This window comes from Paenibacillus sp. V4I5, from assembly GCF_030817255.1.
Lineage (GTDB): Bacteria > Bacillota > Bacilli > Paenibacillales > NBRC-103111 > Paenibacillus_E.
Genome location: NZ_JAUSZB010000002.1, coordinates 749608 through 1210980, shown reverse-complemented (window position 1 = coordinate 1210980; position 461373 = coordinate 749608). Strand labels below are relative to the sequence as shown.

Sequence of the window (461373 nt, the reverse complement as noted above, 5' to 3'; positions counted from 1 at the left end):
GGCGTGATGACAGCTCCAACTCCCGGTAACCTTATCTGGCCGCCATGTGTGTGGCCGGATAATTGCAAATCGACGACATGTTCAGTTACCTTATCCGCGAAATCAGGGCAGTGAGATAGCAGCAAGGTAAATGTTTGGGCATTGGCCCCGAGCAAGGTTTTCGTAATATCCGGCTTACCCGTCAACATATCCTCAACGCCTGCAATCTGAATGGTTTGTCCTTTATAGGTGATCGTCTGAAAAGCGTTAACGAGAGATTGAAAGCCTCCGTTATGCAGGATCGGGAGCGTGTAGTTGTACCCAATCCACTTATCATGGTTACCAAGTACCGCCCATTTTCCCAAAGGTGCCTCTAAGCTGCCCAACAGCTGACTGGTTAAATCTGGATCTTCCGTAATTTTGGCGTCAAATAAATCGCCGGTAAAACTAAGTATATCTGCTTTTTCTCTCTGAATAAGCTTCACAACACGTTCTAAATCCTGAAGGTCAAAGTGATGCCCAATATGTATATCGCTGAAATGTAAGAGTTTAATACCATGGAAGGCATTGGGGAGTCGTTCAAAAGGGAGAGTTATTCTGGTAATCTCGACCCATTGGGGTTCTAAGAAACTAGCATAACTGCCTAGTAAACCTCCGGAAGCGATGAAAGAGCCTGCAAGCACAGTACCTTTCTTGAGAAAAGAACGTCTTGAGATCGGGGGTGGTGATTGCATATGTTCCTCCTGTTCTTCCATAGGAATATTTACAATTTATTATACCAGTAAGATAGGGGGGGTGCGAGTTGTGTGATTTGCATATGGTTGTAGCTTACTTTATAATCATTATTAACTAGATAGGAAGGGAGATGTTCATATGTCAGCATGGAAAGAGTTAACAACTGTAGAAGAGTGGCAGGAAGTTCTGAATCGCTCCTCCGAGAAACCCGCTGTTGTTCTTAAGCACAGTACAACATGTCCGGTAAGTGCAAGCGCGCTTGATGAATATGAGGAGTATTTATCCGACAAACCAAATGCGGATGTGGATTATTTCTTAGTGAAAGTTATCGAATCACGTCCGGTGTCGAATCAAATTGCGGAGGATCTTGGAATCAAACACGCATCCCCACAAATCCTTTATTTTAAAGATAAAGAATCCATCTGGAATACATCTCACTGGTCCGTAACAAACAAACATATCACAGCTGTTTTAGATTAATCCTATAACTTAACGCAAAAAGAAGCCCTTGGTTACTGCCTATAATCATATAGGTAACCTAAGGGTTTTTTAAGTTTTACATGTTGTATGCATTTTACAAATAATTGAACAAAGTTTGAAAAAGATTGGCAAGCCGTTCTTCCTCCTATATACTTATTTGGCAACTATAAGATATCAACCTCTCAAGGAGTTCCTCATCATGAATGCCATGAATAAAACCAAAATACCTATCTCTATATTTCTTTTGATCGGCATTATTGCCATCTCATTCTCAGCGATTTTTGTTCGGTGGTCAGATGCGCCTGCTGCTGTCATCGCGATGTACCGGCTACTCATGACGAATGCCTTGATGCTGCCTTTTCTGTGGAATTATAGGAAAGAGATTGCTAGAATTCGTCTGAGAGATTGGCTGAAAACAGTAATATCCGGTGTTGCGCTTGGTTTGCATTTCTTATTTTGGATGGATTCCCTTCGTTTTACAACAGTAGCGAGTTCGACGGCTATTTTAACATTAGAGCCAATCTTTGTACTGCTCGGAGCATTTCTTCTTTATGGACAACGGACCAGTAGAGCGGCCTTGATCGCTATGTGCGTAGCTATTGTGGGTGCTATTTGTATCGGATGGGGAGATTTCCAATTTTCCGGTAAAGCGCTTAAAGGGGATATGTTATCTCTGGTTGGTACGATTACTGTAGCCTTACATATGCTCTTAGGCAAAAGCTTGAGAGAACGTATATCGGCTTTTGTTTACAGTTTTTTCGTCTTTTTGTTCGCAGGTCTAGTGCTTGCCGTCTGCAACATGTTCACAGGTGTGTCGTTTATAGCTTACCCAGCTAAAGAGTGGGGGATATTCTTGCTTTTGGCGATTGTTCCTACGGTATTTGGTCATTATGTGTTTAATTGGCTGCTTAAATATATGAAGGCTTCTTCCGTGTCCATGACTGTCTTAGGGGAACCGCTCGGTGCCACTTTATTAGCTTACTTCTTGCTCGGAGAAACGATCACAACCATTCAACTGCTAGCCGGTTGTTTGCTGTTAATTGGCGTGGGCATGTTTTTACGCAGTAATGAAAAGCAGTAATTTTTTTCGTTATTTATTGAACAAAGGTGAATAAAACGGTCGTCAAAAGCTTGCATACGCGGAGGTATATCGTGAGATTTCGTGATTTTCATCGTAATGTCAAACTAAGAATCGGGCTTTCCTTCTTATCAGGAACCGCCAATAATATGGTGCTTCCCTTCATGTCGATTTATTTTTCTGGAAAATTAGGAGATACGAGTGCTGGTCTAGTCGTCATTCTTGGCATTCTTGCTGGTGTTATCGCGGGGATAATAGGCGGCTACTATGCAGATCGAATTGGGCGCAAAAAACTGATGCTCACTGCTGAATTAGGTTGGATGCTCTGTTTCATTGGAATGGCGCTGGCTAATTCGCCTTGGCTTGAATCTCCGGGGATGACCTTTGTTCTGATGATTTTTGTAAGTATGTTCTGGGGAATTCATGGTCCTGCTAATGAAGCCATGCTGCTCGATGTAACAGCTCCGGATGTACGGAAATTCATGTATGCCATCATGTACTGGGTGAACAATTTATCTTTTGCCATTGCAGGACTTGCAGGCGCTTTCCTATTCAAATCTTACTTGTTCGAGCTGTTCATTGGCTTGTCCGTCATTGGCTTAGTTACTTTGATCGTGACTTATTTCTTTATTGATGAAATGTATCAACCACAAGCCGCTAAAGAGAGTGGAGGCGGTCGAAAAGGAAGTCCGTCGATGTGGGCCAATTATCGGATGGTGCTGCGAGATAAGACCTTCATGATCTTCACACTGGCTTCACTGCTGCTTGTATCTGTTGAGTTTCATCTTGGTAATTACGTGGGTGTAAGGCTGGAAAGGGAGATGGTGAATATCCCATTCTTCCCATGGAATGAACAATCTTGGCGTATTGACGGGTTGAAAATGTTAGGCTTCATCCGCACCGAAAATACGGTGCTTGTCGTTGTACTCTCTGTCCTCATGGGGGTTATGATGCGAAGGTTCTCGGATAGTAAAGTACTGTTCATCGGGTACGCTTGTTACATATTGGGGTATAGCTATCTGGCTTATAGCAATCAACCTGGGCTGCTGCTCGTCTCGATGTTCATTGCAACGGTTGGGGAGCTCATGTATGTACCGATTAAACAGGCCTATCTGGGTAACATTGCACCTGATCATGCAAGAAGCTCTTATATGGCATTATTCGGAATGGTGTATAAAGGAGCCATGCTTTTAGGTGGTTTCGGTGTCATGCTTGGCGGATTGATATCCTCGTGGATGATGGCATCTCTTATCGCGCTTAGCGGCTTCGTTGGCATGATCATGTTCTATGCGATTCTAGCCCAATTAGAAGAGCGTAAAGTGAGAGCGGAGATTAGCCACCAAGCTTCTTCTGCAAGCGTTTCAGCGTAAACAAAGGAATCAAATAAGCCACAAATGAAACAGCCGCATTAACGGAGCAAGTGCTCTGTTTCATGCGGCTGGTCTTTCGTATGGGGAGGATTATTTCTTCGCTGCAGTAAACTCCGCTTTGATTTTACTTAACAGCTCTGGGCTGGTGAGTACTTCATATGCCGTGAAAGACAGCAGCTTTGCCGCGAAAATCATAGCATTAAGAGCGGGTTCCTGCAGAGCGAGATCTCGGAACTCCTTGGTATGCAGCATATGTCTCTCGTCTACCACTTTAACGAAAGGGTGAATCGTCGGACATTGGGTAGACACGTTGCCGAGGTCGAGGGAACCGTGATCCTTACCGACTTCGATCTCTTTCGGATCAATTCCCATCGCTAACAACTGATCAGTGAAGATGGCTGATAATGTCTCATTGGTTCGAAGTTCGTCATACGAATACTCGTAAAAGGAAGTTTTCAATGTGCAACCAGTTTGCAGGGCAGCACCCTCAGCGCAGTGAAGTACTTTCTGGACGAGCTCATTCGTATAAGTGCGGGATGCTGAGCGGACATAGAACTGAGCGACGGCATAGTCAGGGATAATATTGGGAGCTTTGCCGCCTTCACTAATGATGCCGTGAATACGTGCATCAGACTTGGTTTGTTGGCGCAGAGCATTTATGGAATTGAACAGCTGTAGAACAGCATCAAGTGCGTTGACGCCTTCATAGGGTTGAGCAGCTGCATGAGCGGAACGCCCAAAGAATTCGTACTGGATAGCGTCCATAGCTAGTGACTCGCCTGACTTCTCATATGTATAGTACGGGTGAGCCATCAGAGCAACATCCACATCTTTGAATAGTCCAGCCGCGGCCATGGGCACTTTGGCGCCCTTGGTTTCCTCTGCAGGTGTTCCATATACACGGATACTGCCGCCTGTTTCATCGATGACCGACTTAAGGCCTATGGCTGCGCCAATGCTCATCATGCAGATGAGATGGTGACCGCAAGCGTGACCCAGTTCGGGCAATGCATCATATTCAGCTAAGAAGGCCACGACAGGACCAGCTTTACCAGAATCATAGGTAGCGATGAAAGAGGTTGCAATATCTAATACACTGCGTTCAACGTGGAAGCCATGATAGGCCAATTCCTCTGTTAAGCGATCGGAAGCTTGAAATTCTTCATGCCCAAGCTCCGGGTTTGCCCCAATAAAGCTGGATATGGCTTTGAATCTGTCTGCATGGTTATCAATGGTTTGTGTAATGGTTGTTTTCATAAATGGAGTACTCCTTTGTTGAATGGTTCTTAGCTCCATTGTAGTATAAAGGAAGGCGAACTACCACTTTACAGCTTACTGGGTTACAATTAATGAACATAAATGAGTTAACAAATGTAATATTACGAAACCAGATTTTTTGCGAAATATTTAGGGGGGACTATCACATGATGAAATATGGGGCCGAACACGAAGAACACCGATTTACATTATCTTTCACGGAATCAGAGATAAGAGGGCAATGGCGCGACATTTTCTTAGGTATGCATAAAGAGGTTGGCGAGGAGTTTCCGGTGGATTTAATCGATCCTTCTATACTCGTCATCTGTAATCTAGATGGAGAAATTGTTCAAATTGTCCTTCACGACGAGGGCTGTGATTGTGAATTCCAATTTACATTTTCGGAAAAGGAACAAATCGGAAATTATGTTAAGCAGCATGTAACCGTTTAAAAAAACGACGAAAGAACTGGTGATAGTGTCCCTTCCCAAACTGGGCGCTGACGCATATAGTATTATACGTCAGGCTTTAGGGAGAGGATAACAATGGAAAAGACGATCAATTATTTGGCATTTGGAGATTCACTAACGGTTGGTTTTGGAGCTCCGGAAGGTCACGGATTCGTATCTATCTATCAGCAAAAGTTGGAGCAATTGCTGAAGGTTCCTATTCATTTAAAGCCTGCAGGCAAGAATGGTGCTACGACTAGTCAATTGCTTCAAACGCTTGAGTCCGATCCGCAGATCCAAAGAGATATAAGAGAAGCGAATCTCATCACCATTACAGCTGGCGGCAATGACTTAATACAGGCAGCAATTCCTTTCTTTTATCAGGGAGACCCTGCTTACTTAAAATCTGCGCTTCAAACGTATGAATTCAACTATAAGAAACTGATCGGAGAAATTGAGGCGCTGCGGCAAGGGGTTGGGGAGCCTTTCTTGATCGTTTTAATCGGGCTCTACAATCCTCTGCCGCAGGTGCCGGATGCCGCATATTGGGTACAGCGCTTTAATTTATTTCTTCGCAAATTAGAGCAGCCGCATATTCTTGTGGTTCAAGTGTATGATGCTTTCGTAGGGCAAGATAGCCGTTATTTGTCAGATGACGCCATCCACCCCAATGAAATTGGTTATGAAGAACTCGCGCGTCAAGTGGAGAATGCGGTTTCCCTCCATCACCTTCAGCAATTGATCCAATAATTAAGCAGATATGACATATCCGAAGATAGAAAAGAAATGACAGGCGCTACCAGCGAGAACAAAAACGTGCCATATGGCATGGTGATAAGGGATGCGCCGCCATACATAAAAGATGGAACCAAACGTATAGAAGAGTCCGCCTACGACGAGCCACACGATACCGCCTAACGGGAGGTTCATGTACAGTGGCTTAAAGGCGAAAACAATCAGCCAACCCATGAGGATATAACAAAGGGTTGATACCAAGATGAATCGTTTTACGTAGAAAACCTTCAAGACGATCCCGGCAAGCGCTAAGCCCCAAATCACACCCAAGAAGGTCCAACCCAAAGGCCCTCGCAATGTAACGAGTAAATAAGGTGTATAGCTGCCTGCAATTAACAAATAAATGGCGGAATGATCGAGAAGCTCAAACACATCCTTCAATCGCGGATGGCTCACACTGTGAAGCAGCGTGGAACAGGTATACAGGATGACTAATGCTGCACCAAAAATGCTGAAGCTGACAATGTGCCAAACAGTGCCAAGTAAGGAAGCCTGCACGATGAGCAGGACAAGCGCTACGATGCTTAACAACACGCCTACGCCGTGGCTGATGGCATTGGCTTTCTCTTCCCTAATGGAATAGTCCATAGATAAACCTTCTTTCGCTCTTAAATATTCTATTATTTTATAGATTGGACGATGAAAAGATGTATTTACCTTCATTTCAATTAATTAATAAAATTGCCTTAGTCACAGGAGCAGGAAGAGGCATTGGTAAAGCGCTAGCGATAGGCCTTGCTGAGGCGGGGGCTGATGTAGCTCTTTTCGCACGTACAGCAAGTGATATTGAGGAAGTCGCTCATGAAATTCGTGCCTTGGGACGAAAGGCGTATCCATTTACGGTTGATGTCACGAATAGAGAACAGATCGAGGAAGCTGTTCAACAAATCATTGAGCAAACGGGTCGGCTGGATATTCTAGTGAACAATGCTGGCATGAATATTCGCAGTCAAGCGCTGGCTGTTACAGATGAAGAATGGGACACAATCATGCAGACGAATCTTAAATCTGCTTTCTTGTGCTCACAAATTGTAGGTCGTCATATGCAGCAAAAGGAATATGGAAGAATTATCAATATCGCTTCTGTTGCAGGACAGGTTGCCCTTCGAACAGGTGTTGTATACGCTGCTACCAAAGCTGCGATGATCCAAATGACGAAGGTGCTAGCACTTGAATGGGGTAAATATGGGATCAATGTGAATAGTATTGGACCGTGGTATTTCAAAACGCCTTTGACAGAGAAAATCCTTGCTAATCCAGATTACCTGGCCGAAATTATTGCGCGTACACCTCTAGGGCGCGTGGGTGAGCTTGAGGAGTTGGTAGGACCCACTGTATTTTTCGCTTCGGATGCGGCGAATTATGTGACAGGCCAGACCCTGTTCGTTGATGGCGGTATGACCATTTACGGTTTCTAATTGGAGCTGCTTAATTTTGTAGGATTGAGCTTTTCGTCTAGTTCAATTATAATTTACACAAACTTAATAGAGTTGTTGCGGGTTCAAGATAGATAGCATAGATAAGGTGGTATAACCGATATGTCCCGGGTCCGTATATGTACAGATAGCACAAGTGACTTAAGCGAAGAGCTTTATCGACGCTTTCAAATTGAGGTAGTGCCTCTTTATGTTATTTTTGAGGACAATTCCTACAAAGATGGCATTACGATAAAACCTGATAGACTCTATGAATTAGTTGACCAAACCGGCAAGTTGCCCAAGACCGCCGCTCCATCCCCTATTGATTTCGAGAGAGCGTTTGAACCCATTATTCAAAGAGGAGAAGACATTGTCTTCATTGGTCTTTCCTCTGAGCTCTCATCTACGATTCAAAATGCGACCATTGCTGCTGCGAGTTTTCCAGATGGTAGGATAACAATCATTGATTCTAGAAATCTATCAACAGGAATAGGTTTACTAGTTTTGAGAGCCGCGCAAGCGGCAATGAATGGCCGGAGCAGCGCTGAAATAAAATCATTGATTGAACCTTTAATTACCCGAATGGAAGTTGAATTCATCATTGACACATTAGAATATTTACATAAAGGCGGAAGATGTTCAAGTGTTCAGCATTTTATAGGGAGTCTGTTGAAAATTAGACCGATCGTTAAAGTTATTGACGGAGCTATGACATCGACGGATAAGGTACGAGGTAAACGGGAAAAAGCCCTCCATCAGCTTCTGGATAATGCTTTAGCGCAAAAGGATGACATGGACACGGAATTTTTGTTTATCACTCACTCTTCAGCAGCAGAAGAAGCCGCTTACATCAAACAACAAATTGAACAACAAACGAATGTGAAACATGTTTATATAACTGAAACGGGCTGCGTTGTTGCCAGCCATTGCGGACCGCATACAGTAGGTATTGTTTTCGCCAAAAAATAAGAAATGAGTGGACACCATGACGACAATCAAGATTATCACAGATAGCAGTTGCGACCTTCCCAAAATGATCGTAGACGAGATAGGAATTGCGATTGTTCCCTTATCCGTACATTTTGGAGAGGAATGCATGCCACCTGACATGGAGCTAGCTGATTTTTATGCGAGAATGAAAAAGGAGAGCGTCCTGCCGAAGACGTCAAGTCCGGCTCCGCAGCTATTCCTCGCTGAGTATCAGAAAGCCCAGGTAGATCAAGATATTCTAGTGATCAGTCTTTCATCGGCTCTTAGCAGTACCTACCATCATGCAGTCATGGCGAAAGAGATGCTACTTGAAGAAGGTTATGCAGGTCGTATCGAGGTGATTGATTCAAAAACAACTTCACTTGGACTTGGCGTTCTCGTCTATAAGGCTGCCAAACTGGCGGAAGCGAATGTGCCTTTTGAACAAATTGTAGAAGTGATAGGGCAAGCTGTAAAGATTTCAGGCACTTACTTCTTTTTAGACACGCTTGAAAATGTAATAAAAGGTGGCAGGCTCGACCGAGTGCGGGGAGCTGTTGCGTCTGTATTGAATATTAAGCTTCTGATGAAAGCCAGTGAAGAAGGTGCCGTGGAAGTGATAGAGAAAATCCGCGGCACCCAGCAAGCCTTGAAACGATTAATTTCCAAAGTGGGCGAAACTCACCACGATTTCGATAAAGATGTGATTGCCATCGCACATAGTAATTGTGAGGATAGAGCGCGTGAAGTCTTGAACCAACTACTTGAGAAATATCCGTTCCGCAAAGTGCTGTTCGCTAACATGGGCACGGTGATTGGTACCTATGCTGGTGAAGGCGGCGTACTGATCGCTTACTAAAAACGTGAGAAAAGACACCTAGTTACTCGATCCTTAGGATCGGTGAACAGGTGTCTTTTTTCATAGTTGGAAACTGTATTGCTTGAAACTATCCGGGATAATGGGTTTCCACAATCTCTGTATCTTCCGTTGAGACCAGAGGGGACAGCTCTCCTGGAGCCATTAGCCATAATTCATGAAGGGCGCGTGTACAGCCAACATACAATAGTTTGGCATCCATGAATGTTGCTTCGTAATGCCCGGCAGTAACATCCATGAGTAGAACGGCATCAAATTCAAGTCCTTTGGTCAAAAAGACGGGAAGGACCGAGATGCCACCGCGGTAAACCCGCTGCTTGGAAGTTATGAGATTCGTTTCGATGCCAGCTTCAGTCAACGCATCATGCAGCTCCTGTGCTTGCTTCTCCGTACGGGCAACAACAGCGATTGTACTCGAGCTTCCTTGCTTCAAGGTTATGATGGCACGCTGCAGCAGCGGCAATCGGCCTTTGATGTCCGTCTGTAGTACTCGGACTTTGTTGCCGCTGCGGAACACAGGTACAGCAAGGAGCGGATTCTCGACGCCTCGTTTCAAGACCTGATTGGCAAACAGGATGATTTCCATAGTGGAACGATAACTGCGTTCCAGCTCGAAATAACCGGTTTCGTCAGTCTGGAACAAGCTGGAAAATTCCTTCCAGTTTGTGATGCCTTGATATGCGTGAATTCCCTGTGATAAATCACCAAGTATCGTAAACGAGCTGTTTCGTGTGTAAGAATCAAGGACAGCCACTTGGAAAGGTGAAAAGTCCTGCGCCTCATCGATTACGACATGGTCGAATAACCGGTCAGAGGGAATGCCGAAAAGGCGTGTATGAATATAAAGGAGTGGAGCGAGATCCTCGAGCTGCACTTCTTTTTTCTTGAAAAGCTTCAGCGAAGCGGTGACAATAGGTTCTGGTATTTGGTTGAGTAGGTCAATGGGCAAGCTGTCCGGACGACCTTTGTCCGCGAAGAGCATTTTGTAGAAGCTGAATGCCGAGTGATCGGGCCATCCTGTCAGATACGTGCGCAAGCGCTGCGAAGCTTTCTTTTTCAGCTCTTTCTTGCGACTTTGCTCCCAAATCTTGTCGAGCTGAATTTCCATCCAGCGTTTGATCCGAGCAATGACGCGCTCGCGCCTTTTGACAAGCGGATAGTGCTTGTTCTCTACGAAAAACCATTCGCGAATGGATGCAATTGGAAGCTTAATACCCTCCCACGGGATGAAATCCGAAGTAGGTACATAAGACTCTTCGAACCTTGTCAGACAGTGATCTAGGTATTGTTTAAAAGCAATGGACCCTTTAAATCTTCCCGGCGCTTGATCATCTACCGGAGGTCTTTTACTGCCAAGCGAGAACCAGGTTTGAAGAACTAGTGCTTGATCTGCTAGCTTCACTTCTTGATCCAGCACATCAAGTGCCCAATCAGTGAAAGTGCTTTGCTGGATATTTCCGACTCCAAGTTCAGGCAGTACACCAGAGATGTAGTCGAGGAACATGGAGTTGGGTGCAAAAATGATCATCCGCTCTGCACGAACATGTTCGCGGTATTGATAGAGTAAGAAAGCAAGTCGATGCAAGGCGACAGTCGTTTTACCGCTTCCTGCGACCCCTTGGATAATCAGTACTGTATTCTTCGCTGCGCGGATAATGCGGTCTTGCTCAGCTTGGATTGTAGATACAATGTCGCGCAGCTTATTGTCTTTATTTTCGCCAAGTCGGTAGAGTAAGAATTCATCACCGACAACCATAGAGTCTTCATTACGGTCATAAGTATCAACGACACGTTGGAGAATTTGTTTACGGACGACGAGGTTACGCTTGAGATATACGAGGCCATCGATAAGACCGTCTGGTGAATCATAAGAAGCAGCGTCCAGCCCACCCGTAAATGAATAGAAAAGGCTAGCTACTGGTGCCCGCCAGTCAATGACAAGTAATTGGCCTGTTCGCTCATCCTCGACGCCTGATTTACCAATATAAAGGGGAAGGGCGGAAGCCGATCCAGTCTCTTGGAAGTCAAGGCGGCCGAAATACGGTTCATCAACGGCTTTAGCTAAATTGTGTCGGCCATTCTCACGTGCTGCCTCCAACGCTTGTTCTGTTAAATCCGGACCGTAATAAACAGGAGTCGACCTAAGTCGCTCAAGCTGTTTGTCAATCTCCGCATTCGTTTGCTCAAGTTGTTGTAATTCTTCTTGATAGGCACTTTGAGTCTTTGTGTCCAAGATCAGTTACCTCCTAAGATCAGATGTTGTCTATTTTATGAAATAAACAGGTAAACAATATATCACACCTGTCAGTATATGGGAAGCTAAACTGTCAAGCTTGTGATTTGGGCTCACCTAAGAAAGAATGTTATAATGGACAGGAACTTATTATAATTTGAAGGAGTGCGGAGCTATGTCCATCTATAATATTGAGGTTCAAACGATCTCAGGCGAAACGAAGTCACTTTCCGAATATAAAGGAAAAGTGCTGCTTATTGTAAATACAGCAAGTGCATGTGGGCTTACACCGCATTATAAAGGGCTCCAAAGCTTATATGAGCAGTATCAAGATACAGGATTGGTTGTTCTGGGATTCCCTTGTAATCAGTTTGGCGGTCAAGAACCAGGCACGAATGAAGATATCCAAAGCTTTTGCGAACTCAACTACCAAGTGACATTCCCGTTATTTGATAAAATCGATGTGAAGGGTGAAAATGCTCATCCTTTATATACTTACTTGTTAAACCATACACCTGAACCGTATCGTACAGGAGAAATCGAATGGAATTTCGTGAAATTCTTAGTTGATGCAAGCGGTATTGTTGTTAAGCAATATAGCGCTAGTACCGATCCAGCGACTATCGCTCCGGATATCGAAGCAATTCTAGCATAGATAGATAAAAAAGCTGTTGCATCTACGACAGCGGCTCGCTATAATCAAAATATTCATTAGGTTGAAGGAGACGAATCATATGAAGAATACAGCTTGGTTCGTACAAATTCATTATTTTTATAGGCGTTAGCACACACCTGTACATATCAGGGTGGGCTAACGCATTTCGCGTTGGCCTCCCTGCGGGATAGCAATTCGCGCAGGACCATAGGTCCGGCGCGTTTTTTTATCTCGTTAAGAAAGGGAAGGGTGGATGGTATGCGAAACGTGGAAGGATCAAATGTAGGTTGGAGTTCAGAAGATTCGTATGGAAAGCAGTTAGAACAGCAAACGATGGTAATCCTTCTTGCTCCCAAAGCTTCTGAAGCTGCATGTCGAATGACAAATGAGCTAAAACTAGCTGGTATAGGTATTATGATGGTTGATGAGAAGTTGGATGTGGATAGGCAGCTAACTGCTGCGACAAAGTTTGGAATTCGCTTTATCATCTGTATAGGCTTGACAGACAGCTCGAATGACCAAGTAAAGTTAATGGATATGCTAGATCTGCACGAGAAAGTGATGCCGATAGATCAAGCCATTTATTGCATCGAAAAGATTTATCCGCCAGCAGCTTTTACCTAATACAGAGTGGAGTGAAGAGATGAAGCACCGATATGGATTTATTTATGCACATCCGGATGATGAGACGTTTCTTAGTGCGTGCATTATTCACCAGCTTGCCGAACAAGGGAAAAACCCTGTTTTATTGTTGGCAACACGAGGGGAAGCGGGTAGGCAAGGGTTAGAGCGGGCAACCAATAGATCAAAACTGGCTAAGCTGCGAGAGAAAGAGATGGATGAAGCCGCCAAAGTGCTGGGCTTGTCACACGTGGAGCACCTGGGCCATCCGGATGGTCAGCTCGCAGAGATTGATTTCAATGCTCTTGTTGAAGGTGTTATTGCTTTTATTCAGCGGTATGAGGTCGAGGTTCTATTCACATTTCCGGAAGATGGGGGCAATGGTCACCCCGATCATATCGCCATTTCCAAAGCGACAACAGCGGCTGTATGGAGCGGGAAATGTCCAAGTGTACGCAAGTTATATTATGCAGCAGCGGCTTCCTTAAGAGCCAAAGGTCATAAGCCTTCGATAGAAGTAGATACAGAGGCTGGTTGGCCAATCAAGGCAGCAGCCTTGCGGGCTCATGCAACCCAGTATGTGGCTATTGCCAAATACTTCGGTGACCTTAATATTTTTCCGGAAAATCGTAGATGGGAAGCTTTTGTGCTTGGTTGGCAGGATGGAACAATGTGGCCAGAGCAGGACCTAACGAAGGAACTGGAAGAATAGGGATATGAAGTGGTATAATAGGGGACAAGGCAGGTGAACGACTTCATGGCAATTATGGCTAAGATTGAAGCTGTGCTTATCGCGGATGACGCTTCAACATTTGTAACGAGAGTAATCGACGGTGTCGAACTAAGTTTTGGGGGCATTGAAGGCGATCGCCACTTCGGGTTATTCGCCAAAGCAGACTCGCGGCAGCCCATGTATAAGAGAGGCCAAGAGATTATGAATCGTCGTCAACTCAGTATTGTATCTGTTGAGGAACTGCAAGGCATTGCTCAGCGACTGGGTGTGGAAACTATTAAACCTGAATGGTTAGGTGCCAATATTGTTGTGAGCGGTGCTCCTGAATTAACCAAGCTTCCTATGGGAATCCGAATGATCCTGCCAAGTGGAGGCGGACTTGTGTGCGAAGGTGAGAATGAGCCCTGTGCAGGTCCTGGTAAGCAGATTGCCAATTATTACGGAGACAGAAGCCTAACTCAACAATTTATCAAACATGCAGGGCAAAGCAGAGGGATTGTCGCTTACGTGGAACGCCCAGGTGAAATAAAAACAGGTGACATGGTCGAGATTCAAATTTAGTTGCATTTATTTTACGAGGTACCCCCAGAAGTGTGCGCCTCCTCTCGAAATCTAAATTAGAGAGCTTTATCATAGAGAAATGGATCAGGAAGGTGTGGAGAAATGTCACTTTTCAACTGTGAAACATGCGGACAAGTCTATATTTCGAAATTTGAAAAACGTTGCAAATCTTGCTCCCAGCTTCATTTGAATGAGTCGCACAAAGTGAAGGATTTCGTTCGGGCTCATCCGCGTGCCACACTTATTGAGGTTTACCACCAAACGGGTGTATCTCTAAAAACAATTAAAGAACTTATGAGAGCTTGAATACATAGTAAACGACAAACGTGGTGGTTCTATAAAAAAAAGCCTTCAATTCCCAAGTGGGATTGAAGGCTTTTACGCTATTTTGAAGCTGTCACTATCGCTTTGCAAACACATCCAGCAGAAGTTCATCCTTCACAGGATCTTGAACATCCCATGCTGTAGCGAATCTAACTTGGTGAGAAACGCCGACAATTTCGTATTTCTGAACAAGATGTTGGCGCGCTGAGCCGATAATGAGCGAATGCAGTCGCAGCTGCTTCTTCTGACCAAGAGTGCCAAGCTTCTGCAGCGTTGCTTTGGAGATTTGGCCGACACCATCGGTGACCATCACGAAGTCGGCATCGTGAAACTGCCGCTCGTGCTGTACGATGTCCATGCCTCTACTCAGCGGCGCATCGAAGTTCGTGCCGCCACCGAAAGCGAGCTGAGCCAGCCCATAGAAGCGGTCCCAATCCGGCCGCTTATAGGACAGAACATGCTCGATGAGCTCGCCCTTCGCCCCGAACAGGAGCAGGACGAAGTCCCGCCGTTCGAGGAGGGAGAAGGAGGCGAAGGTCGCCGTAAACAGCTGCGCAAGCCGCAGCTTGCTGCCCCGCATGGAGTGGGAGGTATCGAGCATGCAGATAACAGGACCTTTCTGCGGCTCTTCAACAGAGCCGGTGTAGTTATAGGTCATGAGCTTATTTTCCATCCATTTAACGAGAAAATAAGGCTCGAAATCTTCGTCAGCGAGCAGGCTGGCTTCGCTCGGAAGCAAATGTGCGATGTCGCCAGACTGGCGTAAATCGTCGTAGGCTTCCGGCATGTAAGGCGAGCGCAGCTTCTTACGCTGCACCCGAAGGTGATGGATGTTCCGTCCCACCTCCTGCAGGAAAGACACCAGATCCTTGCTGCGCTTCAGTTTCTCAATCCACTGCACGTAGTGCTCGAACGTCTGCCGCCGTAATTTCCCCAACTCGCTGCCCCAGCGCCGGTTCGCGAGCCGTTGACTAGCTTGCACGAGCTCGTACACATTGAAGCTGTCCGCCTCTTCGAGGGACAGCGTCTCCTTTAAAGCCTGACCGAGCCAGTCACCCAGCTCGGTCTCGATCTCCTTCATGGCCGCGAGGTCGCGCGCGCTCATGCGGTCCAGCTGCCGCTGGCGGCGCTCGAGTTCCTCTTCCGCCTTGCGCAGCTTCGCCTTCAGCTTATCGCGCTTCATGAACTCGGTGCGCATCTCGCTTTGCAGCTCCGCGATGCGCTGCTTCAGCGCACGTATCTCCTCCGCGATGAGCGGCCGCGAATCGACGGCTTCCTGCTTGTCTTCGACGGCGCGCTTCCCTTGCTGCAGCGTGTAGCCAACGAGCCTAAGCTTCTCGATTTGCTTCTCGGTGAGACGCTCACTGACGCTCTTTTCCTCTTGTCCGCTCATTTGCTGCTTCTTCTCGAAGCCGAAGCCGCTCATTTGCTGTTCCTTTTGTCTGCGTTTGACTTCTTTCTCATAAGACTCAGTAAGCCACATCAGCGCCTTGAGTGCGGTTTTGAAAGAGGCATTCACTTGCCCGATTGTACGAGGGTGAATGGACACATAGAAGTACTGCTTACGCAGTGTTAAGACCATCCAGCGGTGGAAGGGGGTTTCCTCTACAGTGCCGTCCACCTCAGGCTTCGTTAAATAAAAGCACATGAAAAAATCAGCAAAGAGCTCCAGCGTAAACCAAGGGGCTTGCCTTACGGCCTCGCGCATCCATTCTTGTGCGACGCGCGAGGAGTGTACGTAGCCCTCGAACACATACCTGTCAACCCGAGTGCAGCGTATGATCATATAGGTAACCTCTTATAACGTATAGTCGTATATGATTCCCGGGATTTCCCGGTCAAACAGTGTGCGATATAAGCCTTGGATGGATTGTAAAATGCGCTCAACTTGAATCCGCAGGTGCGTGAATTTAACGGCATACTGCTCAGGATGCTGCAGAAAGATAGATTGGGATGCAATCCATTCCGGAAGTTTCTTTTCTTTCTCCTGCCAGGAAACAAGTCTGCCGCGTAGGCTTCTGGCTGTTTCTTCCAGCTCCATTCGGCAATCTTCCAAAGTCGCTTTCAATCGCTCGGCAGTATCCTTGTTTAAAGCGCCGCCGATTTCTTTTTTGAATTGGAAGGCATGTAATTCATCTTCTTTCTCCAACCATTTCTTAACCGTCAAGTTATATTGAAGCAGCGGGAGTTCTTGTTCCATTTCTCGTTTGAGCATGTCCTGGAATAAGGTGTCAAAGATGGCTTTGAGCTCTACTAAATCTTCAGGGAAATCCCACAGCATATGAGGGGTTAGTACGGTATCCCACACATTGACAGCGCTGCGCCCATGGATAGCTGCTGAAATCTTCCACGAATGGCCAATCTTGTGGTAGCGTCGATCTGAAAGCACATATTCTTTCTCTTGGAGTGCTGTCTTTAACTGAAAAAGCATGTAAATCAGCGAATCCGGCAATTGCACTTCGGCCGCTTGTGATTTTAATTGCTTCACCATTTCCGTTGATAAAAGGATTGGGAGAGGTGTTGTTGGTGCTTGAAACATGAGTTCAAAGCTGGATATTTGCTTGACATACTCGACTTCAAATCGGAACAGGAAACGATCGTACAGCGCTGCTAATTGTTCGTTATCTTCGGGTAACTCATTCGATGCTGCCATTAAAAATATAAGGGGAGACTGCTGCTTCTGCCGTCCATTGAAGAAGACGCGTTCATTCAAGACAGAAAGGAGCGTATTAAGTATGGCGCTGTTCGCTTTGAATATTTCGTCGAGGAAAGCGAAGCGAGCGCTTGGTAAATAGCCGTCAGTAAGCCTTACATATTCATCATTTTTAAGCTTTTGTAAGGAGACAGGCCCGAATAGTTCGTCGGGTGTTGTGAATCGGGTCAATAAGTAATCGTAATAAGGTTCGTTACCGAATAGTTCGGCAGCGGCGCGTGCTAATTGAGATTTGGCTGAACCGGGAGGTCCAACCAATAAGACATGTTCGCCGCTCATGATAGCGAGCAGTAAGACACGAATGAGCTCTTCCCGTTCCATGAACCGTTTTTCGAGATGACCCATAGCTTCTCTTAATTTGTTCTGTATGACAATGGGTTCTTTCACATTGTTGTCCCCCTTGGCGTAATCAAAGCTCGTATGTTTATATTGTATCAAACTGCCAGGTAAACATCGAATATGCTACAATAAGACCTGTAGTGTCTACACTACTTTTAACTCAAGAGCCTGCAGCTATCAGTCTTCTAAGAAAATACAAAGGAGCGTTATCCATGCCCCAAATGATCGTTAGAGGAATTAGTGTTCCTCAAATTCAATCCATTAGTACGTTGTTAATTGAAGAACTAGCTCAAGTATGCTCGTGTGGAACGGACAATTTTATGCTGGAATGTCTGCCCACAGTCTCGATATTTGAAGGGAAGCAAGTCAATACATACCCATTTATTGAAGTAAGTTGGTTCGAGAGAGGGCAAGAAACACGTGACGAGTATGCTAGCGTGCTGACCAAACACGTTCTTTCGCTTGGCATTCCTGAGGTGGAGATCGCTTTTCGGGTATACCGGGAGGACAGCTACTATTGGAATGGGAAGTTAATTTGAACGAATTCAGTTAACTGATTTTATGAAGGAGTGGTCCATATGCGGATTGGTGTGATTTCGGATACTCATTTATCACCTCGGGTTCAAAAATTACCTGATGCGTTAATCGCAGGCTTACAAGGTGTAGATCTTATTATTCATGCCGGAGACTGGGTGAGTGAGCATGTTGTTGAATTGGTTGAGCGAATCGCACACTGTGAATCTGTGGCCGGTAACAATGACGGATCTGACATCATTGAACGATTCGGCTTGAGGAAAATACTGACACTCGGAGACTACCGAATTGGTCTTATCCATGGAGACGGCTTTCGCAAAACGACAGAGGAAAGAGCCCGAGAAGCGTTCCAGGCCGAGCGGCCGGATATCGTCATCTTCGGACATTCCCATGTTCCATACCAGCAAACGATCAACGGAATTCTCATGTTTAACCCAGGGTCGCCTACCGATAAAAGAAGGCAGCCACAATACTCATACGGCATCATCGAGCTCGGTGATAGCATTCATGCGACGCATTTCTATTATGAAAGCAAAGCTTAATATTTGACTTTGTTAAGTCCTGCTTTACCCGCCGGAGACAGCCTGGAAAACGATGAGCTGATCACCTTGCTGCAGCATTATATTTAAGTCATCCAGCCAAGCGATATTCGTATCATTGTAATAGAGCAGGACATGCTTTCGGACTTGTCCGGTTTCGGTCCAAAGATGAAGGCGCAGCAGGGGATAGCTCGATATAAGTTGATTTAATGCGTCCTGTAACGTAAGCGCATCCAATTGAAATTTGACGTTTCCCCCTGTGCAATCACGCAGCAAGGAGGGGACGCTGACGGTAATAAGCATGCTAGTCCTCCAAAATCATTGGCTTCACAGTTAGGATTCGTGATAATTGTCCTGGCAGGCGTTCCCAGCTTTCTCCACGATCCAGTGAACAGTAAATTTCACCTGAAGTTGTTCCAAAATAAAGCCCATAAGACTCAAGAGCATCCACAGCCATCGCATCTCGCAGTACGCTGACATGTCGTTCTTCTTCTGGGAGAACATCCCCAATAGGTTTCCAGGTATTTTCACCGCGTGCCATTCTGTAAACAATTAACTTGCCGTCACGCATAGAGCGTTGTTCGCTGCTTTCCAGCGGGATAAGAAATAAATCACCTGTTGGTGAAATGGAAATCGGGAAACCAAACGGGGCATCGCCGTCACGTAGTGTAAGACCTTCCTCGATAGGATGCCAGCTGTCACCGCCATCGATGGATTTGAACACCCCGCTATGCTCCTGCATATAGAGAACATCGGAGTTTTCCGGGTCGAGCACCATCTTGTGCACACAGTATCCGACACGCTCATCAGGTTGACCTGTTGGTATTCGGTTCAGTCCGTTGTTACATGGCTTCCAGCTATTCCCTCCGTCAAGTGTACGGAAGACACCGACAGCGGATATTCCGATCCACATGCGCTGCGAATTCCTTGGATCGATGAGAATGGTATGCAAGCACATACCGCCGGCTCCAGGAAACCACTCCGGACGTGTGGGGTGCTTCGTTAAACCATCTAACTCTTGCCACGTCTGACCGCTATCGCGGCTAACGAATAATCCCGCTTCTTCAACACCCGCAAAAAGAGTTTCGGGCTGAGAGGCAAGACCAGGCACCAACTGCCAAATACGGTTTAGTGAAAAACCGCTCTCCTCAGAGTACCTTGGACTATCCGCAATCTGTTCCCACGTTTCACCGCCATTGCTGGATACACGAATGGTCGCTCCATAAGCGGCATGAGAGGTTCCGGCATACAACTTACTCGCTGATCGTGTATCTCCAAGAACACTATAAGCCTCCCATCCTGGTAAAAAAGGTCCTTGCATGGACCAGTTCCGTCTTTCAATCGTTGAGGAATAAATGAAAATGCCTTTATTGGTGCCGACGAGCAGTTGAACGTGCTTTGACATACGTGGCCTCCTTTAATCATACTCCTAGGATAATTTCGACATATGGCAAATAATTCCTTCTCCTATAATGTGTTATTTTCTTAGGTGTTCACCGTGTTTGCAAGAGTAAGAGGGACATACACTGTCGTAATTCTATTATTCGAATGGCGGTGATTCGATGCATACTACGGTAGGTGTCTTATTGGACTTGGAAACTTATTTGGGTATTGCGAGAGGAAGAACAGGAAATGAACGCTTAGCCCTGTATAACAAAGCAGGAAAAAGGCATGGTTTAAGACCTTTTTATATGTGTTTACAGCATGTAAAAGGTAAATCTGCTTTGGGTTATTACTATGAAAATAATGCATATAGGCTCGTTAGACGTTCTATTCCTCGTGTGACACATAACCGAGCCATTAGCTTGTCTCCTTATTTAAGAAAAAAGTTAAAAGAGCTTTCCCAATCGAGCACCGTTTTCAACAGGCAAAATCGTTATGATAAACATCATATCCATCAGCTAATCCACGCGAATGCAACGCTTCGTAAGTATCTTCCAGAATCTACGAAATACTCGCGAAGTAAACTGGAAGCCGCCATGAGAAAATATTACTCACTTTTCATCAAACCTACGAACAGTAGTGTGGGTGAAGGCATTATTAAATTGTCTATGCAAGAAAGTGGAAGTTGGAAATTGTATGGGATCAATAGGACGCCTAAGATTGTATCTTATAAGCAAGCCGTTTCGTTGATTGAGAAGAAAGTAAGAAAACAAACGTATATGATTCAAGAAGCTATCCCGTTAGCGACTCATCATGGAAGACCTTATGATCTGAGGATTTCCGTGCAGCGTGGAGGCAGTGGACAGTGGCAAATCACTGGAATTGTAGGCAAAGTTGCAGCCTCAGGACGCCATGTAACGAATGTAGCGAAAGGCGGAAAAGTTAAGCGTTGTGAGGAGCTGTTTACGTCGAGTGGGTTTGATTCCACTAGGATCATACAAGAATTACATCAAGTGTCATTAGCCATTGCCCAATTTATTGGTGTTAGTTTGCCTCATATGGCTGATCTTGGTTTAGATGTTGGCGTTGACCAATATGGTAACATCAAATTGATCGAAGTGAATGGTAGAGACCAACGATACCCCTTTAAAAAAGCAAAAATGCACAAGACTTTTTATCGCACATATGAAACACCAATGCGATATGCAAAGTTTCTCTTGAATCAATCAAAGTCACTGAATGATTAATTTGCCCCAGATTCTGGGGCTTTTGAATAAGAAAATAATCTGTTCTTCAAACTAGGTAGTGACTGTTTTGCAGGGAATAATTCTCCTGATCGTTATGGAGTGCGCGGTTAAATCGTACATTTCACATCTTGTTTTCATTTTCATCGTGTAAAGACAACGTAATCTGTTAGAGCATTCAGTATAAATAAAGGATGATGAAGACGAGCTCTACTCAGATGGACTATCATTGGTTTCAACTCATTAATCAATTAGGGAATAGCCTACCCGCTCTAAACTTAGTTATGCGTTTGTTAGCTTCATATGCGTTGTACGTGTTTTACATCGGGATTGTCATTTATTGGTTTACGAGGCAAGATCTCAAGCGTAGAATGGTTGCTGAATCACTTCTATCCACATATGTAGCAATAACTTTCAGCGGTCTACTTGCGCATTTCTTCTATCGGGATCGACCGGTTGTCACACATAATGTCATTCAATTGATCTCGCATCCGGCCAATGCCTCTTTTCCAAGTAATCATACAATCGGCGCTTTCGTAATAGCCACATCCATTTGGATACACCGGAGAAAAGTCGGAAAGGTGTGGCTTGTATTAGCAGCCGGTATTGCTTTTTCAAGAGTATGGACAGGCGTACATTATCCATCTGATGTCATAGCAGGTGCTGTAATTGGAATAGCTGCCGCTGTTCTCATGCATCAGTTATTTAAGCGTTCGTCGTTGGCACTGAAATGGTTGACGAAATTTATCTATTGGTATGAAGCTGTCGAGTCCAGAATTTGGCGCAGGAACGAAACGCCGCGATCTTCGGTAATCAAATGATGAATAGAACATGAGTTTTATGTGCTCAAAACAATTATTACCTTATAAGAACTATTGCCCTTTTGAGAATAACTCGGAAATTCCATCCGCCTATCGCTATTTCTGCTATCGGCAGAGTCAAGTCATTTAATGAACGCAAAAAACTCCTTCAGATGGATATCTGGAAGGAGTTTTTTGCAGGAAAGGAATAGCCGTCCCTATCGCCGATATCTACGTGGAATTTTTCGCCGAATAAATCTTTTCTAATTTGCTTGCTGTGGCTCGCCAACTAAATTTTCTCGTTACATCTAGTCGAGCTTGCTTGGCCAGTCTTTTGGCTTTAGAAGGGTCGTTGGCTAGTTTCATAATTTTTTTGGCAAAAGCCTCAGGACTTCGATATTTCGTAACTAAAAGTCCGTTATGTTTATGCCGAATAATCTCAGGAATCCCACCATTTCTGGAGGCGATCGTCGGAATGCCGGATGCCATAGCTTCCACATTCACTAATCCAAACGCTTCATGACCTTGAGACGGGCAAACGAAACAATCCCCGGATCGATAGAAACTAGGCATTTGACTTCGTGAAACGTAGCCCTTGAAGGATACTGGGATTTGAAGTGATGAAGCCAGGTGTTTCAAGTATTTCTTGTAGCTTGGCTTTCCGGTCCCGCCGGCAATGTGAAGCCTTACTGAAGGGATGGATTGCATAACAATCTTTGTAGCTTTCATCAGTACGGGGATTCCTTTCTTCGGAATCAACCTGCCTGCAAATAGAATGACAAATGGACGGTGACCGCCATTTGAATATTCTTTCTCTTTACGAGGACGGAATTGAGCGAGATCGACGCCTAGATGAACGTAACGAACCTTATGGCTGATTTTTGGAAAGGTTCGTTTCAGGTGATTTTGCAGCGAAAGGCTGTTGCCAATAATGCGATTAGCCAGACTAAGATCGCTTGCTGCTTGTTTTTTGGATGTCATCGGCGGTGATATAAATGTCTTTGAATGCAAAAAAACAGAGATAGGCGTATGTGGGAATACTTTTCTCACGGCATGCACAAATCTAGGGCGATTATCAATTTGAATCCTATCGAAACGATGCCCTTTAACCGTCTTAATCACATTAGATAAATAAGCTTGTTTATTGGCACCGGGTACTCGAAGAATCGTAATATGACCTAATCTGCTTTTCTTCGGGTAGTTGGCGCGCAGTCGACTTATAATGGTCACTGTATGCTTGTGGGATATTTTTTTGGCGATCTGGTATATACAATGTTCTACAGAGCCTCCGACGGGAGGAGGGACGGGGATTTGTTCTGGTGCAATAATCAGAATATGCATAATAGGAACCTTCACCTCTTGGCTTCATTTGATATTTCCAGTTATCATATTCAAAGGAAGTAGAGGGACTTGGAGTAAAGTCTACTTGGAAAAATAAAATTTTCGATAGTTACCATATTGCAGCCATTTATAAAGTGGGATACACTGAGGCGACAGATTCTGATCTACTTAGAAAGTTCAATTAAGGAGCGATACACTCTTGAAGACATTAATTATTGCGGAAAAACCCGATATGGGACGTAATATAGCCGCCGCAATAGAGCCCAAAGCCAAAAATCTCAGGTCCCATCTAGAGGGTGAGCAATACATCATCACCTGGGCGATTGGACACTTAATTGAGTTGGCTGAACCTGATCAATACGATGATAAATATAAAAAATGGAATATTAATCACCTGCCGATTATTCCTGATGAATTTAAGCTGATTCCAAACCCACGTACTTACGATCAGCTTAAGGTGATTGCTGAGCTTGCGAAGAAATGCGACATGCTTGTTAATGCGTGCGATGCGGGGAGAGAAGGGCAGCACATCTTCTCGCTTATACAGCGGCATCTTGGACTGAACCAGCCTGTTAAGCGGCTCTGGATTTCCGATTTAACCTCGGAGACGATTCGAAATGGCTTCGCTACATTAAAGGACGGCGCTGAATACGAGAATTTAACGCGCGCCGCGCGCTCACGCAGTGAAGCAGACTGGCTAATCGGCATGAATGGCTCACGTGCATTCACAACGAAGCATAACGTATTGCTTTCCGTTGGCCGTGTTCAAACACCAGTTCTTGCGCTTATTTATGACCGCCAGAAGCAGATTGAAGCCTTCTCTTCACTTAAATTTTATGAGCTGGAGGGGCACTTTACACAAGGCGAGACGACGTATAGAGGCATGTGGCAGGGAGAGCGTTTGACGGATGGACCAAAGGTCGAGGCGCTTGCTGTCAAGGTCAAAGGGAAACCAGCACGGATTATTTCCTATGAAGTGAAAGAGACGAAGGAATACCCGTTCAAATTGTATGACTTGACGCTGCTGCAGCGTGAGGCGAATGGGAAATACGCCTTCTCGGCGAAGAAGACACTGGATACAGCCCAGGCACTTTACGAGAAACATAAGGTCATTTCCTATCCTAGAACGAATTCCAACTATGTCACTGAGCAAAATATTCCGGAAATGCACAAGTCCTTATCCGCTTTACAAGGAACGGCTTACCATGAGCTTGTGCAAGGGGCTAACCGAAATCTGGTACACAAAAATAACAAGTTTATTTGCAATCCGAGCAAAGTGGAAGATCACCATGCGATCCTTCCGACGAATCGCAAAGCATCGGGACTGAGTCCAGATGAACAGAAATTGTACGATTTGATTGTAAGACGTTTCTTATCCCAGTTTTATCCTCCAGCTGAGTATAAGGTTCATACGGTTATGACCGAGGTTGAACAAGAAATGTTTAAAACAACGGTCAAAGAACTTCTCCAATTAGGTTGGAAGGTCATCTACGCTGATCAGAAAAAGGAAAAGGCGAAGAGCACAAAGGGCAAGGAGAAGGAAGAGGAAGAAGACGAAGAGGTTGAAGTAAACGAGCCTTTCTCAATCGATTCACAGGGGAATGTCTTTTGCCTTGATGCGATCGTAAAGGAAAAAGATACGCAGCCGCCTAAGCATTTTAACGAAGGAACGCTGCTCAAAGCCATGGAAAGCGCCGGCAAACAGATTGAGGATGAGGAGCTCCGCGATGCGATGAAGGATTCGGGTCTCGGTACTCCGGCTACTCGTGCAGCGACCATCGAGCGTCTCAAGAAGGTTGGGTACATCGACATGCAGGGCAAGAAAATCGTCCTGACCCAGAAGGGGCGAACGGTTGTTGAATTAATTCGCGGCGCGGGCATTGAGCTGCTGACTTCACCTGAGATGACGGGTCAATGGGAGCGCAGACTGAATGAAATCTCCCGAGGAACAGCTTCGGATGAGCAGTTTATGCATAACGTCAAGAGATTCGCAACCCTAATCGTTGATAAGGTTCGCGTACAGGCTAGAGCTTCCAAAACAGCTTTCGAAAGCGAAACGCCGCCTGCAGGTGCACCCAAACGCGGTTCGGCACGATCGAGTGCGGCATCAACAGGCGGCACCAAAACAACTGCTGCAGCTAAGAAAGCGGCTCCTGCTAAACAAACAGATGGAGCAAATACGTTCCTAGCGACATGTCCAAGACCAGGGTGCGGAGGCTCCCTTTTCATGGGTCGTAAAGGTTACGGCTGCTCGCACTATAAGGAAGGCTGCAAATTCGTCATCTGGAAAGAAAGCTTTGGCCGGAATTTAACGGACGCCCAAGTTCAGGCGCTCGTAAATAAAGGGAAAACGACGAAGCTGAAGCTTGTACTTGCAGATGGTACAGCGGCGGATGGGCGAATCGTGCTGAGAAACATCGATACGGGTGAGCTCGGTACGGAAACGGAATGATAGGAGGGGTGAATGGTGAGCCATTTAACGAACGACTGGGCTTCTTTGTTGGGGTCAGAATTTCAAGAGCCCTATTTCCACGCCTTGCAAAAATTTCTCAATGATGAATATACGGCACAAACCATTTTTCCAGAACAAAATGAGATTTATAATGCACTTCATTTAACTTCTTATGCGAATACCAAAGTGGTTATTTTGGGACAAGATCCCTATCACGGTAGAGGCCAAGCCCATGGCCTCAGTTTTTCCGTTAAACCGGGTATACCGACACCGCCATCTTTGCAAAATATGTATAAAGAATTACAGTCTGATCTTGGCTGCTATATCCCTGATAACGGCTACCTGAAGGGTTGGGCAGAACAAGGCGTGCTGCTATTGAACACGGTTCTTACGGTAAGAGCAGATATGCCGAATTCGCATAAGGGAAAAGGGTGGGAACGTTTTACAGATAAAATCATAACGACGCTAAGTGATCGGGAGAAGCCGATCATTTTTGTGCTGTGGGGAAGTCATGCACAGACCAAAGAGCGTCTCATCCATACAACGAAGCATGTTATCATAAAATCAGTTCATCCGAGTCCGCTTTCTTCGTATCGCGGATTTTTTGGCAGTAAGCCTTTTTCGCAAGCGAATGCGTATCTTAGAGAACTTGGGAGTTCGGAAATTGATTGGCAAATACCAAATTTATTTGTGAAGGAGCGGGAGTAATGAGCGACAATAAAGAATTTATTTATGTCTTACGATTAAAACCTGCTTTTCTAGACCGCAGTGTTTGGACAGAAAAAGAAGATAAAATTGTTGAAGAACACTTTCAATATCTTTTACAATTAAAAGAGGAGGGAGAACTCATTTTAGCAGGAAGAACACAAACTTTTGATGAAAAAACATTTGGCATTGTTATCCTTAGAGTGGATAATGAGTTAGAAGCTACACTGATCATGGAACAAGATCCTGCTGTTGCTAATCAACTCATGACCAGCGAATTGTTTCCTTACAGTATTGCAGTTATGTAAGTAAACTGCCAGTTATTCTGGCGAAAAATCAAAGGAGTGAATCCAATGAAATTTCAAGAATTTAAGTACGAAAGACCCGACTTTAGCGCTTTTGAAATTAATTTTAAGGAGCTTTTAGAGGCGTTTAAACGAGCGAATTCGTTTGGCAATCAAGACCAATCGATGGAAGCGATCGTTAGCCTGCGAAGTGAGTTAGAGTCTATGGAATCTATTGCTCGGATTCGTCACAGTGTGGATACAAATGATGAATTTTACAAAGCGGAGCAAGAGTATTTCGATGAAATTGAGCCTTTATATCAAGGGCTGATTACCGAGTTTTATAAAGCTCTCATCGAATCCTCTTATAGATCAGAGTTAGAAGTCGAATGGGGGAAGCAGCTGTTTACGATTGCCTCCTTGTCGTTGAAAACGTTTTCGCCGGAAATTGTTGAAGATCTCGTACAAGAAAACAAACTGGCCAGTGAATATTCGAAGCTGCTTGCTTCTGCGAAGCTAATTTATGCAGGGGAAGAACGAAATTTATCCCAACTCGTGCCTTTTCAATTATCAACAGACCGAAAAGTCCGTAAAGAAGCGAATGATGTGAAATATAGCTTTTTTATAGAGAATGAAGCGAAATTGGATGAGCTGTATGACCAATTAGTGAAGATTCGTGCACTCATCGCTAAGAAGCTCGGATATAACAACTTTGTTGAACTCGCGTATGCTCGTTTGAACCGCTCTGATTACAATGCCAAGGACGTGGAAGTATTTAGGAATCAAGTTCTTGAACACATTGTACCGGTGGCAACGAAACTAAAGGAACGGCAGAAGGCTAGAATTGGCGTAGACTCGCTGCATTATTATGACGACAAGCTTGGTTTCGCCTCAGGGAATGCGACGCCAAAAGGCGATGCGGATTGGATCGTGGAACAAGCGCGTAAGATGTATGCAGAGCTATCCCCAGAAACGGATGAGTTCTTTACCTTTATGATCGATAACGGTTTGATGGATCTTGTGGCAAAGAAGGGAAAACGCGTAGGTGGTTACTGCTCTTATATTAGTACATACAAAGCACCCTACATTTTCTCTAACTTTAACGGAACTTCAGGTGACATTGATGTCTTAACGCACGAAGTAGGTCATGCTTTCCAAGGCTATAGCAGCCGAGATTTTCAAGTGCCTGAATACATATTCCCAACCTTGGAAGCCTGTGAAATCCACTCCATGAGCATGGAGTTTCTCGCTTGGCCTTGGATGTCATTGTTCTTCGAGGAAGAGACAGATAAGTATAAATTCAAGCATCTAAGTGAATCACTCTTATTCATTCCTTACGGTGTTGCGGTAGATGAATTTCAACATCGGATCTATGAGCAGCCGGAACTGACACCCGCTGAGCGTAAGCTAGTTTGGCGCGAGGTTGAGCGCAAATATTTGCCGCATCGTTTTTACGAGGATAACGACTATTTGGAAAGAGGGGGCTTTTGGCAGCAGCAGGCCCACATTTACAAAAGCCCATTTTACTACATAGATTACACGCTTGCACAAGTGTGTGCGTTTCAATTCTGGAAACGAGCTAATGAAAATCCCGAGTTAGCTTGGGAGGATTACTTAAGACTTTGTCAGCAAGGCGGAAGTCTGAATTTCACAGAGCTTGTTCAAGTCGCTAAGCTAATTTCACCTTTCAAAGAAGGTTGTGTGGCTTCGGTAATTGGTCATATCGATTCATGGCTTGATCAGGTTGATGATGCTAAGCTTTAAATCATAGGCCGAACATGAGTGATTTGCAGTCCGCTGTCACAGTCCTTACCTGTTTCATAGGAGAGATTGCCGAGAACTTCTTCTAAAGCTTGGTATTCAGCCGAAGAACCTCGTTGTAAGGCTTGTATGGCTGCTTTTAGGACGATTTGACCATCTTCCATCGCGATATCCCATAAGTCCCAAATGCTGTATGTGTACGTTTCTTCTAATGATGTAGGACAATTCCAAACCGTTTTGGCTTCGTTTAAATAATCAAGCGGAGCCGGATGCTTGGTATACACCAATGGTGATATTTGACCGAAGGTTAATAAACGTTTGATTCCTTTCGGATCGTGGAACAAGCGTTGAGCTCGAATCATGTCGATGTAAGCATCGTTCCAATCCTTGTCAGTAACCTGCGAAGCATAGTCAGGATAGTGGTTCGCAGCAGCGTGGGCAAGCGCAGGAACAATGCCGAGGGGCAGAGCTTCTCCAACATATATTTCTTTCCATACAGGCGTATTCCATGTCTGTAGTCCAAGTTTGCGACGAACAATAAGTGTGTCCATAATAATCTCAAATCGTTGGTGATCCCATTTCTTGAAGCCTGATTTGTAAAAAACGTAGGGATGCATGTTGCGGTCGAGAATATGGTGTGTAAGGAATCCAAGTGCATAAACAACAGCAGGATTATACAAACCTCTTCCTTGCATATGGGAAAGTAGATCCATCAAGAACGGACCGCATGCTTTCGTATGCATGAGACTTCCCAATTGATTGAGTTTTTTGTCTTTTTTCCAAGGTAAGAAGTTATGATAGAATAAGAAATCGGGTCCTTGACAGCCAAGGGAGAAAACATGTCGCAACTGCTTATCACTAAGCATATTGGCATGCCCCAATTGGTTCATTAATTCTTGACCGAAAATCAGATGTGTCCAGATGTTAGGCAATTGTGCCCCTCCTAATTTGTGATGTACGAACATGTAGAAGAACCATTTTATTTTATCATAACGAGGAATTACAAGGGCACATTTCATGAACTATTTGAACAAGCAAGAGCTACTACGGGAGGAATAATCTTTAAATCGTCGAATTCAAACATTTGATGATGGAAACCATCCATGTATTTTTAAGATGGGGGATAAATGAATGGATATGCTTTCGAGAACGGAACCGTCATTTGCCATGGTATTCGAATTCACAACGATAGGCATGGCGATTATTTCACTCAATGGACAATGGATGAAGATGAATAACAGCCTAAGCGCGATAACTGGATATTCGGAAGAAGAATTATTATATACGGATATAACTACGATCTTTTTGCCCGAAGAGAACGACAAACTGTTTGGACTCCTAGAGCAATTGTTGTCCGGGGATTTACGATCTTTCCAGATCGAACAAAGAATGAAGTCAAAAGAGGGAACAATTATAAGGGTGGAATGCGGAATTTCACTAATTAGAAACTCTGACCATGAACCTCTTTATTATATGGCCCAGATGAAAGATCTCACGATAAAGTCCGAGATGGAGCGTAAACTTGCGGAGAGTGAACAGCGATATAATTCATTAATTGAGCATAATCCTGCGGGGATCTTAACAAGTGATTTGAACGGTTTAATCATGAGTGTGAATCCTGCTATGGAGCGGATTCTGGGTTACACGAAGACGGAGATGGTTGGACAGTACATCCATCAATTCTGGGAGCAAGAAAAACAAGAGGATCAAGCTGAATACCCGACCGATAGTGTGCTCTTGCAAACGGATAATCATATGCTTCGGGTTACGCATAAGAGTGGCGATAAGATTGAATTAGGCTTAAAAAATGTGCCGATTATCGTGAATGGGATAACAGAAGGTGTTTATATTATCGCTAGAGATATCACACAGCATAATAAAGACCGTGAGTCATTGAGAGTTGCGCAGCAGGACCTGCATGACACTGTTCGCAGACAGCAAGGAATGACCATGAAGTTCAGACAAATGCGAGGGAAATTCATTCATACCTTATGTGACGGTGAACTTCTGTATAGACTCGGCTATAAGCCATCGCATATCCTAGGTAACGGCTTATACGAGATATGGCCATTCTATATGGCGACCAATATCGATAAGTATTACCGCAGGGCATGGAGCGGGGAAGAAAACGTTATGTATGAAGCCACTTTCCGGGGGATTACGTATTTGACATCTTTACGTCCCATTTTTGAAAATGGCCGCGTGATAGAAGTGATCGGCTCCTGTGTAGATATTACGGAACGTAAACATATGGAAATGGAGCTTAGAGAAACGAAGGAGCTGCTGGAATCATTTATTAATAATACAACAGATGCCATCTGCGTACTTGATCAACGATTTAAGGTTATTTCTGTCAATTCCGCTTATGAGAAAGTATTTGGTTGGAATCAGGATGAGCTTCTAAACCAGCCATTGCCCATATATCCAGATTTCTTGAAAGAGCATCATAAAGAAATTCAAGACATCTTACAAGCAGGTAACCAAATTTCGGGGTTAGAGACCATTCGGATTCGTAAAGATGGACAGCTCATTCATGTCAGTGTGACCAAAACGCCAATTAAGAATGAGAAGGGCGAGATTATTGGGTTCGCTGGTATTACGCGAGATATTACAGAACGGAAACGAACAGAGGAATTGTTGCGTAAATCAGATAAACTCTCCGTCGCAGGCCAGTTAGCAGCAGGACTTGCTCATGAAATCAGGAATCCGCTCACGTCACTCCGAGGCTTCTTACAGCTTCTGCAGAACGATATGAAGGGAAAACAGCACTATTTTGATATCATGTTGTCCGAACTGGATCGAATTAATTTCATCGTTAGCGAATTCCTCGTCATTGCGAAACCGGAAGCTATTCACTACAAAAGAAGTGATTTGATAAATATATTACAAACCGTGATTGCGTTGCTGGATACGCAGGCTAATCTTTGCAATGTGCAGCTCCTGCTCGAGTTTGAGTCTGATATTCCGGAGTTTATTTGTTCCGAGATGCATCTTAAGCAATTATTTATTAATTTGGTGAAAAATGCGATTGAAGCGATAACGAAGGATGGACAAATTAAAATCACCGTTTCCATGCAGGGCAGCGAGATGATCCGAGTGAGGACACAGGATAATGGATGCGGCATCCCAGAGGAGCGTGTAAAGCAATTAGGTGAACCTTTCTATACAACGAAGGAAAAGGGCACTGGACTCGGTCTAATGATGTGTTTCAAGATCGTTGAAGCGCACAAAGGCACAATGTCGATTCAAAGCCAACTTGGTGAGGGAACCATTATTGATGTGTTTTTACCGACGCAGACGATAAGTAAGGATATGAGTGAATTCGAATAGCCTTTGAATGTAAAAACCGCCAGACCTGTAAAGTACAGGAACGGGCGGTTTATTCATTTCTAAAAACGGATACTAAATTCATTTGACTCTCTGGAATGCCATGTTGTCATAGAGGCGTCCTGTTCACAATGAATTTGTACTTCATCAGGTGTATATTTTACGATAAAACCCGAATTTACCTGATAATAAACGCCTAATGAATCTAACGACCAAACATAAACAGGTGTTTTAGTAAGAGCGGCAATGAAAATTTCTGTATCTGTTTCCAATAGTTTGGTTCCGTAAATCATCTTCACACCTCTGTCTTATTATTTTGAAAAAGCAGCGCTTATTACTAGTGACAGCATGAACTTACAAACAATCACAAACTGTTCCTTTTTTTTTGTAGCGTTTCGGTTTTATACCAAGTACAATCAAAGTTGTGCAATTTTGAATACGATTGACAGGGAGAAGCAGCATGAAATTCGCAGTTCAATATATATCATTTTTTGTGATCCAAGGGGAAGGTGCCGACGCGGCATCGGCTAAAAATTATCGCCATTATCAGACTTTGGACGAGAACGATTATGAAGACAGTGCTTTACAACAATTCTTAGACGGTGAATTCGCACGAATCGCTAAACGCAAAGTAGAGCGAAACCCGAGAGCTGAGCAGGTACCTACGAAGATAGGGCGTTTCATTACCGAGCCAGGCTTCGAATTAGAAAGCAATCCGAACTATAATCTATTCGCGCGACTGCGCTATGCAGAGAACAAACAGGACTTTCTTAATGTCAGCGATGAACTTTTGAATGCTTATCTGAATACAAGCGCAGTCAGGGGCGGAGCTTTTCTTGTCGCAAGTGCCAAGCTTAATCAATATTTCGATGATCCATTTGTATTTATCCTAAAATGTGATTTTGAGCCCAAAATTGCACGGATTACCGACGAGAAGAGCTTATTGAATCAAGTGGAAATGGCGATCAATGCGAAAAACATGAAATCGATCCAATATCCGTTTATGCCTGAAGAAGGCATGTTAGAACCTTCAGAGCTCAAAATTCACCAAGCTTCACATGCCCGTTACTTTGAGGATTTCCTAAAATATGTAGAATATGAGCAGTCCATGCCGGAAATATTGCATCATCAAGTATTAGGGCTCGTTCAGCAGCAGTTGGAGAGAGACTATGAGCATAAACCTGAGGAACGTGAGCAGGAAGAAAAGGATTTGGAAATCTGGGCAGCGAGTGAAAAGCGCGAGCTTCAGGAGAAGTGGACACCGACTCAGGTCATGGATGCCGCCAATTATTTGGTTGAGCAGAAACCGGATCTGGAAATGCGCATCAAGCTTGATCATATCAGTGTGAAGGCGCAGCTTGCCGATTATGGACGCAAAGTTCATATTGCCAGACAAGGCGAACGGTATGTAATTCTGATTGAAGGGGATTATTTGCACTTCGAAAAAGGCGTATCACCAGTTGAATTGCTAAGACCAGATGATCTTCACGCTGTCATCGAGCGGATTACAAGAGAAGAAGAAAACGGATAGATAAAGGTGAAAATATAGGGTTCCCACCACTATGAATTCCTTGTATAATAGGGAAGCTTTGCAAGAATTGACAGACGGTAAATTAGGATTGGGCAGAAGGAGAAAGGGGTCAATGGCTGTGATCGTGGTTGGGGGAATGATTGGTCTAGGTAAAACATCTGTATCGACTTTGCTTGGACAAGAATTAAATTCAAATGTTTATTATGAAAGTGTCGATGATAATCCGATACTTCCGCTGTTTTACACGGCAACTCCGGAAGAAATTGAGAAGAAGAGATATCCGTTTTTACTTCAGTTGCACTTCTTGAATACAAGATTTAAGGCAATTAAACAAGCGTTAGTACATAACCGAAATGTACTGGATAGAAGTATCTATGAGGATTGGTACTTTGCCAAAGTGAATCGGGAGTTAGGTCGTATTTCACAGCTGGAATTTGATGTTTATGAGGGGCTTGCGGACAATATGATGTCTGAGCTTGCTGAGCTTCCTAAGAAAGCGCCGGACCTCATGGTTTATCTAAAAGCTTCCTTCGAAACGGTCATGTACCGCATCGGACTGCGGGGACGCAGCTTCGAGCAAGATCAATCTTTGGTTGATTATTATCGACAGCTTTGGTCAGGTTATGATGACTGGGTGATGAATCATTATCATGCCTCTGAAGTGTTGATTGTAGATATGGATCGTGTTGATGTTGTGAATCGTTCAGAGGATGCGATCGAATTAGTTGAGCAGGTACGTGCCAAGCTTTCCGAATTAGTCATCGTTTAATATAGAAATATCAAAGGGCCCCCTCATTCCGAGGGGGTCTTTCGAATTATGTAGGAGTTTAATTGGGTTTAGAAATTGAAAGTGTTCTAGATCTTTCCTTTTTACTTTCATTTGGTTATAAAGTCCTGTGATTTTACATATACTATCGAAATATGACGGTATTTATCTCTATTTGTTGTATATCGGGTAAAATTATTGTATGATACATTACGTATCAAGTGAAAACATGAATTCTTCAATGGAAGAGTAGGTGATGAGTTTGTTATTTATCGTATGTTACAGAGGAAAGCCTATGTGCCCGCCACTTTCTAAATTGGCAGCAAATGAGAAAATGATGAAGTTAAGCCGATTTTTCTCTAATCTTGAGATCGTTGAGGTTAAACAACAATTAGTTGCAACATAACAGAATATAAACTTCATACTCTCATAAAAGCGCACCTCCTTAACCCTTAGGTTTTAGGAGGTTTTTGTCTTGACTGATTATGTTACAGTAGATGGAAAGGGTTCGTTGGTTATGGAGGGCAATCATGAATAATATCTTACCTTCTACTAGGAAAGCAATTATCATTGGAGCTGGAATTGGTGGATTAACGACAGCGCTTTTCTTACAAAAGCAAGGTTGGGAAGTTGTCATCTACGAGAAAAAGAGAGAGCTATCCGAATTCGGTGCCGGAATTGTGTTAGCTGCGAATGCCATGCATGTATTAACGGAGCTTGGCTTGGCTGAACAGGTGAGGGTAGCAGGCGCTAAAGTTGGCATGGCTGAAATTCGCTCTTGGGATGGTAAGCCGATTACTTCCGTTCCCGTCTCGAAGCAAGCCGCTCAATATGGAACATATAGCTACCTTATTCATCGCGCTAAGCTTCAAACGATTTTATTTCTACAACTAAATGAACGAACAACCGCTTATATGAATAAAAAGCTGATAACCTTTGAACAGGATCCGCATCAGGTTGTTGTCCATTTTGAAGATGGATCAGCAGATACCGGGCATATCTTAATTGGTGCAGATGGGATTCATTCACAAGTGGCTCATCTATTATTTAGCATAGAACAGCTGCGATATTCAGGTTTTAGAGCTTTTCGAGGTATTACTACGTTCTTGGACCAGCGATATATTCCTGAGGTCGGTGGAGGATTTGAGGCATGGGGTAGGGGACGACGTTTTGGTTTTTCCCAGATTGGCGAGGGACAAGTTTTTTGGTTCGCTGCAATCAATTCCGCTCCTGGGATAGGTATGGATCGTAAGAAGGACTACGTTCTTAAGCAATTTGAGGGCTGGCATAATCCGATTGAGCAGGCTATCCAGTCAACAGATGAGAGGTCCATACTAACACATGATATTCATGATCGTAAACTACTTGAAAGTTGGAGCCGAGGGAGAGTAACACTGCTTGGTGATGCGGCTCATCCTATGCTGCCTAATCTCGGGCAAGGAGGCGCTCAGGCGATGGAGGATGCGCTTGTTTTAGCTAGATGTCTTGAGGGAATTCCAATGCTTTCATTAAGCAGTGTGACAGCAGCTTTTCATTCTTATGAAAATACTCGAAAACCCCGAACCAATCAAGTTGTTCGTCAATCCAGACGAATGGCACGCATCGTGCAAATGAGTAATCCGGCAGCAATTATGCTGCGTAATCAGGTGCTTAGACTTCTTCCGGATGATGTCCAGATGAAGCAGTTGGATTGGCTTCTAGGTTATAGCGTGTAATTGCTTACCGTGAATGCACCTTGTGTGCATTTTTGTAAACGGGGTTAGAAGTAATTTAAACCATTGATCCAGACCGTCCAAGACACATTGGCTTGAGATTTAGGACGAATAGCAGCTACAGAGCGCCGTGCAGGTATGGACCCCTCCCGCGAACAAGAACTGCTTCGACTATGGCGCGAATTAAGCAATTGATGGAGATTTGAGTCCGGAAAATAATTTTTCAAAATGTGTGAAATTCAATAGAATAGATAGAAAACACCGAATATAATGGAATAGTATACTTTGAGAAAAAGAAAGAGGTGCTGTCCATGTATGATTCTGCGGATATTCAAAGTAATAAGGGAATGGCCATCATTGCATACATCTTGTTTTTTATCCCGCTCATCGCTGCAAAAGACTCCAAGTTTGCATGGTACCACGCAAACCAAGGCCTTACATTGTTATTGGCCGCTGTCATTTTGAATGTTGTTTTGGGAATCATCCCGATTATTGGTTGGATTCTACTGCCTTTAGCGAATTTGGGCGTGTTTGTTTTAGCTATTCTAGGCATTGTAGCTGCTGCTCAAGGTCAAGTAAAACCACTTCCGATTATCGGAGGTTACACATTATTGAAGTAGTAAGACATACATATGGGAAAGCAGGTTGCCTTTTTTGGCAGCCTGCTTTTTATTTTTTAATTAAATGAGGATGATTCAAATAGGAGAAGCTGCTAATTCAGCAATACGTTGATTTACATTGTCTGTGTACAACCCGCCATGATAGCAAATAACAGCTTCAATGTCGTATTCGATGAACTTCTTAAGTGATTGCATCGCTAACGCATAGTTAACGGAGTACTCCGGGATGGGTCCGAGAAGTTGGCCACCTGAAACGACTAAGGCATCAGCCGCTATCAATGTTTTGCTCTGTTTGTGGTACAGACTGACATGTCCCGGAGTATGACCTGGGGTATGAATGACGATAATCCCGCCACAGTTGGCTAGTTCGAGTCCATCTTCAAGAATGCCATTGACCGGACCTTTAGGCGGATTCTCCAAAGCTGATCGAAAAGCTTTTCGCCATTCAGGTGAAATATCCGCAGGTAAGCTAGCAACCGCTTGTTCAATTGATTCTGGGGTGATTTTAATCAACATCTTCTCACCTTGAATATAAGGTTTCTCTATTTCACTGGCTAGAATATCAAGCTTCTGCGGAGATTTACTTATGAAATCTGGTAAACTGCCTATATGATCTATATCTTGATGGGTAATAATAATCGTCTTCAAATGATGGGATGGAACGTTATGATCCTCCATGGCATTCTGAATACGAGGCAATAAACCGGGATATCCAGTGTCCACCAAAATGGCGCCTTCTTCATCGGAGAAAAGAGTTGGGTGTATGACATCGATACGCCCCATTACAGGAACTGACAGCTCAAGCATATAAATACCGTTCGCAATCTGCATTCGAATCCCTCCAAAGAGAAATGATAGTGAAAGAACAGTGCTATCATACCTAGAAGGTTAACTTATGTCAATTAAATATTTTATTATACCATAAAATCAATAGAATGTCAATATATTTTCATTTGTGAACTAGACGTATTTAGTTTTGTCCAAGTTTTGATCAACGTGTGAATAAAGTATGAACAAATTTTGGATTTGTGATATACTATGTTTATAAAGCACTTACATTGGGGTTTGGAGTGATAATTATGGCAAATAGAGCCGTTTTAATCAGAAGTAATGAGCGCAGTGAGCGCGATGTGATGCCATTAGTGAAGATGATGACAATAGCGGCATGGGCGTTGCTTGGTATAGGATTACTATTAAGCTTGTTGAATATTGATCATTTTAGTGATCGCAATACCTCCTTGATGGTTGGAATTGGCTTCATGGTAGGTAGTGTGCACATCTATGTTATTCGGACGGCTATTCACTTGGTGCATTCACGTGCAGCTTCAAAGACGGAATAAGTACAACGTATTATGAGCAATTTAGAGGCCTTTCAAGTGACAACTTGAAGGGCCTTTTCGTTTTCATGTATTTTCATACATTTTCATAATAGTCAACAAACGTTCTGTGACATTTGTTTTACAGTAAAACGTCGATCCTTTGACGTATTTGTTAAGTTGCGTTTGCAACAGTGTACTTTTATCAGCGAGATGATATCTTGATATTAGATAAGATTTGTTGATAGGGAGGTTAAGTAGGATGAAGAAGAGAACACTCGTACAAGCTATGCTGCCCTTCATGATGGTCGCCATCATTATTTTATTGGCAGGCTGCAGTAATCAAGCTATGGTGCTGGATCCCAAAGGACCTGTAGGTGCTGAACAGAGAGATTTGATTGTGATTTCCTCCATTTTATGCGCAATTATCCTCGTACCGGTTCTTGTACTGACAGCTTGGATTGTTTGGCGGTATCGCGATAAAGAAGGCAATAAAGCATCATATAAGCCAAACTGGTCGCACAGTACTTCCTTAGAAATTGTTTGGTGGGCAGTTCCAATCATTATTATTGTAGCTTTGGCTGTCATTACTATTCGTTATACGTATGCACTAGAGCCCTCTAAGCCGTTAAAATCCAATAAACCGCCCGTCACCATTCAAGTGACATCTCTGGATTGGAAATGGTTATTCACGTATCCGGAGCAGGGTATAGCAACGGTCAATTATTTGCAAATTCCAGAGGATACACCGATTAAGTTCGAGCTCACTTCTGATGCTCCGATGAACTCGTTCTGGATCCCGCAGCTGGGTGGGCAGATCTATACGATGTCAGGTATGGCAATGACACTGTATTTACAAGCTGATGAGATCGGGCATTACTTCGGAACGGGAGCGAATTTCAGCGGTGCGCATTTCGCGGATATGACGTTCGATGTGAATGCGACTTCCCAGAAGGACTTCGAAGCTTTCATAGCCAAAACGAAAAAGGTTCCGACAAAACTTACGATGGAAAGCTATGAAGCCTTAGCCAAGCCTGGTAAGTCAGGTGTGCAATATTTCTCCTCGGTTCCAGATGGACTTTTCCAAAAGATAGTAACGAAATATACGAATGGTCAATCCATTCACAGTGGTCATGGCAGTTCAGAGTCTGTGAAAGAGACGAGCAAGCCTCAATCAACGGACAAAACTGCACCTATGAACCATAATGATCACAGTCAAATGAAAATGACAAAATGATCGATCAAAGCTTTTGAGAAAGGGAGATCTGCTCATGTTGGATAAAATAAAGCAATTCGCATCAGAGTTTTTCGTAACGGGCGATCCACTCATCCTGGGTGCTCAGGTTAGTATCGGACTCTCGATGATCGCTATGATATTCGTGCTGTCTTATTTCAGAAAGTGGGGCTGGCTCTGGCGTGAATGGTTAACAAGTGTTGACCATAAACGAATCGGGATCATGTACATCATCTGTTCGATCATGATGTTGTTCCGCGGCGGTGTGGATGCGCTTCTAATGCGTCTACAACTAGCGATGCCAAATAGTCAATTTCTACAAGCAGAGCACTATAATCAAATCTTCACGACGCATGGCGTGATCATGATTCTATTCATGGCAATGCCCCTAATGTTCGGACTATTTAATATTGTAGTCCCACTGCAAATTGGAGCTCGAGACGTCGCTTATCCGTTCTTGAATTCACTTAGCTTCTGGATGTTCTTCTGGGGAGCTATGCTTTTCAACGTATCGTTCGTCATTGGTGGATCACCGGATGCAGGATGGCTTAGCTACCCACCGCTTTCGGAGTTGTCCCATAGTCCGGGTGTCGGACAGAACTTCTATATCTGGGGTATTCAAATATCCGGTATAGGAAGCTTAGCGACGGGAATTAACTTTATTGTGACCATTTTGAAAATGCGTGCACCTGGCATGAAGTTGATGAAGATGCCAATGTTTACATGGTCCGTATTTTCAAGTTGTATCATGATTATCTTCGCTTTTCCGATCCTTACAGTGACGTTAGCTTTATTATTCCTTGACCGTTTCCTGGGCGCACATTTCTTCACCTTGGATGGCGGCGGGAATCCAATGATGTACATCAATTTGATCTGGATGTGGGGTCACCCTGAGGTCTACATTGTTGTCATTCCGGCTTTCGGTATTTTCTCGGAAATTGTTTCTACCTTCTCCAAAAAGAAATTGTTTGGCTACAAATCGATGGTTTTCGCCATGCTGATCATTAGTTTATTGTCCTTCTTCACGTGGGCGCATCACTTCTTTACGATGGGGTCTGGCGCAGATGTTAATGCCTTTTTCGCCATTAGTACGATGTTGATTGCGATACCGACCGGAGCCAAGGTATTTAACTGGTTATTCACCATGTTCCGCGGTAAGATTCGTTTCTCGACGCCAATGATGTGGACAATTGCATTCATTCCTTGTTTCGTTATTGGAGGCATGACAGGGGTGCTGTTGTCGGTTGCGCCAGCTGATTTTCAGTTCCATAACAGTTACTTCCTGATTGCGCATTTCCATCAAGTATTAATTGGTGGTGTAGCCTTCGGATACTTCGCGGGACTTTACTACTGGTGGCCAAAAATGTTCGGCTTCAAGCTGAACGAGCACTTGGGCAAATGGGCATTCTGGACGTGGAACATTGGGTTCTATGTTTGTTTCATGCCGCAATATTTCTTGGGTTTAGATGGTATGACTCGCCGTACGTATACGTACGATTTCGATATGGGCTGGGGACCGCTGAATCTCGTATCTACAGTAGGCGGTTTCCTTATGGGTGTCGGGTTCATTTTCCAAGTATGGCAAATTGCTCACTCGATTAAATTCAGAGAACCGGATGTAACCGGGGATCCTTGGGACGGCCGTACACTTGAATGGTCGATTCCTTCGCCAGCTCCAATTTATAACTTTGCCGTACTGCCAGAAGTTAACGAAGCAGATGCATGGTGGGAACAAAAGCAGAAGCAAAGCTTATCTGCCAAGCAACCAGCCAAGATCGTATATGAACCGATTCACATGCCTAAGAACTCTTCCATTCCATTCCTAATGTCTGCACTATGGTTTTTCGCTGGATTTGGTTTTGTATTTAATTGGATGTGGCTGACGATCCCGGCCTTAATTGGTGTTGCGATCACTATGATTGCACGTTCGTTCAGCTATGATACGGATTATTATATTCCTGCTGATGAAGTGAAACGTACGGAAGCCGCATTGAAAGGGGCGAAAGTATAATGGCACATGCAGCTACGCAAGGTGGGCATCACGCCCACGATCATGAACATGATCACGAGTCGCTCAAAACGTTCGGATTCTGGATATTTCTAATCACGGACTGTATCTTATTTGGATCTTTATTTGCCACCTACATGGTTCTTCATCAAAATACAAACGGGGGTCCAACCCCGGAAGAATTGTTCAAGATGCCAGGTATCATTGCGGAAACCTTTATCTTGCTTACTAGCAGCTTCACGAGCGGTTTAGCCGTGCTTGGCATGCACAAAGGGAACATGAAGCAGTTAATTGGCTGGCTAGCCGTAACAGTTCTTCTGGGAGCGTCATTCGTAGGACTCGAGTTAATGGAATTCATTAACATGGTTAATCATGAGGGCGCAACAATTAGTACGAGCGCATTTTTATCAGCTTTCTATGCATTAGTTGGTACACACGGCTTACACGTTTCGGTTGGTTTGATTTGGATGGTCGGGTTGATGCTGCAATTGAAACGCCGCGGCATCACAGCCGTGACCAAACGCAAAGTGGCTGTCATTTCCTTGTACTGGCATTTCCTTGACGTTGTCTGGATCTTCGTATTTACAGTCGTCTATTTGATGGGGGTGATGTAAGATGAGTCAACCACATACAGGTTCACATGAAACCCATGATGCTCATGGTTCATTGAAATCTTATATTATTGGCTTTGCTCTATCGATCATTCTGACCATCATTCCACTCGTTGCTGTTATGAACCATATGTTGAGTAAAACAGGCACAATCGTCTTGATCCTCTTCATGGCTGTACTGCAATTTGGTGTTCAGTTGTTCTTCTTCATGCATGTGAAAGAAGGCGAGAATGCACGCTGGAATATCATGGCGTTGATCTTTGGTCTTGTCATCTTACTGACGATCGTGGCCGGTTCGATATGGATTATGACTTACAATCAAGTAGCTCATTAAGATTTGATAAAAGGAAAGACGTTTTCACCACGTTTGATGTGGTGGGAACGTCTTTTTTTCATGAATTCATGCTTATAAACACCGGATCAGCCGGAATCCTCCGAGTAGGCAGCTTAGACGATGAATTTCATCTAACTATCTAGCATGTCGGCTTGTTTCGTTCCTTAGCTTCTCGTTTTTCTTGTTGTACTGCTTTTTCTCCGAATTGATCTAAGCGAGAAGGGCTGCCTGCAGGTCCAGTGTTCTTGGGCTTACTATTTCTTCCACTCATGATTTATCACCTCCGTCGATTCAGCTTTTGCTAAATGATTATCGTTCATTCAGTGTGGTAATAAATAGTTGTCTTTCTACCCTACACATGATACATTATGTATCAGAGATACTATTTGTATCATTCAACTAGAATGGACAAGCTATCCTTTTTGAACGGAGAGGAGCCGAATGAATCGCCCAAGTCAACGATTTCGTAACCATCTCGACGATAATCTAATTCATCTGCATAAGAACTTGTTCATAAGCCCATCAGATCCACAATATTATGAGAAAGTGATCCGCTATATTGACGCTAATTCACCGGAAGCTCATTTTAACATCGCTCAAAAATTTCAGTTAAAAGGGAATTTGAAAAGGGCAATTTTTCATTACAAAGAGGTTCTTCGAACGTACCCATCGCCTTTCTATTCGGCTGCTAATCGGGCCATTCGTGAATTGGATCAACAACAAGCGGAACATGCAGCTAGTATGCAAAAGGCTTTCCCTGAGGCGGAGAAGCGGCTGTTACCTCCATTTATGAAAACAATGCTAATCGTTCTCTTTGTTCTTAATTTAATGTTAGTCGTGTTGTTTGTTGGTGAAGCCCCGATTTATAAAACGATTTCGAAAATGAAAGTCTGGGGTATTGGAAGTGCCGTTACGTATGAGACGATGGATGTTCCATTTGTCATGTACATTGATCCTGACACCAAAAATGAAGATATTGAAACAGCGCTGCATAAGCAGGCTTTGGAATTAGCCAAAGAGATGCCGAATTCCAGCATTCTTATTTATGGCATCGTTTCACAAGATAATGTGAACAAAGGGAAAACGCTGCTTCTCACGAATGATGAACAGACGAAGAGCGCCATTGTTATCGCTCAATATCATCCCGCGACGGATCGTACAGTGAGAATTCGCTTCCTGAATTCCGAATTTGAAAAGCACCAACCGCTTAGTGCGATTGGTGCTAATTTAGTTCGTACAGCTTTGGAATCGTACCACACAGATTATGGAAGGGCTCCAGCAAATCTGAACGCTCTCCTGCAAGATTATCCGAATAATTATTTGAGCTTCATTCCATTAGAAGCGGTCACAAGTTCTAATGACATTTCTACGGTGTTTAACGGGCGAGGGGGATGGGTCTATGATTCCGGTGCGGTTGAAGTCGAGCAGATGTTTTATGCGAACGCTGCAGGCGTTGGCCGAGCACCCTATGAGCCTGTCCATATTGAAATCAACAAGGCTGAACATCAATTGAAACTGGTTAGCGGCAGCTATTTATTATGGGTAAAAGATATTGGACTTGGCGCCAACGGGAGTACCCCCCAAGGAGATTTTCGGGTAATGGACCGTGTGCAGCAGCCCAAAGGGAAACATGCACAGGTATATGGGGAGGCCGGCTTGGGACTTGGAGCGATCGCGCTTCATGGAACATTTGATGAGAGCTCAATCGGCACGGATCAATCGTTGGGCTGTATACGACTAACGAATCCGGATGTACAGCAATTATTTCAATTTGTTCCTAAAGGCACAGTGGTTCAAATTATTCCTGCCAAATGGGCTGCAGTCCATAATGAGCAAGTGAAGGACACGTTATTGCTTATTCCCAATAACCTGCCATCCCTTGATCAATCGCCTGAACAGGTATTTCATTGGCTTGGTTAATCACGTTTTGTTAATGGCATTACCTATTATTTCTTGCGAATCTCATTAAAAAAGCAGCCAATGCTTACCGACGTTTAGTCGGAAGCAGCAGCTGCTTTTTTAAAATTAACTACATTAAGTTTTCTGGGTTGAGTTTTTCCAGTTCAGGGATGACGAAGCGTCCGTCTTTGCGAATGAGAACATCATCAAAGTAGATTTCGCCGCCGCCATATTCGGGACGCTGGATAAGCACCATATCCCAGTGAACGGAGGAGCGGTTCGTATTATCCGCTGTCTCATAAGCTTGACCTGGAGTAAAGTGAATGCTGCCATCAATTTTCTCATCGAATAAAATATCTTTCATTGGATGTTGGATGTAGGGGTTTACGCCAATTGCGAATTCGCCGATAAATCGAGCACCATCATCAGTATCCAGGATATCATTCAATTTCTTCGTGTCATTGCTGGTAGCTTCAATAATACGGCCATTTTCGAATTTTAATACAATGTTTTCAAAGGAAGTGCCGGAATATATCGTAGGTGTGTTATAGCTAATTACACCATTAACGGAGTCCTTCACAGGCGCTGTGTATACTTCACCATCAGGTATGTTTCTCAGACCAGAGCAAGGGACGGCTCCAATATTTTTGATCGAGAAGCTAATGTCAGTCCCTTTGCCAACAAGGCGAACGCGGTCTGTACGGTTCATCAGGTCGACAAGTGACTCCATAGCTACAGCCATTTTGCTGTAATCGAGATTACATACATTGAAGTAGAAATCTTCGAAAGCCTCAGTGCTTTTGCCGGCCAGCTGAGCCATCGAAGGATTTGGATAACGCATGACGCACCATTTCGTATTGTTAATGCGTTCGTCGAAGAGAGGACGCTGGAAGTATTTCAGATAGAGCCTCATTTGATCATCGGGTACATCGGACGATTCGGTAATATTATCACCACTGCGGACGGCTACATAAGCATCCATCTGCTTCATCCGTGCAAGCTCAAATTCGGACCATTGGCTAAATAGCTCTTGGGTACCGGTCATTTGTAAGCTTCTCATAATTGCTGGATCACGCAGCTCGATGAAAGGTTTACCGCCAACGGCATATACTTCTTCAATGAAGCATTTGGCGAGTTCGGGGTCTTTGACTCCAATCATTTCAATCAGTATGTTCTCACCAGGCCCCAGGCTAACTGAATAATTGATTATATTTCGGGCAAAGGTTTGAAGTCTTGGGTCTCTCATTCTTTAGGTCTCCCTTAATTGAATATATGTACTTACAAATTATATCGCAACAGGCGTTCTTAAGCCAATAAAGACTAATGATTTCGTGGAACTTAGTAGGGTATGCTACAATATATCAAGGCAAAACAGACAACAGAAATGACAACTAGAGGAGGACGCAATGGCAAGAGATCAGATTAAAGTACCATTCGGGTACGAACCTCCGGCGGAAACTCATAAAGGAACAGTCTTATTATTTGAAACTTTTGAGGACTGGACGGAGACAGAACTGCACGCTTTTACCAGATGGGCGGAGGAAAGAAAGTTCGTTCGAGCTATCTTTTATCCCCAGCATGAGGAAACACTTCGGAGAATGGACATACCTTGTCAGCAGCCTTATTATGCCCGTGTGAAGCATTTGGAAAGCCTCTTGGAACAAGTGGAATCCACCCTTCAATTGGACTTGGATAAGTGGGAAGGGAAGCGTAAGAAGTACACACCGATAGATACATCTTTGAAATTTTTGACGGATAAAACGCCCGGGCCCCATTTCGTGTACATGAGTGACCGTTATGCGAATCTATTCGTTACGTATCCTTCCTTCAAGGAGTGGATCAGAAAAGTAAGACTCGTCATCATCAATCAATTCCATGTTCCCCTCCATGGTAAGCTGAATGAATACGCGGAGAGATGGGAAGCTGTGGATTTTGGAAATGGCTCTTGAACAACGGATCTCGAGTAACAAATTAATCATATTAATTATGGTCGTTATCGTGGCAGGGATGAGTCAAGGTATGCTCATGCCGCTGCTAACGATCCTTTTGGATCGTTCAGGTGTATCAACGGAAGCCAATGGTCTGAATGCTGCAGCGCTTTATATAGGTATTTTCTCCACGATGTTCTTCATAGAAAGGCCTGTGCGAAGATTCGGATATAAGCCAGTCATCATCGTTGGGATGGGACTGGTCATCCTGGCAACTTGTTTGTTCCCGGTATGGCAGCAGATTGGTTTCTGGTTTGTACTTCGTTTGTTTGTAGGGATTGGGGATAGCGCTCTGCATTATGCAACGCAGTTATGGATCGTTACATCAAGCCCTAAAGAGCGTAGAGGACGTAATATCTCTTTATACGGCATGGCTTATGGTGTTGGTTTTAGCTTAGGACCTATAGGAATTACCTTACTCAAATCAGGTAGTTGGGTGCCCTTTTTGACGACCAGCTGCTTTTTTTTAATTGTTCTGACGCTTGTATGGCAGTTATCCAATGAGAAGCCAGAGCAACTGGACAAAGTGGAGGCGGTGCATAAGCGTGCTTCAAAGGTATTGGCAATCGCTTGGTTCCCGCTCATTACCTCCTTACTCTATGGCTATATGGAAGCCTCGATGAACAGCAACTTTCCGATTTATGGACTGCGTACAGGTCTCACGGAATCTAATATTGGTGTTCTGCTGCCCATCATGGGGGTAGGGGGTCTCATCATGCAGCTGCCGCTAGGGATTTGGAGTGATCGTGTGGGGCGGAAGAGTATCCTTATTGTGAGTGGCCTCATTGGCTCCATCGCATTTCTATGTATTCCGTTTGCAGGCTCGAATCTTTGGTTGATTGGACTCTGTTTCGGCGTTGCCGGGGGCATGGTGGGCTCGTTTTTCTCACTAGGTTTGGCCTATGCGGCAGACATACTGCCTAGACATTTAGTTCCTACTGCAAATGTACTTGCTTCTATCCAGTACAGTTTAGGGAGTATAGCCGGCCCTTTAATGGGAGGACTAGCTATCCGTTATATTAGCACAGCCAGTATTTTTTATTTGATAGGCCTTATCTATGTCTTATTTGCTCTATCTGGGTTTACTTTTCGACGTCAATCTGTATGAAAAAAAGACACTAAACCTAATCAAGGTTTGGTGTCCTTTTCATTTAGCCAACATTTAGCCTATTTCATAGCTTGCTGCTTGATCCGTCATATACCGCTCTGTCAAAATAGTTAACATAGAAATCCCAATTTGATTTTCTCCGCCCTCAGGAATAATAATGTCAGCATATTTCTTGGACGGCTCAATGAATGCGTCATGCATCGGCTTAACGGTCGTCAAATATTGATCAAAGACAGATTGCAGCGTACGTCCTCGTTCATTAATATCTCGGGAAAGTCGGCGCAGAATACGAACGTCCGGATCTGTATCAACGAACACCTTGATGTTCAAAGCGCCGCGCAGCTCCTCGTCTGTTAAGACATGAATGCCTTCGAGCAGCACAATCGGCTTTACCTCGATACGAATTGTTTCTTCAGAGCGCGCATGTTGTGAGAAATCGTACACAGGTATGTCCACGGCATTGCCGCTTTTCAATTCATTTAAATGCTTGAGCAGCAAGGCGTTCTCGAAGGCACGGGGATGATCATAATTAATACGTTCCCGTTCTTCTAAAGTAAGACCACTATGATGAAGATAATAATTATCTTGTGAAATTAATGTCACGTTCGTGGATCCTAGCTTGGTAATGATGGATCGAGCTACAGTAGTTTTTCCTGAACCGGTACCACCGGCAATTCCGATAACGAGCATGAAATGTAGTGCCTCCCCAAATAACTTGAAAACCTTCCTCCGTAGTTTAACATAATGTTCATATAAAAAGAAAAAGCGATCGAATTTCGATCACCTTTTGCCTTGATACCTTATCGAATTTGCTTCTGGGTATGGAACTTCTCTTGATTGGCCTCGATATCTTGAGAAGCTTGCGTCAATTGCTCCATGGTTTGCTTTATCTGCTGGCCATATTCATCATTGTTAAAAGTTTGAAGCTGCTCATGTGCTTCATGAACTTGTTGTTTAGCTTCTGTAAGTGCTGCTTGTGCAGATTGAATAGATCGAGGGTTGGCCTGTGTTATGGCTACTTGCAGTTGATGCTCGGCGTCTTGAGCTTGGAGTATAGCATGATCTGCTGCGTCAATGGCGTGCTGAAGCGGCTGCTGATGCTGACGAGTTTCTGTCATAGGGGAATGCCTCCTAAGGATAATTGTTATGGGTAAAAAAGAACAGCGACTTTACTACATTGCTCCAAAGCTGGGGAAATCATTCTTGATTTGGGAAATGAAATTATTTCCTGGGGAAGCGCAAAATGTGAGCGTACTTATGATAATTCGACATGAAAAGTCAGAAAATTTCGAATACAAAATCAATTGCGTGAAAAGGCTATTGTTTCCAAAATAAAAGTGGACAAACCGCTAGAATATTCATAAGCTAGAGAAGATAGCTTTTTTTTGACATGATTAGACAATTAGGGTCTAAATAGGGGATGAAATGATGAGAACATGGAAAGGTTTTTGTATAATTGTAGTTGTTACACTAAGTATTTCCGGGTGTGGATCATCAAAAACCAATACTGCACCGGCAAATTCGTACACACCTACCCTAGAAGTAAGTACGACTGTTAATGGAGATGCAGCTACCCTTCGAATTACAACTGATCTTAAGCTTTCCAAAGAGCATTACGATCAACAGCGCAAGCAAGGGGAAGGGCACGTTCATGTTTCCTTGGACAAAAGAGAAAAAGAAGTCATGACGACCACTGAAAAAGGTTATGAACATTTAAGCAAAGGTCCTCATGAATTAAAAGTTTCCTTACATAATAACGATCATACGCCTTACGATGTAAGCAAGACGATCACGTTTGAAGTGAAGTAGGAGTATCCCATGCCATTTCTTCCAAAGAGATTGAGCTTACAGAAAAGAATTGTTTTCCTCGTCACTTCAGTTACGGTGGGTATGCTCTCAACCATGATGGTCTTCGATACCATAAGTTTAAATCAATCCATTCGAGAAGCCTATGTAAGTCAAATAAGCGGCATGACGATTGCCATCAATGGACGCTATGAAGAATCTCGTTCCGTTACAGATGTACAGCAAATATTTGATTACATTCAATATAAGAATACACGTGTTCTCGAGATGAAGTTATACGATACACAAGGCGTTATTCTCGCAGCTTCCAATCGTTCTGAAGTTGGTAATCATCGGCCTTATTCTAGTGTAGTCATTCCTAAGCAGGATCAAACCATAGTTGACCGTGTGCCTATGGCGCAAACGGATAAACCGGTTGTCCGCCTGACGGCGCCTCTCCAGGAGGATGGTCTTGTTGTAGGTGCGGTAGAAGTTATTTTTGATTCCTCCGAGGAAACCGCGCTGCTGAAAAAGCGAACGAAACTTATTCTGATTGTGGGAATCAGTATTGCTATTGTTTTGTCAACATTGCTATGGCTTATTTTGCGAAGAATTGTTATTCGTCCATTAAGTCGACTTCGTGAAGCCGCGCTTGTTGTCAAGCAAGGAGGAGACCTTCCTACGCTTCAGTTCAAAGCTTCCCCAGAAATCGCAGAAGTGTCTGAAGCTTTTAATGACATGGTCAAAAATTTGGATGAACGCTACCATGAGCTTCAACAGGTACTAAAAACGCTGCAGGTGACACAGGACCAGCTTGTCCAATCGGAGAAAATGGGAGCCTTGGGCAATCTGGTTGCCGGTGTCTCCCACGAAATCAATACACCAATCGGGATCGGTGTAACAGCAATTAGTTATTTGGATCAAAAGACGAAGGAATTTAAGAGCCTGTATGAGACGGGGAAAATGAAAAAGTCGGACCTTGAACAGTTCCTTTCCATTACCCAAGAGACGAATGCCATGGTGCAGTCCAATTTGGAACGCGCTTCTTCCTTGGTGCGCAGCTTTAAACAAATTTCAGTAGATCAAAGCGTTGAAGTCAAGCGCACCTTTCATTTGAAGGAATATTTAGAGGGCATCATCTCAAGCTTGAAACCTACGCTCAAGAAAACAAGGCTCCGAGTAGATGTCTATTGCGATAATGAGCTGTTTCTTTACACATATCCAGGCGCTTTATCACAAATTATTACGAATTTAGTTATGAATTCTTTGAACCATGCCTATGCGACTGAGGAAGAAGGCAGTTTAACCATACGTGTTGAAGATCATCAAGACTATATTATCCTGTCGTATACAGATGATGGTAAAGGGATGACGCAAGAAGTTCTAGATCAAATTTTTGATCCTTTCTTCACGACGAGCCGCGGCAAAGGCGGAACAGGGTTAGGGATGAATATTGTCTATAATCTCGTAACTCAATCACTGAATGGAACCATCGAAGGTTCCAGTACCTTGGGACAAGGAAGTTTATTTACCATTACGATTCCGAAAGAGGAGGAAGCCGTGCAATGACAGGACAAGATGGGTTAGTGGACCAGGATGAGCTTCTTTTTGCTGAGGAAGAAGAGACCGATTCAACTGAGGAAGTTACGATCGAACAGGACCCTTGGGTCGTACTCATTGTTGATGATGAGAAACAAATCCATCAAGTGACCAAAATGGTTCTACAAGATTTCGAATTTGATGGTAAGAAGCTGGAATTCCATAGTGCTTATTCGGCTTTAGAAGCCAAACAGCTATTAAAACAACAGCCGAATGCTTCATTAATTCTCTTAGATGTTGTCATGGAGCAAGATGATGCAGGGCTTCAAATTGTTAAGTACATACGCGAAGAATTGAATAATCAGGCGATACGTATTATTTTGCGGACAGGTCAGCCAGGTCAAGCACCTGAACGTACGGTCATTATGGATTACGACATTAATGATTATAAAGAAAAGACAGAACTCACAACACAAAAGCTGTTCACAACTGTGGTTACGGCGCTGCGTTCTTATCGTGATATTAAAACGATTGAGAAAAGCAGATCAGGCTTGGAGGAGATTATTAAGTCCTCTGCTTCGCTATTCGAGCTGCAATCTATGAAGAAATTTGCTTCCGGTGTTTTGACACAAATGACATCCATCGTTAACTTACATAAAAATGCGCTACATTGCAGCTTTGCTGTTACCAAAGGTGTCGAAGATATTTATATCCTAGCAGCGAGCGGGGACTATGCATCCAATCAAGACGAACGAGCGCGGGATGTTGTTCCTTCTGATGTACTCGAAGAGATTGAACATGCCTTTCAATCCAAAAAAAGCAGCTTTGCATCGGATCGCTTTGTGATTTATTTTCAAAGTAAGATGGGGATGGAAAATGTCATTTACATGAATGGATTCAAAGCACTCAGTGAGTGGGAGCATTATTTAGTTGATATTTATTGTGCAAATGTTTCTGTGGCTTTTGAAAATATTTATTTAAATGAAGAGCTAGAAAGCACACAGCAAGAAATTATTTATACGATGGGCGAAATCACGGAAACCAGATCCAAGGAAACGGGACACCATGTGAAAAGAGTTGCCGAATACTCCCGTTTGCTGGCCATTAAGTATGGATTATCTGAGCAGGAAGCTGAAGTCATTCGCTTGGCTTCTCCGATGCATGATGTTGGTAAAGTTGGCATACCAGATGCGATTTTAAATAAGCCTGGATCGCTGACAAGTGAAGAATTCGATATTATGAAAACTCATTCGAATCTTGGGTACGAAATGCTCAAGCATTCGAACAAGCAAGTCTTAAATGCCGCAGCGATCATCGCGCAGCAGCATCATGAGCGTTACGATGGAACAGGGTATCCGCAAGGACTTCGCGGCGACGAGATACATCTCTATGGTCGTATAACCGCATTAGCTGATGTATTTGACGCTCTATGCAGTGATCGTGTTTATAAGAAAGCTTGGGAACTTGATCGCGTGATGGATTTACTTAAAACGGAACGCGGACGTCATTTCGATCCTGTAATCGTAGATCTATTCATTAAGCATTTGGATGAGTTCCTGGTCATCAAGGAGTTCTACAAGGAGCAGCGTTAACGGCATTAATTATCTGAATAGCATAATATGCGAATAGCCTTTTCATACTAGCAAAACCAAACCTAAATGAACCGGAGCCCTTGTCCTTGGTCAGGGGCTTTTTTTAGGTGTATACAGCTTGATAAACGACAGCTCGTGAAAAGATGGGTTCGGATAAAAAAAATGTATCGACGAAAATGTGTTTCCCTATTGCAACATTTGTGAGTTTGGGTAATAATGTACCTAGAGAGTTGCCTTTAGTCAACAAATGTGAGCTTGTACAATTTAATAAGATAATGAGAAAAGTTGAACGAATCGGGGAGGACATAATTATATGAACGTGATGACTGTAAAAGGTTTTTGGAAAAAGAGTGCTGCTGTTGCATTACTAGGCATTATGATGACCGTGTCAGCGTGTGCGAATAATGAAAAAACACCATCATCAACATCGGCTTCAACGGAGAAGGAAATTAAAGTTACCACAACTGTAGGTATGATTACAGATATTGTTGAAAATGTTGGTACCACTCATGTGAAAGTAACCGGGCTTATGAGTGCTGGGGTGGACCCGCATTTATATAAAGCTTCGCAAGGCGATATTAAAAAGTTAGATGATGCGCAAATCATTTTCTATAATGGACTGCACTTAGAAGGCAAAATGGTTGAGATTTTGGAAAAGATGGGTAAGCAAAAACCTACGGTAGCCGTAGCTGATAAAATCGATCGCAAAGAATTGCGGTCCGGAGCCGAGATGGAAACGGAATATGATCCGCACATTTGGTTTAATGTTAAGCTTTGGATGAAGGCTACAGAGCAAGTACGAGATTCCTTAAGTGAGTTGGATCCAACCCATAAGGAAGATTACAAGAACAATGCAGCCGCGTATCTAGCTAAGCTTCAAGAATTAGATCGCTATGCGACTGAACAAATCGCCTCAATTCCAGAGGCATCCCGGGTTCTAGTAACGGCACATGATGCTTTCGGTTACTTCGGAGATGCGTATCACATTCAAGTTAAGGGACTTCAAGGGATCAGTACAGCATCGGAGTACGGTTCCAAGGATGTAAGTCAGCTCAGAGATTTCTTAGTCGAGAAAAAGGTGAAAGCTGTATTCGTTGAATCCAGTGTTCCTAAGAAATCGATTGAAGCGGTCATTCAAGGAGCGAAGGAAAAGGGGCACCAAATTCAAATTGGCGGAGAATTGTTCTCTGACGCCATGGGCAAAATAGGAACGCCAGAAGGCACTTATATAGGCATGGTTCGTCACAATGTAGATACCATAGTTAACGCTCTGAAATAGCAGTCGCTGCTAAGAATGTTTTGCATATAGAATGGCTTAGGAGGATTGAACATGAAACAAACGCACGCGCCGCTATCGATACAAAATATGACTGTTGCTTATCATAAGAAGCCCGTTCTGGAGCAAGTGTCATTGACTATCCCGGAAGGTAAATTGATTGGAATTATCGGTCCGAATGGTGCAGGGAAATCCACATTAATTAAAGCAGCTCTGGGCTTGATTCCAAGTCTATCCGGCGAAGTGAAGATATATGGAAAGCCCTACAAAGAGCAGCGCCATCTTGTTGGTTATGTGCCTCAGCGTGAATCGGTTGATTGGGATTTCCCGACCAATGCCCTTGATGTTGTAACGATGGGGCGGTATGGTCATCTGGGTTGGTTCCGCAGACCGGGAAACAAAGAAAAACAAATCGCGATGTCTTGTTTAGAGAAAGTTGGAATGGCTGACTTCGCAGATAGACAAATTAGTCAACTTTCTGGTGGTCAGCAGCAGCGTATTTTCTTGGCGAGAGCACTCGCACAAGATGCTAGTTTATATTTTATGGATGAACCTTTCGTGGGTGTAGATGCCGCTACGGAAAAAGCGATTATTACGCTGCTCGGAGAACTTAAGAAACAAGGGAAGACGGTGTTGGTAGTTCACCATGATTTATCCACCGTTAAAGAGTATTTCGATTGGGTTATCTTACTTAATGTGGGAATTGTGGACATTGGGCCGACGAATGAAGTATTTACAAAAGATAAATTACAGCAAACGTATGGCGGTAAACTAGCGATCTGGGATCGGGAAGATGCCGCAACGCAACTAGGATAAAAGAGGTGAACAACATGTTGGACTCTTTACTTCACTTATGGTTAGATCCGAATGCGCGATGGATATTACTCGGTTGCTCATTACTTGGACTAAGCAGCGGGGTGTTAGGAAGCTTTGCTTATTTACGCAAACAATCGTTAATGGGAGATGCTTTGTCCCATGCAGCCCTTCCGGGTGTATGCGTCGCCTTCATGATAACAGGATCCAAATCGATCTTTTTCTTCTTGATCGGTGCAGCCGCGGCGGGCTTACTTGCCACACTCAGTATCGGATGGATAACACGGTATTCCAAAATCAAACAGGATTCAGCTTTAGGTATCGTATTATCGGTGTTTTTTGGGGTAGGTATCGTATTGTTAACACAAATTCAGCATAGCTCAAGCGGCAATCAAAGCGGCTTAGATAAATTTTTATTCGGTCAAGCGGCATCGATGGTTAACTCTGATGTCATTACAATGGCTATCATTTCATTCCTATTAGTTGGTATTTGTACGTTGTTTTTTAAAGAATTTAAATTATTAAGTTTTGATCCTGGATATGCACGAGGATTAGGTTTTCCTGTTGGGATTCTGGATCACTTCATGATGTTTCTCATTGTCGTTGCTGTTGTTGTGGGGATTCAAGCGGTAGGCGTCGTCTTGATGGCGGCATTGTTGATTACACCTGCTGTAGCGGCTAGATATTGGACGGAGAGATTAGGCCTAATGGTCATCTTGTCTGGACTATTTGGGGCTTTCAGCGGATTCGTAGGGACATATCTCAGTACGATGGGAAGTAATTTGCCAACAGGTCCACTTAGTGTGTTAGCAGCGACGGTCCTATTCGTAATTTCCCTCTTTTTTGCTCCGAAACGGGGACTTGTTATTAAACTTATCCGACAGTCTTCCATGAAACAAAAGATCCAAAAAGATACAGAAGCAGAGTCCTACGTTAAGGCAAAAGGGGTGAGCCAAGTTGAATGATCTGTGGATTATCTTAACTGCTGCTCTTGTCGCTGCTGCTTGTTCTTTAGTAGGCTGCTTCCTCGTCTTGCGTAAAATGGCCATGATCGGCGATGCCATCAGTCATTCCGTGCTTCCGGGGATCGTCATCGCTTTCCTGATCAGCGGCTCTAGAGGTTCTATCTTTATGCTGATTGGTGCTGCCGTAATCGGTCTTATAACGGTATTCTTAATCCAGCTTTTCCAACAAAGCGGTGTTCAATCTGATGCTTCAATCGGAGTCGTATTCACAGCCATGTTCTCCATAGGTGTTGTTCTTGTCAGTTTGTATACAAGACAAATCGATCTGGATTTGGATTGTGTCCTTTATGGAGAAATCGCCTATGTGCCATGGAATACCATTGAAGTTGGCGGTGTGAGTATCGGACCAAAAGCCGTATGGGCAGTAGGATTTGCTCTTCTTCTTAGCAGTGTTGTGATTGGGCTCTTTTATAAACAGTTTAAACTCTGTTCATTCGATCCAGCGCTTGCTGCAGCGGTGGGCATTCCAGTCTTGTTATTCCACTATCTATTGATGGGTTTAGTATCCATCACGACAGTTGCTTCTTTCGAAAGTGTGGGTGCGATTCTCGTTGTCGGTATGTTGATCGTACCTGCGGCTACTGCCTATCTTTTAACTGAAAAACTTAGTGTTATGATCGTTTTGAGTGTGACCGTAGGGGTTATCAGTTCAATAGCTGGCTATTTCGTAGCTTACTTACTCGATGCTTCCATTGCAGGTTGTATGATTAGTGTGGCAGGGGTCATGTTCGTTATTGCTTTCCTATTGTCGCCGACCAATGGACTGATCATCCGTAAAATTCGTCAAAAACGTGGTTTATCAGGGGTAATTCCTGAATCCATCTAATAAGTGGTATGAAATCTGCTTCTTTGTCTCTTTTACGGAGATGGAGGAGCATTTCTTTTAATTGACATTTCCTGTATGCTAGAAAGGGGCTAGAGACAGAGAGAAGGAGAAAGAAGGTGTGACCATGGAAGGAATTGGACTCGTACTGGAAGGCGGAGGTATGCGAGGCGTATACACCGCAGGAGTCTTGGAATACTTTATGGAACAGGATTTATATTTTCCTTATGTGGTTGGAGTATCCGCAGGGGCATGCAACGCCGTTTCGTATATTTCCAAACAACCCGGGCGCAATAAAAAAGTAACGATTGGTTATATTAGGGATCACAGATATTTAAGCTATCGCAATTTATTCCGTCATAAAAGCATTTTTGGGATGGATTTCATATTCAATGAGTTGCCAAATAAGTTGGTACCGTTTGATTACGATGCCTTCTATAACTCGCCGCAGCAGTTCGCCATCGGTACAACCGATGCGCATACGGGCGAACCCATTTATTACACGAAGCATCAACTCATGCATCAAACCATGCCGATTATTCAAGCATCAAGTTCATTGCCATTCGTAGCCACACCCATTCATTATGAAGGTCGGACCTTGTTTGACGGCGGCTTAGTAGATCCGATTCCTGTGAAAAAGTCTCTTGCTGACGGGAACAAAAAGCATATCATTGTGCTAACCAAAGAACAGGGGTATCGCAAGAGTCCCTTTAAGCAGCGGTGGCTAGCTAAAAGTTTCTATCCGGCTTATAACGGTCTTGTAAATGTACTTGTCAATCGAAGTGAAATCTATAATGGAACTTTAGAAACCATTGAACGAATGGAAGCGGATGGAAGTGCGATCATCATACGACCTTCGTCCAAAGTAGTAGTAGGCCGTATGGAAAAGGATCCTAAGAAACTAGAGTCGCTGCACGAGCTTGGGTATCAGGATGCGAAACGAATGGGATCACAGATGAAAGAATGGTTACTTAGTTGAACGTAAAGAGCTGTATACATGGAAAAATCGAATCAAAAAATTGCACCTTAAGCACCAAAGCTCATTTCTGTTTGCAATAAGTACGAACATGAGGTATGGTATAAACAAACCAATAAGAACCCACGGGAGCTTGAGAAGTCAGGCTGAGATTGTGACCGTCATTGTCACTCACCGTTAATCTGATCTGGGTAATGCCAGCGTAGAGAACTCCAATAAATGCACGTTCATTCGATCTGTTTCGAATGGGTTTATCATTTTCTACTCATGGCGCTCCCGGATAACGGGGGCTTTTTCTTGTGGTTAAATAGAGATGTGGAGAGGGGAAACAAAGAATGAAATGGAAGAAAATTGCACCACTTATGCTAGTTAGCTTAACCGTAGCCTTGGCTGGTTGCGGCAATAAAACGGCAGAACAGCCGTCAAACCAAACTGCAAACCAAACGGCCAAGCCGTTAACGAACGTGAAGGTTGTTCTGGACTGGACGCCAAATACGAACCATACGGGGCTATATGTCGCAAAGGATCAAGGCTTTTTTGAAAAAGAGGGACTAAATGTAGAAATTATTGCTCCCGGCGAAGGCGGAGCCGATGCCATGGTTGCTTCAGGGGCTGCGGAGTTCGGTGTCAGTTATCAAGAAAGCATCACACAAGGACGAATTCAAGGTGTACCGTTGGTTTCCATTGCTGCGGTGATTCAGCATAACACATCCGGTTTTGCATCTCCGGTAGCGAAGAACATCAAGTCGCCCAAGGATTTCCAGGGGAAAACGTATGGCGGTTGGGGGGCTCCGGCAGAAAGTGCGATGATCGACTCGCTTATGCAATCTGAGAAAGCAGATCCGAGCAAAGTGAAGATCGTGAACATCGGTGATGCCGATTATTTCACAGCAGTGAAACGGGATATTGATTTCGCTTGGATTTACTACGCTTGGACAGGTGTAGATGCCGAGTTGCGTGGCGAGCCGCTGAATATGATTTATTTGAACAAATATTCGGATAAACTGGATTACTATACACCGGTTCTTGCGACGAATGAGAAAATGATCAAAGAGAAGCCTGAGCTCGTGAAGGCCTTCATGGCGGCTGCATCGAAAGGGTATCAATTTGCTATCAGCAAGCCAGAAGATGCTGCTAACATTTTGATCAAAGCGGTTCCTGATCTAGATAAAAAACTTGTGCTTGCCAGTCAAAAATGGCTCAGCCCACGTTATCAAGATGATGCTGCTCGTTGGGGCGAACAAAAAAAATCCGTATGGGAAAATTATGCGAATTGGATGCTAGATCATAAGCTGCTCGAGAAAAATATCGATGTAGATGCTGCATTCACGAACAAGTTCTTACCGGAAAGCCCAAAATAGCACGATTTGTTGGAGGAGGCACTTATAGTGGCTAATGCACTTGTCAGTATTCAAATCATACCGAAAACGAAAAACAATGAAGATGTCATCCCCTATGTAGATCGTGCGATTGAAGTCATTGCCAAGTCTGGCGTGAAATATTTCGTATCTCCGCTGGAGACGACGATGGAAGGGGAGCTCGACCAGCTTCTGGCAATCATTCAAGACATGAATGCCGCTATGATTGAGATGGGCAGCCCTAATGTTATTTCGCAGGTGAAAATTTACTTCAACCCGTCGGGTGCTTCTATGGACAAGCTGACGGAGAAATACAGATAATGAAACAGCATCGCTGGTTCAAAGCGGGGTGGCCACCGATTGTTGTGGTCATCCTTCTGCTGCTTTTATGGCAGCTTGCCGTGACTTGGGGAGGCACAGCAAGCTGGTTGCTGCCTAGTCCGCTCAAAATATGGAAAGACGGCACCACGGATATGCCCAGAGTATGGATGCACACATTCGCCACTTTGCGTTTGATGTTGATTGGGTTTAGTGCTGGTGTAACTGGCGGTGTGATTGTTGCTAGCTGCTTACATCAGGTGCCCGCGCTTAAGGCTGGTTTTTACCCGCTCCTTATTTTATCTCAAAATGTCCCGACCATTGCACTGGGACCGCTGCTAATCATATTATTTGGTTTTGGCATTCTACCTAAAATCCTATTAATTTCACTAGTTTGTTTCTTTCCTGTAACGATGTCTATTTTGGACGGTTTTATGCAAACAGATCGCAGTATGTACAACTATATGCAGATGATCGGCGCCAGCAAACGGCAAATCTTTTATAAATTAGAGCTGCCTCATGCTTTGCCATTTCTCTTCACAGGACTCAAAATATCGGCTACATACAGTGTGATGGGGGCTGTGATTGCCGAATGGCTTGGTGGAGGCGTTGGACTGGGCTATTATATGATTTTGCAAAAATCGGCGTTCCGCGCTGACCGCGAATTTGTTGCTATTCTGATGATTGTTACGCTCAGCTTACTCTTCTTCTGGCTCATCGCAGGGCTTGAGAAGCTCGTCATTCGATGGAACGCGAAACGGTCATCTTAAGAAAAGGGAGATGAGTTCATGAGTAAATTAGAACTTAGAGGCATTCATCAAACGTTCCTTGGTAAAAAACAGCGCGTTTCCGTACTTGCGGATATTTCTTTACATGTGAAAGAGGGGGAGTTCGTTTCACTTATCGGCCCATCAGGCAGCGGCAAGAGCACCCTATTTCACATTATTGGAGGGCTAGTCAAGCCTTCTTCAGGGGAAGTTTGGCTGGATGGCGTGAATGTGACCGGTTCTAAGGGCCTAATCTCATACATGCCGCAGCAGCCTGCCTTGTTCCCTTGGCGTTCTATTGAGTCCAACGTAGCACTTGCTCAGGAAGTTGCAGGAGAAACGCGAAAAGATGCGCTAGCCAAAGCAAGGGAGTGGCTGCCCAAGGTTGGACTTGGCGGCTATGAGCAAGAGCTTCCGCATGTGCTTTCAGGAGGGATGCAGCAGCGTGTCTCCTTTCTACGAGCCTTACTTTGTCCGCAGGAACTCATGTGTTTGGACGAGCCGTTCGGCTCCTTAGACGCACTAACCAGACAAGACATGCAGGCGTGGCTGCTTAATATATGGGAACAGAATAAGCGTTCCATTCTATTTGTGACGCATAGTATTGAAGAAGCTCTGTTTCTATCAGATCGAATCTATGTACTGTCAAACAAACCTGCCAAAATCATAGAAGAGTTGGTTATTCCGTTTGCAAGGCCGCGTCAAGAGTCCGTCATGCTTAAATCGAAATTTCAAGAGTTCCGGCAGCATATTCATGGGCTTTTGCGTCAGGAGATTGCGTATGATAAAAGCCATTGATGCTCATATTCATCTCGATATGTATACAGAATCTGCTGCTCGGACTCTGTTAACGGAATTATCAGAGTGCCACATTGAGGCACTGATAGCAGTGTCAAGACACCTGGACTCCTGTAAGGCAACTGAGCGGCTGTTAATGCAAGCCCCAGAGCAAGTTTTTGCTGCCTATGGCTACCATCCTGAACAAGAACTGCCTACGGAAAATCAATTGAATGATTTAATCCTATGGATTCGTGAGCATTCATCTAGGATGATCGCTGTTGGTGAAATTGGTTTGCCTTATTATATGAGGTTGGAAGCTGAATCGGCGGGGCGTGTTTTTGAAATAGCTCCTTATATTGCGCTGCTTGAGAACTTCTTGAAGCTGGCAGCGGATTTGGATAAACCGGTTGTTTTGCACGCTGTTTACGAGGATGCTGACGTTGTGTGCGACTTACTCGAGAAGCATTGCATTAAGAAGGCGCATTTTCATTGGTTCAAAGGGTCTCATTCAACGGTAGAGCGTATGATTCAAGCAGGCTACTTCATCTCTATAACACCAGATGTTCTCTATGAAGATGAAATTCGTACGCTTGTTCGTAGCTATCCAATTAACCAGTTGATGGTCGAAACGGATGGCCCATGGCCTTTCGAGGGCCCCTTTGAGGGCCAACCGACGCATCCACATATGATCCATGCTGTCATTGAACAGATAGCCCTTCTAAAAGGACTGCAAGTAGAAGAAGCAGCACATACCCTTTTAACTAATACCAAACAATTCTACAGCATTCCTTTACCTCACTTATTCTAATTAATTCTAACTGGACATCTATTCGTATAGGTTTTATAATAAAATAGAACAAGTGTTCGATTTCTAGATGAGGTGAGTGTACTAATGACTGTCAGATGCGGTTGGGTTAATGAAGATCCGTTATATATCGATTACCATGATCATGAATGGGGGGTTCCTGTCCATGAGGATCGCCATTTGTTCGAGATGCTTAACCTGGAAGGTGCACAAGCGGGACTGAGCTGGTATACGATTCTGAAGAAGAGAGAGGGCTACCGTGAAGCGTTCGACGGGTTTGATCCTCAGCTTATTGTGAACTATGACGATAAGAAGCTTAATGAACTTCTTGAGAATTCAGGGATCGTACGCAATCGCTTGAAAATAGCGTCTGTTGTTCAGAATGCGAAAGCCTTTCTAAAGGTGCAGCAAGAGTTTGGTACGTTTGATTCCTATATCTGGGGATTCGTTGGCGGGAAGCCGATCAACAATCATTGGACGGATATGAGTCAGGTACCTGCTACGACGGAAATCTCGGATGCTATGAGCAAAGATTTAAAAAAACGCGGCTTCAAGTTCGTAGGTTCGACGATTTGTTATGCTTATATGCAAGCGGTTGGCATGGTGAACGATCACAACCAAACCTGTTTTCGATATAAATAAAGAATAAAGAAAAGGCCATCTGATAGGACGATCGTCCAAATCAGATGGCCTTTTTGTGCTTCAATCAGGCGTATTGGAGTTGTTTCTCCATTAGATTGGTTTTAATTAAATAAATACGCTTACGAATGTAGAAGTCATATACGGCTCCTGTTAGTTCGCGAGGTTTAATGCGGTTATTTGTGTCGTTATCTATGATTGTCACCGAACCATCGTCATAAAACTTGAACGTATAATCGGCGTAGTGGGTATGTGCTTCGTCAAGCATGGCGTCAATCTGTCCGGGAAGAAGATGGTCAGTGTCACACAATGCCTTGTGGTACCAATAATCTCTCTCTATAAAACGGAAATTGTGACTGGTGTTCATCATGTTAACAACCTCCTCATCTAATTGGAACATCTGTTCTTATTTATATTATAGCAAACAAGTGTTCGTAATGGAAGAGGAATCTATGAAAAATGGGAAATATTTTCATATGCAAAAAAACCTCCAATCAATAGGATTGGAGGTTCGTTCTGGAAACGATATGCTTCGTGATTGCCAGACCATGCATTCGGCCTGTTTCAATGAATATTTCGTTCGCATCATATTTAGATGAAGCGACAACACCAGCCACATATAAACCAGGGATGTTCGTTTCCATCGTGTCAGGTTGGACAAGAGGAGCGTTAGTTTCTTCGTGAAATTGTACACCGATGGAGGTTAGAAGCCCACGATCCGGTCGAAATCCGGTTAGGGCAAGTACGAAGTCATTGTCTAAAGTGACGTGTTCGGTTGCTTTTCGTACGATAATGGTATGCTCATAAATACGTTCCACTTGGGAATCGAACCACATGTGAATACGGCCTTTTTTTACCATACTTTCAAATAGCGGACGAACCCATGGTTTGATGTTGGCTGAGAAGTCATTGCCGCGGTAAACCACCGTAACTTCAGCGCCAACTCTTAGCAAATCCATAGCGGCATCGACCGCGGAGTTGTTTCCGCCAATAACGGCTACTTTTGCCCCAGCATAAGGATGGGCTTCTTTATAATAATGCGTCGTCTTTGGCAGTTCTTCACCGGGAATACCGAGCAAATTAGGATGATCAAAGTAGCCCGTAGCTACGATGACATTGCGCGTGTTATACGCCGCCTTTTTCCCAAATTGATCTTCCGTATGTACCGTAAATCCTGTCTCTAAGCGTTCGATAGAAACAACTTCCTCATAGGAACGAATTCGCAGCTGTTCTCTACGCGCAACCTCTCTGTAGTAGACCAAAGCTTCTTGGCGATAAGGTTTTTCATGAGGTGTTGTGAACGGATAACCGCCAATTTCCAACAGCTCTGGCGTGCTGAAAAACTGTAAATAGGTAGGATATAAATAAATGGCATTGACGATGCAGCTTTTTTCTATAAGTAAAGGTGAAAGGCCTTCGCGCTGTAAGGCGATAGCGGCTGATAATCCGCAAGGACCCGCACCAATAACGATGACTTGTTCCAATTGTGACAACCTCCCCAAAACTAAATACTTATTCCATAGTATCGCAAGCTGAGGGAGATGCCAAGTTGCGCAAAGCAAAAAAGAGCAGACGGTTACCCCTAACCTTAGGAAATAACAGACTGCTCTAAATCTAAGAATGCCACTTACTTCTGATTCAATTGTTGCTCTTCGTTATCTTCGCTAATGTCGTCTTGCGCAATGTTGACAGGTGTCGTATTTGGAGCATTTTCTAACGTGTCGTTCACAAAAGCCATATCTTGATTTTTCGCATTCATATTCGTTGTGCCTGTGTATTTGTCTCTATGCTTCTTATTTTCCATTTTGTTCATCCTTTCAAGGGCATTTTAACTTTCAGCTATAACGTTTACACTTGAGGTTGTTTTTATTCTCCATAAAAAGGAAACGTTATGAACCTGCTGATAGCTGGGCGAAACGGCATGGAAGAAGCCTAGAGGTTTTGTAGTTCGTTGATACAAAATCCGTTATAATGGAGAAATAGATGGAAACAAAAGGAGAAGAGATCCTATGAATCAGACAAGTATCAAACATATGGTAGTATTTAATTTACACGCAGGAAAAGATACACTGGAAGCAGAACAATTTCTAAAAAGCAGTGCCCAGGAACTGGCAGCAATACCTGGTGTTGAGCAATTTGAAGTGTTTCGTCAAGTTAGCACAAAGACAGATTATGATTATGGATTTTCAATGGTATTTGCAGATCGAGCGGCTTATCAAGCTTACAATGTACATCCGGTACATATCCATTATGTTGCGGAGCGTTGGGTAAAAGAAGTAAGTCGGTTTCAAGAAATCGACTTGACTATTTTTGAGTGAGGTTCTCTTATGAAACCATTGAAATTAGCGAAAGAAGAAAAGGAATTGTTGATTGACGACTTGCAAGGCCATCTGGAGTTGGACCACAATATTGAATTAGGGCGTTTGGCCACGGAACAATTAATCGATTATATGCTTCAACAACTGACTGTCCCTATTTATAACCAGGCCATAGAAGATGCTGGTAAGACATTGATGGAAAGAATGGGTTCATTGGAAGAAGACCTCTATGCCATGAAGTTAACGAAAAAAATAGCACGAAGATAGCATGGACATGGAAGGTTGAGGGGGGATCACGAGCCATTTGAACAAGTCCGAAGAGCTGTTTGATATCTATGATGAAAAGATGAATAGGCTTGGGGAGGCTCCGCGCTCAGAAGTGCATGCGAAAGGGCTGTGGCATCGCACTTTTCAGTGTTGGATCGTTAGCCTTGAAGGGAAAGAACCTAGTCTCTTACTCCAGCTAAGACATCCAGAGAAGGATCTGTTTCCGAATTTGCTGGACATTTCCTGCGCCGGGCATCTTGCAGCCGGAGAAAACACGGAAGACGGTGTGAGGGAGTTAGAGGAAGAGCTTGGACTGAAGGTCGATTTCAGTGATTTAATCCCTTGCGGGGTGTTTGCAGAAGAAGATCTTATTTCGGATCAACTCATTGATCGTGAGTTTTGTCATGTGTTTATATATCGCTGCGACCAACCACTGAATCGTTTTATACTGCAGCCTGATGAGGTAAGCGGTCTGTTCGCAGTAAGTGTCGTAGACCTAGAGCGTTTAGTTTATCAAGAAACAAAAGAAATAATGGCAAGTGGTTATAAAATGGGTGGTGAAGGTGAGTTAGATAAAACAAGTCTGCTTCTGACCTTAGATAATTTGGTGCCGCATCCAGTCTCTTATTTTGATCTTGTGTTTCGTGCGTTAAGGGAAAATAGCTGGGCTGAATGAAAAAGAACCGTATCGGGTGACCCAATCGGTTCTCATTGCGTACATACCATTTTTTAGACGAAATACTTGTTCGCTATGTAGGCATAAGCGATATAACAGACAATGGAGAGTCCGATACAGACAATACCAAGAGCTGTTTTCCGCTTAAACAAAAGCAAGAATCCGGCACTAAATGCTGATCCTATAATTAGCAATGAAATAAAAGTTAGAACACCCATCGATACTTATCTCCTTAACCTTTGTTTACGTAATCACGCACCATGTCTTCAGTTACATAAGAACGGAGCGGAGAAATACCTTCTTTGGCATGGGCGATGATTTGGGCTGTTATGGCGTTGATCGCATCAACGTTAAAAGACAGCCCGCTTCTGCACAGATCTACAGCAGCGTCAATAGCTTGCTCACGCTGCGCATCTAGCTCTGCGAACCTAACGAGATGTAGGTGCTGTGCATTCGAATGTTTGGTTATCGCTTCATGTACATTCATCTTAAAGTTCTCCTTTAGTGACCAGATTCTAATCTAGTATACACGATTGAATAGGTGAGGAACAGTTTTTGCAAGAGGAAATTCGAACAATAATCGACATTACAAACTTAACCTCATTAATAATTAATGTCATTAATTAAGTGAGAGGGTGACAGATTTGAAATCCTATTCATTTCAAGCTCAAATTCAGAAACATGACGGCATGGATGCCGCTTACATTACATTTCCGTATGATGTAGGGAAACCCGTGAAACGCATGGAGCAAGCGATAACAAGACTGACAGAAGCCTCGGAGTGAAACTAATGAACTCGTTACCGATTGAATCCATACTTCCTCAATTGAAAGATGTTTTGCGAACAAATCCTTGTGCGATCTTGGTCGCTCAGCCTGGTGCGGGCAAAACAACGCAAGTACCGCTTGCTATTCTGCAAGAGTCTTGGCTGCAAAACCAAAAGATACTAATGCTTGAGCCTAGAAGACTGGCAGCTCGTGCGGCTGCTCGCTATATGTCGAAGCTTCGTGGTGAAGAAGTTGGGCAGACCATTGGTTATCGGGTGAAAAATGACTCGAGGGTTGGACCGAACACACGAATTGAAGTGATAACGGAAGGCGTTCTTACGCGCATGCTTCAAACAGATCCTGCCCTGGAAGGGGTGGGGGCTGTTATTTTTGATGAATTTCATGAGCGGAGCTTACATGCAGATTTGGGGTTGGCGCTTAGCAGGCAATCACAAACCCTTTTACGTGAGGATCTGCGAATTCTTATTATGTCGGCTACGATCGAGGCCAACACGATTTCAGCCATGCTTGATCATGCACCCATTATTCAAAGTGAAGGGCGAACTTATCCTGTTGTAACTCACTATCTGGATGCGAAAATGACGAGTAAAATAGAACAGGCTGTAGTAACAAGCATCCAACGCGCCTTGCAAATGAATGAAGGCAGTTTGCTCGTCTTTCTTCCGGGAGCAGCTGAAATCCATCGTGTTGCTAACGGCCTTGCTGCGCTTAAATTAGGGAAAGAGATAGAGATCACACCTCTGTATGGTAATCTCCCCCAAGAAGCGCAGGACCAAGCCCTGGCTGTAAGTTCGCCTGGGCATCGGAAGATTGTGCTGGCCACTTCGATTGCCGAGACAAGCTTAACCGTCGAAGGCGTCACGGTCGTTATCGACAGCGGGCTCATGCGCGTGCCCCGCTTCTCGCCACGCACCGGCATGACCCGCCTTACGACGGTGCATGTGTCTATCGCCTCTGCAGATCAGCGCAGAGGCCGTGCCGGTCGTCTCGGTCCAGGCGTGTGTTACCGCCTGTGGACCGAGACCGAGCAGCGGCAGCTCCCGCTGAGCAGCACGCCAGAGATCCGCGAAGCGGATCTGGCGCCGCTCGCGCTGGAGCTGGCCGCCTGGGGCGTGCCAGACCCAGCTTCGCTGGTCTGGCTAGACCCGCCGCCAGCTGCTGCGTATCATCAGGCGCGGGAACTGCTCGTGCAGCTTGGCGCGCTGCACGAGGATGGGGGCTTAAGCGCGCACGGCAAACGCCTAGCGTCGCTAGGTCTGCACCCGCGGCTTGCGCACATGGTGCTGCAAGCCATACCGCTTGAGCTCGGCGCGTTGGCGTGCGAGCTAGCGGTCATGCTGAACGAGCGCGATTTCATGCGCGAAGCTAGGGGCCAAGATGCGGATGTACGCACCCGCATCGAAGTGCTCTGGCGCGCTGCGCAGGGCGAGCAGCGCGCAGACGTTGACTTTGGCTTATGCCGCCGCATCGCGGCGGAAGCCAAAGTGCTCATGCAGCAGCTCGGCATCCGGCCGAGCGGGAATAAAGCGAATGCGAGCGGATTGCTGCTCGCATTCGCTTATCCCGACCGCATCGCGCAGCGGCGGTCGACAGGGCGGTTCCTGCTCAGCAGCGGGCGGGGCGCTGTGCTGCCCGAGCTGCAGCCGCTCTCGAACGAGCGTTATCTTGTCGCCGCCGAGCTGGACGATAACGGAGCGGAGAGCCGTATTTATTTGGCAGCCCCGATTCAGGAGGACGAGCTGCTTGAAGCCTTTGAGGGCCGCTTGCTGAAAGAGCAAGAAGTGGTATGGGAACAGGCAACGGGTTCCGTTAAAGCAAGACAGCGCCTTCGGTTAGGTGCCATTATCATCAAAGAAAACCCTTTGCAGGATCCAAACCCTGACTTAGTGCTGCAAGCTTTGATTTCCGGTATTCAAGCAGAATCTTTGGAGCTGCTGCCTTGGACTCGGAGTGCGAGGCAGCTTCAACAGCGCGTTATGTTTTTGCATCGATTTGATGTAGAATGGCCAGATATGGGGGACGCCAATTTGCATGCTTCCTTAGAGGACTGGCTAGGGCCCCATCTTTACGGTTTGAAAAGCAAAGGGGCTTTAGGGCGTCTTAACTTGACAAACATATTAGAAGAAATGCTAACATGGGAGCAGCGCCGATGGTTAGAAGAGTGGGCGCCAACGCACATTCAGGTACCCAGCGGATCACGTATTCCCGTTGATTATAGCGTCAGTGAGTCGCCTTCTTTATCGGTTCGATTGCAAGAAATGTTTGGTTTAGCCGATACCCCGCGGATCGCGAAGGGTAGGGTGCCCGTGACCTTACACTTATTATCGCCTGCTCAGCGTCCTGTTCAGGTGACGAAGGACTTGGCGAGCTTTTGGCGGGATGCTTATTTCGAAGTCAAAAAAGATCTAAAAGGCCGATACCCCAAACATTACTGGCCGGATGATCCGATGGCGGCGATACCGACAAATCGAGCTAAACCGCGTTCCTAACCTAATTTGCACGAGAAGGGAACTGAGCAAGCCATGACAATCCACTCCGTACCGGAGGAATTCGTCATTTATGTATCTGCTGGTTTCGCCACAGCACCTTATTTCCTTGATACTTTCGCGGCGGAACTAGCTGCTCGTTTTGAACAAGCAGGTTCACGTGTCCAAGTCGTTATCCATTATCCGTATGGTGATTGGACGCGGCGCAAGCAAGTGCAGCTCCGAGAAATTACCAGTGATCTATGGAACAATGCACATCGGAAAAGGTCTCATTATGGTGGGAAAAGCTTGTTGAAGTTGATCACCGACAACCTTGTCCCTAGACAGCAGCTGCTGCTAATCGGACATAGTGCAGGAGCTGTGGCTTCTATTCTGGCGGCTGATGCTCTTATGAAAGAGGGGGTTTCCATCCTCGGTGTGGTCCAAATTGGATCGCCGAAATGTGCGATTCCTCCATCGTTAAAGAGTCGTGTTCTTTATCTTGATGCTGCCAATCAGTTGGATAATAAATCCAATGATCCCGTACCGAGACTGGGCACATGGGGTGGCTGGATGAGTACGTGCTTGGGGTTGCGCCGTTGGAATCGCATGAAACATGCTCCTTCTCATCGACAAACCTTACCTCTAGTAGGTGGACATGCAGATTATTTCAGAAATCACAATCCCTATATATGGAATGAAACAACGAACCTGCAAACCACAATAAACACGATTTGGACTTGGTTACAACGAATAGAAAAGGATGATGAACATGATTGAAATTCTAAAAGCGAGCATGGAACACAGCAAAGAAGAAGGCTACCTCGGGCAAGTGCAATTCAAGGTGGAAGGCCATGAGCATCCATACGAAATTACCCTACAAAGCAAACGGGGGAAAGATGACTGGAGCTACGCGCTTCACTTCTTACAGGAATCAGGCAAAGAAGAGGATATTGAAGCAGTTGAAGACTTGCTGGAAGACGATGAATGGTTTGATATGCTCGTAGACGCAGCTCAAAAAACCTTAGTGAAGTAAGACATTCAGCTTATATAATGATCGCTAGGATAGGAGAAAACGTCGATGGATCCTGGGGTAAAGGCAACGCTCAAGATGAGCTATGATCAACATGCTCGATTGCGGGATGGGGATACAGTTCAGTCGTGGAAAGTAGATGAGATGGATCGTTTTTTGGCTAGGCTGCAGGCAGCTGATAAGGGTAGTGGACAACGGATTGTAGATCTTGGAAGCGGTCCTGGCCATCAAGCGATTTATTTGAAAAATCATGGATGCCAAGTCACTTGCGTTGATTTATCCGATGAAATGGTGAACATTTGTCTTCAAAAAGGACTCGAAGCCTTCGCCATGGATTTCTACACCTTGGATTTGGAGCCGGAGTCGTTTGACGCTATATGGACGATGAATGCACTGCTTCATGTACCAAAGGATAGTTTTCTGCAAGTTCTAGCTAATATGGAGCGAGTGCTGAAACCAGACGGTTACTTGTACATGGGCCTTTATGGCGGGTACGAAAGCGAAGGGATTTGGGAATTGGACTCGTACAGACCTCAACGCTTTTTCTCCTTCTACGAAGATGAGCACATTCAGAGAAAAGTAAGTGAAGTATTCGACATTGAACACTTTTCTGTTCTACCGATGGAGGGCATGCAGGTCGATTACCAATCGATCTTTGCCAGGAAGAAGCGAGCGAACTCTCTCCCAGGACCGAAGTAACACAAACGCCGGAATGATTTCGTGAAAAGGAAGCCTAATTAGTTCAGAAATAGTCGAACTAATTAGGCTTATTTTCGTTAATAGCTGATCGGAATGAATAAGAGTCATGCTGCATTCGCAATTTGACTCACCCTCATTTAGAACAATCTCCTGGCCGTGACAAAACGCTTTTTCCATTTTTCATCGAAGTCTGCGATGTGTACGCCGAGCTCTTTCGAATAAGTATGAAGCATTTTCCCGTCTCCCGCATAGATGCCTACGTGGCCGATATCGAGCCCACGAGCGCTGAAGAACAATAGATCGCCTTTGCGTATTTGATCGATTCCGATTTCTTTCCCTTTCTGGGCTTGGTCGTAGGAGACTCGTGGAAGATCGAGGGACAGCACTTCGTTAAAAAGATGTCGTACGAAAGAAGAGCAATCGAACGTATTGGTTTGGCCGGAAGCGGCACCGAACTCGTAAGGGGTTCCCATAAATTTGGACCCGTAAGTGAGCAACTCATCCGCTTTTTTCTCGGCCAACGCAGGGTTCGTATAATCGGTATACATCGGTATGGCTGAGATAAAGCCAATCGTATTGTCTTTGGTCTGAACCTCCAACCAATTTGCGTCGATTTCTCGGATCACGTGGATTCTCTCGTTTTTCGGAAGAATACGTAGGACGCGGGTATCTGTATCTTTCGCTGGAGAGTCACGTAGGTTGACGCCGTATTCGATAGTGGTTTCATAGTCATGAGCTGTTGAAATGGTAATGGAACGGGAATATTCATGCCATTTCACAAGATTGCCTAGCGTTTCGCTAATAAATCGCACCGGAACCATCGTAAACCCGTCGATAATTTTGCCTGGCACGGGCATCTCCAGCCGTTCTTGGTTTTTATAAGCAGCTGTTTCTCCGATTCGGTATGTAAGGACAATGCCATCTTTAATGGCAGTGACTGTTCTTGTGTTCTCATCCCAAGAAATTTTTGCTCCCTCAGCCTCAAAAATGGCACGCATCGGGACGAGGCTATAACCGTTTTCGATAACAGGGGGAGTCTGAAAGGACATCGGATTCCCATCCAGAAATACGGAAGGCGAAGGATTCGCCTCAGCTTGTACCGACGTTGTCTGGAGAAACATCATGGTCAGCAGCGTAAACGCTGTGCCTGTAAGAAAGCTGGTTTTAATCTTCATGTTCATACACCCTTACTAAGTTTTCTTTGATAATATATAGACGCATCTGCTTGGGTGTTAGTTGCTTTCCAATTTGTGGGAATCATAATAGCGCAAAATACATTGAAACACCAGAAAGTTTAATCATTTGATAAGCCTATATGCTAAAATGTGGATAGCATTTTTTTAAATCACATCCAAACCAAAGGAGCAGAATGATGAATCAACACACATCGGGATCACAACAAATCACAGCATTTGCTGAGAAGAAAGTTACCTGGCTGGAACTTTTCTATGATCTGCTTTTTGTAGCGGCAGTTTCAAAAGCGAGTCATGTCTTGCTACATGTCGAAAATGGATCCATTCCAGTTGAATACTTAGCCAAATTCGTCCTCATATTTATTCCGATTTGGTGGGCTTGGGTGGGGCAATCCCTCTTTGTAAACCGGTTTGGAAGAGATATCTTATCACACCGAATATTTCTGATTTTGCAATTATTTTTTGTGCTCATAATGACGGCGAGTCTATCGGTTAATTTTGACCAATACTATGTTCCATTCTTAATAGGCTATATTGGTTTAAGAGCGATGACAGCCATCCAATATCTTTCGGTACAAAAAAAAGAAGAAGCACATAGAAAGATCACTGCCCGTTATTTAGGAAGCCGCTTTTGGATTGGATTGGTGATTTCTTCTTGCTCACTTTTTTTCGACTCATGGATTCGCTATGCAGTTTTGTATGCGGGAATAACAGTAGACATTTTTCTCCCATTAATCGGTCGGCACTACTTGGTGAAAAGTCCCATAAATACGCATCATCTATTAGAGCGCTTCTCGTTGTTTACACTTATTCTTCTTGGTGAATCCGTAATCAGTATACTTGCAGTCTTGCAGTCTAGCGACTGGACGTGGCAATCTATTGTATTTGCGTCAATGACTTTTTTATTAATTATTGCTATATGGTGGCAATATTTTGACAATGTTGAAAAGAAAGTGAATAAGACATTAGAAACTGCGGGGCAAACTATCATTTATGGCCATTTATTCATTTATTTATCCATGTGTATGATTGCAGCATCGATCCAATTGTTATTTTTGAAACAATTAAATTATTCATTTATGTTAAGCTTTATTTTTGGATCTGTACTGCTCTACTTTTTCTCAACTACGTTGGTTTTCCATAAATATCGACACGCACATCAAAGACTAGGTATATATCGTTTAGTGTTATTAGTAGGATTACTTGGGATTTTTTTCGCGGTGGATTTGTTTTTTCTTTTACCAAATTACATGATTATTGGAGAAGTGACGCTGTTTTTTGGCGTATATGCTAAATTAACAACTTGAATTTTTAGATAAATGAACCAAGACAAACATCGTGCCGGATCTTATTGCCATCCTCATATAATGTGGGTAGGTTGTTATACCTTGAAGGATATGAGGAAGGATGATGGCATTGGCCCGAAGACGGACGTTATCCAGCTTAGATAATGACATACAAGCTGTGAAGAGAGATGTTAGGAAGCTTGAACAGCCCATAACATCAGACAGATTAGCAAGGAGGGCAGTAACGAGCAGGGAACTTGCTCAAAGATCTGTTAGTGGATCCAAGATAGCAAGGAGGGCCATCACAATAGACAAACTTGCTCCCAGCGTCGTTAACAATATCACATCAAACATTGTGCAATTAATAAGTGCTAGTGCATTAAGCGTCGCAACAGCTGCTAGTCAAGCAAGTGACGCTGCCGGACCTCAGGGACCTATGGGGTTCCAAGGGCCAGCCGGAGTTCAAGGGATAACAGGTACTCAAGGTGCGTTAGGATCACAAGGACCTGTTGGATCGACGGGCCCACAAGGAGCGGAAGGCCCTACTGGGGCGGCTGGAATACCAGGACCAACAGGTGCTCAAGGACTCCAAGGTACGCAAGGTCCCGAGGGGCCGACTGGGATGCCAGGTTCTTCTGGAATTGTCGATGTTCGATTCGGAGGAAGTAACACTCCTGTCCCATTTATCATTACCCAAGGATCGGGAGATGCAACAGCAGAGTTATTTTTACCCCCAATTACATTGCTGCCTAATCAGGTGGTCAAATTAGATGCATTTGCGAATGTTAATTTTATCGTCGTTCAAAATTATTCGGTGGATAGCTCCATATCCAGAAATCTAGGGGATATCGTAACAACGGATCATGCTGTAATGATCCAAAATCAGGATCAGCCCTTTTTTCCGCAAGCAGCTGTAACGACTTCTCTAACTTGGGTGGATAATCCGGGTCCAGGCACCTATAATTACTCGTTTACAATTACAGGTTCAGCTAACGGTATATCAGACGCTTCTATAAATAGTAGGGGATTAACCGCCATGGTTATTACCGTAACACAGTAAGTAATAAAAAACGTTTATTCAAAAAAATGGAAATAAGGCTGGACACAAGTCGTGTTCAACCTTATTTTTAATATATGGAAACATATGAAAACCAAATTATGTAGGGGGGGCCATTTTATGAAAATAACGGATGTTCCATTTTGCACAATTGACTGGAGTGGAATAAGCGCTACTCAACATCCTGGAATTGAAGGTAATGCGTATTGGCGTACATTTGAAATGGGAAACATAAGGGTGCGAATGGTAGAATATACGCCTGGATATATAGCTGACCATTGGTGTAATAGAGGTCACGTTCTATTAGTACTAGATGGTGAATTGTATACTGAACTTTCAGATGGAAGAGAATTTAAACTCACGCCAGGAGTCAGTTATCAAGTGGCTGATGATGCAAATCCACATAGGTCTTACACGAAAACTGGAGCAAAATTATTTATTGTTGACTAATAACTGATTTGCTGCCTTTATAGCGCTAATCGGCTAACTAAGTTATGCACCTCCTTATAATTCAAAATATTAGATTTACGGTAAAAAGATGCAAGTGAAAGGAGAATGAATGAAAACCTATATTTATTTTATTCGGCATGGGATAGCCCCATTTTCAATTGAACATGAACGAACAGGTGGCACTAGACTTTCTGAACAAGGGGAATTAGACGCTAAGAGAGTGGCTGAGATATTAAGTAACGAAGACATTGATGTTATTGTTTCTAGTTCATATTTTCGAGCATTAGAAACGGTTAGTCCGTTGGCAGAGCTATTAAAGAAAGAAATTATTCCATACATAGAGCTTATAGAGAGACCAATCGCTAGCTTGAATTACGCAGTATCCGAAGAGGAATTATTAATTGGAATTGAACAATCTTTTGTCGATATTGATTTTTGCCTGCCCGAGGGAGAAACAACAAGACAGGCGCAAGAACGGGCTATACCTTTAATTATGAAATTACTATCTGACTTTAAAGGCAAGAAAATCGCTATAGGTACACACGGAAATATAATGACGATCATATTAAATTATTTTGATGCTAATTACGGATTTGAATTTTGGAAACAGACCACTAAACCTGATATTTATAGACTAGAGTTTGAAGAAAAGGAATTAAATCTTGTTGAGAGGTTGTGGAATTAATGAAACCATCCGGTCATCAAAAAGTAGTTGATTTTTTGAACAATCTTGAACATCCCCAGAAGAAGGAAATAGAAGAAGTTCGAAAAATCATTTTAAGCGCAAATGAACACATTACGGAACATATTAAATGGAATGCACCAAGTTTCTGTTTTAATAATGAAGATCGGGTGACCTTTAATTTGCAAGGGAAAGGATTTTTTAGGCTTGTGTTTCATTGTGGAGCCAAGATAAAAGATCATGCAGGGAATGGACCGCTTTTTGACGACACAACAGGCTTATTAGATTGGGTTGCCGATGATAGAGCTATTGTCAAATTAACCGATATGAGCGATGTGGAGGATAAGAAAGAGAAGCTTGCAGAAGTTGTAGCGAGATGGATTGAAGTGACAAGTTCCTAGTTAGACATTCAGTAAGATTCAATTATCGGTCGGCGAACAGATACCACACACGTACTTTAGCATAAATCGTTAATTGTCCTGGTTGGATCGGGGTAACCGTACTTTTGGAAAGCATGGTGGTTGCATAGGGGATGGGTTCGGAGGGTCCGGTCATTTCTTGAATTTGGCTGGGGACTGTGACAAGAGTAACTCCTAGTGTATTTGCTATGGTCACTGCCTTTTGACGGGCGTTTCGAATGGCAAGCGATAAGGCCTGATTCTCGTAAAATTCTGGCTGTGAAGTCGTAAACTTAATGTCGGTGATGTTATTGGCACCACTGGAAACGGCGGTATCAACGAGAATTCCTGTCAGTTCTACTCTGTCGTTGGTGATTTGCAAGAGATGGGTTACTTTATAGCCTCGAAAAATTTGCTTACCATCTTGATAATCGTACTGGATTTCAATTCCAAAATCATACGTCTGTATCTTTTCCCGGGGGATGTTTAGTTTTAATAAGGATTGAATGATAGTGGTTACTATTTTTGCGTTTTCGGTTTGGACAGCAGGTAAGACTGGACCTTCGGTTATGGCTCCTAGCACCACTATCGCCCTGTCGGGAGCTGCAGCCGCTGTTCCTATACCTAGGACTTCTATTGTAGGTGGGCATTTATATTGAGAAAATGAGGCCGACTTATTAACTGGATAATTGCACATAGAAGGACTCCTTTCAAGTAAAGGGCATAATCTAATGTATGGAAATGTGTGGACTAAAATTCTTATATAAAAAGGGACTGTCAATCGACAGCCCCTTTTACTTTTTAAATAGCGATCGTGTCTGAATAGGGTGGAAGGTGAAACAGGATTCTCAATTCAACATATGGTCCATATCTTTTAGTAAGATCTTGTTCTTGCGAAAGGGTGGTTAAATTGTTGTATTCGCCTCATTTGATTACACGAAAAATTATGCCAGAAAATCAAGAGTTCCCAATGCTGTCACTGTCCAGTCGAATCACGCCAGAACATCTTTTTTATATCCGAAACCATTTTCCATATCCGAATGTGGACATGCGAACTTGGGGACTTTCTATCGAAGGATGTGTAAACAAACCGATTTATTTTCGGTATTATGATCTCTTGAATATGCCCCAAGTTACATTGCCTGTAACGCTCGAATGTGTTGGCGATAAGAGATCGTTTTTTCATCCGAAAACTCGTGGCGAGCAGTGGGGACTAGGGGCAATTAGTCATGCTGTTTGGACAGGGGTTCGTCTTCAAGATTTATTGCATGCAGCAGATGTTCAAAGGAATGCACGTGAAGTGACGTTCGAGGGCATGGATAAAGGAGTTCGAACGGATATGCCAGGCGTGTTTTCCTATACAAGAAGTTTATCTCTCGAACAGTCTCTGCATCCCGATACCATTATAGCTCTTTATATGAATGGAAAGCGGCTACCCTTCCGTCATGGTTATCCAGCTAGATTAATTGCTCCAGGTTGGTATGGAATGGCTTCAGTCAAATGGCTTCACCGTATCGTCGTTATAGAGGAACACTTCCAAGGACCTTTCCAAGTCGTGGATTATGTATATGATCGAAAACCATTAACGCCATCCTCCCCTGAACCGGTTACAACCATTCGGCTGAATTCGACCATTGCCCGACCATCAGACCAGGAGGTATTGGCAAAAGGGGAGAATTGGGTATGGGGTACGGCGATATCTGGCAGAGATCCAGTTGATCTGGTTGAGATAAGTATCGACAACGGCAATACCTGGATGGCAGCATCTTGGTTAGAACAACATGAAGCATATTCTTGGAGGCGTTGGTGTTGGAGATGGACGGTAACTGAATCCGGAACCTACGACATTAAAGTCAGAGCTAAGGATGCTGCAGGTAACGTTCAAAGTGAAATCGCAGATTGGAATGTAAAAGGTTATGGCTATAATGCGATACAGCACATACGTGTTTATGTGGATTGACTATGGCTTCATACCGGGAAGCTGAAACCGAATGATCAAATGCCATCAGAAATGAAATAGCCGAGCAATTTTAGATGAGCCGTATATCTGACTATATTTTTCCTCATATCGTAAGAGGAGCGGAATCAGCCTTACGTGCCAGAGGATACAGACTGCTCTTGTCATCCACAGACAATGATAAGGAAAATGAGAAGGAAAGTCTCGACATGATGATGAGTCAGCCCTTAAGCGGGCTTATTATTGAACCGACCAAAAGCGCAGAAAGTAATCCAAATTTAAGCTATTACCTCTCCTTAGACTATGAACATATTCCTTATTTGATGATTAATGAGCGGTACCCGGGATGAATTGTCCTTCTTTGGTCTTGGATGATGAAGAGGGCGGATTCAAGGCTGCTCAGCACTTAATTGAGCTTGGGCATCGCTGCATTGCTGGGTTCTTCAAGACCGATGACTTGCAAGGGGTTAATCGGCTGAAAGGTTTATTCGTGCTCATCATCACTATCAAATCCCGCTGTTACCGGAATTCGTCATTCATTATTCGACGGAGGAGAAGAGACACAAACCCTACGAAAGCGCACTAGCGATGCTAGGTCATGTGGATGAGCGGGCAACGGCTTTCGTTTGCTACAATGATGAGATAGCTATTTATCTACTTGAAGCTATACGTACAACAGGGCTTCAAGTGCCGCAGGATATCTCGCTGGTCGGTTTTGATGACTCTTCTTTAGCAACCGCAACTGAGGTCAAGCTGACGACACTTACGCATCCCAAAACGGAAATGGGCGTTGATGCAGCAGAGATATTGATCGATATGATACAGAATAAACGAGCAAATGGAAGTAAAACGGGGAAAGTCTACAAGCCGGAACTAATCGTCAGGGAGTCAACCATCCAAGTTTCACTTTCATAAAAAATGCATCTAGTCAACTTGTACGTACAAGTGATATACTGAATGTAAAATCAGCTGAAATTTGAAGGAGACTATCCATGTCTAAGAGATATGCGATTGGTGTTGACTATGGAACGGAATCTGGCCGTGCCGTATTGGTCGACTTGAGCGATGGTACTGAGGTTGCCGATCATGTAACGCCATACCCGCACAACGTTATTGATGAAAAGTTGCCCATATCTGGGATAAAGCTTGCGTATGATTGGGCTTTGCAGCATCCCCAAGACTACATCGATGTATTGACACAGTCTGTTCCCGCGGTTGTGAAGGCATCCGGTGTGAATCCAGCCGATATCATCGGGCTTGGTATTGATTTCACAGCATGTACGATGCTCCCGATTGATAAAGAGGGCCAGCCGCTTTGTTTCAATCCGGTACTGACGAATAATCCGCACAGCTGGGTGAAGTTATGGAAGCATCATGCGGCGCAAGATGAGGCAAACCTTATTAACGAGATCGCGGAAAGCAGAGGAGAATCGTTCCTTCTTCGTTACGGCGGCAAAATATCTTCCGAATGGATGATTGCGAAGGTTTGGCAAATCTTAAACGAAGCTCCTGATATTTATGAGCAAACCGATCGATTCTTGGAAGCAACAGATTGGGTCGTTTCGCAAATGACGGGTCAGTCTGACATCGTCCGTAACAGCTGTACCACGGGCTATAAGTCCATTTGGCACAAAAAAGACGGCTATCCGAGTAAAGATTTCTTTAAGGCTCTAGATCCTCGTCTTGAAAATTTGACAGAAACCAAGCTTCGCGGTGATGTCGTTCCACTCGGTACAAAAGCTGGTGAGCTAACTGAAGCAATGGCTAAATTGATGGGTCTGAAAGCAGGAACTGCCATTGCCGTTGGTAACGTAGATGCACACGCAGCTGTTCCTGGTGTAGGTGTGGTAACACCAGGTAAACTGGTCATGGCGATGGGGACTTCCATTTGTCATATGCTGCTGGGGACAGAAGAGAAAGAAGTTGAAGGAATGTGCGGCGTCGTAGAAGACGGCATTATTCCTGGATATTTGGGCTATGAAGCTGGTCAGTCGGCGGTTGGAGATATTTTCGCTTGGTATGTGGAGCAGGGGGTACCTGCTTATGTGCAAGCTGCGGCTGAGCAAGAAGGAACGAATGTACATGAATGGCTGGAACGCCATGCATCCGCTTACAAACCGGGAGAAACCGGTTTACTCGCCTTGGATTGGTGGAACGGTAATCGTTCCGTACTCGTTGACACTGAATTAATCGGTCTTATCTTAGGATTTTCTCTCTTAACGAAGCCAGAGGAAATTTACCGCACATTACTGGAAGCAACCGCGTTCGGAACACGTAAAATTGTCGATGCATTCCACAATAATGGTGTAGAAGTGCAAGAATTATACGCTTGTGGCGGGTTGCCGCAAAAAAATCGCCTGCTCATGCAAATATATGCCGATGTAACGAATCGGGAAATAAAAATCGCGGATTCCAAACAAACGCCAGCACTAGGTGCAGCGATGTTCGGGGCTGTTGCAGCAGGTGCTGCCAAAGGCGGTTATGATAATATCGTTGACGCTGCGCACAAAATGGCCCGTGTTCGTAAAGAAACGTTCAAGCCAATCGCTGAGAATGTTGCTGTCTATGAGCAGCTTTATCAGGAGTACAGCAAACTGCATGATTATTTTGGACGCGGAGAGAATGACGTGATGAAGAGACTTCGTTCTATTCGTGAGGAAGCTCGTCATTAGTTCGGATTTTTACATTCCCAACCAACCTAGGAGGCTATTAGCTATGAACCCTTTTTCAGAAAAAGTGGACTGGGCAGAATTAGCTGGAGTCGAAGTGGTGATTATCAATAAGAACACCTCAGTGCTGCAGTTCCAAAATGAGCTTCGCTGGAGTGAGGTTGCTTGGAAACACTAGACGAGAGCAAACAGAATAAATGTTTTAAATAAAATGAGAAACCGTTCATCCTTTTTGAGGGGGACAGTTTTCTTATTCGTACTTTACGGAAAGTCACATTTATCATTGTTTGCGTTATTTTCATCCATTGACTTCTTTGATTCACATGCTTTAGAGTAAATTTATATGAGCCTGTCCAAATTTAAAGGCACAGCTATGTAGGAGGTTAACGCGGAATGACGACGAAAGCGTTTGAAGGAACATATCAAGGAGAGAAAGCCATTTGGTTACAAGCTGGCCGTTATGAAGCAGCTGTTTTACCGGAAATTGGCGCTAATCTAATTGCTTTTAGAGATACTGAAAAAGAATACCGCTTTTTGCGTGAGCCTGCAATGGAAGAGATGGAAGCTTTTAAAGAACGTCCAATCGTTCACGGGATACCCGTATTATTTCCACCCAATCGGTATGAGGACGGGAAGTTCCCTTGGAAAGGCAAAGTCTATGAATTTCCGATCAATGAACCGAAAACAGGAAATCACCTTCACGGTTTTGTGCACAATATTCCATGGGATGTGGAGAAATTCAGTACAGATGAATCGGAGAGTCGTGTTACTTTAGCTTTACGCGTAAGAGAAGGGCATTCGGTTTATTCGTATTTACCGCATGAGTTCACGATACGGTTGACTTACACGTTGAATGCATATGGTTTGCATCAGCATGTATCCGTACATAATGAAGGCAAAGAGGCTATGCCTTGCTTGTTAGCGTATCACACGACGATCAATGCACCTTTTGCGCCGAACAGTCAGGCTTCTGATTATGGGTTCAAAATGACGATCGGCAACCGCTGGAAAATGAGTGAAAGAATGCTGCCAACTGGTGAGTATCAACCTCTATCAGCTGACGAAGAGAAGATGAAAGTAGGCGGCTTGTCGCCGTTCTTTGAATCCATGGATAACCATTACACAACCTCGCCGCAAAATGGACGTAACTATATGGAGTTGACAGATTCACGCGAAGGTATCAAACTGGTTTATGATGTGGGGACTTCCTACAAGCAGTGGATGATCTGGAATAATGGCGCTACGGAAGGGTTTTTCTGCCCAGAACCGCAAATGAATCTGGTGAATGCACCGAATGTAGATCTTCCTGCTGAACAAATTGGACTGGTTTCCTTGGAGCCTGGCGAAATTTGGGAAGAAATAGGACGTCTTTATACGATTGAAGTGAACAAATAAAAGGAGAGACTTTGATCTCCGACCAAAGATCTCTAAATAAGGCCCCTTTGACGCATGGAGAGAATCCAAGGTGATGATCTGCTAGCGGCGAGGGGGTATTTTTATCCAGAAAGAAAGGGCGGGATACATAGTGGAAAATAATGAAGCTTTAGAAAAAGAACAACTCACAGCAGAGATCAGGAGACTAACATTAGAAAACGAGAGATTGAAACAAGAAATCGCGAAACTACGCGGAGTGAACCGTCCATCATCGGGCTCCATGGATAGTATGTCTACGAAATTGAAGGAAGCGCTGAGAGAGTAATCATAAAGCCAATCTAGGATCATTAAAATAAGAAAAAGTCTCTTGGTGAGGGTTTAAATCGCCAGGAGATTTTTTTTATGTCAAACAAGGCAGCAGGAAAATAACGTGTCATGAGCGAAGGGGTTCTGCATATACATCTTATCCATCAAGGAGATTCCAACTATGAATTTATTAATTGTGGAAGATGAAGTCCGCCTCAGAAACGCACTAGCTAACAACATTCCCTGGGACAAGCACGGAATTGAAGTCGTAGGACAGGCAGGAAACGGAATGGAAGCACTGCGGCTGATCGACCTCAAAAAGCCTGAGATTATCTTGCTGGACCTGCAGATGCCGGAGATGGACGGGCTGACTTTAGCAAGAAAACTTCGCCAAGCCGATCCTTTGTTGAAAATCATTGTTCTCAGCGGACATGACGATTTCGCATACGCTCAAGAGGCACTGGGGCTTGGTGTTATGAAATATTTGTTAAAACCGGCTGGGGACGAGGAGATATTGGAGACAGTGCTCGAAGCGGCCGACCGATTGAAGAGTGAGCTTGAGCAGCGCCACAACGAGGATGAGTTAAAGCAAAAATGGAAGCTGCATCTTCCACACCTAATCAATGAATTTTTCCAGAGGTGGCTGAACGGAAAGTACGAACCATGGGAGATTGAACAGAAAAGCAAGGATCTTCAAATGGATTTACAAAAAGATGCCGAATATGCTGTTGCTGTAGTCGATATGGACCCGTTGTCGGAGGATGAAACCCGATTCAGCAAGAAAGATATTTCGCTGCTCCAATTTTCACTGAGCAGCATCGTGAAGGAGACATTGCTGGACACACCTTGTTGGGTTTCTACCGATTATGCGGGCTGTACGGTCATCGTGTTCCAGCTTGATGGAAATGAGGAGTCTGGAATAGCCCTCCAGAAAATCAATGCAATGACTGAAAAGCTGCTTTTAACTGTACGAAGCTGCCTTAGGTTAAGTGCAAGTGCGGGGATTTGCGGGATAACGGGCTGCCAAGAGGATATGAACAAGCTGTACGTACAAGCGGTTCGCGCGTTACAGAATCGGATCGTACTAGGTTATGATCTGGCGATCCCATACCGGGAAGAGCAGGGGAGAGAGCCTGAACTGTCGTTTCAGCCAAACTTGGAAAAAGCGCTGGAAATCGCGCTCGAAACAGGGGAAGGCGACAAAGCGATCGAAACGTTAACAGCTCTTTGGGACGGCGGCATGGCCAAAGCGGAAACGGTTGAAGACATGCATGAGCACATCCTCTATTTCACAAGCCTCTTTATTTGCATGATCCAGAAGCAGGGCTGGCCAGTGCGGGAAGTGGCCGGTGAGGATTACCTTTATTTTCACAATCACTTGGAGCTGGCCGCGAAGGAACAAATTCTGTTTTGGCTGCAGCGGATGATTAAGGCATATTTAACCTATGCCAGACAGAGGCGGAAATCGACGAGTCATGGCATGATCAAGACCATCTTAAGTCTCGTTGAAAATGAAATCGATCAGGAAATGACGCTGCATGCTGTCGCCGATCGGTTGTATGTTAACTCATCCTACCTTAGCCGTCTCTTCAAGCAAGAAACAGGCAAGGCCTTTTCTACCTATGTGCTGGAACGTAAAATGGAGCGGGCCAAGGCGATCCTGCAAGAGGGAGCAAGGGTATACGACGCCGCAGCTGGTGTCGGTTATAGAGATGTGAGCTATTTTACAAGAGTATTCCGTAAATATTGGGGCGTGACGCCCGGGGAAGTTCGTCATTGAATTCCTTACAAGCCGTTTAGTTTGCAACCTTCTCAGTTGATCTGGGAAGGTTTTTTTTGTACGTCCGACACGAGAAGTTATGAAAGTACCAAAACAAGTAATATTCCTCTAATTCGCAAAAAAACGGTGGGTGATAAACTAAATCTAAGAAAGACAGGTAAGAAGGAGGAGACACCTTGCGAGAATCGACCACTACGACGGAAACTGTCATATTTACAAAGAAAAATGGTAAAAAGAGCTATAGACGACAATTGTGGGTCGATATCAGGAAAGATTGGGATTTGTATCTCGCACTCATTCCCGGCATCGCATTTCTGCTGCTGTTTAAGTACACGCCGATGTACGGGATTATCATTGCTTTCAAGGATTTCAATATTTTCGATGGTATGGCCGCAAGTCCATGGGTCGGGTGGAAGCATTTCGATAAATTGATATCGTCCGCCAGTTTTTTGCAGGTATTCCAGAACACCTTAATGATCTCTGTTTACAAAATCATATTTCTCTTTCCGCTCCCGATCGTGATCGCCATTTTGCTTAACGAATTGAAGAGCATGGCGTTCAAAAAAAGCGTACAAACCGTTATTTATCTGCCTCACTTTCTGTCTTGGGTTATCGTCAGCGGCTTGTTCATTGATCTGCTTTCCACGAACGGCGGTATCGTCAACAAAATAATCGTCGCTATGGGCGGCGAACCGATCCGCTTTTTCCTGGACAGCCATATTTTCCGCTCAGTTCTCATCAGCACGGCTGGCTGGAAGGAGACTGGTTGGAACACGATCATTTACTTGGCGGCTTTGGCCAGTATCGATCCCGGCTTGTACGAAGCGGCTAAAATAGATGGCGCTAATAAATGGAAGCAAATCGTACATATTACACTGCCCGGTCTGGTTCCGATCATCCTGCTCATGTTCATCCTTCGTCTGGGCTATGTGCTCGAGGCGGGAACTGAACAAATTCTCGTTATGTACAACCCAAGCGTATACAACGTCGCAGATGTAATTGGCACCTATGTGTATCGCATAGGTCTCGGTGAACAGGATTATAGCTTCTCAACCGCTGTAGGTGTATTCGAATCCGTGGTTGCGTTTATTTTGATCTTAACGGGTAACGGATTGGCCCGTAAGTTTTTCGGACGAGGTATCTGGTAAACGGCGAATAAAGGAGGATTAGCTATGCATACAAAAGGCACCTTACAATCAGCTGCCGTTAGAAGGTCTGGAGCCATCCCAGCATCCCGTGGCGAGAAAATCTTCACAGTAGTTAATCATATTTTCTTTATCCTGATGGGACTTTCCACCATCTTTCCGTTCATCAATCTCATCGCCAAATCGCTTAGCAGCGAGGCGGCCGTCGTTTCGGGGATGGTTACCTTTTATCCGATCGATTTTCAAATTGGGACTTACAAGTATGTGGCAAGCAATTCCTTATTCCTGAATGCGTTTATGGTTTCCATTACTGTGACCCTGGTTGGCTCGCTGCTCGCGTTATTCATGACGACGCTAGCCGCTTATCCGCTTTCTAAGCCGAGACTGCGGGGACGCAAGTTTTTTATCATCATGTACCTGTTTACTATGCTGTTCAGCGGTGGTTTGATCCCAACTTACCTGCTTATGCACAAGCTAAATCTTATCGATAAACTTCCGGTTCTCTTCTTGCCATTAATGATTAACGTGTACAACATGCTTATTGTCAAAAGCTATTTCGAAAGTCTGCCTGACAGCCTTGAAGAATCGGCGAAAATGGATGGGGCCAGTAATATGACGATCCTTGCGCGCATCATTTTGCCGCTGTCGATGCCAGTGCTGGCAACCATCGCATTGTTCTACGCGGTTACGTTCTGGAACGATTACTTTACGTCGCTGATCTATATCAACTCGGCAGATATGAAACCTCTGCAGCTTTATTTGAAAGAATTGTTCGTCTCTTCGACGGATGCCTTTATGCGGACTAATGTTGACGCATCGCTGAACGTTTCACCGCAGTCGATCCAAGCGGCTTCCATCATTCTGGCAACGCTGCCGATCATATTGGTGTATCCGTTCCTGCAAAAATATTTCGTTAAGGGCGTCCTAGTCGGCTCCGTAAAGGGCTGATCTCACAAATTAAACTTGAAGGGTGGTGGTTTGCAGGCCTAAGATGGTTCCATGAAATTTGGTTTTATGCACATCTCTATACGCAAGAACGAAAAAGGGAGGCTCTTTCATGGTTAAAAAATTGTTAGCTCTGATGACCATCACGACTTTGGCAGCGTCTATCACCGCTTGCGGCGGAAGCGGCCAATCGGCAGGCAGTTCCACAACACCGTCTGCGTCTACAGCTCCAATCACATCTGCAGATACCAACAAGCCGAAGCCGGAATTCAAGGCGCTGCTGCAATATGCGCGTTTTGATCCCAATACCGAAGTAGTAGCGAAGTTCCTGAATGAAAAAACCGGCTACAAAGTTACCTACGACATGCTGCCGGTTGAGAATCCGGACGACAAGCTCAATCTGCTCATGGCCAACAAAGAGAAATACGGCTTCATGCTGCTCAGCGGTCCACAGTATTCCAAGCTGGCAGCTTCCGGCGCACTTGAGCCGATTGACGAGCTGGTTAATAAATATGGCACTAATATGAAAAACGTTATTACTCAAAACTCCTGGAACGGGGCGAAGCTGAACGGTAAAATTTACGGTATTCCGCAGACCGGATCGGGTACGATCGTCAACACAGCACTTATCGTCCGCCAGGACTGGATGGATGAACTCGGACTGAAGGCACCGACAACACGCGATGAGCTGTACAACGTCATGAAGACGATCAAAGAGAAGAAAAATGTCATGGCTTTGTCCGGCGGTAAAACCCCGCTCGTTCCTGAAATCTTGCCGACGTTCGGCATCACGATGGTTCAGTCGAGCGCAACGACCGGCTGGCAGGATGTTAACGGCAAACTGATCAATGTGGTAGAAAATCCGAACATGAAAAAATACTTGGAATTTATGAAAAAACTTTATACGGAGAAATTGATTGACCAGGAATGGTCTCTCAATCAGGCGAACAAAGTCATCGAGAACTTCACGAGCGGCAAAGCTGCTATTATCTCGAACGGCTACTTCAATGCGCCTACCGTACAAAATGCGCTGCTGAAAAATACGCCAAACGCCAAAATCGCAAGCCTGCCTTACCTGAAAGGCGATGATGGTAAAGTGCAAGTTATGGCTTCCGCAGGTATCAGCTATTATGTAGGTATACCGAAATGGGCAGAAAACAAAGAAGAGATCATCAAATACCTGGACATGAAGCTTGATAAAGACATTCATAAAGAAGCGACGATCGGTAAAGAAGGCGTTCACCACAAGGTGGAAAATGGAAACTACCTTCCAATCTTGCCGATCTTCAACGATCAATATAACAATGCCTCCACGTTCCTGACAGGTGTGGATGAGAAGAACTACCCGATCTATTGGCAGGCTCGTGTTCGTAAAGATCCGATTCTGACGGATGCCTTTAATAAAAATCAGGAAGCAGCCAAAGGCAGCACCGTCGTTGACCCGCTTGCTTTTGCACCGCCGCTTGAAGCTATCGGTAAATACAATCTGAAGCTGCAAAAGCTGATGGAAGATTCATTCCTGAAATACATCACTGGCTCAGAGCCTCTCGAAAACTATGACAAGTTTCTAGCCCAATGGAAAGCGGAAGGCGGAGACGAAATGACGAAAGCTGCCAACGAATGGTACGCTGCGAACAAGAAGTAAGCCTGTTTTAAGGCGCAATATTCCCCTGCGGTTCGTGCCGTGGGGGTTTTATTTCTCTGAGGGAGTGAGATAAGGATGAAAAAGATCGGGTTTATTGATTATTTTCTGGACGAGTGGCATGCGGAGAAATATCCTGGTTGGATTGAAAAGGCCTCGAGTGGCAGCATGAAGGTCGCATACGCTTATGGTAAGTCGAATATCGAAGGAAAACTCAGTAATGCGGACTGGAGCGAGAAGAAGGGAATACAGCTTCTTGACTCGATCGAGGCGATTGTGGAACAGAGTGACTACTTGGTTGTTCTGTCGCCGGATCATCCGGAGTACCATGAAGAATTGTCGCTGATTCCGCTTCGGTCCGGCAAGCCTACCTACATCGATAAGACCTTCGCACCCGACCGGGCCGCAGCCCTGCGGATGTTCGAACTCGCTGATAAACATGGGACCCCCATGTACTCAACTTCGGCTTTACGGTTTGCTTCTGAGTATACGGAACTTGAGAAGCAGGGAATAGACTCCATTTGCAGCTTGGGACCAGGGAGGTTTGAGAACTATTCGATCCACCAGGTGGAGCCGATCGTCTCGTTGATGGGGACGGAAGTCAAACGCGTGATGTGGACGGGAACGGCAAATACACCAGCGCTGCTGATCGGGTATGGGGATGGCCGCCAAGCAACGATAAACCTATATGGATGGGAATGTCCGTTCAGCACGGCGCTCAGTTATGAAGCGGGGTCATCGAAGTTTCTAAAGATCGAGTCGGATTTCTTTGGGGCTTTTATTGAGAATCTTATCGGTTTTTTCGAGACTCAGAAGCCACCTGTTCCGCAGGCAGAAACGATTGCGATTGCAACGATTCTGGAATTTGGAATGAATGCCGCAAAGACGCCTTATCAGTGGTTGGAGCTGCCGTAAACTGAGAAACATTAAAAATCAAACGGCAGGGATAGGTTCCCGCGTGAGTACCAACTAGTGGTTCTAACCAATCGGCTCATTTACACAAACTGCTCAAAAAAGCATCCGGCCCTTTCCAATGGAAGGTAACGGATGCTTTTTTTGAACATGTGATGATTTCCGTTCTCAGACGTTATCTGTTGTCAACCTTCAACCATATCTCCAACTTCATTCTCTCTAATATCATTCGCTGCATCGTCGTATACGCCTTCATCATTCTCTTTATCTTCGATCTTCTCTTGGTGAGAATTGAACACCTTGATCTTAATCTCCGATTGTTTGCCACGATAAGAGGCAGTAATAGTTGCGGATCCAGGCTTCACAGCTGTAATAGTGCCGTCTGCAGCAATGGATGCAACTTTATCGAGCGAAGAGATGAATGTCGCTCCTTGGGTGATGTACGCCATTGTGCCATCCGAGTAAGAAGCTTTGAGCGGTGCTATGAAGGTCTCACCTTTGACAAGACTGTATTTATTCTCATCAAAGGTGAGACTTGCCAGCTCGACGACAGTAACGACAGATTTGGTAGTTTGTCCTTCATAGACAGCGGTGATTTCAGCAGTCCCGGCCTTCAGCGCGGTAACTGTTCCGTCTGCGGCAACGGCTGCAACCTCAGGATTGCTGGAGCTGAACACAGCACCGGTTACTACGGCTCTCGTTTCGTCCGAGTAAACGGCTGTCGTGACGGTGGCATGTTTGTCGCCTGCTACTAGTCGGTAGGCGGCAGAATCAAGCTCAATGCCTGTGATGACGGGAGCCGTACGCGTTATGGTTACGGTTTTTTCGTTCGTTTTGCGGCCGTCTACGTAAACGGAGATTTTTACGGGATTGGCACCTACTTCCAGCGAGACCTTGCCACTGAAGTCTCCGTTGTTAGCCAGCGCAGTCGGAACGCCGTTCAAACGAACATCAGCCATTCCCGTCCCAAGCACTTCGACATTGCCTTTGATCTCGAGATTCTTCAGTGGTGTGCTGGTGTTTGCATAGGCTAAGTGACCGCGCAGCACAGCCGATCTGACAGCATCGCCGACCTTGTACGTTCTGGCGACCAGCTGTCGTCTCGTCCGAACGCCGGAAGCATCCAGAGCAGAAATCACGAAGCCGCCATGCGGAATGACGCTGTTATTAGGTGACATATTCGTCCAGTTCCAGCTAAGCGCCTGTTGTTGGTTAACGACCTTAGTGACTTTACCGGTGCTATCTACGATCGCTTCGACACCAAAGGTGCTGGTAGCTGTCGTTAGACCGAACGAATCCGTATAGACGTTGAGATTATTCTCATTCCGGCTCACATTGTACAAATCGCCTTCGAGGAACGATTCCTGATTGCCTGGAACACTCGAGCCTACTTGATAATCCTTGACGTACTCCACGTTCTGGAGCGAGGCTTTCACAACTGCCCAGTTAACTTGCGAATAGTCGAAAAGCATCAAACCATTCGATTGCGACAAGCCAGCCTGGAACACCGACCGCTGCAGCGGGGGATCTTGGATGTTCGCCAGCGCGATACTAGCGTACATCGGAACTTCACCGTTCGTTACAATATTACCTAGCGTGATGTGATGCTCGATTTCTTTTTGCGTCGTTTGATACGTGCCAATCATAAGAAAATCAATGTTGCCTGTATAGCCGGTTTGTGCGTAAGAGTCCGTGTAAAGGCTGTCGGCAGGGAATTGCAGACGACTATCATATTTGAAGTTCGGGCTGCCCCAGTGGACACCGTTCAGGTAGTAAGACTCAAACCAGGAGCCGACATAGGCGGAAGAGTAGATTTTATGGCCTTTCAGCGCCGTGTAGCGATCGGTGAGCGAACGGACCTCATCCGTAAACGTCTTAATCGTCTGCGAGCGGAATTCCCACCAATCATTGATGAGCGGTCCGAATTGCCGGACGTTGTTCACATAAGTGAAAACGTCGGCCGGCCAGTTTGTTAGTTGTTTACCGCGAACGGCGAGAAACGCCTCGAACTTCGAGCGGGTTAAGGGGCTAAAGTCAGCCGTTTCATTGTCATAGCGGGTACGGTCGAGCACGACGCCGTCAACATCGTAGTTTTTGATGACTTCTTCCATATTTTTCAGTTCGAAAGCTCTTACGTCATCATTAGCCGGGTTAACGAAAGCAACGAGGGATTTGCCCGTTTTGAAATAGTTGCTCTCACGCAGCCGCAGAATCTGGCCGCCATCCTCGGGACGGTAAACGTGCTCTTCCCAATCAAGGTGCTGATTCAGCAGCCCATACTCGTTGTGCGCAGGTGAGCCTTCGGCGAAGACATTGAACGCTGCGTGGATTTTGATGCCGAGCTGATGCCCGTACTTGATGAATTCCTCCAGCATGTCTAGGTTCGGATTCGCTCCCGCACGGGTAGGCGCAGTCATCTGTGAGATATGTGGACGACCGGTCAGGTCGTTCTTCTTGTAGTTGGCGAAGCCTTCTACACCTTTAACATCTAATGCTATGGCCGTGACTCCGGCGTCTTTTGCCTTGATCAGCATATCGTGAACATTTTCGGGCGTCTGTAACTTGAAAATATTCGTTCCTTGGTCTACCCAGAGGACGACTTCCTTCGCGGTGCCGGTTTGTTTTTTATAAAACACGACAAGCGTCTTGCGGTCATTTTCCGTCCCGTTCTTTGCGGCGATGACATCAAGATAATTGACACCCTCCGTGAGAACAACCTCGATCTGGAAGGTGCCGTTCGCTTGCAAGGCAACCGTGGATTGGTTCACACGAATCGAATAGGGGATACCTTGCTCTAGGTTTTCCAGCTTGCCGGAGACCACTGTTTTCGGCTCGGTTACCGTAAACCATTCATCGTTGTTCAGCTTAAGCCGAGCTTTGAGGCCTTGTCCTGTCATTAATTCAGAGACAGGGATGACTTCACCGTTTTTGCGCAGCTTGATTTTGTCACCGACCTTGAAATTTTTCGCCAGATATTGCTTGTAGGTCTTGTTCGCCCAACTGTCGTCATTCGAAACTAGGATGTAACCGCCTTGTGGGATGACTAGGTCAGTAGGCCCTGTCCAGACAGGCACTGCGCCGTTCACAGAAGGGTTTACCACCCGAGTGACCTGGTTAGCTCCATCGACGACAACGCCGACGGAAGTTTTTCCAACCGTAATCTGAGGTGCATACTCCGTTGTGAATAAAGCTACATAATCGGTGATGCCGCTTACATCCTTATCAACAGCATTAATTTGCTTGCGAGGACCTTCAATATCAATGGTAATGTCGACCGGAGCGGCTTCTACTTCAATGTAATCGGCGGCGGTCGGAGCAGCGGCAGTGGCAGCGGAGCCTGAGACGGTTTCCGCAGCAAGCGCGGTTGTGGACCAAAGGGAAACGATCATTGTGAGCAATAGGGTCATAGACAACCATTTCGACTTATTCAACGGGTTTCACTATCCTTCCATTCATGTGATAGGGCTAGTTTTGAACCGATGCTATGTGAGTTTTGTCGTAAGCTGCTTTTTTAGAAGTGTATTTCTTCGCCTTTTTCGCTAGATTCATAGATACCGCAAAGAATTTTCATCATTTCAACACCGTCTTGAACAGGAGAAATGGTTTCTTTTTTGCCTTGGCATACTTCAATGAAATAATTGATTTCATCCTGAAACCCGGCAACAAAATCAAAAGACAGGTTGTTGATCTGCGGCGTGAGGTTCAAGATGGTATCGTGCTTCTCCGTAATGATAGATAGCTGAGGTTCCAGTTCGGCGCCGCCTTTGTCGCCATACAGCTTCACGGTAAGCTCGTCTTCCTTCGCATGAAGCGTGAAGCTTACGTCTACAAGGATGGAGGCGCCATTCTCGAAACGTATCAGCGCATTCGCCATATCCTCTACGGTATTGTGAGAAGCGTCATAGTCCGCCGCCTTGTAAAAGGCAAGGTTTTTCACGTTAGCGCGGTTGCCAAGTTTTTTGTAGGTATTGCCGGAGACTGACTTCACCTTCGGTCGGCCCATCAAGTACCAGCAAAGGTCGATAACGTGGACACCTACATCGATCAGCGGACCGCCGCCTGAACGCTCGACATCGGAAAACCAGCCACCCGGGTTGCCGAGACGACGAATGCACGAAGCTTTGGCGTAGTAAATATCACCGAGTTCACCGTTTTCCAGAAACGATTTGATGATGCGTGTGTTAGAAGCATACCTGCGGACGAAACCGACTTGTAGCGTTTTGCCGGATCGATGGACCGCTTTCTCCACGGCAAGCGCTTCGTTAACCGTCATGCAGAGCGGTTTTTCGGTAAGCACGTTTTTGCCGGCATCCAATGCGGCGATGGAAATCGGCGCATGGCTATTGTTCCACGTACAGATGCTGACGGCATCGATCCCAGGATCGGCAAGCAATTTTTTATAGTCTGTGTAAATGCGTGTTATGCCGTATTTTTCGGCTTTCGCCTTTGCACGTTCTTCATTCAAGTCGCAGATGGCGTAAAGCTCAGTATCTGGATTATTTTGGTATGATTTCAAATGCATTTCGGAAATGGATCCGGCTCCGATGACCGCTACACGTACTTTGCTCATTTGAAAAACTCCTCGTCTCTAGAATGTTTTTTATACAGAATGAATTGTTGGCCAAGCCAGCTCAATCCCATAGCTTACAAGCATATTCTGAAAGGCTCTAAGCTCAGTCTCCATGCTGCGCACCTCGCGGGGCAGGAGTTCACGGTCGATACAGCGGCTTGCCAGGAAACCTGCCGCCTCGCCGATGTTCCATTCAACCGGATGGAGCCGGTAGCAGCCATTTGTGATATGGGTGACGCCAAGATTTTTGCATGCTGGAAGCAGATTGTTTATGCGGACAGGAATCAGGCTGCCGAGTGGAATTTGGAACGGCAGGGAAGAGATATCGATATAATGGCGATTTCCCGTGCTGGGATGCAGGTCAATTCGGTAACAGCCGATGCCTACAGAATCGGCGAACTGCTCTGCTTTCCCATCGGGTCGGCAGGCTGTGCTCACATGCTGTTCCAGTACGGTAAACTGGGCTTTGATCCTGCGTGACTCGCGCATGTAAGGTGACATGGCCAGTCCGTCCTCGGTTCCTACAATGTCTTTGCGCAGACGAAGTCCCGGGTAGCCGATCCCCCCGTCAGGCCGAGGCGCTTCCGTTTGCAGCCAGTAAAGCAAGGAGAGGCTCAGCTGCTTCGCATCCCACAGATTGCGCTCTCTTTCCTCATCGCTCACGTCGATGACCGAACCAAGCCAGTAATCATTCTGCGGCCAGTTGACCAGTGTAATGCTTCCGGGATAAAAGCCTTGCTCGAAGTTTCTGCTGTCGATAATGCGCCGATAGTAGAACAGAGAGTATTTTTCCGTCCCTTCAAAAAGTTCATAATTGACATGCTCTAGCGTATGAGGGCGGACGCCGGACCAGCTTAGCAGCCGATCGGGCCAAAAATCGGCTTTGTACTGCCGCCAGAAATCATAGCGCTCTGGACGTTCGATGGTGTGGTCTTCGCCTTCGATGTAATCCATCGCGAAGCAGTATGTAAAGCCCTGCATATCCTGCGGAAGAGCTTCACCTTCCACGGCGTGTGGTTCCCCGGTTTGGCTTTTGGACTCCGCCCCAGTCACATATTCCGCGCCGATAAGCGGCAGAACATCTCCACATTCCGTTGCGTCAAGGAAGTAGGCAGCGTATAGTTCCACGAGTTGTCCGGTAAGCAAATTGCGTACCGTTACCGTTCGTACGTCATCACCGTCGACGGAAGCCGATTCTGCGCTGTGACGGATAAGAATCTGCAGCCTCCCGCTGTGAATATAAGGAGCCAGCATTTCCTGCAGAACTGCCAATGCTGCGCGTGGCTCATGGCACAACCGCGAAACGCCACCGTTTCCAGGGTTAAGATTGAAACGGGACCGTGCCTCTTCGGTAAGGGGGAAATGGCGCCGGTAATAATCACGCACCCCATCCCGGAACTGCCGGTACGTGCGGGTGCAGCCGAACTGTTCAATCCATGGGTGCTCATCCGGCGGAACAGCCTGACTCGTTAATTGCCCACCAATCCAGTCGGTTTCCTCGGTCAGGATCACCGTCTTGCCCGATTTGGCAGCGGCAAGTGCGGCTGCGCAGCCGCCGGTTCCACCGCCAATCACGACGATATCGGTATGAAATTTTTGAATGTTGTGGTTGCTGTTCTTGTGTGACAACGGAAATATTCCCTCCTTTTTCCTCCTCGCCTGCATAAATTCACAGGCTATCCTCATTGTAATACAGTGGGAACGAGGTCACAGCGGAGGACCATGACTTCTTTTGGTACTTTAATAACCATTGGCTATGAAAAAAAGGGATTGCTTGATCGGAGTCGAAAATGGATAACAAAGATTCACGATGTGAGTTCATTTTAAGGAGTAAGTAGAGGAGGACTTTATGATGCCAAATCAACAACAACCGGTCAACGCCGTGCAGTTGGACGCAAACATGCGAATTCAGCAATCCGGCGACAATAATCTTAATTGGTATTCACCGCTAGAGAAGCCATTCCATATTGCTGGTTTCGGCTGGCTGCACGAAGAAAGGCTTTACCGCCGGCTGCCGGCAAAACCAGATTGGAAACTTCCAGAGGCGGTAGACCAATTGGCCAACTGCACCGCTGGCGGACAAATTCGTTTCGAGACGGATGCCACGTCGTTATCTGTCAAAGTAAAACTGTCGGGGGCTGCCAATATGTATCATATGCCCGCGACGGGGCAATGCGGGTTTGATTGTTACATCGGAAGTCCGGGGGAGCAGCTTTATTACGGCACAACCGTTTACGATCATAAGCTGACCGAATACGAAGCTGTTATTTATAAAGATATGGCGCAAGAGAGCCGGATCATTACGTTGAATTTTCCGCTCTACCAAGGCGTAGAGGAAGTTTGGATTGGATTGGATCGGGAAGCGCAGATCGTCCCGCCACCGATTTACGAAAATAGCGGTAAGATCATCGTCTACGGCACCTCCATAACACAAGGCGGCTGCGCAGCCCGTCCGGGTATGGCTTATACAAACATTCTATCCAGACGAATCAACATGGAGTTTCTCAACCTAGGCTTTTCCGGAAACGGTAAGGGAGAACCGGAGCTCGCTCATATCCTTTCTGAAATCCCGGACCCTGCATGCCTGATCTTGGATTATGAGGGGAACTGTGGTTCTACTGAACTGCTTCAGATAACACTGCCCGAGTTCATATCGATCTATCGAGATAAACACCCACTGACGCCTATTCTCGTGATCTCGCGTATTACCCACGCCAAGGAAAAATTTCAGGCACAGATGGCGCAGGATCGAGCGGACCGCAAACAAATCCAGAACCGAGCCGTAGAGCAGGCACGCGAACTGGGCGACGCCAACATCTATTTTTGTGACGGCTCTAAACTGCTGGGTGAGGAGGCTCACGAATGTACGGTAGACGGTTCGCATCCGACTGACCTCGGCTTTTTGCGTATGGCAAATGGGCTCACGCCAGTGCTGCAGAATATTTTGGCCGATTGATTGCCGGTATCGTTATGCCTGAAGGGGTGGTTGAATGATGAAAAGGAAGAAAGCAGCGATTCTCGTCTTACTCGCATGCTTCACTACTGCTGGCTGCAGCTTACCGGAATGGGCAAAGAACGAAGATAAGGTTGCGGAAGCTGCACAGGAACCGGTCATTCGAATCGTCGTGAACAGTCTGGGCATGAACTTTCCGGAAGGTATGGATGAGAATAACAACCCCTACCTAAACGATATCGAGAAAAACATCGGCGTACAGGTGAATGTGACACTCCCGCCGCTGAATGGATATGATGAAAAGCTAAACGTCATTATGACGGCTGGGGAGCCTCCGGATCTGCTGAACACGAGCAATCCCTCTTGGTTTATTAATTTCGTGAATCAAAAGGCGCTCACGCCTTTGAATGACTATATTGAGAAGTATGGGGCGCACCTGAAGGCCAAAATCCCAAAAGAAGCTTGGGATAACGTTACCGTTGATGGCCAAATATACGCTATACCCAGCCTTAACGAGGTGAAGGGAACTGAAATCATTTACGCCCGAAAAGACTGGTTGGACAAGCTAGGCCTGCAGCCTCCTCGAACAATTGAAGAGTTTACTGCGGTGATGAAGGCTTTTGCCGAAGGAGATCCTGACGGAAACGGAAGGACGGATACCTTCGGTCTCTCGATCTTGGAGCGTCTCAGGAGAACGTCGCCTTTTCTCGGCGCCTTCGGCGTACAAATGAACGCCTGGTATGAACGGGACGGTAAGTTGGTTTACTCCGGTATCCTCCCCGAAATGAAAGAGGCACTCATTTACCTTCGCAGCCTGTACGACCAGAATATTCTGGACCCGGAATTCCCGCTCAATAAAATCGATGTACTTGGCGAAAAGATAGCGACCGGCCGGGTCGGCCTATATTCCGCGGCTTGGTCTGATACACGCACCCACATTGCGGCTAACCGCAAAAACGATCCGAAAGCGGTGTGGATCCCGCTTGACTTTCCGGTCGGACCGAACGGCAAACACGGGGTCTACAGCACTTCAAACGTCCGTTCTTACAATGTTGTGCCCGTCAAGAGTCAAAACGCTGAAGCAGTTGTCAAATTTCTCGATTTTATAGCAGGCCCCGGACAAATAAGCCTAAAGCTCGGTTTTGAAAATGAAATATGGACCCGGGTGAACGGAAAGCTTTCTATCCGGTTCGACGAGCACACGAAGCATGGTTATCGGGGTATCTATGGATCGTTGGTCGATACCGCAGAGCGGGAAATAACTCAGGATCGGCTGGAGGGACTCGGCGAACAGTTTCAGCTATACGAAAACCTGCAGCGCATCGAAAGCAACCTGATGGAAGACCGGTTTAACGGACCACCGACGCCCGCAATGGGCAAGCATCACGTCAAGCTGTCCAAGCTGCAAGAAGAGACATTTACACGAATCATCGCAGGAATAAGCCCCATCGAGGAATTCGATGCCTTTGTGAAGAAATGGAAGGATGCTGGCGGCGATGAAATAACCGGAGAAGTGAACGAATGGTGGCGAGAAACCGGTAAGTAGCCGGAAAGTAACAGGGCACGAATGGAGGGACCACCACTATGTTAAAAGAAATCCTGCCCAAAGTGCGCAAAATACTGGTCGGTTATATTCAGATTCGGCTAACATGGTACTTTTTACTGATTCTGCTTCCGCTTGCCGGCTTCAGTCTTTTTGCCATCTCAAAATCACAGACGATTTTAGAAGTACAAACGGGTGAGAGGACACAAGGGGCTCTGCATACGATGACGGATTACATCGATCTGACACTGCAGAATCTCGAACAGCTTTCTTCGCTGATCGCGTTCGATATGAACATGAATACGACACTGCAGTCTGTCGGGCAGGAGCCGGAAAAGCAGTCGTTCGTTCATTTTGCACAAGTGATGGACCAGATAACGAACATGACGACGGTCAATCTGATCGTGGACCAAATCACCATCATCCATATGCCGTCACGTACCGTCATTTCCACCAAACTTGGGGGACGCAAGCTGCCCGAAGGAGCGGAGAAGCAGGAATGGTATCAGCGATTAATGGAGTCGAGTGGGGGCACGGTTTTTTTTACGCCGAAGGAGGGGGAATCTTACTTTGATGCAGACAGCGTTCATCTAATCCGGACGATGGATCCTTATAACAGGACACTCATTAATCCGAATCTGCTCGTGCTTTCCGTCAAAAAAAGCGCCCTCATTGAGTTAGCGAAACCGCTGCTTCCCTCCAAAAATGCGAACATCTATCTGTTTGGAAGCGATGGAAGCTCGATCACTGGCACGGGTGCGAGTGTGCATCCTCAAGTCTGGGACACAGTGAACGAGGTTAGGTCCATCCGTAAGTCGCAGCAAACCGGTATAGAAATGGTTACGATCAGCGTGAAATCGAAGTTTTCCGGATGGTCGCTCATGATGGAGCAGCCCTTGGAGGAGCTTCGCAGCCATACCGACTCTCTAAAGGTGTTTAGTTATGGGATTTTAGCCGTCAGCCTTGTGCTGGCCGTTTGGATTTCCTGGATCATCTATAGGGGTATTTCTGCCCCGCTGCGGAAGCTAGCCTATGGGATGAAGCAGCTCCGTACAGGTAATTTCACCATCCAACTGGAAGATACGCGCGTAGATGAATTGGGATATGTTATTGAATCGTTCAACCGGATGGCTGAGAACCAGAAGACACTTATTCGTGACCACTATGAGAAGCAGCTTTTACTTTCCAAAATGGAGCTTAAATTTTTGCAATCACAAATCAACCCTCATTTTCTTTATAACACACTTGACTCCATCTATTGGACGGCCAAAAACTATGAAGCGGATGAAATCAGTGAAATGGTGATTAATCTGTCGAAATTTTTCCGGCTAAGCCTGAACAAGGGAAACGAAACGTTTGCGGTCGGGGAGACGATCGAGCATTTGAAATATTACATTAAAGTCCAACAGCTGAGGTTCTTGGATCATTTTACCGTTCGGTACGACATCGCCGAGGAAAGCGCTTCTTATCATGTATTGAAGCTACTCTTACAGCCGCTTGTTGAAAATGCTGTGTTACACGGTCTGGAAAAACAGAGTGGGGGCGGAAAGCTCTTCATTTCCTCGTATTTGGAAGGTAATCGGCTTGTGCTCGAAGTATGCGACAACGGGGTTGGGGTCAATAATGAAAGGCTTTCCTATATTCGCAGTAAACTAGAGGAAGCTTCTAAGCTAGCGGCAGAAGGTATTTCGACGGAACTCAAGAAGGAAAAGGATCTGTTCGGACTGCGAAATGTGGTCACACGGATGATTATGTACTACGGCAAGGAATCGCAGTTTCTCTTCGAGAGTGACGCTAAGAGGGGCACACGGATCACACTCCGCCTACCGCTGGACAAATGTGTGTCGCCTTTAGAAGAGCAGGCGGGCTGAGGGTTTTTGTGAATTTCAGTCCATTGTATTTCATTATTTAACGGCCCATTCGCAGATGTTGCGAACGGAGCCGTTTTTTTGCTATTGTTCCACGGTTGAAAATCAGTTGCTTTAACAAATAGGTTAGCGCTGACGCTCAGTGAAAATTTGAAAGATTACACCGAACTTGTCTATGACCATACCGTAAGCAGGGCTAAAATGAGTTTCTTGCAGTTCCAAGCTTACTTGGCCGTCTTGTCTTAACGATTCATATAGCTGTACAGCTTGTTCCTTGTCAGAAGTTGTTATACAGATGGTAACTTGATTGCCAATAGGATGCGATTGACCCGGAGAAATATCGGAAACCATAAGTTCTGTTTGACCGACTTTTAGCACCGAATGAGCTATACGATCTCTTGCATGTGCCGGTAATGGTATTTCGGGTGTTTCTGGACTCTCTCCAAATGTTTGGATAAAGACAACTTTAGCATCTAATGCTTGCACATAAAAATCGATAGCTTCTTTGGCATTTCCGTCCAACATAATAAAAGGTGTTAAATGTAAAATCATGATCAAACAACTCCCTAGACACAAATTTTTATTCTTTCGAACGATGTTCAGAAATTCTTGTGGGCTCAATGTCAATACTAACTTATAATAGTGACAGTAGTTGTCATAAATATAAAAAACGGAGAAATGTTATGTCCAAATCGAAACGACTCCTGGCATTGATGATGACCATAAACCGAAAACGGAAGTTTACTGTCAAGGAACTTGCTCAAGAGTTTGAGGTGTCATCGAGAACGATTTTAAGAGACTTACAGGAATTAAGTGAGTTAGGGGTTCCCTTATATTCGGAAGTGGGACCTCACGGCGGTTATCAGGTGTTGAATGAAAGAATCCTGCCACCCATCGCCTTTAGCGAGGATGAGGCCATAGCCTTATTTTTTGCCTGTTATGCCCTGCGGCATTATGCATACCTTCCCTTTAAAACAGAAGCTTCTTCGGCATTGAGCAAGTTTTATAACTACATGTCTGGAGACGTCCGGGATCGTATTGATCAAATGAAGAACCGGGTTGACTTTATAACACCGTCAAGACATTCGGAATCCCCCTATTTATCCATCTTGCTGGATGGGGCTATCGATCAAAAAGTCCTTCTCATCGATTATGAATCGCGAGAAGGAATATCGAGTAGGGAAATACAGCCGATTGGCATCTATGCAAGCAACGGTTTATGGTACTGTCCAGCTTATTGCTTTCTTCGCGGCGATATTCGTGTATTCCGATGTGACAGAATGCATTCAGCGGTTTCTTCTTCTGCTTCCAAACCGATGGATCTTCGGCATGTTCATCTTGGAAATAGAGAATCTCTTAACAAGGTGGAAGAGGAGGAAGTTATTTTATATGTGGAATTGAGCAAAGAAGGTGTCCAGAAGTGCGAGGCTGAATTATGGACGGTATCTAAATTGCATATCCGTAACGATGGCACAGGTTGGCTTGACGGTAACATTGCGAAGAGTGACATCCCTTTTTTCGCAAAGTTTGTTCTTGGTTTGGGAAATGAGGCGACAGTAACAAGTCCACCGGAATTGGTGGATGCGATGAAAGAGATGATTGCTGAGATCATGGCAAAATATAAGTAAGAATATATGATTAATCGTTGAGGAAGGTGTAAATCGAGTGACGAGTTTGCCGCGCAGTTCGACAAAGCTTGTGACTTTCGTTATAATGAGAACTGCCAAAAGGAGGGAACTAATATGAACGAAACATTGCCACCAAAAACGTGTTCGATCGACCGACTCGTAACGAAAGAAGCTGAAGTTAGCAAAGTGCTCGCTGGTGAGAAAACAGCTTGCAGACGTAATGGACGCTATGCAGATATCGGTGAAACGATGGAATTGCAAGGCACTGCATTTACAGTAACTAATGTTTACCAACAAGCTTTGGGTGAATTAACTGTGGAACATGCAAAAGCAGAAGGCCATACGTCCGTAGATGAGTACCGTGATAGTATTTTAGCTATGCATCCAGGAATGCCATGGCTGCCACAGATGAAAGTATGGGTACACGAATTTCAAAAGGCTGAATAAGTAGGAACAAAAAACAGTGTGGATCTAAGGATCTGCACTGTTTTGTTGAATTCTCAGATAGAACGGATGATGGTGTTGTCTTGGTACGTACTGCTTTTATATATCCATATATTTAGTGTTGTTTTAAGTATTGGTCCTTATTTTATCTTGTTTCCATTATTAGCTAGCATTCGTAATGCGCCATTCGAGCAATTGCCAAACTACCTTGAGCCATTTCGCATTACAGTTCGGCTTACCAAGCATGCCGGCCACGTGCTTGTAGCAACAGGGATTTTACTCACGTGGTTAACGGCTTGGACGTGGAAAACATCATGGATTATCGTCACGGTTCTCATCATGGTTGCTTCGCTGTACTTTATTGCCCGTGCATTCTCGCCTCTGCTTCGTAAGCTCAAGGCACCACACGAGAATCGAGATTTCTTAGTCAACAAGCTGCACAAGGCATTAATCTGGTATGTCATTATTACGCTGTCGATGATGTGGTTTATGGTGGCCAAACCGACCCTTTGGTAAAATGGTTAAACAGTTGGCTTTCGAGCGTACATCACGACGAAATTATAATATTTGTAGACGCAGTCAACGTCCATGAAGCCACAAGCCCGAAGCCAGTTCAGCTGTTGATCGAGGGGAGCCATTTTATCCAGCTTCGTCCTTTCGTAGGCAGCTTGCAAAGCTTCAGGAGTTAGATCAGTGGCTTCTACTTTGGCCACCCAATCAGAACGGTACAATTGTTCAAGGAAAGGGCTGCTGCCTTGGACTTGATCTGCGTTAACGAAAACCCCGCCTGGTTTAAGCAGCTTAAAAATCCTTTCATATAGGGCATGTTTATCCTGATCCTCGAGATGGTGAATGGAGAGCGAAGAAATGACGCAAACAAATGGTTCTGAAGTCTCGAATGTACTATAATCCTCAGCAATATAGGTCATATTGGGTTGGGTTTCTCCAAATCGCCGTTTAGCGATGTCGAGCATGCTTTGCGAGAGATCAATTAGTGTTATTTTCGCATTTGGGTATTTACTAAGTACGTATGAGGAGAAAAGGCCTGTCCCAGCTCCTAGGTCAAGAATACGTGGAGATTCATGATCGACCTGTACAAGTGAAGTGGCTGTGTGGTAAAAATCGTCAAAACAAGGAATCAGTTTTCTCCGCTGGCTATCATATTTCTCAGCAATTTCGTTGAATTTTGTTGTGATTTGCTGGTTTGCTGTCTCGCTCATAGGCTGATCAACTCCATTACATAGATTGATGTGCTGCTTCCTGGTCTTATTTTAAAGGGAAAAGAAGGGAAAATCTAAGATATAAAACCGATCATCTTTATAGGTATAAACTATCAAGTGGGCAAGAACTATAACGAATAGTTCGATGGGGTCAATGTTTTGTTCGACGCAACAGTTGATTAAGAACCTCGGAGAAGACAAGTCCGATCGCGATAGCACCCGATAACAGGAAGGCTTTGGCTGCCAGTTGTACGGCCAGATCATAGTGATTGAGAACGACATTACGCATAGCATCATAGGCTAAGCCCCCTGGAACTAACGGGATGATACCCGATACACTGAATACAATAACAGGAGTTTTGTATATTTTAGCAAAAAATTGACTAATCACGGTTACGAAAAAAGAGGCAATCAACGTGGCCAGGATTGGGTCTAAAGGAATCATTTGAAAGGAAACATATAGCATCCAACCGCACATTCCCACGAAGCCGCACTGCAAAAGTGTGCCCTTAGGAACATTGAAAAGAATAGCGAATGCCGCAGTCGCGATGAAACTCGTTAAGAGCTGCTCAATCATCATCATCCTAAATTCCCTCCCCATTATAAAATGAAAGTACAAAGGCAATGCCGGCTCCTATGGCAAAAGCAGTTAAGAAGGCTTCAGCGCCTTTGGAAACCCCTGAAACGAAATGGCCTGCCATTAAGTCGCGCACGGCATTCGTAATCAGAAGTCCCGGAACAAGCGGCATGACTGAGCCAATAATAATGGTATCAAGTTCATGACCAAGCCCCACTTTAACAAACAAAAAAGCCATGGTTCCAATGAGTAAGGAAGCCAGAAACTCAGCGAAGAACTTAATCGGCACTAGCCGATGAAAATAATTAAGAAACGCTAAACCAGCTCCGCCTGCAACGAATGCAGATAGGAAATCATGCCATTCTCCTTGGAACATGATTAAGAAACAACCGCTTGCAACAGCAGCGGATAGTATCTGAAACCAAGCGGGATAACCCATTTGGGCCACATCAATGTCCTCAAGCAGTTGATAAGCTTCTTTAGGTGTAAGTTCCCCTTGGCTGATTCGTCTAGAAACAGCATTTACAATCGTGACTTTACGAAGATCGGTCGATCGAGCGGATATACGAATAAGTCGTGTGGTCTGCTCAGGCCCATCTATGGAGAAAATGATACCGGTCGGCGTTACAAAGCTATGGGAGTTCGGTACTCCAAAGGCTTCAGCGACGTGGGTCATGGTGTCTTCAACGCGATAGGTTTCACCACCGTTTTCCAACATGATTTTACCGGCTAGTAAACAAACTTGTGCAATTTCGTAGTTCGTAGCAGCAGGATACGCCATGGTTTGTTCTCTCCTAAAAGTATTTGCCAAAAGTATAATATATCATGGATTCCTTTGAAAATCCTATGCCGAGTACATTTGGTGTACATACAACTACAATAGGTCATATCATCGTATGTTCTTAACAACAAAAGGAAATCGTAAAAGGTAAGTTACTAAGCAGAGAGACTTTGATCTCCGCTCAAAGATCCCTATATTAGGAGAAAAATCATGAGAGCTTTTAGAAATGCCATTCTTGTCATATTGGCTGTAGTACTCATCATAACGAATAGTACGACTATTTATGCAAAAAAGCCCGCTGAACTGCTGAAAGCAGCATTCGTTCGAAATGGCGATCTATGGATTAAAGCCGGTAACAACGAAAGACAACAAACCCGAGGAGCATATATATTAAACCCGAAATGGTCTTATGACGGCCAGTGGATAGCTTACACAAAGGGCGAAAATGAGCAGGAACTGTGGCGATTACATGTTCAAACTGGACAAAGTCATCTCGTTGCACATGAAGGAGGAAGGAACTTTCAATGGCAACCTAACCGGAATTCTCTCGCATTTTTAACCGCACAGCAGCTTAATTGGATTGACTCCGATGAACTTGCAAAACCGGTGAAGGTTGCAGACGGTATCGGGAATTATTCCTGGTATCCGGATGGAAGCGGATTCTTAGTTTCAACAACTGCTAAGCTTTTACACGATGGATGGACACCGATACGAATAATGAAAATTCCATTAACTGCAAATGCCGATCCTAACCTCATTAAGACGTTGTATGTCCTGCCCAAGCAATCTGATGATTTTTTTGCTGTGAACACCAGCATCTTCAAGTGGTCTGCAAACGAACGTTGGATTGCTTTCTTAGCAAAGCCTACCGCATCGCTGTCTGCCGATAGCAATACACTGTGTGTGTTATCCGCAGACGGTTCAGTTTTCAAAACAATTGATCAAATGGTTAGCAACGTGATGTGGTTTGAGTGGGCGAGCAAAGATGAGAAACTTGCTTATATCGAAGGTGTCGGAAGAGAAGCTACAACGAATAAACATTTGAAAGTTTTACGGCTTCCTGTAGGGAAATCTGTTTCCCCCGTGCTAGGAGTTGCGGAATTGTTGCTGCAAGCGACAAGCATGGAAGAAGCAGCGACCATAGTTCACACTCCTAGGGGATATGTCGAGCATAGCTTCACTTGGTATAGTCTCCGAAATATCATTACTTCAAGATCCAAAGAAGCGGAGTGGTCGATCGACTCAGCCAAACGCGAGGTTCCTTATTTGGTTAATGTGAAGTTGAAGAGTCAACAACAGAAGCTTATAACACAGCCTTCGGAAACTTATGGTGACTTTAATCCCATCTCACTACCCTCACACCAGTTGGCATGGATCAGATCCAATCGAAGCATATCCAATGTCATGGTCACCAGTCCTCATAGCACAAATGCTGAAATTTGGATCGAAAACATAGACCTTGGGGCTGGGGCCAACTACTACGAACAGCGGAACTGGAATACGGTACTGAGTTTTTTTATTCGAAAATAAACAAAAATGAGGAATCCCTGAAGTAGATTACTCATTTAAGTATCGATCAGCTGATCTTCAGTTAGAAGCAGGTCGCCCAAACCCAAAGACGGCCTGCTTCTTTGCCATGCTAAGGTTGATGGACGAATATATGGAAACCGGACCGTAAATAACTATAGACATTATAATACCCCGTGGGGTATTATATATACCCATAGGGGTATAATACAATATTAGGAGTGAACGCAATGAAAAGAACAATTGTTATTATCGGTGGAGTTGCAGGGGGAGCGTCCGCAGCTGCACGTCTTCGCAGACTGAATGAAAACGATGAAATCGTCATGTATGAGCGGGGAGAACATATCTCCTTCGCGAATTGTGGCTTGCCTTATTATATTGGTGAAACAATAACGAACCGCGATAAACTGCTAATCCAGTCACCTAAAGCAATGAAGGACCGTTTCGGCATTGATGTCAGGATTCAAACCGAAGTGATGGCCATTGATCGTCAAGCCAAAAAGGTTATTGCCCGTAATCTGTTTACGGGGGTAGTTCAAGAACAACCTTACGATTTTTTGATCATGTCACCGGGAGCTAAGCCTATCGTCCCTGACATTCAAGGTTTAGCGGCAGCAGATGCCGTATTTACTCTTCGGAATATACCGGATACGGATCGTATTAAATCATACTTGGATTCGACAAAACCGAAGCATGTCACCATTATCGGCGGGGGATTCATTGGGATTGAGATGGCGGAAAATCTTCGTCACCGGGGTATTGAAGTGTCGGTTATCGAACGTAATCCACAGGTTTTAGGGCCACTTGATCCAGAGATGGCGAAACTAATTGAAAGACATTTGTTGCTCAAAGGTGTTGACTTGATTTTCAATGATGGCGTAGTGGCTTTGGAGGATAGTGGGAAAACCGTGAAGTTAGCATCCGGTAAAGCGTTGGCCACAGATATGATCATCCTGTCGGTCGGTGTTAAACCTGAAAGCCAATTGGCCCGTGAAGCAGGGCTTGAATTAGGAGTTAAGGAATCAATACGAGTAAACGAGCATTTGCAGACAAATGATCCGTCTATCTATGCGATTGGGGATGCTATTGAGGTTAAAGACCGGGTTCAAGGCTTTGAAACGGTTGTCCCCCTTGCATGGGGGGCTAATCGTCAAGGACGTCTGGTTGCTGATCATATTAACGGACTTCAAGCCTCTTATCATGGAGCATATGGAACAGCCATTGTGAAGGTTTTTGATCTCACTGCTGCCGTTACAGGCAATAACGAGAAGACACTGCGACGATTGGGAGTTCCCTATGAAGTCATTCATATACACCCGAGCTCTCATGCTAGCTATTATCCGGGGGCGGCTTCTATTTCGCTCAAGCTTATTTTTGACAAAGAAAGTGGAAAAATCTTCGGTGCCCAAATCGTTGGAGCAGATGGCGTGGATAAGCGATTGGATGTAATTGCCGCAGCGATGCGCGGTGGTTTGAAAGCTTACGAGCTTGCTGACTTAGAACTGTCTTATGCTCCGCCTTATTCATCAGCGAAGGATCCCGTTAATATGGCCGGATATGTGGCGTCCAACATTATGGAAGGTCTAGTAAATACCCTTCAGTGGCATGAGGTTGATCGTTACGTGGAAAATGGTGGACTTCTAATCGATGTGAGAGACGAAATTGAAAGAGAGCTTGGCTGTATTCCAGGTTCCATTAATATCCCACTTAACTCTTTACGTGATCGTCTACATGACATACCCATTGACTCAGAAGTTGCTGTTTCCTGTCAGGTCGGATTACGAGGGTATTTAGCAGCTCGCATTCTTAAACAGAACGGCTACAAAGTTAGTAATGTGGATGGCGGCTACAAGACGTATAGCGTGATGATGGATGGAGTTCAAACACAATCGATAAAAGCAGTGACAACAACGGAGATTAGTAAGTCTATGGAAGCACAATCAAATACGAATCAGCCACCCCTCTTTGTTGATGCTTGCGGCTTACAATGCCCGGGTCCGATCATGAGGGTTTATGAGACCATGCGAGGATTGCAGGTCGGGGAACGGTTAGAGGTTCACGCTACAGATTTCGGATTCGCTTCCGATATTCAGAAATGGTCTGAGAAAACCGGGCATACGATGGAATCGGTGGATACTTCTTCAGGCATTGTCAAGGCTGTTGTGCGCAAAGGACAGGGGGAAACGCCAGACCTTTCATCGAGTGCCTCACAGGTTAGCACTAATGGGACAACGATGGTCGTATTCAGTGGGGACTTGGATAAGACGATTGCTGCATTTATCATTGCCTCGGGTGCGGCAGCGATGGGCAAGAAAGTAACGATGTTCTTCACGTTCTGGGGTTTGAATGTACTTCGTAAAGAGGATGCGCCTTACGTAGCGAAAGATGGTCTAGAATCTATGTTCAGCATGATGATGCCCAAAGGAACCAGAAAATTGCCTTTATCCAAAATGAATATGGGAGGTATGGGCGCTAAGATGATTAGACATGTTATGAAGCAGAAAAATGTCGAGTCACTAGAGTCGCTCATGCAAGGTGCCATCCAAGCCGGCGTGAAATTAATTGCTTGTACGATGAGTATGGATATAATGGGTATTAAACGGGAAGAGTTGATCGATGGCATTGATTATGCCGGTGTAGCCAGCTACTTGGGCGATGCGGAGGATGCCGGACTCAATCTCTTTATCTAAGGAGAGAAGAGAATGGAATACGATAAGGCTTTAAAAAATAGATTAAAACGGATTGAAGGACAAATCCGCGGAGTCCTTGGAATGCTGGAGGCAGGGGAGGATTGCCGTGAGATTGTGACTCAATTATCAGCTGTTCGTACGGCTGTGGATAGAACGATTGGTGTTGTCATCGGCTCTAATCTACAGCACTGTATCCATGAAGAGCTTGAGAAGGGGAACTCGCCAGACAAGGTGATCCAAGAAGCTGTTGAACTTCTCGTCAAGAGTAGATAAAACAGGATACTCTATCGTTTTGTGAAGTTGAGTGTCAAGACTTATAACGGAAGAAGGAGTAAGCCCATGAACAAAGGCTATTATTTAACAGATTTAGATGGTACCTTACTTCAATCTAATGCTACTCCGTCGGAGTACACTGTACGAGTAATGAGTCGAGCAATTACGGAAGGTGCCGTCGTAAGTTATGCCACTGCGCGAAGCTATCAAAGCTCAAACGCCGTCGTTTCACAAATTCCATGGTCCCATCCGCTTGTTCTCTACAATGGGGCATTACTATTCGACCCTGTCGAGAAATGTTTGCTGGACGGATTTTGGCTTGATCCAAAGACGACGAATACCCTTTTACTGATCGGGAAATCAATCGGTTTAGTCCCTCTTCTGTTTGCTTTAGATCACGAGGATAAGGAGCGAGTACTACATGAGAAGCTTGGTAGGACAGGGGATCTGCAGTTTGCAGCCAGCCGACCTAACGATCCGAGATTCAGTGAAGTTGAGGAGTTGGCATGTCCTGATACATTACGTCCTCTAATTCTAACCTATATTGGTTTGTTTGATGAACTTGCTCCCTTGAAAGAAAAGGTAATCGCTGCACTCGGGTCAAAGGTTCACATTCATTTTATGAAAGATAACTATATCGATAATCATTATTTTCTCGAATTCAGCCATCCACAAGCGAATAAGCAGAATGGATTGCTTTTGTGGGCTAAGCATGTGGGATGCAGCTCTGCGGATGTCACAGTTTTTGGAGACAATCTGAATGATGTCGGCATGTTTCTAGCGGCAGGTCGCAAGGTTGCTGTTGCCAATGCGCATCCTGAAATTTTGGACATGGCGGATGAGATTGTTCAAAGTAATGAAGAAGATGGTGTTGCTGTTTTTATCGAGGCTAGAATGAAAGCAAATAAGCCATAATTGGTGTATAATGGTACTAAAAATTGTTGTGAGGTTAAGCGATGCCGAAGTATGTTGCACTTTTGCGCGGAATTAATGTCAGCGGACAGAAGATTATTAAGATGGACAAGCTGCGAAGCATTTTTGAATCCATGGATTATAAGAATGTAATTACGTATATACAGAGCGGTAACGTCATTTTTGATTGTGAGGAAGAAGACCCTGCGGTCGTACGTGATCGAATTGTCAGTGAGCTAAAGGGTCAACTTACCTTCGATATTCCTGTCGTGATCCGAACTTTAGAAGAATTGCACGAGGTTGTAGAAAATACGCCATACCATATAGTCAATGCAGAAGCGAATGAACAAAGATATATCACCTTTTTATCTCATCCAGCGACCGATGCGGCTATCGCCAAATTAGAAGCCTTTCAAAATGAAGTGGACGAGTTCCACGTCAAAGGGCTCACCGTATATTTACTCATTCGTAAAAACTACGGAGAATCAAAGTTCAGCAACAATTTCATCGAAAAGAAGCTAGGTGTATCCGCGACAACACGGAACTGGGAGACTGTGAATAAATTGATTCAACTTGCAGAAGGAGGGAGTTAACCTAGATGGCCTATGATGATGCGCATATGAGTTATAAGGATACATTTATACAGGTTTCTGCTGACTGTCCAGTTGAAGTCGGAACTGTACCTTCCATGAAAAAGGATAGTAAAACCGCTCATTTGATTCAATACGAGCTACTGTCACAGAACCCTTATAAATATACACAAGGCGAACTTATTTATGAAGTCTATTTGCTACATAAGCAAATCCCTCAGAGTGAAATCGAAGCTCGAAGTAATGAAATTCGTGAGGAGCTTTTTTCTAAAAACCACCCTTGTTTAAGAGCTTCCATGCTTCCCAAAAAGCACGGTTGGGGCGTACATTACAATGAAGAAGGCAAAATTGCGATTTACCCTATGGAATCTGAAGCCTACCAGCAATTTGTTGAAGCAGGTACGGGGAGTGAAGATGGTCCGAAGTTGTTATTTGCGATGCGAAGTTCTCGCGGGTGAAAGAAATAGGAAGAGAAACCAAGGAATCCTTTTATCAGAATGGGATTCTTTTTTTTATTCTGAGGTTTGACATTTTGATAAACAAAATAATATAATGTCTAATATATAATAAACTTTATTGGGAAGTGTTTACTTTGGAAATGTCTGAAATGTTCTGGAAAGCCTCACTTGATGAGTGGAAACGTGGCTATGTACAGGAAGATGATGGTTACATTTGTTTGCTTTGCGGCAAGAGAACGGAAGCGGGAATTATTTATCCCCAGGATGGTGTCTTGTATGAGGCAGAGCGTTATCTGAAATGGCATATAGGGCATGCACATGGATCTGTTTTTCAATATTTCATCGGGTTGGATAAAAAGCTTACAGGTCTGACTGACCATCAGAATAGTTTGCTTCAACTGTTCTATGAAGGAAAGAGCGATAGTGAAATCCAAAAGGAATTGGGCATTGGCAGTGCCTCAACGATTCGTAATCATCGATTTGGATTGAAGGAAAAAGAGCGCCAAGCCAAGATTTTTGTGACGATGATGGAACTGTTAAAAGAGAAGGACCAGCACGCGCCTGTTTTTGTAGAAATTCATAAAACGGCCAAGATGGTGGATGAACGATACAATATCACGCAAGATGAGTACGAGAAGATCATTAAGAAGTATTTCCCTAATGGTACGTCAGGCGAGCTAGTCTCATTTTCACAGCAAGAAAAGCATAAAGTCGTTGTGCTGCGTGAAATCGCCAAACGATTCGAACAAGATCGCTTTTATGGAGAAAAGGAAGTCAACGAGATTATCAAGCCAGTTTTTCATGACTATGTGAAGATTCGCAGATATTTGATTGAGTATGGCTTTCTCGATCGACAACCAGACGGAAGTCAATATTGGCTGAAAGGATGAATAGGAACAACATGAGTAAAAAGGAGCCCAATGAGATGAATCGTAGACAAGAGCTGCAGCAACTATATAAAGAAACGAAGAAGGAAGCCGGTGTTTTTCAAGTCCGGAATACGATGAATGGAAAGTTGTGGATTTTAAGTACGAAGAATTTAAAAACTATGAATGGGAAGCTATTGGAATTGCAAATGGGCACGCATCGGAATCTGTTACTTCAGAAGGATTGGAACGAATTTGGTGGCGATGCCTTCGTGCTTGAGGTTCTAGAAGTGCTCAAAGTGAAGGAGACTGGTTACTTCGACGAGAACGATGCGTTGAAGAAGCTGGAAGAGAAGTGGCTTGAGGAACTCCAACCCTATGAGGATCGCGGTTATAATAAGCGGAAGCTTTAGGGGTTTGGGAGAGGTTTTGAGAGAGGTTTAGCAGGGATTCTGCTGAACCTCTTTTTGGTTTGTTACTGTAACTCTTTGTTGTCAAAAGATGCGGGATTGTCTGGACAGCTGAGTGCCAGAGAAGTCAATTATCGTTTAGAGTAACAGACAGTAATAGTAGGATTATATGCATACGAGTTGAAGGGGACGGAGAAGCTGAGTAGACATCTGCAGGTATTAAGGGATTCCATCCCGAGTGATTGGGAACAGGAATGAGATGTGTGGAGTAAGCGACATATGATGATGAATGGGAAGAATGGAGCATGCGATATATGACTATGAATGCGATGGGGATTCATAAATATTTGCGAATGGCGCGAGCGTTCACGCTTGTGTGGGTCTTGCTGGCATGCTTTGCGCCAGCAGCAGCCCAAGCATCCGCGTCACAGGTCGCGGTCGATGGGCAGCAGCACGGAATTGTGATTCCCGTGCTGAACTACCACAGCATCGGGGTGGAGCCAGGGAACACGTACGTGCTCCACCCCGATATGTTCGCGCGCCAAATGGACTATTTGGCTGCGCATCACTACACCCCGTTGACGCTGCATGACTTCGTGCGCATCATCGAGAAGAAACAGCCGTCACCGGAGAGGCCCGTGCTGCTCACGTTCGATGACGGCTACGCGAATAACGCTGAGGTGGCGTTGCCGATCCTCCAGCGTCATCGCTTTCCGGCGACGCTGTTCCTGTCGCCAGGATTCATTGGCCAGCCAGGCTACTTAAGCTGGCCGCAAGTGCAAGAGCTGAGCGCGGCGGGGTGGGACATAGCGCCGCATGGGCTGACACATCCGCATCTCACACAGCTCAGCGTTGAACAGCAGCGCGAGGAGATCACGGAATCGCGCCGACGTATTGAGCAGGCGCTTGGGAAGAGCGTAGATGTTTTTGCTTATCCGTTTGGCGAGTATAATGAGGAAACGTTGAAGATCTTAAAAGAGGCGGCTTACCGCTATGCCTTTACAACGAAGGAAGGGTATGCTTCATCGAACCAATCGCCATATGAACTAAGTCGAATTGTCGTTCATGGCGAAGATGATTTTGCTACATGGGTTCAGAAGCTTACTGCTAGTTTGGTTAGCTTGATTAACTTGATTAGCTTTGTTGGCTGAGTGAGATTATAAAGTAAGTTATTAAATTGTTTTTGTTTAGAAGTATAGCGTGAAAAAAAAGAGGAATATAAAGACAATTAGAAAGCCAGTTTGACAGCCTTTCCTTGGTTTAGTTGAGAGGGAGTTGTACATCGTACAACAATTCTCATCGGTACATTATTTGAACTAAATTATTTGATTCAAACATTACTTGAACCACCCCAAATTTAAACCATTATTCAGGCTGATCAAAGAATAAGCGAGCAATTTGACTAACTAAACATCAAACTTAAGAACGCTCACATTGGAGAGCAGAACATACAGTTTTCCTGGGATCAATAGCTCTTACCTGACCCAATTCAGTCCATTTTTTTAATTCAAACTAAAGCTTTTGGTTTAGTAGTGGATTTACAGAGATTTTTTAGTATAATCGTAAATAGAGATTATAAGCACTAACTATACTATTTCGGTTAAGGAGTCGTACAATGTCAAAAACACTAATTTTCGGACATAAAAATCCGGACACTGATTCAATCACATCAGCAATTGCTTATGCTGCACTGAAAACGAAATTAGGCCAAGAGGTTGAAGCTGTTCGTCTAGGCAGTGTGAATGGTGAAACACAATATGCATTGGATACTTTTAAAGTTGCAGCGCCTCGTCAAGTTGAGACTGTAGCGAATGAAGCAGCTAATGTCATCTTGGTAGACCATGTTGAGCGTCAACAAAGTGTTTCAGACATCGATCAAGTACGTGTTGTGGAAGTAATTGACCACCACCGTATTGCTAACTTCGAGACTAGCCATCCGCTTTACTACCGCGCAGAGCCAGTTGGTTGCACAGCAACCATCCTAAATAAATTGTACAAAGAAAACGGAGTTTCCATCGACAAAGACATCGCAGGTTTGATGCTTTCAGCTATCATTTCGGATTCCTTATTGTTCAAATCCCCGACTTGCACGGAGCAAGACGTTGCCGCTGCTCGCGAACTTGCTGCAATTGCTGGCGTGGACGCTGAGACTTATGGTCTGGAAATGTTGAAAGCCGGAGCAGATCTGAGTGACAAAACAGTTGCACAATTGATTTCTTTGGACGCAAAAGAATTCCAAATGGGCGGCTATAAAGCCGAAATCGCACAAGTAAATGCGGTTGATGTTAACGATGTTCTTTCCCAGCAAGCTGAGATTGAATCCGCGCTTAATGCCATCATCGCTGAGAAAAACCTGGACTTGTTCTTGTTTGTTGTTACAGACATTCTTAACAATGATTCCATCGGTCTTGCTCTTGGACGTAAAGCCGATGCTGTGGAGAAAGCTTACAACGTTACGCTTGTAGACAACAAAGCGTTGCTCAAAGGCGTTGTTTCACGTAAATCTCAAATCGTTCCTGTTCTTACGGATATCTTCAACAACCTGTAGGAATCGCTTTTATCTGTATTACGAAGACACCGTTCAGGATGAACGGTGTCTTTTGGTTGTACGCTCATTTTTTGGTATGATAGAAGGGATACAAAAGAAAGAGGTGAAGCAGAAATGGTTGATAACGCTCAACAAGGTAATTATGAAAAGGCAACTTTTGCTGGTGGATGTTTCTGGTGTATGGTTACACCATTTGAGGAACTGCCAGGTATTATATCCGTAGTGTCAGGTTACATTGGCGGTCACACAAGTAATCCGACTTACAAAGAAGTATGCTCGGAGACAACAGGACATGCAGAAGCCGTTCAAATTACATTTGACCCTGAACTATATCCTTATGATAAATTGCTTGATACATTTTGGCGCCAGATTGATCCCACGGATGCAGGAGGTCAGTTCCATGACCGCGGATCGTCTTACCGGACTGGCATTTTTGCCCATAGTGACCAGCAAAAAGAGAAAGCGGAAGCTTCCAAGCAAGCACTTCAGGATAGCGGTCGCTTCGATCGGCCTATCGTGACGGAGATTGTTCGGATTGATGCTGAAGCCTTTTATCCTGGGGAAGATTATCATCAGGACTATCATCACAAAAATCCGCAGCATTACAAGGCCTACCGCAAAGGATCAGGACGTGATTCCTATATTGAGAAGTATTGGAACACAGCCAAGGATAAAGAAGAACGTAAGCAAAAATTAACACCGCTTCAATTTGAAGTAACGCAAAATAATGGGACAGAGCGGCCATTTGAGAATGAGTTCTGGGACTCTCATGAGAAGGGTCTGTATGTGGACATCGTTTCGGGTGAGCCATTATTCAGCTCCTACGACAAATTTGATTCGGGCTGTGGCTGGCCTAGTTTCTCGAAACCGGTATTCGAAGGTAGTGTGAAAGAGAAAGCTGATCATAGTCATTTAATGGTACGTACAGAGGTGCGAAGCCACGAGGCAGATTCCCATCTAGGTCACGTGTTTAATGATGGCCCAGGGCCAAATGGTCTCAGATACTGCATTAATTCAGCTGCGCTTCGGTTTATTCCGTTGGCAGATCTGGAAAAGGAAGGCTATGGCGCTTATCTTCGTTTTTTTGAGGAGAAGTAAGACCTTTCAGGGGAGATTTACAAAAAAGACGCTAATCAGGATCAAGATCCTGGCTAGCGTCTTTCTCATTTACGTGGATGTACGGTTAACTACATAGATAATCAGCGCAAGCACTCCAAGGGCAATAGCAACTACATAGAAGAGCGTAAGTCGAGACCAATTGCCTTTGGTTTTGTTATCATATTCAGGATTGCCTTCTTTATTTGTTCGGGAGTGACCAATGATCACTGTAAATAAGACGGCCGCTATTAAAATGACAGAAAAGATTAGATAATAAGCATTGCTTGGCATCACATCACCGCTTTCTGTTATTTTCGTGTTGTTGAGCATCATTCTTTGTACCAAGGGTTCAAATGGATAAGGACTTCATCTACGTCACCATGCTGTTCCATAATGGATTTCTTGATAGCACGGGAGATATCATGACCTTGTTGGATCGTAAGCTCACCAGGAATCGCAACTCTGGCATCCACTAAAATGTAATGACCGTGTTCCCTTGCGCGAATACGATCAATTCGTTTTACCTGTGGAATCGCTTGGATTAACTGCGTATACTGGTGCAGCTTTTGTTGATCCACTGTTTTCTCCATCAGAACATCAAAGGCTTCCTTGCCCATTTCCACAGCTAATTTCAAAACCAATAATGAAACGATAATTCCCGCCGCTGCATCTCCGTAGGATAACCAGTGAATGTTATAAGTTTTACCAACAAAGGCCATTCCAATTCCAATAACTGCCGCTAATGAGGCGTAAACGTCGGCCAAGTGATCCTTGGCTGTAGCAATCAGCCCCTTACTGTTCGTTCTGCTGCCAATCCGCAACGTGTAAACATAGAGGGCGTATTTCCAAACCATAGAGACTGCTGCTGCAATAAAGGCAATTAAGCTTGGTTTTAGGGGGTCGTGGAAAAATGCGGCAGTCGAATGATAAGCAATATAAATGGCTGCTAGCGCAAGGATAAAAGCTACAAATCCAGAACCTAACACCTCAGCTTTGCCATGGCCATAGGGATGGTCTTCATCGGCTGGAAGCTTGGAAATTTGCATCGCGCTAAGTGCTGCGATCGTAGCGATAATATCACCTGCATTATGAACCCCATCAGCTAATAAAACCTCACTATGAAACAGCAATCCGATTACGATTTTCATTATGGTAAGTATGATGTTGCTGATTAGGGATATCCAAATCGCCCAAAAAGATGATTTGTTGTCGTTGTTCATCAATGATGACCTCCTCCAGAAGTGTTTCCCCAAGGAAAAAAAATCCCTTGACCAAGGGTCAAGGGATTAGCTTCATTTTTGTATGGGAATCTAGCAAATTATAATAGGACATGTTCAACACTTCACTTTACACAAATATCTTTGTATAATACCACACATAGCAGTAATTAACAAACCATGTTTCCGTCACCTATACGGGGGTAGAGAAAAGATGGAAGGGGAGCAGAAATAATTCTATGTTAAAGCCTTGGATGATTGAAATAGAACACCAATTGCTCCCGAATTTGGAGCTCTACAGTAAGCAACCTTACGATCCAATTATTGTCCACTATATACCTAAGCCATGGAAGATAGTTGGTTCAGGTAATTATGCAGCAGTACTTGCGCATCCGAATTACCCTGAGGTCGTCGTTAAAGTGTATGCACCAGGCAGACCAGGGATTGAGGAGGAAAAGGAAGTATACAGACGTCTAGGGAAACATCCCGCATTTTCAGAATGCTTGCATGCAGGGGATAATTATTTGGTATTGCGCCGTTTGACTGGAGTTACTTTATACAAATGCTTACATCGAGGGCTTCCAATTCCACGGCAAGTTATTACAGACATAGATGAAGCACTCGCTTACGCAGTTAGCAGGGGCCTAAATCCACATGACGTACATGGGAAAAATGTGATGATGAAGGATGGCAGAGGATTAGTAGTCGACGTATCTGACTTTATGAAAAGCGAATATTGTCCCATGTGGGACGATCTCAAAAATGCCTATGATCGTTTCTATTATCCGTGGGTACGGAAAATGCCCATTCCCGGCTTTGCTTTGAATGTTGTTCGGAGAAGCTATCGCAAATGGAAGAAATACCGCAGAAAGAGCAAATGAACCGAAATTTATAGAAAAGGAAGGTTTGGTTATGAGAGTACATGAATTTGAGATCCATTCCGATTTACAACGGGGCGATTTATCAATCATCTCTGCAAAGTCTTCTCATTTTATTTCGGACATTACGATAGATTTTGAGCTTGATCAAAAACACCACATTGTGGATGTGAAAAGCCTACTAGGCATGCTTCTAGTCCCGATCAAAGCTGGAACTACACTTCGTTTGCTCACCAAAGGCAAAGATGAGGAAGAGGCCATGCACTTTATGTTTGATTTGTTTGAGCCATACCGAGGGGATTAATTACTCACCACAATATTTGACCCTATTCTCACAAGATTGGATAGAGAATGTCCCTAAGAAAAGGGATAAAATAAAGCGTAACAAAGCAGATATACGCAATTTAGGGATGATATTGGAGGAATGTACGAGATGAGTAAGTATCACATCGTGGTCGTAGGATGCGGCAGCATGGCAAATGTATGGGTCGAGTATATGTTAAAACGTGAGGATAGCGACATTGTCGCGCTTGTTGATATTAAGACGGAATTCGCACAAGCCATGGCTGACCGCCATGGTCTTACCTGCGGCGTCTATACCAATCTGGAGCAAGCTATTCAGGATAGCGGTGCTAATCTGGTGCTGGACATCACGATTCCGTCCAGCCATTTCCAGGTGTGCGGCACAGCACTCCGGCAAGGATGTGACGTCTTCGGTGAGAAACCGATGGCCGCCACGATGGCGGAAGCGCGGGAGCTCGTGCAGCTGGCGGAGCGGACGGGAAGATCCTTCTCCGTCATGCAGAACCGCCGCTACGACGCGAACATCCGCGCACTGCGGGAGATCATTAACGCGGGCACGATCGGCCGCGTGGGTTATGTCGGCGCTGATTTTTTCTTGGGGCCGCATTTTGGGGGCTTTCGCGAAGCGATGGAAAGCCCGCTCATTCTAGACATGGCGATCCATACCTTCGATCAGGCTCGGTTTATTACTGGGGCAGACCCCGTTTCGGTGTACTGCCAGGAATTCAACCCGCCCGGCTCGTGGTACGCCGGGAATGCCTCTGCTATCTGCATCTATGAGATGTCAGACGGCACTGTGTTCTGTTACCGCGGCTCCTGGTGCGCGGAAGGGGCGCCGACCTCTTGGGAGGCGGCTTGGCGTGTGACCGGCGAGCAGGGCACCGCTCTGTGGGACGGTAGCGGCGCACCGTACGCCGAGATCGTCGCCGGCGGCGATCAAGCCGGCAAGTTCATCCGCGACTACACGAAAGTGGACGCGGATGTGAACTGGCCCGGCCACAGCGGCCACGCCGGCTGTCTGGACGAGATGTTCGCGGCGTTGGAAGAAGGCCGCCTCGCGGAGACAGACTGCCGCGACAATATCAAGAGCATGGCGATGGTGCTTGGTGCCCTCGACAGCGCGAAGCTTGGCCAGAAGGTTGATCTGAGGAACTACTGGAACTAGAACGTTCGCGTGCTGCCGCCGCCAGGTGCCAAGGGTAACTTGTTGATTTATTGATGTCTATGTTTCCCCTGGCTACGGCAGCAGTTACTCTGGCGATGATAGGATAGTCACCACTTCGCTCAACTCCTGGGGCCAAGATGTACATCAAAATTCCGCTTTTTAAGCAGATATGGACCAAATGCTTCAAATTAGCTGTACTTTTTGCAGCACTATCGTGCAAAAAATCAAAGAAGAGGTTAAACAGAAAGCTCTGTTTAACCTCTTCTTGCCATTTCCTTTTAATGAATATCTTTCTTTTTAAATCTGCCGCCTTTTACATCATGGATATTGCCTATGGCGAGGAAAGCTTTGGGATCCAATTCGTCTAAGATGGATTTCAGCTTGGCTTCTTCTAGACGAGTGATGACGCTGAATATCACTTTTTTTTCATCCCCTGTAAATGCGCCTTCGCCCTTCAGGTAGGTCACGCCACGGCCAAGTCGGAACGTTATGGTTTCCCCGATTTTTTCGGATTCATCGCTGATAATCCATACGGCTTTGGATTGATCCAGGCCTTCGATGGTGATATCAATCATTTTGAAGGCAATGTAATACGCAATGAGCGAGTACATCGCATGATCCCAACCAAACACGAAACCTGCGCTGGCGAGAATAAAAAAGTTGAAAAACATCACGATTTCGCCGACCGAGAATGGCGACTTTTTACTAAATACAATGGCTACAATTTCTGTTCCATCGAGCGAACCGCCCGAGCGAATGACTAATCCTACACCGATACCAAGTATGATTCCACCGAAAACTGCGGCTAGCAAGGGATCTATGGTTATTGCTTCTACCGGATGAAGTAGGGTAGTTCCAATAGACATAAGGACAACGGAGAACAATGTCGATAAGGCAAACGTTTTGCCGATTTGCTTATACCCTAGAAGTAAGAAAGGTAAATTCAATAGAACGAGAAATATACCGATTGGTATGTTAGTCAAATGAGAGACGATAATTGAAATCCCTACTACGCCGCCATCGATAATATTGTTGGGGACTAAGAAAATTTCCAAACCAACAGAAAATAAGGCAGATCCAATGATCATAAATAATACTCTACGCAAAAATTTAAAGCGCGTTAGTTTTTGATGTTGGGAGCGTGCTTGTTGTGCTCCTGCCGATAAGTTTGACATGAAGGGTTCCTCTTTTCCACATTTCATTCAGTTGGGTTCTAATGAAAAATGAAGGAATGAGGCCCGTGTAACCCGATGTGAATTTGAGAAAAGCTAATAAGATACTTTTCAATTTCTTCCATATTTTAGATAATATAAAAATAATAAAAACAACAAATACGGTCATCTCATAATCTTTGTCATAATCTTCGTGTCTCTGAATCTTGTCTTCGTGAGCTTGTATAGATTCTCTGGTAGGCGGATGTGCTTGAACGGTTAAGACATGAGTCGTATTAGATAGAACGAGTATATCGGTATCAGTAGAATAGTGGTGTGAAATTGGCGGTGTCAAAGGAAATACGAACAGCCCAAGAATGATCCAGACCAATATCGTCCATTGCCATTTATGTTTAAAATGATGCAGGAGCATTTCCTCCAATCCTGATTTGCAACCAAATTTGCTTGAATTGTAGCACTTCAGTCCCACTGAGTCAAACCTGAAAGCGGTATCTTTTTATATTTTCAAATCATGATCAGCATGATAAGATTGGCGTGTATTTTGGAAGTCAGTTTTGTAAGCGCATTCAAATATTTCCCTTCTCAAAACTCCTTCTAAAGCTTGACCTTAACCTAAGGTTAAGGTTTATTCTTAGAAAAATTGGAAGGAGGAATGAGTATGTCTCGAGATTATAACATTTATCAAGATAACGCAGAAACATATGATCTATTAATTAGTAAGCAACCCAATTTAGCAGAGGTGATTCATGAGATAAGGCCTTACGAGCATTTAGATGTGGTGGACTTAGGGGCAGGGACAGGAAGGCTTTCCATGTTTCTGGCCGCAGAAGCCAATTCGCTTTGGTGTGTGGATAGTTCCAAGGCCATGCTGAATGTGTTAGAAAAAAAGTTAACTACCTTATCTTCTAATAGTAACTGGCGAACGATTGTTTCCGACCATAGAGATCTGCCAATTGAGGACGCTAGTAAGGATCTCGTCGTAGCAGGGTGGAGCTTATGTTATCTTGCTACCCCGAATAATGTGGATTGGGAGAATAATTTGAAACAAATGATGTCTGAAATTAGACGCATTCTTAGACCAGAGGGTACGGTGATCATTCTGGAGACTTTGGGAACGGGGTTTGCGGAACCGACGAGATATGATTATTTGGCTCCCTATTATCATTTGTTAGAAACCGAATATGGATTTGAACACACCACGCTATCCACCGATTATAAGTTCAAAGATGTGAATGAGGCTGTACAGTTAACCTCGTATTTCTTTGGAGAGGATTTTGGCAATCAAGTAAGGGCAAATAATTGGGATGTGGTACCTGAGTACGCAGGCATTTGGTATAAGCATTTCAATTATTAGCACCAAATATTGTTGTAATAACTGATAGTAGACAATTCTTTGAGGATCTATAGTGTTAATGAATAAGAAGCAATTGTAGGGGGCTATTTGGCTCCCTTTTTTGCTTAACAATTTACAATACAAAGGGCAATTTGTTAAAATTAGTTATTCGTTAGTGGGATTTGAAGGAATTATGATAAGGATATGCGAATCAAGGGGGATCATTTTGAGAACACCTATTTTATATGGCTCCGTACACGTGTTATTTTATAGAAACGAAGAGGTTTTATTATTGAAAAGACAAAATACCGGGTTTCAAGACGGCAATTGGAGCGTTGTTGCAGGCAGGATGGATGGCGGCGAAGAGGTCATCGCAGCCGCAATAAGAGAAGCGGAAGAAGAAGCTGGGGTTGTCATCAAGCCCACAGATATTGAAATCATCGGTGTCATGCATCGCAAAAATACGACGTCGGAATGGGTGGACTTCTTTTTAAACGTACATAGCTGGCAGGGTGAGATTACGAATAAAGAGCCAGAGAAGTGCGAGCAATTGAAGTGGTTTCATAAGAAGGAGCTTCCAGATAATATGGTTAACTATATACGGCTTGCCTTAGATAAGAAACAACAGGGACTCTGGTTTGAAAGTATAGGATGGTGAATATATGAGTAGTGATAAAATCGACATCAGAAACATCCGGGTAGAAGAAGCCAAGAGTTATTGGGTGCTGCGGCTTGAGGCACTGCAAAAACACCCTGATGCGTTCGGTGCTGCATATGAAGAATCGGTCTTGCTGTCAATGGAAGAAGTGGAGAAACGAATTGGTCAAGACAGCGGTAATTATATATTGGGTGCTTTTACAGCTGAAGGTCAGCTTATCGGTACAGCAGGATTTAAACGAGAGCAAAGTCTAAAGCTGAAACATAAAGCCTTTATTTGGGGTGTATACGTATCAGAGAACTACCGCGGGCAGGGGATTGCGAAGCAATTAATGGTAGAAGTGATCCGTAGAGGGAAACAACTAGAAGGTTTGAAACAAGTGACACTTTGTGTGGTAACCACGAACGGAGCAGCTATTGACCTCTACCGGAAATTAGGCTTTGAGTCCTATGGTGTTGAACGTAATGCTTTGGAATATGAGGGTCAGAGCTATGATGAGGAAATGATGGTTTACATGTATTAGGAGCAATCGTTTAAAACGATGTATTTAGAATGGATAATATCGATTATGCAACCAGGAGAGCTGCCTTTGTGCGGCTCTTTTTTGCACCCATTTGGACCAGGTGAACTCTGACTGCATACTGTGTAAAAGAGGATCCTATTAGACGAAGGTGATGACGTGCGCAGTGTGGTTGGAATTCTTCTAGATCGAAGAACTTATTTAGGCATTCACAGGCAGCAGACCGGATATGAGCGAATCGATCTTTACAATAAAGCAGCTGAAAATCTCGGAATGACGCCTTTCTATATGTGCCTTCAGCATATTAGTGAGAAGTCAGCTCTAGGTTTATGCTACGAGAATAAAAAGTATCGACTTATTAGGCTTCCTATTCCTAAAGTCACTCATAACCGTGCGATGACGCTTACACCGTATTTGCAAAATCAATTAAAGCTTCTTTCCAAATCAAGTATTGTATTCAATGGGCAAAATCGCCATGATAAACTTCGTATTCACAAGCTACTAACGACAAACCAATCAATTCGAGAGTATCTTCCTGAATCTATGGCCTACTCACGAGAACAACTGGTAGAAGCTATGGAAAGATTTTCATCTCTTTACGTCAAACCAACGAATAGCAGCATTGGTAAAGGGGTGATTAAAGTCACTCAGAAGGAAAACGAGGATTGGCAGCTTTGTTGGAGTAATAACGAACCGAAAATGCTAAATGAAAAGAAAGCCCAAGCTTTTATTCATGAAAAGGTTGGAACACAAAGCTATCTCATCCAACAAGCAATATCATTGGCAACGTATCATGGTCGACCGTATGATTTAAGGATTTCTGCTCAGCGCGGGGATAAAGGGAAGTGGCAGATAACAGGAATTGCAGGCAAAGTTGCTGCATCAGGTAGACATGTTACGAATCTGGCTAAAGGCGGAGAAGCTAGGCGATGTGAAGAATTATTTCGGGCTAGCGGTTTTGATCCATACCGAATGAAGGCTGCTGTTGAGCAAGTTTCTCTGATGATAGTTGAAAACCTGAGTGAGCGAATCCCAGCCATAGCCGATGTCGGATTGGATATTGGCGTTGACGATTATGGGCGAATTAAGCTTATTGAAGTGAATGGAAGAGATCAAAGGTATGAGTTCAAGCAATTGAAAATGCATCAGATTTTTAATAATACGTATGAGACACCATTACGATATGCTAAGTTTCTATTAAACCGATGAAGTTTCAATGAATCTAGCCCTATCTTTTGCGGGGCTATTACATAGGAAATAGAAGAAATGGGGATTAACACGACTATAATTGGCTTATTCATCTAGGACACAAACAGCGGGATGCGAATAAACTTTAATATGGCGTTGTAAAGGTGGAATTCTAAGGTGAAAAGTCGTATGTTAATTATCAAAAAGAATTTATTGCCCTGGTATAATGAGCTGGATGATAATCTAGATATCCATCATTCAGACTTTCCAAGGCTTGTCCGTGAACAAATAGAAACAATTGGCGAGTATACGATTGTCTTCATAAGTCGATTTGAAACGAGATTGAGGCAAAATAGCAAGAATACTTAGCAATTTGACCTCTTAGTGTAAGCTCGATATTCTTTGTGCCATTGAAAAAGCCATACTCCTAATGTGAAATAGACCCCGCTTGCCAAATAACCGCCAATGACATCACTAGGGTAATGAACCCCAAGATAAATCCGACTCATACCAATAAGGATGATCATAACGACACAGAGTATGATGACGATACTTCTTCCAATTCTCGTAGAGAGATGCCGCCAAAGAAGAAAAGCAAGAGACGCGTAAAGCGCGAAGGCTTCCATGGAATGTCCGCTTGGAAAGCTGTAGCCCGTTTCTTGTATAAGTCTATGCAAGTCGGGTCTTTGACGAACAAAATATAATTTGAGGATATGATTAATAATGGCTGTACCTGCAACTATGGAGATAAAGAAAATGAGTTCATAGCGATGATGCAAAACAAAATAAAGAAAAAGAATGGCAGAGAGGGCAAGTGTGACCACTATCGAGGTTGAACCAATGGAAGTGATTACTTTCATAAGTAAGGTGAGTCCAGGCGATTCCATTCCTTGAATGAGAGTAATCATGTGGTGATCGAATTGCGCGATCTGTTGGCCCTGAATGAGGGTAGCAACTAAGGAGAAGCATATAAGTGAGAGGATGCAGAGAATAAGGACAAACGTAATCTTAAGTTTTGGGATCATGGTAGGTTCTCCAAATATACAAATTAGTGTTTACAAATAATTAGTATAGCATAAGGTTTATTTATGTAAACGAGACTTAATGTTATACAAAGGTATTTCATTAAGCTTCTAGAATTATGGATCATTAAGAGGTGATCCGATGGAATTATATCATTTTAGCCATGAATCTGATATTGAGATATTCATCCCAAGAGTAAAGGCAAATCGTACGGATATGCCTCCGGTTGTATGGGCAATAGACCCTGAGCATGCTTTTACTTTTTACGTTCCACGCAATTGTCCGCGCATTGTTTACAAGAGGTCGGCATCGATGAGTGAAGAGGATGAGCATAAATTTTTTGGAGTAAGTTCCTCTGACACGGTCATGGTGATGGAGAACGATTGGTATTCACAGATCAGTCAGACGACCATGTATCGGTATACGTTTGCATGGGAAGGCTTTGAACGGTTTGACGAAACCGCTGGTTACTTCATTTCTCAGCAAACGGTCAGACCTTTAGACATGCAGCCCATTAGTCATTTATTAGATCAATTAATGGCATTAAATATTGAAGTGAGATTTACACCGAGATTAACTAAACTCAGAGAAGCCATTCTTGCTTCAACGCTCACTGATTTTGGCATTCATCGATTTGAACATGCGAAGCGGTTATAAAAAATTTACAAAGTTTTTAGAGTTTGAATCTCTCGATCTGGTCCCATTTATTCTCGCGCTCTAATATTCGCTTTTGCATGGGGCCAAAAAGGTCGAAGTGAGGATAGGAAGGACTATAGTGAATATACTGCGGGTTCAGTCCATGGGATACACACCATTTGGATAACCGATCCAAATCAGAACAGCCCACCTTCGTGACGGTTCGAATGCCATCAAAGCGATTATCCAGCCAGTAATGAGTCAAAAAGGCAATTTCGCCGCGGCTAACGGCAGCCTTCCATCGTTGAAGTTCTTCTCTTTTTATGCCAAAGGCCATTGGGATTCCATCCTTTTTGCTTAGAATTCATAAAAGTGTGTTATAATTATACAATATAAGACAAGAAGAGGCAGGGAATGACCTGCTTCTTTTTAATTTTAAAAATGAATTTGGCTTTTGTATTGCTTCATACCCATAAAAACAAGTAAAATAGAAGAGAAGCATTATTTGATCGATGTAGTGCCAACGTTGCCAACTAGGGATTGGATCCTTTTCAAAGAGGAAGAACCATACGGTCAGCATGTTTTACCCACAAGAAAATAAACGGTTTAAAGGAAAAGGGGACATTTAAAAGTGAACGTTCATTTAAATTTTACGAACAAGGGAAAACTGGTTATTGAAAATTTTAACAATGAGGAATTAATTGAAATTTTCAGCCGATACATCAACACGTTAACGAAGAAATACGCGGTAGATGTTAAGGTTCTTGCAGAAGCTAATCAGAACATTGTCGAAGACGGTTCATTCAAAGTTATCCTTTCCAATGTACAGTGTGATGTTGAAACTTTTTTCAAAGAACTCGGAAGAGACATTAAAGTACCTTTGAAAAAAAGATCCGATGGAAAATTGGAGAACGTGTTTAAAATTCAGGTTATTGAGTAAATTACGGAGGCTTGTATGCTTAGTTTAGAAGATAAATTAGCTATCGTGGAATCTTTTCCCGAGTTAGAGCGGAAAAATGTATCACTTGGACGGATCAATTTTCATTATGAAGATAGTGCTTATGATAAGAAGACCGTTGTTTATCACCTGCACCCAAACGGAAATGGATTTGTTTACGCTGAATATATCAAAGGATATGCTACGGACAACAAAGGGTTAATCAATATCCGTGATTTCAGCGCGGAAGAGCTTCGAGACATTATCGAGAAGTCGATTCATTCTTTAACGGGTAAGACATCCAAGAAGCTTCCGAAGATGGATACTGAACAACCAGAAGAGCATTGGGTAGATGAAGACGGCCATCTCTTGGTCGTTACATTCGTTGAAGATTTATGGTATATCTATGCTGGCAGCAATCTAGACTGCGCTTTTGAAACTTATGAAGAGGTCCAAGAGTATCTGGAAGAAGAAGGATTCACTAAAAAGTAAATCTTAGGGTATAAATCAAGAAAACCTCATCTACGGATGGGGTTTTCTTTTTATGAGGAATGCTGCCCAATAAGGAGCTGCTGCTAAAAGTGTACCGAATACAAGGTAGATCATCGTATGACAGTAGAAAGGAAGTTCTTCACAAGCTAAAACATATCCGCTCTGCAGTAACAAGTTATGACTGTGTGAGGGAAGAGTGTCAAAAGATTCATTTGTTCAACTCCAAGCGGGATTGGAAGTATTAACCATATAACGATAACATGGAGGTGACATTGTAGGCAACATAGCAATGAGAAGGATAATAAAATCGCCGGTAATACGGCGCTGCGCTCCGAAATACAAACGAGACTTAAAGGTTAATTGTACTTACCCTCATATGAGGGCTATTTGTGCTATAATGGATGGAAAATTGATCTAACAGCAATTGATTCTAGTGGGGGTATTTTCGTGAAATTTAGACCTTGTATCGATTTACACAACGGTAAAGTTAAACAAATCGTAGGTGAGACATTAAGTACAGAGGGAAAGGAAATCATTGAAAATTTTGTTTCCTCGTATGACTCCACCTATTATGCCGCGATGTTCAAAAGGGATCATCTACTCGGAGGACATGTCATCATGCTCGGTGACGGGAATAAGGATGAAGCAGTGAACGCGCTGCGTGAGTATCCCAGCGGTTTGCAAATTGGCGGTGGTATTCATGCGGAGAATGCTGGCTATTATCTTGAGCAAGGTGCCTCACACGTCGTTGTGACCTCCTATATTTTCCGTGACGGGCAACTGAATATGGATAATCTGAAACAAATCGTAGCCGAGGTAGGAAAAAACAATTTGGTCATAGATCTCAGTTGTAAAGAGAAGGATGGCAAATGGTTCGTAGCTACAAACCAATGGAAGCAGCTGAGTAACTTTGAATTGAATAAAGAAAATATTCGGTTTCTAGAGCAATATTGTGATGAGTTTCTGATTCATGCTGTTGATGTAGAGGGCAAACAAAGCGGGATTCAGCAAAGCCTCGTCAGTACGTTAGCAGATTGGGTTGTCATTCCTACTACTTACGCAGGAGGGGCAAGATCCTTCGCGGATATTGAGCTATTCAAAGAATTATCCAGCGGAAAGCTTGATATCACCATTGGGAGTGCCTTAGACATTTTCGGTGGCAAGCTCTCTTATAATGGAGTTGTGAAATATATGAACGAGTTAATTTAGTTAAAAGCAGCAGATACCTTATTATTATTAGGGTGTCTGCTATTTTTAATTAGATGATCGACTCCAATTGTTGTTCTTAGGATTAAACGTTATTATTAGAGTTATGTGTTAAGGAATGGAGTCCAATTATGATTCGGTGAAATAGGAGATGTTTGAGGGATGGCACGCTGGCAAAGACTTTACTACTTGGGTATGGTTTTGGCCCTGATATTAGCTGTAACTGGGGAATTAATTTGGCTGCCAGATCCCTTGCGATTTGGTACAAGGATTTATTGGATAGATGCGATTGATCTACTGATCTATGCTCTTGCTTTCATTCCTATTATGTGGATGGCTGGCGCACTATGGCATATGTTCTCGCAAAGAAATGCTTGGGGTCGCGTTCGAAATGTCGCGGTAATCGTAGCTTCCTTGGTGAGTGTAATTATCCTACTATCGATTCCGAAAAAGATTGAAATTTCGGTGAGTATTTTTCTTATAACTTGGTTATTAGTATTTATAGATTTATTTTTCCATGAACGGATGCGCCGCAAGATACCTGTTCAGAGTATAACTTTGTTAGGTTCCACTTTGTTACTCATGTTTGTGATGTTCTGGCCGACGAATTCCATGGTCACGTACCCAGGATTGACCTTAAATATGAATCGTTACGCACAGGCAAATGAGGGAAATGTTCATGGAGATATTTCGGGAGTGCTCGTCTTTGAGCGGCCTGCATTCCCGATCGATTGGCTATATGCGAAGTTTTTTGCTAAGTATGCATTTGAACCGAAGAATCTTGGTATGTCTTTGGGAGAGTACAACCAAGAAGTACGTACGATGAAGGCGGATGCGAACGCCGCGGGAAGTGCTATTGCGTTTCAGAAAGTAGGTAAGGGCAAGGGGATCACCTCGCACGGTGTTCGCATCACGGCTATTCTGAAAGATAGCCCTGGCGCCGGCATCATGCAGCTAAGCGATGTGATCGAGGAAGTAAACGATTATAGCGTTACAACAGTTCAAGAGCTGACAGCCCGCATGAAATTGAACAAGCCCGGGGATCAGGTGAAGGTGTTGGTTCTGCGCGGCGGACAGCCAGTTAGTCTTTCGGTTAAGACTCGAGCAAATCCGGACGATCCGAGTCGTGCTGCCTTCGGCATTCAAGTTGCGAATGAGATGCAATATGATATTCCAGAGTCGGTGAAATATCATAACTATTTACTGCATGAGGGGGGACCCTCGCATGGGGCGGTGCTGGCACTAACATTGATTGATCAGCTTACACCTTGCGGTGTTACTTATGGCAATCGTGTTGCAGGCACGGGTACCATGGAGCCCGATGGTTCGATCGGTCCTGTTGGAGGCTTAGAGCAGAAAGCCTATAGCGTTAGCAGAACGGATGCCGATGTATTCTTTGTTCCATCTCTAAATGAGTCAGAAGCAAGACGAGGAGCACCTGGGCTGCTTATTGTCCCTGTGCATACGATTGACGATATGTTGAACTGGTTGCGTCAAAATCCAAAGCAAAAAAGTCAGCCAACTTGCACGTAGACTACGAAAGCGCATGTTGTCTCTTCGACAACAGCGCTTTCGTAGTCTACTTTGTAAAACTTATATTTTCTTAACAATATTTGTATAAAATATATAAATAATAGACTATTCATTGGAGGTCATGCACAATGGACCCGTTAATTGAAATAGAGAAGAAAATAGAAGCTAAAAGGCGTGAGCTTAACCATGCGGGAAGAATGTACGAGCTTCGGTCCGAATTCATATTGCGATTATCTGCTGAGTTGGATGAATTATTAAATACTTATCAAATTCTGATAGCTTGTTAGTCTCTGGACGCTTCATAAAGCTTTCGTACAATAAGTTTAGGCTCGAATTGTGCTGTTGACATATGATCACCATGTACTTGAATAAATCGGTACAAGCCTAATCGGCTTGACATATGCGGTTTTCAGACGATCTGGAATAAGCTCGGCTACTTTTTGCACTAAACTGCCTCCGAAGCTATGTCCAACCAAAATAATGTTCTTTAAGGGTCAGCGCCATGTCCTGGGTATTCAGGAACATAGACGGTATGGCCTTTTTTGCGTAATTCAGCAGCAATCCCAGACCAAAAGCTTGCATCCGTCCACGAGCCGTGAATTAGAACAAAAGTGAGAGGCTGAACTCTTTCACGGTAATCATGTTCAAATCCGTAGCCCAAGGAGCCTGAGTGTTGTAAGGCCATACGGAAGGGGGAAATGGGGGTTGGTTAGGATACCCAGAAGGCCCATTTGCCACATCAAAGCAAAAAGACGTCCGAACTGGACGTCAACGTTAGAAAATGCGTCCTCCCAAATTGTCGCCTTTGCGAACAGAAGGTAAATGAATCGTTTTCACATGCTCACTATGCAATATCGATTTCCCGGTAGCTGTATGAAGCTCGAGAAAAGGATGGTCTGCTGTATGAAGGACCCCAATTTTGCTCGGGTTTTCTCCAAGATCCAGGACAACAAACTGGCTTTCCAGCTTTTTCAACTGTTGATCAAACGTCCGTGAAAATGTAACTTGAGAAGGTTGGACGAGAAAATGCTCCATTTTCATCGAGTAAGGTGTCGTATTAGGATGGTAAGGGATCACATATTTGACGTGCTTCATCGAAATGAAAATCGTATGAAACACAGGGGAGTGGAAGGCAAAATAATCATTCATTATATGGGTCAAGTAACCATGTATGCTTTGATTGCCAGTAATATATATTTCAACGAACATTCCTTTAGCGCTCATCAACATCTTTCGATAAGAGATTGAGGCAGACTGAAGATCAAAAGGATATTCCGTAGGTGGGTCAATGGAAGAAGAGCTTGCATAGGTATCGAGCTTTAGATATTGTAAATGAATGATTGGAATATAGTAAAAGTGAAATTCATTGAAGATTACGATAAGATCACTGCCAACCTCAAGCAGCACTCCCTTTAAGGGTTGTTGGATCCCCGATAACGATAGCTCTACTTGCTTATCAATTAGCTTAATCATAGTTTCCACAGTTTGCACCTCCTTTCAATCTAGTAGAAATGCTTTATCCTTAATGAACTAGTACATAAATAACCCCAAATGGCGCGCTGAATGCCGTAGCAATCAGCGCGCCTGCGACGAGATTGGGGTTATAGGATATGGGTATCATGTAGCAAGTTCTACTAAATTTAACGAGAGCGGTATTTTTTTAACATAAGTTTAATCGCAACGATTTGTGCAGCAGTTGCTTTGTTGCTTTTGTTATCTTTGTTGTCTTTGTTGTCTTTGTTGTCTTTGTTGTCGGATTTGCCTTTGCTATTATTTTTGTTAGCGGCATTAATACTTTTAACATGGAAGATTGGAATACGGATGATTTCATTATTTACAACAAGCAGCAAGATGTTATCCCCGGAATGTACGACAAGACCTTCAACTTTCTCAGGGCCACCGCGGTTGATTTGAACATTTGTGTATCTCAATTGACCCAAGAGACCTTCAAAGGTATACGCATTTTCAAAACGTTGAGAAGCTCTGTAACTTCTGTTACTTTTGTTACCTCTGCTAACATTGCTGTTCGTACTACTAATGCTTTTGATATGTTGCGATTGGATGTAGACAATAGTGCCATCTTTCATTTGGATTGCTAAATAATCGTAATGGACGGATAGTAATCTACCAACGAGCATAGAATCAGGACCTCCGCGATTGATTTTAACCTCAGTACCAATTAATGAACCTAAATAGTTTACACTCATTTTGTCATTTCCCCTCTCAGGAATGTGGTTTAGTTTGAATATAAGCAGCGTTTACTAGTGTGTGTTCACCTCCTGTACCAATGTCATTGCTGCTCATTTGTAATATAAGTATATGTATCCGTTACATATGAGGTACTAGATTAGAATCTATTTTTGCAATAATTCCACCAAGAGAACGAACCTACTAATAATTAATTTTTCTATATCAACCAATATCTCTATCCAATTCGAATCTCCTATCATAGACTGCACTATAAACTATAAGGAGGTTTTGAAGATGGAGGTTAGTGTATCTAACAAAAGTAATGGCGACAAAACAAGAGGCAACAAAAGCGACAAAACAAGAGGTAACAAAAGTGACAAAACAAGAGGTAACAAAAGTGACAAAACAAGAGGCACCAACACCGAACAAACCAACGTCCAAAAAAATGACAAAACAAGAGGCGCCAACACTGAAAAAACAAATGCCAAAAAAAATCAAAAAACAAGAGACACCAACACCGAAAACACAAATGTCCAAAAAAATGACAAAACAAGAGGGAACAAAACTCGTGGTGACAAAACAAGAGGGAACAAAACTCGTGGTGACAAAACAAGAGGGAACAAAACTCGTGGTGACAAAACAAGAGGGAACAAAACTCGTGGTGACAAAACAAGAGGGAACAAGAGCCGTGGCAATCGTTCATAATCACGAATAAATTAATCTAGAATGAAAGTCTATCTACTATAGATAGGCTTTTTATTATGTAAAAGGCGGTGTGCCATGATACCGACTCGACATATCGTAATCCAGGATCAGCAGCTTAGAAAGTTGAATGAAGATGTTTGGAGTAAGCAATTCGTAAACGGTGTACTTATTAGTAAAGGGAAACGTATTCCTATTAAGGTCCGTTATCGGGGTGGGCACACGCGAGAGTATGCGAAGAAATCATATGAAATTGTATGCAGGGGAAAGACTTACCATCTGAATGCGGAGTATGACGATCCTTCGATGATACGGAATGCGCTCTCATTTCGATTTTTCCAACGAATTGGTGTGCCTAGTCCACAAACGAAGCATTTTGAATTGAAGCTAAATGGAGAGAGTCAGGGGGTTTATTTAGAAATAGAAGCTGTTGATAAAAACTTCTTCAGGAAAAGGAAGATTAGTGCGCAATCCCTCTTCTATGCTGTGGATGATGATGCCAATTTTCAACTGTTTCACCCGGAAACAAAAAGGAATAAGAGGACGATGTTTGAAGGGTACGAGCAAATCATAGGCTTAAGCAGCGAGAAAAAAGAGCTGAGCGCATTCATTTCCAAGATCAATAAACTGTCTGGGAAGCCATTAGCTCAATATTTGCAATCCCATTTGGATATTGATAATTATTTGCGATGGTTAGCAGGAGCTGTTTTCACCGGAAACTTTGATGGGTTTGATCAAAATTATGCGATCTATCGTCATAAGCCTACCAAATTATATCGCATCATACCCTGGGATTACGAAGGTACTTGGGGGAGAAATTGCTACGGGAAAGTATGCGGCAGTGATTTGGTACGAATTAAGGGATACAATCGCTTGACCGAAAAACTGATGAGTTTCAAGAGTATTAGGCTGCGTTATAAACGAATTCTTACTTCCATTCTTCGCACATCGTTTACAAGGAAACAAATATCCCCGATGATTGGATTTTTACACGGTACGATAGCCCCTTATATGCTGAATGATCATAATCGTAAGTGGCCTTATTCGGAATTTAGAGGTGAGCCTGAATTAATTATGAACTACATTAAGGAAAGGCGGGAAATTATTAAGCAAGAAATGGAAAAGCTTTAGCCAACCAAATGCTCCATAGCATTTGGTTTTTTTGTTGTTCCATTCCCTCTTTTACTAGACAAAAGTGGAACATTTAAAAGAGGGGGTAACCGTTTATAGCAAGATGAGTACAGGTCCCGTATACATACAGTATTAGTATCTACTAATGATAGATGGTGGTAGATGGTAGAAGGGAGGGGATGACAATGGTCGTCATGTTTATCATTATGCTTGCAGGGTTACTACTTTACTTCTTACTTAAACCGCCTTTACAGCCCAATGAAGAAGTCGTTTATGAAAATGTATCTTCCGTAGATCTGAGTATACCGGAAATTGCCTATATCAAGAGAATAGACGTATGACTCATAGGACTCAGAATTACAGTAAGATGATTTTTTCTAAAAGCGGGGTGAAAATTTATGATTGGTTCCGCATCTGTAACCCTTACGATAGCTGCCTTTGTGATGACTGTTATCCTAATTCTTTGGCGTCCTAAGGATATGAACGAAGCGATCCCTGCAACGGGAGGTGCTATCCTTGTTCTTCTAAGCGGAAGTGTTTCTTTGGCTGATTTACTTCAAATTACAGATACCATCAGTGACGCCGCTATCACGATTATGGCAACTATCGTCATGGCGATTGTATTAGAGAGCTTTGGTTTCTTCCAATGGGCGGCAGAAGGATTAATGGCTAGAGCCAAAGGATCAGGGATCCGTCTATTCTGGTACGTTAATCTACTTTGTTTTTTAATGACTTTATTCTTCAACAATGATGGCAGTATTATGATAACAACGCCTATATTACTCATTGTTCTAGAGAAACTAGGGTTAAAAAATCACCAGAAAATACCCTACTTACTTTCCGGTGCTCTAATCGCTACGGCTTCTAGCGCTCCTATAGGAGTTAGTAATATTGTTAATCTTATTGCGCTCAAAATTGTAGGAATGGATTTATATATGCACACATTAATGATGTTTATCCCATCAACGTTGGGGTTAATTGTATTTTTATTGTTATTATTCCTCTGTTTCTACCGTATTCTCCCAACGAAATTACCAATAAACGCGATTGGACCAAGAAAACATCCCTTAAACAACGTTAAACTTCCAAGCACACTGCCAGCCATTAAAGATCGAACTAAATTCATGAGAAATATATTACTGTTCGTATTCATGGTTCGGGTAAGTCTATTTATTGCCTCCTATTACGGTATACCTGTAAGTATCGTAGCCGTGCTAGGTTCAACTGTTCTACTTGCATGGCGCTGGCTATATCTCAAAATATCTCCAGTCGATATGGTAAAGAAGACACCATGGCATATCTTCGCGTTTGCCTTTGGGATGTACGTTATCATATATGGATTAAATAATATTGGGCTAACTCATATGCTTGTTAGTGCCTTTAAACCATTAGTTTCAGGAGACTTATTAAATGGGAGCTTACTAATGGGAGCACTAGTCACACTTCTTTCTATGTTAGTAAACAATCACCCTGCCTTAATGATAGGAACACTAACTTTAACAGGTATGGAGTTAGACCCACTAACTTTAAAAGTAACCTACTTAGCCAGTGTAATTGGTAGCGATCTTGGGGCTCTACTTCTGCCTATCGGGACACTAGCTTCGCTAATTTGGCTCCATATCCTTAGACAGCATAAAGTGAAAATAAGCTGGAAGGATTATTGCAAGGTCACGTTTATAACAATTCCCCCTGCATTAATATTCACATTGGTTTGTCTTGCCTTTTGGGTTAAGTGGATTTATTAACATAAATACGAGATAAGGAGGTAATCAACCATGATGTTTTTCAACACGTATATTGGAAAGATGGTACAGATTGAGTTGATTGGGGATGGGGATAAAATTGGTTTCCTAATCGATGTAGGACCAGATATCATCGTCATTTACATGGAAAAGAAGTACTTATATCTTCCTATCGCTCATATTAGAAATATCACACTAAACCTAGACAAGTCGATCACGGACTCTCCGCCTGACCTAACTTTGCAAACTGGAGAAATCACCTACCACCAAATCTTAAGCAGTGCGGTCGATCGATTCGTAGAAATTTATATTTCTAATAATCAGACAATCCACGGTTATGTGAGACATATTTCTCAAGACTACTTGGTGTTTCATTCACCCCTTTATCAGAATATGTACATTCCTTTGTTTCATTTAAAATGGATTAGTCCATATCAAAACAATCAGACTCCTTATTCACAAGTGCGAAGTCAATTGACTTCTAGTTCATCTGATCCATCTTTTGCTTTGCTCCCGAATACTTTTGAACAATTGCTGAAAGATTTGGTAGGGAAAATCGTCTGTTTTGACTCAGGTTTACATGCGAACAAGATTGGCTTGCTGCAGAAGCTGGACTTTCCATTTGCGGAACTAATCACGGCCGATGAGAAAAAGCTGCATTACAACATTCAACATATCAAGAATTGCATTCTCTTTAATAAATGAAAGCAATTTTCTTATCCTAGTAGAAAGGTAGTAACCTGAAATGGGTAACTGTCTTTCTATTTTTGATTAGGAGGTACTTTATGGTAAGATGGAAGTTGTTTTTTCATAAAAATGGAGTAAAGTAGGTTCAAGTCGATGACACATAGGGATCAGAAGATTTATCGTTTCAGTGAAGCACCCATCTGGGAGCTACAGCGAACTTATTATGAAGAACAGGGAATTGGTGCATGGCAGAGTGAAGATGTTCCACAATACATAACTAGTAACCCAAGTATTGCGGTTGCCTATGCCGAGATCGTATTTGGGCTTCTTCAAGATAGAGCGAGGCTTGGTTTCACGTCAGAACCGGTGACGATACTGGAGCTTGGGGCGGGCTCGGGCAGGTTAGCCTATCATATCGTAAAGGAACTATGTGAGCTGAGGGATTACTCAGGTATAATACTTCCTCCATTTCGATATGTAATGAGTGATCTAGCATTCAAAAATATCGCCTTTTGGCAGCAGCACCGCAGCTTACTTCCTTTTGTGGAACAGGGGGTTCTGGACTTTGCACAATTTGATGCTGTGCAGGGTACCGAATTTCATTTGACGCAATCTGGTGATCGAATAAGGATGGGTGACTTGCAGCAGCCTCTGCTGGTTATTGCGAATTACTTTTTTGACAGTATTCCGCAAGAACTGCTCTATGTAGACGAAAACAAAATTTATGAATGCATGGTTTCATTGCTCTTCCCGGAAGGTGATGTCAAACGTAGTGCTGCGGATATGCTGAAGAACGTCATTCCCGAGTATCATTATCGAAGAGCGGAAGAATATGAACAGGAATCGTACCCTTATCGTGAGGTTGTAGGGTTGTATGCGCAGAAGCTGGAGGATTCCCATATCCTCTTTCCAGCCGTTGGTCTGCAATGTTTGGAACGACTTAGCCTGCTCTCGCAAGAGGGATTTCTCCTGCTTACTGCGGATAAAGGTGACCACCGAATTGAGAACTGGGAATATAACGAACCTCCCAAGTTGATTCATCATGGCAGCTTTTCCCTGACAGCCAATTATCATGCCATTGGGTATGTTTTTGAGCAAAAGGGTGCCATGAGCTTATTCACATCTCACCCCTATAACCATTTGAACATAGGGTGTATGCTTATGGTTCCAAATCCGCACAGTTATGGTCATACTCGCTTAGCTTATCGACGGTTTGTTGAGCGTTTTGGTCCAGATGATTTCTTCAGTATCAAAGAATGGTTTGATTCACATTTGGATCTCATGGAAATTAACCAACTCTTAGCTTTTTGGCGCTTGGGTGGGTATGATGCTCAATTGTTCCTACAAAGCGCGAAGCGAATCTCGAATCTTATTCCCGCGTGTGAGGAAGAAGAATTATCGGACATTCGTCAAGGTATACTTCTGATGTGGGATGGATATTATCCAATGGAATTAAACCGTGACTTAGCTTTGGACTGTGCTATGTTATTGTATCAAATGGATATGTTCAAGGATGCTTTGCTATTCTACGAACGGACCAACAATGAGTACAGGAATGACGCTTCGGTACTTTATGAAATGGCCATTTGCTATTACGAGGTCGGTGAAGATGCGGCAGCTAAGGAATTTGCTCGTAATACCCTAGAATTAGCACCCGAACATGAAGGTGCTTTAGCGCTTATGACACTTTTTCCATAATTCGCAAAGAATATACAATAAAAGTGGTGAGATTCTTGGAGGAGCAACGTCAAAGAGCAAAAGAATTATTCGATTTGTATCGCGGGCATTTTTTTCAAATGCATCGTGATGGTGTTTTCGAAGAATATAAGACATATGAAATAGATAGTCAAATTGAAATTGACTGGTACAACGAATGGATCGATAACTACACGAAACAGCTATCAATTAGAGACTGGGATGCGATCACAAGCTTAGAGGCACTAGCCAAATATTATCAGGATTCTCGAATTCTTGACAATGTGATTGCCTTTGCTTCGCGCCATATTATGGGAGCCGATAGTATCGTTAAACTTATGTATGCCGAAAAACTGATGGATATCATCAAATCCTCAAAGAAGGCAGTTTCTAGAGAAATAAGATATGCAGCCTATCAACTTACTTATAAGATTCTAGAAGATATGATTTCAAAACCATTGATTATTGATCCAGGACATGAACTGCATCGATATAACTTAAAAGACAAGAAATCGCTCAATAGCAGGGCTAAAAAAAGCATGGACGAAATTAGAAATGTGCGTGAATAACTAAGACGCTTGTAAGAGAAAGGAATGTCAATATGTCTTCCTCCAAAGATTGAACCAACCCACAATGCAGATCACGCACATGGCGGTGATGGCCATTAAATCGAACCATTCCTCTTGCAGCAAGTGCAGGATGTCTGGTTCTTTTTTTAACTGTAAGACAGCTAATTGGGCTAATAAGCCGGCGATGGCAACTTCAATCCAGGGCATCTTTGTAATGAATTCTTCCATTTTAGAGGAAAATAAAAAGATGAGACATAAAGCTGGCAGTACACCTATTGCGATGAATAATAAGTTATCTGATAGCCTTGCTGTCAGCAAGATACTATCAATACTCATGATTAAATCTAAAGCTGCAACACTGCTAAAGATGAACAGATAGGTAAAATGTCTTCTCATCATTTTCTTAGGCATGACCATCCGAATGGCGAAGAAGAACATAATGAGAGCCGTTGCAAGATTGATGTAAGGTACATCTGACATGGATTGTACACACGCAATATATAGAATACGAAACAAGCAGAGGAGCATAAAGAGATAAAATTTGATTTTACCTCTGAGATTATACTTGTGAAGAGAAAGCTGGATCATAATCGCGTTATCGATATTCGTAAATAAATTGTACATGAAAATAATGAACCAATCCTGCATATATGGTTGTCCTCTCATGTAAAACTCATGCCTGTCCGTCGTAGCTAAGATCATTATATGTGACTACTACCACAATAAACCAAATATTTCATAAGGAGATGAAATGACAAAGAACCCACCTTTAAGAAAAGGAAGGGTTCTTATTTAAGTAATCGTGTTCCAATAGATTAGATTCTACGGCCTGTGATGTAATGGCTTGTCCAATACGAACTATTGAAGTTGTCAACGACAACACCTTTGTTCGGTAAATTGTTAATGAATTGACCATTACCTATGTAGATGCCCACGTGGTTAATTTGATCTGGTGTATTTACACTGAAAAATACCAAATCACCCGGTTGGAGCTGATTACGTGGAATATATGTGCCCACTTTGGCTTGAGCTTTAGATCCCCAAGGAATTTGAATGCCATTCAGTTGAAATACATATTGCGTGAAGGAAGAACAATCTAAACGCAAACGCTGTAGATCTCTCGATCCAAATACGTAGGTAACCCGGCCTTTGAAAGAGGAAGCCGTGTTGATAATTTTACTTCCCAAACTGCCTCCAGGAGCGGGCTGGCTAGGAGCAGGTTTATTTTCATGTACGGTTACATAATTGCGAGAGACATAACCCTTTTTCCCACCGTAGTTGACTAGAACCCAGTAGTCGTTGGCAGCTTCAACAGACAATAATGTGCCTTGTTTAATAAATCCCCAAACGGGAGCACTCGTACTCTGATCGGCTCGGAAGTTAACACCCTTATTCACGGTTGCTGTTGATACAGGAGCAGCAAGAGCACTAGTAGAAAAGCCACTAAACATGGAGAGCGCTAAGCCTAAAGATACTATCGTCTTTTTTCCAAGGTAGTTCTTATTCTTTTTTTGCATGAATTAACTTCCTCCTTTTGGTATAAAAGCTGAGGTGAATCTGGCACCTACAATTACTTTATCATAGTTGAAAACCCCTAAAATTTACCGAATAGAGCCGAAAGCCATAACATTCCTAGTCTAATCGCCATTATTAGAATTTCGTTAGAATTTGATGAGTAATAATTCCTTGACAGGTAAATTTATCACTTCTTAGCATTGAAAGCACTTTCAGACCAATTGATGAATTTGGGAGGCCATCTGATGAATAACCTTACATTACAAGGACAAGATACCATTGGAGGTGAACCGATGGTAAATCAGCCAACATTAGCAGCGCATGAATCCCTGGAATTGCATGAAGCCCTTAATTTCAAAACACTTTGCGTATTGAAATCCAAGATGATGCAAGGCTTAGTTTTCGACCAAGAATTAAAAGCATTGATGCAGAAAGACGTGGAGCAGTCCATGCAAGCCATTGCTGATCTGCAGTCCGTTTATGCGAAAGCGCCATTCCAAGCCCCTGTTCCCAATCGCCCGACACCCATTATAAATTGAAGGTGATAATAGATGAATGAAGACTATGATTATTTAGACCCGAGTAATGCTCTCAATATGCCAGAGATGGCCGACATGACTTTTGCTATGGATTTTCTCATCCGTGTCAAAGAAGGAGTTAGAAATACAGCGATTGCCTTAACGGAAACGGCATCTGAGAGCGCAAGAACGATCCTCCGCAGCCAGCTTCATCAAGGCATTGCGCTGCATCAAGAAGTATCCGATCTTATGATGAGGAAGAAATGGTTCCATCCTTATGAGCTCTACGAACAATATAAATTAGATCAGCTAGGGGCAATTAATGCTATTCAAATGGCTCAAATGAAGCTGTTCCCAGACGACACCTCGCGTAAAGGCATGTTTGATCGGACACCAGATCAATAATATTATTGGAGGAAATAAAGCATGAAAGCTGTTACGTACCAAGGCCTCAAAAATGTCGTTGTGAAAGAGGTACCTGATCCGAAGATTGAGAAAGCGGACGATATGATTGTCCGAATGACGACAACGGCGATCTGCGGTTCCGATTTGCATTTGATTCACGGAATGATTCCTAATTTACAGGAAGATTATGTGATCGGACACGAGCCTATGGGTATCGTGGAAGAGGTTGGTTCTGGCGTAACAAAGTTAAAGAAAGGCGATCGTGTCATTATTCCTTTCAATATTAGCTGCGGCGAATGCTTTTACTGTAAAAACCAGCTAGAGAGCCAGTGCGATAATTCCAATGAGAACGCGGATATGGGTGCTTACTTTGGATATTCCGGAACAACAGGCGGGTATCCGGGTGGACAGGCCGAATATTTGCGGGTGCCCTTTGCGAATTTCACTCATTTCAAAATACCTGAAAGCTGCGAGCATCCGGATGAGACGCTTTGTTTGATTTCTGACGCTATGACAACAGCCTTTTGGAGTGTTGATAATTCTGGTGTGAAGGAAGGGGATACGGTTATTGTCCTCGGTTGCGGACCTGTAGGACTGCTGGTGCAAAAATTCAGTTGGTTTAAGGGAGCAAAGCGAGTTATCGCCGTAGATTATCTCGATTACCGCTTGGAGCATGCGAAACGAACGAATAAGGTGGAAATCGTCAACTTCGAGCACGGGGAAAATATCGGAAATTACTTGAAGGAAATAACGAAAGGTGGGGCAGATGTCGTCATCGATTGTACGGGAATGAGTGGGAAAATGACCCCGCTGGAATCCATTGCCTCTGGATTAAAGCTTCATGGCGGTGCGATGGGCGGTATTGTCATTGCTTCTCAGGCTGTGCGTAAAGGTGGAACGATCCAGATTACGGGCGCTTATGGCGGACGATATAATGCTTTTCCGCTCGGTGACATTTTCCAAAGAAACGTCAATATCCGTGCAGGTCAAGCCCCCGTCATTCACTACATGCCGTATATGTATGAGTTGATTGATACTGGCAAAGTGGATCCGGGCGATGTCATCACTCATATCCTACCACTCAGCGAAGCAAGACATGGGTATGAAGTATTTGATACTAGACAGGAGAATTGCATTAAAGTTGTTCTTAAACCTTAACAGTAAAATTATACTTTGCGGAGGTGGATGTTAGAAGATGGCTTATGCTCTACACGAGACCTTGGAGGTTCATGAAATAGCAGCATTCAAAACAGTTTGCTTGACCAAAGCGAAAACAATGAAGCTCTTAGTCTCAGATCCGGCATTGAAAGAGATTTTACTACAAGACGTTGAGGTATCGACGCGGCAGCTGCAGGAGCTAGAGGCAATTCTAATCAAAGCGACCGTATAGGAGGCGAAAGCATGAACAACATACTTGAGCATTTGACAGGTATGCATACGATGACCGATCAAGTGATTGCCATGGATTTTCTGATCTCAGCGAAAAGCGGGGTAAGAAACTACGCGATGGCCGTAACGGAAGCGGGTACTCCAGAGATCAAGGCGATCCTCACCAAGCAATTAGATGAAGCGATTGATACGCATGAGAGAATAACAAAGTACATGATGGAACAAGGTTGGTATCATCCGTGGAACATCAAAGAGCAGATTCAATTCGACTTGAAGAACATACAGATTGCTTTGAATGCACCGACGCTGTAGGGAAAAATACGGTTTGAGTCCTGGAAAAATCAAATCTAATTCGATTAAACCGGTAGCCCGAAGCTGCTGGTTATTTGTTTTGGTGTAGAACTTGTGGATGCATGTGATAACGGATAAAGGAAACCAACTCGTGTTCACGAATATAACTAAAACTACATATAGAAATGAGAATTCTCAAATGAATATCAAAGATTTACATGAAATAACCGAAAAGCTCAATCAAAGTCAAATTCAATATTCCCTTGGCGGGAGTGGTTTACTATTTTATTTGGGGCTCATCGATAAAGTTAACGATTGGGATATTGTTGTGGAATGCCCAAAGGAAAAACTGATTGAGGTTTTAGACGATTTACCATGGACGGAACTTAAAAGTGGGGACTATCCCTATGCAAGTGAGTTTCGTATTCATATTCCCACTGTACATATTGATTTTATTGGCTCCTTCGCATTGCAAAACACCAAAGGAACAGTGAAGTTTCCCATTGAAAACGCCGCAATATGGCATGGTGTCCATGTCAGTTACCCAGAAATATGGTGTGTTGCCTATCAAATGATGGGTAGGGAGTATAAAGCAGATCTCTTATTAAACTATCTTAAAGGCAATCGTATAAATATACGGTTGATGTTGAATTTTATCGGTAATGATTGTTTAGATGACCAATTTAAACAAGAATTAATTTCGGTCATGGAGCGGAAATAACGTTTTTTTATAAAATCATCTGCAACAAAATTTGTCAGCTCTACGTTATGTATGTAACTCAGAAACGGGTTATACAAAAACATACCCAAAGGAGAACAGAGCTGATGAAAAAAATAGCCGCTTTAACGTTAACAACCTTATTGTGCAGTAGTTTGACATTCGGTTCAGCGTTTGCTTTTTCTGATTTAGAGGAAGGACAAGCAGAATCCATTCTGGCCTTAAAAGATCGTGGCGTCGTAAGTGGGATCGATCAGGAGCACTTTGTTCCTAAAGGAAAAATTAGCTATGCACAGAGCGTGAAAATGATTGTAAAAGGCTTGGATCTGAACTTAGACTTAATGCGTTTCAAAAAACAGCCGGAAGCAACGGACATGTATGCGAACATTTCCAATGATGCCTGGTATGCGGACGCTTTTATCATTGCGCATTATCACGGATTGCAGATTCCTAAAGATGTGAACCCGAATGCGACGATTACTCGTGAACAATTCGGGGACTTATTAGTTCGTGCCTTAGAAAAGAAAGGCAATTTCCCGCTGATCAAAATGTTCATCATGATCAAGGATGAGGATCAAATAACGGTTGATTATCAAGGCACTTTACAGAGACTGCTTCTTTATAAAATTACTACCCTTGATAAGGATGGTAAGTTTAATCCTAAAAGTGAGCTTACGCGTGGCGAAGCAGCAAGCTGGCTCTATAACGCTATTCGCGTAATGGAAGCTAATACTCAAAAACCGGCTCCTACTGAAGAAATAGCGGTAAAGGTTGAGAAAGTAAATGATGATGTTAACAAGGTAACGCTATCCAGAGGTGATAAACCTAACCCTGGCTACGGTATTGAAGTTAATGCGATCCAGTTTAACGAAGATGGTCAGGCTGTCATTACGTACACACTGCTCGACCCCAAATCTGACATGATGTATGCTCAGGTGATTACCGAAGCGAAAACTGTCACTTATATTTCGTCAAAGTATAAGGTAACAGCTGAACCTGCTCCTTCGAAGTAAATGTGTAGTTTGTAAAAAAGTGCTGCATACCTTTAAAAAAGGTGTTAGCACTTTTTTGTGATATACGGTGTCAAACGTATTGACAACGTATAAAGAGATGAACTATTCTGTAAGTAAGCGTTTGCCCCAAATATCAGGATAACGTTTGGGTAACGATTGGATATAGGTTTAGATAGAAGGAGCTGTACGAATTGCCTACTCTCAAAGATATTGCAGATTTAGTCGGAGTTTCCATTTCAACAGCCTCACGTGTGGTGAGAAATGACACCAGCAGGCACATCAACCCGGAGACAAAGGCTAAGGTTTGGGAAGCTGTGCGTCAATTGAATTACACACCTAATGAATCGGCACGTCACCTTGTAAACAAACAAAAGGTAGAGAAAAAGCAGACCAAACAAATAGGCTGCATCATTCAAACGGCTCGTCTGAACGACGATCACCCTTATTACTCTCCGATCATTACTGCGTTTACCAAGAAAATATTGGAATCCGGTTATTCTTTGGGTTTCATGCATACCTCTGATGAGCTTAAAGACGAAGCGCTTCTGCATCATTGCATACATGACATACAAGTCGATGGTATTATTATCGTTGGCGAAGTAGGCCCCGAGATCGTTGACTATTTGCTAAAAGTGGATGAACTAGCACTGATAGGTATTTGTACGAACGGTACGGAAATTACCATGGTTGATTACGATCGCATTCATGCCGCGAAGTCAGCTGTCGATCATCTCATTTCACAAGGGCACCAATCGATTGGTTTTGTCGGCGGGCCAGGTCATACAAGTGAATTAAACAGCGAAGAGAGATTTCAAGGCTTTAAATTTGCCATGTACGATGCAGGTATTCCTATAAACAAAGAATGGGTGATAGACACCCGGTGGGAAATCGACCGCAGTTACGAGAGTATTATGGAACGCTTGAAGCGAACAGATCTGGAACGACCTTCGGCGATATTCTCGGCGAGTGACCAATTAGCGATACCTGCTATGCGAGCTGTCATTGAGAACCAATTGCGCATTCCAGAGGATATTGCCTTCATCTCGATGGATAATATTGATTTTGCCCAATATACCACACCGCCGTTATCGTCGGTTCATGTACCAAAGGTTGAAATAGGCACAACAGCAGCTTCAACCTTGTTGGATATGCTGAATGGCGAGCAACCGCAGCTTTCCAAAGTGCTGCTTCCACATCGACTTATTGTGAGACAATCATCTGTATTTACTAGAAAATAAATTTTTTTTGGATGGTTGGATAACGTTATCCAGAGTTTGGTGCCAATAACATTAGGCGAATTGAAGGGGGTGAAATAGGTTTTCGGCGTATGTACGACTTGCATTTTCGATTATAAAAAATGAAAAAGGGTGATAGCGAAATGGTCAACAATAGAAAAAAGGTTGTTCTCATCACAACGCTCATGTCGGCAATGGTTGTTGTAAGCGCTTGTGGTAATTCCGGTTCAACTAACTCTACCTCCACAGCAGCTCCTAAAACTGATGGTAAGAATCCAGCTTCTGCATCTGGTGAAAAAGTGACAATTACTTATGGCGGCTGGAGTATGGATACGATGACCGATGTCATCAAAGCGTTCCAAGCGAGCCACCCGAATATTGAAGTAAAAGCGGAGAATACGCCGTACAAACAATATTTCACCAAATTAGAAACGGCCGCTCAAGGCGGGACAATGCCTGACGTGCTTTGGATGAATGGTCCTAATTTTGTCAAGTATGCAGGTAACGGCATGTTAAAGGATTTGACAGAGACGATCAAGAGCGACCAGTTAGATCTCTCCAAATATCCAAACTCGCTTGTTTCGCTCTATAGTCTGGACGGCAAAAATTATGGAATTCCTAAAGACTTTGACACGATTGGCTTATGGTACAACAAAAAGCTGTTCGATGATAAAGGAATTTCCTACCCGGACAGCACGTGGGATTGGAGCAAGCTGACGGAAGCGGCTAAGAAATTAACGGATCCTGCCAAAGGCATCTACGGCTTCGCTGCTCCAATGATGAATCAGGAGGATTACTACAATACGATTCTTCAGGCTGGCGGCTATGTTATTTCTGATGATCATAAGAAATCAGGCTTTGATCAACCGGAAGCAATTGAAGGTTTGAAATTTTTGACGGATCTCATTCAAGTTCATAAAGTATCTCCGACACTAGCTCAGATGACGGAAACAGCACCAGCTGATATGTTCACCTCCGGCAAGCTTGCTATGTATTTTGACGGTTCTTGGGCTGCGTTTACCATTAATCAAAACGCCGATATGAAAAACAAGGCAGACGTAGCCGTGCTGCCAAAAGGGAAAAAGCAAGGTGTTGTGATTCATGGTCTGGGTCATGTGATATCCGCGAACTCCAAACATCCGAAAGAAGCTTGGGAATTCGTTAAATATCTTGGCTCCAAGGAGGCGGCTGAAATAGCTGCGAAGCAAGGTGGAGCGATTCCGGCTTACAAGGGCAGCGAGACTTCTTGGTTAGCGACATTCCCGCAATATAAAGCAAAAGCTTTCATTGACATGGCAGAGTATGCAACACCGTACCCTGTGTCAAAAAATACTTCGGTTTGGAATACTTATGAAACAGAAATTTTGAAAAATGCATGGACGGGAGATAAATCGGTAGCTGATGCGGCCAAAGAGCTCGGAGCTAAGATGAACCAAGCATTAGCAGCAGAAAAATAAGGTTGCGGGGATCCTTTTCGGAAAGTAACGTTTCCAAAGGGATCTCCTTCCCCAATTCCACTCAAAGGAGAGTGAGTAAACATGCGATTCAGCTCGAAGCGGCTATCCGATTGGAAGTGGGCATATATCATGATTATGCCACTCATGCTTGGCTTACTGGTGTTTTATATTTGGCCTGTGTTCCAAACCTTTTATTTTTCCTTTACGGAATGGGGGGCTTTTGGCAAATACACCTGGACTGGCTTGGCGAATTACAAAATGCTGTTTACGGATAAAGAGCTGCTTCAAGCAATCCGGAATACAAGCATTTATATCATCCTAGCTGTGCCGATCGGGATCATCCTGTCCATCCTGCTGGCTGTACTGTTAAATCAACAGGTCAAAGGGTTGTCCATCTACCGTACACTGTATTTTCTTCCGGTCGTAACCATGCCGGCCGCGATCGCAATGGTCTGGAAATGGTTATACAACTCTGATTTCGGTTTGATCAATTACGTTCTTGGTTTATTGTCAATTCCGGGTCCTCACTGGTTGACGGATAATCGCACAGCGTTATTATCGATTATTATTGTTGCTATCTGGTGTTCCATTGGCAGCCACATGATTATATTTTTGTCCGGACTTCAAGGTATCTCATCTTCCTACTATGAAGCCGCATCCATTGACGGTGCGGGGCCAGTAACCAAATTTATGCGTATTACGATACCTCTCTTGACGCCAACCATTTTTTTCGTACTGGTTACTTCCCTGATTGGCGCTTTTCAGGTTTTCGACTTCATATATATGATGGTAGGCGATATTGTCATGGAATCTACGCAGTCGATTGTGTTCTTATATTATAAATACGGCTTCTTGAAAAATAACAAGGGCTACGCGTCATCAATCGCAGTCTTGCTGTTTACCATTATTATGATAATTACGTATATCCAAATGAAAATTCAGAAGAAATGGGTTCACTACGAATGAGGAGGGCGGCTGCATGAACACCAGAATCCATCAACGAAAATCAGTTCAGACCGGGTTCATTCATCTTATTCTAATCCTAGGTGCTGTTATCATGGTAACTCCCTTCATCTGGATGTTTCTTACTTCGGTGAAAACGTTAGGAGAGTCAACGGCGATACCTCCGGTTCTACTTCCTAAAACGTTTCAATGGAGCAATTACTCGAAGGTGTTTTTGAACTTGCCATTTTTCACTTTTTACTGGAATACATTTATTACAACGGTGATAAAAGTAATCGGCCAATTAATCATTTGCTCGCTAGCTGCCTATGCTTTTGCCCGAATTAGCTTTCCGGGGCGTCATTTCTTTTTCATTCTGATGCTGTCCGTACTTATGGTGCCGGGTCAAGTATTCCTCATTCCACAGTATATGATTATGAAAGAACTAGGGTGGCTCAACTCGCTTACCGCACTCATCGTTCCAGGTTTATTCAGTGCTTTCGGTACATTTCTACTGCGTCAATTTTTCATGACACTGCCGCACGAGCTTGAAGAAGCCGCTAAGCTTGATGGCTGCAATCAATTTCGTATTTATTGGCAGATCATGCTGCCTTTGGCAAAATCGGGGATGATTGCTCTCGCTATTTTCACCATGTTGTGGTCGTGGAACGATCTGATGTGGCCGCTCATCGTTAACAGCTCACCGGACAAAATGGTGCTATCAGCCGGTATTGCATTCCTCCAAGGCGAGCATAAAACGAATTACACGATTATTATGGCAGGCTCTATGATGGCCATTTTGCCTATGATTATTATCTTCTTTATTTTCCAACGCTCATTTATTCAAGGGATTGCTTTTACAGGCAGCAAGTCCTAACAGACATTATAAGGAGAGAGACCAACTATGCAAAAAGTTACAGCCATACTGCTCGGAGCCGGTAGTCGCGGTGCCCATGCTTATGCGCCTTACGCGCTTAATTATCCTCACGAGCTTGATATTATCGCGGTAGCGGAGCCGGATGAAGATAGGAGGGCAGCTTTTATTGCTGCTCACGGAATTTCCCAGGATCATGCCCATGCTAATTGGGAAGAGCTTTTGGCTCAGCCGAAGCTAGCCGATATCGCCATCATTTGTACGCAGGATCAGATGCATTACGAGCCGACGCTGAAGGCGCTTGAGCTTGGTTACCACGTCCTTCTCGAGAAACCAATGTCTCCAAGTCCAGAGGAATGCGTCGAAATGGAGCTTATGGCTAAAAAGCATAATCGCTTGTTGACGATATGCCATGTACTTCGTTATACGGCGTTCTGGACGGCGATGAAACGTGTCATCGATGAAGGGAAAATTGGACAAATTGTCTCCATTCAACTCAATGAGAATGTCGGCAATATGCATATGGCGCACAGCTTTGTCCGCGGCAACTGGAATAACTCGGACACTTCGAGTCCGATGATCTTGGCCAAATCGTGCCACGATATGGATATTTTATCGTATATCATGGGTGAGCCTTGCGAGCGTGTTAGTTCATTCGGATCACTTATGCATTTTAATGCTGAGAACGCGCCAGAAGGCGCGCCTGCACGTTGTCTCGACGGCTGTCCGGCGGAAGCCAGCTGCCAATACTATGCGCCTAAATATTATTTGGGCTCCGGTCGGGGCTGGTCAGCTAAGTTCACAACGGATACTAGCTTAGAGGGCATACTGGAGGCGCTTCGCACAACGCCATACGGCAAATGCGTATACCGCAGCGATAACAATGTCGTTGATCATCAGGTAGTGAATATGGAATTTGCCAGCGGGGCAACTGCGATGTTCAGCATGTGCGGGTTTACGCGGGATAATACGCGCATTGTGCAAGTCATGGGAACGAAGGGTGAAATTAGAGGAAACATGGAAGAGCATACATTCACTGTACATGATTTTGTGACGAATGAGCAGAATGTGATTCATGTCCATGCATCCGAAGAAGGGCACAGCGGCGGCGATGTGGGTATCGTGCGCAGTTTTCTTCGCGAGGTTCGCGGATATGCAGGAGGAGAAAGTGAATCATCCGCAGCTGCTTCTGTCCGCAGCCATCTGATGGCTTTTGCTGCTGAGGAATCGCGTGTGAACGGCGGAAAGCCGATCGAAATCGAGCAATTTTACAAGAAACTAGTTAAGGTATAATGAGAAAAGAACGCAAGCGGCCTTGGTATTCGGCTGCTTGCGTTCTTTAATAGATATAGGTGGCCCGCAGCTCTTTAAGTTAAGAAGGCGGATAGTAAATTAAGGTTTTATAGACGGCTTTAGCGTCAGATGTATTCGTATACGTATGGGGGCGATCTGCTGAGAAATGAATGGCATCGCCAGCTTTCAGCGTATAGCTTTCCTGAGAGATGGTTAAATCCAGATTTCCTTCAACCATGAGAATGTATTCTTCTACGCCCTCATTATGAGGTTCAGAGGCATGGGTACAGCCTTGTTCCATTTCAACTGTATAAATTTCAAAGCTCTTTTGAGGGTGGAAAGGGAAGAGCGGGAACGCGCGATACTGTCCATCTTCTTCTTCAAATGGAGAAAGCCCAGCTGCACGGACAACCGTAATCTTCGGTTCGGTATCTTCGATTAGACTTGTAAACGAAATTTGTAAGCCGCTCACGATTTTCCAGAGTACGGAAATCGTCGGATTCGAATCTCCTCGTTCAATTTGCCCCAGCATCGCTTTGCTGACACCAGTCAGATCAGCGACTTGATCTAAGCTTAATCCTCTTGTTTTACGAATGTTTAAAAGTTTTCGACCCACCATTTTATGTATCGGTTCGTTCATTTCAGGTCCCCCAATATTTATTTTCCGTTTGGTGAAAATGCCTATTTACAATATAACATACATTTGTATAATATGGTATATAGATGATAAAACGCACGTTTGTGCATTATAGTAAACTTAAATTGGGGGGGGAACAATGATGGGCGCTACCATGATTGGACTGGTTAAAGAGCACAGGGGACCTGGTGCCATACTGAAAGAAGTACCTATTCCGACTTGCGGAGCCGACGAGGTTCTTGTCCGCATTAAAGCAACCTCGATTTGCGGAACAGACTTACATATTTACAATTGGGATGCCTGGGCAGACAAAACCGTTGTAACGCCGAACGTTTTTGGACATGAATTCGCAGGCTTTGTTGTCGAAGTCGGAGAACGGGTCACGGGTGTTGCAATCGGTGACTATGTTTCTGCGGAAGGCCACATGGTATGCGGTACCTGTAAAGCATGCCGGACGGGAAATGCGCATGTGTGCCCGAATACAAGAAGCTTCGGGATTACGGCACCTGGCTGCTTTGCCGAGTATGCCGTTGTGAAGGCAACTAACATTATTCATAATGCTCCTGATCTTCCGTTTGAAATCGCTTGCTTGCAGGATCCGCTTGGTAACGCCGTGCAAGCGGTTCTGTCCGGCGACATTGTAGGAAAGTCAGTTGCCATTATTGGTGTTGGCCCGATTGGTTTATTGGCTATTCAAGTAGCCAAGGCTTGCGGAGCAGGAGCTATTTATGCCGCGGATATTAACCCTAACCGCTTGGAGCTCGCTCGGCAAATGGGCGCGGATTTTACGATTAACGCTATGGAAACGCGAATATCCAAGGCTCTCCGACAAATGACGGATGGAGAAGGCGTTGAAGTTGTTCTTGAAATGTCCGGAAATCCGCAAGCGATCGTAGACGGCTTTGAAGCTGCGGCTAACGCGGGCAGAGTGTCCTTGCTCGGGATTCCAACCAAAGAGGTGAGCCTGGACCTAACGAATCAAATTATTTTTAAAGGGCTGCGCGTTGAAGGTATCACTGGGCGAAAGATGTACCAAACCTGGTATCAAATGAAGGGATTACTGAACCAGAAGCGAATTGATCTGGCATCGGTTATTACACATAGATTTACACTAGATCAGTATAAGGAAGCGTTCCGGTTAATGGATCAAGGTCAATGCGGCAAAATTGTATTTACACACTAGGGCAAAACTCCAAAGCGGATGCTTACGATGCAAGTTTTGCTCCGCAAAACTCTGAGGAGGTTCATATGAACTATTTGAACGATTTGAAAGCGGACATCGAAGGGTGGAAGCGAGAAGGAAGATACCGCTCCATTAAAGTATGGGAGAGCGGTTCTGACTCCTGGATGTACCTGGATGGTAAGAAAATTCTTCAAATGTCTTCCAATAACTATTTGGGCTTGACCCATCACCCAAAGCTCAAGGAAGCGGCGATCGCAGCTATCGAGAAGTATGGGGTTGGCAGCGGTTCTGTGCGGACGATTACGGGAACTCTCGATATTCATGATGAACTGGAAATCGAGCTAGCCAAGTTTAAAGGCACAGAGGCGGCCCTTGTGTTTCAATCCGGTTTTACAGCGAACCAAGGCGCATTGTCAGCCGTTCTTGGACCCGACGATGTGGTGATTAGCGATGAGCTGAATCATGCGAGTATCATTGATGGCATTCGCTTAACGAAGGCGAGCCGCAAAATTTTCGCTCACAAGGACATGAATCAGCTTGAAGCCATTTTGAAAGAAACGCAGAAGCATCGTAAACGTGTTGTTGTGACGGATGGTGTATTCAGTATGGATGGCGATATCGCGCCGCTGCCCGACATTGTTCAACTAGCAGAAGCCTACGACGCTATTGTGTATGTAGATGATGCTCACGCGAGCGGGGTCCTTGGCACCAACGGGAAAGGTTCGACGGATCATTTCGGTCTTCATGGAAGAGTGCATATCCAAATAGGAACCTTATCCAAAGCAATCGGAGCCGTTGGTGGCTATGTTGCCGGTGCACAGCTCTTGAAAGAACATTTGATTCATACGGCAAGACCGTTTCTATTCAGTACATCACAAACGCCTGCGGTTGCAGCAACATGCTTGGCCGCTATTCAAGTGCTTAAGGAAAGCTCAGATTTAGTAACAAAGCTCTGGGACAACGCTAATGGATTCCGAGCATCTCTGCAGCGGTTAGGTTTTAACACGGGCGCTAGTGAGACACCTATCATACCGATTATAATAGGCGATCCCGCACAAACCATGCGCTTTTCGGATCGTTTGCTGGAAGAAGGCGTGTTCGCTCAAGGTATCATCTATCCGACGGTCGCCATGGATAAAGGCCGAGTGCGGCTTATTGTAACGGCTCAGCATACAAAAGAAGACTTAACATTTGCCTTAGATAGATTGCAAAAGGTCGGTCAGGAGTTCGGACTGATCTAGAAAAAGTAAAAAGTGCTAGCCATCCAACAGGTGGGCAGCACTTTTTTTGTGCTTTTGGAACCATGCCATTTGGATATGTCCGACTCTTAACTCTCACATAGAATATAGCATCCTATTAGCATAGGAGGTGAGAGAAATGAAAGTGAACTATTATACGTTAACTTTGGGTTTATTAGGAGCAGCCAAACTGATATTGAACGCTTACGGATTAGATATTATTCAAGACGATGAGATGAATGCGATTGCTAATGGCGTAGCAGCTGTCTTATCTATCATCGGTGTTTACACCAACCATCAAAAACCTGTCTAACTACCGATGCTCAGGGCAATAACATGGATGGAAAATTGGCGGCTTATTCCAAATGGGATAAGTTTTTTTATTTTTCAAACAAGGTTTAATCATGGACTACGCCGCGGTAGGGGAATACTAACGGGGCAATCACATTCGACTCAACAGGAGAGGTTTATCATGATGATACGTATTGCTGTGATTGTTACAATCCTGTTTTTGGCCTCCGGCCGCTTGAATAGCTTCACAAAACCCAACGAGATAAAATCAAAAGCAGAACAGACTTTGCCACCAATCAAGCCATCCCAACCCATTTCACCTATAGAAAAAGAGTCGGGAGTAACCAAAGTTACGTTGGGAGCAATTGGTGATATTTTAATTCACGATCGTGTCTATCTCGACGCAGAACAAAGTAATGGAACCTACAATTTCAAAAAAATGTTTGCAGAAGTTCAGAGGGTGTTACAAGTTCCCGATATTCTTGTAGCTAATCAAGAGACGATGATTGGAGGCAAGGAACTGAGACTCTCCGCCTATCCTTCCTTTAACAGCCCGCATGAAGTTGGAGATGCATTGAAGGATGCAGGCGTGGATCTTGTTACTATGGCTAATAATCATTCCCTTGATAGAGGAGAGAAGGTTATTCATAGTGCTCTTACTTACTGGGACACACTGGGGATCCCTTACACAGGGGCTTTCAAATCACATACAGATCATGACAGGATTAGGACAATAACTAAGAATGGTATCACATTTTCGTTTTTGAGTTACACCTATGGGACCAACGGTATTCCAATTCCCCAAGGGAAGTCTTATTTGGTAAATATGATTAATGAGACCCAAATTCGTGATGATGTGGAAAAAGCCAAACCAATTTCCGATGTCGTTGTGGTTGCTATGCATTGGGGCCAGGAATATGAACGGTTCCCGAATAAAACTCAAATCGGACTCGCTCAAAAGCTGGCGGATCTTGGTGTTCATATTGTTATCGGTAATCACCCGCATGTTCTACAACCTCCGGCATGGGTAAAAGGGAAAAAAGGAAATGAAACCTTAGTTCTTTATTCACTAGGAAATTTTCTATCTGGTCAGAGTGAGTTATATACAAGAGTTGGAGGGATGGCATCCATTGATGTTGTCAAAAGTAAAACCTTAGATAAATCCACGATTAAATTGAGCAAGCCAAGTTTTCACCCTACTTACAACTATGATCTTAATTGGCGGAATTTCAAGATTATTTCAATGGATCGCTTAACCGATAAACAACTAAATAATGCTAGGTCTCACTTTGAACAGACGAAAAAACATATGAGCACATCTATACAAGATTTGCATATCCTTACATCCAATTAAGCCATTTATGAGATTTGGCGAATGATAATAATTCGTTACCTGTTAGTAAATAATTAAACAAGATGCTAAGGAAAGGAGCAATGAACATGGGTGACAACGGTCCAATCAAACCAAACGGGTCTCAACATGCTGAGAAATCAAATGATCCGGGAAAACAAGGAAGATCCGCAGCAAAGAAAAAATCAAAGTAATTGTATATCAATCACGGCTGCAGAGAGCAGGCGTGATTTTTTGCGTTATTACCAAATAAGTATAATAATAAATTTTTTATAGTTGCTTGACATAAGTAAGTTAAATACAGTATTATACGAACATAAAGTTTATGACTTTAAAAAAGTTAGTACGGAAAAGGGGCATAAAAGTGAAAAATAATTATCATATTGGCGCATTAATCATAAGAGTACTGTTAGGAATTACCTTCTTTGCTCATGGGGTTGCTAAGTATCAAGGAGGTATTGGCAATATTGCAGGTTGGTTTGACAGCATCGGTATTCCAGGCTTTATGGCCTATGTCGTTGCAACGATCGAACTGATAGGGGGACTCGCCCTCATTCTAGGATTCGGTACACGAATTGTATCCGCACTAATGGTTATCATCCTTTTAGTAGCAACTTTTAAAGTGAAATTAGCCGTCGGATTCTTCGGAAATGGTCAAATGGCCGGATACGAGCTGGATCTTTCAATGATTGGGGCCGCTACTTATCTTCTCTTAAATGGCAGTTATGTAATCTCAATTGATTCCTTGTTCAAAAAGGGTCAAAAGCCAACACAGCTTGTGTAATGTTTCTTTGGTCTGAGAGGTTAGTTAATTACTGAATATAAGAAGTGACAGCTAGTCAGATATTGACTGCTGTCATTTTTTTATTTGCAATAGAAGCAGTTAGATCGAACATTGGACTGGTTAATGGTATACTGTGCTTGTTAAAACCTACCATTTCACAAGGAAGGATACAAACAATGTCCTCTGCTATGCTTGATAAAGTCCCGCATATTGTATCATGCTTCCCTAGCTTGTCCGATATTTCCATACAGGACTGGAGCGATGAGGGAATTATAATGTTAGATTTACAGCCTAACTTTGTATTTGAAGAGGGCCAGTTCTTGGATCATGCCGTTTTAATTCTGGAAGGAACCGTAAGAATGTATAAGATCAGCGGCAGCGGTAGAGAGATCACCCTGTATCGAGTCAATGGCGGGGAATGCTGTCCCCTCATGATGTCGAGCATTCTCGGCGAGACCGAATATGAAGCTTCAGCTTGCATTGAAAAGCCTTGCGCTGTAGTTGCTATACCAGTTGACGTTTTTAAAGACTGGATGGACCGTTATAAAAGCTTTCGACAGTTTATTTTTAAAATGTTTGCCAAACGAATTATCATTATGTCCAACTTACTGGATAGCATCAACTTCAAATCAATCCGCGGCCGAATCGCGGAATATCTGGTTGAGATGACCGAGGATGGACGCGATAGCCTTACCATTACGCATGATACCCTTTCCATAGAGCTGGGAACGGCCCGCGAAGTGATCAGCAGAACACTGAAATCGCTCGAGAAAGAAGGGCTGCTGCAATTATCCAGAGGCCAGATTTCTCATATACTGCGTCAAGACTTGAAAAAATATATAGAACAATAATTGCAGCTAGTATTACCTTCAAATGTTTATTTTATTGCTATGTGACAAAGTTACGGTTCTATCTAAACGCTTCTGTTATGATCGTAATCAGAAACACAATAAAACAAACCAATACAATATGGAGGTAATAGATGATGAAAAATGTTGGCGGAACAGATCGTGTAATTCGAATTATTTTGGGTGTAGCGCTATTGTCGTTGTTTTACTTCTTACCTGGTTACTGGAAATTAGCAGGATTGATCTCACTGCCGTTCCTTATTACAGGCATAGCCCAAAAATGTGCGATTAATCAAATGCTTGGCCGTAATACTTGCAAAATTCGTTAAGTTATGAAAAACAAAGAGGCTATCCCAATGTAGAGTTACTCTACGCGAGGGATAGCCTTCTTTTGTTCGGCAAGCTTATAAGATTGTTAGATATCTAATGATTTCGTTAGATCCTTCATATTCGGTGATCCCAGGAAGCTTTATAATGATGACATTATGCCGAGAAATGGTTGAAGGAGGAGCTTTTTTTGTTTACTGATAAAAGCATCTATGTAAAAGATTTTACACGTCCATCTGAAGAGGACAGCGCAGCAGGCATCCGTGAGGCAATTAACAGGGCTATTGAGGTGGGTGCGGAAAGAGTTGTATTTGAACCAGGGAGATATAGGTTGGTTTCCGTTAAGCGGCTAGAGACCGAAGGAATGGTACATGATGCAGGAAGCGGCAATCAACAATCAAAAGAATGTCATATTCCTATTAACGATTCAAGAGGATTAACACTGCAAGGTGCTGTCGGAGAAGACGGTGAACCGGCAACTGTGCTGGTCGGTTTCAATGACGAGGCTATACATGGATATTTGCCATCGATCTTATGGTGTGAGAACAATGAGAACCTGTCGCTGCTGAATCTCGCGTTTACAAGAGAGCCTGAATTCTCATCTGCAGGTGTGGTCATAGCACGTACAGATACGTCCATTACAGTGAAAGTCTTCGATGGTAATCCATGCCATGAGGGAATGGGTACTTACTGTATGAACCGATTGGACCCCGTTACGGGGGCGCTGATTGGGGAAAGTGTCACTTATGGCGGAGGCGCAGAAGCTGCTTGGAAGTTAATAGGTGAACGGACGCTTGTCTTGAATAGTGAGAGTGTGGCTTCCAAAGTTCGGCTAGGCGAGCATCTTTCGTGGCACCAAGGAGCGCAAACGGATTTCCAGACTTACTTTGCCAGATGTAATCATCTCGAACTGAACAATCTACGTGTGATGAATGCTAACGGATTTGCAATGCTAGCAGAGAGCTGTCGCCATATCACAGCTGATCGGGTCGTTTTCAAACCTGATGGGAATAGATTGTTTACGGCACCGCGAGACGCATGGAAGCTGTTTAAGTGCGGCGGGCGAATTGAAATCAGCAGGATGTATGTGGAAGGTGTCAGAATGGATGGGCAAAATGTTCAAAGCAACTGGCTATTCTTTGCCAGCAGGCTTTCACCGCGCGAAGCACTTTTCTTCGGGAAGTATACGTTTGCCGCATTGCTGGCAGGCAGCCATATAGAATTCTACAATGGTGAACATATGGAGAAACGTGTGATTGCTGATTGGTTCCATGAAGGGAAGCAGGAGGGCGGTCATCTATATCGCGTTCAATTCACACAAGATATTCCTCAATTTGCAGCGGATGGAAGTCTATGTGCGGCCGATTATTGGGAGGCTGACAGCTACACGTGTACCCACTCCGAGTTTGTCAACATTGCTGGAGCTGGGCATCTTATCAGGAATGATCATGTTACGATTGCGAAATGCACATACCGAAACACGATGAATCCGGGGATTTTGCTTGGTGCTGAGCTGCCAACTCATGCCGAGGGAGGACATGCCACGAACATTCAAATCGTGGACTGCGAGTTCGATCATTGCGGCTTTCATCCGCGGTATGGCGCTGTAGGCTGCATTGGCATCAAATCCGCAGGCTTCGACGGGAAACATAATCGAAATGTTACGATTAAGGGGAATCTCTTCAAGAATTCGGCGATCGGCCTTCATGCCATTGATGCTGATGAAGTCGTGGTGAGGAATAACCGATTCGAAAATGTGGATCAACCCTTGGTTGTTGCACCGGGCATTACGGGTAGGATTGATTTTGAATAACATGCAAAAAGGACCTGAATGTTATTTTTCAGGTCCTTTTTGCGTGTTATTTGTCAAGGATTCACAACCGGCTGATGAGCGTGTTTGTATTCATTGGGCGTTAAGCCCGAATATTTCTTGAATAAAGTACAGAAATACGAATAGCTGCGAAAGCCGACCTTGGAAGCCAGCTCATAATTCCTGTATTGACCGGTCTGTAGGTAGATCTTGGCCATTTCCATACGCTGCTCCAGAATGTAGTCCACGATAGAAACGCCGACTTCTTTCTTGAACAGATGCCCTAAGTAAGAGGGACTAAGCTTTACCTTGAGCGCGATTGAATCCACGCTCAGATCATCGCTCAGATGTGACTTGATATATTGGATAGCGGAGGAAAGCTCATGCCTCAGCTGAAGTGATTGCAATCTTCGCTTCCTAATTTCGATGAAGCGTCCAATAACGGTTTCGAGAGCGCGATGAAAAGAAGTCTCTATCTTAAGGTTGAGCGGCGGTTCCAGCGGATTCATCTCCGACACCCAGTTGCCTGCAGCAAGAAGCTGTTCTAGCGACTCCAGCCAAAATATGGCTGCCGAGGGCTCGGGTTTATACAACAGGAATTCATTCCGCGTCATACTGACCCAATCCTGATACTTAGGTTCTTCTTGCTGGCTAACTAACTCCTCTAGCCGACTACGCAATTTATCTAGTATTTTATCAGGTATGGTATGAAACGGCAGCGCTTGATCAAGGAATACAGGCTCAGCTGCATCCGAATAAAAGTGGTGTACGCGATATTTCACAGTATCCAAATAGACGGAACGAAGGGAGGCAATAGTCGGCATAGGCCTACTAACCGTCACAGTGAGCCGCAGCTTTAAATATTGCTTGAGCGGGTTCGATAGCTTACGGAGGAATAGGGTAATGCTTTCCTTAAGCTGACTGCTGTTGGATGACTGTTGACCTGTCAGGAGCAAAATGAACCGTCCGAATGAAAAAGGGAATAGCTCGAACCGGCCTGGGAAATCTGCTTGCGCGCATTCTCGAACGATCTCCAGCATGCTGAATTCAATCAAAGAGCGGTCTTTGACCGGGTATCGCTGCTCGAACTTGGCGAGTTCATCGACGCAACATTCCAACAATACATAAGTAGGCTGAAGGAGGTCGATGCCAATCTTCTCTCCGCGGACGATAATTTCCTCCGGTTTCGCAAGTAAGGAAGAGAGGATATCTTCAAAAAACTTTTGACGAAGCGGGTATTGATAATTTTGCACCAGCACCTTATAGCTTTGTTCGCTTGTTGTTAATCGATGCGTCTTGTCAAGCTCCTCGCATGCCTTCGATAAAGCAGCCTGCAATTCACCAGCTTCAATCGGCGATTTCAGGATGTAGCCGTCGGCCCCACTGCGAATCGCTTCTTGAGCGAAAGCGAAGTCTCGATGAGCGGTTAGCATGATGCAGCGAACTAGGGGGAATTCCTTCTTCAGATGCTGTAGAAGCTCCAAACCGTCCATCAGCGGCATTGTAATATCGAGAAGTACGATGTCCGGCTGTAAAGAGCGGCAGCTTTTCAAAGCTTCGACACCATTCTCCGCCTCGCCAACAATCACATAGCCCCAATGTCCCCAGGGAAACTGCGTGCGTAAGTATTGACGTGCCATCGGTTCATCATCCACGATCAAGATGCTCTTCATTCGGTTCTGCCCCCAATCGGATTAAAAGTCTTGTGCCTTCATCTTGCGTGCTTTCCAAGTGAATACGGTAACGATCTCCGTACATCATTTGAAGCCTACGATGAACATTAACAAGACCAATGCTATGTCCGTTTTTATTTTCCTCAGATGTAATCTCCTTACTGTTATCGAAATGGATATTAAGCCGATCCATTAGTTTCGATTTCTTCTCAGCGGTCATGCCCTTGCCGTTATCTTCGATCATGATGTCCCAGCCATCCGTCCCGACTGTCGTGCCAATGAACAACACGCCATCTTTATGATCCGGCACCAGACCGTGAAAAATACTGTTTTCCACCAAAGGCTGCAGTACGAACTTCGGCAGCTTCCTCTCCAAGGTTAGTGGATCAAGATCCATATGAAAGGAAAATTTACCGGGATACCGGATATGCATCAAATCAACATAACTCTCCAAAGCGGTTATTTCCTCTCGCAATGTCACAGGTCCCGGACTTGCCTTAAGCGTGTAATCTAGTTGAGTTGTCAGGGAAGAGACGAGTTGATCGACCTTGTTATATTCGCCGGAGCGGGCAGCCATGCTGATTGAATTTAACGTATTAAATAGAAAATGCGGTTTGATCTGCGCCTGAAGTGCTAGAAAGTCAGAGATCTGTTTCTGCTTCTCAGAATGCTTCAGATTAGCAATGAGCTCGCGTATATGAGCAGTCATCCGGTTGAAATGCTTGGCGAGAAGTCCGAGTTCATCCTGACGATTTAGCTGAATCGAGGTGTCCAATTGCCCGTCGCTGACAGCATTCATCGAGTCGGCAATCTTGCGTATAGGTTTACTGATCAGAACGGATATCGTGTAAGCCATCCCAATGGATAATAGCAACGAGACCAAGCCAAGTGCCCATGTAAATGAAATCGTTTTTTGCAGAGGCTTGAGAAGCGCTGTTTTGTCTAATATCCAAACGACATCCCAGCCGATTGCAGGATTGGTCACTCTTGTCAGGACAAGACGTTGACCGGCAGCGGTTTGCTGTTCGGATTGTTTCCAGCCGCCTTCGAACCATTTATCTTCTAACCCGATTAGCTGGTACGATTTATTGAATACATTGTATTGCGAATAAGGCGGGCGTCCGAAGACAGGGTGGTGCAATCGGTCGAGCAGAATGATTTCCCCAGTGATTCGATTAGAGGATTGCGATTGCAAGGAATCATATAGTCTGGCCAAATATAGATCGAGCAGAATGATCTTGTCACCGTCCGTGGAAGGAAGCTTCATTGCAGCCGTTACCGTATAGTTGGAGGGCAGTGAGAAATAAGGGCCGATCCAATACACAATGCCGCTTAGCTTAATTTGCTCTAATTCCTTGGATAGTGAGGGGGTATCCAATAGTGCCCATTGAACATAAGAAGTGCTGGCAGCCAGTTTACCTTGTTCAAGCAAATGAATATTGTACACATTGGGCATATAAGGCAGCAAACTGTTATTAAACCAACGAATGATTTCCTCGCTTGAGCCTTGCTGGAAACGGCTGTCCGTACCTACGGTAATGAATAAATTCCGGATATTCTCCAGTGTAACATTTAAATAATCGTTTGATTTGTTTGCAATTTGATCGGCGTATTCATACTGGGCGTCGAGCAAGGAATCGGAAGAATGCCGATAATACCAGTAGCCTAACAAAATGATAATCGATTCCACCAGCAAGAAGGAGATAACGAACACTTTGACTGCGATACGACGTTTCATACATGTCCCCCTAAGTGATCTTCACCTCTTTATTATAGTGGCTTTCCGAGGGAAAGTTAGCATCATTTGAAACTTCGTTGAAAATTGAATCATTTTAATAAATATTGCATGAAGATGAATGTTCTAATGAAGTGATAATGAGGATGTTCTTGTAATTCATTTGAAAATGGGGGGATTTATGATGCACCAAACAGTCAGACGTATGTTTTCCTGCTTTCTTGCTTTCCTACTTCTTATGGCTTCAGGATTAAGCGGTATTTTTGAAACTTATGGAACTGAAAAAGCCTACGCAGAAGAATCTGTGCAGCAAACGATTATTATCGATAACGATAATGAGGGGGCACCTAATATCGCAGGTGAACTGCCCACGACGACCAAGGGCTATTCTAGCTCGGGCATGCTGGGTGGCGGCACCAAAAGCACACTCGCTTATGCGAAGGGTGCACAAAACGCCAATACGAATACAGCCTATGCAACCTACACACCGTCTTTAAGCGAGCAAAGTTTTACGATCGGGACATATCGTGTGTCCGTATGGATCGTCCAAAGAACGGCGGCAGCGGCTCGACTAATGACTGAGGTGTATCGTAATGGGGAGTCGACAAAGACGGCATATGATAATGCGGCTCCGGCTGGCGGTTGGGTAGAGATCGGGATCTTTGATTTTAAAGGTGCGGGGGAGGAATACGTGAAGCTTTCCAGAGATCCGGGAGGCCCGACTGGTTATTTTAATTCGGATTCGGTGAAGTTTGAGAAACTACCATCGCGGATCCATACACTCAGTGATTTGCAGGTTGGCGACACATCCATATTTCAGCCTACAGTGACTTCGTATACGTATCTTGTAGGTAATGTTGTTCAGGAGATAACGATTAATCCGACAGCTACTGATCCTTCAGCAGTAATTAGGGTGAACGGTTCAGTGATGAATAGCGGGACTTCAAGTGAGCCCATTCCGTTAATTATTGGAGATAATGAGATTCCTATCGATGTACAAGCGGAAAATAACAGCTATACGAAGCGATACACGATTAACGTAAAACGATCCGCTGGCAACAATACGAATGTGGCGTTAAGCGCTTTGCACTTGAACGGGGTTCCTTTACAGGGATTCGACCCCACCGTGACTTCTTATACGTATACGGTTCAAAATGCAAGCGCATCCATTACTATCTTGCCTACAACAGCGGATACCGCAGCATCTGTGAAGATAAACGGGACCGCAATCAACTCAGAACAAGTGATACCTGTAGATTTAACAGTCGGTAATAACGAGATTGACATTGTGGTGATAGCTCAAGATCCAGCTTATACCCAGTCCTATAGGCTGAATATTTATCGTCAAAAAGCCGACGCAACCCTGAAGCAGCTGAAGATTAACAGTCAAGAGTTGACGAGAGGCTACAATGTAAGACCTGGACAGAACCAATCGCCGGGCTTTGAGCCGGACGTAATGACATATGCCTATGAGGCCCCGAATGGGGTGAATGAAATCATTGTAACGGCTGAACCAAGTGATTCGAACGCAGTCTTTTTCGTGAACGGTGTCCAGATAAGCGAAGGAACAGACTCATTGCCAATAATGCTGGCACATGGCGTTCAAACCATTGAAGTTGAGGTGCAAGCGGAGGACCGCTCTTTCAAGAAGCAATATGACATTACGGTGGGTAAAGGGAATCATACACGCGGGAAGCCGGTAAAGGCTTCTCAGGAATACTATTTGACGCCGGGTAAGCATGCAGTGGATGGCGATGGGGCTTCGGTTTGGCGGAATGTCCTGGCAGACGGCACGCCGTATATCTGGTTGGAGGTAGATTTACTTCGCAGGACCTCGTTTAATCGAGCAGTGGCTGCTTTTTACAACTACACGGATATGCAAAACTTCAAGATTCAATACTCGGACGACGGCTTGCAATGGCAGGATGCCTATGTCAGCAATGCTAAGCCTTCCTCGATTGAAAGCATCAGCTTTCCTGAAGTGACGTCTAGATATGTGCGGTTTTATGCGGATAAAGCAAAGGATTTGGTGTTTACCGGGTTATATTCCTTTGAAATCTATGGAGCTGAGCCGCCAACAAACGTACCGGGAGAAAATTATGAGCGGTTATCAGGCATCACATTATCGAACAGCCTTATTTCGTTTGATCCCTATATAACCGATTACACAATCGTGACTGATCGAGACCTTACATTAACACCAGTGAAGGGCGCGGTAGGTCAAACGTTGAAAATTGATGGACAAAGCCAAGCCAGCCTATTTGTCCCCAAGGAATCTTTATTCGGTGAAGTCCGCACCATCCCTATCGAGGTGACCTCCCAGGATGGAAGCCGTAGTATGTTCTATCGACTGCATATCGAATTGGTACCGTCAGTACCGGGTTCCGGCTATACGCTCGCATTCGAGGATGAATTCAACGGATCCGAGTTGAATAACAGTCAGTGGTATTATCGTATTGGAAGCAATGCTTACACCGATAATAAGAAGGAAAATGTGTCCGTATCGGACGGCTTTCTTCGAATCGCTTTGAAAAAAGAGCCTGCTGACAGCGGAGGAAAGGCGTATTCCGGCGGAGGCATCATCACCAAGCCGCTTTTGGGATATGGCTATTATGAAACCAGATTTAAGCAATGGAACAAGGAAGGTTTTCACAGCTCCTTCTGGATTGCGGGCTTGAATCAGCGCGTATCAGTCCTCGATGGAGATCAGCTCTATTCGCCGTCGACGGATTATCAGGTGAATGAAATTGACGGCTTTGAGATTGATACTTCACACCCGGATGGTTTAATGACAGCGGGTCATTATTGGTGGCCAGGAGATGCTCATCTGACTTATGTGCCTTACACGACATACAAGGAAGTGGACTCGTCTGATGGCTACCATACGTATGGTATGGAATGGACTCCGACAAAAATTAAATTTTACGTGGACGGCAAGATGTTCAGAGAAGAATTTTATCCCGGACCGCATGGAGCGGGGACGCAAGGACGAGGTCAGCATCTATGGCTGACGTCATTAGTGTATAAGCTGCCGGTTGCCGATGAGTATTTGCCCGCGGAGGTAACCTATGATTATTTCAAATTTTACACAAAAGATTATGGATTGGTTGCTCCAATTGATGCCGTCATCGTGGATAACGGAGATCCGGGCTATTCGGAAACAGGCATTTGGGCTTCGACATCTGATGCATTTGGTTATGACGATAATGATACAAGATTTACACGAACCATTGGCGAACAAGCGAAGTGGAGCAAGGCTCTGGTAGCTGAGGGGAATTACGAAGTGCGGATATGGAATCCGTCCTTCCATAACAATACGACGCAAGCGCAGTACACAGTGCAGCATGCAGGTGGCTCAACGTCCGTCATGGTCGACCAAAAGCAGGGGGGCCAGCAATGGATCTCGCTCGGCACCTATCGTTTTACACAAGATGCGGAAACATCAGTTACGATGACTGCCATGGATACGGCTTACCTTCGTGCGGATGCGGTGATGTTCGTTCCAAGGACGAGTGATCCTATCGACCCTAACACTGATTCTGGTAAAAAGGACAAGGACAAAAACAAAGATAAAATCAAGAACAAATAGAAAAATTAATGAAATTTTGAAGTATTTCATGAAATGTTGAAAGGCTATTAGGGCTCGCAGGCTGTACAATAAACGTATAGCATCACTTTCATTGCAATGAGGGAGAGAGACTTATGGACTTGAAACGATGGCAATCTGTTCCCACTTTGGTGACATGCGTATTGTTGGCCTTCAGCTTAGCAGGATGCAATCAGCAGTCTGCGAGCCCAGAATCATCTGTTCCGAACAATCAAACCGGTGCAAAGGTGAAGATCGAGGTGCTGGTAAGCGCGATTAACAACCTTCCGACAGACCCGGCTATGGATATGATCAAGAAGGAACTGGACACAAAGCTTGGCATCGACTTGAAAATCACAGCAGTTGTAGGTGATGAGGATTATAAAAATCAGCGTAATCTCCGCTTAGCGAGCAACACCTCTGCAGATCTGTTCTATGTGGATCGCAGGGATATGATCAAACTATCGCAGCAGGGAAGTTTATTGGATTTATCGTCCCATATGGATAAGCTTCAAGCGACAAAGCAATTTGTCGGCGGAGAAGAGGCGATGACGACGGGGACGGTCAAGGGAAGGGTGTTCGGCATCCCGAAGGCTTCGCCTGCTCCGCAGTTTACTTTATGGCTTCGTCAGGATTGGCTGGAACAGGTCGGTATGCAGGCGCCAGTAACAATCTCAGAGCTGCTACATGTAATGAAAGCTTTCACCGAACAGGATCCGGATAGAAACGGCAAGAACGATACCTATGGTTTTACGGGTAATCCACAATTTAACGCGTTGGATCAAATATTCGGTGCGTACGGCACAACTTATCTGGGCAAGTTTTATTTGAAGGACGGTAAGCTTGTAAATTCAATCTATGATCCTCGCATCAAACAAGCACTTGGTTTTATGAATGAAATGGTGAAGCAAGGTGTCGTCGACCCCGATTTTCTGGCGAATACAAAGGGACAGCAAAAGGATAAGGCCTATCAAGGACAGGTCGGATTGCTGAATTTCAATTGGCCGGTCGTCGTAAACAGCGATGCCGCCAAACAAATCAGCGCCTTTCAGCCGCAAGCCAAATGGGTTCAAATACAAGCGCCAACCGGCCCGGGAGGATCTTATAACGGCTATGACGATGTGGGTGCGCGCAGTATGATGGTCATGCCTGCCTCGCTCCAGAAGGAACCGGAGAAATTGCAGAAGATTATTGAACTGCTTAACTATTTGTCCTCTACGGAGGGCTCTCGTCTCGTGCAATATGGACTCCCAGGAATTCATTATCAGTTATCCGGGGAGACGATTACACCAACAGAGCAAATTCATGATGTTGTGTATTCACACTTGTATCAATTGGTCGGTCGTGACGAAATGACCTATTTACAAACGAAATTCCCGGATGCAGAACCGTATTATCGTTTCGCCATCGAGCAGTCGAGGTTAAAGGTCTTAGACGCTTTTATCGAACTGCCTCCTGGCTTTAATGCTGCTGATGCGAATCGATACATTATGGAGGAGACGTTCAAGTTCATTTATGATAAACGTCCTTTATCGGAGTATGACGATTTCGTTCACACCCTTGAGAAGACCTATCATTATGAATTATATATGGAATCCGCAAGAAAGCAGCTTGTCGAACAAGATTTGCTTAACCAGTAATTTAGGAAGGTGCCTGGGCATGCTCAATATAACGGAACAAGAACGACAGAACTGTGTATTTGCGAGGGACTTTGGAGCAGTGCCGGATGACCCTGGCGATCAGGCAGAGGCGCTTCGCAGGGCGATAGCATTTGCTGCTGAGAATGGAAAATCAAGTGTGCTGCTGGAGCCCGGAACCTACTATCTGCATAGCTTTGTGATAGATGAGGAAGCTGAGCGTCAGGATTGGTCTCGCAGACATCTTTGGCTTCGTGATATGCATGGCTTGATGTTAGAGGGAGCGGTGGATCAGGACGGAAGTCCGGCGTCGCTGCTAGTTGGTTGTCACAAAGGAGAGAACGAAGCTTATTTGCCTGCTATCCTTTGGGCGGAACGGTGTGAAAATTTGCAGCTGCGAAATTTGAAATTTTCGCGGGAGCCGGCTTATTCTAGTAGCGGAGTCATCGTCGACAAAGGAGATGATTTCCTTGTTGTAGAGGTGTTTGAAAGCAATCCCTATATAGATGGCATGGCCTGCTATTGCGCGAACCGTTTTGACTTGCAGGCTGGTGCATTGGTTGGCGAGAGTGTGACCTATGGTAAGGGCGCTGGGGTTAACTGGCGTCGCGTAGAAGGCGGCGAAGGACGCAGGTTGAGGCTTGATAGCCCTGAAGTTGCCAGCCAGGTGTCCATTGGCGAAGGACTATCTTGGCATTTTGGAGCGAATACCGAGTTTCAGCTGCAGTTCAAGGAATGCCATCATTTGCGGCTCGACAATTTGCATACGGTCAGCTCGAACGGTTTTGCGATGCATACGGAATGCTGCAATGGTGTGAAGGCGAGCCGCGTACGATTTCAGCCGGAAGGGAAGCTGCTGTTCACAGCACCTAGAGATGCGTGGAAGATTTATAAGTGTGAAGGCGATTTCGAGATTGAGCACATGTTTGTAGAGGGTGTACGGATGGACGGTCAGAACATGCACAGCACGTTCCTCTTGGTCGACAAGGTGATCGATCGCCATAACCTGCGGCTCTGGGCGAAGTGGAGCTATGCTCCGCTTCGTACGAATAGCAGGCTAACCTTTTATAACGGACATGAACCGATGCAGAACAAGATTCGCTCTTGGCGTCCGGACGGTCAAGGCAAAGGCGGTCACTATTATTTGATCGAGTGTGAAGACCCGGTGAACCTGTCGTTGAATAAGAACGCTCATATCGTTCCGTCCTGCTGGGAGCTGAACTCCTATACGATCAAACATTCGGTGTTCCGCAATATTGCCGGCTGCGGGCATATCATCAAGTACAGTAAGGTCTTGATTGAGGATGTTGTCTATCAGAATTTAATGAATGTAGGCATACTGATTGGCGCCGAGTGGACGGAGTTTTATGAAGGCGGGCATCCGAAGGGTGTTACAGTTCGACGATGCAGCTTTGATAACTGCGGATATACGCCTCGCTGTGGGGTAACCGGAGGCATTGGTATACGTTCGGAGGGCTTGGATGGTATTTATAACGAAGATATCGTTATTGATGAATGTACGTTTCACCATGCTCCTGTGGGGGTGGACATTCATCAAGCGGAGGGTGTTCGTCTTGTATGTAACCGCTTTCATAATGTCGAGCAGCCTTACAGAATCGACCCGCATACAACGAGAGAGATCGTCATTGAAGAAAGGAAGTGAGGATTGTGGAATTATCTGCTGAGAAACATATCGCCACCCGACCTATTGAACGTAAAAGCGAAACGATGAAACACTTCAGGCTGCATAAATGGCTGTATATCTTTTTGGTGCCAGGGCTGATTTATTTACTTGTGTTCAAATATATTCCGATGTTCGGTATCGTGATTGCTTTTAAAGACTTCAGCTTAGTGAAAGGGATTTGGGCAAGCAAGTGGATAGGCTTTGAAAATTTTGCGTATTTGTTCCAGTCGCGCGATTTTTACAAGGTGATGAGCAACACGCTGATCATCAGTTTTTATCAAATATTGTTCGGATTTCCTGCTCCGATCATTTTGGCCGTCATGCTCAATGAAGTAAGAAATCTGATGTTCAAACGATTATCGCAGACGATTCTGTATTTACCGCACTTTATTTCCTGGGTTGTGTTGGCAGGGATGATCATTAATTTTCTATCGCCATCGACAGGTCCAGTCAATTTTCTAATTAAAGCCTTGGACTATGAGCCGATTTCGTTTCTGCTAAAGCCGGAATATTTCCGAACGATTCTCGTATCGGCGGAGGTTTGGAAGGGAGTCGGGTGGGGAACGATTATCTATCTCGCTGCGATGACGGGGATCGACCCATCCTTGTACGAATCAGCCAAGATGGATGGGGCTTCCAGACTACAGCAAATCCGCTACATCACGCTGCCGGGAATTACTACAACTGTTGTTGTCCTGCTTATTTTGCAGCTCGGCCACATTCTTGACAATGGGTTCGAGCAGGTGTACCTGTTGTACAATCCGATGACCTATGAAGTGGCTGATGTTATCGAAACGTATACGTACCGAGTTGGCTTGATCGACGGTAGACTGTCTTTCGCTGCAGCAGTTGGACTATTTAAAGCGGTGATCGGTTTCGTTCTCATTATTATGGCTAATCGAATCGCAAGACTGTTCGGAAAACAAATTTGGTAGGTGAGATTACATGAGCAAAATGAAACTAGAGCTGTTCGACACAATCAACTATACGCTGCTCACGCTCATCTGTGTGGTCATGCTGTACCCGTTTATCAACGTAGCATCTGTATCCCTAAGTTCCTATTCGGCTTATGTGAATAATCCGACGATGATCTGGCCGCATGAATTCAGCTTGGCGGCTTATCAAGAGATCATGTCGCGCGCATTGCTGTGGAGAAGTTATTTGAATACGTTGATCGTTACGATCTGCGGAGTAACCTTAGGCATTTTCCTATATATCATTACGGCCTATCCATTGTCCAAAAGAGTGCTCAAAGGACGAAAGTTCCTCATGATGCTCATCGTATTCACGATGCTGTTCAACGGGGGGTTGATTCCCAATTTTTACTTGATACGCTCACTCGGACTGCTTGATACGCTTGCGGCTTTAATACTGCCGGCGTTATTCTCTGGCTTCAGTCTTATTCTTATGAAAAATTTCTTCGAATCGCTGCCCGAGGAGCTGGAGGAAGCGGCTCGTATGGACGGCGCTTCAGATCCATACATCTTATTTCGCATCATCGTTCCTTTATCGAAACCGATTATCGCTACTTTGTGCCTTTTCGCTGCGGTAGGCTATTGGAACAACTTCTTTAATGCGATTATTTACATTCGCAGTGAAACGAATTGGCCGCTCATGCTTTACCTACGTGAGGTGATTGAAGCGGCTAGTATGATGGCGCAGCAATCGAATGCCGCTGAGGTGGGCTCGCAGCAAGTGACGAGTGAAACCTTAAAGTACGCCACATTAATGATTGTTATGATTCCAATTTTGTGCGTCTATCCGTTTGTGCAAAAGTACTTTGTCAAAGGGATCATGCTAGGCTCGGTTAAAGGATAGTCATCGGGGCAACCCGCAGCTATAGATCAGCTTTATTTACATGAGGAGGGTATAAGAAATGAGCAAGAATCGTAAAGGAATCGTAATAGCGCTCGCAGGCATGATGCTGTTAACTAGCGCTTGTGCTTCAAATTCAACAGATCCAGGTTCTAGTCCAACTGCTGCCAGTACAAAACCGTCAGCTTCTGCAGGTCCGATCGCTTTGAAAATCATGGCTATGCATGATCAACCAGACATATCCGTGACAGATGCTAAGTTTATTGGGGAACTGGAAAAGAAAAACAATGTGAAGCTATCATTCGATATTCCACCGGTCACAGGGTATAAAGAGAGGCTTCAGCTTATGCTCGCTTCGGGCGAGTATCCAGACGTTGTATTCTTCGAAAATACGACCGATCAAGCTTTCCAGAACGCTGTTCGCGACGGAATTCTCATTCCGGTTAACGATTATCTGAAGTCGGCAGCGAACCTGAATAAGTATACGTACCAAGCCTCCTGGGATCAACTGAAGGTGAATCAGGATGGCAAAATTTACGGTATTCCGCGGACCTCTGTCGTTCGCAACGACGGTTATTGGGTACGGAAAGATTGGCTGAAAAATGTGGGCTTCGCGATTCCGGCTAACGGAGAGATTACCATTGCGCAGTTTGAAGAAATATTGAAGAAATTCACGTTCAACGATCCGGATAAAAACGGGAAAAACGATACCTACGGCTACGCCGGGGCGTATAACGGACGCAAAGTGCTAGAACCGGTTCTCACTGGACCGTTCGGTCTAATGGGCTGGCAAAAAGCATCAGGCGGCGAATACGAATATATGAACCCGATGTATGATCAGAAGGGCGATGCGTTCAAGAAAGCCCTCGCGTTTTCGGGAAGGCTATATAAAGAAGGGGTCTTCGATCCAGATTCCGCGACGAATGACGGAACGAAGCAGCGCGAGCGCTTCTGGCGCGGATTAACAGGGGTTTATCCCGGCTTCGCAGGACACTACACATGGCATCTTCCTGAGATGCAAAAGCAACAGCCCAATGCGGAATTGACTTTTGTTCATGTGCAGAATGAAAAAGGCGAGGTCAAGGGCGGCAATCTGGCAACGAGTCCAACCGGACTATGGGGCTTCTGGGCAATTACAAAAAATGCGAAAAACCCTCAGAAGGTTGTTGAATTGTTCGATTCTTGGCTTTCCGATGAAATGTGGCCTGTCGTCGTCGATGGCTTTGAAGGTCAGGATTATACGTTGACGAACGGTGAAAAGAAGGCGATTACACCGCCGCCGAAATTCTATATCCGCCGCAACTCCATGCGCAGAGCGAATGACACCGAGTTCTTCATCACAACAGGAACGCCTAAGGAAATCGTGGAGCAAGTAAAGCCATGGTTGAAAAAATCGGTAGATACCGTTGTTGCCGGTAAGGATCTGGGCTTCCAGCCGGAGGCTGCGAAGAAGCCAAACTACATGGATTTCCAGAAGGCTTGGGATACAACGACCATGAAAATTCTGATTGGCGAACTTCCGGCCACCGAATTCGATGCTTTGTTAACAGGCTGGTACAAAAACGGCGGTACTGATTACGTGAAGCAAATGAACGAATATATCAAGAAAACAGAAACGCACAAATAAATAACAAGCGGGGAAGCGATGCAAGTTGGTCGGCTTCCTTTCTTTGTGGGGAGAGAATGGAACAATGGAAGGTTCGCGTGATCGAGATCCGTTGAGAAATATGAATGTACCTGGCGAAATTCGGGTGGAAGGCCCAAGTCCGCAAAGAGTGTATCAACGTGATGCGATGGAACAGGCAGACATTCCTTTCTCGTTAAGACTTTCTAAGCCGGCATATGGGAACGTTGAAGTATGCTCGGTGGCTGCAAAAAGCATGCCTGCAGAGAAAGCATGGATATCGTTGGGGGTTATTCGAAATATGGATTCGTTCGACGGTGTTCTTGCAGGGCTTTCAACAGGGAGTCATTGTCTCCAATTTCGTATTCGTGATGGCGTTTCTGAAGAACTGATTGCAGAAGCGGCGGTAGAGCCAGTCTTCGTAGGAGATCTTTGGATACTTGCCGGGCAATCCAATATGCAGGGCTGTGGCACGCTCCTTGAAGTGGAGGAGCCTATGGAAGGTGTAAGCAGCTTCTACTTGGATGACAGTTGGGGCATTGCTGAGGACCCTATGTGTTGGTATTTTGAAGCCGTGGATCCCGTGCATTGGAGCGTTCCTGCGGAGAAACTACAAGAGGCGCGCCTCAAGGAACGTCAAACCCGAACACGCGGAGCGGGGCTGGGCATTTCCTTCGGGAAAGAATTGCTGCGGAGTGCCGGCGTTCCAGTCGGACTCATCGTTTGTGCGCACGGTGGAACTAGGATGACACAATGGGACCCTGCGTTCCTGGAGCAGGAGGGACACTCTTTATATGGCTCCATGCTGCGCCGGGTTAAGGTTTCAGGCGGGAAGGTGAAAGGGTGTTTGTGGTATCAAGGAGAGAGCGATGCTAATCCAGAGCACGCTTCTATGTATGCGCAGCGAATGGAGCAATTCGTACGCCGTCTTAGAGAGGATTTGCAGGAACCGCAGCTGCCGTTCATCTACGCGCAATTAGCCAACTTTCATTCGTGGGATAAACAGCATGAAAGCTGTTGGGACTTTATTCAGGACGAGCAATTTCGATTGGAACAGCGATTGGCACCCTGCGCCTTAGTACCAACAGCGGACTCTACGATGTCCGATCCCATTCATCTCGATGCATCATCACTTAAAGTGATGGGTAGAAGGTTTGCTTGGCAAGCTTTACGGATCGCATACGGGGCAAGCCTCCCAACAGGCCCGCGTCCAAGCGACCTTCAATGGAATGCAGATCGCACGGAATTAACGGTCCGACTTACAGGTTTGAATGGCTCCCTCCAGCAGGTAGATAGAGCGTTCGGCTTTCAGATCAAACTGGTGGATCAGGTCTGGGAGCCTGCAGAAGCTACGCTATCCGATGATCGATGGGCAGTTCTACTTCGTTTCAACGAACATATTCCTACTGCTGCCATGCTGCAATATGGAGCTGGATACTATCCAGCTCTTAACCTAAGGGATGAATGGGGGATACCCTTGCCTTTATTCGGTCCGCTTCTTATACCTTAATCAGATGTGCTCCTGTCGATAAGCATCTTGTTAGTAGTTTTGTAATCTATTATTTGTAAAAGTAGGCGATGCAAGTGATATAATAGTCTTGTTGATTTACATATTCTGGTGTGTAGAAGGAGAGACAAGAATGAGTATTATTCGATCCCTACCAAGAAGTCAGCCTGAGCGTCAAGGTATCGCGTCTTCCTCGATCAAGAGATTTGTACAAGAGGTTCAAGACCGCAGTCTAGAGCTTCACAGCTTCATGCTCGTCCGACACGGGCACGTTGTTTCGGAAGGATGGTGGACACCTTATCTGCCTGAACGTCCGCATATGCTGTTTTCTTTAACTAAAAGCTTTACTTCGACAGCCATCGGATTGTTAGTGGGTGAAGGGCGAATCTCGCTCGATGACCGGGTTGTCTCCTTTTTCCCTGAGGATATACCGCCAGAAGTTACACCGAATCTAGCTGCGATGACCATCCGACACTTACTCATGATGGGTACAGGTCATGCGGAAGATACAACCGGAAAGATGCAGTCAACCGATAACTGGGTCAACAATTTCTTGAAGCTTCCCGTGGAACATGAGCCAGGTACGCATTTCGTGTATAACAACGGGGCGACCTATATGCTTTCGGCCATCTTGCAGAAGGTAACCGATCAAACGTTACTGGAATATTTGCAGCCGCGACTGTTGGAACCGCTGGACATCCAAGGTGCTATTTCGGAAAGCTGCCCCCGCGGCATCGACATTGGTGGCTGGGGAATGAAGATCAAAACCGAAGATATTGCCAAGTTTGGACAGCTATATCTACAAAAAGGTCAATGGGAGGGGAACCAGCTCATTCCTGAGATTTGGGTGGAAGAAGCGACAACGAAGCAAATTTCCAATGGCTCCAGCACCAAGAATGACTGGGCTCAAGGGTATGGGTATCAATTCTGGAGATGCCGTCACGGCGCTTATCGAGGCGACGGAGCTTTCGGGCAATTCTGCCTTGTTCTCCCGGAGCAGGATGCTGTCATCGCAATAACCTCCGGAGTGAATGACATGCAAGTCGTACTTGATGTGATTTGGGAGCATCTGCTGCCTGCCATGCAATCTGAAGAGCTGCCTATGGATAAGGAAGCCTCTGAGTCGCTAACCCAAGTGCTGCATGGACTGAGCTTGGAACCGCCACGAGTTCATTCAAGCTCGACGCTGGAGACCGGCCTATCGGGAATCGAGTTCGAGTTAGAAGAAAATGAGGAACAAATTCATACATTTTCTATTGATTTTACAGAGGAATCCGCCAACGTTACGATTCAAAATAACAACGGAAAACATACAGTTTACTTTGGTAGAAACGAGTGGTGTGAAGGAACATATATGCTGCATATGAGACAGAAAAATGTGGCGGTCGGCTCAGCCACATGGCAGGATTCGAATACACTCTTGTTAACGTTAAGATACGTGGAAGCGCCATTTTGCGTGACTTTAATATGTAAGTTCTATGATGGAAGCATACAACTGCAATTCCGGCAGAACGTTTCGTTCGGCAATGAGGATCCTAAGTGGATTTTAGGAAAAGTTAGATGAACGTTGAAATAATAAAAGGTCGGTCTGCCACAGCAGATCGACCTTTTTCTATATCCTTAAGGCACCAGATGATACCGATTTCGGTAGTCTCGGGGAGAGCAGCCGGTGTGGGCTCTGAATTGCTTATTGAAAGAGCTCAACGACTGAAAACCGCTTCTTTCAGCGATCTCGATGATCGAATACTCTGAGATACGTAGTAAATCCATGGCCGACTGAACGCGCAGCTGATTCACAAAATCATGCGGTGACAAGCCCGTTAGTGCACGAAACTCGCGATAATAGAACGAGCGCCCGACACCGGTACGACGCGCAAGCTCATCGCCGTCAATTGCCTCCAAGTAATGGCTTACAATATATCCGACAGATTCCGCTATCGTGTTCGTTCTTCTCGGAGCCGCTTGCTCCATTTGATCGCTAAAGAACCCGTCCACTTGTAACAAAATATCTATCAAGTGCATGTACTGACGCGTCACCCATGCCGTTTGCCCTTGTTCCTGTGCTTCCGCTGCGGAACGCGCAGCTTTTGCAATGGCCTTGGCGTATGTCGTATCCCCCGGAATGAGCGGGGACATGCCTCGCCCGGCATAAAACGGCATCAGCAGCCGACTGCCATCGGGAAGCTTCAAAACCGGTGACGGTGTAAAAAGCACAAGGATTGCTTCAAAAGGTTTATCTGGATGCGCATAGCTCCAGTGCGGCTCGAAAGGTCGGCACAGAAATACGTCACCAGGTCGACCGTGATAGATGCGATCGCCGAATCGGTACTCCAACTCATGATCGAGCAGCACGCCAATTTCCAAGCAATCATGGACATGCAGATCGTGTTCCTCATCTGATCCCCAGACGCGGCTAAAAGCAAAAGAGCGTGAAAGCCGCAGCTGTTCTACATACATCCTAATCCCCCCCCAAGTCATTATACCTTTTTCTGTTCGTGGACAAAATGACAAGTTTGTTACGCATTTTGAAGAGAATCGCGATTTCGTGATGTGATACATTAGGGTCATATTCGAAATTGGAGGTAACCTTTATGCGATTGTACTTAATTGGAGCCGGTGTCATAGCACGTACGCATGCGGAGGCAGCAGCCAAGCTTCCACAAGCTGTCCAGCTTCGAGTAGCCGACCCGAATGCGGAAGCGTTGAAGTCATTTCTCAGTAGCTTTCCAGAAAGCATTACGTTTGCGGATGCCAAGCAAATGCTATCCTCCGAACCGCCGCTTGATGATGATATCGTGATCGTGGCTACGCCTCCATTTGCCCATTTAGAAGGGACGCGTCTAGCATTGAAATCAGGTCGGCATACGCTATGCGAAAAGCCGTTCGCCATGAACGATGAAGAGGCGGAAGAGATGCTTCATCTGGCAGAAGCAGAAGGAAAGCTGCTTGGCTGCTGCAGCGTACGTTATAAAGGGATGCTGCATAACGAAGCGGTCAAGAATGTCATACGATCTGGCGCGCTTGGCGATATCTATCACGTAACATTCGTTAACAAATGGACGCGCAGTCGTGCAGGAATCGAGTACCAACCAGCAAGTCGGTGGTTTCTAGACAAAAGCAAGAGTGGCGGCGGCATTCTCATGGACTGGGGACCCTATGATTTCACCACCCTAATCGATGTGCTGGATCCTGCAGAAATTGAGGTCAGCAGCGCTTGGACGGCGAAGCCTCAAACAGCCGCGGATCCTCAAGATGTCGTGTACGATGTTGAGCACCACGTGGGCGCGCAGTTGACGTTTCGCTCTCGTTCGAATGCCCTTCCAATCGCCGTTAATTACGAAAGAGGCACGTGTACGCACGGAAACGAGCAGTTTATTGGCGAAATCGAGGGCACACTCGGTGCCTTGCGCTGGACACCATTCGATTCGCGTCAATCGGTTTTTTTAAGGAAAGACCGTGATGGGGTTGTTGTGGAAGAGATTGTAGATCCGGGACCTCGCGGACCTTACACCGTCATGGATCACCCGCTTGTACATTTCTATAACCAAATGAACGCCTTGCCGTCATATGCGAACGTAGGTCGGAGAGCCGTCGATCATTTCCTATGTATTGGCGCCTTATATAAATGTGCTGATTCCGGAGAAAAGCAGTTTGTTACTGTAGCGCCGGCAACAGATTCAAGGGAGGCTTCTGAATGAATATTCGAGGCTTTTCGAGTAACATGTATGGTTGGTTTGAACGATGGAAGTCAGATGGTAAGGAGCCAGTATGGGACGATATATACCGTGCCTGCGCTGAGTCGGGTCTTGACGCTGTTGAGACGGACGCAACGCCTGAGAAGCTGGCGCTTGTCCGTGCCTACGGACTAACTGTATCCGCTTCTTATATCGGTCTTCCGCTACATGGTGAGTATGCAGAGCTTGAAGCGGAAGTTCTTCCATACGCGGAACGGCTCGCGGCTGCAGGCGGTACCGATCTGCTCGTCAACGCTGACCCTTACGGCGGCTGGAAGAATCCGCTGCCAAAGCCGGAGGAACTTGTCCAGCGGCAAGGAGACAACTTGTCTCGTCTTGCCGACAAACTAAGCCCATTTCTACTGCAGCTCTCACTGCACAATCATGCGGCGGATCGGCATAATGCCGAGGCTGATTTGCGCTCAGTCGTGCAGTTCGCTGACAAAGCTGTTGGCCTTTGCGTTGATACGGGCTGGGCGCATGTTGCAGGCTGTGATCCGGTTGCTTGGGTGCGCTCATATCCTGAACGCATCAAAGCATTTCACCTGCGCAACCAACGTGGTCGCGTTCCGGTCGAGGACGTGACCGAAGGGGAAATTAACATGCGTGCCTTAATGGAAGCGGCAGCCCATGTCAATTATGGCGGTTGGATAGCGCTCGAGCTATGGCATCCGCCGGAAACGAACCCTGTGCGCACGATGACCGAGGACGTGCAGCGGTCGATCGCTTTTTTACGCGAGATCGTAGGGAAATTGTAGAGGGCTTTGTCAATAAAGAGATCCGGGAAGGAAAAAGGAGCCTTATGTTCTTTTTACAAAGACATAAGGTTTTTTGTCGTCTAATTTTCCAAGGGAAACACCCTAAGATTTTCTTCTTATTCATAAGATTGAGATATTACCATCAGCAAAAGAGTGTGAAAATATTTATAATACGTACTAAACAAATGTAAACCTATCGGAGCCGCAAGGCTCCTTTTTTATTTCTTGACAGTTGGCACGATATGGAATAATAATAAATTTAATAAAACGACTGGTCAGTCTTTATTATTTCGTATTTTACCAAGAAGGAGGATTTCAATGAATTCAATCCAAAGCAATTTAGATAAATATGCATCTCTAGCCATACAATTAGGGGTCAATGTTCAACCGGGACAAACATTGGTCATCTTCGCTCCTTTAATATCGGTGGATTTCGTACGAAGATTGGTAAAACAATCCTATGCGATCGGCGCAAAGCACGTTCATGTCGAGTGGTTCGACGATGAAATTACTCGGTTAAAGTATGAACTAGCGCCCCATGAAGCATTGCTTGAGTACCCGATGTGGCGGGCAAAAGGGTATGAGGAATTAGCAGAAAATGATGCTGCATTTCTATATGTTGTGGCCAATAACCCCGATCTTATGAATGGTATCGATCCTAAACGTATTCAAACAGCGAGTAAAACATCCAACACAGCTTTGCGGGAACTATCTGCGGCTAGGTTAACCAATAAAGTCAGTTGGTCGATTATCGCCGTTCCTTCACCTTCATGGGCGGATAAGGTGTTCCCATCACTACCCGAAGAAGAACGGGTTGACGCCCTATGGAGTGCCATCTTCAAAGCAACAAGAGTAGACCGGGATGATCCGGTGGAGGATTGGAAAGAACATTCAAGCGCTTTAGACACTAAAGCAAAATGGCTTAATGAACGCCAGTATAAGGCACTTCATTACCGCGCCGACGGTACAGATATTACAGTAAGTCTGCCGCCTGAGCATATTTGGGTTTCGGCCGGTAATACAAACAGCAATGGCATCTCTTTTATAGCAAACCTGCCTACTGAAGAAGTATTTACATCTCCTTTAAAAAATGGCGTAAACGGAACGGTGAAAAGTACGAAGCCTCTTAGTTACAACGGCAATCTCATTGAAAACTTTTCATTAACATTCAAACAAGGGGAAATAATTGATTTTAAAGCGGAGAAGGGGGAAGAAAATTTGAGAAGTCTCATTGAGATTGATGAGGGTTCTCATTATTTAGGAGAAGTTGCTTTGGTTCCGCATCGCTCGCCTATTTCTAACACAAATCTTATTTTCTACAACACGCTTTACGACGAGAATGCTTCATGCCATTTTGCCATCGGCAGAGCTTTTCCGTTCTGCCTGAATGGCGGAAAAGAGATGAGCCAACAAGATCTTCTGAATCATGGGCTAAACGAAAGCTTGACGCATGTTGATTTTATGATGGGCTCAGCAGACATGAATATTGATGGGATCTTGGGGAATGGCGAGAAAGAGCCGTTGTTCCGGAACGGTGATTGGGCGTTTTGACGTAAAAATTGAAAAAAGGAGGTGCTGAATGTCACCTAAAGTTACGCAAGCTTATAAAGAAGAAAAAAGGGCGGTTATTCTTGAGGGTGCGCTCCATTGCTTTATAGAAAAAGGATTTCAAGCTACGACTATTGATGATATCGTACGTCATTTGGGGATGAGCAAAGGCGCTATATACAGTTACTTTTCAAGCAAAGAAGAGATGTATATCCAAATGGCTGACGATAAAATGAATGCGATGGTGGAGAACTCCAGTGAACATTTCAAAAATATGCCAAGCGCGGCGGATCAAATCCGCTATATGTTTGACCGATTCCGTCGACAATCGCTTGACGAACTGCGTAAATGGTTAGCTTTTCATTTGGAGTTTATGCTGTATGCAGCACGCCAACCGGAATTAACGGAACGATGGAACCAGTATGCGAGTAAAGCTTTATTGTTCATGCAGGAAATTATGGAAGGCGGCATAAAGACTGGCGAGTTCCGTTCTGATCTTGATATTGCGGCAGCTTCCCGTTTATTCTGGTCAGTTAGAGATGGTCTTGCTCTACAATTTATGCTTAGCGGTGAGGAAACCGACTATAAATCCATGATTAATGAGATGGAAAAGAAGGTATTTCGCTATATCATAGGATAATTCACTATGGAGGTAGAGGCATATGATTTTCAAAAGAATGAGCGAATTGTCGGCTGAAGACATGGTGTCGTTATGGAATAAGGGGTTCGAAGGATATTTCTTAAATAGTACAATGAATTTGGACAAATTTCTTTCAAGAACTGTCAACGAAGGGCTCTCACTAGAGCATTCCTTAGTCGTGTATGAAAATAGTGACCCAATTGGCTTCGTGATGAATGGGTTCCGTGTCATAGAAGGAAAGAGAGTGGCATGGAACGGGGGTACTGGCATTGCGGAGGAACATCGGGGGAAAGGGATCGGAAAAATACTTATGGAAAGAAACCTCCAGTTGTATCGTGAACAAGGTGCGGATATTGCCTTACTGGAGGCACTCATTCAAAACAAAGCTGCGATAAAGCTCTATCAAAGTGTCGGCTATGGTATTACCGAGCAGCTAATCAGTTTACAACATACAGAGGCTTTGGACGCAAGTCTTCTTCAGCCAAACGCTAATAGCCGGTATGTTACGAAACGAGGACTGCCTGTGGAAGTCAAAGGAATGTCTTTCTACAGACATTTGTCAGCGTGGCAAACACAATGGGCCAGTTTGAAAGATGGGGAATCTATCATCATCTCCGATGAAGGAGATAAGGTGATTGGCTACGCACTTTTTAAGCGTGTTTTCAGAGAAGACGGTAACCTGGCTACCATCGCTCTTTACCAATGTGAATCAATTCCGGGTCGAGAAGACACCGAAGATATCCTCAAAGCAGTAGTAAGTGAAGTATACGCACCTGTTTCTTCCTCTTGTAAGCGTATAACCATGAACATAAGAGATTCCAACAAAGAGCTTATTGGGCTATTAGAGCGTTTAGGATTTACTACATTTGTGGAACAAGTACACATGATGCGTCAATTATAAGATATTTTAAAAGCTCGATGATGCAACATTTTCTTCGAAAGCCAAACAAAAAAAGAACTTCACCTATCGGTGAAGTTCTTACGAGCCTAAATTTGTAATTCGATTGATTAAACCTGTTATATCATTGATTGTAGTTAAGATTTGTGAGTTTTGAAGTTTATCAAGTGCCAAATGACCATTCTCTACCACATTATTTATCTCTTTTAACAATACTTCATTTTTTTCTACCAATTGTTGATGAATATCCTTAGCAAATGAAGGAACACTTTTCAGATTAAATTGTTCTATTTCCTTTTTTAATCCGTTTAACTGATTTTCAAGTTCCTGTTTTGTTTCGGGATTCAAAGCGGCATCTTTCATCATTTGTGGAGCTTGTTCGGCAAAATTACTTAATTTGTTGATGTGTTGCGTAGCTTGATTTACATAGTCTATCGAGTTATTTGCTCCTTCTAATAGTGAACACGCGCTCAACATCATGGTTGAAAGAATTAATAATAGGAACATCCATTTTTTCATGTTATTATCTCTCCTTTAACTGTTATTTTGCTGGCAGAAAATAATTTTGATATTGTTTTATTACGTTTATCTCGTCATAGGGTTTCAAATTCACAAGGGCTGCCATTTGGCAGTCTTTTTTTATTCATGCCCGGATGGATGAATACGAGCTCACTTTTTTATTGAAGTTGTACTTAAATCGGTAAATCAATAATAAGAATCGTATTAGAAAACTTTGTTAGTCATTCTAACTATCAAAGGGGGTGAACAAGGTGCTTGGTCGCAACCAAACTGGAAATAGCAGGCTCGTAAAGCAATTGAACAGACAGGAGATTCTGCGTAAGCTGCGGGAAAATAAGCGGATTTCGAGAGCAGATTTGGCGAAGCTAACGGAGCTAAGCCGTCCATGTGTATCTGCGCTGGTCGATGAAATGATGAAGGAAGGGCTAATCCATGAAGTTGGTGTAGGTGAGTCCAAAGGCGGAAGGAAGCCGATCCTGCTTGAATATAATTTTCAAGCTTATGGAGTCGTTGGGGCGATTTTTGAGGGTAGTACGCTGTATATGTCTATCGCGGATCTAAGTGGAGATTTGTTAGTTGATTACAACTTTCGCCTGCAACAACCAACTAATGGAGATATGGCCATTCGTTGTCTGGAATTGGGTCTACAGACTTTGCTTAGCAAGAGTGGGTTCGAGAAATCTCGATTGCTCGGTGTTGGCTTAGGCTTACCCGGCATTACACAGCGTCGTGATGGAACCGTAAGTTATGCGCCAAGCACAGGTTGGATGGGGTTACCGGTGAAACAGGAGATTGAAGCGCGATTAGGTCTACCTGTTGTAATTGATAATGATGTTAATTTGATGACATTAGGGGAGTTTCATAAGGGTGTCGGCAACGGTGTTAAGAATCAGGTTTATATGTATGTAGGAACGGGAATTGGTGCGGGAATTATTCTAGATGGCCAATTTTATAGAGGTTCGCGTGAAGCATCTGGGGAGATCGGATATATGATGGTGGGTCAGGCAAAGAAGCTTAACCGGGGTGAATATGGCGTCTTTGAAAGGAATTATTCCGTTCCAGTCATCCAAGAAAAAGCCAGGAAAGTGCTGCCTTCCTTGGTGGAAGAGCCGGGTGTGATTAAACAACTAATCCGCCATACGGAGGATGGCCACGTAGAGGCAGGGCGATTATTGAATGACATCTATAGACATTGGGCCTACGGAATCGCGAATATGGTCAGTATACTCGATCCAGATTTGTTGATTTTAAGCGGTGAGATGATTGACATCGAAGAAAGCGGTGTTGAGAAGATCCAAGGTATGTTGACGGAATGGGTTCCGTACGTACCCCAAATCAAGCTGGCGGCACTAGGCTACAAAGCGGGCATCATCGGGGCGATTCACAGTGTCCTAGAAGCTTTCCCCGTAGTAAATTCCAACAAAATATACCTTTCGGGAGGTTATGTGAATGAAAGCAAGTAAGGGGAATGTGTCCAGAATGCTCGTAGGCATTCTAGTCAGCATCTTGATGGTTGTGATTACAGCTTGCGGAGGCTCCACGCCGAGCTCAGGAAATGCTAGTCCAGCACCTACGGAGAAGCCTTCGGACAAAACGGCAGCTACGGAGGCGACAAAACCTGCAGAGAAGCAAAAGCTTGTTATTTATACAGCTAGAGATAAAAGTGTTGTCGATGAAATTATACCAAAATTCAATGCGAAGCATCCGGAAGTTGAGGTCGAGGTATTAACGATGGGAGCGCAGCAGATTCTGGAGCGTGTACGGGGTGAAAAGGCTAACCCTCAAGCAGATTTCTGGTGGGGTGGTACCCAATCCGGTCTGATGACTGCGGCGAATGAAGATCTCTTGGAAAGCTTCAAGCCAAGTTTCGCAGACAGCATACCCGCTTTGTACAAAGATGCTAAGGATCGTTGGTATGGTGAAATGCTGCTGCCCGAAGTGATCATGTACAACTCCAAAGCACTTAAGCAGGAGGACGCTCCTAAAGATTGGGACGCACTTCTTGATCCGAAATACAAAGGGAAAATCATCATTCGGGGCGTGCTTGCATCAGGAACGATGAGAACGATTTATTCCGCTATGATTTTCAAGGAAGGTGCCGCCGATCCTACAAAAGGGTATGACTGGCTAAAGAAGTTGGATGCAAATACGAAGGAATATGCACAAGATCCTACCAACTTATACTTAAAATTAGCTCGTGAAGAAGGAACACTTTCGCTCTGGAATTTGCAGGACATTATGATTCAGAAGCATTTGAAAAATCAGCCGTTTGATTTTATTTATCCAACAAGCGGGGCTCCTATCCTGGTGGACGGTGTAGGTATGGTAAAAAATGCCAAGAACAAAGAAGCGGCGAAGAAATTTTATGAATTTCTTTTCGACTCGAAGCTTCGTGTAGAGCTGGCAGAGAAATTATTTCAGATCCCTACGCGTTCGGATATTAGTAAAGACTCACTTCCAGCTTGGTTGAAAGGCATTGAACTCAAGCCGATGAATATCGATTGGACGGTTATGGCTGAAAAAGAGAAGGATTGGATGCAGTATTGGGATGAGAGCATTAAAGGTAAGGGCGCGAAATAAGCGTAACATCCGTTCGGGTAGAGATAGCTCCTCTACCCGAGCTTAAAGTAAGGGAGGTACTGTACGTGATCGAAGTCGCTCTAGAACATGTAACCAAGCAATTTGGGAAAGTATCGGGCGTTCAGGATGTGCATATCCGGATTAAGCCCGGTGAATTCTTTACTTTCCTTGGTCCCAGCGGATGTGGAAAAACAACAACTTTGAGAATGATTGCCGGCTTTTACTATCCAACCTCTGGACGTATCGTATTTGGCAATCAAGACGTAACGACAGTGCCGCCCCATAAGCGCAATACGGGAATGGTGTTTCAGAACTATGCCTTATTTCCTCATCTGACGGTATTTGAGAATGTGGCCTTTGGTCTCCAAGTTAGAAAACGGCCGAAAGAAGAACGGCTTCAAAGGGTAGAACGCGCCTTACAGCAAGTACACTTACAGGGTTACGGAAATCGGCGTATTGACCAATTATCAGGCGGTCAGCAGCAGCGTGTTGCGCTTGCCAGAGCACTCGTTATTGAGCCGAATATTTTACTGCTAGATGAGCCATTATCCAACTTAGATGCCAAACTGAGAGAAGAAACACGCTTGGAGATTAAAAGGCTGCAGCTTGAATCTGGCATTACAACGATTTACGTGACGCATGATCAAGCCGAGGCGATGGCGATGTCGGATCGGATCATGGTCATGCAAGGCGGTATCGTACAGCAGGTTGGAAGACCGGAAGAAATCTACAACCGACCTATTAATCGTTTTGTCGCTTCCTTTATAGGCGAGTCTAATTTGTGGAGTGGAACCGTGGAGCGTATAGAAGGAGATCAGGTCTATGTTAGAGTTTCACCTGATCTAGTTCTATGCGGGTTGGTGAATCATACGGCACCTAATTGTCACCTGTTAGAGGGCGCACAAACCACTCTGTCTATTCGTCCTGAGGCGGTACGCGAGGCACCATCCGAATCTTCACCATCGGAGAATACGTTCTTAGCTAAAGTTGTCATCGCAGAATTCACTGGGGTGAATGTTAATTATTTGACGGACGTATCCAGTAGGCCCTTGAAAGCGATGTTCGTCAATCAGGGACATCAAGTACGTCAGCGAGACGATACACTTGCGATGCATATACCAAAGGAAAGCATTTACTTTTTAGAATAGGCGGAGGATGAGAACATGACCTTTAAGAAACCAGAATCTCCTCAACCTGTGATCAAACGGCCATCCATCACATCTTCGCCTCATTTCGTATATGTATTAATTGCTCCCTTGTTTCTGGTACTGCTGGCCTATGTACTATTTCCGCTGTATCAGACCTTTATTCAGAGCATTCAAATGGAAGGTAAGTTTACTTTTAAAAACTATGCACGGTTTTTTAGCTTGGAGCATACCGCCAATTTGGAAGCCCTCTGGACCAGTGTATATATATCCGTTCTTAGTGTAGTGACATGCGCGATAGTCGGAGTTACCATGGCTTTTCTATTGGAACGCTATGAGTTTCCAGGCCGCAAGGCTCTGACCGTGCTTGCCATGGTGCCTATGGCGCTGCCACCGCTGGTAGGCGTACTTTCATTCACTTTTCTATATGGAGAAAGCGGTATTATTCCGCGGACGCTCAAGCTTTGGTTGGAGATGGACCACGTACCGTTCTCGCTAAAAGGTGTATGGGGCGTTCTTATGGTTCACACCTTTACGATGTACACCTATTTCTATATGACCGCTTCCGCTGCGATCAAGGGGCTCGACCCTTCACTGGAGGAAGCAGCAGCAAGTCTTGGAGCCGGACGTCTTTATATCTGGCGGAGAATCATATTACCCATGCTCACTCCAGCTATCGTGGCTTCGTCCTTGCTTGTCTTCATGATTGCCATGGCTTCTTATACGGCTCCTCTTATCTTCGGAATCGACAGAACGATGACGATGCAAATCTATTTGTCCCGAACAAATGGAAATTTGGATATGGCGGCCACGCAATCTACCTTATTATCCATTGTTTCCATCCTGTTTCTCATTATTATGCGCTGGTATCAAGGCTTGCGAAATTACCAGAACTTGAGCAAAGGAGTTAGTGTACATCGGACCGAGGTTAAGAGTGCATGGGGGAAATATACGGCTATGTTCCTCTCTACGCTAGGCGTCGTCATTCTGCTCCTGCCTATTCTGGTATTGATTCTCATATCCTTTTCCACTGATGGTACATGGACGACACAAATACTACCGCCAGAATATACGTTTAGTCATTATGTGGAATTGTTCACGGACAGCAAAACGTGGCGACCTATTGCGAATAGCTTCAAAATGAGCTTTGTTGCAACGGTTGGCAATGTGATATTCGGTGTTGCTGCTGCCTATGCGATCGTTCGCCTCAAATTTAAAGGGGAAGACATTGCTTGATGTGTTTATTATGCTCCCTTGGGCATTACCAGGAACGGTTGTAGGGATTAATTTAATTACTGCTTTCAGTACACCCTCTGCCTACAGTTTTGGGCAAGTTCTTGTAGGGACGTTCTGGATTTTGCCACTAGCCTACTTTGTGCGTCATTTACCGCTTGTGTTCCGCTCAACGTCGGCTACGCTTATGCAGATGGATCCTTCGATCGAAGAGGCAGCCCGTAATCTGGGAGCTTCCTGGTGGTATAGCTTTCGTCGAATCGTATTCCCCTTGTCGCTTAGCGGAATCTTAGCGGGAACTTTATTAGCCTTCGTAACAGGCATCGGTGAATTCGTATCGTCAATTCTGTTGTTTACATCTAGAACAGCTCCGATTTCGGTGGAAATTTTTCAAAGAATGTATGCGTTTGAATTCGGAACCGCTTGCGCCTATGGCGTTCTTCAGATCATCCTCATTATCATTGTTCTCTTTATCTCTAAAAAATTGACCGGTGACAAAGCGGGTACAGCTGTGTAAAGGTTGATCATTCCGCGGGAACTCCTAGGGTTCATGACCGCTGCTTGATGATAAAAGGTGAATAAGGAGGAGTTAAAGTGAAGAAAGGTACATGGATGAAAGTTTTTACTAGTGTCACTAGCGTTGCCGTATTAGGTACCTTGCTGCTTCCTAGCATGGCGCAGCCGGTTAGCGCCGACAGAGGCGTTATTGATCTCTGGAAATCGATTAAACCACTCACGACCATCGCGAGTGCTATGAACACAGGAGCTCACCCTGATGATGAACATAGTGCTATGCTTGCTTATCTTTCATTAGGAAGAGGGGTCAATACGTTAAGTATCATTGCAAACCGTGGGGAAGGGGGCCAGAATGAGATCGGCAGTGAACTAGGTAATGCTTTAGGCATTATTCGTTCACGCGAACTGCAGGAAGCTTCCAAAATTACGAATGTCACGTTGGGTATGTTAAGCGAGCAAATTAATGATCCGATATTTGACTTCGGTTTTTCAAAAAGTCCTGATGAAACACTGCAAAAGTGGGGAGATTCGGTGGTTTATGAAAGACTTATTCGGAAAATCCGAGAGTTGCGGCCTGACGTAGTCATTCCTTCTTTCCTCAACGAAGAATCGACACATGGTCATCATCGTGCCATTAACGTTATCACCGTTCGTGCGTTCAAGGATGCAGCTAACCCTGAGGTGTTTCCAGAACATTTGAAAAACGGCCTGCAGCCTTGGCAAATAAAGAAGCTGTATCTTCCTGCGAATGATAAGGATTATAACGTGGCTGTACCTGTAGGAGATTACGACGAAATTTACGGCGCTTCTTATGTTCAATTGGGAGAAGAATCCCGTTTTATGCATAAGAGTCAAGGGATGGGAAGGCATGTTGATGAAGGGTCGAGCTTCAACTACTACAAATTAAATTCATCCGTTAAATCCGAAAAGGAGAACGATTTCTTTGACGGCATCGCTTTCTCCTTCGACGATTTGGCGAAAGAGATAGAAGCGAAGGGCAAAGATAACAAAGTGATCAAAGATTTGCGAGCCCTCCATAAAGATGCGGAAGAAGTCGTTAACGCATACCCTGTGTTCTCTGAAGTGGCACGAGAGGTGCAAGAAATGAAGGCGGATGTAGAAACGGCTGTGAGCGATGTGAAGGCATCCACACTAGATGCAGGCATCAAGTCCGATCTGCTGTATCGCCTCCAAGTGAAGGAAGCTCAATTGAACAAAGCAGGAATGGAAGCTGCGTCATTAGTTGTGAAGGTGAAACCGGAAACCGGCGAAATCGTTGCAGGTCAAACGGTCAAGATGGTAGTCACCGCGTACAGTGGCGGCAAGAACAACCTCAAGAACATTGGGCTACAACTGAATGTGCCTGAAGGCTGGACGGCGAAAGCAGTCGGAAATACCAAGTTTGACCAGCTAAGCTACAATCAAACAGTTTCTGCCACCTTCGAGGTTCAAGTCCCTAAGAAAGCAGCAGAGTTCCAAGTATATCAACCATCTGTAGTAAGTGCGGATGTCTTGTATCAGTTAAATAATGTTTCAGGAAAAATACGTGTTACCCCATCGAATCAAGTGGCTGTGCTCCCGGCCTTCGCGATGTCGTTAAGTCCTGATGCAACAGTGCTTAATACATTGAAGACGGAAGAGCCTCTTCCAGTCAAGGTTACAGTTCGCAACTATTTGCCAGGCGCAACCAAAACCTCTGTTTCCTTAAATGTGCCCAAAGACTGGCAAGTAACACCTGCATCTCAAGAAGTAAGTTTCGCAGCTAAGGGTGAGACGAAGCCAGTTTCGTTCCAGGTAAAAGCTCCTGCTGGAACAGCAGTTGGCAAATACACGGTAACAGCGGTAGCAACAAGCGGTGATGTAACCAGTAAAGAAAACGTACAAATTATCGACTATCCACATATCGGCAAAACCTATTTGATTCAGCCAGCAGAATTAAAGATTCAGGCATTTGATTTGAAGGTGCCTACGGGTTTGAAAGTAGGATATGTATCCAGTGGATTCGACAATATTGACCAGTACTTAACCCAATTTGGCGTAAACGTAACGAAACTCGACGAGAAAGCGATCCAATCAGCTGACTTATCTCAGTATGACACGATTGTATTGGGCATTCGGGCATATGGTTTCCGTCCAGAACTGCTTTCGAGTAATCAGAGACTTCTCTCCTATGTAGAAAACGGCGGTAATCTGGTCGTTCAATATCATAAGCCAGAAGATAAATGGAAGCCTGAACTTGCCCCTTATCCGATCAAAATTGGTACGCCTTTAATTCAATGGCGTGTCACGGATGAGAATTCCAAAGTAACGATGCTGGCGCCTGATCATCCGATCTTTACGACACCAAATCAGATCACAGAAGCAGATTGGAACGATTGGATTCAAGATCGCTCGGCTTACAACCCGTCTGAATGGGGCAAAGAGTACACGCAGCTTATCTCTAACGGCGATGCAGGAGAAAAGGAATTTACCGGAACGTTCTTAAGCGCAAAATACGGTAAGGGAACCTACACCTACAGTTCGCTAGTTTGGTACCGTGAAATTCCTAGCCTAGTCCCTGGTTCTATTCGCCTCTTCGTGAACATGATCAGCTTAAAGCAATAGTCATAACTACATTGGGAGGCCTGAACGGGCCTCCCGATTTACCAAACGGGGGAATCAAGCCCATGGATATTAGGGAAGTACATGGTCGTGATCTACAAACTGTATTAGAAGAAGTCCGTTTTGCAGTGGTGCCGCTAGGATCAATCGAGTATCACGGGCCGCATTCACCACTCGGTACGGATGTCATTCTTGCGAATGGTTTCGCTGAGCGTCTCCATCCTGGATTGAAGCCGCTCATTTATCCCGTCATCCCGTATACGGCTTGTCCTGGAAAAACCCGTCATTATCCAGGAACAATCTCCGTAAGTCCGTCTGTCATCACCGATTATTTATATGAAATTGTTAACGGGATCTGTCAGTTGGGCATCCGAAATGTGCTGTTGTTAAACGCGCATGATGGGAATATGGGTGTTTCCAGAACAGTAGCTGAAGCCATTACAGCAACCTATAAGGACGCTAGTGTTCTATTAGTGAACTGGTGGCAAATGGTAACATCACAAAGTGCCGAAGAAGCAGGAATCTTTATAGGAACAACTGGCAGAGGCCATGGAGGCCCCTATGAAATGTCGGTGGTCAAAGCATTTCGACCAGATTTGGTTCATGTAATTGACAGTGATGTAGACCTATCAGCCAATCATTCACTTTCGAATCTGCCTTATGTATTGGTGGAAGGCAGTCCAGCAGGATGGAATGGCTACACGGGGCATGTCCAACAGACGTCTTTAGAAGCAGGAGAATGGATTATTGCGGAAGCAGTCACCAACTTACATCAATTACTTGAAAACTGGTTAAAGAAACCAGAAATGAAAAACGGAGGTGACCAATTGGATGGTAAATCGTGAGTCTATTATGGAAGTTGAAGGTAAAGCATTTCCTGGTAAAACATATACAGAAGCTGTTCTAGAACCTGCTTACAATGAAGCCAAACAGCATTTATTGGATGCCATGATGGCCATCAATAAGGCACATTTGATCATGTTGAAGGAGCAGCAATTGATTTCACAAGATGAGGCTAGCCAGATTGCGAAAGCCATTGTACATCTTAACCTTGATCTTCTCCGTCACTCTAACTATACGGGTGAGTTTGAGGATTTATTCTTTCAGGTGGAGAGCCAGCTGCAGCAGCATGCAGGTGATGTTGCGGGGAATTTGCATCTAGCGAAGAGCCGTAACGATATGGGTGTCACTATTTATCGTATGGTACTTAGGGAGAAGCTTCTGGTCACGATGCAATCCGGTTTACAGTTACGTAAGCAGCTTCTGCAATTCGCAGAGGAGCATATTCATACGTTGATGATTGGCTACACACATACCCAGCAGGCGCAGCCAACGACCATGGCTCACTACATTATGGCTGTTGTTGACTCGCTTACAAGAGACATCCGCCGGATGACGGCCGCTTACAATAATTGTAACCGCAGTAGTATGGGAGCTGCTGCGCTTACAACGTCGGGTTTTCCTATCAATCGGAACCGAGTGAAAGAGCTTCTAGCCTTCGACGAGCTTGTAGAGAATTCCTATGATGCGATTGGTGGAGCGGATTATTTGGGAGAGGTTGCTACTTCCATTAAACTTGCAGCCATCAACCTAGGGCGAGTCGTTCAAGATTTATTGCTCTGGTGTACACAAGAGTTCGCCGCTATCAAGGTAGCCAGTCCTTATGTACAGATCAGTTCCATCATGCCGCAAAAGAGAAACCCTGTTTCTCTAGAACACATGCGCGCCCTTCTTTCTAGCTGCGTAGGCAACGCGGATTCCGTGCTTGCGATGATGCATAATACACCTTTCGGCGATATTGTTGATACCGAAGACGATATGCAGCCTTACGCATGGAAATCTCTTGAACTCATGGACAAGATCTATCGACTTCTAACCGTCGTAGTGGGAACGATGGATGTTAATAAAGAGATACTTCGTAAACGGACAGAAAGCAGCTTCGCTACCGTTACCGAACTGGCGGATACGTTGGTAAGAACGGACAAACTCTCCTTCCGAACTTCCCACCATATTGTTAGTTCAGTCGTAAAGAGAGCGATGTCGGAAGGGGTAGCTGCGAATGAAGTAACATGGGAGTTCGTCAATGAAGCAGCTCGCGAGATCATCGGTCGTAATTTGATGATGGATATAGACACCTTGGCTCAAGCCTTAGACCCTGAGAACTTTATTCAAATACGCTCCTTGCCAGGAGGACCAAGCCCCCAAGAGATGATTAGAATGATTCAGATACGTTGTAAGGAACAACTAGCTCTGGATCAATGGTTAACAAAATCGGATCATAAAAGCCGAACCGCGCTGCAGATTTTGGATGAAGTCATGAGGGAGTGGGGGAACCCATAATGTCAGCAAAAAAGTTGCCATTTCTTGCTGTGGACGGAGGAGGAACAAAAAGCCTGTGCTACTTCTTCGATGAGCAGGGTCATATTCGAGGACAGGGTAGGTCAGGATCTTGTAATTATCAGGGGGTCGGTAAAGAAGCAGCCGTGAGGGAGCTTATCCAGGCGATTCGAAATGCTTTGGAGGACGGTAAATTTGTAGGAAACGGGGAGGTTGGCGAAACAGAATTAGAAACAGATTGTGCCGCATTGGGGATCGCTGGTTTAGATACCGAATATGACCGCAGGATCATCCTGGCGTTGGTCGAAGAGGCGCTGCAGCATTTACGTATACGCGCCAAACGTTTAATTATTGAAAATGACGGCTTCGCAGCATTACTAGGGGCAACCAATGGTCAGCCAGGCATTCTTATGATTGCAGGAACGGGATCCATCGTTTATGGCGTTAATGATCAAGGCGTGGTTGCCAGAGCAGGAGGGTGGGGACACCGAGTTGGGGATGAGGGAAGCGGGTATTGGATCGGTAAACAAGCGATCATTCACATTTTGAAAACAATGGATGGACGGGTGGCCCCGAACAAACTGGCTGAGCATGTTTTACCTTATTTGGATCTGAAAGATCCGGAGGATTTATTTAATTGGACATACAATTCGAGCTATACTGTGGAGAAAGTAGCTGAATTGTCTAGTCTCGTTTCACAAGCTCATACGCAGGGCGATCAAGTGGCTCAATCCATCATGATTCAGGCAGCCGAACAATTATTTACTTGTGCTAAGGCTGTCATTGAGCGAATAAATTTATATAGACAACCTTTTCAAATCATTTTGCAAGGCGGCGTATTACAAAATAATGTGTTTGTGAGGGATTATGTAACGAACCAATTCAACACCTTTGCGCCATCCGGACAAATCGAAAACAAGAATAAGGAGCCGATATACGGAATGATGGCTCTGGCTCTAGATCACTATCAGAAATTTCGTGATGGATGATTAGTCCAATGGAGGGATCCTATGAAAAAAAGGCTGTTGTTCGTTTTTGCCCATCCTGATGATGAGTCATTCGCTTGCGCCGGCACCATGGCAAAATATAGGGAAGCCGGTCACGACGTCAATTTGATTTGCGCAACCTCTGGTTGCGGGGGAAAGTCTGGCGAGTACTTAGTAACCTGCAAGCAGGAACTTGCCACGCTAAGAGAGCAGGAATTGTCGAAGGCTTGCGAAGTCATAGGCGTAACTAACTTGTATTTGCTTCATTACGCGGATGGCAGTTTAATTAACCAGGATATCAACGAAATGGCCGCAAAAATTGAATCTACGATTATGCAGCTGCAGCCGCACGTCATCGTTACGTTTCCTCCGAACGGTGTTACTGGACATCGAGATCATATCGCCATATCCCGGGCTACAGAACAAGCGGTTCTTCAATCCGAGCAGAAATTGATGCCCACTCATTATTCTACCTTGTTTTTCGCATCGATTCCTCACTACTATGATTATTGCGCAGATTCAGCACCAACCGGTGCAGTCCCCATAACTGGAAAAGTGAACATAGTGAATCAGCGTGAAACAAAAGGGCGTGCGCTTCACGCTCATCGAAGTCAAATCTATTCCGTAAACCGAGCCTATCCAGGTGTTATGCAAGGAGATTATGGGGTTATCGGACAATATGAGTACTACACGAAGGTACGGGCAGACGGACTGTTTGAAGACATTCAGGAAACCTCGGAAGGAATTCCAGAGATAGAGCTTTGTTAACGAATGAGCAGATGATACTAAAAGTGAAGTTTAACAAAAGGCAGTTGGAGACCTTAAACCGATGAATAATCCTACATGGATTGTATATCGGTTTTTTTGTGTTACCTGTATAAGTGACAAATCATAGTTGGAACCCTTCATTCCGTCATCGTAACGGATCCGCATGGGCAAAAAATTAAAGCAAGCTATGGTGAACTGGGAGATGGAGAAACCGTCATAATAGAAACGGTTGCTGCATCTGGGTTAGCTTTGCTTCCAAAAGAAGCTTTAAATCCCTTACACGCAACCAGCCGAGGCACAGGGGAATTGATAGCTGCAGCTTTATCTGCCGGATATCGTAAATTCATCATTGGTCTTGGTGGAAGTGCAACGAATGATGGTTGAATGGGACTATTGCGATCACTTGGTTATGAATTTTATGATGTTCATAATCACAAACTGCCGGAGGGAGGAGCGGCTTTGAGGGAGTTACATCGGATCGATGAAACCAACGCGGATCATCGGTTACTTGCCTCTTCTTTCATAGCTGCGACAGACGAAACCAATCCTTTATACGGCCCAAATGGAGCATCTGTCGTGTATGGTCCCCAAAAAGGGGCAACATCGCAGATGATACTCACATTAGATGAGGCTTTAAAGCAATATGCTGAGGTCATCTATCAACAAAAGCTTAGAGATGTTAAAATGCTGATTTGATCATTACGGGTGAAGGAAGATTAGATCAGCAAACTCTTTCTGGCAAAGTAATCTCAGGTGTTTGCAAAGCTGCACGTGAATATAAAGTTCCCGTCGAGACTGTTGGCTTAAGGACGAAGAGAACCTTTCTAATAAAAAATATTTTTTTTGCATGATTCTTGACCGGCCAGTAAAGTATATCTTGAAATTTTATACACTGTATCTTGAAATTGTCGACACTTTCTAGAAATGATGACATATTTTAAACGCACGTGTGGGCTTAAAATGAGAGTAGAAGGGGGGGGGGGACTTGACGAGAAATGTAAAATAGGCCTCATTGGGTAGGAAAGGAGTTCGTAAACGCAATTCGGTATCGACAGCTTCACGATTGACCGCAGCCAAACTTTGTGTGAGGAGTGGTAATTATGAAAGCAATTACGTTTCGCCCCATGTGGATTCGCCTCGTTTGTATGGTGTTTAGTTGTTTGCTTATCATCAGCTGTTTCCAGAACCTCGATGCTCGCGCATCTGGCATCACGATAGCTTTCCCCAACTCTTCTTTCGAGGATGCCGGAACCGGCATACCGCATTGGACCACACACCCCACGTACGGCCAAAACACAGCAACCGTCTCGAGTGAGCGAGCCTACACTGGCTTGAAAAGTATGAAAATGGTGGATACCAGTTCTACGGCTTCACTAGCTCGGGTTAGCGAAAAGGTTAGTATTACAGAGAATGAAGAGTATACCGCTTCTACTTTTGCTTATATTGAGCAAGGATCGATTGATGTTTGGCTCATCTTCTATAACGGCACCACGGAAACGATTATTGCTCCCACTGGCGTTACGCCAACACTCAATCAATGGACGAAGAGAACTATTACAGCAAAAGCTCCAGCTGGTACGACACAAGTAGCGGTCATGGTTTACAGCTCATTAGCGGCTGTTACGAAAGCCTATGTTGACGATGTTTCAATTGGTCAAACCGTTAGAAATGCAGGCTTCGAAGACTCGTTAAGCAATACTTGGACAGTGTCCTCTGGTGCAGCCGTTTCGACGGTGCAGAAGGCGGGGGGAACCTTCAGTCTTAAACTGGACGATTCCAGCCCAACCACTGTTAGCACTGCGGAAAGCTCGAAGGTAACGGTTTATAATGGCACAAGAGTCGGAGCTACGGCCAAAATATACGCGTCCAGCGGCTCCGGGCTGAGCATCCACCTTCTTTTCAAGAATGACGCTGGAATTGTCCTTAAAGATGCAGCAAACGATTTCACGGGCATTGCTTCACAATGGACCCCGGTTTCTGTATCCGCTACCGCCCCTTCAGGCACAACAACTGTCTCCGTATATCTAACAACGGGGATCACAACGTCGATGGTCGCTTACGTCGATGATGTGACGCTGGATCGTCCGATTGAATACAATCTCGGTGTTCAAATTATGAACAATCCCCTCGACGTCGCTGTATTCGGCAAAGATGCAAGCGGTAACACGGATCTAATGTATGTTGGTTCCAGCGGGTTTCCGTCCAAGTTGGTGGTTTACGATGCCCGAACGGGTGAGCTGTTGGATGATCGAGATCTCATGGTTGATCCGAATAACACTAAGATAGAAGCAGTCTGGGGAATGACGGTGGCTACTGATAAGTCCGTCTATTTGGGAACGGCTAACAAGAAAACGATGTTTCGGTATCTCCCCGGCACAGTTAGCACGGTTAATGGGCAAAAAGTAATTACTGGCAGCTCGTTAGTGCCAATCACCCTACCAACCGGAATGGACGTTATTTGGGATGTAACGGCGGGAAGCAACGGAAAAGTCTACGGCGGAACTTCCACCGGCGGCAAAGCGTACCAGTACGATCCGGCCGGAGGGACTGTCGTCTTAAATAGTGGCCTACCCATCGTCAGTGGCCTTGATTTCGTGAGGTCGATCGCTTATGCGAGCGATACTGAGGTTTATATGGGTATGGGACCGACCTCGAATGCGACAATCATACGCTTTAATCCGACGAATGGAACTAAAACCACCATTTCCCCGGCAAATTATGGCAGCAAGTTTGTGCTTGGACTCGATTATATTTCGAACGGATCGGCGTCGAGGGTGTTCGCCCAGCTATCGGCGGGTCCAACGCTGGTTTTGGATAGCACAACGGGTGCGATTGCCTCTTCCTTAAGCGATATCGACTCACGTGGCGTATCGATGAAACACCCTTCGGATGACAAAGTGTTCTACACGAAAGGGAATAATCTTTACAGCTACGATATTTCAACGGCAGCAGAATTAACTCTGGGCGATGTAGGAGGAAGCGCAGCTGGTTATACTTTTTTGACCGATGCAGGCAACACTTATCTGTATGCTGCGCTTAAATCAGGAAAAATTTTGAAATATAAGCTCGCAGCAACGCCTACAATTGATACGACGACATCGTTCGTAATTCCAGAATCTGTGACCAAAATCCGATCACTGGTCAAGGGACCAGCCGACAATATTTACACAAGCGGCTATTTGCTTGGAGGGATGGGCATCTATAATCCGGACACATCCGAAGAAAAGCGCTATAAAGGCGCAGGCCAAGCGGAAAACATGACAACAATGGGCAACAATCTGTATCTAGGCATATATCCTGGCGCGTGGATCAAAAAATACGATACAACGTCGACGTGGAATGTTACTACGAATCCTTCGCTCCTGTTCCAGGATATTGACGACACCCCTTACAAACAGGATCGTCCGTTTGGCATGTTAGCAGAACCCTCAATGAATCGGCTTTATGTCGGTTCAGTAGCGAGTTCAGGGAATAATAAAGGCTCCTTCACCGTCTATGACTTGTCTACTTCCCAACAAGTCACGACCATTAACGATATTGTTTACCATCAAAGTGTTATTTCACTTGCATACAAGAACAATAAAGTTTTTGGCGGCACATCTGTTTACGGGGGAATCAGCAGCACGGTTGATGCGACGGAAGGAAAAGTGTTCGTTTGGAATACAACGGGCGCCAACTCGACACCTGTTCCTCAATTTGTCCCAGCCCCGGGAAGAAAAGTCATCTCTGATCTCATCGTGGGTCCGGATGGGAAAATATGGGGACTTGCGGAAGGGAACTCGTCAGGCAATTCGTCCCATGATACGACCGCAGATTTGTTTATTATCGATCCGAATAATCCAGATGCTGCTCATACGACAGTATATCCCGACAAATTCAGCTCAATACCCGTGTCTTGGCAAGGTGGCAAGATGGTTGTCGGCAATGACGGTAACGTCTATGTGAGCATCGGTGCGAAATTGTACGGAGTTGACGCCAATTCTGCCAACAAAGATGCAGTTTCTTTAATCGGGGCAGGTGTGACGCAGCTGACAACGGATAAGTACGGAGATCTTTATTACGTGAAGCACGAAATTAATCTCTATAAATACGATAAATAAAGGACACTTCAGTTCGGGTTCATTCGGGGCTGTCCCAAAAGTCAATTCCATTGGATTTATTCCAATAGAAGAAAGAATTTCGAAGCCTGAAAGTCTATTCCATTGGAAAAATCCAATGGAAGTATGAATTTCGTTCTGAATACCGATTCGAATGTCCCAGAAGGTCTGTAGGACCTCAGGGGCTGTCCACAAGTAGATTTATCTACTTTTGAGACAGCCCCTTTTTTTCATCCCGACTATATCCCATGAAATAGTGGGAAAAATAAACCAGTCGTTGTTGAAACATTGACATGAAGGTTCCTTTCACCCCTCAAATCCGTTTATTATATAATAGGGCTCGCCCACGTTTTCACACTCGACCTTCGAGGCTATGGACCAAAAGCTGCCAACCTCGGCAATATTGACTATATCGGGCTGCTACCTGAATCGAGTCATGACGGATTGCCAGCAAGCCCTATCTGCTTACTACCAATTGACTGCAATCGAATGATGAGTAATAGAAAACTATAGTTTCATAATATTGTACACTCTAGGCTGCCGGTGAATCGCTCAGCAGTCTTGTTCCGATGGGCAGTAATATTACACATCGCTGCATGCCACAAATTGCGGATTAACGCCGAATAACTATGTTAGAACTAAAACGAATCTGACATAGGAGTGTAGTTATGGAGAGTGAAATTGAATTGGCAGTGGAGAAAATTCAGCAACTGAATACGAGAACTCAAAAAGCAATGATGGAGTTAGTCCGAAAAAGCTTGAAAATGAACGATGACGAGTTCAATAAAGAACTGCTGGTAGCCTATGCTCATCAAAATCCGGTTCATATCTTGGAAATCGCTATCGCTCTAAAATATGAAGAGATTATTAAGGCTTTACCGGAGCAATATGTTTAGATTAATAGCTCCATAAGGAAAGACGGCGAAGTCCGTAGAAGGATACCAGAAGGACGACGAGGTACAGAGAGGAGAACGGAGAGCTCATGTCCGCCATTGTTGAATTCGAAAATAAAGAAATCGAAGTTAACGGAACCTATCAGAACAAGATCATTATCTCTGGCTTCTCGTTCCACTACTGGCCGAAGGATGATTGTAGAGGCAATACGAAATTCGTATAGCTCGTAGAGATCGATAAGTCAGCGAATTGACGGAAATGAGCCGTGCCTAGGGCGCAACCACGTTAGAAATAACGCTTCGTTGTGAGGGGGAGAATGAGGAAGAGGGGTGTCTTGTTGGGTGAAGCCTGCAATAGCAGCCGGTTTGGGAGGGCGGGTTTGAGTCGCTGAACTCAGTTCCCAAGCAGGTTATTACGATGAAGGTATATCAAATTCTATTGAGTAAAACCATCATTTCCTGCGTACCCCACGATGTGAAAGCCATGGCTGTGCGTAATATAACTTCTTCGGCAAAGAGCTTCTGGCCAAATTGAAACTGGCGAACAATGACATTAAACGGAGCTTTCGACTTGCTATGTCTAGAACTAATACCAAGGACGCTGACTTCATGCCATAATGATAGTTGAATAAAACAAGGAGCAGTCTGCATGCAGCTGCTCCTTGTTTTTATTAAGCTAAAGGGCTGTTACGAAGAAAGAATTTTGTAGTAAATTGTAAGAGGACAAGAACATTTATCTTTTGAGATCCGCGCGGCGAGTACTGGTATTATTCTTGTTTGCTACCTTTATTTTTATCGTGTCCGGAGCCGTTCCCTTTTTCGCCTCTGCTGTGTTGGCTATTGTTCTTTTTCTCTTTTGCTTTATCGGATTTACTCATATCCTGGTTGTCTTCGCCCATCTTCGTTTGATTTGCTTTTGCCACTACCAAGCGTTCCTGTTTCTCTTGATCCGAGATAGGCTCGTTTGTAACTGGTGTTGTAACTGGTGTTGTAACTGGTGTTGGAGCCAGGGAAGCAATGGGCTGCACTTCCTTAGCTGTTACGTTCTCATTCTTCTGCCCCAGTTTCTCTTTACTTTCGATTTTGGACAGTTTTTTATCTAGATGATTAAACGATTTTTCTATATTTTTCATTAAAGCTAGCTGGGCTTTCGGATTTCCCACCTTTTCTAATGCCGAGGCCAAGGCAAGAATGTTGTGCTGCAAATCGGCCTTTACCTTCAATACCTTCTCCGGATTTTTCACTTCCTTTACAGGATTGATCACATCTTCGGCTTCAGTTTGCTCAGGATCTGCTGTCTGCTCACTGCCCGGCTTAGCTGCGGTAGTTGTTGCAGTTTCTTTTTGTGTTGAAGCCTCTACATTAGTAGCCGCCGCTAGTGTCTTAGTCTCTGCTAACGTAGTCTTTACGGTTGTCGAAATACCAGATGCCTGATCTGTTTTATGAACAGCACTTTCCTGAGTTTCCAACGACTTCTGAAGAGATAGAGTAGCCTCTTTCGTTTTTCCTTGAGCCAATAAGGCGTTAGCTTCTTCCAGTCGCTCTTGTGCAAATGCGGTAAGCAGTCTTGCCTCCTTAACGTCATTGACAGTTAGGGCAAATCGAATATTTTCGTACATTTCTTTTACAAAGTAGAAGAAATCTCCTGGTAAAAGATCTGGAGTCTTCGTTTCGGATTCGTTCAAAGTCGTGCCTGTTTGCGAGGAGGCAGTCGTATTCTGGGTGACGCTCACGGATGTGGGAGTAGACGACTGTGTTGTTGTAATCTCCGAAGCCAATACAGTACCGGTGCCCATGCTAAAAACGAGTACGCTGAACATGGCGCTCTTGGCGAGAAGGTTGTACCTTTTGGGCTCTTTTGTTAACTTAAGTATCATGATTATTACCACCTTATGAATGTATTCTAGCTGCAGCTGATACTAATGTATACGAGATGCAAACGTATTTTCAGGGGGCAGGTAGGATTTAAGAACGCGGGATCGATCAGCAAGCATGTAGCAATCCGAAGAAATGGATCTTGTGTTAGCTAATGCTTTAGAAAATAAAAGCAAAGGCTCACAACCGGAAGTTGTTTTTCGCAATCACGAATAAAATCGGACGGTTCCATTCATGACAATGTTTTTTATAGCATTATTGATACAGAATGGCCAAATGTAAAAGAAAATCTCCATTACTTATTAGCAAGTAAATATTCATAAATATAGCACAGAGGCCAGGAATTTATTTTAGGAGTGAGCTCAAGTAAGCCGTTTATATGATGAGATTAAAATATACACACAACAATGAATCCCACCCTCAAGCTTAGTCTTGGGAGTGGGATTCATCGTCGTTCTGGGTTCAAAATCGTCGAGCGATATCTGTGAGAAGCCTAACTCCATCCCGCAATTGCCCTTCATTGACGAATGAATAGCTCAAACGGATCCAGGACCGCATCTCTCTGAGCGGATCAAAGATGATACCCGGAACAAAAGAGACCGATTGCCGGACGCTTTCTTTCAAAAGCTCTTCTACAGGAAGTGCTTCGGGAAGCTTAAGCCACAAATTGAAGCCTCCTTTTGGACTGACCCAACTCCATCCGGTAGTGGACAATTCTTCCTCCACAATTTCTTTTCTTATTTGAAGGGCGATGCGCAGCTTCTCCAAGTGTTGCCTAATCCGCTCAGACTCGAAGTAGTGTAGAAAAATTTTCTGGTTGACCAGAGGAGTTCCGTTATCAGCCAATGATTTTGCGGTAATGAGTGGTTTTATCACGGACGGACGACCGATGACGGCGCAAATACGCAGTCCTGGTGCCACAAATTTACTGAAGCTGCGGAGATATACAACCCAACCATCTGTATCGTAAGAAAAAATGGGCTGAGGAGGCGGCTGATCAAAATACATCTCATGTATAGCATCATCTTCGATTAGTAAACAGCGATATCGTTCAGCCAGTTCAACAAGCTGCTTGCGTTGGTCTGGGGGAATCGTATACCCTGTCGGATTGTGAAAGGTAGGATTCATATAAAAAATTCGAGGTCGGTACTGTTTCATTAGCATCTCGACCTTCTCCAAATCATAGCCTTCAGGGTAAATGTCGACTGGAATAAACCGTGCACCCTGTTGGCGGAATATATCAAGTGCGGCACTATATGTCGGCCTTTCTACCAAGATGAAATCCATCGGTCTGATGTATACCCGAGAAATTAAGTCAATCGCCTGCTGACCCCCAGTCGTAATCAATAGATCGCTTACTGTCAGTTGAATACTGTGCTGGCGCTTCATGTACTGGCAAAGGAATTCACGCAGTTCTTCATCCCCTTGAACACTGGAGTAGGTTCCCATTAATTTCGGATAGATGTCGAAAACTTTCTTTACATATTCAGATAGGTAAAGATTCGGCAGTAAATTCGGATCGATCAAGGATTGGGAAAATTGATAAATAACGGGTACCTGTTGAATTTCAGATAAGGAGTTTTTCAAGTGGCCGGAAGAGGCGATGGGGCTTCTCTCCGTATACTCGGAAATAATATGTTCCGTGAACTCAGGACTTACATAATAACCTGATTTCTCTTTTACATAGACCTTATCGTTTTGTTTAAGTAACTGATACGCTCGAAACACCGTTAGCCGGTGTACCCGGAGCTCTTGGGCAAGCATCCTAATCGAAGGGAGCTTATCATGTGCTTTCAACTCTCCACGCTCGATTCTGGTGATGATATAATCATATGTTTGTCTAAAAAGTAGTTTGGTATCATTCGTCAATGAGTGTGTATTCTTCATACCTAGTTCACTCCCTTATTCACTTATTATATATCAAGCCCCCGCAATCTGTTCTGCTATCTTTCATCTGTTCTATTACCTTCCTTGTATAATACATATCAAGAGGGGGAACATCCATGATTATTATCAATTATTTGCTCGTATGTCTCATTTTTGGCACAACTTTTTTAGCGATAAAGGTAGGTGTCGATGCTTCAACACCGCCTTTCTTCTCCGCGGGAATTAGGTTCTTCATTGCAGGTCTGATATTGTTCTTGTGGATGGTATGGAGGAAAAAAGCCAACTTAGCGTTGTTAATTCACAAAGAAATGCTGCTAACGGGAATAGGTTTGACTTTCGGTACATTCTCTACGTTGTACTGGGCTGAGCAATATGTCTCCTCTGGTTTTGCTGCCGTTTTATCAGCTACGGCTCCAGTTATGATGCTTGTGCTGCAAACCCTTGTCCTGCGGCAGAAGACAACGTTACGATCTGTATTCGGCTGCATCATCGGATTCGTTGGAATCGTATTGTTATTGCTTCCACAGCTTACAATAACCGCTAATATAAGGTGGATAATTGGGTGCGTCGCTATTTTGGTCGGACAAATCTTTTATTCCTCAGGTGCCTTATATTCCAAGCGGGTCATTCAGCGATTCCCACAAGCATCGCCTATTGCGCTTAACGCGGCTCAGATGATTTATGGAGGTCTGCTGCTTCTTATTCTGTCTTTATTCACGGAACATGTGGATATCAAGAGCATGTTGACAACAAAGGCGATCGGGTCTCTTTTATACTTAATCGTTATCGGCTCGATGGTAGGACATAGTCTTTTCTATTGGCTCGTCGCCAAAACGAATCCCGTTTTTCCGACGACATGGCTCTATGTTTCTCCGACGATTGCCCTCACATTTGGAGTGCTATTTTATGGCGAAACGATCACTTGGATATCCGCGATAGGAGTGATTACAATTATTGCTGGAACTGTTTGTGCCAATCTGGACAGCTTGAAGCAATTGATCCATAAGGGGAGAACAGACTCAATTCCCGTTAGACAGGCTAAAGTATTAGACTGAATATATGGTAAGGAATGGAAAGGGCCAAGTTAGTTTTCTCTGAGAAAATAGAAAAAAACTACCATAATTGGCGGTTAACAATAAAGAATCATCCATATATTCTTCTTTGTTCGGGATGCTGCTCAATGAAGACAATGACAAAGTGTCTAAACAATGCTGGATTTCCTGAAGTATCTGAAAAACTAAGCATCCGGCCATTTTGAAGGCTGGGTGCATGTTTTTATCCATTATCTAATTGTGGTTGGGGCTTGGCTTGAGGGAAGAAGCTATTTTTCGATGATAAAGCCCGTAATAAAGAATGGCAGAGCATGCGACAACCATGCCAGCTATGAAGTACATCGTATGATAATTCGATCTCGAGGCGACAGCACCAAGTACATAGGAGCCAATCCCATACCCAGAGTCAAAAAGTAAGAAATACGTGCCTGTCGCAAGCCCTCTGCGATGAGTTGGCGCGGCTTGAATAGCGATCGTCTGGAAGCTGGGTAGCATTGCCCCGAATCCAAGGCCCAGCATACCTCCAGCGACTAAAAATAGGATAGGGGAAGATGCTATGCTTAGGGTTATCATCCCTAATGTGAAAAGGATGACTCCAGGATATACTAATAAATGAGGACCTGAACGATCAAACCATTTGCCTGTAAAGGGTCTGGATATAACAATCATTAAAGCGAACACCATGAAGAAGTAACTCGCATACGAATCCAACCCGATGGTTTTGGCATACACGGAAAGAAACGTAGTAATAGCTCCATAAGAAAAGGCCAACACACTACCGGCCAAAGAAATTGGCAAAGCCCGCGGCTCAATGAACTTTCTCCAACCAGACTCTGATTTCACCGCCACTCTAGAAATAGCTTGAGGAATTTGAATGGTCACCCCAAACAAGAAAGCGAGAAGCGCGAACACAATGCACACACCAAATAAAAGACTATTATTGTGAGCCTGCATAATGGTTAGCCCCAGAAAGGGACCAACAACCATAGCCAAGCTCATGAAAAGGCTGAAATACCCAATTCCTTCACCTTTGCGGTGATCAGGAACAAGCTCGATGGCAACTGCACCTGCAGCCGTTGTCGCCATCCCGAAACCTATGCCATGAAGAAACCTTAAACCTAGCAGAAAAGTATATTGATGAACGAGTGGATACAACGCTGTACAAATCATAAATAGCGCCAGTGAGAAAAGTATGATCTTCTTCCTGTTCCATTCATCCATCCACTTACCGGTTAAAGGCCGTAAAATGACGGTTGAAATAATAAAGACGGTCATGACCAGACCAATCTGCTGTTGTCCACCATGCAGCGTATCCGTAACTAAGATTGGCAGCGTGACGGCTAGGATATAAAAAGTCATAAATAAAAAAAAGCTGCTGAAACAGACAGCAACAAAATTACGATTCCACAATTTCTGATTCGTATTCACTGTGAATCCTCCACTTCCTTGATGCATGCGTTGGCTTGGTTGGTCAACTGGATGAGCATTCCCCGCAAAATCGATGTTTGTTCCTCCGTAAAACCGCTAATCACCGAGTCGATTACCTTCTGCTCAATCGGTGTCAGAACTTCATTCAAATCTTTGCCTTGCTTCGTAATAAAAGTAAGAAACGATCTTCGATCCGTCTCATTGGCCCGTCGTTCCACAAAGCCTTTGCGCTCCAATTGATCGAGGATTCGAGTGATATTAGTCTGATCTTTTTCAGCTCGGACCGCCAGTAACTTCTGTGTAATCCCATCTTCATCAGCTAAACGATTGAGTACAGCCCATTGCTCTGTTGTCATATCATAGGGCTGAAAATGGCTGTTTAATAACTGTGTCAAACGTCTTCCGGCATGGTTCAAAATAAATCCGAATGAGTTATCTAATCCCAAAACATTCACCTCGCGAAATTAGTTGCTATAGCAATTATATTCCTAGCAAATAAATTCGTCAACCAAATGATCCTAGATGTATAACATTTTCGAGAACGGACATATTACTTTATGACGGTGATTCAGCGAGGTGTTGTGTCGCATATCATGCAGCGAACTACCAGGGAAGTTGTTATTGAATCTATATAGAAGCGAGGAGATGTGCCGCAGATTCATTAATGTAGTCATGTACTACAGGAATGTGATGAGGTAGAGACCCAGCCAAGTAAGGTTCATGGCAAAAGTACCATCCATCCTATCACCGTCGAAAAGGACCCTGAAAGGGGTCTTTTTTCTTTGGGAAAATTAATTTGATATTTGGTATTAGTACCTATAGAGGCCAGTAACTGTGAAGGATCGGTAAATTTAGGTGGAAACACGTGAGCTAAGCTTTCGTCCTTTTGGAGGACGGGACTTTTTTTTGTTTTTAAAATCTATTTGTATAAAAGGTAGGAATTGGTGATGAATTTTACATCAATTTAAATTAAATAATTAATTGTATAAATATTCATATAATTGTATTATCATACGAATGAAATGTATTTTAATTCATATTTGATGGGGTGTTCAGATGAACCTATTAGACATTAATCAATTAACATTTAGTCAAATCACTGAGATTTTCAATCTTACCAAAAGATTAAAACTAAAAAATGAAGGATTGTTATTAAATGGGAGGGTCTTTATTCTATTCTTCCCTGAGACCAGCCTAAGAACGAGAATTACTTTCGAAAAAGGAATAAAAGATTTAGGCGGGGAATGTATATTATTTCCTCCAGAAACGCTGGATCGAAGAGAGCAACTTATGGATACAATGTGATGGTATAGTTGTTAGACATGTAGATTTTTCGAAAGTTGAGGAAATGGCAAAGAATTCTGTTATCCCCATTATCAATGCCATGACTTCCGATAATCATCCGTGTGAGATATTAGCAGATTTATATACAATTAGTGAGTTGAAAGCAAATTACCAGGAACTTGGATATACATTTGTTGGTCCTGCAGGAAATGTTTCTAGATCATGGGCAAACATTGCGAAAGTCATGAATCTAGATTTTAACCACGTCTGTTTAGTTGGTAATGAACTTACGGAGCAGTCACATAACTATAAGTTCCATACACAACTTGAAGAAATACTAAAAAAAAGTGATGTGATTTTGACAGATTCTTTACCGATTCAATTTCGAACAGTTGACTATATTAGTAAGTATCAAATAACTTTAGAAAGAATGAAGTTAACAAGGGAAAACTCAATATTGAATCCCTGTCCTCCTTTTTTCCGAAATGAAGAAGTAAGCGAAGATGTTATATCTTCGGATTATTTCGTTGGTCATTCATTCAAAAAGAATTTAGTATATGTACAACAAGCTATCATCCTATATTGTCTCTGCAACTAATGGAAGGGTTGATGAAATAGATACATTTGAGGATATCGCTTTAAAGGCAGTGAGGCAATCATTAGATACAAAGAGAATTACAGTTATTGATGAAATTGGTTTCATGCAAATGTTATCCGTTCCCTTTAGAGAAATGATCCATGAAATTGTTTCGAGTTCTCAACATATCATTCTAGGGATAATTTGCGTAGATAGACATCCTGAGATTGAAAAGATAAAAGAATTAACTGGGATCAAACTTTATCCCATGAATGAAGAAAACCGTGACATGACAACAGAAGTACTAGCAAATGATATTCTAAAGTTAGGTTAATGTTGGATCAAGATTATAGAGGGGAGTATTTCGATGACTCTACAACAATTAAAGTACGTTATTGAGGTAGCAAATCGGGGCTCCATTAATGAGGCCGCCAAGCGGTTGTTTATTTCTCAGCCTAGTCTTTCAAATGCGATTAAGGATCTGGAAGAAGAAATGCAGCTTGCGATTTTCGAAAGATCTAATAAAGGGATCTCACTTTCTAAGGAAGGTACTGAATTCTTAAGCTATGCGCGACAGGTAGTCGAACAGGCGGAATTGTTGGAAAGCCGCTACCTCAATGCTAAGCCTTCCCCGCAGCATTTCTCGGTTTCCACTCAGCATTATGCTTTCGCGGTGAATGCTTTTGTGAGTCTGGTCCGGGAGTATGGCCATGATGAATATGAGTTAGCTTTGAGAGAGACCAAAACCTATGAAATTATTGAAGATGTCAAAAATTTACGCAGCGAAATCGGCATTCTATATCTGAATGAGTTTAATGGGAAAGTCATCAATAAGTTGCTCAAAACCGCGAATTTGCAATTCAACAGCTTATTAACGGCTAAGCCTCATATTTTCATCAGTAGTAAGAACCCGCTGGCAAAGCAATCGATCGTGACTATTGACCAGCTGCAGAATTATCCGTATCTGTCATTTGATCAAGGGGAGTATAATTCCTTTCATTTTTCAGAAGAGATTCTCAGCACGATGTCACATAAGAAAAGCATTCGTGTTAATGACAGGGCGACGCTTTTTAATTTATTGATCGGTTTGAATGGATATACCATATCGACAGGGGTGTTAAGCGCCGATTTGAATGGAAATGAAATTATTCCCGTGCCTTTGGATTGTGAGGAAACCATCAATGTTGGTTGGATTTCCCATAAAAATGTTTCGCTATCCAAGCTAGGAGCGGCATATATACAAGCACTCATGCAGGCGATATCCCATTAAAACTTTGCTATAGCTATTAACTATGACTAGGTATAGTTTTTTCCAGTTACACTATATCCACCAATCCGTGATATCTTTCTTGTAACAATTTGTAGAGGAGTTTTACAAGATGATGAAAAGCAGTGTGTTGGGATATCCACGTATTGGTGCGGAGCGAGAATGGAAGAAAGCGCTCGAAGCTTTCTGGTCAGGCAAGCTCGAAGAATCGGAGTTTCACCGTCAGCTTCAGGGGATCCGTTTGAATCATTTGCGTAAGCAGCAGGAGAAGGGCATCGACTTCATCGCGGTCAATGATTTCAGTTATTACGATCATATTCTTGATACATCCACGATGTTCGGCATTATTCCAAAACGTTTTCCTTATGAGGGCGGCAGGGTTCCATTATCTGTTTATTACGGGATTGCCCGTGGGACGAAGGATGCAACGGCTGGCGAAATGACCAAATGGTTTAATACCAACTATCATTATATAGTACCGGAACTGGGCGAGGTATCGCCGGTGCTTACTGAAAATAGACCTCTCATGGCTTATCGGGAGGCCAAGGAGAAGCTAGGAATCGAGGGCAAGCCGGTTATCGTCGGACCGCTGACATTCTTGAAGCTGTCAAAAGGATTTCGTACATCGGAGACCGACGACTGGCTGGGACGATTGCTTCCGCTCTATGTGCAGATACTTCAGGAGCTTGCGAGAGAAGGGGTTCAATGGGTACAGATAGACGAACCGATTCTCGTAACGAAGTTAAGCGCAGCTGATTTGCAGCGATTAAAGACAATTTATGAGACGTTTACCGCCTCAGTGCCGAACCTAAACATCATGCTGCAAACCTACTTTGAATCGGTAGAGCACTATAGTGATATCGTAGCGCTGCCCGTCAAAGGAATAGGGTTGGATTTCGTGCAGGGTTACTCTGGCAATATGACGTCGATTAAAGCGCTAGGTTTTCCGGCGGATAAGGTTTTAGGTGCAGGAGTTATTGACGGTCGTGGCATCTGGAAGGCGCCTCTGCGCGAGAAATTGGCACTCGTAGAAGAACTCGCTGAAATTGTAACGGCTGAGCGACTCATCGTGCAGACGTCGTGCAGTTTGCTTCATGTTCCGATATCGGTAAATCATGAGACAAAGCTCGGAGTTGAACTGAAGGATGCTCTCGCATTTGCAGATGAGAAGCTAGACGAGCTTGTACTTCTGGCAAAAGCAGTCTCTCGAGGCGCCGCCGGAATCATAGACGAACTGGAAGAATGCGATCGTGCTTTACAGGCTCTCAAGCTGTCAGGTGAGCGCAACCGTAGCGACATTCAGCATGCTGTCGCAGCCATTAGTGCTCAACGTCCAGAGCGCAATCGACCTTTTTCTGAGCGTCATATTGCACAACAGAAGAAATGGCAATTGCCGATTTTTCCGACAACGACAATTGGCAGCTTTCCGCAATCCCCAGAGGTGCGCAAGGCCCGTCAACAGTGGCGCAAGGGTGAATGGAACAATGAACAGTATGCTAACTTCATCCGAGAACAGATCGATATCTGGATCAAGCTTCAGGAGGAAATCGGATTGGATGTTCTCGTGCATGGCGAATTTGAGCGAACTGACATGGTCGAGTTCTTTGGTGAGAAGCTCGCGGGTTTCGCGTTCACGCAGAACGGATGGGTGCAGTCTTACGGTTCTCGCTGTGTTAAACCGCCAATTATATTTGGGGACGTAGCGTTCAAGGGGCCGATGACTGTCGAAGAAACCAAGTATGCACAGACACAAACCAAACGTCCCGTTAAAGGGATGCTGACTGGCCCGATTACAATAATGAATTGGTCCTTCGTTCGCGAGGACATCACGCGCGAACAAATTGCGTACCAACTGGCCTATGCGCTTAGACAAGAGGTGGAAGCGCTTGAGCAGGCGGGTATTGGCATGATACAAGTCGACGAGCCTGCGGTGCGCGAAGGGCTGCCGCTCAAGGGGGATGACCAAGCGAAGTATCTGGCGTGGGCGGTCAGAGCATTCCGTATGGCCACCTGCACGGTACAGGATACAACGCAAATTCACACCCATATGTGCTATTGCGAGTTCCATGACATGATTCATTCGATCGAAGCAATGGATGCCGATGTGATTTCGATCGAGACATCTCGCAGTCATGGTGAACTGATTCATAGCTTTGAATTGTACACATACAAACTGGGCATAGGTTTAGGCGTATACGATATCCACAGTCCTCGTATTCCGTGTGTGGAGGAAATGACCAATATGATCGAACGCGCCTTGCGTGTGCTGGATCCGAAGCTATTCTGGATCAATCCGGACTGCGGACTTAAAACTCGTGGATTCGAAGAAACAGTCAATTCCTTGCGTAACATGGTTGAAGCTACGCAGATCGCCCGTGCGAAGCATGCCCAAGAACCTATAATCAATAATCGCTAAAAAGGAGCAAAAAAGAATCGGACTGCGGCAGTTTCAAACTGCTCGCTATCCGATCCTTTTGACATGGATTTATTCTTCTTTGGACAACCCATAAGCTTCACGAATAAGTGTGAAATACTGTTCGGCGTTTACGATCTTATATTCCTTTTCGAGTGATTCGGAGATGGCGAGAATATCGCTGGGTCTCATCCCCCACGCGTTAACCCCGACAGAAAGGAACAATGGCGCTTTGCCGTTCCAGCCTTTCTTGGCCTCGGCTAGAATATTGATTCCATCTTGAACTGTTCCAATACCTCGCATCATCGATACCGGAAGCGTACCGTTCATGATTTCAATTCCGAATTTATCTCCTACAAGAAGGATGCCGGGAACTTTATAATTTTGCTCATATGCGGCTGCTTCGGATGTGCCTATGGGTATGTCTTTGGTGACATCCCGGTTTATCACCATCGGAATGGTCATACCGGTTTGTTTGAGATATCGGTAGGTACCCTTCAGGAAATCCGGGAGTGTCTCTTCCGGCCATGGATGTGGGTTGAAATAACCAGCACCGGACGGTCCGGCGACCAGCAAGTCATTCTCTGTTGCCGTTTTCCGGTAATAATTAAGAACCATTGGAGCGGCATCGTAGAGTAATGGACTGGAGGTCCAGTTAATGGGTACTTTGCCGCGCGCAGGATCTTCCCATAGTATCTCGCGCATATGGTTCAAATTGTATTGCAAATTGTCTCCTTCACCAAAAGTAAACGTCACATAGATTTTGTTTTCCAACTTGAGCGGATTGGGTTTGATCTTAGGGGCCGCTTCCACCTTTGTTCCCGAGAAGACGGTCATGTTGTGGAACCAATCAGCTGCCAATACAAAGACGCTATGTCTGGAAAGTAGGTCGACGGAGGCGGCTTCGCCTTCGAAGTCATTGCTGAACCAGCCCAGATAAGGTGTCCCCGGTTCGACATCGGACAGAATCTTCTCTAAGAGTGCTCGCTGATCCGGCACATCCGTCGAAAGCCAGAAAACCATCGCTTTGTTAGCGACCGCATAGTCTCGTAAATATCCGTAAGGCTCTTTCTGCTCGGATGAGAGAGGGCGAATGTTGCCGACCGAAACTTTGTATTGATTCCACATCTCTACAGAGATCGTCAACTGTTTCGTGCTTGCAGAAGGTTTGAATTCATACATGAAGTAACTTCCATTATCTGCGAAGCGGTGGTCTGCACCCGGTAAATACTTGGAATTTTGCCTATCATATAAGTACAATTCTTCATCAGGTGTACCGGCATCAAATTGAGCGATGACCTTCCCGTCTGCTTTTACGGTGATGGCATGAACGGCCGGTCCCCAACCGTCCTGCGTGAAAGAGTCGTCGAAACGAACGTATACCGCCTCTTTCCCTAAAAACGATGAAAGGTCGTAATCATACGTTCCACGGTTACTGGCATCCCGTATTTGCCTTTTCTCTTCAGCGATCGTGACGAAGGATTCAGGTAGACCCGGGGGAATCGAGATCGATGTGTCTGGACTTAGCCCAATCAACATCCGGTGGGTCGTCTGGTTCCATAAGTGTTCGTATTGCCATGTGTACGCATCAATTTTATCTTTAAATTTGCCCCGAAAATCTTCGATCACTTTCAATTTGTAGGGAGCTGCAGTTAGCTTGCCTGCCAATTCAGGGCTTACGACAACGGCATTTTTCAGTCCTGCCAACGTGGTCGCAACGTTTATGGAATCCGGAGTTTTCGGATCATAGATGATGATTCCTTTTACTTCATTTTTATACAAATCGAAGACATCCATACTGTTTTCGTGGAGCTTATGAGGTATGGTCATTTCGTTATACCAGGGGTCCACCTTGTTCTGAATCAAATAGATTCGCGGGCTATCTCGATTCACAATGCCCTGAAGAGTAGCCATCAGCAGTTTGACGTCTCCAGGTGCATTAGAGACATTGACAACGTCCAAATATTTGGATTGTTTAAATGTTGGAAGCGCTTGATTTGTCGGCCATTTCATCCCATCAGCAGTCACACCATCGGCCTGAGCCGCAGAAATTCCGAAAGGCAGCATTGTCACACATAGTAATATCATGCATAAAATTCTTAATTTCCCAATCAATCTGCTCACCTCTTTTTAAAATTTATGACAGCGAAGCTGTCTTTGTTTCGACTTAACCTCCTTCTTTGAAGAGTAGTGTACATTGTAATGTCATGACATATCTGCATGAATATATTTAACATGTCTTATATGATAATTCAAGTGTTTCGATAAACACTCCTATAGACCTACAAAAAATCGTCTAATTCTACACGAATAAAAGCGCAATTATGACATATCTTGCGCTTGAAGGAGTCTGCATAATGGGAGCGAATAAACTATATTTGATATATTACACAATGCAGATCAATGCTCTTTTTTATTAAAAAGGATATAGCAATCATGATAACCTTGACGCCATTATTCGTAACCAATCAGCTGCAGAGACTCAGATTGCGGAAATCCGTTAAAAATCCAAAGAACCGGAAAAAGTTATGAATTAAGTCATCTATCCAAGGTAGAGGCCGGACAAATTCTTTGGAGTAAATAAGGGTAATCAATCGCTTTCTGTTATTATGTAGTAAAAAGTTATTTCTGAGGTGTTTATCTATGAAAACGATTGGGCTAATAGGTGGAATGAGTTGGGAGTCGTCCTTACTTTATTACCAGATCATTAATCAACGTATTAAAGAAAAATTAGGCGGGCACCATTCCGCAAAAAGTCTTATGTATTCGGTGGATTTTCATGAGATCAAGACTCTTCAACATGAAGGGAAATGGGATGAAGCCACAAAAATCATGATTGATTCAGCACAAAAACTCGAATTGGGTGGTTCAGATCTCATTGTCATTTGTACGAACACAATGCACAAGATGGCAAAAGAAGTAGAAGAATCAGTCTCAATTCCATTACTGCATATAGCTGATGCAACGGCAGATGAAATTGTTAAGTGTGGAATTAAAAAAGTTGCGTTACTCGGTACTGCTTTTACGATGGAACAAGATTTTTACAAAGGAAGACTTATTGAAAAATTTGGACTTGATGTTATCGTTCCAAATGAAGCAGCAAGGAAGATTGTACACGATATCATCTATCAGGAACTTTGTCTTGGAATTATTAAAGAAAATTCTAAACAATCCTACATAGATATAATTAATAGTCTCGTCCAAGACGGGGTAGAAGCCGTTATCCTTGGCTGTACTGAAATTACCTTATTAATATCTCAACTGGATTGCAGGGTTCCTATATTCGATACAACGAAAATTCATGCTGAATATGCAGTTGATTTTGCTTTAAAAGATTAAATAGTCACCTTTAAAAAAGAGTATCTAAAAAATTTCAAACTAAATTTTTATGACAAAAATAATGAATTTAATTGGGTCTGCTTTAGGTTCAACAAAATATGGAACTTCAGCTGAAAAACGAACCATAAGTAATGGGGAAATAAAATATGTTGCAGCTGGTGAGGTTGGTGATTTTTCTAAGTATGCTAAAGTGAATTTTGAAATAATAAACATAGAAGAGCAGAAATGAATAATGTGACGGCTACCCGTCTTTTAAAATTCATGAGGATTGAAGCCCACTTTTTCTGTCAAGACTAGTTAGCATGACTTTTATAAAGCAGATGAGTGGTGAAAATGAAAGATATTACTTTTAAGGCTTTGGCCATCACAAATGAAATTGACCTGAACAAAATCGCCATCCACTGCGGCATTCCCAAAAAATACACATGGGAACAGCCTTTAATCCTAAGAGGCGATATACTTAAATCAATCCTTAGAAAAGATATGGATACCTTGCAACAAGTGCTGGTGTTTTCTTTCGGCAGTGTTGTCTTTGTTAATCACACACATAAGGATGAGATCACTGGCTTTTTGAAATTCATCCAATCCTTCGAGCCAGATATTGAGCTCCAGCCTGCTGACAGATACACGGACGATTACAGCCTTCACATCGAAGAAATCGAAAGTATGGAGTTGACTGACAAGTATGTGGTGGTATCTGAGTATGAATTCTTTTACCCTGAATTAATCTCCACAGTCCTCGCCAAATCGGTAGCTCTTGAGAAGATTGAAGAACAGCTTGGGAAAATTCATGATGACCTCGAAATTATGATAGACCGACTTGAAAAAGGAAAGCTTCGTGTAGGCAACAAAGAATTGGCAAGAACGACCGCAAAAATCGTGCGTCACGAGTATAACACCCTTGCGTATATCATGATCTTGGATAAACCAGATTTGACTTGGACTAACAGTACAGCTAGTCAATTTTACGATGGGATGATGGGATTTTTTGAATTGAACGATCGCTTTAAAATATTGAAAAGCAAAACGGATATTTTGTATCATATTTTGGAAGGTTTTTCAAATATCAGTCATTCCATACGAGGGCTATTCGTTGAATGGATCGTTGTGATTCTTATTGTTATTGAGGTGCTTTTAACGGTATTACAAATCATAGGTTGGATTCCCTCACATTAAAGAGGGGCTACAATCGGAAATAGTTACAAAAAAGAAGAACAATGAACCAGGAGAATAAAGTTCCTGTTCCATTGTTCTTTTTGTTACTCTCATAAATCAAAGCTGGAGGAAGTCATTTCGAAACTGTTCAAAATCGGATACTCGGCACTCCATCGTAAGGCGGGTACCATTCGGCTCATAGTTCGTTGAATGCACATGGGCATGTTCATTGAAATAGGCTACTAATCGGCCTTGTTCATAAGGAATCACAATTTCACATTGCATGTAATTCTGGAAAACGCGCTCGCGAATCAGTTGAGTGAGCTCCTCGATTCCGCGCTTCTGCTGAGCAGATAGGTAGACGAAATCATCTTTTAAAAGGGGGTAAGCATGCTCAGTCAAGTCGGATTTGTTATAAGCAAAAATCATCGGGATATGATCCGCTCCCAGATCCTTCAACGTGTTATTTGTAACATCAATGTGCTGTGCATATTTCGGGTTGGCGATGTCTACGACGTGAATCAGCAGATCGGCTTCTGTGACTTCTTCCAACGTAGATCGGAAAGCTTTAACCAAATGGTGGGGAAGCTGGCTTACGAATCCTACCGTGTCAGTCAACAAGAATGATTTACGGTCTGGCAAGTTGACGCTTCGAACGGAAGTCTCCAATGTGGCGAACAACATGTCTTTGACAAAGACCTGCTTATGGGCCTGCGGATTATACAAATCGATCATAGCGTTCATTAAGCTTGATTTGCCCGCGTTCGTATAGCCGACCAGACAAATAACAGGGACCTCGTTCTTACGGCGCTGCTTTCGTTGAGTTTGACGACGGGCTACGAGTTTCTCAAGTTCAGAGTGCAGAGCCGTGATTCGATCTTCGATTTTACGGCGGTCGAGTTCAAGCTTAGTCTCACCAGATCCTCGGTTTTTAAGACCAGCCCCACCTCCTTGACGACCAAGTGATTCACGAAGTCCTACAAGTCTGGGAAGCATGTATTGGAGTCGAGCAACCTCAACTTGGAGCTGTGCTTCTCTAGTTTGAGCGCGTTCCGCAAAAATGTCTAAAATTAGGATCGTCCTGTCAATGACTTTGCATGCAAGAGCTGATTCCAGGTTTCGAATCTGAGAAGGGGACAGCTCATCGTTGCAAATGACGACGGATGCGTTCCGTTCCGTAATTAGCTGCGATAGTTCTTGGATTTTACCCGTTCCGATGTAATGGGAGGGAATCACACGGGTGACCTTCTGGCTTAGCTCACCAACCACCTCAATGTGGCATGCTGAAGCCAAGTTGTTTAGTTCTTCCATCGAATATGAAAAATCAGGGTGGTTCAAAATATGGACCCCGACGATAATCGCTTTCTCTTTCAGTTGTTCCATCGTTCATCATCCTTTCAAGTTAAGAAATAAAAAGAAACAACACAAGCAAGCTGCTTGTGTTGTCTGTAGTTGAGGACAATGACTATCGTATCGGACGAAAGAAAACAATCCGCGATTTGGTCAATAAGGATGTTACACCTTACTTCAAGCCGCGTTGTTTGATCACCGATAGAAGTATCAATTCAGGGTTATAAATGGACAAACTTATCCTGAGTCCTCTGTACACAGACAGAATCTTGAGCGCTATTCAATTAGCCGCGCAAAGATCTAACTCGGATAAAATGTACCACACGTAACCCCTCCGTTTCGTTAAAGTACTTTAAGAGTATCACAATGAAGAGCTTCAGTGCAGCTCTAAGAATAAGTATAATCATTTTTTACCTAGTTGAAGTGGGTAACGGCAGGATTGTTTCATTTTAATAAAATTTTCAATAAAGATTTTCACAGTTTGATGATAAACTCTAGATACCGTTAACCAAAAAACAATATATTTAAGATTTGAGTAAAGTGAGAAAATAAGTTCAAGTTGGGAGTTTTGGCTTATTATGAAACAGAATAAATATGATGATCTCGGATTCTTCGGAAAATACAGTGAGATGCCTCGCTCGATTAGTCGACTAAATGCTGCTGGGGAATGGCCTGTACTCCGTTCGATGTTTCCCTCGCTTCGTGATAAAAGAGTTCTTGACCTTGGATGCGGCTTTGGTTGGCATTGTAAATATGCACGAGATCAGCAAGCCCGATCAGTGGTTGGTGTAGATATCTCTGAGAAAATGTTAGCGTATGCCAGAGAAAATAACAATGATTCCGCGATCGAGTATCGTAGGCTCGCGATTGAAGATATCCATTTTGCGGCAGGGGAATTTGACGTTGTGATAAGCTCGCTTGCCCTTCATTATGTGGAGCACTTTGAAATCGTATGTCGTAAAATACATCATTGTCTAGTATCAGGAGGAACTTTCATACTTTCGGTTGAACATCCGGTCTTTACCGCACTCGCTGCACAAGACTGGTACTATGGTTCGGAGGGTGAGCGATTGCACTGGCCTGTCGATGATTACCAGAAAGAAGGTCTGCGGCAGGCGAGATTTCTGGACAATGATGTCGTCAAATATCATCGAACTATCGCTACCTATGTTAATGCGTTAATTGACTCAGGATTTAGTCTTATGAAACTTTCCGAACCTCAACCAACGCAAGAAACATTGGACAAGTATCCAGAAATGAGAGACGAAACCCGTCGTCCTATTTTCCTCTTGATCGCTGCGGTCAAAAATTAACTACAACGACGGAAAACGATAGCATCATAACATCAGGCTGCCGGCATTATCGGCAGCCTATTGAGTTATTGGGCAATTTTATGAGAATGGGCTACAAGCAGCAGCGAAAGGGGTAAGCATTACGAAACTGGCTCTGCATGAACCACCTTTCGTGGTCGATGCTGCCGATCGCAAGCCGCCGAAAAATTTCGTAATGCACGTTACTGAACTTATTACAGCTAATCGCCGGGCCGAGGCCATCAAGTATTTTATGACCAAGGGTATGGGGGCCTCTTCATTCGTTGTCAGCTTGATGCGGCGCATTATGCCAGGTGTGTGGTCTAAGCTATCTGCCTACCAATGCCAACACTAGTCAGAGCGTCAACAATGGGCGGCAGGAATTATACTACCTGCCGCCGAAAAAATAGGGTGCATAAAAGATAATAGAGTGACCCTAAAAATAATTTATATGGTTTGTCGATCCAGAAAGGATTGATTCGTCGTATACATAGAAGCGGATTTACTCGGACGGTACTACTCCGATACATGATGCTTCATAACAAATTGGAGGTAAACATATATGAGATTTATGATGATTGTTAAAGCTACAACAGATTCAGAGGCGGGGACTATGCCAAGCCAGGAGCTTATTGATGCCATGCAAAGGTATAACGAGGAATTGGTGAAAGCCGGTGTTTTACTCGCTGCCGATGGACTGCAGCCCAGCTCAAGCGGAATCCGGATTTCTTATCCGGAGCCCGGAGGCAAACCGAAGGTTATAGATGGTCCATTCACGGAAGCGAAAGAAATGATTGCGGGATATACGCTGATCGAAGTCAAATCCAGGGAAGAAGCTATAGAATGGGCACTACGCATGCCGGATCCTCACGGATATGGACAAGGCGAGATTGAGCTCAGACAAGTATTCGAGTTTGAGGAGTTATCGGACAATACCGAATCGCAGAAGAAAGAAGCAATTCTTCGCAAACAGGCTTTGGAGCAGAAGAAGGGGTGACATTGTCCAATACACAGCGGACCATTGATGCGATATGGCGAATTGAATCAGCAAAACTTATCGCGGGATTAACGCGAATGGTACGGGATGTGGGTCTTGCAGAGGATTTTGCTCAGGATGCATTGGTGATTGCCCTTGAAAGATGGCAGGAAATTGGCATTCCAGACAATCCGGGTGCTTGGCTGATGACAACGGCCAAGCGGCGTGCGATCGATTATATGCGCAGGACCAAACTGCGCGACCAGAAATACGTAGAGATTGCCCATGGTATTGATTTGTATACAGAGGAAGACATGGATGGTACTTTGGACGGGGAGATCGGTGACGATCTCCTTCGTCTGATCTTTATGACCTGCCATCCCGTGTTATCTCAAGATGCTAGAGTTGCCCTAACGCTGCGTCTGTTATGCGGGCTTACCACTGACGAAATCGCGCGTTCGTTCCTTGCCGCCGAATCAACGGTTGCCCAGCGGATAGTCCGGGCCAAGCGGACGCTCAGCACCGAAAAGGTTCCTTTTGAAGTGCCTGTAGGAGAGGAACTCAAAGAACGTCTGTCTGCTGTGCTCGAGGTAATTTACCTTATGTTCAATGAAGGGTATTCGGCAACCTCCGGGGATCACTGGATTCGTCCGCTGCTATGTCAGGAGGCGCTCAGACTGGGACGTGTACTTGCCGAGATCGCACCTCACGAACCGGAAGTTCACGGACTAGTAGCCTTAATGGAGATTCAATCCTCGCGTTTTAAAACCCGGGTTAGCTCCACAGGCGAACCCGTACTTTTGATGGACCAAAACCGGGCGCAGTGGGATCGTTTGCTGATCCGCCGGGGATTGACTGCACTTGAGCGCAGCCAGAAACTTGGACGCACGCTCGGTCCATACTCGCTGCAGGCTGCGATTTCTGCTTGCCATGCACAGGCGCCTACCGCAGCTGAGACCGATTGGATCCGCATTGCAGCACTTTACGAAGCGCTCTCTAGGGTAACGCCATCGCCGATCGTCGAATTAAATCGGGCAGTTGCCATATCCATGGCGTTTGGTCCTGCCTTCGGGCTGCAGATTGTCGATGAGCTGCGTGCCGAACCTTCTTTGAAGGGATACCATCTGCTGCCAAGCGTTCGCGGTGATCTCCTAGTGAAGCTGGGGAGGTTCGATGAAGCACGTACAGAATTTGAAAGGGCTGTGTCGATGACCCAGAATGCTCGTGAGCAGGAGCTTTTAATGAGCCGGGCTGCTGATTGTGCGTCTAAAGCATCGAAATAATTTATTTCAGCCGCCGTGTCGATTACAGGATTTCCCGTTCGTCGTCTTAGTAAGGGAAGGGTTTACGGCAGCTAGCTGTTGAATCAAGTCATCTTTCCTACAAGGAGGGAACGATAGTGCGATTTATGTTGATTTTCAAGGCGACAGGGTACTCGGAGGCGGGTGTAAATATCGGTCGGGAGCACAACGATGCAATGGTTGCGTACAAGAAGTCTTTGGCCAGAGTCGGTGCTCTCCTGGCTGCAGAAGAGCTTCAGCCTAGCTCAAGCGGGATCAGGATATTGTATCCATTCCAAGGCGGAGAGCCAGAGGTGAAGGCCGGCCCTTTTCCGGTAGATCAAGAGCTCATTGCCGGATATATACTTATCGATGTGAATTCAGAAGATGAGGCTGCAGATTGGGCACTCCGGATGCCGTTTCCAAGAGGATGCGAGGCATTTGTAATCGAAATGCGGGAGCTCAAAGAGAATACGAATTCTACACGAGACCCTAGAATATTCGCTATGGAAGCCGATTTAGAGGACCAAATCAACATGTTAAAAAAATTATAATATACCATTACGCACATAAAGGAGAAAATCAGAATGAATCAGGAAGTAACCGATTTTATTGAAGGGTTAAAAGACATGTGGCAGGGGGAACAGTCCAATAATCTGCGTGAAGTTGTCCACCAGGCCATACCGGATGTGCAAGAACGTATTCAGTATAAGAAGCCCCATTTTTTGAAAAACGGAAAATACGCTGCTGTCATCTCGACGTCGAAAGACGCGGTCAGCTTTACGATCTTTAGCGCGGTCGCACTGGAGCTTCCAGAAGGCATGTTCGATGGCCCACCGGAAAGAAAAACACTAAAGCTGCGTAAAGGGGATTCTTTTGATTCCGGGCAGCTGGTGTCATTGGTCACTCAAGCTTCGAGTTCACTTTAATGGCTCTTCTTTTTATTTGCTTGAGAAGACTGCTGCATTTCCATGCAGTGGTCTTTTTTGTATGCGATGAATGATTCATAGACTCCTCATTTTACTACAGTTAAAGATCTTATAAGAAATTCTTAAAATATAAGAAATTTAACCTCGTTTGGCACGCTATGATAGGAACAATTGGAGGAATGTCACAGCCATCAATTGACCAGATAAAGCAGATACGAATGTAAAAATCGAAATCGTACATAGTTACTCGACACCATTTAAATTTTGTACATTAAACAACCGGAAATAAGCTCCACCTTCCTTCATCAATTGTTCATGAGTTCCAATTTCTCTAATTTCACCATTTTCAATGAGAACAATCTGATCAGCGTGGGTAATTGTAGATAGTCGGTGCGCAACAATCAAAGTTGTTCTATCTTTCGCTAATTTACCGAGGGATTCTTGAATTGAATGTTCTGACTCTAAATCAAGTGCTGAAGTAGCTTCATCCAATACCAAAATGCTCGGATTTTTAAGAAAGACTCTGGCTATGGCAACCCTTTGCTTTTGTCCACCAGATAACTTCATTCCCCGTTCGCCAATTTCTGTATCATATCCATTGGGTAGATTCAAAATAAAATCATGTGCATTTGCTGCTTTAGCTGCATATATAATCTCTTCTTCGGCAGCTCTTGTATGACCCAAAAGTATATTTTCACGAACAGTTCCGCTAAACAGAATATTATCTTGTAAAACCATTCCTATATGAGAACGCAGACTCTTTATGGTGATGTCTTTAACATTCCTATCATCCAATAAAATGTTCCCTTGCTGAATATCGTAAAACCGAGGGAGCAAACTAATTAGAGAAGATTTCCCTCCGCCGCTCATTCCTACAAACGCAATCGTTTCACCAGGTTGAATGGTAAGTTGAATGTTCTTCAACACCCAATCCGATGAGTTATCATAACGAAAACTAACATCTTGAAAATCAATTTTCCCTTTTATTTTTTGCACTATTTTTGCTTGTGAAGAATCAATGATGTCGTAGGGCTCATTCATGAGTTCAATTACACGATCTAAAGAAGCACTTGCTTGAGTTAATTCGGTTGAGGAATTAACTAAACGGCGGAGCGGACTATACAAGCGATCTAAATAGGCAAAAAAGGCTACAAATGCTCCTATCGTAAGGTTCCCTTGAATAACTTGATATCCTCCATAGGCTAAAACTAACAAGGGGGCAGTATCCGTAATTGTATTGATGATGGAATTGGTTATAGCATTCCATTTCGTCAGTGCCAATGCACGATTTAAAAATTTATTATTTTTTAGACCGAAATTTTCACTCTCATAATCTTCTAAAGTGAAGCTTTTAATAACCGGAATTCCACTTACCTTCTCGTGTAAATAGCCTTGCATTTCCGCAAGGGCTTGAGATCGAGATTTGGTTAAGTTTCTTAGTTTTTTATATAACGTTTTGACAGAAAAGGCGTAAAAGGGAAATACGGCTATAGCAACCATGGTTAGCCCAAAATCCATATGAATCATAAATGCGATAGCGATTGTAAGGGTGAATAAATCGAGCCACACATTCATTAATCCTGTTTCAACTATACTTTTCGTTTGCTCAGCATCATTTATCATTCGAGAAATTATTTCGCCTGTTCTATGATTCTGATAGTAACGTAAGGACAGCTTTTGTATATGAGCATAAAGTTGATTGCGTAAATCGTAAAGAATGCGGCTCGTTGTTAATTGTGCGAAATACTGCCGAAGGTATTCAATTGGAGCTCTAATAATAACAAAAAGTACAAAAGCAACTATCATCACCTCAATCAGCTTTTGCGTTTTTTCTGCTATTGAAATAGTACTCAACAACAAATCATCGATGATATATTTCATTATTAAAGGTAAGGTTAAAGGAATTCCGAATTTCACCATACCAATTAAAATGGTGATAAGAACAAGTTTCCAATACGGTTTGACAAATTTGAAATATAACTTGAAACTAGTCATTTCGACATACTCCTCTTTATACTGATGATAGAGAAACCCGTTAAACCAGACCTATTATAGCAATCCTTATAGGATATTCAAAGATAGGCAAATAAAAGTCGGTTTCCTAAAATGAAAATATCATGGTATTTACATTCAAATCCACCTCTGATCACTGGTGTTCTCGAGAAGGGGTGGGAAAGTGGTATTGACAATATACGTTTGTATAAGTAAAATCAAATTTGTTATTAGTAAATATTACTATTAAATATAACCATTCCAAGCTATAAAGCGCAATCCTCAATTTGAAACGAGATAATTGTCGTTCTTAATGGGGGCGTTTGGTTTTATGTTAACTTTAATCGTAATTTTTACAATAAATTCAGGGAGGTTGAACACTATTGTCAACGTGGGACTTATCAGAAACGCGCCATCATGTACTAATATGCAACGGTGCCAGCTGTATGCGCAGGCAAGGGGAAGAGGTCACACAGGCAATTCGAGATGAAATTACCCGAAGAAGGGCGAACGGGCTCATCCACACGAGCAGGACTCACTGCAACGGACGGTGTCAAGATGCCTGCGTAGTCATTGTATACCCCGAAGGGGTTTGGTACAAGGACGTTACACCTGAGATAGGACGGCTTCTTGTTAACCAACATCTACTCGATGGGAAGCCAATTGAGGAACAACATACACATACCTACGACATAAACGATAAAGGCAGCTTTGTACGTTCGCCGAATGCTCCTAAAGGAGAAGAGAAGCAAAAGATGTGAGTTAGATAGGTGTGACGCACCTAATAATCGTAAATATTACATATAAATAGTGTAAAGGAGAAGAGATTGAAATGAGCAAGGATCAATTGTACGACATATGGTGGCAGGAAAAGACGGAAGGCGAACAAAGAATGGAGGAAGAGCATCTTCGCCATTGGAAGAAAGTGCTAGGATTTGTGGAAGAGGAAGATTTGCAACGAAGCGATGTGCTCGATTTTGGATGTAATCAAGGGGGCTTCCTTCGTTTTCTCTACGAGCAGCGGCCGTTCAGGGAAGGAGTAGGTATTGATCTTGCACGTCAGTCGATTGAGGTGGCTAATTCACGCAAAGGAAGCTTACCGCTACATTATGAAGCAACATCCACTCCGGAGAAGTTCGAACATCGCTTTGATCTTGCCTTCAGCATTTCTGTCATCTATCTGATCTCCGATTTGAAAGAGCACGCCAGGAAAATAAAAAAAGCACTGAATTCTGGGGGCATCTATTACGCTACGTACACAGATTATAGAGGGAATCCAAGTTTACCGGATATTAAGGATAAAATTAACAGCGGTGGAGCTATCCCGATGAATTTGCATTCGCTGGATGATATTGCTGGAGCGTTCTGGAGCGAAGAATTCGATGTGGGTATCCGACGTATGATTCCAACTAATTATATCGAACTGTCTTCAAATGATCGTTGGTTCGGTCGCATTGAAGATCGCATGTTGTTCGAATACGAGCAAGCCTACATATTCCGTTTCGTTGCTCCAAGTAACCAAAATTAAAAAAGGAGATATTATCCCATGTTTTCATACATAAAAACGAAGTTACCCTCTATTCTTATGCTGATCTTAGCCTTAAGTCTAGCAGCTTGTTCAACAAGTGTTGACAAGAAAGCAGGAGATATTGACACCCAGAAACAATCAGAGACGACTCCGAAGATGATTACGATGGCTTGGAATGCAGATGTTGGACCTCTTAATCCCCATTTATACGGTCCGAGTCAAGTGTTTGCCCAAGCTATGGTGTATGAGCCACTTGTTGACTATGTGGAAGGTGGCAAAATCGTTCCGCGTTTAGCCGAAAAGTGGGAGATTTCAGATGACGGACTCGTATATACGTTCCACCTTCGGAAAGATGTAAAATATTCCGATGGCTCTGTATTTAACGCGGATAATGCAAAGAAAAATATAGATGCCATTATAGCTAACAAACAGCGGCACAGCTGGATGGGAATTGTCACTGTGCTCGATAGAACGGAAAAAATCAATGATGATACGATTCGTCTGATTCTAACGAAGCCTTACTATCCTTTGCTTCAGGAACTAGCATTTGCTCGCCCATTCCGATTTTTGGCGGATGCTGGATTTCCTTCGGATGGCAAGACTTCGGAGGCGATCGTGAAGCCGATTGGTACCGGACCCTGGGTGCTAACTGAATATAAGAAAGATGGGTATGCCGTATTTAGTCGCAATGAGAACTATTGGGGAATAAAGCCCCAGCTGGGTACAGTAAAAGTACTCATCATTCCGGACTCCGAAACGATAGTAACAGCTTTCGAGAAGCATGAAATTGATTTGATAGTTGGTGCTGGCATTATTAGCATGGACAACTTTAAATACTTGAGGGATTCTGGTAAATACAACACAGGCGCTTCAGAACCGCTGACCACAAGGTCAGTTATCCTGAATAGTGCCAAAGCGCCAACTTCGGAGATGAATGTACGACTGGCGATTCAGCACGGCATTGATAAAGCGAAGATGATCCAAAGCGTCACCTTAGGTTTGGAAAAGAAGGCAGATACGATCATGGCTAGTAATTTCCCTTACTCGAATATTGATCTAAAGCCATATGCCTATGATCCGAAGAAATCAGAGCAGCTGCTAGATGAAGCAGGATGGAAACTTCCTTCAGGTAAGTCAGTGCGAGAGAAGGATGGCAAACCACTATTGCTTGACCTTGTGTATGTAAGTACCGATGCGATCCAAAAGCCGATGGCTGAAATCCTTCAAGCTGAATTGGCAAAGATTGGTGTTCAAGTGCAGGTCAAGGGCGAAGAACTGATGGTAGGCAATGGAAGATTGAAGTCGGGTGATTACCACTTGAACTTCTGGAGCACCTACGGGGTACCTAATGATCCGCATAATTTTGTTACAACGAGTACACAAGCGAAAACAGGCATATACGAAGCGCTTCTTGGATTGTCGACGAAACCGCAAATCGATGCCCAGAGCAAGGAAGTGTTGGCAAGTACCGATGAGAAAAAGCGAGTAGAGCTATACCGCTCCATTTTGACTCAGATTCACGAGGGAGCCGTGTTCTATCCAACTGCTTACGAATCCATGATAACTGTTTATCATAAAAACTTAACAGGCCTTAAATTCAACGCGACCAAATATGATTTCCCATTTGGTACGTTGGATATTACAACTAAATGAGTGGTTCAGTACTAAGATATGTGCTAAGACGTGTGGCGGGATTGCCTGTTCAGCTGTTCTGTATTTCACTGCTTGCCTTCATCCTGGTCCGGCTCGTTCCAGTTGAACCAGCCGAGGTGATACTTCGAATGTCGAATTTGACACCTACCGAAGAAGCAGTCGCCTCCATGCGCAATGAACTGGGAATGGACCGTTCTCTTCCGATGCAATTTGCCAATTGGTTATGGAAGGCTTGTCAATTTGATTTTGGAAATTCGTTTGTCAGCAAAACACCGGTTTGGAGCGATGTTATCGGTAAATTTCCAGCCACATTGAGGCTTGCAGTGACAGTCATTGGACTGTCACTGCTCATTAGTATTCCGCTCGGAGCTTTTTCCGCTTTGTACAAAGGAGGATGGTTCGATCAGCTCTGCAGACTTCTGTCTTTTATTGGGATATCCATACCGCGCTATTGGTTAGGCTTTTTGCTAGTATATTGGTTTGCTCTGAAATTAGACTGGCTGCCAACACAGGGGAATCATAGCTGGAAGCATCTCATTTTACCTACACTCACACTTGCTTTTTCGCAGGTAGCTTTCCTCTCCCGTCTGCTTCGCGCCAGTATGCTTGAGAACATGAAAGAGTCATACGTACAATACGCACGAATACGGGGAATACGTGAGTCAGTCATTTTATTTCGTCATATTCTTCCCAATTCGCTGCTTCCCATTATCACAGCGACTGGCGTCATGTTTGGCCATTTGCTGGGCGGAACGGTCATTGTCGAGCAAATATTTAGTTTGCCGGGGCTTGGTCGGTTTCTGATAGAGTCCATCTTGAACCGGGATTATCCGGTCATTCAATGTTATGTGCTGCTGATGGCCGTTGTGATTGTTACAATTAATCTTATTGTTGATATCTTGTACAGGATTCTGGATCCACGTTTGAACATTAAGGAAGGAGTGTAACCGATGATTGGTGCGCTTCGAAACAATAGCGTTCTCCCAAGAATTCGATATAAGGGACTCCAAATTGGCTGCGGAGTCTTGTTAGCAGGAATTGCTTTAGTAGGTATCGCCGCTCCGTGGCTCGCCCCGCACGATCCGAACCACGTAGAACTGCTGCATAAGTTTGCCTCGCCATGCCATGAATATCCATTTGGAACGGATCACCTTGGTCGTTGTGTGCTGTCAAGACTTCTTATGGGGATCAGGACCTCGCTAGGCATTTCCATTGCTGTGATGGTATTTACCCTCTTGATCGGAATGGTAGTGGGAACCTTCTCAGCGCTCAAAGGTGGCTTGGTTGATGCGACATTCATGAGGCTGTGTGATTTGCTGCTTGCTTTTCCTACACTTGTGCTTGCGTTTGCGCTGATTGGCATTTTTGGAACGGGGGTTAAGAGTTTGATCATGGCTCTTGTTTTGTCACAGTGGGTGTATTACTCTCGCATGGTACGGGGGATGGTGCTCTCTGTCTATACACGAAGTTTTATTCAGGCGGCAATCGTAAATGGAACACGTCGCTGGATGCTTGTATGGCGTCATATTCTTCCTAACATTTCTACACAGATTCTAGTATTGGCCGCGCTTGAAATCGGTACGGTTATCCTAGAAGTAACCGGATTTTCATTTCTCGGTTTAGGCGTTCAGGCTCCAACGCCGGAATGGGGGATGATGATGAACGAAGCGCGTCAGCAGCTTCGTGGGCATCCCGAAATGATGTGGATCCCCGGTCTGGCTGTCATGTTCGTCGTGATCGTTTGCAATGTGTTTGGCGAATCGCTTCGAGACTACTACGATCCTAAGGGAAGGTGAACGTATGAAGGCGAATCGATCTGTGTTAACAGTCCGTGATTTAACAATAGATCTCAGAAAACCGGAAGGCATTACACGTTTAATCAATGGGGTAAGTCTGGAGTTGCAACCAGGATCTGTGCTAGGAATCGTCGGAGAGAGCGGAAGTGGCAAATCGATAACATGTCTTGCTTGTATGGGTTTATTGCCACCAAATGCGATGATAAGCAGAGGAAGTATCGCACTTCTTGGACGGGAGTTGGCAATGCTCGCACAGGAAGAGTGGCGTTCGCTGCGAAGATCACGTCTATCCATGATCATGCAGAATCCGATGGCCGCGTTTAATCCCATACGCCGAATAAGCGACCACTTTGTCGAAACGTTAAGGGGGCAAGGGAAGATTAGTCGGGAGGAAGCCTGGGAGCTGGCAATAACCTCATTAGAGCAGTTGAATCTGCCTAGACCTGCACTACTGATGAACCAGTACCCCTTCCAATTGAGCGGAGGCATGCTTCAACGAGTCATGATTGCTATTGCGATGGCTGCTCGCCCTGATGTTCTAATCGCAGACGAACCCACCACTGCTTTGGATACGGGGAGTCAACTGCTCGTATTGCGCGAACTCGGAGAGTTGTGCCGGAATGCCGGTACTGCTTTGATCATCGTGACACACGACTTAGATGTTATCGCAGAAATTGCCGATGATGTTGCGGTCATGTATCAAGGCGAGATTGTGGAAACAGCATCGGTCCATCAGTTATTTAACAATCCTGTACATCCATATGCTCATTTACTCGTAAATACTAGAATCTGTTAATTCGCAGTAATAACGTCAAAGATTGGGGAGGGGATCCGAATGAACTTGCTAGAGGTGTCTGGCGTATCAAAATCTTACCAGTCTGAGCGCACCTTATGGGGGAAAACAACCCACTCAATGGTCCTGCACGATATTTCTTTCGATATGTTGGAAGGCGAATGTCTCGGTATCGTCGGGGAAAGCGGATCGGGCAAGAGCACGTTAGGCAAGCTTGTGCTCGGCTTGGTACGACCTGACAAAGGGCGAATCCTATTTCAAAAGAGGGATTGGCTGAATGAATCTGATAGGGATGCCCATAAGCTTCGCCGGAATTTGCAGGCCGTGTTTCAGAACTGCTCGGATGCTTTGAATCCCCGGATGACAGCACGTCAAATCATTGCTGAACCTTTGCTCAACTATGAGCGATATTCGGCTCGGAAGCTGGATCTCGTTTGCTTGGAATGGCTGGATGCAGTAGGTTTGGTTGCATCAGATGCAGACAAACTACCGCATCAGTTTAGCGGGGGACAGCAGCAGCGATTATGCATTGCTCGCGCGTTGGCTCTACACCCAAAATTAATCGTGTTAGACGAAGCGGTTAGTAGTCTCGACAGGATCCTACAGGCACAAATTCTTGAGCTATTGCAACACTTCAAGATGAAGTATAGACTATCATACCTCTTTATTTCTCATGATATCAAGGCGACTCGCTACTTGTCTGATCGTGTGGCGGTCATGGATCGTGGGGAGATTGTTGATTGGGCAGATAGTCCAAAACACTTAGAGCAATTACAACATGCTGCTTCTAGAAAGCTGCTGGATTCACAGCTTCCTTCTCATCCAGATCAGCGGATAAGACGAATAGAGGGGGAGAAATATCGAAAGGCAGGTAATCATTAGGACGGGCAGGATCTATTTCAATATTGTACAGTTCGTTACTACTATTCTAATGATGTAGTTTGTGAACAAGGAGAATACGTTTATGTCCTTTCGGAACAAAACATCGCATTACATTCACCGAACAAAATCGACAGTTAATGGAACGGGAGCTATCCACGATAAAAGCTTGATCATTTAGTTAGCCAACCTAATAGAAAATATGATTCGAAAAGGACACATGTCCTTTTTTTTGTTGTGCGCCTCACAGTCGTACAATCTAAGTGGTTCAAATCCACTCGGTAACTTTACCCTTTAAAGTGCCGTAGCCGAAGTAGAGGTCCTACTCGAATATGAGTAGGATTGGCAGGGTATACGACTAAGTATATCTTGTAGGAAAACAAACAAAGGGATATGACCTACAGAACTCATCGACATGAGTAGGGTCAGGATGGATGGAATAGAATGTACAGATAACTGAGGGAAGTCTCGTAGTTTCCTGACGCAAACGTGGATAAGGTAGGGGAGGTATAACCTTAAAGGGAAAGCCAATCGATGGGCTGCGAGATGGAGGATCATTCCGTAGTAGTGAGTAAGTCCGAGCCGATGAAAGCAGGTAACAGTCTGGAGGAAAAAAACGCGAGCCGCATAACCTGCTCCCAATTCAAAAGAGGGAAGATAGAGGCAAAGGGAATGTGCTTCGTCAAAGATTCATGGATTTTAGCGAGCACATTGCCGTCCCTCCGTTTCAATGTATAAGTTAAAAATGAGTGGGAAATAATAAGAAGTAAGCACTACCCTTAACCCAATTGCTATTTCGTAGGACCGATTCCATGGCTTGCCCATGACGGAGGTTCCTATCGACATTTCTTAGCTTTTGTTAAGGAGGAGATGCTTATGTTAAAGTACAGAACAAAGGAAAAAACAGTAGAAATCTCAGCTCGCTTCGTTATTGCAATTGCTTCGGCAATTAGCACAATAGTCGGAGTACTAGCCGTATATCTATCGCATTAGTTCTGTGCCTGAATGGCCGTCCAATTGGGCGGCCTATTCTAATTCCCCACCCCTTATTGCTGCTCAACGATCCTCAGCATCCTTGGATTAGCCGCGATCTGAGCGGAAGCAATCTCATAGGCCTCAAGATCAGCCTTCCTGAACAGTTCCATGAACAAATACAAGTTCTCTTGAATGAGATCAAACTCGGGTGTTTGCCTAACAAGACCTTTATTAGTCTCGGTTAAAACTTGTATAAACTTTTTCCTATCAAGTAGTCCTTGTTCTTCATTTTTCTGGTGATCTATCACCTTAGTATTGAATAAGTCTACTGTTTGTTTTACTTTTCTATTGGTTGTTGTCAGTATTGGAGCATAAAGAAGAAGTTTCAACGGTTAGACGAATGGACCCGCATGAGGGTGCGTGCCTTTATGCGTCAAAAGAAATCTACGGTTTCTAACTGGCTGATTCCTAACAAAGTATTGGAATCGGCGGAATTGGAACATAAGCCAAGCAGGTCAGAAGGGATTACGGTATATGGTCAAAGATCCGATGGCCGCGAAGAGCATGGGCGCAACATTCACAGTGTATTACAGTATAAGCCGTACCTATTAATTGATAATGATGCTGATTTAACAATCTCTATTCCGATTATTGTAATAAATGACTGCTATTTGAAGCAAATTATTGAGAACGAGCACGGTGTAGGACAGACGATTGTCGAAGGTTTTGTGCATACGACGAATTTGATTTTACCTACCCGACGGTTTGTTATTATCGGATATGGAATGTGCGGCCGAGGATTATTGCATTCGGCCTCCCAATTACGTAAATATCGAGCTAAAGTAGCCAGTTAAATGCTAAAGCTATTAAGCTATCGAATTTAAGAATGCAGTCTAACAATCGAGGTGTCTAAAGTATGAAGGAGCTTCTGTTGTCATTAGGAGCAGGTTTAATTATTGGTGTTTTATTCAAGGTGTTGAAGCTGCCTTTGCCCGCACCGCCTGTACTGTCGGGTATTCTAGGAATTGTAGGTATTTATGCAGGCGGCAAGATAATGGAATTGTTTCTAAAATAGGAAGCAGGACTAAATGAAAAAGGAGGAGGAGCCTTAACGGGTTTCATCCTTCTTTTTTTATGTTAATGAAGATTTTACATAAACTTTGGATAAAAGGAAGCGATTTATATGAACAAATCCAGACTTTGTTTTTTAGGTGCGGGTTTTCATGCATCAACGAATATTTTCTTTTCAGCCATCGAAGCCGGAGCGGAAATAGTAGGAATTGCTACACGAAGTTTGGATCGGTCATAAATCACTGTCATCAGACGTATAAAGCTGGCAGGCTAAATTGAATAGGGGATTATTTACATACGAACAAATGTACTGTATATTTGTTCGTATGAGAAAACTGCATATTTATAAAACAAATAGGATTGGATTATTGAGAAATCAAAAGGAGTGTTAATCATTAACGGAATAGATCTTGTTATATTGAACTTGGAAGAAGTCCGACGTAGAAGTATAAAAGTGTGGAGCGTTATTCCTCTAACTATGCTGGATTGGAAGCCTGATGCACACGCCTTAAGCATGAAAGAAATGATCCGACACGTATTGGATGGCGAGCATTATTATCATCTTGCGTTACTTAACTGTGGAAGTTTGCCTTCTTACGATTCTCCTTATGACAATCGGGAATTTTCTTCGGTGGAGGATGAACTGATATTCGCACAAGTGTACAGAGAACAATTCTTGAATACCGTTAAATTCTTCACTCCTGAGGATTTGTCAAATATTAAAATTAATCGAAGTGACGTAGGGTATGTTCGAACTTTAGGAGATATGTTAATGAGGATCGCATACCACGAATCCGTTCACACCGGGCAACTGCTAGATTATATGCGAACGGCTGGAATCGATCGGCCTCAAATATGGGATTGAATGAGGTTGCTGGTGATTGGAATTCACTGTTTTGGACAAGAAGAAACGGCTGATACCGCTTACAAAATGTTCTTGGAAAATTTTGAGTCATGTTCTCTATGATTTCACATGTTACAATTTGTGAGATCTATGTGGATCAAATAACTCAGAAGGCCGAAGCTTCATGTGAAGCACGGGGGACCCATTATTTGGGGTGAAGCCGCGTCAGCGGCCGGGTGATTACTCTTTGATCCGAATCCGACAGCTAACCTCGCAGGCCGCAAAAAGGAGAGGTTTATTTTGAAACGTTACAAAAAGCTTGTGGTTACCGGCGCAATAGGATTGAGCGTCCTCGTAGGTTCGAGCGCGGCAATGGCCGCACCAGCAACCCATGCAGTATCAGGCAATGATACCATGTGGCTAATATCCAAGAAGTATGGCATCAGCCTATCTTCGCTTATTAAGGCAAATCCTCAGGTTGCCAATCCGAACGTGATTTGGTCTGGTATGAGCCTCAACATTCCTGGCAGCAAGAGCATAAATGCAGGTACCAAAACGCCAGTTACAAGTGCTCCATCCCAATCAACTTTTGCTAGCCAAGTCGTTAACTTAGTTAACCAGGAACGATCTAAAGCAGGACTGCGTCCATTAACCGGCAACAGCGCACTTACCGCCATGGCTTTGGACAAAGCGAAGGATATGTATAACAATGGTTATTTCGATCATACTTCTCCGACCTATGGGTCTCCTTTTGATATGATGAGCAAATACGGCATTCGCTATTCCTACGCAGGTGAAAACATTGCAAAAGGTCAACAAACGCCTGAAGCTGTCATGAAAGCTTGGATGAACAGCCCGGGTCATCGTCAAAACATTCTAAGCCCCAACTTCACACAAATCGGTGTTGCTTTTTATAACGGCGAATGGGTACAAGAATTCATTAGTAACTAATACAGCAACGTATATTAGCAGAAAATATCTAGATAAACCAGCAACCTTTTGTTTGCTGGTTTTTTCGGTTTTTAATAATAAGGCATTGTTGGGAATGACTAACATTTTTGATCTCTGCATCGTATATATACCAGAGGGAGGCGATTGTATTGAATCTATATTTCAGGGATAATTTTTTTAATACCGGTGTTACGGAGATTCGGGACGAACAGGGAAAAGATGTCGGTCATATAGATTTGAAGAGCTCTTTTGGTTCTACGATCGAGGTGTTTGGGCATAATGGCCAGCTGTTGTGCAAAGGAAGTTTTCCGATATTCTCAAGCAAATGGGAGGTTACGGGTGCCGATGGGGGGCAATTAGGCGTGTTGAGAAGCAGAATTGCTTTGTTCACCAAGAAATTCACATATGAAACCAAAGGGCAAGGCAGCTACGAGATTATTTCCCCAGTATTTTCAAAGGAATATGAGATATCCGATGATTCCGGCGCACTTGTTGCTCGTTTCGAATAAGTAAACGGCTGGTTTTCTTCAGGGGCTTTTCTTCTGAACAATCAAAGCGAATATTTGGATACTTACGAACTTGTTGCGGTGATCATGGGCATGCACGCTATCCAGAAAAGGCAGAACGCTGGGGCAAACAACACAATCTATTGAATGTAGAGTAGATGTTCATCAAATTTCCAATCCATGGTATGATTCTTTCCAATAGCTGTTCCCTCAGGATTGAAAGGTTGGTGTCATAAATGCAGTATTTCATAGGCATCGTTCCTCCCGACGAATATCTAGAACGAGTAGTTGCGTTTCAAAAACGTTGGTTGAGTAATGGTCTTCCGAATGTCGTTGAGCCTCACGTGACTGTTAAAGCACAAAGCGGGCTTACCCTAGATATGGCTTGGCTCGAAAAGGTAAAGGTTGTATGCTCATCGTTTTCAAAGTTTCAGTTGGCGCTCTCCGAGCCTGCTTTGTTCGGAAATCAAGTTATCTTCCTCAGTGTTCAATCAAATGAACTAGTAGAGCTTCACAAAAAGTTAGTGAATGTAGTAACACCATCAAAAGAACTTATGCAACGCTATGCTGAATTGGATCTTTTTACTCCTCATTTGACTTTGGGGCAAACGTATTGGGGGATGAAAGAATCTGAAATATTGGAAATGAAATCTGAGGCGGGAGATGTCCTTGCTCCTTTTCCAACATTCACAGTCTCTTATGTCAGAGTTTATAAAGAAGTACAACCCAACAAATACCAACTGTATGAGGACATCAAGCTTGCTTAATAATGAGAATATATGTTCTTGTAAGTAGATTTGTGCTATGATCTATCCATTATAACTAGGAGGTGATCTCATGAATTTACGCAGCACAATCAGCGAATACGAACAATTTTGCAGTTGGACAAATATTTTGTACCAACTAAGTGATAAGGATTGGCATAGCCCAATTCAAGTAGGAAAGGCGTCGATAGCCGAAATCATTGCGCATCTTAGAAATTGGGATCTTCATCTAATAAACGTAGTCATTCCTTCGATCAGGGAGGGCAAAGGAATGGAGTTTCCCGATTTCAACTTTTTCAATAGCAGAGCTTATCAATACGCACATTCGGGTATATCGAAAGATCAACTCCTTCAAGAATTCTCAAGCGATAGAATGAAACTGATTGATCTATTAAAGAGCATGAAATCCGAGGATTTACTGCTAGAAGTAACAGCAAACGGTGTATCAAATTGCCCTAAAACAGGTATGCCATACTCACTTCTATACATAATTCAAGAGTTTACTGAGCACGATGATCATCACAAAAAGCAAATTTTAAGTGTTCTAAATTAAGCTAACATGCACCGATAGTGAAGGAGCTTGCTTCAGCAGCTCCTCTTTTCTATTAAACGGGTGAGATATTTGTAGAGCAATCAAAACGTGTTGATTATCTAACAATGATCATCTATTATAATGATAAAAAATAGAGATAATGGAGTGATTTTTTTGGATATTAAAGTAGATGATTTAACTGGTTCTAAAGTGATTGCATTAATCGGGGAACATCTTCAGAATATGGCACTTTTATCTCCGCCAGAAAGTACACATGCCCTAAATCTTGATAATTTGAAAAAACCAGAAATTACCTTCTGGAGCGGATGGGAACAAGATGAATTAGTTGGTTGCGGGGCAATTAAGGAACTTGATAGTCAACATGGAGAGATAAAATCAATGCGAACTTCTTCATCACACCTTAGAAAAGGCGTTGCAAGACGAATCCTTGAACACATCATTGAAGAAGCCAAGCGACGTGGCTATCAACGGTTAAGTTTGGAAACGGGCTCAATGGATGCTTTCGAGCCAGCTAGACGATTGTATGCAAGTTTTGGTTTTCAAAATTGCGAGCCGTTTTCGGATTACATAGAGGACCCAAATAGTGTATTTATGACAAAAGAGTTATGAATATTCGAACCATAAGGATGATACAATGGATAATCACATAACAATTCAGGCATTAAAATATGGAGATTTACTTCATTACGAGTGGAAGACAACTTTATTAGATAAGACAGATTCACACATTTTTGTCTTAGGCGAGTACGGAAGAAAATTAAATCATTACACGAAGCAAAAGGTATTTACTATTGAAGCTTGGACTATTGAATATTTCTCATTTCATTCATGGTTTACGGTTAGTGCTGATGTAGTGGGCGGTAAAATTCAACAATTCTATTGCAATATAAATCAACCTGCGAAGATGGAAGGAAACATTGTCTCTTTTGTAGATTTAGACCTGGATTATTTACAAAGAAATGGTGAATGGAAGGTTGTTGACGAAGATGAGTTTGAGAGCAATGCAATTAAATTTGCTTATCCAGTAGCTCTCATTCATAAAGCTAGGCAAGAGTTACTGGGCTTAAAGGAACTTATTAGAACAAAAACGTTTCCCTTCGATGGATCGCTCGAATTGTTTATTGACCGTATTCCAAGATAAATTTTGGAGGGTAATAATGAAAAATGCACTTCTATGGGGTGGTATCTCCGCCACAATAATCAGTTTAATAACTTGGAGAATACTTGACCTAGATAAGCTATTTACATTATTAATGTATATCGTATTGGGCGCGTTAATCTTATCTGCAATATTATCTGGGGCTTTACTTAGTGGGGATAGAATAAGAGCAAATTATCATACAGAAAATGCCAATGACAGAAATGAGAGAAACAGATTAATAACCAGGTTGTTATTATTTGTTTCCCCATATGTTGTAATAGCCTTCTTTATATATCAGATCAAGTGAGATTTTATGGTAAAATAATTGATCCAAACCATCATATCTTTGATAAGATGGTTTTTTGCATCTTTAGAATATAAAGTTTCAGTCTGTACAAAAGCAGCATAATAAGAGATATATCTGTGATTTCGTATATTGTGATCTCCGCAATGCTCTGATAAGATACTACCAACAGTAGCGCCGAAAGGGTGGATGGTATGCCATTTTTATCATTAACGAGTTGGAGTTTACATCGGAATCTTGGACCTTTGCGGTGGACCCGCTGGGATGAAAACACGCGTACTCAAATAACGGATATCCAAGACCAACCTGAACTCAACTCTCTGCTTGAATTACCGGCAGTTCTCTCGAAGAAAGGTTTTAGATCACTGGAAGTATGTCATTTCCATTTTCCGAATACAAGTGAAGAATATCTACAAGGATTGAAACAGGCATTCACGGAAGCAGATCTCCAGTTTTACACGCTGCTAATTGAATACGGTGATATTTCCAGTTCGGATGAATTGCGCAGACAATCGGACATCGCGTGGATCAAAGGATGGATCGATATTGCTGCACGAGCAGGAGCTGAGAGGGTACGCGTGATAGCCGGTGATGCGGAACCTATGGATCTAGAAGCTTTGAAGAGATCAGTTGATGCATTTCGAGAACTAAGTTGTTATGCCGCTGAGCAAGGAGTACGCGTTGTTACAGAAAACTTTCACTCACTAACATCAATCGCGGATAATTGCCTTGCCTTATTGGAAGGATGCGGGGAGCTCCTTGGGCTAACCTCGGATTTTGGCAATTTTAAAGGTAGCGAGAAATATGGTGAACTTGTCAAAACGATTCCGCACAGTGAGTCGATCCATGCCAAAGCACAAACGAATGCGGATGGATATCCGGATGAAGCTGAGTTTAATCGCTGTATGGAAATTGCCAAGCAAGCTGGGTATGAAGGTCCTATAACTCTTGTTTATGACGGACCTGGCGATATGTGGGAAGGCATTGAGCGTGTAAGGAAGCTTGCAACACCTTATTTGAATTAAATTAATATTACAAGCCGCGTATATTGCGGTTTTTTTAATTTCAAGTATGACCAATCCTAAAGCAATGAATACGAAACATATTATTGATAATATAGATGCTTTAGGATGGGAGTTACAGAAAGAAGACCTTGATCTTATTAACGTTACATTTCCAAATCAACTTAACTGACCAAGGAGGAACCTATGGAGGATTTCAATCAAATGGCGAATCGTTTTGTGAAGGCGCATTTCGGTGACCGTGCCCAAAATCTTGTGCCCCTCGCTGCTGGTGATTGGTCGAAGGCCTATTCCTTCATGCTCGACGGGCATGCAATGGTTATCCGCTTCGGCACCTATCTGGACGACTTTAAAAAGGATCGTGTGATGGGTAAACTTTCCTCGGACATACTTCCGATTCCGAAGGTTCTTGAGGTTGGCGAGACGGAGAGCGGCTTCTACGCCGTATCCAAGCGAGTTTCTGGAAAGCATCTCGATGAGCTGAACGGGCCTGAGATACGACTTGTCCTGCCGCAATTGTTCGACGCGCTCTACGAACTTCAGAAACTTGACCTTACTGACACAAAAGAGGTTGGCCTTTGGCGTCCAGATGGGGCTGCTCCGAGTTGGGGGGAGGAGCTTCTCTCTGTTGATGAGCCTCGGGATCGACTAGCGGGCTGGCGCGAGCGACTTGACGCTTCTCCTCAGGAGGCACGGGTCTTCGATGCTGGAGTAGAAAGACTACGTCAGATCGTAACACAGCTTTCAGATTTCCGTGGAATCGTCCATAACGACCTTTTGAACCGAAACGTGCTGGTGGACGGAGGGAGGTTAACAGGAGTAATCGACTGGGGAAATGCGTTCTATGGTGATCCTCTTTACGATAACGCTTTGTTTCTTTATTGGTGGTCTTGGTTTCCGAAATGGCAAGAGATTGACTTGCAGGAAATTCTAGATAATCATTGGGACAAACATGGAGGACGGCCCACACAACTAGAGGAGCGTCTTCTCAGCTGTCTCATCCACATCAGCCTCGACCATATCGCCTACAGCGCCTTCAGGCAACGTCCAGAGGATATGAAGCGCCACGCCAAGCAATTGTTGACCTACATTCGCTAAGATCATTAATCTTTGAATAAAAACATGGAGGGAAATTTTTTGGATGAGTTGAATGGATTATTTCGTAAAAGAATGGGTATTCCAGAAAATCAAAAACTTACATTTGAAACATTAGATAACATTCTTAGGAAAACAGCAATATCTCTTCCTTTTGAAAATTTAAGCATCATTTCAAATAAAACAAGTGCTATAACAAAAGAGAGTTTGATTACCAAAATGCTCGTGAAAAATGAAGGTGGTCTATGCTATCAATTGAATCCTTTGCTATATTTTTTCTTAGTTGAAAATGGGTTTAATGCCGTGTTAGTTCGCGGAGAAGTATACAATTATGCAACGAAGGACTGGTCCAGACTTGGTAGAACTCATGTTGCTATACTTTTGAAGCACAAAAATCAAACGTACTTGGTTGATACCGGTTTTGGTGGAAACCTACCACTAAAACCTGTGCCGCTAAATGGAGAAACTACCACCTCTGTGAATGGAGAATTTCGAGTCAAGGCAATGGAAAGTGATTATGGCGACTATATACTTGAAATGAAACTAAAATATAAAGATACCGATTGGAAAATAGGGTATGCTTTTGATACAAAAAGACCATTAGAGAAATTATCTGAATTGAACGAAGTTCAAGGAATCATCGTCCAGCATAAAGAGTCACGATTCAACAAAACCCCACTCATTACCCAACTTACAAGCGATGGAAATATAACGTTAACCGATGCTTCTTTCACACAATGGATGAATGGTAATTCGAAAAAGGAACAGATTGACAACGATAAATTCAAAGAGCTAGCAAAACAACATTTTGGATTTCAAGAACTATGAGAAGCCGTGTTACAGCGGCTTCTTTTTGCATGCTCCTTAACGCGAACGATCTTCAAATGACATGCAAAGCGGAACTGGCCGTCACGAATTCAGAACTAATTTCCAGAAAAGGTAAAAAAGGTATTGACAATGATTGGAATTAAAGATTAAATGATATCAACGAAATGATAATAACATTTTGTTTATAACACAATGTTTAAATCAAAGAATGGGTGATCTACATGGATAATGAGCAACTAAGAGATAAGCAGGGGCTTACTGAAGTCGAGTTTTTACAGAAGTATGATGCCAGTATTTACGAAAGACCATCTGTTACAGTAGATATGTTAATCTTCACTGTAGTTGATGAAGAAAAAGAAAACTATAGAAAGCTGCCGGAAAAGTCACTGAAACTGCTGATGGTTAAAAGGGGGGTTCATCCTTATATAGGTCAATGGGCTTTACCCGGAGGCTTTGTAACAGAGGACGAGAGTATCGATGAAGCTGCTTTGCGAGAGCTAAAAACCGAAACTAATATTGATGATGTTTATATGGAACAGCTTTATACATGGGGAGATGTAAATAGGGACCCTCGTACACGAGTTATCAGCTGTTCATATATGGCACTTGTTGATTGCAGATCACTCGAGGTGAAGGCTGGGGATGATGCGGATGATGCAAGGTGGTTCAACGTTAGGTACAGTGTGCTTGAAGAGAAGAAGACCATACTGGAGAAGGACTTTGTATTTGAAAAAGTCGTAAAGATTACTCTTTCAAACGATAAGGACATCCTGGAAGCTATTATTAAAGTTATTGAAAAGTATTCTGGAAAAACAGCAATGGTAGAAAGAGAGGTTATTGTTTCGAATGGAATTGCCTTTGATCATGCGGAAATGATCCAATATGCCGTTGAGAGACTTAGGAATAAGATTGAGTACACAGATATAGCTTTTAATCTGATGCCGGAACTTTTTACATTATCAGAGCTCCAGCAGGTTTATGAGGTTACTTTGGGAAAAGAGCTGCTTTCTGCTGCGTTTAGAAGAAAGATAGCGGATATGGTTATGGAAACCAATCAATTTACCAAGGATGCAGGGCATAGGCCTGCAAAGCTGTTCAAGTTTAATCCGAATTGGCGATATGCGTGAAGCGCAAAAACATTAAATCATAGTTGGAGGGGAAAAATGGTTTCAAACAAAAAAATTGCAAGAAATGTGGGCGTATTATTTCTAGTTGCAACGGCTGCGTATATACTAGGTAATGGACTTATAGCTTCTATTGTAAATGTTCCGGATTATCTTATTCATGTTTATCCAAATAAAACCCAAGTGATCATAGGAATGCTCCTTGAGTTCATTAATTCCGCTGCCGTTGTTGGTATTGCAATCATGCTGTTTCCAATCTTGAAAAAGCATAATGAAACTATAGCTCTTGGTTACGTTGCTTTCAGGGTTATTGAGGCCATAATCCTTATTGTTGGCGCTATCAGCCCATTATTACTAATAACATTAAGCCAGGAATATATAGAAGCAGGAGCTCCAGACGCTTCCTATTTTCAAACGATAGGCGCGTTAGCAATAAAAGGGAAGTATTTGGCCTTTCAGGTGGCCATGATCGTTCTTAGTCTATATAGCCTGTTGTTTTGTTATTTATTATACCAATCAAAACTCATTCCACGTTTAATATCAATCTTTGGGCTTATTGGCTATGCATCGTTGTTAACAAGTGCCTTGTTAGAGATTTTCGGCTATAGTCCAGGGATCTTTTTATTTCTTCCAGGAGCCTTATTTGAAATCATACTACCGATATGGCTGATAGTTAAAGGATTTAACTCATTTGCAATCAAGTCCAATCAATAAAGAAAACCAGAACACAAATAGGTGATAAGGAGCAATCTTCATGAAGGCGATTGTATACACAAAATACGGAACTGCTGACGTTCTTAAACTCAAAGAAGTAGAAAAACCTACTCCTAAGGACAATGAAGTGCTGATAAAAGTGCATGCTGCATCCGTAAATTCATGGGACTGGGATCTCCTGAGAGGTGTACCGTTTATGGTCCGTCTCGAGGGGCTTCTTAAACCAAAATACAAAATACTCGGAGCTGACATAGCGGGGCGGGTGGAAGCGGTTGGTAAAGACGTAAAGCAGTATCTTCCAGGTGATGAGGTATTCGGGGACATTTCCGGGTGTAGTTGGGGCGGGTTTGCGGAGTATGTATGTGCTCGTGAGAATGCATTAACGCTGAAATCAACCAGTATGACATTCGAGAAAGCAGCGGCCATACCACAAGCAGGAGTCCTCGCCTTGCAGGGACTTCGAGATAAAGGACAGATTCAGAAAGGACAAAAGGTTTTAATTAATGGTGCGGGTGGAGGAGTGGGTACCTTTGCGGTACAGATAGCCAAATCATTCGGGGCTGAAGTAATTGGAGTGGACAGCACGAAGAAATTGGCTATGCTGAAATCGATTGGTGCAGACCAGGTTATTGATTACACGCAAGTTGATTTCACCCAAAATGGGCAGCGTTATGACCTGATTCTTGATGTTGCGGGATATCGATCGATTTTTGATTATAAGCGTGCATTAACTCCCAAGGGCACTTATGTCATGGTAGGGGGTTCCATGTCTCGAATCTTCCAAGTCATGTTCCTAGGACCATGGATTTCAATGACCGGGAATAAGAAAATGGGTATCCTCATGCACAAGCCAAACAAAAATGATCAAAATTTCATAAAGGAGCTTTTTGAGGCTGGCAAAGTAGCTCCAGTTATAGATAGATGTTACCCGTTAAGTGAGGTTGCTGAAGCTCTCCGGTATTTTGGTGAAGGACACCCCAAGGGGAAAGTCGTCATCAGTGTGGAACATAAAAACAAATCCTAATTCTCCCTCGGACTCATAGGGAAGCATTGTTTGATTTAGCTGATTTGTTGAAATTAAAAAATAGGCATGCTATGATATACCTAATTAAACGAATGGAGTTGAAAAGCATAATGTAATATTTCTTGCTAACAATATAAAATAATAAAACAATAAAAGCGGTATTTTTCGCATGTTTTTATTATTTATATGCAAGAAAGTTACTATATCTTTTCACTCAATCAATATATCCTTATCTAACACCATAATGGGGTTGGATTAACTGTATTTATTTGAGCTACAAGAAAAGTAACTTTCTTGTAGCTTTTTATATTTTTTATACAGGAGGATGCTTTCATGTCATTAATAAATGTTACAAACCTGACGTATGCCTACGATGGCAGTTACGATAATATATTCGAAAACGTAAGTTTTCAAATCGATTCCGATTGGAAATTAGGATTTACGGGAAGAAACGGTAGAGGTAAGACAACATTTCTGAACCTTTTGCTTGGTAAATATGAATACAGCGGAAATATTTCTGCTAATGTCAGTTTTGAATATTTCCCTTTTCATGTCGAAAATAAGGAAAATAATACGCTTGATATCATCAGCGACATTTATCCAGATTATCTTCACTGGAAATTATTGCGTGAACTTTCATTGCTAAAGGTTTCTGAAGATGTTTTATATCGGCCATTTGATTCTTTGTCTAACGGAGAGCAAACGAAAGTGTTACTGGCTACACTATTTATTAAGGAAAATAGTTTTCTGTTAATTGATGAACCCACCAATCATCTTGACATGAAAGGAAGAAAACTTGTCAGTGATTATCTCAAAACAAAAAGTGGATTTATTTTGGTATCTCACGACAGATCATTTCTTGATAACTGTATAGACCACATACTTTCCATCAATAAGACCAACATAGAAATTCAAAGAGGCAATTTCTCCGGTTGGTGGGAAAATAAAAAAAGACAAGATAATTTTGAGCTTGCAGAGAACGAAAAACTTAGAAAAGACATTAAGCGCTTGTCGGATTCTGCTAAACGGACGGGCAACTGGTCACACGAAGTGGAAAGCACAAAAAACGGAACAAGAAATTCCGGTTCCAAGGTAGATAAAGGATATATTGGCCATAAGGCAGCTAAAATGATGAAACGCTCTAAAGCCATTGAGAACAGACAGCAATCTGCTATTGATGAAAAGTCTAAACTCCTTAAAAATATCGAAAACTCTGACAGCTTAGAGATTTCGCAACTTGCTTTTCATAAAAACCAACTTGCTGAACTTGATCATGTTTCGATTTCTTACGGTGAGAAGATGGTTTGTGCAGATATCAGTTTTACTATTGAGCAAGGCGAACGAATCGCTCTTTCGGGTAAAAACGGCTCCGGTAAATCAAGTATCATCAAACTTATTTGCGGTGAGGATATAAACTATACAGGCACCTTCAGGAAGGATAGTCAGTTGAAAATATCCTACGTTTCGCAGGATACATCCCATCTTCAAGGTAATTTATCAGACTATGCTGCAAATAACGGGATTGATGAAAGCCTTTTTAAATCGATTTTAAGAAAGCTCGATTTTTCCAGAGTTCAATTTGAAAAGGATATTTCAGCTTTTAGCGGAGGGCAAAAGAAGAAAGTGCTGATAGCAAAAAGTCTTAGTGAGAAAGTTCATTTGCATATTTGGGATGAACCGCTTAATTTTATTGATATTATTTCCCGCATGCAAATTGAGGAGTTACTGCTTGAATACTCACCAACCATTCTTTTTGTGGAGCACGACAGGGAATTTTGCGAAAATGTTGCAACAAAGATCATTGAACTCTAATGTTAGTTCGTAATTGCCGCCAGGAAATAACCAAACTGAATCGCCTAAACTAACGAAAAAAACTATAGCGTAAACTGCAGTACATTATAACTTTGGAGGTGTGGTAGTGCTCACTAGTGTGAAGGAAGTATTACTAGATCAATTAGCCGCTTGTCATGATGATGAAAGTTGGTTTAAACCATCTGTAACGATTCTAAATGATGTAACTGTAAATGATGCAGTCTGGAAAGCAGATGACCATCCGCATTCCATCTGGGAGATTGCGAACCATCTCATTTTCTGGAATGAAATGTGGTTAAATCGGTTTATTAACGATGATGTGCTTGAAAGTAATACATTGAACGATGAAACTTTTGAATTGGATCACCTGAAGCAGAATGAAGCAAGTTGGAATGAGACCATTCGGAGATTAAGTGATGGATTTGTACACTGGCGAGAAGTTATTAAGAACTGTGACGATTCTAAACTGGAAAAAACAATACCGACCTATTTCAATGCTCAGTGGTGGGGTGTGATATCAAATTTATGTATCCATAACGCATACCATATTGGGCAGATGATGCTGTTGAAAAAGCAAGTACAGAAATATCGATCGTAACGAGCACAATAACATCATAAGAAGGCTGCCGACAGCAATGAATCGGCAGCCTTCTTCGCTATCGGGCAGCATTCTACGGACGGCTGCAGTGAAAGATGGTCGGACTTATTTGTAGGTAGACAACGGCGCTAGCCAAACGAGACCCGTCCCCCGGTACACGTTGACAAGCCCCTCACCAGATGCGGCTGATCCGAGCAGTGTTTTGCCAGACCTTTCAACCGTAAAGTCCAACGAATGCGACCACATCATCGCAAAATTTCCGTCCACTTTCAAGACATCATTCGTCAGCTCCACAATTACCGCTTCTTCCGACGGGATCGGCGCTTCCAATACGAGCACTCCCTTGCCTTTAGCGCTAAGATTAAATAATCCTTCTCCTCCCAAAGCGGCTGACGACAAGTTCTTGCGGGATACCACTTGTGTTTGCAGCGTCGTCTCGCAGGCTAAAAACAGCCCATCATCCAGGACAATATGATCGTTGTCGACATCGATCAGCCACAAATATTTGAAGGTCGGCTCCATCATGATGGTGCCTTTCCCTTTATAAACGGGCTTGACTGCGCTCTCCCCGGTTACAGCGCCTGAAACAAGATTTCGGAATAAGCCTCCCGCTCCTTTAACCCCTGTCGTCATTTCGATACTGCCAACATAATATTGCATTGCACCGGCGCTCATCATGATCTCACCGTTCAACTCAATCATGACTTGCCTTTTTTTCATATTGCTTTTGCTCATGTAGAAGTTGGACTGTGCGTCAGCAATCGTTGTACTGCTCAAATCCTGCTTATACTCAAGCACACTAAACGGCCCCAATTTCTCTTTTATCTCGACGTTGCTGTTATCCGTTAAATTACTAATTGTAAATGTCATTCTGATTCCTCCGTAGTTTTTAATGGCGATTATCGCGTTCGTCGTACTTTTAGGCGAAATCTATAAATCTAACATTCATACGTATTAAAATGAGAAAAGTTACACGACCTGAAGCTCCCATTTTCCGTAAAACTCTGAATCTAACGATATTTTAGAAACGAATCAAATCAAATGCTTTAGATGAAGTGCAGGCTTATAGGGTGTCATGCTAATTCCGGATTGTAAACGTTGAATAAAATCCGGGTTTGCGAGGAGCGGACGCCCGATTGCAGCTAAGTCAATCGTTCCCTCAGTTACTGCGGCGGAAGCAGAACCAGTATCTAAATTCCCTACTCCAATTATAATTCCACTCCAATATTTCCGCACAGTTTGATGGAATGTCATTCCGTTGGTGAAGACCTTTGTGAACTGATTGGTTGATGGGTGAAGGATCGTAAGACCTATATCTTTAAAAATATGAATATAGGCGGCTAGTGTTTGTTCAGGATTATCCCACGTAAAGTCTGGAATATCATCCTTCATTTCTGAAAAACGAACGACCGTCCTCTCCGCGCCTATTTCTGTCACGACTGCAGTTAGAAGCTCTTTCATGAAAATATTATTATGATTCTTCAAGATCAGGCCAGAATTTCTATGACGGAGTTAGGGAAAGCCGTTGCGCTATCACAGCCAGCAGTGACAGAAAGAGTACGGAGGATGGAGGAAAAAGGGATTATTGATCATTACCGTGCGGTTGTCTCTCTTGAGAAATTGAACAAATCGATTGTTGCCTACTTATTATTTCACACGAAGGGCTGCGAGAATTTTGTTGATCATTGCAAAAATTCGCCTGATGTTCTCGAACTTCACCGTATAAGCGGTCAGTACAATTTCTTGGTAAAGGTGGTTAGCGAATCGCTGCAATCCATCCAAACCGTTATTAATGAAATGGGTAAGCACGGAGACTCGACGACGTTGATTGTTCTGTCTTCACCAATCGAACATGGTAAGGTTATTCCTGATATTCAGGATAATTAAATAGAAACCTGCATTGCTTGACGGAGGATGATTGCTGTTGAATACAGAAATTTATGATAAAATATAGGTTAAATGATTCAGAAAGTCCAAAATCTGGGGGGTTATGAAAATGGTTCAATCAATCGTACATATCGCTCTAGTTGTAAAAGATTACGACGAGGCCATAGAGTTTTATACTAAAAAGCTAAATTTCACTTTAGTTGAAGATACTTATCAGCCAGAACAAGATAAACGGTGGGTAGTCATCTCTCCACCTGGTTCAGTTGGCACCACGATATTACTTGCAAGAGCATCTAAACCTGAACAAGAGCCGTTTATAGGTAACCAATCTGGCGGTAGAGTTTTCCTGTTTTTAAACACGGATGAATTTTGGAGAGATTATAATGAAATGATCTCAAGAGGAATAGAATTTGTGAGAGAACCAACAGATCAATCGTATGGAACGGTCGCAGTATTTAAGGATTTATATGGGAACCTATGGGATTTGCTAGAGCTGAAAGAAGATCATCCAATTTTCAAACGAATTAAGTAGATGTCTGGATTCTAGAATATAGCAGAACTAATTAAGGAGTTGTGAAAATGAGTACTTTAACGAAAGCAATACTAATAGCCGCGAAAGCTCATGATGGTCAAACAGATAAAGGTGGAAATCCATACATATTGCATCCTGCGAGATTAGCAACAAAAGCCAACAGCGAAGAAGAATCAATTGTAGCAATTTTACATGATGTTGTAGAAGATTCAGATATTACTCTGTTTGATTTAAAGAATGCAGGTTTTAACGAAGATATTATAGAAGCTCTTGATTGCCTTACTAAAAGAGCAGATGAATCATATGAAAGCTTTATCAAGAGGATCAAATTAAACCCCCTAGCGACGAAAGTAAAGCTTCTGGATCTAGAGGATAATAGTGATATTGGTCGTATTCCTAACCCAACTGATAAAGACTATGCAAGGATTGATAAGTACAAGAAGGCGATTGCAGAACTAAAATTCTAACACAACAAGTTATTTTATGAGATAAGAGAAGTGACGCTTTAGTACGTAAATACAACATGAGAGGATTGCAGATGTAATGAATGATACGGTTAATCTTACTATTGGAGGCTCCTATGTTTTTGCTCCAGACAATCCAAGAAAGACGAAGAATCGTGGTAGGAAATGCACAATCCTTTCTTTCGAGTTAAATAAGGATTATGAACTAGAAGTTAGGGTTGTATATCATGATACGAATAGAGAAGCCCTATTACAAGTAAGTGATTTAAAGACAATAACGGAATGAAACAAATAATCTAACTGCATGAATCATGAACATCTTCCAGCCTATTGACAAATAAACAATATTTCGTTAGCATCATTGTGAATCGGACAATTGTCCGTTAATTTTGGCATTAGACAAGAGAGAGCCAGTAGAAGGCTCGAATCGGATGGAGGGAAGACATGTCTTCAAATAAAGCTAGTGCAGAAACAGAAGCTCCGTTTTCAATGCGGAGTATATTAGGGCCGTTGGTTGCAATTGTTGTCGGGATTTTCATGGTAATTTTGGATGGAACGGCGGTAAACGTTGCTCTCCCCAAGCTGCAGGAAGAATTCAAACTATTGAACTTGTCCTTAGTACAATGGACCGTGATTGGATATGCGCTGGCACAAGCAGCGGTCATTCCTTTAGCGGGCTGGCTATCGGACAGATTTGGCGCCAAGAAAATATTCTTGATCTCGGTAGGTCTATTCACTATTGGTTCTGGTCTATGTGCGTTGGCTAATACGGTTGAAATGCTGATTACTTTCCGTATCATCCAAGGCCTGGGTGGCGGTGTTGTTGTACCGATTGCCATGGCGTTCATCTATCGTCTGTCGCCCCCGGGAAAAGTAGGGGCAGTCATGGGCATGATGGGGATTCCGATCTTGCTGGGTCCGGCGCTAGGACCTGTCGTTGCAGGCTGGTTAGTTGAATATCACAGCTGGCAATGGATATTCCTGATTAACCTTCCTATCGGTGTAATCGGTATTCTCCTCGGAATCCGTACATTACCGAATATACAACGGCAGTCAGTTGCATCCTTGGATTTACTTGGCATGCTGTTAGGGCCAATTGCCTTTGCAGCGCTAGTGTATGGCGTTTCTAATGGTGGTATTGACCCGGTCACCGGGAAATCCACGTGGACGGATGCGGATACGCTGATAGGCTCAGGTATCGGTATTGTGGCGCTTATTTTATTCGTTATTGTGGAATTAAGACGTGAGAATCCGCTGCTTGAGCTTCGCGTTTTCCGCTCTGGTAATTTTACAAAAGGGATCATTGTACAATGGATTTCACAGATTGCGATGTTCGGAACCATGTTCCTGGTACCCCTTTATTTACAACAGGCCCATGGCTATAGTCCATTGAAAACAGGGCTCATCATGCTTCCGCAAGCTCTGGCTTCCGGTTTATTTATGCCAATTGGCGGTAAACTGTCAGATCGCTTCGGAGCGCGTCCGCTCGTCTTGGCGGGTATGGCACTTACAACGATTTCAGCCTTGTTATTGTCCAATATGTCTGGCGATTCAGGGGTAGGTACTGTGATGCTTCCGCTTGCACTGCTTGGCGCGGGAATGGGACTGTTTATGATGCCTCTCAATAATCACTTGATCCAATCCGCTCCACAGAATTTGGTTGGACGTGTAACGTCGCTCACGAACGCTGCACAGCAAGTTATGATGTCCTTTGCTATCGCTATTTTGATGACGATCTTTACAACAAAGATGAAAAATCTAATGGTTGAATCAGGTAAGCAAAAGCCGGATTTAGACTTGTATGCATCTTCCTTTGGGTACACTTTCTTGATTCTGCTGGGTATCGCGGTTGTCGGCGGATTGCTTGGTCTTATGCTTCAAAAGCCCAAGAGGGCGGAAGGCGAGTCCACGGACGGTGCAGAAATTCCAATTATGGTTGGTCATTAATCTAATAGAAAAACGAAAAGCCCGGTCCAAATGGAACCGGGCTTTTTCGCATCATAAGATGATTATTGATTTTGTGAATTGCTGCTGGAGGATTGATTTTCTTTAAATGCCTCTGCTGCTTCCTCTGCGGAAAATTCTGTATCATCTTTACCTGGGACAGGCATTTTGTTTAACTCCGTAGACTGTACTTCTGCCTTTGTTGCCTGATTATCTTGATTGGGCATATGACACCTCCTTTTATTAAAATAACAACAAGGAATAGTTTTCCACCATATGAAATTTTTATACCGATTACGGCGAGTTTAGTCTACGTGCTGAAAGACTAGGCAGTGGAACGGGACGTGTCTATACCATAACTTACATGGCAACAGACCATGCAGGCAATAAAAAGTTGACCTCTGTAACGGTCACCGTGCCGCATGACCGATCAGGCAATAAGTAATTCCATTTATTTGGTTTGAGGGCACTGAAAAGGCCATGATTTTTCTATGTTTTCGAATTTTCAAAAATTATGTTTACCTTACAAGGAATATTTGATAATATAATCGCAATAATCAAATGCGATGAAGAGAAGAGTAAATAAATGAATTCTTTCACAGAGAGCTCCGGATTGCTGAAAAGGAGTAAAGGGTACGTTATTGAAAAAAGCCTCAGAGCAGCACATCGGATCCTTTTGAAAAGGGTGATGGTGTGTCAGGAGCTCCTGTTACAGAGCTAAAGTATACGCATTACATGGTAATGCCGTACTTGAAGAGGCTGATATGGCGACATATTAGCAAATTTGGGGTGGTACCACGAGTATATACAATCTCGTCCCTAAGACTGATTATAGTCTTGGGGGTGGGATTTTTTTTATTGGTGCATAGGAAGTAAAGCTTACGTGCAATATGCGGTACACCGAATCAGACTGTTTGAATATATATTTAGGGGTTCCCCTTCATCATGCTAAATTGAAAGGATTTGAATATCTTATGTCAGAAAAACTAAAGGTTGGTATTGTCGGAGGAACAGGTATGGTTGGTCAGCGGTTTGTTCAGTTGCTGGATCAGCATCCTTGGTTTAAAGTAACGGCCATCGCCGCTAGTAGCAGTTCGGCAGGTAAAACATATGAAGAATCTGTGCAAGGAAGATGGAAGTTGTCTACCCCAATTCCTGAGGAAGTGAAAAATATCGTCATTCAGGATGCATCGAAAGTGGAGGAGGTTGCCGCTCAGGTCGATTTTATTTTTTGTGCAGTGGATATGAAAAAGAATGAAATTCAAGCGTTGGAAGAGGCATACGCAAAAACGGGCACACCCGTTATTTCCAACAATTCAGCTCACCGCTGGACGCCTGACATCCCGATGGTCATTCCGGAAGTTAATCCAGGGCATATTGAAGTGATTGCTGCTCAGAGAAAGCGGCTTAGAACCTCCACCGGCTTTATTGCCGTTAAGCCCAATTGTTCAATCCAGAGCTATGTGCCGGCCCTTCATGCACTGCTAGATTATAAACCTAATATAGTGGTTGCATCGACGTATCAGGCGATTTCCGGAGCCGGTAAAAACTTTACCGATTGGCCTGACATGTTAGATAATGTCATTCCTTATATTGGCGGCGAGGAAGAAAAAAGCGAGCAGGAGCCATTGCGTATATGGGGCAGCATTGTAAATGATGAAATTATTAAAGCAAGTGCCCCTTTGATTACAACGCAGTGTATTCGCGTTCCAGTAACGGATGGACATTTGGCAACCGTATTTGTATCATTTGAGAAAAAACCTTCGAAGGAAGAAATTCTAGAACGCTGGCTGCAATTCAAAGGACGACCACAGGAGCTTGGTCTGCCAAGCGCACCAAAACAGTTCATTACTTATTTTGAAGAAGAGAACAGGCCACAGACTAAACTTGATCGTGAAATTGAGCGCGGAATGGGTGTTTCGGCGGGGAGATTGCGCGAGGATTCCATATACGATTTTAAATTTGTAGGACTATCACATAATACTTTACGCGGAGCAGCGGGCGGTGCTGTGCTGATCGCCGAACTGCTTAAAGCGGAAGGGTACATTCAGTCAAAGTAGAAGCATTCTTATTGATTTGAATAGGTAGATTTAAAAAAGTCAGACCATGAATTTTTATCCATATTCTAAGGCAAACTAAGCATTGTTCGCTCAAAAAAATGTGGAGGTGTTCGTAATGCGTCAGGTAAACAAAACAATGATCGTTGCATCAACAGCAACCGCGGCAGCAGTCATGGGATCGGTTATTTATGGCGTTTACAGGGCAAGAAACAGCAACATTCTTGAGCGGATAAAAAACAGATTGACCTAAGGAAAGGAGGCGGGAGACCGCCTCCTTTATACATGCACTGAATTATACCGAAGTGTCACTGGATAGATCCGGTGGCGCTTTTTTTGTTACGTAAAAAAGGTAGAAAAAAACCCGGATTTAAGACGCTGGTTCTTCTTGTTTTCGCTCATTGTGAATTTCTCCCCATGCACACATGACTTCTGCTACAGGAATCAATATTTTGCCATATTCACTAAGCGAATATTCTACTTTTGGAGGGATGGTAGGGTATACCGTTCTTTCGATCACGCCTTCTTGTTCCAAGTCTCGAAGATGCTGTGTCAGCATTTTTTGAGAGACATTAGGTATTAGCTTTTCCAGATCGTTGAACCGCTTGGTTGATTCCATCAAATGCCATAAAATCATCGCTTCCATTTGATTGTAGGATAAAGAACTGAGTTCAAATGAACTTTCGGTTCCACTTTTTTGCTGGCGCTACCCACCTGTTATAAGTGTATAATATAATAGAAATTTTATAGAGAAAGAAATAGAGAGAGAGTGAGAAACCATATGATTACAAAATCCTTATCCCCCTTAGTTGCAGCACTAGACTTAAAGCCACATCGTGAAGGCGGCTGGTACAAGGAGATTTGGAAAGCTTCCTTCGAAATTCCAAAAGAGGTGCTTAGTGAAGCGTACTCAGGTTCCCGATACGCGGCTACTTCCATTTATTTCGTGCTTCATCCAGAAGAGTTTTCAGAGTGGCATAAGGTATTATCGGATGAACTTTGGCTCTGGCATTCAGGTAGTCCGCTGTTGCTTACACTTGGAGGTACAAAGGACAAGCCTGAGGAAACACAAGAGATCATTCTCGGACCAGATGTCATCAATGGACAGTGTCCACAAGCCTTAGTTCCGGCCAACGTTTGGCAGACGGCAAAACCGCTTGGAAACGAGCCTGTTTTTGTCTCCTGTGTTGTAGCGCCGGGGTTTCATTATGATGATTTTATGTTAATCAATAAATAAGCTAAATAGCTGAATAGACATCAAGAGAAGGCTGCCGACAACAATGGATCGGCAGCCTTCTCTGCTAACAGGTAAACACTTGTAGATGTTACGACGAATGAAGAAAGGAGAAATTTATGAGAAAAAGATTAATGAACGTGATGGTTATATGTCTTACTTTTTTATTTGTATTTAGTTTGATTGGTTGCAGTAATACTGTAAAGAAAGTTTCAACGGATGTAACCTTTGAGCAAACAATCGATGGAAAACTTAACAATATTACTAAACCAAAAGATTATACAGTATCACTATCCTCTAATCCGTATGACTATATGAAAGGTTTAGATAGTAATAAGGATTACCAATACATTGTTTTGCAAGGAGAAAAGTCTTTAAATTATATGCTCAATAAATTTGCTAATAGTGATAATAATGGATTAGAAGAATATATTATGGCAATCGCCTGTTCTGAAATATTAAAAGAGAATCCTGCTTTTAAAAAGTGGGCTTCTGGGAGGGAATGGTATGATAATCATATTAGAGCGCGTAAGTAATGTTATCTCGTAATCTTTTTAAATTATGACATAACTGCTTTAGAGACTACTAAAAAACGCTGCCAAAGTCGGAGTATTGTGGACAAACCCAAATAGACCAGTCGCGTTAGGTGGCTGATCTATTGGGTTCCAGATTACTCACAGGCTTACGGTATAATCAGCTTCCGGGATCCAGGTTTGAGTATGAAAATCTCTTCCACGTATATGAACACGATCCTCGTATACATCGATAACCAAGCCCTCCGAACGGGTTTCTTGAATCGGCCGGTCGTTGCTATCGTAGGGATAACTAACGGAAGAACTGTTTACCATCGTGAACACATCCCTGACAATCGTGGTGGGTAGACGCAGTTCCCAATGAGTATGCCCTGAAAGGAAAATTACTTCCGGATATACGGATAATAGCTGTTTCAATTCTATTTGCTGCACAACGCCACGCTCTACGCTGCCTGATACTGTGCCTTGAAGCGGCTGATGAAGAAACACGAACATAGGCCTGTGCGGGGAATAGTTTTCTTGAAGCTTCTTCTGCAGCCAGCTTAACTGAGCAGAGGATAACCAGGCATCTTCGTAGTTAGACGGATCGGATTGTCTATACTGTTCGGAACCTAGAAAAATGAAATGATATCCTTGAATCCAACTGTTGTAATAAACGTTAGAGATTCCTGTGTGTGACAGAAACCGTGCTATGGACGCTCGATCCGATTCACCGTTGGGAAAAGTACTTGGCGACCAGTCCGCATTAGATTTGTAATAAGCTTTGTAAAATTCGTGGTTGCCTAACGTATAGTAGACTGCCTTCGGTAGCGGATACTTCTGTAGAATAGAGTTTAACATAGCATAATCATCAGGACGCCCGTCCCCAAGGTCACCGTTAATCACTAAGGCGTCCAGATTAGGGTTCAACCGATATAAATCTTCTAACGCTGCGCTGAATTTACCCTGAGCTTGCGTATCCCAGTACTGAACATGAATATCGCTGACGACGGAAAAGCTTAAATGAGGAGATTGGCCTGAAGCTTTTCTCAGCTCGTCAGCTAGACGGTTGATCTCATCTTTTTCCTTTTGGGATCTGACGAGATTCCAGCGCGGCCGAAGAAAAGATTCTATAATTTTGACAGTATCTTTCACACTAAGCAACCGCTACCTCCCCCTTAACAATAAGTTTAATCCTGGGACTGACCCGAAGCTTTCCTTAACTCATTGGCAAGCCGGTGAATTTCATCCTTGTCCTCTTGCGAGGTGACGAAATACCACATCGGGCTTAAAAAGGTCTCGATGATTTTATTGGCATCTTCCGGGCTTAACACTGGATCCCCTCCCAAAACCAGGCTGTCCATCTATTTCTACAATATGTAGAATCCGACTTCAATGAAATGAGTAAGGCACACATTTTTGAAATATTAGTAGGAAAGTTTTCATGGGTCTTTCCACTAATGAGAAACGATTAGTTAAAAATCTAATGCTGAAAAAGGATTTGTTCATAATTCAACGAATTGTGTATTATTTTGGTAATATTCAAGAGGGGAAGAGTGGTTGAATGGGTTCGCGTTTAATGCATTTGATAATTGCAGACCGCGTTGCATCGGAACTAAAAATCGCAGATAGAGCTCGTATTTTATTAGGCTCAATTGCTCCAGATGGTGATGAAGTTAAGGGGGAAACCCACTTTAAAGGAGCGAGGTATTCATTCTCTGACGGAGCTCCATCTGAGTATGGGTGTTTTAACTCTAAATTAGCTTTCTAATGTGCGTGAGGATGATAAAATGTCGAAGAGAAAGCAGATTTGGATTATATCCATCACGTCATTGTTGTTGATTTATTTGTTTATCTTTCCCTATCCAACGGCTGAATTAGCTGTAAGGAGCATTTATTTGGGTGAAGAAAAATTGGTTAGGTTATCGTGTGATTACTGATGGAACTGGACCATGATTTAACGAATGCACTGCGGTCTATTATTGATAGACACCAGTAGGAACAATTAAATAGAAATATACCTAAGGGAGTGAACATGTGACTATTAAAGCAGTATTATTCGACTTTGATGGGACTCTGGCCGATACGTTGCCGCTGTCTTTTTATGCTTTTAAATTTATCTTTAAAAAGTACGATAATAGGGATGTAACTACAGAAGAACTAATCTCTATGTTTGGGCCAACTGAAGACGATATAATTTCTATTAACCTTTTAAGAAAAGAATATGTTGCAGAAGCAATCTCTGAGTATTATCAAATTTATAAAAAGGACCATGCCTCTCAAGTACATATGATTGACGAAATACAAAAGCTTTTAATGTATATAAAATCGAATAACATAAAAATGGGAGTAATCACAGGGAAAAGTAGAGCGGCATTTCAAATATCCTCAGACTCACTGAACTTATCACATTTCTTTGATATTGTGATTACTGGAGATGATGTACAGAAACCCAAACCTAATCCAGAAGGTATTTTTACAGTATTGGAGTTTCTTGGAGTTTCAAAAGATGAAGCTGTTTTTATTGGAGACAGCAATGCTGATATAAAGGCGGGCAAAGCAGCAGGCTTGCGGACTTTTGGAGTACAGTGGCTATCTACCTATCAAAGCACCCATTTTGAAATTGAGCCAGATTTTGTTTTCACTAAAATTGATCAGTTTCTAAAGATACTTGAAAGTGAACTAAATCAAAATAAATAGTTGATTACTTTCTTTACTCGGCTATGCGTATAAACATGAACGTTAAAAAAGCTGGTACATTTCATGAGCACATTTGCATGCCTGAACATCTACCAGCTTTTTATAACATTTATTCATCCATTTTGCTTGTTAGTTGACTTCTTGGATTGCATTACCAGCTAAGTCGGCGAGCAGTTGTTGCCCTTCCAAATTAGGATGAACATCTTCATGAAGAATAAGGAGATTTTGTTTCCCGATAAACGCTGTGAATGCATCAGCAATTTCGATGCTTGAATCTGCCCCAAAAGAACGGATCGCTAGGTTTGCTCCATATAACAATGCACCGGCTTGTGCATCTTTACCGTAAAAAGGATTATAAATCGTATATAATATAATCGGTTTATCTGTCAAAGTGCGAATTTCAAAAACAAGTTGCTGTAGTTTTGTAACAAGATTTGTCGTGATATTTTGCATTAAAGATACATCCTCGAGTGTAGGTTGATAATTGGGAATCGTTATTATCTTGGCAATAATCGGACTTGCACCCTTTAAAAAGTCGGCACTTCCGATATTAAGTGTGATCACATCGGCATGACGAACTGCTTGACGATACTTTTCAGTTTTAAGAAGAGTTAGGAGGTCAGATGACGTATCTCCCGGAACTCCAAGATTTCGTACACGGTACTTTTCGCCTTCCACTACTAACTCTGGAAATGCGTCTTTTGACGGGTGATTGTTTTTTGTGTCTAAGTTATACCCAAAAGTGATGGAATCTCCGAGAGCAACAAGAGATTTTTGTTCTTGTGCAAACGCTGTCGGTACCATAATCACAAAACATAATACAAAAGATAAAGCCAATTTTACTGTAGATTTAAACATAGTTTCCTCCTTGGTAGTTTACGTGATACACAACGTATCAATCATAAACTAACAGTCCCGAAATGTCTGTCATATTTCGCCGTTTTGGCATTAAAACTACATACATGCAATTTTGGGTAACGAGAACCGGATCATTCGTTGGTTGGATATACGGTTTGCCGAGTATACCTTGTCTTTCGACAGAAGCATGAGAATAATGTTCAGATCGTCAGTTATTTGGTCAAGTAGGAGTCTAGATGAATCAGATGGAGCCTGCCGCTGTTTTATAGGGAAGGCTCCTTCAGTTTGTGAAATGCTGACTATTAAAGAAAACGCAATCCGTTTACTATCACGTGAATATGATCTAGATCCGCCCAAAGGATGAAGTAAGGATACGTATTGCCGTTAATAACTACAGGCTTTGGATATATAGCGATGAGTGCGGACTGCCGACGAAACTCAGGCGCTTGGTCCGCGGAGGGGAAAATATAGCAGGCTTCCTGACCCTGTACTCGTCCTGGAACAATTCGCGGTGAAGAGCCATACGGCATCAGCTGATGATGAGCTTCCGAGCGGCAAAGCTCATGAAACGGCAGGTCGCTGGCCAGGGCTGAGATTCCGACGAAACCGCTCGCACCTTCGAACCTGGTCTCACTCACCGGTCGCCAGTCCACGGGGTAGGGGAAGCTGACCTCGTACGTCGAGCTGCTGAACTGGGTGTAAACTTCCGTTGGAACGGCTCCGTGTGACCATTGAACGGCTGTGATGGACCCTGCCTCTGTAACAACGCGGATCGGTGCCGGATGATGGATATTGATGACCCATAGCTCGCTAGAAAGCCCCTGTCCTCTACAGCCTGACAGGTATGCGATGGCTTCACCATCAGGGGACCACGCGACAGGAGTCGCAAAGCAATCGGAGACGGCATGGATTTGTTGGACGCCGCCTTGGGAATGTTCAGTCCGTATCGTGGAGAAGTAGCCTTTACGTTCGACAAATTCGGTTGTGCTGTATGCGATGGCGGCACTATTTGGAGCCCAAGCCGGGTTATAATTTTTCGCTAATGGCCCACCTTTGAGTTCGGACACGTTTCCTGTTGTGATTTCGACAACATAGATGATGGAGATGCTTGCGCCTGGAGAGGTGAAGAGGGCATAGGCACCGTTCGGGGAGAGTTTTACCTCGTTCATAGGACCGATTGTATTGCGCGTTATTTGGCGCTGGCCGGTACCGTCGACTCGAATTTCATAAAGCTGATCGTTCCCCGAGGTGTCCTGGGCCGCAAATAATAGTTTATCGCCGGAGGGAAACCACTGCACATGCTTAGCGCCGGATAAGGGTAACGTTCTGGCGGAGAAGGTGGTCAGCTCATAGAGCACGATCCGGTTCTGCTTCGTATAGCCGATCCGCGTGCTGTCAGGGGACCAAGTGAGAGTGGTATAGGGCTCTAGTTGATCAATCTGCGTCAAGGTTCCCAGCCGAACGTCTAAGACAAAGAGAACGCCCTGCATTCCGATATACGCGATCCGGCGATTATCCGGTGACCAATAGGGAACGGAATGAGCATCGGCCTGCTTTTTGCCAACAGCTGTGGATTGACCGCTTAACGGATCGTACAGCCATAGATCATATGCGCCGCCAAAGTTAGAAACGTAGGCAAGCTGACCAATTCCGCCTGGAGGAGCATAAGGGACGATGAGGCGCATGCCCACGGTGATCAAGTCAGAAGGCAGTTGATTCACTTGGCGGATCAGCCCAGGTCTTCGAACTCCGCCCGTCATTACATTATATCTGCTGGCGATTGCGTATAATGTGTCCCCGGGTTGTACCACATAGTACGGGACACCTGGCGGGACCATCAGCCATTGATCGACATATATCGTGTATGGCGGTAGCAATCGATTGACTTGAATAATAGCTGCCATAGGGATGCCATACATTTGGGCAAGGGAGTAGACGGAGTTCCCGGGTTTGACCTGAACGGTTACAACGCCGGACGGCACCGAAAGTTGCTGCCCGGGATAGATAGTATTGGGAGACTCGAGGTTGTTTGCGGCGATTAAAGCAGCGATGGGCACTTCCCACCTCTTAGCGATCGCTGACACCGAATCGCCGGGTTTCACGGTATAGAACGTCTGCACGAAGAAGACCTCCTCTTAAACACCTTTTGATACCCAGTGTATTCAGAGGAAGAACGATGCAGAAGAACTTACGGATGTTGTACACAGTTGTTTTAATCCACGATGCCTGGTGATTTTCCATTGCAGTTCATCCAAGAATTTGTTAAGAGAATAAACTGGTTTTCTTTGCCAGCTCGCGTTCAACCATTTGCTTGCCGCGGTGAGCACTTGCCGATCAAGGGAGCAGATAAGCGCCCGCTCGGCAACCGTTGCGTCGATGTTGTCATCATCTTGTTTTACCATATGGTAAACGATAGATGAAAAAAAACAAATTTTTCAACCGAATGATTGATTAGCTAAACCGGGCCCTCCTATGGTATTTTTTAAGGTAGCAGGAAGGAGGGTTCTTAACCATGTTGGCATATTTGAAACGAGTATATGAAGCATGGATCGACTATCCTTTGAGCTTAGGTAAGGTGATTCGAGATCAATATCAGATTGAACGTTTCCTGGGGATGGGAAGCTATGGATTAACATACTTATGTCAGGATAGGAAGTCCGGTCAGGAAGTCGTTGCTAAGCAAGCTAAACCGAGTAAAGGGCGCTTGGGTCAAAGCCTTTTGCGCCGGGAAATAGAGATCATGAGTCAGTTAGAACATCCCTCTATTCCAAGGTGCTACACATCTTTTAAAGAATCTAATCGATTGTACATGATAACCGAATATATAAAAGGTCGGACAGTGGAGGATTTAATATTTGAACGGGGAGCTCGATTTGGAGAAAGGGATGCGATTTGCCTAATACGCAGTTTACTGGATATCGTGCGCTTCATCCACGAGAAAGGCATCGTTCATTTGGATATACGAATTCCTAATGTCCTTTTATACGGGGAACGTATGACCCTGATTGATTTTGGTTTAGCCGCTCGCTTAGGAGAGCCAGCTCTGTTAGAAATTGGACCTGATGAAGAGCTCATACGGAGAAGAACCGTAGCTGTCACTTCAGATCTATATGCAATCGGTCACTTTTTACTATTTATGCTCTATTCGACATATGAATCGATCGATGGTCAGGAGGACTCCACAATTGGATGGGAGGAGGAGCTGTCGGTAACGAGGCAGACGAAGCAAGTGATTCGTAAATTACTGCAAATCGATCCGCCGTACGTTAACGCGCAGTTATGTATCGAGGATCTGGACGCGCTATTAAAGGATTAAAAAAACAAAAAAGCCACTTTCGCGGCTTTGGATTAGCTGGAACTTCGATGACTATTTTTATAGTAACGATGTCCTTGAGAGTTGTGTCCATACCCCGCATGGTCACTAGAGGAGTATCGGCGATTATTATAGGTTTTGTAATTAGAGCTACTATGTCGATAATGTCTGCGTCGTTTGGAATGAAAAAAAGATCCTAGTAGTTTGCGAAACAAATATTTGAGCAACTTTCATTCCTCCTTTGGCTTTTTCTTATTAATACGAAAAGGTATTCCAATGGTTTCAGCTAGTCATCCATTTGGGCGTGTAAACGTTCAAGAATACGTCGTTTGCGATACAGCATTCTCGCAGCTTCGCCAACATCCTTCAGCGTTCCGCGATTGATCCAAGCGCCAAAGAGGATTCCGGCAATAGGAATGAGTTGGAACAGCTTTTTCCAACCCCAATTATCGCGGTAAGTGGCGAATACCTCGCGCCACCCCTGAAGCTGAGAGATGATTTGTACATTCTTCTTATCCGGGGAAGTGTATTCCGCCAGCTCTTCGAGAATGGCCTTTTTACCGACAATGTCGGAGGACGAGAATTGCAGGCATTTGATCGTGAATATCCGCTCCTGTTTGTCTTTGGGATCATATCCATAGCAGATCGCAATTTCTTGAATAGTTTTCAAAGACAGGCCAAGAATGGCCGGAATATCGATGGCGAGTGTCAGAATCCCGCCTATACCAGTTGTTGCACCTTGAATAGTAGCCAGATTTGATCGATTTTGGACAATTTCATTTGCCGTTTGATCCATCACTTGAAGAGGTAATGTTCCCACTTTTTCTATCGTAAGACCCTCTGTATGATCTGTTAAGTTTCCCTCGACTCTATTGCGAAGATGCATATCTTCAATGTACCGTAATGTTCCTTTTTCAGAAATCAGATAGCGGCCCCCTGCCTGCAAATAATTCCCAAGCTCGTCCAATGCTTCACCTATTTTCTTATTCAAAAACTTCGGCGTTAATCGGTCCAATACTTGAAAAGGAAGCCTTCCGATTTTTTCCCAAAACCAAAGATCTTTCTGTTCAGCTTCCCATGATTCTATCTCATGAAGTTCTTGAAGCAGCTCAGTTCTTGTTTCCGGAAGGTGATCTTGTCCAGGGTTATTCATGCAATTCACAACTCCTTTCTTCATCGTATACGTTTATAATCGCTTTTGGATGCATAGGTTCTGATATATTTTTATGATATCTAAACGAGGGAGCTGAAAATCAGTGGATGAACGGATACATGAAAATCTAAAGTGCGTATCGTTTGGTATCCGCATTATCGCCTTTTTTTGGGATTATCTTATTATTTTGGGCTACATCATCCTGTTAATCGGAGTATCTTTTCTTGCACGGCCGCAGGTGATTCCGCTGTTTACGACAAATCCCTTGTTGGCGGAGATCACTGGGTTTCTATTCATTACACTTCCTGTATATCTTTATTTTGCCGTGTGTGAGGGGTCGAAATCGCATGCAACATGGGGTAAACGAAAAATGGGGATTGTGGTGGCTGGCGTTTACGGTCAACCAATCGGATTCGGATCCTCGCTTATTCGTTCTGCCCTTAAATTCATCCCTTGGGAGCTAGCCCATTTCACCATTTGGCACATGGTGATCCCTTCTGAGTACCCTAATTATTTAATTTATTCATTATTGGGGACGGTCTACGGTCTGGCACTTATTTACTTGATAAGTCCATTATGGAGCAAAAATAAACAAACTGTTTACGACTCTATCGCGGGGACTGTTATAAGGTATAAGGATTAAGGATTCATGCACGAGGCAAAACAGATAAGCGATGTTCGACCAAATTCGTCCGTTGAAGGCGGACTATACGAATCCAGTGGGATTGAAATGGCCATCCGTGATAATAACGGTTACTGCATCGCTTTCGGTGCATAAAGACGATTTGGACTTTAACTAACAGAAAACCTTAGCTCAATAATCGACCTGAACAAGGCTGCCGGTAGATCAGTGGCCTTTTTTTAACTAGTTGCACTGCTTGTAAGAAAGTATGGAAAACGCTATCAAGCTAACGTATAATCAGTATGCATGGATTAATCAGTCATACAGATTATAGGCGGAGGCTGGTCTAATGAGTTTCAATTCACTTCGATATATGCAAATAAAGGATCAACTGATCCGGAATATTTCATCCTTGAAACCACACGATCGTTTGCCCTCAAGAACCGTTTTATCTGAAACCTATCAAGCTGCGCGCACAACCATCGAAAGAGCCATTTCGGAATTAATTGGAGAAGGGCTGCTTTATGCACGGGATGGGAGCGGAACATATGTCTCTGAACCTATAAATAGCCGAAATAGCCATGATGGCAGGGAAATCAAAAACTGGGGACTGCTGATTCCCGATATCCTTCATTACAATTACCCCGATATTGTACGGGGAGCTAGTGATGTGGCAAGTGAGAATGATATCAATTTAATGATCTGTAATACAGATAATAGTTATGAAAAGCAAACAAGACACATACAAAAGTTAATAGATAGCAGGGTGCATGGGGTCATGATCGTCCCGGCGATAGACGGCATAGCGGATTTAACCCCCTTTTATAAGCTTAAGGAAGCTAGTATCCCTTTTGTTCTTTGCCATCGAATGCTTGAGGGTATACAAGCACCTAGGGTCATTTCCAACAATTTTCATGCGGGTTACATAGCTGCTAAACATTTGATTACTACTGGGCGCACGAGGATTGCTTTCATATCTAGACCGGTCTATTCAGCATCGTCCGATAGATACCAGGGCTTTGTTAGCGCTCTGACGGAAGCGAACATTCCAGTAAGACAAGAGTGGGTTGTGTTCGAATCGGCCTTTGAGTCCGATGGAGAGGGTTATGATAGTGCCCTTAGGATGATGCAGCATGATGAGAGGCCTGATGGTATCTTTTGCTTTAACGACCGGATCGCCAAAGGGACCTATGAAGCAGCTGCCAAATTGGGATTAACGGTTGGGATTGATATTGGAATCGTAGGCTGCGACAACACCAATATCTGTGAAACTCTCCCCACTAAGCTGACATCCGTTAAATTTCAAACCTTTGAGATAGGCACTCAAGCAGCTAGGCTGCTTCTGAACGGAGCTGTAAGTGATCGTACTATCGTTGTTTTACAGCCGGAATTAATCATCAGAGAAAGTTCCTTATAGTTTGAAGTTTGAACTTCAAGAAGCAGTTCCAGCTCCATAATGGCAAGGAGAATCTTGTTGGGCATTGTGGGGTGGAATTGCAAACGGTTACATGAGTTTTAAGGTGTAAAGGGGAAAAAATTCAGGAGGTGAATGGGATTGTACAAGCTGCTTATTGTTGAAGATGAAGAGATTTTTAGAAGAGTTCTGCCAACAATTATTGATTGGAATACCATTGGTTTTGAAGTAGCAGGGGTATGTGAAAATGGAAACAAGGCTCTGGAGTTTTTAGATAAAACAGAAGTAGATGCAATTCTGACAGATATACGGATGCCCGTATTAAATGGTCTTGAATTGGCTATGGAAGTGAAGAGCAGGTTTCCAAAAACGAAGGTAACGTTATTTAGTGCTTTCAACGAATTTGACTATGCAAAGAAAGGTATTGAGTGTGGGGTTTACGGATATATTTTAAAATCTGATGGGGAAGATGAGATTGTTAATCATTTTACAAAGCTTAAAGGAGTTTTACATAAAGAAAATCAAATCAGTATGGATAGTGAAGATATTTGGAGAAAGCGGGAAATACTCTTTAAAGAAATGTTGGAAAGTCATTCAGATATGGATGAGAAAGCGGTTGCAATGATTCAAAAAGCAAGTATTTTCACTAAAAATAAAGATTACCGGGTGACTTTGTTTCGAATTGATGAATATAAGCATATGACCTTTTATTCCGGGGCAGACAGAGTACGTAGTATCCATGAATTAATCCGGGGGTATTTATTTGAACATATCGAAATTCAAAATAAAGGGACGGTTATTTCGTTAAGTGAGTTATTCTGTGTCTTATGGACTCTTCCTGATGAAGATTTTATGCGAACTGTATCTGAAGTATATGAGAATTTGAAGGTAGAGCTAGGCATGTATAAAAAAAATGAAGAAGAATGTCTTGATATTTCTTGTGTTATTGGAAATAGGGCAGCTAATATACAAGAGCTTTGTAATTCGTATACACGTTTAAAAGAGGCCTTCCTGCACAAAGCTTATATTGGCAATTGCATGATTAATGATAATAGGGAACTAAATCAGAACAGCAAGCGCATATATACCTTCACGGAAGAAGAACGATGGATGAAAGAAATCATGTTTCTTGTTAGCAGCAAGGCTTATGAAAAATTAATGGAATATCTCGATACGCTGAAAAATCAATTCATAGATTCTAAAGTAACCGATATCGATATGATTTCAGGTTTTGCTGTTAAACTAGTTTTAGCTATGGTGGGCGAATTGGGCGAAATGGGAAAAAAAACAGATGTTTTCTTGGACAAATCAAACTATATCATTAAGGAAATCGGATATTGTGAGACGATTGTGATGATTTTCAAAAAGTTGGAAGCGTTTATCGTAGAGGCATTTGATTTACTTCATGAAGAGAACAAGTTGAAAAATAGAAGAATTGTTGATGAAGCGCTGGACTATATAAGGGGAAATTATTCCGGTCAAATCAGCCTTGAGGAATTAGCCAGGTATGTCAATGTTCATCCTGTTCATCTTTCTAGGCTTTTCAGTAAGGATGTAGGAAAAACATTTAAGTATCTACTCACGGAAGTGCGAATTGAAGAAGCAAAAAGGCTTCTAAAGGATATCAACTATAGAGTCTATGAGATATCATGTATGGTTGGTTATGAGAAGCCCCGTTATTTTAGTGAGCTTTTCAGAAACGTCACAGGACTTACGCCATTGGAATACAGAGAAAAATACAAAGGGTAACCATAAAACTTATGGGGAGTTCGCATGATTAAATTTAACTTCAAAAAGTCTCTGGAAAAGAAAATAATTATATTCGGTATTGTTTTCTCCGTGATGTCTATCGCATTAACGACCTTAACGTGCTATATGGTCACGAATCGATTTATTTTGTTTCAGTTCGAACGCGTAAATGAAATAGCTACAGATGCTGCAGTTGAAAAGGCCAACACCTATTTGGGCGAAATTGCCAATATCGTTAGTTTGTCTATGAAAAATGAGTACTTTGACAGGATTACTAGTTCCAATGAATCAGATCCTTATGTACTCATAAAAGCACAAAAGGACTATGAGGAGTTTCTAAATAATCTTATTCTAAGTAATGATAAGGTAGATTCTGTTCTTGTTGTTGATTATAATAGAAATATTTTTATTAAGGCCAGTAATTCAGTGGGAAAAAGCTATGACAAATACGGATCTTCAGAATTTTATAACCAATTAAAGAAACCCTTGCTGCAAAACTCTGAAAGTCAGTTTTTCCTTGATAGATATAGAGAAGGAATCTATGAAAGGTTAGCTATCATAAGTCCTATATCTGAGCCGTATACCAATGAAATAAAGGCCTATATGGTTGTGGTGTTGAGTACAAAACTTATTGAGGAGATGCAATTTGCAGGGAATGGCATTTTTATTACGGATCATGCAGGGAACACGGCTGAAGTTTCCAACAATCAACAGGCAGGCGAATTGGCTGAACAAAAATTTTCATTTAAAAATTATTTAAACTATGAAGGATGGACGATAACAAATACGTTCACTTTTGACAAGCTTCAAAAATCCATTAATAAAAATCTTACTTCCAATATTCAGATTGGGTTATTATGTCTGGTGTTATCCATCATTGTACTAGCTATTACAAGCAAGAAAATTGTTAAGCCAATTAAAAATATGGAAGTTCAGATAAGTTCACTCAATCACAGCTACATTGAAAATAAGCCAATAGCATTGTCGAAGCGAAGAATCAGTTTCAAATTGACTTTGCTAATTTTGTATTCGACTGTAGTAACTGTTCCCGTTGTATTAATAACAGGCAGCGCTTATGTATCCGCCAAGCACACGGTTGAAAGCAAGGTAGGGTCTGTCTTTGAATACAGTGCTCAAATTCTCTATCAACAGATGGAGTTTGTTTATAATAATTATCGGAGGATGACAATTGAGACTTCCTCGTTCAATGAGAAGGTTCAAAAGCTTCTGGATGTCAGTAAACCTTCTAATAATGTGGATAAAGAGATTCGGGATGAGATGAATAATATCATTCTTTCCAGAAATTTATTTGATAAAGGAATATCGAATATAACCATTTATGACGCAGATAAGCGTCTGGTATATTCCTCTACCTACGGAAGGCCATTCATGATGCGTCCCGATGCCAAAACTGATTTAGATTATGTAAAAGATCATTTTAGTACTTTATTATGGCGAAGCTATACGGATTCACCCTTTAATAAGAAAGGCATACGTATAGGCATGCAAATAAGAGGTGTTGCAGATGGTATTGAAGCTGGGAAACTACTAGGGTTTATTTTAGTTGATTTCAATGGGGAAGATATTGAGAAGATGCTAAATGTGTTTTCTAAGATCAGCTATCTGGATTTATACCTTGTGGACCGTTCAGGTAAAGATATCTTCAGTGATAACGGCCGAAGTCAAAAGAAAAGCTTGTTAGAGGTATTACAGAACAATAAACCTTCCTTGGAACAGAATGAAAGGGTATCCTTCCGGGAAGGGGGAAATAATTACCTGATGATTTCTAAGTACTTTGCTGAAAATGGGTGGAGTTTAGTATTCCTTTTAAAGGACTTTAATGAGAATGAATACATCCTTTTTTACAGCATAGTGGTTCTATTAGGGCTGATCATACTAAGCTTTGGTTTCTCCTATGGATTCTCTTCTATCCTTTCATTGAACATATCAACATTAATGAAAACAGTAAGAAACGTGAAAAGAGGAAACCTGCAAACTCGGTTTAAGAGCACCACTGAGGATGAAATATTTGAATTAGGGAATAGCTTCAATGAGATGCTTGAGCGTATAAGTCTACTAATTGAAGAAAAATATATATCCGAGGTTAAGGTAAAAGACGCTGAACTTAAGGCCAAGGAATATGAATTAAATCTGCTGCAGTCACAAATTAACCCTCATTTTCTTTACAACACCTTAAAAACAGCACAATATATGGCTTTTGCTAAGGATCCCAGAACAGAGAAAATGATCAAACTGCTTATTGCCTTGTTTAAAACCAGCATCACCCGGGGAGAAAAAGTGGTGAAGGTTAGTGAGGAAATCGATCATGTGAAAACCTACATCGATATACAGCAAATGCGGTTTGGGGACAAAATTAAGGTCATCTATGATGTAAGTAACGATATGTTAGAAATTCCGGTTCTGAAGCTGACGCTCCAGCCGATCGTGGAAAATGCTATTTATCATGGTCTGGAGGTAACGGAACATGGAGGAACCATCGTCATAGAGGTTCAAAAAATGACGGATAAGCTGAAGATATCCATCTGTGACAATGGTGCAGGGATGACAGAGGATAAGCTGAAGGAAATCAAGGAGAGGCTTGAGGGGAAAACAAAAGGAGAAAGTATTGGGATCATTAATGTTCATGAACGAATCAAATTATATTTTGGAGATGAATATGGGATTGAGGTAGAAAGTACTTTAGGAAAAGGCACCACGGTCATCATCTATTTTCCTAAGTTAGAGCAGCAGGGTTACTTTTTTAAGTAGCCATGCTGCTTATTTTTCTTAACAAAGCTAGAATCAGGTTAAAAAAACGTAACAAATGTTTAGTTAGAGTCATACTATTCATCTCTGTAAACGCTTTATAATTAACACAAGGAGTACCGCTACTGGATGTCCAATACGAAAACGTTAAGGAGAAGAGACATGGATACTGACGTAATACAAACCTCCAAACTGTATATTAAGAAAGACTCAAAGGAGCATCGTTATAAAAAAAATTTGAAACTTATATTGAAATATAAGTATATGTATATGATGCTTATCCCTCTGCTCATATGGTATGTGATCTTCTGTTATGTTCCCATGTATGGGATCACCATGGCTTTTCAGGACTATACCATGAGTAAAGGATTTTTTAACAGCCCGTTTGTTGGATTGAAGCATTTCAAAGAATTATTTGGTGAAGAAGATTTCTGGAGGGCATTTTGGAATACCTGTATTATTGCGGTATACCGTATTCTTACACAGTTTCCCATTCCTATCGTTATTGCATTGCTTCTAAACGAAGTGAGGCATCATAAATTCCGTAAGGCCGTTCAAACGATTATCTATTTACCACATTTTATTTCGTGGGTTATCGTTGCTTCCATTTTTATCACTTTTTTCAGTCCAGAGACAGGGATTTTAGCAGCCTTTTTTAAAGACGGAGCTACAGATCTACTGACAAATCCAGCTGCCTTTAGGCCTGTCTTGATTTTAACAGATATCTGGAAAGAAGCTGGATTTGCCACTGTCATCTATGTTGCGGCTATGGCAAGCATTAATACCGAACATTATGAAGCCGGTGTCATGGATGGTGCCGGAAGATGGTCCCTTATGTGGAATGTGACAATACCTGGCATACGTAATGTTATTCTAATCATGTTTATTTTAATTATCGGAAGGGTTTTGACTTGGGGCTTTGACCAAGTATATAACTTCTACAATCCAATGGTTTATTCAACGGGTGATATTCTGGATACCTACATTTTCAGAACCGCTTTAGGAGATAACAAATTTAGCTTCGCAGCAGCAGCAGGTATACTGAAGTCTGTGATATGCGCAGTATTACTTATCGTTTCAAATCGGATTGTAAAGGCATTCGGTCAAGAGGGTGTCTACTAACAACAGGAGGAGTTTAAATCATGTATGTACAAAAAAGATTTTCCTTGACTGATATAATCATATATTTAATGCTCGGTCTATCAGCCCTTATCATCATACTGCCACTGTGGAGAATCTTGATTATTTCGTTATCCACGCAGGAAGTATATTTAACAGACCCCTATCACCTAATTCCCAAGAGCTTCAGTCTTACAGAGTATAAGAGAGCGCTAGGCAGCATTGGAGGAATAGTAAAAGCCTTATTACGATCCGTAGAAATAACGGCGCTTGGAACAACAATAAGTATGATCCTCACCAGTTGTGGTGCGTATGCACTATCCAAGAAGGATCTTCCAGGTAGAGGGATTTTATTTCGTCTAATCGTATTTACCATGTTTTTCAGCGGTGGATTGGTTCCATTTTATGTGCTAGTTAAAAATCTAAACCTCATCGATACCATTTGGGCATTGGTTTTACCAACGGCGATCTCAACCTATAATTTGATTATTATGAAAAATTATTTTGCCAGTATTCCGCCAAGTCTAGAAGAAGCCGCAAAAATCGATGGATATAATGATATACAAATATTGTTTAAAATTATTATTCCAATATCTAAGCCTGTATTTGCTGCTATTAGTTTATTTTACGGTGTAGCTTTATGGAATGATTACTTTTTGGCTACATTATTTATAAATTCCAATGATATGTTTCCGCTGCAGGTTTTATTGCGGCAGATGATTATTCAGGATATGGTTACGGCGGAGGTAGGTGTCATGACGTCGGGATCTAATATGGAGCAATTTAAAATGGCCGCCATAATCGTTGGGATGATTCCTGTACTCATCGTTTATCCATTCATACAGAGATATTTTACAAAAGGAATCATGATGGGTGCAGTTAAGGAATAATGGCAATCCCCCACTTGGTGGATGACATAAATAAGACATTTTGCAAACGAAAAAATTAAAAAGGGAGAGGTAAAAAGATGAAAAAGCTTAACATGATCATGCCTTTGTCTATGTCCGTGCTGCTTGCAGCTACCGTATTAAGCGGTTGTGCAAAGCAAGAGCAGCCAGCAGCAACAGCAACAGGAAGCAGCCAGGCAAAAGAGCAAAAAGCGAGTGAACCAGTTCCAATCCGCTGGGTGCGTGCAGCAAATGAGCAGGACCCTCAAAAGGATCGTATCCTTCTGGAACTGCAAAAAAGAACGAATACGAAGATTGAAATTGTAAGCATTCCAAGTGATCAATTTGCTAACAAAATTAACCTCATGATGGCTTCGGGAGAAAGTTTTGACATCGCTACGGTTGACTCCGGCAAAACATTAAACGAATGGGCTAAGAATGACTTGATTTTGTCGTATGATGACTATTTAAAAAGCGGTAAGTACCCACACATCAATGCTGTTGTTAACGCTGAAGTTTACAAAGGCTTTAAGATTAATGGAAAGTCTTATTACAAGCCGCTGGGACTTGCTCCTATGCAGTGGGGCTGGGTTATCCGTACAGATTGGCTGGAGAATTTAGGCTTAAGTATGCCTACTACGCTCGAGGAATTTTATAACGTTGCAAAAGCTTTCAAAGAAAAAGATCCGGATAAGAATGGCAAACCTGACACCTATGGCGTTTATACGAGGGCAAGCGGTATGTCTGATCCATCCATTACCCAGCTTGGACAGTTTATATCAAGAGCACATGCCATAGCAGGCAGGACAGACAACTGGGTGACCCAGCCAGATGGTAGCATTACAAGATATGAAGTATCACAAAATGCAAAAGATTCGGCTGCTTTCTATAGAAAGCTATTAAAAGAAGATTTGATTAACAAGGATTGGCTTAGCTTAAAACCCGATGGTGCCCAAGGTCCTGAGTCCGATGATTTTGGAGCAGGGAAATATGGTATAGCTTCTACAACGAAGCCTGATTTATTCTTGCAAAAGGCCAAGTCTGTAAATCCTAATGCTAAAATTGCCTATCTTCCACCACTTAAAGGTGTGAATGGCGTACCTGCTAACTTAGGACATTCAGGCGGTTTCTGGAGAGGGAATATTATTCCAAAGACTTCTAAAAACCCTGAAAAGGCTTTGGAATTAATCGAATATACCTTAACAAAGGAAGGCAGAGAACTAACTCTGTTCGGAATTAAGGGAACCCACTTTACAGATGTTAAAGAAGAAAGCGGCCGAAGAGTTTTTACAGTAAACAAGGCTGAAGCCGATAAAGACTGGGACACCAAAAAGAATGGCTATCTGTATCCATTAGCATGGGGTGCAATGAATTACTTTGAATATGCTTACATCCCGATCAAAGAGAACAATTTTAATTATGACGAGGCGTTTAAGAAGCTGCAGCCATGGATTCCTACCGAAATGGCAGAAGGCGCTTTCACAGACTGGTTTGCTACGAACGCTAAGTATACAATGGCTCCACCGTTAATGAACGTTTTTGATGACAAAATTCTTGGTGACCAAACCAAACTAAGATCAACCTTTGGAGAAGGTTGGCTGAAGGCTATCATGGGCGACGACTTTGACGGCGCTTGGACAGAACTTCAGAAAAAGTGGCTGGCAGCAGGCGGTCAAGAGGTTATCACCAATGGACAGGAATTTTATAAGAAAAACAAATAACATAACTCAAATTCTTAATAGAAGAAGCCAGATGCAGGTCTGGCTTCTTCTTTAACAAAGAGAGGATGGAGAAACGGTGATACAAAAATTTGCAGTAAGCCGCGATGATGAGTGGTATGAGGCATGGCCGGATGTGACATTGACAGTTGGCGGAAAGCTTGTTTGCGTATTCTCGCAATGCACCCACCATGGGAACCGGTCGGCTACACGCTTGATGATCACGGAGAGCACGGATCGGGGAAGAACCTGGGGGAACAAGAGGCCATTCACCGAACTGACAAACGGCCGGCCGTATTGGAACTGTGCCCGTATATCCCGGCTCCGCGATGGACGGCTTATCATTGTCGCGGACCAAATAACGAAGGAACGGGAAGGCGGCGGCCGTAATTACTTATGGATCGGCGACGCTGAAGGGATGAATTGGACGGGACCGATCGAAACCCCGCTTGAGGGTATCGTTCCCGACAAGCTCTGTGAGCTCCCAACTGGCCGATGGCTGCTGTCGGCTCACTCCTCTGACGGGCAATGGCTCCGGTATTCCGATAATCAAGGGAAGGATTGGTCGGAGCCAGTGCTGGTTGCTGCACAGGATGGACTGAAGTTGTGTGAAGTGAGTATCCTTCCACTAGAAGACGGTACATTAGTGGCCTTTTTACGGGAAAACTCCGGTGAAGGCTGGGATTGTTATAAATCGATATCCTACGATCAGGGAGAAAGTTGGAGCGGGCTATTTCGGATGCCGCTGCCGGGATGCCATCGCCCTGTATCCGGTCTATTGCAGAGCGGGCGCGTCCTAATCACCTACCGGTTCATGCAGGGCGGGAAGGGGTGGCTTGGTACATGGACGCAAAATTTCTTTGCTGCTTTGACGGATCAGGAATCGGCCAAGGCACAGGAACGGCGCGATCAATGGACACGGATCTTGCCGGTTGATTTTGACCGCAGTCCGGTGGCTGATCTCGGCTACTCCGGATGGGTACAGTTTGAGGATGGGGAAATCTATGTCGTGCAATATATTGTGGATGATGCGCCTAAGGGACAAATCCGGGGGTACAGCCTCCGGGAGGACGACTTTTTGCTGGCAGCGGAATAATAGGAAAGTAAAAGGAGGAAAAAATGCGCAAAAATATTTTGAACAAGAGTGTCTGTATTATTGTAATGATGTGTATGCTTTTTATCCAAATCATGTTTGTTGTTCCTACAAAGGTTGAAGCTTCAGTGAACACTGAAAATGAGGCAAGCATGGCAGATTTGTTTACTCAAAAAACGACGATTGGCGGACAGTATTATGAAATTTTTAGAATTCCAGGAATTGTTGTCACACAAGACGGAACGCTAATTGCTTACTGCGAGGCAAGAAAGACGACTTCCGACTGGGCGGATATTGACATTCTTATGGTCAGGAGTACGGATAACGGACAAACCTGGAGTGCACCGTCCAAGATTGTTGATGGTATATCTACCCAGAACACAATGAATAATCCAGTCATGATTGCAGAAAGAGATACGAATACGGTGCATTTCCTATTCAGTAAAGAATACGCGCAGACGTACCATCTGAAGAGTACCGATGGCGGCTTAACCTGGACCAATCCATTGGATCCAGGATCATCTGTTCCGGCTGAGATCACCGGTGCTTTTCATGAATCAACCTATGATTGGCGGGTCATTGCAGTCGGTCCCGGGCATGGCATTCAGCTTGATAATGGACGGCTGCTGGCTTCAGTTTGGATGGCAAACGGTGGTGAGGCAAACCCCACGGGTCACAGCCCTTCGGTGGTTTCTACCATTTATAGCGATGACCATGGTCATTCATGGCATATTGGTGAAATTGTAGCTGCGAATAGCCCTGAGTTATCGAATCCGAATGAATCAGCGCTCGTTCAGCTTGCTGACGGAAGCGTGATGATCAACATGCGAAATAACGATTCCGGTAATCGAAGAGCGGTTTCGATAAGTCCGGATGGAATCAGCAATTGGTCTACGCCGGTCTTTGATGATGAGTTAGTTGACCCGTTATGCTTTGGCAGCATAGTCCGGTACTCTAAGGCTGGTGAAGCAGGCGGGGCCGGTGATAAGAATCGTATCCTGTTTGTAAATGATAACAGTGAAACAGCCAGAGAGCATCTCACTCTTCGCATGAGTGAAGATGAAGGGCAGACATGGAAATACTCAAGGCTGCTTCAACTAGGAGGAGCGGCATATTCTGATATTGCTGTGGGACCTGATAAATCCATCTATGTTTTTTATGAGAGAGAACCGTACAAGTATTTGACTGTCAAAAAGTTCGAACTGGATTGGCTTACATCCCCACCGCCAATGGCGCAGCTGAATCATATAGCAATAACTGGAACTGATTTTGCACCCTCTTTTATAAGTGAAATATACGCCTATGATGTCAGGGTGGATGCGAGCCTTTCCAGTATCCTGATTAATCCTATTGCTTTCCCGAACAGCAGCTCGACGATCACCATTAACGGTCAACCTGCTAACAGCGGTGAAGCTTTTGAAGTTCCCCTCCCTGGAGAATCGGCAGAAATTTTGGTTACAGTTACAGCAAATGGTCAATCGAACACCTATACGTTAAGGGTTGCTAAGAAACGATTGGTAACCAACTGGAAGTTTGAGAAGTCTGTCAACAACGGTATATATGATTCATCCGGATTTGGAAATAGTACGGCTACTACATTCAGGGGCGTTGAATACGAACAAGGGTATATAGGCAAAGCTCTTAAATTTGATGACTCGCCAACTGGAACAACCATTCAGAATAAAGAGCTTCTTGATATTGCAGGTATAGATGCTACAAAGTTTGGTACAGGAGATTTTTCTGTATCCACTTGGATAAATGCAGATGATGTAAACAGTGGGAATGGGCAGCATGTACTTTTTTGGTATGGGCGCAGCTCAAGCGATATCAGCCAATGGTGGGTCCGCACAAAGTTAAATGCTGCTACAGGAACAGCAAATCTAGAGTTTTCAACCGGCAATAAACCTAATGGCATCGGTAGTGAAACTAACGCAGCAACATCTGATGCTCCCATAAAAGCTGGCGTGTGGCAGCATATAGTAACCCAAAGGAAAAATGGAGTAATGGAGATTTATGTAGATGGGGTTAGGAAAACCAGAAAAGGCTCAACTCCGCTTAATATTTCGAGAGGGCCCGAGACTAACTTGTATATTGGCAGAGCAAAGTCCGGTGATCGCGGATGGCACGGTAAAATGGATGAAATCCGTATGTACAACTACGGACTGAATGCAGCTGAAATACAGGCGCTTGCATCACAGTTGTCTGTAGATTCGACCGCTTTAGATGCAAAAATAACGGAAGCAAAAGCTTTAAATGAAGCCATTTATACCTCTCAAAGCTGGGCAAACTTGCAAGCTGCCCTAACAGCAGCAGAAGCTGAACTGGACAGCGATGGAATTACGCAAGGAGAGATTGATCAGGCTCAATTGGATCTGCAGGCTGCAATTACGGCGTTGGTCCTGATTGATATCATTGTTCCAACGGCTTCTGTAAGCTACAGCAATGTTAATCCTACAAACCAAGACGTTGTGGCAACCATTACCTCTAACGAGCCGGTAACCATAACAAACAACGGTGGATCTGACAGCTATGTGTTTAGCAAGAACGGAAGCTTCACATTTGAATTTATGGATGCAGCGGGTAACACTGGTTCTGTTACAGCTTCCGTGAGTAACATTGATCGCATTGCTCCAACTTTAAGGATTACACTGGATCAAAATGAGCTAAATCCACCTAATCATAAATTGGTGCCGATCCATGCCTCACTAACATCTGAAGATAATAATCCGGGAACGCTATTTATTATTCTTCAATCCATTACTAGTAATGAGCCAGACAATGGATTAGGTGATGGGGATACTCCACACGATATCCTAGGAGCTGATTATGGTACGTTAGATACTGATTTTGAGCTTCGCGCAGAACGTTCAGGCAAAGTGAATGGGAGAATCTATACAATCACTTATACCATAAGCGATGCAGCTGGGAATCAATCCACAGCTATAGCAACTGCTGTTGTTAAACATTGATATTTGTGAAGGGTGAATAATCATATTTTCCGGTCGATTAAGCTGAATAAGAAAGGGGGTGGATTTTAAGAATTGATTTTGAAGTTGTACCTAAACAGGAGAGTGATGATATGTCGAACCGTCATATACGTATATTAAAAGGAAAAACAGCTAAAATTCTTACACTGTTATGTGCACTTTTCCTATTAGCATCCGTTGTCCCCTTCCATTCGGGAAATGTGGCAAAGGCTGCAGCACCCTTTTATGATGAAACCATTCTATTTGAATCGACAGTTGATGGATATGCCCAGTACAGAATACCAGGTGTAGTTGTTACCGGTAATGGTACCGTTATCACTTACACGGAAGCAAGGAAGACAACATCGGACTGGGCAGATATTGACATTTACATGAGAAGAAGTGTAGATGGCGGAAATACCTGGCAGACCAGAGTCAAGCTGGTGGATGGTGTGTCTACAGCTAATACAATCAACAATCCTGTCATGATCGCAGAAAAGAACAGCGGCACGGTGCACTTCCTATACTGCAAGGAATATAATCAGGCCTATTACAGGAAGAGTACGGATAACGGTGCCACATGGTCGAGTCCTGTGGAAATAACCTCTGTATTCAACCAGTTTAAATCAGAGCTAAATTGGGCAGCATTCGCCACGGGTCCCGGACATGGGATTTTTCATTTTTTGGTATGGTGATGTGGGTACTGCAGTACCTTCATGGTGGGTACGCATGGAATCGGGTAAAGTTGCTTTCCAACTTGATGGCACATCAGCGCCTACCGGAAATTATGTGGTAACGGATACTGCCGCACTGTCGGTTGGAACCTGGACGCACATTGCTGTGACCCGTGAAGATCTAATCATTAGGATTTATGTGAATGGCGTAGAAAATAAGGGTATATATACCAGCAACGTACCAGATGTATCTAGTACATCAAATGGTCTTGCCATCGGTAAGGACAAAAATGGAACCACACGTTACTGGGATGGTATGCTGGATGAAGTACGTGTGTATGACAGGGCTTTAAGCTCCAAGGAAATTCAGAGGTTGTATAATCAATAATTCCATTTATAGAAATAATAAGAGCTGGACAATTGTCTGGCTCTTTCGAATTTCAAATTCATGAATGAGAAAATTACATCATGTTGACAATAATTGTCAAGAGATCCTACCCAAGATATTGACATTTGATCGCTGCTGACCGCAAGGTTGTGTTTGAATATGGCAATTATAGCACAATCATTGTGCTACAGCCGGAATTGCAAGCGGTTACATGAGATGGATAGTTAAAGGGGGCAGAAACGACATGTTCAATACTAACAGCCGTTTTGCTTGGTTGAACAAGAGGATGAGAAACCCATTTTTTATCAAATTGATTATGACTACGGCTTTGATTGCCGTCATTCCAAATCTACTTTCCGACGTAGTCGCGTATTACAAAGTTTCCAAAACCTTTGAAGAAGAGACTGGGAAAACGAAACAGCAATATTTGAACCAAACGCGCAATGCCATCGAAATTGTATTGAAACGGATCAAGGAGAACTCAAATCTGCTTGCACTGAACCAATCCTTTGTGGAGTTTGAAAAGTTTCCGAACGGCAGCTACTACGAAGACCTACAGGGAGAGCTTGGTAAAGAGGACCTGCCTTCCTTGTACGGATATTTGGCAGCCAAAACCAACTCCATCTCTACGATTAATACCTTTCGAATATCCAATGAATTTGTGGATTCCGTCTATTACTATGACAGCAGTAAAAGCCTTGTTATCACTTCGGACAATAGTGGCTCCAACCGGCAATTTGATCTTGATGATTTCTATGATAGGGACTGGTACAACACGTTAATTGAATCGAAAGAATATTACGTGTTTATGGATACCCGAATCACCAAAGCGTATACTTCAAAAGAAAAAAACTTGCTATCCATCATCTATAAAACGAATAAAGACAACAATGCCTTTATCATCAACCTGGACGCTTCTGTTATTTATAATGAAATTATTAACAAGTTGAACCATCAGGATGATATTTACGTTGTTTCATCGTCTGGGAAAATTCTATTTCACAGCAATCCAACTAGCATGCATCAGCATCTGAGCCTTATTTTACCGGAGGAAAAAGATATTGTTGGGAATTCGGGTTCATTTGTGAAAGATATGGAGGGTAAAAAAAAGCTGATCAGCCATTCCGCATCTCCTTTATTGGGGTGGACCTTCGTGAACATTTCGGATATGGAGGCACTATCCAAAGGGACAGCTTCGATCAAGCAAACGATCGTCTTATCCGCCTTGGTACTGGTTCTTCTTACGCTAACGTTGGCTTACTTGTCCTCGAGAAGCTTATACAGACCGATATCCCGGCTCAAGGCGATGATTGGCGGTGAATCGGAGCGGAAAACGGGTCAAACAGACGAAATCGGCACGATAGGTATCTTCATGCAGTCAGCCATCCATGACCGAGACTACTACAAGGAAAAGCTTGAAGAAAGTCTGCCTTTTCAACGGGAGCAATTCAAGTATTCGCTTCTGCGCCGGCATTCCATGAATTTGGAAGAAATCAGGAGTAAGAAAGCCTATTTGGACTTGGAAATCGATGTGGACGATCTTGTTGTGCTGGCACTTTCATTGGACGGCCACAGTAACAGAGAGATGGAGAGGGGGATGATTACGAATATTACAAATGAGCTCTTCAAGCTCCGGATCATGGACAAAATCATACAAAGCCCAGTTATCCTAACCCCCTTTTATCTCGTTGATGCCGAAAAAGATATCATCGTAATCGTGCTGGGTCGCGGAGGGATGGACCAGCAGCAGGTATTCCTGCTTGGGCAGCAGCTTCTTGACGAAGTGAATTTGGAGCTGCAGAGTTATTGCACAATCGGAATTGGCAGAGTCTGCAGCTCTATTCTGGATTTACCGCAAGGCTATGAGGATGCACTAGAAGCATTGAAATATCGGATCTTGTATGGGAATGGATATGTCATTTCCATCGACGATATCCGTATCGACAATAAAACTGGGTTTCATTACCCGAAACAAAAGGAAGAACTTCTGCTAGGCCATCTTAAAACGGCTCGCACGGAAGAAGCTCTCCAAGCGTTCGACGACTTTGTCTCCAAAATCAATGAGCATAAAAATAAGCTGCACTACAATCAGATTAGGCCGCTTTTCATGCAGCTATTAACGGGAATCATGCATGCATACAACCAGTTGGGAGCAGATATGAGGGCTGTTTTGGGTGGCGAAACGGACCCTTACCGGGAACTTCTGGATCAAGATTCCATGGATAAAATCGGGAAGTGGTTTCACAGGCTCATTCTTTTAACAACGGCTTATATCGAACGGGAAATGAGCGCAAAAGGTAATCATCATATTACCAGAGTGATTGATATCATCGAACGTCATTACAGCCAAGACATTTCCTTGAATTCAGTAGCGGAGGAATTGAATTTGAACCCGGCCTACATCAGCCGGCTTTTCAAACAAATAACCGGTCAACCTTTTGTTGATGTTCTAAAAAAAGTCAGGATCGAACGAAGCAAAGCGCTTTTAGTCCAAAGCGATTTGAAAATCAACGAGATCAGTAAACAGGTCGGCTACAGTAATTCGTATTATTTTATCAAAGTGTTTAAAGATATGACGGGTTTAACGCCCGGTGAGTACAAAAAAATATATGGCCCCTGAGCGCCCCCAGTTACTGTGCAAGTTCTGCGGTGGCTGGACGGTATTCACATTATAAATTTTTGACATGTATAAATTGTTGTATGAATGTAGAAACATTACTATTTAAAACGCTTACATACATTGCTATTGTTGGCTCAGACTCAAGGTTCGGATGAATGGATCTGGGGATCGAAGGAAAACAAGGGAGGAACAGGAATGGTTAGAAAAGTTGTCAGCGTTACCGCAATCGTGCTGCTATCCGCATTCACACTAGCGGCATGCTCTAGTGGCACCACCACGGACCCTAAGGGTACTGCAAATGAATCTCCAAAAGGGAACACATCGAAGGTAATACCCAAAATCTACATTTACCAAAACACGGGGGCATTAAACCAGAAGCCGGAAGGGAGCGTGCCGGAAAAGCTGGAAGAGATGAAAAAGATGTATATGGAGAAGCTGGGTATCGAGCCCATTGCCATCATTCCTCCCCAAGGTGGGGATGCATCAAAGGAAAAGCTAAACCTACTCTTGGGCGGTTCTAGCGATGAAGTCGATACATTCCAAGCAAATTGGGACGATTATGCCTCGAAAGGTGCGATCATTCCGCTTAATGATTTGTTGGATAAATACGGACAGGACATCAAGAAGGCATGGGGCGAGAAAGCCTGGGCGTATATGAAGGACAAAGACGGGAAAATATGGGGTATTCCGAGAGGAGAACCAGCTGTACACTATCCGATCTGGATTCGTTCGGATTGGTTGAAGAAGCTGGATCTGAAAATGCCGCAAACGATCGATGAGTTGGAAACCGTTTTGAAAGCGTTTAAAGAAAAGGATCCTGATGGGAACGGGAAAGACGATACGATACCGATGATGACGGATTTGCCCGGTATTAGGAACGCAATCATGGGCGGATTCGTTGAGCACGGAAACAGCAACTGGGTCGATCCCGCTGATCAAAAGCTAAAGCCGGTGGAGCTCGCTCCCGGTTTCAAAGATTTTGTCGCGAAGCTGGCTGATTGGTATCAGAAGGGCTATATCTATAAAGAAGCGTTCGCCAAGTTCGATCCCATGGAATTGCTGAAAACGAATCGAGTCGGCACTTCGTCCATGTGGTATTCGCGGATTACGCTGTTGTTCCCGCAAATTAAACCGAATCTGCCGGTCGACGCCAACTATGAAATGATCCGGGGAATTCAAGGTCCTAAAGGCAAGCTGATGACAGCTTCCTCGGGTAACACCGCCTCCATGGTGATTACGAAAAAGGCAAAGAATCCAGAAGCCGTCATGAAATTTATTAACCATCAATATCAAGATATCCCGACGAATTCACTTACGGCCGCATTCGGCACGAACTGGAGCTATATCGGAGACAGCAAGTTTGATATCCAACTGAAAAGCAAAGACCTTCAGTACGCAGGTGAATATTTCGTATCTCTGGGCACGGCGACGGAGTTGAAATATGCGTTCCAGGATCCAGTAAAGAAAATGCATGCCGATTATTTAACGAAAGAAGCATTAAAGCTTGATGTTGCAAAAATAGCGGTAGACGCCACGATTATGTACGACAAGAAAAAGCTGCAGGAAAATATTCCGACGCTTGGGGATATTGAACGGTTGAGAAACGAAGAGTTGGTAAAATTCGTGACGGGGGCAAGACCACTCGGTGAGTTTGATAAATTCATCGACCAGCTGAATAAGGCGGGGCTTGACAAGTGGATCACTGAATATACGCGGCAGTTTAACGAAAAGAAGAAGTAAGACGGCTGAAGAGATCGTTATACGGCGGCTTGCGGCTAATTGGTTTCCTGTGTAGGCTGCCGTGGAACGTTCTGAAAGGAGGAAACGCTTTTGACATCAACGAATGCGGCGATTTTAAAATCCTCTAGCCGCCCGCAGGCTGCCAAGAAGAGGTTATGGTCGGCTATCAAGATGCATCGATTTTATTATTATTTGATCATACCCGGCATGCTTTATTTTTTGATTTTCGACTATATCCCTATGTTTGGTATCATTGTCGCTTTTAAGGATATATCCCCATTCGAGGGTGTAAGCGCAATTTTCACAAGTGAATGGGTTGGGTTTAAACATTTCATCCGTTTTTGGAACTCCTATTATTTTTGGAATGTGATGCGGAATACTTTATTGATCAGCGGTTATAAGCTGCTGTTCGGTTTTCCTGCTTCTGTCCTTCTAGCACTGCTTCTGAATGAATTGAGACATGCGGTGTACAAAAGAATCGTGCAGACGATTTCTTATTTGCCGCACTTCATCTCCACTGTCGTCGTTGCTGGATTGGCGATGATGGTGTTGTCCACTGACGGAGGTATGGTGAATGCCATCATCGTTCAATTCGGCGGTGAACCGATTCATTTTCTAGGGGATCCCATTTACTTCAGAAGTGTTTTGATTATTTCACATGTGTGGCAGACGATCGGATGGGGAAGCATTTTGTATTTGGCAGCCATGACAGGGATCGATCCCGGACTTTATGAGGCGGCGAAGATGGACGGCGCTGGCCGTACGCGGCAAGCGTGGCATATTACGCTGCCAGGAATTGCTCCAGTGATGGTTCTCTTACTCATTCTGTCGATCGGCGGTTTGCTGAATGCCGGGTTCGAGAAGGTACTGCTGTTGTATTCTCCAGCGGTTTACGAAGTGGCGGATATTATCGACACCTATGTGTATCGGGAAGGGTTGTCGAAGTTAGACTACTCCTTCGCGACGGCGGTCGGATTGTTCAAAAACGTCCTGGCCATGTTCCTCATTCTGGGAGCCAACTATATCGCTAAAAAAATGAACCAGACAGGAATCTGGTAGGGGGTGACGGGTCGATGAGCGCAATCAAACCTACCGTTGGCGAACACACATTCGATGTGTTTAATATCTTAATCCTGGCTGTATTATCTCTGCTGTTTCTGATTCCTTTCTTGGCGGTGTTTTCGACTTCGTTCATAAGTGCCGAAGAATCGATGAGAAGGGGAGCGTTCGTCCTCATTCCGGAAAAGATCGATTTCGGCGCCTACGACATGCTGTTGAACCGTGGAATGATCATCTACAACGCTTATAAAGTGACGTTTTTTCGGATTACTGTCGGTACGTTCCTCAATTTGCTTTTTACTGCGACTTTGGCATACGGATTGTCGAGAAGAACGCTTCCTGGCCGCAACACTTTTGTGCTGATTATTTTTATCACGATGATTTTTCATGGCGGCCTGATTCCGACCTATATGCTGATCGATAAAATAGGTTTGAAGGATACACTGTGGGTGCTAGTTATTCCTGGATTAATCAGCGCGTGGAATTTGTTTATTATGCGGAACTTCTTCTTAGCTTTACCGGAAGAATTGGAGGAATCGGCGATCATAGACGGCGCAACTCCGGCGGTGATTCTATGGAAAATCATTATTCCGCTCTCCATGCCGGCTATTGCCACAATTGGACTCTTTTACACCGTACATCATTGGAATGATTGGTTCGGTGCCTCCATTTACATTAATAGTCAAAGCTTGCTTCCGATTCAAGTGATCATGCGCAATATTTTGTTAACTGGACTCTTACAAGATGAAACGCAGGTGGAATACATTCGAGATCCGCCTCCTGCCGCATCTTTAAAATCGGCGGTTGTGATGATAAGTACACTTCCCATCTTGTTTGTGTATCCGTTTATCCAAAAATATTTCGTCAAAGGCATGATGGTAGGTTCCATCAAAGGTTAATTTTGAGAGGAGAGCATTAGGTGCTTGATAAACAAAACCTATTCATATCTGGAGAGTGTGGTTATCACACATTCCGCATTCCGTCCTTACTTGTGACACGGGAGGGAACGGTGCTTGCTTTCTGCGAGGCACGAAAAAGCGGAGCTGGCGATGCCGGCGAAATCGATGTGGCACTTCGAAGAAGTTTGGATAACGGAGATACTTGGGAGCCGATTCAGATCATCGCAGGGGACGGTACTAGTACGATTGGAAATCCGTGTCCGGTTCAGGACCAGGAGACGGGCACGATCTGGCTGCTGCTTTGCCGGAATGCGGGAGATGGTCATGAGAAAGATATTTTGGCGGGGAAAGCGATGAGGGAAGTGCTCTTAATAAAGAGTGACGATGATGGCGTGACTTGGACGGATCCGAAGGACATTACGGCGGACGTGAAGCGGCCCGAGTGGACTTGGTACGCAACAGGTCCGTGCCATGCCGTGCAGCTGCAGAGCGGTCGGTTAATTGTGCCGTGCAATCACGCTGTATTGAACCCAGAGACAAGTTCGTCGGGTCCGTACACCGCGCATGTCATCTATAGTGACGATCATGGAGCTAAATGGCAAATTGGCGGTATCGTCGGATTAAACACGAACGAATGCGCACTCGCGGAATTGCCGGACGGCTCGGTGTATATTAACATGCGAAGCTATCACGGCCAAAACCGGCGCGCTTCTGCTTGGAGTCTCGACGGAGGCCTTACTTGGTCGGAGATCACTATCGACGAAGCGTTGATCGAGCCAGTATGCCAAGGCAGCGTAATCGAAGATGGGCGAGGGGGCATTCTTTTCTCCAACCCAGCCAGCGTGAAACGGAGCAACATGACAGTTAAGGCGAGTATGGACGGTGGACGTTCCTGGACGATGGAGAAGGTACTCCATGAAGGACCTGCTGCTTATTCCGACTTGGCGATTGCCAAGGACGGTACAGTGTTTTGTCTTTACGAGTGTGGCGAAGAGAGACCTTACGAGCGTATCACGATGGCCTGCTTTTCCAGAAATTGATAATTCCAACCATTAAACATTTTAAGGAAGGGGTTTGTAATAATGTTGAGAAAATCGATCTTATTCGTTTTCATCATCGTGTTTGCTCTTGTTCAAATTCCGCGCTCATTGATCGGCGAAAGCCAAGTAGCGGAAGCTTCCCCAGCAGAGGACCCTTATTTTCAAAACATGGATTTGTATGTTGCAGGAACGGAAGGATACAACACGTTTCGTATTCCTTCGCTCTTAACGACTCAGTCTGGGACGCTGTTGGCGTTTGCCGAAGGACGCAAAAACAGCGCTGCTGATAATGGAAATATTGACCTGGTGCTGAAACGCAGCTTCGATCAAGGCAGAACGTGGCTGCCGCTGCAGATCATTTGCGACGCTGGGGTTGATACGTGCGGCAACCCATCGCCGGTGCAGGATGAGAGCACGGGCCGAATATGGTTGTTCGTTACCCAAAACTACGCTCCGGATACATACGGTACAATCGTGAATGGAACGAGTCGTGGCGTGCGCACGATATGGAGCACCTACAGTGATGACGATGGAGCGACATGGACACAGCCGGTCAATCGCTTTAGCGAAGTGCAGGCTCCGAACACCCGATGGGACGGAACGGGTCCGGGGATCGGCATCCAGCTTCAACAAGGTGCGGCTAAGGGAAGACTTGTGATTCCGGCTATTGATCGAAACATTCAAAGCGATGATCATGGCGTGACATGGTACGAGAGCGGAAAGCTGCCGCCCGGCTTGGGTGAACCAACCGTCGTGGAATTGACGGACGGGACCCTGATGCGCAACGACCGATTATCCAGCCACCAGGAGATAAGAAGGCGGGGAATATCGACCAGTCCCGATCAAGGAGCTACATGGTCCCCGATATATTACGATGACACACTGATTGATCCGATCTGCGAGGCGAGCATCATCCGATATATGCCCGCTGATAACGGGGTGGGTAACCGCATGTTACTTTTCGCGAACCCAGCAGATACGGTGAGTAGGGATAAAATGACTGTTCGAATCAGCAATGACGATGGGCAAACGTGGTCGACGTCCAAGATGGCTTACAAAGGGCCTTCGGCTTATTCCTCACTGGCGATTTTGCCGGATGGAAAAGTCTCCTTACTCTTCGAGGGAGGCGAGTACACACCCTATGACAAAATCATGTTTGCAACATTCAATCTCGAATGGTTCCAAGTGGAAGAACCGGATCTCGACAACTTGCTGTTTTCCGACGGCAGCCTTACTCCCGTGTTCCGAGGCGATATCTCGGAATATTCTCTAGCTTTGTACAGTGGAACCGAACAATTGACTTTAACTCCAGTAACGTCGGGTACCAACATCGACATTACAGTAAACGGTAATCCAGCAGCGGCTGGACAGCCGGTAACAATCCTTTTAGGTGATTTGCAAGCTATTTCGATCGAGGCGAAGCTCGGTCAGAGAGTCCGGCAGTATACCCTTCACCTCGATCGAACAAGACCAACGCCAGACCCGCTGGTGCATTGGGATTTCGATCAAACGGATGCGAACGGCATCGTGGATTTGACCGGTAAGGGACATAGCGGGGTCATGCATAACGGTGCTGAACTTCGTCCCGGCTTGGACGGAAATGCGTTGTACTTGAACGGTACCCGGGCCAATGTAGAGATTACGAACGAGGAGGATTTGCATCCCGGAACGGATGACTTTACATTCTCGGTATGGGTCAACCCCGAGGCGTTGTTTCAGCCCATGCACGTTTTGTATTGGTATGGCAAGGCAGGCAGTAAAGTTCCGCAATGGTGGTTTGCTGTGCATAATACCGGAGCAGTCCGTATGAATATGGCGGGTCAGCCATCCGGGCGTGAAGTGGGCATTGCCACAGCAGCCGGACTCGTCAAGACTGGCGTATGGACGAACATTACGGTTGTCCGAGACGGATCCGTGAATAAAATTTACGTCAACGGCGAATGGGCTGCCACTTCCGCCAAATACGACAGTCCCACGATGAATGTTACAAACCCAAGTGCTCCCCCGTTGGTTGGGTATGACAAAGGGACGGTTGCCAACCGTGATTGGAAAGGGTACATGGATGAGTTGAAGATTTACAAATACGCAATGAATGAAGCGGACGTCCGAAAGCATTATTGGCATATCGACAAGTTGAAACCGGTAACTCAGGCTGCTGTAGAACCCGGCGAACCGAACGGTACGAACGGCTGGTATACCTCTGATGCAACAGTGACGCTTTCCGTGTATGATGATTTTTCCGGAGTTGCTCGAACAGAATATCGGCTGAACAGCGGGGACTGGAAAGCTTACGAGGGAGCGTTTACTGTTTCGGAGGAAGGAACGCAGCTGTTGGAGTACCGCAGTGTGGACCGGGCGGGTAATATCGAAGATTCCAAGAGCATGACGTTCCGTATCGACAAGATTGCTCCAAGACTAAACATGGTGCTGGATAAAACGGAGTTATGGCCGCCAAACGGTGAATTGGTTCCAATTCAGGTGGACATCCAAGCGATCGATGAACGATCCGGCGTAGCTGAAATTAAGCTTGTCTCTATCACAAGTAACGAAACGGACGACAAGAAAGGAAAGTTGGATCAAGAAAGTGATATCCAGAATGTGGAGTACGGAACAGATGATCGAACTTTCTTGCTGCGAGCCGAACGTAATGGGAACGGTACAGGACGTATCTATACGATTGAATATACGGTTACGGACCAAGCTGGACATGTGACAAGCAAGACTGCCGTTGTATCGGTGAAACATGACCAATCCTATTAATGAGCAATGAGTCAAGCCTTAATGTTATCAAGAAAAGATGGAGAAGAAATGATACTAAAATTTGCAGTAAGCCGCGATGATGTTTGGTATGAGGCATGGCCAGATGTGACGTTGACGGTTGGCGGAAAGCTCGTTTGTGTATTCTCACAATGCACCCACCACGGGAATAGGTCCGCTACACGCCTGACTTATGGATCGGTAACGCCGAAGGAACGAACTGGACGGGACCGATCTAGACTCCGCTTGAGGGGATAGTCCCCGAAAAGCTCTGTGAGCTCCCGTCGGGTTGATGGCTGCTGTCGGCCCACTCCTCCGACGGTCAACGGCTCCGGTATTCCGATAATCAAGGGAAGGATTGGTCGGAACCAGTTCTCGTTGCGTATCAGGAAGGTTTGAAGCTTTGTGAGGTAAGTATCCTTCCGCTTGAGGACGGTACGCTGGTGGCCTTTTTGCGGGAAAACTCCGGTGAAGGCTGGGATTGTTATAAATCGATATCCTACGACCAGGGAGAAAGCTGGATAGGTCTGTTTCGAATGCCGCTGCCAGGATGCCATCGACCAATATCCGGTTTGTTGCAGAGCGGACGCGTGCTTATCACATATCGGTTCATGCAGGGCGGTAAGGGATGGCTCGGCACATGGACGCAAAATTTCTTTGCTGCTTTGACGGATCAGGAATCAGCCAAGGCGCAGGACCGGCGCGATCAGTGGACACGGATCTTGCCGGTCGATTTTGACCGCAGTCCTGTGGCCGATCTCGGCTACTCCGGATGGGTGCAGTTTGAGGATGGGGAAATCTACGTTGTGCAGTACATTGTTGACGACGCGCCGAAGGGGCAAATCCGGGGGTACAGCCTCCGAGAAGACGACTTTTTACTGGCAGCGGAATAATAGGAAAGGCCAATATGCCCATCCATAATGGGCTGTTGGCCTTTTCTCAAAGAGAAGGAGCGTAAACCTATGAAACCAATGGCTGGACATGAAATTGTAGGAAACTGGGGAACTCTGATGCTTCCCGTAAACGAGGATGATCGAATTGACTTTATCCGATTGGAGCAAGTCGTCGATTACTTGGCGGGACTCGGGCTGAATGGGATTTACACAAACGGAACGGCTGGAGAGTTTTACACTCAAAGCGAGGAGGAGTACATCCGTATCAGCGAGCTTGTGGCAGACCGATGTGAGCGTAATGGCGTGCCGTTTCAAATCGGTGCGAGCCATATGAGCCCGCAGCTCTCCCTGGAATGGATTAAGCGTGCGGTGACGTACCGGCCGGGCGCCATTCAGGTGATCCTGTCCGACTGGTTTCCACTTAAAGACGACGAAGTAATCGACTGTTTGAAGCGGATGGCGGAGGCGGCTGACGGCATCGGACTTGTGCTGTACAATCCGCCACACGCCAAGCGGGTATTAGTCCCAGAGGTATACGGCAAGCTGAAGCAGGCGGTACCGAGTCTAGTCGGCATCAAGCTGGCCGGAGGCGACTCGGCGTGGTATGAAGCCATGAAGCTGTATGCACAAGGTATTTCTATCTTCGTTCCGGGCCATTACCTCGACACCGGCTATTCACAGGGTGCTCATGGAGCCTACTCAAATGTTGGTTGTCTCAACCCGCTCGGGGCACAGCGCTGGTACGACCTAATGACCTCTGACCTTCCTCGCGCACTTGAGATTGAGATGAGGATTCGAGGGTTCATGGCGGATTATATCGCTCCTTTCATCACGGAGCAAGGCTATTGTAATGCAGCCTGTGACAAGCTTATGTCGGTCATCGGCGGAAGGTCAGATGTGGGCAGCAGAATGCGCTGGCCGTACCGGAGTATTCCGGAATTCGAAGCTGAGCGTTTGCGGTCTATCGCTTACGAATTGATTCCGGAGATTATGAAGGCTTAAGCCTTCCTCGTAAGGTTTACCATGAAATCGGATATACACCTGCAGGGCGTTGGCCAAGTGTCGGTTTATTCCCAAGTACGTAACTATGTTTTTCTCGCGTTTAGATTGCTTTGCATCAACATTTATAAACACTCTCAACCAAAGACTGAGCTGGTTCTTCTTATTGGGATGCCTTGGAAACGGATGTATTCATCGCAAAGTGCGGGGAACGCGTGGGAGTGACTTGATAGTGAGAAAACGCATAAATCGGAGGATACCTCTGGAACCTCCATAGAGTGAGAGGCCAAAAATGCTCTTTTCAGATACTCTAAGTAAAGTAGTATGTAAATCCTGAGAAGGCAGAAAAGGCTTTCTCGGAGGTTCGCATGCAGCGAAAGTGGCGCGAGACGTCTGAAAAGGTCCTCTCAGGTGCTGAGAGAAGGAAAGTTAGCGGGTTTTGCGTCCTGAGAAGGCAGAAAAGGCTGTCTCGGAGGCTCGAATGCATTGAAAGTGGCGCGAGACGTCTGAAAAGGTCCTCTCAGGTGCTGGGAGAAGGCAAGTTAGCGGGTTTTGCGTCGTGAGAAGGCAGAAAAGGCTGTCTCGGAGGCTCGAATGCAGCGAAAGTGGCGCGAGACGTCTGAATAGGACCTCTAAGCTGCTGAGATAAGGCAAGTTAGCGGGTTTTGCGTCCCAGAGAAGGCATAAAGGGTAGTCTCGGGGGCCCAAATGGAGCGAAAGTTTCTGAGGCGTCTGAAGAAGCAGGAACACGAAGACGGCAGCGCCACGATTTGGATGAGCGAAATCGATCGTATGTTTGGCACTTTGGTGAGCAAATCCGGCAGTCTCCGTCATGATCATACCAAACGGTCTTTCTCTCAACGATTTCTTATTGTCGGCGGAATCGTCGTAGAGGACAATATGCAGGGTCAAGCACTGCCTTCAATGCCGTACTTGACCCTGCTGCTCCCGGTATTGACGCGGGGTCATCCCTTTAATGCGAAGAAACGCGCGAGAAAATGTGGGATATGAGGAAAACCCGGACTCAAATGCGACCTGTGAAATGGGCAGGTCGGAGGAAATCAGCAGGCTGCAGGCATGCCGAATTCGAAGTTCGTGAAGGAAATCAACAAAATTGATGCCGAGTGCTTCTCCAAATTGTGTACTTAGCCAAGTTGGGTGCATATGAAAACGCTCGGATAATGACGTTAACGATAATGGATCTAGGTAATGGTCGTAGACATACTGCACAACCGGCCAAATGCCGTTTGAAGATACAGAACGCTGTTTCTCGGTCTGGTTCTGGTCGTGTTGACCACTGTTTCGGACAAACAGCGACAATGCCTCCAGCAGCAGTGCTCTGAGCATGATCGGCCTCCAAGCGAGCGATGATTCATGCTCCTGATATAGCCGTTCCCACAGCTGCAGTCCTTCCTCATAGGCTTTGCCTTGTAAGTGAATATAGGCCGGTTGAGCGTTGTCTCTGCCTAGTAAAAGCTCATGCAAACCCCAAGCGGATTCGGGACCTGCGGTGAGCAGCTTCATATCGAAATTGCAGATGTACATCTGCAGCGTCTCATCTGTATGGGCCCGGTATTCGTGAATCTGGTAAGGAAGCAGGAGCACGATCGTGCCAGGGAGCAGATCATGCTCGGTCCCATTAATTCGCTCTATGCCTTTTCCTTCCAAGACGAATGAAAATTCGATGAAATCGTGACGATGGGAGGGAACAGAGGTGTATCTCTTTTTTTTCATATGAAAAGGAAAGTCCGAATCGATATTTGGGTATTCGAAAAGGTATTGTGGATACATGGTATGCTGTTTCGCCTCCTAGCTCTATTATACTTGCTTCGTTTTCGTAAAGAAATGAAAGGTTTTATAAAAAAATGAACTATGCACTGTCGCCCAGCGAGCTACAATACAGTCATCACAAACAAACTATAGATGCGCCGCAGCGCATGAGAGAGGGCGAACCCAATGACCAATCCAATCAAAAACCGCGATTCGTTTCGCGGCATCTTTACAGCGCTTCTGACTCCAATGTACGAGAATGGTGCGATTGACTTTGATTCTTTGACACGTCTGGTTGAGCATCAAATCGAACAAGGTATTCATGGATTTTATGTAGGTGGCAGTACAGGCGAAGGGTTTATTTTGACAAGTGAGGAACGCAAGCAAGTGTTGGAAGTAGTTGTACGAGCAGCAGCCGGTCGCGTGACAATTATTTCGCATGTAGGCTGCATCAGTACGATGGAGTCAATTAATCTAGCCAAACATGCCGAGCTTCAAGGTGTCGATGCGGTATCGGCGGTTGTTCCTTTTTATTATAAAGTTTCAATGAAAGAAATACGCGAGCATTATGAAGCTATTATGGCGGCAGTGTCTCTGCCGATGATCGTCTATCATTTTCCAGGTGCAACAGGAGTCAGCTTGTCGATGGACTTCTACGAGCAAATGAGTCGAAATCCACAATGTATCGGTGTTAAATTTACATCGCTTAATTTGTTTGAAATGCAGCAAATCCGCGCTAGGTGCGGTCAAGATTTTCTCATATTTAATGGACATGATGAAGTGTATTCGGCAGGTGCATATGCAGGTGCGAACGGCGCCATCGGCAGCACATTCAACATGATGCCCGGATTATTCGCTCAAATGTACGAGTTAATCGTGTCAGAGGATCGACCTCGTATGGCGTCTATACAGTCGATGCAGGCGGAAGCCAACGAGGCAATCGCGCATATGATTCAATTCGATGTCATCGCTTATGAGAAGTATATGTTGTATCTTCAAGGCATTTTGGCAACGCCAACCGTCCGGCAGCCGCTGAAGCAATTTACTACAGAAGAGCGTGAGCAGATTGAATCGTTCTATGCACAGAGTGAAGTGCTGAAACGTTACAGAAAGCAGGCCATAAGTGAGGGATCGATTTGATTATTGATAGGATCAGCCAATGGGAGCAAAACCAGGGGCAGTACGGTGAAGCCGTGCGGCGCGCTCTCGCCTATATCTCGAAAGTTAATGTCGCTGACATGCCTTCTTTGCTCGAGATGGATGGAAAGCGAATGTTCGTTATGAAGCAGTCGCCAACGACCGGAACCTTTGAGGAAAAGCTGGCTGAGATTCACGCGCAGCATGCGGACATCCATCTCGTGGTAGAAGGAGAGGAATGGCAGGGCGTTGCTTCTGCCACTGGGAACAACAGAATGGTGGAGGATCGGCTGGAAGAGAGCGATTATGCGCTGTTTGAGCATGTCGAGAACGAGACACGCATCTTGCTCCGTCCAGGCGACTTTAGCATATTTTGGCCAGGGGAAGTTCACCGCCCGAACTGCCATCCTAAGGGCAGCGTGCATTTAGTGAAGCTGGTCGTCAAGATCCATCGCGATTTGTTTTAAATGTAAAGCGACAAAAGCATCCCGAAACCTAGCTGGTTTGTAAGATCAGCACTTTGGTTAGGGATGTTTTTGCGTTCCTGCCAAGTCGTGTCTAACGTTTTATGGATGAGCGAAGGTGGTTTGTCTCCAAGGAAGTTAATTTTGTATTGTAAAATGCTAATTTACGCATGTTAAACTGATCTGCGTTTTTCTTTATAATCAAAGTAACAAATCACATCAGCGTGTTTGTTACCAAAAAGATATAGGGGTGAATACATGGAAAAGATCGTAAAAAAAGGACTCTCTATTTTATTAATTACAGGTGTTGCAGCGGGCTGTGCATCGAATCAGGATCCAAAGCCGCAAGCTGGAGGGAACGTTAAGCCGATCACGCTAACCATGTGGGCAGGCACGGGATTTAAAGATATAGAAGGTTACGAAAGCAAGAACTATGGAGACTGGGAAAAGCAGAAGGCGCAGGAATTTCAAAAGCTTCATCCGAACGTTACCGTTAAAGTCGAATCCGTTCCTTTCTCAGATATTGAGCAGAAGGTGAATGTGGCTGTAGCGGGGAACAATCCTCCAGACATTTTATATGACAACATTCCGATCCGGATCAGCAAGCACGCACGAAAAGACGTGTTGATCGAACTTGATGATGTAGTCAAAGATGATAAAGCAGACTGGAAGGAAGCTTTTCTCAACATGGGAACGATCAATGGAAAATTGTATGCACTGCCATTAGGCAGCGTTCCACAGGTCGTCTTTTTGAATAAAACCATTTTTTGAGAAAAAAGGAGTTACCGTACCTAAGGATCGTTCTTGGACTTGGAATGAAATGAAGGATGCCTTGAAAAAGGTAGCTGACAAAAATACGTATGGCATCGCCTATTTCGCGAAAAACGAGCAAGCAGACCAACTGATGGTCAGCAATGTGCTTGCCGCAGGAGCCCAGTGGGCGAACAAGGATATCACGGAATATACCGTCAATAGTTCCGAAGGTGTTGAAGCCCTCTCCTTTATGCTGAGCTTGCAGGAGGAAGGACTGGTTGCTCCGGGTACCGCTACAATGGATGTGAACGGGAACTTTGAGCTCTTCAAACAGGGCAAGCTTGCCATCTTGAATCACACTTCCCCAGTTTATGGCGATCTGGAAGCAGGTAAGAAGAACGGAGCGGTTGATCCGTCCGTAGAAGCTTTCGGGATTATCCCCGTCGTGAAAGAAGGGGTTACCCCGCGAATCACGGTTACAGGTGAGAACGGGTACGCAATCTTTAAACAGGACGATCCAGAGAAGAAGAAGATGGCTGTCGAGTTCGTAAAGTTCTTGACCCAACCGGAGAACATTAAAGCGATTAATAAGGCAACTTATGGGATCTCAGCGCGTAAATCAGGCACTTATGAGATTACGAATAAAGACGCCGCAGAGGTATTTGAGCAGTTAAATAAATTGGAAATTGTCGACTTGGGTAAAAACAAAGCCTACTTCTCAACGCTAAGACAAAAGTTTTATCCAGAAATGCAAGCAGCCTTCCTGAAGGCGAAGAGCCCGAAGCAGGCGCTAGACGATTTCGTTAAAAATGCGAACGAACTGGCAGCTAAGAAGTAAGAATACAGGTGTAGAATTATTTCGTCCTAGTCTGTCGTACAGTACTGGGACGAAAATGTTTATACGGTTAACGACATGATGAGGAATAGCTGAGGTGTTTTGCAAATGAAGCTTCGCGAATGGCTGTGGAGTTACTTTTTTATCGGACCTAACTTATTGTTTCTATTCGTATTTTTAGTATTTCCGTTGTTTTATACGTTTTACTTAAGTTTTTTTGAAGCCGATATTTATTCCTCCGTCTTTATTGGATTTGACAATTATAGCAATTTGTTTGGGGAAGAATTGTTTCGTAAAGCATTCGTGAACACATTCTATTTTGTTCTGATCATCGTTCCCTGCGTCATCGTCATTTCACTGGTCATCGCAGCGTTCATGCAGGGATTCCATAAGGTTTCCAAAAGCTTTTTTCGGCTTATATTTTATTTGCCAGTCGTTAGTACGCCGGTCGTGTTATCGTTGGTGTGGGCCTGGATGTACAATCCTAGCTTTGGCATCATCAAGTATTTCTCCGAGGTACTTGGCTTCGGTTCAGTCGATGTGTTTTCAGGACAATTAAGCGCGATTTTGGCGCTTTCCGGTATCGTTGTCACCTGGATGGTAGGTCAGCCAATCATCCTGTATTTGTCGGGGATGGACGGCGTGCCAAAGGATCTATACGAGGCCGCTGAAATTGACGGGGCAGGTGCGCTGAGAACGTTTTTCAGCATTACACTTCCGATGATTTCACATACGACGCTATTAATCGTGATCACTTCGACAATTAGTGTGTTCCAAATTTTCGTTGTTATCCATTTAATTACAGGGGGCGGCCCGTTTCATGGAACGGAATCGCTTGTGTACACCATTTACCGGACGGCGTTCGTATCTTTGGAATTCGGTAAAGCGTCAGCTCAAAGCGTTATCCTGTTTTTTATAATTTTGATTATCTCGCTGCTGCAATTCCGACTCATGAAAACAAAACTGGATTAAATCCATCAGCGCAGACTTGATAGAGGAGATATGAAGCGGATGAAATTACATGTTGTCTCCAGGTACGCTTTTCTTTTGATCATTTCGATCGTTTTTATTTTTCCGTTATATTGGATGTTTACAGGCTCTTTTAAATCCCAAGTATCGATCTGGGCAACTCCTCCCGAATGGTTTCCGAACCAGCTTAAGATTGTCAATTACGAGCATATTTTCTCCACGACTCCTGCACCGCTTTGGGTGTTTAATAGTGTGTTCACAAGCTTGGTAACCGTCGTTTTTGTTGTTATTTTCTCGGCAATGGCGGGATATGCTTATGCCAAGAAAAAGTTTCCTGGCGATAAAGTATTGTTCATTGTAGTGATTGCGACGATGATGATGCCGACTCAAGTCACACTCGTCCCCTTGTACATTATTTGCAGGGAGCTTGGGTTGATCGACAGTTACTTGGGAGTTATTCTACCAGCGATCGCCTTCCCGTTCGGGGTGTTCATTGTACGGCAGTTCGCCAAATCAATTCCTGATGAAATTATAGAATCGGCCAGAATCGATGGGTCTGGGGAAATCCGAATGTTTGCAACCATTGTGCTTCCGCTGCTACTTCCAGCACTTGGGGCACTGTCCATCTTCGCATTTATGCACACCTGGAATGATTATTTGTGGCAGCTTATTATATTGCAGTCCAAGGAAAAGCTAACGCTTCCACTTGGCATTTCGACGATTACGTATTCGGAGAACAACGTGAATTATGGCTATGCAATGGCTGGAGCATCCTTGGCGGCTGTTCCCATGATTATTTTCTTCCTGCTGCTGCAGCGAAGCTTTATTAAAGGAATCACGTTAGGCTCGGTTAAGGGATAAGCGGATCGGCTAAAGTAGGAAAGAAGACCTGTAGCTTGCTATATAGGTCTTCTTCTTGCGGATAGGTGTTCTGGCTCATGGCATCTTAGGTTATAATTGTTGAGGGGGTGATCACATGAATATCATTGTTGTAGAGGACGAGGTCGACATTTTAAGGGGAATTCAAGAGGTCATCGAACACAGTGGGCTGCTTTTTAACCAAGTCTTCGCTGTAACTACCGCAGAGGAAGCACTCCTACTAATCGAAAAATACAGGCCGGAAATCATTTTGACGGATATTTTGCTTCCTGAAATGACAGGTTTGGATATGTTGGAATCGGTAAAAGCGTTCGACTATTTGCCAAAAGTGATCGTAATCAGCAGCTACAGTAATTTTATGTACGCCCAGCGCAGTATTCAATTGGGAGCGGTCGATTATATCCTCAAACCGTCACCTAAAGAGGAACTTACCGAAAAAATCAGTCTTGTATATGAAATGGTTCAGCGTGAGCTCGTTAGTCAGGAACGGCTGAAGAATCAAACCGTCTTCGCACGTCTTGGCACGGAAGCGCTTAAGGAAAAGTTCGTTTTGGGGCTGTGTATGCAAAAGACTTCGCTGCAGGAGCATATTCATCATCGTCTTCAGGTGTGGAACTTGCAATGGTTGGAGACACAGTCCTACGTTTCTATTTCTTTAAGTATAAACAGGGAGGATATAAGAGGCAGGGAAGATAAGGATATAAATCTAGACCTCTTTGCCATTGGCAATATAGCAGAGGAAGTGTTGAAGAACTACCATCCATCCGTAATGATCCGCAGTATTCACCATGATTGGGTCATCCTTACTGCATGGGAACATGAGCAGTCGGTTGCTGAAGAGATCCATGAACGGGTATTGAAATATCAATATATCAGTCCCGCTATTGGAATTAGCAATCGCATGCACTCTTTTCAAGCCATTTCGGAAGCTTATGAGCAAGCGCGCAAGGCGCTCAAGGTTGCCTTATTAAACAGCAGTCGAGGGATCGCCAGTTATGCGGATATCACAGATCGGATCGGTTATGAAGATGGAGGACCTATCAGTGAATGGGTGGCTGAAGGGGTGCTGGAAGGGGACACGGAGCTAATCAACCGGTATATGGAGGAAACCATCCATCACTTCATGCTAGACAGGGATGTGAACAAGACTGGCGATTTGACGCTCAAATGCTTTGAATGGATCCTGGAAATTCATTCCTATCTTGCAGAGAAGATTGAAATGGAAATCAGCCATTTTACGCTGGAACTTTGGGAAAAGGCGGAGCGCTGCCCGACAGTGGATGATTTAAAGCGGCTTCTGCGGGATCATCTTTACGAACTGATGAAGCTCGTAGCTGAGCAGCAGCATCCTAGCTTGCCGAATTTCATCATTGATAAAGCGAAGCAGATCATCGATGAGAAGTACGGAAAAGCCATTACCCTTCAGAGCGTAGCTGATGAGTTGAGTATTCACCCGGTATGGCTGAGCAGGCTGTTCAAGAAAGAAACGGGACAAAATTTTCTGGATTACTTAACCGAAATCCGCATCGAACAAGCGAAGCATTTGCTGCGCAGCACACATTTGAAAATTTATGAGATTGTTGAAATGATCGGTTATCAGGAGATCCAATATTTCGGTAAGCTGTTCAAAAAGAGAACGAATATGACTCCAAAGGAGTTTAGATCAGGCAAATGAAAGCGTTTAGAATCAGGAATCTCACCTTATTTGTCAAAATGTTCATTCTCCTGTTTTTGTCCGTTTCGGTGCCGGTTGCGATTCTTGGAGTGTGGTACTTTGACAAATCCAGCGAACAAATCGAGCATATTACATCAGCCTTGCTCACGGAAAATTTGCAGCAGAATCGAATGCGTATCGAGCAATTCTTCTGGCAGACGGAGCTCCATTCTGAATCGATTATCGCCTCTCAGAAACTGGAGGTGCTTGATAATCAAATTGAGGATCGCTTGTTCTTAAGCAGATCACTCTCGTTAATGAATGAATTAAAGGGAAATTATGAGCTGTCTATTTACCCACCAGATGTAGAGAGGTACAAAACGTATTCTTTACTGATTCAATCAGGAGTGAAATCGCCCGACTCGGAGTGGATACAAAAAGCGATTCGACTAAAGGGCAGGGGCTTTTGGTATTTCCAGAACGATACGTTCGTTTTCGCAAGAATGATTCGGCAGATGTCCGATCTAAGGCCTCTGGCGGTAATCCAATTGAGCTTTCCGGCAGCATTAGTGAACCAGCAGCTTCTGTCGCCAGCGGAATACCCAAACTTTCAGCATTACATCGTTGATGACGATCTCGGAACCGTTTTGTACACAGGCTCGGATCGGGAACTTTCCCAGAAAAAAGATATGTTCATATCCGATATTCCACTATCCAATGCACCATGGAAACTAGTCGCCGCCATCCCTGAGAAGGATTTGATTGGCCCAGTGGAGACGATCAAACGTTTCTCCATACTGCTCGTTCTGGTAAGTATTGGTTTGATTTCGATGCTGCTCGCTCTGATTACAAACGGTTTTATTTCCCCGATTAAATATGTAGTCGGTCAAATGAAAAAGGCGCAGTTGGGACAGCTAGTACCAAGCGAGAGGTATGGAGAACGCAACGATGAAATCGGTCAGCTGGCACGAGGGTACAATTCCTTAATTTTCAGCCTAGAGGAACTGCTCGTTACAACGAAACAGATGGAGTCCGAGAAGTCTCGAACGGAAATGCAAATGTTGATTCATCAGATTAACCCACATTTCCTTTACAATACGCTCGACGCGATTAAATGGAGAGCAGATCACGTGAAGGAAGTAACGATTGCGGATATGGTCACCTCGTTAAGCAATTTAATTCGATACAGCATTAATAACGGTGAAGAGTTCACGACAGTCGAGCGGGAAGTTGAGCACGTCAAAAGCTATCTGAGTATTGAGTCATTGCGAAACCACGATACGTTTCAAGTCATCATGAATGTTCAGCCCCGTGTCTTGAATGTGCCGATATTGAAATTAATTATCCAACCGCTTGTAGAGAATTCTGTGCGGCATGGGCTCAATAAGCTGCCGACTGGACAGGGGAAAATTCTCGTCCGCGTTTTTATCGAAGGCGATGAGCTGGTTTGCACAGTGGAGGATAACGGACCTGGGTGCTCGGAAGAATGGCAAGCTCGAATGAGCAGTCCAGATCTGCCTTCAGGGCAGACTGGGGGGGTTGGACTATATAATGTCAATCGCAGGCTGAATATTCGCTTTGGCACCAAGTATGGGGTGTCTTTGACCAAGAGGGAACATGGAGGATGCAAAGCGACGATTCGCCATCCGCTGATGTGAACAAGACAAACAAATGCAGATCAAACTCCAATCGGAGAATGGACTGCATTTGTTATTTGGCTGTCATCGATTTACGGAGGGCAGACTTTCTATTTGTTCACTGGATAGATATCATTTCTCTCAATCAATCTCCTAAGCTGCTCCGCCATATACTCAGGGGAATGCGGCATTTTATGCCGGATCCACAACTCTTCGATACCAACGAATCCGAGGCCACAAATTGGGCATTCAGTTGGCGGTGAAGAACAGTTAGTTTCCTCGAAATAAACAAATACTGGCTTAAGTTCACTGGTTAGCTTTGTTATTCCCCGATTTTCTTCATTTATACTACAAAAAGTGATCAGGCTGCTCAAATGGTCATCAATGCATTTATCTAGTAAATCGTATTTGTCGCTATCAACGAATGACAAATAATCAACACGCGTTGAATAATTTCATTTGTATATTGGATCACGGGACACGTCTCTTCAAGATTTATTGAGATTTATGTCACACATTGGCATCGCCAATTGTCTTATCAGTGACAAAACCAAAAAAATGAAGGAAACAACAATGAAATTACATAATAATTTACAAACAAAATCCGAAAGTGCTTATTTTACCTAAATTAATTATTTAATGGAATGGATCATTTCGATTTGTTTAATAATAAGTAGATATGTGCGAGATTTTTCGAAGGATAGAAAGGTGGATATTATGCAAAGTTATACAATTGATCCATCATTTAATAACATTGAAGATTTGTATAAAACCTACAAGCCTCATTTATTTTCAATTGCTTACCGTATGCTTGGTTCTAAATCAGATGCAGAGGATATGGTTCAAGATTTGTTTATAAGTATACATGGATATCTAAATGACAACATTAATAATATCAAATCGTACTTGAGCAAAATGATGATCAATCGTTGTCTGAACGAATTAAAATCTGCACGAAAAAAAAGAATAAGTTACGTAGGTAATTGGCTTCCAGAACCCACAGTGCGATTCAACGATCGTAGTCCGTTAGATAGCGTTGAGCGTCATGATACGATTTCTTATGCTTTTCTTATTCTTATGGAGAAACTTACGCCGTTGGAACGAGCTGTGTTTATCTTAAGAGAAGTCTTTGCCTATGAACATAGTGAAATTGGAGAAATGGTTAACAAGTCAGAAGTCAATTGCCGTAAAATATTCAGTCGTGTCAAGAAAAAAGTAGATTTATCCTCAGAAAAAAATGATGTGCTATCAACGCATCTTCTGCAAGAAAATGAATTGGTGACTCGTTTCATTTCTGCTCTTTCGAATGGTAACATTCAATCAGTGGTGGACATGTTAACAGAGGATGTCATATTGATTGCCGACGGTGGAGGAAAAGTGTCCGCCGCAATCCATCCTATATATAGTAGAGAACGAGTGCTCACCATTTTGAACGCCCTTTCGTCAACTCGATTTCCCGAATCTAAGGCACAGTTGGTCGAGGTCAATGATCAACCAGGAATATTGTTAACCAAAGATGGTATTTCAACCGGGGTCATTTGTTTTGAATGGGATGCCCAAACGAAGACCATTCAACGAATTTACATTATAGTGAATCCCGATAAATTAAAGCACTTAAACTGAATTCCATAGAACTCGCTGGGACTAAGTAAACCAGCTTAATTGAGACTCGACGTTTTACGGCGTTGGTGTATACTGCCTATACTCCATTAAATCAAGGGAATGATAATGTAGACGAAAGTAAAAGAAGCTGATAAGAAACGGACTCTTAGTTGTAGCAAGCGATGAGATGGACGATATTTATCAGCGACGTTTCCGCTACCGATCATACTCTTGTACCTGAGGGCGCACAGTTGCTTCAGAGGATTGCTTTGATAGTGATGAACAACGCAAAACATACCTGGATGAGAAAATTATGCAGATGGAAGCCCTCTTTGATAAGCATTATCATGGCTTGCGCGAAGTTACCGCGGTGAAACGAAGTGTAGCATTATCTATCGTTCAGGAAGTTCATCAAGCATTACAAAGTGTATAAGTCAATCCAATAGTCAATCCATAAAAGCTGACCCAACTCTGACATTTTGTTAGAGGTTTGGTCAGTTTTTTTATACATTTGAATTGTTCAGATCGATTTGTTAAATAATGAAAAGATGTTGTGTGATTTTCATTTTTAGTTGTGGTGTGGCATTGGAGAGTTTGGAGAGACTGGCAACGTTGCCATTCAACCATTTTGTACTTCTTGCTTGCTAATTTGGCTTTTGGATGCAGTAATCGCTTTGATATATTTCTCTGGGGTTCCGATTGAATGATTATTTTAGGTTTCTATGTCACACATTGAAGTCGCCAATTGTCTTATTAGTGTCAAAAAAAATAGGAGGTACACAGTTATGACACAACGATTAAACTATATGCAGCAATCACCAGAGCTTTTCAAAAAAATGATGGAATTCAGCAACGCCGAGAAGGAAAGTGCAATTGAAGAGAAGATCCTCGATCTCGTTCACATTAGAGCTTCACAAATGAATGGGTGCGGGTTCTGTCTGGATATGCACGTCAAGCAAGCAAAAATCCACGGTGAGAGCGAGCTTCGCCTCTATCACATTTCGATTTGGCGGGAATCGACGTTGTTTGTTCCACGAGAACGGGCTGCGCTGGCATGGACCGAGATCCTGACCAAACTGCCTGAGCAAGGTGTGCCCGACGAATTGTATGACCGTGTTCGAGGACAGTTCTCTGAAAAAGAAATCTCTGATCTAACTTTCTCAGTTATGGCGATTAATGCATGGAATCGCATCAACGTAGCCTTCAAGACTGTACCGGGTTCGGCTGATGCAGCGTTTGGATTGACGAAAGCTGGTCTGAGCTAATTAGTTACAAAGCAAAGTACAGTTCGCGTGTCTTGCCACGCAAGCTAAGTTCCGGGTAAAAATAAAAAGAAACGTTTTATGTCACACATTGAAGTCGCCAATTGTCTTATTAGTGTCAAAAAAATAGGAGGTACACAGTTATGACACAACGATTAAACTATATGCAGCAATCACCAGAGCTTTTCAAAAAAATGATGGAATTCAGCAACGCCGAGAAGGAAAGTGCAATTGAAGAGAAGATCCTCGATCTCGTTCACATTAGAGCTTCGCAAATGAATGGGTGCGGGTTCTGTCTGGATATGCACGTCAAGCAAGCAAAAATCCACGGTGAGAGCGAGCTTCGCCTCTATCACATTTCGATTTGGCGGGAATCGACGTTGTTTGTTCCACGAGAACGGGCTGCGCTGGCATGGACCGAGATCCTGACCAAACTGCCTGAGCAAGGTGTGCCCGACGAATTGTATGACCGCGTTCGAGGACAGTTGTCTGAAAAAGAAATCTCAGATCTGACTTTCTCAGTAATGGCGATTAATGCATGGAATCGCATTAACGTAGCCTTCAAGACTGTGCCGGGTTCGGCTGACGCAGCGTTTGGATTGACGAAAGCTGGCCTGAGCTAATCAGTTACAAATCTAGGAGGAATTAATATGAAAATTGTAGTTATTGGTGGAAGTGGACTCATTGGATCAAAACTTGTAAAAAACCTTCGTGTGCTTGGCCATGAGGCAGTGGCGGCATCACCTTCCTTAGGCATCAACACGATCACTGGCGAGGGACTCGCTGAAGCGCTTAGCGGCGCTCAGGTTGTCGTCGACGTGACAAACTCGCCTTCGTTTGAGGACGAGGCAGTTATGGAGTTCTTCGTGACTTCAAATAAGAACCTTCTTGCTGCTGAAGCAATCGCTGGAGTAAGTCATCACGTTGCGCTGTCGGTCGTTGGTACCGACCGACTTCTCCAAAGTGGTTATTTCCGCGCGAAAATGGCCCAAGAAGAGCTAATCAAGACTTCCAAGGTTCCTTATACGATCGTCCGCGCGACGCAATTCTTCGAGTTCGTCGGCAGCATCGCCTATGTGGCTACTGAAGGGGAAACCGTTCGTTTACCTTCTGCCCTTACGCAGCCTATGGTTTCGGATGATGTTGCAGCCGCGTTGGTCGATTTCACACTTGGGGCGCCAGTGAATGGAATTGTCGAGGTAGCTGGTCCAGATCAGATTCGTCTTGACGAACTTGTTCGACAATACTTGAGCGCAAATCAAGACCCACGTCAGGTTGTCACAGACGCCAACGCGCTCTACTTCGGATCAGTAGAGGTGAATGATCAATCTCTCGTTCCGAGCGATAGCAACGCACGCATCACTACGACACGTTTCCATGATTGGCTTAGCCGCTCAGCACCTCAGGGGTAATTCAGCAAAGCATGATCGACGCCTAGGTTGTCGTATAGCGAAGCAGTTGCCCACGAGAATCAAGATGTAAATGAAAGGAGATCCGGTCGTTTACGGGTCTTCTTTTCATTGTTTCAGCTTATCTGGAGGGATGCGTTAGCCGGATATACCGGGAGAAAGCCCAATCTTTTGTATTGGAAGCTTGACACAATTTATCAAATCATTAAGCTCTACTGTTGAATGCTTCCGATGGGAATATCATGATAGTGGTGAAATACAAGACAGAAATATAAAACTTAGGCCCTCAGCCCGTGCTGTGGTCCTTTTTTTGCTATTCAACTACGACCGGGCAGGATAGCGGGGTTAACTGTTGAATATTGCTTGGTATGATTTCAATCTAATGGGGAACGAGAACTCAAGAAAGTGGTTTGTGATCTATAGTGAACCATTGGTTGTACTTGTTCCCGCAGTTGCGGCGACTTCGGACGTTCTCGGATGGGAAGTGAACCTAGTATGATTCCGTTTCGTTATAAGGCTCGATGCCATGCTATTTTGAACAAATATCTTTCAGGGGAATCTATTGATTACCGACAGGTCATATCGCTGCTTCTTCCGATCCTCATCGACCAAGCGTTCCTAGTCGGCTTAAGCTTGGTGAACACCGCGATGATCAGTTCGTCAGGGGTGGCGGCGATCAGCGCGGTAAGTATGGTCGATTCGCTCAATCTCTTCCTGGTTAATGTCTTCGTCGCCTTGGCGACCGGAGGCACGGTGGTTGTGGCGCAGTACAAGGGCAGCGGGAATGAAAAGATGGTATCCAGGGCGGCGGCAGCTTCGCTTTCCGCGGTGACTTTGGTTGCGGTAACGCTCAGCCTGGTCGTCCTCCTATTTTATCATCCGATCCTGAAATTTCTCTTTGGAACGGCGGATCCGGAGGTGTTCGACCATGCCGGCACTTACATGGTAGGAAGCGCTGTATCTTACCTCGGAATCGCGTTCAAGGAAGGAGTCAGCGGAGCGCTGAGGGGGATTGGAAGGACTAGAGTGACATTGGCGTTGTCCCTAATCCTGAACCTTTCTTACGTATTGCTGAACGTCTTGTTCGTTCATTTTTTGGAAATGGGAGTACTAGGTTTGAGCGTGGCTTTGAATATTTCCCGTTATTTGGCAGCGGTATGCGCATTGTACTACCTGCTCCGTATGGATGCCAGCCTGCGAATTCGCCTTAAGGATTTGATGGACTGGAATTTTTCCATGTTTAAGAAAATCATGTTCATCGGGCTGCCGTTCGCTGCGGAGCAGTTGTTCTTTAACGGGGGAAAAATGTTAACCCAAATCTACATCGTCAGTCTAGGCACTTATGCGATTGCAACTAACGCCATCAGTTCCGTACTCGCTATGCTTTTACAAATCCCCGCCATCGCATTGTCTACAGCACTAGTCACGGTGGTAGGGCAATGCATAGGGAGGGGGAATATTCAGGATGCCCGCAAATTTACGAGGTCGTTTCTGTGGCTGGCGTCTGGCTCCCTTGTGGTGACGGGGCTTATTTTGATCCCGTTCTTTAAGCCTCTGGTTAGTCTGTTCCGCCCACCGGCCGAAATCATGGATGATCTGTATCTCATTATGCTGGTAAATATTTTAGCCCAAATCCCTCTATGGCCGATCAGTTTTCTGCTACCGGGCGCGTTGCGTGCAGCGGGGGATTCTCGTTTCACCTCCATCGCTTCGATGCTGACCATGTGGCTGTTCCGGGTTGTGCTCGGTTATGTGTTTGGTATCACGCTAAACTACGGGGTATTCGGGGTGTGGGCGGCTATGCAATTGGAGTGGGGCGTTCGCGGTGCAATCTTCCTGTGGCGTTATCGCGGGGAGCGGTGGTACAAGCACCGCCTGGTAGAGCCCGCGAGCGGGAAGTAATAGGGGAATATAAATCATATAAACACAGGACGAGGCTGCCAGCTTGATTGGCAGCCTCTTACGTTAACGGGCAGGTACGCGTAATTCTCAACAAATATGAAAAAGTTCCTGATAATCAATGTTTTTGACACTGGCGTACAAATAGAGGTGGTTTCTTTTCTTCTGGTTCATTAAGTGAATCGTTCGGATTCCCACAAATTTTTGATCAATAAACAACAAAATACCACTATTAATTTTGGGATTATGTAGGTTATAATGAAAGCGACAACCAAGATCCTTCATAATCTTTCGAAAACCCTCTAAAAAAGGAAGGAGATTGATGATGCTTACATCCGAACACTTGGAAACCCGTCACCTGGAAGCGATCCGAAAAGCGCAGGAATCAATCGATTTGCTAGCTGTAGGGGTATCCCACGATCCGCACCGGCTGGCCTATCACTTTATTTCGCCATCCTGCTGGATAAATGACCCCAACGGAATGATTTATTTTCGTAAGGAATACCACTTGTTCTATCAAATTCATCCATTTAGTGCTCAAAATGGTTTGAAGCATTGGGGGCATGCAAAAAGCCGAGATCTTATTCATTGGGAGCATTTGCCTATCGCTCTTGCACCCACCGAAGAATTCGAAAGAAACGGATGTTTCTCAGGCAGTGCGGTTGATAACAATGGAACGATGACAATTATTTATACCGGTAATGTGAATGGCCCGGATAAAGTACAAGTGCAATGCGTCGCCTCCAGTGAAGACGGTATTTATTTTCGGAAATATGTTGGCAATCCAGTTATCGATAAGTTTCCCGAGGAGGGTTCAAAGGATTTCCGAGATCCAAAGGTATGGATGCATGAGGATGTCTGGTATATGGCTGTCGGTTCAGGAAAGGATGGGCGTGCGAATGCACTCTTATACAAGTCAGACGATCTGACGGCTTGGACTTATGTCAGCGTAATGGCCAACGGCCTTGATGGACAAGGGAGAATTTGGAACTGCCCGGATTTCTTCCGATTGGACGGAGTGGATGTACTTCTTGCTTCCCCAGCAGTGTCGCCAACAGAGCGGGATATCCGCACCAATATTTACATGATTGGCCAAATGGATTATGAGACGGGAAGATTTACCCAAGTTTCAGATGGGGATATAGATCTCGGTCCTGACTTTTATGCACCTCAGACATTGATTGACGGCCTCGGTAGAGTTATCCTGTTCGGTTGGATGGATATGTGGTGGAATCCGATGCCGACACAAGCCTACGGATGGACGGGGGCTATGACCATTCCGCGTGTCGTTACACTTGACGGGAATGGAAAGCTTGCATTCACGCCAGCGCCAGAGCTTCAGCAGCTTCGGAGCAACGAGCAACAATTTGGTGCCATCCGCTTGTCGCCTGAGCAAACGGATCTGCTCGATGAGGTCAAGGGAGATTGTCTTGAAATAGAAGCCATCATACATATAAATGAAAGCGATGCCAATCGCTTCGGGTTTCGGTTGCGTCGTTCTGCAGACAGCTCACAAGAGACTGTTGTTACCTGCTATCTGACGAACGGCGAACTGATCGTGGATCGAACGAGATCGGGTATAGTAGACGGAGGCATAAGAGTTATTCAGTTGATGCCGGCGGCGAATGGAAAACTGAAGCTGCAAATATTCCTGGATCGTTCCTCTTTGGAGCTATTCGCGAATGACGGTCAAACGACGGCTTCCTTCCGTATTTACCCAGATCCGCAAAGCTTAGGAATCAGCGTTTTTGCCGAGGGAGGATGCATCCAGTTCGAATCCTTGGCGATCTGGAAGTTAAACGCGATATGGTAGAAGTTGCACCGATCGTGCTGCGCTCCCATAGTCTGGAGGTCACAGTTCGAAAGCCAGGTACCAACTACAACGGTTCGAGATTTGATTGGACAGGTTGGGTCTCTAGCATTACGTTGCACAATCGCCACACTTTTTGTGCGGATGAATCGTTGACGCCAGGTGAGGGAACGGGTGGTTCTGGACTCTGCAATGAATTTGGCATTTTTCAGCCAATTGGTTACGAGGAAGCGCTTCCAGGAGGGCAGTTCCCGAAGCTGGGTGTCGGTCTCTTGACCCGTCCGGATGAAGCGAGCTACAAATTCTCCCGTCCGTACATGGTTGAACCTTTCTTCATAGAAACAAAGGCAGACGATTCGAAAGTGACGTTCACCGTTCACGCGCACCCATGTAATGGATACGCGGCAAAGCTCGTTAAAACCTTATCTGTGAAAGATAACTTGCTTTCCATTGCGTACGAGTTAGTCAATTTGGGTGAAAAAACAATTGTAACGCATGAATACTGCCATAATTTCGTAGCATTAAACGGAAATCCTCTCGGACCAGACTATCGGCTGAAGTTGCCAATGACACCTACGTTCCCCAGCGAGCCTAGTTCTCTATTTGATTTCAAAGATGGGTATATGACCTGGGCTTATACGCCGGAACAACCGTTTTACTCACGCTTAAGCGGACCTTTTCCTCCAGGCTTGCAATGGGAATTGACGCATAAGTCTGGTGTAGGGATGCGTGAATCCGTTGATTTTTCCCCTGCATTCATCGCGCTTTGGGGGGACGCTCATGTGATCTCGCCGGAGGTATTTATGGAGATTGCCGCGCATTCGGGTCAAATGATTCGTTGGGTAAGGCAGTTTGATTTTTTCGAGCGCCATATGGATGGAGGGACGGGCGGATGAGCGGGAAAACAGCACTCGTTACAGGGGGAAGTCGTGGAATCGGTCGCGGGATTGCGCTGGCCATGGCAGCCAGGGGTTATGATATCGCGATCTGTCATTGGAAGGATGCAGATAACGCTCATCTCACGGCAAGGGAGATTGAAAACCAACTAAACCGCCAATGCGTTGTATTTGAAGGGAACTTAGAGGAGGAGGAGGAGCCTCTTAAATTAGCGAAGGAAGCCATTCGAACGCTGGGTCATCTCGACGTTCTCGTTAATAATGCCGGTGTTACGATTTTTCAGAATGCGGCCAATATGGAGCTAGAAAAAATCAATCGATTACTCCACCTCGATTTACGCGCTCCATTACTTCTTATGCAGTTGGTGTCTAGTCATATGATCGAACATGGGGTCCGTGGAAGCATACTTAATATCACCTCAACTCGGGGAGAGAGGGCTTATCCGGGAGATGCTGTATACGGCGGTGTCAAGGCGGCGCTGACTCGAGTAACGGCTTCGATTGCACTGGATTTGGCGCCATATGGGATCCGCGTGAACTGCATTGCTCCAGGGGCAATTCAAACAAATGACAATCGAAGTGACTATTATCGCAAGTTCGGTCAGCGAATTCCTCTGGAACGTCCTGGTACACCGGAAGATATAGGAAAGGCCGCTGTATGGCTTACCTCAGATGAGGCGTCCTATATAACGGGAACGACCATTCGCGTCGATGGCGGACTCATTCTGCCAGGGATGCCAGAAACGGAGGAAGGTATCGGTTGGAGCTAGAGGAGTTCTAAACCACAGCAATCAGCTTATATAAATTCTTCAGAAATGGGAGATGCGCCTAACATGTCACAATTACAAATCCGAGATGTGCGGACGATTTTAACTGCACCAGATGGTGTTAACCTTGTTGTCGTTAAAATAGAAACGAATGAGCCCGGCTTGTACGGTTTGGGCTGTGCAACCTTTACACAGCGTCATTTGGCCGTGGCAACCGCTGTAGATCAATACTTGAAACCATTCCTCATCGGAAAGGATCCTCTCCGAATCGAGGACATTTGGCAAACCTCAATGGTCAGTGCCTACTGGCGCAACGGACCGGTGCTGAATAATGCTGTTTCAGGTGTGGACATGGCACTGTGGGATATTAAGGGCAAGCTCGCGAACATGCCCGTGTATGAGATGCTTGGCGGAAAGCTCCGAGAAGCGGCGGTCGTTTACCGGCATACTGACGGTCGGGATGAACAAGAAGTAGAAGAAAATGTACGCAAGTATATCGATCAGGGCTACCGCATCCTACGCTGTCAAATGGGTGGGTATGGCGGGAAAGGCCATAAGTTTCATTCACCGGAGAACGCGCAGCAAGGGTCCTATTTCGACCCAGATGCATACACACGAAGTGTGCCGCGGTTGTTTGAGCATTTGCGCAGCAAGCTCGGTAATGAAATTGAGCTGCTGCACGACATTCATGAGCGTCTTGTGCCTATTGAAGCGGTACGGTTGGCCAAACAGCTTGAGCCATATCGATTGTTTTTCTTAGAGGATGCTCTTCCACCCGAGCAGTTGAATTGGTTCCGGCAAATCCGCAGTCAGTGCGCTACGCCGCTCGCTATGGGCGAACTGTTCGTCCATTCTGCGGAATGGATGCCGCTTGTGACAGAAAGATTGATCGATTTCATTCGCTGCCACATCAGTGCCATCGGCGGGATGACGCCTGCCAAGAAGCTGGCGACGCTATGTGAGGCGTTTGGTATACGAACAGCTTGGCATGGACCGAATGATATCTCTCCGGTGGGTCAGGCTGCTAATATTCATCTTGACTTGAGCAACCCGAATTTTGGCGTTCAGGAGTGGAGTGAATTTTCCGACAAAATGCGCGAAGTGTTTCCGGGCTGTCCAGTGGTTCGAAACGGCTATGTATATCTGAATGAGAAGCCTGGTTTGGGTGTCGATCTGGACGAGAGCAAAGCATCGCTTTATCCCTGCCATAATCGTCTACCAGAGTGGACGCTTTCTCGCATTCCCGACGGTTCTCCAGTGCGACCATAAAACTCAAGTCCTTCGAGTAGGAGTTTAAACCGACATGGCGATTCCCATTTTGTTCAATCGCATACCACCAGATAAACGTCTGGACAGAGAGGCAGCGATCACCTTAGCTCTTCAGTCACTATTCACCTTCGGTTCATCACTGTCCAGCATTTTTCTGAACCTGTATCTGTGGCGGTTGACGGAAAGTTTATGGATTAACGGGATTTACAACATTGTTTCCAATGCTTTCATTGCCGTATGCTTCGTAATCGGCGGTAAACTGGCAAAGAAGTTGGACCGTATGGTCGTGTACCGAATCGGAATCACACTCATTGCTTTGTTTTACCTTTGTATCCTGCTGGCGAAGGTGCATGTAGCCGAATATTATATACTTTTCGCCGTATTCTCCGGGATTGGCAGCGGGTTTTATTGGATAGGTTATTGGACACTGCTATATGATGTTTCGAACGATGGGAACCGCATGCGGTTCTTGGGGCTCAGCTCAGCGTTCTCGACTGCTGCTGCGATGTCCGGGCCGCTATTATCGGGGGTGATCTTCAACGCGGTAGGAGGCTTGCGCGGCTATACAATCGTATTTGGTATCGCTTTTGTTGTATTTTTATTGACGGCTGTCTTGAGCCTGCTGGTGCCGAAAGCTCCAAGCCACCGCAAAGCTTACTATCTCGGGCATATGGGGCTGCTGCTGCGTAAAAACAAAACATGGCGTAAAGCGATGTACGGCAATTTAATCACAGGAATTATGCAGGGAGTCTTTTTGTTTCTGCCGCAAATCCTTCTGATAGCAGTCTTTCAAAAAGAGTCTTTCGTCAGTTATTTTGGAGCTTTCCTCTCGATGCTGACAATTTTAATTAATATATTATTCTCCAAACTGGCAAGGGAACGTCACGAGCGAAAATATTTACTTTGGTCCGTCATTGGCTATATGATTGCGGCTTCTCTTCTGTTGTTCAAACTGTCGCCAGTTATTGTAATCAGCTTTATGATCCTGCAGACGCTGTTCGGACCTCTGAAGTCCAATGCATTTGATTCCTATTTTTATCGGTTAATTGGCACCTTACCTCTGAAGGGCAAGCTGCGAATCGAGTCGATGGTCGTCCGTGAAATATGCTGGGATGCAGGTAGGATAGCGACAGTTTTTCTACTGATTTCTCTTTCTAGCAATTTGAATGCCCCATGGTTGCCTTGGGTCGTCATTGGATCATGTACGTCGCAATTCTTATTATTCTTTCTGATGGATGAATTGGAACAATCTACGAAGAGAAGATGAAATCTCCGACCATTGTTCGGAAATCTCATAAAGACGCTATTGGCCTAACCGCTAATGGCGTTTTTGCATCCGGGGAATTGGGTTCCGAAAATTTTTTCCAAATCGTTTTGCGATTATATAAAAGAGGTAAAAGGAGATGAGTTCAATTTGAGTAACCGAATCTTTACCCAAATTTGCAGAATTTGCGTAAAGATGAGTGCTGAAATGACAGACTATGCCATTCTCACTTTTTACAGCTTTTAAATAGCTTATAATTATCATATAATAGTAGATATTTTAATCTATAAATAATTGTAAAACACGATGATATTGTTATAATTAAACAGAAAAGGTGTGTGACTTGGTCGCGCCTTATCTTGGTGTGACGCTCTAGCAGGAGCGCCTACATCCTTTCTGCAAATTTCAGGGTATAAGGATGGTAAAAATGAGCAACAGAGAAACTAAAACAGACGTCATTTTAATTGGTTCCGGAATCATGAGTGCGACTTTAGGGACACTTCTCAAAGAATTAGTACCGGAATGGAAAATTACAGTGTTTGAGAAGCTCGAAAATGCAGGAGAGGAAAGCTCTAACGAATGGAATAATGCAGGAACAGGGCATGCGGCACTGTGCGAGCTTAACTACACTGACGAAAAATCTGATGGATCTATAGATATTAGCAAAGCTATCAAAATTAATGAACAGTTTCAGCTTTCAATGCAATTTTGGTCTTATCTTGTAAACAGCAAGCTGATACGTGATCCGCAGAATTTTATCATGCCATTGCCTCATATGAGTTTGGTACAAGGGGAACAAAATGTAACGTTTTTAAAGAAACGTTTTGAAGCGATGTCTAATAATCCTTTATTTCAAGGGATGGAATTTTCCGATGACCCTGAAAAACTGATGGAATGGATTCCGCTTATTATACAAGATCGTCCATCGAATGAACCTATAGCGGCAACCAAAATTGACTCTGGAACTGATGTCAACTTTGGTGCTTTAACGCGCAATTTGTTTGACCACTTAAAGAGTAAAAACGTCGATATTAAATACAAACATAGCGTTGATAATATTAAACGTACTAGCGATGGCTCGTGGGAATTGAAAGTACGAAACGACAGCGGTAACGTCGAACGCCATACTGCAAAATTCGTCTTTATCGGTGGCGGGGGAGGAAGCCTGCATTTACTGCAAAAATCCGGTATTCCTGAAGGAAAACATATTGGAGGATTCCCGGTAAGCGGAATATTTATGGTGTGTAAAAATCCGGATGTTGTAGCGCAGCATCATGCCAAAGTATACGGAAAAGCTAAGGTTGGAGCTCCTCCAATGTCTGTTCCGCATCTTGACACAAGATTTATCGACAATAAAAAATCGTTGCTATTTGGACCGTTTGCCGGCTTCTCACCAAAGTTTTTAAAAACCGGTTCCATGTTTGATTTGGTAACTTCCGTAAAACCGGATAATCTCGTAACTATGTTATCGGCAGGTGCAAAAAATATGTCATTGACAAAATACCTGATCGAGCAAGTCATGTTATCGAAAGAAAAGCGCATGGAAGAGTTGCGAGAGTTTATCCCAAGCGCCAAAAGTGAGGATTGGGATTTAGTAGTAGCGGGCCAACGTGTGCAAGTTATCAAAGATACTGAAGCTGGCGGCAAAGGTACACTTCAATTCGGTACAGAAGTTATTAGTGCCACTGATGGCTCGATTGCAGCATTACTAGGTGCTTCTCCAGGTGCTTCTACTGCTGTTCACGTTATGCTTGAGGTAATTAAAAAATGCTTCCCGCAACATATGAAAGAGTGGGAACCGAAAATTAAAGAAATGATTCCTTCATATGGCGTGTCACTTATGGAAAATCCAGAGCTTCTGCACGAAATTCATACTTCAACAACAAAGACGCTTGGTCTAAACGAAAAAGAGCTAGTCTATAGTTAATTCTTTGGAGAAACAAAGGTGTTTGATGATAAAGTTTAAGCAATATTTTTCAACAGGCGGCATTCCAGGATTGAATAGGAACTGGCCCAAACATTAAAAGCGCGATGTTATTTTAGCATCGCGCTTTTAAATTTAAAAAAGAAAGGCTCGAAGGAGTCGGACAAACGCGCGCAATTATCCAGTGTATAGGAGGAAATCTATGTACAGCGTTAAACCCATCGCATATATCAGAAACAGTAGAGAAGCAATAGAAGATGATTATTGGGGTAATATTGTATCGACTATTGAACTTACTAGCGAATTTAGCGAAGAGAGCGTTCAGGGGATCGAAGATTTTTCCCATCTAGAAGTCATTTTCTACTTTAATCAAGTGCAAGATGATCATATTCAATTCGATGCCAGACACCCTCGAAATAATATAGAGTACCCTAAAGTAGGGATTTTTGCACAGCGGGGTAAGAATAGACCGAACAAACTGGGGTTAACTACAGTAGAGGTTTTAAAGCGCGAGGGAAAAATTATTTACATAAAAGGTCTTGATGCAATAAACGGGACACCAGTATTGGACTTGAAGCCTGTAATGAAGGAATTTGCCCCGAAAGGAGAGATCAAGCAGCCAGACTGGGTATCAGACCTTATGAAAGAATACTGGGAATAATTTGTGAAGAAGGGAGCATTTAATATGGATAAACCGATGAAAATTGCACTTTTGATCGTCGATATGCAAAAAAATTCCCTGCAAGACCATCCCGTGGCAATCGCATGCGAGTATATTAATCATGTTGCTCAAACTCTGCGATCAAGCGGACATTACGTCATTCATATACAAGATGTAGAAGATGCCGAAGCTGTTAGTCCAGAACTGTTGGATTTCATTCCAGAGATTCAAGTGGAGAATGATGACCTCATTGTGAAGAAGACCTTCTCCAATGCTTTCTGGAAAACGGAATTAGAACAAATTCTGCTCAATCGTCAGATTGGCCTTGTCGTGGTAGCAGGCTTTGACGCCGGGAATTGCGTCTTATTTACATACAATGGAGCGATAGAACGCGGGTTTAAGGCAGCCATTTTACAGCATGGAATTTTGAGTTCAAAAGAAGATCTTATTGCTCTTGCATACCGCGATCGCCATGTGATTTCTTATCCGGTAATTGAGTTTATGGTTCAGTCATAGAAACAAAGAATAAACCCTCCCAGTTCTAGCAAAGCTAGAGATAACTTATTGGGGAGGGTTTTTATTATGACATTGAAGGATTTGGGATGCTGTATCCTAAATTTTGTAGGGCGGCATCATGTTTTTTTAAATTTTCTATTTTAGGATTCTGGAATAATGGTAAACGCAATAGTTCGAATGGGTGCATCCAGAACATTACTTTTGTTAGCAGTGTTGTAGTATTTTATCACCAGGTCGTTTAATTCAGTTTGAAACTTTTTAAAATTTGCATCATCAAGCTTTAATTCTACAAGTGAAAAAGTAGAACCATCATCCGAGCAATCTTGTTCTTCTAATTTGGTAAGATAGTTTTGATATTGAGTCATAAGGGATAATTGGTAATACGAAATATAATTCAGCTTTTCCTTAGTAGAAGACTTTTTCCAATCATTTGCACTAAGTCGGGCTTCTTCTTCATTTAAAGTATAGTATTTTTCGGAAATGGATCTCACTTTTTTTTCTTTAATAATGCGGATAACTCCAGCATCTAACAAAACTTGAATATGTCTATATAGTGTTGCCTGAGGCACATCTTTTATGATTTTTACCATTTCTAGTGGGGTCAGTCCATTTTCTTTGTTTCTCATTAAAGCTTGAGAAATCTTCATCCTTACTGGGTGCAGGATAATTTCAGCTTTATTAATCATTTTTTTCTCCCCAATCATAAAAAGATTTCGTAATTATCTATAATGATAATATTCTCATTGTAAATAACAATGAAAGTTAAAACAATATTCTTTAAAGAAAAAATAAGTGTAACATTTTACATTCTTATGTTATCATTATCGATAATGATAATAAAAATATTCATAATGACTTTAGGGGAGTGGTTAATTTGCAAATGCATTACGGGTGGAACGAATTAAAAGATATTGATTTCATGTCTGTGTTACCGGTTATTTTACCGGTACTTATTGTAGGGGTGATTTTGATCCTAATAGCATTAATGGATTTATACAAGCACAGGAAAACGAGGAAAAATGTACTGCTGTGGAGTCTCATTATTATTTTTCTAAACACGTTTGGTCCGATACTATACTTTGTTATTGGCAGAAAGGACCGTGAAAGAACATGAAATTAGAAGTCAAAAATGTTACTAAAACATATAAAGAAAAAACGGCTGTAAATGACTTTTCAATGGTTCTGCAATCTGGAGAATGTGTGGGATTGATAGGGCCGAATGGGGCCGGTAAATCTACACTCATCAAAGTTATTTCAGATATTATTAATCCTACCATGGGAGAAATATTGCTTAACGGGAAGAAAATTTCGCAAATGAAAAAGGAAATTGGCTACTTACCACAGTACCCTAACTTTTATCATTGGATGACTGCACAAGAAACTCTTGCTTTCATGGGGGAACTATCAGGATTAAGAAAAGAAGATTTAACAAAAGCTATCCCAGAGATATTATCTAAAGTAGGGTTAAGTGGAGAAGAGAATTCAAAAGTTGGAACATTTTCAGGTGGCATGAAACAGAGACTTGGAATTGCACAGGCGTTGTTACACAAACCATCATTGATTGTAATGGATGAGCCGGTATCGGCATTAGACCCAATTGGTCGAAGAGAAGTACTGAATCTACTCGAAGAAATCAAAAGAGAGACGACGATTTTATTGTCGACGCATATATTAAGTGATGCTGAAGAAATATGTGAAAGATTTATTATAATCAAGAATGGTCAAAAAATTGAAGATACTACCATTTCCGACTTGTTAAACAGCAATAGCCAAAATAAAATGATTTTTGAAGTTACGTCTATCAATCAAAAATGGATGGAAGTTTTGAGAAATTTGAACTATGTAAAGGATGTAGAGGCAGTAGGAAACAAAATAAAAATAGAAGTGGAACATATAGGTTTGAATAAGAACATGTTATTAAGAAGTGCTATGGAACATCAGGTTGATCTCGTAAAGTTTGAAATCACCAACGATACATTAGAAGAGATATTCATAAAATTGGTGGTGGAAAAATGAATCATTTAAATGTGCTAATGAAAAAAGAGTTTGTTCAAATGTGGCGTGAATTTAAAGTTATTTGGCTGCCTCTCGTATTTATATTTTTAGGAGTAACTCAACCCGTTGTTAGCCATTATTTACCTTCTATATTAAAAACACTCGGTGGAGCACAAGGTATCACAATTGATCCTAGTATGGCTGCTCAACAAGGTGGGGAAGTACTCGCAAGTACTTTAGCTGCTCAATTTGATCAGTTGGGGGTTATCATTATTGCAATTTCGATGATGGGAGTCTTACAGACAGATAAAGCAAATGGTATGTTAGCTTTTATTCTTACAAGACCGGTCGCTATAATATCGTACATAGGTGGGAAAATAATTGCCAATTACATATTTGTTGCTTGTTCTGTGGTGTTAGGTTACTTGATTTCGTATGTGTATGTTAATTTGTTGTTTACTAATGTTAATTTTGTGGACGTGATAATAGCTTCGTTGTTCTACTTGTTATGGGTTCTGTTTATGGTAACCTTCACTACGATGATAAGCACTATTTTTAATAGCCAAGGTATTATTGCATTAATTTCAATTGTTTTCCTACTAGGTTGTAGAATTGTACTTGGTTTGAGTACTCTTACAGATTTTATGAATCCCGCAAGTATGAGTAAACATGCGATGGAAGTATTAATTACAGGAGCAGTCAACCCCAATGTCATATGGAATGGTTTAGTGGTACTTATATGGATTGTACTAACAATCATTGTAACGATCTTTTGGATTTCTAGTAAAAAGTTTAACAATGAATAACCCAGTTGATAATCCTTGACCTCAAAATACGATGGACAGGATAGTCTGAAGTAATCCTTTATGTTAGTATATGGTTAAAAATCAAAGGTGGATTCAATGGAGAACTGTTCGCAAATAATGGGAATTCCAGTACCAAAAGTAACTATGGAAGAAACAGTAACTATAATTGACCAAGTAATAACGGAAAAAAAAGCGGAACTGTTCCATGTGGTAACAATAAATCCAGAAATCACCATGTCTAGTCAACATGATTTATTGCTCCGCTCCATAATTGATGAGGCTGGTCACCTAACCGCGGATGGTGCAGGTATTGTTATGGTCTCCCGTTTAAAAGGAAATCCACTTCCCGAACGTGTTACAGGATGTGATCTTCTAATCCATTTATTGGAGATAGGGAACGAAAAAAGATGGTCGTTTTATCTTCTTGGCGCGAATGAGGTAACTAGTAAAAAGGCTGCAGAAGAAATAAGTAAGAGATACCCAAACGTATCTGTTTTAGGTAGACAACATGGCTTTTTTGATCAGAAGGTTGAGGAACAAATTGTAGATGAAATTGCGACCTTGAGTCCCGATGTTTTAGTAGTTGCACTCGGAGCCCCCAAAGCTGAATTTTGGATACATAAGTATAAAAATAAATTAAATGTTAGGGTTGCTATTGGCGTAGGAGGAAGTCTTGACATCATTGCCGGAACAGTAAAAAGAGCACCAGCTATATGGCAAAAGTTAAATGTGGAATGGCTGTACCGATTAATAAATCAACCTTCTAGATGGCGAAGACAATTAATTTTGCCTCGTTTTGCAATGAAAGCATTGTTGTTTAAAGAAAATAACCGTTTACAATAATTGTTCAAGAAATAAAAATCTAACTAACGGGAAAACGATAGTGGAGGAGCTTGCCGTGAGGCAGATCCTCTTTTTTCATTGAAAGAACGGCAATTATACTTCAACAAGAAAAAGGGAATTAAAACATACTCCGAATAATATAAGTATGAATTATTGGGATGTGATTGGGATGGACTTTGAAAAAGACATTACCCCCTGAAATCGACGAAATTCGACGAATTGTTATAAAAGCTATGCATAAGGAGTGAATCACGATGGCGAATAATTACAAACGCTTCATTCAAAATCAATTCGAAAAAGCGAAGTCAACCGCTTCCGAATTCATTTCTTCAAGAAGTGAAGAACAAGAAGAAGGCACTATAGAACTCAATCCGCAATATTATGTTGAGCTGAAAGCAATCGCCGATATGCAGCATACGACGGTGCAAGAGATCGTCAATGCAATCATTGTCCAATACCTGGCAAGCGCCCCATACGAATCAACCCCCATCTCAGTGGATCAAAAGGAAGATAACCCACTTCTGTATTTGGTTGGTATTTGCAAACTAGAGGATTAAGGAGTACTGACATATGGATAACCACTTGAACATTCAGGATGCAATTTTTCTGGATGAAACAGCTTTAGCCGCTTTAATGAACCCTGAAGACCCCTACTTTGCGAAAGCCCGTTCCCTGTTCCTGGATTTGCATGATCTTGAACGTAATTACATGACGACCAACTCCATTATATTTGATCTTCACGAATGGCTTCGCAATGAATACAGCTATCAGCAGGCGGAATATTTTCTGAATGCAATTGATAAAGCAGTGAGTAAAGGAAGGCTGGCGCTAGTCTCCAGCGGCCCCGAATTGGAGGGGGAATCGCGCAGACTGCTTATGGACAGACCCGAGCTCCGTTTCTCGCTCAGCGAAGCATTCACTGCTGTGACCATGTCCTATTATCAGGTAAAACGCATCTTTACTTTCAATCGCAATTTCATCATGCTTGCCAATTTGGATAAGGATATTCGAATCATTCCATCCAATTAAAATCCTATTAACAAATACAGCCTGCCCTCTTAAGAGGCCGGCTGTATTTGTTTCGTTGCAGCAGGATAGATAATAGTTTATCTCGAATTAGTAGAGTTGATGTCACAGAGAAGGAGAGAAACATGTACAAGAAAATGATAGGATTTGCCGTTGTGTTCCTGTTCGCAACAGCCGGAAACACTTATGCCTACGATGTCCCAATGGTTACATATAAGGATGTGGCGGACCAAGCTTGGGAAAAAGATTACGTGTACACTTTATCAGCGCTCGGTATTATTGAGGGGTATCCGGATTCCCGTTATCATTCCGAAGAAGCGTTGTCCCGGGAAGCCTTTATCAAGCTCTTGGTCGCTACGGCTAAACTGGATATTTCCCATACTTCGGGGATCGTGCCTACAGACGCGACCGGCCGTTGGTCGGCTCCATATATAGCGGCCGCTTCGGAGCGGCACTGGATCGATTTTATGGTGAACGAGGCCGGCGAATTGAAGCCGGAGCAGCCGATTACGCGCGAAGAAGTGGCCGCCGTCGTCGGTAAGTATCTATTGGACAAGGTGGGAACAGCCGGCTCTCAGTGGACATCGGGAGATTGGTCGAAGGAACGGGATGAACGAGCGTTTGCCGACAGCTCAAAAATTAATGATAATCTAGCACCGTACGTGTTTTATACGGTAAACCGGACCGTCATGGAAGGTGATAACCAAGGTTTCCGTCCGAAAAGCGGATTGATCCGCAGCGAGGCAGCCGCCGTGATCAACCGCCTTGTCGATATCGAAGCGGCAGAGAAGGAATTGGAAGTGACTGGATTTTATGCAATCAAATCGAGCCCTGCCATCGTCCGCATGCCGCTCGTCGACAACGTCGTAATGGGATGGTCCCATCTCGAATACGATACGGAGGGGACGGCAAAACTGGGTACGGATACGACCGTCTTCAAAGTTCCGGATGGGTACTCGGACGTGGTGAAGTCTGCCGATCAGGCCCATGTCCATAAAGAACTGATGGTTTTTTACAACGATGGCAAGAAACTGTCAGCATTTTTGCGAGACGTGCCAGCGCAGATGGCGTTTATCGACCAGCTCGTCACCAAACTCGGAGATCCGGCATTCGGGTTTTCCGGCGTTTCCTTGGATTTTGAAGGGTTGATGGATGCATCAGATGCGCCGAATTACTTGCAATTTGTCCGGGACGTGAATGCGGCCATAGGGAGTAAAACCCTCTCCGTTTCCGTACCAACGGATTATTATTATAAAGGCTACGATTTAAAAGGGCTCAGCGAAACGGCTGACACCCTTAACCTGATGGCGTACGATTTTACGCACGATGATTCGAACCTTCCTTCGGCGCCGCTGCCGCTCGTCAGGGATGGGGTGGAGAGAGCGCTCAGGCAGGGCGTGCCTGCCAGCAAGCTTGTGCTCGGCATTTCCAAGCAGGCGAACCAGTGGATTACAACGAATGGCAAAACGACAACCGCCGGGCCGAGCATTGATCTGGTGGAAAAACGCCTCGCGGACCCGAATGCTTCCAAAACCTGGAGTCTGCCGTATTTCCTGAAGCTGATTCATTACCAGGATGGCAGCACTGCGAACGAAATTTATTATGAAGACACGCAAAGCATCGCCAAAAAAATCTGGCTCGCCAAAGTCTATAACCTTAAAGGCATTTCTCTCTGGCATATGGGCAATTTCACCGCATCCGACTGGGATACGATCGCCAAAAGATAACGCCATATAACGTCGCCTTCTGGAAAAGAAGGTGACGTTTTTCGTTTTGTTTTTGGTACAATAAAGCTATGGATGCGAACCATTGGAGGAACTGTAATTGAGAGCGGAAAGGCAGAGTTGATGCGGATGAGAAAAGAGTCCCTCGTTCATCTTGATGGTAGAACAGTAACATTACTGGACAGCGGTACAGACGATCAAGGACAATACCTGTTAATTGAACACATGATTATTCAGCAAGGTGCGATGAACGGTCCTCATTGGCATCCTGTTCTTCAAGAAAAATTCACGGTGAAGGAGGGACGAATGCGATTTGTGATAAACGGCAAAGAAACGATTTTGGAACAAGGAGGTTGGGTCACCATTCATCCCAATGAGACTCATCAGTTCTGGAATGTTAGTGATAATCGGCTAATTGCACTGCACGAAGTTCGTCCCCCGGGACAACATTGGAAGATGTTTAAGTTAATTCATAAATTAGAATGTGAGGGTAAGCTAAACAAGAAGGGAGTTCCATCAAACCCATTATGGCTTGGAGTCGCTTGGAAATGTATCGATGGTTACATAGTGGGTCCACCGCGAAGCGTGCAAACGGTATTCTTGGGTGGCTTGGCACGGCTAGCCGAGTTTCTTCGATATCGAATATGATAATCTCGAAGGCTAAGCCCTCCAGCTAGTAGTATCGAAGACATCTATAAAGAATTTGAAGAACATATAGAGACCCATGGATACTTTATTGAGAAAAAGTAATTCGGACGTGCTTCATAATTATTGAGGAGGATCAAGATGCCGTATATCAATCTACAAATAACTAAGGGTGCCAACCGTGACCAAAAAGCCCGAATAGTCAAGGATTTTACTGAGACACTTGTCACTGTACTCGGTAAAAAGCCTGAACATATCCACATTGTTATTCAAGAAATTGAAGATGAGAATTGGGGTTTCAGCGGTATTCTAACTGATGACTTTCGTAAAAGAGAAGGATGAGTTACTAGACTAACGGAGAACGATAGCACGGTGAAAAATCAAATTGATTAAAACCTCACAATTCAAGTGAAGCTATGGACTAAGAGATGAATTCGGAGGTTTTTGTATGAAATTTAAAAGATTCATGGATGATATATGATGCGGATAAACGTAGATTAGGATTCAGCTCGCACGCACATAATTTGTTGTCGGAATCCGTACAGTTGTGATAGGCTGAAAAAAGACTCTTTGCTTCGAAACGTACAAGCCAGCTTCCGGATCTTGTGCAAATTTGAAGCGACAAATAGAGATGTAGAGTCTTGGATATGGAATGAAGAATAGGAGATTCTCTTACTTATGACCAACAAGAACAATCTGCATGTGTTTAGACTAGCTATGCTGCTCGGTTTATTTTCGACACTCGGGCCTTTTACTATCGATATGTATCTACCGGCGTTCCCGGAGATTGTGAAGCAATTCGATACAACGGCTTCGCTGGTACAGCTCAGCCTGACCGCTTGTTTACTCGGACTGGGCATCGGCCAGGTCGTCATGGGTTCGCTGAGCGACGTCTACGGTAGACGCAATCCGCTGCTTATCTCCATGGCCGTTTATGTCGCTGCCTCGTTAGCTTGCGCATTCTCGCCAAATATCTGGCTGTTGATCGCATTCCGGTTCGTGCAGGGATTTGCCGCTTCGGCGGGCATTGTCATTTCCCGCGCGATCGCACGCGACCTGTACAGCGGTAACGAGCTCACAAAATTTTTCTCGCTGCTCTTGCTTGTCGGTAATTTGGGTCCGCTTGTAGCACCGGTTGCCGGTAGTGGGGTTCTTTCTTTCACTACTTGGATCGGAGTCTTTATAGCGCTGGCACTGCTGGGAATCTACCTATTGTCGATGACAAAATGGAGGCTGCGGGAGACTCTGCCATCTGATCGCCGCAGGCCCAGCAATTTCGTGCAGCAGCTGCGGAACTACGGATCGCTCTTGCGAGATCGCCAGTTTGTCGGCTATATGCTGGCTCAGGGCATTATGATCGCGGGGGTCTTCGCGTATGTTTCGGGAACGCCCTTTATTTATCAAAATATTTACGGGGCCACGCCGACCGTTTTCGCTCTTTTGTTCGGATCGAACGGCATCAGCCTGATCATCGGCTCCCAACTGGTCGGGCGGATGTCGCATCGCGTATCCGAACACACCTTTCTGTTATTCGGCCTATGGCTTGCCTGCTTGGCAAGCGTCGTTGTCTTAGTGGTGGCCACCGTCCATGGACCGCTTTTCGCATTGGTGATTCCGTTATTTTTCTTCGTAGCGGCAATCGGCATTACATCCACGGCAGCATTCCCGCTTGCAATGGAGAGCCAGGGTCATATGGCGGGCAGCGCTGCTGCGTTACTTGGTGTCATTCCCTTCTTGCTCGGAGCGGTCGTCTCTCCGCTAGTTGGCATCGCGGGTGAAGACACTGCCGTTCCGCTGGGCGTAATTATTTTATTGACGAGCACCGTAGCGATGCTGGCCTACTTCTTTCTGGTAAGAAGAAGCACGCGTGGAACAGCTTAAGTTAGTAGCATGCGGTAAATGGAAAACCAGTCTGGCACTGTAACTTAGTGATGGACTGGTTTTGATTTTTTGACATGGCTTAATACAATCATACTAGCCTAATCTTTTTTATAAAAAAGGTTTTTTCTGGCAAATTGCGAATATATGTAGCAGGATGTCTTCATCATGGATAATCGTGAAGAGAGGAGAGGGTATTTTGCAGAAGACGATAGCTGTTGAGTTAGTTGAAGTGGCGCCTTTCAAGGCCTTGGCAGTACGGACGGGTATGACACCTGACAAGAGCGGGACGCGGGCGGCGTGGAGCACACTTACAGCGCAGGTCCCCCTTAAGGATGCGAGACTCACTAATGGGCCTTCTGCGTATGTGTTCATTCCACAGGAGCAATGGAGCAAGCAAGTCGATACGCTCTGGGTCGGACTGGCGGTTTGCGAGTTCGGAGATGTACCGGATGGCGTTGAGACTCTGGAGGTACGCGGAGGGCTCTGTGCGAGCGCCCGCGTATACGGGAATGAGATACACATGTGGCGCGTATATGATGCGATGTTTGCGTGGCTAGAGCAGTCGCCAGATTATGAGCTCGATCGGCGTGAAGGAGTACTCGGGATGGAGACGGTTCCGCTTGAACCGTTGAACGCTCTCACAATCCCCTATACGGAAATCGAGACATTCGACTTTACGATGCTATACCCGGTGCGCAAGAAGTCGGGGCTTAATGCACAAGTCATAAAAAGTAGTTAGTTGTAACTATGGATTTAAAACTTTCGGAATAAATATCATAAAGAGTATATGTGAGATAAACCCTTATAAACAAGGGACGGGCAGGAAACAAATTAAGGCACAACGAATAAGCGAGGAGCAAAAGCTCCTCGCTTCTAACGCGTTATTTCTTAGTACCAAACTCCATCTTCACTATGGAAGCCCCAATGCCCGGTTCATTAGGAAGGTTAGCGCCGCGTGGTTGGTCGAAATTGCTGATATACAGCATATTGCTTACAAAATGAAGGCTTGCTGGGAACTCAAGCGGCCCATTGTTGCCGTTATGAGCAACCTCCGTAATCGTACCGTCTACGGATATACGCACGATGGCGTTGCGCTCATTCGCAGCGATATATATCGCACCGTCCGGACCGAAGTTCAGACCATCTGCGCCGTACATCAGTGGGCTTTGGGCTACGAGTTCTATTGCACCGAGAGAGCCGTCTGAGTTCATCGCAAAGCGGTTGACTTCGCCTGAGCTCGTGTTGGCAACGTAAAGCTTACCGTCCTTGCCGAAGGCAATGCCGTTCACTGTAATCGTCTGCACCTGACGTTCCGGAATAATGCCGCTCTTGAAGGTGCTCAGCTTGCCGTCCTTCGTCACCATATAGATGTTGCCGTTTGCACCACCGCTGACATACAAATTGCCCTTGGAGTCGAACGCCAGTCCGTTTGCTCCTTGCGTGCCGCTGACATAAGTCTCGACCTTCGACGTATCGAAAGGTCCACCTACTAGATCCTTCGCATTGATCTTGAAAATAACGCCTTCCATACCGCCGCTCGCAATAAACAGATTTCCGTCAGCATCAAATGCCATACCTGTCGCAGGACGTGGCAACTCGGTCAGCACTTCCATTTTGCCGCTATCGCTCATAATTCGATACAGCTTCTTGCTCGTCGTCTCCACCGTGTATACGCGATGCTTCTCGTCTGCAATAACGCCCTCAATGCGTAGGCCCGTCGCACTGTTCGGATCCAAATCTTTCAGGATGGACAAGATGGCGGAATTGAACCTGATGACCTGCTTCACTTCCGGTTGCACCGGCTTGTGGTCGTTTCCGACAAGTTGAACGGTCAACGTATGCTCACCCGGCTTCAGATCCTTGAAGACTACCGGCTCATTCTTAAAAGCCTCAACCGCTGTCTGTTCCTCCAACTTATCGGTGTCAAGCCACAGATGAATATGTCCCTCTCCGGCCTTAGCGTCCTTCGCTAGCGCGAAATCCTTCAGTGCATGGTTGAAAGCATAGACGGAAACCTTTAGCTCATTACCTATGACGTAACCGTCCTGGGATACCCCATGTACCTTAATCATAGGCTTCTTATCGGTATTTGATAGCATGCTTACAGACCGGGTTTTGCTGTCATACTTGATCTGGTAGTCGAATGCCTCAAACACAGTGCGTACAGGAACGAGCACTGCACCGTCAATAATCTGCAGAGAAGTGGTCGCGGTGAGTTCAAGCCCATTGACCTTATATGAATTGGCACCGTCTTTCATCTCTAGGGAGTTACTTTCCTTCTGGAGCTTCAGCGTCTTTGTATCAGCATTCCAATTCGCATCCGCGCCGAGTTGCTTGGCTACCGCTTCATAAGGTGCATATAAATTGCTGTCAACCAGTAAGCTTTGGCTTGCAAATGTGGCATCCTTTCCATTAATCTGCAGCATCATGTCAGATTTGACCGTTTCGGCAGCGAGCACCACTGAGGACGACAGCAGCAGGCTGCAGGTGATCGTCGCGATGTTTGTTAACCATTTCATGTTTCGCATTTCGTTGATCCTCCCACCAATCTAATATCTTACAAGTTATCTTTCGCCATATTGTCATCTTTTTCCTTGGGGAAATATGGAATTTTAAAAGATATTTTCGAAAAAAGCCTCTATTTCCATTATTAAACAAACGTAGATCTATAGTTGAACAACAAGGAGCATTTTGCTACCACAGCTGCTCACTTTCTTTAATAAGCTAATAGGCAAAGTGTGAAATACTAAAATAGAAGGACACCACGGTAGTGAATCTATGCGGCGAAAATCGTTATAAATATTCCTTTACAGGAATATTCCTAATGTGGTATATTAATTTCAGCAAGAAAATACAACCTCTAAACACTAACTTAGGACGCCTACAATTACAGCAAGAGAACGGATGAAGAGCATGAATGCTAACGTCATGAGTGCCTTGGCAGAGCCTAACCGCATGCAGATTGTTGAGCTTTTGCGCGAACGTCCGCTCACCGTAGGGGAAATCGCCGAACGGCTGCAACTGCGCCAGCCTCAAGCATCGAAGCATTTGCGTGTCTTAAGTGAGGCTGGAATCGTAGAAGCCCAGGTAGACGCGAATCGCCGGATCTACAGGCTGCGGCCGGGTCCTTTCCGGGAGCTGGACGATTGGTTGGAGAGCTACCGCGTCATCTGGGAGAAGCGGTTCGACCGACTGGATGACTATTTACAGAAGCTGCAGGGCAAGGAAATACGGAAAGAGCAGCAAGACTGAGTTTGGGATTATGTGAACGCTGTGACAGCACTATTTTGACCAAGTAATGAAATCGAGGAGGAAGTTAAAGATGACAAATCAAATGGTATCCAATGTAGAGGAAAAAGTGCTTATTCTGGAGCGTGAATTCAATGCCCCTCGCGAGCTGGTGTTCCAGGCGTTCTCGCAGGCGGAGCATCTGAGGCATTGGTGGGGTCCGAGAGGCTGGACGCTTCCGGTATGCCATGTTGATTTCCGCGTAGACGGAGTTTGGCATTATTGCATGAAGTGCGAGGATAAGAACCAAGGCGATTACTATGGCATGGAATCATGGGGCAAGGGTGTGTACCGTGAAATCGTCGTGCCGGAGCAGATCGTGTATGTGGATTATTTCTCCGATGCGGAAGGCAACGTGGCGGAAAATATGCCGGAAACATTAGTCACGCTGACCTTCATCGAAACGGATAACGGAACAAAGCTCATTAACCGCGCGGAATATGCAACGGCTGAAGGACTGCAGCAGGTGTTAGATATGGGCATGCTGGAGGGCATCACAGATACTTGGAACAGACTGGTCGAGCATCTGGAATCGATCCAGAAGAGCGGTTAAAGGGGAAAGTATCTGGCGGAAACGCGAAGCACAGGCATCAAGGAAAAGAGAAAAAGATCATTCCACTTAGGGTGATTGATCTTTTCTCTGATTATTTTTATATGGAACTATGGCATGAACACGTGACAATAACGATAACGAGCAACTATTGTTGAATATAAAGGGTCAGTTTGCTCTAGCAGACAGACCTTTTTTTATTGTTTTCTCTGATGATGGAACAGATAGGTAGTTCCAAATTCTAAAAGACCGCTAGAGAAGCTTTAGCAGAAAATGGTAACCATCAGAATCTCTTTCCAATAATATAACGGCTTAAATCGTAAAACCACCAACCCGTTTATCAAAATGGCTAGCCACGCGAATAATTTTTGGGAATTACAACCTTTAGTGACGCAAAAAATGGATGATAGGCGAATAACTATGCGTATAAGGGGGAAACGTCCATGGATAACATCAGAAACCGCTACATGCTCGATCAACCGCTTAAGAGGATGGCGAACGGGCAGTGGTTAAGAGGGATGGATCTAACCTTCAAACGTGAAGTACTCCTGTATACATTCCATGAGATCGACGATTCGTTGCATCAGGAAACTTTGCGATGGATGAGAAAAGCGTCTCAGATGTCCGACGAGCATTTCATGCACATTCTAGATGCAGGTTCAGAAGACGGAACATTGTTCGTTGTTCTTCAAGCGTTAACGGGAAGTCCTTTGTCCGATCGGCTGAACGATTTGGACATAACGGGTCACAAGGCGCTCACGTATGTGTACGAGCTGGCCAAGGGAATTCGAGAAACTCGCCGCAATCGACTGTTAGAATGCTCGGTTGACGCGGAAAATCTATGGATTGAAGATAATGGCCGGTTGCGGATCATGAATTATTGGACGGAAGGGAAGAATGGACGACGCGGTGTTCCGGGGCTCGCTCTACTTCTGTACCAACTGTGTGCCAAAACGGATATCCCGACATCTTCTATTAGTGCATACTCATTTGATTTGAATCGGTCGTTTGCGGATTTGTCGGATGTAACTCGGGAACGTGCCGTAGCTTTGGCCTGCAGAGCGTATGAAGGGATATGCACGCTTGCCGATTTTCAACAGGAGCTGGAAGTACTGCTCGGTATCAGTGGCGAGAGGAAGATACCACTTCTTACAGCGGCAGTACCGGCTTACGATAGGATGTTGTCAAGGGGACTAAAGCGGAAATCCGCCGTACATGAGTCACATGATTTTGTAAAACCTAAAACCGGGGCTGCTGGCCGCAAAATGTCGGAACTTAGCGAGCTGTTCCGCAGATCGTACCAGCTGCGCAATTGGCATCTGTATTCTGCCGCTGCCTTCGGTGTGCTCGTACTACTGCTCAGTCTGTCGCTGCGTCCGCACTTGGACCAAGTGAACGGTTCTAGGCCGCAGACAATTCCGACGCCCGCTTCCACAGAGGTATCGGTGAATCGTAACGAGACATCTGAGACTTCCGCATCGGCATCCGCGATGCCGACTCAAACGGCCGCGCCGATGCCTAAGCCTTTAGACGCAACAGTCGATGGCGCGGAACAAGCCAAGGCTGGCGTCGTCCCGGATTTGCTTACTCATACAAGGGAGGATGCCGCGAAAATGGCAATTGCCTCCGGACTTCGATACCAGTTTTTCTTGGAATCGAACGCCGCAGCTAAGGGGGTCGTGTTCAAGCAAGACCTCACTCCCGGAACTGCCGTCAAAAATGGTGACCGGATCACGTTTTGGGTGAGCAAAGGAAATTAATTCGAAGGCAAGAGTCCAGTCCTGTCACAAATGCAGTTATTTAGCAAAAGAGTTGAGAAGTTAGAACCAGATAAGATAAGTTTTTGGTTGAGTTTATTGTCTGGCAAACGAGATTGATCGTTACGCAAGCGACGAACTATAGCTGAATAAATACGAAGAAACGGCAGCTCATTCATGGCTGCCGTTTTGTGAACTCCCGGGTAGGATTGTTGTGTCGATCTGCCATACAGTAAAAAGGAGATATCTCCTGTGCTGTCGAAGAACATGAGAACTAGCCTGTTTGGTCGTCCTTCAGGCAAGAAAGGAGCCCAAATGCATACCTATAGCCTTTTCGAACATCTCTTATTCCCTCCGACATTCTTGAATAGAGAGAAGCTAGGGCATCAACTGGAAGGAAAGACTGTTCTTATAACGGGCGCAAGTTCCGGAATAGGGGAACAGCTTGCTTATCTACTGTCCGAGATAAAGGTTCATCTGATATTAGTGGCCAGACGAGAGGACAAGCTTTTAGCCATGAAAAGCGAAATCGAAACGAAAGCAGCTCAAATAAGTGTGTTCCCGGCCGATCTTCGAAATCAGAAGGAGATGGAGGGATTGCTCACCTTTCTCCATCAGCTTCCGGATGGGTTGGATATCATCATAAGCAATGCGGGTCATTCCATCAGCAGATCGATTTATCATTCCTTGGACCGCTATCATGATTTTACTCGCACGATGGCGATCAATTATTTTGCGCCGGTTCAGCTGCTCTTGTCTACCCTTCTTCTTCTTGAAAAAAAGAAAGGGCATATCATTAACGTCTCAACAGTAAATGCTCTTTTGCTTCCCCTTCCCCATTGGGCAGCTTATCAGGCTTCGAAGGCTGCTTCTGACACCTGGTTTCGGTCTGCAGCTCCCGAGCTGAACATGATGGGGATCTCTACCACCTCGATCTATCTTCCGTTAGTTAGAACACCCATGATCCTGCCAACCGCTGCTTATCAAAACTTACCGGCCATGACCCCACAACACGTTGCAAAGATTATATGCAGCTCCATCTATACCAAAAGGAGAACATACAAACCGTGGTGGTTGATTTTCGGACAGTTGGCCTCCGTACTTTTCAGAAGGTGTTGGGAATATTCAATACCGAGAATGTTAAGGAAAAAGGGTAACGGCAATGAAGGCGTATAAACTGATCTATGTTTTATATAAAATCCGACTTCTTTCCCCCTTAGCCTTGTTCCAGTTAACTTCCGCCATCTATAAATATGGGATCAATCTGATGGCTCTGCTGAATTTTTCAGCCAGAACCTACGGGGAAAATGTCGCGTTAGTAGATGAGCAAGAGACCCTAACCTATAAACAATTGTTTGCACAATCCGAAGGGCTTTCGGTAGTTTTGAGGGGAAGGTACCATCTTGCGAGGGGCAAGAAAGCGGGTTTTTTGTGTAAGAACCATGCTTCTTTGGTGAGAGCCATTTTTGCGGTTTCTTTATCGGGGGCGGATCTATATCTGCTTAATGCAGAAATGAGCAAGGGGCAGTTGAATAACATCCTAGAGCGCCATCATTTTGACCTCCTGATCTATGATGAGGAACTAAGTTCCTTGCTTGAGCAAACTTCGTATACGAAAGCCAAAATGTTGAGTTATCATGATACATTTCCAGCGATAAACAACTTACTTTCTGCAAGCATTTACGAAAAACAAAAACGACATCGGACTTCCTCGGGGAAACTTGTGCTTCTGACCGGCGGGACCACTGGAAATGCCAAAGAAGCAGCGCATAAACCTTCGCTATTCAATTATTTGGATCCTTTTTCCGGCTTCCTTACTCGATTAAAAATTCTAAATTATCATACTGCGTATATTGCGACGCCTATTTATCACGGTTATGGAGTAGCGGTACTGCTCTTATTCTGCGCTTTGGGAAAGAAAATGGTTATTCATCGTGGATTCGATGCAGAGAAAGCTTGCCGTTTGATTCGGGAGCACCAGGTTGATGTCGTAACGGTTGTCCCCTTAATGTTACATAAAATGTTAAAAAGCAATGCGGAAGATTTGAAATCCCTTTCTTGTATAGCCTCAGGCGGTGCAGAGCTCAATCCCAAACTGGCAAAAGAGACTTTGAGACAATTGGGAGATGTGTTGTACAATCTGTATGGTACTTCAGAAGCGGGCTTGAATATCATCGCGGATCCACAGGATTTGATCTATTCCGCACACACGATCGGCAGAAAGATTGAGGGCGTTCGCTTAGTAATTGTGGATGATCTTAAAGAGGAAGTTGAAATCGGCAGGGTAGGTCAATTTTGCATTAAGAACAAGTGGTCCATGAGAAACGTTGCCTGGATCGAAACCGGTGATTTGGGCTATCGAGATGAGAAGGGCTATTACTTTTTGTGTGGGAGAGCGGATAGTATGATTGTTTCAGCGGGGGAAAATGTTTATCCTCTTGAAGTGGAACAGGTTCTACTCACTCACCCGGGGGTAGAGGATGCGGCCGTGATAGGGATTCGTGACGAGCATTTTGGACAGCGGTTGAAAGCTTTTGTCCTTCTGGCCCCTTATAATGATACGACAAGAGAGGAGCTCTTTGAATGGCTGCGCTCCAGATTGGCACGATTTCAGCTACCAAAAGAAATCATCTTCGTCGATCATTTGCCCTATACCCCTTTAGGTAAACTGGATAAAAAGCTGCTTAAATGAAGTAGGAGTCGATAAAACCATGCAGGATCTAAATAGGAGAGAAGGATATGCATCAAAAGTAACGGAGTTGTTGTTAAGCTAACGAAGAACTCAGGAGCTGCATTGAAGCAGCTCCTTTTTTGATTTCAGTGAAGTAGAGTTAGTAATCAGATGAAGGTTTTTTTTAGAAAAGGAAGAATTAGTTTGTTATGAGGCTGGGATCTGCGTAGACATTCATATGAGTTAAGCGAATTATTAAAAAAGTGATACGTGCATTTTTACTAAATTGCAGAGGGGAAATAGTCGTGCCAGACCTGACAAAAAACGTAATCGAAGACATGAACAAGCAGCTCGATCGAATCATAAAGAGCTTAGACCAACTTGATGATGATTTGATTTGGAAAAAAATGAAGGATTCCATGAACAGCATTGGAAACCTTTGCTTACATTTAGCAGGAAACGAGTATCAGAACCTCATAAGTGCAATCGGAAACAAACCTTTCATTCGGGAACGCACTCGAGAATTTAATTCTAAAAGTCGCATATCGAAGGATGAATTGAGTAGTCTTCTTTTGAGGACTCGATCCGAATCGGAAAGTATACTATCCGTTTTGTCCGAGGAGGATTTAAAAAGGGAAGTCATAATCCGCTATGACTTGGAGGATTGGAACAGAATGCTTCGGGTTAACGCTTCAGAAGATGAAACCTATGAAGTGAGAGTAATCAGTCGGCTTCTTGTTCAGGTTGCTGCACACTATGGGTATCATGCTGGGCAAATAGTGCTACTCTCCAAATTAATGAAAGATTCGAATGAACACATAACAGGACAGTATCATTGATTAATAAAGTGGAAATACGCGAGGTTTATTTGTTAACTCTCAGCAGATGCATTACCTAATTTGTTTGACAGGAAACCAAAGGATGCCAAAGTATATCCATAAGGATAATATAGAGATTTTTATTTTTGTTTTATAGTTCTTATAGGGGCCAACCAAGAATTGATCCCTTAGATATCAAAACGAATCAAAGCAAAATATTATTTAATATTGGAGGAAAAGAAATTGGTAAGAAACAATCGTAGATTAAAATGGATTTTGGGAACGGCAATGACAGCAACCCTATTCGTAAACGTGGGATCTGTGAAGCCGGAGGTGTACTTTGCTAAAGCAGAAGCGAAGCCGGAGGCATCTTTTGTTTGATCCATTTGTTAACCTGATCATATTACGGTAAATGCTATGAAAAAGCTGATTTCATATGGCATATAATGTGGAAATAACCTTCTACTGGTGCAATCCAGTACGGGTTATTTATCTTTTCTGTGCCTTACGACCGTACCCAATCAAGAACAGCGTATTTTGTGCCAGGATGGGAGTTCTGTCCAGAAGCTTCTTCAGTAGTATAGATGCAAATTTGGTTGGGGGGTATACTTTTGTATACCCTATTTGTATCTAATGGGATAATTATGCGCCTTCGTACTCCGTGATATCTTAGGATTATAGAAGTAGAAAGGCTGGGAGAAGGTCAAATCCAGTGGTATCCCTGCGCGGAGGCTGTATGTTCAGCCAGACGGGATCTTTTTTCGTTTCCCCGACCCCCAAGGCAATCAAATTATGGTGTTATTGCCGCAGAATTTGCATAATGATGGTGGCGTAGTGGATTGGAATAGAATCAACATGATGAAATGGTTCAGTGGATTTATGAGAATCGCAAGAAGAAATAGAGAGGGTTGAAAACAACTTATGACAAAAAATAAATCGTTTGAAATCATTCCTGCAACTATGGATAAAGCTGCGGAGATTACCGCACTCGTCATCACCTGCGATATTGCGGACTTCGGCCAGCCTGATTTTGTATTAGAAGATCTCTTGGACATTCTAGGACCTTTGGATTTGGAAAAGGATACCTGGGTAGCTCGTTCCGGGGAACGAATCATCGGGTTTGCCTTTGTGGAAGTGACAGGGGAAGGCGCGCTCACGTCGTTTGGATATGTCCATCCCGACTATGTAGGCAGGAATGTTGGGACAGAATTGGTCCAACGCATTGAAGAGAGAGCAAAGCAGTACGCTGCAGACCATCCGGAGCACGGTTGGGTGTTATGTAATGTGATACCTGCCAATAATGAATCGGCCAAATCCATCGTGGAAGAACACAACTATGCTTTTAAGCGCTTATATAGTCGGATGATGATTGACCTTAGAGAAGAGCCTGTTATTAGTCCGCCATCTGCAGGTATTGAGATCAGACCTTTTCAATCAGGTATGGAAGAAATCGTCTATCGAGCATACCGAGAATCCTTCCAGGATACAAACCGGTTTTACGATACAAGTTACGAGACATGGATGGAAGGGAAGAGCGGAGAACATTATGAGTGGAATCTCTGGTTTACCGCTTGGGATGGTAATGAGCTTGCCGGATTTATCATCAGTAAAAATTTTAAGGATCATGTATATGTTGATCTACTAGGAGTTCGCCGCTCTTGGAGGAAACAAGGGGTTGCCTCCGCGCTACTACTGCATGTTTTCCGGGAGGCTTACAAACTTGGGATCCGTAATATCCGGCTTAGCGTCGATGAATCCAGTCTAACAGGCGCCAACCGGCTGTACGAGAAGCTGGGTATGAAGGCGGTCTTTCAACAGGCCCTATATCAGAAAGAGCTTACCGTCAAAGGATAATGAGCATTTCACATCCAATTGGATAGCAACGTTTCGGACGATACTAACATAACTTCATCCCAAAAATTTCCCGATTTTTGGGATTGAATTCCCAAACCAGCGGGAAAGAAACCTTGATATAATAAGCTTATTGCTGACAACAGAGAGCAGAGTTGAAAGCTGAGCTAGCTTATACATGTCCGGATACAAAATGTATCATTTTCAATTTGTGAAAATTTTTTTCAAGGAGATGTATCCAATGAAAACTGGAACTCTAAAACGTATGTACAGAAAGGCGGTGAATACCTCAATCATTTTATCCATGGTAACGGCGTCGTTATCTCCTGCTGTGTATGCTCAAGAGCAAGATGCCATATCTGATTATTTGAAGACGGCCATTTCCGCAGAAACTTTCCTTAAAGAATCCGTAACTCAGGCTGTATATACCATTGATAAGAATGCAAGCATGACACCTATCATTGCTCCATTGCCGGAAGCAGTAAATACGGAAACACTAGATGTAAAAGGGACTGCTCTGCCAGGCTCAGAGGTTACCATTTATGTCACTAAAGCTCATGGTTCTAAGGCAGAAGGAGTGAAGGTCATTGCTGATGCAAAGGGTGAGTTTCTCGCGCAGGTTATTTTCACAGGGGAAGGGAGTTATCTTATTACGGCAACTGCCACGTTGGGTGGTGAGGTAAGCAGTGAATCGACGGCAGTTCAAGTTCGCTTAGATCAAACACGGCCATCAACTCCATCGGATTTTCGATGGCAAACTGTAGAGCTCGATGAAGTAAAAGTGATGTGGGCATCAGGAGAATCTGGAACGGAACCTTTGCAGTATCGAATTGAACGAAACGGTGTGTTTGTCGAAGAAACCGCAGATACGGAATTTACGGATCGAGAGGTAGGGGAGCTTAGTGCTTTATCGTATAGCATATATGCGAAGGACCTTGCAGGCAATCTTTCATATCCTTTAGAATTTATTGCAGGTACAGCGCATCACACTCAAAAGAATTTAAACACCTCCTTATTAGGAGAGTTGGGTAATGAGAGTTCGAGGGATGTGAAGCTAAGCGGAGATGGGACCAAAGCGGTCTTTATTTCAAACGCGACTAATCTAGTTGAAGGCGTGGAGAATAAAGAGGTTGGCGCGCTATATGTCAAAGATTTGAAAAGTGGAAACGTAAAAAATCTCCCGCTTCCTGCTGGTGTCGACAGCATAAACTCGCTAAATATTAGTGAGAATGGCAGTGTCATTGCCTTCCATGCCGATGTGCTGGGAACCTATGATAATCTGTTCGTCGAAGAAGGGGCTCCTGCAGCGAAGCGCATGCCCACTATTGATGGGAAAAAACCAAACGAATACGTGGGACCGCCTTCCATGAGTGAAGATGGTGAGCTTATTGTTTTTAACGCTTTGGCCAGTAATCTGACAGCGGATGATACGAATAATCATGCTGATATTTTCGTTTATCATCGGAGTTTGAACCAAATAACCCGTGTTAAGTTGACCGAGGAGCTATATGGACAGGAAATTCAGAACCCTATCCTTTCAGGTGATGGCAGATATGTTCTTTTTTACATCGGTTGCGGGGAGTGTAACACTCAGAAGCTCTATCTTCAAGATCTTTCTTTGGATGGGGGGACGGTTCTTCTTGCCAATGGTTACTTTGAAAGAAGTATCAGCGGGAACGGCCGATTTATTGCTTACAGTAAGGATGAAGGGATTTATCTCTACGATCGTGAAGCTAGCGAGGAAAACAAGCATACTCGTATTGTGCAAGGAGTAAGCGGGGAGACCATATACTTTGAGCCTCAAATAAGCAGTGATGGAAAGCATTTGATTTTTACAGCTTTTGAGTTTCAACCTTCACAGGGTTATGCGTTTCAAGGCTACCGTATATATGTCGTAGACTTGAATGACCCAAATAGGACGCCAAGGCTGCTTAGCAATCCGGCAACCGAAGCAAAGTCGGGCACCATCAATGGAGATGGCAGTAAGGTTGGTTTTATTGCAACAGCTACGAATAGCTTTGATGAACAGGGATTTTTTCGTACAGGAAGCTTCGTCGTTTGTCCGAATACTTGTCAAGAGGTCCCTCAGGATAAGCCGATTCACAAGGTGACTTGGAAGGCGCCAATGGCGTCAAGGGCACATATCAAGCTGGGTAGCCAACTTACTGTCGCGGTGGAAGGGGTGGAGAACCGAAACGCTGCTGCAACGATTACCTATCTACAAGGAGGTACAGCACAATCCCGGGAGCTAACTTTAGTAGAACAGTCACCAGGGAAGTATACAGGTGAGTTTGAGGTTCAAGTAGGTATGACTGTCCTGAATTCCATTGTCGGTAAAGTAGCGGACGCAGACGGGAAGATGATTTCTCTTTCGGCTGAGGGGTTGCCGATTTCGGTGTCGGCCGGCATAAAGGTTGATTTATCGAACTTGCTGAATCCTGATCATACAGTAAATGTGGATGTGAGTGCTGCACTTATTGGCAGTCGTCTGGTGGCTTGGAGTCCAAGCAAGAAGACAGGCACGCAGGCTGCTTATCACCCTAATGAGTCATTCACTCTCATAGTGCCGGATGCAGAGGATTATAGGCTATCGCTCCTTGCAAGTGATGGTACACTTCTAGCAGAGAAACCCGAGGTTATTGCGGCCAAAGGGGAAATTCTTTCCATCTCTATGAAAGTTATTGTACCTGCAAAAGTGACTATAAAAGTCTTAAAAGCAGAAGGGGATAAACCCTTACCTTATGTTTCGGTCTGGATTCAACGTGCAGAGCAAAAAGATGTGATTGCCTCAGGAATAACGAACGCGCAAGGAGAAATTGGGCTTCCTGCCGGTTTCATAGGTGATAACATTGTTGTAAAAATCCAAGTTCCTCGTCCGTATGCTGCGATTGAGCCTATATCACTGAAACTCGAGAGAAGACAAACAGACGTTTCTCTGCAAGCAACGATTCACTATGGCACGGTAAGCGGGCAAGTCAAGGCTCCGAGCGGTTTGCCGCTTCCGAACGCGATTGTTTCTATTAAGCAAGAAGACCGATCAATCGAAGCAATTTCAGATGGGAACGGTGCTTTCAGCGAGCAATTGCCAGAGGGAAAAACCATTATTAGCGGATATTTGGGTGGAGAGACTGTCCGTCGTACTCTTAATGTTGAGGCTTTCCAGGTGGAAGCATCGAAGGAGAAAACTTTTCATCTGACACTGTACAAAGAGTCAACGGCCACCATTCATCTGAAATTGTTTACCAAGCTTGTTGGCGGGGATTGGATCGCTCGTAATTTGAGTATTTCCGAACTAAATTTGTTTGTTCCGACTATTTCAACGGAGAGGGGAATTACGTTATCCCCTACTTATTTTGATAATGGTCTGACCCTTAAAGCCGCCGAAGGTGAAAAATTCCGTGTCTGCTTACGAGACCGTTTGGGACAATTAGGATCAGTCTGTGAGCTTGTTACGATCGATGAACACATGCAGGCGACCGCTGAACTGCGCTTACAGGAGAAATTGGCGGTTACGGGCAGAACCGTACTTGATGAAAAAGGAATCTGGACCATCCATGCAGGCTTTTTCGAGAAGGATGATCAAGGGAAAACCGGTCATTCGGTTACGTACTCTACGCTTCAGCCAGGTAAGTTCCATCTGAGTCTTCCAAAAGCAGGAAGCTATTTCGTTACTTTTACTGCAATAGGGGAAAAGAACCAGGTTCGGAAAGTGACGAAGACCATCACTGTCCGCGAGGGAGAGTTAACGGAACTAGGCGACCTGGTGCTTACTCCGTCTGGATATTTTAATCAAGCCGGCGGGAACGGGCTCGAGGCTTTGGATAGTCCCGTTGCTGAAGGAAGTCATGTCACCATGCGAGGCACGTATCGCAATGGCTCACATGAACCCATTATCACACCTACCCTGTTGATACGAATTCCGGAAGGTACTTCTTTGGTGCCTAATAGTGTCGTAATGAATGGCAGCGCGGTAGAAGATGTAGCTGTAGGTAGCGATTCGCATGCCAAGGTGAAGCTGCCTAGTGATTTTGCCGTAGGGGAAGAGGGAACGGTCCTGTACCAACTGCAGGTGAATGTGATTAAATCCGAATTCTTGACGGCTGATATAGGGATGAAATTCAAACAATCAGTAACAGATGATTTTGACGAAGAGGAAATCGCCAGAGTTTTGGTTCAGACCACGCAAATCAGCATGGATGCACCGCCAAAAGTGGATAAAACCACCTTTATGGTTAGCGGTCGGGCAGTTCCCGGCAGCAGAGTAATTCTATACGATGGAGTAAGGGTGGCTGCTGAAACATTAGCGTCACCAGGAGGCTATTGGAATCAACGTATTACGCTGATCGATGAGCAAGCACAAGGACGCACGCATGCTCTCTCGGCCGTCGCGGTTCTTGGAGCTAATGAATGGCGTTCAAAGCAAGTGTTTGTTGAATATACGGATGTTGATGAACCTATGCCAATTCATTTGAGTATTACTGCGATTGATCATCGTGTGGATGTCGATTTGACCAACGGGATCGCTCGATTTCCATTAGCCGTAAATCCCCAAAAGCCGATTTCATTCTCACTTCAATTCCGGGAGCCGAAGCGGGCCCAACATGTTCGGGTTCGTTTGGCAGGTGAAGAAATTCCGCTAGCCTTCAATGCGTTGACGGAGCGCTATGAGGGGTTAAAATCAACAAGCCAAAGACATCTGGGTCCTATCGCGGTAAGCTATGACGTCCTTCCTAAACCGTATCAAACGGTCGATTCGCATGAAAATATTCTGAAATCTATGCCTCCTGCATTTCGCAGCTTGAAGCAAGAGGTGCTGCCACTTGCGGAAGTGGCTTCAGAGAATAAGGAAATGGCTGCGCCTGATCGTACTTATGTCAATAAGGTCGTATTAACAAGTGCGGATTCACCTGATGAAAAGATCGAGACCCAGTTTTTCTATGCTCCGATGCCTGTCGGGTATGATCCGGGACCTCCTCCAGCGAAAGGTCCGGTTGTGTATAACCTCAAGACTCAGTTCAATGCTCAGCTTGGGACGATGCATGTAAGTGCGATTGTTCCTGTAGAGCAAGCAAAGCCATTTGTACAAAGCCTGCAAGGTGATTTGCAAAGTCTGTCAGGAGCTCCTTACGTTGAAATCGGCGCTAACTTCCGTTTTGAACTTAAGACTCCAGGTTCTCCAAGCGCACTTGGTCTTGCCTCAGCTATATACGCTGGATATGATTATCAACAAAAAATGAATGAATTGAATGCTTTTATGGATCAAGTCGGTGGAGGTTGCACATCGGCGAGCTCGATCAAACATTATAATGACGAGCTGCAGAATCTAGCCGAACGACTTTTTCAGCAATTACTTTTAAAATATTCTTTACAGATGGCGGCAATGGGGCTGGCAGGCGTGGGAATCGGATTTTTCGCCGGCGTAGGTGTCGTAGCTACATCCTTCGCGATTAATTATGCGTTTAATGAAGCGTGGGAAAGTGATTTGGCTGATCTTCAGCAGCAATTCACCACTGATCAAAACAATGCAGAGTGTGAGGACGAAGATGAGCAGCCGCCAAAACGTCCGAAAGATCCTCGTGATCCCGATGAAAAGGATATCGTTGATCCTTATTGGATCTATGATCCAAGCGGTTATGTTTTCGAGGCTGTTGAATCGAATCGTATGAAAGGCGTAAAAACGACGGCTTTGTTCCTTGATCCTAACGATCAAACGTGGAAGGTTTGGGATGCAGGCATTTATGGACAGCAAAACCCTCTCCTGACAGATCGTGCAGGGAAATATGCATGGGATGTGCCTGAGGGCAAATGGCAGGTGCTATATGAAAAGGAAGGCTATGAAACTGCACGCAGCGAAGTGCTTGAAGTATTGCCGCCTCATTATGATGTCAACGTCGGCATCGTATCGAAAGCAGCCCCAACTGTTCACGCCTTGATACCACAAGCCGACAGAACCGGTCTTCAGCTATATTTCACCAAGTATATGATTCCGGCAACCCTTACACCGGACCATGTTACACTGACCCACATTGTAAATGGAGTCGATGCTGAACAGATTACAGTTCGAATCGAACCTATACAGCCGGAGAACAGCCCAGGCGGGGAACCGCTGGCTAAGCAATTCCGAATCGTACCTGAGACGCCGCTTCTTGCTGGGCAGAGTTATCGTGTGGATGTGGATGCAATGGTACAAAGCTACTCAGGTACGGCAATGACACAACCTTACATGCAGGTAGTGAACATCACAGCATCTGGGCCTGTGGCAGAAGCTGTGAAGGCTGGAAGTATGAAATTGATTCACGGGCAGGATGCCCTTGCCCTAAGCTGGGAAGAGAACGCTGATGCACGTTATGACCACTTAAAGATGGAATGGAAAGAGGCGGGATCGGCAAAACTGCTCGGCTTCGAAGAAGTAGAGCCAGGTATTGGTCTTAGTTCCATTACGGGACTTGAGCCCGGCAAGAATTATGAAGTAAAGCTTCTCACTGTTGACTTGGATGGCAGAGTATCGGAGGGTGAACTGTTGACAGTTAGTACGCTTACTGAGCCTGAAGTCTCGCAGAATCCAGCTCCAGGGATCGTTAAAAACGCTTCTCTTAAAATCGAAAACGGTGGCTTAACACTAGCTTGGACAGATCCGAGCGATGCAGATTTAAGAGGGGTTAAGGTTTCTATTAAGAAACCAGGTGAAGTTGTTTTCGGGCCTTCGGTTGAAGTCGATAAAGGTGTTCAACTGTATCGGTATGAAGGCTTAACTGCGCCTGGCGAGTATAAAGTGGAGCTGAAAGCCATTGATGCATCAGGGAAGCTAGCTGATGGAGTATCAGTGTCAGCGACGATTAGAGACGAAGGTGACAACCCAGGCAACGGTGGTGGCGGCGGTCCAATGCCAACGGAGGATCCAGATACGGCGACCCTACAAATTAAGGAAGGTCAAGAGCACTATGATGCCTTTGAAGGGCTGCTTCGAATCCGTTTGACGAAGGGTGCGCTAAAGGAAGGATCTAGGATCCATTTAAGCCGTGTTCAAACATCTCCCAGCCCCTTGCCGGCAGGGTATGAAGCACACTCTGATTATATAACGATTACCTCCGAGGCTCAGCTATCCAAACCGCTGCAGCTGACATGGAAGTACTCGCAGGTCGAGAAGAAGGATTTCGATTCCCGAAAGCTTGCCGTTTATAAACTAGACCGTACAGTGCCTGGCGGTTGGCGTTATTTGGGCGGAGCGGCACGCCAAGGGCAGAACGAGATATCGGTAAAACTTGATGGCTGGGGCACTTACACAGTAATGACCTATGATAAGCGTTTCAATGACTTGAATGTACACTGGAGTCGAAAGGAGTTGGAAGTTCTGATCAGCCGCCATCTTGTGGATGGGGTGGATGAGCATCATTTTTCACCGGATTCACCAGTCACACGGGCTCAAGTAACGAAGCTGTTAACCAATTTATTACGTCATGAGGGCCGCTTGCCGGAGCAGCATGACAGTGAGCATTCTTTCAGCGATGTATTCGATACAGCTTGGTATGCCGAGCCCGTTCGAGATGCTGCAGCTTTTGGACTAGTGGAAGGTGAAGATGGAAAGTTCCGTCCCGATGCTCCAATTACCCGTGAAGAGTTGGCTGTTATCATACAGCGAATTCTGAAAGCAGAGACATCGCCTGCTCCAACTTCCTTGCTCAGTAAGTTTGCAGATAGCGAGGATACGGCAAGCTGGGGAGAGGAAGCTATGAGCCTTATGGTTCAAGAAGGCATAATGAATGGAGTTACCGAGACAACTCTGATGCCGAAAGGAACAACAACGAGAGCACAAGCTGCTGTTATCCTAGTTAGACTGCTTGAGCGGTGGGGTAAATCCGACAAATAAGAAGACAATTTGAAGTAATTAGGCGTTCACTCTATGGGGTGAACGCTTATTCGTTTAACTGCGTGAATTCGAATGGGAACTCATTCTCACCTGTCTAGCATATGATCTATACTCCTTTTAATTTGAACTTGGTGAACCTAAGACTCTTGCAATTGCCCTGACTTCCGGAGCCGCCGACTCATGAATACCAAAGACAATGCAATTACCGTGAGGATAATTCCAAGCACTTGAAATCCCTCGAAGCTGAACTTATTTCCCATTACGATGCCAATCAACAAGGAAGAGAGAATGGTTCCCAGGTATCTTGATGTATTAAATAATCCGGATGCTACACCGATGATTTCTATTGGAGTACTTTGGAACAAGGCCGCTTGCATACCGACATTGTTCAACCCGTTGCTAATACCGAATGCAGCCAAAGCCAAACACACACTGATAACCGGTGAAGTTTGATTCAATGTCACGAGCCACACCGACCCAAATGTCATCAGCATTGCGGACACCAGCAATGCCGGCCTGGGTCCTGATTTATCGATCCATCGTCCTGCTATTGGAGAAGTAACTAGCGAGGACAAGCCTAAGCTTAGCATGAGAATCCCTGTTTGGAACTCGCTGACATGACGTACCATTTGCAAGTAGGACGGAAGCCCGAAAAAGAGTGAGTAAAAAAGTACGTTAACGAGCATGAATTCGACATTAACCCAAGTCATCGCAGGATATTTGGCGAATGTGCGCAAAGGAATAAAGGGTGACGTCGCTTTTAACTCATGTCGTACGAAAGCCACAAGTAGCACGAGGCCTATCAGCCCGACAATGACATTTCCTAATGAGATATGCCCAGATGATTTTGCTGAGAGTAAGGAAGCGAGCAGAGCAACCAGACCCACTGTGAAGAGCAGGATCCCTGACGTATCAATCAAATCGAACCATTTACGAAAGGACATGGCTAGTGCAACGGATGTTGGCGGTTCGTCCTTTGGAATAGTCCTCCAAGCCAATAGAAAGCTAGCCACCACGAACGGAATATTGACGAAAAAAATAGCAGGCCAATCCCACCAGTGAATCAAGACCCCGCCAATAAAGGGTCCAATTGCTGCCGCTCCTGATAGGAATATGGATAAAACAGACAGCGCAGTCGCTTGTTTCTCCGTAATATGAATTCGAACAATGGCCATTCCAACCCCAACCATCATGCTAGTTCCGATGGATTGCACAATGCGGAACACGATAAGCCAGCCAAAGTTTGGTGATAGTGGAGCTAATAATGATGAAATGAAGGCTACAACAAGCCCAGTAAGAAATATCTTCCTACGACCGAATAAATCGCTAGCCTTTCCCATGACAGGTTGAGCGATGCTACTTGCAATGTAGAAAGAAAAAATAATCCAGGAAACACCTGTAAAGTCAAGTTGGAACACATTTTGCAGCCTTGTAATAGCAACAGCAATCATCGAAGAATTTAATGGGTTCAATAGTACCCCCAGTCCAACGGAAGTCATCAACCACCTGCTGTGAACACTCATTTTTGGTCCCCCCAAAGCGTATTAAAGTCATCGTACTTGAAATCGTTTATTTATTCCAACGCATTTTATGTTATGATATCATTGACTTGAGGGAATGAATGGAGGTGCAAAATGGAACTTCTTCAACTGAAATATTTTCTCGCGGTAGCTCGTTTGGAACATGTGACCGAAGCTGCACGAAGTCTGCACGTTACTCAATCGTCACTAAGCAAAACGATTCAACGCTTGGAGGAGGATTTAGGGGTCCCTCTTTTCGATCGAATAGGGAGGAAGCTACGTTTGAATGAGTTCGGAAGCAGATTCCTTCGGCGTGCAGAAAGGGCTTTGTTTGAATTAGAACAGGGGAAGCAGGAGCTTAGCGATTTATCCAGCCCGGAATACGGCACACTCGAATTGGCGGTGACCACAGCAAGCACGTTACCAAATATCCTTCGAGAGTTTCGGAAAAAGCAGCCCTATATCCAATTTCATGTGCAAATGCTGACCACTCTGGAAATGGTTACGCTTCTCCATAGAGGAGAGGTCGATTTCTGCTTGTCCTCACCTCCTATACAAGGGGACGACATTGAATGTCAAATCGTGTTCATCGACCCGATCCTTGTAGCTGTTCCAAAAGGGCATCGGCTGGCAGACCGACGTAGCGTATCCTTGACAGAACTAAGGGATGAATGGTTTGTCGGTGTAAAAAGAGGCTACGGTACTCGCGATCTAGTGGACTCTATATGCAAATCGGTTGGATTTGTACCTAAATATGTGTATGAGGGAGATGAACCTGCAAGGCTAAGCACTCTTGTGGAAGCCGAAATTGGCATAGCCTTCATACCAAGCACGGCAAGGTTTTCACAGGAACATATCATATATCTCCAAGTAGAGAATCACGAATTGGTACGGGAAATAGCTTTATTATGGCACAGGAGTCGATATATTTCGCGGGCTGCTCTGGAGTTCCGTGAAGTCGTTGTAGAATATTTTGAGACGTTATCCAAACAGACAATTTAATCATGCTGCACAACTCCTTTCAGTTTTTGGAGGAATTTCTGATTAACATGGCTTATGGTAAATAAATGAAAGTAAACTTACTGATAGAAGGTGTAAATGATGGATAAGATCATTCACATTTTAGTAGTTGAAGATGATAATGACATTAACCAACTACTATGCAAAATTTTAAAGAAAAGCGGTTATTTCCCTCAAGCTGCCTATTCCGGAACGGAAGCCCTGATTTATTTGGAAAGACAGGAATGGGACATGGTATTGCTTGATTTAATGCTTCCGGGTCTGACAGGAGAGGAGCTCCTTGTTAAAATACTCGAACAGAATTCGATACCTGTTATCGTAATCTCGGCTAAAGAAGAGCAACAGACGAAAGTTGCAACCCTTCGTATCGGGGCAGATGATTATATAACGAAGCCATTTGATATCGAAGAGGTATCGGCTAGAATTGATTCTCATTTAAGAAGGTACAAACGTTTGGCCAGCATTGCTCCAAGCAATCGAATCAAGTACAAGGACATTAGTTTGGACAAAGATACGAAGGTCGTAACCATCAACCACAATGAAGTGTTACTAACCGCAAGAGAATTTTCAATTCTAGAGCTTTTCATATCCTTTCCGAAAAAAGTATTCTCTAAAGCGAATTTATTCGAGAGCGTATGGGAGGACACCTTTGTGGGGGATGACAACACCATCAACGTACATATCAGCAATCTAAGAAACAAACTATCCAAAGCGAATCCCGAAGAGGACTACATAGAAACATTATGGGGAATGGGGTACCGCCTCAAATGAAGACTTAAGGTTTTCTTAATAATCCCTTTATGATCACTTATGTCTTGCCTCCGATAATGAAGCTATTACATAGAGAGGTCGTGAGATCATGAGTGAATATGTATTACAGTCCAATAATTTGACTAAGATCTACAAGGCGGAACATGCGCTTAATCGAGTGAATATGTCCATTAAAAAAGGTGCCATTTACGGTTTTATTGGTCAAAATGGTGCGGGCAAATCGACTTTGATCCGTATCGCCAGTGGGTTGGCTTTTCCGACAGAGGGTTCCATCGAATTGTTTGGTAGGAGGGAAGCAGAGGAACTGAGCGAGGCGAGGAAACGAATCGGATCGATCATTGAAAGTCCGGCTTTATATCCGCATATGACAGCTCGAGAAAATTTAGAGACGCATAGGCTTCTAAAAGGGATTCCGGGCAAAGCTTGCATCGAGAAAACCCTAACATTAGTCGGACTCCAAGATACGGGTAGGAAGAAAGCAAAAAACTTCTCTTTAGGGATGAAGCAGCGTCTAGGACTGGCAATTGCCCTACTTGGAGATCCGGAGTTCCTGATTCTAGACGAACCGACGAATGGCTTAGATCCGATGGGGGTTGTTGAAATGCGAGAGCTCCTCAAAAAGCTCAATCGCGAAAACGGGATTACCATTTTAATCTCCAGCCATATACTAAGCGAGCTTCATCTACTGGCTACCCACTTTGGTATCATTCATAAAGGGAAGCTCCTAGAACAGTTATCAGCCAAAGATCTGAATGAGAAATGTCAGCATTACCTGCATATTAAAGTGAATGATATTGGGAAAGCAGCTGCCGTTATCGAAGAGGAGCTAGCTACTTCTGAATTTGAGGTTATGCCGGATGGGACGATCAAGCTATACCAATTTGTAGATACGCCTGGCAAAGTTTCTGTGCTATTAACAGCTGCAGGACTGGTCATCGAACAATTCATGCCGATGGGTGAAGATTTGGAAGGTTACTTTACCAGCCGAATTGGAGGTGAGCAGAATGAATAATCTCATTCAATCAGAATGGTATAAGCTGCGAATGGATCCGTCGTTCCGAACGCTCATTCTTATTATAGTGGGCCTCTCTTTATTTTGGCCATTGTTCCAGTACTTTGACCATATTGCGGATGGGGAGACACAAGCAACAGGAATTGAGATGTTCATGGATGCCATTTCAGGGAACCCGAATATTTTTAAAATAGCGCTCTGCGTACTGGCAGGCTTCTTTATTTCAAGTGAGTACTCCACGGGAGTCATGAAAAGCATTGCTTCAAGCGGGAATAGAAGAGGCAGGATTTTTACGGCAAAATTATTGGTATTCAGTCTAGGTACCGTCATACTTGCGCTTATATTCCCTGTTATCAACATGACTGTTAGTACGCTGTTCTCCGGATTTGGCGAGTTGCCGGGTGAAGCGGGCTTTATATATGTCATCCGAACGATTGGACTTACCATTCTATGCGTCACAGCGCTTGCTTCAATAGCCACATTGTTTGCTACGCTTATGGCCGAAAGTGGTAAAACCATTGCCATTACGATCGTGCTATTCTTAAGCATTGACCTCCTCTTTGGTATAGTGGGTCAGTATATCCCTTTCATCCGAAATTTGTATGAATATACAGTGTTCAAGCAGCTGTACGATGTGGGGACGGTTGCACCAGAAGGTGGGCAGCTGCTTCGGATGATAGGGGTGCCGGTGATGACTTTTGCCTGTTTCGGTTTTATTGGCGCATGGGCGTATCGTCGGAAAGAAATTAAGTAATTAGGGAAAGCGGGTGAGATCAGGTTGGTTTATGTGGTTATAGTTGCAGTTGTCATTGCGGCCGCTGCTCTCATTCGCTTATATCTGTTGAAGAAAGAAATGAAGCGAATTCATCATCAGTTACACGACTACAATCAGGGATTAACGGGGAAAAAAATCGACCTCAATTTTTTGGAACGCGACCTCGAACAACTAGCGGGGGAAATTAACAACCTAATGGATTTGGTAGCAGATGCGAAATCGCTCAGAAGACGGACGGAGTACGAACTGAAACAGAGTATTTCGAACATTTCACACGACCTGCGAACGCCGTTAACTTCCATTCTCGGGTATATTCAGCTGCTGGAATCCAATCAATTGTCCGAAGAGGAGAAGCAAGAATATGTATCGATTGCCAAAAGCCGAACCAAGAGGCTGCAGGTGCTGCTGAACGAGTTTTTCGAGTTATCTGTTATCGAATCTATGGATTATGAGCTAAAGATGGCGAAGGTGGATATAGCCGCCTTAATCCCTGATATTTTATTGGGCTTCTACGATAGGATGAATGAACACAATAGGGAGGCGATCATTCAACTTCCCGAAGAAAAGATCGTCTTGAATACGGATGAATCTGCCATAAAGCGTGTGGTTGAAAATCTGATCACCAATGCGATTCATCATTCCAATGGACCAATCTGGATCAGCATGGAGATGCTGAAGTCGACGGTTGTATTGTCCATTCGCAACGAAGCTAAACATTTGACACCAAGCGATTTGAACATCCTGTTCGACCGATTTTATACGGCTGATCGATCTCGATCAGGCAAAGGAACAGGACTGGGACTATTTATTGCAAGAAGCCTAATGGTCAAAATGAATGGAGAGCTGACCGCAGAGTTACTCGGGGATCATCTTGTCATGAAATGCGAGTGGAAGTTAAATAAACAAATATGAAAGGCTCCCTAATATGAGGGGGTCCTTTCGTGCGGGTTGTATAAGCATTTGCCTACGTCTGCTTAGGATTGGTGTAATTATGCGAACTATGAAGGAGGCAAATTTATTATGAAGCTTCGCTGTGTGATATTAGACGACTATCAGCAAGTGGCGTTGACTAGCGCGACAGAGCTGAAGCGTATGCGTCCTTCGGCATATCTGATCAATACGTCCCGTGCTCCGATCGTGGCCAAGTTAGCCTCGGAAAGCCATGTGCGGGAAATCCGCATGCACGGTATGACGGGGAGTCCGAGGGAGTAATCCCTCGTCTTACCCTACTTATGTCACGATGCAAATCAGCTCCTCTTCGGCAAAATCGACCGAAAGTATACTTTAAATTATACCTATGGATAATACCGCCTGTCGCTGTGATCTGTGAAAATAAGGTAGTAACACTGTCCAGCAAGCCGAAGACTGAGCCGGTCGGCTCCCTGGGAAGTATTCCCGGTTTTTTCCCGAAACATGGGACTGTCCTTCCCAAGACATCGGGACGTTGCGGATGGTAAGCTTATTAGCATTGGACCACTAGAAAGGATGATAATAATGACGCTTTTGCAATTACCTTCTTACGAGAAGCTCCGGTCATTGCTGCTCGAATCGATGGTTGACGGAGGCGGAACGGTTGCCCGGACGCAGCTTGCCCGTTTCGCGGAGACATTGGAGATCGAGGAGAATCCGGGCGATATGCTGCCTTATTTATTCGCCGCGGCTCTGATGAAGAGGCTGGACCCCGTGAGGAACGAACAAATGAACCTCTACTTGCGGAAGTACGATGTTCCGCAGATCACGCTGTTTAATTTGCTAGCGCAAAAATATCCTTTGGTCGCAAACGCTTCGCGCCTTGCGAACAGCCTGCTGGCCCGCTATGTCCATCCCGGCGAACCTGTTTCGTTCCTGGAGATCGGGATTGGCACCGGACGTCAAATCGTATCGCTACTGCAGGAGCTGGCTCTTCAAGATAGACGCCCTTCGTTGATTGAGCTGTTTGCGATCGAACCGAACGAACAGTGCTTGCAGCAAGCGCAGGAGAACGTTATGCAAGCCGCCGAAAGCTGCGGAATCCGCGTCGCTTTTCATCCGATTCCGTACGAAGTCGAGAGAATGCCCGACGAGATTTGGAGTAGGTTGGCCGTAGGTGGCAGCATGCTTGTCAATGCTTCCTTCGCGCTGCACCACATTCGCGATACGCATGTGGGATCGGCAGGCAAGAATGGCGTATTACGCAAGCTTTGCTCGCTTCGTCCGGCCGTCGTCGTCATGTGCGAGCCGGATTCGGACCATCAGACGTCCGATGCGATCAGCCGGTTTGTCCATTGTTGGGAGCATTTCTCCCTAGTATTCGAATTGATCGATTCGTTGGATATACCGTCAGAACAAAAGCGCGCGCTGAAAGTTTTCTTCGGTCGTGAGATCGAGGACATTATCGGAAACTCTGAGCATTTGCGCTGCGAACGGCATGAGTCAACGACCGATTGGATCAAGCGGTTGGAACGGGCCGGTTTCTCGCCGAACCCGGACATGAACGGCTTGTCCCTGCACATACCCCGGGTCGTATCGAGCGCATCGGATGAATGGTACATCGGTCTGGGCGCCGGAGACATCAATCTCGTTTCCGTTATTTGCGCCGTTCCGAAAAAAGGCTAAAATAATAAAGTGAGGTGATGGGATTAAGGAAATCGACAACCCTCTATAATAATAATTGCATCTTTTGTACTATTTATTTTGCAGATACATTTGGTAATATTTATCAAATGAAGGCAATCTTAGAATTAATAGAATGCTGCGCAGCGTTCATAGGAATGTCGTATTGTCACTATAATCAAAAGGATGGGATAATAATGAGTGAAGATACAAGGTATCAGAAGTGGACCAAACTTAAAAAGCATACCGTAGATGCTGGATTAAAAGTATTTTACAGTGGTTTGATCATGTTCGCTCTTCTACCTTCGGTTTATGGTGCTGATTGGCCTGAGAGATATTGGTGCTGAAATCTAGCCAAACGATGCATTTGATTTCTTTGACTAGTTCACTAGAATAGATTACATCCTTTTTTTAACACTTCTGTAAGATAAAGTGGTTATCATGAAAATCCACATAAGGAAAAGACCTTCTTAGCTAATAAGAAGGTCTTTTCCTTATGTGGAGTGTTGATCTTGGATATCAAGAACTTCTAGTGCCGTGTTTTTTTTCATAAATACATGAACATTTTCTATAATGGGCGAATATCCTAACGATAGTTAAAGGAGGGATAGGCGCGTGTATCAAATGAATCCTATTCAAGCTAACCCTATGGGTGGCGATGCAAAAACATTATGTCAAAGATATTTGAAGTACCATGTTATTGCGCAAATGAGAGACGGGTCACAGTTTGAGGGAATTATCGATGATATGGACGATGATGGCGTCACTATGTTAGTTCCTGAAGAGGTTGATGGCGAAGAAAGGGAAAATGATCCAACCAGACAACCATATGGTCAAAGGAGATATCGCCGATATCGCCGGCAGCATTTTCCATTTATTCATTTTGTATTTCCATTCTTCAGACCTTACCCATACTACCAACCATATTATCCTTATTATCCTGGGTATGGATATGGATACGGCGGAGGATATTAGACAACTCTCATCGGCAAAAGGCCTCTTGCTGGAAGGAATAAAGAAATAAAAATAAACCGTTCTTCCTGAAAAAGGGAAGTGCGGTTTTTTGTTTTTATAAGTTTAATTAACATGCCCAAATATAATCTGCTTTTCATGTTTCTTTAAGGTATGGGCTGACGAAAGTAATATACTGATGCTATTCTACTGCCAAAAGGTACATGAACACCGGTGAATATGAAATACACTTAGACAGATTATATGAGCTTAATATGGAAAAAGAATAATAGACCATAAACAATGGGAATGGAGATTATGTACGCTATTAGTGGCCGAGAGTGATGTAGTTTAATCATTGGAAACATTATCATATCAAAGATAACTGAATAACCCATATTCCATCCATTTTGATAAGTTATCCTGCCTGATACAAATAATATGACTTCTGCGCAAACATAGATGCCGATCCATAGGCATGTGTGTCGAATTTGCTTTCCAATTGTTTTGGGGTATCTAGATAGATAAAGCAAGATTGAAAGTGGAATTGTGACAACAGCATAAATAATAATTGTGACAGATTGGTTGTATAAGAAATCTGGGTGAAAGACCCACAATGCTTGATCCCAGCTAGTTAAAAATTCATACAAGAATCCAGCTGCAGTAGTGTATAACATAGAAGAGTGGAACTGCCTCCAATTCCTCCAATCGGACCATCGCCATGCTGTTAGTATGGTAATTAAAGCTAAAGTAAGATGCATGGATCTACCTACCTTTATCATACAATAAACATGATTCTATTATTATTAACCTTAGGAATTTCATTGTGTGGTTGGAATATGATTTTGCTAGTTTATCTCTTTCAGCTGCTTGTGGCGGCTGTTCCAACCAACCATTCTGTATTAAAATATCTGTTCCATCTTTTGCAAAATTCAAAACTTCCGATTTAAATCGAACGCAAATTTCTCCTAATCAGTCGTTTGACCAAGACTTCTGCCATAATGTGCAATTCCGGCTGAGTTTAACGTGGCAACATGGAACATCATTAGTTTATCTGAATGCGGGGCAATGGTTGATTATTTGCGATTTCTGCAGACGTTAATAAAATCTATGCTCGGTTTTGCATATTATCATCTTTCTAAAAATTGTTATATTTAATATTTCCTCAGTTTGCATTACTATTCAATATTTTTGCACTGATGTAGAGCTAAGGGTAGTCGGAAAGATCCGGTGGCGCTTTTTTTTGGTTATTTAACCAGAAACATAATAGCTCAAGAAATGCCTTAGGCTCTTATTGTTTATTAGTATATTTATAAAATTGTTGGATAATTTAATGTAAATTGAATCATGTTAGGGGAAATATATGAGCATTGAAATAAAACCTAGGCAACCTAAGAAGTGTCGAGGATGCATATGGGGCAATTGGGATGGATTGAAACAGTACTGTAGTAAGATAAAATGTATTAAATGATATGAAAATTATTTCGGAAATAAAAAGTAAAAAGTTTTTTCATTCCAAGGTTTTTTGTATTATTAGGTTGGCCTTTTTTTATGGCGTTGGAGCTATTAGAGGAATGGCAATTGAGTCTAATGAGAATATAAATCCGAAAGCGTATTTCACTTCGTCGGTCTAATGAGAAAAAACCGATTAACAGGTATTTTTGAAATAACCTTTTAACGGTTTTCAATTATCCTTTTTTTGCTTACATAGTAATCAGCTCTGATTGCGGTTAATGAACGGAACCGTTGTTTCTTCCGGATGGTCTATGTCCGTATCTCCGTAGAATTCGCGATCCATTCGAATGTTTGCTTGTTCAATCTCAGACTTGTCCGATAGCAAACGTTCACTTGCGGTCTCTTTCTGACGATCCATCTTCAACACTCCTTTCAGGCGCTAGTATGTCCGTCCTGTAGGCGTTTATTCAATTGGTAAGGGCTCTAGTCCATCGCCTTGTACCCAAAACGATCGTTGAGAAGCTCGTTTCGCGGCATATCTTTTTTCCCTTAAAGGAGAACAAAGCTCGAAATATGCGTATATTTTGTACTATACATAATTGCTCCCGTCCCAATGATAAAATGCAAGTATATCAAGATCGATCTCGATGCCGATTCCACTACCACTTGGAATAGCGACTTCCCCATTCAATGGACGAACCGGGACCAATTTAGCAAAAGGATTATCCATTACGTCCCATTCCAGAGGTTCGATAGAGTCCGTTCCCATTTTGCTCCAAGGCTCCAAATTGGCATGAGCAAAAATAGCGTATAATCGTGATAACGCTCCGTCATAAGTATGTGGCGTTACGCGAATCCCAAAACTTCTTGCTAAGTTTAATGCTTCCCTATAACTGTCTATTCCAGCTATATGCAGAGGATCGGGAGTAATATAATCCAAAGCATTCTGGTTAAGAATAGGAATGTAATCTGCTGCATTTTCAATATTCTCGCCGCCGGCTAAAGGAGCAAACAAACGGTTTCTTAACAATGCGTATTCAGCAATGTATCGGAGCTTCAGCGGCTCTTCAAACCATAGAAAATTGGGCCAAGTTTCAAGTAGAGACTGCCAGCGTAAAGTAGCATTTACGTCATAACTTTGATTGGCGTCCAAAGCCAAATTAATCTTACCTTGTAACAAGGTCTGAACTAAAACGATATGTTGTTGATCCTCGGAGATTGATTTTCCGCCTATCTTTAATTTGATTTTATCAAATCCTTGATTGAGTACCTTTTCAATAATCCTTAGGGAATGATCTTTCCAATCTGCTTCTTCCGAATAGGATTGAAATGAGGCATAGACGGGCACTTTCTCTCGAAACTTACCTCCCCAAAGGTCACACACCGAGATACCGCATGATTTGGCCATAATCTCGGTTAAAGCCATACTCACGGCTGCAGACGAGCGGGAATGCCATTTTTTCAAAGTCGAAACTAAATTGCTTCTGTCAGTGACTGACTTACCGATCAAATAAGGAATGATTCGTTCGTGAAAGCCTTTTTGCAAGGTTGGCAGCCAATCGACGCATTCACCCCAACCTTCGATACCAGTGTTGGTCGTTATTCGGATCAGATAACAGGTGCGGTAGGCTTTTATACCGTTGGCATCTCCATATGGTTTGGGAAGACGATATAAGAGTGGAAATGTTTCGATTTTATGAATTTGCAAAGGGTTTACCTCCCATAATTTGTATGATCTAACACCCTGCGAATTCTTTATTACGTTATTCATGCAATTGAACAAGCGGATGCCACAAAGTGCAAAGCAATGGCAAAGTAAATTTTCAATATATAATGCATTCTTCGAAGATGCTTACAAAACGGCGGAGTTTCAAGAGTGGAAGCCGGGGGGTGGTGTAATTATTCCACATATCTATGCTATGACTACTCAAAAATAGTTGTAGGATTGAGCATATCGAACAGAGAGTTAAATGTCATTTCTGTTATAAGCCAATTTTAAAGGCCCAAGGGAGGAGTATCCTTGGGCTTTATTCCTTCAAGTACCATTAGTCATCAATAGCTCTAAGGTGTAACATTATTATGGGTGATGAAGATAATGTTTATTCCTCCAATGCTTTTGACGATTCATCCACATTTGCGTAGCTAAGATTGTGGCGTTAGATGAACATGAAAAAGATGACTTCGAAGCATGCAATTATCGTTTTAAGTCTAGCAATGTAAAACAAAAGGTTGTCTACTGCGATTTTGATATTTTGTACACCGCAACGTAGATGTGACGGTCTTGCCGTTAGAGGTTCGCAAAGGATTACTTGAAGAGGCTGTAAAATGTGCTTGGAACTAGGAATTACCCAGTCAGCCTGCCAGCTACCAGTATTCGAGGAATTCATTGTATAGGTGCACCCTTTAAATGCACACAATAATAGTGCTTCAAAATGACTTTAAGGGTGGGATAAAATCATGTCAACACACGACCAACAACAAGAAAATCATGCTAAAGACCAGAAAGATAACAAACCAAATCATGGAAGTAGAAAAAAGAAGAAGCAGAAATAATGGCATTAATAATGTAAACATAATTTAGGTGGTTAATAAAAGCACGAAAAAGCCCGAGGATTCTTTCCTTCGGGCTTTTTGTCTGTCCGGTGCTTCTAGTACAAGAGTTATCTTCGTGAAATTTCTACCACCTCACATAAACAATAAATTCCATGAACTTCCACGCCAAATGGGTTTGACTGATTCAACCCACTCCTTTGCTCCTTTCTCTTTCTTCCGCTGTTCGGATAAGGACCATTAACAGTTTCAGGAACAAAAAAAATGTAAATAAAGTTACAAAAGAGTGCATCCAGGTCCAACTGTAGTATTTAATTAATTCGGTATACCTTTCTAAAAGAAATTCCACTGTTGTCATTAGAGCACTATATAAAAAAGCCTGTGCCAATACCCCGACATGCTTCGAACGTTTCGTTGTTAGGTTGAAGAGAACATTTATCGTTGGGAATGCAAGATAATCGAACAAAACCGCTGATGAGAAGTATTGACTGAGAAATCGGACGGGATGTTCGTAATAATGCTGTTCAATTAGAATTACGGGAATAAAACTGCTAAAAAACACGGTAATTAGAAATACGTATAAACAATCTCTGATAAGTGATTTCTTTAAGGTTATGAGTAAAATAATTAAAGAAAGAACAATAGCAGACCATTGAATAATTTGATTAAACATTTGGCTACCTCATTTCAAAAATCTCACCTAAATGTAAAAATGATTCATGAACTATATATTTCCAAGAGTGAGAATGTTTAATACGTACACGTAGGGTTTATTAAGCTCTAACGAAGAACGATTTGTTATGAGGAGTTAATTTTCAAAGGCTGTTATTTGAAGCGCTAAGAGATTCCTTATGGATTCCTAATCACTCTGATACAACAACTCCAACCAACACAAGAGTTCGTTCCGACATATTAACACCTTACGCAGCATTTACCCTAGGTTTAGGATTTTTCTCAATCCTTATCGTGAAGCTGATTAAAGCAAGAAGTCCTACGCAAACGAAGAGGGGAAACCAGCTATTTGCAACTCGACCGGCCACCATAATCGCAATCATCACTAGTGTCGGCAGCAATGGCTCGCCGTAAGCCTTCCACCAGTTAAGGGCAAACTTTTCATAGTAATAAAATCCGATCATTGTCAGGGCGGATACGGCCCAGCCTCCGGTATATATCCAAACTGCGAGTACAGGACTGCTAGAAGCAACCAAAGGTACAAAAATAACAACGAAAATCCCGGCGGCAATCATGACCCAGAAGGTGGATTTCGTTTTGCCAATACCCGCCATAATACTTCCCCCTAGACGGCCAACGGATGAGAAGAGGACGCCTAGCGCCATTAAGCGAATGTACGCAGCGGAATCGCCTGTTGAATAATCCGAGCCAAATAAAAATCCATTAATCTGATCTGGAAATAAACAAATGATTGCTGTTAACGGATAAAGCAAGAGGTTGTTGTAACGGATGCAACTCGTACCACGCCGCTTGCTTTCTTCAACATCCTGCGCTCTCTCTGCAACAAAGGGCAGTGTGACTATCATGAACGCCCATGTGATGATTCCGATAAAGCCGGTAATGCGAAAACCGTTTGCTAGATAACCTACGGCCAATACGGAACTGGAACCTACCATCATGACGAGAAAAGGCTGCTGAAACGCCTTCGCAATATTGCCAGCCCAGGAAGGCAGCCCGTATGCCAGCATGCTTTTGATCTCCTGAATCGGAAGCGGACCGAACCATCGAGGTTTATGCACACGTTCAACTTTGATGCAAATAAAAGAGGCTGTCAGGAGTGCCCCTACGCCCATCCAAAGTGAAATGTTTTCAAGCAAATTAATGCCGCCACGAGGCAAAAGCACGCCAAGTACCGTACCGATCGTGGACAGTGCCGTCGTGATAACCATAAAGAATGCTTGCGTTCCGAAATCTCGGTTTCCTGAGAAGGAAGCAACACCAATGTTTAGAATCGAGTTGAAAAAAAACATGATCGAGCTCAGCATCAATGCCCCTCGAAGCTCTGTCAAATGGTAGTAGTTCGCTAATAGCGGAGATAAGGCGCAGAGCAGTAATCCAATAAAGAGACTGAAAAGGGTGCTGCCTGTTAAGGCGACACGGAAATTCGTTTGAACCGCTTCCAGAGGTTTTCGCGAAAACGCATAAATTAAGGAAGAGTTGAAGCCGAAATTGAGAAAAAGCGAGATCATACCGAAGATTTGCAGCAATAGGTTGACCTCGCCAAACCGATCGGGATCGTTGAGCTCCCGGGCGAGTATGATACTGCCTACGGTTTGCAACATTTGATTGATAAAAAGTCCGAGACCGATGATGGAAACATTTCGAAGTAAAAAACGCTGTGTCTCTGTTAAATTGAAACGCTGTGTACGCATGGGGACGTCCCCTTTTTCATGGATTAGGTCTAACGCTGAGATATCTAAAGCGTATCAAACACCTTATTGCATGACAAACCAAGAATTTGAAGGAAAACGGAGAAAAATAAAGATATTCATTGCATTTGACGGGCTGCTAATTCCTGTAAGAGAAATATGGGCATTGCGTAAGTAAAAAAAGGAAGGAGATTCAGTTGGCACACTATTGCTGATGTGATGAATAGACATTTTCCTGAAGAAAAACATTCTTTTACGATGCTAGAACTATTAAATGAATCTCGTAGAAATGCTTTTATTAGAGTATAAATCACTGATTTTGACGTCCCATATCTTGGTATAATTTCAGGTCCAAAGGCAAAAACTATATTGGATTTGAAGAATCAACCATACCTTAATAATGGAGGGATTTTATGAGTAACAGCTTAGATGCAATTAAAGCCGATCAAGCAAACTTTCTGGACAAAACTGAGGATGAAGTAAAAGAGGTTGCTGCCACAACTGATGTGAATGAAGCTGTAGAAGCCGTCACAGCTCATATTAACAAATACGATGAGCAAGAAGATGAGACAACTTAATAAAGACATTGATATCTCGGCTTAATGAACTTCAGGGCTTTATTATTGATTTGCTGTTAGGAGATCCAACAGAATCCGTAGTTAAACTAACGATAAACTATAGTTGAGGGGCTATCTTCGCGGCAGCTCCTCTTTTCTTTATTTATGAAGTATGTTTCCTTTTAAATGTTAGTTACCTTGTTATTTTTTCAATTCAACTTGTGTATGTAATTAATAATTGGTAGATGATAAATGTCTATAATCACCTAAAAGCTTTCTCGGATCGCTATAAATCATTAAGCCGACGGGGAAACGAGTTCAATAAAACAGCGGCAGTTCAGACTTATTTTCTCAGTCCATGGCTGCCGCTGTTTCTTATATTGGGGTCAGTCTAATACTTATTTTACGAAGTCTGACAGATTGTAATTCGAAAAGAAGAGTGGAATCATCACATCCAGACTAAAAATACGTTATTTTCCTTGAACATCAGGTGCGTTTTAATAGCCGAATTAATTTCGGCATACGAATATTTAAGCCTCGCTTTTAAATCAGCCAGCTCATCCATGACGAAGACGATGCGCTCCCCACTCCACTCTTGCGAGCCGTTCCGTTCCATGCTCGTATAGCACCGGTTCATTTCTGCCTCGACTATATCTGCTATACTGGCCACGTCATCAAGTGTCGTTGCAAACCCTTTCGTTATCGCCAGGTCTTTATAGGTATTTATTAGAGTTTGAAAAAAGGATAATTGTCCATTCCGACCGAACTATTTAGTAAGGTTAAAGGCTAGTTGACAGAGTGAATGGAGGAAAAAGATGTTTAGCTTATCCAGGCTTCCCAAAAATGCGCGCGGCTGTCTTCTGTACGAGCCGCTGTTTCTAATCCCGTATAGCATGTTCAGCACGTATGCTACTATTTATATGTTTGAAATGGGGATGAGCGAGACGACAATCGGCTGGGTCACCACGCTGACCCTGCTTGTGCAGGTATTCTCATCCTTCATCAGCGGCTATCTGACTGACAGGCTCGGCAGGAAATGGGCGCTACTTTATTTTGACCTGCTCAGTTGGACGGTCGGCACCCTGCTATGGGCGGTATCGCAAAATATTTGGTTTTTTATCGTCGCGGCCGTCGTGAACGGTTTTCAGCGGGTTCCGCATACCGCATTCTACTGCTTACTTGTGGAGGATACCGATCCAAAGGACCGGACCTTCGTCTTCTCCGTTCTTCAATTCGTTGCCATGCTTGGCGGCTTGTTCGCTCCGCTCGGCGGACTGCTCGTCGCGCATTACGGCCTGATTCCCGGCATGCGGATCATGTATGTGCTCGCCTGCGTATGCATGACGATTCAATTCGTCGGACGGCATTTTGCCACCCGCGAGACGGAGATCGGACTTCGTAAAATGGTGGAAACCCGCAGCGTAGGTTTTATAGCCGGGCTGCGTGAGTACAAAGGGGTTATCCGTGGCATGGGGGAGAATAAGTCGCTGCTGATGATTTTCGGCGTCTATATTCTGTTCCAGTTCCAGCTTACGATGAAAGGCACCTACTTGTCGCTCTTTCTAGTGGATGATCTTAAGCTGGACAGTGGTCTTGTGTCTATATTCCCGGCCATAACTTCTATTATTATGCTCCTCTCGATGTGGCTGCTGCTGCCCCAGCTGAGCGATAACAGACTTCACTCGGTCATGCTGTGGGGCTTCTTCATTTCGCTGGTGTCCAATCTACTGCTGATCCTCCCGCTCCCCGGGATGATGTTCTGGCTGATCGTCAGCACCGTTCTCGCCGCGGCGGGTACGATGATGACGTATCCGTATTTGGAAGCGGCGGTCGCGAACGCCATTGACGACGAAAACCGCGCAAGCGTATTTGCCATGCTGTCTGTACTGATTCTGCTTGTCGTATCACCGTCCGGCATTATTGGGGGATGGGCTTACCGCCTCGATCCTTCCTTGCCGTTCCTATTAATTGTTCTATCGTTCGCGGCAAGTATGGTGCTGCTGGTGCTGCATAAAAGGAGCGCCGGGCGTGAAGAGACGAAGGTTGCTGATTGAGGTTTTGAAGCGTCAGGCAGTCGGCCTGTGTTTTTTATTTTTTTAACAGTGAGGAGAGATCTTGAAATGAGCGAACAACTGTTTAAAATAAACGGAATCGAACTTTGTGCAGAAAGCTTCGGCAACCCGGAACACCCGACTATATTACTGATCATGGGTGCTCAAGCGTCCATGGTATGGTGGGAAAAAGACTTCTGTCGACGTCTAGCCGCCAAAGGTCGCTTTATCATTCGCTACGATAATCTTGATGTCGGTCGGTCCGTCACCTACGAACCCGGCTATCCTGAATACACCTTTGAAGATATGACTGACGATGCTATCCATATCTTCGATCATTTTGGAATCGCACAAGCCCATATTGTAGGCATCTCTATGGGCGGCATGCTGACTCAAATCCTGGCTTTGCGACATCCAGAAAGAGTTTTGACCGTTTCGCTACTCTCTACATCGAATTTCGCCCCAGACCTCCCACCGATGGGAGACAAGGTGATGGATTATTTCTCCAATGCGGCGGAGACAGATTGGACGAATGATGCAGTGGTCATTGCTTTTACGGTTGGCAAATGGAAAGTTCTCGCGGGTTCGAAGCATACGTTTGATGAGAAAAGAATTTATGATTTAGCTTCAGAAGAAGTCAAAAGAAGCCGTAATATGGCGAGCATGAACAATCACGGCATGGTGACGGGGGGAGAATTCTATTTGGTAAGAACAGGCGACATCGACGTCCCCGCTCTGGTTATTCACGGTACTGAGGATCCGATTATACCTTATGAACATGGAGTCGCTCTTGCCTGCGCTATACCCGAAGCGGTTTTATTACCCTTAGAAGGGACTGGTCATGAGCTTCACCATGAAGACTGGGATACCATCATTGACGCGATTTTCAATCACACCCAGTTGGAGATGAATAACCATGAATAACCTGCTCTATTATTTAACCTTTGCGTCCGCAATGGGATCCGGCTTGCTTGCTGGCATATTTTTTACCTTCTCGGCATTCATAATGACCTCGATAGCCCGGCTTCCGGCAGAGCAAGGCATATCTGCCATGCAGTCCATCAATACCACTATCTTACAATCGTTGTTTATCTTGGTCTTCATGGGCACAACCTTTCTAAGCATCATCCTGGGAATAGCATCATCCATCAAATTAGGTACGGTTGGAGCAGCATATGTGCTTACAGGCAGTCTGCTCATTTTCGTCGGCGCATTTCTGGTGACAATCGTATTTAACGTACCCCTAAAACGATACCTTAGCCTCTGTGACTTCAGGGAATCCCGAGGGAACTCGAGTGTGGAGAGAATATCTTGCCGGTTGGATGCCCTGGAATCATGTACGAACGATAGCTTCAATCGCTGCTCTGGCTTGTTTTATCATCGCTCTTCGCAAATGGTAGGCTCTATGTTGAATTTCTCTGCCTAAAATTACACACCCGTCAGTTGGAGAGAGATTCAACTAACGCGGAACGTTTGTTCAGTCAACAACAAACTATAGCTTAATAAACATAAGGAGAAGGCTGCCGACAGGAATGGATCGGCAGCCTTCTCAGTTAACAGGCAGGCTAACATGGTGGAAAATGCCATATCGAAGATGAGTGGGGGTGACAGAATGAGCGAATATATTCGGGAATTACGTTCATTAGTTGGAACAATACCTTTAATTCTAGTTGGTGCAGTTGTTATCATTCAAAACGATAACCACCAAATTCTTTTGCAACATCGTAAAGATAGTAATTGGGGATTACCAGGCGGTCTTATGGAGCCAGGGGAGTCATTGGAGGAAACAGCAACTAGGGAAGTATACGAGGAAACTGGGTTAACCTTAAATCGTTTAACCTTGTTGGAGTTATTTTCTGGTCCAGATCTTTATTTAAAACTAAAAAATGGAGACGAACTTTATTCAGTAACAGCACTGTATCTTTGCAATGATTACAAAGGAGAATTGGTGAGCGATTCATCCGAATCACATGAGGTAAGTTTTTGTGATGTGGACGATCTTCCGAGTTTAAATCCTGCAAATACTATTTACCTCGCAAAGTATTTAGAATCTGATTTACTTCGTAAAAGGTAAACGAATGAATGGACTGCTTTTTATTACATCCTGTTGATGGCCAAAAATTGTGAGAAGAAACGGGCAGCAGGATAGTTTGGTACTTACTTGAACTTTACCAAGCATTCCGAACAGCCATTTAGTAATATAAGCATATAAAGTCAACCGCAAGAAAGTTTGAAGCAAAGGGGGATTAAATTGAATAACGTAGATACTGCGGTTTTAAATAATATTGTTTGGTGTGGGATTGTTTGTGAGTTGCATGGACTTACTCAAACTTCAAGTGAGCGTGTATGGGGACTGCTTTCTAAAGCACCCGAATTATACCCCGATATCATTACTTCAAGCAGTCATGCAACGAGTGAAGAAGTGATAAATTTTATAGGTAATAGAGAAATATTCAGTATAAAAGATAGTTTTGCTAATCTTAATATGGTGCCATTTGGTTTTAAAGTATTATTTGAGGCAAAATGGATTTGTCATTCACCGGTTGCCGATGTTGATTACGTTCAAACGGAATGGACCGTTGTTTCGTCAGAGAAAGATTTAGCAAAGTGGGCCTTTGCAAGCGGATTGCAAAAAGTGATAAAAGCAAAACTATTAGATCAAAAAGATGTGAAAATCTTTATGCACGAGGTAAATGGTGAATTATCAGGATTCATAGCTAACTTGAGTGCTAATGCTGTGGGGATATCCAATGTATTTTCAAATAGTAATAAAATTATTTGGTCAGATATTGCTCCAATTGTTTCTACCTATTTCCCTGGGATACCGATGGTGGGTTATGAAAACGGCGATGATCTAACATCAGCCCTCTTATCTGGATGGACACCAATAGGTCCACTTCGAGTATGGATTAAATCAAATGATTGTGAAAAGCAATTGCTACGGCCAGCCTGTATGTGACCCTCATATAAGCACAGAAAAGAGCCCAATTTCATTGGGCTCTTTTGAATTTTCGCGTAACTAGCTGCAGCGGACCTGATCAGAGCGAATCATTTGCACATCACTGACCTAAATGGCCGTCTTCGACGGCTGCTATAACTCTCATTAACTTTTAGTATCCCTTTATGATCTAACTAAACCAGACAAATGTTTGGCAGCTTGGTCAGCATCTTTGTAGGCTTCTTCTAATACGATTTCCCGATTTCTAATGGCAGTACCTTGAGTTGAGCTCTAATAATTTGATAATCTTCAATCCCTAAAAAATTGAACATGGATTTCAGATATTTGTTTGAGTATTCAACCTCTGTATACCAATCGTTATTTGTATAAATTGAGCCGCTTCCCTGAATAACTAAGAGGCTTCTGCCGTCATTTAATAAGCCTACGGAGCCATTTTCGGTAAATTTATAGGTCTCACGAGGAATAATGATGTTATCTATTGCTTAAGAAGTTCAACTGTCCGATCTAATACTAGTTGATCTTCATTGCTAAGTGGTTCTCCTTTTGTTAGTCTTTCTCTTGCATTTATAGTGTCCGATCTACCATGGGAATATGAATATCGTATAAATTGATCTATTCAATAGTTTCCATTGGGTTTAGTTCCTTATACGTTTTTTAAAATTTATTCAAAACCAGTAATATATAAGAGTCTATTGAATCCACTTTCGGATGGGCATTAATAATAAGTGTTTTGGTCATAGTAATATCTCCTAATGGGTGAAGGTATGTACAGATTTGACAATTTTTTTTATATCTTAATATAAATATTAACTAAAGTTCGTTCTAAGGAGTAGGTTTTTCATGCAGTATAGTATTGGTGTTGAATATGCACTGCACTGCCTTGTATATTTAATCGAAGTTCCACCAGATTCCAGCATTGGTATAAAAGAACTTTCCGCTTTTCAAGGAATTTCTGAAACGCACCTCTCTAAGATGTTTGGCAAATTAACAAAGGCTGGCATCGTTAAATCCATTCCTGGTGTTAAGGGCGGTTATAGTTTGTCCAAATCTCCAGAAGAAATTTCATTTTTGGACGTAATCGATGCAATTGAAGGCACAAATCCTATTTTTCAATGCAAAAACATAATTGCAAACGGCATTCTGTACCAAGATAAAGAGTGTACATCTTGTACAGCAGATACGCCTCCTTGCACGATAAATTTAGTTATGCTAGAGGCAGAAGAACACATGAGGTCGTTTCTGCGAAGCAAGACGCTAAAATGGCTGAATGAGGATTTGGAGCGCGTCCTGCCAAGACAAATACGCAACGATACACGAAAATATTTTTCAGCGCCAAAGTAGTTGGTTATTAATCACGTACTCAGATGAAGACATCGTATATGTGAAACATCCTAATAAATTGATTGGATGGGCTACTCAAAGAAAACAAAAAAACGGGCTTCTTGTATTTTTTTATCGGCTGTTCCTGCAGTTGGATGATAAATGATCTTATGCCCTTCGGGGACATAAATCACTTCTTGGCGCTGCCACATTGCTTTGAATTCCTGACTAATGCCCGATAACTCAAGAATTTGCTCAGACCACCAAGTATATAGTTAATGATTGAGCTAACGAGAAACGATAGTAATGGAGCTTGCCTCGCGGCAACTCATTTTTTTGTTCATTCAAGTAAACCGAGGGACGGACAGGATAGCGCAAAAGCTGCTTGGATACTGGGAAATGAGCGATTGTATGGAATAAATGCTTGCCTTTCAGAAACATTAGAGTTATTATGGATTCATAAAGTCGTTAATGTAGATGCTGAATGAAATATTCCAGGCGCAAACGGTGGATACCGCCTCAGACAGAAGCAGGATGATATCTCCTTTCTCGATATCATCCATGCGATCGAAGGGACCGCTTCTTTGTTCGAAAGCAGCCTGAATCACGGAAGCGAATGTCTGATCCAGCAGGTTGTGATCGATGCCGAACGTCAGATGGAGCAGTATCTGTAGAACAAAAAAATAGCGGATTTGTCGAAATTAATCAAACGGAGTAAGGATCCGTCATTTTTACAAAAGTTATTAAAGATATAATAAATCTATTATGTCTCTAATATAAATATTGAAAAGCGAAAGGGAGAATCAGGATGACTCACGATTGTGCTATTATCGGCGGAGGACCGGCAGGTCTAAATGCTGCTCTTGTACTAGGCAGGGCAAGAAAAAATGTGGTGGTTATTGATGAAGGGCGTCCGCGAAATGGGGTTGCTCGTCAGACCCACGGCTTTCTTACTAGAGATCATATAAGTCCAAGCGAATTTAGGCGAATTGCGAAGGAACAAATTAGATCATATCCATCCGTTTACTTTGTGGAGGATACTGCGGTATCGATCACGGGAACCGATGGTTGTTTTCAAATTACGACTGCACGAGGACAGACCTATCGAAGCAAAAAGCTGCTCTTTGCAGTAGGTATGAAGGACCTCCCAGTGGATATTAAAGGACTGGCAGATGTATATGGTAAAAGCGCCTTTATCTGCCCGTATTGTGATGGCTGGGAACTTAGAGAGCAACCGCTTGTCTTAATTGTCAAGGGAGCGGATGCACTACACATGGCCAAAATAATATCTGGATGGTCGAATCATTTTACAATCTGTACCAATGGTCCTGATGAAATGACGGACGCACAACGTGAGGAACTAAATCAACATAACGTTCCTGTATTTGACACACCGATCCAGTCTGTCGAATCTAACGACGGCATGGTGCAGCAAGTTGTTCTGGAGGACGGTACAAGAATCCCATGCACTGGGATATTTTTTAGACCGAAGCTTATTACCGGATCAGACCAGCCGCAAGTAATAGGTTGCCAGATCACGGAAGCAGGGACTGTCATCGTTGATAATTTCGGTAAAACGAATGTTCCTGGCGTCTTTAGTGCCGGTGATGCAGCATCGCAACTTCATCAGGCCATTACAGCTGCTTCTTTGGGCTCATTGGCAGGTGTGGGCATTAACAATGAACTGAATGAAGAGGCTTGGAATAAACCTTTTTCTCATTAACCGGTGATTTTAGCGAGTCTGCAATCTGTGAACAGAATAAGAGTCTATAGATGGGTCTAAAGGTCAGCAAATTTATGAAGAAGAAACGCCGTTTGTGCCGATAGATCCGCAAAAAGATCGCGTCATGATTAACGAACAGATACGAAAAGCAGGTGTGGAACAGGGCATACGGAGTATCGTGATCGTACCAAGTATGATCTATGGAACTGCGCTTGGCCTTCCAAGGGAAAGTGTTCACCTGCCGCTTATCATCCGAAAATCCAAGGAAATGGGCGCGGGCGTCTATATCGGTAAGGGTGTAAACCGCTGGTCCAATGTTCATATTAAAGATCTAGCGAAGTTGTACCTGCTTGCTGTAGAGAAGGCTCCGTCCGCATCCTACTTCTATGCGGAAAATGGGGAAGAATCTTTCGGTCAACTGGCCAAATTCGTAAGTAGAGCCCTGGGATATGGAGGGCAAACGGTCAGTTGGTCATTTGACGAAGCCGTCGGGGAATTGGGGGGGATTCGCACAGTTTGCACTCGCTACCAACAGCCGGGTTTGTGCTGTTCATGCCCGGAATCTACTTGGCTGGAAGCCGGTGGGAGAATCGATCCAATCTTGGATTTCCCAGAGCGTGAAGTAAGCAAGCGATTGATGTTAGAAGCTTGAGATATAGGGATGTATCGAGTGGATGGATGGCCTTTCGCTGATACTGAAAGTTAGGCTGCCGGTGATAAAATCGGTGACCTGTTGTGCTAATGGGCAGGTCTAACATGCCTGCGCATGCGGATCGGTCTCCTGCGAGCTGCTGGAGAGCACCGATTTGTCTCAGGTAGAGATCGGCTCCTATTGTGAGAGCTAGGAGCTGAAGGAACGCTGCGATTTGAGAATGAAAAAGATAATGTTGTGTACAGGTTCGGCAAAATTCACCTATTCCGTGGCGGTATCCTTTTTAGGCTGTTTTAGCGTTACCCTCCCCTTATAACTCAGATTACCAACGAATGATTAAATTAGAATGGTAAATTCAGGATAAATATGGAGGTCTGACGCTGAAATGAGAAAACGCATCTGTGTTGTTTTACTGTTTATGTTTGCTTTTTGTTTATTAATGAATAGTACATTTGCCGCTGAGCCCGCAAACGAAAATAAGCTCGTCCCTGAAGATGGTGAGTATGGATTTTTTATTTTGGAAATCGGCAATCCGAAGCTGATTTTCAATGGGAAGACAGAGGAAATTGATCCAGAGTTTAAGACGGCGCCGGTACTAATAGAGGGAACTACCTTACTCCCTATAAGAATCATTATTGAAAAGCTGGGGGGTACCTTGAAGTGGGACGAAGCCGAGAGTATCATTGACATCAAATACAAAAGCAAAAGAATAATTTTGCAAATCGGCAATAAAAAGGCCGTTGTGGATAACGAAGAAAAAATGCTTGATGTAGAAGCGGTTATCTTGAACAACATTACGATGATTCCGCTGCGGTTTGTGGCAGAGAGCCTCGGCTGTAAGGTATATTGGCACGGGGATAATAAAATATCTATAAGCACAAACGCCTTGAAGGACACGTTTTCCTCTGATCGTTTTAGCACTGAGGATTTATCCATATACGATGCGGTCTTGAAAAAGCAGATTCGTCTTGGCATGGCGAAAGAAGAGATCGATAAGTTGTTTGGAATTCAGCCAGAAAAGAATATCTTTGGAAAATATAATTATGAGGGGCTCGTAGTATATTACAGGGATGGCAAAGCGGCAGGGCTAATGGTCAGTTCAGAAAATAACTTATCTACAAGGTTTTCTACGGTCCGAAATGTAAACCTGCTCACCCCCAAGATGTATGTCCAGCAAAAGTATGGGGCGAGTGTTGAAAAGGACAGTGAAGATAGTGATCAGTATGCCACCTATGTCTTTTGGAAAGAGGATCAAAGCCTAACCGAAACATTAGTCAAGCTGGAATCCTCGTCTTTGTCCAAAGATCCAGTGAGGAACAGGTATTACATATCGTTTTTGTTCAATGAAAACAAGCAAAAAACGGTCTCGTACCTACTTATCGGTGACTTTGAGTTTGCGATGTTTTCGAAATAGCATCAAACTAGCAGCATATTTTGTGACTTCTTGTCACTGATTTTTGGGGATTATAAGAACGGAAAACTATAGTTTAATATTATAAGGACTGCATCAGGGCTGCCCGCTACTCCGCTAAAGATTGGTTTAATTATAAGATGATTAAAAAGCAGCCTCTGTGTAGAAGCTGCTTATTAGTATTGCATTAGTTAGTGGTCTATCACTCTATACAATAATGTTATGCTTATCCGGCTGTTTCATCAAGGTCTTCGTTGTAAGCCAATATTCCGTGTTTAAAAGTTTATTGGTTCGACTAACGTGAATGATACATACCAGTTAAACGTTAGAAACAAGGTTGACCGCTGTGTATAGATGGAGTGGGAGGTTGAATGGCAGAGCTTCAATGAGCCGCCGAAGCAATGAAATAGAAAACAGGCTGTGTCAAGTACGGCTGCAGCCTGTCTGTTTGGTTTGGGACAAGCTTATCAAGGGCGTTCCAGCCGGTCTACCCGTCTGTCGAGACGTTCGACCTGATTGTTCAGCCTTGTAACCTCACGTTCCAACCGTGTAACTCTTCTTTCCAGCTCACGATCTGCAGGTGGGCCCGGCGGATATATTGGTCCCGGGCCAGGACCAGGACCAGGTACAGGGATAAATAGTCTTAAGCCGGCATAAACGAAGTTAGGATCTGTGAGCTGGTTTGCTTGCATAATAGCTTGAACCGTTGTGCCGAATCTTGCTGCTATGGACCATAAGGTATCGCCGGGTTGAACAACATATGTCATCGTAAATTCCTCGCTTTGCAAATTATATTAAATCCGATATCATCCTATGTGCCTAATGGTCATATTGCCTATGGCATGAGCCTATTTATTAGAAGTACATCCCTGCATTTGAGAATGGGATGCTTGTCGTCCAATTTATTGTGGCTCTGCGCCATATTCCATGATATATATGAAATGACTCAAATTTGACGAATGGAGTGAGATGAATGAAAATCGCCGCGCAATTGTATACGCTTCGCAGCTTTCTGAAAACCCCAAAGGACATCAGCGAAAGCTTGAAAAAAGTAAAGCAAATGGGGTACCAGGCCGTACAAGCTTCCGGTGTCGGACCGATCGACATTCAAGAATTTAAAGCGCTTGCTGATCAGGAAGGCTTGACGATCTGCGCGACGCACATCGGGTACAACGAGCTGTTGAACGATATGGATACTGTCATCGAGAAGCATAAAGCATGGAATTGCAAATATGTCGGTTTAGGCGGCCTCCCGCCGGAATTTCGCGAAAACAGCCAAGGCTACGCCACTTTCGCAAAGCAAGCCTCGGAATTTGGGAGACAGCTGAAAAGTGCTGGGTTAAAGTTCATCTATCATAACCACGACTTTGAGTTCGCGAAATATGACGGAAAAACAGGCATGGAGATTTTATTTGAGGAGTCGGACCCAGATAGCGTGGATTTCGAGCTGGACGTTTATTGGGTGCAAGCTGGTGGGGCCGATCCCATCGAGTGGATTCGTAAGATGGAAGGAAGAATGAAGGTTGTTCATTTCAAGGACATGATTGTGACACCGGATCGGAAACAGCGTTTTTCGGAAGTCGGCGAAGGTAATATGAATTTCAAAGGGATTATTCAAGCATGCGAGGAGATCGGCGTGGAGTGGGCTGCGGTAGAGCAGGACGACTGTTATGACCGCAATCCTTTCGAAAGTTTGAAGATCAGCTTTGCCAATCTTGCAAAATTAGGGTTAAAAGGTTGAAGTTACGTAGAACTATAACTGAATAAACGACTAGAACAAGGCTGCCGGTGGATCGGTGGCCTTTTTTTCACTTAAGATAAAGAAGAGAATGAGCTTTACTAGAGTAATATTATTAAAATGACTGACATAGGTGAGGAATTGAATGAAAATATCTTCACGTCCATAGACATCAATACGACAAGTGTCTAAAACATTCAGAATAAAAGCAACCATTGCTGACATATTGGTGTCAGTAATGGTTGCTTATAATAACAATAAAACCAATAATATTTAACTTAGGAGGAAATTGAGTATGAGTGCAAAACAAACATTACGAGGATTTGCGACCATCAGTTATTGGGCAGATGATATGGAGGCGGCAAAGGCGTGGTACTCTGAGCTGCTGGGCAGTTCGCCTTACTTCGAACGATCAGGACCAGATGGTCAACTAGCCTATGCCGAGTTTCGCCTTGGAGACTACCAGCACGAACTAGGTCTGATCGATCGCCGTTTTGCTCCTGCGCGTGCAACGGCTGGCCCCGGTGGGACCATTATGTACTGGCATGTTGATGATATAGAAGCCACGCTTAACAATTTGATGGCCATGGGAGCGGAAGAGTACGAACCGCTTGTACATCGTGGGGAGGGATTCATCACGGCTTCCGTCACGGATCCATTTGGTAACGTGCTGGGTATTATGTACAATTCTCACTATTTGGAGATGTTGAATTCCAGAATCTAGGGGTGACCAGAATAAATGGTAATAGATAAAATAGTACAAGTTCACACTCGACAAGAATGGCGAAAGTGGCTAAGTGACTATCACATTACAGAAGATTATTGTTGGTTAACTACAAATCATCATTCCGTAAGTTACTTAGACTTTGTTGAAGAAGCCTTGTGTTTTGGCTGGATTGATAGCACACGTAAAAAAATGGCTGACACTCAAACGGCGCAACGATTTTCACCCAGGAAAAAAAAGAGCAACTGGTCAGAGCTCAATAAAGAACGTGTCCGACGGTTAGATAAACTAGGCATCATGACAGAATCTGGAAATAAAGTATTGCCCGATATGAACACCGAATCTTTTATAATTCATGAAGATATCTTAGCGCAAATGCGTCAGGACGAAGCGCTCTTTCACAATTTTCAAGCCTTGCCAGAACTATATGTTAGAGTCAAAATTGACAATATCCAGTCAGTGCGGCACGATGCAACGTTGTATCATAATCGATTGACAAAGTTTATTGAACATACTCGTGTAAATAAAATGTATGGACAGTGGAATGATAATGGTCGTCTATTAGGGTATTAAACTACCTGAAAGTAGTCGACCAAGAATCTTCATTCATCTGTGGTGCCCTGCGAGGGGCATGGATGGACGGAGAACTATAGCTCAATACAGAACGAAACGAGGCTGCCGGCACAAACGGCAGCCTCCATTGACGTTAACGGGTAGTTTAACGTAACCATTTCATTAGTTAAATCGTCTATTATGTACATAAGTAACCTTAGCAGGTGAATCCAGATTTAGTTTAAGGAGAGAAATTCAATGCAGATCACAAGGTTTAAGAAATCAACATCAATCATTGTTGGCATATTAATTTTAATACTGTTGATTGCCGCAATTTATTCTTACTTTAAGTTGTACTTACCTGATCTACCATTGGATGGTGTTACCAAAAGACAAGCATACGAGAAAATCTTTAATAGTCACAATGCCATTGTGTTTTTAGCCGATCAAGGAGACTACAATTGGTATATTTATAATGGACCTCAGAAAGAAGGCGGAACTGAACTAATCAAACGAATGAAAACTTTAGGTTTTATTTTTATTGAGCAGATGGGATCTGGATATATTTTTAGTAAGGAGAACACTCAGGATAAGATTGTAGTTACATCTCAACAGTGGACCAGTAAATACATTTTATATAAAGCACCTTATGAAGTAAAACTAACAAGTGCAGCGAGGTTACAATGACATTAAGAAAGTCTATATATATTTTGATTGCAATAATTCTTATTGGTATTGGTTGTTTATTATATAAGATTCAATCTGTAGTTCCTTCTACAATGAAATTTTCTGATTTTGGGCTTGGTGCTGCAACCTTATATTTTTATAAAGGGGCTACATATTACAAGAACCAAACACTCATACAGAAGTATTTTGATTTAAACAAAATTAAGGATGTTAGAAGAATCTCCTTTGAAAAAACAAAATCTGCAGCTAAAATAATTAGTTTTGCTTATAATTCTGATAAGGGAAGAGATTTATTTATTGATGATAAAGGAAGTGTTTACTTCGTTGTATCAAAGTCAGAAATAAGAAATAAATCAAGACTTCATTGGCTTTGGTGGAAGTTAGATGTTTCCAACAAATATAATAGTATCTATTATTTTTCAGATCCAGACCCTGCAATTGTAGAATTAATGAATCAGATAACTAATGAAATAGGATATAGGGATGGACTTTGACTTTAGACAGATATAAATGGACATTACGCATAATATGCCTATGTGGAGTAACAAAAAATAAGAAATATTAAACGAAAAAAATTCTCTTTTTAAATAGGGATTTTGCCTTTATTCTTGATCTAAGACAAAAGAGCAAGAAATATAATGGTAACCAATATATCATATAATCGCTCAACATCATGCATGGGGAGGAGATAAGCATAATTGAAACCAATCATTCAACTCCTGCATTTTGGCTATCATCAGACGATGAGCTGCATATTTCCTGTTGCGATCTTTGGAACTTTAGCTCTTTCTAACGTAATAGCGGTACCATTCATTTATCGTTATGATGCCATTCTACTTATACTGCTTGGAGTGCAATACTTCATGTACCGCAGCGGATTAGAGACACGTGATGAAATCAAAGTAATCTGTGTTTTTCACTTTATTGGATTGTTGCTGGAGTTATATAAGGTATGGATGGGATCATGGTCATACCCTGAGCCTGGGTATACGAAGTTGCTCGGTGTCCCGCTCTATAGCGGATTTATGTATGCAAGTGTAGCAAGCTTTATGTGTCAGGTGTGGCGGAGACTACGGATGGACATGACCGGCTGGCCTGGGCTTAGGTCCTCGGTGCTGTTAGGAGGAGCCATCTATTTCAACTTTTTCACACATCATTTTATTCCCGATTTTCGTTGGTGGTTGACGGCACTTGTGTTTATTGTCTTCTGGAAAACACAGATCATATATCGGGTTCGGACTATAACTTATCGAATGCCCTTAACTCTCGCATTTCTCATTGTGGGTTTTTTCATTTGGGTAGCAGAAAATATAGCCACATTTTTTGACGCTTGGAAATACCCTGATCAGCACCAAACCTGGCAACTGGTTAGTTTCAGCAAGATCAGCTCATGGTTCCTTCTGGTAATCATTAGTGTCATCATCGTTGCTCAACTTAAACATGTTAAAGCTAATCGAACAAGGAACGATTTATTTTCCTGCTAAGATTGCGCTTAACGCAGAACGATTGTTAAATAACAGAAGGACGGTAGAGCGTGAAAATGGGTTTGAAAGGCATGGTGACTTAATTGAAATACGGGAAAATAATTGGTGAAGGCAATACGGCAACTGTATATGAATGGGAAGAAGGTACAGTGCTTAAGCTTTTCGATCAGGGCTATCCAAATAAAGCGGTAGAAAGAGATTTTCAAAACGCGAAGGCAATCAATGGTATGAATTTTGCAAAACCAAAGGCATATGAAATTATTTGTTGCGAAGGGCGAATGGGTATTTTATATGACAGAGTGGAGGGCGAATCCCTGTTGGATTGGGTTTTGAAAACAGGTGACCTCCAGGGATGTGCGGAACTTATGGCAAGGCTGCACAAGACAATCGTTCAGAACAAAGTTAGCAATGTAATGAATTACAAAGAATTTTTAAAATCCAATATATTAATAGCGCCATCGACTAATTTATTGGAACAAGAAGCAGTATTAGAAATCCTGGATAGATTGAAAGATGGAGATACACTTTGTCATGGTGATTTTCATCCGGGTAATATATTACTTTCAAACGGGCATGCATTGGTTATAGACTTCATGAATGTGTGCCATGGAGATTTTTTGTATGATGTTGCAAGAACTGTTTTTTTGGTGGAATATACACCAGTTCCAGAAGATGCAGGTGATAGAGAAACACTTCTGCGATTTAAGAAAACGCTGGCAGACTTATATCTTATCGAAATGAATGTTACCCGAGAAATGATACATGATTATCTATCTGTCATTATTGTGGCTAGAGTAGGTGAATGCCCTAACGAATAGGTTGGGTTTAGGCGTTCCTCAGTCTTTACATGCTTATAATAGTACAAGTGAACGTATCTTTAGAAGTCCAATCAACTTACGTAGAACGAGAGCTCCACGTCACTTCCCCGAACTGGCTTCCGTGAGGTTGAGCCCCGCATGACGAAGCAAGGTGTTACCATGATCAAAACCGCTTAAATCCCCGGATTCTCCTAAAATACCAGCTAATGAAATAGCGTTAATCCTTTTAATGACAAGCATCTGCTTGGCATAAGGAATGCGATGAAGCACAGCAATGACTTCTTGTAATTAAATAATTCGATTTTTTACAGGAGAAAAAGGATATAATTTGAATTTCAAGAATATTTTTGACCAAGAATACAATAGCTGATTTTATACTTATCGTATGATAGATTCAACATGGAGTGTCAGGGAAATGGAACTAAGTTTGAGAGGGGCATGGAATGAAACCGACCATTTACGATGTGGCCCAAACCGCCGGGATGTCCATCGCAACCGTATCTAAAGTGATTAACGAGACAGGCAGAATTAGCGATAAGACGAGAAAGCACGTATTCAGTGTAATGGAGCAGCTGAATTACCAACCGAGCATGGTAGCTTCCGCTTTGACGGGAAAAAGCACCTATACGATTGGATTCACACTACCGGATTTAGCAAACCCATTTTTTGCTGAAATCGCCCGGTCTGTCGAGGATCTGGGACATGAATACGGTTTTAGTGTATTTATTTGCAGCACAGATAATGACCCAGACAAAGAAGTGAAATATTTATCTCTGCTCACGCAAAAGAGGGTAGACGCAATTACCTCCGCAACTCGGATTCAAAATGATCAATTCTTAAAAAAGCTGATTCAGCAAAATATCCCTATTGCTTTAATTACAGGTGAAATGCCAACGCTGGCTGTGGATACCGTGATGGTCGATGACTACCTCGGAGGTAACCCGGCGGGAATCATTTGGTGGAGCTAGGGCACAAGCGGATCGCCATCCTGGTAGAGGATATGGATAACAGCAGCAATCGTGAGCGTATCCGCGGTTGTAAGCAGGCTCTGACTAATGCAAGTTTGCCTTTAGAGGAACATTAATTCCCAACTTAGGTAAAATTGATGAGAATAATTTGAAGAACTTGGACGGGAAGGGCGTTCCTTACCGTGCCTCAGCCGTCGTATTAGCCTACAACAGCGAGAAAGTAAAGAATCCTCCCAAAACGACTGATGAGCTCTATGAGTGGATTAGCAAAAATCCAGGCCGCTTTGCCTATAATGATCCAGCAACCGGCGGGTCTGGGGATTCTTTTGTACAAACGGTCATTTATAATTTCCTTTCACCGGAAGCGAACACGAGTCAAGATTCAAAATGGACGAAGCAATGGGATAAAGGCTTTAAGCTGCTGAAGGAGCTTCATCCGAGGATGTATCAAAAAGGCGTATATCCGAAGAAAAACCAAGGCACTTTGGATTTAATGGCAAACGGCGAGGTAGATATGATCCCGGCATGGTCCGATCAAGGGCTTGAGCAAATCAGCAAAAAGCTGCTTCCAGAAACGACGAAGTTGACACAAATTAGCCCGTCTTTCATCGGAGGACCGACGTATCTCATGGCTCCTAAGCTATCCGAGCGCTTAGATTCAGTCGCTAAGTTCCTAGACTTTGTACTAACACCTGAAGCACAAACCGTTATTACTCAGAAAATGTACGGGTACCCAGGAATCAAATGGTCGGAAATACCTTCGAAACTGAGAGATGAGTTTAAGGATGTGACAGCAGGCTATCGAACTTTCAACCTAGGTGATCTGGGTAAAGAAATTCAAAAACGCTGGCAGCAAGAAGTTGCAGGCCAATGAATAAAAATATGAAACAGGGGATCTTTGGGCTTTCGCTAGTCATCCTATCCTTCTTGCTTTTATGTTTGTTTTGTTCTCTTTTATGGGATATTTTTACATCCGAACGATGATCAAGGACGATAAAGTTTCGTCACATTAAGTCATACTTTGGAATGAGCACCTTTCCATTATAGGGGAAAGGTGTTTTTCAAGTTGAAGGAGGAGCAACGATGAAGACACTGCTGATTGCGGATGGAACTGTGACACCAAGCTGTTCGAAGAGCCATATTACCTAAACCCTTCATTTGCATAAGGAATGTCGTAAGCTTCATGTGGAATTCGCGTATGAACCGAAAAAGTTGGAGGATGAAGAATCGGTCGCAAATCGACATTGAGCTTGATTTAACCGGTGTTCAATGGATGCGTGCTGAGATGCACAAGAACTTTATCTCATTTAGTGCCGCGTAAATCGCGGCATTTTTGATTTATGGGATAAAGTTCTTGTCACGGCTAACTGACAAGAACTTTATCCCATTTTCGAAATTGACACGAACATTATCTCGATGTTATTACCCGCTATCCATTTATTCAGGCTTCTTTCACATGTTGACAAATAAATGAACTAGATATATTCTAAATATAGATAGAATAAATAATTTTAGGATATATATTATTAGGATTTAAAATTAAGATTAATAGAGGAGCTTTCAAATGAACATTCAAATTTTAGGCCCCGAATATCAAGCGAAAGAAGAATTCGATAACGGCAAAATAACGGCTCAGAAACCTCTAGGGTTCCCAGGGCAAGGAGCTGTAACGGTTAGGCTTGGTCCTCTTTTCTACTGGGCTTGGGGAAAAGCCGAAGCGGAAGGAGGTATCGGGTTTCATCCACACTCTGGGTTTGAGATTATGACTTATGGAATAGCTGGCCAAGGACTTCACAGAGATACAACTGGAAGCGAAAGTATCCTTGGTCCTGGTGATCTTCAACTCATGCAAACGGGCTCGGGTGTTCAGCACGCCGAAAGCGTCGAAGCGGGCTTCCAGGGTTTTCAAATTTGGCTTGAGCCTTATTTGAATGAAGCGGTAAAACGTGCACCAAACTATTCTCTGTTCAAGCACGAGCAGTTTCCTCAGACACATCAGGATGGAGTGAATGTAAAGACGATATTGGGAGAAGGTTCACCCGTCCTACAATTAGTGGCTGTTGCGCGAATGTTTGACGTAGAGATTCAGCCAGGAGCGTCATACGTCCACAAGCTATTGCCGAACCAGACACTTGCAGGATTGTCGTTTAAAGGCGCCGGTGGTTCCATTTTAGTGCCTGGACAAGATCCCGTTACATTTCAGAATAAAGACTTTGCCATCGTTCAATGTGAAAAGGAGGGAGAAATCAGCATCCGTGCTGAAGGAGAGAAGCTTCGAATTTTTCTAATCGAAGTCCCTACAGAAGTGGAATATCCATTGTATGATAAACGCAAATAAGGGGGCTTAAGAATGGCTGATCGCGACGCTGAGGGTAAGGCTCTTGATTTAAGACTGATACGCGTTATAAATAACGCGATGAAAGTGCTGTTCGTAAGCTTAGAACGTGCCATTGACAGCTATGGTCTCAGTTTAGAAACCTTCCGAATTCTCGAGTTTCTTTACAATAAAGGTCCGCATTCCATCCAGATAATAAGCGATACTTTCTCGATTCCCAGCGGGAGTATCACCTACGTGGTCGATAAGCTGGAGAAGAAGGGGTTCGTGGAACGGCTCCCCATCCCGGGTGATCGACGTAAAACAAATGTGGCATTGACCGGGGAAGGACGACGTTACTTCGATAATATCTTCCCAAAGCATGTTCAAACGCTCTCCGACAATTTGTCCTTCGCAACGGACGGGGAGAAGCTCGAACTTATTCACGTGCTGAAGAAAATTGGATATGGTATCAAGAATCGTGAAGGCAATACGAATAATGATGGATCAGATTCTTTTTGAAAGAAGGATTTTACTATAATTTTATATTTAGGGGGATTTGAAAATGGAAATAGGTGTAGATACATTTGTCGAAACAACTCCGGATGTTAAAACGGGCAAGACAATAAGTCATGCGGAGCGGTTGCGTGAGGTTGTTGAAGAAATCGTCCTTGCCGATCAGGTTGGGTTGGATATATTTGGGGTCGGTGAGCATCATCGTAAGGAATTTGCGGATTCCGCTACTGTCGTTGTGCTGGCGGCAGCGGCGTCCATGACTAAAAGGATACGCTTAACCAGCTCGGTTACCGTGCTCTCTGCAGTTGATCCAGTACGTTTGTTTCAGCAATTTGCCACGCTCGATGGTATTTCAAATGGACGTGCTGAGATTATCGCGGGTCGAGGCTCTATGGTCGATGCGTTCCCATTGTTTGGTTATGATTTAAAAGACTATGATGAGCTTTACGCGGAAAAATTGGAACTATTATTAAAAATAAGGGACTCGGAGAAGGTAACCTGGAAAGGAAAGCATCGATCGGCCATTACGAATCTGGGTGTGTATCCGCGTCCGGTTCAGAACTCTTTACCCGTATGGCTTGGCAGTGGGGGTAATGCGCAATCGGTAATACGAGCAGGGGAACTGGGACTGCCTCTTGTTTTGGCGATCATTGGCGGGAGCCCCTTGCAATTTGCTCCGCTCGTGCCGCTCTATAAGAACGCTGCTACTCGTGCAGGACATGATGCATCGAAATTACCGATTGCCGTACACTCACTCGGGTTCATTGCGGAGAGTAACTCGCTTGCAGCCGAGAAGTATTTCCCACCCACTCAGGCAGTGTTTAATTCAATGAGTAAAGAGCGTGGTTGGGGACATTATAGCCGTTCACAATTCGATGCCTCATGCAGCCCAGAAGGCGCATTCTACGTAGGCGATCCCGAAACGGTGGCCAACAAAATTATTTATATGCAAAAACATTTAGGCTTCTCACGATTTTTCCTACATTTACCTGCCGGCACCATGCCACATGAGGATGTTATGAAAGCCATTGAACTATTGGGAACGGAAGTCGCCCCGCGAGTTCGTGAAGAGGTCGCAAGATGGGAAGCTGAAGAAAAATTTTCTGATGATAATAACAGTCGACAAACCCTTTAGAATCAACATGATAATTTAAATTGATATGACATAAAGTTCCCCTCAAACCTTAAAATAAGGGGAACTTTGTGTCACCATTAATGGGGAGTTTGTGTTAATGGACAAATTAGAAACAGAGTAGAAGTTAATTTGAGTTCCTTTTCTTATTATTTTGACGGGGGACAAAAACATACGTTGATACGGAGCCGCGCTATGCGCGGCTTTTTCGTTTTATCAATGGAAGTTCTTGTCCCTTGATGAGGACAAGAACTTCCATTGTTTCCCGACTGAGGCTCAAAAGGGCTCTTCTTTAAAAGGCGTGTATATTATTTTAACTATCCAAAAGTTTAGTTTGTAAATAAAATACCATCATCCCATTTAAATTCACCATCGTTATGTCGCCAATATATACACGAAGATTCATAGTTTAGATGGGGTGGGCTACCCGCCCTTAGAGTATCGCCGATAATTTGTTTTGAAAAATAAAGTAAAAACAGTAACGACAAACTTCAATGAGCATGACTTTTGGCATAGAGCGTGAGATTTATCATGCTTTGGCGACCAAATGTTCTGCCTTTTTCTTTGTGAATACATGACTTTCCACAGATTTGCTTCCGTTCTTTTCTTGTTAAAATGCAAGTGTAAGAAAATAAAGAAGGATAAGTGAAAAACTAACGCGTTCATTCCGAGCGCCTAAAAAAAGGAGAGTGGATTTGATGCTTGTGAAAAAATCTAACTTGACGGTGCGATTAATCATTGTGTTTCTTCTCATTATTCTAACGGCTGGATCTTTTTTTGAAATTAATTGTTTTTTGAACAACTAATCCAGGGGAGGTACGATCCCCAATAGTACCACTTAGGTGAAGAAGAAAATGAATTTTAAAAAAAGTAAATTATTTATGTTTACCATTGCCCTATTAGTCTTTATTGGTTATTCCTTTTACAGTTCATTTCAGAAAAAGGAAATAGCGAATGCTCAAGAGGTTTTAACTACAGTTAATGAAGATTCGAGCACGCCTTACGAAACCGCTATTTTTGCGGGTGGTTGTTTCTGGCATATGGAAGAGTCTTTCGAAAAGCTTGACGGTGTCTTGCGTGTTAAAAGTGGTTATACGGGAGGACATAAGGAAAATCCCACCTATGCAGAAGAAAGCTGAAGTGGAACATCAGGATTATTACAAAAAAACCCCAATCAGCTACAAGATAAGTGAGCTCGGATCTGGTCGCTATATATTTTTGGATAAAACTTGGGGCAACGATAGGGAAGTGATAATTCCTGCAAAGATAGGTTCTAATAAAGATTTTAATAAGAAGGAAAATGTAGAGGAGTTAAGAACTCTTGGCAACTTATCAACTAGTAAGTTAGTATTTTGAATATGAAAAACAGAAATACACAAATTCTTGACCTATCGCTGGATCTGTTTCGCGAAAAAGGATATGTTGCAATTTAGTTATGACGATATATCTAAGCACTTAGGCGTTACAAAGGCAAGCATTCATTACCACTTCGAAAAAAGAAGCTAAATTTTTTTGAGACATAATTTATCTATTAGTAAGTAAAGTTGTTATATTGCCATTACGGCTTCTGTATTTCTTGATAAATACAGGAAATCATAATCCAAGTATATCAACTAGAAGGGTGGGATAAACACAATGACACGAACTTTCAAGAGCATCGAATCGACCGCGGTCTGAACAGCATCTATGTTCGAGATTACGCGGGTACCGGACCTGCCTTTGTGCTAATGCACGGCTTTCCTGACAATTTGCATATTTACGATGATGTGGTTCCCTACCTGGTTGCAGGAGGAAGAAGAGTCGTCGTATTCGATTTCATTGGCTTTGGCGCTTCCGACAAACCAGCTGGAGCAAAATATAGCTTCGAGCAGCAATTAGGCGATCTCCATGCGGTAGTCGAAAGCTTGGGACTCGACAAAATCGTTCCGGTGGGCATGATTCATCCGGTCCCGCGGCGGTCAACTATGCGATCGAACATCCGGAGCATGTCGATTCCATTTGCCTACTCAACCGGCCTGTCATTGGTTACAATTCGATATTCCGGAACAAGTCGCTACGGTTATGTTAGGAGACGCGTAAGCAAATCCATGACTTATAATTTTTTTACACATTTTTTGGAAAAACTAAAAGGGAGAAAACAAGACGATGAGTAAAGTATGGTTGATTACAGGAAGTTCGACAGGATTTGGGCGACAATTTGTGGAGCAGCTGCTTCAAGCAGGGGACAAAGTCGTCGCGACGGCGCGTAAACTTGAAGCTATTCAGGATTTTAAAAAAATGGCACCGGATCGTGTTCACCTTGCTGCCATGGACGTTACAAACAAGGGTCAAATTGAATCCGCTGTTCAAGAAGCCGTTGACGTTTTCGGTAAAATCGATATTGTTGTGAATAATGCCGGATACGGGCTGTTCGGCATGCTGGAAGAGTATACGGATGAACAGATCCGGAAGCAGTTCGACGTCAACGTGTTCGGTGTACTGGACGTCATTCGAGCGACCCTCCCCGTCTTTAAACGTCAAGGATCGGGACATTTCGTTAATTTTTCATCGTTCTTCGGAACCTGGTCCATGCCTCCGTACAGCCTGTACGCTGCATCCAAGTTTGCCGTCGAAGGCTTCTCCGAAGCATTCGAGAAAGAGTTCGCAAGCTTCGGAATCAAGACGACGATTGTTGAGCCTGCCGTGTTCGCTACCGAGTTTCTGGGTAACTCGCTGGAGCAGACTGAGAAGAAACAAGAATATGCTCACCTGTATGAAGCATATGAGAAAGGAATATCGAACATCAAGATCGGAGACCCAGCAAAAGCAGTGGAATTGATCATTTCTGTTATAAAAAGCGATCATTCGCCGCTTCGCTTGGCCGTTGGCTCACAAGCGGCATATACGATTCGCGAAGCCTATACCAAGCGGCTTGAAGAGGTTAATACATGGTGGGAGCGTTCGGCTGAAGCGGACTAATCCGCGAAATGGAGAGATATGCTTAGATAACTTTAAAAAGGTTACTGTAAGGCGGTTATGTATACCCTAAGAAGCCGAAGCTTGACTGATTGTCCTGGTCAAGCTTCGTTTTGTTCAACTTTCGTCAGACAAACATGGAGTTGTATGATAAGGGAGTTATAGATGATGTTGAAAGTAACGGATATCGTATGGAAGAATCCTCTTTCGTTGAGATGGCTTTTCGGGCTGAAGCTCATATTTGATTTAGTCCTGACTGGGATGTTTTATTTTGAAAACTCGATTGCGATCTTTTGGAGACTAAGTTTTATTATATTTTCCTTGATGGTTTTCCTTTTCGTTTATCTATTTTACTCCAGCATGAAAAAGCATTGGCTATTACACCTCCTGATCATCGATTTCTTGGTATCCGCTTCTTATGGCTATGTTTATATCGGCGGCAAATTCCCCAATCATCTATTTATTGGAATTACGGCTTTAGCCATTTTCATGTTTGTAAAGAATACCCGAGTGCTCATCATCTCTGGTATATTATTACTATTACTCTATATCGTTACGATGGGCAGCATTGATTGGTATTTGTATCAACGGTTGATGAAACAAGCTATTTTATTTCCTCTTCGTTCATTGTATTCGCATGTATTGTGAGCTCTTTGATTAATTTCCATCAAAGGGCACGTATGGATACAATGCAACTGTATGCACAAGCGTTCATGGATACTTATTGAAGGATATGCCATCGGAGGCGATCATCAGTGCGATTCAGTCGGTGTACAGTGGAGGGACGGTGCTTTGACTGAACGAGAGAAAGATGTACTCGCATTATTGGGTCAAGGGCTCAATAATAAAGAAATAGCAGGCTTGCTGTATCTTACGGAAGGTACCGTGAAAAATCACGTTTCCAATCTGATAGCGAAGCTGGGGCTACGCGACAGGACACAAGCAGCCGTATTTTCCGTACATCATCTTTTATAGCGATATTATAATGGAATCATTAACTCGCGGGGGGAGAATTCTGCTCCATTAGGCTTGACACTTATCTACTAGTAAGTTATATTACAGCTATGGAAAATCGAAAAACACAAATATTAAACCTAGCGCTAAAACTTATTCGAGAAAAAGGTTATGTTGCCATAAGTTATGATGATCTGTCTAAGCAATTGGGCGTAACCAAGGCAAGCATTCATTATCATTTTGAAAAAAAGGAGGATTTAGGTGTTGCCGTTATCGAGCGGATACAACAAAATTTAGAGAATTACTTACTATTTATTAATAATTCTACGATGACAGTAGAAGAGAAGCTTATGCATTTCATTGCTAGACAAATTGAAATATGCGGGGAAGGGATATGTCCAATATCATCTCTACAATCTGATTTTGTATCCTTACCAGATATTATTAGACAAAAGGTACAGGAGGTAAGTCAGTTTGAAATAAAGGTTTTAATAAGTATTCTTACAGAAGGGTATAATGAAGATATCGTTCAAAAATCAGAAGAGGTTGAAGCACTAGCTTATACCATTCTGTCATGTATAAAAGGTGCTCTGCAATATAAACGAACATTGGGGAAGGATGTAGTATCCCAAGTTCTGAATCAGATAAACCGTCTTATTAAAAGTTAAAGGCGGTTTATCTATGAATATTACTTATCTACTAGTAAGTAAAATAATGAAAGTAAGAAGGGGAAATTACTAAAATGAAAAGAATGCTTTGGGTTGTTCTTATGATGTCCTGTGGAGCTACGTTTATTTCCTCATTATTCCCTTTGTATGGGGAGCATTATAAGCTGAGTAGTTTGGAAATCACCATTTTGTTCGCCGTATATGCCGCTATCCTGCTGCCGACCTTGCTTGTTGTGGGCGCCAGAGGGAGCGCCTGGGGGTTGAAAAGGGTTCTTCGCTTCAGTATATGGGTTTCCATCGCATCGACGTTACTCTTTATAGGGAGTTTCAACGTATGGATGCTCTATGTGGCAAGGATCTTGGAAGGCATCGCCTATGGCGCTTTTACAGGTACTGCTAGCGCTTTTTTATTAAAACAAACCTCACACGATAAAGTGGGTACAGCAATTAAGTTATCGGGAGTAATCGTAAACATCGGTTTTGGCCTTGGCCCAGCTATTTCAGGCTTAATTGTGCAATATATGCATTTTCAGCCTCTTCGTTTGCCATATTGGTTTCTGCTCGGCATGTTATTGAGTTCCTTGGTATTTCTGGAAATGTTACCGAAGCGCGAAGATTCCCAAGCACAGAAACCGGCTAAAACTAAAATTTCGCTTGGTGTTCCCGAAAATATTCGTTCCCAGTTCTTGTCTTTTATTGGACTTCCGATTTTTATTCTTTTCACGTTAGGTGGAAGTGTGTTTTCTCTTATTCCATCTTTCGTTAAGAATGTTATTCACACCACCAATCTCTCTATTTCCGGGTTGTTAATATTGGTGCTTCTAGGCGGGGGGGCCTTGATGCAGTTCTTTCCTTGGCCGCGTAATCCCGTTACACGGATGCGTATAGGAATCCTATTTCTTGCCATTGGATCGTGGATTGTTGTTATTTCTGGTCAGACAGCGAGTTTATTTTTGCTTTGGACCGGCATATTCATTCAAGCAATTGGCGCCGGATGGACGTTTCAAGTTTCTTTAAGATTTGCCAGCCAGTTGCCGAAGCCGGAAGAACGTCCGCGAGTCATTTCGGCATTTTATTTCTATGCATACTCAGGATTCATTGTTCCCCCTGTTGGCGTCGGAGTGCTGACTCAATTTTTTAGTTTAAACTTCTCGTTGATTCTTCTGAATTTGTTTGCTGCGCTAATGGTTATCTATGTGTTAATTTATTCAGTCAAATTTAATCGTTTTTATTCTAAAGGTATATCACAATAATCACCACCCTGAATGAAATGGGTTGACACACTATCTACTAAAAGGTAGAATACAAACATGAACAATAATAAGAATACAGCAGAGATTATTTTGGATACTGCCCAATCCATTGTGCAGGATGCCGGGTTTAACGGATTCAGCTATGCACACATTGCAGAAAAAGTAGGGATACGCACTGCCAGTATTCATTACCATTTCCCAAACAAGGAGGATTTAGGAGAAGCGCTGATTGCACGATATCACAGACATTTTATTTCTGCAATAGCTCAAATTGATACCGAAACACAGAACAATTTGGAAAAGCTACGAAAATTCACTTTGCTTTACGGTGGCCCTGTTCAAGATTATTGTACTTGTCTAGGCGTCATGCTTTCAACTGACCTGGCTACTTTATCAGGTAAGACACGAGAAGGGCTGGCTCAGCTTTTCACCGCTAATTTAGAATGGTTGGAAAGAGTCATGGAACAGGGGCGGCAAGAAGGGCATCTTAACTTTAAAGGTGCCGCGGATGTACAAGCCCATCAATTTCTTGCTTCGCTTCAAGGTGCGCAGTTACTTGCAAGAAGTTTTCGGGATTTAGCTAAGTTTAACATGATAGCCGAAGGATTATTATCCGCTTTAACTTAAAAAATAAAGGCGGATATTTTTTTAAAAAATACCTACCTTTTAATAGATAGATTATTGAAAAAGGAAATAGGAGTCATTTTACTGAATGAGGAGGTGAAGTGATGTTGTATGAGCTGCGTGTGTATCATATGAATCCTGGCAAGATGCAGGCAATACAAGATAGGTTCAGAGATCATGTAATTCAATTATTTATGAATCATGGCATGAAAGTGACGCATTTTTGGGAAGACGTTGATGAAACAAATAACCGTCTTTATTATGTTGTCGAGCATGCCAATATGGAATTGCGTAACCTCAACTACGATCGTTTCCGCAACGATCCTGAATGGATAGAACTAAAGCGAATTACAGAACTTGATGGACCATTAGTGGACAAACAAGAAAGTATATTTATGAAAAACGTATCATTTTTCGAGAATAAATGAAATCATGCTGGAAACCTGTCCTTAATTTAAAAAAGATTTCTAAATAAAATGATGAAATGGAGCAAATAAAATGAAAACTTTAGTAATCGTTACTCACCCGAATATCGACGCATCCAACTGGAATAAAGCATGGTTGGAAGAATTGCAGAAGCATGATGATATCACGATTCATGAATTATATAAGGCATATCCAGACGAAAATATCGATGTTTCTAGTGAGCAGCTGTTGATTGAGGCGCATGACCGGATTATTTTCCAATATCCGCTTTATTGGTACAGTACACCGCCATTACTCAAAAAGTGGTTTGATTCCGTATTGCAATACAACTGGGCCTACGGACCAGATGGCAATAAAACAGCAGGTAAAGAAATCGGTGTTGCGATCTCGACTTACGGTACGGAAGAGTCGTATCAAGCAAGCGGGTTCAATCGCTTTACACTGCAAGAAATATTACGACCGATAGAAGCGCTTGCTCGATTTATCAGTGCCTCTTATTTGCCTCACTTTGCACTAAACGATACTTCTGATGTTACAGCTGAACGATTAGCACAGAGCAGCATCGATTACATTCATCATATTAAAACTGTAAAGACATTGGTGAATAGTTAATGAATGACTTGATCATTGACGTTTATATGGATACGATGTGTCCCTGGTGTCGTATGGGAACATCTAGTTTGTTAACCGCTTTGAAACAATTGCCCAAAGATAAAAAGGCAACCGTCCGTTGGCATGCTTTTCAGATTAATACTGGTATTCGTCCTGAAGGTGAAGATTATCGGGAGGTTATGATTGGCAGATTAGGCGGGATTCCTCAATTCGAAGCAAGATTGAAGCAATATAACGAATACGGGGAAAGTTATGGCCTTAAATATAATATGGATATTGTAAAATATATGCCCAATACGACTTTATCCCATCAATTAATAGCTATCGCTCCAGAGGACAAGAAAGAGCAATTAATTGAGAATATCTATACTGCTTATTTTGAAGAGGGTATTAACATCGGAGATGTGGATGCACTTGTGCAAATAGCAAAAGCAAGCGGGGTCACTAACGATGATGCTGAGCTAAAAAAGCGGCTTATGAATGGTGATGGAATTGAGAAAGTTGAATTAGGACAACGTAATGCGCAAAAGTTGGGGATTAGAGGGGTTCCTTACTTTGTAATAAATGAGGAGATCAGTTTATCTGGACTACAATCTCCAGATGAATTTATTAAATTGTTTGAGAATAATTAAGCCACGATGACTATAATAGACTTGTTTGAGTACAATGCATGGATTTGAACAACATAAAAAAAGTTTGGAGCGATACCAATGAATATATTTCAAAAACTATTTAAAAAGGAGACTACACAAATGTCATCAAAAGTGAATTTAGCCGTCATCTATTACAGTTCTAATGGTACTAACTTTCAATTGGCTCAATGGGCAGCGGAAGGAGGTCTTCAAGCTGGGGCAGATGTAAAAATTCTAAAAGTACCGGAAACTGCGCCACAATCCGTTATTGATGGTAGTCCAACTTGGAAAGCTCATCTTGAAGCAACCAAAGATATTCCTACCGTGTCTTTGGCAGATTTGGAATGGGCTGATGCGATCATCTTTAGTATGCCTACCCGATTCGGTAATCTTCCCGCTCAAATGAAACAGTTCCTCGATACAACAGGTGGTCTTTGGTTCCAAGGCAAAACGGTGAATAAAGTCGTGAGTGCCATGACTTCCGCTCAAAATCCGAATGCTGGACAGGAACAAACAATCCTTCAACTGTACACGTCAATGTACCACTGGGGGGCGATTGTGGCAGCTCCCGGATTTACAGATCCATCGGTATTTGTTGCTGGAGGGAATCCATACGGTACAAGTGTAACAGTGGATCAAAATGGAGCGATGAAGGAAGACGTGCGCGCGGCCGCTGAACATCAAGCAAAACGTACAGTAACTGTTGCTAAATGGGTTAAAAACGGTTTAGGTCAATAATAAGATTCATTACGCTTAATTTATTCTTCATAATTAGAAATTCATAAGGAGAAATAACACATGGATATTCAGGGAAAAGTATTTGTGATAACTGGCGGAAGCAGCGGTCTTGGAAAAGCTATGGCGATTGAGATGGTGAATCGAGGAGCGAATGTAGTCATCAACGGACGCCGCGAACAAGCGTTGGCTGAAGTTGCAAAAGAAATTGATCCTACAGGAAAACAAGTACGGTTTGTTGCAGGTAATGTTGCAGATCCTAAGACCGCGCAGCGCTTAATCGACGAAAGTTTGGCTCACTATGGACGCATCGATACCCTAGTTAATAATGCAGGAATTTTCATGTCCAAACCATTTACGGAATATTCAGAAGAGGACTTTGCAGCGTATTTATCCACGAATGTCGTCGGCTTCTTCCACGTTACCCAACGTGCGGTGGCTGAGATGCTTAAACAAGGAACGGGACACATCGTTACCATAACGACGAGTCTGGTTGACCAACCGTCGGTTGCCGTTCCTTCCGTACTCGCCTCATTAACGAAGGGCGGTCTGAAATCGGCGACGAAATCATTAGCCATTGAGTATGCTTCCAAAGGAATTCGGGTGAATGCAGTCTCACCTGGGGTAATTAAAACACCAATGCACCCTGTTGAATCACACGATGCTCTAGCTAAATTGCATCCCATGGGACGCATGGGCGAGTCACATGATATCGTCGAAGCAGTCTTATATCTGGATTCAGCCAACTTCGTAACTGGTGAGATCCTTTATGTTGATGGCGGACAGAATGCTGGTCACTAAGCAAATGCAACAGCAGATACAAAACAAACCTAATTTTGAATGGGGAGAATATCCATGCCGATCGTTACGATCCAAGTGACCCGTGAGGGCACCACACCAAATCGTGAGTCTGTCACAGCGGAAGAGAAGGCGGCGCTTATTAAAGGGGTCAGCGAGCTTTTGCTCAACGTTCTGAACAAGCCGTTAGAATCTACTTTCGTAGTTATCGAAGAGGTTGATACCGAGAATTGGGGTTGGGGCGGTCAGCCTGTGTTGGAGTATCGCCAACAGCTTGCCGATAAGAAGAAGTAATCGCTGTAGGTGACAAGAAGATTATCGCATTAAATGCCGCGTAAATCGCGGTTTTTTTTGTTTATTGGGATCAAGTTGCTGTCATGGACAATTGACACGAATTTTATCACATTCCCGACATGAGAGCAGAGTGATTTGTTCAGCTCCGAGAGATGATCACTTCCGACAAGTCAGAACAAAATGCCAGAGTAACACTTCCGCTTCACCGACAATATGATGTGTCTAGATATACAATTCTAAAGAGGTGAGCCGATGGCAGTCGTAAAAGCTAGGAAACAGGATATTGATATGTTGGCAAGGTTGCTTCGAGCCGAAGCTGTGGGCGAAGGCGAAAAGGGTATGCTCCTTGTTGGAAATGTTGGCATTAACCGAATAAGAGCGAATTGCTCCGATTTTAAACAACTCCGGACAATTCCCCAAATGATCAACCAGCCGCATGCGTTCGAAGCGTTGCTTCATGGTATGTACTATCAAAAGGCAAGAGAGAGTGAACGCCGTCTGGCGCGAAGGGCTGTGAATGGGGAGCGGAATTGGCCGGCCAGATTCTCCCTTTGGTATTTTCGTCCGGGAACGGCCAAAGCTCCCCTGCCATGTCCGCCGACCTGGTATAATCAGCCGCACGTAGGACGATACAAGCTCCATTGTTTTTATGAACCGACCGCGAAAGAATGTGAAAATGTATATAATACGTTTTAATTTTATGAACGAAAAGAGCTCAGGATTCAAGCAAAGGCTGCCGATCATCGGCAGCCTTCGATGTTCACGGTCCTAAAGTTTTCTTGATTTGAGGAGCTTCATGCGTAAAACTGGCAAAATCTGCGGTGGAATCCCCATCCCACTTCATATTGTTGTTGGCAGGGCTAGTATGCCCGTTTGGGTTTCGGATTTTATTTGACTGAATTGAAAGATAGTAGCATTCCGATCGGAATTTGTGGGTTGGTAAAAAGAGATTTCTTAGAAGAAGATGTAGATGTTGGATTTGCTTTTCTACTTAGGTTCTGGGGTAAAGGATACGCCTTTGAGGCTGCTTCCGCAGTGAGGGGTTATGCACAATGTGTTTTAGGGCTAAAACGCATTGTGGCTATAACCTCTGAAGATAATCATGCGTCGGCCAAACTATTAGAAAAGCTGGGGTTGCATTTTGAAGGCATGATCCCATATGCGGGTACAGATGAAGAAGTCCGCTTATTTGCGATTAACGTCTAAAATGAACAATACAGAGCACTTTATTACGCTACTGAAGAATGTTAGTTGCGGCACCTTTTTGTCTCGTTGAAGTAACGGGCAGGAAACAAAGAATGAAAGGGAATTATTGGTATATTTTCTACCCCAAGCATCATTTGAAAGTACTAATAGTTCAATTGTTCATTTGATGTATCGGATGATGAAAGCGTCCTACGGTCTCATATAGAAATCCTTCGGTCAGATCCGCAATCCAACCTTTCTTTTTAAGCTCTTCGTATACTTCCTCAGATTTGCGCTTTCTCTCAACTCTATCTTCAGGATTGTGGATGTCTAGCACCACATTTCGTAAGTTTGGGATGCTTCTGAGTAGGACAGCCTTGTGAATGATATCCTTGACTTTTGCTCCATACTTGCATATTATTTATTTATCAATAAATAAAGAAAGAAAGGTGGTAGCTATGGTCGTCCGCGAAGATCGCAAAGAACAAATCATGGATAAAGCCGTAGGGATATTCGCGGAGTTGGGGTATTATAAGGCAACGACGGCACTAGTGGCCAAAGCAGCAGGAGTTACACAGCCCTATGTATTTCACTTTTTTAAAAATAAGGAAGAACTCTTCAACGCTGTCATCGACCGGGCAGTTAGTCGGATTTACGAAACCTTTTCCCAGGTCGAGGCTCCTGCCGATCAATTGATGCATACGATTGGGCATGCGTTCATGCAAATTATGTACGCTCATCGGGATGAAATTATTATGGTCATGCAATCACACGCTATTTCCGAGCCCGTAATTCGGGAGCATGTCAGAGAGAAATTCAAGATCATTCTTACATCCATCGTAGCTAAATTTGAAAATGCCGGGATTCCGAACGCTGAAGCGGCGGCCAGCCAATTTTTTGGCATGGGCTTCCTGATCACAGTATCGGAAGTATTGGATTTACCTGAAATGCTTTGTTTTAAAGATTAATGAACCCTAGCTCCCGCAAATGAACCAGCAGCATACACACTAAAAAGGCAGCAATGATACTGCCTTTTTATCTCCTTAATAATTTATTTATTAATAAATAAATTACGGCGCGAATGGGGAGAAAAAATCAGAAAGGAATGATCAATGGATGAGAAAGAGTATTAACCCAATATCCGAGGCAACGGAGATGAAGTTGTTCGCTGGAGAAAAACTACTTGTCATTGTCGGTCTTGTAGGCTTCGCACTTGCGGCAGGCATCGCCCTGTACATCAGCTTGTATGGATCGGTCATTTTGCCGGAAGGTGACGTGGAGCGAGCGTTTTCGTTCAATGCTGCCATTGCGATGTTCATTTTGTCGATTGCTGCGATAATACCGGTATCAGGACTAAACTCCCGTAAACGAAGAAATGTTCGATGGTTTTTCATACCGGCTACCTTGTATGCTTATGGGATCGAAACCATACAGCACTTTCGCGGCATTAATCCTCGTTTTTCACGTGAAGGATCGATCATCGATAATATAGCTGGCGCTTTATTCGGCATCGATTCGCTGTTGATCATCGTAGTGACTGCACTGTTCGCCATCCCGTTCTTTCGCCGAAGACGGACGAATGAACGACCGCTTGTTGTACTCGGTATCCGCTATGCGTTTGTTTCGACCATGATTGCTTTCGCCGCAGGCCTGTGGATGATTGTGGTGCAAGGGCGCTATACAGGCGCAGCAGGTAATTTGATCGTCCTACACGGTTTAGGATTTCACGCGCTGCAGGCATTACCGTTACTCGGGTGGCTGCTTGAGAGGGCACATTCCGATGTGCAGCGTGCGAGACGCATAATCCATATCGGCGGCATCTTTTGGTCGATTTCAATCCTACTGATTGGCCTGCAAACCGCCCTCGGACGTCCCGTTTTTGAATGGACATCACTGCCACTCCTTGCTGGAGTCGCGTTGATCGTCTGGCTGGCCACCTTTGTTACCGCGGGTCTCGAACTCTTAAGGTCGACGAAGGTGTCTGAAACACCGCATCCCCTTTAAAACTAATTTTGCTCGGAAAGAAGGAGAATCTCCATTATGTATGAAAAGTTATTTGCTCTCGCTAGCATAGCTACGCCGTTCTGGTTGCTTATGATGCTGCTTCCAACATGGAGGGTAACAAGGTTTCTGGCGAATTCGGCTATTTTTCCTATCTATCTCGCTGTACTGTACGCTGTCGGGATCATTGCGGCTATCGGAAGCTCGGGCTTTGGCTTTATGCAAGATTTCGGTTCGGTAGAAGGAGTCATCCGGCTGATGTCGGTCCGGGACTTTGCTTTGCTCGTGTGGCTGCATATTCTCTGCTTCGATCAGGCGGTCGGCCATTACGTCTATCGGGATAATATGGAACATAGGTATGTGCTGCTTCCGGTGCAGTCAATCCTCTTATTTCTTATTCTTATGTTCGGTCCATTAGGGTTCTTGTGTTATCTTGCTTTGCGGACTGTACGGAAACGGGTCAAATTTAGCTGAATCTTTATCTGAAATACGACAAACAGGCTGCCGCGGCAGCCTGTTGCTTGCTTACAAAATAATTATTTTTGTACATATGTCCTGCAGGGCGTAGTAAAGTAGAATAAAGGACTTTCCTAGCATTTCTCGAACGTTTCGAACGTTATGTGAATGACTTGGGCTTTATATTTGAGGATAGGGAAATCGCTGTGGCTACATAGTTGGATTTTTTAAGCCTAAATCTGTTAACACCCCTGCATTCTCGTTATCATCTTGATGTTCCACCTTGTACTCATAAACTAGATTATTCATATATTTCTCCATGTATTTACTGGTTTTGGATGGGGAGATATTCTTTATTAGATCCATAACAACAGGTAGAAAAAATAAGTTCTTTATATTTTGTGCTAATGGCTGTACGTACTCAGGTAAATCCTTCGAAGATAGAGCATGATAAAGGTCAACAAGCTTATTTCTGATAGATCTATCCCGTTTGGACAAATCGACCACTACTTGAAACAGTTCCTGGCTTGTAAGCGCAAAAAATAAGACGGAAGTGTAGATCCTTTCGTGATCCATCTTAATAAGTTGAGCCAGAGGTTTGTCTTTAGGGGTTAAAAAGTCCTTCCATCGATTTGCGGATAATTGAAAGTCACTGTAGTTAATAATTTTCCCTTCCATATTTTATCAGCTTATCCAGCAAAAGCAAACCATATTCAAGGGACAGAAAACGTTGAATAGAGGACTCTAATGAAGTAGCCACACTCACACAATACTTGAGTATTTGGAAGGTGAAGAACCTATGATCACGGTGCTGACCGTGATACGAAAGAAACCGGATATTACGACCGAAGATTTTCGGCATTTCATGGAGGTTGACTGCGGGCAGACCTATGTTGGGCTTCCCGAGACGAGGGAGTACATCCAGTACGATGAGTGGGACTCCTATACATCGGAGAAAAAGTGTCGTCATTGTATCAACTGGCAACGTATGCGAAATAAGGCCTTGTTACCAATGATTAGAGGTGAAAAAGCACAATATCACCCTTTTTCCTTTTTCAACTGATAATGGTATGGCATTGTACTTTGTTACGAAAGAGCCTTCAGAAGTAATTATTCTCGAGGGAATTATAGCTCGCTCCCTGAACTATCCGATGTTGTCGATCTTACAGTTCTCGTGAATGTATTACCCGAACTTCGCCGCAATAGGCATAATATTAGAGAGGGTACTGACGATGTGGAATGGCATCTTCGATGGGACTCGGCTGAGGATTACTATTTCTCAGTCCTTCGTCCACCAACATCGTTCGATTTTAATAGTGGGTAACTATTCGTACAAATTACGGAGAACAAAAGTTCAAAGTACAAAGGAGCAGTTTGCCAATTGGCAGCTGCTCCATTTTTCGTTACTCTAACTGGTTCCAAAGAAAAAGCAGATCGGAAAACCCTGAATATGGTAATATAAAAGCAAAGACATTAGAGGTGTAATATGAAGCATCAACCTCCAGATAGGGAAAGCAAATATGGTTACTCCGAGATATTATTATAGACTCACTAACAGATGTTTCCGGGCGAGGTGATCGAACAATGTCGACATGGTGGAACCGATTCGTCCCCAAGCGGCTGGGGAACCGGTTGTTTTTGGCATTCCTGCTGCTGATTTTGCTTCCTCTGCTGTCGTTCCAGATCTACCAACACAGTCGGATCGAGTCGTTGCTGCGGCGGGAGATGAACGAGAAGAGTCTGCAGCAGGCGGAGTATATGAAGAAGATGCTCCTCGACCTGCGGCTGAACGTATTCGAGATGTATGTGCAGATGGAGCGATCCCCGGCGATCCAAGAAGTGATTCGAAGCCCCGAGACGATGGACGACTTGACAAGGGCAGGGAATATCCAAGGCTGGCTCGAAGGGCGTTCGAAGGTTATTGACTACACACAGTTCGTTCGGATCGTCATCGCGGACGATCATGGGAACGTGTACAAATGGAATACGGGGGCCGAGGTGGATGCGCAGAAGTTCGTCCAGCAGGAAGGCTTTGCCCTGCTTAACGAGTCGCAGAGCACATGGGTGCATCCGAATGGCAAAACGATGTATTCCATCTTGCGAGCCTCCATCGATAATAAGCCGATTGGCTGGCTGAAGCAGGAGATTGACGTCGAAGCGCTGCTTTATGAGAAATCCCGTGGTCTGTTGGTGCAGCAATTGTATTATTTGATGGACAAGCAGGGGGAGATCGTGGCCACGACCGGAAGATTAAGCGCTCTTCCTGAGGAGACGGGTTTCGTCACCCACCGGTTGGAGCTGCCAGGCACCGAGCTGGAGTTAATCAGCAAGCTACCGCTGGATCAATATTTCGGTGACCTGGAGAGCTTAAAGCACCAAGCGCTCTTTACGATTGCGATGCTTGCGGTCGTTTTCGGCGTCATTACGTATCTCACCGCTTCTGCCATTACTCGTCCTCTCAACCTGCTTCAGCGGAGGATGTCGGAGGTCGTGTCCAAGCAGTTCAACACGCATGTTCCGGCGGCTCAATACCAAGGAGAGCTGCGGGAACTGGCCGACTCCTTCAACGGAATGGTGAAGGACCTGCAGAAGGCGGTGCAGCAGCTGAAGCTTGAAGAACGCCAGCGTGAGGCAATCCGGTTTCAGATGCTGGTGCAGCAAATGAATCCGCATTTTTTGCTCAATACGCTGAATACGATCAAATGGAATGTGACAAGCAAGAATGACATGGAGACGGCGGAAATATGCGTAGCGCTCGGACGGCTGCTTGAGGCAAGTCTGAGCGACGACGCGGATCTGATCTTCCTGAAGAACGAGCTGGAGCTGCTTCAGGCGTATGCCTATATCCAGAACTTCCGATACGATCAGCGCTTCAAGTTTACGATTGAGCATGAGGAAGAACTCGTGCATACGCTGGTTCCGAAGCTGAGCTTGCAGCCGCTCGCTGAGAATTGTATCGTGCACGGCTTGCAATTTATGAAGACCGGCGGCGAGATCACGATCCGAATCTACCGGGACTGCGCTACGCTGGTCATGGATGTTGAAGACAACGGCATCGGGCTGGAGGCCTCCGGCAAGCTGCCTCGCCTGTCCAAGCGCAAAGGGATCGGTGTGGCGAATCTCCGGGAGCGGCTGCAGCTGCTTTATCGCGGATCGGCTTCTCTGGAGACGATCCCGCTGGAACAAGGGACCCGTGTCCGCATTCGTATGCCGTTCCTGTATTCGAAGCCGTATTCGGAGGGGTGAAGATGATGTGGAAGGTACTGATGGTGGAGGATGAACCGTTCGTTCGCAGAACTTTGATCAATCAGATCCGTTGGCGGGAGTTCGGGTTTGAGCTGGTGGGGGAGGCGGAGGACGGTAACGAGGCGATGGCTTTCATCCAGAGCAAGCAGCCGGATCTTGTTATCTCGGACATCGTCATGCCCGGCATGGATGGTCTGGAGCTCCTTCGGCAGGCGAAGTTGGTATCCGATGCGAAGTTCGTCATGCTCACGTGCGTGAACGAGTTCGAATATGCGCGGCAGGCGCTGGAATTCGGCGCTTCCGGGTATTTGTTGAAGCTGTCCGCCGATGAGCAGGCGCTGGGACAGATGCTGGAGAAGATCGAACGCGAGCTCCGGCAGGAATCGGAACGCAAGCGGCGGCATCTGCATGTGCAGCTGAACTCCTACACAGAGAAGCTGTGGTCGTATATCGAAGATTTGGTCGAAGAACGCATGCTAGCGCCGCCTGTCGTTCCTGGTGAGCTTCCACAGTTCGCGGCGGTCCTGTCTGTGCTCGGCGATCAGGTGGAGACCCCGGAGGCGTTCGTATCGGCAGACGTCGATTGGCTGAAGATTTCGTCGTGCGGACATACGAGCTTGATCGGCTGGTCGGACGATGCGGACGCTCTGTCTCCGGTCGGGCTCGATCCCCGGTACCGGCAGCCGGTGTTCCCGGCGGAGGGGCTGCACGAAGCGTGGCTGCATAGCCTGTACGCGCTGAATGCGGAATGGTACGGCAGGACGGATGAACGAGCGGATCACACCGAAGGAGAGGCTCGCTATCCGTGGCGAATGGAAAGCGAGTTGAATCGCGCACTTGAGCTGACGGAATGGGATCGGGGACGCGCCCTGCTTAAAGAGCTATGGCGACAATTGGAGGTGAACGACGTTCTGTTCGTCCATGTCGTCCAAGCCGCGGAACGCCTGGACCGCAAGTTCGCACGCATGCTGGGCCGGCCGGCGTTGATGGAATCGCACTCGATTCTGAGTATTCCCCGCCACGGGGAGCTGCTTGTTCGGCTGCATCACAAGCTGGACAACGACATCCATACGGCGGTGCTGCGGCAGGAAGCTGTGACGGACCGGGACGACATCAACACGATCATCGCATACATTCACCGGAATCTCCGCGAGAACATTACGCTGAAGTCGATGGCTAAGCTGGTCAATATCGATGAGAATTATTTGAGTGCGCTATTTCCTAAGAAGACGGGCGAAACGCTCATCAACTATGTGCAAAAGAGCCGTGTGGAGAAGGCGAAGAAGCTTCTGCTGGAGACGGACCTGAGCCTGACGGATATTTATGAGCAGGTCGGCTTTGTTAACGAGAACTATTTCTTTCGCATCTTCAAGCGGTGGACCGGCGAGACGCCGGGTAAGTTCCGCAAGCGGGACAAGTAGTAGTCGAAAGTTCGGGTTAAACGTACTGTAACTGCGCCGGGTGAAATTGGCCGATGATTGACTTCAGGATCTTACCTATCTTACTCGGGTGCAGGGAGCGTGCTTCCTGCACTTTTACATTGTCTTGCCAGGAAAATATAAGTCGCACTTTTCTGTGGATAAGTACATCCGCTAACATGGCGGGAATATAGCGGATGGCGATGATGTGGCCAACCACACCATATCGATTAGGATATTTCTCCTTATGCAGAAACTCAAAATCGTTCAGTTTTTTTGCGAAACCTCTTCATTATCCGACAGCCTTAGTCTTGGTATAGTGGAAACAAGAAGGCTGAAACATCCTAGCGAGTGAACTGGAAGAGGAAGGTGATCGGAATGAGAGAACAGAAAGCTGCAGCTTCGGGGGGACTTGCGGCAAACAGGTGCCGGACGGGGGCTTCCAGCTTATGGAAAGACATTTGGTCGATGAAAATGCTGTACATCATGATGCTGCCTGGACTTGCCTTCTACGCCGTGTATAAATATTATCCGATGTACGGCATTTTGATCGCGTTCAAAGATTACAACTTCGGGGCAGGGCTCCTGGGAAGCTCTTGGGCGGATCCATGGTACAAATATTTTCAGCAGTTTGTCGAATCCCCCTACTTTACCCAGTTGATGACCAACACCTTCGTCATCAGCTTGTACAAGATCGTTTTCGGCACGATTCCGCCGATCATCATGGCGCTTTTGCTGTACGAATGCCGCTTCAAGCGGTTCAAGAGCTTCATTCAGACGTTAAGCTACATGCCGCATTTTCTATCCTGGGTCATTATATATGGGATTGCGCTGGCATTCTTCTCCGAAACATCCGGTATCGTAAACAAGTGGATCAAGGAAGCCGGGATGAACTCGATCCCCTTCCTGACTTCGACGGAATGGTTCCGTGCGGTACTGATCGGCAGCGATATCTGGAAAGATATCGGCTGGGGAGCGATCATCTATCTGGCAGCTATGTCATCGATTGATGCAACGTTGTTCGAGGCCGCCAAGGTAGACGGCGCAGGCCGGTTCCGGGTCATCTGGCATATCACCTTGCCGGGCATTCGCAGCGTCATTATCCTGCTGCTCATTCTGAAGCTGGGCCATATTCTTGATGCAGGCTTCGAGCAGATCTACATCATGTACAGTGTGAAGGTGTATCCGGTCGCCGATATTATTGATACGTGGGTATTCCGGACCGGTCTGGAGCAGATGAATTTCAGTCTCGCATCGGCAGTCGGTCTGTTCAAATCGCTGATCGGACTCGTGCTGGTGATCGGCTCCAACCAACTTGCCAAGAAGTGGGGAGAGAACATATGGTAAGAAGCCGTCAGGACGTCATCTTCGAGATGGTCATCATTACCCTGCTGGCGATTGTGGGCGCCGCCGCAGTGTTCCCTCTGCTGTTCGTGCTCAGCATGTCACTGACGCCATACGAAGTTGTGATTAAGAACGGGGGCTTCGTGCTGCTGCCGAAGGAGATTACGTTATTCGCTTACGATTATTTGTTCAGCAAGCCTGCGATGCCGAAGGCGTTCATGGTTAACGTTATGATTACCGTCCTTGGCACGCTGGTCAATATGATTCTGACCGTACTTCTCGCGTATCCGCTCAGCAGGCGGAACCTGCGGGGACGAAGCTTATTCCTGTTCCTGATCGTATTTACGATGATGTTCAATGGAGGCTTGATCCCGACCTACTTCGCGGTTCAGTCGACCGGCCTTCTCGATACGATCTGGGCGATGATTCTCCCTTCTGCGGTCTGGACGTTTAATCTGCTCATCATCAAGACGTTCATGGAGGGGCTGCCTCAGGAGTTGTTTGAATCTGCAAGGATTGACGGTGCCGGTGAATGGCGGGTCTTACTGCAGATTGCCGTGCCGCTGTCGATTCCGGCCATGCTTACCGTTGGCTTGTTCTATGTGGTTGGGCATTGGAACGAGTTCTTTCAAGCTATCATGTATGTTCAGGACCGGGACCTTCAGCCGCTGCAGGTCATCGTCCGGGAAATTCTGCAGGCTACGCAGAACGAGAATATCAATGCGGAAGAGACGCTTCCGACACCGACGCTGCAGATGGCAGCGGTCGTTATGGCTAGTGCCCCTGTCATCGTGGTCTACCCGCTCATCCAGAAACACTTCACGAAGGGTATGCTGATTGGTGCGATTAAAGGTTGATCTGACGCAGGCTTGTCCAGTTCTTTGCTCCAGCCTGCTGATTTCAACATATAGGCATTCTACTATTTATTCGAAAAGAGGGATCTGTACATGCAGAAGAAAAAGTGGATGCAAACTGCTCTTACCGTATCGTTCGTCAGCGCCATCGTGCTGGCCGGCTGCGGCGGAGGCGGAGAAAAGGGAAATACGGCCTCACCGGCCGCAGGAGACTCGTCCTCCCCGCAGGCAGCGAAGTCGTCTGCCAAGTTTACGATCGAAATGCTGAAAGAAGGCGGTTCCTCGTCTATCCCGGCCGACAACTTTGTCAAGAAGCAGATCGACAGCAAGCTGAACGTTGATTTCAAGCTGAATCTGATCGCGAACGGGCCGGACATGGATAATAAGCTGAACGTGCTGGCAGCGTCGAACAATCTGCCTGATCTGATGGAGATTAAAAACAAAGCACTGTACCAGCAGCTCGCGAAGAACGGCCTGCTTCTGGACCTGGACAGCTACATGGGACAGCTGAGCGGCGTGAAGAAGCTAATCGGGGACGACGGCTTTACCAAGGCGAAGGTGAACGGAAAGACGTACGGTTTCTCCAGAACGCCGAGTTTTGTTCCTTATTCGTACTGGATACGCAAGGACTGGCTCGACAAGCTCGGGATGAAGATGCCAACGACGATGGATGAGCTGTACGAGACTGCGAAAGCGTTTGCAGAGAAAGATCCGGACGGAAACGGCAAGAAAGATACGTTCGGCCTGGTCGGCGATTTTGCCACTGTCATGTCGCCGTTGTACGGCTATTACGGTGTCGGCCTGCCGGGGGCTTTCTACAACAAAGGCGACAAGATGATTAACAGTTTGTATGACCCGGACATGAAAAAAGCGCTGGAGACGATTAGCAAGTTCGTCTCGACGCCGGGCGTGTTCGAGCCGGAATTTTCGAGCGCGAAAGTGACAACTGCACAAGACAAGGCATTCAAGGGTCAGGCCGGTATCTTCTTCGATCAATGGGCCAGCATTATGAAGGATGATCAGGTGAAAACCTGGAAGACGGCGAATCAGAATGCGGACTGGGTCGTACTTCCACCGCTGCAAGGCGCTCAGGCAGTTCGCACTGCCAATATCGGGCCGAACGGTTACATCGCGATCCCGAAGAGCCTGGAGAAGGACAAAGACAAGTTGAACCGGATCTTCGAGCTGCTGAACTATGTATCCGAAGGCGAAGGATTGAACCTGGTGCAATATGGGGTGCAGGACGTGCATTACAAGCTCGATGGCGGCAAAGTCAAGCTGACCGAGAAGGCTAGCGAAGCCAACTACACGTGGCTGTATCAGATTACGGGGCGTCCGGAGATGGAGTATTTGTCGACGAAGTTTCCGAATCAGGCGAGATACATCCAGGAGACAGCGAAGTTCCCGGAGATCAAGAACTACGGCCCGAACGTCGATACGCCGGATGGTTACAACGCGGCAGACGTTAATCGTTATGTGCAGGAGGAGTTGTTGAAGTTCTATGTTGGTAAAATGCCAACCGCCGACTACGACAAGTTCCTGAACACACTGGAGACGAAGTTCAACTACAAGAAGCTTCTGGAGCAAGGCGATAAGCAATTGAAGGAGCTTGGTTACGCGAAGTAACCAGTTCAAGGGAACCCTTCCATCGCAAGCTGATGGGAGGGTTTCTTTCGTCATTGGGGTTATTGGTATTTGTGGTTGCTCTTCGAATAAATCTTTAGGATTTATGTAAAAACAATTGGAGGTATTGCTATGGAAGAAATGAAAATAAAAGGACTCACCATGGTATTACTTGTCAGTAATTTAGAAGATTCAATTGAATAGTATAAGAAACTTGGATTCAAGTATGAACTAATTAGTGGATCTGATGTACAACATGTCCATATGAGTAGAGACGCGGTTACTTTCATTTTACATCCTGCGAAGAATAAAAGTGATGTTAAGCCCTTTTCCTCGGTCGAGGGTGGATTATATTTTGACGCTTTTTGTTATATAGATGTAAGACGAATTCTTGAGGAGTTTAAAACAAAAGGAATAGAGATTGTTAAAGGACCTGATTTAAATGACTTTTTTAGTGAATTTACGATTAAAGATCCAGATGGATATAGAATTTCATTCGGTGGATAGACTCTGACAATCAATACCTTCGTTACGCTAAAGAGGAACGATAGTGGAGGAGCTTGTCGCGATGTAGCTCCTCTTTTTTCATTGAAGTAACAGGCAGATTAACGTGATTGAATTATTGGAGGAATATTCGATGTCTCCCCTCACGAAGCATTATGGAGCAATGTGGATTGTATTTGTTATCTTGGTATTCGTCGGAGCATTGGGATTAGAAATTATGGAAGGGCTGAAAATCACGACTACGGAATATTACAGACTTACAAATTTAGGAAACACGTATTTAGTTATAATTCTCTTTTTGATCTGCTTTCCATCTTCAGTGCTGTACTTTGTGGCGGTACTTCCTTTATCTGTCCTCTGTGGTGAAGCTTATTTCGTTGCGGCTAGCCTTACGGGTGCAGGTGGTCTTAGTCTGTATTCTCACGAAAGAACTTGAAGAGTTATGTCAGGCATTTGAAATGCGCTACTCAGACACGATGCCTGAGTTGGCGAATAGGATTTCCTCGGTGGTCTCCCAAAGTTTCGGTAGGAACTGCATGACGTCCTCTGCACGGCGGATGAAGGAGTCAGTGGAGGTGATGCCGAGGTCGGCGATGATAGCCTCAAAGTCTGGAGCGAAAAAACGTTGCAGGTCCGGCGGGGCGTCTGCAACCAAAATCTTGTGGCAGCGGGCAAAAGTTGCGACGATCCAGAAGACCGCTTCACGGTGGTAGCCGGCCCGGATGAGATCACGGCTTCCGTCGATTGCAATTGGCCGTGTTGTGGCGGTGATGTCGGTGCTAAAGAAGAAAGGTGTTTTGGCAGCGGTTGCAGCGGCGTCGTATACTAGGGCGAGCTTGTCGAGATGATGTTCGATGCGCTTGGGGGTCAGATGAGCGCAGCCTAACAGCTTCAGCAGATCTGGATAGAGGTCAGCGTGGCCGTATTCCGTAAGCACGTCGCGTACGGCGAGGTAGCGAAGCCTCACAGTAGGGTTGCGAAGTGCGGCCACAAGGAGGACGTGCGTTGTTACGCCGGTCGGGAATAACCACGCCGTCACCATGTCGTGAAACGGTGCAGAAGTATCTATGGCCTGCAGTGCGTTTTCGATCTTCTGCCGAGCGTTCTCACATCGGCGACGCACCCACACCCGCTCAGCAAAGTGGTGAGATACCTGTGTTTGCAATCTGCGCAGATGTCCGGTGGGGTCAGCAATGATCGAATGCGCACGGAAACTGCCTGCAAGGTGATAGGACGTCAGAACCTCATCGACCGAGGAAAGTTCGTTCCAAGACAAATACGTGGCCTCCACAAGGATGCCATCGTAGACGAACTTCCCAAGTTTGAGTGGGGGCTCAGCATGTGTGGTAACGATCACGACATCGATATCGGAGGTCGCCGATAACTCAGCGTCATCAGGCAGCCCTACCGTCGAGCCGCTGAAATAAGCCCCATGAAAACAAGCTTCTAGGCTGGCGTGGTGCATGACCCATTTAGCCGCTGCAGTTCGCGCAGACCCGACTTTCACGGAAGCTTGTTGAAGCTTATGACTTAACTTTATTTCATTATGTTTCGCCAAGTGAATTCCCCCAACGACTAATTTTTTGAACGTCTTCATACAAGTTAATTTTAAAATGAGGATTGAGCAACTCCTATGAATATTAATGCTGCAGTAACTTTAGAAGAAAAACAATATTTAAGATATTTAAGAAGTCATTAGCTCATCTATTTAATAATAAGAGTTTAGCATCAGAATTTAGAATATGTGATAGAGCACCTTTGTATGATGTTTAAGGGTCAAAGTTTCATTGTAAATTGAGTATAGATCAATTTCATTTTCTTAAGGTTAACTTTTTTGACATCGTTTTCACAGATATTGTCGAATAGTAACGACCAAAATTCCACATTATTCATCAAAATACGACGAAAATAGGATAAGGGAAATAATATATTCTAGATCAAAAAAATCCATCTACTATTCGCGAAAGTTCATTGAAAACGCTACCATCGTAATTTAAAATATGTTTAACTCATAGCAGTCCAATTTATTCCAGTGGTGAGATATCTAATTATGTGAGAGGAGTCGATTGGAAGAATGGTAATGAAAAAAACGTGGGGGTTAACAACCAGCTCCGTCCTGACGCTAACGATGATTCTTACTGCTTGCAGCTCTTCTGCACCGGCAGGCGGCAAGACAGCAGATGCAACGAAGGGACCAACGCCTAAGGCTGGAAATGGTGAGGTTATCAAATTAAAGTGGAGTACTTGGGGTAATCCGGGAGAGTTAAAGCGCTTTTACGAACTGACAGATCAGTATAACAAAGATCATCCGAATGTGAAATGGGAGCTGGTAGCCGTACCGAACGATGGCTACGAAGAGAAGATCATTACTCAACTGCAGGGTGGTACTGCGCCAGACGCATTTTATGCTGGAGATCAAACTGTCGTTAAACTCATTAGTAACGGTTCAATCGAAGAATTGACACCATTGATGAAAGTTGGCAATGGCCCAATCAAAGCCGAGGATTTTGCTGAAGGATTATGGGGCGGTTCGAAGAAAGGCGATAAAATATATGGAATCACAGTTGACTGTAATCCGTTAGTTATGTATTACAACAAGACAGTATTGGCCGAAGCCGGTATCACCGACGATCCACAGAAATTGTACGAATCAGGGGAGTGGAATTGGAAGAAGCTACAAGAGTTAACGGAAAAGCTAAAGTCTAAAAATAAATATGGTCTTGTACTTGAAGATTGGTCATCCCCGGTCTATTCATGGGTAACGTTAAACGGAGGTAAAGCTTACGATAAGCCTCAGGATGGCAAATTCATTGGAGATCAGGACCCGAAAACGGTAGAAGCATTCCAATATCTTGCGGAAAACACAAAGAACAAAAACTTCGTATTCTCAGGTTCACTTCCGAAAGGACAAGGCCCAGATGCTATGTTCATGTCGAACCAAGTCGGATTTGGAATTGCTGGTCGTTGGTGGGTTCCGCAGTTTAATGCAAACACTTCTTTAAAATACGACATTGTCCCACTGCCAACTAACACTGGCAAAAAAATGGAACCAGCTGGCATTCCAACAGCGTACATGGTTATGAATAAAAAGACAGCTCATGCTAAAGAGACTTATGAGTTCCTATCTTACTTTGTTTCCAAGGATGGTCAAAACTTCCGTCTTAAAGGGGGAAATGCCGTTCCTTCGATTAGCGGTGTAGATGATCTCGTATTGGATAAGAATGCACAGCCGGCACATGCTCAATATTTCCTCGATGCTCGTGAGATTGGTTATGCCCTATGGCCTTCCGAATCAGGTGTTCCTGGAGCTTCTGATATCGTGAAAGATAACTACGACCTCTTGCTGTTAGGCAAACAGGATGCTCAGACGACATTAAAGAAAATAAGCGAAGGTGTTAATAAGAAGATCGAGGAAGTAAAAGCGAAAAAATAGGATGCATGTACGGTAATGTGTGACATGAAGGAGGGAAGGATGTTTGTATTCCGTCCCCCCTTTTTATTTTTTTTGAAACCATTTATATGGGAGGACTTGCATGAACCGTAAACGTTCTAATACATTCTGGGGGTATTTCTTTATTGCCCCGCAATTAATCGGACTGCTTTCCTTTTCACTTATTCCTCTGATCACAACCTTTGTTTTAAGTACATTAGATTGGGATGGATTTCAGCCTGCGACTTTTATTGGATTTAATAATTTCAGTTACGCCTTTCATAATCCTGATTTCCAGAAGGCACTAGTGAATACCCTTTATTATTCCTTATTAACGGTCCCGATGGGTATTTTTCTTGCGATATTGGTCGCTGTTGCTTTGAACAAAGTGAGATATCGTGTTATGTATCGGTTGTTTTTCTTCATGCCAGTAGTTACAAGCTCTGTCGCTGTCGCGATTGTATGGATGTGGCTGCTCAATGGTGACTTCGGTATCATCAATTTTCTGCTGCATAGCTTGTTCGGCATTAAGGGTCCACAATGGTTGACCAACTTGAACCTCGTCCTGCCGTCCTTGGCGATTGTGAGCATTTGGCAAAAATTAGGTTTTAACATGATCATTTTTCTGGCTGGTTTACAAGGAATATCCAGAGATTACTATGAGGCTTCCATGATCGATGGTGCATCAAGGTCACAGCAATTCTGGAAAATTACTGTGCCCCTTTTGTCACCAACTACCTTATTTGTTACCATTATTGGCATTATTGACTCGTTTAAAATCTTTGATATGGCTTTCGTTATGACGAGCGGTGGTCCAGCAAAAGCTAGTTATACGATTGTGTATCATTTGTATGAGCTAGCCTTCAAAAACTTTCAATTCGGACGAAGTGCGGCAGCGGCTACTATGCTTTTTGTTATCATTTTGACTTTCACCATTGCACAGACCTATATTTCACGCAAATGGGTCCATTACGCGGATTAAGGAGGATTTCGCATGAAAACGGTAAATCAGAAATTAGTTCCAGCAGGAACAGTACCCAGTAAACAAAAGAACAACCATATAGGTAGTAAAGTATCAACCATCCTTCTGCATGTTCTGTTGATTCTAGCCTCTGTAGTCATGTTTGGCCCGTTTTTATGGATGGCATTCAGCGGTTTAAAAGACTTAGCCCAAATCTTTCAAGTGCCGCCGACCTTATTTCCGAATCCATGGAGATGGGAGAATATTAGCCGATCTCTAACAGCTATGCCATTTGATAAAGCATACAAAAACAGTGCTTATATTTCTGTGATTGTGGTACTGAGTCAATTGTTAACATGCTCTATGGCTGCTTTTTCATTTGCTAAAATTGATTTTCCCTTTCGTAATGTTCTCTTCATCCTGTTTATTTCCATGTTGATGGTTCCCGAACAGGTTACGATCGTTCCACTATACATCATTTTAAAAAATCTCGGCTGGCTCGATACGCATTTATCCCTCATAGTTCCGGATGCATTGTTCAGTGCTTTTGGTGTATTTTTATTGAGGCAATTTTTTATGGGTATCCCACGTGACTTATCAGAAGCAGCTTATGTTGATGGTGCGAACATGTGGAAAATTTATTGGCGTATCATGGTTCCCCTCATTCGTCCAGCTCTAGCTTCGTTAGCGATAGTTTCATTCTTGGGACATTGGAACAGTTTTTTTAAGCCCGTCATTTTCCTGAGCTCAACCGACAACTTCACCGTACCTTTGATGCTTAGTACGTTTAAGGGACTCTATGTGACTGACTGGACTTTAATGATGTCTGGTTCTGCAATTGCCGTCATGCCTGTACTGCTCGTTTATCTTGTTCTCCAGCGAAATATTATCGAGGGCATTTCTATGACGGGCATTAAGGGTTAATGTGAAAATAAACATTAATCGGATAATTTTCTTCCAATCGTTCGTCAGGAACGATGTGTTGGACACGTGGGTCAGCGTATTCTTGGCGGTATGCTGTTGCTGTCATACCGTAATAGGCGGTAAAAGCTCGTGAAAAATAATGGTTCTCAGCATATCCACACTGCGAGGCGATTTCTTTAATGCTAAGTGTACTATGACGGAGCATATGAGAAGCGCGTTCTAGCCGCAGTTGAATGATCATTTGACGCAAAGGAATTCCGATGACACGTACGAAGACTCTAGTCAGGTGTTCATGAGATAACTGGCAATGGACTGCAATTTCGGCTACGGTAATAGGCACAAGGAGCCTATTACGAATATAGGATAATGCTTTGCTCACCACGAGCGGATAGGAGGGGTCGGTTACGGCCTCTTTTTTATTTTTTAAATGTTTCATAGCGGGGATTGAAGTGTTTTTGCTTTTATTGCCCAAGTATTCAAGCTCGCTAAGCAGAGCTGACAATAAGATGTTGCACCGATTGGTATCTGTCTCTTCATGAGCGATGTGGAGGATCTGGCTGATTATTACCGATAGTAGTCCACCTTCCCTAACAGGTATTACATCACAATACATCGTACTAAAAAGCGTAGGCGCAAACCATTCACCACCACTGAAATGCAGAAAAAGATGACGAGTAGCTGCAGTCTCTCCGAAATGATAGCTGTGAGTTTCCCCTGCCTTTGTAAGAACCCAACTGGGCTGATTCAATGTATAAACTTGATCTCCATTTCGGTAGATGGTTCCATTTCCCTGAGGGAAAAACACCAACTCGTTATCGTCTAAAATACGTGGTCCCAGCTTCCAGTTACGTCGAACAATAAAGTCACCGCAGTAGTGTAAAATAGGCAATTTTCCATTCAATTGGAGGCACCCTTTCTGATCAAATAAATCCATTGAATTCCTTTCTTTATCTATTGTAAACGAATTCACATTAAGAGAAAATGAAATTATTCAGCGCTCGTCATAGGAGGGAATAAAGTTGGAAATTACATTTACAGGAATTGACAATCCATATTCAATTGGTGCTTTTGGTGTTGATGCAAACGCTAAGATACTGCAGAGATATCGGTTCATTCATGAGCGTCTTATGTTTATAGGTGCAGCTCAGCTGCCAGCACGACATAACTGGGATGTCAAAACTGCGATGGGACGACACATCTATGAGGATGCAGAAGCAGCGGATCAGCTTCGTACACGTGTGAGTCATCTGCGTACGCCTCTTGCTAACGTTGGGCAGGAACCAGATCCAACGTTAACGCTGCTTATGGACGAAATTCTTCATGCTCGTACAGATTCCGAATGGTTAGCCGGCGTGTATACAGTGATTAAACCAGCACTTATTGAAGCCTATAGGAGCCATATACAACGTACACAACAAATTGTAGATCAACCGACTATTCGTATATTACGCTCAATCCTTCTCGATCTGGAGGAACAAGTAAATTGGGGAGAAGCGGCAATTGCTCACCTGAAGAACGCAGGGGAGTGGGAAGAGGCTGGTTCTGAAGAATTGTGTACGTTATTAAAGCGATGCATCCTTGCAGCAGGTGGAATGAGTAACGAAATGAAAAGGTCTTCTGAAATACCAGAACGTATAAGGTCCTTTCAGGTCTATCAATTGCCCAAAAAATCGCAACGAGAAGCACGTATGGGTGAAACAACCCTTTACCGTACAAGCATGGGAATGAAATTCGAGAAGCCGAATGAGGACAGACTTGTCGGTATGATGAGAGTACGTCAGGAAGAGATGACGGCAGCGGAACTGATTGCGGCTGTATTATGGTCACAAAAAGGAATGCCGTGGGCATTCTATCGGGACTTAGCAAGGCACTTGTGGGATGAGGTTCGCCATGCATTGTTTGGTCAAGCAGCACTGGAGGCTGAAGGGTTGGATTGGCGTTCACGCCCACAATATACGTCTGATTATGATATCAATATAGAAAAAATCCCGAGTGCGCAATACGCGTGGCTAAGTATTGGAATCGAAGAAGGGGCGATGAAGCGTCCGGGAAAAGTAGGGGAATTTGAATTCTGCAGAGATCAAGTGAAGCATCCATTAATGACTCAGTTCCAGGATTACGATTGGGCTGATGAGGTGGTCCATGCTTCCTTCGGGCGTACATGGACTCCTGAGCTATTTGGCGAAGAACTAGGATTTATACGTGAAGTTGCGAAGCGTGAGTTAGATCATTTTTTCAGTGAAGTTCGAAAGGCAGAAGAGATAGCTGCTGCTGCAGAAGGTGAAATATAGAGATTATCAAACAATAATACGAACGGGCAAGTACAAAGAGGTATTGAGGGGGGGATAACAATGAAAATTGTTCCTGACAGGTTTGAGTTTGGAATCGAAAAAGAATATGCAATAGTTTATAAAGAACGTGACTTCATAAGTTACTTATTAGCATCACAACAGATTATAAATAAAATAAAGTCTATGACGGATATTCATGAAAATCTAGTAAAAAAAGTGGGTTATTTGTTTAGCAAAGGCTGGGAGATACATCCTGAATATTCCAATGCTTTAATAGAAGTCGTATCTCCACCCTACACCTTGGATAGTTTTGATGAAATAATAGATGGTTTTCAAGTTTTTGAGGAAGTTGTATGTAATTTGTTAATAGACTTCAAAGAAAAAAACACAAATCTAAAAGGAGAGATTTTATTAACAGATAAATTTAGTTCTTCGACAGATACATTCATTAACTTTAAAAAAGAAAAAATCACTGATATTAAACAAATTATACTTACGGATGAAGTTGTTACTTTTGTAGGAAGTAACAATCTAATTCCCAATTCCTTTAAGAAAATTAATGATTTAAATTTACTTTATGCGGGGTTTACTTCTACTCATGTTACACTACATCCTAAATATTGTTCAAGATGGGACATTAAACATGAGGCAGATTACTTTTGGAGCTTATTAGATCTTCTGTTTTTGTCTGAATATGATATAAATGACAATACCTTTTATTATAAAGGTACTGATGAAATCCGGTGTTCAACAACACCCCGAAGCGAACTAATATCATGGGCGGATAGGACAAGTATCTTCTATGAAAAAAATATTAAACAAATAATGGAAGGCGATGCTCAAGAGAAAGTTGATACGTATAATCTTTTTTTAAATGAACAATCCAAAGGAAACCGAACTTATTTAGCAAAAATAAAACATATTGAAGAATGGACATTATTTGAAATTAGAAGGTTTCATAGTGGAATATCAATTAACTATATGAAAGAATTTTTATTAAATGCAAGTAAGATTATAATAAACCCATAAAAACCAAACACCAAGGATTGTTCAGTATACGGAAGGAATTTTAGCCTAACTTAAAAGACGCTAACAAAGAAATATTTGCTTAGCGTCTTTTAGGTTGTATTCTAGTAATTAAAAGTATCTACGTCTTTAAACGTTATACTATAATTGATCAAACTGCATTTTGTAGAACTTTGCATATATACCATTGTTTTCAATAAGCTTTGTATGTGTACCTTCCTCTGCAATCCCATCTTCCGATAAGACAATAATCCTTTTTGCACTTTTTATTGTGGACAGCCTATGTGCAATTACAAAGGCAGTGCGGTTCTTAGCTAACTTTTCAAAACTTTCCTGAACCACCCTTTCGCTCTCATTGTCTAGGGCGGAAGTGGCTTCATCCAATATAAGGATAGGAGGGTTTTTTAAAAATAGACGTGCGATACTTATGCGTTGTTTCTGACCGCCTGAAAGCTTTACGCCACGTTGACCTATATAGGCGTTGTAGTCATCCGGAAGTCCGATAATAAATTCATGAGCATTAGCATTTATGGCAGCGTTGATCATTTCCTCATCGGTAGCCCCAGGCTTCCCGTACAAGATGTTCTCTTTAATCGTACCCGAAAACAAATACACATCTTGTTGTACGATCCCAATATTGTCACGCAATGATTTTAGCCTTATGGTTTTTATATCCGTACCATCGATTTTTATTGTACCTTCACTGGTGTCATAAAAACGCGGGATTAAACTGCAAAGGGTCGTTTTTCCAACTCCAGAAGGTCCTACAAGTGCTACATATTCACCGGGTCTTGCTGTAATGTTTATATTCTTAAACACATAATTCGAGTCGCTGGCATACTGGAAGCCTACGTTTACAAATTCCACTGAACCCTTTACATTGCTTAGCTCAGTAGCATCTTTGGCATCGGCAATGTCCGACTCAATCGCCATAATTTCCATAAAACGTTCAAAGCCAGCCACCCCATTTTGAAGATTCTGAGTAAAGTTCACTAACCTCTTCACAGGGTCAATTAAGGTGTTTATGTATAACAAAAAGGTAATCAACTCGGTTAGAAGCAACTGGTTATAACTTATAAGAATGGCGCCTGCGACAACAACCGAAATGTTAATCAATGAAATAAACCCAGTCAAACCATTGTAGAACAATGCTTCCACCAAATATCCTTTTTTCCTGCTTTCTAAAAAACGATAGTTACTGCTTCTAAATTTATCCACTTCGATGTCTTCATTTGCAAACGATTGCACAACTCGAATCCCAGAAAGGCTGTCTTCAATTTGAGCGTTTATATCTGCGATACGTTCTTTATTTTTTTTAAGAGCGTGCTTCATCTTGATGCTATAGTGATAGGCAAAAATAAACATGAAAGGTAAAATCAAAAAAGTAGCTGACGCGAGTACCCAATTTATACTTAGCAATATAATGAACGAGCCCAGGATTCTCACCAAAGAGATTACCGTATCTTCTGGTCCATGGTGTGCAAGTTCGGATACATCGAATAAGTCTGTAGTTATCCGAGACATCAGTTGCCCAGTTCTGGCATTATCGTGATACGAAAACGAGAGCTTTTGAACATGCTGAAACAAATTTTTTCGCATGTCAGACTCGATTTTTGCCCCCATCGCATGCCCAAAATAGTCGGTATAGAAGTTGCTGACATACTCCACGACCATCAGAAATAAAAAGATGCCAACCATTTTAAAAACTAACGTAACATCGATTCCTTCGTCACTTATTGCGTTTTTGGTTATTTGATTTACCAGCAAGGGATAGGCAAGTACGGTCATCGAAGCTAGTGCTGCAAAGAACAAATCAGCAAACAACACTTTTTTATAAGGTTTGTAGTAAGCTAGAAACTTTTTTAACTTTTCCACGAACTATTCCTCCAATTTATCCTTCTTTTAAGCATTAAAGTGTTTTCTATAGTGAAATTGTTGATCATATTCACAGATGTAAAACTTTTCATCTTTACCACTCCAATCGTTTTATTTTCATGGTAGCATCCCAAACCAGGCACCACAATTTAACAAATCATTATAATCAATTCTTATCATCATAAGACTATTGTATGTACATTGGTAAGTCTGGAAAAACCTAATACTTGAAATGATCGATGTGAATATGATATCTTCATATCTCATGGGTGAATGAGCTGGTGAGGATCACTCTTTCCATGGAGAAGCCGTGGCTGATGGTTCTCATAATAAATCGCATGACCAAGTCTGTTCGGCATATGCTGGATCAATCATGGTCTTTTTTTAATTTAAGTAGATCATTTATTAGAAAAGGTAAGAGGTGAAAAGCGAGTGCATTATATAGTTATGGATATGGAGTTCAATGGTAGGAGACACTACGATATATATCCTATGGAGACTATTGAAATTGGGGCTGTAAAATTAAATGAGCAATTGGAAATTGTCGATACGTTCCAAAGCTTTATTCGTCCTAAATTTCCTTTAAATAGATTTGCACTGCAGTTTTGCGGTATTACAGAAGAAACATTATTAAAAAGTAAGCCTTTTGAGGTAGTTATAGAGAAATTTAAAAAATTTTGCGGCAGCGATTTTAAATTGATTGCATGGGGCGGCAGCGATTTCTTTACTTTACTAGTTGATTGCAAAGTGAATCGTATTAAAAATGAATGGGTAACTACTCATTTATTGGACATGACTCGTTTTTTTGAAGGAGGATTGCAACAAGCTTTAGAAGATCATGGCCTTCATTTCATAGGGCAAAGCCATTCAGCATTGGATGATGCTTTAAATGCTGTGCATTTATTGATGTTAAAACCAGGGCTTGTAAATGATACGAATTATTTCATACCAGACCCTTTCAAAATATGTACGGGCGGCATAAAGAAATGGATCCAAATTTCCCTGGACGAAGCTCTTCAAAATAACCGAATGTTACGATGGGACGATTTTTTAAGGGATCAGAATACGCAAAAGTATATATCCATTATGAACTTAACCGATAACGAAATTGGAATGGTACAAAAGTTATTTAATAAATTTGCCCAAATGAAGTATGGTTCCAAATTTCATTTCATACGGAGCAACAGCGCTATTTGCTAGCCGATTCTGTAACTGTAAAGTATATTTATTCCGAATTCATGGTAATCTAATCCCATAGATTGTATATATAATAAAGAGCCCCAGTATGGAGGCTCTTTATTACTTTCTAAAGCTGAATAAAAAAGTTATTTCTGAGACGAGGGTTCGATTTTGACTTTTACCGGATTAGCATGTGGCAGTTCAAATTCAGGCGGCTTGCTCTTCTTTTTAGTCATGGGTTCGCCTCCCCGTGAGATGCAGGAACATATGGAGCATAAATTACGATGGCCCCCGAGAGAAGATGGAGAACGCTGGGTCCAATACAAAAGGATCTCAGTCGAAATCAATCGACCAAGCTCCTCTTTGCTTTATTACTTGATTAAATTCTATAAAAAATCAATTCCATCTCTGCTCTTGTAGTGTTTTGGAGAGAATCAAGGGTCTGGCCGTCACCCTCAGTCAAATGAGGCCCCCGGTTCAGTAGGTTTAAACCAAATTAATTGCCATCAACACTAGGATGGATTATCTCTTGTCTAGATTCTTCTTCAATGCGGTCATTATACTTTTTAACTTGTTCTGTTGTGAGGGAAGCTGTTGATGGTACTATACTCTCACGATCGTTATTTTTCACTTCCAATGACGTTAGGTTGTCATTTTGCGTCATTATATATCACCTCCATATTTATTATTTTGACCTAACATTCCTTTGTTATGTGTCAGAAAATGAAGTGTTTGTATTATGTTCACAACTTGTGGAGATAATTAGCAACGGAGGTGATTTTATGTTAAATAATAACAATCTAACTGAAGCTGATATTGAAATAATTTTGAACGCAATTGATACCTCACGAGAGGCTCTAATGAAAGTGTACACGAAGGATTGGCTCCAAACTAAAATTGATGAGATAAAAAATAAGCTTGATGCGCAACAAAAGGAATTGGAACGGAATCAATGAGTTTGAAATATAGATTGTATCAACCAACCTCCTTAATATGGAGGTTTTTTCATTTTTATTCCAACATTTTACTGCTATACTCTCCCACCAATCACTCTTGAAATGATTAATTCAAATATGGAAATATATGTATAATATTTTTTGTTATACAAAGGGGAGATGATAACAGCCGTTGAGATATAGGAGGGTGAACCTCCGAAGGCATTGACTATCACTAAAGTCAGTTGTTTTGGTTAGAACGCTGCTGGAAAGATTCCATTCTTGATGTCGTCTTGAAGAGAAGAGCGATGCTGCTCATGCGAAAAATCGTTAACCTGAATGTAGATGAAAAAGAGGCTGTCCCAATGTTACCACACATGAGGGCAACCTCGTATGGGATGATAACAGCCTATGATAATGCAGGGGTTATTGTTGATCAGCTAGATACTGTGTTCACCGAATTATAAGTGCAGGTATCCTAAGTCCCGAAGAAGACTCTTTATTGAGAATCCATAACAACTCTCAATAGCTTTTAGCATCCCCTTATGACCTAACTAAACCAGACAAATGTTTGGCAGCTTGGTCAGCATCTTTGTAGGCTTCTTCTAATACGACTTCCCGATTTCTAATAGCAGTACCTTGAGCTCTAATAATTTGATAATCTTCAAGGCCTAAGAAATTAAACATGGATTTGAGGTATTTATGAGAATATTCAACTTCCGTATACCAATCGTTATTGGTGTAGACGCCACCGCTTCCTTGGATCACAAGAATGCTCCGGCCGTCATTCAGCAGACCCACTGAGCCATTCTCCGTGTATTTGAAAGTCTCGCGGGCAATGAAGATGTTATCCATATAATCTTTGAGCTTTGTCGGAATGTTGAAGTTATGCAGCGGCATGGCAATGACATACTTATTAGCGCTTTTAAATTGTTGTAAGACTTCAGCCATACGCGAAGTCACTTTTTGCTCTTCAGCGGTGATCTGTTCACCCTGCGCCAATTTTTCCCATGCGCTCAAAACCGTTTGATCGACCATGGGTACCTCTTCGCTATATAGATCGATTTGTTCGATGGTCTCACTAGGGTTTAATTCCTTATATACCTTCAAAAAATGATCGAGAACGTTCAAGGTGACAGAAGATGTGGACTTAATTTTGGGATGGGCATTAATGATAAGCATTTTCATTTTAATTTCTCTCCTTTAAAATACAATTGTCGTCATACCTAATCGACGATTAGTCATATCCATAATATAATCCTTAACAAATCAGTTGTCAAACTCCTATTAATGGGAATAGTGTAGAAAGGGTATGAACAGATTTGACATTTTTTTTCTTTTATATCTTAATATAAATATTAACTAAGTTCGTAATAAGGAGTGGGTGTTTTTTATGCAGTATAGTATTGGCGTTGAATATGCACTGCACTGCCTTGTATATTTAATCGAAGTTCCACCAGATTCCAGCGTTGGTATAAAAGAACTTTCCGCTTTTCAAGGAATTTCTGAAACGTACCTCTCTAAGATGTTTGGCAAATTAACAAAGGCTGGTATCGTTAAATCCACTCCTGGTGTTAAAGGCGGTTATAGTTTGTCCAAGTCTCCAGAAGAAATTTCTTTTTTGGACGTAATCGATGCAATTGAAGGCATAAATCCTATTTTTCAATGCAAAAACATAATTGCAAACGGCCTACTGTACCGAGATAAGGAGTGTACATCTTGTACAGCAGATACGCCTCCTTGCACGATAAATTTAGTTATGCTAGAGGCAGAAGAACATATGAGGTCGTTTCTCCGAAGCAAGACACTGAAATGGTTGAATGAGGATTTGGAGCGAGTCCTGCCGAAACAAATACGCTACGATACCCGAAAATATTTTTCTGCGCCAAAGTAGTTGATTAATAAGGGATAATAAAGTAACGACAAGTGTTTTTCAGCTAAAAAGTTGATTATTTCTATTAGATTTTATAAATCTATCTGGAGGCTTGGAGAGAGGTTAATTCCATTACAGTTGAAAGAGGGATACCGGTTCCTGCTTTTGCTTTTGTCTAGCCTACTTCGAAAGATAACGGAAAGAAGAACTGCCACGAACCTGCTACACGCGCAGCGGGATGAAGGAGAATTTTTTAATTTTTATCTCGAATACAAAACTTAAATCTTGTAACCTATTAGTTCGATGAACTTCCTGAAACCAAGATTGAGTTCTTCCAGATCGATAAAATCGTAAAAATGAACGTTATCCGTAGGCCAAATAGAAAAGTCCAAATGGCTAAAGTCAATTAGCTCATTGGACTTATTTACGTTGGAATTGTTCATAAACAATACTATTCAAAGCGCTATTAACATGGCTTCCAAATTGACGATCGAGAATAGTACAGGTCCATTAAGAATTTGTCGAATCCTGGGCATACAATTCACCATAAACTCTTTTGATTCCCTGTTCTCGTTTCATAAATGCATATTATTTCCTTTTTACTAAGCGTTCTCGATCCTCAAGATATGGGGGTTCCTCAAGCCATTCATGTTTAATCATTATTTTTGCACCGTCATCTGTTAATTTCAACATTTCAGCTACAAGGCGAGTATATGCTAATGCTACATCAGATCTTTGTACTGATGCTATTGCTGTACCGTAAAAACCCGCTGTTGTGGCACCAAGAAGTGCTTTATGATGCATCATTAGTCTGTCAGAGAACGTTGGCTCGATAGATGCCAATATTTCTGCGTCCTCAGATTTAGGAACAGGTAAGTTATGTTCGGCAAGGATTGCCTCGAGAACATTAATTTGTTTTTTATAAACTTGAATCCCTCGCCAGAAATACGCACGAATTTCCTCTGACTTTGCTACTTGGGAAAAAGCAAGGGTAAGTGCTTTACTGACTTGTATTTTCTTTAAATCCCAAAAGAGATGGGTAACTTCAATGCAATTTAATGGTCTTTGTTCTCCGAAAAAGCCTGCAAGAAAACTTTGTTTCTCAGCAAATTCAACTTGATTATTTGGGTTAATTGAAGGTGGTCGAGATATTATACCTTGTTCTAGGGCAACATCTAACGATTTATTGAATAGTTCCATTGTTTCATTCTGACATTTAACATAATATTCTCTAATGTCTGTTCGTACAGACGTGCCTAGAGCGGCAGAATATCCACCCAATCCATTAACACTCATAATATAGATGTAAATTAAACAGAATTGATCACTAAATAATTGTTGGGTTTTTGGATAAACATCATCGTCTGTAAAACCATGTGGAATGGCAAATTTTTCTTCGTTTAAAAAAAAGGAAATCTGTTCAATTTGTCGTTTTGCAATGTCATCAGCAAATTTAATTATATTTTTAACGTCTTTATTAATGATAAATTGTAACATATGTTTGAAGATACAAATTGCCATGGTGTCGTTTTGGTATTGCGACCAAAGGTTTGCAACTTCAGGAGCAGTTAATCTGGGCGTATGCTCTATATCGTTGGATTCATAAAATTGAATTGGACTTTTCATAATCCGCTCCTTTATTTTTGTTGTTAGTTGCTTAATATATAATGTTTCCAAACAGAGTAAGTCTATTCCCAATATTAGGCTGCTTATGTGCAATTGTGACAAAGTCATTAAAGTAACGGAGAATGATAGTTAAACAATTGAAGGGCTAAAGTATTCTTTACACAGTCCGAGGTTAAGTTCCCATTATTATTTAATCGATTGAAGATTGGAGAGCATGAGAGGGTAGCTATCTCTAATCATTAATTCCCGGTTAGAACAATAAAAGGTGCAAGTTCGGGCTGCCCGACTTTCAATGCACGATGAATGGTACAATGTGAATATAAGTAGAAATTAACACTAACGGAAGGATGTTAAGCATGAGCGAATCCAATCAGGAGTATATCGTAATCTCAGGTGCGAGGGAAAACAATCTCAAGAACGTATCCATGCGCATTCCTAAGCGGAAAATCACCATTTTTACCCCCCACCGCGGGAAGCGCATTAAGTACATTTGACATTGGTTTGACATCAAACTATAATGTGGTTATGCAAAATAGAGATGCCATTTCATTAATTTCCAAAATTAGAGAGAAAGTTAATCGGTTTATTGTAGCAGAGATGGTGAAGTATGGGATAGACGGTATTGGCACTTCACATGGTGATATCATCTATGAGCTGTTTAAGAAGCCCAGACTCACTATGGCGGACATTTCAAAAGGGATTAATAAGGATAAATCTACAGTCACAGCACTTGTTGACAAGTTGGTCCGGCTCGGATATGTGACAAAGGAAAGGGACAGAGAGGACACGAGGGTTGTTTATGTCACTTTAACTCATAAGGGGAGTGAACTGAAACCGATCTTTGAATTAATATCTAAAGAAATGTTAGACGTGTTTTACTTAAACATCTCTGAAAAAGAAAAAGAAGATCTGCTTAACGTTTTAAAAAAGATTTATTACAACTTTTAAATTTTTTTAAATAAATAGTTTGATGTCAAACAAAATTACGAGGAGGAAATCATCGTGAGAGATTTTACGAAAGAATTGCCCGATCATACAGAGAAATACATTGGGGAAAACGATATATTTTTAGAGATATTCGAGGGGGAAAACTTCCCGAAAGCAACTAAAAAAAGGCCCCCTTTGCTTTTTGTACACGGTGCCTACTCAGGAAGTTGGATGTGGAGCAAATACATTCCTCACTTTATCAGTGAAGGGTGGAAATGCTATGTCATGAACTTGAGAAGTCACTACAAAAGCAGGCTGCTGGATATGACTAAGATAACTTTCGAGGATTATTTGGAGGATATTAAAGAGGTTATCGCTGAGTGTGATGTTTCGCCGATTCTTATCGGATTTAGCATGGGGGGGATCTTGAGCCAGAAGTTGGCTGAAACCGTCGAGATCGCAGGGTTGGTGTTGATCGATTCAGTCATAAGCAAAGAAGTTCATGAAGTAGTACCATACAAAGAATTAGCCCAGATGATACCTGGTATCATATTGCCTGCCCCGGCCCGTGAAGAGCTTTCAAGCATAGATGAAACGGCAAATGACATTGAATTTCAAAGAAAGTATCTGACAATGGAGTCATCAAAGGCATTTAGCGCTTTTTCTTTTTCAATCGAAACAGAGGGTATATCAATAGAAAGCAATTCAATTTCTTGCCCGTGCTTGGTTATCAAAGCAGTAAACTGTGATGATGACGACCGTCGGGGTAGGGTGACAGCGGAGCACCTCCGTGCTGCATATAAAGGGCTTTGGAACACAACTCATACTGGCGTGCTCGTAGGGCAGAGATATATGGAAACAGTAGATACAATCATGGACTGGTTAAAAAGAGTTTAAAATGGACGCCAGGCTAAGATAGCACACCGTAGTGTAATGTATAATCAACCGCTAGGTCGCGCTTAGCCGTGAGGGCTGCAAAAATGAGCAATTAATAGAATAGTTAATATTGTCCAAGATCTTATTTTTGAACTCATCGGAAACTAAGTTAACGGGCAGTTTACTGCAGTATTAAATCAGGACTAGATAAAGATAGCACTAATAAATTAGACCATAATAACAACACACCGACTACAATAAAGCAGACCGCCTAAAGGTGCGAATGGCTCCGCCGGCTGCCCCATCCCCACGCGCAGCAATCCGTAAAGCAGAATGGGAATACCTAGAAGATGAAGCCAAAAATGTGCTTTTCCCAGCTTACTTGTCCCCGCCTTAGGGAAGAGACAATATACAATCCCGCCGAGAGCGAATGACACCCATCCGAGCAGGTTCCAATGAGGATGCACGACTGCCTGTTCCGGCATCACATGGATGAGAATGCCCAGAACCACCCCGATAAAGAAATAAACAACTGAAATGCGAAACATCATAATTCCCATCCAATAACCAGCCTCCGATCATGTTTTCTGGTCTCAGCATATCAACCGCATAGCCCCAGCGTCATGAGGAGAGGAACTCCCAATTTTGAACAAAAAAAAAGGACTGCACCACCCATAACAATTTCCCGAAAAAGAGACCGCAACGTTGTTGTATGTCCCATTGCTCTGCTAACGGGTACAGTTAGCTTCATAACAAAGATCAAACAGGCTGCCGGAGATAAACACGGTGGCCTGTTGCGCTCCCTCGAAGAATATGGATTTTCTCACGAATGCTCGCTCATTCGCAGGATTTTCTTTCACACAATAAATTAATATTTTACAAATAAAAAATATATTGAAATTATATTTCAAAGCTTTTATGATATGAATGAAAGAATGGAAGCGCTTTACAAGAGTTCCACAACAAAAGGAGTGAGAAGATGTGGATGTTCTACAACTGGAAGTGATGAGACGCAAGATTACAAATTTGCTAGTTTCTGCCGCAATGCTAGTGTCCGTTCTTTTCCCTCTGACCGGAGGAGCGAGCACTGTGTATGCGAACTCGGCTGCGGCATTCACGGCGCCGTTGACCGAGAAGATCATGGAGAAGAACACGGCGCAAGGAACGTTAGAGCTGGAGTTAGCGGGTGTCTTGCCGCTGGCGCCTGGCTACACCGTCGAGCACGTCGTAGGCGGGCAAACGTACGCAGGCTCGCTGTCTCAAGTGATGATCGGCGCCGAGAACGTCACGGCGTACCCGAACGATGCTGGCCAAATCGCGAAGCTGGTTATCAACGGAGTAACGCCGGCAGACCGCATGCGCGTCGGCATCCGCAGAGACATCGCCGACATTACGGACAACACGACGTTCGACCACGCGAAGCTGGATATCCAATCGGCGAACGGTTATACGCTGCTGGATAAGAAAGGGAACACAAGCTTCGCGATTCCGGCGGCCAAGCTCGTTACGTTCACGACAGTGAGCGGTCAAATTGTCGTCATGATGGATGGTGCTGAGCTGTATCGCACAGCTAACCGCATGTACGCCACGCAACTGAGCCCGGACAGCTCGCTGCTGCAGATCATGACTTTCAGACGGGCGCAAGGCAATCCGCTTTATCGGAACACGCTCGAAATCTCCCTTGCGGCGACACCGGACAGGCTGAAACTCGTCAACGACATTACGCTGGAACAATATTTGTACCAAGTCGTTCCGAGCGAAATGCCTGCTTCCTTCGGTCTGGAAGCGCTGAAGGCGCAAGCCGTCGCAGCCCGTACTTACGCGCTGACCGACTACTATAGCAATCGGTTCGCGGACCGCGGCTTCCATATCGACGACAGCACGCTGAGCCAAGTGTTCAACAACAGCACCGAGAACGCCCTCACGACGCAAGCCGTGAACGCGACGGCAGGGCTGATTATGAAGAGCGGCGGCCAGCTCGTCGATGCCCGGTTCTATTCCACCTCCGGCGGCTTCGGCGCATCGAAGCATGAGGTGTGGTCCGATTTGGGCGCGACGACGTTTCCAGGGACACCGATTCCTTATCTGATCGCGAGGAGCTACACGTACGACAAGGCCGATCCTTCGAAAATGCTAGAGCTCAACACGTCCGACGAACAGGCGCTGAACGCTTTTTACAAGGACTTGTCCTACCGCGGGTTTGACTCCGAATCGCTGTACTTTCGCTGGAAAATCGGCCTTACCGGCCAAGAGCTCCAAAATACGATCAACGCCAACCTGGTGGCCCGTTACACGGCGGATCCCGCCTTTATCCTCTCCCGACAGCCGGACGGAAGCTTCGCAAGCCAGCCCATTCCGCCGGGTGGCGTCGGGACGCTGACGGACATCTCCGTGGCGAAACGCGGAGCAGGCGGCAATATTACGGAGCTCGTTATTACGGGCACGACCGGCACTTATAAGATCATTAAGGAATTCAACATCCGCTTCCTCATCCGTCCGAGCAAAGCGATGACCGGCAGCGCTTCCGATATCCTTGCTTACCGGGCCAAAGGCGGATCGGCAGATTACGATCCGGCTGGCACGCTCCGAAACCCAAGCATTCTGTATTCGGCGTTTTTCACTTTCGATGTGATTCGGGGTGCGGCAGGCTCGATTGCCGGCATAACTTTCTACGGAGGCGGCAACGGGCACGGCGTCGGCATGAGCCAATACGCCGCGTCCATGCTCGGATTGAACGGCTGGAAATTCGATCAGATTCTGAACAGCTACTATGCCAACATGCAGCTTCAGACGGCGGCCGGCCAGCCGTTCCAAGTCATGGCGTTGGAGCTCGGCGGACTCGCGCCGATGAATCCGGGCGACACCCGGCAAGCTCAGGTTGCCGCGATCTACAATGATGGATCCCGCGTGGGCTGGACAGCCGGTGTTCGTTACGCCAGCAGCAATCCGGCCGTCGCGACGGTGAGCCCTTCCGGTCTCGTCACGGCGATCGGTTATGGCCAGACCGTTATCACGGTGAGCTACAGTACGATCGCCGCCAGCTACAGCCTTTCCGTGGCTAGCAGCGTTGCAAGCCTCGAAATCGGCGGCCTTGCGCCGATGAAGGCGGGAGAGTCGCTGCAATCGGTCGTGACGGCGGTGTATGCCGACGGCACACGTGTTCCCTTGAACGAGGGCGTAACGTTTGTGAGCAGCAATCCGGTCGTCGCGACGGTGGATGAAACAGGACTCGTAACCGCGGCGAGCATGGGCGAAACGGTTATCACGGCATCCTTCGAAGGACGCATAGCCGAATATCGTCTGAACGTTACCTCTTCGTTGCGAGGAATCTCCATCGATAAGCTCAAACCGATGAGGGCTGGCGAAACGGTACAGCTTACTGTAACCGCGCATTATTCCGACGATACGTTCGCCGATGTCACAGCTAGCGCAACAATTGCGAGCAGCGATCCGAATATCGCGGCCATCGATGCGTCCGGCAATGTTACGGCTCTCGAGAAAGGACATACGACGCTCACGGCAACCTATGCGGGACAGACGGCAGAGGAGAAGCTGAACGTCCAAAAAGAAAAATAAGGCATCTATGGGAACAGACCTCCGTCCGACATTCATGACGGGGGTCTGTTTTTACAAAGCGACAACATTCCCATTGCTCTTCGATGACAATCGGATGTTACGATTCTAGTAGTGGCAGAAGGAGGGTAGAAGCTTCATAGATTGCCTGACAAAATTTAAATTTCGGAGGTTATAAGCGAAATGAAACAATGGACACGAACAATCGCGGGTTTCTTGGGTCTTCTCATGGTTGTTTCCTTATTATTGCCCTACGGATCGACGCGCGCGGCGGATCTGCCCTCCTATCCTTATGGGCAAGTGTTGGACCACCGTCAAATGGAGCTCGCGCCTGGCGCGGTTTACAACTGGTATGACATGAAGCTGGTCAGAGGGCTTGAGAAAGTACATACCGTCGAGTTCGATCCGTCGAATCCGATGTTAGAGCTTCAAGCGGGCACGAAATCCGGCAAAGTGTACGGGATGCAAGGCGTTACGCAAATGGCAGCCTATGCGGATCAACCCGGCAACAGGGTAATTGCCGGCATTAACGGAGATTTCTACGATTTGAGCAATCATGGAACGGGTGTTCCGAATGGCTTGTTCATGGGCGAAGGCAAAATTCTGAACACGCCTGACATCAACAATGCCGTGTTCGTCATGAATGAAGACGGCACGACAAAAATCGGTCCTACCCCCAAGCTGACGCGGACGGTAACGATCGGCGGCGTGACGAGTACGATTACGCATATTAACCGTTACCGCGCGGATAATCAGCTTGTCCTCTATACGAATGACTACGCCGATTCGACCAAGACTACGTCGCTGGGTGACGAAGTCATTCTGGACATTGTGGAAGGGGACGTCCGAAGCGGTCAGACGATGCGGCTCAAGGTGGCGGAATTCCGCAAGGATCAGGGGAATTCTCCGCTGTCGCCAGGCAAAATCGTTCTCTCGGCGCATGGCGCGGCACGGTCGATCATCGAGGGGCTGCAAGCTGGAGACGAAGTGACCGCGGCGTTCGAGCTGGCTAGCGGCTGGGGCGGCGCCAAAGTGGCGATGAGCGGAATAATGATGATTAGAGACGGCGTTCTGCTAGATAACGTTCAGCCATCCGGCGTTCATCCTCGCACGGCCATAGGCACGAAGGCAGACGGTAAGATCGTCATGATGGAAGTTGATGGAAGAGCGCCGAGCTTCAGCGAAGGCGTGGAAACAAGCGAGCTCGGCCAAATGATGCAAAACTTGGGCGTCACGAATGCGATCAATCTGGACGGCGGCGGCTCCTCTACCTTTGTTGCGCGGCTTCCAGGCGAATCGACGTTCAAAATGCTAAACCGCGGCTCCGATGGCGGAGAACGGGCGACCGGTAACTCGTTGCTGCTCGTCAACAAGGCGCCGGAAGGTTCGGCAGCGAAGCTCGTCGTGAAGCCGAATCTGGAGCGGGTACTGGCCGGCTCTAAGATTCAGCTTAGCGTCGCCGCGGTCGACGCAGCCGGACATCCGGCTGCGTTCGAAGGAACGCCGGCTTGGCAGGTTAATCCGGCGATCGGCTCGATCGATACGAACGGCGTGTTTACGGCAGGTTCGACAGCAGGCTCGGCGGAGATTCAAGTAAATGCCGGCGGTCTTGCGGGAACGGGCGAAGTCGAAGTGGTCGCGGAGCTGACAGAGCTGAAATTCCCGGATACGGAGAATGCGGTTGAATCCGGATCCACGGTTACGGTGTCTGTTAAGGCGCTGCGCAACGGACAGGAAATCAAGGCCGACAATGGCAGCTTCGAGTGGCGCGTCGAAGGGGACATCGGAACGCTCAGCGCGGCCGGCGTCTTCAGCGCGACGACCGCCAGCGGCAAAAGCGGCAAAATTTACGCGAAGTACGGCGCAGTCGAGACGTCGATGACTGTGAACGTAGGAACGCCGCCTTATATGCTGGAAAACTTCGAGAACGGGATTTCCCGGTATTTGCGTACGGCTGGCGCTAATTACAACAAAGCGATCGCCAGTGTCACGACGGAAGACGAGTACGTACGATTCGGCAGCGCGGCGCTGAAGCTGGAATACGATTTTATCGGGAAAATCGGGACGACTGGAGCTTACTTGCAAACGATCAATCGGACGAACTACTTGAGGATTCCCGGCTATCCGACCAAGATCAGCTTGTGGGTGTACGGAGACAACAGCGGAAACTGGCTTCGTGCGCAAATGCGGGATAAGGACGGTGCTGGAGGCGCGACGCCGATCAACTTTACATCGGAAACGGTGGGTGTCAATTGGAAAGGCTGGAAGTATGTTGAAGCGGACGTGCCGACAGGTCTTACGCCTCCACTGACGCTGGATCTTCCCGTTCGCCTGATGACGACATCCAAAAATCCGCCGGTCAAGGGCGCGGGCGCCATCTACGTCGACGATATCCGGGCGGTTTACGGGCCGGTGAACGACGACTTCGAGCCACCGATCATTAGGAACATGACGCCGGCTGAAGGCAGAACGGTCAATACGAATAAACCGGTCATCCGGGCGATCGGCGAAGACGCCGGCTACGATCCGCAGCAGCATCCGGGAACGACGCTTATCGACCCTAACAAAATTTCGTTCTACGTCGATGACGTCCTCGTTCCGCATACGCTGTATCCGCCGGAAGGAAAAATCAGCTACACGCCGGAAATTCCGCTTGCTGACGGTATCCACAAGGCCATGGTTAAGATTCGCGACCTATCAGGAAACCGGGCGGAGAAGGAATGGACGTTCAATGTGGATACGGGGTCTTCCAAGTTCGTGTTCGACACCCCGGCTGAAGTGTATGCGGGCAATACGCACAGCCTGGATATTAAAGGCTTTAGATTGGAAGGCATTAGCGGCGGTGAGATAAGTTACGCCTTCGATCTGGCCAAGGTTGACAGCCTGCAGGTCGTACCGGGCGACAAGCTGTCGGCAAGTCAGGTACAGTCGAATATTGACGCTGCGGCAGGAACAGTGCTCGTGAAGCTGGCGGGCCTGCAAGGCGTTTCGTTCAAAGACAGCGACGTGCTCGCGCACATCCGATACCGTGTGAAGCCAACGGCCGAGGGCAGCAATGTCATTGCGTTCCGTTCGGGTAAAATTTCATTGGCGTCCGCGCCGGGAGCGAGCGCTGTATTTTTTGGCTTGCCGATCCAGTCCTTGATCAAATATCCTCTGACGCTTGGATGGAACACAACCGGTGTTGTGGAGGGGTATCCGACCGAGTTCTCGGTAACGAATGAAAGCGGCGAGCCTGTCGCCGGCGCAACCGTCATGGCGGACGGTGTGGTTGTCGGCATCACGGACGAGGCAGGGAAGCTTGTGACGAGCACGCTTACCCAATCCGTCAAGATGTACAAGCTGCAAGCTTTTAAAGAACCGTTCTACAGCTCGGTCATGACGTTCGCCGTTTCGAAGCGGACCGGTTCGCTGACGCCGTACAACGTCAGTGCGACGATAGGAGCAAATCCTACAACGTCACACGGCTTTACGTGGCACACGCATCCGGATGCCCAGGGAACCGAAGTGGAAGTCTCGGAGCTGGTCGGATTTACGGACTGGAGCGGCACTAATGTACGGAAGCTTACGGGAACGTCCGAACTGTTCGTTACGTACGATATCGGCACCGTCCGAGTGCATAAGGCGCTCGTGGAAAATCTGAATCCCGGGACGGAGTATGTGTACCGGCTTGGCGACGGAGCTGGAAATTACAGTTCACAAGGTTCGTTCAAGACCGCTTCCACGCTGGAAGATACGGTGAAGTTCCTGTTCTTCGGCGACTCTCAAGCTTCGGATAAAGCCGGGTACGCCTTGTGGGGCGCGACGGTGGATAAGGCGTTCGAGTTCATGTCCGATCCCGATTTCATCGTGCATGCGGGCGACCTAGTCGACAACGGTTACAAGGAGAACGAATGGAACATGTGGTTCGAGGCGGCGCAGCGCGAGCTGATGAATACGACGCTCGTTGCGACACTCGGGAACCACGAAGTGACGGGAATAAACGGAAAGAGCGACTTTACGAACCATTTCAACCAGCCGGGCAACGGACTTGAGTCGCTCAAAGGAACTAATTTCTCGTTCGATTACGGCGACGTCCATTTCGTCATGCTGAACAGCGAAGAACAATACGCGGAGCAGAAGGAATGGCTGAGAGGGGATCTCGCTGCGACCGACAAGAAATGGAAAGTGGTTATGTTCCACCGCGGCCCGTACGGCAGCATTTACGATACGGAAATCGTCCGCAGGGAATGGACGCCGGTGTTCGACGAGTTCGGCGTCGACCTCGTCTTGAACGGCCACGATCATATTTATTTGAGAACGTCGATGAAGAATGACGCGTCTGCTGCTTTGGGCGAAGGTACCGCTTATGTCACCCCCGGCTCGACCGGTCCTAAGTTCTACGGCTTAACACGCAGAGATTGGACGCAAGTTATCGACGAGGAAATGACGCAAATGTACGCCGCGATTGAAATCGTTGGAGATCAGCTGACTTTCGTTACGAGAACCGTCGGCGGGCGCGAAGTCGACCGGTTCCTACTGGTGAAAGACAGCGTGCCCCCGGTAACGACGGCGGTTTACGGCACCACGAATGCGTCCGGATGGTTCAAGGAGGACGTGACGGTTCAACTGGTGTCGACGGACAACCGGGGTGTCAAGGAAATCGTCTACCATCTCGAGGGCGCTATGACACAGGAGGGAACGGTCGTAAGCGGCTCTGCTGCTGCGATTCCGATCAACCAGGAAGGCGTTACAACGATTCGGTACGCTGCTGTTGATCACAGCGGCAACAAGGAGCAGGAGCAGGAGCTTATCATCCGGCTGGATAAAATGGCTCCGATCGTGGAAGTGACAGGAGCGGGCACTTACAGCGTTGACCAGACGGTTACGGTGGCATGCACCGCCTCCGATTCGGTTTCCGGAGTCGTCTATAATCCGTGCACCGAACCGCTTGTCTCCATGGAAGCTTACAAGCTCGGGGCGGGCGTCCATACGCTGACTGTGCATGCGCAGGATGCGGCGGGCAACATGGCATACGTACAAGTTTCCTACGAGGTGATTGTCACCTTGGACGGACTCAGCCGCCTGACCAAGCAGCTAGTGGAAGAGCCTGGAGCTCACGGTATCGTGAACGCTCTTCAAGAGAAGCTGAGTAAAGGAAATATTAACGCTTATATCAACCAGGTCGAAGCACTCGGAAGAGAAGGAAAGATCAAGGAAGCGCAAGTACTGATCGACTTCGCGAGCATGCTGTAAGAAGTGAAAACAAACAAAGCCGTCCGAGAGGACGGCTTTGTTGCGTTGATGAAAAATTTCTATATGTATGTAAAAAGCAAATTTAAAAAATAAATGAACCAGATTGAATACGGATACTCTGCTCTAAAAGAACTTTGGATTACTTATAGGGGTTATATTTAGATGGGTATCACTTTTTGAAGAAGTGAAAGAACTAGCTCCGAGGCGAGTATCGGGGCAAGGGTATCGGAAAGTCAGCTTTGAGGTGGATAATCTCGCACGTGTTCTCTGAATTTCCGGAAGTGATTCGCATTGAAGGATATACCAGAGTGGATAACACGGCTATGCAGGCACTGTTTGCTAAATATAATTAGGTTTCACCCATTCCCTGGTCGATAAATAATTGATGGAATCCAATTTATTTCATTAGCAAATACGCTAACGGAACATCAATGGATGAAGCAGCCGGCACTATCGGCAGCTTCATTACGTTAACTGGCAGGAATCTTGAATATATTGAAGAAACAAATAAATGAAAAGCACGGTAAGACAATGTAGGGGGAAACATGAAAAAAATAGTTTTTAGTGTAGTCCTTATTTTTATCGTTTCAGGAATTATATTAGCACCATGGGTAACTGTAAACTTTGCGGAACACAGAGCTATAAACACGTTTAAGGGACAATGGAAAAACGTATCGGATGGATGTGGTTTCAACTGCAAAGATTGTGGTGTTAAAACCTCAGAAAAAGTTCTGTTCGGTCGGAAAGTGGTTATAGAGTATGCATGTGGTTTGTTACCTTCTGATTCCCCTGAATTTCATCAGAAGAAAGAAATGTTTGTATCATTTTTAGGAACTGTTCATTAAACTACCGAGGAACTATAGCTCAATAGACATCAGGAGAAGGATTCCGACAGAATAGAACGGCAGCTTTCTCAGCTAACGTGCAGGATACAACACAACGCAGAATCACTTTATATCTGGAAACCCAAAGTTATCTAAAATGAGCTTGAGTATAAGGAGGTATTATGAACTCGAAGAATGAAAATAAAAAATTACGCGAGTCATTTGAACAAGCCGCGAATATTTATCAGCAGGCACGTCCGGATTACCCGGAAGAATTGTTCGATGATTTAATCTATGCGACAAATTTGAATCCTGGTGATCGTTTGTTGGAAGTGGGTTGTGCTACAGGAAAGGCTACTCTTCCGTTAGCCAAGCGTGGATTTAATATCACGTGCATTGAACTTGGCGCTGAACTCGCTGCAGTTGCCCGTCAAAACCTTGTCGGAATGGATATTGACATAATCAACGGGATCTTCGAAGACTGGCAACCGGAAGTGGAGAATGGGTTTGATCTGGTATTCGCTGCAACCGCTTGGAATTGGGTTGATCCCGAAGTTCGGTACATGAAGGCATGGGAGATCCTTCGTCCCGGCGGACACCTGGCATTTTGGAACGCAGATCACGTTTTTCCAGACGGTGGAGACCCATTCTTCCGTGAAATTCAAACCGTTTACTATGAGATCGGCGAAGTTAAATCGGTAGACAATAACGATTGGCCGCGACCAGGGGAACTTCACGTGCAAAGAGATGAGATTGAGAAAAGCGGCCTTTTTGAGGTTGTTCACATACGACATTTTGATTGGGAGCGCATTTATCATGTTGACGAGTACATTAAACTCTTCGAAACCTTCTCCGGACACATACTTATGAAAGAATGGAAACGTGAAAAACTCTTCAACGAAATCCGAGTTCGCCTTAATAGTCGCCAAGAAAAGTCGGTTCGCCGCCACTGGGGCGCTGTTCTCCATGTCGCCCGTCGAAAAGATTGACAATGGAGATAATGGCTTTTTATCGTTAAGTGAATTCGCAGGATTTCACCCTATGGTAAGGGTGAGTGAAGAAGTTCGAGCATATTTAGTTAAAGGGCATGACCCTGATAAAGTCAAGCGTTTGCCTGGTGGGGGCTTTTTTTGTTTTCCCATGAATTTCACTTGCATATCGTATCCGAAAAAGCGCGATCAGTATTTGCTCCAGCTGGCTGCTGTCGCGAGCTTTGGTTAATATTGCTTACTTAAGGGAAATGTAAGGAAAAATGGAAATGGAGACTGAATATGCGGGCAATGTGGCGAGGCACAATCAGCTTTGGGTTGGTGAATATTCCGGTTAGCATGTATAAAGCGACGGAAGAACAAAAGACAAGTTTTCGTAGCTTGCATGCATCTTGTCAGCAGCCCGTACAGTACAAAAAATGGTGTCCCTCATGTCACCGCGAGGTTCAGCAGCAAGAGATCATACGAGGCTACGAGTATACTCCAGGGAATTACATTACGATGACGGACGAAGACATGGACAAGTTACCACTTCCTTCGTTAAGGACGATTGAAATTCTTCACTTTACGGACCAGGATAGCATAGATCCGATTTATTACGAAAATGCATATTACTTGGGACCGGCTGAATTCGGTGGCAGATCGTATAAACTTCTTCATGCTGCTTTGAGGCAAACGGGAATGGTCGCAGTAGCTAAGATCTCCTTTCGAACAAGTGAGCATTTGGCCGTCCTAAGATTGTATCGCAATTGTCTTGTGCTGAATCTCATTTATTATCCAACGGAAATACGAGCAGTGAGAGAAGTGCCTGGACTCGAAGGGGATGGGCAGTTTACCGAGTCCGAGCTTCAAATGGCCGTGCAATTAATCAACCAAATCAGCGGGGTTTTCCGAAACGATTATCGAAGCAACTATGAAGCTGCACTCCAACAGCTCATTCAAGCCAAGATTCAAAACAGGGCGATTGAGCAGCCTCGAATTTCCCCAGTCATTGACCTGATGGAAGCACTTCAACAAAGCTTAGCGGCTCACCGCCAACCAGCTGTGATGGTTCCTGATACTCCTCCTGTTGTTTTTCCTACAGCATCGATGCTTCCGAATGGAGCTCATACAACCACTTCAACAGCAATACCGAGACGGCTGAGATAATTAGTGGGCTCCAAGAGAAAGGGAACTCACAAAAGCAACAAGGCAAAAACATCATAAGGGTTCGGAATCCGCCATTGGGGCGGTTTTTTAATTCAGTGGAGAAGACAAAGAATCGAACCTAGGAGGGAATTTGCATGCAAACACCATTTCCTTGATGAACCTCTAAAACATGACCTGATTGATGTACAGGATGAGCGCTTCCCCCCATAGAATCATACTATGCGCCATGCTATAATCCGAGTAATTATTACCTTTTTTCCCAACGATGCACATAACTCCGCTTAATCGATTTATCTTTTCGGGTATTATCAGGAATCGTTATTGGGAAGATTGGAAGCGCTTTTATAAGAGGGGGAATCGACAATGAAATAGGTGATAGATAATGGGATTGCGGGGTGTAGTTACTAATTGAAGGAGGGATTTTATTATGATGAAAAAAGTCTTAAGTAGTTTGGTGATGGGAAGTCTATTGATGACTTCATCTTATATTGTTGCAGGTAGTAAAGTAGAGGCAGCAGTGATTACTTCAATACCTAATACGACTAAGGTTGAAAGGAGCTATGATACTAGCTTTTTATCCGTACCTGGTTATGCTTCTTTAGGAGTAAATGATAGAAGTAGTTATGTGGGAACATCTTATTATCGTACAGTTAGTAATGGAAGAGAGTTTTTACAGGCCATTCTGGATGCGAGTAAAGGTACTGTTAAAGTAATTGAAGTTACGGATAATATTAACTTAGGATGGACTGAATTAGCTCTAGATTCAACTGAAAAATCAAAGTATAGTTTCATTACAAATTATTCGAAACCATCGAATGGATTCACGAATCCATTGTTAATCGCTTCTGGAATATCTAAATTAAGCATTTCAAATGTAGATGGGTTAACCATCTTCTCAACATCAGGCAAGACTATTAGGCATGCGGAAATAAAACTGCAGGGTTCATCTAACGATATTGTCATTAGAAATCTCAATTTTGATGAAATGTGGCAATGGGACGACTCGGGGAAGCATAAAGAGGTAGGTTGGTCATTTATCAAGGTGAATGGCGCTAACAATGTATGGATAGACCACTGTAAGTTTTCTATAGCGGCAGATGGAATGATTGACATGGAAAACGGTTCATCCAATGTATCGTTTACTTGGAATGAATTCGGATTAGAAGCAACTGAAGATCCAGATGAGAGCAGTTCTATTTATCAGTCAATCGAATATATGGAGCAAAAGTATGCAGCAGGTGCATTGGACCCATCAACCAGCGTTTACTATAAAATGCGTAACGAAGGCGCTACCAAAAATCAGATTATGGCTTATGCAGCCTATCACTCTAAAGTTCATTTGGTAGGCTCCGGCGATAAGGATTATACGAACTATATTAGTCCTACTGGAGTCGAGGTCAAAGATGGAAATCAAAGAGTTAGATTGACTATGGCGTACAATCGTTATACGAATGTTGGACAACGTTTGCCAATGATTCGTCAAGGAGCTGGCCATGTATTTAATAATTATTTTGATAATTCGACGCATCAGAATGTAATGGATAGTGTATATGCTATCTCAAAATATGGCGGAGATACATTATCACGTGGAGTGAATGCAAGAAATGGTGCTTCGATTGCAGCAGATACAAATGTTTATAATGCTTTTAATGAACCGCTGATAGGTGCAGAGCGTCAAGGTGACGATATTGGAAATATGAGTGCACCTTTTAATGAGTTATTTAAAGATGCGATCAACCATAGTTTAATTGTAAATTCAAAAGTAACAAATAGCAGCGGATCTTATATAGGAAGCAGCTGGGATAATAATGGTGATAATTTGTTTACCAAGGGAATCACTTGGTATGACAAATCAACAATCGGGAAATGGGCTTGGTCTTCACATATCGTCGGGGTAGAAAATATGAGTAAAACGAACCCGCCAAGCACACCTTTTACTTTCACCTATGATTACAATGAGCAATTGCCTTATGCGTATAAAACCGTTCCACTAAACAGTGTTGTACCAACAGTAGTAAAATACGCTGGGATATCAAAAAAAGTTGATTTCAGTGCTGCTGACTGGTTAAAAACAAACTATATGGATGCATATTCGACTATTAAAGCAGAAAGTTACAACAAGAACCACTGAACCCAAAAAAATGGAGTGGCCGTCAAATAAATTGGCGGTTTTTTTTATTTTAAGGATGTAAGTTCTTGTCTTTTTCGCAAGATAAGAACAAATATCCTTTGCTCTGAACTGACTTGGATTACCAAACTACGTTGTAGTAAATGATGAAATTTTCCTATAGGTGGCCAAAGCCAAGACAAAACAGGAGAGTCCTGTATTTAGTCATCTCCGCGAGTGGATCGGTTTGCCCAGCTACATCAAGGGTTTGATCAAAGATTAAAGCTGCAAAAGTTGAGTTATGTTTCAACAATGGTCGCTAGTTTTAAGTGGCTGATACTCCAATTCTTGTATTGCTTTATTAATTCGATATTGCCTTGGCATCGATACAAACGCGACTTCAAAGCGGGTAAGAGGAGGTGCTGTTTTTATATGAAAAAGTCGCCAAATAAATTCGGTCAAGTAAGCGAAAGCACTGGCGAGTGCTCCAGGAATATTTTTCTGTGGTAAAGTTATCCCCATTTTTTCTGCTCTTTGCGTAAATAATTGCCGAGCCGTAATTGCGTGACCATCCGTTATAAGATAGATGCCTTTATCTTTCCCATTTTGCAGAGCTAAGTGAATAGCTTCCACCACATTATCAACGTGGACACGTTCGATCAGGGTTTTGCCGTGATCAACCCATGTGAATTTGTTGCTCGCAACCATGTTTTGAAGCATATCTGAGAAGGAATCGCCGGGTCCATAGATAAAGGTTGGGCGAAGAATGACACAATGTATATTACCTGTATAGGCAAGTATGGTCTTTTCAGCCAGAAGTTTGGATTGACCATAAAAAGAATTTGGTTTCTTGGGACAAATAGTGGTCTCATCGACACCTAGCAGCGGCTTGCGATCTTGCATAACAGATTCCGAGCTGATGTAGATGAAGCGTCCCACATGTTGTTTGTCAGCTGCCAGCAAGAGATTCTCTGTAGCTTTTGTCACCAAGGTATAAAAGGTATTCCACTCTCCCCATACTTCAATAATGGAAGCGCAGTGTACGACGACATCTATTCCTTGCAATGCTTGGCTCCATGTTGGTATATCTTCCAAAGAACCATGTACAACCTGGACTTGCAGCTCTTCAAGTAACTGAACACTTTTTTTGGATCTGGCCAGTCCCCATACATTATGACCCTCAGAAACGAGTCGGCGTATCAGATTTTTGCCAACAAATCCAGATCCTCCAGTTACAAATATGTTCACGATTCCAACACTCCTCTATTCATAGCTCATCATATTTAACCTTTATTGAGATAAGTGCTATAATAATTCTAAAAGGAAACTATACCATTCGGTATAACTATAACAATTAGTATAGTTATTGGTCAAGGGGGGAACAAATATGCCTAAACCAAAGACGGATTCGCGTGATCGGTTAATCGAGACAGCATCCCGATTATTTCAACAACAGGGCTATCAGGGGACAGGTTTATCGCAAATTGTTGAGGAGAGTGGTGCTCCGCGCGGATCGGTGTATTTTTTGTTTCCAGGTGGTAAAGAAGAACTCGCCATCGAAGCCATAAAACAATCCACATCATTGGTTCGTAAACAAATTGAAATAGCAGCTAGCAATTGTCATACGGTTGAAGAATGGATCCGTCGTCTGGCATCTCATTTTATTCAAGATTTAGAAGAATCGGATTATTTACGGGGCTGTCCGATAACAACAGTGACATTGGAATCAGTTCCGGATTCTCCGGCTTTACAAAAGGTTTGTCGGCAAGCATATGAAAGTTGGCTCGAGGACATCACTGGCTTCCTTGTTCAATTTAATTTCGAAAAGGATACTGCCTACGAGCTTTCTGTATTTTTGCTCAGTGCAGTCGAAGGGGCACTTATTCTATGCCGCGCAAAAGGTTCAACGGAACCTCTTGTGATCGCCATCAAATTCATCATCGAAATGGTTAAAGCAAAGCAAAATGGAATACTCAGTGATTTCATTAATGGAGAATAAGGGAGTTTGCGGATTAAATCCAGACCCCTAGACAGCGCGCTGAACCGTATCATATTTAGAGCGAAATTTCGAAAATCAGCAGTGATAGCGTTTTTAAATCAGAAAACAAAGGGCGTCCAGTAGGGCGCCCTTTACATTTCGCATATATATACCATAACGCTGAAGGAGAAGTTTCTCTGCGCAACCCCGCGAAGAAAAATTAGCGGAATTGTGAAGATCTCACAGCCGCATCGACGTTACATCGCCCCGACCAGGTCCTATATAATTTCAGGCAGGGGGACTGCATCGATGAACGATATATGGCTCATTACCGATGGGAGTTCCTCTCCGTATTGAGCTTGCGGCAGTACTCGACGGTTTGATCTGATTGGCTTTTGGGACGCGGGCGCCATTCTGAGGAACGGCTCGAACATCTCGAGCCTCACGATCGCAGCTTCGATATGGGTAGTAGCGCGGTCGGACTCTGCACAATCGCCGCTATCGCGAGGTTAAGATACAGGTGGAGTACCGTCCGGGCAATCTGGGCGCCATCATCAGCAGGCAGGCTGTCGGCTATGACATTCAAATCGACAAAGTCAAGTCGATCATGAGCATGAGGACTTCTCGGGAGGAACTGAGCGGCCTGTCAGTACTTTCCGCTTTCACCTGAAAAACGTCCGCGACCAGTCGCTTGTCCAGACTATGGAAGAGATGGATGCTACCGCAGCTCTCATCAGTTGGGAATTTGATACATCGATGCCGTCCCATCCGAACAAACAAAACGATTTACTTCGTTATCATTGAAGGAGTTGTACTCATGCGCATTTACATCATTAGGCACGCCGATCCGGACTACGAGAACGACACGATCACTCCTCGTGGGCACCTGGAGGCAAAAGCGCTGGCACAGCGGATGCTCCGGGAAAACATCGACAGCATCTACTGCTCTCCCTTGCAGAGAGCTCAGCACACGATGAACTATACCCGAGAATTGATAGGCTTACCGTTCGAAACGCAAGACTGGTTGGCCGAGATTCAGAACTGGCAAACGTTCGACACGAAGGGCCGCCCTATCCCGGCCTGGAATGTGGATGGAGAAATTATACGCGGCCGGATGCCGCTGTTGACGAGCGACAATTTTCATGAGGCTGAGCCTTTCTCTAACCCGGCCATCCGCCAGGGTTTCGCTGAAATCCGGTCTCATTCGGACCGCTTTATGGAGGAAATGGGTTTCCGCAGGGAAGGAGGGCGGTACCGTATTCTGAAGCCGAACGAGCGCAAAATCGCTGTTTTCTGCCATATGGGTTTTGCCCTCGCATGGCTTGCACACCTGCTGGAAATGCCGCTTCCGCTGCTGTGGTCTGGATTTTGGCTGGCGCCTAGCTCGGTGACGACGATTCTAATGGATACCCGTTCCGAGCAGTGGGCGGTACCCCGCTGCCTGGGCATCGGTGACGTTTCCCACCTTTATGACACCAAACTGCCGGTCAGCAGGCAAGGCATCATTGCGAATTTTTACTGATTCTTTAAAGCAAAACTTAAGAAACTTGCGTTATAATAAAAACAACCGCTGATAATAACTCTTTCATAACGGTAAGGAAAGGATGAGGACTTTGAGCGGAAAACCTTATTATCCCGCAAATTTCGTAACTCCCAAAAACCGGCCTCCGGGCGTTCTTGCGACGGAATTCTACCGTAAGGAGCACGGTTACTTCTGTCATCGTCCCAAAGGAACGCGGGACTGGCTGATCATGTACACCGTTTCCGGCACTGGTATTGTCGAAAGCGCTTCCCATGCGTACGAATGCAAGTACGGCGACGTCGTACTGATCGCTCCCGGAACGCCGCAGGAATTTTACACCGCTGAAAACAGCATATGGGAGAAAATGTGGTGTCATTTCACGCCGCGGCCGAGCTTCTACAGCTGGCTGTCCTTCACCGAGAATGTGGGTGGCGTTCTCTATTTGCGGCTGGACGAGTCCTCTATCCGGGACAATGTGCACAAAGCTTTCGAACGATTGCTGCATCACAACCAGTCTGGCGGACCAATGTCGGAAGAATTGGCCGTGAATGCCCTAGAAGAAATCATATTGCTGCTCTCCAAGCATCAGAGGGAGAAAGAGCAAGCTGTGCTGGATCCGCGGATTCAGGAAGTCGTTCAATTTCTGATGCAAAATTACGCGCAGCAAATCCAGCTGAACGACCTTGCCCAAATGGTATGCTTGTCCCCGTCGAGATTGACGCATTTGTTCAAGGAGCAGGTCGGCCGCTCGATCACGGACATCCTCCAGAAGCATCGGCTGAAGCAGGCGGCTAGACTCCTTCTATCCACGAATAAATCGATTCTGGATATATGCACGGAAGTCGGCTTCAATTCGCCGGCATTCTTTACCCGGAAGTTCATGTCATTCTATGGCACAAGCCCCGGCATGTACCGGAAACAGAACAAGTTGGAAGGGATGAAAGAGAGCTCGTTAGCATAGCCGAATCGATGTGTAACAAGAAAAATCATTCAGGCTTCAGCCTGAATGATTTTTTATTTGTGCGCAATATTCCTATGTTTACAGCGATTTAACACGCTTTTTACCATCCGTTTACAAAGCCGTAAGAGTCAGCAGAATCGTACAGGTTAATAGCGGATTCGTCACTTACTTGACTCATATCTCGTTGTTACAATGAACCTATATCAATCAGGCATGCAGATTGATTTTCCAGTGAAACATGCGAGGAGGGTTATACAAGTTCCTTACCATGTAAACGCCTTATTGGAATGCAAGCAAATGTACAACGGTTGAACCATTTCGAATTACGAGGGGGAATACATGAGTCATGAAAAAATACGGTCATTTAATGTTATCGGTCATCATGCTTATCGGCGTTATTCTGTCAGGTTGCACGAAGGAAGAAAATTCCGGAAATGCTGCCTCGGAGCCGAAGAAGGACGGGTCAGCGGCGCCGCCGCAGCAAGTGACGATCACGATGTGGAACCGCCTGGGGAAAACCACGTTTGACAGCGTGATCGCCGGATTCCAGCAGAAGTATCCGAATATTATGGTGAAGCTGGAAAATATGCCAGAAGGAGGCGGCGATGTTGCACAATTCCAGGCGGCGATCAACGGCAACGAATTACCCGACGTCTTCGTCCGCCCGACCGGGTATACGATCTCGCAGCTGGTCAAGCTGGGCAAAGTCCACAGCCTCAATGAGGTGTTCCCTGCGAACACCCACGGCAATTATACGGACGGCACGTTCGCGGAAGGCTACGGCAGCATCGGAGGAACCGTCTACACGTTCCCATTGTATTCTTCCCTGCACGGTGCACTGATGATGTATTACAACAAAAAAGTACTGGGAGGTCTAGGCTACACGGAAGCGGACATTCCCAAATCATGGGACGAGTTCATTACGTTCGGCAAAGAGCTCAACAAGAAATCCGGCGGCAAAACGTACGCGCTGGCTTTCGGCGCAGCGACAAATTATTTGTCTACGTTCCTGCTGAACCAGCTTTCGGCGCCGATTACGCCGGAATCCGGATTTAACTACAAGACGGGTCAATACAACTACAACACGCAGGGATATATCGAAACGATGCAATACTTAAAGAAGGCTTATGACCAGAAAGTGCTGCATCCCGCCACGATCGATGCGGATACAGGTAAAGCATACTCATTGATCAAAACAGGCGAAGCCGCCTTCATGATCGGGGGCAACTGGAGCGGCGATTACCTGAGCTCGGATGACAAAGGCGGCGCCGAACCCTTCACGGCCAAGGATTGGGGAGTCGTACCTATCCCGTCCAAAAACGGCGGTCCGCAGTTTCAATATTTCGAAGGCGGTTCCGGTGAAAGCCTATACGTTTCGAAAGAAACGAAGCACTGGCCGGAAGTGAAGACCTTCCTTGAGTATCTGAACGAGAATATGTATGCCGAAGTGGTCAAATCCGGTCAGACGCTGCCTTCCAAAAAAATCGAACTGGTTAAAGGTGCAGAGCCGCGGTTCGAGCAATATAAAAAAATCTCTCAAATGATGGTGGAATTCAAGCGACTGACGCCGACCGTCTACAAGAAGAATCCCGCCGCAACTGAAGTGATGTCGCAATACAGAGGCTACGCGCCGAAAGAGAACATCGGCACGATCTTCCTCGGTTACCTCCAAGGCCAGCTCAAGGATTTAGAGAAACCACTCCAAAAGCTGACCGAAGATAACAACAACGCGCTGAAACGCGCCATCGGCGGATCCGGCGGTGCCGTGAAGTCGGAAGACTTTATTTTCTCGGATTGGGTGCCGGGGGAAAACTACAAGAAGTAACGACTAACAAGACAAAAAAGAGCCACGGCTTCTCGCAACCTTAAGCTGCCCGGGATACTGCGGGTAGCCGTGTTTTTCTTTTTTCGGGAGAATCAGGAGGGATTGCATGCGGACCGGGAATACACGAACAAAAATCAATCCGCAGCTTCGCCGTAAGTATATTTGGGCCTACATTTTTATATTGCCCCAGTTACTTTATTTTTTGCTTGCGTCCATGTATCCGATCGTGATGAGCTACGTCTATTCCTTCTACGAATGGGACGGTCTGGGGCCGCTCGTCAACTTCGTGGGCTTCGCCAATTACGCCGAGCTGCTTCGCGACGACATGTTCTGGAACAGCTTTTACAACGCCTTGATCTACGGGGTTTCTGCCACGGCGCTGACGATTGTCGTTTCGTTCCTGCTGGCGCTCGTGCTGAATGACGCCTCCATGAAGGGGAGATCGATCTACCGCACGCTCTATTTCCTGCCGGTCGTGACCGTTTCGTCGATCATCGGCATTATCATGAACAACATATTCGGGATTCAAGGCTTTGCAAACCAGTTTCTGCAAAGTCTCGGCTGGATCGACGAGCCGATCCGGTTTTGGCTGGACCCTGTGCTGGCGATGATCATGCTCATTCTGGTCGGTTCGTGGAAGCATATCGGTGTCGTGATGATTTACTGGTTGGCGGGATTGCAAATGATTCCGGCTGATTTGTACGAAGCCGCAAAAATGGACGGGGCGGGCTATTGGAAGATGCTGATGAAGATTACACTGCCGCTTCTGAAGCCGGTATCGGCGACCATTCTTCTCTTGACCTTCGGAGGCAGCCTGCATGTTTTCGACCTGGTCAAAACGTTAACCGACGGCGGCCCCTATCATCATACGGAAACAATCGAGTTGTTCATCTACCAGTACGCGTTTGCCACCCAGTTTGGAGGCGCTAGAGTCGGTTACGCTTCGGCCGCCGGCGTATATCTCGGATTGTTCGTGTTGCTGATCAGCTTGTTCTTCGGTTGGCTGGGCATGAAAGCGGGAGGCGACGGCAAGAAGAGCAAACTCGCCGGAAGAGGAGGAGAAGCATGACAAGCTCCAAAACGGCACGCGCGATCATTCACTTCTTGTTGATCGCCGTCGGTATTGTCTGGATCTATCCGTTCGTGTGGATGGTGTCGTCCTCGCTGAAAGACAACGTCACATTTTATAAAGCTGCCATCAATCCAATCCCTGAGGTGTTCATGTGGGAGAACTACTCTCGGGCATGGGATGTGGCGAACATCTCCCAGTATTTCGTGAACTCTGTCGTCATTACATTGTCGACCGTCGTGATCGTGGTGATATTAAGCTGTCTGACGGGCTATGCGCTCGGAACGGTGGCGTTTCCGGGACGGACGGCGATGATCGGATTTATCGTGTCGCTGCAGTTCATTCCGAAAGGCTACACGATCATTCCGCTGTACCAGCTCGTCAAGTTTTTGGGGATCAAGGACTCGTATCTTGGCCTGATTTTTGCGGAGTCGTCGGGTGCGCATGTCTTGTTCATCCTGCTGTTCGCCGCCTTTTTCTCCAGATTTCCGAAAGAAATCGAGGAGTCAGCGCTCATTGACGGTGCAGGTTTCGTGAAGACGTTCGCGCGCGTGGCGATGCCGAACTCGATGCCGATTGTCGCGACTGCGGCGATCATGCAATTCATCTGGACATGGAGCTCGTTCCTGACTCCGCTGGTGCTGACCATTACGAAGCCTGGACTGAAGACGCTGGCGGTCGGCATGCTGTCCTTTACAGAATTGTACGGCACCGACTGGACCGGGATGGCCGCCGGGGCGACGATCTCTCTCGTTCCCGTCATACTTGTGTTCATTTTCATGCAGCGTTATTTCTACGAGGGGATTTCGGGAGCTGTCAAAAGCTAGAAGAGAAAGCTTGAGCATGAGGGGAAACGATGAACGCGAGTTGCAATAGAACCATTTCGCTTGGAAAAGGCAGCACCCTGTTCGTGACGTCCCTTCAGCTTGCTTAATACATTCGGTAACATTCATTCACATCATTTGGGAGGCATATACGTATGAATATTTCCAACTCGTTGAACGTTTTCGAAATCCATCATCCGATCGAGCAGCAAATTCGCAGATGCAAGGAAGCGGGCTTCCTCTCGCTGGATTTCAATTATTGGGATTATCAGGAGATTGTCGCAAAAATGACCTGGCAAGAGGAGGAGGCGTGGGCGAGAAACATCCGAGCAGCCGGCGATGCTCACGGGGTGCGCTTTACGCAAATGCACGGACCTGTCCATGGGGGCTCTTTTACCGAAATGGTCATGGGCCTGAATGTCGAGTCGTTTCTCGAAATGGCGTCGCGGTCGCTGCGGATGGCGGGCATTCTGGACGTGCCGTGGGTCGTCTTCCATCCGAGCCCACTGTCACTCCGAGGGGAAGAATCGCACCGGGAAGTTCTCGAATACAACGTCGAATTTTATCGCAAACTGCTTCCCGTTATGGAAGAGACAAGCGTCGGGATCGCGCTGGAGAACATTTTCGACCGGACCGGCGGCGAAACGGGGCTCTACCGCAGAATCTATTGCGCGATCCCCGAACAGCTGGCGGAGCTGCTAACAAAGCTCGATCATCCGCTATTCGGCGCGTGCTGGGATACGGGTCACGGCCACCGGCAGGGTCTGCGTCAGGCACCTTCGATCCGCATGCTGGGCAAATGGCTGAAGACGCTGCACATCCAGGACAACAACGGCATCTACGACCAGCATTTGCTGCCGTACCAGGGCACGATCGATTGGAAGGAAGTCGTGTCCACGCTGCGTGAAGTCGGCTACCCGGGCGACTTCACGTATGAAGCGCACAATTCGGTGCGGACACTGCCGGACGGTATGCGTGACGCGGCGCTGCAATACGCATACACGACAGCAAAATTCGTGTTGCAGAACGGCTAATATAGCCGACATATGGACAAAGCCCCGGGTTTTTCTCGGGGCTTTCATTTTGGGGAGATGAGGTGAAGCCTATGAAATTCCATTCGTTAAGGATGATACTTGGTTTATTTCTGATCTTTGGCTTATTAGCGCAGTCCGCATGCGTATCTTCTTCGACCGAATCGGAAACAGACGGTATATTGAATGTGCATATGCTGTCGCATGACGACGGGCGAAATGATTCGTTTATTTTCGAGCTCCCGAACGGCGAAGTCATGGTCGTAGACAATCAGAATGGCGAAGCATTGGCGGCTAAACTTGGCGACCTGGGCATCGATTCGATCCAGTATCTGGTCGGGTCCCACCAGCATGTCGATCATATAGGAGGTTTCTTCGATTTCCTCTATACCGGGTTTCCGGTCGACAACACGAAAGTTTATTATCCCCATGGGGCCATCAATCGAACCAACTCCGAATATGCCAATTTGGAGAACGCCGGCAAGAACCGCAGCTTGACCATCGAGTACCTCGCGGAAGACGATTATATCATGAACACGAACTACAATGATAAACCCCTGATCGTCAAGGTGATCGGACCCCTTACCAAGAGAATCGACGGGGGCAGAGACGATTATACGAACGTCAATGACGCTTCGCTCGTGCTCAAAATCACGTACGGGACGAAATCCATTCTGATGATGGGCGACGGGAAATCGTTGACCGAATCCGATTTGATAGCGGATCGAAACGACGATTTGGACGGGATTCAGGTTCTGAAAATCGGCCACCACGGGATCAAGGACGTCGACCAGTGGGCCGCCAGCGGGAAGTTCCTGGATCGGCTCGGCGTTTCGAAGGTTTTGATCGCTAACGGTACGCATGACATTGCCGTCACGATCGTCAATACGTTGCAAGAGCGGAAGATTCCCTATTGGACGACGGGGCATTACGGCGTCAAGGGACCCGATGTGAAGCTTTCGACCGATGGCACGAACGACTGGACGACCGAATCGGAACCTTATTGGAAGCCCGGAGATGTGGGGACGACCTATTATTTTATCGAGCACGAAGGAGATAAGAGGAATACGAACGGCCTGCGCCGGTTGTACAACGACACGCCGATCGGCAGAGACGTGGCACTTAGCGACTCGCAGTGGGGCGGCTATCATATCCGGTGGCAGCTGATCGATGCAGGCGACGGGTATTATTACATCCAGAACATGAAATTTGGGACGAGATTGTATGCAACAGCGGACGGGTCCGACGTTTATCAAGCGCCAGGCACCGAGACGAGCGACAACGTCAAATGGAAATTGGCCGATAAGGATACGACGTGGAAGTTTATCGAAAATAAAGCCGTCCAGGGCCGGCTGCACGCGCAATCGGATGAAGAATGGCTCGTTAGATTGATAGGCACCGCTGATACCGACACGAATATTCAGTGGAAGCTCGTCCCCATTCCGTTAGGCTCTTGACCGTTCACAAGTCAGCCGAATCGTGTAACCGTGCAGCCAGATCTGCCCTATTTTCAATGTAAACTTGTTCCTATAATAGAGTTGAAAGCGATTTCAATACAGGAGGAATGCAATCCATGAAATTGAAAGTTTGCAGGGTGATACTCGGTCTACTTCTGGTTCTCGCCGTCACGGCACCGTCGTCATTTGTGTTTCCTCAGGCCGCATTGGCAACCGCCGGAATCTTGAAAGTTCATATGTTGTCGCAAGACGACGGTCGGAACGATTCTTTTATCTTCGAGCTCCCGAACGGCGAAGTGATGGTCGTCGACAATCAGAACGGTAGCGCGCTCGTCTCCAAGTTGAATAGCTTGGGCATCAACTCGGTTAAGTACGTGGTCGGAACTCATCAACATGTCGACCACATCGGCGGGTTGGATGATTTCATTAACAGCGGATTTCTTATCGACAACACGAAGATTTACTATCCCGACGGAGCGATTCATCGTACCAATACCGAGTATACCAATCTGAAGAACGCCGCCGATAATCGTAATTTGACTATGGAGTATCTCTGGGACAATGAATACATTCTGAATACGACCTACGACAATAAACCGCTGATCATTAAGGCGATCGGACCGTTGTACTGGCGAGTCAACGGTGGCAGCAATGATTATACGAACGTCAACGACGCTTCACTCGTTCTTAAAATCACATACGGGACGAAGTCCATTCTGATGATGGGCGACGCGAAGTCGTTGACTGAATCCGATCTGATGACTTACCGCAACGGCGAGTTGGACGGGATCCAGGTTCTGAAAGTCGGCCATCACGGGATCAAGGACGTCGATCAGTGGGCCGCAAGCGAGGCGTTCCTCGACCGGTTAGGGGTCACGAAGGCTTTGATTACCAACGGGACACACGACATCGCCGTTACGGTCGTCAATCGCCTGCAATCGCGGAACGTCCCGTATTGGACGACGGGACAGAACGGCGTGAGAGGGCCCGATGTGATGCTGTCGAGCGACGGCACGAACGACTGGACGACCACGTCAGACCCTTATTGGGAGCTCGGAGATACAGGGACGACTTATTATTTCATCGAGCACGCAGGGGATCCGATCGATACGGACGGCTTGCGCCGAATGTACAACGATACGTCGATCGGCTCGGACGTGGCGACGAGTGACTCACAGTGGGGCGGATATCACATCCGATGGCAGCTAATTGACGCAGGCGGCGGGTATTATTATATCCAGAACATGAAATTCGGGACGAGGCTATACTCGACGGCGGACGGGTCCGACGTCTATCAGGTGCCGGGCTCCACGACGAGCGATAACGTCAAATGGAAAATGACCAATTACAACGGAACTTGGATATTCATCGATAATAAAGCGAACGGCTATCGTTTACACTCGAAAACGGAAGAGGATTGGCTCGTTCGCTTAACCAGCAGCACGTATACCAACACCAATGTACAGTGGAAGCTCGTCCCCATTCCGTTAGGATCCTGAGCTCTCTTGCGAGGGAAGGCCATGTTACCCTTTCGGGATTTGCCGGTACTGCTATTCAAGGGAGCAATGGATTTGATTTTATTCAGCCATGTACTTTATCGATAACTGGTAATTAGGCGTCCACTCATGCGGGTGAACGCTTTTTTTTAGCAGGGTGGAGGAGATTGGTGATCATTCTAGATGAAGGAATCTATATTAAGCGATGGTTGTAGTGTGATTGCCTCCCAGCTGCGATTAAGCTTCCTCGGTACGATTCAATTTTCTTACCGTACGAAACCTGGATAAGCTTATTCGGGTTTAGGTAGTCGACTGCAGATTTTCAGAATGATAAGGAACCGGGAAACTAAGATAAAAGCGTTCCAAGTCCGCTTTAAGTTTGATAAACATTACATCATTGGACTAACGGAGTACGATAGTGGAATAACTAGGGAGCAAATTGCTGCGGCATTTGCTCCCTAGTTTCATTGAAGTAACGGGGAGTTATTAGTTAAATTGAGATATCCTGAACCGTAGCCGGCTGAATTTTTCTACAATATACTCCAGAACGCGTACCTGAGCTGAATCTTGCCTTTTTGGTTTAGAATGGTAACAGAAGATACGATTTCATGAGGGGGTTGCAGTAGTATGAACAAAACAGACCGTTTGTTAGCCATCGTGCTTGAGTTGCAACGTAAAGAGGTTTTGCGAGCTGAGGATTTGGCAGCTAAATTCGAGATAAGTCTGAGGACCATCTACCGAGATATGCAGGCTCTTAGCGAAGCGGGAGTGCCATTGGTAGGGTCTACCGGCCGGGGATATTCCTTAATGGAGGGGTATTTCCTGCCGCCGATCAGTTTCACAGTGGAAGAAGCTGTGACTTTACTCATAGGGATGGATTTTATTGAACAAAAATTTGACGCCAACTATGGCATCAAGGCCCAAACTTCCCGTGGGAAAATCGAAGTCATCCTGCCAGAGAATGTTCGCAGAGAGGCATGTCGGGTACGTAAGACCATGCGGCTGCTGACTTCTGGTAAAGACGAAACTTACAGACAAGAGAAAGAGTATATCGAAACGATCCGTCGCGCAATATTGGAGGAGCGGAAGGTAAGATTCCGTTATTCGAAGAGTGTGCCCGAAGTCGATGGGAATCGTCATAGTGTTCGTGTTGCCGCACCTTATGGACTTGTGCTTGTTCAAGGAACATGGATGCTTATAGCCCATTGTGATCTACGGCAAGAAATTCGCCATTTCCGGTTGTCTAGGATGGCTGAACTTAACATTTTGGAGTACCGATTTAATGTACCGTCCGATTTTAATTTGTATGATTACAAGCCCCAGGATGACCGCAACATATGTGTATGCATTCTGGTTAATCGTGACATTGCGGATAAAGTGAAGGAATCGAACAACTATTACATTGAAACAGCAGAGGATCATCCGGATGGATTACTTGTCAACTTTCGCGTTCGTCAGCCCGAGGACTTACTGCATTGGGTGCTCGGTTGGGGAGCGGATGTCGTTGTGCTGGAGCCGGAATCCTTCCGGAATCGGGTTCGCGATGAAGCTGAAAAAATGTTAAAACGTTACTGACATGCTGTTGTCAGTAGCGTTTTAATATAATCACATCAGGCGTCAAATTGAATACCGTGATCGATCGAATGAAAGAAATCATACCGAAGCTTGAAAAGGCATCTATGCAGAATACCAAGCCTCATCCGCGATTCGGTGCACTAAATGAAAAAGAATGGTTTTTGCTCATCGAAATGCACTACCGTCCCATGGCAAGTCAGCACCGTTGCGTCGGATGTCTCCCAATGATTGTTTGATATATTACTCTCCACGAACCCTTGTTTTACTTGAACTATACTAGCTAAGAGCTTAAATGGCACTTCCTCTTTTGTTTAGAACTTTATTTTTCAGATTTGACATTACTACGATTTCGTACTAAAGTGGAATTAAATCCCTTCACTTCCGACTTAAAGGAGCCTTTAACGCGTTCGGATTAGTTTACGCTGCTGATCCTGCTGTTTCGAGGCGATATGCCGATGTTGGGGCTGGCCGCCGAAATGGGGCTCCGCTCAGCTCGATGACGAGCATCGCCAAGCGGTTTGAACGCAAAGGGTATATCGCCCGCACCACTTCCCCGCTGTACCAGCGGGTGAAACTCGTCAACTTGACGCAGGAAGGGCGGCAACTCGCGAATGAGTGGCGGGGGATCATGCAGGCGATGTTAAGTCGGGTAGAGGAAGTACTTACTACACAAGAGCTGGAACAATTCACGGTTCTAATACTCAAGGTCGCGCGTGCGTTCCAAGATAATGGATCGTTGAAACCGCAAGAGAAGAAAGCGTCGTCTAGGAAAATCACCATCGAGGAGTGGTCGGTTCATGTCGGATTTTTTTATCCTAATACTACGAAATCGTACTAAAGTGGCGGTTCGACATACGGATCATCATTTACACGAGGCAAAGGCGGAGTCGTCAAGACGAGCATCGCAGCAACGATGGCGTTTAAGCTGGCGGGGCAGGGGCTGCGCACGCTCGTTATCAGCACCGATGCGGCACACAGTTTGGCGGACGTTATCGGCTACTTGAACCGGATCCGGCATATTGTGTTCGGCGGTTCGTAACCTTCAGCGCTGATGTACCGGGGCCGCACAGAGACGATTCGGGAGGAAGGGGAAGCGGTCATTCCCGAGCTGGCCATTTCTTTCGCCTCCAAGGCGGATTTGGATTTGACGCAAACCGGTGATGAGTTGACGGTGCACGTAGGGGCTTACAAGCGAAAGGTTGTGTTGCCGCGGTCGCTCATGGGCCGTGCGGTGTCGGCGCAAAGTTCGTAGAGGAACGGCTGCTGGAGCATTTTGACAGGGTGGAGAGGCTGTTTGGGCAATTGGAGCAGCGGCAGGCGAAGCAGCATGTAAGAAACTCCTCGGTCAAGGAGTGCCAGCAGGCTTCCCGGGCGGTCATCGATAGCGTCATTGACACGCTCGAGGAGGAGCGGTACGCACCTCCGGAGGAAGAAACGGTATCATCTTAAGCATCTGACGGACCAAAAAACGGCGCAAATCCACACGCAATATCAATATTATGGAGGAGTAAATTCGAATTATGGTTCAATCCGTTTTCCCGCAATCCGGCATCAGGAGAAGATAAGCGTGTGCGAAAACGGCTGAGGAACAAAAAAATTCTGTCCGTACCGCTCAAATTAAAGAATGGAGTGAAAGCCATGAATTCAAAAGTAATCACCTCACATCTTCTTGCAAAGATCGCGGGTTACATTCTCATTGTAATTGGAACATTACACCTGCTCCTTGGGATCATAGGAGACTTTAATACAACCCCCGAGCGATGGACAACGATTGCTAGGTCCGGTTTCTGGAATACGATAGTCCCTCCTTGGATAAATGAATATATACCCCTACAGCTCACTTTTTGGACACAACCTGGCAGCTTTGCTATTCCGCTTTCGATTCTTGGTTGTCTCATCGTCTGGAACGCAGCGAAACGTCAGGCACTTCCGAGTTTTCTCGGATGGCTTTTGCTGGTGTTCGCTCTGATCACTTGCATTATGGCGCCGGTAGGCGGCTTCTGGCCAAATCTGCTTGCAGCCATTTTGATTATCATCTATACAAATCGGCAGAAGCAAAATGAAGAGCATTGAGAGGAAGTCCTTGCCTGACAGTAGGAACTTCTAGCTCCTTTGCCGCAGCTTGTTTTAAGCGAGGGTAAACATTAGGATAACCCAGCCCACCAAAAAGGCGCCTAAGGAGTGTTTAGAGGAAAATATTCCATCATTAAAGATTGAATCTCATCCTTAGTTGCGATCTGAATTTAGGATAGTTAGGGCGTTTTAAAAAAAAGTTGGACCCGGTGGTCTTAACATCAAGTATGTTCGGAATAATCATTTTGACTCCGTTTCTTCACAATTAAATAGAAAAATCCGCCATAAACCGTGGTTTTGATGAAAGTACGACCAAACACCAACGCACGGAGGCGGATACCTTGAGTTTAGCACGACTTTCATCGAAGTACTATCCCGTAGGTCATGTTTGTTTTTATCAAATATATTTGATGAGGTGAGATGTATGAAATCTTTGTGGAAATACTCAGGCATTTTTCTGATTGCTACTGGCATCCTGCACAATTTAATTGGATTCATCCTTCGTTGGGATATTTTTCTTGACATTATCGATAGCGGAGTATGGAACACTCTTTTCTCACATGATGATCGGATGTCTTTTTTTTGGCTTATATCGTCAGGGTTCTTTTGGATTGTATTGGGACACGTTCTTCATTTCTATATTAAAAAATACAACAGTCCTGTGCCGAAAATGGTTGGATGGTATTTACTTGGATATGCAGTGATCTTAGTTATATTGATGCCTACAACTGGTGGCTGGTTATTCTTCCCACAAGCTTACATAATTTTACGAGCAAAGCAATAGGCAGTCATCCAGCAAATAATCAAAAAAGCCGCGATTTACGCGACTTTTAATGTGAAAAAGGGAAAAACCAAATTTCTATTGAACTTCTGGTTACCGCTAAATTTCAATATAAAAGGACCGAATCCAAGCGTTCTGGAGTAAGTTTATGGGTGTTTATGATGCATTTTAACGATTCAACTACCGGGGAACGATAGTTGAGGGGCTTGCTTTTCGGAGCTCCTCTTTTGTTTGAAAGTAACGAGAGTTTAACTGAACAAACAAATACCATTTTAGAAGGCTGCCGAAATCAATAGATCGGCAGTCTTCTCAGTTAAACATTCCTCCCTCTGTATGAAAGGTTTTTCTCGCTAATGCTCGCTCATTCGCAGGATATCTGCCCCTTTTATGGAGGATACCGATTGAATTTCTAGGATAGTTACTAGACTCTATGAAATTTAGGCATGCGGGAACAGAGGGAAAGTACCATCTCCCATATTCATCCAGTATGAGCGCTATTCTCCACGATGCCCTTGGAGGTTCACCCTCCCATGTCTCAACGGGTCTATGCCCTTACATTCCTTCGTTATACCTGTCCAAGAGGTGGAGGCCGGTGATGCTGTTAAGCAACGGGTCTGTGCCCTTTTGAATGTTTCACTCGGTACTGCCAGCGCTATTTATAGCTGTTTATCCTGCGAATGAGCCAACATGCAAAAACAAAGATGTGTTACGACGACTTAGCAATTAAAACGACTTTAAGCTGCCTCCTGCAGAGGCATCGCAATTGTAGGATCAAAATGATCCTTACTTCGTGAAATCCCAATCAGAATACGGGCGAGCTTGCCAATGAGTTTAAAAATGGAGCGGTTCTTCTTCATTTTCTTCACTTGAACGTTGTGGTCATGCCATGACCGGAAAGCCGGATTGTTCGTAACTAGATGCACTACGGCGAGATACAGGTACTTGCGTAACTGACGCCTTCCTCGTTTGGAGATAACGATTTTACCCTTATGCTTACCAGAGCTGTCCTCTGCAAGATTTAGACCGGCATGAGAAAGAATTTGGTTGCCGTGTGTATAGTTACGTAGGTCTCCGGTTCCGGCCAAAATGGCGGCGATGAAGAGCGTACTGAGCCCTTTAATGGAGCGTAGAGGAGTAGTGATGTCGGGAATCATATCCAGCAACTTCAGGATCTCCTGCTCAATCTCTTTCAGCCTTGCTGCAAGCTTCTCGTAATCTTCAAGGAGGTACTTCAGGTTTTGCCTTTCTTCCTGCTCGCAAGTGGTACGTCCAATGGAACGACGGGATACAGCAAGAAGTAGAGCCGCTTTCTGTAGACTGCTGGAACCGCCGGCACGTTTCATATGCTTCCGCCAACCTGTAATGATCTCCTCAGCGGATAGAGCCTTGAGATCTATCGGTAAGGGAAAAGACTTGAGTGTTGCAATCGAACGCGGAATTGTCCAATCCTTAAATATTTTTCCATATTCAGGGAAGTTGATGTCTATCCAGCGAAAGATTCGATTTTTTATGTGGGCAAGGTCCTTCGACCAGGACTCCCGATTGTTCATGATTGTGCGTAAACGCTGATATATCGCTTCATTTGGGGCGTAGAGAGAGTAAAATCCGCGACATACGGCATCTGCGATCACCAGAGCGTCTTTCACATCATTTTTGGACTGGGAATTATCTCGATTTTCCTTGTTTCGCTTCGTTGTTAGCGGGTTCACCAGCACCAGTTCGATTTGCCTGGCAGTCAGCCAATCCGCTAAGTTAAACCAATAGTGACCTGTTGGTTCAAGTCCAATAAGCACGGAAGTGTAACCGTGACTTTCTTGGAGTTTCTGATACCAATGTAGCAGTTTCGTAAAGCCGTCATCGGAATTTCTAAAGGAAATGTATCGTCCAATCTCGATTCCACGAAAATTGACCGCACGTGCAACGTGTGTTTCCTTAGCAATATCGATGCCGATTACAAGATGCTGAGTTGTAATTCTCTCAATACGTTGATTTTCCGCGTAACGTTGTTTAAACTTCATAGTAAAGCGTCCTCCTCAATATGGGTCTGTAAGTCACTGGCGGTGACATGATCCATCATACAGGGACGCTTGTACTTTTTTCAAAGCCAAAATCTTAGCATCTACAGGAATGCTGTAAGGCCTAAGATTTGGGCTTTGTTAAAAAAGGAGCGCCTCGGTATGATGGATTTGTCGAAGGGTTTTAACCCAATACATCAAGGAGGCGCTCTTACTATGAAGTTTAAACAATCAGACGGACAAAATCAACGCATTGAACGAATTTCTACATCTCACCTTGTTGTGGGTATAGATATCGCGAAGGAAACTCATGTAGCTCAAGCAACTAATTTTCGCGGTATCGTACTCAGTAAGCGACATCTTACATTCTCAAATACAATTGAAGGATTCGAAAAATTAGAACGATGGATTGATGGAATTAGGCAGAAACACTGCTTAAAAGGACTCATAATCGGCATGGAACCGACCGGACACTACGGGTATAACCTGGCCAATTGGCTTACGGGCAAGGGCAACAGCGTTGTCATGGTGAATCCGGCCACCACCAAACGAAACAAGGAGAACCGGGACAATTCTCCCTCCAAGAGTGATCCGAAGGATGCGCTTGTCATTGCTGACGTGATCAGCCGAGGCTATTACTATGAATACTCACGACAGGCTATCGTCTTTCAGAGGTTGCAAACGATTATGAGTGACCGTGAATACTGGGTAACGAATAGTGTACGGCTGCAGAACCGGATCATTCGCTGGTTAGACATTCGGTTCCCCGAGTATTTCTCGGTGTTTAAAGATTGGACCTGCAAACGTTCCTTAGCTACTCTGAAAGAATTCCCTTCTCCGCAGGATCTAGAGTCTCTGTCCGTACCAGAGGTGATCACAGGATGGAGAGAGCATATGAAGCGAGCCGGTGGCTCCACTGGCATGCAGAAGGCTGCGGAGCTCATCGCTCACGCTAAGAACAGCATAGGCGAAACGACTGCCCTAATTGAAGCAAAGCAGGATTTACAACGGCTATTACAAGATTTCGAACGAGTGGTTGAAATACTAGAGAGAATTGAAAAGGATATACAAGTGTTGCTCAGCGAAATTCCTATGCCCGGTCATCTTCGATCTATCGGCCTAGGCACGATCTGCATTGCAGCCATTTTATCAGGTGCTGGCGACCTTAGACAGTATGCCCATGGCAATCAATTATTGCGTAAGGCAGGATTAAACCTAGCCGAAAGCACCTCAGGAAAACGGAAGGGGCAGATTGTGCTTTCAAAAAGGGGTGATGCTACGATGCGAAAATATCTGTATCTGGCTACGCTCCAACTCGTAGGAAATCATCCTGTGTTCCGACAGCTGCATGAGAATAATGTTCAAGTTAAGCAAATGAAAAAGCAACAGTCGGTATTTAAACTGCTTGGAAAATTGGCACGAATCATCATCGGCATTGTTCAAAGAGGAGAAGCGTTTTCTCCTGAAAAAGTTACCCCTACCTGCATTCAAGCTGCCTAAAACTGATTAAAACGATCACGTATATTGACTCATTCGCAGGATTTTACAAAGAAAGCACGGAGAACCGAGTTACTGCCCGATAAGGGCTCAGACCCGTCAGCTAAACGTTATCGGTCTCCACGCCTTGGTCAGGTGTAACGAAGGAATGTGAGGGCATAGACCCGTAGAGTCGTGGGATGGTGAACCCCCAAGGAAATTGTGGAGTATGCGTGCAGAAGTATAACACTTGGAGAAATGTTCCAAATGCTTCTTCTGTTCCCGCATGCCCAAAATCGAAACAACGGTGACTAATGATGTCTAATGAGCTTACTATCCGAACGGCAACTGAATTCCAAGGCGACGAAATCCTGCGAATGAGTGAGTATATGAGAGATAAACCCTTAAGACCGAGGGACGGGCAGTTTAGCAGAAGGAGGAACTTGGTATAGTGACGAGAAAATATATTTAAAAGAAGCCTATAAGATTGCTGTAAAATTATGACTACAAAAGAGAAGCTAGAGTTTTTGTTAAGAGAGACTGTTTTTGATTTAATAGAAGAACTTACAATCGAGGACATAAAAGAAGAACTAAATCACTGGGATACACTAACTCTTCCCCCTTTTGAGCAAAATGTGATCTTGCCTACTTTTCCTAACAAGGATTTTTAAATTTAATGTTCATGCATATGGTAAATTGTGGTATTATCAAATAGTGTTTTCATTATATTGAAAAATTAAGGAGGATTGAAATCATCTTGAAAAAATCGATTATTACTCTTATAGGAGCGTCCCTTCTACTCAGTACTAGCGCAGGTGTTTACGCAGGTGCGAACTTGGAGGAAATCCAAGCATATTTAAACAATGACCTAAAAGTAAAAGTAAATGGGAAACAGATACAATTGTTAGATGCAGATGGAAGTGTAGTTACTCCTATTACCTTTAACGGAAACACATACTTGCCAGCCAGAGCCATAGCAAACTCCTTGAATGTGGCTGTTGATTATGATGCTGCAACTAGCAGCGTATTATTTGGTGAAAAAGTTGAAGGCACTCCTATTAACGCCGATCAAGTCTTTTATCAAGCTGTTAAAGATCCTAAATTAACACAATACAAAAACAAAGATTATGTCGAAGTTATCAGAGAGATAGGCACATCAGATTCTAACTTCACATTAAAACCTAAGAAAAAGTTCCAAACCCTTTATTTGCAAGTAGCTGCTATTGGAACTGATGTCGATATTAAAATTGTAGATAGTAACTCAAGATTATTAAAACAAGATACTGTAACGGTTGATGATGGTTTGAAAGTGATAGAAGCTACTATCGCAGGACTAGATGAAGTTACTGTGCACTATGCGACTGATAAGGATACAAAAGAAACAGGTGTTTTTATACCACTATCAACCTCATATTATAAGTAATGAATGAAAGAATGAATAAGTGTAAAAAGAAGATTAACATTGGAGTTATATAAACATCAAGTTTTGTTTACGTAAACGGTGAACGATAGTAAAGGAGCTTACCTCGCGGCAGCTCCTCTTTTTGTTCATTCAAGTAACGGTCAGAATAGCTGAATAACTTACCTACTGAGGAAGATAAGCTGAGAGCAGTTGAACGAATGTATAAGGATTAGCCACCTTCGAAGGGTGGTTATTTTATTTGTATTGAAGGGGTTGGGGGTAGTTTACATCAAAATGAAGTTGCCTGAATGAGCACTTACATATTCTGATTACGAAGCTAAATGGCAAATAACCTATGGTCTTTAACTGCCTTTTAAAGTGGTAGTACTTTCTATTTTATTGCGCGGGATTGTTGTCACAATGGCAGCCTATGCGTTTGTTCGTTTAAATTTCAAAGGAAAAAGCGTGCTGCTCTTCCTGTCCCTATCTACATTAGCTATACCCTCTGATACCACAATTGTTGCAAGATACTTATAATATAAGTACTTGCACATGTTAAACACCCATTGGGCGCTTATTATTCCAGCTGTGTTCGATGTGTTCTTTTTATTTCTCTTGAGACAATTTTTTATGGGGGTTCCTAAAGAGATCACAGAAGCGGCAATTATTGATGGCTGCTCACATTATCGTGTTTATTATCGAATTATTCTCCCGCTTGCGATTCCGGCTTTAATGACAATGGTCATTTTCTATTTCGTTTACATTTGGAATGATTTTGCGGGTCCATTTATATTTATCTCGAGCCAGAAGCTACAATTGGTAACCGTGGGACTTCAATATTTCACATCCGTTGCGGGAGCTAATTATTCGCTCCAAATGGCGGGGGCTTCCATTGTCGTGCTGTTACCCATCATCCTGTTCACATTCGCTCAAAAGTATTTTATAGAAGGAATTGCTTCGAGTGGAGTTAAGGGTTAGAAATAAAGGATTCTCCCATGACTCTGTGGTATTAATTATGAAACGATATACTGTCTCTTGGAGATAAGGAGTGCTATGCTGACCAAAGAACAAATTCAAATCCGTGATCCGTTCGTACTGGCTGACAAAGATGAAAAGAAATATTATCTCTACGGAACGACGGATAAAAATGTATGGGAAGGAAAAGCGACTGGCTTTGATGTGTATGTGAGCAACGACCTTGACCACTGGGAAGGACCATTCCCCGCTTTTCGGCCGGAAGAAGGCTTCTGGGCGGATCGGCATTACTGGGCGCCTGAAGTGTACCTTTATGATGGCATGTATTTTATGTTTGCTAGCTTTAAGGCGAACGGCAAGTGCAGGGGTACGCAAATTCTTGTATCCGATTATCCGGTCGGGCCCTTCAGGCTTCATTCAGACGGACCTGTTACACCTGAGGATTGGGAATGTTTGGATGGGACGCTGTATGTCGACGAGGCTGGCCATCCTTGGATGATATTTTGCCATGAATGGCTGCAGGTACAGGACGGCGAGATGTGTGCTATTGCATTAAGCAAAGACTTGAAAACCGCTGCCGGAGAGCCGGTACTTCTATTTCATGCTTCCGATGCGCCGTGGGCTGTTGGGAGCGGGAGCAATCAAAAGAATTACGTAACCGATGGGCCCTTCTTGCATCGAGCGGCAAACGGGGATCTTCTGATGCTGTGGTCAAGCCACGGAGTGAACGGTTATGCGATCGGCATCGCCCGTTCGGCAAGCGGTGACATTAAGGGGCCTTGGGTGCAGGACTGCGAGACGTTATTCGGGCAAGACGGCGGTCACGGCATGTTGTTTACCACGTTCGAGGGGGAATTAATGCTAGCCATTCATAGACCGAATAAGACTCCGAATGAGAGGCCGCTATTTTTGCCAATTACTGAGGAGAACGGCAGGCTAAGCATTCAGCGGCAATTCCGCAATCCGATTGCCCTGCAGAGGGCGGACCCTTGGATTTACAAGCACACGGACGGTTACTATTATTTCACCGCTTCCGTTCCCGAGTTCGACTGTATCGAGCTTAGAAGGGCAAGAACGATTCAGGAGCTTGGGGCCGCCGAACCGACGGTCATTTGGCGAAAACACGTGAAGGGCATAATGAGCGCGCATATCTGGGCGCCTGAAATTCACTATATCGACGGCAAATGGTACATCTATTTTGCCGCCGGAAGCACGGATGAGAACGAGAAGGAAGTATGGCAGCACCGCATGTACGTCCTTGAAAATGATGCGGCCAATCCGCTGGAACCGACATGGGTGGAAAAAGGGCAGCTTCGGACCCATTGGGAGTCCTTCTCATTGGATGCTACAACCTTCGAGCATCGTGGAGTAAGGTATTTGGTTTGGGCGCAGCAGGGCCCTGACACGCAAGGGAATTCCAATCTGTATATCGCCGAGATGTCCGATCCATGGACGATTCGAGACCAGCAGGTCCTGCTTACGAAACCGGAATATGCGTGGGAAACCATAGGCTTCCGGGTGAATGAAGGGGCTGCGGTACTCAAGAAGAACGGCAAAATATTTATCAACTACTCGGCAAGCGCCACGGACAGCAATTATTGCATGGGGCTGCTGACAGCATCGGATACCAGTGACTTGTTAGATCCGTAATCATGGACCAAATCGCCGGAGGCTGTTTTCCGGACGAGCGAAAAAACCGGACAATACGGCCCGGGCCATAACTGCTTCACCTTGTCGGAGGACGGATCGACCGATATTCTGGTGTACCATTCCAGAAGCTACAAGCAAATTGTAGGAGATCCGCTGTATGATCCCAACCGTCATACACGCGCGCAAGTATTGAATTGGAATGAGAATGGAACTCCGAACTTCGGTATACCTAAATGAGTACCGAGGTGGAATTGTCATAAGTGTGATCATGAAGACCGGGACCCGATTGAGGTGCCGGTTTATTGTTTTGTTTAAGCAGGTGCCCGTAGTTGTTGGTACTTATGAATTCGGTAGCAATAAAGGATATCAGAGAGGAAAATATCGCGCGCTTGCTACTAGAAGAGCAATCAGCTTCCAACAGTGAGGATGATTCTAAAACGTCTTTAAGCTTCCTTGAACAAAAATCAAAATTATTAATTTCATGACGCATTGTAGAAGATAGCAATTCGAACGTAAAAAGGACCGTCTTGAGAGAGCCCTCAGAAGGTCCTTTTATGTTGTTAATGGATGTAAAATATATTATCATCCATTTTTACTAGCTTATTTAATTAATTGCCTCCGAGCTGATTGGGGCTATTTTTATCTCAAGGAGATGAGTGTACTCATATGTTCAAAAAACATTAATCTATTTACTAGGTATATCAACCACACAACAAGCAGTGGTAACAACCTCAACAGGAGTATTAGGAGCGATGTTCCTAGGTATTTTCAAGAAGTTTCTCATGGCTGTGGTAGTTGTGATGGCTCACCAACTCAATTGAAACAAGTCATCTAGGCGTTAAAGAATAAAGGAAATGCTGCAAATGACCTAGGGCAACTAATGGTATCAAGCAAGTCCGTTGATGAATAAGGTAAATTAAAACGTGAGGTGAATAAGCATGAGTGACTTTAAAATGAAATACGAAATTATCCCGCGATATCTAACAGGACCTAGCAAGAGAAGACCTCGCTTGTTGCTGGATCAATGCCGTTTTGTGGTCAGTCACGACACCGGAAACCCTGGATCAACAGCAGCTAGTAATGTCTCATACTATGAGAATAGTCGCAATGAAATGGAAGCATCAGCGCATATCTTTGTGGATGACAAGCAGATCATTGAGTGTATTCCTTTTCTGACAGCTCCACCTGAGAAAGCATGGCATGTGGTCTACGATGTTACGACCGATAATCAAAGGTATGGAGCAGATTCGAACGATGCTGCAGGAGGGATAGAACTCTGTTACGGTGGTAATGTAGATCTATCGGAAGCGTACAAGCGGTATGTGTGGGTGATGGCTTATAGTTGTTGGAAATTCGGTCTTAACTCAGCAACCGCGATTACGGGTCATTATATACTTGATCCTGCACATAAGACAGACCCTATGGATGCTTTTAAATTAATCGGTAAGACATTTAATGAATTTGTAGAAGATGTTATTAATGAATATAACGCATGTGTGATGGAGGAGGAGGACACTATGATTCTCGAACATGACTGGCAATGGCAGATGCTTGGAGATGCGCTGGATGGACTCTACAACAAGGGGATAATTTCGGAATACTCTTGGGTAGAAAAAGCCTATTCTCGAAAGTTAACTCAAACTGAGCTCGCTTGGTTGAATATGATCGTTTATGCAAGGCAAAACGGTATTCAAGTATAGAAAAGGAACAGTAAAGACGTGATATTTTATGAAAGAGAGGTGCAACATAATGTACTTGAAAAATCATGCACTGTGAAATTATCAATGCCAAATACCCACCTTATTCTGCAGTTGGTGATGGTATTGCCGATGATACAATATCGCTGCAAGCCGCATTTAATGATGGTGTTCTGAAGAATGTACCTATATTTATTCCAGCCGGGACTTATCGAACAACAGCTGGTATTAACGTCATAAGCAATAACGTCATGATCTATGGTGCAGGTGGGAATCTCACGAAGATAAAGCCGGACGCTTATACGTATGATTGTTTGACGATAGGGCCGGGAGCATCAGGGAGCGGTATTAACCCTTCTGGATATATTCGCGAGATTGATTTTGAAGGTACCACAAGTTGGATTACAGGAACAACGGCAGCCCTTAAGCTCGATGGTATGCGACAGTTTGAAGTGAAAAACGTAACTGTTCAAAGGATGCCGATCTCATTCGATTTAGTAAATAAATGCTACGGCTCCATGTTCGTTAATTGCCGATCTAATCTTGGAGGACTCCCACTTAACCTCAGAACAGGTCTACAAAGTGGAAGTGACCTATCATTCCTTAACTGTTGGTTCCGAGGGAAAGACGGATCAGTATGGGTCGCTCCAGATGCAGGAGGATTCCACTTTAACCACGGACAATTAACTGGTGGAGACAATCAGGGAGCGGACAATGACGCTATAGGAGTTATTGTATTAGGGAAGGATTACTTGACGGGTGCTGTCGGGAACGTAGCGAACATTGACTTTAATGGAATCGACTTCGAAGGATCGAAGTACATACATCAAATTAGAGCATACGGCCAAGCTATTTTAACGATAAGCAATTCAAGCTTCCTGTCTACGGCAAGCGCAACAGCCGCAGAGAAACCATTAGGGATAATCAAAACTACCAATGGTTTACAATCAAGAATTACTTTATTAAACAACGCGGTTTCCGGGGTATGGAAAGCGGCCAAAGCAATCGACGTCACTGGACAGGGCAGTGTACTAAACATTTTTGAAGTGGGTACAGCGATGGTTAACGGGACGGTTACATTTAATGATGTGACGAATCCGGACAGTGTTGGATTACTCGAACAGTCTAAGAACACGATGGGCACGGCCTTTTTCAGAAGCAGCTCATTTAATAAGATGCTTATGGGCGGCATGATGATAAGAGCCTCTATTCTAGGCAAGTTTGAAGTGTCTTATGATTGGGGTGTAACATGGGTTCCATCTATGCAGATCCTAAGTGGAACAACCGCTGCACGTCCTACGACCAATCTGTATCCGTGGCAGTTTTATGGAGACTCAACTCTAGGCAAACCGATCTGGAGAAATGCGGCAAACACCGCGTGGATCGATGCTACGGGTGCTACAGTCTAGATTGATTTATTTACAGACAGATTCATAAGGACATTCTGCTAAGGAAGGGGAATACACTTGGCTGAAGAAGTAGTTAAGGCTTTCCTCGATGGTTCCCCTTCATTTCCGGCAAGCGGGTCCCGCCTACGATGGCAATTATACCCGCGACGTTCATATCCATTGTTGTCTTTATATCAGGTCTGATGTATAACCGCCTTTTGATAAAAGGAGCTTTTCCAGAAGGGAATATAGTTACCTATGCTCCTGAGCTTACTTGGCCCATCTGGGGGTTGGCGCTTGGCTTGGCTATTTGCGCCTATCATCTAAGGCGGAAGGGGAGATGCGGAAATTGCGTGAGGGAAGTAAGTGATATCCATGTACCAATTAAGGAGCCACGGGGTAGTGGATTTAATATTCATTCTTAGAGGTTGAATTAGCTGAAGACCAAATTAAAACAAACATTATTCAAAACTCTGGTGACATTCATTTTAAAAAAAGGGTGAAGCGCCCGCATATAGAATAATGAAATTTTTAAATAATTTAGGAGACGATGGAATGATCAAAGCCGAGTGGGACAGATGTCGGTTTCTTAGATTGATTTAAATCAGGATTAGGTTAATCTTATCGGTTTACAACGCAGAATTCCATTTAATATCCTTTACGCTTGCGAAACATCCGAAAGACGGCAAAAATAAAGATGATCCATAACGCGAAGCTAAGCAGTGAGAGCAATGGAAAACCGAGCGAAAAACCAGCGAACGGATTGAACAGCGATCCTAGGATTGTCCCCAGTGCCAATCCCCCAAACATTCCGCCGAAAAATCCACCGAAACCGGTTCGAGGTGCGGGTATCGTTCTTGGAGGAGTAGGATTGCGAGCCGCATTATCCGGTCTCGTCGGAGCAGTACGGCTGGGGGTGCCGATTCCGGGATCATAGCTTCCTCTGGGCGAACGAATTCCGCCGCGTTTATAAGGCTTTATCGTGTCCTTCTGCTCCAATTCCCCTTGCTTTTCATATGACTCACCATAAATTTCCACCGTCGAAATTCCAAAAACCACAGGAAACAACAAGAGCATTATCATGATTTTTCTCATTTACTTGTTCACACCTCCATTAGTAGCGTACCCCAACCTATAAAGAACATTCAGATGTTTCAGGGGTGAACGCCGTGACATGGTCTCATTAGCTGTGATTGAAAACCGTGTCAATGGTTAAATTAATGAAAAACCGGGATGGAGGGCGAATTTATGAGTAAATCGTTCCTGAAGGGATATAACGAAAAACGGGATTTCCGGAAAACAAGTGAGCCTAGGGGACGGGTACTGGGAGCAGACAACGAAACGTTCGTCATTCAAAAACATGACGCAACCACGCTTCATTACGATTTCCGAATCGCTCTTAATGGTGTATTAAAATCGTGGGCGATTCCGAAAGGCCCTTCCACAAATCCACGGGATAGAAGGCTGGCCATTCGAACGGAAGATCATCCTTTGGCGTATGCGGATTTTGAAGGAGTTATTCCTGCTGGCGAGTATGGGGGAGGAACGGTGATTGTGTGGGATAAAGGAACGTTTCACAGCTTAAAAGACCCTGGTGATTCCTCTTTGCTGCATCAGCTTGAGCAGGAAGGGCACATCGCGATCTGGCTTGAAGGAAAGAAACTCAAAGGAGGTTACGCACTGACGAGAACTGGTGGTAGTCAGTGGCTCTTCGTCAAAATGCGTGACAAG

446 protein-coding genes, 15 pseudogenes, 1 riboswitch and 1 other annotated feature (2 of these 463 cut by a window edge) are annotated in these 461373 nt (G+C 44.2%); of the genes and pseudogenes, 372 read left to right on the top strand and 89 right to left on the bottom strand.

What is annotated here, in order from left to right:
* A protein-coding gene (locus QFZ78_RS07680; RefSeq protein ID WP_307546423.1) for a metallophosphoesterase crosses the window boundary here: on the bottom strand, positions 1-713 show its 5' portion. The gene continues 157 nt to the left of window position 1, outside the view; 713 of the gene's 870 nt are visible here — the first part of the coding sequence; it begins with the start codon at positions 711-713; the stop codon falls past the left edge of the window.
* A gap of 139 nt (positions 714-852) precedes the next feature.
* Here QFZ78_RS07680 and ytxJ point away from each other — a divergent pair, with 139 nt between their 5' ends.
* The 3 genes from ytxJ to QFZ78_RS07665 all read left to right on the top strand — a co-directional run bounded on the left by ytxJ (position 853) and on the right by QFZ78_RS07665 (position 3642).
* Complete coding sequence (ytxJ, locus tag QFZ78_RS07675; protein ID WP_307546422.1) at positions 853-1194, top strand: bacillithiol system redox-active protein YtxJ; 342 nt, start codon at positions 853-855, stop codon at positions 1192-1194.
* 199 nt (positions 1195-1393) lie between these two features.
* Positions 1394-2275, top strand: coding sequence for a DMT family transporter (locus QFZ78_RS07670; protein ID WP_307546421.1), 882 nt, complete (start codon positions 1394-1396; stop codon positions 2273-2275).
* Positions 2276-2346: 71 nt separating this feature from the next.
* Positions 2347-3642, top strand: coding sequence for an MFS transporter (locus QFZ78_RS07665; protein WP_307546420.1), 1296 nt, complete (start codon positions 2347-2349; stop codon positions 3640-3642).
* Between the two features lie 90 nt (positions 3643-3732).
* On the opposite strand, the gene QFZ78_RS07660 is transcribed toward QFZ78_RS07665, so the two are convergent.
* A complete protein-coding gene (locus tag QFZ78_RS07660; RefSeq protein ID WP_307546419.1) occupies positions 3733-4899 on the bottom strand; it encodes a M20 family metallopeptidase in 1167 nt (388 codons plus the stop codon).
* A gap of 167 nt (positions 4900-5066) precedes the next feature.
* Here QFZ78_RS07660 and QFZ78_RS07655 point away from each other — a divergent pair, with 167 nt between their 5' ends.
* Both QFZ78_RS07655 and QFZ78_RS07650 read left to right on the top strand, forming a co-directional pair.
* Positions 5067-5351: a hypothetical protein gene (locus QFZ78_RS07655; RefSeq protein ID WP_307546418.1), complete on the top strand. Its 285-nt coding sequence runs from the start codon at positions 5067-5069 to the stop codon at positions 5349-5351.
* A 93-nt stretch (positions 5352-5444) separates the two neighbouring features.
* Positions 5445-6098 (top strand): GDSL-type esterase/lipase family protein, encoded by a 654-nt coding sequence (locus QFZ78_RS07650; protein WP_307546417.1) that lies wholly within the window; start codon positions 5445-5447, stop codon positions 6096-6098.
* On the opposite strand, the gene trhA is transcribed toward QFZ78_RS07650, so the two are convergent.
* Positions 6099-6731 (bottom strand): PAQR family membrane homeostasis protein TrhA, encoded by a 633-nt coding sequence (trhA, locus tag QFZ78_RS07645; protein ID WP_307546416.1) that lies wholly within the window; start codon positions 6729-6731, stop codon positions 6099-6101. It abuts the gene before it with no gap.
* Between the two features lie 59 nt (positions 6732-6790).
* On the opposite strand from trhA, the gene QFZ78_RS07640 reads away from it, so the two are divergent.
* From QFZ78_RS07640 to QFZ78_RS07630, 3 genes are all read left to right on the top strand, one after another.
* Positions 6791-7561, top strand: a complete 771-nt coding sequence (locus QFZ78_RS07640) for an SDR family NAD(P)-dependent oxidoreductase (protein WP_307546415.1) — start codon at positions 6791-6793, stop codon at positions 7559-7561.
* Positions 7562-7681: 120 nt separating this feature from the next.
* Complete coding sequence (locus QFZ78_RS07635; RefSeq protein WP_307546414.1) at positions 7682-8530, top strand: DegV family protein; 849 nt, start codon at positions 7682-7684, stop codon at positions 8528-8530.
* Positions 8531-8546: 16 nt separating this feature from the next.
* A complete protein-coding gene (locus QFZ78_RS07630; RefSeq protein WP_307546413.1) occupies positions 8547-9389 on the top strand; it encodes a DegV family protein in 843 nt (280 codons plus the stop codon).
* 88 nt (positions 9390-9477) lie between these two features.
* Here QFZ78_RS07630 and QFZ78_RS07625 read toward each other — a convergent pair whose 3' ends face one another.
* Positions 9478-11640, bottom strand: a complete 2163-nt coding sequence (locus QFZ78_RS07625) for a HelD family protein (protein WP_307546412.1) — start codon at positions 11638-11640, stop codon at positions 9478-9480.
* A gap of 175 nt (positions 11641-11815) precedes the next feature.
* On the opposite strand from QFZ78_RS07625, the gene QFZ78_RS07620 reads away from it, so the two are divergent.
* The 4 genes from QFZ78_RS07620 (at position 11816) to QFZ78_RS07605 (ending at position 14210) form a co-directional block, all read left to right on the top strand.
* Positions 11816-12295: a glutathione peroxidase gene (locus QFZ78_RS07620; protein WP_307546411.1), complete on the top strand. Its 480-nt coding sequence runs from the start codon at positions 11816-11818 to the stop codon at positions 12293-12295.
* Between the two features lie 258 nt (positions 12296-12553).
* Positions 12554-12919: a His/Gly/Thr/Pro-type tRNA ligase C-terminal domain-containing protein gene (locus QFZ78_RS07615; RefSeq protein WP_307546410.1), complete on the top strand. Its 366-nt coding sequence runs from the start codon at positions 12554-12556 to the stop codon at positions 12917-12919.
* A 19-nt stretch (positions 12920-12938) separates the two neighbouring features.
* Complete coding sequence (locus QFZ78_RS07610; RefSeq protein ID WP_307546409.1) at positions 12939-13628, top strand: PIG-L deacetylase family protein; 690 nt, start codon at positions 12939-12941, stop codon at positions 13626-13628.
* 45 nt (positions 13629-13673) lie between these two features.
* Entirely contained in the window at positions 13674-14210 is a 537-nt protein-coding gene (locus tag QFZ78_RS07605; RefSeq protein WP_307555543.1) for an MOSC domain-containing protein, read from the top strand.
* Positions 14211-14610: 400 nt separating this feature from the next.
* On the opposite strand, the gene QFZ78_RS07600 is transcribed toward QFZ78_RS07605, so the two are convergent.
* The gene (locus QFZ78_RS07600) at positions 14611-16320 is read right to left on the bottom strand and encodes a hypothetical protein (RefSeq protein ID WP_307546408.1); all 1710 of its coding nucleotides are present in this window, start codon (positions 16318-16320) and stop codon (positions 14611-14613) included.
* 12 nt (positions 16321-16332) lie between these two features.
* Complete coding sequence (locus QFZ78_RS07595) at positions 16333-17634, bottom strand: AAA family ATPase (RefSeq protein WP_307546407.1); 1302 nt, start codon at positions 17632-17634, stop codon at positions 16333-16335.
* A gap of 164 nt (positions 17635-17798) precedes the next feature.
* Between QFZ78_RS07595 and QFZ78_RS07590 the strand changes: the two genes are divergently transcribed.
* Positions 17799-18125 carry a DUF1904 family protein gene (locus QFZ78_RS07590; RefSeq protein ID WP_307546406.1) on the top strand — a complete coding sequence of 109 codons (327 nt, stop codon included), beginning with the start codon at positions 17799-17801 and terminating at the stop codon, positions 18123-18125.
* A 39-nt stretch (positions 18126-18164) separates the two neighbouring features.
* On the top strand, positions 18165-18662 hold the full coding sequence (locus tag QFZ78_RS07585; protein ID WP_307546405.1) for a metallophosphoesterase family protein: 498 nt from the start codon (positions 18165-18167) through the stop codon (positions 18660-18662).
* A 24-nt stretch (positions 18663-18686) separates the two neighbouring features.
* On the opposite strand, the gene QFZ78_RS07580 is transcribed toward QFZ78_RS07585, so the two are convergent.
* Positions 18687-18962 carry a MoaD/ThiS family protein gene (locus QFZ78_RS07580; protein WP_307546404.1) on the bottom strand — a complete coding sequence of 92 codons (276 nt, stop codon included), beginning with the start codon at positions 18960-18962 and terminating at the stop codon, positions 18687-18689.
* Between the two features lies 1 nt (position 18963).
* Positions 18964-20064 (bottom strand): WD40/YVTN/BNR-like repeat-containing protein, encoded by a 1101-nt coding sequence (locus QFZ78_RS07575; RefSeq protein WP_307546403.1) that lies wholly within the window; start codon positions 20062-20064, stop codon positions 18964-18966.
* 157 nt (positions 20065-20221) lie between these two features.
* Between QFZ78_RS07575 and QFZ78_RS07570 the strand changes: the two genes are divergently transcribed.
* On the top strand, positions 20222-21289 hold the full coding sequence (locus QFZ78_RS07570; protein ID WP_307546402.1) for a YheC/YheD family endospore coat-associated protein: 1068 nt from the start codon (positions 20222-20224) through the stop codon (positions 21287-21289).
* 215 nt (positions 21290-21504) lie between these two features.
* Positions 21505-22107, top strand: a complete 603-nt coding sequence (locus QFZ78_RS07565) for a phosphatase PAP2 family protein (protein ID WP_307546401.1) — start codon at positions 21505-21507, stop codon at positions 22105-22107.
* A 210-nt stretch (positions 22108-22317) separates the two neighbouring features.
* On the opposite strand, the gene QFZ78_RS07560 is transcribed toward QFZ78_RS07565, so the two are convergent.
* Positions 22318-23427, bottom strand: a complete 1110-nt coding sequence (locus QFZ78_RS07560; protein ID WP_307546400.1) for a glycosyltransferase family 4 protein — start codon at positions 23425-23427, stop codon at positions 22318-22320.
* Between the two features lie 199 nt (positions 23428-23626).
* Here QFZ78_RS07560 and QFZ78_RS07555 point away from each other — a divergent pair, with 199 nt between their 5' ends.
* From QFZ78_RS07555 to QFZ78_RS07540, 4 genes are read left to right on the top strand one after another with little or no spacing between them, the layout of a single operon-like run.
* Positions 23627-25879, top strand: coding sequence for a type IA DNA topoisomerase (locus QFZ78_RS07555; RefSeq protein WP_307546399.1), 2253 nt, complete (start codon positions 23627-23629; stop codon positions 25877-25879).
* Between the two features lie 12 nt (positions 25880-25891).
* Positions 25892-26587 (top strand): uracil-DNA glycosylase, encoded by a 696-nt coding sequence (locus tag QFZ78_RS07550; protein WP_307546398.1) that lies wholly within the window; start codon positions 25892-25894, stop codon positions 26585-26587.
* Complete coding sequence (locus QFZ78_RS07545; protein ID WP_171689123.1) at positions 26587-26892, top strand: YciI family protein; 306 nt, start codon at positions 26587-26589, stop codon at positions 26890-26892. Before QFZ78_RS07550 ends, QFZ78_RS07545 begins: the two co-directional genes overlap by 1 nt.
* A 45-nt stretch (positions 26893-26937) precedes the next feature.
* Positions 26938-28632, top strand: a complete 1695-nt coding sequence (locus QFZ78_RS07540; protein ID WP_307546397.1) for a M3 family oligoendopeptidase — start codon at positions 26938-26940, stop codon at positions 28630-28632.
* Here QFZ78_RS07540 and QFZ78_RS07535 read toward each other — a convergent pair.
* On the bottom strand, positions 28629-29561 hold the full coding sequence (locus QFZ78_RS07535; protein WP_307546396.1) for a zinc dependent phospholipase C family protein: 933 nt from the start codon (positions 29559-29561) through the stop codon (positions 28629-28631). The genes QFZ78_RS07540 and QFZ78_RS07535 overlap by 4 nt on opposite strands.
* Before the next feature lie 199 nt (positions 29562-29760).
* On the opposite strand from QFZ78_RS07535, the gene QFZ78_RS07530 reads away from it, so the two are divergent.
* Positions 29761-31959: a PAS domain S-box protein gene (locus tag QFZ78_RS07530; protein ID WP_307546395.1), complete on the top strand. Its 2199-nt coding sequence runs from the start codon at positions 29761-29763 to the stop codon at positions 31957-31959.
* Positions 31960-32018: 59 nt separating this feature from the next.
* Here QFZ78_RS07530 and QFZ78_RS07525 read toward each other — a convergent pair whose 3' ends face one another.
* Entirely contained in the window at positions 32019-32249 is a 231-nt protein-coding gene (locus tag QFZ78_RS07525) for a hypothetical protein (RefSeq protein WP_307546394.1), read from the bottom strand.
* Between the two features lie 167 nt (positions 32250-32416).
* Here QFZ78_RS07525 and QFZ78_RS07520 point away from each other — a divergent pair, with 167 nt between their 5' ends.
* The 4 genes from QFZ78_RS07520 to QFZ78_RS07505 all read left to right on the top strand — a co-directional run bounded on the left by QFZ78_RS07520 (position 32417) and on the right by QFZ78_RS07505 (position 36585).
* Positions 32417-33487 carry a DUF3900 domain-containing protein gene (locus QFZ78_RS07520; RefSeq protein ID WP_307546393.1) on the top strand — a complete coding sequence of 357 codons (1071 nt, stop codon included), beginning with the start codon at positions 32417-32419 and terminating at the stop codon, positions 33485-33487.
* A 112-nt stretch (positions 33488-33599) separates the two neighbouring features.
* Complete coding sequence (locus tag QFZ78_RS07515; RefSeq protein WP_171645564.1) at positions 33600-34256, top strand: deoxynucleoside kinase; 657 nt, start codon at positions 33600-33602, stop codon at positions 34254-34256.
* 527 nt (positions 34257-34783) lie between these two features.
* The gene (locus tag QFZ78_RS07510) at positions 34784-35968 is read left to right on the top strand and encodes an FAD-dependent oxidoreductase (RefSeq protein ID WP_307546392.1); all 1185 of its coding nucleotides are present in this window, start codon (positions 34784-34786) and stop codon (positions 35966-35968) included.
* A 308-nt stretch (positions 35969-36276) separates the two neighbouring features.
* Positions 36277-36585, top strand: a complete 309-nt coding sequence (locus QFZ78_RS07505) for a DUF4870 domain-containing protein (protein WP_307546391.1) — start codon at positions 36277-36279, stop codon at positions 36583-36585.
* A gap of 75 nt (positions 36586-36660) precedes the next feature.
* Here the strand turns inward: QFZ78_RS07505 and QFZ78_RS07500 are convergent, their stop codons facing one another.
* Complete coding sequence (locus QFZ78_RS07500; RefSeq protein ID WP_307546390.1) at positions 36661-37416, bottom strand: MBL fold metallo-hydrolase; 756 nt, start codon at positions 37414-37416, stop codon at positions 36661-36663.
* Between the two features lie 248 nt (positions 37417-37664).
* On the opposite strand from QFZ78_RS07500, the gene QFZ78_RS07495 reads away from it, so the two are divergent.
* From QFZ78_RS07495 to cyoD, 5 genes are all read left to right on the top strand, one after another.
* Entirely contained in the window at positions 37665-37925 is a 261-nt protein-coding gene (locus tag QFZ78_RS07495; RefSeq protein ID WP_307546389.1) for a hypothetical protein, read from the top strand.
* A 238-nt stretch (positions 37926-38163) separates the two neighbouring features.
* Positions 38164-39138, top strand: coding sequence for a ubiquinol oxidase subunit II (gene cyoA / locus QFZ78_RS07490; RefSeq protein WP_307546388.1), 975 nt, complete (start codon positions 38164-38166; stop codon positions 39136-39138).
* A 34-nt stretch (positions 39139-39172) separates the two neighbouring features.
* Complete coding sequence (locus QFZ78_RS07485) at positions 39173-41146, top strand: cbb3-type cytochrome c oxidase subunit I (protein WP_307546387.1); 1974 nt, start codon at positions 39173-39175, stop codon at positions 41144-41146.
* Positions 41146-41757, top strand: a complete 612-nt coding sequence (gene cyoC / locus QFZ78_RS07480; protein ID WP_307546386.1) for a cytochrome o ubiquinol oxidase subunit III — start codon at positions 41146-41148, stop codon at positions 41755-41757. Before QFZ78_RS07485 ends, cyoC begins: the two co-directional genes overlap by 1 nt.
* Position 41758: 1 nt before the next feature.
* Complete coding sequence (gene cyoD, locus QFZ78_RS07475) at positions 41759-42088, top strand: cytochrome o ubiquinol oxidase subunit IV (RefSeq protein WP_307546385.1); 330 nt, start codon at positions 41759-41761, stop codon at positions 42086-42088.
* A gap of 139 nt (positions 42089-42227) precedes the next feature.
* Here the strand turns inward: cyoD and QFZ78_RS07470 are convergent, their stop codons facing one another.
* Positions 42228-42359 carry a hypothetical protein gene (locus QFZ78_RS07470; protein ID WP_307546384.1) on the bottom strand — a complete coding sequence of 44 codons (132 nt, stop codon included), beginning with the start codon at positions 42357-42359 and terminating at the stop codon, positions 42228-42230.
* A gap of 170 nt (positions 42360-42529) precedes the next feature.
* Between QFZ78_RS07470 and QFZ78_RS07465 the strand changes: the two genes are divergently transcribed.
* Positions 42530-44008, top strand: coding sequence for a L,D-transpeptidase family protein (locus tag QFZ78_RS07465; protein WP_307546383.1), 1479 nt, complete (start codon positions 42530-42532; stop codon positions 44006-44008).
* A 109-nt stretch (positions 44009-44117) separates the two neighbouring features.
* Here the strand turns inward: QFZ78_RS07465 and QFZ78_RS07460 are convergent, their stop codons facing one another.
* A complete protein-coding gene (locus tag QFZ78_RS07460; RefSeq protein WP_307546382.1) occupies positions 44118-45233 on the bottom strand; it encodes an aminopeptidase in 1116 nt (371 codons plus the stop codon).
* A 160-nt stretch (positions 45234-45393) separates the two neighbouring features.
* Here QFZ78_RS07460 and QFZ78_RS07455 point away from each other — a divergent pair, with 160 nt between their 5' ends.
* Both QFZ78_RS07455 and QFZ78_RS07450 read left to right on the top strand, forming a co-directional pair.
* The gene (locus QFZ78_RS07455) at positions 45394-45936 is read left to right on the top strand and encodes a hypothetical protein (RefSeq protein ID WP_307546381.1); all 543 of its coding nucleotides are present in this window, start codon (positions 45394-45396) and stop codon (positions 45934-45936) included.
* Positions 45926-47083, top strand: coding sequence for an MFS transporter (locus tag QFZ78_RS07450; RefSeq protein WP_307555541.1), 1158 nt, complete (start codon positions 45926-45928; stop codon positions 47081-47083). Before QFZ78_RS07455 ends, QFZ78_RS07450 begins: the two co-directional genes overlap by 11 nt.
* Before the next feature lie 54 nt (positions 47084-47137).
* On the opposite strand, the gene udk is transcribed toward QFZ78_RS07450, so the two are convergent.
* Together udk and QFZ78_RS07440 are read right to left on the bottom strand one after the other, a co-directional pair.
* Positions 47138-47773 (bottom strand): uridine kinase, encoded by a 636-nt coding sequence (udk, locus tag QFZ78_RS07445; protein WP_261300854.1) that lies wholly within the window; start codon positions 47771-47773, stop codon positions 47138-47140.
* Positions 47774-47883: 110 nt separating this feature from the next.
* Entirely contained in the window at positions 47884-48201 is a 318-nt protein-coding gene (locus QFZ78_RS07440; RefSeq protein ID WP_307546380.1) for a hypothetical protein, read from the bottom strand.
* 307 nt (positions 48202-48508) lie between these two features.
* On the opposite strand from QFZ78_RS07440, the gene QFZ78_RS07435 reads away from it, so the two are divergent.
* The 14 genes from QFZ78_RS07435 (at position 48509) to QFZ78_RS07370 (ending at position 61582) form a co-directional block, all read left to right on the top strand.
* The gene (locus tag QFZ78_RS07435; RefSeq protein ID WP_307546379.1) at positions 48509-48892 is read left to right on the top strand and encodes a hypothetical protein; all 384 of its coding nucleotides are present in this window, start codon (positions 48509-48511) and stop codon (positions 48890-48892) included.
* Positions 48893-48901: 9 nt separating this feature from the next.
* The gene (locus QFZ78_RS07430; protein WP_307546378.1) at positions 48902-50437 is read left to right on the top strand and encodes a sensor histidine kinase; all 1536 of its coding nucleotides are present in this window, start codon (positions 48902-48904) and stop codon (positions 50435-50437) included.
* Entirely contained in the window at positions 50434-51999 is a 1566-nt protein-coding gene (locus QFZ78_RS07425; protein WP_307546377.1) for a DUF3369 domain-containing protein, read from the top strand. Before QFZ78_RS07430 ends, QFZ78_RS07425 begins: the two co-directional genes overlap by 4 nt.
* 313 nt (positions 52000-52312) lie before the next feature.
* Positions 52313-53278 (top strand): metal ABC transporter solute-binding protein, Zn/Mn family, encoded by a 966-nt coding sequence (locus tag QFZ78_RS07420; RefSeq protein ID WP_307546376.1) that lies wholly within the window; start codon positions 52313-52315, stop codon positions 53276-53278.
* Between the two features lie 51 nt (positions 53279-53329).
* Positions 53330-54091, top strand: coding sequence for a metal ABC transporter ATP-binding protein (locus QFZ78_RS07415; RefSeq protein ID WP_307546375.1), 762 nt, complete (start codon positions 53330-53332; stop codon positions 54089-54091).
* Positions 54092-54105: 14 nt separating this feature from the next.
* Positions 54106-55053 carry a metal ABC transporter permease gene (locus QFZ78_RS07410; RefSeq protein ID WP_307546374.1) on the top strand — a complete coding sequence of 316 codons (948 nt, stop codon included), beginning with the start codon at positions 54106-54108 and terminating at the stop codon, positions 55051-55053.
* Positions 55046-55939 (top strand): metal ABC transporter permease, encoded by an 894-nt coding sequence (locus QFZ78_RS07405; protein ID WP_307546373.1) that lies wholly within the window; start codon positions 55046-55048, stop codon positions 55937-55939. Before QFZ78_RS07410 ends, QFZ78_RS07405 begins: the two co-directional genes overlap by 8 nt.
* A gap of 124 nt (positions 55940-56063) precedes the next feature.
* Entirely contained in the window at positions 56064-56915 is an 852-nt protein-coding gene (locus tag QFZ78_RS07400) for a patatin-like phospholipase family protein (RefSeq protein WP_307555539.1), read from the top strand.
* A 332-nt stretch (positions 56916-57247) separates the two neighbouring features.
* A complete protein-coding gene (locus QFZ78_RS07395; protein ID WP_307546372.1) occupies positions 57248-58273 on the top strand; it encodes an ABC transporter substrate-binding protein in 1026 nt (341 codons plus the stop codon).
* 27 nt (positions 58274-58300) lie between these two features.
* On the top strand, positions 58301-58591 hold the full coding sequence (locus QFZ78_RS07390; RefSeq protein WP_029194191.1) for a thiamine-binding protein: 291 nt from the start codon (positions 58301-58303) through the stop codon (positions 58589-58591).
* Entirely contained in the window at positions 58591-59358 is a 768-nt protein-coding gene (locus QFZ78_RS07385; protein ID WP_307546371.1) for an ABC transporter permease, read from the top strand. The genes QFZ78_RS07390 and QFZ78_RS07385 overlap by 1 nt, the downstream gene beginning before the upstream one ends.
* A gap of 18 nt (positions 59359-59376) precedes the next feature.
* Positions 59377-60153 carry an ABC transporter ATP-binding protein gene (locus QFZ78_RS07380; protein ID WP_307546370.1) on the top strand — a complete coding sequence of 259 codons (777 nt, stop codon included), beginning with the start codon at positions 59377-59379 and terminating at the stop codon, positions 60151-60153.
* On the top strand, positions 60137-60943 hold the full coding sequence (locus QFZ78_RS07375; RefSeq protein ID WP_307546369.1) for a TatD family hydrolase: 807 nt from the start codon (positions 60137-60139) through the stop codon (positions 60941-60943). Before QFZ78_RS07380 ends, QFZ78_RS07375 begins: the two co-directional genes overlap by 17 nt.
* A gap of 84 nt (positions 60944-61027) precedes the next feature.
* Positions 61028-61582: a DNA-3-methyladenine glycosylase I gene (locus QFZ78_RS07370; RefSeq protein WP_307546368.1), complete on the top strand. Its 555-nt coding sequence runs from the start codon at positions 61028-61030 to the stop codon at positions 61580-61582.
* A 64-nt stretch (positions 61583-61646) separates the two neighbouring features.
* Here QFZ78_RS07370 and QFZ78_RS07365 read toward each other — a convergent pair whose 3' ends face one another.
* The 3 genes from QFZ78_RS07365 to QFZ78_RS07355 form a co-directional block, all read right to left on the bottom strand.
* Positions 61647-61949 carry a hypothetical protein gene (locus tag QFZ78_RS07365; RefSeq protein WP_235550974.1) on the bottom strand — a complete coding sequence of 101 codons (303 nt, stop codon included), beginning with the start codon at positions 61947-61949 and terminating at the stop codon, positions 61647-61649.
* Positions 61950-62073: 124 nt separating this feature from the next.
* Positions 62074-63063 (bottom strand): YpdA family putative bacillithiol disulfide reductase, encoded by a 990-nt coding sequence (locus QFZ78_RS07360; RefSeq protein WP_307546367.1) that lies wholly within the window; start codon positions 63061-63063, stop codon positions 62074-62076.
* 143 nt (positions 63064-63206) lie between these two features.
* A complete protein-coding gene (locus QFZ78_RS07355) occupies positions 63207-63383 on the bottom strand; it encodes a hypothetical protein (RefSeq protein ID WP_307546366.1) in 177 nt (58 codons plus the stop codon).
* Between the two features lie 205 nt (positions 63384-63588).
* Here QFZ78_RS07355 and QFZ78_RS07350 point away from each other — a divergent pair, with 205 nt between their 5' ends.
* Genes QFZ78_RS07350 through QFZ78_RS07340 form a run of 3 tightly spaced genes read left to right on the top strand, consistent with a single transcriptional unit; the run spans position 63589 to position 64840 of the window.
* Complete coding sequence (locus QFZ78_RS07350) at positions 63589-63897, top strand: Dabb family protein (protein ID WP_307546365.1); 309 nt, start codon at positions 63589-63591, stop codon at positions 63895-63897.
* Between the two features lie 9 nt (positions 63898-63906).
* Complete coding sequence (locus QFZ78_RS07345) at positions 63907-64164, top strand: DUF2164 domain-containing protein (protein ID WP_307546364.1); 258 nt, start codon at positions 63907-63909, stop codon at positions 64162-64164.
* Between the two features lie 37 nt (positions 64165-64201).
* The gene (locus QFZ78_RS07340; protein ID WP_307546363.1) at positions 64202-64840 is read left to right on the top strand and encodes an NUDIX hydrolase; all 639 of its coding nucleotides are present in this window, start codon (positions 64202-64204) and stop codon (positions 64838-64840) included.
* 53 nt (positions 64841-64893) lie between these two features.
* Here QFZ78_RS07340 and QFZ78_RS07335 read toward each other — a convergent pair whose 3' ends face one another.
* Together QFZ78_RS07335 and QFZ78_RS07330 are read right to left on the bottom strand one after the other, a co-directional pair.
* Positions 64894-65058 carry a hypothetical protein gene (locus QFZ78_RS07335; protein WP_156389927.1) on the bottom strand — a complete coding sequence of 55 codons (165 nt, stop codon included), beginning with the start codon at positions 65056-65058 and terminating at the stop codon, positions 64894-64896.
* Positions 65059-65072: 14 nt separating this feature from the next.
* Positions 65073-65327 (bottom strand): YpbS family protein, encoded by a 255-nt coding sequence (locus QFZ78_RS07330; RefSeq protein ID WP_307546362.1) that lies wholly within the window; start codon positions 65325-65327, stop codon positions 65073-65075.
* 157 nt (positions 65328-65484) lie between these two features.
* On the opposite strand from QFZ78_RS07330, the gene QFZ78_RS07325 reads away from it, so the two are divergent.
* The 5 genes from QFZ78_RS07325 to QFZ78_RS07305 are packed head-to-tail and all read left to right on the top strand — an operon-like array spanning position 65485 to position 69825.
* Positions 65485-65625 (top strand): hypothetical protein, encoded by a 141-nt coding sequence (locus QFZ78_RS07325; protein ID WP_307546361.1) that lies wholly within the window; start codon positions 65485-65487, stop codon positions 65623-65625.
* 5 nt (positions 65626-65630) lie between these two features.
* On the top strand, positions 65631-68117 hold the full coding sequence (gene hrpB, locus QFZ78_RS07320) for an ATP-dependent helicase HrpB (RefSeq protein ID WP_307546360.1): 2487 nt from the start codon (positions 65631-65633) through the stop codon (positions 68115-68117).
* Between the two features lie 33 nt (positions 68118-68150).
* Positions 68151-68873 (top strand): alpha/beta hydrolase family protein, encoded by a 723-nt coding sequence (locus QFZ78_RS07315; RefSeq protein ID WP_307546359.1) that lies wholly within the window; start codon positions 68151-68153, stop codon positions 68871-68873.
* Positions 68866-69129, top strand: a complete 264-nt coding sequence (locus QFZ78_RS07310) for a hypothetical protein (protein WP_307546358.1) — start codon at positions 68866-68868, stop codon at positions 69127-69129. Before QFZ78_RS07315 ends, QFZ78_RS07310 begins: the two co-directional genes overlap by 8 nt.
* Before the next feature lie 45 nt (positions 69130-69174).
* Positions 69175-69825: a class I SAM-dependent methyltransferase gene (locus QFZ78_RS07305; RefSeq protein ID WP_307546357.1), complete on the top strand. Its 651-nt coding sequence runs from the start codon at positions 69175-69177 to the stop codon at positions 69823-69825.
* A 137-nt stretch (positions 69826-69962) separates the two neighbouring features.
* On the opposite strand, the gene QFZ78_RS07300 is transcribed toward QFZ78_RS07305, so the two are convergent.
* Positions 69963-71000, bottom strand: a complete 1038-nt coding sequence (locus QFZ78_RS07300; protein ID WP_307546356.1) for a stalk domain-containing protein — start codon at positions 70998-71000, stop codon at positions 69963-69965.
* 197 nt (positions 71001-71197) lie between these two features.
* Between QFZ78_RS07300 and QFZ78_RS07295 the strand changes: the two genes are divergently transcribed.
* From QFZ78_RS07295 to QFZ78_RS07275, 5 genes are all read left to right on the top strand, one after another.
* On the top strand, positions 71198-72325 hold the full coding sequence (locus QFZ78_RS07295; RefSeq protein WP_307546355.1) for a low temperature requirement protein A: 1128 nt from the start codon (positions 71198-71200) through the stop codon (positions 72323-72325).
* Between the two features lie 100 nt (positions 72326-72425).
* Positions 72426-73364 (top strand): hypothetical protein, encoded by a 939-nt coding sequence (locus tag QFZ78_RS07290; protein ID WP_307546354.1) that lies wholly within the window; start codon positions 72426-72428, stop codon positions 73362-73364.
* 117 nt (positions 73365-73481) lie between these two features.
* Positions 73482-73811 carry a DHCW motif cupin fold protein gene (locus QFZ78_RS07285; RefSeq protein WP_307546353.1) on the top strand — a complete coding sequence of 110 codons (330 nt, stop codon included), beginning with the start codon at positions 73482-73484 and terminating at the stop codon, positions 73809-73811.
* A gap of 109 nt (positions 73812-73920) precedes the next feature.
* Positions 73921-74496 (top strand): histidine phosphatase family protein, encoded by a 576-nt coding sequence (locus QFZ78_RS07280; protein ID WP_307546352.1) that lies wholly within the window; start codon positions 73921-73923, stop codon positions 74494-74496.
* Entirely contained in the window at positions 74496-74894 is a 399-nt protein-coding gene (locus tag QFZ78_RS07275; protein WP_307546351.1) for a DUF1801 domain-containing protein, read from the top strand. Before QFZ78_RS07280 ends, QFZ78_RS07275 begins: the two co-directional genes overlap by 1 nt.
* Positions 74895-74916: 22 nt before the next feature.
* Here QFZ78_RS07275 and QFZ78_RS07270 read toward each other — a convergent pair whose 3' ends face one another.
* Positions 74917-75588, bottom strand: coding sequence for an SIMPL domain-containing protein (locus QFZ78_RS07270; protein ID WP_307546350.1), 672 nt, complete (start codon positions 75586-75588; stop codon positions 74917-74919).
* A 216-nt stretch (positions 75589-75804) separates the two neighbouring features.
* Between QFZ78_RS07270 and QFZ78_RS07265 the strand changes: the two genes are divergently transcribed.
* The 11 genes and pseudogenes from QFZ78_RS07265 to QFZ78_RS07215 all read left to right on the top strand — a co-directional run bounded on the left by QFZ78_RS07265 (position 75805) and on the right by QFZ78_RS07215 (position 87624).
* Complete coding sequence (locus QFZ78_RS07265; RefSeq protein WP_307546349.1) at positions 75805-76851, top strand: sulfite oxidase; 1047 nt, start codon at positions 75805-75807, stop codon at positions 76849-76851.
* An 83-nt stretch (positions 76852-76934) separates the two neighbouring features.
* Positions 76935-77763: pseudogene (locus QFZ78_RS07260) on the top strand (substrate-binding domain-containing protein); the annotation flags it as partial.
* Positions 77764-77840: 77 nt separating this feature from the next.
* Positions 77841-79520: a ribulokinase gene (locus tag QFZ78_RS07255; protein ID WP_307546348.1), complete on the top strand. Its 1680-nt coding sequence runs from the start codon at positions 77841-77843 to the stop codon at positions 79518-79520.
* Between the two features lie 43 nt (positions 79521-79563).
* Positions 79564-79695 (top strand): hypothetical protein, encoded by a 132-nt coding sequence (locus QFZ78_RS07250; RefSeq protein ID WP_307546347.1) that lies wholly within the window; start codon positions 79564-79566, stop codon positions 79693-79695.
* Positions 79696-79910: 215 nt separating this feature from the next.
* On the top strand, positions 79911-80912 hold the full coding sequence (locus tag QFZ78_RS07245) for an aldose 1-epimerase (protein WP_307546346.1): 1002 nt from the start codon (positions 79911-79913) through the stop codon (positions 80910-80912).
* A gap of 130 nt (positions 80913-81042) precedes the next feature.
* Positions 81043-81216 carry a hypothetical protein gene (locus tag QFZ78_RS07240; protein ID WP_307546345.1) on the top strand — a complete coding sequence of 58 codons (174 nt, stop codon included), beginning with the start codon at positions 81043-81045 and terminating at the stop codon, positions 81214-81216.
* 162 nt (positions 81217-81378) lie between these two features.
* Positions 81379-82977 carry a response regulator gene (locus QFZ78_RS07235; protein WP_307546344.1) on the top strand — a complete coding sequence of 533 codons (1599 nt, stop codon included), beginning with the start codon at positions 81379-81381 and terminating at the stop codon, positions 82975-82977.
* Between the two features lie 176 nt (positions 82978-83153).
* Complete coding sequence (locus QFZ78_RS07230) at positions 83154-84125, top strand: ABC transporter permease (RefSeq protein ID WP_373460063.1); 972 nt, start codon at positions 83154-83156, stop codon at positions 84123-84125.
* Positions 84126-84149: 24 nt separating this feature from the next.
* Positions 84150-85070, top strand: coding sequence for a carbohydrate ABC transporter permease (locus QFZ78_RS07225; RefSeq protein ID WP_307546343.1), 921 nt, complete (start codon positions 84150-84152; stop codon positions 85068-85070).
* 109 nt (positions 85071-85179) lie between these two features.
* Positions 85180-86712, top strand: coding sequence for a type 2 periplasmic-binding domain-containing protein (locus QFZ78_RS07220; RefSeq protein WP_307546342.1), 1533 nt, complete (start codon positions 85180-85182; stop codon positions 86710-86712).
* Between the two features lie 75 nt (positions 86713-86787).
* Positions 86788-87624, top strand: a complete 837-nt coding sequence (locus tag QFZ78_RS07215) for a Gfo/Idh/MocA family oxidoreductase (protein ID WP_307546341.1) — start codon at positions 86788-86790, stop codon at positions 87622-87624.
* Positions 87625-87806: 182 nt separating this feature from the next.
* On the opposite strand, the gene QFZ78_RS07210 is transcribed toward QFZ78_RS07215, so the two are convergent.
* From QFZ78_RS07210 to QFZ78_RS07200, 3 genes are all read right to left on the bottom strand, one after another.
* On the bottom strand, positions 87807-91052 hold the full coding sequence (locus QFZ78_RS07210) for a family 10 glycosylhydrolase (RefSeq protein ID WP_307546340.1): 3246 nt from the start codon (positions 91050-91052) through the stop codon (positions 87807-87809).
* An 80-nt stretch (positions 91053-91132) separates the two neighbouring features.
* Positions 91133-92191, bottom strand: coding sequence for a Gfo/Idh/MocA family protein (locus QFZ78_RS07205; RefSeq protein WP_307546339.1), 1059 nt, complete (start codon positions 92189-92191; stop codon positions 91133-91135).
* A gap of 30 nt (positions 92192-92221) precedes the next feature.
* Positions 92222-93793 (bottom strand): FAD-dependent oxidoreductase, encoded by a 1572-nt coding sequence (locus QFZ78_RS07200; RefSeq protein ID WP_307555535.1) that lies wholly within the window; start codon positions 93791-93793, stop codon positions 92222-92224.
* 280 nt (positions 93794-94073) lie between these two features.
* Here QFZ78_RS07200 and QFZ78_RS07195 point away from each other — a divergent pair, with 280 nt between their 5' ends.
* From QFZ78_RS07195 to QFZ78_RS07185, 3 genes are read left to right on the top strand one after another with little or no spacing between them, the layout of a single operon-like run.
* A complete protein-coding gene (locus QFZ78_RS07195) occupies positions 94074-95147 on the top strand; it encodes an SGNH/GDSL hydrolase family protein (RefSeq protein ID WP_307546338.1) in 1074 nt (357 codons plus the stop codon).
* Positions 95148-95181: 34 nt separating this feature from the next.
* Positions 95182-96690, top strand: coding sequence for an extracellular solute-binding protein (locus QFZ78_RS07190; protein WP_307546337.1), 1509 nt, complete (start codon positions 95182-95184; stop codon positions 96688-96690).
* Between the two features lie 38 nt (positions 96691-96728).
* Positions 96729-98558, top strand: a complete 1830-nt coding sequence (locus tag QFZ78_RS07185; protein WP_307546336.1) for a cache domain-containing sensor histidine kinase — start codon at positions 96729-96731, stop codon at positions 98556-98558.
* Positions 98559-98681: 123 nt separating this feature from the next.
* Here QFZ78_RS07185 and QFZ78_RS07180 read toward each other — a convergent pair whose 3' ends face one another.
* On the bottom strand, positions 98682-99107 hold the full coding sequence (locus QFZ78_RS07180) for a VOC family protein (protein ID WP_307546335.1): 426 nt from the start codon (positions 99105-99107) through the stop codon (positions 98682-98684).
* A 131-nt stretch (positions 99108-99238) separates the two neighbouring features.
* On the opposite strand from QFZ78_RS07180, the gene QFZ78_RS07175 reads away from it, so the two are divergent.
* From QFZ78_RS07175 to QFZ78_RS07165, 3 genes are all read left to right on the top strand, one after another.
* On the top strand, positions 99239-100183 hold the full coding sequence (locus tag QFZ78_RS07175; RefSeq protein ID WP_307546334.1) for a helix-turn-helix transcriptional regulator: 945 nt from the start codon (positions 99239-99241) through the stop codon (positions 100181-100183).
* A 114-nt stretch (positions 100184-100297) separates the two neighbouring features.
* Entirely contained in the window at positions 100298-100630 is a 333-nt protein-coding gene (locus tag QFZ78_RS07170) for an ASCH domain-containing protein (RefSeq protein WP_307546333.1), read from the top strand.
* A 42-nt stretch (positions 100631-100672) separates the two neighbouring features.
* On the top strand, positions 100673-101143 hold the full coding sequence (locus tag QFZ78_RS07165; RefSeq protein WP_307546332.1) for a DUF2269 family protein: 471 nt from the start codon (positions 100673-100675) through the stop codon (positions 101141-101143).
* Positions 101144-101148: 5 nt separating this feature from the next.
* Here the strand turns inward: QFZ78_RS07165 and QFZ78_RS07160 are convergent, their stop codons facing one another.
* The 3 genes from QFZ78_RS07160 to QFZ78_RS07150 form a co-directional block, all read right to left on the bottom strand.
* Complete coding sequence (locus QFZ78_RS07160) at positions 101149-101847, bottom strand: class I SAM-dependent methyltransferase (RefSeq protein WP_307546331.1); 699 nt, start codon at positions 101845-101847, stop codon at positions 101149-101151.
* 151 nt (positions 101848-101998) lie between these two features.
* The gene (locus QFZ78_RS07155; RefSeq protein WP_307555533.1) at positions 101999-102427 is read right to left on the bottom strand and encodes a threonine/serine exporter family protein; all 429 of its coding nucleotides are present in this window, start codon (positions 102425-102427) and stop codon (positions 101999-102001) included.
* 4 nt (positions 102428-102431) lie between these two features.
* Positions 102432-103205: a threonine/serine exporter family protein gene (locus QFZ78_RS07150; protein WP_307546330.1), complete on the bottom strand. Its 774-nt coding sequence runs from the start codon at positions 103203-103205 to the stop codon at positions 102432-102434.
* Between the two features lie 210 nt (positions 103206-103415).
* Here QFZ78_RS07150 and QFZ78_RS07145 point away from each other — a divergent pair, with 210 nt between their 5' ends.
* From QFZ78_RS07145 to msrB, 11 genes are all read left to right on the top strand, one after another.
* A complete protein-coding gene (locus QFZ78_RS07145) occupies positions 103416-104735 on the top strand; it encodes a TolB family protein (RefSeq protein WP_307546329.1) in 1320 nt (439 codons plus the stop codon).
* A gap of 227 nt (positions 104736-104962) precedes the next feature.
* Positions 104963-107422 carry a CoA-disulfide reductase gene (locus QFZ78_RS07140; protein WP_307546328.1) on the top strand — a complete coding sequence of 820 codons (2460 nt, stop codon included), beginning with the start codon at positions 104963-104965 and terminating at the stop codon, positions 107420-107422.
* A gap of 12 nt (positions 107423-107434) precedes the next feature.
* Positions 107435-107695 carry a metal-sensitive transcriptional regulator gene (locus QFZ78_RS07135; RefSeq protein ID WP_307546327.1) on the top strand — a complete coding sequence of 87 codons (261 nt, stop codon included), beginning with the start codon at positions 107435-107437 and terminating at the stop codon, positions 107693-107695.
* A gap of 66 nt (positions 107696-107761) precedes the next feature.
* Positions 107762-108610 (top strand): HAD-IIB family hydrolase, encoded by an 849-nt coding sequence (locus QFZ78_RS07130; protein ID WP_307546326.1) that lies wholly within the window; start codon positions 107762-107764, stop codon positions 108608-108610.
* A 41-nt stretch (positions 108611-108651) separates the two neighbouring features.
* A complete protein-coding gene (locus QFZ78_RS07125) occupies positions 108652-109200 on the top strand; it encodes a DUF1697 domain-containing protein (protein WP_307546325.1) in 549 nt (182 codons plus the stop codon).
* A 5-nt stretch (positions 109201-109205) separates the two neighbouring features.
* Positions 109206-109655: a DUF6157 family protein gene (locus QFZ78_RS07120; protein ID WP_307546324.1), complete on the top strand. Its 450-nt coding sequence runs from the start codon at positions 109206-109208 to the stop codon at positions 109653-109655.
* Positions 109656-109789: 134 nt separating this feature from the next.
* Positions 109790-110545, top strand: a complete 756-nt coding sequence (locus QFZ78_RS07115) for a DUF2087 domain-containing protein (RefSeq protein ID WP_307546323.1) — start codon at positions 109790-109792, stop codon at positions 110543-110545.
* 35 nt (positions 110546-110580) lie between these two features.
* Positions 110581-110934, top strand: a complete 354-nt coding sequence (locus QFZ78_RS07110) for a GIY-YIG nuclease family protein (protein ID WP_307546322.1) — start codon at positions 110581-110583, stop codon at positions 110932-110934.
* Positions 110935-111236: 302 nt separating this feature from the next.
* A complete protein-coding gene (locus tag QFZ78_RS07105; protein ID WP_307546321.1) occupies positions 111237-112082 on the top strand; it encodes a polysaccharide deacetylase family protein in 846 nt (281 codons plus the stop codon).
* Between the two features lie 464 nt (positions 112083-112546).
* The gene (locus QFZ78_RS07100) at positions 112547-113479 is read left to right on the top strand and encodes a manganese-dependent inorganic pyrophosphatase (protein ID WP_307546320.1); all 933 of its coding nucleotides are present in this window, start codon (positions 112547-112549) and stop codon (positions 113477-113479) included.
* A 114-nt stretch (positions 113480-113593) separates the two neighbouring features.
* Entirely contained in the window at positions 113594-114577 is a 984-nt protein-coding gene (gene msrB / locus QFZ78_RS07095) for a peptide-methionine (R)-S-oxide reductase MsrB (RefSeq protein WP_307546319.1), read from the top strand.
* Between the two features lie 69 nt (positions 114578-114646).
* Here msrB and QFZ78_RS07090 read toward each other — a convergent pair whose 3' ends face one another.
* On the bottom strand, positions 114647-114910 hold the full coding sequence (locus QFZ78_RS07090; protein WP_307546318.1) for a hypothetical protein: 264 nt from the start codon (positions 114908-114910) through the stop codon (positions 114647-114649).
* Positions 114907-115797 carry a cation diffusion facilitator family transporter gene (locus QFZ78_RS07085; protein ID WP_307546317.1) on the bottom strand — a complete coding sequence of 297 codons (891 nt, stop codon included), beginning with the start codon at positions 115795-115797 and terminating at the stop codon, positions 114907-114909. Before QFZ78_RS07085 ends, QFZ78_RS07090 begins: the two co-directional genes overlap by 4 nt.
* A gap of 236 nt (positions 115798-116033) precedes the next feature.
* On the opposite strand from QFZ78_RS07085, the gene QFZ78_RS07080 reads away from it, so the two are divergent.
* The 3 genes from QFZ78_RS07080 to QFZ78_RS07070 all read left to right on the top strand — a co-directional run bounded on the left by QFZ78_RS07080 (position 116034) and on the right by QFZ78_RS07070 (position 118140).
* Positions 116034-116675 carry a serine/threonine-protein kinase gene (locus QFZ78_RS07080; RefSeq protein WP_307546316.1) on the top strand — a complete coding sequence of 214 codons (642 nt, stop codon included), beginning with the start codon at positions 116034-116036 and terminating at the stop codon, positions 116673-116675.
* Positions 116676-116706: 31 nt separating this feature from the next.
* A complete protein-coding gene (locus QFZ78_RS07075) occupies positions 116707-116976 on the top strand; it encodes an HPr family phosphocarrier protein (RefSeq protein WP_307546315.1) in 270 nt (89 codons plus the stop codon).
* Positions 116977-117105: 129 nt separating this feature from the next.
* The gene (locus QFZ78_RS07070) at positions 117106-118140 is read left to right on the top strand and encodes a Gfo/Idh/MocA family protein (protein WP_307546314.1); all 1035 of its coding nucleotides are present in this window, start codon (positions 117106-117108) and stop codon (positions 118138-118140) included.
* A 278-nt stretch (positions 118141-118418) separates the two neighbouring features.
* On the opposite strand, the gene QFZ78_RS07065 is transcribed toward QFZ78_RS07070, so the two are convergent.
* Positions 118419-119315: a YitT family protein gene (locus tag QFZ78_RS07065; RefSeq protein ID WP_307546313.1), complete on the bottom strand. Its 897-nt coding sequence runs from the start codon at positions 119313-119315 to the stop codon at positions 118419-118421.
* 655 nt (positions 119316-119970) lie between these two features.
* Between QFZ78_RS07065 and QFZ78_RS07060 the strand changes: the two genes are divergently transcribed.
* The 4 genes from QFZ78_RS07060 (at position 119971) to QFZ78_RS07045 (ending at position 123032) form a co-directional block, all read left to right on the top strand.
* Positions 119971-120666 carry a class I SAM-dependent methyltransferase gene (locus tag QFZ78_RS07060; RefSeq protein ID WP_307546312.1) on the top strand — a complete coding sequence of 232 codons (696 nt, stop codon included), beginning with the start codon at positions 119971-119973 and terminating at the stop codon, positions 120664-120666.
* A gap of 172 nt (positions 120667-120838) precedes the next feature.
* Positions 120839-121303: an NUDIX domain-containing protein gene (locus QFZ78_RS07055; protein ID WP_307546311.1), complete on the top strand. Its 465-nt coding sequence runs from the start codon at positions 120839-120841 to the stop codon at positions 121301-121303.
* 4 nt (positions 121304-121307) lie between these two features.
* Positions 121308-121826 (top strand): GNAT family N-acetyltransferase, encoded by a 519-nt coding sequence (locus tag QFZ78_RS07050; RefSeq protein WP_307546310.1) that lies wholly within the window; start codon positions 121308-121310, stop codon positions 121824-121826.
* A 156-nt stretch (positions 121827-121982) separates the two neighbouring features.
* Complete coding sequence (locus QFZ78_RS07045; RefSeq protein WP_307546309.1) at positions 121983-123032, top strand: YheC/YheD family endospore coat-associated protein; 1050 nt, start codon at positions 121983-121985, stop codon at positions 123030-123032.
* Between the two features lie 344 nt (positions 123033-123376).
* Here the strand turns inward: QFZ78_RS07045 and QFZ78_RS07040 are convergent, their stop codons facing one another.
* Positions 123377-124036, bottom strand: a complete 660-nt coding sequence (locus tag QFZ78_RS07040; protein WP_307546308.1) for a phosphatase PAP2 family protein — start codon at positions 124034-124036, stop codon at positions 123377-123379.
* A gap of 139 nt (positions 124037-124175) precedes the next feature.
* On the opposite strand from QFZ78_RS07040, the gene QFZ78_RS07035 reads away from it, so the two are divergent.
* Positions 124176-124691 (top strand): DUF6886 family protein, encoded by a 516-nt coding sequence (locus QFZ78_RS07035; RefSeq protein WP_307546307.1) that lies wholly within the window; start codon positions 124176-124178, stop codon positions 124689-124691.
* A 16-nt stretch (positions 124692-124707) separates the two neighbouring features.
* Here QFZ78_RS07035 and QFZ78_RS07030 read toward each other — a convergent pair whose 3' ends face one another.
* Positions 124708-125007, bottom strand: a complete 300-nt coding sequence (locus QFZ78_RS07030; protein WP_307546306.1) for a hypothetical protein — start codon at positions 125005-125007, stop codon at positions 124708-124710.
* A 294-nt stretch (positions 125008-125301) separates the two neighbouring features.
* Here QFZ78_RS07030 and QFZ78_RS07025 point away from each other — a divergent pair, with 294 nt between their 5' ends.
* From QFZ78_RS07025 to QFZ78_RS07005, 5 genes are all read left to right on the top strand, one after another.
* On the top strand, positions 125302-125610 hold the full coding sequence (locus QFZ78_RS07025; RefSeq protein ID WP_029198301.1) for a hypothetical protein: 309 nt from the start codon (positions 125302-125304) through the stop codon (positions 125608-125610).
* A 15-nt stretch (positions 125611-125625) separates the two neighbouring features.
* The gene (locus QFZ78_RS07020) at positions 125626-126099 is read left to right on the top strand and encodes a hypothetical protein (RefSeq protein WP_307546305.1); all 474 of its coding nucleotides are present in this window, start codon (positions 125626-125628) and stop codon (positions 126097-126099) included.
* A gap of 447 nt (positions 126100-126546) precedes the next feature.
* On the top strand, positions 126547-127308 hold the full coding sequence (gene hisA / locus QFZ78_RS07015) for a phosphoribosylformimino-5-aminoimidazole carboxamide ribotide isomerase (RefSeq protein ID WP_307546304.1): 762 nt from the start codon (positions 126547-126549) through the stop codon (positions 127306-127308).
* A 159-nt stretch (positions 127309-127467) separates the two neighbouring features.
* Entirely contained in the window at positions 127468-128838 is a 1371-nt protein-coding gene (locus tag QFZ78_RS07010) for a PDZ domain-containing protein (RefSeq protein ID WP_307546303.1), read from the top strand.
* A gap of 128 nt (positions 128839-128966) precedes the next feature.
* Positions 128967-129125: an aspartyl-phosphate phosphatase Spo0E family protein gene (locus QFZ78_RS07005; RefSeq protein WP_307546302.1), complete on the top strand. Its 159-nt coding sequence runs from the start codon at positions 128967-128969 to the stop codon at positions 129123-129125.
* A 200-nt stretch (positions 129126-129325) separates the two neighbouring features.
* Here the strand turns inward: QFZ78_RS07005 and QFZ78_RS07000 are convergent, their stop codons facing one another.
* From QFZ78_RS07000 to QFZ78_RS06990, 3 genes are all read right to left on the bottom strand, one after another.
* Positions 129326-129523: an alpha/beta fold hydrolase gene (locus tag QFZ78_RS07000; protein WP_307546301.1), complete on the bottom strand. Its 198-nt coding sequence runs from the start codon at positions 129521-129523 to the stop codon at positions 129326-129328.
* An 89-nt stretch (positions 129524-129612) separates the two neighbouring features.
* Positions 129613-130311, bottom strand: coding sequence for a DUF2642 domain-containing protein (locus QFZ78_RS06995; protein ID WP_307555531.1), 699 nt, complete (start codon positions 130309-130311; stop codon positions 129613-129615).
* Between the two features lie 167 nt (positions 130312-130478).
* Complete coding sequence (locus tag QFZ78_RS06990; protein ID WP_307546300.1) at positions 130479-131045, bottom strand: hypothetical protein; 567 nt, start codon at positions 131043-131045, stop codon at positions 130479-130481.
* Between the two features lie 287 nt (positions 131046-131332).
* Between QFZ78_RS06990 and QFZ78_RS06985 the strand changes: the two genes are divergently transcribed.
* The 7 genes from QFZ78_RS06985 to QFZ78_RS06955 all read left to right on the top strand — a co-directional run bounded on the left by QFZ78_RS06985 (position 131333) and on the right by QFZ78_RS06955 (position 137554).
* A complete protein-coding gene (locus QFZ78_RS06985) occupies positions 131333-131743 on the top strand; it encodes a hypothetical protein (RefSeq protein WP_307546299.1) in 411 nt (136 codons plus the stop codon).
* A gap of 65 nt (positions 131744-131808) precedes the next feature.
* The gene (locus QFZ78_RS06980; RefSeq protein ID WP_307546298.1) at positions 131809-132861 is read left to right on the top strand and encodes a CotH kinase family protein; all 1053 of its coding nucleotides are present in this window, start codon (positions 131809-131811) and stop codon (positions 132859-132861) included.
* 185 nt (positions 132862-133046) lie between these two features.
* On the top strand, positions 133047-133202 hold the full coding sequence (locus QFZ78_RS06975) for a hypothetical protein (protein WP_307546297.1): 156 nt from the start codon (positions 133047-133049) through the stop codon (positions 133200-133202).
* Positions 133203-133259: 57 nt separating this feature from the next.
* Positions 133260-134606 carry an arsenic transporter gene (locus tag QFZ78_RS06970; protein ID WP_307546296.1) on the top strand — a complete coding sequence of 449 codons (1347 nt, stop codon included), beginning with the start codon at positions 133260-133262 and terminating at the stop codon, positions 134604-134606.
* Between the two features lie 30 nt (positions 134607-134636).
* On the top strand, positions 134637-135308 hold the full coding sequence (locus QFZ78_RS06965) for a DUF2642 domain-containing protein (RefSeq protein ID WP_307546295.1): 672 nt from the start codon (positions 134637-134639) through the stop codon (positions 135306-135308).
* Positions 135309-135443: 135 nt separating this feature from the next.
* Positions 135444-136988, top strand: a complete 1545-nt coding sequence (locus QFZ78_RS06960) for an SAM-dependent methyltransferase (protein ID WP_307546294.1) — start codon at positions 135444-135446, stop codon at positions 136986-136988.
* 35 nt (positions 136989-137023) lie between these two features.
* On the top strand, positions 137024-137554 hold the full coding sequence (locus QFZ78_RS06955; RefSeq protein ID WP_307546293.1) for a hypothetical protein: 531 nt from the start codon (positions 137024-137026) through the stop codon (positions 137552-137554).
* A gap of 27 nt (positions 137555-137581) precedes the next feature.
* On the opposite strand, the gene QFZ78_RS06950 is transcribed toward QFZ78_RS06955, so the two are convergent.
* Positions 137582-138220: a TerC family protein gene (locus QFZ78_RS06950; RefSeq protein ID WP_307546292.1), complete on the bottom strand. Its 639-nt coding sequence runs from the start codon at positions 138218-138220 to the stop codon at positions 137582-137584.
* A 149-nt stretch (positions 138221-138369) separates the two neighbouring features.
* Complete coding sequence (locus QFZ78_RS06945; protein WP_307546291.1) at positions 138370-139071, bottom strand: C40 family peptidase; 702 nt, start codon at positions 139069-139071, stop codon at positions 138370-138372.
* A 291-nt stretch (positions 139072-139362) separates the two neighbouring features.
* Between QFZ78_RS06945 and QFZ78_RS06940 the strand changes: the two genes are divergently transcribed.
* The 12 genes from QFZ78_RS06940 (at position 139363) to QFZ78_RS06885 (ending at position 149204) form a co-directional block, all read left to right on the top strand.
* Positions 139363-139608, top strand: a complete 246-nt coding sequence (locus QFZ78_RS06940; RefSeq protein ID WP_307555529.1) for a spore gernimation protein GerQ — start codon at positions 139363-139365, stop codon at positions 139606-139608.
* 12 nt (positions 139609-139620) lie between these two features.
* A complete protein-coding gene (locus tag QFZ78_RS06935) occupies positions 139621-139992 on the top strand; it encodes a spore coat protein (protein ID WP_307546290.1) in 372 nt (123 codons plus the stop codon).
* 21 nt (positions 139993-140013) lie between these two features.
* Positions 140014-141150, top strand: a complete 1137-nt coding sequence (locus tag QFZ78_RS06930; protein WP_307546289.1) for a zinc-dependent alcohol dehydrogenase — start codon at positions 140014-140016, stop codon at positions 141148-141150.
* A gap of 37 nt (positions 141151-141187) precedes the next feature.
* A complete protein-coding gene (locus QFZ78_RS06925) occupies positions 141188-141382 on the top strand; it encodes a hypothetical protein (protein ID WP_307546288.1) in 195 nt (64 codons plus the stop codon).
* A gap of 11 nt (positions 141383-141393) precedes the next feature.
* Entirely contained in the window at positions 141394-141693 is a 300-nt protein-coding gene (locus QFZ78_RS06920; RefSeq protein ID WP_307546287.1) for a spore coat protein, read from the top strand.
* 178 nt (positions 141694-141871) lie between these two features.
* Complete coding sequence (locus tag QFZ78_RS06915; RefSeq protein ID WP_307546286.1) at positions 141872-142393, top strand: hypothetical protein; 522 nt, start codon at positions 141872-141874, stop codon at positions 142391-142393.
* A 104-nt stretch (positions 142394-142497) separates the two neighbouring features.
* A complete protein-coding gene (locus QFZ78_RS06910) occupies positions 142498-143403 on the top strand; it encodes an S-layer homology domain-containing protein (RefSeq protein ID WP_307546285.1) in 906 nt (301 codons plus the stop codon).
* 191 nt (positions 143404-143594) lie between these two features.
* Positions 143595-144641: a LacI family DNA-binding transcriptional regulator gene (locus QFZ78_RS06905; protein ID WP_307546284.1), complete on the top strand. Its 1047-nt coding sequence runs from the start codon at positions 143595-143597 to the stop codon at positions 144639-144641.
* 140 nt (positions 144642-144781) lie between these two features.
* The gene (locus tag QFZ78_RS06900) at positions 144782-146095 is read left to right on the top strand and encodes an ABC transporter substrate-binding protein (RefSeq protein ID WP_307546283.1); all 1314 of its coding nucleotides are present in this window, start codon (positions 144782-144784) and stop codon (positions 146093-146095) included.
* Positions 146096-146176: 81 nt separating this feature from the next.
* Positions 146177-147061 (top strand): carbohydrate ABC transporter permease, encoded by an 885-nt coding sequence (locus QFZ78_RS06895; protein WP_307546282.1) that lies wholly within the window; start codon positions 146177-146179, stop codon positions 147059-147061.
* 13 nt (positions 147062-147074) lie between these two features.
* Positions 147075-147914, top strand: coding sequence for a carbohydrate ABC transporter permease (locus QFZ78_RS06890; protein WP_307546281.1), 840 nt, complete (start codon positions 147075-147077; stop codon positions 147912-147914).
* 27 nt (positions 147915-147941) lie between these two features.
* The gene (locus tag QFZ78_RS06885; protein ID WP_307546280.1) at positions 147942-149204 is read left to right on the top strand and encodes a Gfo/Idh/MocA family protein; all 1263 of its coding nucleotides are present in this window, start codon (positions 147942-147944) and stop codon (positions 149202-149204) included.
* 79 nt (positions 149205-149283) lie between these two features.
* Here QFZ78_RS06885 and QFZ78_RS06880 read toward each other — a convergent pair whose 3' ends face one another.
* On the bottom strand, positions 149284-149844 hold the full coding sequence (locus QFZ78_RS06880; RefSeq protein WP_307546279.1) for a helix-turn-helix domain-containing protein: 561 nt from the start codon (positions 149842-149844) through the stop codon (positions 149284-149286).
* Between the two features lie 139 nt (positions 149845-149983).
* Here QFZ78_RS06880 and tdh point away from each other — a divergent pair, with 139 nt between their 5' ends.
* The 8 genes from tdh (at position 149984) to QFZ78_RS06840 (ending at position 157676) form a co-directional block, all read left to right on the top strand.
* On the top strand, positions 149984-151024 hold the full coding sequence (tdh, locus tag QFZ78_RS06875) for an L-threonine 3-dehydrogenase (RefSeq protein WP_307555526.1): 1041 nt from the start codon (positions 149984-149986) through the stop codon (positions 151022-151024).
* A 65-nt stretch (positions 151025-151089) separates the two neighbouring features.
* A complete protein-coding gene (locus tag QFZ78_RS06870) occupies positions 151090-152265 on the top strand; it encodes a glycine C-acetyltransferase (protein ID WP_307546278.1) in 1176 nt (391 codons plus the stop codon).
* 136 nt (positions 152266-152401) lie between these two features.
* Positions 152402-152575, top strand: coding sequence for a hypothetical protein (locus QFZ78_RS06865; protein WP_164484181.1), 174 nt, complete (start codon positions 152402-152404; stop codon positions 152573-152575).
* Between the two features lie 159 nt (positions 152576-152734).
* Positions 152735-153907, top strand: coding sequence for a CapA family protein (locus QFZ78_RS06860; protein ID WP_307546277.1), 1173 nt, complete (start codon positions 152735-152737; stop codon positions 153905-153907).
* A gap of 361 nt (positions 153908-154268) precedes the next feature.
* Positions 154269-154688: a DoxX family protein gene (locus QFZ78_RS06855; protein ID WP_307546276.1), complete on the top strand. Its 420-nt coding sequence runs from the start codon at positions 154269-154271 to the stop codon at positions 154686-154688.
* Positions 154689-154963: 275 nt separating this feature from the next.
* Complete coding sequence (locus tag QFZ78_RS06850; RefSeq protein WP_307546275.1) at positions 154964-155539, top strand: Crp/Fnr family transcriptional regulator; 576 nt, start codon at positions 154964-154966, stop codon at positions 155537-155539.
* A gap of 131 nt (positions 155540-155670) precedes the next feature.
* Positions 155671-155865 (top strand): YgaP family membrane protein, encoded by a 195-nt coding sequence (locus tag QFZ78_RS06845; RefSeq protein ID WP_307546274.1) that lies wholly within the window; start codon positions 155671-155673, stop codon positions 155863-155865.
* Between the two features lie 188 nt (positions 155866-156053).
* On the top strand, positions 156054-157676 hold the full coding sequence (locus QFZ78_RS06840) for a right-handed parallel beta-helix repeat-containing protein (protein WP_307546273.1): 1623 nt from the start codon (positions 156054-156056) through the stop codon (positions 157674-157676).
* A gap of 53 nt (positions 157677-157729) precedes the next feature.
* On the opposite strand, the gene QFZ78_RS06835 is transcribed toward QFZ78_RS06840, so the two are convergent.
* Both QFZ78_RS06835 and QFZ78_RS06830 read right to left on the bottom strand, forming a co-directional pair.
* On the bottom strand, positions 157730-159346 hold the full coding sequence (locus tag QFZ78_RS06835) for a response regulator (RefSeq protein WP_307546272.1): 1617 nt from the start codon (positions 159344-159346) through the stop codon (positions 157730-157732).
* Positions 159321-161084: a sensor histidine kinase gene (locus QFZ78_RS06830; protein ID WP_307546271.1), complete on the bottom strand. Its 1764-nt coding sequence runs from the start codon at positions 161082-161084 to the stop codon at positions 159321-159323. The genes QFZ78_RS06835 and QFZ78_RS06830 overlap by 26 nt, the downstream gene beginning before the upstream one ends.
* 178 nt (positions 161085-161262) lie before the next feature.
* Between QFZ78_RS06830 and QFZ78_RS06825 the strand changes: the two genes are divergently transcribed.
* The 8 genes from QFZ78_RS06825 to QFZ78_RS06790 all read left to right on the top strand — a co-directional run bounded on the left by QFZ78_RS06825 (position 161263) and on the right by QFZ78_RS06790 (position 174498).
* On the top strand, positions 161263-164670 hold the full coding sequence (locus tag QFZ78_RS06825) for a cadherin-like beta sandwich domain-containing protein (protein ID WP_307546270.1): 3408 nt from the start codon (positions 161263-161265) through the stop codon (positions 164668-164670).
* Positions 164671-164783: 113 nt separating this feature from the next.
* Positions 164784-166307 carry an extracellular solute-binding protein gene (locus QFZ78_RS06820; RefSeq protein WP_307546269.1) on the top strand — a complete coding sequence of 508 codons (1524 nt, stop codon included), beginning with the start codon at positions 164784-164786 and terminating at the stop codon, positions 166305-166307.
* A gap of 19 nt (positions 166308-166326) precedes the next feature.
* Complete coding sequence (locus tag QFZ78_RS06815; RefSeq protein ID WP_307546268.1) at positions 166327-167967, top strand: right-handed parallel beta-helix repeat-containing protein; 1641 nt, start codon at positions 166327-166329, stop codon at positions 167965-167967.
* A 5-nt stretch (positions 167968-167972) separates the two neighbouring features.
* On the top strand, positions 167973-168923 hold the full coding sequence (locus tag QFZ78_RS06810; RefSeq protein ID WP_307546267.1) for an ABC transporter permease: 951 nt from the start codon (positions 167973-167975) through the stop codon (positions 168921-168923).
* A gap of 10 nt (positions 168924-168933) precedes the next feature.
* Positions 168934-169806: a carbohydrate ABC transporter permease gene (locus QFZ78_RS06805; protein ID WP_307546266.1), complete on the top strand. Its 873-nt coding sequence runs from the start codon at positions 168934-168936 to the stop codon at positions 169804-169806.
* A gap of 58 nt (positions 169807-169864) precedes the next feature.
* Positions 169865-171430 (top strand): extracellular solute-binding protein, encoded by a 1566-nt coding sequence (locus tag QFZ78_RS06800; protein WP_307546265.1) that lies wholly within the window; start codon positions 169865-169867, stop codon positions 171428-171430.
* 64 nt (positions 171431-171494) lie between these two features.
* The gene (locus QFZ78_RS06795) at positions 171495-172937 is read left to right on the top strand and encodes a sialate O-acetylesterase (protein WP_307546264.1); all 1443 of its coding nucleotides are present in this window, start codon (positions 171495-171497) and stop codon (positions 172935-172937) included.
* Between the two features lie 130 nt (positions 172938-173067).
* Positions 173068-174498, top strand: a complete 1431-nt coding sequence (locus QFZ78_RS06790; protein WP_307546263.1) for a serine hydrolase domain-containing protein — start codon at positions 173068-173070, stop codon at positions 174496-174498.
* 56 nt (positions 174499-174554) lie between these two features.
* On the opposite strand, the gene QFZ78_RS06785 is transcribed toward QFZ78_RS06790, so the two are convergent.
* Positions 174555-175391 (bottom strand): AraC family transcriptional regulator, encoded by an 837-nt coding sequence (locus QFZ78_RS06785; protein WP_307546262.1) that lies wholly within the window; start codon positions 175389-175391, stop codon positions 174555-174557.
* Positions 175392-175525: 134 nt separating this feature from the next.
* Here QFZ78_RS06785 and QFZ78_RS06780 point away from each other — a divergent pair, with 134 nt between their 5' ends.
* The 5 genes from QFZ78_RS06780 to QFZ78_RS06760 all read left to right on the top strand — a co-directional run bounded on the left by QFZ78_RS06780 (position 175526) and on the right by QFZ78_RS06760 (position 180515).
* Positions 175526-176632, top strand: coding sequence for a Gfo/Idh/MocA family protein (locus tag QFZ78_RS06780; protein WP_307546261.1), 1107 nt, complete (start codon positions 175526-175528; stop codon positions 176630-176632).
* On the top strand, positions 176629-177426 hold the full coding sequence (locus QFZ78_RS06775) for a sugar phosphate isomerase/epimerase family protein (protein WP_307546260.1): 798 nt from the start codon (positions 176629-176631) through the stop codon (positions 177424-177426). Before QFZ78_RS06780 ends, QFZ78_RS06775 begins: the two co-directional genes overlap by 4 nt.
* A 318-nt stretch (positions 177427-177744) precedes the next feature.
* Positions 177745-178977 (top strand): aminopeptidase, encoded by a 1233-nt coding sequence (locus tag QFZ78_RS06770; RefSeq protein ID WP_307546259.1) that lies wholly within the window; start codon positions 177745-177747, stop codon positions 178975-178977.
* Positions 178978-179005: 28 nt separating this feature from the next.
* Positions 179006-179614: a TetR/AcrR family transcriptional regulator gene (locus tag QFZ78_RS06765; protein WP_307546258.1), complete on the top strand. Its 609-nt coding sequence runs from the start codon at positions 179006-179008 to the stop codon at positions 179612-179614.
* A 22-nt stretch (positions 179615-179636) separates the two neighbouring features.
* Positions 179637-180515, top strand: a complete 879-nt coding sequence (locus tag QFZ78_RS06760) for a GNAT family N-acetyltransferase (RefSeq protein WP_307546257.1) — start codon at positions 179637-179639, stop codon at positions 180513-180515.
* Positions 180516-180593: 78 nt separating this feature from the next.
* Here QFZ78_RS06760 and QFZ78_RS06755 read toward each other — a convergent pair whose 3' ends face one another.
* Positions 180594-181031, bottom strand: a complete 438-nt coding sequence (locus QFZ78_RS06755) for a DUF6376 family protein (RefSeq protein WP_307546256.1) — start codon at positions 181029-181031, stop codon at positions 180594-180596.
* 251 nt (positions 181032-181282) lie between these two features.
* Between QFZ78_RS06755 and QFZ78_RS06750 the strand changes: the two genes are divergently transcribed.
* The 13 genes and pseudogenes from QFZ78_RS06750 to QFZ78_RS06690 all read left to right on the top strand — a co-directional run bounded on the left by QFZ78_RS06750 (position 181283) and on the right by QFZ78_RS06690 (position 198411).
* On the top strand, positions 181283-182494 hold the full coding sequence (locus QFZ78_RS06750) for an ROK family transcriptional regulator (RefSeq protein ID WP_307546255.1): 1212 nt from the start codon (positions 181283-181285) through the stop codon (positions 182492-182494).
* On the top strand, positions 182481-183611 hold the full coding sequence (locus QFZ78_RS06745) for an extracellular solute-binding protein (protein ID WP_307546254.1): 1131 nt from the start codon (positions 182481-182483) through the stop codon (positions 183609-183611). The genes QFZ78_RS06750 and QFZ78_RS06745 overlap by 14 nt, the downstream gene beginning before the upstream one ends.
* Positions 183612-183676: 65 nt before the next feature.
* The gene (locus tag QFZ78_RS06740) at positions 183677-184759 is read left to right on the top strand and encodes an ABC transporter ATP-binding protein (RefSeq protein ID WP_307546253.1); all 1083 of its coding nucleotides are present in this window, start codon (positions 183677-183679) and stop codon (positions 184757-184759) included.
* Positions 184760-184774: 15 nt separating this feature from the next.
* Positions 184775-186506 (top strand): annotated as a pseudogene (locus QFZ78_RS06735) (ABC transporter permease).
* 77 nt (positions 186507-186583) lie between these two features.
* Complete coding sequence (locus QFZ78_RS06730) at positions 186584-189109, top strand: NEW3 domain-containing protein (protein WP_373461007.1); 2526 nt, start codon at positions 186584-186586, stop codon at positions 189107-189109.
* Between the two features lie 62 nt (positions 189110-189171).
* Positions 189172-189951: a creatininase family protein gene (locus tag QFZ78_RS06725; RefSeq protein ID WP_307546252.1), complete on the top strand. Its 780-nt coding sequence runs from the start codon at positions 189172-189174 to the stop codon at positions 189949-189951.
* On the top strand, positions 189938-191446 hold the full coding sequence (argH, locus tag QFZ78_RS06720; RefSeq protein ID WP_307546251.1) for an argininosuccinate lyase: 1509 nt from the start codon (positions 189938-189940) through the stop codon (positions 191444-191446). The genes QFZ78_RS06725 and argH overlap by 14 nt, the downstream gene beginning before the upstream one ends.
* A complete protein-coding gene (locus QFZ78_RS06715; protein WP_307546250.1) occupies positions 191446-192432 on the top strand; it encodes an N-acetylglucosamine kinase in 987 nt (328 codons plus the stop codon). The genes argH and QFZ78_RS06715 overlap by 1 nt, the downstream gene beginning before the upstream one ends.
* Before the next feature lie 21 nt (positions 192433-192453).
* Positions 192454-193197, top strand: coding sequence for a PIG-L deacetylase family protein (locus QFZ78_RS06710; protein WP_307546249.1), 744 nt, complete (start codon positions 192454-192456; stop codon positions 193195-193197).
* Positions 193198-193317: 120 nt separating this feature from the next.
* A pseudogene (locus QFZ78_RS06705) lies at positions 193318-194048 on the top strand (glycerate kinase).
* 249 nt (positions 194049-194297) lie between these two features.
* A complete protein-coding gene (locus QFZ78_RS06700) occupies positions 194298-197297 on the top strand; it encodes a carbohydrate binding domain-containing protein (protein ID WP_307546248.1) in 3000 nt (999 codons plus the stop codon).
* A gap of 665 nt (positions 197298-197962) precedes the next feature.
* A complete protein-coding gene (locus QFZ78_RS06695) occupies positions 197963-198190 on the top strand; it encodes a hypothetical protein (RefSeq protein ID WP_307546247.1) in 228 nt (75 codons plus the stop codon).
* Between the two features lie 86 nt (positions 198191-198276).
* Entirely contained in the window at positions 198277-198411 is a 135-nt protein-coding gene (locus QFZ78_RS06690) for a hypothetical protein (protein WP_307546246.1), read from the top strand.
* 205 nt (positions 198412-198616) lie between these two features.
* On the opposite strand, the gene QFZ78_RS06685 is transcribed toward QFZ78_RS06690, so the two are convergent.
* From QFZ78_RS06685 to QFZ78_RS06675, 3 genes are all read right to left on the bottom strand, one after another.
* Positions 198617-198838 (bottom strand): hypothetical protein, encoded by a 222-nt coding sequence (locus tag QFZ78_RS06685; protein WP_307546245.1) that lies wholly within the window; start codon positions 198836-198838, stop codon positions 198617-198619.
* 116 nt (positions 198839-198954) lie between these two features.
* Complete coding sequence (locus QFZ78_RS06680; RefSeq protein ID WP_307546244.1) at positions 198955-200064, bottom strand: DUF5667 domain-containing protein; 1110 nt, start codon at positions 200062-200064, stop codon at positions 198955-198957.
* 460 nt (positions 200065-200524) lie between these two features.
* Positions 200525-201949 (bottom strand): aminotransferase-like domain-containing protein, encoded by a 1425-nt coding sequence (locus QFZ78_RS06675; protein ID WP_307546243.1) that lies wholly within the window; start codon positions 201947-201949, stop codon positions 200525-200527.
* Positions 201950-202065: 116 nt separating this feature from the next.
* Here QFZ78_RS06675 and QFZ78_RS06670 point away from each other — a divergent pair, with 116 nt between their 5' ends.
* Positions 202066-203004, top strand: coding sequence for a DMT family transporter (locus QFZ78_RS06670; RefSeq protein WP_307546242.1), 939 nt, complete (start codon positions 202066-202068; stop codon positions 203002-203004).
* Positions 203005-203235: 231 nt separating this feature from the next.
* Here QFZ78_RS06670 and QFZ78_RS06665 read toward each other — a convergent pair whose 3' ends face one another.
* On the bottom strand, positions 203236-204429 hold the full coding sequence (locus tag QFZ78_RS06665) for an MFS transporter (protein WP_307546241.1): 1194 nt from the start codon (positions 204427-204429) through the stop codon (positions 203236-203238).
* Positions 204426-204875 (bottom strand): MarR family winged helix-turn-helix transcriptional regulator, encoded by a 450-nt coding sequence (locus QFZ78_RS06660; protein ID WP_307546240.1) that lies wholly within the window; start codon positions 204873-204875, stop codon positions 204426-204428. The genes QFZ78_RS06665 and QFZ78_RS06660 overlap by 4 nt, the downstream gene beginning before the upstream one ends.
* A 610-nt stretch (positions 204876-205485) precedes the next feature.
* Between QFZ78_RS06660 and QFZ78_RS06655 the strand changes: the two are divergent.
* From QFZ78_RS06655 to metE, 5 genes and pseudogenes are all read left to right on the top strand, one after another.
* Positions 205486-205810: pseudogene (locus QFZ78_RS06655) on the top strand (ornithine carbamoyltransferase); the annotation flags it as partial.
* Positions 205811-205813: 3 nt separating this feature from the next.
* Entirely contained in the window at positions 205814-206311 is a 498-nt protein-coding gene (locus QFZ78_RS06650) for a hypothetical protein (RefSeq protein ID WP_307555523.1), read from the top strand.
* The gene (locus QFZ78_RS06645) at positions 206271-206624 is read left to right on the top strand and encodes a nucleoside-triphosphatase (RefSeq protein ID WP_307546239.1); all 354 of its coding nucleotides are present in this window, start codon (positions 206271-206273) and stop codon (positions 206622-206624) included. The genes QFZ78_RS06650 and QFZ78_RS06645 overlap by 41 nt, the downstream gene beginning before the upstream one ends.
* A 33-nt stretch (positions 206625-206657) precedes the next feature.
* The gene (locus QFZ78_RS06640; RefSeq protein WP_307546238.1) at positions 206658-207560 is read left to right on the top strand and encodes a LysR family transcriptional regulator; all 903 of its coding nucleotides are present in this window, start codon (positions 206658-206660) and stop codon (positions 207558-207560) included.
* A 109-nt stretch (positions 207561-207669) separates the two neighbouring features.
* Positions 207670-209973, top strand: coding sequence for a 5-methyltetrahydropteroyltriglutamate--homocysteine S-methyltransferase (gene metE, locus QFZ78_RS06635; protein ID WP_307546237.1), 2304 nt, complete (start codon positions 207670-207672; stop codon positions 209971-209973).
* A gap of 69 nt (positions 209974-210042) precedes the next feature.
* On the opposite strand, the gene QFZ78_RS06630 is transcribed toward metE, so the two are convergent.
* A complete protein-coding gene (locus tag QFZ78_RS06630; protein WP_373461004.1) occupies positions 210043-212094 on the bottom strand; it encodes a GxGYxYP domain-containing protein in 2052 nt (683 codons plus the stop codon).
* Between the two features lie 519 nt (positions 212095-212613).
* Here QFZ78_RS06630 and QFZ78_RS06625 point away from each other — a divergent pair.
* The 3 genes from QFZ78_RS06625 (at position 212614) to QFZ78_RS06615 (ending at position 214485) form a co-directional block, all read left to right on the top strand.
* On the top strand, positions 212614-213309 hold the full coding sequence (locus tag QFZ78_RS06625) for an aspartate/glutamate racemase family protein (protein ID WP_307546235.1): 696 nt from the start codon (positions 212614-212616) through the stop codon (positions 213307-213309).
* A 61-nt stretch (positions 213310-213370) separates the two neighbouring features.
* Complete coding sequence (locus QFZ78_RS06620; protein WP_307546234.1) at positions 213371-213538, top strand: hypothetical protein; 168 nt, start codon at positions 213371-213373, stop codon at positions 213536-213538.
* A gap of 104 nt (positions 213539-213642) precedes the next feature.
* On the top strand, positions 213643-214485 hold the full coding sequence (locus QFZ78_RS06615) for an RMD1 family protein (protein ID WP_307546233.1): 843 nt from the start codon (positions 213643-213645) through the stop codon (positions 214483-214485).
* A 96-nt stretch (positions 214486-214581) separates the two neighbouring features.
* Here the strand turns inward: QFZ78_RS06615 and hflX are convergent, their stop codons facing one another.
* Complete coding sequence (gene hflX, locus QFZ78_RS06610; RefSeq protein ID WP_307546232.1) at positions 214582-215847, bottom strand: GTPase HflX; 1266 nt, start codon at positions 215845-215847, stop codon at positions 214582-214584.
* A gap of 545 nt (positions 215848-216392) precedes the next feature.
* On the opposite strand from hflX, the gene QFZ78_RS06605 reads away from it, so the two are divergent.
* From QFZ78_RS06605 to QFZ78_RS06585, 5 genes are all read left to right on the top strand, one after another.
* The gene (locus QFZ78_RS06605; protein ID WP_307546231.1) at positions 216393-217127 is read left to right on the top strand and encodes a class I SAM-dependent methyltransferase; all 735 of its coding nucleotides are present in this window, start codon (positions 216393-216395) and stop codon (positions 217125-217127) included.
* Positions 217128-217686: 559 nt separating this feature from the next.
* Positions 217687-218121, top strand: coding sequence for a YciI family protein (locus tag QFZ78_RS06600; protein ID WP_307546230.1), 435 nt, complete (start codon positions 217687-217689; stop codon positions 218119-218121).
* Positions 218118-219383, top strand: a complete 1266-nt coding sequence (locus QFZ78_RS06595; protein ID WP_307546229.1) for an RNA polymerase sigma factor — start codon at positions 218118-218120, stop codon at positions 219381-219383. The genes QFZ78_RS06600 and QFZ78_RS06595 overlap by 4 nt, the downstream gene beginning before the upstream one ends.
* 125 nt (positions 219384-219508) lie before the next feature.
* On the top strand, positions 219509-219934 hold the full coding sequence (locus QFZ78_RS06590) for a YciI family protein (protein ID WP_373460398.1): 426 nt from the start codon (positions 219509-219511) through the stop codon (positions 219932-219934).
* Between the two features lie 33 nt (positions 219935-219967).
* Positions 219968-220309: a DUF1801 domain-containing protein gene (locus QFZ78_RS06585; protein ID WP_307546227.1), complete on the top strand. Its 342-nt coding sequence runs from the start codon at positions 219968-219970 to the stop codon at positions 220307-220309.
* A gap of 243 nt (positions 220310-220552) precedes the next feature.
* Here the strand turns inward: QFZ78_RS06585 and QFZ78_RS06580 are convergent, their stop codons facing one another.
* Complete coding sequence (locus QFZ78_RS06580) at positions 220553-222304, bottom strand: ABC transporter ATP-binding protein (RefSeq protein ID WP_307546226.1); 1752 nt, start codon at positions 222302-222304, stop codon at positions 220553-220555.
* A gap of 380 nt (positions 222305-222684) precedes the next feature.
* Here QFZ78_RS06580 and QFZ78_RS06575 point away from each other — a divergent pair, with 380 nt between their 5' ends.
* The 26 genes and pseudogenes from QFZ78_RS06575 (at position 222685) to QFZ78_RS06450 (ending at position 244276) form a co-directional block, all read left to right on the top strand.
* Positions 222685-223062 (top strand): (2Fe-2S) ferredoxin domain-containing protein, encoded by a 378-nt coding sequence (locus tag QFZ78_RS06575; protein ID WP_307546225.1) that lies wholly within the window; start codon positions 222685-222687, stop codon positions 223060-223062.
* Between the two features lie 71 nt (positions 223063-223133).
* Entirely contained in the window at positions 223134-223829 is a 696-nt protein-coding gene (locus QFZ78_RS06570) for a class I SAM-dependent methyltransferase (protein WP_307546224.1), read from the top strand.
* A gap of 18 nt (positions 223830-223847) precedes the next feature.
* The gene (nikA, locus tag QFZ78_RS06565; protein ID WP_307546223.1) at positions 223848-225482 is read left to right on the top strand and encodes a nickel ABC transporter substrate-binding protein; all 1635 of its coding nucleotides are present in this window, start codon (positions 223848-223850) and stop codon (positions 225480-225482) included.
* Positions 225479-226429 carry a nickel ABC transporter permease gene (gene nikB / locus QFZ78_RS06560; protein ID WP_307546222.1) on the top strand — a complete coding sequence of 317 codons (951 nt, stop codon included), beginning with the start codon at positions 225479-225481 and terminating at the stop codon, positions 226427-226429. Before nikA ends, nikB begins: the two co-directional genes overlap by 4 nt.
* 3 nt (positions 226430-226432) lie before the next feature.
* The gene (locus tag QFZ78_RS06555) at positions 226433-227278 is read left to right on the top strand and encodes an ABC transporter permease (protein WP_307546221.1); all 846 of its coding nucleotides are present in this window, start codon (positions 226433-226435) and stop codon (positions 227276-227278) included.
* A gap of 4 nt (positions 227279-227282) precedes the next feature.
* Entirely contained in the window at positions 227283-228074 is a 792-nt protein-coding gene (locus tag QFZ78_RS06550; protein WP_307546220.1) for an ABC transporter ATP-binding protein, read from the top strand.
* 39 nt (positions 228075-228113) lie between these two features.
* Complete coding sequence (locus tag QFZ78_RS06545) at positions 228114-228953, top strand: ABC transporter ATP-binding protein (protein ID WP_307546219.1); 840 nt, start codon at positions 228114-228116, stop codon at positions 228951-228953.
* Positions 228954-230353: 1400 nt separating this feature from the next.
* A complete protein-coding gene (locus QFZ78_RS06540; RefSeq protein ID WP_307546218.1) occupies positions 230354-230779 on the top strand; it encodes a Rossmann-fold NAD(P)-binding domain-containing protein in 426 nt (141 codons plus the stop codon).
* A 62-nt stretch (positions 230780-230841) separates the two neighbouring features.
* Positions 230842-231000: a XapX domain-containing protein gene (locus QFZ78_RS06535; RefSeq protein WP_057302270.1), complete on the top strand. Its 159-nt coding sequence runs from the start codon at positions 230842-230844 to the stop codon at positions 230998-231000.
* A 108-nt stretch (positions 231001-231108) separates the two neighbouring features.
* A pseudogene (locus QFZ78_RS06530) lies at positions 231109-231231 on the top strand (Gfo/Idh/MocA family protein); the annotation flags it as partial.
* 159 nt (positions 231232-231390) lie between these two features.
* Positions 231391-231861: a DinB family protein gene (locus QFZ78_RS06525; protein WP_307555521.1), complete on the top strand. Its 471-nt coding sequence runs from the start codon at positions 231391-231393 to the stop codon at positions 231859-231861.
* Between the two features lie 141 nt (positions 231862-232002).
* Positions 232003-232135: riboswitch (cyclic di-AMP (ydaO/yuaA leader) on the top strand.
* A 5-nt stretch (positions 232136-232140) separates the two neighbouring features.
* Entirely contained in the window at positions 232141-232791 is a 651-nt protein-coding gene (locus QFZ78_RS06520) for a CAP domain-containing protein (RefSeq protein WP_307546216.1), read from the top strand.
* 149 nt (positions 232792-232940) lie between these two features.
* Positions 232941-233300 carry an LURP-one-related family protein gene (locus QFZ78_RS06515; protein WP_307546215.1) on the top strand — a complete coding sequence of 120 codons (360 nt, stop codon included), beginning with the start codon at positions 232941-232943 and terminating at the stop codon, positions 233298-233300.
* A gap of 233 nt (positions 233301-233533) precedes the next feature.
* Positions 233534-234064: a 2'-5' RNA ligase family protein gene (locus tag QFZ78_RS06510; protein WP_307546214.1), complete on the top strand. Its 531-nt coding sequence runs from the start codon at positions 233534-233536 to the stop codon at positions 234062-234064.
* A gap of 70 nt (positions 234065-234134) precedes the next feature.
* A complete protein-coding gene (locus QFZ78_RS06505) occupies positions 234135-234614 on the top strand; it encodes a DinB family protein (protein WP_307546213.1) in 480 nt (159 codons plus the stop codon).
* Positions 234615-234767: 153 nt separating this feature from the next.
* Entirely contained in the window at positions 234768-235223 is a 456-nt protein-coding gene (locus QFZ78_RS06500) for a GNAT family N-acetyltransferase (RefSeq protein WP_307546212.1), read from the top strand.
* A 25-nt stretch (positions 235224-235248) separates the two neighbouring features.
* On the top strand, positions 235249-235755 hold the full coding sequence (locus tag QFZ78_RS06495) for a DUF402 domain-containing protein (protein WP_307546211.1): 507 nt from the start codon (positions 235249-235251) through the stop codon (positions 235753-235755).
* Positions 235756-235771: 16 nt separating this feature from the next.
* On the top strand, positions 235772-236062 hold the full coding sequence (locus tag QFZ78_RS06490; RefSeq protein ID WP_307546210.1) for a DUF5316 domain-containing protein: 291 nt from the start codon (positions 235772-235774) through the stop codon (positions 236060-236062).
* 191 nt (positions 236063-236253) lie between these two features.
* Positions 236254-237084, top strand: coding sequence for a sugar phosphate isomerase/epimerase family protein (locus QFZ78_RS06485; RefSeq protein WP_307546209.1), 831 nt, complete (start codon positions 236254-236256; stop codon positions 237082-237084).
* Between the two features lie 183 nt (positions 237085-237267).
* On the top strand, positions 237268-238179 hold the full coding sequence (locus QFZ78_RS06480; RefSeq protein WP_307546208.1) for a phosphotransferase family protein: 912 nt from the start codon (positions 237268-237270) through the stop codon (positions 238177-238179).
* Between the two features lie 39 nt (positions 238180-238218).
* Positions 238219-239004, top strand: a complete 786-nt coding sequence (locus tag QFZ78_RS06475) for an arylamine N-acetyltransferase family protein (protein ID WP_307546207.1) — start codon at positions 238219-238221, stop codon at positions 239002-239004.
* Between the two features lie 221 nt (positions 239005-239225).
* Entirely contained in the window at positions 239226-240131 is a 906-nt protein-coding gene (locus QFZ78_RS06470) for an NUDIX hydrolase (protein ID WP_307546206.1), read from the top strand.
* A 36-nt stretch (positions 240132-240167) separates the two neighbouring features.
* Positions 240168-240842, top strand: a complete 675-nt coding sequence (locus tag QFZ78_RS06465) for a DUF4386 domain-containing protein (protein ID WP_307546205.1) — start codon at positions 240168-240170, stop codon at positions 240840-240842.
* A 40-nt stretch (positions 240843-240882) separates the two neighbouring features.
* Entirely contained in the window at positions 240883-241866 is a 984-nt protein-coding gene (locus tag QFZ78_RS06460; protein WP_307546204.1) for an NAD(P)-dependent alcohol dehydrogenase, read from the top strand.
* A gap of 333 nt (positions 241867-242199) precedes the next feature.
* Complete coding sequence (locus QFZ78_RS06455) at positions 242200-243678, top strand: Lsa family ABC-F type ribosomal protection protein (RefSeq protein WP_307546203.1); 1479 nt, start codon at positions 242200-242202, stop codon at positions 243676-243678.
* Positions 243679-243784: 106 nt separating this feature from the next.
* A complete protein-coding gene (locus tag QFZ78_RS06450) occupies positions 243785-244276 on the top strand; it encodes a DinB family protein (protein WP_307546202.1) in 492 nt (163 codons plus the stop codon).
* A 105-nt stretch (positions 244277-244381) separates the two neighbouring features.
* On the opposite strand, the gene QFZ78_RS06445 is transcribed toward QFZ78_RS06450, so the two are convergent.
* Together QFZ78_RS06445 and QFZ78_RS06440 are read right to left on the bottom strand one after the other, a co-directional pair.
* Entirely contained in the window at positions 244382-245146 is a 765-nt protein-coding gene (locus QFZ78_RS06445; protein ID WP_307546201.1) for an AIM24 family protein, read from the bottom strand.
* Between the two features lie 162 nt (positions 245147-245308).
* Positions 245309-245761: an oxidoreductase gene (locus QFZ78_RS06440; protein ID WP_307546200.1), complete on the bottom strand. Its 453-nt coding sequence runs from the start codon at positions 245759-245761 to the stop codon at positions 245309-245311.
* Between QFZ78_RS06440 and QFZ78_RS06435 the strand changes: the two genes are divergently transcribed.
* The 4 genes from QFZ78_RS06435 to QFZ78_RS06420 all read left to right on the top strand — a co-directional run bounded on the left by QFZ78_RS06435 (position 245750) and on the right by QFZ78_RS06420 (position 249106).
* Positions 245750-246163, top strand: coding sequence for an Lrp/AsnC family transcriptional regulator (locus tag QFZ78_RS06435; protein WP_307546199.1), 414 nt, complete (start codon positions 245750-245752; stop codon positions 246161-246163). The genes QFZ78_RS06440 and QFZ78_RS06435 overlap by 12 nt on opposite strands.
* Before the next feature lie 109 nt (positions 246164-246272).
* Positions 246273-246695, top strand: coding sequence for a VOC family protein (locus QFZ78_RS06430; RefSeq protein ID WP_307546198.1), 423 nt, complete (start codon positions 246273-246275; stop codon positions 246693-246695).
* 47 nt (positions 246696-246742) lie between these two features.
* Positions 246743-247162 carry a GTP pyrophosphokinase gene (locus tag QFZ78_RS06425; RefSeq protein ID WP_307546197.1) on the top strand — a complete coding sequence of 140 codons (420 nt, stop codon included), beginning with the start codon at positions 246743-246745 and terminating at the stop codon, positions 247160-247162.
* Positions 247163-247603: 441 nt separating this feature from the next.
* On the top strand, positions 247604-249106 hold the full coding sequence (locus tag QFZ78_RS06420) for an MDR family MFS transporter (RefSeq protein WP_307546196.1): 1503 nt from the start codon (positions 247604-247606) through the stop codon (positions 249104-249106).
* A gap of 62 nt (positions 249107-249168) precedes the next feature.
* Here the strand turns inward: QFZ78_RS06420 and QFZ78_RS06415 are convergent, their stop codons facing one another.
* Positions 249169-249330 (bottom strand): hypothetical protein, encoded by a 162-nt coding sequence (locus QFZ78_RS06415; protein WP_307546195.1) that lies wholly within the window; start codon positions 249328-249330, stop codon positions 249169-249171.
* Between the two features lie 330 nt (positions 249331-249660).
* Positions 249661-249927, top strand: a binding site (T-box leader).
* A gap of 150 nt (positions 249928-250077) precedes the next feature.
* On the opposite strand from QFZ78_RS06415, the gene asd reads away from it, so the two are divergent.
* Together asd and QFZ78_RS06405 are read left to right on the top strand one after the other, a co-directional pair.
* On the top strand, positions 250078-251163 hold the full coding sequence (gene asd / locus QFZ78_RS06410; protein WP_307546194.1) for an aspartate-semialdehyde dehydrogenase: 1086 nt from the start codon (positions 250078-250080) through the stop codon (positions 251161-251163).
* A 115-nt stretch (positions 251164-251278) separates the two neighbouring features.
* Complete coding sequence (locus QFZ78_RS06405; RefSeq protein ID WP_307546193.1) at positions 251279-251413, top strand: hypothetical protein; 135 nt, start codon at positions 251279-251281, stop codon at positions 251411-251413.
* A 117-nt stretch (positions 251414-251530) separates the two neighbouring features.
* Here QFZ78_RS06405 and QFZ78_RS06400 read toward each other — a convergent pair whose 3' ends face one another.
* Positions 251531-251797: a winged helix-turn-helix transcriptional regulator gene (locus tag QFZ78_RS06400; protein ID WP_307546192.1), complete on the bottom strand. Its 267-nt coding sequence runs from the start codon at positions 251795-251797 to the stop codon at positions 251531-251533.
* Positions 251798-251944: 147 nt separating this feature from the next.
* On the opposite strand from QFZ78_RS06400, the gene QFZ78_RS06395 reads away from it, so the two are divergent.
* A complete protein-coding gene (locus QFZ78_RS06395; RefSeq protein WP_307555519.1) occupies positions 251945-252397 on the top strand; it encodes a cupin domain-containing protein in 453 nt (150 codons plus the stop codon).
* A 116-nt stretch (positions 252398-252513) separates the two neighbouring features.
* Positions 252514-252930, top strand: coding sequence for a hypothetical protein (locus tag QFZ78_RS06390; protein ID WP_307546191.1), 417 nt, complete (start codon positions 252514-252516; stop codon positions 252928-252930).
* 138 nt (positions 252931-253068) lie between these two features.
* On the opposite strand, the gene QFZ78_RS06385 is transcribed toward QFZ78_RS06390, so the two are convergent.
* Positions 253069-254061 carry a metallophosphoesterase family protein gene (locus QFZ78_RS06385; RefSeq protein ID WP_307555517.1) on the bottom strand — a complete coding sequence of 331 codons (993 nt, stop codon included), beginning with the start codon at positions 254059-254061 and terminating at the stop codon, positions 253069-253071.
* Positions 254062-254096: 35 nt separating this feature from the next.
* Positions 254097-254240: an N-acetylmuramoyl-L-alanine amidase gene (locus QFZ78_RS06380; protein ID WP_307546190.1), complete on the bottom strand. Its 144-nt coding sequence runs from the start codon at positions 254238-254240 to the stop codon at positions 254097-254099.
* Between the two features lie 230 nt (positions 254241-254470).
* On the opposite strand from QFZ78_RS06380, the gene QFZ78_RS06375 reads away from it, so the two are divergent.
* Both QFZ78_RS06375 and QFZ78_RS06370 read left to right on the top strand, forming a co-directional pair.
* On the top strand, positions 254471-254677 hold the full coding sequence (locus QFZ78_RS06375; RefSeq protein ID WP_307546189.1) for a hypothetical protein: 207 nt from the start codon (positions 254471-254473) through the stop codon (positions 254675-254677).
* Positions 254678-254943: 266 nt separating this feature from the next.
* Positions 254944-255606 (top strand): HAD family hydrolase, encoded by a 663-nt coding sequence (locus tag QFZ78_RS06370; RefSeq protein ID WP_307546188.1) that lies wholly within the window; start codon positions 254944-254946, stop codon positions 255604-255606.
* A 129-nt stretch (positions 255607-255735) separates the two neighbouring features.
* Here the strand turns inward: QFZ78_RS06370 and QFZ78_RS06365 are convergent, their stop codons facing one another.
* Both QFZ78_RS06365 and QFZ78_RS06360 read right to left on the bottom strand, forming a co-directional pair.
* A complete protein-coding gene (locus tag QFZ78_RS06365) occupies positions 255736-256464 on the bottom strand; it encodes a GDSL-type esterase/lipase family protein (protein ID WP_307546187.1) in 729 nt (242 codons plus the stop codon).
* A 302-nt stretch (positions 256465-256766) separates the two neighbouring features.
* On the bottom strand, positions 256767-258584 hold the full coding sequence (locus QFZ78_RS06360) for a LysM peptidoglycan-binding domain-containing protein (protein ID WP_307546186.1): 1818 nt from the start codon (positions 258582-258584) through the stop codon (positions 256767-256769).
* Positions 258585-258976: 392 nt separating this feature from the next.
* Here QFZ78_RS06360 and QFZ78_RS06355 point away from each other — a divergent pair, with 392 nt between their 5' ends.
* A complete protein-coding gene (locus tag QFZ78_RS06355) occupies positions 258977-259780 on the top strand; it encodes a serine/threonine protein kinase (RefSeq protein WP_307546185.1) in 804 nt (267 codons plus the stop codon).
* A 283-nt stretch (positions 259781-260063) separates the two neighbouring features.
* Here the strand turns inward: QFZ78_RS06355 and QFZ78_RS06350 are convergent, their stop codons facing one another.
* Entirely contained in the window at positions 260064-260930 is an 867-nt protein-coding gene (locus QFZ78_RS06350; RefSeq protein ID WP_307546184.1) for an EcsC family protein, read from the bottom strand.
* Positions 260931-261033: 103 nt separating this feature from the next.
* On the opposite strand from QFZ78_RS06350, the gene QFZ78_RS06345 reads away from it, so the two are divergent.
* From QFZ78_RS06345 to QFZ78_RS06250, 20 genes are all read left to right on the top strand, one after another.
* Positions 261034-261573, top strand: a complete 540-nt coding sequence (locus QFZ78_RS06345) for an RDD family protein (protein ID WP_307546183.1) — start codon at positions 261034-261036, stop codon at positions 261571-261573.
* A gap of 6 nt (positions 261574-261579) precedes the next feature.
* A complete protein-coding gene (locus QFZ78_RS06340; protein WP_307546182.1) occupies positions 261580-261708 on the top strand; it encodes a hypothetical protein in 129 nt (42 codons plus the stop codon).
* Positions 261709-261901: 193 nt separating this feature from the next.
* The gene (locus QFZ78_RS06335) at positions 261902-262969 is read left to right on the top strand and encodes a substrate-binding domain-containing protein (RefSeq protein WP_307546181.1); all 1068 of its coding nucleotides are present in this window, start codon (positions 261902-261904) and stop codon (positions 262967-262969) included.
* Positions 262970-263107: 138 nt separating this feature from the next.
* On the top strand, positions 263108-264715 hold the full coding sequence (locus tag QFZ78_RS06330; RefSeq protein ID WP_307546180.1) for a response regulator transcription factor: 1608 nt from the start codon (positions 263108-263110) through the stop codon (positions 264713-264715).
* Positions 264716-264739: 24 nt separating this feature from the next.
* Positions 264740-267484 carry a sensor histidine kinase gene (locus QFZ78_RS06325; protein WP_307546179.1) on the top strand — a complete coding sequence of 915 codons (2745 nt, stop codon included), beginning with the start codon at positions 264740-264742 and terminating at the stop codon, positions 267482-267484.
* A 159-nt stretch (positions 267485-267643) separates the two neighbouring features.
* The gene (locus tag QFZ78_RS06320) at positions 267644-268603 is read left to right on the top strand and encodes an ABC transporter permease (protein WP_307546178.1); all 960 of its coding nucleotides are present in this window, start codon (positions 267644-267646) and stop codon (positions 268601-268603) included.
* A gap of 20 nt (positions 268604-268623) precedes the next feature.
* Entirely contained in the window at positions 268624-269490 is an 867-nt protein-coding gene (locus QFZ78_RS06315; protein ID WP_307546177.1) for a carbohydrate ABC transporter permease, read from the top strand.
* A 77-nt stretch (positions 269491-269567) separates the two neighbouring features.
* Positions 269568-271208 (top strand): extracellular solute-binding protein, encoded by a 1641-nt coding sequence (locus tag QFZ78_RS06310; protein WP_307546176.1) that lies wholly within the window; start codon positions 269568-269570, stop codon positions 271206-271208.
* A gap of 76 nt (positions 271209-271284) precedes the next feature.
* A complete protein-coding gene (locus QFZ78_RS06305; RefSeq protein WP_307546175.1) occupies positions 271285-272301 on the top strand; it encodes a sialidase family protein in 1017 nt (338 codons plus the stop codon).
* A gap of 23 nt (positions 272302-272324) precedes the next feature.
* A complete protein-coding gene (locus tag QFZ78_RS06300) occupies positions 272325-275267 on the top strand; it encodes an exo-alpha-sialidase (RefSeq protein WP_307546174.1) in 2943 nt (980 codons plus the stop codon).
* 110 nt (positions 275268-275377) lie between these two features.
* Positions 275378-275959, top strand: coding sequence for an exo-alpha-sialidase (locus QFZ78_RS06295; RefSeq protein WP_307546173.1), 582 nt, complete (start codon positions 275378-275380; stop codon positions 275957-275959).
* Complete coding sequence (locus QFZ78_RS06290; RefSeq protein ID WP_307546172.1) at positions 275931-276326, top strand: LamG domain-containing protein; 396 nt, start codon at positions 275931-275933, stop codon at positions 276324-276326. Before QFZ78_RS06295 ends, QFZ78_RS06290 begins: the two co-directional genes overlap by 29 nt.
* A gap of 244 nt (positions 276327-276570) precedes the next feature.
* A complete protein-coding gene (locus QFZ78_RS06285; protein ID WP_307546171.1) occupies positions 276571-278946 on the top strand; it encodes a helix-turn-helix domain-containing protein in 2376 nt (791 codons plus the stop codon).
* Positions 278947-279141: 195 nt separating this feature from the next.
* Positions 279142-280686: an extracellular solute-binding protein gene (locus QFZ78_RS06280; RefSeq protein WP_307546170.1), complete on the top strand. Its 1545-nt coding sequence runs from the start codon at positions 279142-279144 to the stop codon at positions 280684-280686.
* Positions 280687-280776: 90 nt separating this feature from the next.
* Positions 280777-281745, top strand: a complete 969-nt coding sequence (locus QFZ78_RS06275) for an ABC transporter permease (protein WP_307546169.1) — start codon at positions 280777-280779, stop codon at positions 281743-281745.
* 14 nt (positions 281746-281759) lie between these two features.
* On the top strand, positions 281760-282644 hold the full coding sequence (locus tag QFZ78_RS06270) for a carbohydrate ABC transporter permease (protein ID WP_307546168.1): 885 nt from the start codon (positions 281760-281762) through the stop codon (positions 282642-282644).
* 20 nt (positions 282645-282664) lie between these two features.
* A complete protein-coding gene (locus QFZ78_RS06265; protein ID WP_307546167.1) occupies positions 282665-283684 on the top strand; it encodes a sialidase family protein in 1020 nt (339 codons plus the stop codon).
* Between the two features lie 42 nt (positions 283685-283726).
* A complete protein-coding gene (locus tag QFZ78_RS06260; protein ID WP_307546166.1) occupies positions 283727-286444 on the top strand; it encodes an exo-alpha-sialidase in 2718 nt (905 codons plus the stop codon).
* A gap of 440 nt (positions 286445-286884) precedes the next feature.
* On the top strand, positions 286885-287334 hold the full coding sequence (locus QFZ78_RS06255) for a hypothetical protein (RefSeq protein WP_307546165.1): 450 nt from the start codon (positions 286885-286887) through the stop codon (positions 287332-287334).
* Positions 287335-287403: 69 nt separating this feature from the next.
* The gene (locus QFZ78_RS06250; protein WP_307546164.1) at positions 287404-288336 is read left to right on the top strand and encodes a dihydrodipicolinate synthase family protein; all 933 of its coding nucleotides are present in this window, start codon (positions 287404-287406) and stop codon (positions 288334-288336) included.
* 918 nt (positions 288337-289254) lie between these two features.
* Here QFZ78_RS06250 and QFZ78_RS06245 read toward each other — a convergent pair.
* The gene (locus QFZ78_RS06245) at positions 289255-290124 is read right to left on the bottom strand and encodes an AraC family transcriptional regulator (protein WP_307546163.1); all 870 of its coding nucleotides are present in this window, start codon (positions 290122-290124) and stop codon (positions 289255-289257) included.
* A 165-nt stretch (positions 290125-290289) separates the two neighbouring features.
* Between QFZ78_RS06245 and QFZ78_RS06240 the strand changes: the two genes are divergently transcribed.
* The 8 genes from QFZ78_RS06240 to QFZ78_RS06205 all read left to right on the top strand — a co-directional run bounded on the left by QFZ78_RS06240 (position 290290) and on the right by QFZ78_RS06205 (position 298452).
* Positions 290290-291243 carry an N-acetylneuraminate lyase gene (locus QFZ78_RS06240; RefSeq protein ID WP_307546162.1) on the top strand — a complete coding sequence of 318 codons (954 nt, stop codon included), beginning with the start codon at positions 290290-290292 and terminating at the stop codon, positions 291241-291243.
* Entirely contained in the window at positions 291240-291707 is a 468-nt protein-coding gene (locus QFZ78_RS06235) for a NanQ anomerase/TabA/YiaL family protein (protein ID WP_307546161.1), read from the top strand. Before QFZ78_RS06240 ends, QFZ78_RS06235 begins: the two co-directional genes overlap by 4 nt.
* Positions 291708-291962: 255 nt before the next feature.
* Positions 291963-292475, top strand: coding sequence for an ABC transporter substrate-binding protein (locus QFZ78_RS06230; protein ID WP_307546160.1), 513 nt, complete (start codon positions 291963-291965; stop codon positions 292473-292475).
* Complete coding sequence (locus tag QFZ78_RS06225; RefSeq protein ID WP_307555516.1) at positions 292459-293295, top strand: extracellular solute-binding protein; 837 nt, start codon at positions 292459-292461, stop codon at positions 293293-293295. The genes QFZ78_RS06230 and QFZ78_RS06225 overlap by 17 nt, the downstream gene beginning before the upstream one ends.
* Before the next feature lie 105 nt (positions 293296-293400).
* The gene (locus tag QFZ78_RS06220; RefSeq protein ID WP_307546159.1) at positions 293401-294264 is read left to right on the top strand and encodes a carbohydrate ABC transporter permease; all 864 of its coding nucleotides are present in this window, start codon (positions 293401-293403) and stop codon (positions 294262-294264) included.
* 39 nt (positions 294265-294303) lie between these two features.
* Positions 294304-295122, top strand: a complete 819-nt coding sequence (locus QFZ78_RS06215) for a carbohydrate ABC transporter permease (RefSeq protein WP_307546158.1) — start codon at positions 294304-294306, stop codon at positions 295120-295122.
* A 115-nt stretch (positions 295123-295237) separates the two neighbouring features.
* Positions 295238-296815, top strand: a complete 1578-nt coding sequence (locus tag QFZ78_RS06210; RefSeq protein WP_307546157.1) for a response regulator — start codon at positions 295238-295240, stop codon at positions 296813-296815.
* On the top strand, positions 296812-298452 hold the full coding sequence (locus QFZ78_RS06205; protein ID WP_307546156.1) for a sensor histidine kinase: 1641 nt from the start codon (positions 296812-296814) through the stop codon (positions 298450-298452). Before QFZ78_RS06210 ends, QFZ78_RS06205 begins: the two co-directional genes overlap by 4 nt.
* 89 nt (positions 298453-298541) lie before the next feature.
* On the opposite strand, the gene QFZ78_RS38465 is transcribed toward QFZ78_RS06205, so the two are convergent.
* The gene (locus QFZ78_RS38465) at positions 298542-298805 is read right to left on the bottom strand and encodes a TetR-like C-terminal domain-containing protein (protein ID WP_373461105.1); all 264 of its coding nucleotides are present in this window, start codon (positions 298803-298805) and stop codon (positions 298542-298544) included.
* 343 nt (positions 298806-299148) lie between these two features.
* On the opposite strand from QFZ78_RS38465, the gene QFZ78_RS06200 reads away from it, so the two are divergent.
* From QFZ78_RS06200 to QFZ78_RS06140, 13 genes are all read left to right on the top strand, one after another.
* Positions 299149-300054, top strand: a complete 906-nt coding sequence (locus tag QFZ78_RS06200; protein ID WP_307546155.1) for an RNA polymerase sigma-70 factor — start codon at positions 299149-299151, stop codon at positions 300052-300054.
* Positions 300055-300818: 764 nt separating this feature from the next.
* Entirely contained in the window at positions 300819-301298 is a 480-nt protein-coding gene (locus tag QFZ78_RS06195) for a carboxymuconolactone decarboxylase family protein (protein ID WP_307546154.1), read from the top strand.
* Between the two features lie 140 nt (positions 301299-301438).
* Entirely contained in the window at positions 301439-301918 is a 480-nt protein-coding gene (locus QFZ78_RS06190) for a carboxymuconolactone decarboxylase family protein (protein WP_307546153.1), read from the top strand.
* Positions 301919-301945: 27 nt separating this feature from the next.
* On the top strand, positions 301946-302707 hold the full coding sequence (locus QFZ78_RS06185) for an SDR family oxidoreductase (protein ID WP_307546152.1): 762 nt from the start codon (positions 301946-301948) through the stop codon (positions 302705-302707).
* Positions 302708-303199: 492 nt separating this feature from the next.
* Positions 303200-304606, top strand: coding sequence for an MATE family efflux transporter (locus QFZ78_RS06180; protein WP_307546151.1), 1407 nt, complete (start codon positions 303200-303202; stop codon positions 304604-304606).
* Positions 304607-304925: 319 nt separating this feature from the next.
* Complete coding sequence (locus QFZ78_RS06175; protein WP_307546150.1) at positions 304926-306416, top strand: glycoside hydrolase family 32 protein; 1491 nt, start codon at positions 304926-304928, stop codon at positions 306414-306416.
* Positions 306365-307309: a hypothetical protein gene (locus QFZ78_RS06170; protein ID WP_307546149.1), complete on the top strand. Its 945-nt coding sequence runs from the start codon at positions 306365-306367 to the stop codon at positions 307307-307309. The genes QFZ78_RS06175 and QFZ78_RS06170 overlap by 52 nt, the downstream gene beginning before the upstream one ends.
* Positions 307306-308079: an SDR family NAD(P)-dependent oxidoreductase gene (locus tag QFZ78_RS06165; RefSeq protein ID WP_307546148.1), complete on the top strand. Its 774-nt coding sequence runs from the start codon at positions 307306-307308 to the stop codon at positions 308077-308079. Before QFZ78_RS06170 ends, QFZ78_RS06165 begins: the two co-directional genes overlap by 4 nt.
* Positions 308080-308142: 63 nt before the next feature.
* Positions 308143-309345, top strand: coding sequence for an enolase C-terminal domain-like protein (locus tag QFZ78_RS06160; RefSeq protein WP_307546147.1), 1203 nt, complete (start codon positions 308143-308145; stop codon positions 309343-309345).
* 34 nt (positions 309346-309379) lie between these two features.
* Positions 309380-310612 carry an MFS transporter gene (locus tag QFZ78_RS06155; RefSeq protein ID WP_307546146.1) on the top strand — a complete coding sequence of 411 codons (1233 nt, stop codon included), beginning with the start codon at positions 309380-309382 and terminating at the stop codon, positions 310610-310612.
* A gap of 424 nt (positions 310613-311036) precedes the next feature.
* On the top strand, positions 311037-312536 hold the full coding sequence (locus QFZ78_RS06150) for a malate:quinone oxidoreductase (protein ID WP_307546145.1): 1500 nt from the start codon (positions 311037-311039) through the stop codon (positions 312534-312536).
* A gap of 199 nt (positions 312537-312735) precedes the next feature.
* Positions 312736-313194, top strand: coding sequence for a tRNA (N6-threonylcarbamoyladenosine(37)-N6)-methyltransferase TrmO (gene tsaA / locus QFZ78_RS06145; protein WP_307546144.1), 459 nt, complete (start codon positions 312736-312738; stop codon positions 313192-313194).
* Between the two features lie 24 nt (positions 313195-313218).
* Positions 313219-313710: a cysteine hydrolase family protein gene (locus tag QFZ78_RS06140; protein ID WP_373461003.1), complete on the top strand. Its 492-nt coding sequence runs from the start codon at positions 313219-313221 to the stop codon at positions 313708-313710.
* Positions 313711-313850: 140 nt separating this feature from the next.
* Here the strand turns inward: QFZ78_RS06140 and QFZ78_RS06135 are convergent, their stop codons facing one another.
* Positions 313851-314396: a helix-turn-helix domain-containing protein gene (locus QFZ78_RS06135; RefSeq protein ID WP_307546143.1), complete on the bottom strand. Its 546-nt coding sequence runs from the start codon at positions 314394-314396 to the stop codon at positions 313851-313853.
* A 188-nt stretch (positions 314397-314584) separates the two neighbouring features.
* Between QFZ78_RS06135 and QFZ78_RS06130 the strand changes: the two genes are divergently transcribed.
* The 11 genes from QFZ78_RS06130 (at position 314585) to QFZ78_RS06080 (ending at position 323369) form a co-directional block, all read left to right on the top strand.
* Positions 314585-314824, top strand: coding sequence for a PLD nuclease N-terminal domain-containing protein (locus QFZ78_RS06130; protein ID WP_307546142.1), 240 nt, complete (start codon positions 314585-314587; stop codon positions 314822-314824).
* A complete protein-coding gene (locus tag QFZ78_RS06125) occupies positions 314821-315726 on the top strand; it encodes an ABC transporter ATP-binding protein (RefSeq protein WP_307546141.1) in 906 nt (301 codons plus the stop codon). The genes QFZ78_RS06130 and QFZ78_RS06125 overlap by 4 nt, the downstream gene beginning before the upstream one ends.
* Positions 315723-316511 carry an ABC transporter permease gene (locus QFZ78_RS06120; protein ID WP_307546140.1) on the top strand — a complete coding sequence of 263 codons (789 nt, stop codon included), beginning with the start codon at positions 315723-315725 and terminating at the stop codon, positions 316509-316511. The genes QFZ78_RS06125 and QFZ78_RS06120 overlap by 4 nt, the downstream gene beginning before the upstream one ends.
* A 96-nt stretch (positions 316512-316607) precedes the next feature.
* Positions 316608-317354, top strand: a complete 747-nt coding sequence (locus tag QFZ78_RS06115) for a WecB/TagA/CpsF family glycosyltransferase (RefSeq protein WP_307546139.1) — start codon at positions 316608-316610, stop codon at positions 317352-317354.
* A 254-nt stretch (positions 317355-317608) separates the two neighbouring features.
* Positions 317609-317911 (top strand): hypothetical protein, encoded by a 303-nt coding sequence (locus QFZ78_RS06110; protein WP_307546138.1) that lies wholly within the window; start codon positions 317609-317611, stop codon positions 317909-317911.
* A gap of 13 nt (positions 317912-317924) precedes the next feature.
* Positions 317925-318383 (top strand): hypothetical protein, encoded by a 459-nt coding sequence (locus QFZ78_RS06105; protein ID WP_307546137.1) that lies wholly within the window; start codon positions 317925-317927, stop codon positions 318381-318383.
* 47 nt (positions 318384-318430) lie between these two features.
* Complete coding sequence (locus QFZ78_RS06100) at positions 318431-320107, top strand: glycosyl hydrolase family 18 protein (protein WP_307546136.1); 1677 nt, start codon at positions 318431-318433, stop codon at positions 320105-320107.
* A gap of 126 nt (positions 320108-320233) precedes the next feature.
* A complete protein-coding gene (locus QFZ78_RS06095) occupies positions 320234-320752 on the top strand; it encodes a cupin domain-containing protein (protein ID WP_307546135.1) in 519 nt (172 codons plus the stop codon).
* Positions 320753-320890: 138 nt separating this feature from the next.
* Positions 320891-321091 carry a tautomerase family protein gene (locus QFZ78_RS06090; protein ID WP_307546134.1) on the top strand — a complete coding sequence of 67 codons (201 nt, stop codon included), beginning with the start codon at positions 320891-320893 and terminating at the stop codon, positions 321089-321091.
* A gap of 336 nt (positions 321092-321427) precedes the next feature.
* A complete protein-coding gene (locus QFZ78_RS06085) occupies positions 321428-322630 on the top strand; it encodes a multidrug effflux MFS transporter (RefSeq protein WP_307546133.1) in 1203 nt (400 codons plus the stop codon).
* A 196-nt stretch (positions 322631-322826) separates the two neighbouring features.
* Positions 322827-323369: a GyrI-like domain-containing protein gene (locus QFZ78_RS06080; RefSeq protein ID WP_307546132.1), complete on the top strand. Its 543-nt coding sequence runs from the start codon at positions 322827-322829 to the stop codon at positions 323367-323369.
* A gap of 142 nt (positions 323370-323511) precedes the next feature.
* Here the strand turns inward: QFZ78_RS06080 and QFZ78_RS06075 are convergent, their stop codons facing one another.
* On the bottom strand, positions 323512-325158 hold the full coding sequence (locus tag QFZ78_RS06075) for a stalk domain-containing protein (RefSeq protein ID WP_307546131.1): 1647 nt from the start codon (positions 325156-325158) through the stop codon (positions 323512-323514).
* A 385-nt stretch (positions 325159-325543) separates the two neighbouring features.
* Between QFZ78_RS06075 and QFZ78_RS06070 the strand changes: the two genes are divergently transcribed.
* The 9 genes from QFZ78_RS06070 to QFZ78_RS06030 all read left to right on the top strand — a co-directional run bounded on the left by QFZ78_RS06070 (position 325544) and on the right by QFZ78_RS06030 (position 341432).
* Positions 325544-325882 carry an ArsR/SmtB family transcription factor gene (locus QFZ78_RS06070; RefSeq protein ID WP_307546130.1) on the top strand — a complete coding sequence of 113 codons (339 nt, stop codon included), beginning with the start codon at positions 325544-325546 and terminating at the stop codon, positions 325880-325882.
* A gap of 70 nt (positions 325883-325952) precedes the next feature.
* Positions 325953-326471 (top strand): SRPBCC domain-containing protein, encoded by a 519-nt coding sequence (locus tag QFZ78_RS06065; RefSeq protein WP_307546129.1) that lies wholly within the window; start codon positions 325953-325955, stop codon positions 326469-326471.
* Positions 326472-326911: 440 nt separating this feature from the next.
* The gene (locus QFZ78_RS06060) at positions 326912-328228 is read left to right on the top strand and encodes a PASTA domain-containing protein (RefSeq protein WP_307546128.1); all 1317 of its coding nucleotides are present in this window, start codon (positions 326912-326914) and stop codon (positions 328226-328228) included.
* Positions 328229-328477: 249 nt separating this feature from the next.
* Positions 328478-329401 (top strand): SDR family NAD(P)-dependent oxidoreductase, encoded by a 924-nt coding sequence (locus tag QFZ78_RS06055; protein ID WP_307546127.1) that lies wholly within the window; start codon positions 328478-328480, stop codon positions 329399-329401.
* Entirely contained in the window at positions 329388-330917 is a 1530-nt protein-coding gene (locus tag QFZ78_RS06050; RefSeq protein ID WP_307546126.1) for an AMP-binding protein, read from the top strand. The genes QFZ78_RS06055 and QFZ78_RS06050 overlap by 14 nt, the downstream gene beginning before the upstream one ends.
* A gap of 284 nt (positions 330918-331201) precedes the next feature.
* Complete coding sequence (locus tag QFZ78_RS06045; protein ID WP_307546125.1) at positions 331202-331735, top strand: DinB family protein; 534 nt, start codon at positions 331202-331204, stop codon at positions 331733-331735.
* A 222-nt stretch (positions 331736-331957) separates the two neighbouring features.
* A complete protein-coding gene (locus QFZ78_RS06040) occupies positions 331958-332095 on the top strand; it encodes a hypothetical protein (RefSeq protein ID WP_307546124.1) in 138 nt (45 codons plus the stop codon).
* A gap of 540 nt (positions 332096-332635) precedes the next feature.
* A complete protein-coding gene (locus tag QFZ78_RS06035) occupies positions 332636-333568 on the top strand; it encodes a GNAT family N-acetyltransferase (RefSeq protein ID WP_307546123.1) in 933 nt (310 codons plus the stop codon).
* A gap of 238 nt (positions 333569-333806) precedes the next feature.
* Positions 333807-341432, top strand: coding sequence for an S-layer homology domain-containing protein (locus tag QFZ78_RS06030; RefSeq protein WP_307546122.1), 7626 nt, complete (start codon positions 333807-333809; stop codon positions 341430-341432).
* A 137-nt stretch (positions 341433-341569) separates the two neighbouring features.
* Here QFZ78_RS06030 and QFZ78_RS06025 read toward each other — a convergent pair whose 3' ends face one another.
* On the bottom strand, positions 341570-342955 hold the full coding sequence (locus tag QFZ78_RS06025) for an MFS transporter (RefSeq protein ID WP_307546121.1): 1386 nt from the start codon (positions 342953-342955) through the stop codon (positions 341570-341572).
* A 111-nt stretch (positions 342956-343066) separates the two neighbouring features.
* Between QFZ78_RS06025 and QFZ78_RS06020 the strand changes: the two genes are divergently transcribed.
* The 9 genes from QFZ78_RS06020 (at position 343067) to QFZ78_RS05980 (ending at position 350097) form a co-directional block, all read left to right on the top strand.
* Positions 343067-343954 (top strand): LysR family transcriptional regulator, encoded by an 888-nt coding sequence (locus QFZ78_RS06020; RefSeq protein ID WP_307546120.1) that lies wholly within the window; start codon positions 343067-343069, stop codon positions 343952-343954.
* Between the two features lie 99 nt (positions 343955-344053).
* Positions 344054-344743: a response regulator transcription factor gene (locus QFZ78_RS06015; RefSeq protein ID WP_307555512.1), complete on the top strand. Its 690-nt coding sequence runs from the start codon at positions 344054-344056 to the stop codon at positions 344741-344743.
* 88 nt (positions 344744-344831) lie between these two features.
* Positions 344832-345755, top strand: a complete 924-nt coding sequence (locus tag QFZ78_RS06010; RefSeq protein WP_307546119.1) for an ABC transporter ATP-binding protein — start codon at positions 344832-344834, stop codon at positions 345753-345755.
* Complete coding sequence (locus tag QFZ78_RS06005) at positions 345748-346509, top strand: ABC transporter permease (RefSeq protein WP_307546118.1); 762 nt, start codon at positions 345748-345750, stop codon at positions 346507-346509. The genes QFZ78_RS06010 and QFZ78_RS06005 overlap by 8 nt, the downstream gene beginning before the upstream one ends.
* A gap of 33 nt (positions 346510-346542) precedes the next feature.
* Complete coding sequence (locus QFZ78_RS06000; RefSeq protein WP_307546117.1) at positions 346543-347442, top strand: sensor histidine kinase; 900 nt, start codon at positions 346543-346545, stop codon at positions 347440-347442.
* Positions 347443-347550: 108 nt separating this feature from the next.
* Positions 347551-347742 carry a hypothetical protein gene (locus QFZ78_RS05995; protein WP_307546116.1) on the top strand — a complete coding sequence of 64 codons (192 nt, stop codon included), beginning with the start codon at positions 347551-347553 and terminating at the stop codon, positions 347740-347742.
* 273 nt (positions 347743-348015) lie between these two features.
* Positions 348016-349125, top strand: coding sequence for a GRAS family protein (locus QFZ78_RS05990; protein ID WP_307546115.1), 1110 nt, complete (start codon positions 348016-348018; stop codon positions 349123-349125).
* A 194-nt stretch (positions 349126-349319) separates the two neighbouring features.
* Positions 349320-349469, top strand: a complete 150-nt coding sequence (locus tag QFZ78_RS05985; protein WP_307546114.1) for a hypothetical protein — start codon at positions 349320-349322, stop codon at positions 349467-349469.
* A gap of 268 nt (positions 349470-349737) precedes the next feature.
* A complete protein-coding gene (locus QFZ78_RS05980) occupies positions 349738-350097 on the top strand; it encodes a hypothetical protein (protein WP_307546113.1) in 360 nt (119 codons plus the stop codon).
* 236 nt (positions 350098-350333) lie between these two features.
* Here the strand turns inward: QFZ78_RS05980 and QFZ78_RS05975 are convergent, their stop codons facing one another.
* The 6 genes from QFZ78_RS05975 to QFZ78_RS05955 all read right to left on the bottom strand — a co-directional run bounded on the left by QFZ78_RS05975 (position 350334) and on the right by QFZ78_RS05955 (position 356462).
* Positions 350334-350834, bottom strand: a complete 501-nt coding sequence (locus QFZ78_RS05975; protein WP_307546112.1) for a CBO0543 family protein — start codon at positions 350832-350834, stop codon at positions 350334-350336.
* Between the two features lie 4 nt (positions 350835-350838).
* Complete coding sequence (locus QFZ78_RS05970; RefSeq protein ID WP_307546111.1) at positions 350839-351009, bottom strand: hypothetical protein; 171 nt, start codon at positions 351007-351009, stop codon at positions 350839-350841.
* A 778-nt stretch (positions 351010-351787) separates the two neighbouring features.
* Positions 351788-351946, bottom strand: a complete 159-nt coding sequence (locus QFZ78_RS05965) for a hypothetical protein (RefSeq protein WP_307546110.1) — start codon at positions 351944-351946, stop codon at positions 351788-351790.
* 171 nt (positions 351947-352117) lie between these two features.
* Positions 352118-353236 carry a mandelate racemase/muconate lactonizing enzyme family protein gene (locus tag QFZ78_RS05960; RefSeq protein WP_307546109.1) on the bottom strand — a complete coding sequence of 373 codons (1119 nt, stop codon included), beginning with the start codon at positions 353234-353236 and terminating at the stop codon, positions 352118-352120.
* Positions 353237-354265: 1029 nt separating this feature from the next.
* Positions 354266-354751, bottom strand: coding sequence for a CBO0543 family protein (locus QFZ78_RS38460; RefSeq protein WP_373461002.1), 486 nt, complete (start codon positions 354749-354751; stop codon positions 354266-354268).
* A gap of 247 nt (positions 354752-354998) precedes the next feature.
* Positions 354999-356462, bottom strand: a complete 1464-nt coding sequence (locus tag QFZ78_RS05955) for an oligosaccharide flippase family protein (protein WP_307546108.1) — start codon at positions 356460-356462, stop codon at positions 354999-355001.
* A 410-nt stretch (positions 356463-356872) separates the two neighbouring features.
* Between QFZ78_RS05955 and QFZ78_RS05950 the strand changes: the two genes are divergently transcribed.
* A complete protein-coding gene (locus QFZ78_RS05950; protein WP_307546107.1) occupies positions 356873-357037 on the top strand; it encodes a hypothetical protein in 165 nt (54 codons plus the stop codon).
* A 427-nt stretch (positions 357038-357464) separates the two neighbouring features.
* Here QFZ78_RS05950 and QFZ78_RS05945 read toward each other — a convergent pair whose 3' ends face one another.
* The gene (locus QFZ78_RS05945; RefSeq protein ID WP_307546106.1) at positions 357465-357632 is read right to left on the bottom strand and encodes a hypothetical protein; all 168 of its coding nucleotides are present in this window, start codon (positions 357630-357632) and stop codon (positions 357465-357467) included.
* A 199-nt stretch (positions 357633-357831) separates the two neighbouring features.
* Here QFZ78_RS05945 and QFZ78_RS05940 point away from each other — a divergent pair, with 199 nt between their 5' ends.
* From QFZ78_RS05940 to QFZ78_RS05920, 5 genes are all read left to right on the top strand, one after another.
* Entirely contained in the window at positions 357832-359070 is a 1239-nt protein-coding gene (locus QFZ78_RS05940; protein WP_307546105.1) for an MFS transporter, read from the top strand.
* A gap of 66 nt (positions 359071-359136) precedes the next feature.
* On the top strand, positions 359137-359991 hold the full coding sequence (gene mle, locus QFZ78_RS05935) for an alpha/beta fold macrolide esterase (protein WP_307546104.1): 855 nt from the start codon (positions 359137-359139) through the stop codon (positions 359989-359991).
* On the top strand, positions 359984-360493 hold the full coding sequence (locus QFZ78_RS05930) for an anthrone oxygenase family protein (protein ID WP_307546103.1): 510 nt from the start codon (positions 359984-359986) through the stop codon (positions 360491-360493). The genes mle and QFZ78_RS05930 overlap by 8 nt, the downstream gene beginning before the upstream one ends.
* A 186-nt stretch (positions 360494-360679) precedes the next feature.
* Positions 360680-361141 carry an NUDIX hydrolase gene (locus QFZ78_RS05925; RefSeq protein WP_307546102.1) on the top strand — a complete coding sequence of 154 codons (462 nt, stop codon included), beginning with the start codon at positions 360680-360682 and terminating at the stop codon, positions 361139-361141.
* Between the two features lie 177 nt (positions 361142-361318).
* Positions 361319-362026, top strand: a complete 708-nt coding sequence (locus QFZ78_RS05920) for a hypothetical protein (RefSeq protein WP_307546101.1) — start codon at positions 361319-361321, stop codon at positions 362024-362026.
* A 162-nt stretch (positions 362027-362188) separates the two neighbouring features.
* Here QFZ78_RS05920 and QFZ78_RS05915 read toward each other — a convergent pair.
* Positions 362189-362764 (bottom strand): annotated as a pseudogene (locus QFZ78_RS05915) (NAD(P)H-dependent oxidoreductase).
* A gap of 102 nt (positions 362765-362866) precedes the next feature.
* On the opposite strand from QFZ78_RS05915, the gene QFZ78_RS05910 reads away from it, so the two are divergent.
* Entirely contained in the window at positions 362867-363367 is a 501-nt protein-coding gene (locus QFZ78_RS05910; protein ID WP_307546100.1) for an RrF2 family transcriptional regulator, read from the top strand.
* Positions 363368-363438: 71 nt separating this feature from the next.
* Here the strand turns inward: QFZ78_RS05910 and QFZ78_RS38455 are convergent.
* Positions 363439-363600 (bottom strand): annotated as a pseudogene (locus QFZ78_RS38455) (hypothetical protein); the annotation flags it as partial.
* A 234-nt stretch (positions 363601-363834) separates the two neighbouring features.
* Between QFZ78_RS38455 and QFZ78_RS05905 the strand changes: the two are divergent.
* The 4 genes and pseudogenes from QFZ78_RS05905 to QFZ78_RS05890 form a co-directional block, all read left to right on the top strand.
* A pseudogene (locus QFZ78_RS05905) lies at positions 363835-364020 on the top strand (Rrf2 family transcriptional regulator); the annotation flags it as partial.
* A 134-nt stretch (positions 364021-364154) separates the two neighbouring features.
* Positions 364155-365069, top strand: a complete 915-nt coding sequence (locus QFZ78_RS05900) for an NAD(P)/FAD-dependent oxidoreductase (protein WP_307546099.1) — start codon at positions 364155-364157, stop codon at positions 365067-365069.
* A 94-nt stretch (positions 365070-365163) separates the two neighbouring features.
* Positions 365164-365721 carry an NAD-dependent epimerase/dehydratase family protein gene (locus QFZ78_RS05895; protein WP_307546098.1) on the top strand — a complete coding sequence of 186 codons (558 nt, stop codon included), beginning with the start codon at positions 365164-365166 and terminating at the stop codon, positions 365719-365721.
* 385 nt (positions 365722-366106) lie between these two features.
* Entirely contained in the window at positions 366107-367135 is a 1029-nt protein-coding gene (locus QFZ78_RS05890; protein ID WP_307546097.1) for a copper amine oxidase N-terminal domain-containing protein, read from the top strand.
* 464 nt (positions 367136-367599) lie between these two features.
* On the opposite strand, the gene QFZ78_RS05885 is transcribed toward QFZ78_RS05890, so the two are convergent.
* Positions 367600-367899, bottom strand: a complete 300-nt coding sequence (locus QFZ78_RS05885; protein ID WP_307546096.1) for a LysM peptidoglycan-binding domain-containing protein — start codon at positions 367897-367899, stop codon at positions 367600-367602.
* Between the two features lie 206 nt (positions 367900-368105).
* Here QFZ78_RS05885 and QFZ78_RS05880 point away from each other — a divergent pair, with 206 nt between their 5' ends.
* The 7 genes from QFZ78_RS05880 (at position 368106) to QFZ78_RS05850 (ending at position 373135) form a co-directional block, all read left to right on the top strand.
* Complete coding sequence (locus QFZ78_RS05880; RefSeq protein ID WP_307546095.1) at positions 368106-368873, top strand: sugar phosphate isomerase/epimerase family protein; 768 nt, start codon at positions 368106-368108, stop codon at positions 368871-368873.
* Between the two features lie 292 nt (positions 368874-369165).
* Positions 369166-369594, top strand: a complete 429-nt coding sequence (locus QFZ78_RS05875; RefSeq protein ID WP_307546094.1) for a VOC family protein — start codon at positions 369166-369168, stop codon at positions 369592-369594.
* A 15-nt stretch (positions 369595-369609) separates the two neighbouring features.
* Positions 369610-370167, top strand: a complete 558-nt coding sequence (locus QFZ78_RS05870) for a YdeI/OmpD-associated family protein (RefSeq protein WP_307546093.1) — start codon at positions 369610-369612, stop codon at positions 370165-370167.
* Between the two features lie 237 nt (positions 370168-370404).
* Entirely contained in the window at positions 370405-370833 is a 429-nt protein-coding gene (locus tag QFZ78_RS05865; protein WP_307546092.1) for a type II toxin-antitoxin system HicA family toxin, read from the top strand.
* Positions 370830-371327 (top strand): hypothetical protein, encoded by a 498-nt coding sequence (locus QFZ78_RS05860; protein WP_307546091.1) that lies wholly within the window; start codon positions 370830-370832, stop codon positions 371325-371327. The genes QFZ78_RS05865 and QFZ78_RS05860 overlap by 4 nt, the downstream gene beginning before the upstream one ends.
* 204 nt (positions 371328-371531) lie before the next feature.
* Positions 371532-372317 carry a DUF817 domain-containing protein gene (locus tag QFZ78_RS05855; RefSeq protein ID WP_307546090.1) on the top strand — a complete coding sequence of 262 codons (786 nt, stop codon included), beginning with the start codon at positions 371532-371534 and terminating at the stop codon, positions 372315-372317.
* Between the two features lie 83 nt (positions 372318-372400).
* Positions 372401-373135 carry an aminoglycoside phosphotransferase family protein gene (locus tag QFZ78_RS05850; RefSeq protein WP_307546089.1) on the top strand — a complete coding sequence of 245 codons (735 nt, stop codon included), beginning with the start codon at positions 372401-372403 and terminating at the stop codon, positions 373133-373135.
* Positions 373136-373237: 102 nt separating this feature from the next.
* Here the strand turns inward: QFZ78_RS05850 and QFZ78_RS05845 are convergent.
* Positions 373238-373417: pseudogene (locus QFZ78_RS05845) on the bottom strand (transposase); the annotation flags it as partial.
* Between the two features lie 161 nt (positions 373418-373578).
* Between QFZ78_RS05845 and QFZ78_RS05840 the strand changes: the two are divergent.
* The 27 genes and pseudogenes from QFZ78_RS05840 to QFZ78_RS05710 all read left to right on the top strand — a co-directional run bounded on the left by QFZ78_RS05840 (position 373579) and on the right by QFZ78_RS05710 (position 391676).
* A complete protein-coding gene (locus QFZ78_RS05840) occupies positions 373579-374103 on the top strand; it encodes a LacI family DNA-binding transcriptional regulator (RefSeq protein WP_307546088.1) in 525 nt (174 codons plus the stop codon).
* A gap of 115 nt (positions 374104-374218) precedes the next feature.
* Positions 374219-374977 (top strand): extracellular solute-binding protein, encoded by a 759-nt coding sequence (locus QFZ78_RS05830; RefSeq protein WP_307555509.1) that lies wholly within the window; start codon positions 374219-374221, stop codon positions 374975-374977.
* A 324-nt stretch (positions 374978-375301) separates the two neighbouring features.
* Positions 375302-375424, top strand: a complete 123-nt coding sequence (locus QFZ78_RS05825; protein WP_307546087.1) for a hypothetical protein — start codon at positions 375302-375304, stop codon at positions 375422-375424.
* Between the two features lie 243 nt (positions 375425-375667).
* A complete protein-coding gene (locus QFZ78_RS05820) occupies positions 375668-376441 on the top strand; it encodes a pirin family protein (RefSeq protein WP_307546086.1) in 774 nt (257 codons plus the stop codon).
* 12 nt (positions 376442-376453) lie between these two features.
* A complete protein-coding gene (locus QFZ78_RS05815; RefSeq protein ID WP_307546085.1) occupies positions 376454-376939 on the top strand; it encodes a MarR family winged helix-turn-helix transcriptional regulator in 486 nt (161 codons plus the stop codon).
* A 43-nt stretch (positions 376940-376982) separates the two neighbouring features.
* A complete protein-coding gene (locus tag QFZ78_RS05810; RefSeq protein WP_307546084.1) occupies positions 376983-378068 on the top strand; it encodes an LLM class flavin-dependent oxidoreductase in 1086 nt (361 codons plus the stop codon).
* Between the two features lie 944 nt (positions 378069-379012).
* Positions 379013-379195 (top strand): annotated as a pseudogene (locus tag QFZ78_RS38450) (peptide-methionine (S)-S-oxide reductase); the annotation flags it as partial.
* Positions 379188-379421, top strand: a complete 234-nt coding sequence (locus QFZ78_RS05800; protein WP_307546082.1) for a hypothetical protein — start codon at positions 379188-379190, stop codon at positions 379419-379421. The pseudogene QFZ78_RS38450 and the gene QFZ78_RS05800, both read left to right, overlap by 8 nt.
* 63 nt (positions 379422-379484) lie before the next feature.
* Positions 379485-379571: a hypothetical protein gene (locus QFZ78_RS38445; RefSeq protein ID WP_373461104.1), complete on the top strand. Its 87-nt coding sequence runs from the start codon at positions 379485-379487 to the stop codon at positions 379569-379571.
* 215 nt (positions 379572-379786) lie between these two features.
* Entirely contained in the window at positions 379787-380218 is a 432-nt protein-coding gene (locus QFZ78_RS05795) for an alpha/beta fold hydrolase (protein ID WP_307546081.1), read from the top strand.
* Positions 380211-381023: an SDR family NAD(P)-dependent oxidoreductase gene (locus QFZ78_RS05790; protein ID WP_307546080.1), complete on the top strand. Its 813-nt coding sequence runs from the start codon at positions 380211-380213 to the stop codon at positions 381021-381023. Before QFZ78_RS05795 ends, QFZ78_RS05790 begins: the two co-directional genes overlap by 8 nt.
* A 162-nt stretch (positions 381024-381185) precedes the next feature.
* Entirely contained in the window at positions 381186-381668 is a 483-nt protein-coding gene (locus QFZ78_RS05785; protein ID WP_307546079.1) for a hypothetical protein, read from the top strand.
* 67 nt (positions 381669-381735) lie between these two features.
* Positions 381736-381995 (top strand): annotated as a pseudogene (locus QFZ78_RS05780) (response regulator transcription factor); the annotation flags it as partial.
* An 89-nt stretch (positions 381996-382084) separates the two neighbouring features.
* On the top strand, positions 382085-382642 hold the full coding sequence (locus tag QFZ78_RS05775; protein ID WP_307546078.1) for a TetR/AcrR family transcriptional regulator: 558 nt from the start codon (positions 382085-382087) through the stop codon (positions 382640-382642).
* Positions 382643-382716: 74 nt separating this feature from the next.
* On the top strand, positions 382717-383895 hold the full coding sequence (locus QFZ78_RS05770; protein ID WP_307546077.1) for an MFS transporter: 1179 nt from the start codon (positions 382717-382719) through the stop codon (positions 383893-383895).
* Between the two features lie 57 nt (positions 383896-383952).
* Positions 383953-384522, top strand: a complete 570-nt coding sequence (locus QFZ78_RS05765; protein WP_307546076.1) for a TetR/AcrR family transcriptional regulator — start codon at positions 383953-383955, stop codon at positions 384520-384522.
* A gap of 101 nt (positions 384523-384623) precedes the next feature.
* Positions 384624-384947, top strand: a complete 324-nt coding sequence (locus tag QFZ78_RS05760; protein ID WP_307546075.1) for an NIPSNAP family protein — start codon at positions 384624-384626, stop codon at positions 384945-384947.
* 70 nt (positions 384948-385017) lie between these two features.
* A complete protein-coding gene (locus tag QFZ78_RS05755; protein WP_307546074.1) occupies positions 385018-385557 on the top strand; it encodes an NAD(P)H-dependent oxidoreductase in 540 nt (179 codons plus the stop codon).
* Positions 385557-386189 carry a DsbA family oxidoreductase gene (locus QFZ78_RS05750; RefSeq protein WP_307546073.1) on the top strand — a complete coding sequence of 211 codons (633 nt, stop codon included), beginning with the start codon at positions 385557-385559 and terminating at the stop codon, positions 386187-386189. The genes QFZ78_RS05755 and QFZ78_RS05750 overlap by 1 nt, the downstream gene beginning before the upstream one ends.
* 78 nt (positions 386190-386267) lie before the next feature.
* Positions 386268-386927 carry an NAD(P)H:quinone oxidoreductase gene (gene wrbA / locus QFZ78_RS05745; protein WP_307546072.1) on the top strand — a complete coding sequence of 220 codons (660 nt, stop codon included), beginning with the start codon at positions 386268-386270 and terminating at the stop codon, positions 386925-386927.
* A gap of 60 nt (positions 386928-386987) precedes the next feature.
* Positions 386988-387725, top strand: a complete 738-nt coding sequence (locus QFZ78_RS05740) for an SDR family NAD(P)-dependent oxidoreductase (RefSeq protein WP_307546071.1) — start codon at positions 386988-386990, stop codon at positions 387723-387725.
* Positions 387726-387779: 54 nt separating this feature from the next.
* A complete protein-coding gene (locus tag QFZ78_RS05735; protein ID WP_307546070.1) occupies positions 387780-388016 on the top strand; it encodes a tautomerase family protein in 237 nt (78 codons plus the stop codon).
* Between the two features lie 252 nt (positions 388017-388268).
* A complete protein-coding gene (locus QFZ78_RS05730) occupies positions 388269-388712 on the top strand; it encodes a cell wall hydrolase (protein WP_307546069.1) in 444 nt (147 codons plus the stop codon).
* A gap of 177 nt (positions 388713-388889) precedes the next feature.
* Entirely contained in the window at positions 388890-389222 is a 333-nt protein-coding gene (locus QFZ78_RS05725; protein ID WP_307546068.1) for a GNAT family N-acetyltransferase, read from the top strand.
* Positions 389223-389659: 437 nt separating this feature from the next.
* A complete protein-coding gene (locus tag QFZ78_RS05720; RefSeq protein ID WP_307546067.1) occupies positions 389660-390169 on the top strand; it encodes a TetR/AcrR family transcriptional regulator in 510 nt (169 codons plus the stop codon).
* Positions 390170-390317: 148 nt separating this feature from the next.
* A complete protein-coding gene (locus QFZ78_RS05715; protein WP_307546066.1) occupies positions 390318-391205 on the top strand; it encodes a hypothetical protein in 888 nt (295 codons plus the stop codon).
* 36 nt (positions 391206-391241) lie between these two features.
* On the top strand, positions 391242-391676 hold the full coding sequence (locus QFZ78_RS05710; protein ID WP_307546065.1) for an ABA4-like family protein: 435 nt from the start codon (positions 391242-391244) through the stop codon (positions 391674-391676).
* A gap of 192 nt (positions 391677-391868) precedes the next feature.
* On the opposite strand, the gene QFZ78_RS05705 is transcribed toward QFZ78_RS05710, so the two are convergent.
* The gene (locus tag QFZ78_RS05705; RefSeq protein WP_307546064.1) at positions 391869-392336 is read right to left on the bottom strand and encodes a hypothetical protein; all 468 of its coding nucleotides are present in this window, start codon (positions 392334-392336) and stop codon (positions 391869-391871) included.
* Between the two features lie 121 nt (positions 392337-392457).
* Here QFZ78_RS05705 and QFZ78_RS05700 point away from each other — a divergent pair, with 121 nt between their 5' ends.
* The 9 genes and pseudogenes from QFZ78_RS05700 to QFZ78_RS05665 all read left to right on the top strand — a co-directional run bounded on the left by QFZ78_RS05700 (position 392458) and on the right by QFZ78_RS05665 (position 401083).
* Complete coding sequence (locus QFZ78_RS05700; protein WP_307546063.1) at positions 392458-392721, top strand: hypothetical protein; 264 nt, start codon at positions 392458-392460, stop codon at positions 392719-392721.
* Between the two features lie 529 nt (positions 392722-393250).
* Entirely contained in the window at positions 393251-393583 is a 333-nt protein-coding gene (locus QFZ78_RS05695) for a hypothetical protein (protein ID WP_307546062.1), read from the top strand.
* Positions 393519-394904, top strand: a complete 1386-nt coding sequence (locus QFZ78_RS05690) for a sensor histidine kinase (protein ID WP_307546061.1) — start codon at positions 393519-393521, stop codon at positions 394902-394904. The genes QFZ78_RS05695 and QFZ78_RS05690 overlap by 65 nt, the downstream gene beginning before the upstream one ends.
* A 2-nt stretch (positions 394905-394906) precedes the next feature.
* Complete coding sequence (locus QFZ78_RS05685; protein WP_307546060.1) at positions 394907-396325, top strand: response regulator transcription factor; 1419 nt, start codon at positions 394907-394909, stop codon at positions 396323-396325.
* A 375-nt stretch (positions 396326-396700) separates the two neighbouring features.
* Positions 396701-397669, top strand: a complete 969-nt coding sequence (locus tag QFZ78_RS05680; protein WP_373460081.1) for an ABC transporter permease — start codon at positions 396701-396703, stop codon at positions 397667-397669.
* Complete coding sequence (locus tag QFZ78_RS05675; protein ID WP_307546059.1) at positions 397663-398523, top strand: carbohydrate ABC transporter permease; 861 nt, start codon at positions 397663-397665, stop codon at positions 398521-398523. The genes QFZ78_RS05680 and QFZ78_RS05675 overlap by 7 nt, the downstream gene beginning before the upstream one ends.
* Positions 398524-398613: 90 nt before the next feature.
* Positions 398614-400146 carry a type 2 periplasmic-binding domain-containing protein gene (locus QFZ78_RS05670; RefSeq protein ID WP_307546058.1) on the top strand — a complete coding sequence of 511 codons (1533 nt, stop codon included), beginning with the start codon at positions 398614-398616 and terminating at the stop codon, positions 400144-400146.
* A gap of 222 nt (positions 400147-400368) precedes the next feature.
* Positions 400369-400650, top strand: a pseudogene (locus tag QFZ78_RS38440) (VOC family protein); the annotation flags it as partial.
* A gap of 130 nt (positions 400651-400780) precedes the next feature.
* Positions 400781-401083 carry a hypothetical protein gene (locus tag QFZ78_RS05665; protein ID WP_307546057.1) on the top strand — a complete coding sequence of 101 codons (303 nt, stop codon included), beginning with the start codon at positions 400781-400783 and terminating at the stop codon, positions 401081-401083.
* A gap of 27 nt (positions 401084-401110) precedes the next feature.
* On the opposite strand, the gene QFZ78_RS05660 is transcribed toward QFZ78_RS05665, so the two are convergent.
* A complete protein-coding gene (locus tag QFZ78_RS05660; RefSeq protein ID WP_307546056.1) occupies positions 401111-402205 on the bottom strand; it encodes a hypothetical protein in 1095 nt (364 codons plus the stop codon).
* Between the two features lie 522 nt (positions 402206-402727).
* Between QFZ78_RS05660 and QFZ78_RS05655 the strand changes: the two genes are divergently transcribed.
* From QFZ78_RS05655 to QFZ78_RS05645, 3 genes are all read left to right on the top strand, one after another.
* The gene (locus QFZ78_RS05655; RefSeq protein WP_307546055.1) at positions 402728-404080 is read left to right on the top strand and encodes an ABC transporter substrate-binding protein; all 1353 of its coding nucleotides are present in this window, start codon (positions 402728-402730) and stop codon (positions 404078-404080) included.
* Between the two features lie 100 nt (positions 404081-404180).
* Positions 404181-405059 (top strand): carbohydrate ABC transporter permease, encoded by an 879-nt coding sequence (locus QFZ78_RS05650; protein WP_307546054.1) that lies wholly within the window; start codon positions 404181-404183, stop codon positions 405057-405059.
* Between the two features lie 12 nt (positions 405060-405071).
* Positions 405072-405962 (top strand): carbohydrate ABC transporter permease, encoded by an 891-nt coding sequence (locus QFZ78_RS05645; protein WP_307546053.1) that lies wholly within the window; start codon positions 405072-405074, stop codon positions 405960-405962.
* On the opposite strand, the gene QFZ78_RS05640 is transcribed toward QFZ78_RS05645, so the two are convergent.
* Positions 405952-406863, bottom strand: coding sequence for a helix-turn-helix domain-containing protein (locus tag QFZ78_RS05640; RefSeq protein ID WP_307546052.1), 912 nt, complete (start codon positions 406861-406863; stop codon positions 405952-405954). The two genes, QFZ78_RS05645 and QFZ78_RS05640, sit on opposite strands and share 11 nt — an antisense overlap.
* A 118-nt stretch (positions 406864-406981) precedes the next feature.
* Here QFZ78_RS05640 and QFZ78_RS05635 point away from each other — a divergent pair, with 118 nt between their 5' ends.
* Both QFZ78_RS05635 and QFZ78_RS05630 read left to right on the top strand, forming a co-directional pair.
* On the top strand, positions 406982-408253 hold the full coding sequence (locus QFZ78_RS05635; protein ID WP_307546051.1) for a hypothetical protein: 1272 nt from the start codon (positions 406982-406984) through the stop codon (positions 408251-408253).
* A 60-nt stretch (positions 408254-408313) separates the two neighbouring features.
* Positions 408314-409282, top strand: a complete 969-nt coding sequence (locus tag QFZ78_RS05630) for a hypothetical protein (RefSeq protein ID WP_307546050.1) — start codon at positions 408314-408316, stop codon at positions 409280-409282.
* A gap of 138 nt (positions 409283-409420) precedes the next feature.
* Here QFZ78_RS05630 and QFZ78_RS05625 read toward each other — a convergent pair whose 3' ends face one another.
* Entirely contained in the window at positions 409421-411154 is a 1734-nt protein-coding gene (locus QFZ78_RS05625) for an ABC transporter ATP-binding protein (RefSeq protein ID WP_307546049.1), read from the bottom strand.
* Positions 411155-411586: 432 nt separating this feature from the next.
* Here QFZ78_RS05625 and QFZ78_RS05620 point away from each other — a divergent pair, with 432 nt between their 5' ends.
* Positions 411587-412354 (top strand): 3'-5' exonuclease, encoded by a 768-nt coding sequence (locus QFZ78_RS05620; protein WP_307546048.1) that lies wholly within the window; start codon positions 411587-411589, stop codon positions 412352-412354.
* Between the two features lie 475 nt (positions 412355-412829).
* Here the strand turns inward: QFZ78_RS05620 and QFZ78_RS05615 are convergent, their stop codons facing one another.
* On the bottom strand, positions 412830-412997 hold the full coding sequence (locus QFZ78_RS05615; RefSeq protein ID WP_307546047.1) for a hypothetical protein: 168 nt from the start codon (positions 412995-412997) through the stop codon (positions 412830-412832).
* A 118-nt stretch (positions 412998-413115) separates the two neighbouring features.
* On the opposite strand from QFZ78_RS05615, the gene QFZ78_RS05610 reads away from it, so the two are divergent.
* Entirely contained in the window at positions 413116-413289 is a 174-nt protein-coding gene (locus QFZ78_RS05610) for a hypothetical protein (RefSeq protein ID WP_307546046.1), read from the top strand.
* A gap of 287 nt (positions 413290-413576) precedes the next feature.
* The gene (locus QFZ78_RS05605) at positions 413577-413735 is read left to right on the top strand and encodes a hypothetical protein (protein ID WP_307546045.1); all 159 of its coding nucleotides are present in this window, start codon (positions 413577-413579) and stop codon (positions 413733-413735) included.
* Between the two features lie 76 nt (positions 413736-413811).
* Here QFZ78_RS05605 and QFZ78_RS05600 read toward each other — a convergent pair whose 3' ends face one another.
* Positions 413812-414456 carry an FMN-dependent NADH-azoreductase gene (locus tag QFZ78_RS05600; RefSeq protein WP_307546044.1) on the bottom strand — a complete coding sequence of 215 codons (645 nt, stop codon included), beginning with the start codon at positions 414454-414456 and terminating at the stop codon, positions 413812-413814.
* A gap of 205 nt (positions 414457-414661) precedes the next feature.
* On the opposite strand from QFZ78_RS05600, the gene QFZ78_RS05595 reads away from it, so the two are divergent.
* The gene (locus QFZ78_RS05595) at positions 414662-415162 is read left to right on the top strand and encodes an RrF2 family transcriptional regulator (RefSeq protein WP_307546043.1); all 501 of its coding nucleotides are present in this window, start codon (positions 414662-414664) and stop codon (positions 415160-415162) included.
* A 567-nt stretch (positions 415163-415729) separates the two neighbouring features.
* Here the strand turns inward: QFZ78_RS05595 and QFZ78_RS05590 are convergent.
* The gene (locus QFZ78_RS05590; RefSeq protein ID WP_307546042.1) at positions 415730-416767 is read right to left on the bottom strand and encodes a DUF3231 family protein; all 1038 of its coding nucleotides are present in this window, start codon (positions 416765-416767) and stop codon (positions 415730-415732) included.
* Between the two features lie 356 nt (positions 416768-417123).
* Between QFZ78_RS05590 and QFZ78_RS05585 the strand changes: the two genes are divergently transcribed.
* The 3 genes from QFZ78_RS05585 to QFZ78_RS05575 are packed head-to-tail and all read left to right on the top strand — an operon-like array spanning position 417124 to position 418591.
* Entirely contained in the window at positions 417124-417261 is a 138-nt protein-coding gene (locus QFZ78_RS05585; RefSeq protein ID WP_307546041.1) for a hypothetical protein, read from the top strand.
* A 31-nt stretch (positions 417262-417292) separates the two neighbouring features.
* Entirely contained in the window at positions 417293-417715 is a 423-nt protein-coding gene (locus QFZ78_RS05580) for a MarR family winged helix-turn-helix transcriptional regulator (RefSeq protein WP_307546040.1), read from the top strand.
* 54 nt (positions 417716-417769) lie between these two features.
* Positions 417770-418591 carry an alpha/beta fold hydrolase gene (locus QFZ78_RS05575; protein WP_307546039.1) on the top strand — a complete coding sequence of 274 codons (822 nt, stop codon included), beginning with the start codon at positions 417770-417772 and terminating at the stop codon, positions 418589-418591.
* Between the two features lie 206 nt (positions 418592-418797).
* Here the strand turns inward: QFZ78_RS05575 and QFZ78_RS05570 are convergent, their stop codons facing one another.
* On the bottom strand, positions 418798-419130 hold the full coding sequence (locus QFZ78_RS05570) for a cytochrome-c oxidase (RefSeq protein WP_307546038.1): 333 nt from the start codon (positions 419128-419130) through the stop codon (positions 418798-418800).
* 529 nt (positions 419131-419659) lie between these two features.
* On the opposite strand from QFZ78_RS05570, the gene QFZ78_RS05565 reads away from it, so the two are divergent.
* The 7 genes and pseudogenes from QFZ78_RS05565 to QFZ78_RS05540 all read left to right on the top strand — a co-directional run bounded on the left by QFZ78_RS05565 (position 419660) and on the right by QFZ78_RS05540 (position 432471).
* Positions 419660-422146 carry a SpoIID/LytB domain-containing protein gene (locus tag QFZ78_RS05565; protein ID WP_307546037.1) on the top strand — a complete coding sequence of 829 codons (2487 nt, stop codon included), beginning with the start codon at positions 419660-419662 and terminating at the stop codon, positions 422144-422146.
* A gap of 180 nt (positions 422147-422326) precedes the next feature.
* Complete coding sequence (locus QFZ78_RS05560) at positions 422327-427378, top strand: phosphodiester glycosidase family protein (protein ID WP_307546036.1); 5052 nt, start codon at positions 422327-422329, stop codon at positions 427376-427378.
* Positions 427379-427596: 218 nt separating this feature from the next.
* A pseudogene (locus QFZ78_RS38435) lies at positions 427597-427731 on the top strand (GNAT family N-acetyltransferase); the annotation flags it as partial.
* A 192-nt stretch (positions 427732-427923) separates the two neighbouring features.
* Positions 427924-428223 (top strand): hypothetical protein, encoded by a 300-nt coding sequence (locus tag QFZ78_RS05555; RefSeq protein WP_307546035.1) that lies wholly within the window; start codon positions 427924-427926, stop codon positions 428221-428223.
* A gap of 161 nt (positions 428224-428384) precedes the next feature.
* Positions 428385-429191, top strand: coding sequence for a class I SAM-dependent methyltransferase (locus QFZ78_RS05550; protein WP_307546034.1), 807 nt, complete (start codon positions 428385-428387; stop codon positions 429189-429191).
* Positions 429192-429473: 282 nt separating this feature from the next.
* Complete coding sequence (gene ku, locus QFZ78_RS05545) at positions 429474-430340, top strand: non-homologous end joining protein Ku (RefSeq protein ID WP_307546033.1); 867 nt, start codon at positions 429474-429476, stop codon at positions 430338-430340.
* 427 nt (positions 430341-430767) lie between these two features.
* Entirely contained in the window at positions 430768-432471 is a 1704-nt protein-coding gene (locus QFZ78_RS05540; protein WP_307546032.1) for a pectate lyase family protein, read from the top strand.
* Positions 432472-432753: 282 nt separating this feature from the next.
* Here QFZ78_RS05540 and QFZ78_RS05535 read toward each other — a convergent pair whose 3' ends face one another.
* Positions 432754-433695 carry an NAD-dependent epimerase/dehydratase family protein gene (locus QFZ78_RS05535; RefSeq protein ID WP_307546031.1) on the bottom strand — a complete coding sequence of 314 codons (942 nt, stop codon included), beginning with the start codon at positions 433693-433695 and terminating at the stop codon, positions 432754-432756.
* 139 nt (positions 433696-433834) lie between these two features.
* Here QFZ78_RS05535 and QFZ78_RS05530 point away from each other — a divergent pair, with 139 nt between their 5' ends.
* The 16 genes from QFZ78_RS05530 (at position 433835) to QFZ78_RS05455 (ending at position 449042) form a co-directional block, all read left to right on the top strand.
* On the top strand, positions 433835-434446 hold the full coding sequence (locus QFZ78_RS05530) for a TetR/AcrR family transcriptional regulator (protein ID WP_307546030.1): 612 nt from the start codon (positions 433835-433837) through the stop codon (positions 434444-434446).
* Positions 434447-435242: 796 nt separating this feature from the next.
* Positions 435243-435947, top strand: coding sequence for a histidine phosphatase family protein (locus tag QFZ78_RS05525; protein WP_307546029.1), 705 nt, complete (start codon positions 435243-435245; stop codon positions 435945-435947).
* Positions 435948-436038: 91 nt separating this feature from the next.
* A complete protein-coding gene (araC, locus tag QFZ78_RS05520; RefSeq protein WP_307546028.1) occupies positions 436039-436908 on the top strand; it encodes an arabinose operon transcriptional regulator AraC in 870 nt (289 codons plus the stop codon).
* A gap of 346 nt (positions 436909-437254) precedes the next feature.
* Entirely contained in the window at positions 437255-438733 is a 1479-nt protein-coding gene (locus QFZ78_RS05515; RefSeq protein ID WP_307546027.1) for an ABC transporter substrate-binding protein, read from the top strand.
* Between the two features lie 106 nt (positions 438734-438839).
* Entirely contained in the window at positions 438840-439802 is a 963-nt protein-coding gene (locus QFZ78_RS05510) for a carbohydrate ABC transporter permease (RefSeq protein ID WP_307546026.1), read from the top strand.
* Complete coding sequence (locus tag QFZ78_RS05505) at positions 439799-440629, top strand: carbohydrate ABC transporter permease (protein WP_307546025.1); 831 nt, start codon at positions 439799-439801, stop codon at positions 440627-440629. Before QFZ78_RS05510 ends, QFZ78_RS05505 begins: the two co-directional genes overlap by 4 nt.
* 152 nt (positions 440630-440781) lie before the next feature.
* The gene (locus tag QFZ78_RS05500; protein WP_307546024.1) at positions 440782-441660 is read left to right on the top strand and encodes a sugar phosphate isomerase/epimerase family protein; all 879 of its coding nucleotides are present in this window, start codon (positions 440782-440784) and stop codon (positions 441658-441660) included.
* 71 nt (positions 441661-441731) lie between these two features.
* Complete coding sequence (locus tag QFZ78_RS05495) at positions 441732-443114, top strand: hypothetical protein (protein ID WP_307546023.1); 1383 nt, start codon at positions 441732-441734, stop codon at positions 443112-443114.
* A gap of 224 nt (positions 443115-443338) precedes the next feature.
* Positions 443339-444613 (top strand): MBL fold metallo-hydrolase, encoded by a 1275-nt coding sequence (locus QFZ78_RS05490; RefSeq protein WP_307546022.1) that lies wholly within the window; start codon positions 443339-443341, stop codon positions 444611-444613.
* A gap of 624 nt (positions 444614-445237) precedes the next feature.
* A complete protein-coding gene (locus QFZ78_RS05485) occupies positions 445238-446185 on the top strand; it encodes a helix-turn-helix transcriptional regulator (protein ID WP_307546021.1) in 948 nt (315 codons plus the stop codon).
* 496 nt (positions 446186-446681) lie between these two features.
* Entirely contained in the window at positions 446682-447023 is a 342-nt protein-coding gene (locus tag QFZ78_RS05480) for a MarR family winged helix-turn-helix transcriptional regulator (protein WP_307546020.1), read from the top strand.
* Between the two features lie 75 nt (positions 447024-447098).
* Entirely contained in the window at positions 447099-447224 is a 126-nt protein-coding gene (locus QFZ78_RS05475) for an ArsA-related P-loop ATPase (RefSeq protein ID WP_373461000.1), read from the top strand.
* 12 nt (positions 447225-447236) lie between these two features.
* Positions 447237-447437: an ArsA family ATPase gene (locus tag QFZ78_RS05470; RefSeq protein WP_307546019.1), complete on the top strand. Its 201-nt coding sequence runs from the start codon at positions 447237-447239 to the stop codon at positions 447435-447437.
* A 29-nt stretch (positions 447438-447466) separates the two neighbouring features.
* Complete coding sequence (locus QFZ78_RS05465) at positions 447467-447634, top strand: hypothetical protein (protein WP_307546018.1); 168 nt, start codon at positions 447467-447469, stop codon at positions 447632-447634.
* A 189-nt stretch (positions 447635-447823) separates the two neighbouring features.
* On the top strand, positions 447824-448258 hold the full coding sequence (locus tag QFZ78_RS05460; RefSeq protein WP_307546017.1) for a DUF6463 family protein: 435 nt from the start codon (positions 447824-447826) through the stop codon (positions 448256-448258).
* Between the two features lie 424 nt (positions 448259-448682).
* Positions 448683-449042, top strand: coding sequence for a DUF6463 family protein (locus tag QFZ78_RS05455; RefSeq protein ID WP_307546016.1), 360 nt, complete (start codon positions 448683-448685; stop codon positions 449040-449042).
* Between the two features lie 731 nt (positions 449043-449773).
* Here the strand turns inward: QFZ78_RS05455 and QFZ78_RS05450 are convergent.
* Positions 449774-451057, bottom strand: a complete 1284-nt coding sequence (locus QFZ78_RS05450; protein ID WP_307545751.1) for an IS110 family RNA-guided transposase — start codon at positions 451055-451057, stop codon at positions 449774-449776.
* A gap of 213 nt (positions 451058-451270) precedes the next feature.
* Here QFZ78_RS05450 and QFZ78_RS05445 point away from each other — a divergent pair, with 213 nt between their 5' ends.
* The 7 genes and pseudogenes from QFZ78_RS05445 to QFZ78_RS05415 all read left to right on the top strand — a co-directional run bounded on the left by QFZ78_RS05445 (position 451271) and on the right by QFZ78_RS05415 (position 459663).
* Entirely contained in the window at positions 451271-452554 is a 1284-nt protein-coding gene (locus tag QFZ78_RS05445; protein WP_307546015.1) for an IS110 family RNA-guided transposase, read from the top strand.
* Between the two features lie 733 nt (positions 452555-453287).
* Positions 453288-453953, top strand: a complete 666-nt coding sequence (locus tag QFZ78_RS05440; RefSeq protein WP_307546014.1) for a stalk domain-containing protein — start codon at positions 453288-453290, stop codon at positions 453951-453953.
* Positions 453954-454484: 531 nt separating this feature from the next.
* Positions 454485-454910 carry a carbohydrate ABC transporter permease gene (locus QFZ78_RS05435; RefSeq protein WP_307546013.1) on the top strand — a complete coding sequence of 142 codons (426 nt, stop codon included), beginning with the start codon at positions 454485-454487 and terminating at the stop codon, positions 454908-454910.
* 75 nt (positions 454911-454985) lie between these two features.
* Positions 454986-455780: pseudogene (locus QFZ78_RS05430) on the top strand (glycoside hydrolase family 43 protein); the annotation flags it as partial.
* Positions 455781-455849: 69 nt separating this feature from the next.
* A pseudogene (locus tag QFZ78_RS05425) lies at positions 455850-456794 on the top strand (glycoside hydrolase family 43 protein).
* Between the two features lie 701 nt (positions 456795-457495).
* Positions 457496-458257 (top strand): peptidoglycan recognition protein family protein, encoded by a 762-nt coding sequence (locus tag QFZ78_RS05420; protein WP_307546012.1) that lies wholly within the window; start codon positions 457496-457498, stop codon positions 458255-458257.
* A 65-nt stretch (positions 458258-458322) separates the two neighbouring features.
* Complete coding sequence (locus QFZ78_RS05415; protein ID WP_307546011.1) at positions 458323-459663, top strand: glycosyl hydrolase family 28-related protein; 1341 nt, start codon at positions 458323-458325, stop codon at positions 459661-459663.
* Between the two features lie 627 nt (positions 459664-460290).
* Here the strand turns inward: QFZ78_RS05415 and QFZ78_RS05410 are convergent.
* Positions 460291-460737, bottom strand: coding sequence for a hypothetical protein (locus tag QFZ78_RS05410; RefSeq protein WP_307546010.1), 447 nt, complete (start codon positions 460735-460737; stop codon positions 460291-460293).
* A 153-nt stretch (positions 460738-460890) separates the two neighbouring features.
* Here QFZ78_RS05410 and QFZ78_RS05405 point away from each other — a divergent pair, with 153 nt between their 5' ends.
* On the top strand, positions 460891-461373 hold the 5' portion of the coding sequence (locus QFZ78_RS05405; RefSeq protein ID WP_307546009.1) for a DNA polymerase ligase N-terminal domain-containing protein. It continues 108 nt past the right edge of the window; the window shows 483 of its 591 coding nt (coding positions 1-483); its start codon is at positions 460891-460893; the stop codon falls past the right edge of the window.

What these genes read in the sequence shown, in the direction of transcription:
- ytxJ (WP_307546422.1), top strand. Translation starts at nt 853, where the DNA reads ATGTCAGCATGGAAAGAGTTAACAACTGTAGAAGAGTGGCAGGAAGTT.
- QFZ78_RS07670 (WP_307546421.1), top strand. Translation starts at nt 1,394, where the DNA reads ATGAATGCCATGAATAAAACCAAAATACCTATCTCTATATTTCTTTTG.
- QFZ78_RS07660 (WP_307546419.1), bottom strand. Translation starts at nt 4,899, where the DNA reads ATGAAAACAACCATTACACAAACCATTGATAACCATGCAGACAGATTC.
- QFZ78_RS07655 (WP_307546418.1), top strand. Translation starts at nt 5,067, where the DNA reads ATGATGAAATATGGGGCCGAACACGAAGAACACCGATTTACATTATCT.
- QFZ78_RS07650 (WP_307546417.1), top strand. Translation starts at nt 5,445, where the DNA reads ATGGAAAAGACGATCAATTATTTGGCATTTGGAGATTCACTAACGGTT.
- trhA (WP_307546416.1), bottom strand. Translation starts at nt 6,731, where the DNA reads ATGGACTATTCCATTAGGGAAGAGAAAGCCAATGCCATCAGCCACGGC.
- QFZ78_RS07640 (WP_307546415.1), top strand. Translation starts at nt 6,791, where the DNA reads ATGTATTTACCTTCATTTCAATTAATTAATAAAATTGCCTTAGTCACA.
- QFZ78_RS07635 (WP_307546414.1), top strand. Translation starts at nt 7,682, where the DNA reads ATGTCCCGGGTCCGTATATGTACAGATAGCACAAGTGACTTAAGCGAA.
- QFZ78_RS07630 (WP_307546413.1), top strand. Translation starts at nt 8,547, where the DNA reads ATGACGACAATCAAGATTATCACAGATAGCAGTTGCGACCTTCCCAAA.
- QFZ78_RS07620 (WP_307546411.1), top strand. Translation starts at nt 11,816, where the DNA reads ATGTCCATCTATAATATTGAGGTTCAAACGATCTCAGGCGAAACGAAG.
- QFZ78_RS07615 (WP_307546410.1), top strand. Translation starts at nt 12,554, where the DNA reads ATGCGAAACGTGGAAGGATCAAATGTAGGTTGGAGTTCAGAAGATTCG.
- QFZ78_RS07610 (WP_307546409.1), top strand. Translation starts at nt 12,939, where the DNA reads ATGAAGCACCGATATGGATTTATTTATGCACATCCGGATGATGAGACG.
- QFZ78_RS07605 (WP_307555543.1), top strand. Translation starts at nt 13,674, where the DNA reads ATGGCAATTATGGCTAAGATTGAAGCTGTGCTTATCGCGGATGACGCT.
- QFZ78_RS07600 (WP_307546408.1), bottom strand. Translation starts at nt 16,320, where the DNA reads ATGATCATACGCTGCACTCGGGTTGACAGGTATGTGTTCGAGGGCTAC.
- QFZ78_RS07590 (WP_307546406.1), top strand. Translation starts at nt 17,799, where the DNA reads ATGCCCCAAATGATCGTTAGAGGAATTAGTGTTCCTCAAATTCAATCC.
- QFZ78_RS07585 (WP_307546405.1), top strand. Translation starts at nt 18,165, where the DNA reads ATGCGGATTGGTGTGATTTCGGATACTCATTTATCACCTCGGGTTCAA.
- QFZ78_RS07580 (WP_307546404.1), bottom strand. Translation starts at nt 18,962, where the DNA reads ATGCTTATTACCGTCAGCGTCCCCTCCTTGCTGCGTGATTGCACAGGG.
- QFZ78_RS07575 (WP_307546403.1), bottom strand. Translation starts at nt 20,064, where the DNA reads ATGTCAAAGCACGTTCAACTGCTCGTCGGCACCAATAAAGGCATTTTC.
- QFZ78_RS07570 (WP_307546402.1), top strand. Translation starts at nt 20,222, where the DNA reads ATGCATACTACGGTAGGTGTCTTATTGGACTTGGAAACTTATTTGGGT.
- QFZ78_RS07565 (WP_307546401.1), top strand. Translation starts at nt 21,505, where the DNA reads ATGGACTATCATTGGTTTCAACTCATTAATCAATTAGGGAATAGCCTA.
- QFZ78_RS07560 (WP_307546400.1), bottom strand. Translation starts at nt 23,427, where the DNA reads ATGCATATTCTGATTATTGCACCAGAACAAATCCCCGTCCCTCCTCCC.
- QFZ78_RS07550 (WP_307546398.1), top strand. Translation starts at nt 25,892, where the DNA reads ATGGTGAGCCATTTAACGAACGACTGGGCTTCTTTGTTGGGGTCAGAA.
- QFZ78_RS07545 (WP_171689123.1), top strand. Translation starts at nt 26,587, where the DNA reads ATGAGCGACAATAAAGAATTTATTTATGTCTTACGATTAAAACCTGCT.
- QFZ78_RS07540 (WP_307546397.1), top strand. Translation starts at nt 26,938, where the DNA reads ATGAAATTTCAAGAATTTAAGTACGAAAGACCCGACTTTAGCGCTTTT.
- QFZ78_RS07530 (WP_307546395.1), top strand. Translation starts at nt 29,761, where the DNA reads ATGGATATGCTTTCGAGAACGGAACCGTCATTTGCCATGGTATTCGAA.
- QFZ78_RS07525 (WP_307546394.1), bottom strand. Translation starts at nt 32,249, where the DNA reads ATGATTTACGGAACCAAACTATTGGAAACAGATACAGAAATTTTCATT.
- QFZ78_RS07520 (WP_307546393.1), top strand. Translation starts at nt 32,417, where the DNA reads ATGAAATTCGCAGTTCAATATATATCATTTTTTGTGATCCAAGGGGAA.
- QFZ78_RS07515 (WP_171645564.1), top strand. Translation starts at nt 33,600, where the DNA reads ATGGCTGTGATCGTGGTTGGGGGAATGATTGGTCTAGGTAAAACATCT.
- QFZ78_RS07510 (WP_307546392.1), top strand. Translation starts at nt 34,784, where the DNA reads ATGAATAATATCTTACCTTCTACTAGGAAAGCAATTATCATTGGAGCT.
- QFZ78_RS07505 (WP_307546391.1), top strand. Translation starts at nt 36,277, where the DNA reads ATGTATGATTCTGCGGATATTCAAAGTAATAAGGGAATGGCCATCATT.
- QFZ78_RS07500 (WP_307546390.1), bottom strand. Translation starts at nt 37,416, where the DNA reads ATGCAGATTGCGAACGGTATTTATATGCTTGAGCTGTCAGTTCCTGTA.
- QFZ78_RS07495 (WP_307546389.1), top strand. Translation starts at nt 37,665, where the DNA reads ATGGCAAATAGAGCCGTTTTAATCAGAAGTAATGAGCGCAGTGAGCGC.
- cyoA (WP_307546388.1), top strand. Translation starts at nt 38,164, where the DNA reads ATGAAGAAGAGAACACTCGTACAAGCTATGCTGCCCTTCATGATGGTC.
- QFZ78_RS07485 (WP_307546387.1), top strand. Translation starts at nt 39,173, where the DNA reads ATGTTGGATAAAATAAAGCAATTCGCATCAGAGTTTTTCGTAACGGGC.
- cyoC (WP_307546386.1), top strand. Translation starts at nt 41,146, where the DNA reads ATGGCACATGCAGCTACGCAAGGTGGGCATCACGCCCACGATCATGAA.
- cyoD (WP_307546385.1), top strand. Translation starts at nt 41,759, where the DNA reads ATGAGTCAACCACATACAGGTTCACATGAAACCCATGATGCTCATGGT.
- QFZ78_RS07470 (WP_307546384.1), bottom strand. Translation starts at nt 42,359, where the DNA reads ATGAGTGGAAGAAATAGTAAGCCCAAGAACACTGGACCTGCAGGCAGC.
- QFZ78_RS07465 (WP_307546383.1), top strand. Translation starts at nt 42,530, where the DNA reads ATGAATCGCCCAAGTCAACGATTTCGTAACCATCTCGACGATAATCTA.
- QFZ78_RS07460 (WP_307546382.1), bottom strand. Translation starts at nt 45,233, where the DNA reads ATGAGAGACCCAAGACTTCAAACCTTTGCCCGAAATATAATCAATTAT.
- QFZ78_RS07455 (WP_307546381.1), top strand. Translation starts at nt 45,394, where the DNA reads ATGGCAAGAGATCAGATTAAAGTACCATTCGGGTACGAACCTCCGGCG.
- QFZ78_RS07450 (WP_307555541.1), top strand. Translation starts at nt 45,926, where the DNA reads ATGGCTCTTGAACAACGGATCTCGAGTAACAAATTAATCATATTAATT.
- udk (WP_261300854.1), bottom strand. Translation starts at nt 47,773, where the DNA reads ATGCTCGTTATCGGAATTGCCGGTGGTACCGGTTCAGGAAAAACTACT.
- QFZ78_RS07440 (WP_307546380.1), bottom strand. Translation starts at nt 48,201, where the DNA reads ATGACAGAAACTCGTCAGCATCAGCAGCCGCTTCAGCACGCCATTGAC.
- QFZ78_RS07435 (WP_307546379.1), top strand. Translation starts at nt 48,509, where the DNA reads ATGATGAGAACATGGAAAGGTTTTTGTATAATTGTAGTTGTTACACTA.
- QFZ78_RS07430 (WP_307546378.1), top strand. Translation starts at nt 48,902, where the DNA reads ATGCCATTTCTTCCAAAGAGATTGAGCTTACAGAAAAGAATTGTTTTC.
- QFZ78_RS07425 (WP_307546377.1), top strand. Translation starts at nt 50,434, where the DNA reads ATGACAGGACAAGATGGGTTAGTGGACCAGGATGAGCTTCTTTTTGCT.
- QFZ78_RS07420 (WP_307546376.1), top strand. Translation starts at nt 52,313, where the DNA reads ATGAACGTGATGACTGTAAAAGGTTTTTGGAAAAAGAGTGCTGCTGTT.
- QFZ78_RS07415 (WP_307546375.1), top strand. Translation starts at nt 53,330, where the DNA reads ATGAAACAAACGCACGCGCCGCTATCGATACAAAATATGACTGTTGCT.
- QFZ78_RS07410 (WP_307546374.1), top strand. Translation starts at nt 54,106, where the DNA reads ATGTTGGACTCTTTACTTCACTTATGGTTAGATCCGAATGCGCGATGG.
- QFZ78_RS07400 (WP_307555539.1), top strand. Translation starts at nt 56,064, where the DNA reads ATGGAAGGAATTGGACTCGTACTGGAAGGCGGAGGTATGCGAGGCGTA.
- QFZ78_RS07395 (WP_307546372.1), top strand. Translation starts at nt 57,248, where the DNA reads ATGAAATGGAAGAAAATTGCACCACTTATGCTAGTTAGCTTAACCGTA.
- QFZ78_RS07385 (WP_307546371.1), top strand. Translation starts at nt 58,591, where the DNA reads ATGAAACAGCATCGCTGGTTCAAAGCGGGGTGGCCACCGATTGTTGTG.
- QFZ78_RS07380 (WP_307546370.1), top strand. Translation starts at nt 59,377, where the DNA reads ATGAGTAAATTAGAACTTAGAGGCATTCATCAAACGTTCCTTGGTAAA.
- QFZ78_RS07375 (WP_307546369.1), top strand. Translation starts at nt 60,137, where the DNA reads ATGATAAAAGCCATTGATGCTCATATTCATCTCGATATGTATACAGAA.
- QFZ78_RS07370 (WP_307546368.1), top strand. Translation starts at nt 61,028, where the DNA reads ATGACTGTCAGATGCGGTTGGGTTAATGAAGATCCGTTATATATCGAT.
- QFZ78_RS07365 (WP_235550974.1), bottom strand. Translation starts at nt 61,949, where the DNA reads ATGATGAACACCAGTCACAATTTCCGTTTTATAGAGAGAGATTATTGG.
- QFZ78_RS07355 (WP_307546366.1), bottom strand. Translation starts at nt 63,383, where the DNA reads ATGGAAAATAAGAAGCATAGAGACAAATACACAGGCACAACGAATATG.
- QFZ78_RS07350 (WP_307546365.1), top strand. Translation starts at nt 63,589, where the DNA reads ATGAATCAGACAAGTATCAAACATATGGTAGTATTTAATTTACACGCA.
- QFZ78_RS07345 (WP_307546364.1), top strand. Translation starts at nt 63,907, where the DNA reads ATGAAACCATTGAAATTAGCGAAAGAAGAAAAGGAATTGTTGATTGAC.
- QFZ78_RS07335 (WP_156389927.1), bottom strand. Translation starts at nt 65,058, where the DNA reads ATGGGTGTTCTAACTTTTATTTCATTGCTAATTATAGGATCAGCATTT.
- QFZ78_RS07330 (WP_307546362.1), bottom strand. Translation starts at nt 65,327, where the DNA reads ATGAATGTACATGAAGCGATAACCAAACATTCGAATGCACAGCACCTA.
- hrpB (WP_307546360.1), top strand. Translation starts at nt 65,631, where the DNA reads ATGAACTCGTTACCGATTGAATCCATACTTCCTCAATTGAAAGATGTT.
- QFZ78_RS07315 (WP_307546359.1), top strand. Translation starts at nt 68,151, where the DNA reads ATGACAATCCACTCCGTACCGGAGGAATTCGTCATTTATGTATCTGCT.
- QFZ78_RS07310 (WP_307546358.1), top strand. Translation starts at nt 68,866, where the DNA reads ATGATTGAAATTCTAAAAGCGAGCATGGAACACAGCAAAGAAGAAGGC.
- QFZ78_RS07305 (WP_307546357.1), top strand. Translation starts at nt 69,175, where the DNA reads ATGGATCCTGGGGTAAAGGCAACGCTCAAGATGAGCTATGATCAACAT.
- QFZ78_RS07300 (WP_307546356.1), bottom strand. Translation starts at nt 71,000, where the DNA reads ATGAAGATTAAAACCAGCTTTCTTACAGGCACAGCGTTTACGCTGCTG.
- QFZ78_RS07295 (WP_307546355.1), top strand. Translation starts at nt 71,198, where the DNA reads ATGAATCAACACACATCGGGATCACAACAAATCACAGCATTTGCTGAG.
- QFZ78_RS07290 (WP_307546354.1), top strand. Translation starts at nt 72,426, where the DNA reads ATGATGGCATTGGCCCGAAGACGGACGTTATCCAGCTTAGATAATGAC.
- QFZ78_RS07285 (WP_307546353.1), top strand. Translation starts at nt 73,482, where the DNA reads ATGAAAATAACGGATGTTCCATTTTGCACAATTGACTGGAGTGGAATA.
- QFZ78_RS07280 (WP_307546352.1), top strand. Translation starts at nt 73,921, where the DNA reads ATGAAAACCTATATTTATTTTATTCGGCATGGGATAGCCCCATTTTCA.
- QFZ78_RS07275 (WP_307546351.1), top strand. Translation starts at nt 74,496, where the DNA reads ATGAAACCATCCGGTCATCAAAAAGTAGTTGATTTTTTGAACAATCTT.
- QFZ78_RS07270 (WP_307546350.1), bottom strand. Translation starts at nt 75,588, where the DNA reads ATGTGCAATTATCCAGTTAATAAGTCGGCCTCATTTTCTCAATATAAA.
- QFZ78_RS07255 (WP_307546348.1), top strand. Translation starts at nt 77,841, where the DNA reads ATGTCTAAGAGATATGCGATTGGTGTTGACTATGGAACGGAATCTGGC.
- QFZ78_RS07250 (WP_307546347.1), top strand. Translation starts at nt 79,564, where the DNA reads ATGAACCCTTTTTCAGAAAAAGTGGACTGGGCAGAATTAGCTGGAGTC.
- QFZ78_RS07245 (WP_307546346.1), top strand. Translation starts at nt 79,911, where the DNA reads ATGACGACGAAAGCGTTTGAAGGAACATATCAAGGAGAGAAAGCCATT.
- QFZ78_RS07235 (WP_307546344.1), top strand. Translation starts at nt 81,379, where the DNA reads ATGAATTTATTAATTGTGGAAGATGAAGTCCGCCTCAGAAACGCACTA.
- QFZ78_RS07225 (WP_307546343.1), top strand. Translation starts at nt 84,150, where the DNA reads ATGCATACAAAAGGCACCTTACAATCAGCTGCCGTTAGAAGGTCTGGA.
- QFZ78_RS07220 (WP_307546342.1), top strand. Translation starts at nt 85,180, where the DNA reads ATGGTTAAAAAATTGTTAGCTCTGATGACCATCACGACTTTGGCAGCG.
- QFZ78_RS07215 (WP_307546341.1), top strand. Translation starts at nt 86,788, where the DNA reads ATGAAAAAGATCGGGTTTATTGATTATTTTCTGGACGAGTGGCATGCG.
- QFZ78_RS07205 (WP_307546339.1), bottom strand. Translation starts at nt 92,191, where the DNA reads ATGAGCAAAGTACGTGTAGCGGTCATCGGAGCCGGATCCATTTCCGAA.
- QFZ78_RS07190 (WP_307546337.1), top strand. Translation starts at nt 95,182, where the DNA reads ATGATGAAAAGGAAGAAAGCAGCGATTCTCGTCTTACTCGCATGCTTC.
- QFZ78_RS07185 (WP_307546336.1), top strand. Translation starts at nt 96,729, where the DNA reads ATGTTAAAAGAAATCCTGCCCAAAGTGCGCAAAATACTGGTCGGTTAT.
- QFZ78_RS07180 (WP_307546335.1), bottom strand. Translation starts at nt 99,107, where the DNA reads ATGATTTTACATTTAACACCTTTTATTATGTTGGACGGAAATGCCAAA.
- QFZ78_RS07175 (WP_307546334.1), top strand. Translation starts at nt 99,239, where the DNA reads ATGTCCAAATCGAAACGACTCCTGGCATTGATGATGACCATAAACCGA.
- QFZ78_RS07170 (WP_307546333.1), top strand. Translation starts at nt 100,298, where the DNA reads ATGAACGAAACATTGCCACCAAAAACGTGTTCGATCGACCGACTCGTA.
- QFZ78_RS07160 (WP_307546331.1), bottom strand. Translation starts at nt 101,847, where the DNA reads ATGAGCGAGACAGCAAACCAGCAAATCACAACAAAATTCAACGAAATT.
- QFZ78_RS07155 (WP_307555533.1), bottom strand. Translation starts at nt 102,427, where the DNA reads ATGATGATTGAGCAGCTCTTAACGAGTTTCATCGCGACTGCGGCATTC.
- QFZ78_RS07150 (WP_307546330.1), bottom strand. Translation starts at nt 103,205, where the DNA reads ATGGCGTATCCTGCTGCTACGAACTACGAAATTGCACAAGTTTGTTTA.
- QFZ78_RS07145 (WP_307546329.1), top strand. Translation starts at nt 103,416, where the DNA reads ATGAGAGCTTTTAGAAATGCCATTCTTGTCATATTGGCTGTAGTACTC.
- QFZ78_RS07140 (WP_307546328.1), top strand. Translation starts at nt 104,963, where the DNA reads ATGAAAAGAACAATTGTTATTATCGGTGGAGTTGCAGGGGGAGCGTCC.
- QFZ78_RS07135 (WP_307546327.1), top strand. Translation starts at nt 107,435, where the DNA reads ATGGAATACGATAAGGCTTTAAAAAATAGATTAAAACGGATTGAAGGA.
- QFZ78_RS07130 (WP_307546326.1), top strand. Translation starts at nt 107,762, where the DNA reads ATGAACAAAGGCTATTATTTAACAGATTTAGATGGTACCTTACTTCAA.
- QFZ78_RS07125 (WP_307546325.1), top strand. Translation starts at nt 108,652, where the DNA reads ATGCCGAAGTATGTTGCACTTTTGCGCGGAATTAATGTCAGCGGACAG.
- QFZ78_RS07120 (WP_307546324.1), top strand. Translation starts at nt 109,206, where the DNA reads ATGGCCTATGATGATGCGCATATGAGTTATAAGGATACATTTATACAG.
- QFZ78_RS07110 (WP_307546322.1), top strand. Translation starts at nt 110,581, where the DNA reads ATGAATCGTAGACAAGAGCTGCAGCAACTATATAAAGAAACGAAGAAG.
- QFZ78_RS07105 (WP_307546321.1), top strand. Translation starts at nt 111,237, where the DNA reads ATGCGATATATGACTATGAATGCGATGGGGATTCATAAATATTTGCGA.
- QFZ78_RS07100 (WP_307546320.1), top strand. Translation starts at nt 112,547, where the DNA reads ATGTCAAAAACACTAATTTTCGGACATAAAAATCCGGACACTGATTCA.
- msrB (WP_307546319.1), top strand. Translation starts at nt 113,594, where the DNA reads ATGGTTGATAACGCTCAACAAGGTAATTATGAAAAGGCAACTTTTGCT.
- QFZ78_RS07090 (WP_307546318.1), bottom strand. Translation starts at nt 114,910, where the DNA reads ATGATGCTCAACAACACGAAAATAACAGAAAGCGGTGATGTGATGCCA.
- QFZ78_RS07085 (WP_307546317.1), bottom strand. Translation starts at nt 115,797, where the DNA reads ATGAACAACGACAACAAATCATCTTTTTGGGCGATTTGGATATCCCTA.
- QFZ78_RS07080 (WP_307546316.1), top strand. Translation starts at nt 116,034, where the DNA reads ATGTTAAAGCCTTGGATGATTGAAATAGAACACCAATTGCTCCCGAAT.
- QFZ78_RS07075 (WP_307546315.1), top strand. Translation starts at nt 116,707, where the DNA reads ATGAGAGTACATGAATTTGAGATCCATTCCGATTTACAACGGGGCGAT.
- QFZ78_RS07070 (WP_307546314.1), top strand. Translation starts at nt 117,106, where the DNA reads ATGAGTAAGTATCACATCGTGGTCGTAGGATGCGGCAGCATGGCAAAT.
- QFZ78_RS07065 (WP_307546313.1), bottom strand. Translation starts at nt 119,315, where the DNA reads ATGTCAAACTTATCGGCAGGAGCACAACAAGCACGCTCCCAACATCAA.
- QFZ78_RS07060 (WP_307546312.1), top strand. Translation starts at nt 119,971, where the DNA reads ATGTCTCGAGATTATAACATTTATCAAGATAACGCAGAAACATATGAT.
- QFZ78_RS07055 (WP_307546311.1), top strand. Translation starts at nt 120,839, where the DNA reads ATGATAAGGATATGCGAATCAAGGGGGATCATTTTGAGAACACCTATT.
- QFZ78_RS07050 (WP_307546310.1), top strand. Translation starts at nt 121,308, where the DNA reads ATGAGTAGTGATAAAATCGACATCAGAAACATCCGGGTAGAAGAAGCC.
- QFZ78_RS07040 (WP_307546308.1), bottom strand. Translation starts at nt 124,036, where the DNA reads ATGATCCCAAAACTTAAGATTACGTTTGTCCTTATTCTCTGCATCCTC.
- QFZ78_RS07035 (WP_307546307.1), top strand. Translation starts at nt 124,176, where the DNA reads ATGGAATTATATCATTTTAGCCATGAATCTGATATTGAGATATTCATC.
- QFZ78_RS07030 (WP_307546306.1), bottom strand. Translation starts at nt 125,007, where the DNA reads ATGGCCTTTGGCATAAAAAGAGAAGAACTTCAACGATGGAAGGCTGCC.
- QFZ78_RS07020 (WP_307546305.1), top strand. Translation starts at nt 125,626, where the DNA reads ATGCTTAGTTTAGAAGATAAATTAGCTATCGTGGAATCTTTTCCCGAG.
- QFZ78_RS07010 (WP_307546303.1), top strand. Translation starts at nt 127,468, where the DNA reads ATGGCACGCTGGCAAAGACTTTACTACTTGGGTATGGTTTTGGCCCTG.
- QFZ78_RS07005 (WP_307546302.1), top strand. Translation starts at nt 128,967, where the DNA reads ATGGACCCGTTAATTGAAATAGAGAAGAAAATAGAAGCTAAAAGGCGT.
- QFZ78_RS07000 (WP_307546301.1), bottom strand. Translation starts at nt 129,523, where the DNA reads ATGGCCTTACAACACTCAGGCTCCTTGGGCTACGGATTTGAACATGAT.
- QFZ78_RS06995 (WP_307555531.1), bottom strand. Translation starts at nt 130,311, where the DNA reads ATGATTAAGCTAATTGATAAGCAAGTAGAGCTATCGTTATCGGGGATC.
- QFZ78_RS06990 (WP_307546300.1), bottom strand. Translation starts at nt 131,045, where the DNA reads ATGAGTGTAAACTATTTAGGTTCATTAATTGGTACTGAGGTTAAAATC.
- QFZ78_RS06980 (WP_307546298.1), top strand. Translation starts at nt 131,809, where the DNA reads ATGATACCGACTCGACATATCGTAATCCAGGATCAGCAGCTTAGAAAG.
- QFZ78_RS06975 (WP_307546297.1), top strand. Translation starts at nt 133,047, where the DNA reads ATGGTCGTCATGTTTATCATTATGCTTGCAGGGTTACTACTTTACTTC.
- QFZ78_RS06970 (WP_307546296.1), top strand. Translation starts at nt 133,260, where the DNA reads ATGATTGGTTCCGCATCTGTAACCCTTACGATAGCTGCCTTTGTGATG.
- QFZ78_RS06965 (WP_307546295.1), top strand. Translation starts at nt 134,637, where the DNA reads ATGATGTTTTTCAACACGTATATTGGAAAGATGGTACAGATTGAGTTG.
- QFZ78_RS06960 (WP_307546294.1), top strand. Translation starts at nt 135,444, where the DNA reads ATGACACATAGGGATCAGAAGATTTATCGTTTCAGTGAAGCACCCATC.
- QFZ78_RS06950 (WP_307546292.1), bottom strand. Translation starts at nt 138,220, where the DNA reads ATGAGAGGACAACCATATATGCAGGATTGGTTCATTATTTTCATGTAC.
- QFZ78_RS06945 (WP_307546291.1), bottom strand. Translation starts at nt 139,071, where the DNA reads ATGCAAAAAAAGAATAAGAACTACCTTGGAAAAAAGACGATAGTATCT.
- QFZ78_RS06940 (WP_307555529.1), top strand. Translation starts at nt 139,363, where the DNA reads ATGGTAAATCAGCCAACATTAGCAGCGCATGAATCCCTGGAATTGCAT.
- QFZ78_RS06935 (WP_307546290.1), top strand. Translation starts at nt 139,621, where the DNA reads ATGAATGAAGACTATGATTATTTAGACCCGAGTAATGCTCTCAATATG.
- QFZ78_RS06930 (WP_307546289.1), top strand. Translation starts at nt 140,014, where the DNA reads ATGAAAGCTGTTACGTACCAAGGCCTCAAAAATGTCGTTGTGAAAGAG.
- QFZ78_RS06925 (WP_307546288.1), top strand. Translation starts at nt 141,188, where the DNA reads ATGGCTTATGCTCTACACGAGACCTTGGAGGTTCATGAAATAGCAGCA.
- QFZ78_RS06920 (WP_307546287.1), top strand. Translation starts at nt 141,394, where the DNA reads ATGAACAACATACTTGAGCATTTGACAGGTATGCATACGATGACCGAT.
- QFZ78_RS06915 (WP_307546286.1), top strand. Translation starts at nt 141,872, where the DNA reads ATGAATATCAAAGATTTACATGAAATAACCGAAAAGCTCAATCAAAGT.
- QFZ78_RS06910 (WP_307546285.1), top strand. Translation starts at nt 142,498, where the DNA reads ATGAAAAAAATAGCCGCTTTAACGTTAACAACCTTATTGTGCAGTAGT.
- QFZ78_RS06900 (WP_307546283.1), top strand. Translation starts at nt 144,782, where the DNA reads ATGGTCAACAATAGAAAAAAGGTTGTTCTCATCACAACGCTCATGTCG.
- QFZ78_RS06895 (WP_307546282.1), top strand. Translation starts at nt 146,177, where the DNA reads ATGCGATTCAGCTCGAAGCGGCTATCCGATTGGAAGTGGGCATATATC.
- QFZ78_RS06890 (WP_307546281.1), top strand. Translation starts at nt 147,075, where the DNA reads ATGAACACCAGAATCCATCAACGAAAATCAGTTCAGACCGGGTTCATT.
- QFZ78_RS06885 (WP_307546280.1), top strand. Translation starts at nt 147,942, where the DNA reads ATGCAAAAAGTTACAGCCATACTGCTCGGAGCCGGTAGTCGCGGTGCC.
- QFZ78_RS06880 (WP_307546279.1), bottom strand. Translation starts at nt 149,844, where the DNA reads ATGAACGAACCGATACATAAAATGGTGGGTCGAAAACTTTTAAACATT.
- tdh (WP_307555526.1), top strand. Translation starts at nt 149,984, where the DNA reads ATGGGCGCTACCATGATTGGACTGGTTAAAGAGCACAGGGGACCTGGT.
- QFZ78_RS06870 (WP_307546278.1), top strand. Translation starts at nt 151,090, where the DNA reads ATGAACTATTTGAACGATTTGAAAGCGGACATCGAAGGGTGGAAGCGA.
- QFZ78_RS06865 (WP_164484181.1), top strand. Translation starts at nt 152,402, where the DNA reads ATGAAAGTGAACTATTATACGTTAACTTTGGGTTTATTAGGAGCAGCC.
- QFZ78_RS06860 (WP_307546277.1), top strand. Translation starts at nt 152,735, where the DNA reads ATGATGATACGTATTGCTGTGATTGTTACAATCCTGTTTTTGGCCTCC.
- QFZ78_RS06850 (WP_307546275.1), top strand. Translation starts at nt 154,964, where the DNA reads ATGTTAGATTTACAGCCTAACTTTGTATTTGAAGAGGGCCAGTTCTTG.
- QFZ78_RS06845 (WP_307546274.1), top strand. Translation starts at nt 155,671, where the DNA reads ATGATGAAAAATGTTGGCGGAACAGATCGTGTAATTCGAATTATTTTG.
- QFZ78_RS06835 (WP_307546272.1), bottom strand. Translation starts at nt 159,346, where the DNA reads ATGAAGAGCATCTTGATCGTGGATGATGAACCGATGGCACGTCAATAC.
- QFZ78_RS06830 (WP_307546271.1), bottom strand. Translation starts at nt 161,084, where the DNA reads ATGAAACGTCGTATCGCAGTCAAAGTGTTCGTTATCTCCTTCTTGCTG.
- QFZ78_RS06825 (WP_307546270.1), top strand. Translation starts at nt 161,263, where the DNA reads ATGATGCACCAAACAGTCAGACGTATGTTTTCCTGCTTTCTTGCTTTC.
- QFZ78_RS06820 (WP_307546269.1), top strand. Translation starts at nt 164,784, where the DNA reads ATGGACTTGAAACGATGGCAATCTGTTCCCACTTTGGTGACATGCGTA.
- QFZ78_RS06815 (WP_307546268.1), top strand. Translation starts at nt 166,327, where the DNA reads ATGCTCAATATAACGGAACAAGAACGACAGAACTGTGTATTTGCGAGG.
- QFZ78_RS06805 (WP_307546266.1), top strand. Translation starts at nt 168,934, where the DNA reads ATGAGCAAAATGAAACTAGAGCTGTTCGACACAATCAACTATACGCTG.
- QFZ78_RS06800 (WP_307546265.1), top strand. Translation starts at nt 169,865, where the DNA reads ATGAGCAAGAATCGTAAAGGAATCGTAATAGCGCTCGCAGGCATGATG.
- QFZ78_RS06795 (WP_307546264.1), top strand. Translation starts at nt 171,495, where the DNA reads ATGGAAGGTTCGCGTGATCGAGATCCGTTGAGAAATATGAATGTACCT.
- QFZ78_RS06790 (WP_307546263.1), top strand. Translation starts at nt 173,068, where the DNA reads ATGAGTATTATTCGATCCCTACCAAGAAGTCAGCCTGAGCGTCAAGGT.
- QFZ78_RS06785 (WP_307546262.1), bottom strand. Translation starts at nt 175,391, where the DNA reads ATGTATGTAGAACAGCTGCGGCTTTCACGCTCTTTTGCTTTTAGCCGC.
- QFZ78_RS06780 (WP_307546261.1), top strand. Translation starts at nt 175,526, where the DNA reads ATGCGATTGTACTTAATTGGAGCCGGTGTCATAGCACGTACGCATGCG.
- QFZ78_RS06775 (WP_307546260.1), top strand. Translation starts at nt 176,629, where the DNA reads ATGAATATTCGAGGCTTTTCGAGTAACATGTATGGTTGGTTTGAACGA.
- QFZ78_RS06770 (WP_307546259.1), top strand. Translation starts at nt 177,745, where the DNA reads ATGAATTCAATCCAAAGCAATTTAGATAAATATGCATCTCTAGCCATA.
- QFZ78_RS06765 (WP_307546258.1), top strand. Translation starts at nt 179,006, where the DNA reads ATGTCACCTAAAGTTACGCAAGCTTATAAAGAAGAAAAAAGGGCGGTT.
- QFZ78_RS06760 (WP_307546257.1), top strand. Translation starts at nt 179,637, where the DNA reads ATGATTTTCAAAAGAATGAGCGAATTGTCGGCTGAAGACATGGTGTCG.
- QFZ78_RS06755 (WP_307546256.1), bottom strand. Translation starts at nt 181,031, where the DNA reads ATGAAAAAATGGATGTTCCTATTATTAATTCTTTCAACCATGATGTTG.
- QFZ78_RS06745 (WP_307546254.1), top strand. Translation starts at nt 182,481, where the DNA reads ATGAAAGCAAGTAAGGGGAATGTGTCCAGAATGCTCGTAGGCATTCTA.
- QFZ78_RS06725 (WP_307546252.1), top strand. Translation starts at nt 189,172, where the DNA reads ATGGATATTAGGGAAGTACATGGTCGTGATCTACAAACTGTATTAGAA.
- argH (WP_307546251.1), top strand. Translation starts at nt 189,938, where the DNA reads ATGGTAAATCGTGAGTCTATTATGGAAGTTGAAGGTAAAGCATTTCCT.
- QFZ78_RS06715 (WP_307546250.1), top strand. Translation starts at nt 191,446, where the DNA reads ATGTCAGCAAAAAAGTTGCCATTTCTTGCTGTGGACGGAGGAGGAACA.
- QFZ78_RS06710 (WP_307546249.1), top strand. Translation starts at nt 192,454, where the DNA reads ATGAAAAAAAGGCTGTTGTTCGTTTTTGCCCATCCTGATGATGAGTCA.
- QFZ78_RS06700 (WP_307546248.1), top strand. Translation starts at nt 194,298, where the DNA reads ATGAAAGCAATTACGTTTCGCCCCATGTGGATTCGCCTCGTTTGTATG.
- QFZ78_RS06695 (WP_307546247.1), top strand. Translation starts at nt 197,963, where the DNA reads ATGGAGAGTGAAATTGAATTGGCAGTGGAGAAAATTCAGCAACTGAAT.
- QFZ78_RS06690 (WP_307546246.1), top strand. Translation starts at nt 198,277, where the DNA reads ATGTCCGCCATTGTTGAATTCGAAAATAAAGAAATCGAAGTTAACGGA.
- QFZ78_RS06685 (WP_307546245.1), bottom strand. Translation starts at nt 198,838, where the DNA reads ATGCAGACTGCTCCTTGTTTTATTCAACTATCATTATGGCATGAAGTC.
- QFZ78_RS06680 (WP_307546244.1), bottom strand. Translation starts at nt 200,064, where the DNA reads ATGATACTTAAGTTAACAAAAGAGCCCAAAAGGTACAACCTTCTCGCC.
- QFZ78_RS06675 (WP_307546243.1), bottom strand. Translation starts at nt 201,949, where the DNA reads ATGAAGAATACACACTCATTGACGAATGATACCAAACTACTTTTTAGA.
- QFZ78_RS06670 (WP_307546242.1), top strand. Translation starts at nt 202,066, where the DNA reads ATGATTATTATCAATTATTTGCTCGTATGTCTCATTTTTGGCACAACT.
- QFZ78_RS06650 (WP_307555523.1), top strand. Translation starts at nt 205,814, where the DNA reads ATGACTTCCGATAATCATCCGTGTGAGATATTAGCAGATTTATATACA.
- QFZ78_RS06645 (WP_307546239.1), top strand. Translation starts at nt 206,271, where the DNA reads ATGTACAACAAGCTATCATCCTATATTGTCTCTGCAACTAATGGAAGG.
- QFZ78_RS06640 (WP_307546238.1), top strand. Translation starts at nt 206,658, where the DNA reads ATGACTCTACAACAATTAAAGTACGTTATTGAGGTAGCAAATCGGGGC.
- metE (WP_307546237.1), top strand. Translation starts at nt 207,670, where the DNA reads ATGATGAAAAGCAGTGTGTTGGGATATCCACGTATTGGTGCGGAGCGA.
- QFZ78_RS06625 (WP_307546235.1), top strand. Translation starts at nt 212,614, where the DNA reads ATGAAAACGATTGGGCTAATAGGTGGAATGAGTTGGGAGTCGTCCTTA.
- QFZ78_RS06620 (WP_307546234.1), top strand. Translation starts at nt 213,371, where the DNA reads ATGAATTTAATTGGGTCTGCTTTAGGTTCAACAAAATATGGAACTTCA.
- QFZ78_RS06615 (WP_307546233.1), top strand. Translation starts at nt 213,643, where the DNA reads ATGAAAGATATTACTTTTAAGGCTTTGGCCATCACAAATGAAATTGAC.
- hflX (WP_307546232.1), bottom strand. Translation starts at nt 215,847, where the DNA reads ATGGAACAACTGAAAGAGAAAGCGATTATCGTCGGGGTCCATATTTTG.
- QFZ78_RS06605 (WP_307546231.1), top strand. Translation starts at nt 216,393, where the DNA reads ATGAAACAGAATAAATATGATGATCTCGGATTCTTCGGAAAATACAGT.
- QFZ78_RS06600 (WP_307546230.1), top strand. Translation starts at nt 217,687, where the DNA reads ATGAGATTTATGATGATTGTTAAAGCTACAACAGATTCAGAGGCGGGG.
- QFZ78_RS06590 (WP_373460398.1), top strand. Translation starts at nt 219,509, where the DNA reads ATGTTGATTTTCAAGGCGACAGGGTACTCGGAGGCGGGTGTAAATATC.
- QFZ78_RS06585 (WP_307546227.1), top strand. Translation starts at nt 219,968, where the DNA reads ATGAATCAGGAAGTAACCGATTTTATTGAAGGGTTAAAAGACATGTGG.
- QFZ78_RS06580 (WP_307546226.1), bottom strand. Translation starts at nt 222,304, where the DNA reads ATGACTAGTTTCAAGTTATATTTCAAATTTGTCAAACCGTATTGGAAA.
- QFZ78_RS06570 (WP_307546224.1), top strand. Translation starts at nt 223,134, where the DNA reads ATGAGCAAGGATCAATTGTACGACATATGGTGGCAGGAAAAGACGGAA.
- nikA (WP_307546223.1), top strand. Translation starts at nt 223,848, where the DNA reads ATGTTTTCATACATAAAAACGAAGTTACCCTCTATTCTTATGCTGATC.
- nikB (WP_307546222.1), top strand. Translation starts at nt 225,479, where the DNA reads ATGAGTGGTTCAGTACTAAGATATGTGCTAAGACGTGTGGCGGGATTG.
- QFZ78_RS06555 (WP_307546221.1), top strand. Translation starts at nt 226,433, where the DNA reads ATGATTGGTGCGCTTCGAAACAATAGCGTTCTCCCAAGAATTCGATAT.
- QFZ78_RS06550 (WP_307546220.1), top strand. Translation starts at nt 227,283, where the DNA reads ATGAAGGCGAATCGATCTGTGTTAACAGTCCGTGATTTAACAATAGAT.
- QFZ78_RS06545 (WP_307546219.1), top strand. Translation starts at nt 228,114, where the DNA reads ATGAACTTGCTAGAGGTGTCTGGCGTATCAAAATCTTACCAGTCTGAG.
- QFZ78_RS06540 (WP_307546218.1), top strand. Translation starts at nt 230,354, where the DNA reads ATGCGTCAAAAGAAATCTACGGTTTCTAACTGGCTGATTCCTAACAAA.
- QFZ78_RS06535 (WP_057302270.1), top strand. Translation starts at nt 230,842, where the DNA reads ATGAAGGAGCTTCTGTTGTCATTAGGAGCAGGTTTAATTATTGGTGTT.
- QFZ78_RS06510 (WP_307546214.1), top strand. Translation starts at nt 233,534, where the DNA reads ATGCAGTATTTCATAGGCATCGTTCCTCCCGACGAATATCTAGAACGA.
- QFZ78_RS06505 (WP_307546213.1), top strand. Translation starts at nt 234,135, where the DNA reads ATGAATTTACGCAGCACAATCAGCGAATACGAACAATTTTGCAGTTGG.
- QFZ78_RS06495 (WP_307546211.1), top strand. Translation starts at nt 235,249, where the DNA reads ATGGATAATCACATAACAATTCAGGCATTAAAATATGGAGATTTACTT.
- QFZ78_RS06490 (WP_307546210.1), top strand. Translation starts at nt 235,772, where the DNA reads ATGAAAAATGCACTTCTATGGGGTGGTATCTCCGCCACAATAATCAGT.
- QFZ78_RS06485 (WP_307546209.1), top strand. Translation starts at nt 236,254, where the DNA reads ATGCCATTTTTATCATTAACGAGTTGGAGTTTACATCGGAATCTTGGA.
- QFZ78_RS06480 (WP_307546208.1), top strand. Translation starts at nt 237,268, where the DNA reads ATGGAGGATTTCAATCAAATGGCGAATCGTTTTGTGAAGGCGCATTTC.
- QFZ78_RS06470 (WP_307546206.1), top strand. Translation starts at nt 239,226, where the DNA reads ATGGATAATGAGCAACTAAGAGATAAGCAGGGGCTTACTGAAGTCGAG.
- QFZ78_RS06465 (WP_307546205.1), top strand. Translation starts at nt 240,168, where the DNA reads ATGGTTTCAAACAAAAAAATTGCAAGAAATGTGGGCGTATTATTTCTA.
- QFZ78_RS06460 (WP_307546204.1), top strand. Translation starts at nt 240,883, where the DNA reads ATGAAGGCGATTGTATACACAAAATACGGAACTGCTGACGTTCTTAAA.
- QFZ78_RS06455 (WP_307546203.1), top strand. Translation starts at nt 242,200, where the DNA reads ATGTCATTAATAAATGTTACAAACCTGACGTATGCCTACGATGGCAGT.
- QFZ78_RS06445 (WP_307546201.1), bottom strand. Translation starts at nt 245,146, where the DNA reads ATGACATTTACAATTAGTAATTTAACGGATAACAGCAACGTCGAGATA.
- QFZ78_RS06435 (WP_307546199.1), top strand. Translation starts at nt 245,750, where the DNA reads ATGATTCTTCAAGATCAGGCCAGAATTTCTATGACGGAGTTAGGGAAA.
- QFZ78_RS06430 (WP_307546198.1), top strand. Translation starts at nt 246,273, where the DNA reads ATGGTTCAATCAATCGTACATATCGCTCTAGTTGTAAAAGATTACGAC.
- QFZ78_RS06425 (WP_307546197.1), top strand. Translation starts at nt 246,743, where the DNA reads ATGAGTACTTTAACGAAAGCAATACTAATAGCCGCGAAAGCTCATGAT.
- QFZ78_RS06420 (WP_307546196.1), top strand. Translation starts at nt 247,604, where the DNA reads ATGTCTTCAAATAAAGCTAGTGCAGAAACAGAAGCTCCGTTTTCAATG.
- QFZ78_RS06415 (WP_307546195.1), bottom strand. Translation starts at nt 249,330, where the DNA reads ATGCCCAATCAAGATAATCAGGCAACAAAGGCAGAAGTACAGTCTACG.
- asd (WP_307546194.1), top strand. Translation starts at nt 250,078, where the DNA reads ATGTCAGAAAAACTAAAGGTTGGTATTGTCGGAGGAACAGGTATGGTT.
- QFZ78_RS06405 (WP_307546193.1), top strand. Translation starts at nt 251,279, where the DNA reads ATGCGTCAGGTAAACAAAACAATGATCGTTGCATCAACAGCAACCGCG.
- QFZ78_RS06400 (WP_307546192.1), bottom strand. Translation starts at nt 251,797, where the DNA reads ATGATTTTATGGCATTTGATGGAATCAACCAAGCGGTTCAACGATCTG.
- QFZ78_RS06390 (WP_307546191.1), top strand. Translation starts at nt 252,514, where the DNA reads ATGAGAAAAAGATTAATGAACGTGATGGTTATATGTCTTACTTTTTTA.
- QFZ78_RS06375 (WP_307546189.1), top strand. Translation starts at nt 254,471, where the DNA reads ATGGGTTCGCGTTTAATGCATTTGATAATTGCAGACCGCGTTGCATCG.
- QFZ78_RS06365 (WP_307546187.1), bottom strand. Translation starts at nt 256,464, where the DNA reads ATGTTTAAATCTACAGTAAAATTGGCTTTATCTTTTGTATTATGTTTT.
- QFZ78_RS06355 (WP_307546185.1), top strand. Translation starts at nt 258,977, where the DNA reads ATGTTGGCATATTTGAAACGAGTATATGAAGCATGGATCGACTATCCT.
- QFZ78_RS06350 (WP_307546184.1), bottom strand. Translation starts at nt 260,930, where the DNA reads ATGAATAACCCTGGACAAGATCACCTTCCGGAAACAAGAACTGAGCTG.
- QFZ78_RS06340 (WP_307546182.1), top strand. Translation starts at nt 261,580, where the DNA reads ATGCACGAGGCAAAACAGATAAGCGATGTTCGACCAAATTCGTCCGTT.
- QFZ78_RS06335 (WP_307546181.1), top strand. Translation starts at nt 261,902, where the DNA reads ATGAGTTTCAATTCACTTCGATATATGCAAATAAAGGATCAACTGATC.
- QFZ78_RS06325 (WP_307546179.1), top strand. Translation starts at nt 264,740, where the DNA reads ATGATTAAATTTAACTTCAAAAAGTCTCTGGAAAAGAAAATAATTATA.
- QFZ78_RS06320 (WP_307546178.1), top strand. Translation starts at nt 267,644, where the DNA reads ATGGATACTGACGTAATACAAACCTCCAAACTGTATATTAAGAAAGAC.
- QFZ78_RS06315 (WP_307546177.1), top strand. Translation starts at nt 268,624, where the DNA reads ATGTATGTACAAAAAAGATTTTCCTTGACTGATATAATCATATATTTA.
- QFZ78_RS06310 (WP_307546176.1), top strand. Translation starts at nt 269,568, where the DNA reads ATGAAAAAGCTTAACATGATCATGCCTTTGTCTATGTCCGTGCTGCTT.
- QFZ78_RS06300 (WP_307546174.1), top strand. Translation starts at nt 272,325, where the DNA reads ATGCGCAAAAATATTTTGAACAAGAGTGTCTGTATTATTGTAATGATG.
- QFZ78_RS06295 (WP_307546173.1), top strand. Translation starts at nt 275,378, where the DNA reads ATGTCGAACCGTCATATACGTATATTAAAAGGAAAAACAGCTAAAATT.
- QFZ78_RS06290 (WP_307546172.1), top strand. Translation starts at nt 275,931, where the DNA reads ATGGGATTTTTCATTTTTTGGTATGGTGATGTGGGTACTGCAGTACCT.
- QFZ78_RS06285 (WP_307546171.1), top strand. Translation starts at nt 276,571, where the DNA reads ATGTTCAATACTAACAGCCGTTTTGCTTGGTTGAACAAGAGGATGAGA.
- QFZ78_RS06280 (WP_307546170.1), top strand. Translation starts at nt 279,142, where the DNA reads ATGGTTAGAAAAGTTGTCAGCGTTACCGCAATCGTGCTGCTATCCGCA.
- QFZ78_RS06270 (WP_307546168.1), top strand. Translation starts at nt 281,760, where the DNA reads ATGAGCGCAATCAAACCTACCGTTGGCGAACACACATTCGATGTGTTT.
- QFZ78_RS06260 (WP_307546166.1), top strand. Translation starts at nt 283,727, where the DNA reads ATGTTGAGAAAATCGATCTTATTCGTTTTCATCATCGTGTTTGCTCTT.
- QFZ78_RS06250 (WP_307546164.1), top strand. Translation starts at nt 287,404, where the DNA reads ATGAAACCAATGGCTGGACATGAAATTGTAGGAAACTGGGGAACTCTG.
- QFZ78_RS06245 (WP_307546163.1), bottom strand. Translation starts at nt 290,124, where the DNA reads ATGTATCCACAATACCTTTTCGAATACCCAAATATCGATTCGGACTTT.
- QFZ78_RS06240 (WP_307546162.1), top strand. Translation starts at nt 290,290, where the DNA reads ATGACCAATCCAATCAAAAACCGCGATTCGTTTCGCGGCATCTTTACA.
- QFZ78_RS06230 (WP_307546160.1), top strand. Translation starts at nt 291,963, where the DNA reads ATGGAAAAGATCGTAAAAAAAGGACTCTCTATTTTATTAATTACAGGT.
- QFZ78_RS06220 (WP_307546159.1), top strand. Translation starts at nt 293,401, where the DNA reads ATGAAGCTTCGCGAATGGCTGTGGAGTTACTTTTTTATCGGACCTAAC.
- QFZ78_RS06215 (WP_307546158.1), top strand. Translation starts at nt 294,304, where the DNA reads ATGAAATTACATGTTGTCTCCAGGTACGCTTTTCTTTTGATCATTTCG.
- QFZ78_RS06210 (WP_307546157.1), top strand. Translation starts at nt 295,238, where the DNA reads ATGAATATCATTGTTGTAGAGGACGAGGTCGACATTTTAAGGGGAATT.
- QFZ78_RS06205 (WP_307546156.1), top strand. Translation starts at nt 296,812, where the DNA reads ATGAAAGCGTTTAGAATCAGGAATCTCACCTTATTTGTCAAAATGTTC.
- QFZ78_RS06200 (WP_307546155.1), top strand. Translation starts at nt 299,149, where the DNA reads ATGCAAAGTTATACAATTGATCCATCATTTAATAACATTGAAGATTTG.
- QFZ78_RS06195 (WP_307546154.1), top strand. Translation starts at nt 300,819, where the DNA reads ATGACACAACGATTAAACTATATGCAGCAATCACCAGAGCTTTTCAAA.
- QFZ78_RS06190 (WP_307546153.1), top strand. Translation starts at nt 301,439, where the DNA reads ATGACACAACGATTAAACTATATGCAGCAATCACCAGAGCTTTTCAAA.
- QFZ78_RS06185 (WP_307546152.1), top strand. Translation starts at nt 301,946, where the DNA reads ATGAAAATTGTAGTTATTGGTGGAAGTGGACTCATTGGATCAAAACTT.
- QFZ78_RS06180 (WP_307546151.1), top strand. Translation starts at nt 303,200, where the DNA reads ATGATTCCGTTTCGTTATAAGGCTCGATGCCATGCTATTTTGAACAAA.
- QFZ78_RS06175 (WP_307546150.1), top strand. Translation starts at nt 304,926, where the DNA reads ATGATGCTTACATCCGAACACTTGGAAACCCGTCACCTGGAAGCGATC.
- QFZ78_RS06170 (WP_307546149.1), top strand. Translation starts at nt 306,365, where the DNA reads ATGCATCCAGTTCGAATCCTTGGCGATCTGGAAGTTAAACGCGATATG.
- QFZ78_RS06165 (WP_307546148.1), top strand. Translation starts at nt 307,306, where the DNA reads ATGAGCGGGAAAACAGCACTCGTTACAGGGGGAAGTCGTGGAATCGGT.
- QFZ78_RS06160 (WP_307546147.1), top strand. Translation starts at nt 308,143, where the DNA reads ATGTCACAATTACAAATCCGAGATGTGCGGACGATTTTAACTGCACCA.
- QFZ78_RS06155 (WP_307546146.1), top strand. Translation starts at nt 309,380, where the DNA reads ATGGCGATTCCCATTTTGTTCAATCGCATACCACCAGATAAACGTCTG.
- QFZ78_RS06150 (WP_307546145.1), top strand. Translation starts at nt 311,037, where the DNA reads ATGAGCAACAGAGAAACTAAAACAGACGTCATTTTAATTGGTTCCGGA.
- tsaA (WP_307546144.1), top strand. Translation starts at nt 312,736, where the DNA reads ATGTACAGCGTTAAACCCATCGCATATATCAGAAACAGTAGAGAAGCA.
- QFZ78_RS06140 (WP_373461003.1), top strand. Translation starts at nt 313,219, where the DNA reads ATGGATAAACCGATGAAAATTGCACTTTTGATCGTCGATATGCAAAAA.
- QFZ78_RS06135 (WP_307546143.1), bottom strand. Translation starts at nt 314,396, where the DNA reads ATGATTAATAAAGCTGAAATTATCCTGCACCCAGTAAGGATGAAGATT.
- QFZ78_RS06125 (WP_307546141.1), top strand. Translation starts at nt 314,821, where the DNA reads ATGAAATTAGAAGTCAAAAATGTTACTAAAACATATAAAGAAAAAACG.
- QFZ78_RS06120 (WP_307546140.1), top strand. Translation starts at nt 315,723, where the DNA reads ATGAATCATTTAAATGTGCTAATGAAAAAAGAGTTTGTTCAAATGTGG.
- QFZ78_RS06115 (WP_307546139.1), top strand. Translation starts at nt 316,608, where the DNA reads ATGGAGAACTGTTCGCAAATAATGGGAATTCCAGTACCAAAAGTAACT.
- QFZ78_RS06110 (WP_307546138.1), top strand. Translation starts at nt 317,609, where the DNA reads ATGGCGAATAATTACAAACGCTTCATTCAAAATCAATTCGAAAAAGCG.
- QFZ78_RS06105 (WP_307546137.1), top strand. Translation starts at nt 317,925, where the DNA reads ATGGATAACCACTTGAACATTCAGGATGCAATTTTTCTGGATGAAACA.
- QFZ78_RS06095 (WP_307546135.1), top strand. Translation starts at nt 320,234, where the DNA reads ATGAGAAAAGAGTCCCTCGTTCATCTTGATGGTAGAACAGTAACATTA.
- QFZ78_RS06090 (WP_307546134.1), top strand. Translation starts at nt 320,891, where the DNA reads ATGCCGTATATCAATCTACAAATAACTAAGGGTGCCAACCGTGACCAA.
- QFZ78_RS06085 (WP_307546133.1), top strand. Translation starts at nt 321,428, where the DNA reads ATGACCAACAAGAACAATCTGCATGTGTTTAGACTAGCTATGCTGCTC.
- QFZ78_RS06075 (WP_307546131.1), bottom strand. Translation starts at nt 325,158, where the DNA reads ATGCGAAACATGAAATGGTTAACAAACATCGCGACGATCACCTGCAGC.
- QFZ78_RS06070 (WP_307546130.1), top strand. Translation starts at nt 325,544, where the DNA reads ATGAATGCTAACGTCATGAGTGCCTTGGCAGAGCCTAACCGCATGCAG.
- QFZ78_RS06065 (WP_307546129.1), top strand. Translation starts at nt 325,953, where the DNA reads ATGACAAATCAAATGGTATCCAATGTAGAGGAAAAAGTGCTTATTCTG.
- QFZ78_RS06060 (WP_307546128.1), top strand. Translation starts at nt 326,912, where the DNA reads ATGGATAACATCAGAAACCGCTACATGCTCGATCAACCGCTTAAGAGG.
- QFZ78_RS06050 (WP_307546126.1), top strand. Translation starts at nt 329,388, where the DNA reads ATGAAGGCGTATAAACTGATCTATGTTTTATATAAAATCCGACTTCTT.
- QFZ78_RS06035 (WP_307546123.1), top strand. Translation starts at nt 332,636, where the DNA reads ATGACAAAAAATAAATCGTTTGAAATCATTCCTGCAACTATGGATAAA.
- QFZ78_RS06030 (WP_307546122.1), top strand. Translation starts at nt 333,807, where the DNA reads ATGAAAACTGGAACTCTAAAACGTATGTACAGAAAGGCGGTGAATACC.
- QFZ78_RS06025 (WP_307546121.1), bottom strand. Translation starts at nt 342,955, where the DNA reads ATGAGTGTTCACAGCAGGTGGTTGATGACTTCCGTTGGACTGGGGGTA.
- QFZ78_RS06020 (WP_307546120.1), top strand. Translation starts at nt 343,067, where the DNA reads ATGGAACTTCTTCAACTGAAATATTTTCTCGCGGTAGCTCGTTTGGAA.
- QFZ78_RS06015 (WP_307555512.1), top strand. Translation starts at nt 344,054, where the DNA reads ATGGATAAGATCATTCACATTTTAGTAGTTGAAGATGATAATGACATT.
- QFZ78_RS06010 (WP_307546119.1), top strand. Translation starts at nt 344,832, where the DNA reads ATGAGTGAATATGTATTACAGTCCAATAATTTGACTAAGATCTACAAG.
- QFZ78_RS06005 (WP_307546118.1), top strand. Translation starts at nt 345,748, where the DNA reads ATGAATAATCTCATTCAATCAGAATGGTATAAGCTGCGAATGGATCCG.
- QFZ78_RS05995 (WP_307546116.1), top strand. Translation starts at nt 347,551, where the DNA reads ATGAAGCTTCGCTGTGTGATATTAGACGACTATCAGCAAGTGGCGTTG.
- QFZ78_RS05990 (WP_307546115.1), top strand. Translation starts at nt 348,016, where the DNA reads ATGATAATAATGACGCTTTTGCAATTACCTTCTTACGAGAAGCTCCGG.
- QFZ78_RS05985 (WP_307546114.1), top strand. Translation starts at nt 349,320, where the DNA reads ATGAGTGAAGATACAAGGTATCAGAAGTGGACCAAACTTAAAAAGCAT.
- QFZ78_RS05975 (WP_307546112.1), bottom strand. Translation starts at nt 350,834, where the DNA reads ATGCATCTTACTTTAGCTTTAATTACCATACTAACAGCATGGCGATGG.
- QFZ78_RS05965 (WP_307546110.1), bottom strand. Translation starts at nt 351,946, where the DNA reads ATGGATCGTCAGAAAGAGACCGCAAGTGAACGTTTGCTATCGGACAAG.
- QFZ78_RS38460 (WP_373461002.1), bottom strand. Translation starts at nt 354,751, where the DNA reads ATGTTTAATCAAATTATTCAATGGTCTGCTATTGTTCTTTCTTTAATT.
- QFZ78_RS05955 (WP_307546108.1), bottom strand. Translation starts at nt 356,462, where the DNA reads ATGCGTACACAGCGTTTCAATTTAACAGAGACACAGCGTTTTTTACTT.
- QFZ78_RS05950 (WP_307546107.1), top strand. Translation starts at nt 356,873, where the DNA reads ATGAGTAACAGCTTAGATGCAATTAAAGCCGATCAAGCAAACTTTCTG.
- QFZ78_RS05945 (WP_307546106.1), bottom strand. Translation starts at nt 357,632, where the DNA reads ATGGAACGGAACGGCTCGCAAGAGTGGAGTGGGGAGCGCATCGTCTTC.
- QFZ78_RS05940 (WP_307546105.1), top strand. Translation starts at nt 357,832, where the DNA reads ATGTTTAGCTTATCCAGGCTTCCCAAAAATGCGCGCGGCTGTCTTCTG.
- mle (WP_307546104.1), top strand. Translation starts at nt 359,137, where the DNA reads ATGAGCGAACAACTGTTTAAAATAAACGGAATCGAACTTTGTGCAGAA.
- QFZ78_RS05930 (WP_307546103.1), top strand. Translation starts at nt 359,984, where the DNA reads ATGAATAACCTGCTCTATTATTTAACCTTTGCGTCCGCAATGGGATCC.
- QFZ78_RS05925 (WP_307546102.1), top strand. Translation starts at nt 360,680, where the DNA reads ATGAGCGAATATATTCGGGAATTACGTTCATTAGTTGGAACAATACCT.
- QFZ78_RS05910 (WP_307546100.1), top strand. Translation starts at nt 362,867, where the DNA reads ATGCAGTATAGTATTGGTGTTGAATATGCACTGCACTGCCTTGTATAT.
- QFZ78_RS05900 (WP_307546099.1), top strand. Translation starts at nt 364,155, where the DNA reads ATGACTCACGATTGTGCTATTATCGGCGGAGGACCGGCAGGTCTAAAT.
- QFZ78_RS05890 (WP_307546097.1), top strand. Translation starts at nt 366,107, where the DNA reads ATGAGAAAACGCATCTGTGTTGTTTTACTGTTTATGTTTGCTTTTTGT.
- QFZ78_RS05885 (WP_307546096.1), bottom strand. Translation starts at nt 367,899, where the DNA reads ATGACATATGTTGTTCAACCCGGCGATACCTTATGGTCCATAGCAGCA.
- QFZ78_RS05880 (WP_307546095.1), top strand. Translation starts at nt 368,106, where the DNA reads ATGAAAATCGCCGCGCAATTGTATACGCTTCGCAGCTTTCTGAAAACC.
- QFZ78_RS05875 (WP_307546094.1), top strand. Translation starts at nt 369,166, where the DNA reads ATGAGTGCAAAACAAACATTACGAGGATTTGCGACCATCAGTTATTGG.
- QFZ78_RS05870 (WP_307546093.1), top strand. Translation starts at nt 369,610, where the DNA reads ATGGTAATAGATAAAATAGTACAAGTTCACACTCGACAAGAATGGCGA.
- QFZ78_RS05865 (WP_307546092.1), top strand. Translation starts at nt 370,405, where the DNA reads ATGCAGATCACAAGGTTTAAGAAATCAACATCAATCATTGTTGGCATA.
- QFZ78_RS05860 (WP_307546091.1), top strand. Translation starts at nt 370,830, where the DNA reads ATGACATTAAGAAAGTCTATATATATTTTGATTGCAATAATTCTTATT.
- QFZ78_RS05840 (WP_307546088.1), top strand. Translation starts at nt 373,579, where the DNA reads ATGAAACCGACCATTTACGATGTGGCCCAAACCGCCGGGATGTCCATC.
- QFZ78_RS05825 (WP_307546087.1), top strand. Translation starts at nt 375,302, where the DNA reads ATGAACCGAAAAAGTTGGAGGATGAAGAATCGGTCGCAAATCGACATT.
- QFZ78_RS05820 (WP_307546086.1), top strand. Translation starts at nt 375,668, where the DNA reads ATGAACATTCAAATTTTAGGCCCCGAATATCAAGCGAAAGAAGAATTC.
- QFZ78_RS05815 (WP_307546085.1), top strand. Translation starts at nt 376,454, where the DNA reads ATGGCTGATCGCGACGCTGAGGGTAAGGCTCTTGATTTAAGACTGATA.
- QFZ78_RS05810 (WP_307546084.1), top strand. Translation starts at nt 376,983, where the DNA reads ATGGAAATAGGTGTAGATACATTTGTCGAAACAACTCCGGATGTTAAA.
- QFZ78_RS05800 (WP_307546082.1), top strand. Translation starts at nt 379,188, where the DNA reads ATGCAGAAGAAAGCTGAAGTGGAACATCAGGATTATTACAAAAAAACC.
- QFZ78_RS38445 (WP_373461104.1), top strand. Translation starts at nt 379,485, where the DNA reads ATGTTGCAATTTAGTTATGACGATATATCTAAGCACTTAGGCGTTACA.
- QFZ78_RS05790 (WP_307546080.1), top strand. Translation starts at nt 380,211, where the DNA reads ATGAGTAAAGTATGGTTGATTACAGGAAGTTCGACAGGATTTGGGCGA.
- QFZ78_RS05785 (WP_307546079.1), top strand. Translation starts at nt 381,186, where the DNA reads ATGATGTTGAAAGTAACGGATATCGTATGGAAGAATCCTCTTTCGTTG.
- QFZ78_RS05775 (WP_307546078.1), top strand. Translation starts at nt 382,085, where the DNA reads ATGGAAAATCGAAAAACACAAATATTAAACCTAGCGCTAAAACTTATT.
- QFZ78_RS05770 (WP_307546077.1), top strand. Translation starts at nt 382,717, where the DNA reads ATGAAAAGAATGCTTTGGGTTGTTCTTATGATGTCCTGTGGAGCTACG.
- QFZ78_RS05765 (WP_307546076.1), top strand. Translation starts at nt 383,953, where the DNA reads ATGAACAATAATAAGAATACAGCAGAGATTATTTTGGATACTGCCCAA.
- QFZ78_RS05760 (WP_307546075.1), top strand. Translation starts at nt 384,624, where the DNA reads ATGTTGTATGAGCTGCGTGTGTATCATATGAATCCTGGCAAGATGCAG.
- QFZ78_RS05755 (WP_307546074.1), top strand. Translation starts at nt 385,018, where the DNA reads ATGAAAACTTTAGTAATCGTTACTCACCCGAATATCGACGCATCCAAC.
- QFZ78_RS05750 (WP_307546073.1), top strand. Translation starts at nt 385,557, where the DNA reads ATGAATGACTTGATCATTGACGTTTATATGGATACGATGTGTCCCTGG.
- wrbA (WP_307546072.1), top strand. Translation starts at nt 386,268, where the DNA reads ATGAATATATTTCAAAAACTATTTAAAAAGGAGACTACACAAATGTCA.
- QFZ78_RS05740 (WP_307546071.1), top strand. Translation starts at nt 386,988, where the DNA reads ATGGATATTCAGGGAAAAGTATTTGTGATAACTGGCGGAAGCAGCGGT.
- QFZ78_RS05735 (WP_307546070.1), top strand. Translation starts at nt 387,780, where the DNA reads ATGCCGATCGTTACGATCCAAGTGACCCGTGAGGGCACCACACCAAAT.
- QFZ78_RS05730 (WP_307546069.1), top strand. Translation starts at nt 388,269, where the DNA reads ATGGCAGTCGTAAAAGCTAGGAAACAGGATATTGATATGTTGGCAAGG.
- QFZ78_RS05720 (WP_307546067.1), top strand. Translation starts at nt 389,660, where the DNA reads ATGGTCGTCCGCGAAGATCGCAAAGAACAAATCATGGATAAAGCCGTA.
- QFZ78_RS05715 (WP_307546066.1), top strand. Translation starts at nt 390,318, where the DNA reads ATGAGAAAGAGTATTAACCCAATATCCGAGGCAACGGAGATGAAGTTG.
- QFZ78_RS05710 (WP_307546065.1), top strand. Translation starts at nt 391,242, where the DNA reads ATGTATGAAAAGTTATTTGCTCTCGCTAGCATAGCTACGCCGTTCTGG.
- QFZ78_RS05705 (WP_307546064.1), bottom strand. Translation starts at nt 392,336, where the DNA reads ATGGAAGGGAAAATTATTAACTACAGTGACTTTCAATTATCCGCAAAT.
- QFZ78_RS05700 (WP_307546063.1), top strand. Translation starts at nt 392,458, where the DNA reads ATGATCACGGTGCTGACCGTGATACGAAAGAAACCGGATATTACGACC.
- QFZ78_RS05695 (WP_307546062.1), top strand. Translation starts at nt 393,251, where the DNA reads ATGGTGGAACCGATTCGTCCCCAAGCGGCTGGGGAACCGGTTGTTTTT.
- QFZ78_RS05690 (WP_307546061.1), top strand. Translation starts at nt 393,519, where the DNA reads ATGGACGACTTGACAAGGGCAGGGAATATCCAAGGCTGGCTCGAAGGG.
- QFZ78_RS05685 (WP_307546060.1), top strand. Translation starts at nt 394,907, where the DNA reads ATGATGTGGAAGGTACTGATGGTGGAGGATGAACCGTTCGTTCGCAGA.
- QFZ78_RS05680 (WP_373460081.1), top strand. Translation starts at nt 396,701, where the DNA reads ATGAGAGAACAGAAAGCTGCAGCTTCGGGGGGACTTGCGGCAAACAGG.
- QFZ78_RS05675 (WP_307546059.1), top strand. Translation starts at nt 397,663, where the DNA reads ATGGTAAGAAGCCGTCAGGACGTCATCTTCGAGATGGTCATCATTACC.
- QFZ78_RS05670 (WP_307546058.1), top strand. Translation starts at nt 398,614, where the DNA reads ATGCAGAAGAAAAAGTGGATGCAAACTGCTCTTACCGTATCGTTCGTC.
- QFZ78_RS05665 (WP_307546057.1), top strand. Translation starts at nt 400,781, where the DNA reads ATGTCTCCCCTCACGAAGCATTATGGAGCAATGTGGATTGTATTTGTT.
- QFZ78_RS05655 (WP_307546055.1), top strand. Translation starts at nt 402,728, where the DNA reads ATGAAAAAAACGTGGGGGTTAACAACCAGCTCCGTCCTGACGCTAACG.
- QFZ78_RS05650 (WP_307546054.1), top strand. Translation starts at nt 404,181, where the DNA reads ATGAACCGTAAACGTTCTAATACATTCTGGGGGTATTTCTTTATTGCC.
- QFZ78_RS05645 (WP_307546053.1), top strand. Translation starts at nt 405,072, where the DNA reads ATGAAAACGGTAAATCAGAAATTAGTTCCAGCAGGAACAGTACCCAGT.
- QFZ78_RS05630 (WP_307546050.1), top strand. Translation starts at nt 408,314, where the DNA reads ATGAAAATTGTTCCTGACAGGTTTGAGTTTGGAATCGAAAAAGAATAT.
- QFZ78_RS05615 (WP_307546047.1), bottom strand. Translation starts at nt 412,997, where the DNA reads ATGACGCAAAATGACAACCTAACGTCATTGGAAGTGAAAAATAACGAT.
- QFZ78_RS05610 (WP_307546046.1), top strand. Translation starts at nt 413,116, where the DNA reads ATGTTAAATAATAACAATCTAACTGAAGCTGATATTGAAATAATTTTG.
- QFZ78_RS05605 (WP_307546045.1), top strand. Translation starts at nt 413,577, where the DNA reads ATGCTGCTCATGCGAAAAATCGTTAACCTGAATGTAGATGAAAAAGAG.
- QFZ78_RS05600 (WP_307546044.1), bottom strand. Translation starts at nt 414,456, where the DNA reads ATGAAAATGCTTATCATTAATGCCCATCCCAAAATTAAGTCCACATCT.
- QFZ78_RS05595 (WP_307546043.1), top strand. Translation starts at nt 414,662, where the DNA reads ATGCAGTATAGTATTGGCGTTGAATATGCACTGCACTGCCTTGTATAT.
- QFZ78_RS05590 (WP_307546042.1), bottom strand. Translation starts at nt 416,767, where the DNA reads ATGAAAAGTCCAATTCAATTTTATGAATCCAACGATATAGAGCATACG.
- QFZ78_RS05585 (WP_307546041.1), top strand. Translation starts at nt 417,124, where the DNA reads ATGAGCGAATCCAATCAGGAGTATATCGTAATCTCAGGTGCGAGGGAA.
- QFZ78_RS05580 (WP_307546040.1), top strand. Translation starts at nt 417,293, where the DNA reads ATGCAAAATAGAGATGCCATTTCATTAATTTCCAAAATTAGAGAGAAA.
- QFZ78_RS05570 (WP_307546038.1), bottom strand. Translation starts at nt 419,130, where the DNA reads ATGGGAATTATGATGTTTCGCATTTCAGTTGTTTATTTCTTTATCGGG.
- QFZ78_RS05560 (WP_307546036.1), top strand. Translation starts at nt 422,327, where the DNA reads ATGAAACAATGGACACGAACAATCGCGGGTTTCTTGGGTCTTCTCATG.
- QFZ78_RS05555 (WP_307546035.1), top strand. Translation starts at nt 427,924, where the DNA reads ATGAAAAAAATAGTTTTTAGTGTAGTCCTTATTTTTATCGTTTCAGGA.
- QFZ78_RS05550 (WP_307546034.1), top strand. Translation starts at nt 428,385, where the DNA reads ATGAACTCGAAGAATGAAAATAAAAAATTACGCGAGTCATTTGAACAA.
- ku (WP_307546033.1), top strand. Translation starts at nt 429,474, where the DNA reads ATGCGGGCAATGTGGCGAGGCACAATCAGCTTTGGGTTGGTGAATATT.
- QFZ78_RS05540 (WP_307546032.1), top strand. Translation starts at nt 430,768, where the DNA reads ATGATGAAAAAAGTCTTAAGTAGTTTGGTGATGGGAAGTCTATTGATG.
- QFZ78_RS05530 (WP_307546030.1), top strand. Translation starts at nt 433,835, where the DNA reads ATGCCTAAACCAAAGACGGATTCGCGTGATCGGTTAATCGAGACAGCA.
- QFZ78_RS05525 (WP_307546029.1), top strand. Translation starts at nt 435,243, where the DNA reads ATGCGCATTTACATCATTAGGCACGCCGATCCGGACTACGAGAACGAC.
- QFZ78_RS05515 (WP_307546027.1), top strand. Translation starts at nt 437,255, where the DNA reads ATGAAAAAATACGGTCATTTAATGTTATCGGTCATCATGCTTATCGGC.
- QFZ78_RS05510 (WP_307546026.1), top strand. Translation starts at nt 438,840, where the DNA reads ATGCGGACCGGGAATACACGAACAAAAATCAATCCGCAGCTTCGCCGT.
- QFZ78_RS05505 (WP_307546025.1), top strand. Translation starts at nt 439,799, where the DNA reads ATGACAAGCTCCAAAACGGCACGCGCGATCATTCACTTCTTGTTGATC.
- QFZ78_RS05500 (WP_307546024.1), top strand. Translation starts at nt 440,782, where the DNA reads ATGAATATTTCCAACTCGTTGAACGTTTTCGAAATCCATCATCCGATC.
- QFZ78_RS05495 (WP_307546023.1), top strand. Translation starts at nt 441,732, where the DNA reads ATGAAATTCCATTCGTTAAGGATGATACTTGGTTTATTTCTGATCTTT.
- QFZ78_RS05485 (WP_307546021.1), top strand. Translation starts at nt 445,238, where the DNA reads ATGAACAAAACAGACCGTTTGTTAGCCATCGTGCTTGAGTTGCAACGT.
- QFZ78_RS05480 (WP_307546020.1), top strand. Translation starts at nt 446,682, where the DNA reads ATGACGAGCATCGCCAAGCGGTTTGAACGCAAAGGGTATATCGCCCGC.
- QFZ78_RS05475 (WP_373461000.1), top strand. Translation starts at nt 447,099, where the DNA reads ATGGCGTTTAAGCTGGCGGGGCAGGGGCTGCGCACGCTCGTTATCAGC.
- QFZ78_RS05470 (WP_307546019.1), top strand. Translation starts at nt 447,237, where the DNA reads ATGTACCGGGGCCGCACAGAGACGATTCGGGAGGAAGGGGAAGCGGTC.
- QFZ78_RS05460 (WP_307546017.1), top strand. Translation starts at nt 447,824, where the DNA reads ATGAATTCAAAAGTAATCACCTCACATCTTCTTGCAAAGATCGCGGGT.
- QFZ78_RS05455 (WP_307546016.1), top strand. Translation starts at nt 448,683, where the DNA reads ATGAAATCTTTGTGGAAATACTCAGGCATTTTTCTGATTGCTACTGGC.
- QFZ78_RS05450 (WP_307545751.1), bottom strand. Translation starts at nt 451,057, where the DNA reads ATGAAGTTTAAACAACGTTACGCGGAAAATCAACGTATTGAGAGAATT.
- QFZ78_RS05445 (WP_307546015.1), top strand. Translation starts at nt 451,271, where the DNA reads ATGAAGTTTAAACAATCAGACGGACAAAATCAACGCATTGAACGAATT.
- QFZ78_RS05435 (WP_307546013.1), top strand. Translation starts at nt 454,485, where the DNA reads ATGTTAAACACCCATTGGGCGCTTATTATTCCAGCTGTGTTCGATGTG.
- QFZ78_RS05420 (WP_307546012.1), top strand. Translation starts at nt 457,496, where the DNA reads ATGAGTGACTTTAAAATGAAATACGAAATTATCCCGCGATATCTAACA.
- QFZ78_RS05415 (WP_307546011.1), top strand. Translation starts at nt 458,323, where the DNA reads ATGCACTGTGAAATTATCAATGCCAAATACCCACCTTATTCTGCAGTT.
- QFZ78_RS05410 (WP_307546010.1), bottom strand. Translation starts at nt 460,737, where the DNA reads ATGAGAAAAATCATGATAATGCTCTTGTTGTTTCCTGTGGTTTTTGGA.